Consider the following 445,166-nt stretch of genomic DNA (forward strand, 5'->3'; position numbering starts at 1 on the left):
CGGCGAGATCAAGCAGGACAAGCGACGCGAATCGATCATCGCCAACACCGAGCAGGCGCTTCTGTCGCGCCAACTCGTGACGTTGCGCGCGGACGTGCCTCTGGATCTGGATCTGGATGCGCTGGTTCTTGAGCCGCAAGACGGTCCGAAACTGATCGCATTTCTGAAGACCATGGAGTTCTCAACGCTGACGCGGCGCGTGGGAGAAGCGACTGGAACCTCCGTGAATGACGTCGAACCGGGCCATGTACCTGTGGAGTGGGGCGCCGCCGCCCACGGACCCGATCTGGATACGATCTCGGGAGGTGAAACTCCGGCGCCGCCGTCCGCCGCGACTATGTCCGGCACCGCAGCCTCTGCGACCCGGTCTGCCGGAGAGCAGAGTCCGCATGACCTTTCCGCAGCGCGATCCGCGGCCTTCCTGGGAGGGCAGATCGACCGGTCGTCCTATGTCACGATCCGCGACATGACCGTTCTTGCCGACTGGATCAGGGCGGCCAGTGAAGCCGGTATAGTCGCTTTCGACACCGAGTCGACTTCGTTGGATCCGATGCAGGCGGAGCTGGTGGGATTTTCCCTTGCTATTCCGGACAACGCTGCTTCGCCGGCCGGCCTGCCGGTCCGCGCTGCTTATGTTCCGTTGAACCACAAGAGCGGTCATGGCGATCTTCTGGGGGGAGGATTGTCGGATGGCCAGATTCCGGAGCGGGAGGCACTGGCGGCATTGAGGACCTTACTGGAAGACCCAGCAGTCCTGAAGATCGCCCAGAACCTGAAATACGACTACCTCCTGATGAAACGCTATGGCATTTCTGTCGCTCCCTTCGACGACACGATGCTGATGTCTTACGTGCTGGAGGCCGGGCGCGGCGCCCATGGAATGGACAGCCTCTCCGAGCGCTGGCTCGGGCATGAGCCGATCGCTTACAAGGACGTGGCCGGCTCGGGCAAATCGAGCGTCACGTTCGATCTGGTGGACATCGAAAAAGCCACAGCCTACGCCGCGGAAGACGCCGATGTGACGTTGCGGCTTTGGATGGTTCTGAAGCCGAAGCTTGTGGCTGACGGATTGATGCGCGTCTATGAGCGGCTGGAGCGGCCACTGGTTCCGGTTCTTGCCGAGATGGAAGAACGTGGCATAACCGTTGATCGGCGGATTTTGTCCCGGTTGTCTGGAGAGCTTGCCCAAAAGGCGGCTGGCATTGAAGAAGAGATTTATACCCTTGCGGGCGAGCGCTTCAACATCGGCTCGCCCAAACAGCTAGGTGATATCCTGTTTGGTCGCATGGGCCTTCCCGGAGGCACCAAGACCAAGACGGGCCAGTGGTCGACGTCCGCACAGGTGCTTGAGGATCTTGCAGCGGAAGGTGCTGAGCTGCCGCGCAAGATCGTTGACTGGCGACAGCTCACGAAGCTGAAATCGACGTACACCGACGCCCTGCCAGGCTACGTTCATCCGCAGACGAAACGCGTTCATACCTCGTATTCTCTCGCGTCTACCACCACCGGGCGCCTCTCCTCCTCGGAGCCCAACCTGCAGAACATACCGGTTCGCACGGCCGAGGGCAGAAAGATTCGAACCGCCTTCATCTCGACACCCGGCCATAAGCTCCTGTCCGCCGACTACAGTCAGATTGAGCTTCGTGTGCTGGCCCATGTCGCCGACATTCCGCAATTGCGACAGGCTTTCGCCGACGGGATCGACATCCATGCGATGACGGCTTCGGAAATGTTTGGAGTTCCGGTCGACGGCATGCCTTCGGAAATCCGTCGCCGTGCCAAGGCGATCAACTTCGGCATCATCTACGGCATCTCTGCGTTCGGTCTGGCAAACCAGCTTGCCATAGAGAGGTCGGAAGCCGGCGAATATATCAAGAAGTATTTCGAGCGCTTCCCCGGCATCAGGGACTACATGGAGGGTACCAAGGCCTTTGCGCGCGAAAACGGATATGTCGAAACGATTTTCGGTCGACGCGCGCATTACCCGGATATCAAATCGTCAAACCCGTCTATGCGGGCCTTCAACGAAAGGGCAGCGATCAACGCGCCGATCCAGGGATCGGCGGCAGATATCATTCGCCGTGCGATGGTACGGGTAGAGCCCGCACTCGAGGCGGCCGGTTTTGGCGCGTGTGCGCGAATGCTCCTGCAGGTCCATGATGAACTGATATTCGAGGTGGAAGAAGAGGCCGTTGAGGCGGTTATTCCACTGGTCGTTGATGTCATGGAAAATGCGGCCATGCCAGCTATCTCCATGAAAGTGCCGCTTAAGGTGGATGCACGTGCGGCGAACAACTGGGATGAAGCGCACTGACGGGAAGCGACTAACCGGCGCGTGATGCCACGTGCTCCCGAATAACCTGCTTCATGAGCGATAGAGCCGCACTCGGCTCCGACGTCGCTTGGGTCGTCAGACCCACCGCCCCCCGCGTCTCCTTCATGTCGACGGGCAGTTCGGCAAGGCCGCCTGCGGCAAGGTCGTTGACGACAGCGCCCCGCGAAATGATCCAGACGGCATCATGGCGCATTGTGTAGGCGCGACCGAACGAATCGGAGACCGTTTCTATCGTGTTTGGCAGATCCGGAATGCCGTTCGTCAGAAGCAGCCGGTCGACGAATGGCCGAATGACCGAGCCGGCGATCGGCATGAGTACGACATAGTTGGCGAGTTCGTTCAGCGTGAAGTTGCGACGGGCGGCAAGTGGGTGCGAGGGCCGTGTCACGATCACCACCTCCTCGCTATAGAGCGGCTCGAAAAACAGCCCCGTCATCCGCTCCGGGGCACCCAGTCTGCCAACCACCAGATCGAGTTCGCCTAGCCTCAAGGCGTCGAGCAGAACTTTGTTGTCTCCGGAAACGATGGTGACCTGGCTTCCTGTTTGATGTCGCAGAAAATCTGACACGGCATCCGGCAGGAAGGTTGTTGAGGCGGTTGGCAAACTGCCGATCCGGATGGGCGGCCCCTCCGACTTCTGCACCTCTGCTATCGAATCAATCCCTCTCTGCACGGCCGCCACGCATTCTCCTGCGTGCCGGAGAAATATATCGCCAAAATGAGACAGGCGAATACCGCGGCCCTCTTTCTCGACAAGGGCGACGCCAAGAATGGTTTCCAGTTCCCCAATCGTTCGGGAGACGGCAGGCTGCGTAACCGCAAGAGCATCGGCGGCCTTGCCGATGCTGCGATGCCGCCCGACTTCGAGAAACGTCTGCAAGTGGCGAAACTTGATCCGAGCGTCCAAAGCATTCCCAATCTGTTATGGATTTGGTCCGAAATATCATTTTACCTTGCTTATTTCACCGCCTAATTTGGTCTCAGAGGAGAAAATAATGGCTTTTGCCAACGTCAACCACACCACTGTCCATTACGAAATGATCGGCGACGCGTCCGCGAGGAAGGTAATCGTCTTCTCCAATTCGCTGGGTACCGACTTTCGGATTTGGTTGCCGCTGTTCGACGAGCTGGAGGACGACGTGTCGATCCTGCTCTACGATTCGCGCGGTCACGGGCTGTCAGGTCTTGGACCGTCGCCGTTTACGATGGATGATCTTGTCGACGATTTGATCGGCCTCGTGGAGCATGTCGGCATATCAAAAGCGGTCTTCTGTGGCCTGTCGGTTGGCGGATTGATCGTTCAGGGCCTCTGGCGGAAGCGGCCGGATCTCGTGAGACGAATGATCCTCTGTGACACCGCGCCGAAGATCGGGACGGCGGATGTCTGGAATGCTCGAATCGATGCTATCGAAAAAGGTGGCCTCGAATCAATCTCGCAAAGCGTAATGGAACGCTGGTTCACGCCCGCTTTCCGGACGGAGCGTCCGGAGGAACTGTCGGGTTACAGGCTGATGATGGAGCGCCAGTCCATCAGCGGTTATGTTCAGACCTGCAAGGCTCTGCGCGACACCGACTTCACCGATGTTTTGCCCACAATCACCGTGCCCGCCTTGTTTGTTGTCGGCGACGAGGACGGGTCGACGCCGGTCGATCTTGTGCGCCGCGCCGCCGACGGCGTCCCTGGCTCTCGTTTTGAGGTTATCGCGGAATGCGGACACATTCCCTGTGTGGAGCAGCCGGAGGCGCTCGCACGCCTCATTCGCTCCTTTACCGGCAAGCCATGAAAGGAAGAGCATGAGCGGAGAACAAAAATCGGCTCGCTTCAATCAGGGTATGGAAACCCGTCGTCAGGTCCTGGGTGACAGCTATGTCAACGGGACTGTTGCCTCCAAGACGGCGTTCGACGAGCCGTTTCAGGACCTTATCACCGAGGCGGCCTGGGGGCATGTGTGGTCAAGGCCCAATTGGACGAAGCGCGAACGCTCTATCGTCACCATCGCTCTACTTGCGGCACTCGGCCACGACGAGGAGGTGGCCATGCATGCCCAGGCGACCAGAAATACCGGTGCCACAAAAGACGACCTGATGGAAGCAATGCTGCACGTGGCAATATATGCCGGCGTTCCCGCCGCCAATCACGCCATCAAGATCGTGAAGGCCGCGCTGCAACAGATCGAAGACACGACCGTGTCGGAGGAGGGAAAATGAGGAACACCATGCCTGAAACGGGCGCATTTTTCGCCCGTGACCGCGAGATGCATCCGCCGGCCTATACACCGTGGTACAAGACGACTGTCCTGCGATCACCGCAGCGGGCCCTGATCTCCCTTGATGGAACGAAGAGCGAGATCACCGGTCCCGTATTCGGCCACAATATGCTGAACGAACTCGATAACGATCTCATATCCAACTACGCAAAACCGGGAGAGATGCCGATCGGTCAACGTATATTAGTGCATGGTCGTGTGCTGGACGAGCGTGGCGTGGGTGTCGATGGTGCGCTTGTGGAGTTCTGGCAGGCCAATGCGGGCGGCCGCTACCGGCACAAGAAGGAAACCTACCTGGCGCCGCTCGATCCGAATTTTGGCGGTGTTGGTCGCACGATTACCGATGAGAACGGCTACTACTGGTTCAAGACAATCAAGCCAGGCCCCTATCCCTGGCCGAATGGTGTCAACGACTGGAGGCCCGCCCACATTCACTTCTCGATCTTCGGACACGGCTTTGCCCAGCGACTGATAACGCAGATGTACTTTGAAGGCGATCCGCTGATCTGGATTTGTCCCATCGTGAAAACCATACCGGACGAGGAGGCGATCAAGCGCCTTGTCGCCCCGCTCGACATGAACAATACCATTCCGCACGATATGCGGGCCTACAAGTTCGATATTGTTTTGCGTGGTCGCCGTTCGACGATGTTCGAAAACCGCAAGGAGGGCAACTGACATGGTCCAGCCACTCGGCTATCTGAAAGAGTCCGCCTCGCAGACGGCAGGTCCCTATGTGCATATAGGCTGCACCCCCAATTTCAGCGGCATCCACGGGGTTTATGAAAAAGACCTTGGCTCCGGCCCGCTCTACAACGACAAAACGAAGGGCGAGCGTATTACCGTTCGGGGCTTCGTCTATGACGGATCCGGAACGCCGCTAAAGGACGCCTTGGTGGAGATATGGCAGGCCGACGCCGATGGCTTCTACCAGAGCCCATCGGAGATGCGTGGAAAAGCGGATCCGGAGTTCTTCGGATGGGCTCGATGCCCCGGAGACATGGCGACAGGTGAATTTGTTTTCGAGACGATCAAGCCGGGGCGCGTCCCGCACTCGAACGGGAAGCTGATGGCGCCGCATATCACGTTCTGGATCGTGGCCAGGGGCATCAATATCGGCCTCCAGACCCGCATGTATTTTCCGGATGAGGAAGCCGCCAACGCCGAGGATCCGATCCTCAGCCGCATCGAATTGAAAGTGCGCGTGCCAACGCTGATCGCGCGGAAGGACGGCAGTACCTACACGTTCGATATCCACTTGCAGGGTCAGAAGGAGACGATCTTTTTCGACATCTGATCGGAAGAGGAAGAGACGAAGCCCATCCGATCATGGATAGGGTTCATCTTTCGACTTAACGCTGAGGCTGCCGGCGACAAACACGCCGCGCTGGTATGGAGAGTGCGGATGGACAAGAGGATTGCGACGCTGGTTGATGCGGTTGCCGGTATCGGCGACGGCGCGACGGTGATGATCGGGGGGTTTGGCGGCTCGGGGGCGCCGATCGAGCTTATTCATGCGCTGATAGACAAGGGCCCCAGGAACCTTACCGTCATCAACAACAACGCTGGTAATGGGCATGTGGGCCTCGCCGCCATGATCGAGCAGGGATTGATCAGGAAGATGATCTGCTCTTTCCCGCGTTCGGCGGACCCAAAGGTGTTTACCGATCTCTATCTCGCGGCAAAAATTGAACTCGAGCTCGTTCCCCAGGGAACGCTCGCCGAGCGCATTCGTGCCGGAGGTGCGGGCATACCTGCATTCTATACGCCGACCAGCTATGGGACTGAATTGGCCGAGGGTAAGCCGGTCGCCGAGTTCGACGGGCGCCACTACGTTCAGGAGCGTTGGCTGAAGGCGGATTTCGCGATCATCAAGGCCGAACTGGGCGATCCTCTGGGCAACTTGACGTACCGAATGGCCGCGCGCAACTTCAATCCTCTGATGGCCATGGCTGCGACCCGGACAATAGCTCAGGTATCGCGGATTGTGGATGCAGGTGGGATTGATCCGGAGCATGTCATCACGCCAGGCATCTTCGTCGACGGCATAGTAGAAGTATCCGACCCGAAGCAGGAAGAAGTCCTCAACCGCGAGGGAGCCGTCTATCCATGAGCGACGCATTGAATAACATCAAGCTTTCCAATGAGCAGATCGCCTGGCGCGCGGCGCAGGACATCGAGGATGGTGCTTACGTCAATCTGGGAATCGGTTTTCCCGAGATGGTTGCGAAGTTTCAGCCGGGCGGACGGGAGGCGATCTTCCATACCGAAAACGGCGTGCTCGGCTTCGGTGAAGCGCCTGCAAAAGGCGAGGAAGACTGGGACCTCATCAATGCCGGCAAGAAGGCGATTACGCTTAAGCCCGGCGCGGCCTTCTTTCATCATGCCGACAGTTTCGCCATGGTCCGTGGCGGTCATCTCGACGTTGCGATTCTCGGCGCCTATCAGGTGGCGGAAAACGGAGATCTTGCCAACTGGTCGACAGGCAAGGGTGGAGTTCCGGCGGTGGGTGGGGCAATGGATCTCGTCCACGGTGCCAAGCGCGTTGCTGTTATCACGGAACATGTCACCAAGAATGGCGACCCTAAGCTTCTGCGGCGATGCACGATGCCATTGACCGGTGTCGGCTGTGTTACCCGCGTTTATACCTCGCTCGCTGTTGTCGACATCGAGAATGGTCATTTCGTCCTGCTCGAGAAGCTCCCGCAGATCTCCTATGACGACTTGCAGGCTGTGACCGGCGCGGAACTGAAAATCAAGGGTGCGATCGGCGACCTGATCGTTCCCGTCGTGTAGGAAATGATGACATGACCGAAGCCTACATCTGCGACTACATCCGCACGCCGATCGGCCGCTTCGGCGGCTTGCTTTCGTCGGTTCGGGCCGACGATCTCGGAGCCATCCCATTGAAAGCGCTGATGGAGAAACATGTAGGCGTGGACTGGGAAGCGATCGACGACGTCATCTTCGGCTGTGCCAATCAGGCAGGAGAAGACAACCGCAATGTCGCCCGTATGTCGCTTCTTTTGGCCGGGATGCCGGTTTCGGTGACAGGGACCACCATAAACAGGCTGTGCGGCTCCGGCATGGACGCCGTCATCGCTGCAGCGAGGGCGATCAAGTCCGGCGAGGCGGAGCTGATGATCGCGGGTGGAGTGGAAAGCATGTCACGTGCGCCCTTCGTGCTTCCGAAGGCTGAGACGGCTTTTTCCCGCAATGCCGAGATTTACGACACGACCATCGGCTGGCGTTTCGTCAATCCGCTGATGAAGAAACAATATGGCGTCGACTCCATGCCGGAAACCGGCGAGAATGTCGCGGAAGACTATCGTGTAAGCCGTGAAGACCAGGATGCCTTTGCGCTCCGGAGCCAGGCAAAAGCCGCTGAGGCGCAGGCGAACGGGCGGCTGGCGAGGGAGATCACGCCGGTGAGCATTCCGCAGCGAAAAGGCGATCCGCTACTCGTCGATCGCGATGAGCATCCGAGGGCAACGACGATGGAAGCGCTTGCCAAGCTCGGGACGCCTTTCAAGAAGGACGGTGGCACGGTGACAGCCGGAAATGCATCGGGTGTGAACGACGGTGCTGCGGCATTGATTATTGCATCGGAAGCGGCGGCGAGGAAACATGGGCTTACGCCGATCGTGCGAATCCTTGGTGGTGCTACAGCCGGTGTGCCGCCGCGTGTCATGGGTATCGGCCCGGCGCCAGCCTCACAGAAACTGATGACACGGCTTGGAATGAAGGAAAGCCAGTTCGACGTGATCGAGCTCAATGAAGCTTTCGCCTCACAGGGTCTCGCGACACTCCGTGAACTGGGGATTGCCGACGACGATCCCCGCGTCAACAGAAATGGTGGAGCGATCGCGCTTGGCCATCCCCTCGGCATGTCCGGCGCCCGCATCACCGGCACCGCAGCTCTGGAGCTTTCCCTCACCGGCGGTCGCTATGCCTTGTCGACCATGTGCATCGGTGTCGGGCAGGGCATCGCGCTTGCGCTGGAACGGGTCTGACGGATGTCGCTTAGCTCTCTCGCGTACCTCGACAGACTGCTCGGCGACGTCGAGATCGGCAAGCAGTTGGACGCAGACGCGGATATCGCAGTGATGCTCGCGTTTGAGGTGGCACTGGCGGAGGCGGGTGCAGACGTCGGCTTTATCTCCACTCCTGCCGTCGACGCAATTCGAGCCGCAGTGTCGTCTTTCAAGGTCGATATGGAGGCGCTTGCGGCGTCAACGCTCAAGGACGGTGTGCCCGTCCCCGGACTTGTCGACCAGTTGCGCCGATATGTTGACGGTGAGCATGCGAAGGCAGTGCATTTTGGAGCGACGTCGCAGGACGTCGTTGACACGGCGCTCGCCATGAAGGCGGCGTCCGTCCTGGACATCCTTGCGGGAAGACTTGAAGCGGTGGAACGAGAACTGGGGTCGTTGATCCTCCGGTTCGGCGAGAAGCCTCTTATGGCACGGACCAGAATGCAGGCAGCAATTCCGATCAGCGTCGCCGATCGGGTGGGCAACTGGCGCACCTCCGTTCGTCAACTGGCCGGCGAACTTCCCGTTGTCCGCGAAGGGATCGCCGTCGTCTCGCTCGGGGGCGCCGCAGGAACGGCTGAAAAGTACGGGGACCGTATTGAGCCAGTGCGCCGGAAGCTTGCAGACCGTTTGTCCCTTCACGTTCCGGATTATGTTCCACATACCGATCGCAGGCGGATCGCTGATCTTGCCAATTTCCTATCCAAGGTGACCGGGAGCCTTGGCAAGATCGGTCAGGACGCTGCACTGATGGTGCAGAATGGCATCGGCCAGATTTCAATCGGTGGCGGGGGCGGTTCGTCGGCGATGCCGCACAAGCAGAACCCGGTGCGGGCCGAAGTTCTGGTCGCGCTGGCGCGATTCAACGCAGTTCAGGTGTCCGCCATCCATCATGCGCTGGTCCATGAACAGGAGCGCTCCGGATCGGCCTGGACGCTCGAATGGCTTGTTCTGCCGCAGATGATGGAGGCGGCGGGTGTGGCACTAAACCATGCGATCTCGATGCTGTCGTCGGTCGAAAGCATTGGCGATCCCTGATCGGCGGGCGTGCCTGTGTCAGTTGCAGCCGATCAGAGGTTCGAGGATATCGATGAGCATGCGGGCCGCCTCGTCGACCTCGCCGCTGTTGTCTATCGAGATCACGTTGAACGGTCCATCGACTTGCAATGAACCGCGGGCCAGCCGGGCGAGAATGTCTTCTCGGCTCTCTCGCCCTCGCAATTCCAGCCGGCGCGCGAGCACGTCCGGTTGGGCGAAGATGTTGATGACCAGTAGGGGATCAAAGGCGGATGCGAACAGCGGCAAGGCTGAGCGCGATCCGTTGGCAATGACGAGGTGACCCAGTGCGAGCTTCTCGTGAACGCAGGCCGGTATGCCGTAGCTCAAACCATGCGCATCCCAGTCGACTGCGAATGCGCCGGCCGCGCGCATGGCCGCAAACTCTTCGGCAGTGACCCCCCGATGGTCTTCTCCGCCCGCGTTTTCCGGTCGGGTAATGACACGGCGCACGAGATGAACATCTTCACGGCCGGCGAACTGTTCCATAGACCTACCGATCAGCGTGTCCTTACCGGCGCCGCTCGGACCAACGACAACGACAAGCGTCCCGCGGGTTTGATCCGGTGTCGCTGTTGCGCGTGACATCAGGCGACCCGTTCGCCTTCCCGCCAGACGGAGCGCACGACAGGAACACCATGATCCCTGCGCACCCGAACAAGGTCGGCGCGAAGGCCAGGAGCAATGTGACCCCGGTCGTCCAGTCCAACGGTCTTGGCCGGTGTCGAGGTGACCATGGCAAGCGCCTGTGGCAGCGTTATGTTTTCGAATTCGTCGGCGAGTACGAACGGAGCGTGCAGCAGGCTAAGCGGCACATAGTCCGACGACAGCACGTCGAGTACGCCCCGCGAGGCGAGATCGCGAGCGGCTATATTGCCGGAGTGGGATTTTCCGCGGACCACGTTCGGAGCTCCCATCAGCACGCTCATGCCAGCCGCATGCGATGCGTCGGCCGCGTCAAGGCTCGTCGGAAACTCCGCGAGCCTCACGCCATAACCTTTGGCTTCCTCGACATGGGCGAGCGTCGCGTCGTCGTGGCTGGCAATGGTGATGCTACGCGCTGCGCACACGCTCGCAAGGCTTTCGCGATGGGGAGCCGCATAGCGCGCAGACGATTCCTGCCGACGGGCGACGAAGTGCGCGAATTCCTCGTCCGAGAGGCCGCGCTTCGTCTTGTAGTAAAGTGTGTACTGTTCCATCGTCTGGAACTGGCGCTGGCCAGGTGCATGGTCCATCAGCGACACCAGCCGAACGGCCGGATCGTTTTCGAAGTCGGCGAAGTGTTCAAGCACATCTGCTGCCGATACTTCGCAGCGCAGGTGCAACAGGTGATCGGCACGCAGGCGATCTTCACGGGCAGCCGACTGGATCGCGTCTGCCATCTCACGCATCTCGCCCTTGGCAAAGCCACCGTCCTCATCCGAGCCCATGCGCAGGCAATCGAAGACGGTGGTGATACCGGAGGTCACGACTTGCGCATCATGCGCCTGAATGGCGGAAATCTTGTTCCAGCGAACGCCCGGGCGTGGAGAGTAGTGGGCTTCCAGATGGTCGGTGTGCAATTCCACAAGGCCTGCGATGAGGTAGTCTCCCCCGAAGTCCTCGCCGATGCGCGAAGGCCCACTTGAGATATCAGCGATCCGCCCGTCGCGGATGATCACGGTCCCATCGACAATATCTTGATCGAGGACGATCCTGGCATTGGAGAGAACGGTTTCCTTCAACATGTTTTTCTTCCGGGTTCAGGCTGCGCCGAGTGGCAGCCAGGTGTGAACAATAAAAGGACCGCCCGGCTCTTCCTCACGAAAAAGACCCAAGCCTGCGATCGCCAACGGACGATCGACGAAAGCGGCAAAGCGCGATTGCAGAAGCTCGAGGAATGCTGCTTGTTTCTCCCTGGGAACCTGGCCGGTCAGCGTCAGGTGAAAACGGAATTCATCGAACACGTACGGATAACCCCAACGACCGAGATTGTCGCGCTGCGCCGGCGATAGGCGCTCAGGCTTGCGCCTTTCGATGTCCACCTCGGTCAGCGGCGCGCGGAACCGTTCAAATCCATGTACCACCGAAGCCGCGAAGTCCTGCAACTGAGGGTAAACCTTGTCGGGCACAATCGCGAAGAACGCGCCGATCTGTCCGAGGGTGACACGTGGGATCTCGATCGGACCCGTGGTGGCGCAAAAATCGGCGAAGGTGGAGAGAAGATCGCTTTCACCAAAGTCGGACGCCAGACGGAATGGTGCCTTCAACGTAGCGTGGAAGCCGTAGCGCCGTGGATCCGCCGTAAGAGCGAACAGGTCTTCTGATGACAGTCCGCTCTCCGCCGATAGCGGATAGACGGCCTCCGAAAAGGCATCTCTGCCGAGCCACCGGGCCGCCGCCTCGTTCAGGCGAGCCCCGGGGTGCGGGCAAAAGTAGATCGCGTAGCGCAAGGTAATGTCCCAGTTGGTTTTATGGCAGTCTGTTATGATACCAGAGCCGGTGTTGTCGATCGACAAAGACGGGCGACGGTCGCCTCGCCTCCGACTAGTGCATCGTTCTCCCGATCAGGCGCGACCGAATGGCGTTGGATATGTGATCGAAGATGAAAACGACGATCAGGATCAGCAAGACCATATAGGCCACGTTCTCCCAGTCGGAATTGGTCCGCATCGCCTCCCAGAGCTTGAGGCCGATGCCGCCGGCACCGACGGCGCCGATGATGGTCGCAGAGCGGGTATTCGACTCCCAGAAGTAAAGGGCTTGGGAGGCGAAGACCGGCATGACTTGCGGCATCACCCCGTAACGCTGCACCGCAAGTGCCGGAGCTCCAACGGATTTCACCCCTTCGCGCTGTTTATCGTCGATATTCTCCAGAGCTTCGGCGTAAAGCTTACCGAGCGTGCCGGTGTCGGTGAAGAAAATCGCTGAGATTCCGGCCAGCGGTCCCGGGCCGAACGCTCGGGTGAAAAACAGCGCCCAGATCAGCATGTCGACCGACCGAAGGAAGTCGAACAGTCTTTTCGTGACCTGATTCACCGGTCGGTTCCGGGTAATGTTGCGCGCGGCGATGAAGGAAAGGGGAAATGCAAAGAGCATTGCGAGCAATGTCCCCATGAATGCCATTACGATGGTCTGCAGCAACTTGGTCCACACATCGAGATGTTGCCACGAGGCATTATAGAGGATGTTGTTCCAAGCAAGTGACAGATTGCTCATGCTAGGATCAAGTCGTTCGCCCGACGTAACCGCGCGCCACACCTCACCGGCGGACATCCCAAAAAAGGGAGAATTCGTGTCAAAAACGAAATTCTCCCAGCCGAAGAAGCGCTTGCGCACGCGTACACGCTCCGATGAGACGTCGAGCCACCCTGCGGTGCCGAAATACGCAATAACGCGCCCGCCTTCATAGCGTTGCTCGACCCAGTCTACGGACGGCCCGTCGATGGTCACTGTGTCGGCCGCGGAATCGAGGAGCAGGCGTACAGTTTCCGCGCCGCGTGTCATTGTGACAGTGTCTCTTGTGATCGAGACGGTGGCGTTGCTACCGAGTATCATGTTTGCTTCGACAATCGCCTCTTCGCGGCTAGCACTTTGCGGTGCCAGCGCAGCCGGCGCTTCCGGCGTCATATTGCCAGCCTGTGGGCTTGGCGACGCCATGAAGCTGAAGGAGGAAGTGGCTTTCGGCATAGCCGTTGTCGCGGGCTTCTCCGAAGCGGCGGAGTTGTCACGCGTGATCATCTCCCGTTTGGTCTCTATCCAGTCTGGATCGGGATTTGGACCGATCGGATCGAAACGCGGGTAACTGAGGGTGATCGCTCCGTCGCGGTCCATCTCGAATTCCGGACGAATCTCGTACGATACCCAATCGGCGAGATAGTTGCCGGCTATCCCCCAATTGGCTTCGGAAAGTGTTTTGCCAATGGCAAAGAACCACCAGCAGAAAATCAGGTAAAGGGTAAGAACCAAAACCGAAAAGGGCGCCCTGTAGCGTTGCCAGAGGCTTCGCTTCAAAACTTCCGGATAACGGTGTTCGAGGCGGTTTAGCTCGGCAGCGGTGATAGTCGACATTTGAAACCTCACGAAACCGAGTGGAACGCCTGCTCGCCGACGAGCTTGCGTCTGAGCCAGGCGGAGAACTGGTCGACGGCGACAACGGTCGTCAGCAACAGGAGAATGATTGCAAGGGTTTTTGCTTCGTGACCCTGGCTGATTGACAGGCGCAGCACTTCGCCGATACCGCCGCCGCCAACTGCGCCGATGATCGTCGATGCGCGCACGTTGATCTCCAGGCGCAACAGAAAATAGCTCATGAAGTTCGGCATGACCTGGGGCGTAATTGCGAACCACACACGCTCGAACCAGTTCGCGCCAACGGCACGCAGGCCATCATCGGGGCGCATGTCCGCATTCTCGATAACTTCGAAGAAAAGCTTCCCGAGCGCGCCGATTGTATGGATCGTCACTGCGATGATTGCGGGGATCGGGCCAAGTGACAAAATGGCAAGGAAGAAACCGGCGATCACGACCTCGGGAAAAGCGCGAAGGATCTCCATGAAGCGCCGCACCGGCCAACGAATCCACGTGTAAGGCATCATGTTCTTGGCGGCGAGAAACGCGAGGGCAAAGCCCAGGATCATGGCAATCACCGTCGACATCAACGCGATGTTCACCGTCTCGATCATCTTGTAGAAGTATTCGGGAATGTAGAGGGTGTCGGTGATATAGAAACGGCCTTCCGGATAATTGAACTTCAAGCTGCCATCGTCATAGGGAGACGGAAGGTCAAACAAGGCTCTCCAGATTTCCCAGCCGTCACGTGGCACAAGTTCCCCAACGAAGTCGAAGAAATAGGGCAGACGGTCGAAGAACTTGCCGGCATTGGTTTCGTTGGCGAACCAGACCGATCCACCGATCGCAACTATGAGAATGACAACGCCGAGAATGGTGTACATCCTCCGCTTTGCTGCCAGTTCCTGCCAATGGCGCTCGACGGCTGCGCCGCGCTCGCTCAAATGTGGCTGCATCGCCGTCATGGCCATCGCCCGGTATCCTTCCGACTGCTGTCAACAACGGAAGACCGCCGATCGTCGAGCGACCGGCGGTCTCGGTATTACGGACTATATCAGCCGCCAATTGTTGCCTTGCGTGCGTCGATGATAGGCTTGTAGAAGTCGACGTTGACTTCGGCGAAACCCTTGAAGTCGCCGCCCTGGATGGCCGAGAAGCAAGCTGGGTCGGATTCCGGCAGACCCATCATGAATTCCTTGAACTTGGTCTTCATGTCGTCGTTCATCGAGCTGCGGATAACGATCGGGCCGTTCGGGATCAGCGGCGACTGCCAGAGTTCAACAAGGTCGTCCATATTCAGGATACCCTTATCGACCATCTTGCGCAGGTTGCCCGAGGTGTAGCCGTCCTTGAACTCGCCAACGCCGGATGCCCATGTCGTGCCCGCGTCGAAGGTGCCCTTCAGCACTTCAAGAACCAGGTTTTCATGGCCGCCGCCAAAGCCGGTTTCGGAGAAATACTCCTTTACAGGTCCGCCAATCGCTTCAGGCAGCGTAACGGTCGGGATCAGGTAGCCCGATGTGGAATCGGGATCTGCGAAGCCGAGCTTCTTGCCCTTCATTTCCTCAAGCTTGGTGATGCCCGAATCCTTGCGTGCGACCATCACGGAGTGATAGCCCATGGAACCGTCGGTCTGGACGGTGGTCAGGATCGGCTCCACGGCTTCGGCGTTTGCGAGGTAGACCTTGGCATAGCCGGATGCGCCCAGTTCGGCGTAGTCGAGCGTGCCGCCGAGCAGGCCCTGGATGACGCCGTCATAGTCTGCTGCCGGGAACAGCGAGACTTTTTCGACGCCGATGGCGGCCGGCAGCTTGTCGACCATGCACTGGAAATTGCGCAGGCGGTCGGCTTCGTTTTCGCCGCCCAGGATACCGATGCGGAATTCCTTGAGGTCTTCGGCGTGAGCGCCGCCGGCGAGTGCTACGAGGGCAGCCGTGGCGAGCAGGGTCTTCTTCAACATGAGTTCTCTCCTGTTTGTTGGATCAGTCCGGATAAGATCGCGTTATGCAGCGCCCTTTACGCGGGCCTACGATCATGGCGCTTCTCTCAAGCCTCGGCGGCAGCCAAGGGCTGGAGTTTCGGTGATGGGTGATGGGACGCGACCTTCTGTGGCGGCGTCGCATTGATGCTCGTTGAGGTGAGACTTTCGTCAATTCCGGCCCCGGTCGCATCCGTACCGTAGATTTCCGCCACCGCGTCGCTGGTCAGCTCTTCGGGAGTGCCATCAAACACGACACGCCCCTTCGCCATGCCGATGATACGTTCGCAATAGGCGCGTGCAGTATCAAGCGTATGAAGGTTGGTGATGACGGTGATACCTTCGCGCCGATTGATGTCGTGGAGCGCGTCCATCACAATCTTTGCGTTCAGAGGGTCGAGGGAGGCGATCGGCTCGTCAGCGAGGATCATCTTCGGCGCCTGCATCAATGCCCGGGCAATGGCGACGCGCTGTTGCTGTCCGCCAGACAGGGTGCCTGCCGGCTGGAGGGCCGCCTGCTCGATCCCCAGGCGCTCCAGTGCCCCGATCGCCATGAGACGCTCCTCGCGCGTAAACATGTTGAGCAGGCTGAGTGCGGTGGGTCGGTGATTGAGACGACCCAGCATCACATTCGTAAGCACGTCGAGACGCGGAACCAGGTTGAATTGCTGGAAGATCATGGCGCAGTCACGTTGCCAGTTGCGCAGCGCCTGCCCTCGCAGTGACGAAACCTCTAAATCTCCGAAGTGAATGGACCCCGAAGTCGGCTCAACGAGGCGATTGATCATCCGGAGAACTGTCGACTTGCCGGCGCCGGAACGGCCGATGATGCCGACCATCTGACCTGACGGAATAGTGACGTTGACGCGATCGACCGCAGTGTTCTCGCCAAAGCGGCGCGTCACATCTTTCAGCTGGAAGCGCATCATCCGTTCCCCCGTACTTTTTCGAACCGTTTCCACCTACGCGCGGTTGATGAAGCTCGAATGTCAGTTTTTTAACGGTATTGTGAAGCTTGCCAAAATTTTGAAAATAAAAGGGTTTATCGATATTTTTCGACGAACGCCTCAGCCGGAAGATCGCGAAAGTCGGAGAGCGCGGCCTGCAATTGGTCGTGGCTCCAATCCCACCAGGAAAGCTTGTCCATTTCTTCGCCCAACCCGGCGGCAAAACGGTCGCGAATGAGCTTCGCGGGCACCCCACCGACGATGGTGTACGGGGCGACATCCTTGCTGACAACCGCGCCTGCACCGATTACCGCGCCATTGCCCACATGTACGCCGGGAAGAATGGTGGCCCCGTGACCAACCCAGACATCGTGCCCGATAATCACCCGATTTTCCCGCCGCCACGCAAAGAAATCGGTGTCGTTGTCGACGCCCTCGAAATAGTCGGCGGCACGATAGGTGAAATGATGGAGAGTGGCCCGCCATGTCGGATGGTTCGTTGCATTGATGCGTACGGACGCGGCGATATTGGCAAATTTGCCGATCGTCGCACACCAGACGGCACCGTCTTGCATGATATACGAGTAGTCCCCCATCTCGACCTCGTCGAGGCGGCAGCGTTCTGAGACTTCCGTGTAACGACCGATCGTGCTGTTGGTAACGCGTGCGCTCTCATGCACATAGGGTTCGATGCCGAGCTTCCGGGTCATGCCGCAGCCCTGCGAGGCGAATACTGCGAAACATCCAGAATACGGTCGGCCACCAGTTCCCGCACTTCCTCGTCGTGGAAAATCCCAAGTAGCGCGACCCCCTCCTTTTTCTTCCGCCGGATCATGTCGACCACGACGGCGCGATTGGTCGCGTCGAGAGAGGCCGTTGGCTCATCCAGAAGCAGAATGCGGTGATCGGTGATGAAGCCGCGCGCAATGTTGACGCGTTGCTGTTCGCCGCCGGAGAATGTCGCAGGAGGCAGACCCCAAAGCTCGTGCGGGAGATTTAAGGAGGCGAGCAGTTCGCTTGCTCTTTGCCGCGCTTCATCGCCCGAGACGCCCCGGGCGGTCAGGGGTTCAGCCACGATGTCGAGTGTTCCGACACGGGGCACCGTCCTCAGGAACTGGCTGACATAACCAAGGGTATTCTTTCTTATTTCCAGAACGGTGCGCGGATCGGCCGATGCCAGATCGACGATACGGCCACAGTGGTCGATCAGGATCTGGCCGCTATCGACGCCATAGTTGCCGTACAGCATCTTGAGGATCGAGCTTTTGCCGATGCCCGATGGACCTCCGAGCACCACGCACTCCCCGCTAGCCACGGAGAAGGAAACGTCGGAAACGACCGGCAGGCGAATACCGTCGCGCAGGTGCATCGTGAAGCTCTTGGAGACTTCGGAAACGACGAGGGGTGTGGCCATGGTGAAACTCCCGGCTCAGACTTGCAGGATCGAGGAGACGAGCAATTGGGTGTAGGGCTCGCGCGGGTCGTCGAGAACGCGGTCGGTTAACCCGTGCTCGATCACGTTACCGTCCTTCATCACCATCATCCGGTGCGACAGAAGCCGAGCGACCGCCAGATCGTGCGTAACGACAATGGCTGACAGTCCGAGATCATGAACGAGACCGCGCACCAGATCGAGGAGTCTTGCCTGAACCGACACGTCGAGGCCCCCCGTCGGCTCGTCCATGAAGACGAGGCGCGGACCGGTCACAAGGTTTCGCGCGATCTGCAACCTTTGCCGCATCCCGCCGGAAAAGGCCCGAGGCTGGTCATCGATCCGGTCGGTGCTGATTTCGACCCGCTCCAGCCAGTCGCTCGCGGTTGCACGGATGTTGCCGTAGTGACGTTGCCCGACCGCCATCAGCCGTTCGCCGACATTCGCGCCAGCGGAGACCGTCATGCGCAAACCGTCGGCGGGGTTCTGGTGTACGAAGCCCCAGTCTGTCCGCATCAGGAAACGGCGTTCTGCTTCCGTCAGGTGATAGAGTTCGCGGTAGTTTCCGTCCCGCATCTGGTAGTCGATCGAGCCCGTCGTGGGCATCAGCCGTGTCGAGAGGCAGTTGAGGAGTGTCGTTTTTCCCGACCCCGACTCGCCGACAATAGCCAGCACTTCCCCCGCCCAGAGGTCGAACGAGACGTCCTGGCAACCGATCCTGTTTCCGTAGAATTTGGATATGTTGCGGACTTTGAGAAGAGGCAGATCGTTCATTCGGCTGCGTCCTTGGTCTGTGCCAGCATCTCGCCGACATGCCCTTTGGCGCGGCGATCCTCGCAATGGTCGGTGTCCGAGCACACGAACATGCGCTTGCCCTTGTCATCGAGGATTACCTCGTCGAGGTAGACGTTCTCGGCGCCGCAGAGCGCGCAAGGCTTGTGGAACTTCTGGATCGTGAACGGATGGTCCTCGAAATCGAGGCTGACGACATCCGTGTGTGGTGGCACCGCGTAGATGCGCTTTTCGCGACCGGCGCCAAAAAGTTGAAGCGCTTCGGATCTGTGCATTTTCGGATTGTCGAATTTCGGCGTCGGCGACGGGTCCATCACATAGCGGCCGTTGACCTTGACCGGATAAGCGTAGGTGGTGGCGATATGGCCGTTGCGTGCAATGTCTTCATAGAGTTTGACGTGCATCAGCCCGTACTCTTCGAGCGCATGCATCTTGCGCGTTTCCGTCTCGCGCGGCTCAAGAAAACGAAGCGGCTCGGGTATCGGAACCTGGTAGACGAGAACCTGGTGTTCCGAGAGTTTCTCCTCGGGAATCCGGTGGCGTGTCTGGATGATCGTCGCCTCTCGGGTACGTGTCGTGACGGCGACGTTCGCGACCTTTTGGAAGAAGGCGCGGATGGAGACTGCGTTGGTCGTGTCGTCTGCGCCTTGATCGATCACTTTCAGGATGTCGTCGGCCCCAAGGATCGATGCCGTCACCTGGACGCCTCCGGTACCCCAGCCATAGGGCATGGGCATTTCCCGGCTTGCGAAGGGGACCTGATAACCGGGGATCGCGATAGCTTTAAGGATCGCACGGCGGATCATCCGCTTTGTTTGTTCGTCGAGGTAGGCGAAGTTGTAGGCTGCGAGTTCGGTTGCCGGCGCACTCATTCTGCGGCCTCCTTCATCGCGTCCGGCGCGGGCCGGCTGGCGTCATGTTTCGAACGCATTCGCCGCACGAGATCGAGCTCCGCCTGGAAGTCGACATAGTGCGGCAGTTTCAGGTGCTCGACGAAACCCGTTGCCTGGACGTTGTCGGAATGGGAAATGACGAATTCCTCGTCCTGTGCGGGGGCGACGATATCTTCTCCGAATTCCTCCACGCGCAGCGCCCGGTCGACCAGCGACATGGCCATGGCCTTGCGTTCGCTCTGGCCGAACACCAACCCGTAGCCGCGGGTAAACTGGGGTGGAGCCTTAGCGGACCCCTTGAACTGGTTGACCATTTGGCATTCCGTGACGCGGATACGCCCGAGCGAAACGGAAAAGCCAAGTTCCGGAATGTCCATTTCCACCTCGACCTCCCCGATCCGGACCTCTCCGACGAAAGGATGCGTCCGCCCGTAGCCGCGCTGCGTGGAATAAGCGAGCGAGAGAAGAAAACCCTCGTCGCCGCGAGCCAGGGCCTGCAGCCGGAGATCGCGCGTCATCGGAAACTCGATGGGCTCGCGTGTGATGTCGCCGGCCAGATGGTCCTCCGGCAGGTCTCCATCGCTTTCGATCAGACCCTCCTGTGCCAGGATTTCCGAAACGCGCATGGCGGGTTCCGGCAATTCGGTGCGCTGAACGGGCTCATCGACGACGCCATCTTCCAGCAAGGAAGGATCAAGAAGGCGGTGCGTGTAATCGAAGGTCGGCCCGAGCAACTGACCGCCGGGAAGATCCTTGTAGGTCGCCGAAACCCGCCGCTCGATGAGCATGGTCCCGGTATCGACCGGAACCGTATAGCCGAAGCGCGGCAACGTGGTGCGATAGGCCCGCAACAGGAAGATCGCCTCGATCATGTCGCCCCGGGCCTGGCGGATGGCGAGAGCTGCAAGCGACCGGTCGTAGAGCGAGGCTTCCGCCATGACACGGTCGACAGCTAGTCCCAACTGCTCGATGATCTGCTCGATTGTCAGCGCGGGCAGTGAGCGGTCGCCGCGGCGGCGGTCAGCGAGGAGGCGGTGGGCGTTCGAGATCGCGGTCTCGCCCCCTTTGACGGCAACATACATTCGTCATTGCTCCCTAGCTGTTATGGTGCAGGTGCGCGGCAGGCAGACAAATTGCGCTCCGCAGGTGAGAATCACGTCGACGCCCCGTGGAAACTGCGCGCGATTATCGGCCCAGCTTCGAACGAAGGTCTCCGGCAAAGGACCGGGTGCAATGGCATGGGTGTCCTTAATGCCCGGACCGCGCAGTGTCAGGGGGATGCCGTCAGCGAGTTGGGCCACTTCAACGATCAGGGTCGTAGACCGGTCTGGATATTCCTGGGTGCCGGTTGAAAACAGTCCGAAGGGGGGGAGAGCCGCCCCTAGTTCGAAGAAGGCAAAACGCGCCTCTGTCTTCTCGCGCGTCAAAGGCGCTCCGGTATGAAACCCCAGCCATTCGCCGAAGACCGACTTGCCCAGAGCTGAACTCATCCAGACCGTTGTGTCATGGTCGCAGAGGCAAAGTGCGACGGCCCCGGCCGCCACGCCCACCGGTGGCGGTGGATCTACCTGTGTCGCCACGGTCTGTAGGGTGCCCGGGCGCGCCATTCCGTCCATCAGCGCCCGGAACACGGTCTGGGACTGGTAGACGGGCTCGCTGAAACCGCCGGTGAAAGCGTCAGTCTTGGGGATCATTTGTCCTCTCCGCGAACCATGGTGAAGAAATCGACGCGCGTGGCCGCGGTCTCCTCCTGCTTCTTGCGGTCTTCCGCCTCGAGGCGCGCGGCCACCGTGGCCAGCAGCGCTTCTACCAACGGATTTGTCTCCGGCTTTTGCCAAAGCGCGTCGAAGATCGCCGCCAGGCGCGCCTTGCTCTTTCCCGTTCCAAGTGTCTGACCGTGCCCGACCGTGCCGCAGGTCAGGCGGATCGTCGCTCGGCTTACCGTCGCTTCGCCGAGGTTGAAGGCTGCACCTCCACCGCCGATCCTGCCTTTGACCATGACCAGGCCGGTTTCAGGTCCGCGAAGCATGCTCACCTCCGGCTTCGGTTCCAAGCCTTCCCAGGCAAGTTGCAACTCCCTCGATGTGGCCTTCGCCAGCAGCGCTACGATGCGTTTGCGGGGCGGCTCCGTCATTCCTTCCGCTGGAAGCTCCATCGATCGCTCCTTGCTTTCCGACAAATGTCTATTTATATAGACAACTACACATCTTATTCTTTCCTTCTACGTTTGGCGAGTGACAAGAGTGTGACATGGGGCCAGTGAGAACAGTGCAGAGACAGAATGGCGTGGCGCTATGGCGCCAGATTGCGGACCGGATCCGCGTTTCCATTGCCGAGGGGCGGTATGACGAGACGGGTATGGTCCCGCCGGAGGCAGCACTCGCCGAGCAGTTCGGCGTCAATCGACACACGGTACGCGCCGCGCTCGCAGCACTCGGACAGGAGGGTATCGTAAGGCCCGTTCAGGGGCGAGGGACGCTGATCGAAAGACGCGAACGTTTCAACTTTCCGATCTCCCGTCGCACCCGCTTCACCGAGGGCATCGGCGAGCAGGCGAGGGAGATAGAGGGAATTCTTCTGTTTTCGGAGGTGGAGGCGGCGACGATTGAAGTCGCCAAATCGTTGGAATTGGAACGGTTGGCGCCAGTCCTGAGGATCGAAGCGCTCCGCAAGGCCGATGGTCGCGCCGTTTCGACGTCGACCAGTTGGTTTCCCATGCCGCGATTCGAGAATATGGGTGATGCCTATAAGCAGACCGGCTCGATCACGCGGGCCTTCGGACTGTGCGGATTGGAGGACTACGTCCGTGCCAGGACGGAAATAAGCGCCGCCCATGCCGAACAATCGGACCTGGCGGCGCTGGGCTTGGCTCCCGGAGCCATCGTTCTAATGACGAAGGCTCTCAATACGGATCTAGACGGTGTGCCGGTTCAGTACGCGGTAACGCGGTTCCCCGCAGACCGTGTGCAACTGACCGTCACCAATGGATAACGGCCAGCCGCCGACTCAGTGAGCGCCAGACATGTCGCCCAGCACATCCTTGGATGCGACCGTCGAATCGGCATTGAGGCTGTAGACCATCGGAACGCCCGTCGCCAGGTTGAGCTTGAGGATCTGTTCCTTGCTGAGCTTGTCGAGCACCATCACGAGCGATCGAAGGGAATTGCCGTGCGCTGCGACGAGTACCTTCTCTCCACGCAGCACTCGCGGAAGGATTTCAGTGAGGTAGTAAGGCCAGACGCGTGCGCCGGTGTCGCGAAGGCTCTCGCCGCCCGGCGGCGGAATGTCGTAGGACCTGCGCCAGATATGAACCTGCTCCTCGCCCCATTTCTGACGGGCATCGTCCTTGTTGAGGCCGGACAGATCGCCGTAGTCACGTTCGTTCAGTGCCTCGTCACGGATTGTCGTCAGATCGGACTGGCCAACATTGTCGAGAATGATCTGGCACGTCTTCTGGGCCCGGCTGAGCACCGATGTATAGGCCACGTCGAACTTGATGCCATAGTCGGCAAGCGCCTTGCCGCCGGCATTGGCTTCCTGCACGCCGAGCTCCGTTAGGTCAGGGTCACGCCAGCCGGTGAACAGGTTCTTGAGATTCCATTCGCTCTGGCCGTGACGGACGAGAACCAGGGTGCCGCTCATAGGGATCCTCCAAGGATATGTCAGTGGGATGATGAAAGCCCGAGCACGTCGAGCATCGAATAGAATCCAGGTTTGCGGTCGCGCGCCCATAACGCCGCTTTAAGCGCTCCGCGGGCAAAGATTGTGCGGTCTCCCGCATTGTGTGAAAGCGTCACGGTTTCTCCTTCGCCAGCGATGATGACAGAATGATCGCCGATCACCGATCCGCCTCTCAGCGTCGCAAATCCGATCGATCCCGCCTCGCGGGGCCCCGTATGTCCGTCGCGGACCCGCACGGAGTGGTCCGTTAGATCGATGTCGCGTCCCTTGGCGGCGGCTTCCCCAAGCAGAAGGGCAGTGCCTGACGGCGCGTCAACCTTGTGCTTGTGGTGCATCTCGAGAATTTCGATGTCCCAACCGGCGGCATCGAGCGCCTTGGCCGCCTGCTGTACGAGAACCGACAGCAGATTGACACCGAGGCTCATATTGCCGGATTTGACGATCCGCGCATGCCGCGCCGCTGCGGCAAATCTTGCGTCATCGTCACTGCTGCATCCGGTGGTGCCGATGACGTGGACGATACGAGCCTGGGCGGCTAGCACTGAAAATTCTACAGAGGCCGCTGGTGACGTGAAATCCACGACGCCGTCGGCTGCCACAAAGGCAGAAAGCGGGTCATCTGTTATCACGACGCCAATCGGACCAAGCCCCGCGATCTCGCCTGCATCTCTGCCGATATGAACTGAACCGGGCCGTTCGGTTGCGGCGTGTAACTCGGTATCGGGTGAGGCGTGGATGAGGCGGATGAGCGTCTGGCCCATCCGGCCGCCGGCTCCGACCACAACCAGTTTCATGGCCTGGGTCATGTATTCTCACCTCCCGTCGGCATCGTGACGTCGTGAACGGACGTCGCCTGCAGCTTGTTGAGGCGAGCGTAAAGTCCGTCGGCGCGGCGCGCAAGGTCGTCATGAATACCCTGCTCGACGACCCGACCGCCTTCCATCACGATGATCTGGTCTGCGTTCACGACTGTCGAAAGCCGGTGCGCGATAACGACAACGGTGCGTCCGCCCATGGCTTCGTCCAACGCCTTCTGAACCGCAGCCTCCGATTCGGTGTCGAGCGCGGATGTCGCCTCGTCGAGGAGCAGGATCGGCGCGTTTCGCACCAGCGCTCTCGCGATCGACAGTCTCTGGCGCTGTCCTCCTGAGAGCGTCAGCCCGTTTTCGCCGACAGGCGTATCGTAACCCATGGGCTGAGCCATGATAAAATCGTGAGCATAAGCGTGTTTTGCCGCGTCTTCGATCTCGGCGTCTGTCGCATCCGGTCTGCCATAACGGATATTGTCTCGGATCGTGCCCTCGAAGAGGTAAGGCTGCTGCGAGACATAGGCGATGTGGCGGCGAAGCGAGGCTTTGGTCACGTCGGCGATGTTTTGGCCATCGATCAGGATTTCTCCCTGGCCGGGATCATAGAAGCGCGGGATGAGCGTGATGATCGTCGACTTGCCGGCACCAGATGGTCCCACGAGCGCCGTGGTTCTGCCCCCCTCGGCCACGAAGCTGACGTCCTTGAGGATCGCGTTCTCACCATAGGCGAAACCGACGTGCCGAAACTCGATCCGTGCTTCGCTGACAACGAGATCCCTGGCGTCCGGCTTGTCGCGCTGATGCGGCTGGGAGTCGAGAATCTCGTAGATCATCCTGGCATTGACGACGGCACGCTCCATCTGCACCTGCAGCTTTGCAAGGCGCTTCGCAGGCTCGTACGCCATCAGAAGTGCGGCGACGAAGGAGAAGAAGGCGCCGGGCGGAACGCCGCCATAGATCGAGCGAAATGCGGCATAAGCCAGCACGCTGGAGATCGCGACGCCCGCGAACGTCTCCGTGATCGGCGATGTGCGCTCGCTGAGCCTTGCAATCCTGTTGGATCGATTTTCCGCAGCCGTGATGACGCCGTCGACCTTGCGGGTCAGTTCGGCTTCCATCGTGAACGCCTTCACGATGGCGATCCCCTGGATCGTTTCCTGCATCGCGCCAAGAACGCGGCTGTTGAAGATCACGGATTCGCGGGTCGCGCTGCGCAGGCGGCGCGAGATGTATCGGAGGGCCCACAGTAGCGGTGGTGCGACGACGAAGACGATCAGCGTCAGTACCGGATCCTTGAGCAGCATCACCCCGATCAACGCGATCAGGGTGAGCAGGTCGCGTGCCATTGAAGTGACCGTGAGGTTCAGGACATCGCGTATGCCGTTGATGTTCTGGCTTACCTGGGCCGAAAGGTGGGCCGAGCGGGCATCGGTGAAATAACCCACCGAGAGGTTCATAAGATGTGCGAACAAGCGCCGCTGGTAACGTGCAACGATGTTGTTGCCGATCTTGGCAAGAGCCACAGCCTGTCCGTAGGATGCGAAGCCGCGCAATACGAAAGCGGCAAGGATAGACCCGCAGATCAGCCAGACAACGTCAGCCCTCCGATTGGCGAACGCCTCGTTGACGACGGCTTCCATGATCCATGCGGTGAACGCCGTTGTGAGTGCCACGGTCGCCAGACAGGCGATCGCAAAGGCGTATCCGCGCCAGTGATCGCGTCCGTTCTCTGATACAATCCGCCTCAGAACCGCGCTGACGCTGTCGGGGTCGATCGCCGGGACCTTCTTTGTCTGGGCAGCCAATACGAAGACTTTCTGAATTCGCTTTCATGGAGGAACGCGCCGATCTGGCGCTAACCTCGCGGCTCTATAGCCATTCCCGTTGGCTTTGACCAGCGTTGCGCATGCCGCGCGTCACGAGGAGCGCCAACGGCGGCCTTCGGTGGCGAGGCCGAAACTGGACGGCGCTCGCGCATAGGCGGCAAGCCCCGAAAGTGCCGCCTGGGGATGGGTCACGATGAAGGTCGGAATGGATTTCATCATGGCCGAGTGAGGTGCCTTGTCTTCGAACGCTGCACGGAATTGATCCGTTGTAAGTGCCTTGGCGATCTTCTGTGAAATGCCACCCGAAAGATAGACACCGCCACGCGCCATGAAGATCAGCGCAAGATCACCGGCAAGGCGTGCGAGATAGGTTACGAACAGGGAAATGGTTTCTTCAGCGGCCCTGTCTGTACCGGCAAGGGCGCGCGACGTCACATCCGCTGGATCGTGCCACTGTGGCTCAAGGCCGTCTGCCTTGCACACCGCCTGGTAGATGTTCAAAATACCGCGTCCGCAGAGCAGTTGCTCCGCCGAGATTCGCCCCTCGATCGGAGTCAGATGAGGGAAGATTTGGAAATCGCGTTGGCTGCGGGGTCCGATGTCGACATGGCCGCCTTCGCCAGGCACTGGAAACCACGTGTCCTGCGCGTGAACAAGACCCGCGACACCGAGACCGGTCCCTGGACCCAGAACGACGCGCGACGCGACGGGGCTTTCCGCATTATCGCCGATCGGCTGCCGGTACTCGTCTGGCAGCGTAGCCACGGCGAGCGCCTGAGCTTCGAAATCGTTGACGATGAGGACATCGGAGAAGCCCAGTCCGGAGATCATGTCCCTTGGCTTGACCACCCAGTCGCAATTGGTAAGCGGTATCTCGTCGCCCTTGATTGGCCCCGCCACAGCGAGAATAGCCGATTTTGGCCGTACCGGGGTTTTGTCTAGCACGCATTGTTGAATGGCTGCGTCGATCGTGGCGAAATCGGCCGTATGGACGTTCGGGAACTGGTTCGGCTCCGCCTGCGCATCCGCGAGCAGCCAGAAACGCGCATTGGTGCCGCCGATATCGCCGATGAGAATCGGGAAGGGTGGGTTTTCTAGGTTGTGAGATCGGGGCATAGGGACGTCCAAGCAGCGAAGCGGTTCAGCGAGTGGCGTGGGCGATCATCAGTTCGGCTGTCGCCCTGTTAAGCGCCATGGGAATATCATAAACGGTTGCCAGTCGCATAAGTGCCTTGACATCGACATCGTGCGGCATGGCGGTCAGGGGATCGACGAAGAAGATCAGCATGTCGATCTCACCAGTAGCGATGAGCGCGCCTATCTGCTGATCTCCGCCAAGGGGTCCGCTTTTCATGCGTTGGACGGACAGACTGGGGCAGGCCTGCTGAATCCGCCCCCCCGTGGTGCCGGTTGCCACGATCTGCCACCCCGCAAGCACCGCCTCGTGCCTGCGGGCGAAGTCAGCGAGATCATCTTTTTTCTGATCGTGCGCGATCAGCGCAATAGAGGGTTTCCCTGCCATCGTTCCCCGCAGCCGGCCAGCCTTAAATCGATTTGATCACGTCTATATCAACATCGTGACATTTGGAAAGCGTTCACTCGTCGCCGGAAGGACGAGCCATCGGTATTGGAACTCTGGCCGGCAAATCGGCAAAGGTTAAAACGGCACCAGCACCAATGGCAGCGACGGTCGGCGTAAACCCGTTGCCCAAAGTGACCTCCGCTTCGCTGGCGGGGCCTGGCGCATCGAGAACACGGGCGCAAGCCTTCGGCAGATCCGCAAGCCTCGCAGGCTTCGGTTTCGGTGCCGGCTTGGCATTAGGGTCTTTTTTGGGCGGCGCCCACGGTTCGTCGGTGAACCACCATGCGAGGTCCTTGCCGCATCCGTCGCCGGCGGGAACGGCCGCCTGTTCCTTGCAGCCGGCGGAATCGGCCGGGCACTTTATCCGGACGTGAAAATGGTAATCGTGACCATAGTAGGGGCGCACCTTGCCGAGCGCCGAACGTTCTCCGCTCCAGGTTTCGCAGAGCTTCTTCTTGATCGCCGGGTTCACGAAGATGCGTTCGACCTCGGGATAGCTTGCGGCGCGCATGATTACCGCCGCGTGCGCCGGAGTCCAGATACTGGGATCGACGGTGAGGAAGGTATTCTTTTTCAGCATCGAGGTCGCCGAAATATCCTCACGCTCCTTTGCCGACAGCGTTCGTGATGGCATGGGCGTAAGCCAGATGTCAGCATCCAGACCAACCTGATGCGACGCATGGCCAGACAGCATCGGCCCACCCCGGGGTTGCGAGATATCACCGAGTAGAAGTCCAGGCCATCCATCATATTGGGCAGCGTCGCGTGAAAGACGCTCGAGCAGGGAGATCATCTGCGGATGTCCCCAGCGGCGGTTGCGGGACAGGCGCATGGCCTGCCAGGTCGGTCCATCGGTCGGGATTGCGACGGCGCCGCTGATGCAACCCTTCGAATAGAAGCCATAGGTCTCGGGCGTCGAACGGCTGGGAAGTTTCACCGCGCCGAAAAGCTCCTTGGCAGGCTTCTCGGTTGCTGTGCTTGCGTCAACCGACGCCAGCACCGATGCCGCAGCCAACAGCACCGTCATGATCGTTCTGTAGACGCCCATTTGTTGTCCTCGTTCTCATCAAAGCCGCGGGTTGCCGCCTCCGCCGATTTGGTCGGAGTGTATCGCGAAATCACACAACGGTGAATCCGATTGCGCGACTACGGCTCAGAGATGGCTGTTTTTTGACGAATTTCTCCCTATCCTGTCCGCAACAAGAAACAGCAAGGGGATGAGCATGATGGACATGCGCCGCCTGGCGATCGTGATTTTCGCGTGCCTGATCGTACCCTCGACGGGCTTCTCCCAGGAGAAGACCTGGTATCACGGTACATCGATCGTCGAACCCGTCAAATACCCGGAAGGGTTTGCCCATTTCGACTACGTCAACGTCGATGCCCCCAAGGGTGGTGACCTGCGATTGTCGGCAAGCGGCACCTTCGATACGTTAAATCCGGTGCTAGAAAAAGGCGAGTTGGCATCGGGGTTGTCGCCGAGGCTCTCGCTCGTCACCGAGACTTTGATGAAGCCGTCGCTCGACGAGATCGATGCCGAATACGGGCTTCTTGCCGAGGCCGTTCACTATCCTGACGACTATTCGTTTGCCACCTACCGTCTAAGGCCTGAGGCAAGATGGGCGGATGGTCAGCCCGTCACTCCCGAAGACGTCGTATTCAGCTTTGAACGGTTTAAGGAACTGACACCTCAGTACGCGGTCTATTACGCCCATGTCGTAAAGGCGGAAAAGACCGGTGAGCGCGACGTCACGTTCACGTTTGACGAAAAGAACAATCGAGAGCTTCCCAAAATCATCGGCCAGCTCGACATCCTACCGAAGCACTGGTGGGAGGGGACGGGCAGCGACGGCAAGCCGCGTGACATCACGCGCACGACGCTCGAACCGGTTATGGGTTCCGGCCCTTATCGGATCGCCGATTTCAAGCCTGGCGCTTACGTCCGATACGAACTGAGGGACGACTATTGGGGCAAGGATCTGAACGTTAACATCGGCTATCACAACTTCCGGACAGTTACCTATACCTACTATGCCGATCTGGACGTGGAATTCGAGATATTTCGAGCCGGCAATACGGACTTCTGGCTTGAAAACAAGGCGATGCGTTGGGCCAACAGCTACGATTTCCCGGCTGTCGCCAACGGCGACGTGAAGCGCGAAATGATTGAGAACGACTATCGGTCCTCAGGCGTCATGGTCGGCTTCATTCCCAATATGCGGCGCGACAAGTTCAAGAACAGGCAAGTGCGGCAGGCACTGAACTACGCGTTCGATTTCGAGGAACTGAACAAGACGCTGTTCTTCGAACAATACAAGCGGATCGACAGCTATTTCTATGGCTCCGACCTCGCATCGGCAGGCCTGCCCTCCGGCCAGGAACTGCAAATTCTGGAGCAGTACCGGGATAGGATTCCGCCGGAGATTTTCACTGCTCCATATAAAAATCCGGTTGCCGGTGATCAGACCAAACTACGCGAGAATCTTCGCCAGGCGATCGCGCTGTTCCGTGAGGGGGGCTATGAAATCCGCAACGGCCGGATGACGAACACGAAGACGGGGGAACCCTTCGTCTTCGAAATTCTGTTGGGCGGACCAACGATTGAGCCCGTGGCTCTGTCATTTTCCGAAAAGCTGCGTCAGATCGGCGTCGGAGTCAGTGTCCGCGTGGTCGACCAGGCGCAATACACCAACAGGGTTCGCTCGTTCGACTACGACGTTATCTATCTCGGATGGGCCCAGTCGCTTCATCCCGGAAACGAACAGCGGGACTACTGGGGATCGAATGCAGCGACGAGCGAAGGTTCCCGAAATTATGCGGGTATCAGCGATCCTGTCGTCGACGACCTCATCCAGCAGATCATCTTCGCCAAGGACCGCGACACTCTGGTCGCCACAACCAAGGCGCTCGATCGTGTTCTCCTTGCCAACGCCTATGTTGTCCCGAGCTACACGCTGAGGGCTTCCAGGCTTGCCTACCGATCCTGGTTGCAGCATCCCGAAGAACTGCCGACCTATTCCAACGGTTTTCCCGACATATGGTGGGCGAAAGCGCAGTGATGGCAACAGCCACTTGCGTCTGCTGCGACGTCGGCTACCAATGCGGGGAGCGAATCGAACGCGGTCTGCGTGGACCCAGCGGAAGGGGCAATATTTTGGCGTGTAACTGTCGCGCAGGCGACGAACGGGCGACAAGGTGCGGAGGTGGCCGCTGATGGGTGCCTATATCCTGCGTCGCCTGCTTCTGATGATACCGACCATGGTCGGCATCATGGGCATTTCCTTTCTGGTCATCCAGTTCGCGCCCGGAGGGCCGGTCGAGCAGGTGATTGCCCAGCTGACGGGTCAGGGCGACAGTGCCGACCAGCGTCTGTCCGGCGGTGGAGACCTTCTGAACCAGTTCGGTGCGGATGAAACGAGTTCGAAGTACCGGGGTGCTCAGGGTCTAGATCCCGATCTTATCAGGAAGCTCGAGGTCCAGTTTGGCTTTGACAAGCCGCCATTGACCCGCTTCCTTGACATGATGTGGGACTACATCCGGTTCGACTTCGGCGAGAGCTTCTTCCGGAACACCACGGTGATCGACCTGATCATCGAGAAACTCCCGGTTTCGGTGTCACTCGGCGTCTGGATCCTGCTGATTTCCTACACGATTTCCATTCCGCTGGGGATCAGGAAGGCGGTGAGGGACGGCTCGACCTTCGATATCTGGACCTCTGGCGTGATCGTCATCGGCTATGCCGTGCCGAGCTTCCTTTTCGGTATCCTGCTGATCGTGCTTTTTGCCGGTGGCTCGTTCTTCGATTGGTTCCCGTTGCGCGGATTGGTGTCCGACAACTTTGCTGAACTCACCTGGTGGGAGAAGATAATCGATTACTTCTGGCATCTGACACTGCCTTTGATCGCGCTGTCCCTTTCCGCCTTTGCGACCACGACGCTTCTGACAAAGAACTCGTTCATCGACGAGATCAAGAAGCAGTATGTCGTGACAGCCCGCGCCAAAGGTTTGTCGGAGCGTCAGGTTCTGTACGGTCATGTATTCCGTAACGCCATGCTGATCGTCATCGCTGGCTTTCCAGGCGCCTTCATCTCGGCATTCTTCACCGGATCGCTGCTGATCGAAAACATCTTCTCGCTCGACGGTCTGGGCCGGCTCGGTTATCTCTCGATCGTCAATCGGGACTATCCGGTCGTGTTCGCCACCCTTTATATCTTTTCCCTGATGGGCCTATTCGTCAGCCTCATCTCCGATCTGATCTACACCTGGATTGATCCCCGCATCGATTTCGAACGGCGGGACGTCTGACATGGCCGTGACCGATCACACTCCCGCTCTTGTGCCGCCGAAACGACCATGGCTGTCGCCCACGAACCGCCGGCGGCTGGAGAATTTTCGCGCCAACCGGCGCGGTTACTGGTCGTTCTGGATCTTCATGGTCCTGTTCGTTCTCAGCCTCTTCGCCGAATTTATCGCGAATGACAGGCCTCTCCTCGTCTCCTACAAAGGCGAGATTCTGGCGCCGGTTATCATCGATTATCCCGAGGAGAAGTTCGGCGGGTTTCTTGCCGTAACCGATTATCGTTCCTCCTTCATCCGCGACGAGATTGAGGCGAACGGATGGATGGTGTGGCCACCGATCCGCTACTCGTATCGCACGGTCAACTCCAACATCCCGCATTCGGCGCCCACCGCACCCTTCTGGTTGATGCCCGAAGAGCAGCGTTGCGCCGGCTACGCGCTGGGGGCAGAAGATCCCGATTGTGTCCTCGGCAATCTCAACTGGCTCGGCACGGACGATCAGGCCCGCGATGTTGCCGCGCGCATGATCTATGGTTTCCGGATTTCGGTTCTATTCGGGCTCATGCTGACGATCGCCTCCGCCTTTGTCGGGGTCACTGCCGGCGCCGTGCAGGGCTACTTCGGCGGAACGACCGACCTGCTGATGCAGCGCTTCATCGAGATATGGTCTTCGATACCGGTGCTTTACATCCTGCTGATCATCGCCTCGATCCTGCCACCCGGTTTCTTCGTACTCCTGGGCATCATGCTCTTGTTTTCGTGGGTCAGTTTTGTCGGCATCGTGCGCGCCGAGTTCCTGCGGGCCCGCAACTTCGAATATGTGAATGCCGCCCGGGCACTTGGTGTCGGCAACTGGACGATCATGTTCCGCCATCTGCTTCCAAACGCCATGGTCGCCACTTTGACCTTCCTGCCTTTCATCTTGTCGGGATCGATTACGACGCTCACCTCGCTTGATTTTCTCGGTTTCGGCATGCCGCCGGGTTCTCCGTCGCTCGGTGAGTTGATCGCGCAGGGCAAGCGCAACCTTCAGGCACCTTGGCTCGGCCTCACGGCGTTTTTCACGATGTCGATCATGCTGTCGCTGCTGATCTTCGTCGGCGAGGCCGTTCGTGACGCCTTCGATCCGAGAAAGACGTTCCGATGACCGCGCCGCTTCTCTCCGTTCGCGATCTCTCCGTTCTGTTCGAGCAGGGTGGAAAATCGAACCTAGCGGTCGATCATATCTCCTTTGATGTCTCTCCTGGGGAGATTGTTGCGCTGGTTGGCGAATCGGGCTCCGGAAAGTCGGTGTCTGCCAATTCGATCCTGAAGTTGCTGCCATACCCGGCCGCCAGCCATCCTTCAGGCGAAATCCTTTTCGAGGGCAAGGATCTGATGCGGATGTCGGATCGCGAACTTCGCGAAGTACGTGGCAACGACATCACCATGATCTTCCAGGAGCCGATGACCTCGCTCAATCCGCTTCACACGATCGAGAAGCAGATCGGCGAAATCCTCGCGCTACACCAGGGGCTCATCGGCCAGCAGGCAAGGGCACGTGTGCTCGAACTGTTGAACCAGGTCGGCATCCGCGAACCGGAAAAGCGGCTCGCCGCCTATCCCCACGAACTGTCCGGCGGCCAGCGCCAGCGCGTCATGATAGCCATGGCGCTTGCGAACCGTCCGAAACTGTTGATCGCCGATGAACCGACGACAGCGCTGGATGTGACCGTCCAGGCTCAGATCCTTGAGTTGCTTGGGCGCTTGAAGGCCGAGCATGGCATGTCCATGCTCTTCATAACGCACGATCTCGGTATCGTGCGGCGGTTCGCGGACAAGGTCTGCGTCATGACGAAAGGGCGCATCGTTGAGGCCGGACCGGTCGAGGAGATTTTTGGCGCTCCGAAACATGACTACACGCGGCATCTTCTGGCATCGGAGCCCCGCGGCGAACCGCCGCCGTTGGACTCCTCGAAGCCCGTCGTGATGGAAGGCCGGGACCTCAAGGTATGGTTTCCGATAAAGTCGGGCTTCCTGCGCAAGGTCGTTGATCACGTCAAGGCAGTCGATGGCGTTGATCTGACGCTGCGCGCGGGCCAGACCCTGGGCATTGTTGGCGAATCCGGATCTGGAAAGACGACCCTCGGTCTTGCTCTGGCACGTCTCATTTCCTCCAGGGGCCGGATCGTATTTCTCGGTCAGGATGTTGATCGTTTCTCCTACAAGGAGATGCGGCCTTACCGCGACCGTCTCCAGATCGTGTTTCAGGACCCTTACGGTTCTCTCAGCCCTCGAATGTCAGTCGGCGAAATCATTGCCGAAGGTCTTAAGGTTCACGAGAGGAACCTGTCGTTCGAGCAACGCGACGAACGCGTCTGCTGGGCTTTGCAGGAGGTCGGTCTTGATCCCGACACCCGCTGGCGGTACCCACACGAGTTTTCCGGCGGCCAGCGCCAGCGCATTGCAATCGCCCGCGCGATGGTGCTGAAACCACGATTCGTGATGCTGGACGAGCCCACATCGGCGCTCGACATGAGCGTCCAGGCCCAGGTCGTCGATCTCCTGCGCGATCTCCAGCAAAGGCATGATCTCGCCTACCTGTTCATCAGCCATGACCTCAAGGTGGTGAAGGCGCTTGCCAATGAGGTCATTGTCATGCGCCATGGCAAGGTCGTCGAACAGGGACCGGCCTCCGAGATATTTTCGGCGCCCAAGCAGGATTATACGCGTGCCCTGATGGCCGCGGCCTTCGATCTGAAGCCGGTCGATATCGCCGGTATCAGCCAATAATCTGGAGTTCTCATGTCTTTGGGTGGGGTTCTCGTCGATCTCAAATTCTCCCGTGACGCGGTGAAATCCGCGCTTGACGGGGCCTTCGCGGGCCGCGAGGTCGTCGACCTCGGAGACGAGGCCAATCAGAGCCGCGATCTCTCCGGCATACCTTACGCCGTTTTGTGGAAGCCTGATCCGTTCCTCTTGGAGAGGGCGAAAGATCTGAAGGTCATCTTCTCGGGCGGCGCCGGCGTCGATCACATCCTGTCGAACTACGACCTGCCCGATATCCCGATTGTCCGCTTCGTCGACCGCAGCCTGACGGATCGGATGAGCGAATGGGTTGTTCTTCAGTGCCTCGCCCATCTTCGGCGTCTGCCGGATTACATCCGGCAGCAACGTTCAGCGGTGTGGCACGATATCGAGCCGCAGCCGGAGGCGCGTGACGTCACTGTCGGAATCATGGGTCTTGGCGTCCTTGGACTTGATTCTTTGCGGAAGCTGAAGGTGATGGGTTTCAACGTCATCGGATGGTCGAGGGGAAAGAAACCTATCGAGGATGTCGACACCTATGATGCGGCCAGCCTAGAGGCTTTCCTCGGCAAAACCGACATTCTCGTCGGCCTGCTGCCGCTGACCTCGGAAACGAAGGGCCTCTACGATGCGAGGCTTTTTTCGCGGCTTCGGCAGGGTGGCGCGCTCGGCAAGCCTGTCTTTATCAATGCCGGTCGTGGCGGCAGCCAGGTCGAGGCCGATCTCGTGAAGGCATTGTCGAGCGGGATATTGGCTGGCGCCTCCCTCGATGTCTTCGAGCTGGAACCCCTTAATACTGACAGTCCGCTCTGGGCATTTGACACCGTGATCATTACGCCGCATGCGGCGGCGTCATCCGATGTCCAGGCGCTGTTCCGCCACACCGAAAACCAGATCGCCCGGTTCGAGCGAGGTGAGAGCCTCGAACATGTCGTTGACAGAAAGGCAGGCTACTGAGGTTTTCGAAGAACGGGAACTTCTCCGTCTCAAGCCCGTTGCTCAGGCATTGAAGGCCGCAAAGGCCCTGTTGAGAGCAAAGGAGCGGAACCTTGAACACACGAAGCGAGAGCCCGAAGGAAACCTATCCGGAGCGCCGCGAACATCCCGCCACACCGACGGAAGCGCGGCAGGGCTCCATTGGACGACCGGTCCTGATCGTCCTTCTCGGGGGCCTCATCATTGCTATGCTCGTATGGATTCCCGCGGAATGGTGGGGAAGCAGCATCGCGCCGCCGGAAGAAAACGCGGTCGAGCAGGCTTATCCTGAAAACACCATTGAACAGCAGCCGAGCGCGCAGGAGCGGCGCACGCAGCCCGAGGCTGGAAACTGATCCGTCTCCCCGGCCCTTGCTATAGACTTTCGTGCAAAATGTTTTGATAACGGGCGTCCGAAGCGGGCGCCCGTTTGGCCGCGTCGTAATGTCCTGATCCGGAGGCGGGCGACCACATGACGAAAACCGATATCGCGTCGCGCGTCTACAATCATACCTGGAAGCTCGATCCGATCGTTCGTAGCCTCATCGATACGGACTTCTACAAACTGTTGATGCTCCAGATGATCTGGAAGCTCTATCCCGAGGTGGATGCCACTTTTGAACTGATCAATCGCACGAAGACCGTGCGGCTCGCCGACGAGATCGATGAACAGGAACTGCGCGAGCAACTCGATCATGTGCGCACCTTGAAGCTTGCCAAGAAGGAGATGATCTGGCTCGCCGGTAACAGCTTCTATGGCCGGGCACAGATCTTCGAACCGGAATTCCTCGCTTGGCTGTCGAACCTGCAGCTCCCGGAATACGATCTCTCACGCAAGGACGGCCAGTACCAGCTGGAATTTCGCGGTAAGTGGATGGAGACGACGCTTTGGGAGATCCCGGCTCTCGCGATCATCAACGAGCTGCGCAGCCGTGCAGCAATGCGGTCGCTCGGCTTCTTCACCCTGGACGTTCTCTATGCACGGGCCAAGGCGAAGATGTGGGAAAAGGTCCAGCGTCTCGGCGCATTGCCAGGCCTCAGAATTTCCGATTTCGGCACTCGCCGCCGCCATAGTTTTCTGTGGCAGCGCTGGTGCGTCGAGGCGTTGAAGGAGGGTATCGGACCGGCCTTCACCGGCACCAGCAACGTCCTCCTTGCAATGGACTCCGATCTCGAGGCGGTCGGGACCAACGCCCATGAACTCCCGATGGTCGCGGCGGCACTCGCGAACAATGACCAGGAACTCGCCGAGGCTCCCTACACGATCTTGCAGGACTGGAACCGGCTTTACGGCGGCAATCTTCTGATCGTTTTGCCGGACGCGTTCGGAACTGCCGCGTTCCTCAAGAACGCGCCTGAGTGGGTGGCGGACTGGACGGGGTTTCGTCCAGACAGCGCGCCGCCGATCGAAGGCGGTGAGAAAATCATCGCGTGGTGGAAAAAGATGGGCCGCGATCCGCGTCAGAAGCTGCTGATCTTCTCCGACGGTCTGGATGTCGATGCCATCATCGACACTTATCGCCATTTCGAGGGGCGCGTGCGGATGAGCTTCGGCTGGGGGACCAACCTCACCAATGATTTCGCCGGATGCGCGCCAACGGAGAACGCTGGTCTCATGCCGATCTCCATCGTTTGCAAGGTAAGCGAAGCGAATGGCCGACCGGCCGTCAAGCTTTCCGATAACCCCCGCAAGGCCACCGGCGACGCAGCGGAGGTCGAACGCTATCTCCGCTTCTTCGGGGCCGAGGAAAGGGTGGAGCAGGTGGTGCGGGTCTGAACCCGCGTGTTGGTGATCGCTGTTCCTATGTCTATCAGGCTTTCCTGAACTTCCTATTGCGCTCTCCTCTCCGACCATAGAAATATGAAGCCGGAGATCGAGAACCATGACGCGTGGAGGCATCATGGTTCTGACGAGAGGATGAGGGAGGATATCTCATGGATATGAGTGGAACAGAGCGCATCGAGGTGCCTATCGAGAAGGTCTGGCAGGCGCTGAATGATCCTGAAATCCTTCGGCAGGCGATCCCCGGCTGCGAGAGCCTGGAAAAGACATCCGACACCAACATGACCGCCCGCGTCGTTTTGAAGGTTGGCCCGATCAAGGCAAAGTTCGAGGGTGCGGTCGAACTTCAGAACCTCAATCCGCCCACGTCCTACACCATCTCCGGGGAAGGCAAGGGCGGCATCGCAGGCTTTGCAAAGGGGGGCGCGGATGTATCGCTGCAGGCCGACGGGCCGGACGCCACAATTCTGACCTATGCGGTGAAGGCGGAGGTTGGTGGCAAGATCGCACAGCTCGGCAGCCGCCTGATCGATTCGACGGCAAAGAAACTGGCTGGTGAGTTCTTTGCCAAGTTCGGCTCTCTGGTCGGTGGAGAGGCGGCCGCATGAACGGCTTTCGCTCAGTCCGGCTCTGATAGAAAGACCCGACCGCCCGTGAGATCTCCGACAAGTTTCCCGATCTTCTCAAGCCGGCCGGTTGGAATTTCGAGCAGAAACGCGGCGCCGTCAGCCGCGTAGGTTTCCTCCGATATCGTCGTATCGGCAAGGGGAATGAGGCGAGCCTTGATTGTCGCGATATCGCTGAAGCTCCCTGTCACGCGACGAACCACGGTCGGAACGATTTCGATGGTGTCGGCGGCCCTGAGACAGGCCGCTGCAGTTCCGCCATAAGCCCGTACCAGTCCGCCTGTCCCGAGCAGAACACCGCCGAACCATCGCTGGACAATGACAGCCACACAGTCGAGTTCCTGTCCATCAATCGCCTGCAATATCGGCTTTCCTGCCGTTCCGCTCGGCTCGCCATCATCGTTGAAGCGATAGAGAGTGCCGACGCGATAGGCCCAGCAATTGTGGTTTGCTGATCCGTCCATGTGTGCCTGTATGAAAGAGCGTGCAAGTGCTTCGCTGGCAACGGGTGCGGCAACCGCTACGAACCGGCTTTTTCGAATCTCCTGTTCGAAACGATACGGTTGGCTCAATGTCCGCACGAACTTCCCTCAATCGGTGATCTTGCCTCTGCCCCGCTTTCGCCATGCCTGTCGACCATGGTCAAGCCCTGCGCAAGCCAGGTGACTTAGCCAAGGCATGAAGAGGCGACAACGAGCTAGGCAGGAGACCACGGAATGCCCATCGACCCAGAGCTTTTCCGAGAACAGCAGGAAACGGCGATCGCACGCATCCTCGCGGAAAACAGGGCCGATGAACTCACCGACATGCTTGTCGAAAGCCTGTTCGAGACCCTGCGTCTCCTCGACGAGGATCTTTGCGGCGACACCGTTCACTGATTCTCCTCGGTCGCATTGGTCGACCGGCTGTTTTCCCCGGATGATCGTAACGACGCCTTGCTGACGTCCGACGCCTCAGTTTGCCCTGATATCGGCTCACCTCGCCTTACGCGATAACATTCTGAAACTATGATTTTCGTGGAGAGTGGCGGACAGAGAGGGATTCGAACCCTCGATACGCTTTCACGTATACACGCGTTCCAGGCGTGCGCCTTCAACCACTCGGCCACCTGTCCTTAATCAGTCTGAGCGCGCTGGGCGGCATGACCGGTCGGGCGCGATATATACCGAGGATTCGTTCGGGATCAACCGAAATCTAACAGATTTTTGAATAGTGTCGTGAAACGTGTCACAGACACCATCTTGCGTACCACGTTATTCTAATATTGATTGTAGTGCCGCCGCAGGGCGGCGCATGTAGGGGTGAGTAGGGCGTCATGTTCAGGTTTGCGTTTCGGCTTTTGAGCCTTCTGACCCTTGTGGTTGCCGTTGGCGCGGCCACCATGGACTCGATCGAGTCCGTTGCCTCATCGGAAGTCGTGCTGACATCACTGGCCGCTGCGTGGACGGAAATGAGCCCGTCGAGCCTCATGTTGGCCCAGCAGGCGGCGGAAGAACATTTACCGCCCGCCGTGTGGCAGGCGCTGCGCGAGTGGCTGCTGCCGCAACCCGCCTTCGCGGCCTTCCTCGCCTTGTCGCTGCTGCTGTGGATGATCGGCTACAAGCGCGAGCATCCTGCTGGCCGCTTTGCCGTCTGAGGATGCCGGCCGGGCGGCAGCGGGTCGTTGAACGGGAGCCGTCTGATGTTTCTGATCGACATGTTCAACAAGAAAATGACGATGCCGTCCGCCGAAACGGCTTTGCCGGGTCGCCCGCGACCCATCGAAACTGCTGACCTTCACGTCATATCGGCGAGGTCGCTGCTTGCAATGCCCCCTGCCGGTTTCGCCACCATCTATCTGGGCTTGGGGAATTTTTGGGCCGCCGAGCGCCTCTTCTGGAATCTGCCTGGGATTTGGGTGACCGCCGTTGGCTTCCAGGGCGGCTTTACGCCCAATCCTACCTTTCAGGAGGTGATGACCGGCCTCACAGGCCATGCCTGCGTGGTCAAGATCGTGTACGATCGATCGTCCTTGCCGCTTCACTCCATATTGAAGCTGTTTTTCGAGGCTCATGATCCGACGCAGGGCATGCGGCAGGGAAATGACATAGGCACGATGTTCCGGTCGGTAATTTTCGGTGCCGATCAACAGTCCGTCGACCTCGCGATCCGGATGCGTGATCTCTATCAGAGTGCTCTTCTCGCCGCAGGTCGCAGGCAGACCGTGACCACGACAATCACCATAGCGCCAGAATTTTACCACGCCGAAGAATATCACCAGCAGTATCTTGCAAGGAACGTGGGTGCCTCCGCCGTTTTAAGGGGCACGGGCGTGCCGTGTCCGGTGCTGGATGATGCCGATCTCCACTGGGCGATTTCCACGTGATCACAATAGCTTGGATTGAGTTTTACCGGATGAAAAAAATCTGGTGAATTTTTCCTGCAGCCATGCAAGGATGAGCACAGCTAGGCCTCCGGCAGGTGGCCGGTGCAACCGCAGACATGCCCCCAAAGGGCTTGCGGGAGGACCCGATAAGATCAATAGCAACAAACAGGGCTGCAAAAATGAAGAAAACCCTCATCAGTCTCTTTGCCTTGGCCGCGATGTCGGCGACGGCGCTCGCTGCCGAAATCAAGCCTGCGCTTGTGTATGGCACCGGTGGCAAGTTCGATAAGTCCTTTAACGAAGCCGCCTATAATGGCGCTGAGAAGTTCAAGGCGGAGACCGGTATTGAATATCGTGACTTCGAACCGACGGGCGACACGCAGGGCGAACAGGCGATCCGCAACTTCGCGTCCCGCGGTTACAACCCGGTCGTCGCGGTTTCCTTTGCCTGGACCTCTGCTGTGGAGAAGGTCGCCGCCGAGTTCCCGGATACCAAGTTCATCATCGTTGATGCCGTCGTTGACCTGCCGAACGTTCGTTCGGTTGTTTACAAGGAAGAAGAAGGCTCATACCTCGTTGGCGTCCTGGCGGGCATGGCCTCCAAGACCGGCAAGGTCGGCTTTGTTGGCGGAATGGACATTCCGCTGATCCGCAAGTTCGAGTGCGGCTACGAGCAGGGCGCACGCGCGGCCAACCCAAATATCGAAGTCTTCCAGAACATGACCGGAACCACAGGCGCTGCCTGGAACGATCCGGTGCGGGGCGGCGAACTGACGAAGAATCAGATCGACCAGGGCGCTGACGTGATCTATGCGGCAGCCGGCGCGACTGGCCTCGGCGTGCTGCAGACCGCGGCCGATAACGGTAAACTCTCGATTGGCGTGGACTCCAACCAGAACCACCTGCATCCCGGTTCGGTCCTGACCTCGATGGTCAAGCGCGTCGATCTGGCTGTCTACAATGCCTACCTCGACACCCAGGGTGACAAGTTCACCGGCGGCGTCCAGGCTCTCGGCGTCAAGGAAGACGGCGTTGCTTATGCGCTCGACGAAAACAACGCCTCGCTGATCACTGATGACATGAAGGCCGCCGTTGAAAAGGCAAAGGCCGACATCATTGCCGGCACGGTCAAGGTTCATGACTACATGACGGACAATTCCTGCCCGAAGTGATCCGATGAGGGCGCAAGCCGGGTCTGAGGCCCGGTTTGCGCCCTTTTCATGTCTGCTATCCGGAGGTCATCGGTGAACCAAGCGCCAGCGATCGAACTCGTCGGCATCGATAAGAAATTCGGTGCCGTACACGCCAATAAGAACATAAACCTGACGGTGGCCAAGGGATCGATCCACGGTATCATCGGCGAAAATGGTGCGGGGAAGTCGACGTTGATGTCGATACTCTACGGCTTTTATCAAGCCGACAGCGGGACGATCAGCATCGACGGCAAGCCGGTCACGATTCGCGACAGTCAGTCCGCGATCGAGGCAGGTATCGGTATGGTCCACCAACACTTTATGTTGGTGGAGAACTTCACCGTTCTCGAAAACCTGATGCTTGGTGCGGAAGGCGGCGGTCTTCTTGCAAAGGGTGCTGAATCGGCGCGTCAAACCCTAAGAAAGCTCGCCGACGACTATGGCCTGGAAGTCAATCCCGATGCCGTAGTGGAGGAGCTGCCGGTTGGCCTGCAACAGCGTGTCGAAATCCTCAAGGCCATGTATCGGGGTGCCGAAATTCTGATCCTTGATGAACCGACAGGTGTGCTGACGCCGGCGGAGGCCGATCATCTCTTCAAGATCCTTGGCGTCCTGCGCGACCAGGGAAAGACAATCCTGCTGATTACCCACAAGCTTCGTGAAATTATGGCGATCACCGATACCGTCTCGGTCATGCGGCGCGGTGAAATGGTGGCAACCCGGAAGACGTCTGAGACGACTGTCGAGGAGTTGGCGGAACTGATGGTCGGTCGCCGGGTATTGCTCCACGTCGAAAAGGGCGCGGCAAACCCGGGAGAGGTCTACCTCTCTGTTCGGAACCTGACGGTCAAGGACAGTCGTGGGGTGACGATGGTCGACAACGTCTCCTTCGATGTCCGCGCCGGTGAGATCGTGGGCATCGCCGGCGTCGCCGGCAACGGCCAGAGTGAGTTGCTTGAGGCCATTACCGGCATCCGCAAACCGACGACGGGTGAAATATGGATCAACGGCAGGAATGTCGCCGGTCTCGATCCTGCTGCCCTCCGTGGTATCGGACTGGCTCACATCCCCGAAGACCGTCACCATATGGGTCTTGTTCTTCCGTTCGAGGAAAGTCAGAACGCGATCCTCGGCTATCACCGCGATGAACGCTATGGACGAGGCCCGTTCCTGGATCCTGAGGCGATCCGCAAGGCGGCCGTCGAAGAGATCGAGAAATACGACATCCGTCCGCCGAACCCTCGGCTGAAGACGGCCAACTTCTCCGGCGGCAACCAGCAGAAGATCGTGGTCGCGCGCGAAATCGAGCGTGACCCGAAGCTTCTGATCGTCGGCCAACCGACCCGTGGCGTCGACATTGGCGCCATCGAATTCATTCATAGCCGCATTGTCGAGACCCGCGACGCCGGCAAGGCAATCCTTTTGGTGTCGGTGGAACTCGACGAGATACGGTCGCTGTCCGACCGTGTCCTGGTGATGTTCGCCGGCCGGATCGTTGGTGAGAAGACGCCGGATACGGGTGAACAGACGCTCGGCCTGATGATGGCCGGTATCGCGGCATGAGGTTTCTATGAGTACTGCTTCCGTCCCGCTTCCGAACTGGATCAACTACGCGCTTCTGCCGCTGATCAACCTGCTGCTGGCATTCCTCGTCTCGGGCTTCGTTGTGTGGGTTATCGGCGAGGACCCGGTCGAGGCGCTGAAGCTCATGCTGCAGGGCGCGCTGGGACGCGGCGAAGGCATCGGCTTCACGCTGTTTTACGCAACGAGCTTCATCTTCACCGGTCTGTCCGTCGCCGTGGCCTTCCACGCCGGCCTTTTCAACATCGGCTCGGAGGGGCAGGCTTATGTTGGCGGTCTTGGAGCGGCGCTCGCGGCTCTCGCCCTCGATCACTACGTTCCGTGGTACGTTACCATGCCGTTCGCCATTCTCGGTGGCGCCCTGTTCGGGGCAGGCTGGGCTCTCATTCCGGCATGGCTCCAGGCCAAGCGCGGCAGTCACATCGTCATCACGACGATCATGTTCAACTTCATCGGCGCATCGCTGATGGTCTACCTGCTCGTCAACGTCTTGCGCGTGCCGGGAAAGATGGCGCCCGAGACGCGCACTTTCCTTGAAGGCGGCCAGTTGCCGAAGCTCGACGGGCTGATGTCGCTCCTTGGCATGAAGCTCGGCGCCGCGCCCTTCAACGTCTCCTTCCTGATCGCGCTTCTGATGTGTTTCCTCGTCTGGGTTCTCATCTGGCGGACCAAATTCGGCTATGAAATGCGCACCTTGGGCCTCTCGCGCTCCGCTGCTGCATATGCCGGCGTGCCCTATGTCCGCACCGTCATTCTCACCATGTTGATCTCGGGCGGTCTGGCCGGCATGATGTCATTGAACCCGGTGCTCGGCGCTTCGGCGCGCTTGCAGGTCGAGTTCGTCGGCGGTGCCGGTTTCGTCGGAATCGCGGTTTCGCTCATGGGGCGCAGCCATCCGCTAGGCATCATCCTGGCCGCGATCCTGTTCGGCATCCTTTACCAGGGCGGGGCGGAACTCTCGTTCGACATGCCCAACATCACCCGCGACATGATCGTCGTCATCCAGGGTCTGGTGATCCTGTTCGCGGGCGCGCTGGAATACATGTTCCGCCCGGCGATCGTCAGGGTCTATCAGCAGTTCGTGAAGGCTTGAGGGGACAGGAACCATGGATTTCTTCGATATCCTCGTCAGCATTCTCGGCTCCACCATCCGGCTGTCGATTCCGCTGATCTTCACGGCGCTCGCGGGACTGTTTTCCGAACGGGCCGGCATCTTCGACATCGGCCTGGAAGGCAAGATGCTCGCGGCCGCCTTCGCCTCCGCCACGGTCGCCTATGTCACGGGTTCGCCGTGGGTCGGGCTCCTGGCCGGTATTCTGGTCTCGATCTTCTTCTCGCTTATCCACGGCTTTGCCTCGATCACGAACCGGGGAAATCAGATCGTGTCCGGCGTTGCAATCAACTTCGTCGCCGCCGGGCTGACGGCCGTTCTGGGGCAGGCCTGGTTCAGCCAGGGGGGTCGCACGGCGCAACTGACTGGTGACGCCCGGTTCTCGCCGATCATACTTCCCGGGGCGGATCTCGTTCGTGACATCCCCATCATCGGCCCGCTCTATGCGAATGTCATCTCCGGCAACAATATCCTGACCTATATGGCTTTCCTTGCCGTTCCGCTGGCCGCCTGGGTTCTCTACCGCACCCGCTTCGGCCTGCGCCTACGAGCCGTCGGCGAAAATCCCGGTGCCGTCGACACAGCCGGCATTTCCGTCGCCTTCCTGCGATACCGCGCCGTCATCGTCGCCGGCTTCCTGTGCGGCTTCGCGGGCACCTACCTTGCGATTGCCCAGTCGGCTGCCTTCATCAAGGACATGTCGGCCGGCAAGGGCTACATCGCCCTCGCGGCCCTCATCTTCGCCAAATGGCGGCCGGTTCCGGTGCTCTTCGCCTGCCTGCTGTTCGGCTTCCTCGACGCGCTCGCGAATTTCATGCAGGGCAAGTCCGTTCCCTTGATCGGCGAGGTTCCGGTGCAGATCTTCCAGGCTCTGCCTTACATTCTCACCTGCGTGCTGCTCGCCGGCTTCATCGGCGCGGCCAACCCGCCCAAGGCCGGCGGCGTGCCCTATGTAAAGGAGCGTTGAGATGTCTCACGACCTGTTCGAAGCCGCCCGCGACGCCATGCGCTTCGCGCATGCGCCTTACTCCAAGTTTCCGGTCGGTGCGGCAATCCGCGCCGACGATGGAAAGATCTACACCGGCGCGAACATCGAGAATCTGTCCTTCCCGCAGGGCTGGTGCGCCGAACCCACTGCCATCGGCTGTATGGTCATGGGTGGTGGAAGGGAGATCGTCGAGATGGCGGTGATCGCCGAAAAGATGCCGCTCTGCCCTCCCTGTGGCGGATGCCGTCAGAAAATTGCGGAATTCGCTTCGGCCGCCACGAAGATTTATCTGTGCGACGAAGTCGGCGTGAAAAAGACCATGACCATGAACGAATTGCTGCCCTTCAGCTTCGAGACGGACCTCCTCGGATGAGGGCGGTCATCGATCTGCTCGTCGATCGCCTGGATGGCCTCATGCCGCGTGTCGGCATTGTTCTCGGATCGGGTCTCGGCTCGCTTGTCGATGAGGTCGAAGATGCCGTCCGCGTCCCGTTTGCCGACATGCCGGGCTTTCCGGTGAGCGGCGTCTCAGGGCATGCGGGCGAGCTGGTGGCCGGTCGTCTGGGTGGCGTACCTGTCATCATGCTATCCGGTCGTGTTCATTACTATGAAAAGGGCGACGCCAATGCGATGCGGTTGCCGATCGCGGTCCTGAAGGGCCTCGGCGTCAGGACGCTGGTCCTGACCAATGCGGCGGGCTCGCTGCGCGAGGAGATGCCGCCGGGATCGGTGATGCAGATTACCGATCACATCAATTTCTCCGGCTACAATCCGCTGATCGGCGAGCAGAGTGACGGGCGCTTCGTCGGCATGACCTCTGCCTATGACCAGAGTCTCGTTCTTGCCATGCGCGAGGCGGCGCTGGCGCAAGACATCCCATTGTCATCCGGTGTGTATATGTGGTTTTCCGGCCCCAGCTTCGAGACGCCGGCCGAAATCCGCATGGCGCGGATTCTGGGGGCCGATGCCGTCGGCATGTCGACGGTTCCGGAAGTCATTCTCGCGCGATTTTTTGGGCTGCGGGTGGCGGCCGCATCGGTTATTACCAATTATGGTGCGGGCATGACGGGTGGCGAATTGAGCCACGAGGAGACCAAAGACATGGCCCCCATCGGTGGACGCAGGCTTGCGGCCATCCTGAAAGCCATGATCTCGGGAGGAACGGACCTTGGATAGCCATCAAATGCGGGCGACTGCCGCAGTCGCATTGACCCTGCTGGATCTCACAAACTTGAAGGACGATTGCACCCCTGAGGCCATCGAAGCGCTTTGCAAGCGCGCCAGAACGCCCTTTGGTGACGTCGCCGCGATCTGCATCTGGCCACGTTTCGTTGCGCAGGCCCGGGCCATTCTCGGCGCCGGCGCTGCCGTTCGGATCGCCACCGTTGTGAATTTCCCCTCCGGCGATCTCGCGGTGGCAGATGTCGTGGCCGAGACACGGCAGGCGATATCGGATGGCGCCGATGAAATTGATCTCGTCATCCCCTACAAGGCGCTGATGGGCGGGAACGAGCAGGCAGTGGCTGAAATGGTCGCCGCGGTTCGCGGCGTGTGCGGTTCGGACGCGCTGCTCAAAACCATCCTGGAAACGGGAGAACTGAAGGACGCTGCCCTGATCCGGAGAGCGTCGGAGATTGCGATCGAGGCGGGCAGCAACTTCATCAAGACCTCGACCGGCAAGGTGGCGGTGAATGCTACGCTGGAGGCCGCCGATATCATGCTGCTGGCGATCCGCGACAGCCGTCGCCCGGTTGGCTTCAAGCCGGCGGGCGGGATCGGATCGGTTGTCGATGCCGGTCTCTATCTTCGCCTCGCGGCAACCATCATGGGAGACGATTGGGTCATGCCGTCGACCTTCCGCTTCGGGGCTTCCGGCCTCCTCGACGATATCTTGTCGATCCTTTCCAACGGAAAGTCGCTGGCCACCGGCACAGGATACTGAGTGTGATCATTCCGCAGGAGATCATCAGGCGCAAACGCGATGGCGAAGAGCTTGCCGCCGTCGAGATAGGCGCTTTCATCGAGGCCTTGAGCAACGAAACCCTGTCCGAGGGACAGGTCGCCGCCTTCGCCATGGCGGTCTTTTTCCGCGGCATGACGCCCGCTGAAATCGTCGCGTTGACCCTGGCCATGCGCGATTCGGGCGAGGTCCTGTCCTGGTCGGGCGTCGGCAAGCCGATCGCCGACAAACATTCGACGGGTGGTGTTGGCGATAATGTCTCCCTGATGCTGGCGCCGATGGTTGCCGCGTGCGGTCTTGCCGTGCCTATGATCTCGGGGCGCGGCCTGGGTCACACCGGCGGCACGCTGGACAAGCTGCAGTCGATTCCTGGCTACGACGTCATGCCTGATCCGGCGACCTTCCGCGGGACGGTTGACGATGTCGGATGCGCCATCATCGGCCAGACCGGCGATCTTGCACCGGCGGACAAGCGCCTCTATGCGATCCGCGATGTGACGGCGACCGTGGAATCGATACCGCTGATCACCGCGTCCATCCTGTCGAAGAAGCTGGCTGCCGGTCTCGAGACACTGGTGCTTGACGTAAAGTTCGGCAATGGCGCCTTCATGCAGCAGGTTTCCGATGCCGAGGCGTTGGCCGCATCCCTTGTCGAGGTAGCCAACAGTGCCGGCGTCAAGACCACGGCACTTCTGACCGACATGAACGAGCCGCTTGCCGATGCCGCCGGCAACGCTCTCGAAGTGGCAAACTGTGTGGACTTTCTGCTGGGTCGCAAGGAAGGTAGCCGACTGGAGACCGTCACGCTCGCACTCGGTGCCGAAATGCTGGTGAATGCCGGAGTAGCGCGCAATCTTGCCGAGGCAACTGACCGCTGCCGCACTGCCTTGTCTTCCGGCAAGGCTGCGGAATTCTTCGCGAGGATGGTGACAAGCCTCGGTGGCCCGGCCGACTTTGTGGAACATCAGGCCCGCTACTTGCCGGTGGCACCGGTCGAAATACCGGTGCTGTCTGCCGGTGACGGATATCTTTCGTCCTGTGCCACCCGAAGCCTCGGAATGGCGGTCGTCGATCTGGGGGGAGGCCGCCGGCGTCCGACGGATCCGATCGATCACCGCGTCGGCCTGAGCCAGTTGCTGCCGCTTGGCACGAAGGTTGAAAAGGGCGATCTGATTGCGGTCGTGCATGCGGCGGATCAGGCGAGTGGCGAGCGCGCGGCCCAGGTTGTGGCGGCGGCGTATGCGCTGGCCGAAACACCACCTATTTCGGCGCCGGCGATCCTAAAGCGTATCTGACCCACTAGCGTTCGAGCTTCAACACGCCATCTGCGACCGCATAGCTGTTAAGCCGCCGCAGGAAGCTGAGGCCGATCAGCGTGTCGGATAGCGCCGCGTCCTTCAGGACGAAAGCGTCGACGTCCTTCACCCGGATCGAGCCGATCTCGACGCGGTCGAGGACCACATGCGCAGCTACCGTCTGCCCGTTCGCGGTATTGATCGGGTATTTGAAATCCGTGCGCGCGGCGGTGAAACCGAGGCGACGCGCTGTCGATTCGTTGATCGCAATTACCGACGCTCCGGTATCGACAATCCCGTCGACGTCTTTTCCGTTCAGCTTGAAGGTAGCGAGGAAGTGGCCGCGCTCGTCGGCCTTCAAGGTCACCCGGCCGGGACGATCGCTCTGTTGGGTCTGAGTGCTTGCCTGAGCGACATCGACGAACGACTCTTCGATGTCAGTATCTCCGCTCAGCAATCGAGGCACTTCGACGGCGGTCACTCCAACGACCGCCAGGATCATGAGACTGCGTGTCAACATATTCGCCCTCCCTGCCCACTACTGCCCCTTTACGGACATAGTAGCGCCACAACCCTGAGAGTCGAACTAAGTTTTTCAGTAAAATACGTTGAACCCGTACGAATATCGTACGGTTACCGTCTTTTTGCTATTTGGTACCGTACATCCGGTCGCCTGCGTCTCCAAGACCGGGAACGATATAGCCTTTTTCGTTGAGGTGACTGTCGATCGACGCGGTATAAACTGGAACGTCCGGATGAGCGTCGCGGAAGTTCTTGATACCTTCAGGTGCAGCAAGCAGGCAGAGGAAACGGATATTCTTGGCGCCGCGCTCCTTCAGCTTGTCGACCGCGGCAATGGAGGAATTGCCGGTTGCCAGCATCGGGTCGACGATGATGATCAGCCGTTCGGCGAGATTCTCCGGAGCCTTGAAATAGTATTCAACAGGTTGAAGGGTTTCGTGATCGCGGTACACGCCGATATGCGAGACCCTGGCGGCCGGAACCAGTTCCAGCATGCCTTCGAGCAGTCCGTTTCCGGCACGCAGGATGGATGCGAACACCAGCTTCTTGCCTTCGAGGATCGGTGCCTGCATCTCTGTCAGAGGCGTCTCGATCGTCTCCATCGTCAGTTCGAGGTCACGTGTCACCTCGTAGCAGAGCAGCGTCGAAATTTCCCGCAGCAACCGACGGAAACTCGACGTGGACGTTTCCTTCCGGCGCATGATCGTCAATTTGTGCTGCACAAGCGGATGGTCGATGACAGTTACGCCGTTCATGGTCAGGCTTTCTCCGTGAGCTTTTTCTTATCTTTTTTCACGCCTCCCGCCCCTTGCGCAAGGGGCGCGTGTCGGTTTGGCATCTCATCCCCAGCTCCCCTTCAAGGCCGGATCAGATGTCAAGGCGCGTCAGAAGGTTGGCACGCGTCGTCTCGTCCACAAAGGCCGATTCGATCGCCGTTCGCGTCATGGCGTTTATCTCGCCTTCGGTGAACCCCATCGTGGTCTTCGCGAGCTCGTATTCACGCGCGAGCGATGTGTGGAAAAAGGGCGGATCGTCGGAGTTCAGCGTGACGCGCACGCCGGCCGCAACGAAGTCCCGCAGCGGATGATGCTGGAAGTCGGGGAAGACGCCGAGCGCGATGTTGGAGCCCGGGCACACCTCCAGCACGGTTCCGAGATCTGCAAGGCGCTTGACCAGATCAGGGTCCTCGATAGCCCGCACCCCATGGCCGATCCGGCTCGGCTTCACGAGATCGAGCGCGTCCTGAACGCTGAACGCGCCACACAATTCTCCGGCATGGATGGTGATGCCGAAACCCGCCTCGCGCACGATGTCGAAAGCGCGTGCATAGTCGGCAACCCGGTTCATTCGCTCCTCGCCCGCCATGTTGAAGCCTGTGATCAGCGGATGCGATTGCCGCGCTGTCCATTCGGCCCGGCGAAGGACATTCTCCGGACCCAGATGGCGTTCTCCGATCACCACCATACGGCATTCTATGCCGGCTTTATCCTTCGCAGCGCGAATACCAACAGCCAACCCCTCGACGTATTCTTCCGGGGAAAGCCCGACCTCCAGGCCATGATCGGGCGAGATGAACAGTTCGCTGTAGATGGCATTCTCCCCAGCGAGCTCTAGCAGGTATGCTTCCGCCAGATCGGCATAATCTTCTGCCGTCCGGAATACAGATGCAACCTTGTCGTAGCACCCGATAAAGCTGGTGAAGTCGGTCCACACATAGGCGCCGTCTCGGATGAAGTCCGAGCTGTCGATGCCGTACTTATCCGCCAGCCGCATGGTGAGCGCCGGAGGCGCCGCACCTTCGATGTGGCAGTGCAGTTCGGCTTTCTTGAGATGCTTTGTCACAGGAAACTCCGTCCGTGGCGGCCGGCCGCAATGCCGAGATGGGCAGCCACCGTTTCTCCGATGTCGGCGTAAGTGGGGCGTATCCCGATCTGCCTGGATCTTATTCCCGGCCCGAACGCCATGATGGGCACCCGCTCCCGTGTGTGGTCGGTGCCGCGCCAGGTGGGATCGCAACCGTGATCCGCCGTCATCAGCACCATGTCGCCCGGTTTCAGTCGCCGGTTCACCTCGGGGAGGCGCCGGTCGAAGGCCTCGAGCGCGGCCGCATAGCCTGGCACGTCGCGACGGTGGCCGAAGAGCATGTCGAAATCGACGAAATTGGTGAACACCAGGTCGCCGTCCTCGGCCTCGTCCATGACCTTCAGCGTCGCATCCATCAGGGCCATGTTTCCATTGGCCTTGATCACACGCGTCACGCCTTGGTGAGCGAAGATGTCGCCGATCTTGCCAACCGCGTGCACCTTGCGCCCCACCTCGATCAATCGGTCTAGCAGAGTCGGCTCCGGCGGCAGGACGGAAAAGTCGCGGCGATTGCCGGTGCGTTCAAACGTCGCCGCCGTCTCGCCGACAAATGGTCGCGCGATGACGCGTCCGATATTGAGCGGATCGACCAGTTCGCGCACGATCTGGCATAGCGTCATCAGCCGATCCAGGCCAAAATGCGTTTCGTGCGCTGCTATCTGGAAGACCGAATCCGACGATGTGTAGCAGATCGGCTTACCGCTGCGGATATGCTCCTCGCCAAGCCTTGCGATGATCTCAGTGCCGGATGCGTGGCAGTTACCGAGAATGCCGGGAAGCTCGGCCCGTTCGCAGATCGCCTGCACGAGGTCGGCGGGAAAGGCTTCTGTCCCCTCGGGAAAATAGCCCCAGTCGAACATCACAGGCGTCCCCGCGATCTCCCAGTGGCCCGATGGCGTGTCTTTTCCGCGCGACGTCTCGCTCGCTGCTCCGTGCATGCCGAAAACCCTCTCCGGGACAGGCATTCCGGCAGGATAAGTGCCGCTGGCAAGTTTAGCGATGTGCACCAGGCCGAGTGCCGACAGGTTGGGCAGGGTTAGCGGTCCGGATCGAAGACCAGCCCGGTCGCCGAGGCCGGCTGCGCAGAATTCAGCGATATGACCGAGCGTGTTCGAGCCATCGTCGCCGTAACGAGGCGCATCCGGTGCGCCACCGATGCCGAAGGAATCGAGAACGAACAGAAATGCGCGCACCATATATCACCCGAACAGGAGGCCTGCGGTCCGCAAGCGAAAGCGGCGATGATTAACGCGTCACGGCCATGTTGGCAAATGCCGTCAGCAGTCGCGGCAGCCGATCCCGGTCTCACCCAGGCGCTGCAAGTAGTAGTACTCACGATAGAACGTTTTCGTCGTCAGCTGCGAGCCCTTGAAGTTTGGCAGATAGATCATGAGCTCATGCGGAATGCTGAGTTCGGTATGAATGAGGAAGGAGTCCGCCTGCGCGAACTCGCCGATCGAGACGCTGTCTCCCTCCGTGTAGGGAGTGGTGTTGTCGTTTTTCCAGGACCATGCAATCTTCGCATTGCCGCTCGTGTCCACGGCGATGCCACTGACGGTCAGTTCAAGCCCCGCGTCGGAATAAGGAGCGAAGGTCGCGGCCGCGAAATCATTCATTCGGGTGAGGAAAGCCTTGTCGATATCGCCTTCCTGCTGGCTGACGAGGTCTGCGACCGAGCTCGCCGCGGCGGTTGCCCGCTTCATCACGCTGAAGCCGATCGTGAACTCGAAGGCCGCGAGATAACCGACCAGAAGTATCGGAAACAGCAACGCGAATTCCACACCGCCGATCCCGTTCCGGTCGTCGCGCAGCCGGGCGAGCAGATTGCGCAACGTCGCGCGCAACTGTTTTTGACGATGTTCCGGCGAAACCGTTCTCTCAAACACGGGATCGGTCATGGATAGTTCTCGTTCTGGAATGTCGTTGTCGCGACGATCAGGAAATCTGTCGGCATCGAACCATCGGCGGGACGAATGGTCGTGATCAGAGGACGGATGAGATCCGCTGTCACCTGCCAGCGATAGAAGGCTCTCACCATGTTGATCGAGCCCGGGCCTCCGGGGCTAAAGCTGAACGACGAGGTGTCGAGATCGGAAAACGCGTCGCCGCTGACTTTCGGAACGCCGATCGGGATGGTCGAGAACGCCGTGAAGGTGCGAACGTCCAGATAGAGCTGTCGCGGTTCGTTGATCTCGGTCTCCGAGCATCGCATCATGATGGAAATTTCGTCGCAGAACGCCGAGCGGAACTGCGTTTCCGTCATGTCCGTGTCTCGGCCAAGACCAAAGGTGATCTCGCCGGTACGAATCTGGCGCGCCATCTGGTTTGTCGCGTGCGACAACAGCTGCTCCGCGGAAAACGCGACAAATGTTTCGATGATCGCGAAGATGATCATGAAGTAGGGGATGGCAAGAATTGCGAACTCGATGGCCGCCGCGCCGTCGCGCGATCGTATCAGCCGTCGCAATATGCGGCGGTTTCGCGGGCTGATGTCACGCTTGGAATTCATTTCTTGCGCCCAGACAACGATTGTTCACGCGAACGCTACGCGGCAAACCTTGATTTTCCGTTGCCCGCCCCCGTCGAATTGTCCGCGATGCGTTAACTGTTCGGCAACCTTGAAGGCGCCGCAGATCAATTCGTTGAGGAGGTTGCCGCTTTGGCGTGCGTTTCGCAGTTGGGCGAGCAGGAGAGAACGGTTCTTTCTGTTGCCTTGAACACGCGCACCGTATTTCCCTCATCGATGGAAACGAGAATGCGCTCATCGACGATCGCGTTTCCATCTGCGTCGAGCAGAACCAGATTGGTCGTTCCGAAGTTGCGGCCCGTGAGCACGATGGTCTGCGGATCAGCGACGGTCGCGTCCGCTACCTCTGAATTGCCGATGATGACCTTGCTGACCGGCCGGTCCAGCTTCAACACGCGCGCGTGGTCCATATAGACGCGCAGCATGTCCTCTTCACCGTGCGCGGGAAACGAAAGCGCGGCGAACAGCAGAAGGGCTGTGATGGAACCGTGGCGAGATGACATGTGCTGCCCTTGATGGAATTCAGCCGAGGCCTGGAAGCGAAAGAAGCATGCGCGTGATTGGTGAATGAAGGGTTAAACGCACCATTGGCGGTGTCACACCCCGCGCCCCTGTGTAAATGAGGCACCCTCATGTCTTGCTCGAATACGGGGGGAATGGCTGCGTAGACGAGGCCTTTTTTGGGTCTTGAGCAACCCTGTTTCACTTCGGAGCGGCTCTGGGTCAGCCAAACAGGCCGCACCCCCGACGAATCGTCAGCGCGGTCTAATCATGAACTTAGGCAGAAAGTCTTGTTTCTCAGCTGTTTGCGGGCAGGCAAGAGATATTCTTTAAAATCCTCTGATTTGCTTTTATCACTCGTTCACTCTGCTTTTGGCTATGGCTTCTTCACAAGTCGGTAACTTTCTTTCTTAAGTCGATAGCAACACGCCCCGTGTAGCTTCCGGTCATCCGAGCAACGGCAAACAGTTGCCGGACGTGCTGATCAACATTGTGGAGTTAGGAGAGTACCATGTCCAAGATTTTTGCACGCTTCCTGAAGGATGAGTCCGGCGCCACCGCTATCGAGTATGGCCTGATTGCCGCTCTCATCTCCGTTGCCCTCATCACCGGCGCCACCACGCTCGGCGACTCGCTGGACGAGACCTTCCAGGCGATTTCGACCGAAATGTCGACCGCTCAGGGCAACATGTAAGTTGGCGGTTTAGATATATGACAAGAAGCCGCTCCCCAAGGGCGGCTTCTTGCTTTTCGGGATAGTGAAAGCGGTAAGGTTTGATTGCTAGGCTGCGGCCTCGACTTTACCGCGGGGAGGGAGTGCCGATGATCGCGAGCATCATTTTCCTGGTGTTTCCGCTCTGCCTCGTCATGGCGGCGCTGACCGATCTGATTGAAATGAAGATTCCCAACCGAATCCCGGCCATCCTCTCGCTGGCCTTTCTGTCGCTCGCGCCCTTTGTCGATCTTAACCTTCAGCAGTTTGCGTTTCATCTCCTCGCGGGCATTGTCGTCTTTGCCGGATGTTTCGCCCTGTTCGCCCTCGGCGCAATGGGTGGCGGGGATGCCAAGCTGCTGACAGCCGCAGCGCTCTGGTTCGGGTTCAACGGCAGTCTGGTTGGCTTCCTTGCCACCGTCGCATTTCTCGGTGGAATTCTGACGATCCTCCTTCTGATCGTCCGGGCACGCGCCAACACGGTCCTGGCCCTCGGCCTCCCCATCCCCAGCTCCATCGTCCTTGCCAAGAAGGTCCCCTATGGCATCGCCATCGGCGCGGCTGGACTGATCAGTTTCCCTCAGTCTCCGCTTGCGATATGGGCCATCCACGCAGCTGGCTGACAGCGCCGGAAACCGATCGTTAACTAAACCTGTAAGGTCCCTGTTAACCATAATTATACCAATTCCTGATCAATCTGGCGGGCAGAGTTCGCGTTCAAGGATCGGTCATGAAACCCGCCCGCATCATCATTCTCGCAGTCGCCGTCGTGGCGGCAGGTCTGGCAGGAGTGCTGGCAATGCGTCTGACAGGCGGCAAGCCGGCCGCAGTCAAGCAGATTGCCGACGTACAGAAGGTGCCGGCCGTGCGTGTTCTGGTGGCCGCCGAAAACCTTCCCGTCGGCGCCCGGCTGAATGACAAGTCCGTTCGTTGGATGCCCTGGCCCGAGAACAACGTCGTTGAAGGCTTCATCACCGACTCCGGTCGTCCCAAAGCCATTGAGGAACTCTCCGGCGTCGTCGTCCGCCTGCCGATGTTCGAGGGCGAACCGGTTCGCGGAGAAAAAATCGCCGACGCGTCCGGCCGGATCATGTCTTCGCTGCTGCCGTCGGGCAAGCGGGCTGTCGCCACCGAAATCTCCGTTGAGACGGGTGCTGGCGGCTTCATCCTCCCCAACGACCGCGTTGACGTCATCATGGTCCGCAAGGGCGAGACCGATGCCTACCTGACCGAAACCATCCTCACCAACATCCGTGTTCTCGCCATCGACCAGCAGATCGAGGAGAGCAAGGAGGGCGGCAAGGCCGTGCTCGGCGCGACGGCGACACTGGAGCTGACGCCTGACCAGGCCAAGGTGATCACGGTAGCCCAACAGATGGCGGATCGGTTGTCGCTGGCGCTGCGTTCCGTTGCCGACGCGCAGGAGGCGGATACCGCCGCAGCCGACTATCTGCTCAGCGGTCGTTCGGGCCAGTCTGCGGTACAGGTGATCAAATCCGGGGCCATCGTCGGCGCCGCCCAGGGTGCGTTGAAATGAGCGGGAGCAAGACAGTGGGTGGACTGAAACAGAAACTTCGCGCTTCCGTCCGCATCGCGGTGGCGGTCTGCGTTGCGGTCTCGGCTGTCGCCGGCAGCGCCGTTCCGCCGGTTTTCGAACGACCAGCCTTGGCAGCCGAAAGCGTCATCCGCATCGCACAGTCCGGCCCGGGCGCGCGGCGCACCATAAAGCTTGGTCTCAACAAGGCGCTGGTGGTCGATCTGCCCCAGGACGCCCATGACATCTTGGTCGCCGACCCGACGATGGCCGATGCCGTCACCCGCACATCCCGACGCATCTATCTGTTTGGCAAGGCGGTCGGCCAGACCAATATCTTCATCTTCGGATCGGGCGGCGAGGAGATCGTCAGCCTCGATATCCAGATCGAGCGCGATATCGCCGGCCTGCAGTCAAATCTTCGCCGCTTCATCCCGGAGTCGGACATCAATGTTGAAATCGTTTCCGACAACATCGTCCTGACCGGAACTGTACGGACCCCGCAGGATTCGGCCCGCGCCGAAAGCCTCGCTCAGGCCTTCCTCAAGGGTGGTGAGGCAACGACCCGCAACACCACAGCGAGCAGTTCAGCCCAGGGCGGTGATGTTGCGATCTTCGCGGAAGAACGCCAGACGTCGTCCATCGTCAACCTCCTGACCATCGAAGGCGACGACCAGGTCACGTTGAAGGTCACCGTCGCAGAGGTCAGCCGTCAGGTGCTGAAGCAGCTCGGCATCAACGGCCGGCTTTCGAGCGGCAATGACGGCTTTGCATTCGCCAATCCCGCCAACCTTGGCAATGCCATCAGCACCTTTGGATCTGGCGTCGTCAGTGGTTCGATCGGTTCTGTCAATCTGGCGGGTTACCTGTCGGCGATGGAGCAGGCTGGCGTGATGCGGACGCTTGCCGAGCCGAGCCTCACGGCCATCTCGGGTGAAGAGGCGAATTTCTATGTCGGCGGCGAGTTCCGGATGGCGAGCACGCAGGAAGTCGATATCGATCAGGATACCGGTGTCCCGACCGTCACCCGCGAAACGGAAACCGTCAATTATGGGGTCGAGCTGAAGTTTCGTCCCGTCGTCCTCGCCCCCGGACGGATCAGTCTCCGCATCGAGACCAATGTCTCTGAGCCAACCTATGAGGGCTCTGTCGTCACCGGCAACGGCACCGCGAGCACCATCCCCGGCAACACCTATCTATCGATCCGCCGGCGCGAGGCATCCACCAGCGTTGAACTTCCCTCGGGCGGCTCGATCGTGATCGCCGGTCTCATCCAGGACAACGTCCGGCAGGCTTACTCCGGCGTGCCAGGTGTCGCACGGGTGCCGGTGCTCGGAGCACTGTTCCGCAGCAAGGATTTCATCCGCAACGAAACCGAACTGGTCATCATCGCCACCCCCTATCTCGTTCGCCCCGTGGCGCGGAACCAGCTGCAGCGGCCGGACGACAATTTCAGCCCGACCGACGATTTTTCCAGCGTCTTCCTGAACCGCGTGAACAAGGTTTACGGGCGCAAGGAAGGTCAGGTGAACGGCCGCTACCACGGCGCCGTCGGGTTTATCTACAAGTGAGCCGGGAGCACCCCATGAAGAACGTGACGCAGCCCGGCCGGAAAATGGAAAACACGATGATCACCCTTCGGTTCAGGTCGGCTCTGACTGCCGGTGTCTTGCTGTCGGCTGCCCTGATGGCTGGCTGCGGCACGCGCGACGGCATGACAACTGGGTCGATTCGGGACGACTACCGCACGCGTCATCCGATCGTGCTGAACGAGGTGGAGCACGCTCTCGATATTCCCGTTTCCTCGGCCGATGTGCGGCTGACGACCGGGATGCGAGATGCGATCGGCGGCTTTGGCGCGCGATACAGCGAAAGCTCTTCGAGCATCGTCCAGATCATGGTGCCACAAGGCTCGCCGAACGCCGGCGCCGCAAATCACTTGCTGAAGCAGATACGCGGCACGCTTGCGTCGTCCGGCGTACCTGCCTCGCGTATCGTCCAGACCACCTATGTCGCCGACGCCTATGGTGATGCTGCGCCCATCCGTCTGACCTATGTCGCAATGACCGCAGTGACCAACGCATGCGGCGAATGGCCCGAGGATCTGGCCAACGACACCGTGATGAACCGCAACTGGGAAAACTTCGGATGTGCGACGCAAGCCAATCTTGCCGCCCAGATCGCCAGTCCGATGGATTTGCTGACGCCGCGGAAATCCGCTCCTATCGATGCGGCGCGACGTTCGGAGGTCATTTCAGATTACCGCAACGACGGAAACCCGGGGCTCTGAGTGCCGGAACACGGCGGAAACGGATGAGGATATGAGCGCGATAGAGTATAACATCGACACGGGAGCGACGGACCGCGAGGCGCCGAAGGTGGGCGACGTGGACAACCTGCGCCCCTTGCCGCGCATATCGGTTCACGCCTTCTGCATCTCCGATGCCATGCACCGCCTCATGGAAAAATGCGCCGTCGACCGGCGCATGGCCAAGGTGACGATGCGCATCACCAGCGGCAATATCGATGCGGCGGCGAACATGTTCGCGACGTCGCCGACCCCGAACCTCATCATTCTCGAAACCGAGGCCGAGCCCTCCGCGCTTCTGCCGGAACTGGCTCCGCTCGCGGAAGTGTGCGATCCGAGCACCCGGGTCATCATCATCGGCCGCTACAACGACATTTCGCTCTATCGCGAACTGATGCGCAACGGCATTTCCGAATACATGGTGTCGCCCGTTGCAATGGCCGACGTCCTCGGCGCCATCTCTGCGATCTTCGTTGATCCCGAGGCTGAGCCTCTCGGCCGCACCATCGCCTTCATCGGCGCCAAAGGCGGCGTCGGATCGTCGACGATAGCCCACAATTGCGCTTTCTCAGTATCCAGTCTGTTCGCGACCGAGACAATCCTCGCCGATCTCGATCTCCCCTACGGTACGGCCAATATCGATTTCGACCAGGACCCCGCGCAGGGCATGGCCGAAGCCGTGTTTTCGCCGGATCGGTTGGACGAGGTGTTTCTCGACCGCCTGCTGACGACCTGCTCGCAGAACCTGTCGTTGCTGGCCGCTCCGTCATTGCTCGATCGCTCCTATGATTTCGATGGTGGTGCCTTCCAGCCCATAATGGAGCTTCTGCAGCGCAGCGCACCAGTGACGGTTCTCGATGTGCCGCATCTGTGGTCGGACTGGACGCGCAGGGTGCTTGCCGACGCCGACGAGGTGGTGATCACCTGCATGCCGGATCTCGCCAATCTTCGAAACGCCAAGAACATGCTCGACGCCCTGAAGAAGCTTCGCCCCAACGACAAGGCGCCGCACTTCATCCTGAACCAGGTTGGCGTGCCGAAGCGGCCGGAAATATCGCCGGGCGATTTCTTCGAGCCGCTCGAGGTTGAGCCGGTAGCGATCATTCCTTTCGACGGCCAGCTGTTCGGCAATGCAGCCAATAGCGGCCGTATGATTGCCGAAACCGATGCGAAGTCGCCGACGGCGGAAACCTTTTCCCAGCTTGCCCACCTCGTCACGGGCAGGGCGACGGTGAAAAAGGCAAAGAAGAGCGGTCTTGGCTCCGTTCTCGGCCTTCTCGGCCGCAAGTGATTGACGTGAAAACGGCGTAGATAGGAAACGGAATGTTCGGCAAGCGCGGTGGCGATGGTTTCGGAAAGAGTGGCGGTGGCCCGGGCACCGTTTCGCCCTCCGTCGAAACGCTTGCGCCGACGGTCGCCCGTCCCGCCATCGCCGAACCAGCTCCTGTTCGCGAGGAAGCACCCGTCCGCCAGCAGGTCGCGCCGCCGCCGATGCAGACCCCGGCCCGCAAACGCCCGCAGCGTACCGAGGACTATTACGACACCAAGAGCCAGGTATTCTCCGCGCTGATCGATACGATCGACCTGTCACAGCTCGCCAAGCTCGATGGCGAAAGCGCGCGGGAAGAAATCCGCGACATCGTCAACGATATCATCACCATCAAGAATTTCGCGATGTCGATCTCCGAGCAGGAGGAACTGCTCGAGGACATCTGCAACGACGTTCTCGGCTACGGTCCGCTCGAGCCGCTGCTGGCTCGCGATGACATCGCCGACATCATGGTCAACGGGGCCGGCCAGACCTTCATCGAAGTCGGCGGCAAGACGATCGAATCTGAAATCCGCTTCCGCGATAATTCGCAGCTTCTTTCGATCTGCCAGCGCATCGTCAGCCAGGTCGGCCGTCGCGTCGATGAATCGAGTCCGATCTGTGACGCCCGTCTTCCCGACGGCTCCCGCGTCAACGTCATCGCGCCGCCGCTGGCGATCGACGGTCCGGCGCTCACCATCCGCAAGTTCAAGAAGGACAAGCTCAACCTCGACCAGCTGGTCCGCTTCGGCGCGATCACGCCGGAGGGCGCGCAGGTCCTGCAGATCATCGGCCGCGTCCGCTGCAACACGGTCATCTCTGGCGGTACCGGTTCGGGTAAGACGACTCTGCTGAACTGCCTGACCGGCTACATCGATCCCGACGAGCGCGTTATCACCTGCGAAGATACCGCCGAACTTCAACTCCAGCAGCCCCATGTGGTTCGTCTGGAAACCCGCCCGCCGAACATCGAGGGTGAGGGCGAGATCACCATGCGCGATCTCGTCAAGAACTGCCTCCGCATGCGTCCAGAGCGCATCATCGTCGGCGAAGTGCGCGGATCGGAAGTATTCGACCTTCTGCAGGCAATGAACACCGGCCACGATGGCTCCATGGGGACCATCCATGCCAACACGCCGCGTGAATGCCTCTCGCGTATGGAATCGATGATCGCAATGGGCGGCTTCAGCCTTCCGGCGAAGACGGTACGGGAGATCATCTCGGGGTCCGTCGATGTCATCATTCAGGCCGCGCGCCTGCGCGACGGTTCGCGCCGCATCACTCACATCACCGAGGTGATCGGCATGGAGGGTGATGTCATCGTCACCCAGGACCTGATGCGCTACGAAATCGAAGGCGAGGATGCCAGCGGCCGTATCATAGGGCGCCACGTCTCGACCGGCATCGGCAAGCCGCACTTCTGGGATCGCGCAAGGTACTACAACGAGGAGCGGCGTCTTGCGGCTGCCCTCGATGCCATGGAGAAGAAAGGCGCAACACTCTGATGTTTGGCCTCGATCCGACCATTCTCGCGATTATCGCCCTGAGCGCCGTGGCGGCGGGTGCGGTCGCCTATGGTCTGCTGTTCTCGCGCATCGAGGTCGAGAAGAAGACGACGAGCCGCATCAACCGCGTCAAGGCGGCCGAAACCGATCATGCCAAGGTCAAGGCGGCCCGCGACCGCGTTCAGGAAATCTCCAAGCGGCGCAAGTCGGTGCAGGATTCGCTGAAGGATCTGGAGAAAAAGCAGCAGGAGCGCGACAAGAAGGCCGCCAACATCAGCATGAAGGCGAAGCTCGTCCAGGCTGGCCTCAGCCTCAGCATCGCCACGTTCCATGTTCTGAGCGTCGTGGTTGGCCTCTTCGTTTTCGCCGTCTCTTTCCTGGGCGGCGTGCCCCTGCTTGTCGGCGTCGGGCTTGCCTTCGTCGCCGCCTTCGGTGTCCCCCGTTGGGTGGTCGGCTTTCTCATCAAGCGCCGGCAGAAGAAGTTCCTCTCCGAGTTTCCCAACTCCCTCGACGTTATGGTGCGGTCGATTAAATCGGGTCTTCCGCTGAACGACGCCCTCCGTCTCATCGCCAACGAGGCACAGGAGCCGGTTCGCTCGGAGTTTCGCCGCGTGGTGGAATCGCAGCAGGTTGGACTGAGCGTGCCTGAGGCCTGCCAGCGTATGTCCCTGACCATGCCTCTGCCGGAGATCAATTTCTTCGCGATCGTCATCGCCATCCAGAGCCAGGCGGGCGGCAATCTGTCGGAAGCACTGTCCAACCTGTCCCGGGTGCTGCGTGACCGCAAGAAGATGAAGGCCAAGGTGCAGGCGCTATCGATGGAGGCCAAAGCCTCCGCCGCGATCATCGGCGCCCTGCCGTTCATCGTTGCTTTCATGGTCTACATGACATCGCCCGAATACATTTCGATCCTCTTCAAGGATCCCCGCGGTCATCTGATCCTGGGTATATCCGGCGTGTGGATGTCGATCGGCATTCTCGTGATGCGCAATATGATCAACTTCGAGATTTGAGGGGCGGGCCATGACACCCGAACTGGCAGCCAGGCTCACCGACCCCGCCACGATCGTCGCCGTCCTCGTCGCGATCGCTGTCTTCGGGACGCTATATACCGTTCTCATCCCCTATCTCGAGAAGGGCGATCTCGATAAGCGCATGCGCGCCGTCTCGACCGAGCGCGAACAGATCAGGGCGCGCGAACGCGCGCGGATGAACGCCGACACCGGTGCGGGTCGCGGCAGTCTTCGTGCCACCAACAACCAGTCCGTCCGCCAGATCGTCGAGCGCTTCAATCTCAGGAAGGCGCTTGTCGACGATGCGACCATGGACAACCTCCGCGCCGCCGGTCTCCGGTCGCAGAACGCCCTGAATATCTTCCTCGTTGCCCGCTTCCTGCTGCCTTTCCTGTTTCTGGCGCTGGCCGCCGTCTGGATTTTCGTCCTTGGAGGGTTGGCCGACAAGGCGCTGCCGATTCGGCTTCTGGCAACCATCGTTGCAGGTTATGCCGGCTTCTACCTGCCCAACATCTACATCAAGAACCGGATGCAGAAGCGGCAGCATTCGATCAAGCGTGCCTGGCCGGATGCGCTCGACCTGATGCTGATCTGCGTCGAATCGGGCATATCGATCGAGGCCGCGATGCGCCGCGTCGCCGATGAGATCGCCGCGCAATCGCCGGAACTGGCCGAGGAAATGGTCCTGACGACCGCCGAGCTGTCTTTCCTCCAGGATCGTCGCACCGCGCTCGAAAATCTCGGCAACCGCACCCAGCTCGATGGCGTCAAGAGCGTGACGCAGGCGCTGATCCAGGCCGAGCGCTACGGCACGCCGGTTGCCCAGGCACTGCGCGTCCTTGCCCAGGAGGGACGGGACGAGCGGATGAACGAGGCCGAAAAGAAGGCCGCCGCGCTGCCGCCCAAGCTGACGGTGCCGATGATCCTGTTCTTCCTCCCCGTGCTGATGGCCGTCATTCTCGGGCCGGCCGGCATCCAGGTCTCCGATAAGTTCTGAGTCTACAAACGGAGATTGACCGGTCGCGATGGCTCCGGTCTGGCGCGAACGGACGCGCTTTTTGCTATCCGGATATTGATTGCGCTGGCTTCTCGCCCACTACGCCGAAACAGTCGTAAATCAGTTCGTGCCGCTGTCGCTCGCCTTGTCGGCCGAGGCGAGCTTCTTCCAGGAATTCTGTTGCGAGAGCATCGCGCGCAGATAGGCGAGGTTTGCGTCCGCCTGTTCCTTGGTCAGCTCGGCGGACGCGATCGTCTCCGCCTCGTTGAAGCGTCCCTGCAATCCGACCACGAGGGCGAGGTTTTGCCGTACCCGGCTGTCAGCCGCCGGCTGCTGTGAAGCCTTGCGGAGATATGTCTCCGCCGTCTTCAGATCGCCGCTCAGCACGTAGGACATGCCGAGATTCGAAAGAATGGAGGGCTCGTTCGGCTGGATGTCAAGGGCCATCCGGTAGCGGTTGCGCGCCTCCTGTGCCCGTCCCAGCTGGTCGAGAACCGCGCCTTCGGCCGAATAGAGCTTCCAGTCGGGGCGATCCGGAGTCTGGGCCCGGGTGATGGTCGTCAGCGCCTGTTCGAGCTGGCCTGCGGCGGCCTGGGCCTTGCCGTAGGCGCCGAGCACCTCTCGGTCGGTGGGATGGGCTATCGCCACCTGTTGCATCACCGCCAGCGCCTGGTCGGAACGGCCGGTCATCATCAGCACATTGGCATAGGCAAGACCGGTATTCCGGTCGCGCGGGTTCTTTTCATAGGCACCGCCGATAGACCGCGCAGCCTGCGCCAGTTCGCCGGCATTCATCGAATCGACAGGCTTGCTGAGCTTCGGGATCGAGCCGGTCGTCATCTTGCTTGGTCCGCTCGCACAACCCGACATCGCCAGAAGCGCCAGGGCAACGCAGGCGCTCGCCGTCAGCCTTGTTCTGAGGGAAGAATGCCGTTGGGCCATGGGATGATCCTTGCAGTCTGGGCGAGCCTTCGCGCATGGCGCGGCAACGCAATCTCCACTCAAGCAATAGTCTGTTAACCCTAATAGAGCGTTAATCCAGATCGGCCCCGATTCCCCAGCAGGCACACAATGGCACCCTTCCAGTACATCGACCGACCGACCCCGTTTTCATCCAAGGCCGGCAAGACCCTCCCCGTCTTCGTGGTCACCCCGGCGCATATCGAAACCGGCACCATCGATCCGCTGGCGCTCGACTGGGCACGGAAAGCCGGCTTCAAGGCTGAGCCCGGCTCGCTGCTCCTGATTCCCACCGAAGACGGCCACGTCGGCGGCGCCCTCTTCGGCGTCGGCGCCAATCCCTCGGATACGCCCTTCCTTAGCGGCCGTCTGGCGCGGTCGCTGCCTGCGGGTGACTGGCACATCGAGACGGCACCGCTGACGGCGAGCCGCCTGCTTCTCGGCTACGGTCTCGGCAGCTACTCCTTCCGGCGATATCTCTCCGAAAAGCCGCAGGAGCCCAAGCTCTTGATCCCGCAGGATACCGATGCCGGCGACATCCGCCGCCAGGTTGCCGGTGTCTTCCTTGCCCGCGACCTGATCAACACCCCGACCAACCACATGGGCCCGGCTGACCTCGAAAAGGTCGTCCGCGATCTGGCCGCCCACTACAAGGCCGAGGTCTCGGTGATCGAGGGCGATACCCTGATCGAGAAGAATTTCCCGCTCGTCCATGCCGTCGGCCGCGCCAGCACCAGCGCGCCGCGTCTGATCGAGATGCGCTGGGGCAAGCCTGGTCATCGCCGTGTCACTTTGGTCGGCAAGGGCGTCTGTTTCGACACCGGTGGTCTCGACATCAAGCCCGCCTCGTCCATGCTGCTGATGAAGAAGGACATGGGTGGCGCCGCCAACGTCCTCGGTCTCGCGCTGATGATCATGGATGCGAAGCTGAAGATCGATCTGCGCGTGATCATTCCGGCGGTCGAAAATTCCATCGCCGGCAATGCCTTCCGCCCGGGCGACGTCTATCGCAGCCGCAAGGGTCTCACCGTCCAGATCGACAACACCGATGCGGAAGGGCGTCTGATCCTCGCCGATGCGCTTGCCTATGCAGACGAGGAGGAGAGCGACCTGCTGATCGACATGGCGACCCTCACAGGCGCCGCCCGTGTCGCTCTCGGCCCCGACCTGCCGCCCTTCTTCACCGATGATGACGATCTCGCGGAATCGCTGGCCGATGCGAGCCTGGAGGTCGATGATCCGCTGTGGCGCATGCCGCTTTACAAGGGCTACGAAAAAGACCTGAAGTCCTCCATCGCCGATCTCACCAACGCCCCGTCCGGCGGCATGGCGGGCGCCATCACGGCAGCGCTTTTCTTGAAGCGCTTCGTCGGTACGTCGCGTCGCTGGGTCCATTTCGACATCTTCGGCTGGTCGCCCTCCGATCGCGGCCACGCCACCGTCGGCGGCGAGGCCCAGGGCATCCGTGCCCTGTTCCGACACCTCTCGTCGGGGGCGAAGTGAAGGCAAACCGTTTGGCGCTGCTCTTGCTTTGACCGTCCGATTGTCTGAAAACAGCGGGAACGGGCATCGTTGGAGTGAGAAATGAGTGTGGAACTGTCAGCTTCCGAGGCCCTCGGGCTTTGGCATCGCGTCAGTCTGCTGCAGGTCAAGCAGGACCAGCGCGACCTGACGCAGCGACAGATGGCAATCCTTCTCCACATCTACCTCGTTCCGCCGCCGCACACGGTCCGCGGCCTGGCGGCGACGCTGGGAGTGACCAAAGCCGTCATTACCCGCGCCCTTGATACCATGGGCGACATGGGCCTGGTCGACCGGGTGCGCGACGACATCGACCGCCGTAACGTCGTGATAAAGCGCACCGTCGGCGGCGCGCTTTATCTGGAAAAGCTCGGCGATCTCATCATTGAGCAGGGCCGCTTGCTCGGAAACTGAAAGCGGACGATATGACGCTGGACAGACGCTTCAACGCTTACCGCGAGGATCTCGCCGACATTGCCCTTGAGGGGCAGGTCGAGGCCGCCCGCTTCACCATGGGCGAGCCCGCCGGCGTTGTTGTCCCCGTCACCGGACTGCGCCCGAAACCCGATATGGCGTCTGGTATCGATACCGAACTTCTACTCGGTGAGGAGGTCACGGTATTCGACCGCTCCGCCGGCTGGGCCTGGGTGAAGGCGGCGTCGGACGGCTATGTCGGTTACCTGCCGGAGCATTGTGTTGGCGATCGCCAGCCATCGCCCACCCATCACATCGTCGTTCCCCGGACCTTTCTTTATCCCCGCCCAGACCTGCGCGCGCCGCTTGCGACGCCGCTCTCCATGGGCAGCCGCCTGGCCATTGTCGGCGAGGCGGAGACGCGTGGCACGCGCTATCATCTGCTGGCGGATGGCCGGGCCGTCATTGCAGCCCATTGTTTGCCGATCGGAACCTGGCCCGCGGACGACTACGTCTCGCTCGCGGCCCGCTTCATGGAAACGCCTTATCTCTGGGGCGGGCGGTCGGGTTTCGGCCTCGATTGCTCCGGCCTCGTCCAGCTCTGCCTGCAGATGATCGGAGCTTCCGCCCCGCGCGATTCAGACGTGCAGGGAAGGGAACTGGGCACTGCCATCGCGCGCGAGGACCTGCGTCGCGGTGATCTGGTGTTCTGGAAGGGACATGTCGGCATCATGGAAGATGCGGAAACGCTGCTACACGCCAACGGTCATACCATGACGGTTGCCCGGGAGGATTTCCGCAAGGCCGTCGAGCGGATTGCCTGGCTCTACGAGCAGCCGACCGGCTATCGTCGCCCGATGTGACCCTTCTTTTACGGCCATTGATCGCCTATATTGGTGGGAGAAGCCACCTTGGGCCGATGTCGGCAGTGGATTGGAAAAGGCGTTGGCGAGAAGCCCGTTTACTCATCTGGCGGTTATCGCGGCCATGGCGTTTGTCGGGCCGGTCGCGGCCGCACTTGCCGCCCCGCCGGTTCAAGGCGAGATATTCGAGGGCCTTCCCGGCGTGAAGCCGCTTGGGCCGGAGGAACCGGAATACCGTTGCCACACCGTGACACGCTATGCCGGCAAACGGAACGGTATCCGCTTCTTCGACGACAACATGCCGTATCTGGCTTATCGTTGCGAGAGCAAGAGCAACGGCGCCGTCTATGAAGGCGGCCGCCCGCCCGTGTCACCGCATTGGTTTCCAGGCATCAATCCGCATCACCTTCCGGAGTGAGCCCGTCACCGCTCGATCGCAAGATGTCGTCCAAGCAGATCGTCGTCGGTGAGCAGCGCCTGGCTCGGACCGCTGTAGACGGCTGCACCACGGTCCAGAATCACGGCCTCGTCGCACAGTGGCAGGATCTTCCGCGCCTTCTGCTCGATGATGATCGCCGACAGCCCCTTGCCCTTCACGATCGCCTTCAGCGCCGACAGCAGTTCGTCGATGATGATCGGCGCCAGGCCCTCGAGAGGTTCGTCGAGCAGAAGCAGTTTCGGGTTGAGCATCAGAGCCCGCGCGACGGCCAACATTTGTTGCTCGCCGCCGGACAACTGGCTGCCCAGATTGCCGCGCCTTTCTTTCAGGCGTGGGAACATCGCAAAGGTGCCCTCAAGCCCCCATGGGCCGGGTCTCGCGATCGCCGTCAGGTTCTCCTCCACGGTCAGCGAACGAAAGATGTTGCGCTCCTGCGGCACCCAGCCGATCCCGGCGCCGGCGCGGCGTTCCGGTCGCATCCTGGTAATGTCCTCGCCAACCAGCCGGATCGTCCCGCTGTGGTGGGTTGTCAGGCCCGCGATCGTGTCGACGAGTGTCGTCTTGCCGGTGCCGTTGCGGCCGAGCAGCGCCATGGTGCGCCCGCGCGCCAGTTTGAGGCTGATGCCGGAGAGCACGCTCGCCTCGCCATAGCCTGCGACCAGGTCCGTGGTTTCTAGCAGCCAGTCGGTCATTCGCCCTCTCCGAGATAGACAGCCTTGACCTTGGGATCGCGGGAAATCTCATCTACTGAGCCCTCGGCGAATACCGCGCCGGCGACCAGAACGGAGATGCGGTCTGCGAAGGAGAAGACGAGGTCCATGTCGTGCTCGATCAGCAGCACTGTGACCTGGGCCGGCAGGCTCGCGACGATGGAAAGCACTTCGTGGCGCTCGTCCTCGGGCACACCGGCCGCCGGCTCGTCGAGCAACAGCACCTTCGGCCGGGCGGCCAGCGCCAGCGCGATCTCCAGAAGTCGCTGCTTGCCATAGGGCAGGGTGGATGTGCGCTCCGTCGCCACCGACGAGAGCCCCAGTTGCTCCAGCAGATCCGCCGCCTCGTCGATGGCGCCGTGGTGCGATGATAGCGGCTTCCAGAGATTGCCGCCGCCATCGCGCTGGCAGATGGCGAGCGTCGTGGATTCGAGCGGTGTGAAATCGTTGAACAGCCGGTTGATCTGGAATGTTCGCGAAAGTCCCATGTGAACGCGCCGGTGCGGCTCTGTCCGGGTGATGTTTTCGCCACCCAGCCAGACCTCCCCCTCCGAGGGCGGCAAGACGCCGGTGAGCAGGTTAATCAGCGTCGTCTTTCCAGCCCCGTTCGGCCCAATAAGCGCATGCCGCGCCCCTTCTCGCACTTGAAGACTGACGTCATTGGTCGCCACGAAGGCGCCGAAGCGGCGTTTCAGGCCCTTGGTCTCGAGTGCCCAGCTCATCGCGGCCCCTCCGGTGCTTTGGACGCCTTGAGCCTCTCGGCCAACCATGTGAACGGGCTGAATAGCCTTTCCCTGCCGACCAGCACGAGGAGCACGAGGATCAGACCGATCCAGAACATCCAGTATTGCGGAGTTGCAATCGAAAGCGCGTCGCGCAACAGCGTGAACGCGATCGCGCCGAAGATGCCACCATAGAGATAGCCTGTGCCGCCGATAACAAGCACCAGCATCACGTCGGCGGAGCGGTGGAACGCAAGAACGTCGGGTGAGACGAAGCTCGTGGTTTGTGTCAGCAGAGCGCCAGCCATGCCGGCGATCGCTGCGGAGATCGTGTAGATCACCACGATCCGTTTTTTGGCAGGAATGCCGATCATCGCCGCGCGAACGGTATTGCCCTTGATCGCCTTCAGCGACAGTCCGAATGGCGAATAGGCGATACGGCGGGTAATCAGGATGCAGACGAAGAGCACGATCAGCGAGTACAGATAGCCGGTCTTGCCGAACAGGTCGAATTCGAACTGGCCGAGGATTGGTCCGGTGAAGAAGCCGGACAGGCCATCGGCGCCACCCGTGAGCCACGCCATCTGATTGGCTGCCTCCGCCATCATCATGCCGATGCCAAGCGTCGTCATCAGGCGCGTAAGGTCGGAGCCCCGCAGCAGCAGGAAGCTTGACAGGAAGCCGGCCACTGCTGCGACGATGGCAGCGAAGCACAGACCCGTCATGGGTTCTGCCGTGACCTTGAGCGAAAGAAGCCCGGCCGCATAGGCACCGATCCCGAAGAACACCGCATGGCCGAGCGAGACGATACCCGTGAAGCCAAGAATGAGGTCGAGCGACAGCGCGAAGAGACCGAGGATCGCGATCTCAGTCAAAAGCAGCATCTTCGTCGGCAGCAGGAAATAGGCCACGAAGGCAGCGATCCAGAACATCGGTTCGTAAAGTCGCATTCTGCCGCGCCGGGCCAGGGAAAGGCGCGCCGCTCCGGCGGGTTTGGATGGTTTGGTGATGCTCTGCTCCGCCATGGTCATCGACCACCGTCCCGCGAGAACAGTCCGTGCGGCCTCAAGACCAACATCACGATCATCAGGGCATAGATCACGAAGGCGCCAATCTCGGGCACGTAGTATTTGCCGGCGACATCGGCGATGCCAAGCATTAGGGAGGCGAGGAAGGGACCGGTCACGGTCGAGGTGCCGCCGACGGCGACGACGATCAGGAAGTAGATCATGAATTTCAGCGGGAAGTTCGGATCGAGGCCCAAGAGTTCGGTCCCGAGCGCCCCGCCGAGGCCCGCAAGCCCGGAGCCAAAGGCAAACGTGAGGGCGAAGACGAGCGAGACATTGATGCCAAGCCCGAGTGCCGTGCGCCGGTCATCGACAGCTGCTCTTAGCCGGCTACCGAAGCGGGTTTTCGCCAGGATCAACTGCAGTCCGACCGCCAGCATCGCGCAGATGACGATGATGAACAGCCGGTAGCGGCCGATCCCGACGCCGAGGATTTCCATGCGGCCCGAGAGTTCCGGCGGCAGCTGGATCAGTTGTTGCTGACCACCCATGAAATAGTCGGCCGCGGCGACCGCCATGAACACCAGCCCGATCGAAAATAGCACCTGGTCCAGATGGTCGGCGCCATAAAGGTGTCTGTAGAGCGCGCGTTCAAGTACCGCCCCGACCGCCGCCGCCACGATGAAGGCCGCCGGCAGGCACCAGTAGAAAGAAATGCCGTAGCGGTTCATCATCACGACGGTGACGTAGCCCCCGGTCATCGCGAAGGCGCCATGCGCGAGATTGATGAAGTTCATCAATCCGAGGGTCACGGTGAGACCGCAGGCAAGGACGAACAGCAGCATGCCGTAAGCAACGCCATCGAACAGGATTGTCAGCATCGGGTCCTTCTCGAATTAGAACCGGTTTCCGGATCATTCTGCTCCGGGCAAGTCGGCAGGGAAAGCCCGCCGCCGTCGGCCCCGTGCTGTTACGGCGCCTCGGCCTTTTCCGGATCCTTCAGTGCCTCGAATGTCGCGAACTCCACATTGTGCAGTTCGCCATCGACTTCCTTCACCTCGCGCACGTAGATGTTCTGGATGATGTCGCGCGTCTCCGGATCGATCGAGACAGGTCCGCGCGGGCTCGTCCACGAAAGCCCCTTCACGGCCTCCATGAAGGCTGGGCCACTGGCATCGCCGCCGGTCTTCTCCAGCGCTGCGTAGATCAGCGCCATTCCATCGTAGCCACCGACGGACATGAAGTTCGGCCGCATGCCGTCGTTCTCCTTCTTGAACGCCTCCACATAGGCCTTGTTCTCCGGGCTGTCGTGAGACGTTGCGTAGAAGTGTCCCGTGATCGTGCCGATCGCCGATGGGCCCATGCTGTTGAGGATATCGTCGTCGGTCACGTCGCCGGTGGCGATCAGCTTGATACCGGCATCTGCAAGGCCGCGTTCGTTGAACTGCTTCATGAACAGCGAGCCAACACCCGACGGCAGGAACACGAAGACGGCGTCCGGCTTTGCATCGCGCACACGCTGCAGGAAGGGGGCAAAATCGGGGTTCTGCAGCGGCACGCGGACGGCTTCCGTGACTGTGCCACCCTTCGAGGTGAACTCCTTGGTGAACCACTTTTCCGCGTCGAGCCCCGGCCCATAATCGCTGACCAGCGTCACGACGCTCTTGATGCCGTTTTGGCTTGCCCAGGTGCCGACCGGCAGCGAATACTGCGGAAGTGTGCCCGAGGTGCGGGTGATGAATTCGGACGCCTTGGTGATCGAGGCCGTGCCCGCCGCCATGACGATCGTCGGCACCTTGGCCTGCGTCGAAACTGGTGCGACCGACATCGCAAGCGGTGTCAGCCCGAAGCCCGCCAGGATCGCCGCGCCATCGTTGACGACGAGCTCCTGCGCCACCCGCCGCGTCTGGTCGGCCACACCTCCGTCGTCGCGGATCACCAGTTCGATCGTCTTGCCGCCCACCGTGGCGCCGTGCTTTGCCATGAAGGTTTTGGCGCCGGCCGAGACCTGCCGCCCGGTGGAGGCGAAGGGACCGGTCATCGGCAGGATCAGCCCTACCTTCACCACATCGTCCGCCGCCGCCGTCTGCAGGCCGGCGACTGTCATCGCGAGCCCTGCGACGCCTGCCAGAATTGCTCTGATCGTCATAAGTTCCTCCCAAGAACCACCCGGACAAACAGGAAGAGTGCCGCCCCGTCATCCGGGTTGCATGGCACCCGGTCTCCCTTCCCGGGGGCTTCATCCATAGTGGCTCGGCCTGGGCAAGGCTCATCAAAAGACCTGCCCCGGGTATAGGATATGGCTATAACACCCGGTCGGGTCACGACCGGGCGATACTGTCGACGGATTGCTTCGCCGTGACCGGTTAAGGCGCGACGTTCGGATCCCTGACCTTCGGATAGGTGGCGAATTCGACGTTGTAGAGCTCCCCGTCGACCTGCTTCACCTCGCGCATGTAGATATCTTGGATGATGTCCCGCGTCGCCGGATCGATGCTGATGGGCCCGCGCGGGCTCGTCCACTCCATGCCCTTCATCGCCTCGACCAGCTTCGTTCCGTCGGTATCGCCGCCGGTCTTTTCCAACGCGGCATAAGCCAGATGCATGGCATCGTATCCGCCGACCGACATGAAGTTCGGCCGCATGCCGTCATTGGACTTCTTCACCTCCGCCACGAAGGCCTGGTTTTCGGGGCTGTCGTGGTTGGCGGAATAGAAGTGGCCGGTGATCACGCCCTTGGCGACCTCGCCGATCCCGTTGAGGAGATCGTCGTCGGTCACATCGCCCGTCGCGATCAGCTTGATGCCCGCCTCGGCAAGGCCCCGTTCGACAAACTGCTTCATGAACAGCGAACCGACGCCCGAGGGAACGAAGACGAACACCGCGTCCGGCTTGGCGTCACGCACCCGTTGCAGGAACGGCGCGAAATCCGGGTTTTGCAAGGGAACGCGCACCGCCTCGACAATCTCGCCACCCTGCTTCTTGAACTGGTCGGTGAAACCCTTCTCGATGTCGTGGCCCGGGCCGTAATCGGTCACCAGCGTAACAACGCGTTTGAGACCGTTCTCCACCGCCCAGGTCGCCACCGGCACCGGCGATTGCGGCCCTGCCATGCTGACCCGGACGAAATAGTCCGACTGCTTCATGATCGCGGATGTCGTCGCCGAGGTGATGATGGCGGGGATCTTCGCCTGGTTCAGCACCGGCGCGACCGACATCGCAAGCGGCGTCAGCCCGAAGCCGGCCAGCATAGAGACACCCTCGTTGACCACGAGCTCCTGCGCGATGCGCCGCGTCTGGTCCGCAACGCCGCCATCGTCGCGCAGCACGATCTCGATTTTCTTGCCCGCCGCCGAGTCGCCGTTAAGCGCGATATAGGCCTTGACGCCCGCCTCGACCTGCCGGCCGGTGGAGGCGAAGGGTCCGGTCATCGGCAGGATCAGCCCGATCTTCACGATATCCTCGGCATAAGCCGGCGTTAGGGAAAGGCTCGCAAGCGCAACACCCGCCGCCAGCAGAACGCGTCTGGTAAGCATGTCTGTCTCCTCCGTTGTTTCAGCCGTGCCGCCCTGTCTCCTCCGGGGCGGGGCCGGCTTTATGGTCTTGCCTCTATCCTCATCGTCATACACCCGCGTCACGGACGTTTTCGTCGATCCGCTAAGGGTCGCTATGTATACAGCTTGTTGGTTGATCGGTTTGGGGACACTGCCGAGCGTGGCCTCGTACGGCGCACATTCCGCCCCGCAGCGAAAGTTTTAAATACAGCAGATGCAGGCCCAACGGATGTGTTCCGCAGCATGCGTTCTCCTCCATGTCTCCTCATGGTTGATAACATCATGTATACAAAACGCTGTCAATGTTGGGTGCCGCGGCGGCACCCGAGCCTGGCGTCAGTTGAACAGCAGTTGCGGCAGCGAGAGCACGATGGACGGCACCGCAATGATCAGCGCCACCACCAGAAGATCCGCCAGCATGAACGGCGTCACGCCCTTGAAGACATCGACGACGCTGACATAGCGTGAGGCGACGTTCTTGATGACGAACACGTTGAGCCCCACCGGCGGCGTGATCATCCCGATCTCCAAGAGCTTCACCACCAGCACCCCGAACCAGACAAGGCTGATGCCCTCCGCCTTCAGCACCGGCAAGAGCACCGGCAGCGTCACCAGCATGGCGCCGAAGGGCTCCATGAACATGCCAAGCACCAGATAGATGATCACGATGATCACCATCAGCTCGGTATAGCCGAGATCCGCTCCGGCGACGAAGGAGCCGAGGAAGCCCGAAAGCCCGGTAATGCCGAGAAAGCGGGTGAACATCGAGGCGCCGATGCCGATGATGAACAGCGAGGCGCAGGTCGAGAGCGTTTCGAGCAGCGAGACTCGCATTACCCGCATCGAGAGGTTCCCAGTGATTGCCGACAGCAGCACGGCGCCGCCGGCCCCGACGGCGCCTGCTTCGGTCGCCGTGAAGTAGCCGGAGAACAGCCCGCCGAACACCAGCAGCACCAGGAGGGCCAGCGGCCAGATGCGGAGGATCGCGCCGAAGCCGCCGGCTTCCTCGAAGCCGGAGGCGAGCGTGCGCGGCACGATATCGGGCCTGAGCCACCAGAAGGCCAGCACCACAAGGCAGTAGCTCAGCGCCGTGATCAGCCCGACGCCGATGCCGCCGACGAAGATCTGCGTGATCGACGTCTCGGCGAAGACGCCATAGACGATCATCAGGATCGAAGGCGGGATCAGCGCCCCGATCGTGCCACCGGCCGCCAGCGCGCCGCTGGCAAAACTTGCCCGGTATCCTGCCTGCACCATCTCGGGAATTGCGATCCGTCCCATCGCGGCGGCACAGGCGATGGAGGAGCCGCTGACGGCGGCAAATCCCGTGCAGGCGAAGATCGAGGAAATCGCAAGCCCACCCGGCACCCGCCAGAGAATGGCCTTGGCGGCCTGGAACAGGCTTCCGGTCAGTCCGGCGTGAAAGGCCACGAAGCCCATTAGCAGGAACATCGGCACCGCGCTCATCGTCCAGCTTGCGACGAAGCTGTAGGGTGTCGATGTGATGATGCCGATCGCCGGCTTGAAGCCGAGCAGATAGGCGATGCCGCCGAACGACACCGTGATCAGCGCCAGCGCCACCGGTATTCGCAGGATCAGCAGCAGGCCGAGGATCGCGATCCCGTAAAGTCCGGTCTCGACGCTCATGCGGGGTTCTCCTGCGCCTCTTCGGCGTGATTGGTGGCGATCTTGATGAAGCGGACGGCGGTAATGAAGGCGGCGAGCGCGAAGCCGGCGGTCGGCAGGAAGTAGCCGGGCCACGTGATGATCTTCGCCTGCAGCGCGATCACGAATGTCCCTGTGTTGAAGTTCTTCACCGCGGTCGCCCAGGTGGCATAGGTCAGCACGCAGTAGAGCGCGCAGGCAATCAGCGCCACCGAGGCATCCGAAATGCGTCTCAGTCGCGGGGATAGAACGAATTCGATCAGCTCCACGGTTACCATTCCGCCTTTCCACTCCACCCAGGCAAGCGGCAGAAAGGCGACCAGGACCATGTAGTAATAGGAAACGATCTCGACGGTCGCCGGCAGCGAGGCGCCTGTGATGATCCGCGCGATGATGTCGGCGCAGACATGGATCATCATCATCACAACGCCGATCGAGGCGACGAAGACCAGCATCCTGGACAGCCTGTCGGCCAGTCCGAACAAGTGCGACATGGAAAGCTCCCGGACCCTTGCGAGGAAGGAAAGCCGGCGAGGCTCAGGCCCCGCCGGCGTTTCGCGTCACATGCCGTAGGTGGCGAAGTCGACCTTGCTCCAGACTTCCTCGTCGAGCCGCTTGGTAATGGCGGCCGGATCCAGGTTGACCTCCTTGACGATGCCGTTCCATTTGTCGACCAGGCTGACGAAACGCGCCACTTTGTCGGAGGCATCGGCGAACCCGAAGCGCTCCTGCGACACCTTCGCGGCGGTTGCCTTGTCGGCTTCCGCAAAATCCTCGACCGCCTTGAGGAAAGCTGCATCAGGCTCGATGAACTCGATCCCCGCCTCCTGCGCCGCCTTCTTCGCCTCTTCCGCGATGCCGTAGCCCCAGCGCTGGGTGAAATCGACATTGGCCCGGTTGGCGGCCGTTGCCAGCTGCTTGCGCTCCTCCGGCGACAGGCTTTCCCAGGCTGAATTGGCGACGGTGAAGTCGGACGAGGCATGATAGGTGCCAAGCGGCACGAAGGTCACGCTCTTCACAAGTTCGACGAGGCGGAACGACAGGAGGTCGCCGATCGAGGCCATCGAGCCGTCGATCACGCCCTGCGACATCGATTCGAACGTGTCGCCGACGCCGATCGCCGCCGGCACCGCGCCGAAGTTCTCCGCCCAGCGCGAGAACGGCGCGCCGCCGCTGCGGAGCCTGAGGCCCTTGAGGTCGTCTGCCGTACGGACCGGCTTGGTTGTCAGCAGCGCATAGACGTCGGACGAGCCGGAGCCGAGATAGACGACGCCGAACTTCTTCAGCTCCTGCTGGCAGACCTCGCAGGTGACCATGTATTCGGTCATCGCCGCCGCCATCGCATGCGGTTCGCGGCCGGTCAGCGCCAGTTCACCGGCCAGCGACATGCTCGGCAGGTCGGCCGGGAAATAGAGCGGCAGCAGATTGCCGACCTCGACGAGCTGGCTCTGGAGTGCGTCTTTCATCTGGCCGAGGCTGACGACCTCTGGCCCCAGCATCTGCGCGGTGAGATTGCCGCCGGAGACCTCGGGCAGGTATTCGACAAGCTTCTGGTAAAGATGGCTGTTGGACGGGTGGGCCGGCGGGGCGCCGGGGGCGACACGCAGTTCGCGCGCGTCGGCGGTGGTGGCGGCCAGTGCCGCCAGGCCTGCGATGACAGAAAGTATGCGTTTCATGTTCAAATCCTCCCAGTTTGGAACACGTTGGCAGTATGGTCTCTAGAGCTTCAGCAGTCTCCGCGCGTTCTCCTTTAGAATGAGCGGGCGGACATCGTCGCGGATGTCGATATTGGCGAAATCCGCGAGCCATCGGTCCGGCGTGATCGCCGGCCAATCGGACCCGAACAGCATCTTGTGCTTCAGCAGGGTGTTTGCGTAGCGCACCAGGATCGTCGGGAAATATTTCGGCGACCAGCCGGAGAGGTCGATGTAGACGTTCGGCTTGTGGGTCGCGACGGACAGCGCCTCCTCCTGCCAGGGGAAGGAGGGATGGGCGATGATGATCGGCATGTCGGGAAAGTCGACGGCCACGTCATCGAGATGGATGGGATTGGAATATTTCAGCCGCATGCCCATGCCGCCGCGCATGCCGGCGCCCACGCCGGTCTGGCCCGAATGGAAGAGCGAGATCGCGCCTTCTTCGGCGATCGCCTCGTAGAGCGGATAGGCCATCCGGTCGTTCGGGAAAAAGCCCTGCATCGTCGGATGGAACTTGAAGCCGCGCACGCCGAATTCGCGCACCAGCCGCCGCGCCTCCCGCGCACCGGCCTTGCCCTTGGCGGGATCGATGGAGGCGAAGGGGATCAGCACGTCCGAATTGTCGGCCGCAATGCGTGCGACTTCCTCGTTTTCATAGCGGCGGAAACCTGTCTCGCGTTCCGCGTCGACCGGAAAGATCACACAGCCGATCTTGCGTTCGCGGTAGTAGGTGGCCGTCTCCTGCACCGTTGGCAGCATGCCTTGGGCACCTGCCGGGTTCTTGAAGTAGCGGGCCATGCCGGCCTGGAACTCGTCATAGCCATCATCGCGCGTCCCGCCGCAGGGTTCTTCCGCATGGGTGTGGATGTCGATCGCGATCAGCTCGTCGATATTCATGGTCTGTCCTCCTCCTCGATGCCGACGAATTTCCGCAGCAGCGAAACCAGCTGACTGCGTTCCTTCGACGTCAGGGGCGCCCCCGACTTCTCCTCGTAGGCAAAGAAACCCGGTGCCGTCCGCGCGATCTCGCCTTCTCCCTTCGCCGTGAGCGTCAGCTCGACGGCGCGGCGGTCCTCGTCGGGAATACGGCGGGAAACGAGGCCATTGTCCTCGAAGGCCCGGATCAGCTTGGTCATATGGGCGCGCTTGATCATCAGGCGCTGGCCGAGCACGCTCTGGCGGATGCCGGGGTTCTGGCCGATCACCCAGAGCACCGAAAACTCGCCGGGCTTCACCCCGCGCGGACCGTTGCCCGAAAAGAAGTCGTCGAAGGACTGCAGCTGCGCCAGCCTGAGCAGAAAGCCGAGCGCATTGGTGAGCTCACCCACCTTCACGTCGCCGGTACTGCGGATTGGCATGTCCATCGTCGGGACCTCAAGTATTGCCGGGGGTCTTCAGCCGCGCCGCACGCTTTTCGAGGAAGGCCCGCAAGCGTTCCTCGGCTTCGGGGCTGGTTGCGGTGAAGGAGGAGATGAAGGACTCGACGAACAGGCCATCCTCCTTGGCCATGTCCTGGATGCGGGGCAGCGCGTTGATCACGGCATAGTTGGACAGCGTTGCGTTCGCCGCAGCCGCCTTGGCGAGCTCGTGCGCCTTGGCGCGTGCTTCCCCTTTCGGCACGACATACTGCACCATATTCCAGCGTTCGGCTTCCTCCGCCGAGGCAACGCGTCCCGTCAACATCATGTCCGTCATCCGGGCGACGCCGGTCAGCCGGGCGACACGAACCGAGCCGCCGCCGCCGACGAAAATGCCGCGCTGTCCCTCGGGCAGCGCGAAGAACGCCGACTGGTCGGCGACGCGGATATGCGTCGATGCCGCAAGCTCCAGCCCACCGCCGACGACGGCGCCATGCAGGGCGGAAATCCACGGGATTGTGCCGTGCTCGATGGTGGAGAACACTGCGTGCCAGCGACGCGAGCCGCGAACGCCCTCGATCGGGGTCTTCTTGACGTGTTCGGCGAGATCGAGACCGGCGCAGAAATGATCGCCATGGCCGAAGACGACGACGGCCTTGGCCTCGTCTTCCGCGCGTTGCACGGCGGTCGCAATCGCTTCGACGAAACGGTCGCTGATGGCGTTGCGCTTTTCCGGACGGTTGAGCCCGATATGGGCGATCTCGTCCTTCAGCTCATAGGTGACGAATTCGCTCGTCGTCGCGCCACTCATCGTCTGTCCCTCCCAGCCCTCTCCGGAGCTTGCGATATTGTGTTCTCGTTGATTGTTTACACGGCGATTGTTTCCTTGTAAACAAAAATTGAGGACGACGGAGGTTGGTCCTCTGTCAGTTTTCGTGACGGATCTGGGAGGAGAGTCATGAACCAAAGCCGAGCCGGCGCGATCAAGGTGTGGTCCCCGCAATTGCAGTGGGAAAAGCGCGACGACGGGTGTTACGTTATCTGGCGCGTCGACCCACTGGGACCGCATCCGGACAAGATCACCGAACGCATGGTCCATTGGGCGACCGTCGATCCCGACCGCATCTGGATGGCGGAGCGAGACGATGCGGGCGGGTGGCGCAAGCTCGCCTATGGAGAGGCGCTCCGGCAGATCCGCGCCCTCGGCCAGCTCTTTCTGGACCACGGCCTTTCCGCCGACCATCCTGTCCTGATCCTCTCCGATAATTCCATCGCCCACGCGCTCGTGGCGCTCGCCGCGCAATATGTCGGCGTGCCCTCGGCCGCCATCGCCCCGGCCTATGCCACCCATGTCGGCGACTTCGGCAAGCTCGCCGACATCGCCGGCCAAGTGACGCCGGGGCTCGTGTTCGCTGACGACGTGACGCCCTTCGCCGCGGCCATCGAGGCGGTATTCGCCCCCTCCGTCCCGCTGCTTTTCTGCCGCAACGCCCCTTCCGCCTCCCGCCCGATGATCGGCTGGGACGAGGCGCTCGCCACCCCGCCGGGCCCGGCCGTTGACGAGGCCTACGCCGCCGTCGGTCCCGATACCGTCGCCAAGTTCCTCTTCACCTCGGGCACGACCGGATCGCCGAAAGCGGTCATCCAGACCCAGCGAATGCTCTGCTCCAACCAGGAGATGGTCGCCGACTGCTACGCTTTCCTGCGTGACGATCCGCCGATCGTTGTCGACTGGGCGCCGTGGAACCACACCGCGAGCGGCAACAAGGTCTTCAACATGGTGATTTACAATGGTGGCACCTTCTACATCGACAAGGGCCGTCCGACGCCCGCCGCCATCGGCGAGACCATCGCCAATCTGAAAGAGGTGTCGCCGACCTGGTTCTTCAACGTGCCGGCCGGCTACGAGATGCTGATCGCCGCCATGCGCAAGGACGACCAGCTGCGCGAGAGCTTCTTTCGCAATCTGAAGTTCATGCTCTATGCCGGCGCAGGCATGGCCCAGCACACCTGGGACGACCTGATGGCGCTGTCCGAGCAGACGCTCGGCTACCGCGTCTTCCTTGGCACGGGCCTCGGCGCCACCGAAACCTCGCCCTTCGCGCTCTTCTGCACCGAGCCGCAGGATGCGCCGGGTAATATCGGCATTCCCTCCCAGGGCATCACGCTGAAGCTCGTGCCCTTCGAGGAGAAATTCGAGCTGCGCCTCAAGGGTCCGAACGTCACCCCCGGCTACTGGCGCAACCCGGCGCTGACAGCTGCGGCCTTCGACGAAGAGGGCTTCTACCGGATCGGCGACGCCGTCCGTTTCGCCGTCCCCGACGATCCGACCGCCGGCTTTTTCTTCGATGGCCGCACGGCCGAGAACTTCAAGCTGCAGACCGGCACCTGGGTCGCCGTCGGCAAGCTCCGTGCCCAGCTCGTCGACCAGTTCGGCGGCCTGATCCGCGATGCGGTGATCACCGCCCCGGACCGTGAGGACCTTGGCGCGCTCGTTATCCCCTTCCTACCGGCCCTGAGGCCGCTTGTGCCAGGCGGCGACCAGATGTCCGACGCCGAGCTTCTCGCCCGACCGGAAGTGCGGGCAGCACTTGCCGACAAGCTCAAGGCCCACGCCAAGGCTGCGACCGGTTCGGCGAGCCGCGTGGTGCGCATCATGATCATGACCGAGCCGCCGCGCTTCGACCGTGGCGAGGTGACCGACAAGGGCTCGATCAACCAGCGGGCGGTCCTGTCCCACCGCAAGGACCTGGTGGAGGCCCTCTACGAGGGCGGACCCGACGTAATTGGCGTCAAGTAGGGAGACGACCTGATGAAGATAGAAGGAGTGAGCGCGCTGGTCACCGGCGGTGGTTCCGGCCTTGGCGAGGCGACGGCGCGGCGACTGGCGGACAAGGGCGCGCGTGTTCATGTGATGGATCTGAACGCCGAGGCTGCGGCCCGCGTCGCCAAGGAGATCGGTGGTGTCCCGATTTCCGGCAACGTCGCAAGCGAGGCGGAGGCGGAACACGCGGTCAGCCGGGCCAACGGGATAAGCGGCGGACTGCGCATCCTCGTCAACTGCGCCGGGATCGGCACCGCCGGCCGCGTCATCGGCCGCAATGGCGTGATGCCGCTTGCCGATTTCGAGCGCGTCATCCGCGTCAACCTGATCGGCACCTTCAACATGATGCGCCTTGCCGCCGCGGCAATGGCGGAGCTGCCGGAACTCGAGGACAAGGCGCGCGGCGCGATCGTCAACACCGCCTCGGTCGCCGCCTTCGACGGCCAGATCGGCCAGGCCGCCTATGCCGCCTCCAAGGGCGGCATCGTGTCGCTGGCCCTGCCGATGGCGCGTGAATTCGCCCGCTTCGGAGTGCGCGTCAACACCATCGCGCCCGGCATCTTCCTCACGCCGCTTCTCCACTCCCTGCCGGAAGAGGCGCAGCAGAGCCTTGCCGCCGCCATCCCCTATCCGGCCCGCCTCGGCGACCCCGGAGAATTCGCCACCACCGTCTGCTTCTGCATTGAGAACCAGTATCTCAACGCCGAGGTCATCCGTCTGGACGGCGCGATCCGCATGCAGCCGAAATAGGGAGGCTTCCCCGTGAGTTACCAGGACCAGGCGGCCCGCACGCTCGCCCTTCTGTCCGCCACGCCCGATTGGCGCCGGGTTCGCGACCTGCGCCCTGACTGCGACGACGCGACGGTGACGGCCATCGTCGAGGAGGCCGCCGCTTTCGCCGAAGGTGTGCTTGCCCCGCTCAACACCGTCGCCGACCGGATCGGCTGCACCGTCTCGAACGGCCGTGTCGTCACGCCGGACGGCTATGGCGAGGCTTTCCGGCAATTCGCCGAGGCCGGCTGGCTCGGCATGGATGTTCCGGAAGAGCATGGCGGCATGGGCCTGCCGCTCGCCGTCCAGTCGGCCTGCGAGCCGCTGTTCGACCGCGCCTGCGTCGCGCTGATGATGGCCGCCGGTGCCTCCCGCGCCGCCTGTCATCTGCTTGCAAGCACAGCCGACGCCGCGACGCAGGCGACCTGGATCCCGCATCTTGTGGCGGGGCAATGGGCGGCGACCATCTGCATTTCCGAACCCGAGGCGGGCTCGGACGTCGGCCGAATCCGCACGGTCGCTCGTCAGGACGGCGGCGTCTGGCGGATCAGCGGCCAGAAGATCTGGATCTCCTTCGGCGACCACGACATGACGGCGAGGATCGGCCACTGCCTGCTCGCCCGCACCAATGCGGCCCCCGGCACCCGCGGCCTCAGCCTCTTCCTCGTCCCCGACCGTCTCGACGACGGCAGCCGCAACGGCGTGGTGCTGGAGCGGATCGAGGAAAAGATGGGCCTCCACGGCTCGCCCACCTGCGCGCTGCGCTTCGAGAATGCTGAAGGCATCCTGCTCGGGCAGGAGGGCAGGGGCCTGTCGCAGCTCTTCGCGATGATCGAGCACATGCGCCTGCAGAGCGGCGGCCAGGGCCTGGCGCTTGCTTCCGCCGCCTGCGACATCGCCGAGGCCTATGCGGCCGAGCGGCGCCAGGGCGGTGCTCCCGACCGGCCGGCTCCCCCGATCGCCTCGCATCCGGACGTCATCCGCCAGCTCGCCCTCATGCGGGCCCGCACCGAGATCGTCCGCGCCGGCGTCACCGAGATCGCCGCTGCCATGGACCTGGCGGCGCTCGAGCCCGACATGGCGGACCGCGAGCGCCTCGGCCATTTCACCGGCGTCATGCTGCCGCTCATCAAGAATTTCGGCGCCGAGGCCGGCTTCAATGTGGCAAGTGCCGGCATCCAGGTTCTGGGCGGCGTCGGCTTCACGAAGGACTGGCCGCTCGAGCAGTATCTTCGCGACTCGCGGATCATCTCGATTTACGAGGGCACCACCGGCATCCAGGCGATCGATCTCCTGACCCGCCGCCTGTGGCGCGACGGCGGCATCGGCTTCGACATTTGCCTGGAGCGGGCCCGCGCCGAGATCGAGGCGGCGACAGTTCCCGAGGCGGCAAGGGCGAGGGAGGCGCTGGCGACCATCGATGCGCTCCGTGGCGCGATGATGGAGCTCGCCGCGACGCCGGAGAAGGGGCTGGAGCGCGCCGACAGCTTCATGCGCGCCGCCTGGGCCTTCGTCTCGGTCTGGCTGTCGATCCGGCTTCTTGAGGCGGGCTGCGACGAGGATGCGATCCGCCGGGCTTTCCCCGTTTTCCTGGCCGAGCTGGACATGCACGACCGGCTCTGCCGTTGAGGAATGTCAGGCAACAAAAAAGCCCGGAAAACCGGGCTTTTGCTTTGCTTCTGGACCATCTAGGACGGTCCGAAACGGGAATTTGGTGCCCAGAAGAGGACTCGAACCTCCACACCCTTTCGAGTACCAGCACCTGAAGCTGGCGCGTCTACCAATTCCGCCATCTGGGCGACGAGGAGCCATGTAAGGGGGGCGCCGGTTGCTGTCAACAGCGTTTTTGAAGTTTTCGTGTCGGCCGTCGGTTTTGCAAGAGAATGCGGTTTTCCGGTTTGCCCACGCAGCAACCGGACGCCCGTCTCGCGTCTTCGAAAAGACATGATCCCGTTCGACTTCTGAAGATGTTATGATGAGCGGCGCGCGTCGAGCGGGGGACCTCGGTCCGGCAAGGACGAGCCCGCGGGCGCCCGGCGGACATCCGTCCGTTCCGGTTTCGAAGAGAGGGCTTCGATGAGTGGCATTCGCAATTATCTGCTGGGCGCACTTGTGAGCCTGGCGACCGTCCTGCCGGCGCCGGTTTCGGCCGCGCCGCCGGTTCCGCCAAGGCCGCAGGTCTCCGGCGACGTGGAAAACGCCCGTGTCGTCTGCGACGACTATGGCTGCTACGACACCCGCCGTCCCTATCCGCCGGATCGGCGTCCGGGCTGGCATCCGCCCCCGCCGCGCCCGGGTTGGGATCCGCCGCGTCCGGGCTGGCGTCCACCGCCGCCGCCCCCGCCGCCCTATTATCCGCCGCCGGTCTACCGACCCCTGCCGCCGCCGCCTCTGCCGGTTTACCGGCCGCCACCGGTCTATGCGCCGCCTGTCTACGGCGTGCCGCCGGCTGTCTGGAGACGGCATGTCAACTGGTGCCTCAACCGCTACCGCTCGTACAATCCCGAGACCAACCGGTTCCTGAGCACCAGCGGTTATTACAAGGTCTGCCGCTCGCCTTATCTCTGAGGCGCCACGGGAAGACGGTTCGGGCGGCGTCGACAGATGCCGCCCTTTCCGTGTCAGCTGTCGAGGCCGGAATCGCCATGCGCGGTCCGGTCGACATGGCCGAGATCGCGGGCCGGATCGATCGCGTCGCGCACCCGCTGCTTCAGCTCCTTCGGTCCCGGAAAACCGCCGTCGCGCTTGCGCTCCCAGATGAGGTCGCCGTCGATTCGAATCTCGAACCTGCCGCCGGTGGACGGCACCAACGCGACCTCGCCGAGATCCGGCCCGAAGGTCTGCAACAATTCCTGCGCCATCCAGGCGGAGCGCAGCAGCCAGTTGCACTGGGTGCAGTAGAGAATGCTCACTCTCGGGGCTGATGCCATGTCGTTTTCCCGCCGAAGCGGTCCTCACGGAAAAGTTAAGCGAAGCCGGGATGCATATAGCGCCTTGTCCTGCACGAATGGACGGTCTGGTTCCCTTTTGCAGCCGCCGCTGTAGGCGGCGATAAGCATTTCCGCATGTAACCGTAGTCGGTCGGACGCAAAATTATATGGGTTCCGCCTTGGGTTGGATGAGATATGGTTGGATACATAATTTCTGGAGTTTTCGCTTAGACGAAAGGTTTTTGAGAGTGAATGAGAAATAAAAATAATATCTTCGTTTCGGCTTTGAAGCCGATATTTGGTGTTCCGACATTTCATCGTCGCGGTACCATTATCTGGGCAATTTTATCCTTAATAATATATAATAAATTTGAAATTCTTTCCATTTATTTTTACATAGTTTTCTTTGTTTCTTGGGCGGCGCTCTCCGTTTTCATTAATGCGGCGCTCTTCCGCAGTGAAGATTGAAAATGTTGGTCGTAGCTGCCGCTTGTCGCTTTCCCGCCGAAGCGGTCCTCACAGAAAAGTTAACTATTGTTATCATGTTTTTAGCCCGGCTGTCTTGAGGCGACGGCGGGTCTGAGTAGAAGGGGGCTTCCTCCCAATTCAGCAAGGACTGCATAGCATGACCCTCCCCCTCGACCGCAACCGCCTGGTCATTCCCCGTCTCGCTCCCCTCTATGCCGGCGGCCACGATGCCGTCGAAACCGTACTGCGCGTCGTCGCGGGCGTGCTGCTCGTAGTGCATGGCTACGGCAAGATCCTCGATCCGTTCGGCGCCGTTGGCATGGTCGAAGGGTTGGGTTTCTATCCCGGCGTCCTGTGGTCGCCGCTGCTGGCCGGCACCGAGTTCTTCGGCGGCATCCTGCTCGCGATCGGCCTCCTGACACGGCCCGCAGCCGTCGCCGCGACGATCGTGCTGCTGGTCACCGTCTATTTCCACTGGGTCGCGATGGACCAGGGGCTGTCCGGGGCCGAGAAGTCGATCCTCTGGGCTGCGATCACGCTCTATTTCGCCTTCCGGGGCGGCAACCGCCATTCGGTCGATGCAAGGCTTGCCCGCACGTTCTGACGTGATCGCCGGCGGCGGCTCTTGAATGGCGGCCGCCGCCGTGCTGATCTTCCGGAAGACCGAATCCGCCTGGGAGTTTAGATGCGCGTCCTGATCGTCGAGAATACCCGCAACACCGATCACGGCCAGGTGGGCCGCGCGCTCGCCGAGGCCGAGGCGAACGTCGACGTGGTCAAGGCCTTCGCCGGCGAAGCCCTGCCGGCGGATCATCGCGACCACGACGCGATCGTCGTGTTCGGCGGTGAGCAGAATGCCCGCGACGACGTCAAACACCCCTACCTGCCCCGTCTCGCCGACCTGATGCGCGGCTTCGGCGAGGCCGACAAGGCCGTACTCGGCATCTGCCTCGGCAGCCAGGTCCTGGCACGCGCCTATGGCGGTGAGAACATGATCGGCGCCGCGCCCGAATTCGGCTGGCAGGCGATCGCCGCGACCGAGGAGGGACGCCGTGATCCGTTGATCCTCGCCGCGGGCACAGCCGAGGGCGGCTTCCACTCCTTCCAGTGGCACGACGACACGTTTTCCCTGCCGCCGGGTGCGGCGCACCTTGCCGAAAACGGTGCGGCCCGCCACCAGGCCTTCCGGATCGGCCGCGCCGTCTATGGCACGCAGTTTCATTTCGAGGCCCATCGCGGCGTCGTCGAGCAGTGGAATTCCCTGTTTCCCGAGATCGCCGAGGCCAAGCGCCCCGGCTGGATCGGCGAGCACCATCCGCGCGAGGCGCCGACGCTTGGCGAACGCGCCGATGCCGCCGGTCTCGCGATCGCACGGGCCTGGGTGGCGCTCGTCTGAGGTCGGGCACCGCATCCGCATCTCAACCCTTGACCGAGTGCTTCTGGCCTCGCCCCTTTGGCCGCATGGGCGCTTTCACATATCTGCGGCGAAGCCGCTTCCACCGGGCGGGAGGATCGTCGTCCGTCGTGTGGAGGCCGGACATGATCCGGAGCGCGTCGTCCTGCGCGCGGCGGCGCTGGCCACGCGGCTCCAGGTGGTAGTCGCGCCCCTGCTGCAAGGTAGAGGTCAGGGCCATGCATTCCCGGACGATCTCCGCGATCCGTCGGCGGTCGCGCACCGAGGCAAGGCTCATGCAGAAGGGTTCGTCCTGCACAAAATCCTTCATGCCGCACCGTCGGTCGCGCCTGCAGCCGGCAATCGTGCAGAGCCGCGGGATCCTGGTGAGTTCCGCCGCCTGCATGGTGAAAAGATGGGTCAGTCCTTCGGTCTTCGTCGTCTCGTGATTGTCCATTTGTCCGCTCCTGAAAAAAATCGCACCCCAAAACCCCGCAGAGGCTCTCCCCCTCCGGTTCGGCATCACCTGTAATGTCTTCCCCGTCACTCGAAACAAAGGGGAAGCGGACGGGGTACCGGGGGCACCTCGTTAGTTTAGTATAGTGGTACCTTCCGGTACCCCGTTCGGCGGTTTTTATCCGCGACTTCGGTCTCTCTGCGGGAGCGTCGGGTTTCCGGTGGAGGATAAACCCCACCCCGCATGCGCCGCCGGGACTTGTCAGGTCCGTTGGCCCGCGCCGCATGCATACCCCGCGCTCCCCTCCGTGCCCCACAGGCACACCCGGCGCCCGGTTAGGGCTGGATGACGGGCCTGGCTGCAAACCCGTCCTCCCCCATGTCGCCGGAGGGAGACCATTTTCCGCGGACCCCGGTGGCAGGCTCTTGCGTCCTTCCCCTGCCACCAGCGCCGGCCCCGCCTCGCCACAACGCCTTGTGGTGTATCCGCGACGGAACGGGAACAAGGATACGGGCGCCGGGAAAAAGGGGGACGCGGACGGTGTGAGATTTTTTTTATGGTGGGGCTGGATTTCTTTTAAGGCTATGATTTTGTTGGAGGATAATTTTGGAGGAAACGCCGCCCGGCCTTTCGCTTTGGCTCAAGGCGTTCGGCGCTGCAATCGATTCACTGGATCGATTGCTCCGCTGCGCGGACCGCGCGTCACCCCCTCACCAACAAAATTTACGACTTAGCTTTGCTAAGATCGTGATTTTTGTCCAGCCAGAACTGTAAACATCCTATCCGGTCTAATCTGTAAACAACCTATCGGCTGGACACGCACCGGCGCGGAGAACGCCGCCTCCACCCTTGCGGGGGAGGACGGAAAATCGAAGGCTTAGGCGAGCGCAAGCCGCCTAAACTTCAGATTTTCCAGGAGGGGGCACAGTTCCTTGGGCACCAACCTCACCGAGCCCCTCTCTTGCGAAATCTGAGGTTTGGCCCTGATCGGGCCAATTCCTCGATTTCCCTTTCTCCCCCGCAAGGGGGGAGATGGGCACGCCACCGCTCCCGCCCGTCCCCACCGGCCCTTGCTCCAGCGCCTCTCACCAATCCAGACGGTTACGGGCGGCGTAGAGAAGGCGCCGCATAAACCGAAAGGAGCTGTCATGACCCTTCTCAACCGCCTGCTCCCCACCCTCACCGCAGCGTCCCTGCTGGCGATTTTATTCATGGTCCCGGCCCAGGCCGCCGATCTGAGGCTTGAGGACTTTTTTCGTGGCAAGACCTATGCCTACGGCACCTTCGGCGCCATCAACGGGCTCCAGCGCTCCTTCAAGGTCGATCTCACCGGCAGCGTGCGCGGCAATGTGCTGACGCTGCGGGAGGACTTCCGCTACGACGACGGCGAACGCGACACCAAGACCTGGATCTTTACCCGCACCGGACCGAACACCTATACCGGCACCCGGGAGGACGTTCTCGGCGAGACCACGGTGCATGTCTCCGGCAACACCGCCCGCTTCAGCTACAGGGTGGATCTCAACGCCGGTGCCGGCAAACCCAATATCGTCCGCTTCTTCGACAAGCTGGTGCTTCAGGAAGACGGCACGCTTCGCAACACTGCGCTAGTGACCAAGTTTGCCTTTCCGGTGGCCCGGGTGAAGGTCAATTTCGCCCGCAGCCGCGCCACGGCCGAGGCGATCCGGCCCTGACCGGACGGCGCGGCGTCGGGTTCGGCAAACAATAGACGTTGACCTCGCGGCCCGGGCCGTTCGCAACAGCACGACGCCACGATACGGTGGAACGGGTTCGCCGGCCTCGTCCGTCGCGTCAATCGAGACGATGCCGCAGCCTTGCCCAACCCACCCTTGCAGCCCGCGCGATGACATGCATTATCGCCCTGCGAACAAATCCCCCGGAGGGGGGCACCTCGGGAGGGGGGAGCATGCAGCATTTTCGACGCCGTGTGACGGCAGTGTTTTTTGCCATTGCGGCGATCCTTGTCGTGACGCAACCGGCATTGGCGGAGCGTCCGGCGACGGAGAGCGTCATTCGCGACTGGTACCGGCTGGTGCTGGAGCTTGTCCGCCATACGCCGACCTATTCCCCGCCGGTCGCCAGCCGCGCCTTCGCCTATCTCGGCGTCACGGGATACGAGGCGCTTGCCTCTGGTAATGACGCTATGGTCTCGCTTGCCGGCCAGCTGAACGCGCTTCAGCCCGTGCCGTCGCGCGAGACAGGCGCCGATTATGACGAGGCGGTGGTGCTGAATGCCGCGCTGCAAGCCTCGGCCACCGAACTCTTCAGCAATACCGGCCCGACCGGGCAGCGGGCGTTGAAACGGCTCGGGGAGAAGATGACCGCCGCCGTGTCGGACGGTTTGGCTCCGGACCTCCTTGCCCGCAGCCAGGAGTATGGCCGTGCGGTCGCCGCCCACGTCCTTGCCTGGTCGGCCGACGATGGCGGCGCCACGGTCGAGAACATGGGCTTTCCGCTGGAATTCGCGCTGAAGGAAGGACCGGCCCACTGGGTGCCGACCAACCTGATCAACCAGCAGCAGAAGCCGCTTCTGCCGCGATGGGGCGAGAACCGCACCTTCGCCATGCCGGATGGCAAGACCTGCAACCTGCCGCCCCCGCCTGACTACAGCGAGGCGGAGGGATCGCAGTTCCGCCACGAGGCAAAGGAGGTCTATGACGCCGTCAACGGCCTGACCGATGAACATCGCGCCATAGCCCGCTTCTGGTCCGACGACCCGATGCTGTCGCCGACCCCGCCAGGGCACTGGATCGTCATCGCGCTGAAGGTGCTGGGCGAGGAAAACACCGATGCCGCCGGCCATGCGGAGCTTCTGGCGCGTCTTGGCATCGGGCTTGCCGATGCCTTCATCGGCTGCTGGCATTCGAAGTTCGAATATGATCTCGTCCGGCCCGTCACCTACATCCGCCGCGTCATCGACCCGAAATGGGAGCCGCTGCTGATCACGCCGCCCTTCCCGGAATATCCGAGCGGGCACTCCACGCAGTCCGGGGCGGCGGCCGAGGTGCTGACGGCCTTCTTCGGTGACAATCACGCTTTCACGGATAATACCCACGAAAAGGACAACCTGCCGAACCGCTCGTTCGGCAGCTTCTGGGAGGCGGCGGAGGAGGCGGGTATTTCGAGGCTTTACGGCGGCATCCACTTCCGCGCCGCGATCGATCTCGGACTCGACCAGGGCCGCTGCATCGGCGAATACGCCACGGCCCTGAAGACACGCCGATGAGGATCGTCATGTCCTTGTTGCGTGCGCCGCTTCTCGCCCTGCTTTTAGTCTCCCCGGCAGCCGCCGCGGACGAGCCGCTGGTGCCGCGTTTTCTCGAGGAAACGGCCGCCGCCGGCATCGACAGCACCTATGCCGGCGACTGGGAGTTCATGGTCGGCGGCGGCGCGGCGAGCTTCGACTGCAATTCCGATGGCTTTGCCGACCTGCTGCTGGCCGGTGGCGAGAACCCGTCGAGCTTCTACCGCAATGCCAGTACGGCCGGCGGCGCGGTCAAGTTCGAAAAGCAGGAGTCCGGCCTCGAGCTCGACAAGGTGGTGGGCGCGTATCCGCTGGATGTGGATGGCGACGGTATCAAGGATATCGTGCTGCTGCGCTCCGGCGAGAACGTCGTGATGCGCGGGCTTGGGCAATGCCGGTTCGAGCGCGCCAACGAGGCCTGGGGTTTCGATGGCGGCGATGCCTGGTCGACGGCCTTTTCCGCCACCTGGGAAAAGGGGAGCGACTGGCCGACGCTCGCCATCGGCAACTACATCGACCGGTTCGAGGATTTCGAGCCCTGGGGTTCCTGTACCGACAACTGGCTGCATCGACCGGCGGCGGAGGGAAAAGGTTTCGCGCCGCCGCTGGCGCTCAATCCCTCCTTCTGCCCGCTGTCGATCCTGTTCACGGACTGGGACCGCTCCGGCACGCCGTCGCTGCGCGTCTCCAACGACCGCGAGTATTACAAGGGCGGCCAGGAGCAGATGTGGCACGTCGAACCGGGCCTGCCGCCGAAGCTTTTCACGCAGGAGGAAGGCTGGAAATATCTGCGTATCTGGGGGATGGGCATTGCCGGCTACGACCTCGATTTCGACGGCTATCCGGAATATTTCCTGACCAGCATGGCCGACAACAAGCTGCAGAAGCTGGCGGAAATCCCGAAGGAGGGGCGTCCGAAGCCCTCTTACGGCGACGTGGCGCTGGCGAAGGGCGTGACCGCGCACCGGCCCTATACCGGCAGCGAGGTGCGTCCCTCGACCGCCTGGCACACGGAATTCGAGGATGTCAACAATGACGGCCTCGTCGATCTTCTGGTGGTCAAGGGCAATGTCGCCAAGATGCCTGATTTCGCCGACCGCGACCCGAACAATCTGCTGGTCCAGAAGGTCGACGGCCGTTTCGTCGAGATGGGCGACAAGGCCGGCGTTGCCAGCATGGCGACGGGTCGCGGCGGCGTGCTCTCCGACTTCAATCTCGACGGCCGGCTCGATCTCGTCGTCGTCAACCAGGGCTCGCCGGTCGAACTTTGGCGTAATGCCACGGAGGGCGCTGGGCACTTCCTTGAGGTCGCGCTCCGGCAGGACGGGCCGAACCGGGATGCGATCGGTGCCTGGATCGAGGTGAAGCGTGGCGATATCACCATGCGGCGCGAGGTGACGGTGGGCGGCGGCCATGCCGGCGGCAAGACCGGCTGGCATCATGTCGGTCTCGGCGATCTCGGCGCGACCGAGATCCGCGTGCTCTGGCCGGATGGCACCGAGGGCGACTGGCAAAGGGTGGAGGCGGACGGCTTCTACATTGTCGAACGCGACCGGCCGCTCCGCCGCTGGCAGCCCGGCGAGCCGCTTTAGCACCGGTCTCCACAGCCTCTTTCGGCCTGCCGCTTTCCGAGGTCGTGGTCTACGCCTATTCTGGCGCCGACCCGCCGCATCGAAGGAGAGCCCATGGACCGCGCACATGACCCGAGCCAGCTGGAAATGGTGGTGCTGATGACGCCCGACATGGCGAACTTTTCCGGCAAGGTGCATGGCGGCGCGCTTTTGAACCTTCTCGACCGGGTCGCCTATTCCTGTGCCTCGCGCTTCTCGCAACAGTATGCGGTGACGCTGTCGGTCGACCAGGTGGTGTTCCGCCAGCCGATCCATGTCGGCGAGCTCGTCACCTTCCGCGCCTCGGTGAATTTCGCCGGGCGGACTTCGATGGAAATCGGCATCCGCGTCGAGGCGGAAAACATCCGCACCGGCGAGCGCCGGCACACCAACAGCTGCTACTTCACCATGGTCGCTGTAGACGAAGCCGGACGGCCGACGGCGGTGCCCGAACTCGTCCTCGATGGCGACGAGAAACGCCGCCGCGCCCGAGAGGCGGAACTGCGGCGCGAGCTGCGGCGCGAGGTCGAGGCCCGCTTCCGCGAGGTCAAGGAAGCGGCCGACTGAAACCGGTGACGTCAGACAGGGCGGCGGAACCAAAATCCGCGATCCGCATTTTCCCGTCAGTCCAACGGAGGAATGCGAAAATGACCTATGACCCGAACATGACCAACCGTCCCGATCTCCAGCCGACGCCGCAGCCGCCGCGTGGCCCGTCGTGGACCCCCTGGATCGCCGTCGCCGCCGTGCTGCTTCTGGGCGTCGTCGTCTGGTCGCTGATGAGCGCTCCGGGCACCGATCCGGCCACCACGTCCTCGACCACCCCGCCGGCCGTGACCGAAACCGCGCCGAGCGCCGAGCCGGTCGATCCGGTGGCTCCGGCGACCCCGCCGGCAACGGAAACCGCTCCGTCGACCACGACGCCGAGCACGACCACGCCGTAAGGTTCCCTGACGGGAACAAGGCCGTCCGCCCCGTGGCGGGCGGCCTTTTTTTATCGCCGCGGCCCGGCCTTGCCACAATCGGGCGCGACGATGATGGTTGGAGCGAAACAGTCAGGCAGGAGAAGTCCAGGTGACGATCAGAACGGTTGTGTGGGGCGAAAACATTCACGAGCACACGAATGACATCGTCCGGGGTCTCTATCCCGATGGTATGCACGAGACGATCGCCAAGTCGCTGGCCGGTGACGGCGAGATCGAGGTATCGACCGCGACGCTGCAGGAGCCGGAGCACGGACTTTCCGAAGAGCGTCTGGAGCGAACCGACGTGCTGCTCTGGTGGGGCCACAAGGACCACGGTGCCGTCTCGGACGACGTCGTGGAGCGTGTCGCGCGACGTGTTCACGAGGGCATGGGGCTGATCGTCCTGCATTCCGGCCACTTCGCCAAGCCGTTCAAGCGGCTGATGGGCACGCCCTGCGCGCTGAAATGGCGCGAAGCCGGTGAGCGCGAGCGCATCTGGACCGTCAATCCCGGCCATCCGATCGCGGCGGGCATTCCGGAAAACTTCGTTCTCGAGAACGAGGAGATGTACGGCGAGTTCTTCTCTGTGCCGGAGCCGCTGGAGACGGTGTTCATCTCCTGGTTCGCCGGCGGCGAGGTGTTCCGCTCCGGCATGACCTGGAGGCGGGGCGCCGGCAACATCTTCTATTTCCGCCCCGGCCACGAGACCTATCCGACCTATCACGACGAGACGGTGCAGAAGGTGCTGCGAAACGCGGCTCGCTGGGCCTACAATCCGGCGCCGCCGCTGAAGAGCGTCCATGATGCGCCGAACGTACCCGTCGAAAAGGCGCTCGAACCGATCACCGAGCGTGGACCCAGACTGCACGCCGACGGCGAGGAAGGATACCGCTGACATGCCCCCCATTCGCCTGCTCGTGGTCGGTACGGGCGGCATGGCCAATACCCATGCCATGAACTTTGGAACCGTTCCCGGCGTCGAGATCGTCGCCGCTGTCGATGTCGACATGGCAAAGGTCCGTGCCTACGCCGCCCGTCACAACATTGCCAACACCTTTACTTCGCTCGACGAGGCGCTTGCCTGGGGCGAGTTCGACGCCGCGACCAATGTGACGCCGGACCGTATTCACCACGCGACCACCATGCCGCTGATTGCCGCCGGCAAGCACGTGATGTGCGAGAAGCCGCTGGCCGAGACCTATGCCAAGGCGGCTGAAATGGCGGATGCGGCCGAAGCCGCCGGCATCGTCAACATGGTCAACCTGAGTTACCGCAATGTCGCCCATGTGCAGAAGGCGCGGGCGATGGTGATGGCGGGCGAGATCGGCAAGGTGCGCCATATCGAGGCCTCCTACCTGCAGAGCTGGCTGGTCTCCAAGGCCTGGGGTGATTGGTCTACGGAATCGCAATGGCTGTGGCGGCTCTCGACCAGCCACGGGTCGAACGGCGTTCTGGGCGACGTCGGCATCCACATCCTCGACTTCGCCTGCTATGGCGCGGCAACCGCGATCGACAGCGTCTTCGCAAGGCTGAAGACCTTCGAAAAGGCGCCGGGCAACCGCATCGGCGAATACGAGCTCGACGCCAATGACAGCTTCAGCATGACGGCCGAGTTCGAAAACGGCGCGATCGGCGTGATCCATGCGAGCCGCTGGGCGACCGGGCACCTGAACGAGCTGCGCCTGCGCATCCACGGCGACAAGGGCGGGCTCGAGGTGATCCACCGCGTCGATGGATCAAGCCTGAGGGCCTGCCTGAAGGAGGACGTCGAACTCGCGGTCTGGCGCGATGTCGATGTCGAGCCTGTCGGCACGAACTACGAGAAGTTCATCAAGGCAATCGGCCGGGGCAGCGCCCAGGAACCGACCTTCCGCCACGCCGCCAACCTGCAGAAAATCCTTGATCTCGCCATGGTCACGGAGCGGGAACGGCGGGAGATGGAGGTCTGAGGCGGCGACGGCGGACTGCTGAAGTCAGTCCACCTCTTCGACCGGCGCCTCGGCCGCCCGCTTCTGGATCGAGGCGACGCAGTTCTTGGCCGTCGACTTCGATTTGTAGGTTTCCGAGCGCACCATGATTTCGCCGTTTCCGGCCCGGAAGCGCACGAAGGTCTCGCCGTTCTTCGCCTTGTCGATCTCGAACCGGTAGCCGCTGCCGGTCTCTTCCTTGGTGAGATCGACGACGGGTGCCCCCGGCGCGTTCTTCTTCAGCGAGTCCACGCAATTCTTCGCGCTGGCTTTCGACGCGTAGTTTTCCGACCAGACCATGATCTCGGCATTGTAGACGAACTGGACGCGGAACTCGCCCTTCTCCGTCTTGACGATCTTGAACTTGTGCATGCCCTCTCCCTCTCGTTTTTATCACCCCATTAGGGAAGGCTACTGAAATTCATTCAAATGTAAATATGCGAGCCATCGACCTGCCGCCCGGCATTTTCCGCGAATGCGGTGAACAGGCTTAACTCTCTGAAAAGCCTGCCGTTACCCGCATCGCCGCCGTTAACAACTCGCTTAAGGTTGGCATTCCAGTCTCTCCCGCGACATGCAGGCAGGAGAAAATGATCCATGACGACAAGTGCCCCCAGACGGACCCCGATGACGATGCGGACACTGGCCACGGCGGGCCTTGTCGTGGCCATGCTGGCCCCGGTGCCGGCGCTGGCCCTGACACAGGCCGAGATCGACGCCGCACTCGCCACCCTCGATACGCCGGAAATGCGCGCCTGCCCGGAAGCGAATGGCTCGAAGCTGGAACTGCCCTACGAGGTCAGAGATATCAACGGCGACGCGATCGATGAGATCATCGTCCATGTGCAGGCGAGCGGCGCGGCCAGCTGTTTCGGTCATGCCGGCTCCGAGATCAGCCTGCTGATCTCCGACGGCAAGGGCGGTTGGACCGACGCCTTCGGCTTCCCCGGCTCCGACCTTGCCTTCCATCCGCGCGCTGACAGCGACTGGCCCGACGTCGAAATCCTTGGTCCCGGCTTCTGCTTTCCCGTCTGGCGGTATCATGAGGGCGAATACGGCATCTGGCGGACCTGTGAAGAGGGCAAGCTCGTCTATGCCGAGGGCCTGCGCGACAATGCCGTGCCGAGCGGCGTCATGAAGGTTGCCGCCCCGGTCGCTTCCGAAGCCCCGGCTCGAGTCCCTGCCGAGGTCCGGTCCGGAAACGGCATTGGCCGCCTGTCGGAGGTGGAGGTGATCGACATCGACACGCTCGATGGTATTCCCTACGACCACAATGGCTCGATCGTCATCGTCGACGGCGCCAAGGGGATCATCGCCTATGACCGGCCGAAGAAGTCGATCGCCGGCACGGTGAAGCGCGGCACGGTGCTGTTCCATGGCAAGCCGTGGACCATGGACAATCCCGATGGCGTGCTGATCGAGGGCATTGCCCACACCTTCAAGAAGGGCTGCCCGGCGACCGACTACGAGGTGCGCGGCCACTACCACATTACCTACGCCATGGCGCAGTTCACCCTGGAGGGCGCGGCCCCCGTGCGCTCCAAGACCAGTTGCGACATCACCGGCCATTCGCTGACGAGTGGCAACGCGACGCTTAAATTCGACATCGCCTGGGACTGAGCTCAGAAGCCCTGGAACAGGAAATCCGTGGCGGCGGTGATCTCGTCGGCGCGGGGCGAGAGGTCGGCGACGGAGGGTCCCAAGTCGGATACGGCAAGTGCGGAGAGGCGGTGCGTCGCCATGACATAGCTCTTGCCGCCCACCTCGAATCGCGGCGTCAGACGCGCGATGACCCAGGACACGTCTTCAACCGACTGAAGCGGTGCCACGACCCGTGTGGGCAGGTCTTGCAGATAGTCGGATTGCAGGTCGACGACCAGTTGGTCTCCCAATTTCAGTCGATGGACCCGAAATCGCGCCATCGCTACCACAGCCTGTATTTGGCAAGCGGCAGCCCGTGCTTGGCGACGTATTCGTTGTCGGCTTTGATCGCATCGGCATTCTCGATCTTCCAGCGCCGTTCCTTCTCCGCCTTGATGGCAAGCGCGATGCCCTTTTCGGCGGCGCCGGTCACATCAAGGCCGAGCTCCTCCGCCTCGGCGACGAGCGCTTCGCTGACGGTCACGTCATGGGGCTTTCGGGCATGGATCGACATGGGGCAACTCCGAAGATGTGCCATCATAGCGCGAAACGAGGTTGAAGAGTAGCGTCTTCAGCGCTGCCATGACAGGTCGGTGGCCTCATAGTGGCGCATTTCGGCGATCTCGCCGATGAAGGGCCGGATGGCGGCGAGGAAGGGCGGGAAATGCGGACCCTTGCGGAAGCCTTGCAGATGGTCGTCCGTCGATGTCCACAGGATGCGCAGCGTCAGGCTCGCAGGCTCCTCGACGCAGCGGGTCAGCTCGTATCCGAGGCATTGCGGCGCGGCTTCAAGATGCGGCGCCGCCGTCCGGTAGGCGGCGATGAGGTCGTCGGGTTGATGTTGTTTCAGATCGTAGCGGATATACTCGATGATCATGCCATGTCCTTTCCAGGGTTTGCCGCATGGTGACCAAATCGAGCGGGCGGGCAAGAGCTTACCCGGAGGTAAGCGGAAGGCGGCGGTGGAGATGAGCAAGATGGAAATCGACAAGATCCGCGACTGTCCGGTGTTCGCGACCATCAAGGTCATCGGCGGCAAGTGGAAGCCGCGCATCCTCTGGCACCTGCGCGATGGTGCCGCCACATTCGGCGAACTCCGGCGCGTGGTCGGTGTCTCGGAAAAGGTGCTGCATGAAAACCTGCTCGCGCTGACCCGCGACGGCATCGTCTCGCGCCGGCCGGTGAAGGAGGGCGAGATGGTCTATGTCGAGTATCGCTATACCGAACTTGGCCTGTCGCTGGTGCCGGTGCTCAACGCCATGGGGGATTGGGGAGTGGGGTATGCGCAACAATCGGGACTTGAACTGAAACCCGGTCGCCGCGTCAGTTGAGCACCAGAATGAAAGACGCCGGCGTTCGCCGGCGCCAATTTTTAACTCACTCGTCGCTCATCTTCAGCGCTGCGATGAACGCTTCCTGGGGAATCTCGACCTTGCCGAACTGGCGCATGCGCTTCTTGCCGGCCTTCTGCTTGTCGAGGAGCTTGCGCTTACGCGAAGCGTCGCCGCCGTAGCACTTGGCGGTCACGTCCTTGCGGAGCGCCGAGATGGTTTCGCGGGCAATCACGTTGCCGCCGATGGCGGCCTGGATCGGGATCTTGAACATGTGCTTCGGGATCAGGTCCTTGAGCTTTTCGCACATGTCGCGGCCGCGCTTTTCGGCCGCCATGCGATGGACCATCATCGACAGCGCATCCACCGGCTCGCCATTGACGAGGATCGACATCTTCACGAGGTTGCCCTCGCGATGGCCGTCGAGATGGTAGTCGAAGGAGGCGTAGCCCTTGGAGATCGACTTCAGGCGGTCGTAGAAATCGAAAACCACCTCGTTGAGCGGCAGCTCATAGGTGATCATCGCGCGCTTGCCGACGTAAGTGAGTTCGGTCTGGATGCCGCGCCGGTCCTGGCAGAGCTTCAGGATGCCGCCGAGATAGTCGTCGGGGGTCAGGATCGTCGCCTTGATCCACGGCTCGTGGATTTCCTCGATCTTGACCACATCAGGCATGTCGGCCGGATTGTGCAGCTCGCGCTCGGTGCCGTCGGTCATGAACAGCTTGTAGACGACGGACGGGGCGGTCGCGATCAGGTCGAGATCGAATTCGCGCTCGAGGCGCTCCTGGATGATTTCGAGATGCAGAAGCCCAAGGAAGCCGCAGCGGAAGCCGAAGCCGAGAGCGGCAGAGCTCTCCATTTCGAAGGAGAAGGAAGCGTCGTTGAGGCGAAGCTTGCCCATGGCCGCGCGCAGGTCTTCGAAGTCGGCGGCATCGACCGGGAAGAGACCGCAGAAGACGACCGGCTGGGCCGGCTTGAAGCCCGGCAGCATCTTTTCGGTGGGGCGCTTGTCCTCGGTGATCGTGTCGCCGACGCGGGTGTCGGCCACTTCCTTGATCGAGGCGGTGAAGAAGCCGATTTCGCCGGGGCCGAGGGAATCGACGGCAACCATCTTCGGCGTGAGCACGCCGACGCGCTCGATCGTGTATTTGGCGTCCGTGCCCATCATGCGGATCGTCTGACCCTTGGTCAGCACGCCGTCGAGGACGCGGACGAGAACCATGACGCCGAGATAGGTGTCGTACCAGCTGTCGACCAGCAGGGCTTTGAGCGGGGCCTTTTCGCCGCCTTCGCTCTTCGGCGCCGGAAGCTTGTGCACGATGGCTTCGAGAACGTCGGGAATGCCGAGACCCGTCTTGGCCGAGATCAGCACGGCCTCGGAGGCATCGATGCCGATGACTTCCTCGATCTGTTCCTTGATGCGCTCGGGCTCTGCGGCCGGCAGGTCGACCTTGTTGAGCACGGTTACCAGCTCGTGATTGTTGTCGATCGCCTGGTAGACGTTTGCGAGCGTCTGGGCTTCGACGCCCTGGGAGGCGTCGACGACCAGCAGCGAGCCTTCGCAGGCCGAGAGCGAGCGCGAGACTTCGTAGGCGAAGTCGACGTGGCCGGGCGTATCGATCAGGTTCAGCACGTAGGTCTCGCCATTGTTGGCCTTGTAATGCAGCCGCACCGTCTGGGCCTTGATGGTGATGCCGCGTTCCCGCTCGATCTCCATGTTGTCGAGAACCTGCTCCGACATCTCGCGATCGGCAAGACCGCCGGTCGACTGGATGAGGCGGTCGGCCAGCGTCGATTTGCCATGGTCGATATGGGCGACGATGGAAAAGTTGCGGATATGGTCGAGAGGGGTGCGATCGGTGCTCATGGCTCGCGCATATAGCAGTGCGAATCCCTGTCGCAAAGCGGAAAAGAGGGGGCGAAGCCCCGGCGGAGGCGGGTTTTCGGCAAGTACCGCCGGTCAGCGCTCGCCGTCGCCCGGCTTCTCGACCGAGGGATCGGTGATCACGGTCGCGTTCGGCACTTGCGCGCTGAGAATCTCGAAGCCTTCGCGCGCCTCCGCCGGGACCGGTTTCTGCCGGCCGAGGCGAAGCGTGACGAAGCCGGCATAGGCAAGCGCGACGATCAGCGCGGCGTAGATGAAGGTGGTTTCGCCGAAGACGGGGGTGAGCATGGTGACGAGAAGCGGCACGATGGTCGCCGCCGCCGACCAGGCGACCAGCAGGGTGGAGGAGAGCGAGACGTAATCCTCCGGTTCGGTCCGGTCGTTGGCATGCGCGTTGGCGATCGAGTAGACGGTCTCGACCGCGCCGGCGAAGACCGCGAAGACGATCATCAGGACGAGGATCTGCGAGAACGATACGGTCAGTGACACGGCGGCCGTCACCGCGATCAGCAGGCAGGTGGCGATCAGCACGATGCGGCGGTCGATCCGGTCGGAGAGCACGCCCATGGGATATTGGATGAAGATCAGACCGAACTGCATGACGAACATCAGGAGCGCAACGTCCTGCTGTCCGACATTGTTGGCGGCGGCATAGATCGGCGTGAAGCCCTGGACGACCATCGAGAGCCCGCCGGCGGCAAGAACGCCGATGAGGCCGACAGGAGAGCTCGACCAGGCAAGCTTGAGGTCGATCGAGACGCGGGCCGGCGCCGGTGGTGTGGGCAGGCGGGTGAGCCCGATCGGCAGGATGGCGAGCGCGGTGAACGCGATGGTGGCGAGCGGCGCGAGGTTGCCCGATGCGGGGATCTGCCCGAACAGCCAGGCGCCGAAGCCGATGCCGAACACATAGGCCATGTAGAAGCCGGACATCGCCTTGCCCCGCCAGGAATTGTCGGCGGCATGGTTGAGCCAGCTCTGCGAGATGATGAAATTGGTGTTGCCGGCGACGCCGTAGAGCCCGCGCGCCAGCACCCACACCAGCGGATTGGTGCCCGCCGCGATCATCACGGCGGCAAAAATGACGAGCGCCATCGAGCAGGCGAAGAGCCGCGCATGCCCGACGCGGCGGATCAGCGGGCCGGCGATCACGCAGCCGACGAGGCCGCCGAACGCGACGGCCGTGACCGCCGCACCCGCCATCCAGGTCGGCGCCTCGGTGGTGGCCAGCACGAAGGGCACGTAGGCGAACATCATGCCATTGCCGATGGCGACCGATGTCATCGACAGGACGATGGCGGCGATCGAGAGTGGGGAACTGGCGCGGATTGCGGGCGCTGTCGTCATTCAGAGTGTCCGGATCCAGAAGGAGAGCGGCTTGGGGCTTTCCCCGATGTCGTCCAGATCGCGCCAGACGAAGTGCGTGCGAAGCGCCGGATGGTGGGTATAGCCGCGCTTCTCCCAGAAGGCATTCAGCGGCACGTAGTCCGCCGGCCGGCGGGGATGGTCGGCGGGGCGCTCCACGGCGCAGAACGTGGTGTGCGGCAGGCCGAGCCGCTTTGCCTGCGCCTCGCGCTTCTCGAAGAAGGCGACGCCGATGCCGCGACCGCGATAGGCGGCAAGCAGCACGCTTTCGCCGAAATAGAAGTAGTCCGAGGGATCGCGACCGTCGGCGAGGAAGGGCGCCTTCACCTCTTCCGTTTCCGCCGCCATTGGCATGCCGGTCGAGGCTCCCACGACCTTGCCGTCGTCGATGGCGAGCACGAACACCGAGCCCTGCGACTTCGCGTAGGTCGAGAGGTAGGTGCGCTCGTAGTCGGCATCGCCCTCGTAGAGGTACGGGAAATCGCGGAAGACGGTGATCCTGAGCCGCGCGAGGTCGTCGAAGAACGGCGAAGCGTCGCTACCCGAAAAGGATTTGATGGTGAGGGCCATAGAGTGTTTTCAGTCCGTTGCGGAGCGGTTATACCCTCCGCGACCGCAAGGGTGAAGCTTGAGAAACGTCAGGAGTTTTGACATGACCGCCGCCGAGACGATCCGCGCCTATTACGACGCCTTCAACGCCAAGGACATGGAGACCTTCCTGTCGCTTTTGACAGACGATGTCGCCCACGACATCAACCAGGGCGGCCGCCAGACCGGCAAGGCGGAATTCGCGACATTCATGGACCACATGAACCGCTGCTACAACGAGGTGTTGACCGACATCGTGATCATGGCGAGCGAGGACGGCAGGCGCGGCGCGGCCGAGTTCATTGTCAACGGCGAGTATCTCGCGACCGACGAGGGCCTGCCGGAAGCCAATGGCCAGAAATACCGCCTGCCCGCCGGCGCCTTCTTCGACATCCGCGACGGCAAGGTTGCCCGCATTTCCAACTACTACAACCTGCCCGACTGGATCGCCCAGGTCGGCGGCTGAACCGTCGTTCGCATCGGCCTCCCATGACTTTTTTGATCCCCCGCGCCGGCCTCGTCGCGGGGGATTTTTCTTGCCGCCGCAGAGCCGGGACTCTCCTGTCGCCTGCAATTTAAGATTGATTCACTTCTCGTGCAGATAAGCCTCGCCGGCGGTGCCGATACACATCGAGTTTCGCGAATATTTCAGGAAATCGTAAACGCGTGATCCCTAGATTTGGCAGCGCGGAGGACCATGCGTTCGAGTCGGGCTGCGCGAAAGCCGGCACGAACGGTCTCTTTCAACTTTGTACGAACAGGTTCGACCGTCGCCTGCGGTCGACCATGACCGAGCGAGAGCAGAAAATGACGTTGCGCATGAAACTTCTGGGTTGCATCACGCTGCTGATCGCCGCGGTCGCCGGCATTTCGGTATTTTCCGTCTACGCCATGCGCCAGCAATCGGCGCTGGCGGGCACCATCGTGGCGGATCGCGTCATCCCGCTTGAACAGTTGAAGACCATTTCCGACCGCTACGCCGTCAACATCGTCGACACCGCCCACAAAGTGCGAGCCGGCACGCTGACGCCGGCCGAGGGTCTGGCAAGCGTCGATCAGGCGCTGGGCGACATCGAGGCCGAATGGACAGCCTACATGGCGACCTACCTGACGCCCGAGGAAGCGGCGCTCGCAGAGAATTTCGGCAAGCAGCGCACGCGCGCCGACGCGGGGGTCGCGGAACTCCGTCGGATTCTCGAGGCCGGCGATCGCGAGGCGATCGCCCGCTTCGCCGAGACCGATCTCTATCCCACCATCGATCCGCTGGGCGAGGATATCGCAAAGCTGATCGACCTGCAGATCCGTGTCGCCAAGGAAAACCTGGAGGCCGGCAATGCGCTGAAGGACCAGATGTTCGTGATCATGGCAACGCTTTGCGCGGTCGCGGTGACGGTGGCCGTCTTCTCGGTCTGGACTGTGACGCGCGGTGTCGTACGGCCTCTCGACGCCCTGTCGGATGTCATGGGGACACTGGCCGGTGGCAACAACGAGGTCGATATCTTCGGCGAGGGCCGTCGCGACGAGATCGGGCGCATGGCGGCAAGCGTTGCCGTCTTCCGCGACAATGCCTTGGAACGGGTGAAACTGGAACGCGAGGCTGCGGAAAACCGCGACGAACAGGAACGGCAGCGCCAGGAACGCGAGCGCGTGCAGGCGGCGGACGCCGAGGAAATCCGCTTTGCGGTGGAAAGCCTCGGCAATGCGCTCGGCGAACTCGCGGCTGGCCGACTGACCGTGCGGATCAATGACGTCTTTACCGCGCGTCTCGACAAGGTCCGCCAGGACTTCAATGATGCCGTGACCAAGCTTGACGACGCCATGCGGGCGGTGGGCGAGAACGCCCAGGTCATTGCCGCAGGCTCGGGCCAGATCCGCGCCGCGGCCGACAATCTCGCCAACCGCACCGCCCAGCAGGCGGCCTCGGTCGAGGAGACCGCCGCCGCGCTCGAGCAGATCACCAGCACCGGTGCCGATTCCAGCCGCCGCGCCGACGAGGCGGGCAAGCTGGTGAATGTTGCCCGCGACACCGCCACCCGGTCCGGCGCGATCGTCGGGCGGACGGTGGAGGCGATGCAGGCGATCGAGGCCTCGTCGCGCGCGATCTCAAATATCATCGGGGTCATCGACGACATCGCCTTCCAGACCAATCTTCTGGCACTCAATGCCGGGGTTGAAGCGGCGCGCGCCGGAGAGTCGGGCAAGGGCTTCGCCGTCGTCGCGCAGGAGGTCCGCGAACTCGCGCAACGCTCCGCCAAGGCGGCCAAGGAGATCAAGGCGTTGATTGGAAAATCCGGCGAACAGGTGCGCGACGGTGTCTCGCTTGTATCGGAAACCGGCAAGGTGCTGGACGCGATCGTCGAGCAGGTGATGGACGTCCGCTCCAATGTGGTCGCCATCGTCGAAGCCGCGCGCGAACAGTCGATGGGTCTCAAGGAGATCAATACGGCCGTGAACTCCATGGACCAGAACGTCCAGCAAAACGCCGCGATGGTGGAGGAATCGACCGCCGCAAGCCATTCCCTGGCACGCGAAGCAGAGGCGCTGTTCACGCTGATCGGCCGGTTCGAGGTGGGCGGAAAGGCGCGAACGCTCGCGGTGGATGCGCCGCCAAATAACCGTCAGGCACGGACGCTCAAAGCCGCGAATGCACCCGCGCGAAGAACGGTCGCCGCGACCCATGGCAACGCCGCCGTGGCCGAGCCCGCCTGGGAAAACTTTTGAGCGCGAACCAGACCCGGTGCAAGTCTGAACTTCAACGCACAAAGCCGCGGCATTCCGGCCGCGGCTTTGTCGTTTGAGGCATCCCGATCAGTTGATCGAGGTCCACTCGTTGCGCACCTCGTCGAGGTTCTTGCTGAGATGCACGTGCTCGTCGATGTGATCGATCCAGTCGAGCGGGATCAGGTGATGCTTGCCGTCGGGGGAATCGTTGCGGGTCAGCTTGATCCGGTTCGAGCCTTCGAGGTGGTCGACGGTGCCGACATGGGCGCCATCGAGGGCGCGGACTTCCATATGTTCGCGAATCTGGTCAGCGGAAATCATGGGTATTCCTCCTGTTTGTTTGACAACAACAGGAAAACACGAGTCCCGATCGAAGGTTCCCGCGCCGGGGCAGGGAACCGGAAGGCCTTTCGTCCATTGAAGAAGCCTGTGCGCACTGGCGCTCTTTCACAATGGGGGCTCACGACAATGCAGTCGCGAATCGCGATCATCGGCTCGGGTCCGACCGGGCTCTACACGCTGAAGGGGCTCGTCGAGGCAAACGTGCCGCTCAACATCACTGTCTTCGAGGCGGAAGCCGAGGCCGGCAAGGGCATGCCCTATCATCCGGGCCTCAACGATCCGGCCATGCTGTCGAACATTCCGAGCATCGAGATTCCTGCGCTGACCGAGACGCTGGTCGAATGGCTGACACGGCAAGGCAATGAAGACCTGGAGCGGCTCGGCATCCGCCGCGAGGCGATCGACGGGCGGGAATTCTATCCCCGCGTGGTGCTCGGTGAATACATGCGCGACCAGTTCCTGCGCATCGTCGAACGCGGTCTCGCAAACGGCCATAACATCGATGTACGCGAGCGGCAGAAGGTGATCGATATCGCGCTGCAGCCGCATAACGTGATGCTGACCGTAAGGGCAGGCGAGGACGAACCCGTCGAGGCGGTCTTCGATCACGTGGTCATGGCGACCGGTCACAACTGGCCGGACAAGACCGAGGTCAAACCCGGCTACTTCATCTCGCCCTGGCCGGCCGGGGAGCTGGCCGAAGTGCGCAATTGCCGGGTCGGCATTCTCGGGACCTCGCTGAGCGGCATCGACGCGCTCATGACGGTGGCGACCAGCAACGGCGCGTTCCACTACGATGCCGCAGGCGACCTGCAGTTTGCGCCGGCGGCGGAGAGCGCCGCGTTTCATGCGACGATGATGTCGCGCAAGGGCCTGTTGCCGGAAGCCGATTTCTATTGCCCGCTGCCCTATCGCGATCCGGAGGTCTGCACCAAGGAGGCGGTCGACGCGCTGATCGCCACCGGTCGGGGCGACCTGCTGGACGATCTCTTCGAACTCTTCCGCGCCGAACTGATGGCGGCCGATCCGGATTACGCGGCGAAGATCGGTCTGTGGCGGTTGACGGTGGAGACCTTTGCCGATGCCTATTATGCCGACCGCATGGAAGCCGATCCCTTCGTCTGGGCGGCGAAGAACCTGGCCGAAACCGAGCAGAACCGCGAACGGCGCTATACCGTGCCATGGCGCTACGCGATCCTGATCACCCACGAGATCATTGCCCGCGCCATTCCCCATCTCAACGAGACGGATCTCAAGCGCTTCCACAAGCATTTCAAGAATGTCTTCGTCGATGATTACGCAACGGTCCCGCTGATGTCGATCCGTCGGATGCTGGCGCTGCACCGCGCCGGCGTGCTCGATATCCTGCGGCTCGGACAAGACTATGAGATCGTGACGGAGGGCCGCGAGCGGGGGGCCGAGATCATCATCGGCGACGACAGCCATGCGTTCGATGCCCTCATCGATGCGACCGGCCAGAGCGCGCTCTCGGCGACCGACATGCCGTTCCCGACGCTTGTTTCACAAGGCGGCGTAAAGGAGGCGACGACCGTCAAGGAGCGGGTTGTCGATCCAGACGAGACGGCACGACAGGTGCGCACGGGCGGGATCGATGTCGACGATGCCTATCGTCCGACGGTTGCGACCGGTCTTTGCAATCGTCTCTATTGCGCGGCAATCCCCTTCCTGCTGCACAAGCAGCCCTTCGTACAGGGGATTACCAGCGCGGCGGAAATCGGCGAGGCCGTTTCCGAGGCGATCATCGACGATATCCATTCGGATCGCGGCGGCATGCTTCAGAAGTCGGCGTAAACAGCGTCGCCGACCGCGATGATACCGGAGGCGTGAGGTTCGCCGTAGACCCCGAGATTGCGATTGTTGTGCCGGATGACCGTGCGCAGCATCTCCGGTCTCTCCTCGATGCCAGGCTGGGCCGAGAGCGTCAGCCCGCATCGTCTCGTCGCCTCGGTGATCGCAACGCCGATATCGCCGATGACGATTGGTCGACCGATCCAGCCGTTCTCGACGAAACTGTCGCCCTCGTCCGTCTCGATCAGGATGGAGGGCCGGAAGCGCCGGCGGTCCGCTTCACCTGTTCCTGCAAGCTCGGCCAGCCGGGCGAGCGAGGCAGTGGTGACGATATGAACCGGCGAGACCTCGTAGCGATTGTAGACGGCGGGCAAGGTGCCGCTCGAGCCATAGGCGCCGGCCTCGGCCGCGAAGCCGAAATGATCGGAGAGGTGTGTCTTGAGCGATGCGTCGGAGAGGCCCATCACGGTCCCGTCGGGGAAGCGCAGTCGCGGCAGGTCGTCCTCGCCCGTTTCGGCGGAGAGGAACAGGGCGGGTCGCCAGCGCGGCTCTTCCTCGGGTGCGGCCGGATTGCCGGTTTCCGAATCGAACAGCGCAAAGCGGCGGTCGCCGACGACAGCGGTCGGCGTCACGGAAATCCGCTCCAGCTGCTCGCCGCCGACCGAACTGACGGGATAGCGCCAAACTTCCACGACACGTCCGATCTTTCGCATGGGCGGGTTCTCCGTTTCTATATGTGGTCACGATGCATAACGGATGAGAGACGCAATGGGCAGACGACCGGACGATTTCTTTCTATGGTCCGTGCACCGGATTCGTCCGGAGGCAGCATTTCCGGAAGGCACCCATGACCGAAACCACCCCGCGCTTTGAAAGCGGCATCCATCATGTCACGCTGATTACCCGCAAGGTGCAGGCGAATGTGGACTTCTACGTCGGTTTCCTGGGACTGCGGATCGTCAAGCGCACCGGCGGTTTCGAGGACGCCGAACAATTGCACCTCATCTACGGCGACCGCACCGGTTCGCCCGGCACGCTGATCACATTCCTTGTCTGGGAGGATGGCGCGCCGGGACGCGTCGGCAACGGCCAGGTCTCGGAGGTCTCCTTCGCGGTTCCGCAGGACACGATCGGCGAATGGCTGACGCGGGCGCTCGACCATCGCGTGACCGTCGAGGGACCGATGCGGGAATTTGGCGAAACCGTTCTGCGGCTGAAGGACCCGGATGGGGTCATCGTCAAGTTGGTCGGCGTCGCCAGTCCACCGTCCGAAGGGCATCGAATGGCGCCTATCCGCCTGCGCGGCGTCACCATCCTCAGCGATGCTGCCGAAGAGACGGCGGCCTTCATCACCCGTTTCGGCTACCGGCCGGGACCAATGAATGGCGCGCTGCAGCGGATGGTGTCGGAGACCGATATTGTCGATGTGCGCGATGCGACCGGTTATGTGCCCGGCATTCCCGGCACCGGCACCGCCGATCACGTGGCCTTCCGTGTCGCGGATGTCGATGCAGTCCGGCAGGCGGAGGCGGAGCTTAAGAAACGAAATTCGTCGGTCATCAACGTTCACGACCGCAAATACTTCTACTCGCTCTATGTGCGCGAGCCGGGCGGGACGCTGATCGAGCTTGCTACCGACGGTCCGGGTTTCCTGGTTGACGAGGACGAGGCGACACTGGGCGAAACGTTGTTCGTGCCGCCGGATGATATCGAGCGGGCCGAGGACATCAGGGTGCTGCTGCCGCAGTTCGCCATGCCGGGCGAGCCGCGGATGCCGGTTCGTGACCTGCCGTTCGTTCATCGCTTCTTCGTGCCGGAACAGCCGGGCGAGGAGACGATCGTGCTGCTGCACGGCAGCGGCGGCAGCGAGGCGGATCTGATGCCGCTTGGCCACCGCATCGCCCCCGACGCGACGCTGCTCGGCGTGCGGGGCCGGGCGACGGAAGAGGGTATTGCCCGGTGGTTCCGGCGGTTTTCGACTGTTAGCTTCGACCAGGCCGATATCGTCAGCGAGGCCGAGGCCTTTGCCGCCTTCGTCGAGGGGGCGATCGCCGGCTACCGGCTCGATCCCGGGAGCCTGACCTTCCTCGGTCTCTCCAACGGCGCCAATTTTATCGCCGCCGTGATGGCGCTGCATCCGCGGCTGATCCGTCGCGCGGTGCTCATCCGCGGCGTAACGGTGCTGGACGATATGCCCGATGTCGACCTGAAGGGTGTCGAGGTGCTGATGGTCACCGGCCGGGACGATCCGTTCGCCGACCGCGCCGGGCCGCTGGCGGCGTGGTTTCTCCGCTGTGGAGCGAGCCTGACCCATCGGCAGATTGAAGCGGGGCACGGCCTTTCGCCGGAGGATATTCCGACCGTACGGGCCTGGCTCGACGGGGCACGGTGACGGCGTTGCGTCTCTCCCGCTGAATTCCTCTTGACTCCATTATGAGAGAATTTAAATCTCCGATAATGGAAAATCACGATGAACAGTTCGAGACGGTCGTCGGCGAGCGGGTCAAGGCTCTGCGCGCCGAGAGGGGTTTGACCCTCGACCAGTTGGCGGAACTCTCAGGTGTCAGCCGGGCGATGATCTCCCGCGTCGAGCGCGCCGAGGCCAGTCCGACAGCAGCACTTCTGGCGCGCATCTGCTCGGCGCTCGGGGTTTCGCTGTCCGTGTTCTTCGCAACCGACAATGCCCCGGCCGTGCCCCTCGTCCGCCGCGAGGACCAGCCGGTGTGGCGTGATCCGGAAACCGGTTATCTGCGGCGCGTGGTGGCGCCGCAGGGCACCGGCGCCCGCGTCGACGTGGTCGAGGTGGAATTTCCGGCAGGCGCGGAAGTCGCCTTCGAGGGCCAGCAGGCGAGCCGCAACCAGTGGCAACATGTCTGGCAGTTCGAGGGCGAAATGGAGCTGCTGGTGGGCGAGTACGTCCACACGCTGCGGCCCGGCGACTGCCTCTACATGAATGTCGGCGACGTGCACGCCTTCCGCAACAGAACCGACAAACCCGCCCGCTACGCCGTGATCATAGATCTCGGCCCCCGCTGACTATCTTCCCGGAGCCTCCCATGACTGTCATTCGCCAGCTCGACGAAACTGAAGCGCTGAAGGCGTTGCCCGATCTTTGCGACATCCTTGCCGATTGCGTCGAGGACGGTGCGTCCGTCGGCTTCATGGCGCCGCTGGCGCCGGGCGAGGCAGAGGCCTTCTGGCGCGGCGTGATCGGCGGCGTAAAGCGCGGCGAGGTCCTGCTCTTCGTTGCGGAGGTGGATGGCCGGGTTTCGGGAACGGTGCAGGTGGGTTTCGCGCAGAAGCCCAACCAGCCGCATCGCGGCGACCTGATGAAACTGCTCGTCCATCGTCGCGCCAGGGGTCTGGGGCTTTCGAAGCACCTCATGAAGGCGGCGGAGGAAGCGGCCGCGAAGGCCGGTCGAGGGCTGCTGGTGCTGGACACGGCCACCGGCGAGCTGGCGGAAGGCATTTACGAAAAGCTCGGTTGGCAGCGTTCCGGCGTCATCCCCGACTATGCGCTTTTTCCGGACGGGCGCTATTGCGACACGACGGTGTTCTACAAGCGCGTGGCGCCCCTGCCCGGACGATAAGACAACCATTTTTGGTCGGGCGGACCGATTTTTCCTCTGCTATGAGAGAGGCACCCGAAAGGGTCATCAGAGGGGATCATCGCCATGTTCATTCGTCTTTCGGCAACGCGTCGTGTCGCGGGTGCCGTCCTTGTCTTGTCCACCGCTCTCGCAGCTGGCGCCGCGATGGCTTCGGACGTCACCTTCATCATGCGCAACGACCATCCGAACGCGGTCGAGGTGGAGCTCTACAGCCAGGATCGCGACTATGTCTGGCCGGGCAACAATCAGGTTTTCATGCTGGACGACGGTGAGACGAAGCAGATCCCGCTGTCGTGCGAAGAGGGTGAGAGCATCTGCTACGGCGCCTGGATTTCCGGCGATCAGGGCAGCTACTGGGGAACCGGGCCTGACAATGCCGAAGCCTGCGAGGACTGCTGCTATGTCTGCACCGGCGGCGAGACGGAGGAAATCCACCTGACCGAGTAAGGGCACGACCCGCGCGGCGCCGAGTGGCGTCCGCGCGGGTCCTGTGTTCAACGGCTGCGCCTTTCCGTCAGGAAGACGATGAACGCCGTGAGCGGCAGCGCGCCGCCGATCATGGAGGCGAGCGACCAGCCGCCTTCGGCAAAGGCCCAGGCGCCGACTGCCGAGCCGATGGCGCCGCCGGTGAAGAAGATCGCCATGAAGAGGCCGTTGAGCCGGCTGCGCAGATCGGCGCCGAGGCCGTAGATCGCCCGCTGCCCGGTGACGAGCGTCATCGTCACGCCGAAATCGATCAGGATGGCGGCGAGCGTCAGCAGTGCCAGTGCGATCGCGCTGCCGTCAGGCGCGATATGCGTGATCAGATATCCGGCGACGCCGCTCAGCAATCCGAAGGCGGTGGCGGGTCTGGCAAGGCCCCGATCGGCAAGCCGCCCGGCGATCGGCGAGGCGATGGCGCCGGCGACCCCGGCAAGCGCGAAAAGTGCGATTCCCGTCTGCGAAAGCCCGAAGGCGGGACCGGCGAGATAGAGCGGCGTCACCGTCCAGAACAGGCTGAAGCTCGAGAACTGGAAGGCCTGGTAGGCGGCGCGGCGCTGCAGCACCGGCTGGGAGACAAGAAGCCGTCCCATCGAGCCGATCAGCCCGAAATAGCCAAGTCGGGTCGAGGGCGCCCGGCGCGGCAGCTGCGTTGCGAGAACGGTCGCAAGCCCGACCATGACGGCGGCGGAAAGGAAGAACACCGCGTGCCAGGAGGCGAACTGCGCGATGAAGCTCGAGACCGGCCGCGCCAGCATGATGCCGACCATCAGCCCGCTCATGACATTGCCGACCACCTTGCCGCGCGCGTGGTCCGGCGCGAGACCGGCCGCGAACGGCACGATCATCTGCACCGCGACGGCGCCGAGGCCGATGGCGAGAGAGGCAGCGAGGAAAGGCCCCGGCGTGGTGGAGAGGCCCGCCGCGATGAGCGCCAGCGTGACGACGCCGATCATCGTCAGAATAAGACGCCGGTTCTCGACGAGGTCACCAAGCGGCACGAGGAACAGCAGGCCGAGCCCGTAGCCGATTTGGGTCAGCGTCACGATCAGGCCGGTGGCATGAACAGGCAGGCCGATCGATTCCGCGATCGGTCCGGCGAGCGGCTGGGCATAATAGAGGTTGGCGGCGATCAGGCCGCAGGCGGCGGCCATGACGAAGGTGAGGCCGGCGGAAAGACCGGCCGGTTGCGCCGGAATGGCGGCGGTGTGCGATGGGGTCATGGAAGGTGTCCTTGGGAGGAGATGGGATGCGGGAGGATCAGTCGAGTATTTTGAGGGCGGCGACGGCGCTGGCGCGGGCAACACCGGGGTCCTGACCCGACTTGCCGGCGATGCGGATGCCCTGGAGGACGGAAAACAGCGCGAGCGCCGCTGAGGGCGGGTCGACATGGAGAGGCACCGACCCGTCCGCCTGCCCGTCGCGGATGAAGCCCTCGATCTGCGAGAGGGTAAGCTTGTGGGAGCGCGTGACGCGCTGGTCAACATCGGCGTCGAACAGCGCCAGCTCGACCGCCGCGCCGATGGCGAGGCAGCCGCGCCGCCCGTTTTCGCCGCAGGCGGCGTCGGCGTAGAAGGATAGCATGCGATGAATTTTGTCGCGGCCGGTAACGGCATCCGCCAGCGCATCCTCCAGCAGTCCGGCGCGGACCTGCTTGTAACGGTCGAAGGCGGCGAGGAAGATCGCCTTCTTGTCCTTGAATGCCTTGTAGATGCTGCCGGCGGTGAGCCCCATCGCCTCCTTGAGGTCGGCAATCGAGGTGCCGTGATAGCCGCGCTCGGTGAACACCGCGATCGCCGCATCGAGCGCATCGTCGATCTCGAATTCGCGGGGGCGGCCGGCGGCGCGGCTGGCGGTGGACATTTCTGATCTCTTAGTTCGTTAATTTGGAAATGATCGTTTCCAAATAGTCCGCGACACGCTAAACGTCAAGCACTCTCCGCGACCGAGAGTTTTTTGGTCGTGCGACCGAATATTCTTCGATGCATCTTGCGAGCCCGCCAAGGCAGGCGTTAGGCTCGACGCAAGCGACAATGGCACGGTCGATGACAAGACGACCGGCCGGAGAAAAAGGGAACGAGATGCGGGTCTTCTATTCGGAAAAGCACAAGCTGCGGGACGCCAAGACGGAACTGCATGGCGGCATTCTGGTAAAACCGTTCGAGGGACCGTTCCGGGCCGAATGGATTCTCGCGGCGGTGAAGGAAGCGGGCTTCACCGACGTGCACGCGCCGCAGGAGCACGGGCTGGAGACGGCGAAGAAGGTTCATACCGAGGATTTTCTCGACTTCCTGAGCACCTGCTGGGACCGCTGGAGTGCCGCCGGTTATCCGGGCGAGGCGATCCCGACCGCCTATGCCTATCGCCGCAGCCGCGAAAAGGCGCCGCGCAACATCGACGGCGCCGTCGGTTACTACGCCAACTCGGTCGAAACCTCGATCTCCGCCGGCACCTACGAGGCTGCCATTTCCTCCATGGACGTGGCGCTGTCGGGCGCCGACTGGCTGAATGCCGGCAACCGCTTCGCCTTCTCGCTCTGCCGCCCGCCGGGCCACCATGCCGGCATCGATCTCTTCGGCGGCTACTGCTTCATCAACAATGCCGCCGTCGCGGCGCAGAGGCTTCTGGATCACGGGGCCAAGAAGGTCGCGATCCTCGACGTCGACTTCCATCACGGCAACGGCACGCAGGACATCACCTACCGCCGCGGCGACATCTTCTTCGCCTCGCTGCACGGCGATCCCGCCGATGCCTTCCCGTACTTCCTCGGCTATGCCGACGAGACCGGCGAAGGCGAGGGCGAGGGCCTGAACGCCAACTACCCGATGCCGGCGGGAACGCCGTGGGAAACCTGGGCGAAGGCGCTCGACGATTCGCTCGCGCGCATCAACGCCTATGGCGCCGAGGCGATCGTGCTGTCGCTCGGCGTCGATACCTTCGAGCAGGACCCGATCAGCTTCTTCAAGTTGAAGAGCCCGGATTACATCCGCATGGGTGAAATGGTTGCGAAGTCGGGCGTGCCGGTTCTGACCGTCATGGAAGGCGGCTATGGCGTGCCGGAGATCGGGCTCAACGTGGCGAATGTGTTGAAGGGGCTGGAGGGCTGACCGGCCCGTGGTTCGGTTAACCGTTAACGACAGGAGGCCCGGGTCATGCCCGGGCCTCCTTCGATGTCAGCGAATGAAACTCAGGGCGTACCCTGGCGCTGCTGGATCATCTGGTAGGTGTCGAAGCTGTATTCGGCGATCTGCGCCCAGAGATAGGCGTTCTCCTTGAAGGCCTGCTGGCTGTCGTAGAGCTTCTTGAACCACTCGTTCTTTGCCGAGATCTCCGCATAGGTTTCCTTGGCGGCCTTGTGGCAGGTGTCGAGGATGTCGGAGGAGAAGGCGCGGAGCTGCGCGCCGCCGGCGACGAGTTCGCGCAGCGCCTGAGCGTTCGAGGCGTCGTAGCGGGCGAGCATCCGGGCGTTCGCGGCAGCACACGCGTCTGTCAGGATGCGCTTGTAGGTGTCCGGCAGGCCGTTGAACTTGTCGAGGTTGAAGAAGGCATGCACGGTCGGGCCACCTTCCCACCAGGCCGGGTAGTAGTAGAACGGCGCGACCTTGTAGAAACCGAGCTTCAGGTCGTCATAGGGACCAACGAATTCCGTGGCGTCGATCGTGCCCTTTTCGAGCGCCGGATAGACGTCCGAACCGGCGATCTGCTGCGGCGTGACGCCGACCTTGGCCATGATCTCGCCGGCAAGACCGGCAATGCGCATCTTCAGACCCTTCAGGTCGTCGATCGTCTTGATTTCCTTGCGGTACCAACCGCCCATCTGCGCACCGGTATTGCCGGCCGGCAGGGCGTAGAGCTTATAGCTTGCGAGGAACTCGTTGATCATCTCGTTGCCGCCGCCGGCCGTGAGCCACGAATTGGTCATGCGGGCATTGAGGCCGAAGGGGATGGCGGTGCCGAGAGCAAAGGCCTGATCCTTGCCGATATAATAGTAGCAGCAGGTGTGGCCCATCTCGATCGTGTCGGCCGAGACGGCGTCGGCCACCTGCAGCGGCGGCACGATTTCGCCGGCGGCATAGACCTGAATCTCGAACTGTCCGTCGGTCGCCTTCGAGACGCTCTCGGCGATATCGGTCGCGGCGTCGAAGATGATGTCGAGGCTCTTGGGGAAGGAGGAGGCGAGGCGCCAGGTGATCTTGGGATTTTCCTGGGCGATGGCGGGGGCGGCGAGCGCCGCGGCGCCCATGCCGGCGACGCCGGCCTGCTTGAAGAATTGACGGCGTTTCATCTTAGTCTGCCTTGCTGTGTCTCATCGTTTTCTCCCCCGGCGCGGGGCATAGCCTCGCTGCGTGGGCGATTCAACCCGCGCGGTCAGGAAATGTCGTAAACGTCGCATTTTTGTTGTCTGAAATTGCGCCGGATGCGCGGCAGATGTGAGAAATGCTGTCGGACCGTCAGGAGTTGGGGTGACGTGCGGGATCGTCGAGGGCCGGATTGTAGAACAGCGCCATCGCCAGGCTGCGGGCGATGCGCTCGGCCGTCGCCATGAACCAGGCATGCGCCTGCGGATTGTCAGTCAGGTCCTCCAGCGTCTGCCTGAAGAGCGCCAGCCATTGCTGGAACAGCTCGGGATACATGCCCTCGACGCCCAGATGCGCCTGGACCGGCTTGCCGCCATAGGCGCCGGTCTTGAAGGCCACAGAACTCCAGAAGGCCTTCATCTTCGTCATGTGTTCGGGCCAGCGTCCGGAAAGCCTCGCCTCGAAGACGGGGCCGAGCATTTCGTGTGCGCGGATACGGCCGTAGAAGGTTTCCACCAGACGGTCGACGAAGGCGGCATCGACGCCGAGACGCGCCATGTCGGCCGCTGCGCGTTCCGTGATCTCTGCCCGATGCGCGGCACGCGCAACCAGTTCGTCCGTCATGTGAACCTCTCTGTTCCTGGGCTCTATGTCGGCCTTCCGTTGCCGTTCGTCAAATTCTGAGAGCGAGGCCCTTCGTCGCAGCACTCTTTGCCCGGCACTGACAATGACACCTTGATTCACGGAGCGTTGCGGCATAGATTTAGAATTATTCTAAAAAGGAATTCTCTCATGCTTCATCGTCTGTTCAGCGGATCCAAGCGCCCCTTCGACAGCCTGTCCGAGCAGGAAATACTTGGACTGGCGATCTCCTCCGAGGAGGACGATGCCCGCATTTATCTTGCCTATGCCGATCAGTTGCGGGATGCCTATCCCGGTTCCGCCAAGGTGTTCGAGGATATGGCCGAGGTCGAACACACCCATCGCAGCATGCTGATCGACATGCACCGCCGTCGTTTCGGCGATCGTATTCCGCTGATCCGCCGAGAGCATGTAAGGGGATTCTACGACCGCAAGCCGGACTGGCTGCGTCAGAACCAGTCGCTGGACCAGATCCGGTCGGAGGCCGAACTCATGGAGGAGGGCGCCGCCCGCTTCTATCGGGAAGCGGCCAAGCGCACGAGCGATGCCGAGACCCGAAAGCTGCTCGGAGACTTGGCTCTGGCCGAGGAGGGGCACGAGGAGACGGCACGCATGCTGGGCGAACGGCATGCGCCGGAGGACGTCCGGGCCGAAGAGGACGAGACCTCCCGGCGACAGTTCATCCTGACCTATGTGCAGCCGGGGCTGGCGGGGCTGATGGACGGATCGGTCTCGACGCTCGCGCCGATATTTGCCGCGGCCTTCGCCACCGGTGACACCTGGCAGACCTTTCTCGTCGGTCTCTCCGCCTCGGTTGGCGCCGGCATCTCGATGGGGTTCACGGAAGCGGCGCACGACGACGGCAAGCTGTCGGGGCGCGGTTCGCCGGTGAAGCGTGGTCTTGCATCGGGCATCATGACGGCGATCGGCGGCCTGGGTCACGCGCTGCCGTACCTGATCCCGCATTTCTGGACCGCAACGATCACGGCGGCCGTCGTCGTCTTCGTCGAACTGTGGGCCATCGCCTTCATCCAGAACCGCTACATGGAGACGCCCTTCTGGCGCGCAACCATGCAGGTGGTGCTCGGCGGCTCGCTGGTGCTCGCCGCCGGCGTGCTGATCGGGCAGGGTTGAAGGCTGAAACGCGAACCGCGCGGCCGTTTCGGGTCGGCAGCGGCGCTGGTGAAGGAAAACCCTGAAGGCCGTACTTTACTGGGTCGCGCCGACGAGAACGTCGCGGCCGTCCTCAATGGTCACCCAGCGGCCGGTATCGAAGCTCGCCTGGCGCTTGAGGAACGTATAGGGCGTGTCGAGCCACGACTTGACCTCATCGGAGAGGTTGTCGAGCACATAATCGCCCTGCGCGGTGCGAAGGGTGAGGACCGCGTGGCCTTCGCCGTCCGGTTTGCGCACGACCGTGATCAGCAGGTCGGAGACCGGGAAGCCGGCCTCGATCAGCGTCTTGCGCTTCAAAAGCACAAAGTCCTCGCAGTCGCCCACATCGACAGGATAGGTCCAGAGTTCCTCGCGACCGTAGATTTCGGCGTCCGTGAACGGCTTAATACTATGGTTTACCGAGATGTTGACGTTGCGGACGATCTCCCACCCATGGGCGGTGACCTGTCGGGGAGCGGTGGCGCGGGTTCGGATCGAACATTCCGACCAGTTGGCGCGACAGAACTCATAATGTCCGATCGGTTGCGAGGTAACCTTGCCGGTGACCATCGACAAATGCGTCTTCGGCGCAGTCCACGCCGCATTCATAGGCGCACATACGCCAACGCTCACCAACAATGCGGCAAGCACCCGCGAACCAGTCTTCATAGGCCGTCCCCAATATTCTTAACAAAACGTTAATAAAGGGGCGGCGCATCGTCAATCTACAAGGAATGGCGAGTCAGAACCTATCGTCCACTATGGTTAAAATGCAACGGATCAGGCCGGGTTTGCGACCGCCGTGATGGCGGCGACCATTCGCTCGATGTCTTGCGGTCGCGACAGCCTGTGGTCTCCGTCGCGGATCAGCGTCAGCACGACGTCGTCGGCGGGCAGATGCTCCACCAGGCGCAGCGCGTGGCTGTAGGGAACGTCCGGATCCTTCATGCCCTGCAGGATGTGAACCGGGCACCGCGTCTGGAGGATGCCGGCCAGCACGAGATTGCGGCGACCGTCCTCGATCAGGGCGCGGGTGAAGATGTTGGGCTCGGGGCTGTATTCCGAGGGTTCCTCGAAGTAACCCCGTTCCTCCAGCGAGCGCCGTTCGGTCTCGCTGAGATTGGGTTCGATAAGTTCGGCGGTGAAATCCGGTGCCGGGGCGATGAGGACCATACCGGCGATCTTCGGACCTTGCCCCCTCCGGGCGATCTCCTGCACCAGCCTGAGTGCCACCCATCCGCCCATCGACGAGCCGACGAGGACGACCTCTGAGCCGCCAGCATGATCGATCACGGCGAGCGCCTCCTCCAGCCAGCGGGAGATGGTGCCATCGCGGAACGCGCCGCCGGATGCGCCATGGCCGGAATAGTCGAAGCGCACGGCTTTGAGTCCGAGTCGACCGGCAAGTGCATCCATTTCGATTGCCTTTGTCCCGGTCATGTCGGAGCGATAGCCGCCGAGCCAGACCAGGGTCGGTCCTTCGCGGTCCGCCTCGCGGACGAGCATTGCGATCTCGCGAGCGTTCGGCCCATCGCCGACGGTCAGGATGGTCGCGATGTTTTCGGTCTGGTCGGTCATGATGCGGATTCCCGGTTGTTTTGCGGGTCTATAGAACAGATTCGCCTAAAACGGCACAGGAGGTGATTTTTCTCAACGAACGTGCTATTGACACCGGCGTGGTCGAGGCGCATCTCCGGAACAAAAGCAGCCCGGCCGCGTAAACCTCGCTGCAAACGGAAATAGTCTAGGAGAATACGACCATTCGCAGACCGTTCAAAGCCGACGCCCCCGTCAAGGATGGGCCGCGCTCCAACCGAGAAATACGAGTTCCCCGCGTACAGCTCATCAATGAAGAAGGTGAAAACCTCGGCGTCATCGCGACCGACGAGGCGCTGAAGATGGCTGAGGATGCCGGGCTCGACCTGGTGGAAATTTCGCCGAACAACGATCCGCCGGTGTGTAAGATCCTCGATCTCGGCAAGCTGAAATACGCCAACCAGAAGAAGGCGGCCGAAGCGCGCAAGAAGCAGAAGATCGTCGAAGTCAAAGAAATCAAGATGCGCCCGAACATCGACACCCATGACTATGAGGTGAAGATGAAGGCGATGAACCGTTTCTTCGAGGAAGGCGACAAGGTCAAGGTGACGCTCAAGTTCCGCGGCCGCGAAATGGCTCACCAGGAACTTGGCATGAAGCTCCTGCTCCAGGTCAAGGAAGACACCGCCACGATCGCCAAGGTCGAGGCCGAGCCGAAGCTTGAAGGTCGCCAGATGATGATGGTGCTGGCGCCGAGGTAATTCTTCGGAACGCTGTACCGCATGGACGCACCGGGCAGATGGCCGGTGCGTTTTGTCTTTCGCGGATAGCCTGATGCGAATCCGCGGCAAGACCCGTTGCGCTTTTGCCGCCTTGCGGTTATAAGCGCCCGTCCGAACGGTCCGGCAGGGCATGCCGTGGCCGTTCTTATGCTTGAGCCAGCCTCGTCAGCCGGCTCTATACAAAGAACAATGGAGTAAGCAAAATGCCCAAGATGAAGACGAAGTCCGCTGCCAAGAAGCGGTTCAAGGTCACGGCGACCGGCAAGGTCGTCGCTGCTGCCGCCGGCAAGCGCCACGGCATGATCAAGCGGTCCAATAAGTTCATTCGCGATGCCCGCGGCACGATGGTTCTGGCTGAACCGGACGGCAAGAAGGTCATCAAGAACTACCTGCCGAACGGTCTCTAAGACCCTTTCGCTGAACGGACCATTTAAGGAGATCATGACATGGCACGCGTAAAACGTGGCGTCACCGCACACGCCAAGCACAAGAAGGTTCTGAAGCAGGCCAAGGGCTTCTATGGCCGCCGCAAGAACACGATCCGCGCAGCAAAGGCTGCCGTCGATCGTTCGAAGCAGTTCGCCTACCGCGACCGCAAGGTCAACAAGCGCAACTTCCGGGCTCTCTGGATCCAGCGCATCAACGCCGCTGTCCGCGAATTCGGCCTGACCTACGGCCGCTTCATCGACGGTCTGAACAAGGCTGGCATCGAAGTCGACCGCAAGGTTCTGTCCGACATGGCCATCCACGAGCCGGCTGCCTTCAAGGCACTGGTCGACGCCTCCAAGAAGGCGCTCGAGTACCTCAAGGACGCCGGCACGGCCAACGAGTTTGAAAGCGCGGTCAAGTAACCAGCGCTTCCCAGACTGAATTCAAGTATTGGGAAACCCGCGCTGGCAGGGCTGGCGCGGGTTTTTTCATGTGATCTTCATGCCACCGTGGAAAGGGTGGCGCGACAACGGGGCAGGAAACGGAAACATGTCCGATCTCGACACTCTGAAAACCGAGCTTCTCGCTCAGATCGCCGCCGCGACGGATGAAGCGGCGATCGAGGCCGTACGCGTCTCCGCGATGGGCAAGAAGGGGTCGGTTTCCGAACTCCTGAAGACACTCGGCACGATGAGCCCCGAAGAGCGCCAGACGCGCGGCGCCGCCATCAACGCGCTGCGGAACGAGGTCACGGAGCAGCTTGCCGCCCGCAAGACGGAATTGCGCGATGCGGCGATCGATGCCCGCCTGAAGGCCGAGACCTTGGATGTGTCGCTACCCGTGCGCTCCTCGCCGGCGGAGCGCGGCCGCATCCACCCGATCAGCCAGATCGTCGACGAGATCACCGCGATCTTCGCCGACATGGGCTTCTCGATCGCGGAAGGTCCCGATATCGAGACCGACTATTATAACTTCACCGCGCTGAACTTCCCCGAGGGTCATCCGGCCCGCGAGATGCACGATACCTTCTTCCTCCAGCCGGACGAAAACGGCGAGCGCAAGGTGCTGCGCACGCACACCTCGCCCGTCCAGGTCCGCACGATGGAATTGCAGAAGCCGCCGATCCGCATCGTCATCCCCGGCAAGACCTATCGCCAGGACAGCGACGCCACGCATTCTCCTATGTTCCACCAGGTCGAGGGCCTCGTCGTCGACAAGACCGCCAATGTCGGCCATATGCGCTGGGTGCTGGAAGAGTTCTGCAAGTCCTTCTTCGAGGTCGACAGCGTCACCATGCGCTTCCGCCCGTCCTTCTTCCCGTTCACGGAGCCGAGCTTCGAAGTCGACATCCAGTGCGACCGGTCGTCCGGCCCGATCGTCAAGTTCGGCGAAGGCACCGACTGGATGGAAATTTTGGGCTGCGGCATGGTCCACCCGAATGTGCTGCGCTCCGGCGGTCTCGATCCGGACGAGTACCAGGGCTTTGCCTGGGGAATGGGCCTCGACCGCATCGCCATGCTGAAATACGGCATGCCGGACCTGCGCGACTTCTTCAACGCCGATGTGCGCTGGATGAGCCACTACGGTTTTCGCCCGCTCGACGTGCCGACCCTTTTTGGTGGCTTGAGCGGCTGATCGCCAAGGATAGTGACCGTGCCGACCAATCCGGGGCGGAGTAACGGAAAGGTGGTGAGCCCCGCCTATCCGGGTGAATGAAGGCAATGCAACGTGATTGAACATCTCGACACTATGCGACCGGTCGACCTTCTCTGCGACGACGACCTGCTGCATGTGGAATTGACGGACGGTCGGATCGTGAGCGTTCCGGTCTGGTGGTACCCGCCCCTCAAGGAGGCGCTGCCGGCCGAGCGGAACAATGTGGAATTCATGCCTGACAGCATTCACTGGCCCGATATCGATCTCGATGTCACGGTGGTCAGCATGCTCCTCGGAAGGAAGGCGTCGGACGCCTCGGGCAATATGCAGATGGGAACGAGACAGTGAGCTGTTCCCTTCCCTGAATTGGGCGACGTCGGATGGTGTCGATTGAGGGCTAGTGAAGCAGATGCCAACACTCCTTGTCTGGCATGGATACAAGTTCAGGTTCTATGCTCTCGATCGAGGTGAGCCCGCGCATATCCACGTGGTCAAAGATGGGAAGTCGCTGAAGGTTTGGTTGACGAGTTTGGCGGTGGCTAGGAATGTCGGGTACAATGATCGCGAAATTGAACGGATCTTGGCGGTAATCGCCGAACATCAAAGCGAATGGATCGAGGCTTGGAATGACTTCTTTGGAATTTGAGACCGAAGAAATGCGTCCGGTGAAAGCTTGGTGCACAAAGGACGAGGTGCATGTGACGCTTGCCGACGGGCGCACGATCTCCGCGCCGCTCTGGTGGTATCCGTTCCTTTCTGGGCTCGATCTGCAAGGATTGAACGACATTGAACTTATGTACGAAGGTGTCTGGTGGACAGAAGTTGATGAGGGCATTTCGGTGAAGAGCATGTTCCTCGGTGTGAAAGCGCCTGGGGCCAAGGCGCCCGAGAAGGCTGCTTAAGCTAGAGGTCGACACGGGCGACGGAATATTGAATTGCGCCACGGGCGCGCTGAGGAAGACGAGACAGTTCGATGAAATTCACACTCTCCTGGCTGAAGGATCACCTCGATACCGACGCCACGCTTGAACAGATCTGCGAGCGCCTGACCGCGATCGGCCTCGAAGTCGAGGATGTCGATGACAAGGCGGCGTACAAGCCCTTCGTCATCGCCAAGGTTCTCTCCGCCGAGAAGCATCCGGAAGCCGACCGGCTGAAGGTGCTGATGGTCGATGCCGGTGACGGAAAGCCGGTGCAAATCGTCTGCGGCGCGCCGAATGCGCGGGCGGGGCTCGTCGGCGCGCTCGCCCGGCCGGGCGTCTATGTTCCCGGTATCGATGTGACGCTCTCCGTCGGCAAGATCCGCGGTGTCGAGAGCCATGGCATGATGTGCTCCGAAAAGGAGCTCAACATCTCGGACAATCACGACGGCATCATCGACCTGCCCGAGGATGCGCCGGTCGGCACGTCCTTCGCGTCCTATGCCGGCCTCGACGACCCGGTCATCGAGATCAACCTGACGCCGAACCGTCCGGACTGCACCTCGATCTACGGCATCGCCCGCGATCTGGCAGCGTCCGGTCTCGGCAAGCTGAAAACGCCGAAGGCGCCGTCCTTCAAGGTCGAGGGCGAGACGCCGTACGAGGTCAAGATCGTGCTCGACGACGAGCGCCTCTGCCCCGGCTTCGCCTACCGTCTCGTGCGCGGCGTCAAGAACGGGCCGAGCCCGAAATGGATGCAGCAGCGCCTGCTGGCGATCGGCCTGCGCCCGATCTCGGCGCTGGTCGACGTCACCAACTACATGACCTTCGATCAGGGCCGGCCGATGCACGTCTTCGACGCCGACAAGGTCAAGGGTACGCTCGTGGTGCGTCGCGCGAAGGAAGGCGAAGAGATTCTCGCGCTCGATACCCGTACCTACAAGCTGAACCCGGCCAATGTCGTCATCGCCGACGACAACGGTGTGGAATCGATCGGCGGCATCATGGGCGGCGAGCATTCCGGCTGCGACGAGAACACCGTCAACGTGCTGATCGAATCGGCCCTCTGGGACCCGATCAATATCGCCAAGACCGGCCGTGCCCATGGCATTATTACTGACGCACGCTATCGCTTCGAACGCGGCGTCGATCCGGAATACATGGTTCCGGGTCTGGAACGCACAACGGAACTGGTGCTCGAAATGTGCGGCGGGACGGCCGCGGAGAAGAAGGTTACCGGCTACAAGGGTCACACGAAGAAGGTGGTCGACTTCCCCTATTCGGAAGTGAAGCGGCTCACGGGTCTCACGGTGTCGAACGAAGACGCGAAGCAGATTCTGACCGGTCTCGGCTTCGAGGTTTCGGGCTCGGGCGAGACGGTGAAGGTCGCCGTTCCCTCCTGGCGTCCGGATGTCGACGGCAAGGCCGATCTCGTCGAGGAAGTCATGCGCATCCATGGCGTCGACCAAATCAAGCCGGAGCCGCTTGCGCCGACAGGTTCGGTTAACGGCAAGATTCTGACCACGCTGCAGATCCGCAGCCGGGCGGCCAAGCGGGCGCTTGCGGCCCGCGGCATGCTGGAGGCCGTCACCTGGTCGTTCATCTCGGAAGACCATGCCAAGCTCTTCGGCGGCGGCAGCCACGCGCTGAAGCTCGCCAACCCGATCGCGGCAGACATGTCCGACATGCGACCCTCGTTGCTGCCCGGCCTTCTGACGGCGGCCCAGCGCAATGCCGACCGCGGCTTCGGCGACGTGGCGATCTTCGAGGTGTCCGGAACCTACGAGAGCGACACGCCGGAAGGCCAGCGCCGTGTTGCCGGTGGTATCAGGCGCGGCACGGCCTCGCTGGCCGGCAGCGGCCGGCTCTGGTCGAATGCCGCCAAGGGCGGCGGCAAGCCGGTCGATGTCTACGACGCCAAGGCGGATGCGCTAGCGGTGCTGGAAGCCTGCGGTCTGCCGATGAGCAATGTCCAGATCGAGGCGGGCGCCCCGGCCTGGTATCATCCGGGCCGCTCCGGCACCATCAAGGCCGGCCCCAAGGTGATCCTCGGCTATTTCGGCGAATTCCATCCGAAGACGCTGGGCGCGCTTGACGTATCCGGCGCGCTCTGCGGCTTCGAGATCTTCATCGACGCGATGCCGGAGCCGAAGAGGAAGGCGACCCGCACCAAGCCGGCGCTCGAACTCTCGCCGTTCCAGCTGGTGCGCCGCGACTTCGCCTTTGTCGTCGACAAGACCGTCGAGGCGGGCGCCATCGTCAGGGCCGCAAGCGGCGCCGACCGCAAGCTGATCTCGGGCGTCAACGTCTTCGATATCTTCGAAGGTGCCTCCGTCGGCGAAGGCCGCAAGTCTGTGGCGATCGAGGTGCTGATCCAGCCGGTCGACAAGACGCTGACCGACGAGGATTTCGATGCGCTGACGAAGAAGATCGTCGGCAATGTCGAGAAGACGACAGGCGGCGTGCTGCGCGCCTAACGTCCCTCGTGATACCGCCGTTCCTGGGTTTTCCCGCCGTAGCCATAGGCCGCGGCGCGGACATCTTCGACGTGGATGTAGCTCTCCTCGTGCAGCGTGCCGAGGAGAGCTGAAAATCCGTCGAACACCGCGCGGATATAGGCCGCCTTCTCGTCCTTGGTGTTGGTCTCGTCCGTGATCTTGATGTTCAGGTAGACGCTGGATTGCTTCTGTTCGGCAAGGCTCTTGCCGCCGACGATCCAGTCGCGCGGATCGATGTAGTCGATGGCAATCGCCGTCAGCGCCGGGTCCTTGCGCAGGATCCGCTGGGTGTGGTCCTGGAGCATCCGGGAGACGGATGCCGTGACGGCGTCGGAACGGACGCCGCTGATCTTGACGTTGAGGATGGGCATGGAACTCTCCTTGGTTAGCTATGCAACTATTTGGGTCGACATCAGGGCAAGCTGGCCCCGATGGACTTGATCTCATCGACGAACGTCCTGAACCGTTCGGCGCCGAGTTCGCCCTTGAACCTTGTGGTCATGGCCGCGCTTGCGGCTTCCAGATCATCGCGCAGGTCGAGCGCCGCCCCCGTCGGGTGGACCTCGCTTTCACGCCTGTCGCGATCGTTGGGTCTCCGCTGCAGCAGGCCTCGCGCCTCAAGACCGTCCACTGCCCGCGTCGCCGTGGCCCGGGCGATCTTCATTGTCTCGGCCAGCTCGCTCTGCAGCATTCCCGGCTTGCGCAGCACGGCGCGGAGCGTGAACGCCTGGGATGGCGTCAGGTCGAAAGGCTTGAACGCCTCCGTCCAGGCGCGCTCCAGCTGGCGGGCAAGGGAAACGGTGTTGAAGTAGAGGCAATGATCGAACATGGCTCAACCCTAGCAGATATAATTGCATATGCAATTAAAAAGTCGGAGCGCCGGACGCGATTGCGTCCCACGCCGCTTTTGGGGTGGAGGAAGGGCTTATCTTCCTGCCATCTTGGCCATCGCTTCGGGATAGCGCCCACCGGCCACCTTCGACGGCGACAGCAGGTCGCCGAGCTGGCTGACCTCGTCCGGTGTCAGCACGATGTCGGCGGCCGCGACATTGCTTTCGAGGTTGGCGATCTTCGTCGTCCCGGGGATCGGAACGATCAAATCGCCCTGCGCCAGAACCCAGGCGAGCGCCAGTTGCCCCGGCGTCACGCCCTTCTTGGCCGCCATCTCTTCCAGCAGCGTGATCAGCGCCAGATTGGCGTCGAAATTGTCCGCCTGGAACCGCGGCAGGCTCCGACGGAAATCGTCGGCGGCGAGCGTGTCCAGTTTCTTTAGGCCACCCGTCAAGACGCCGCGACCGAGCGGGCTGAAGGGCACGAAGCCGATGCCGAGCTCGCGGCAGGTTTCCAGCACGCCGTTTTCCTCCGGGTCGCGGGTCCAGAGCGAATACTCACTCTGGACAGCAGCGATGGGGTGGATCGCATGGGCGCGGCGGATGGTATCGGCGCTGGCTTCGGAGAGGCCCAATGCCTTGACCTTGCCCTGGCTGACGAGCTCGGCCATCGCGCCTACCGTCTCCTCGATCGGCACGGCCGGATCGACCCGGTGCTGGTAGTAGAGGTCGATCACATCAGTATCGAGCCGCTTCAGGGAGGCCTCGGCGACGGCGCGAACGTTTTCCGGCCGGCTGTCGGTGCCGACCATCATGCCTGCAGCCGGCTTCGTCGGATCGATGCGGAAGCCGAATTTGGTGGCGATCTGAACCTTGTCGCGGAACGGCTTCAGCGCCTTGCCGACGAGAATCTCGTTCGTGTACGGGCCGTAGACTTCCGCCGTGTCGAACAGCGTGACGCCGAGCTCCACGGCCCGGTGCAGCGTCGCCGTGGAGGACACGTCGTCTCCGGTCGGGCTGTAGCCGTGGCTCATCCCCATGCAGCCGAGGCCGAGGGACGAGACGGAAAGGGAACCAAGTTTGCGGATCTTCATGGAATGCTCCTTCGAACGGGCTATCGATCGAGGCGCAGAATATGCCGGTATCACTCTTCTGAAAATTGCTGCAAGAAGGAACAGCTTGATCTATCAGTTAGAACAATGAATCGGACTCAACTCGCCCAGCTTGCCGTTCTTGCCGTCGTCGCGCGCCACCGCAATTTCCGGCGGGCGGCGGAAGAGCTGGGTGTTGCACCATCGGCCGCAAGCCACGCCGTGGCGGCGCTTGAGGAACATCTCGGTGTCAGGTTACTGGCGCGAAACACCAGGAGCGTCAGGCCAACGGAAGAAGGGGAGCGCCTGCTCGAACGCCTTTCGCCGGCACTGGCGGAAATCGAGGCGGGTCTCTCGGCGATCGCCGAAAGCGGTGGTCGTCCGGCGGGACCGCTGCGCATCACCATGCCGAGGCTTGCCGCGGAGGACCTGATCGTCCCGCGCGTCGGCGCCTTTCTGGAAGCCTATCCGGATATCGAGCTGGAGCTTGTGCTGGTCGATCGGTTCGAGGACATCGTCGAGCAGGGTTTCGACGCGGGTCTGAGGCTCGGCGAAAACCTCCATGCCGACATGATCGCCGTGCGCGCCAGCGGCCCTTGGCGCGGCGTCATCGTCGGCTCGCCCGGCTATTTCGAGAAACATCCGGTTCCGCGTTATCCCAATGATCTCATGCATCATCGCTGCATTCGCAGGCGGTTTTCCAGCGGGCGCATCTACCGATGGGAACTGGAGAAGGACGGCAAGGAGATCGCCATCGACGTATCGGGTCCACTGATCCTCTCGGACCAGAGCCTCATCCGCGCCGCCGCCCTGGAAGGCGCCGGCCTTGCTTTCATCTTCGAGAGGAAGGTTGAGGAGGACCTGAAGGCCGGCCGACTCGTCGAGGTGTTGTCGGACTGGTGCCAGCCCTTCGACGGTTTCTACATCTACTACGCCTCGCGCCGGCAGATGCGTCCGGCACTGCGCGCCTTCATCGATTTCTTCCGCCATGGCGGCGGCTGATCACGTTAGCCTGATCCGGTAGCGGATGTGCCCGTCTTCCTGTGCGTAGGTGTCGTAGAGTTTCCGCGCCGTCTCGTTGTCCCGGTTTGTGTGCCAATAGAGCCGCGACCAGCCTTTCGCCTTCGCCAAGAGGATAAGATCGTCGATCAGGGAGCGCCCGATGCCTTGGCCGCGAAAGCGTTCGTCAAGGTAGAGGTCCTCCAGGTAACAGTCCGGCGTCTTCACCCAGGTCGAATCGTGGAAGTGGTGGATTGCGAAGCCGCCGAGTTCACCGTCGAGCTCGGCGACCCGCATGGCGACGCGGGATGCGGGATCGAGAATCGTCGCCCAGGTGTGGTCGGTCACGTCGTCGGGGAGATCGACCTTGTAGAAGGCCAGATAGTCGTTCCAGAGCCGTCGCCATGCCTGCTCGTCGTCGGGCGTTGCATCCCGGATCGTCAGCGCCATCGTCAGGCTCCGGCCTCGTTCAGAAGCCGCATCTGTGCCTCGCTGAGCTGAAGCCTGCCGGCAGCGATGAGGCTTTCGAGTTGCCGCAGGCTGGTCGCGGAGGCGATGGGGGCGGTGATGCCGGGCCGGGCGGCGACCCAGGCGATCGCGACGGTGGCGGGATTGGTTTTGGTTTCTGCCGCGACCTGATCGAGCGCGGCCAGGATACGGTAGCCCTTGTCATCGAGATAGCTGCCGACCCGGTAGCTTCGCGCGACGCCCTCGGTATCCTCCGTCTTGCGATACTTGCCCGTCAGGAAGCCAGCGGCGAGCGCGTAGTAGCTGATCACGCCGATTTCCTCGCGGATGCAGAGGTCGGCGATCGGGCCTTCGAACCGGTCGCGGGTGTAGAGATTGTATTCCGGCTGCAGGACGTCGAAGCGTGGCAGGCCCTTCGCCTTCGCGGCATCGAGCGAGGCCTGCAGCTCTTCGGCGTCATAGTTGGAGCAGCCGATCGATCGCACCTTGCCTTGGGTCTTCAGCTTCTCGAAAGCTTCGAGTGTCTCCTCGATCGCGACGTCGGGGTCCGGCTTGTGGGCGAGGTAGAGGTCTATGTAGTCCGTTCCGAGGCGTTTCAGCGAGGCCTCGGCGGCTTCCGCGATCCAATTGGCGCTGAGCCCGGTCTTCCGCTCGCGGTTGTCGAAGCCGACCTTGGTGACGATAACGGTCTTGTCGCGCGCCACATGCCCGCGCTTCAGCCACTTGCCGATGATCGTCTCGCTTTCGCCGCCCTCATGGCCGTCGACCCAGGCGGAATAAACGTCCGCCGTGTCGATCGTGTTGTAGCCGGCGTCGAAGAAGGCATCGAGCAAATCGAAGGAGGTCCTCTCGTCCGCCGTCCAGCCGAACACATTGCCGCCGAACACGACGGGAGCGATGGTAAGGCCGGTCCGGCCAAGGGGGCGCATCTTCATGGGGAGGTCTCCGTGATCGACTGTTCGGGTGCTGTGAGGCGAACCTAACAACGGGGTGAATGATCCACCATTCAATTTGTTTGATCTCATTGCGGCTGGGGCAGGCTTACTCGCCGGCGATCCGGTAGCGGCTGGGCGGCAGCGCATTGTGCAGCCGCCAGACGCGGCGAAGGTGGCGGGTGGAGGCAAAGCCTGCGCGCTCGGCCACGCTCTCCATGTCGAGCCGCGACTGGCTGATCAGGTCGCGGGCAAGCGTCACGCGCATCAGGTTGATGTAGTCGACGACCGACATTCGGGCATGCTCGCGGAAAAGGCGCGACAGATGCCGTTCGCTGACGCGGGCGAGTGTGGCCAGGCGGGGAACGTCCCAATCCGAGGCGGGATCGGCCATGATCGCATCCTGCACCCGGTGAATGGCCGGATGGATGTGGTTGCGTCCGGCAAGCCAGGGCGACAGCTGCGGATCGCCGCCACTGCGCCGCATGTAGAGCACCATGTTGCGTGCCACCCGGATCGCCACCGCCGGCGAGGTAAGCCGTGAGACGAGATGCAGCGCCAGATCTATGCCGGTCGACACGCCCGCGCTTGACAGGCGCTTGCCATCCTCGACATAGAGGCGGTTCTCGACGACGCGGGCGAGCGGCGCGACCGCCTTGAGAGCGTCGAGACAATCCGCATGGGTCGTGCATTCGCGCCCGTCGAGCAGTCCGGCGGCGCCGGCGAGCAGGGCGCCCGAGCATATCGTCACGAGAGTCACCTCCGGCGTCACGACCCTTTCAAGCCAGGTCGAGATTTCCGCCCGCTGTCGCTTGACATCAGGCTCGTCGCTTTTCCCGATCAGGCTGCCGGAAACGATCACATAAGCGTCGTCCGGCAGGGATTGTGGCAGGGGTGCGAGGCGGGCCACGGCAAGCCCGATCGATGTCGGTTGCATATCCGCAGGCGACACGAAACGGCAGTCGAACACCACCTCGTCCTGTTCGGTATTGGCATCGGCCAGCACCTCGATCGGCCCGGCAACGTCGAGCAGCAGCGTGTGCGGCGGCAGGACGACGTAGATCGGAACGATGCGAGGCCGGGGTCGAAGCTCCGTCATGCAGCCTCGATCGCGGCTGCAAGAGCTTCGTTGACGGTTGCTATGCGGGCAAAACGGTCGGCAAGCACCAGTTCTGTGCGGGTCTTGATATCTTGTGCCGAGAACACCGCGCCGGAGGCGTGCGTCATCGGAAAGGTCAGCGTCGCGTCCGTGACGAAATCGACCGCGTAGCCGCTGTCGGCGGCATGCCGTGCCGTGGTTTCGCAGCACTGTTCGGTGCGGATGCCGGAGACGATCAAGCGGTTGATGCCGTGTTCCGTCAGCCAGATGTGCAGAGGCGTACCGACGAAGGCCGAGTGACGCGTTTTCAAGAACGTGACGTCGGGCTCGATCTTAAGTTCGTCGAGCGTGCGGACAAATCCGCTCTCCACCCGGAACTCTTCGTCATTGTCTGTGTGGAAGATCTGCACGACGGGAATGCCGGCGGCCTTCGCGCCGTCGATCAGGGCCTGCTGATGCCGGAAGTAGTCGGGCAGTTCGTTGGCGTCCCAGTACGGGGCGTGGCGAAACGATTCCTGAGCATCGACGACGATAAGTGCGGTCTTGATGGCGGACATTTCTTTTCTCCTCGTTTGCAAAGTCTGCAACAGAATATCGCCTTCCCAAAGCGGAAAAATGCCGCTTCCGGACACGTGGCGGACATTTTCGGACATCGCGTGGATGAAGCCGGATGCCAATCCTCTCTCGCCATTGCTCCTGTCATGCAGACTGGCTAGATTGCGGCCTTTGAATCGATTTAAGGGAGAGGACCATGCTGCGTTTCGGAATTCTGTCGACGGCGAAGATCGGCCGGGAACTGGTGGTGCCGGCGATCCAGGATGCCGAGAACTGTGTCGTGACCGCGGTGGCGAGCCGCGATGTGAAGAGGGCGCGCGAGATGGCCGACCGCTTCTCCGTCCCGCACGCCTTCGGCTCCTACGAGGAAATGCTGGCCTCCGACCTCATCGATGCCGTCTATATCCCGCTGCCGACCTCGCAGCATGTCGAATGGACCATCAAGGCCGCCGACGCCGGCAAGCATGTTCTCTGCGAAAAGCCGATTGCGCTGAAGGCTGATCAGATCCCCGCCCTCATAGAAGCCCGCGATCGCAACAAGGTTCTGGTGTCGGAAGCCTATATGGTGACTTATACGCCGGTCTGGATGAAGGTGCGCGAACTGCTGGCCGAGGGTGCGATCGGGCAGCTACGCCATGTCCAGGGTGTCTTCACCTATTTCAATCGCGATCCCGGCAATATGCGCAACATCCCGGCGCTGGGCGGCGGCGGTCTGCCTGATATCGGCGTCTACCCGACCATGACGACTCGTTTTTCCACGGGACGCGAACCGGTCCGCGTCCAGGCCGTCACCGAACGCGATCCGGAATTCGGCACCGACATCTATTCGAGCGTGAAAGCCGATTTCCGCGACTTCGAGCTGAGCTTCTACATCTCCACCCAGATGGCCAATCGCCAATCCATGGTGTTCCACGGCACCGAGGGCTATATCGAGGTGAAGTCGCCGTTCAACGCCGACCGCTGGGGCGCGGAGGAAATCGAGCTGTCCAACCGCTCGCATGGCCATTCCCAGATCTTCCGCTTCCAGGACAGCCGCCAGTATCGTCGCGAGGCGGAAGCCTTCGCGCGCGCCGCGGCAGGCGAGAAGGCGGAGGTGGTGACGCTCGAAAACTCGCTCGCCAACCAGCGTTTCATCGACGCTATCTACCGGGCGAGCGAAAAGGACGGCTGGGAAATCGTCTAAGCGTCAGCGACGGAAGACGAAGCGCGAATAGCCGAAGAAGCTGAACGCCATGGCGGCGGTGGAGGAGACGACCAGCGCCGCCAGCGGCTGAAGCGTTGGAAACAAGATGAGCAGCGCCGAATAGACCAGGTAGTTGACCAGCGCCGACGTCAAGCCCACCGAGCCGTAACGGAAACCTTCCCGCACGATGGAATGCCGCGAGGCGCCGAACGTGAAACGACGGTTGAGATACCAGGTCGCCATCATCGCCAAGGCGATGGCGATGGCGCGCGATATGAACGGTCCGAGCGGCGTGAAGCCCAGCAAAAGCGCGAGGATGCCGGCGTCGACGAGGAAGCCGACGGAACCGACGATACCGAAGCGCAGCAATTTCGCCATGCGTTTACCCGTCCCGACCGATTGTCTCTCCGGCAACGCGTTATCACGGTCGGGCAGAGGTCACATTTTACTATTTCTTGATAAGGTTAAGGCTAGGTTTCCGGCCAACAACGCAGGCGGTCCCGCCGCCCGCGTCGAGCGCGTTCGATGATATGGGGCCGAGGCATGGGGCAAGCCGCTGAAACCGCACGTTCAGGTCCGGCGTGGTGGCAGCGTTACGGCCTTTCCGTGGCGCTCTATTCGGGTGGCCTGATCGCCGCGATGGCGCTCCTCAACATCCCGATCGCCCACGATTATGTCGGTCCCGACAACGACGATGTCATGCGGCTCGTCCAGGCCCGTGATTTTCTCAACGGACAGCGCTGGTTCGACCTGATGCAATATAGGCTAGGCCTCGAAGGCGGCACGCTGATGCACTGGTCTCGTCTCGTCGATCTCCCGATCGCAGCGTTGATCCTGCTCTTCGGGCTGTTCTTTGATCAGCCGCGGGCCGAGATGCTGGCACTTACCGTCTGGCCGCTCTTTCTTGTCCTGCCTCTGATGGCGGCGGTGGGGCTTGCCGGCAGGCGCATGGGCGGCCCGCAGGTGATGCATGTCGCCATGGGCCTGACGGCGCTGTTGGTCGCGACCGGCAACCGCTTCCTGCCCGGCGCGATCGATCATCATAACGTCCAGCTGGTGCTGGTCGCAGCGCTCGCGGCCATGCTGGTCGACGAGCATTACCGCCCCTCGAGCATGATCCTTGCCGGTGTGCTGACCGCGACAGCCATTGCCGTTGGCACGGAAACGACCCCGATCCTCGTGACCGCCTGCTTGATCGTCGCGGTTTCCTGGGCCGTGCTCGGCAAGGTCTACGCCGCCGCCGCCAAGGCCTTCGCCATATCGCTCATTCTTTCGATAACGGCGCTTTTTCTCGCCACCACGCCGCCGCATCTCTACGCGGTCGTCGCCTGCGACAGCCTGTCCATTGCCTATTACGGACTGGCCTCCATCGGTGGCATCTTGCTTCTGGCCTCTGTGATGTTCGGCTCCCGGCTTGGTATCAGGGGTCGGTTCGGCCTGCTTGCCGCCGCCGGCGTCGTTATCTTGCTGGCCGCGCTTGTCCTCGCACCCGAATGCCTCCGCAGTCCGCTGGCGGACCTCGATCCGATGCTGAAACGCCTCTGGCTGGAACGCGTCGTCGAGGCGCAATCGGTGTTGGATCAGCTGCGTCAGGATCCGGGTCTGTTCGGTGCCTTCTACGCCGTCGGCGTTTTCGCCATGGCCGTTTGCGTCTTCCGCATCGTGGAGCGCGATCGCGTGCGGTTGCATGCTGTGTTGCTGCCATTGATCGCGGTCGCCTGGACCGTGGCGCTGGTGCAGGTGCGTGGCGCCGTCTTCGCCAATCTGCTGGCCGTGCTGCCGCTGGCGCTGCTGATCGGCCAGTTGCGCCGAGCGACCAATCGCGACCCTGAAAATCTCGGCCTGAGCTTCGCCTTCGTGATCACCGTGCTGCTGTCGGTCCCCAATGTCTGGGCCTTCTTCGGCGTGATGTCGACGGAAGGCACCGCCGGTCTCATTAACCGCCTGCGGAACGTCGTGCCGCAGGTGGCCGGCCCGTCGACGGATTGCACGTCAGCCCGGGCCCTGCGGCAACTGGCGACCCTACCGGAAGCGACGGTGGCAGCGCCGAGCGAAAGCGGTGCCTCGATCCTGCGCTTCACCCACCACCGCGTTCTGTCCGCACCCTACCACCGCAACCAGGGCGGCATGCTGACGGAGCTGCATATCAGTCTCTCCCAGCCCGACGAGGCCCCGGCCTTCCTGCGCGGATCGGGGACGACGATAATCGCCTTCTGTCCGTCCGATCCGCAGACTACACTGCTGATGGATACGAAGCCCGACGGGCTTTATGCGGCACTCGGGCGAGGTGACGTCCCGCCATACCTGAAGCCGCTGCCGGCGGCAGATGCGTCTGGCTTCACGATCTACGAGGTCCACCTGGCGGACGAATGATGGAGATTTCTGACCGACTTGAATAGGTCAGGCTGTGCGGAGACGGTCGACGACGAACAGACCGATCACGAGGTCGATCAGACCGAGATTGTAGCCGGCGATGGCCCAGAGCAGCGACATCATCGGCGGTGCGGCGGGTGATGTCAGCATGGCGACCGCGAAGGCGACGCAGATCAACACGGCGACGAGCGCGATCACGGTGACTGACCGCATCAGCCCCGCCGCTATTCCGATACCCATGGCCGTAAGGAGGATCACTTTCCTGCTCCCAAAACGCACTACAATGGGAAAGGGTATAGCGTGATCCTCCTAAGGTTCGGTTGCGCCGAAAGGTAAACTTATCGTTAGACGAGTCCGACGATATCGGCCGCCGTCGTACCCGTGGCGGCGACGCGGCTGGCGCGTATCGGCAGCAACGTTCCACCGGGGATCGCCTTCAGCGTGACGGATGCGCCGGAGGCGAACAGGACCGATACGTCCCCTCCCGTTCCCACATAGAGCGCGCGGGTGGTTTCAGGCAGCGGCACGGTATCGCTGGGTACGACGGGAAAGCCCGAGAAGGCGGGGCCCGAGAGCGACGGTGAGGTGGTTGCGAAGCGGTCTGTCATGGCGGCATCTCCTTTTTGCTGGCCGTGAGGCGTCTATGATCCCACCGCCGGGGAAAGGGGGGACGCGGGCCGCGTGAAAAAATCCTGGGTCTGTGATTCCGGGGGGCGCCGTTTGCCATCCGAGGCTGATCTTCCGCCTGATTTGCGCTAGGAAAAACCATGGCCAGCATGTTCGGCGATGATTCGCCCACCAATCTCACCGAGTTCTCGGTTTCGGAACTCTCCGGCTCGATCAAGCGGACGATCGAGACCGCCTTCGATCACGTGCGCGTGCGCGGTGAGATATCCGGCTATCGCGGACCGCATTCCTCCGGTCACGCTTATTTCTCGCTGAAGGACGACAAGGCGCGCATCGACGCCGTCATCTGGAAGGGGTCCTTCTCGAAGCTGAAATACCGGCCGGAAGAGGGCATGGAGGTGATCGCCACCGGACGCATCACCACCTTTCCCGGTTCGTCCAAGTACCAGATCGTCATCGAGCAGATGGAGCCGGCAGGCGCCGGCGCGCTGATGGCGCTGATCGAGGAGCGCAAGCGACGGCTGGGCGCAGAAGGCCTCTTCGATCCCGCCCGCAAGCAATTGCTGCCCTTCATGCCGAAGGTGATCGGGGTCGTCACGTCACCGACGGGCGCCGTCATCCGTGATATCCTGCACCGCATCTCCGACCGTTTTCCGGTCCACGTGCTTGTCTGGCCGGTCAAGGTGCAGGGCGAGGGATGCGGCGAGGAGGTGGCAAACGCCATCGCCGGCTTCAATGCCATGCAGCCGGGTGCGGCGATCCCCCGCCCCGACGTTCTGATCGTCGCGCGCGGCGGCGGCAGTCTCGAAGACCTCTGGGGATTCAACGACGAGGTGGTCGTGCGGGCCGCAGCGGCAAGCGAAATCCCGCTGATCTCGGCGGTAGGCCACGAGACCGACTGGACGCTGATCGATTATGCAGCCGATGTGCGGGCGCCGACGCCGACGGGTGCGGCTGAAATGGCCGTGCCGGTCCGCGCCGAACTGGAAGCGCAGGTGGCAAGCTACGGTGCGCGCCTGTCCGGCGCCATGAGCCGCCAGATGGATTTCCGCCGTCAGAACCTCCGCGCCCTTGTGCGCGCCCTGCCGTCGCTCGACCAGTTGCTCGCGCTGCCGAGGCGACGGTTCGACGAGGCCGCCGCCGGGCTCGGCAGGAGCCTCGAACTCAACACCATGAACAAGCGCCGAAGCTTCGAGCGCGCCGCCTCCCGCCTGTCGCCGGAGACGCTGGCGCGCCGGCTGATGGAGCGCCGACAGCGGGTCGCCGACCGGGCATCGCTGGCTGAACGGATCATCGAGCGGTTGATCGAGCGCAACAAGGCACGGCTCGGCCGGTTCGATGCGACGCTGACGGCCGTACCGGCACGGCTGAAGGCGATGACGGAGCGCTCCAGGGATCGGCTGGAAAGCCTCGGACGGCGCACCGACAGCGCCGTGGTCAACGATCTGCGCCGCGCCCGGCAGGCGCTCGTGGCGCAGGACCGGGTTCTGCAGTCGCTCTCCTACAAGAACGTGCTTGCCCGAGGTTATGCGGTGATCCGCGACGAGAATGACCGGCCCGTTTCGCGCGCCGCCGCTCTGTCGACGGGTCAGGCGCTCGCGATCGAGTTCGCCGATGGCCGCATCGCCGCCGTCGCGGGCGAGGGACAGGAGCCGCCGGCGCCCCGGCCTACCACCACGTCGAAGCCGGCTCCGGCGGCAAAGCCCGTCCGCAAACCTGATCCGCCGGCCGGGCAGGGGAGTCTGTTCTGATGGCCCAGAGGCGTGTCCTCGTCGTACTCGCCCACCCGCTGCCCGACAGTTTCGCCGCTTCCGCTGCAAGGACCGTCCGAGAGGCGCTTGAAACCGCCGGGCACATTGTCGATTTTCTCGACCTCTACGCCGAAGATTTCGACCCGCGCCTGACGGCTGCCGAGCGGGCTGCCTACATGACGCCCGACTATGACGCCTCGGCCGTAGCGCCGCTGGTCGCGCGGCTGAAGGCGGCCGACGCGCTCGTCCTCGTCTTTCCGCAATGGTGGTTCAACCTGCCGGCCATCATGAAGGGCTTCATCGATCGCGTCTTCGTGCCGGGCGTCGCCTTCGATCACGACAAGGCGGGTGGTCGCATCGTTCCGCTGATGACCAATATCCGCAGCTTCTCGGTCGTCACCAGCACCGGTTCGCCCTGGTGGGTCGTTCGGTTCTACATGGGCGATCCGGTCCGCCGCATCCTGAAGCGCGGCGTTGCCGCCTTCTGCGCGAAAAGGCTCGATTTTCGCATGTTCGCTCTGCATGACATGGACCGTGCGGATGACACCGAACGTATGCGTTTTCTGGAAAAACTACGGCGTAGCTTCATATACTTCTAAAGATTTTTACGGCGTTTCGAAAATATTTCTCGAAACTGACGCTAAATAATTCGCCGGACTTTCATGTTTTTCCGTATGAAAACAACGCCAGGTGCGAGAGAATTTTTCTAACCAAGACTTTCGGTTGACTTTGGGGTGGGCAACATCCATATTGTGTCTGTCGATATTTGTCTGCCTAGCTTTGGTTACCGCGCTTCAGCGCTTTGAGCGAACCTTCCTTTCAAAAATCGTTATCACTTCGGCAGCGCATCCGCGCTGACGGCAACTCTATGCGCTATGAAAGGGTTCATCATGACCACTGGCACAGTAAAATGGTTCAATTCCGCCAAGGGCTTCGGCTTCATTCAGCCTGACAACGGCGGCCCGGACGCATTCGTCCACATCTCGGCTGTCGAACGCGCCGGAATGCGCGAAATTGTCGAAGGCCAGAAGATCGCCTACGACATGGAGCGTGACAACAAGTCGGGCAAGATGTCTGCTTGCAACCTGCAGGCCGCCTAACAAATCCGGGATTGGCTTTCCCTTGACCACGGATGTACTGGCACTGTTGAAAGCATGATCCCCGTGAAGGTCAGGCCCCGCGCCTGGCCTTTTTTGTTACCCCGAACTCTCTAGGTTTCGGAAGGAGAAGAGAGATGACCGACAATCTGAACAAATCACGCCAGACGGCGGAAGTGGCCTTCGCCAAGGCGCAGTCGCAATTTCTGGCCCGCACCCGCGCCGTCGACGAGCAGGATACCATTGCGTCGCAACGCGAAGAAAAGACCCAGCGTCTGCGCGAAGCGCGTCTGGCCAAGGAACGGCAGGACCGGGATAGTGCGACCGCCGCTTTGATCGCCAAGCGCTCCACCAAGCCCTGACGTCGATCGCCGCATATTCCATTTTCCGGCAGACTTCCTATCTCCTCTGGAGAGACCAGAAGGATGCCGCCATGAGAATTTTCCCCGCCCTGCTCGCCGCTACCGCGATCGCAGCCGTCGCCGCCCCGGCCGCCCACGCCGACGACATGCAACTGAGCACAATCCTATTCGGCCGAAATTACAACGACGGCGTGATGGCGGTGGAGATCACACCGGGAGGAGCGGATGACCGGCCTTCCATCCCGTTCGCACGCTATCCGTTCCCGGCCGACATGCGCGCCGCGCAGTCTGCCGTCTCGCAGGATCCGGAGTTGATAGCGGCGATCGAAAGACGCAACATTGCGCTTCATAATGTTCTGTGGGTGCAGACCGCCGCCAATGGCGGGCGGATCATCTACTACCGCTGACACATATCGCCAGGAGCCCCACCGTCGGCGGAGCTCAGTCACGCCACGCTATCAGGCCCATTCGCCCTTGCGCATGACCGGCGCTCTGGTGCCGTCGGGCCTGATGCCGTCGATATCGACCTGATCGGAGCCGATCATCCAGTCGATGTGGATGAGGCTCGAATTGCCGCCCTGGGCCTTGATCTGATCAGGCGTCAGCGAGGCGCCGTCGAGGAAGCATTTCGAATAGCACTGTCCGAGCGCGATGTGGCACGAGGCGTTCTCGTCGAACAGCGTGTTGTAGAACAGGATGCCGGACGCCGAGATCGGCGAGGAATGCGGTACCAGCGCCACTTCGCCGAGCCGGCGGGCACCTTCGTCCGTGTCCAGCACCTTGAGCAGCACTTCCTCGCCCTTCGATGCTCTGGCCTCGACGATCCGGCCGCCCTCGAAACGGACCTGGATGTCGTCGATCAGCGTTCCCTGGTGCGACAGCGGCTTGGTTGAGGAGACGGTGCCCTCGACCTTCAGTGCATGCGGCGTGGTGAAGACTTCCTCGGTCGGAATGTTCGGATTGCAGGTCACGCCATTCTTCGCCGTCGAGGCGCCGCCATGCCATTCGTGGCCATCAGCAAGGCCGACCGTGAGATCGGTGCCGGGGCCAGTGAAGTGAAGCGCGGCGAATCGCTCGCCGTTGAGCCACGCGGAGCGCTTGCGGAGTTCCCCATTGTGTGCGGCCCAGGCGCCCACAGGGTCCTCCCGGTCGACGCGTGAGGCGGCGAAGATGGCGTCGGCGAGTTTCCGGACGGCCTCTTCGATCGGCAGATCGGGAAAGACGAGCTTGGCCCAGGACGGGTTCGGGTAGGAGCAGATATTCCAGTTGATGTCGAAATTGGCGATATGCTCCAAAGCCGGCTTGTAGGCGATCGAATTCGCCTTGTTGGCGCGCGCCACCTTGGCCGGATCCTGGGCCGACAGCAGCATCGGATTATCGCCTGCGACGGCAAGCCGCGCCGCGCCGTTCTCGTATGCTTTCGCCATGCCCTCGTAGAGCCAGGAAGCCGCCCTGTCGAAGCTCTCGTCCGAACCGTGTTGGAAGCGGGCGAGTGTCGTCTCTTCGTCGGAATAGAAGGTCGACACGATGCCGGCCCCTGCCTTGTAGGCATGCTTCGTGATCAGCCGCACCAGCGGCAGCGACACGATGGGAGCGGTAATGACCAGATCCTGGTCCTTCTGCAGCTGCAGGCCGACCTTCACGGCGACCTCCGCCAGCTTGTCGAGTTTGACGGGATCGACGGACTTCGAAAAATCGGGGAGGGTCATGCTCTGTCCTGCATTCGTGTATGGGAGACCAGAGACTTAAGGCGCTTTGCGGCGAAAATGAAGAGCGGCCCGTGCCGGTTATGCCTGAGCGGGCCGTCTGAGGGGACAATCGACGTCGGGGATCAGCCTCGGAATTGATAGCGTTCTATGGATTCCGGCTTCATTTCGATAGAGAAGCCGGGAAGCGTCGGCGGCATGTAGGCGGCATTCTCGATCCGGCAGGGATCGATGAAATGTTCGTGCAGGTGGTCGACGAACTCGATCACCCGGCCTTCCTTGGTGCCGGAAACGGCCACGTAGTCGATCATCGACAGGTGCTGGACGTATTCGCAAAGCCCGACGCCGCCGGCGTGCGGCCAGACAGGGAGGTCGTATTTCGCGGCCAGCAGCAGCACGGCCAGCACTTCGTTAAGGCCGCCCATGCGGCAGCTGTCGATCTGCACGATGTCGATCGCGCCGCCGGCGATCATCTGCTTGAAGATGATGCGGTTCTGGCACATCTCTCCGGTCGCGACCTTGACCGGCGCGACGGCCTGGCGAATCGCCTTGTGCCCCGCGACGTCGTCGGGGCTGGTCGGCTCCTCGATGAAGAAGGGCTTGTAGGGCTTGAGTTCCTCGATCCAGTCGATCGCCTGGCCGACCTCCCAGACCTGGTTGGCGTCGATCATCATGAAGCGGTCGTCGCCGATCACCTCGCGAGCGATCCGGAGGCGCCGCTTGTCGTCCTCGAGATCGCGCCCGACTTTCATCTTGATGTGACTGAACCCCTGGTCGATCGCCTCCTGGCAGAGACGGCGAAGCTTTTCGTCGTCGTATCCGAGCCAGCCGGCCGAGGTCGTGTAGCAGGCATAGCCCTCCTTCTCGAGGATGGCGATGCGTTCCGCCTTGCCGGCCTCCGCCTTCCGGAGGATGGCGAGCGCCTCGTCCGGTGTGAGCGCGTCGGTGAGGTAGCGGAAGTCGACGATCGACAGAATGTCTTCCGGGCTCATCTCCGCGACGAGGCGCCAGACGGGCTTTCCTGCTTCCTTCGCCAGCATGTCCCACACTGCGTTGACGACGGCACCGGTCGCGAGATGCATGGCGCCCTTGTCCGGTCCGATCCAGCGCAACTGGCTGTCGCCGGTGATGTGCCGCCAGAAGCGGCCCGGATTTTCGCGCACCCAGTCAAGGTCCAGCCCCACGACGAGATGATCCAGCGCCTCGATCGCCGCGCAGCAGATCTCGTTGCCGCGGCCGATGGTGAAGGTGAGGCCGTGGCCTTCGAGACCCTCCTTGTCCGAACCGAGCACGACATAGGCCGCCGAGTAATCCGGATCCGGATTCATGGCGTCCGAGCCGTCGAGACTCTGGGACGTGGGAAAGCGAAGGTCGATCGAGCGGAGGCTGGTGATCTTGGTCATGGGACTGGGTTTTCCGGTATGTGTCAGGCGTCGGCGCGGAAGGTCTGCTTCTGGGTGCCAAGACCCTCGATGCCGAGTTCGACGACGTCGCCGGCCTTAAGGTAGCGCGGCGGCTTCATGCCCATGCCGACGCCGGGAGGGGTGCCGGTGGAAATGACGTCTCCGGGATGAAGCGACATGAACTGCGAGAGATAGGAGACGACATGCGCGATGCCGTAGACCATGGTCTTCGACGAGCCGTTCTGCATGGTCTCGCCATTGACCTTCAGCCACATGCCGAGGTTCAGCGGATCGGCGATCTCGTCCTTGGTTACGAGCCAGGGACCAATCGGGCCGAAGGTGTCGCAGGACTTGCCCTTGGTCCACTGGCCGGCGCGCTCGGTCTGGAAGGCGCGTTCGGAGACGTCATGGCTGACGCAGTAGCCTGCCACGTAGTCGAGCGCATCCGCTTCGCTAACATACTTGGCGGTCTTGCCGATGACGACGCCGAGTTCCACTTCCCAGTCGGTCTTTTCCGAGCCACGAGGAATAAGCACGTCGTCGTTCGGGCCGACGATGGCCGAGGTGGCCTTCATGAAGATAACAGGTTCCGGCGGGACCGCGGCGCCCGTTTCAGCCGCGTGGTCGGAATAGTTGAGGCCGATGCAGATGAACTTGCCCGTGCCCGCGACGCAGGCGCCGATACGATCGGCCTTGAGTTCCGGCAGGCTCTTCAGGTCGAGAGCGGCGATCTTGGCGAGCCCTTCCGGGGATATGGCGGCACCGCCGATATCCGCGACGTGGGCCGACAGGTCGCGGATCTTGCCGTCCGCGTCGAGGATTGCGGGCTTTTCCTGGCCGATGGGGCCAACGCGCATCAGTTTCATGTCAGAATTCCTTTCGAATGTCAGATGGTCCAGCCGCCGTCGATGGCATAGGCCTGGCCCGAGGTATAGGTGGCGCCGGCGAGATAGACGGCGAGATCGGCGATTTCTTCCGGCGTCCCGAGACGTCCCATCGGCTGACGGGAGATAAAGGCGGCCCGCGCCGTCTCGTAATCGCCCTGGGCCCGCATGCGATCCTGCAGCGACGGGCTTTCCACCGTGCCCGGGCAGATCGCGTTGCAGCGGATGCCCTGCGTGACATAGTCGGCGGCGACCGACTTGGTGAGACCGACGACGGCCGCCTTCGTGACGGTATAGGCGCAGCGGTTCGGCACGCCCTTTACGCTGGAGGCGACGGACGCCATGTTGATGATCGAGCCACCCCCGCGGGCAATCATCCCGGGCAGGACGGCGCGGATCGTGCGGATCATCGCCCGGACATTGAGGTCGAAGGCGAAATCAAGGTCCTTGTCGGCCATGTCGAGTACGGTGCCGCCATGGACGACGCCGGCGCAGTTGAAGAGCACGTCCACGTCGCCGAAACCGGAAAAGACGCGATCGACGTCGTTCTGGTTCAGCACGTCCAGCTTGGCCGTTTGAAGCGCCGGAGAACCGGCTTCATCGACGAGACTGGCGAGCGTCGCCTCGTTGATGTCGGTGGCGAGCACCTGGGCGCCGGCGGCAAGGAAAGCGAGCGCGCTTGCCCTGCCGATTCCCTGGCCGGCGGCCGTGACCACCACCTTCTTGTTGGTGAGAGATGCCATGACGGAAGTTTCCTCCAGTGTTGTCATGTTGTCTGACGACTAAGGTCGACGATTGACAATGTGAATGTGATCGGCGGCGAGCACAACCTCCCCCCGCTGATTTATGACTTCCGTGCGCTCAACGACACGCCCCACCTCCGCACGCTTGGGATCATCCTCCTTGGAATGGATGGTCACGCGCGTGTGGATCGTGTCGCCGATGAAGACCGGACGGACGAAGCGCAGCCGGTCGTAACCATAGGAGAAGGCGGCCGGATTGATGACGCTGGCGGTCAGGCCGATACCGATCGAGAACACCATCGTGCCGTGGGCGATGCGCTGGCCGAAAGGCTGGGTCTTCATGAACTCGGCGTCCATGTGGTGCGGGAAGAAGTCCCCCGTGTGGCCCGCGTGGACGACGAAATCCGTCTCCGTGATGGTGCGGCCGGTCGTCAGGCGCTGTTCGCCGATGACGTAGTCTTCGTAATATCTGAGCTGTTCCATTGGGCAGTCCTTATTCCGGTCTTGCCGCCAGCGGCGTGGCCGGCGCGGCATTCGAGGCGTAGAGCGCCTCGACGAGTGACATCGTCATCCAGGCATCCTCGACCGAGGAGACCAGTTCCTTGTCCTCGCCGGCAGCGAAGCGCTGAAGGTTGGCCATACGACCGACAAAGGCATCCGGGAACCAGGTGCCATCCAGCGGAACCGTGATCCACTCCTTGCCGCCCTTCGGGTAGATTTCCAGAATGTCAGGCTCGCCACGCGGGTAATCGAGATTGACGCCGAGCTGGACGTAAGCCGCCCCTTCCGTTCCGGAGACTCGGAACTCGCAGGCCTGGTGTTTGCGACCGAACTTGTGGTCGTGATTGATCGAGACGGCGCAGCGCACGCGATCGCCATAGTCGAGGATCGCGGTCGTCCGGGTCTGGGCCATTTTGTGGTTCGGGTGGCCGATCGATTTTGCATGTACGCCATCGGGGTCGCCCAGCACCTGCCGGATGAGATCGAGATAGTGGATCGAATGCATCGCGATCTCGATGCGCGGCAGACCTTCGAGGAAGGCCCAGAGCTGCCAGGGCGTGTCGAGGGCGAGGTAGACGTCGAAGTCGACGACCTCGCCGAGCAGCCCCTTGGAGATCGCGTCCTTCAGCGCCAGCATCATTGGAGCGAAGCGGAGCTGGAAGTTGACCGCGGCCTTGAGATTTTTCCGGCGGCAGATCTGCAGGATTTCCGTCGCCGCGTCGAGATCGGAGCCCATCGGCTTCTGGATCAGCACGGGCGCGCCATCCGGAAGGGCAGACAGAACCTTCGAATGCGCGGCGGGCGGCGTGGCGAGATCGAAGATGGCGTTTTCGACGGAGACGGCTTCCTCCACGGACCGGTAGGCGGTCACACCCCAGGCGTCGGCCAGTGCCTTTGCCTTGTCATGGTCCGGATCGTAGAGCCCTGCAATCGGAAAGCCGCCCTTGCGATAGGCCGGGTAGTGCGCATCGCCGACGATCGAGCCGGCGCCGAAGGTGACGATCGGGCGCGGATTGGAGGGCAGAGCCCACGATTGGGATAGCGACTTGGGATCGAAGCTCTCAGGCATGGAAGAACACCTCCGGCATGGAGGCCCACCACTCGCCTTCCTTGCGGGTCTCGAGCGGCTGCTGGCAGGGCATGCAGACGGACCACCATTCCTGCGTCTTGGGGTCCGAGGCCATCTTCGCCATGTCGGCATCGTAATCGCTGCCGTGATACTCGAAAAACGAGAACAGCAGGTTTTCCGGCTCCTTCAGGAAGATCGAGTAGTTCTTGATGTTGCAGGCCGAGATCATGGCGAGCACCTCGGGCCATACGGCCGTGTGCAGGCGCTTGTATTCCTCGATCTTTTCCGGCCTCACGCCGATGACCATGCCGATGCGCTGCATGATGTCCTCCCTTAGCGGATGTCCCGGTTGAATTCCGGGATCGAGCGGTTGTCGATGGCGTCCCAGTCCCATGCGATGCCGAGCCCGGCTGTCGTCGGCGCAAGCGCCATGCCGTTTTCGATCACGAGACGCGACGTCGTGATGTCGTCGAGCTGGGGAATGTACTCCACATATTTGCCGTTCGGCACCGCGCAGGTGAGGCTGACATGCAGTTCCATCAGGAAGTGCGGGCAGACAGGCATGTCGAAGGCCTCTGCCGCATGCGCGACCTTCAGCCACGGCGTGATCCCGCCGATACGGCCGGCATCCACCTGGACGATCGAACAGGCACCCTTCTGCATGTATTCGCGGAAATGCCGGATGGAATAGAGCGATTCCCCGATCGCGACCGGCGTCGCGGTCGAGCGGTTGAGCCTGACGTGGCCCTCGATGTCGTCGGCCGGAAGCGGTTCCTCAAGCCAGGCGAGGTCGATGTCCTTGAGCCGTTCCGCCCGTCGAATCGCCTCGTCGACCATGAAGCCCTGGTTGGCATCGGTCATGATCTCGTAGGCGTCGCCGACTGCCTTGCGCACGGCTGCCAGACGGGCGAAGTCCTCCGAACCGGAGGGTTTGCCGATCTTGACCTTCGAGCCTCGAAAACCCTTGGACTTGGCCTCCAGCGCATCCTCGACCAGCGCCTCGGGAGCAATGTGCAGCCAGCCGCCTTCGGTCGTATAGAGCGGGCAGCGATCCTTGGCGCCGCCGGCGAGTTTCCAGAGCGGCAGGTTCTGCTTGCGGGCACGGAGGTCCCAAAGCGCCGTGTCGACGGCGGCGAGCGCTATCGAGGTGATGGCGCCGATCGTGGTGGCGTGGGTGGCGAATTCCAGCTCGTGCCAGATCGCCTCGATCTGGTCGGCGTCGCGGCCGATCAGGCGGGGCGCCAGATGATCGGCGAGAAGCCGCATGACGGAGGATCCGCCGGTGCCGATCGTATAGCTGTAGCCGGTGCCGGTCGCGCCGTCGCTATCGGTTATTGTAACGATCGGCGTCTCCTGGCTGACGAAGCTCTGGATGGCGTCGGTGCGCACCACTTTCGGCTTCAGGTCGACCATCTTGAGTTCGACGCGTTCGATCCTGGCCATGTCAGCTCCTCAAGGTCTTTCCGCTCGCGCCATCGAAGAGATGCGCCTGCGAGAGGTCGAAGCAGAACGGCACGACCTCACCGGCATGCACGGCGCGTGGATTGAGCATTCGGCCGACCCACTCCGAACCCGCGAATTCCGAAAAGACGAGCGTTTCGTTGCCGAGCGGCTCGGTGAGTGTCACCTTGAGGTCGGTCTTGCGGACATCGGCTTCGTGGCCTGAGTGAAGGCCGTGGCCCTCCGGGTAGAGGTCATCGGGTCTGAGACCGAAGGTGACTTTCTGGCCGGCGGAGACGCGGTCGAGGAAGTGCCGCGGAACGGGCAGGCTGTCGCCGTCGGCGAAGACGAGACGACCGTCGGCAATCTCCGCCTCCTTGAGGTTCATTGGCGGCGATCCTATGAAGCCGGCAACGAACCTGGATGCCGGGCGCTGGAACACCTCTTCCGGCGTTCCGACCTGTTCGATATAGCCGTCACGCATGATAACGATTCGGTCGGCAAGCGTCATCGCCTCGACCTGGTCATGGGTCACGTAGATAACCGTCGACTTGACCTTGGCGTGCAGTTTCTTGATCTCGACGCGCATCTGCGTCCTGAGCTTGGCGTCGAGGTTCGACAGCGGTTCGTCGAACAGGAAGACATCAGGGTCGCGGACGATCGCGCGACCCATCGCAACGCGCTGACGTTGGCCGCCCGAGAGCTGCGACGGCCGGCGATCGAGCAGCGCTGTGAGGTCGAGCGTCCGGGCGGCCTCCTCCACGCGCGGGGCGATCTCTTCCGGCTTCATGCCGGCAATTTTCAGAGAAAAGCCCATGTTCTCCCGCACGGTCATGTGCGGGTAGAGCGCGTAGGACTGGAACACCATGGCAAGGTTGCGCGCCCGCGGGGGCAGGTCGTTGACCACCCGGCCGCCGATCCTGAGATTTCCGCCTGATATCGGCTCGAGACCGGCGATCATCCGCAGAGTCGTCGATTTTCCGCAGCCGGACGGGCCGACGAGCGCGATGAATTCGCAGTCGGCCACTTCGAGATCGATGCCGTGCACCACTTCGAGGGCGCCATAGCGCTTGACCAGCTTTTCAAGGGAAACGGTTGCCATGGTCTTATCCTTTGACTGCACCGGAGGTCAGGCCGGACACGAGATGCTTCTGCACGATGAAGGTCAGCACGAGCGCCGGAATGATCATCACCACGGCGAGCGCGCACATGCCGCGCCAGTCGATGGTGAATTCGGCGGTGTAGTCGAGCAGCCCGACCGGCAGGGTTTTGGAATTGACGGAACGGGTCAGCTGCGAGGCAAGCGCAAACTCGTTCCACGAGGTGAGGAAGGCGAAGATGCCGGCGGATGCGATGCCGGGCCCGGCGAGCGGAAACTCCACCTGCCAGAAGGCCTGCCAGCGCGTGCAGCCATCGATCTGCGCAGCCTCGGCGAGATCCTTCGGCACCTGCCGGAAGAAACCATCGATCAGCCATATCGTGAAGGGCACGTTGAGCGCCACATAGGTCATGATCAGACCGAAATGCGTGTCAATGATGTTGAGACGCGAGTAGACGAAGAACAGCGGCAGCGACAACGCGATGCCGGGCACGGTGCGAGTGAGCATCAGCCCGAGGAAGATCGCCGACTTGGCCTTGAAGCGGAAGCGGGCGAAGGCATAGCCGCCGGACATACCGATCACGATGGCGATGACCGTCGAGGTTACGGAGATGATCAGCGAATTGGTGAAATACTCGACGACCGGGATGCCGCCCTGACCGACGCCGGAGAACATCGCGACATAGGCATCGAGCGACAGGTCCTGCGGGATCCAGACCGGCGGCTTGGCCATGATTTCCACCGTTGGCCGGAAGGATGCGAGCACGATCCACAGCCCCGGCAGGCAGATCACGGTCATCGCGAGGAACAGGCCGATCTTGTGGGCGGCGGAAAGAGCGAGCGTCTTCAGACGAGCTTGTGCGTTTTCGTTCATCCTACCACTCCGCCGCAATCTGGGTCCGCGCTGCCGCGAGCTTGCGGAAGAAGTAGACCGTGAAAATGATCGACAGGAAGATCGCGAAATAGGCCATGGCGTTTGCAAGGCCCATCCGCGCGTCGGAATAGGCCGTGCGCGAGACCAGGGTCCAAAGGAGCTCCGTGCGCTTGGCCGGGCCGCCATCGGTCATGATCTTCACGATGTCATAGGCACGGGCGACGTCGAGCGAGCGAATGGTCATCGCGATATAGGCGAACGGCATGATGAACGGCCAGGTGACGTATCGGAACGTTTGCCACGGCGTACAGCCATCGACACGCGCGGCCTCGATCGGTTCTTTCGGCATCGCGAGCAGGCCGGCGAGGATGAGAATGGCGAAGACGGAGGTCGACGACCAGATTTCAGCGATCAGGATAGCGATGAAGGCGAGCTGCCCGTCGATCAGCCACGGAATGGCCTGTTCTGTGAGCCCCAGCGACTGAAGCGCGTTGTTCACGAGGCCGATATTGTCGTTGAACATGAACTTGAACTGGAAGCCGACAAGGATCGGCGAGAACATCATCGGAAACATCATGATGGTTCTGAGAGTCCGCTGGCCGGTGGAGGCCTTCTCGACAAGCATCGCAAGCCCGAGGCCGAGCAGCATTTCGACATTGAGCGCGATCGTCAGAAGCAGCACGGTGCGGCCGAACGCCGTCCAGAACTCGATATCCGTCAGCAGCCGCTCATAGTTCCGGAAGCCGATGAAATTATAGAGCGATGCCGGCTGGGTCAGCCGGAAGGACGTGAAGCTGGAATACAGCGACAGGAGAAGGGGAAAGATGACGACCGCCGCAAGGACAATGACTGCGGGCAGCAGAAGCAAGAGCGGCGCCGGTGGCCTCCAGCCTTTCATGAGCTTCTCCTGATTTCCTTAGAATTGATGTCTGTTGTCCACCGGCAGGGCACGGCGGATCCGCGCAAAACGCGGAGCGCAAAAAATGGCGCCGGAAAACCTCCGGCGCCACGATAGACTTAGAGTTCGCCTGCGTCTTCGAGGATTTCGGTCGCCTTTGCAGCAGCCGTATCCAGCGCCTCCTTGGAAGTCTTGTCGCCAAGGATGGCGGCCTGCAGTTCAGGATAGACCGCGTTCGAGATTTCGATCCACGACGGCGTCTGCGGTACCGGGAAGGCATGCTGCGCAGCCTGCTGGAAGGCGATCAGGACCTCCTTCTTGTAGGGGTCGTTGAGCGCCTGCTCGATCACCCAGTCCCAGACGGCGCTGCGGGTGGGCAGCGGACCGGCGGAGGATTCGAGCTTCTGGCTGTCCTCGTTGGTGAGGAACCAGACCAGCGACGCGGCCGCTTCCTTGTTGGCGCAGTTTTCCGTGACGGAGAAGCCGTGGTGACCGGACCAGCCGGTACGCTTCCCGGACGAGCCCTTGGGCTGCACCTCGACGCCGACATTGCCTGCGACCTTGGAAGACTTCGGGTCATTGAAGAAGCTCGCCCAGCCAGGCCAGTCGAGGTTGAGAGCGATGGTGCCGGAGGCGAAGCCCTGGCCGAGATCGTCCCAGAGGTAGTTGGTGGTGCCGGCCGGAACGGCCTTGGCCTTGTAGAGGTTCACGAACCAGTCGAGAGCCCGAACCCCTGCCTCGGAATTGAAGGCGGGCTTGCCGTCGGCATCGAGATATTCGCCACCTTCGGCGACCAGCATTTCATAGAAGCGGCCGTTGATCGCCTCTTCCTTGCCGGCGAACTGCGTGCCGTAGAAATCCGGTGGGCTGGCGAAGAAGATCGCCTGGTCGGAAACCTGTTGCCATGTTTCCGGCACCGCGAGGTCGTAACCGTACTTCTCCTTGAAGGCAGCCTTCTTGGCGTCGTCCTGGTAGAGGCTCTTCTGATAATAGAGGGCCGAAACGTCGAACTGGGCTCGAGGCAGCATCACCAGCTTGCCGTCCAGTGTCGAGGCGCTGATGTTGGCCGGGACGAACGCGTCGATCTCCTCCTTCGGAAGAAGGGCGGCGAGGTCGGTGTAGATGCCTGGATACTGCGGCGCGAACGAAGAGTGGTTCGAGCCGACGCACCAGGTGATGTTGCCGGTCGCGATGTCCGACTTGATTTCCTTGTCGAGCTCGAAGTGGTTCTTCTTCGAAAGGACGTTGACCTTGGCGCCAGTCGCCTGCTCCCACTCCGCAATGCGGGCGTAGAGCGCTTCATACTGCTGGCCGCCGATAAGCTTGGCGTCGATGGTGACGCCGTCGAATTTGCCGGGCAGGTCGGCCGCGGCCGCTCCTCCCACCCATGCACATATCAATGCTCCGGCGGCAACGCCGGTCCACAAAGATCGCATGACTCTCCTCCCAGTTAGCCTTGCAAACTCTCACCAATAAGAGCTTCATTTATATACAAACGATTTTGCGTCAATTCGTCAAGGCAAAAGTGTTGCGAGGATCGATCCATGCGTATATGAAAGAGATCATTCACAGAAGGGGTGCGTTGTGATCGACGATGAAACTGACCGCTATCGCGCGCCGGCGCTCGACAAGGGACTCGATATCTTGGAGCTGCTGGCAGCGGTGGACGGCGGCCTGACGCAGGCGGAAATCGCCAAGCGCCTCGATCGCAGCACCAACGAATTCTACCGAATGCTCGACCGGCTGGTGAAACGCGGCTACGTCACGCGCATCGACGGTGATCGGTTCGCGCTGACGCTAAAACTCTTCGGGCTGGCACAGCTTCACGCCCCCGTCCGCCGGCTCGTCTCCTTCGCGGTGCCGCTGATGCGCGAACTCGCCGAGGCCTCGCGCCAGGCAAACCAGCTCGTTGTCTTCGACCGCGGCTATCCCGTGGTGATCGCACAGCAGGAAGCGCCCGGTTACTGGGGCATCTCGATCCGTGTCGGCTCGCGCATCTCGCTCTTCGATACCGGCTCCGGCCACGTCCTGCTGGCGTTCCATTCCAAGGAGGAGCGCGAGATGATGATCGCGGAAAATCTGGGCAGCAGCGGAGATCACGGCAAGGTCACGCCCGAATTCGTATCGCGGCTCGATCAGATAAGAGCCCGCGGATACGAGATGATGCCGAGTGCCCAGACGGCGGGTGTGATCAATCTCTCAGCCCCGGTTCTGGGCGCCGACGGCAAGGCAATCGCGGCGCTGACGACGCCCTATATCACACTGATCAATTCGCCCGGAGCGCCTGACATAACCAACTCGATTCATCTGGTGGTCGAGACCGCGCGAAAACTTTCGGAGCTGGCGGGAGCCAGCATGGGCGCAAGCAGCTGACATGAAAATTCGTATTTGAATGGCCTCTTCTTCTGTGGCAGGTTGCCACGGCGTCGAGGAGGGCGTTTCATGATCATCGACACCCATCTCCATCTGATCTACCGGGACCGACTGAGCTATCCGTGGCTCGCAAGCGTGCCGCCGCTGGATGCCGACTTTCACTACGAGGCATATCACCGTGAAGCCAGACGGCTGGGGATCGCCGGAACGCTCCATATGGAAGTCGATGTGGACCCTGCGGAAATCGAGGCGGAAACCTCTCTCGTCGGCCAGCTCGCGGCTGCGGAGGGCAGTCTCTTGCGCGGCGCGATCGCGTCATGCCGGCCTGAGGAGGAGGGGTTTGCGGGCTATCTGGAAAGGCAGCTGGCAAATTCCTTCGTCAAGGGATTCCGTCGTGTCCTTCATGTGGTTCCGGATGATCTGTCCGAGGGCCAACTCTTCCGGGAGAACCTGAAGCGTCTTTCGCGAACCGGGCTCACCTTCGATCTCTGCGTCCTGCCGCACCAGATCCAAAAAGTCGTGGCGCTGGTCGATCTCTCCCCCGATGTCTCGTTCATACTCGATCATTGCGGTGTGCCGGACATCAAGAGCGGTGGCTTCGAGGCCTGGAAGACGCCGCTCGCCGAGATCGCCCGGCGGCCGAACGTCACCGTCAAGTTGTCCGGCCTGCCCGCCTATGGCGCGACAGACTGGACGCTGGAGGATATGAAGCCCTACTTCGCGCACGTCGTTGACAGCTTCGGCTTCGATCGCATGGTCTGGGGTAGTGACTGGCCAGTCTGTACGCTGGGTGGGGGATTGTCGGTCTGGGTCGGCGCCACGCATGCATTGCTGTCTGGGGTCAGCATCGCCGACAAGGAAAAGGTCCTTTCGGCGAACGCGAAGCGAATATGGAGCCTATGACAGGAGCGGGAAGGGTGTAGGCCCTTCCGCCGGTCGGTAAGCATCACGCCTTGAAGCTGTCGCTGAATGCCTCGTTCAGCTTGCCGATGGCTGCCTTGGTCGAAATCGCACCTGTCACCGCATCATTGACGATATGCGACGCCGCCTCCTGCAAGGGCATGTAGCCGTTGTGCCGGGGACGCAGCCAGGCACCTTGAAGTGTCGTGCGGGTGGCACGGTAGAATTCCAGCGACGTCTCGTTGGCGCCGTCATCCTCCCAGCCGGCCGCATGTCCGGGCTGGCCGCCGCTCTTCCAGTATTCGTTCGCCTGCACCGGGCCGCTGGCAATCCAGTAGGCAAAGTCGACAGCCGCGTCCGGCGCTCTTGAAAAAGCCGACACCGCAATCCCTGTCCCGCCCAGCGCCGAACCGATGGGCCCCGTTTTGCCGATCGCCGGTATATCGGCAAAGGCGATGCGCCGGTCGCGGAAGCCCTTGAGCGAATAGCTGACATAGCCGTAGATCAGCGGCGACACCGCCACGGTCGAGCCGGCCTCGCCCATGCGATCAAGCACGGCGATCGGGTCCATCGCCAGACAGGCGGGATCGATATGCGAGGCCAGTTCGCGGATCGCCTCAAGCGCCGCGACCCCCACGTCGGGATCGGCAAACGGTTTGTCCCGCCCGACCGAGCACGCGCGGCCGAGATTGCCGCAGAGGGTGAAGAAGCTCATCAGAGAATGGGGCGGACGCAGTGGCAGCAGGAGCCGTCCTGACCGCGCTAGATCCACAACCTCAGTCCAGCGCCGGGGCGGCGCGTCGATCAGGTCCGGCCGCCATGCGAGCACCTGCGTCGCCGCGTCGATCGGAAAGGCCCATTGCCGGCCGCGCCAGTTGTAGCTGGGAAACGAGGCGCCGACCGTGCCGGATGCCAGCTCGGCGAACTCGGCCTGGCGTTCAGGTCGGTCAAGCGGCGCAAGGCAGCCTTCCTCGGTGATCTGCCCGACATGCGGATGGTCAATGACGATGAGGTCATACTGCCGGGCGAGCTCCTCGACCGGAAAGCTCTCGAAATCCTGCAGCGACCGCTTGTCCCATTCGATCGCTATGCCGGTCCGCTCAAACCAGGTCTTGGAGCAGGCGACCATGGGATCGTAGCCCCGGGGATGGCTCCAGGTCATGCCTTTCAACGTGGTAGCTGTCATTGGCCGAACTCCGCGCGAATCTGTGCCGTGTGCTCGCCAACGAGTGGTGCAGCCCGTCTTACCGGTGGTCTTTTTCCGTTGATCCGGATCGGGCAGCGCGTCGTGTCGATCGCGACATTGTCCTCGCGTTTGACCGTCTGCAGCATGTCGAGCAGCTTGAAGCCCTCGCTCGACAGGAGCTCCGGCCATTCGAGCACTTTAGAACACCAGATGTCGGCGGGTTCCAGGATAGACAGCCAGTGGTCCACGGTCTGCGTCGCGATCCGGGCGGCGATGATCTTCTTGATCGCGTCGCGGCTGGTGAACCAGGATTTCGGATCGGCACGGTAGGCCCCAAGCTCGGCGATCTCCAGCAGATCCTCAAGCCGCCCGAGCGGCGTCATGGCGATCGCAAGATAGCCATCACGGGCCGGATAGACCCCGTAGGGTGCCGACAGATAGGCGTTGGCGTTCCGGAAGCCCGAACGCTGCGGAAGTCGGCGACCGTTGTTGAGGTGCGTCGTCAGCAGTTCGAATTGCAGGTCGACGAGGCTCTCGAGCAGGCTGGTCTGCACATGCGCGCCCTGGCCTGAAATGCCCCTTCGGACGAGCGCTGCCAGGATCGCCTGGCAGGTATTGGCGCCGGCCAGCATGTCGGCGATCGAAAGCCCGAGCGGAACCGGCCCCTGGCCCTCGTCTCCGTTCAGCCACATGACGCCTGAACGCGCCTGGGCAAGCAGATCCTGTCCTGGACGACCGACCCACGGACCTTCCTCGCCGTAACCGCTGATCGAGGCGTACACGATCCGAGGATTGATACGCCTCACAGCCTCGTAGTCGAGGCCGAGGCGCTCGATGACGCCCGGCCGGAAATTCTGGATCATCACGTCGGCTCTGCCGAGCAGTGTTTCCAGAAACGAGCGGTCCTCGGCGTTCTTGAGATCCAGCCCGAGGCTTTCCTTGCCCCGGTTTATGGCATGAAAGAGCGTGCTGTCGCCGCCGACTTCGGTATCGGAGAGATAGAGTTGACGAGAGAGGTCGCCGCCATCGGGTCGCTCGATCTTGATGACCCGGGCGCCGAGATCGAGAAGCCGAAGCGAGCAGTAAGGTCCCGAAAGAAACTGGCTCATGTCGACGACGAGCAGGTCTTTCAAAAGGGGTTCGCTATCGGCCTGCATGATGTTCCTCCTCCCGGGCACAAACGGCTTACCGCCATGCGACATTCTTATTTGAATGTATCTTTCACATATGGAGAAAAGTTTCAAGGCTGAAGGACATGCGTCGTCGCTCGGGCATTCAACCGAGAGGTTCCACGGGAACGGGTGTTGATCAACTGACGAGTGGGGCGGCGATAGCGGCAAGCGCCTTTTGCGCGTCGGCGGGTGCAAGGCGGACCTGAAGGCCGCGCTGTCCGCCGTTGATATAGACCTGGTCTTCCTGAAGCGCGGCGACCTCGATCGCGGTCGGGACGGTCTTCTTCTGGCCAAATGGGCTGATGCCTCCGACGACATAGCCGGTGAGCTTCTCCGCCATGGCGGGCTTCATCATGGCGGCATGTTTTCCGCCTAAGGCAGCGGCGAGTTTCTTCATGCTGACCTCGCGGTGGGAGGGCACGACAACGCAGACCGGCTTTCCGTCGAGTTCAGCCATCAGCGTCTTCAAGACGCGATGCGGGGCCTCCCCGATCGCCTCGGCGGCCTGAAGTCCGATCCGCTCTGCCGTCGGATCATACTCGTAGACGTGCGTCGTAAACGCGATGCCGGCTTTCTCCAGAAACTGCGTCGCCCGCGTCGTCTTCGCCATGGTGTCAGCCCTGAAGCTCGGCTGCGTAGAGCTCGGGCTTGAAGCCGACCAGAAGCCGACCCGCGCCTTTGAGGACAGGTCGCTTGATCATCGAAGGCTGGGTCAGCATCAGTTCGATGGCTTTGGCCTCGCTGATGTCGGCCCTTGCCTCTTCCGGCAATTTGCGGAAGGTCGTGCCGGCACGATTGAGCAGGGCCTCCCAACCGACCTCCTTGACCCAGTTCTCAAGCTCGGACCGATCCAGACCGGCTGACTTGTAGTCGTGGAAGGCGTGGGAGTGGCCATGGTCGTCCAGCCAGAGCCTTGCCTTCTTCATGGTGTCGCAGTTCTTGATCCCGTAGATTGTCAGCGTCATGAAAACCCCGTTTTGCGATCTCCCTGACTTACCCACGGGTCGCCACATTCGCAAGCGGCTCCATGGCTGATCCGGTTGCTCTGCTGCCGTAGCGGTACTCCGCCAACAGAATTTGGGATTTGTGTTCCTGCACGAATAATGCAGTCTGACGCTGGCTGGCGCGGCGCAAGTTTCGGCCCGGACATCAGGGGTTGGCGATGAAGGCAGGTCTTTGAAGAAGTATCTGACACTCGTCCTGGTCATGACGGTGCTGGCGGCGGGAGCCGTGATGACCCTGCTTGCCTGGGACTCCGAGAGACGCGCCACTCGCGCCGCCTTCGATGTGACGAGCGACGAATTCGTCCACCGTGTCGAAAGCCGGCTGCAGCAGCATATGGCGCTGATCACGGCGACCGGCGCGTTCCTCGAAGCATCGGGAAGCGCGACCACGAGGGCATCGTTCCAGACGTTTGTCCGTGGGCTGAGGCTTGAAACCGACTTCGAGGGTATCCGGGGGATAGGTATGGCACTTATGGCTCCGGCCTCTCCGGCCGGCGATTCGGCGATCGAGGCGCTTATCCAGCGGAGCCATGATCTTGATCGACCCGTGTGGCCGCAGACCGACCAGTTGCAGCGCGCGGTCATCGTGTTGCTGGAGCCGCAGGACGATCGCAACCGCGTGGCTCTCGGCTTCGACATGTTCAGCGAGGGGCGGCGACGCGAGGCGATGCTGAAAGCGCTGCAAAGCGGCCACATCCGCGGCTCGGCGCCGGTGGAGCTGGTTCAGGAGTATACCAACGAGAAGCAGCTGGGCTTCCTGCTCTATTTTCCGGTCAACCGCGCCCTCAACTCGCCGGTGTGGCAGGACGAGCCTTCCGGAATGGGTGGTTCAGGCTTTGCCTACGCACCGTTCCGTGCCGGCGACTTCTTCCGCTCCGTGCTCAAGAGCTTTCCAGACGGCTTTATCGAGGTCGAGGTCAGCGACACGGCGGGCGACGTTGCGGAAGTCCTGTTCCGCACGCCGGGCTTTTCCGAGGGGATATCGGATGCGGTGATGACCCGTTACGTGGTCGCTGCCGGACGCGAATGGACCCTGAGCGTTTATCCCGGTCCATCCTATCTCGTCACTCCGCATGTCTACACTGCGCTGATTGCCTTCATATCGGTGTTGCTCACGGTAACGCTGGCGATGGCGATGCGCTGGCAGGCGCGGGCGATGGCGGCGGTGGAGGCGCTGAACGCCGTTTCGCAGCGGACCATCGGTGAAAAGGATCTGATGCTGCAGGAGATGAAGCATCGCATCAAGAACTCCATCACCCGCATCCTCGCCATGGCGCGCCAGACAGCGGCGCACTCGGCGTCCCTGGAGGATTTCACGGCCTCGTTCTTCGCCCGCCTTCAGGCCATGGCCAATGCGCAGGAAATGCTCACCAGATCGCGCTGGCAGAGGGCCGATCTTCGCGCGCTTCTCGAAACCGAGTTGAAACAGGTCTTCGGAGAGCAGAACGCAGGCGCCTTGCTGGAAGGCCCTCCCGTGGAACTTACCGAAGCAGCGACCCAGGCGCTCGGACTGACGTTTCATGAACTGGCGACCAATGCCCTGAAATATGGGGACTACGACACCGGCGCCGGCACGTTGTCGGTCCGCTGGAGGATCGAGAGACACGACGATCGTTCGTGGCTGCGGCTCGATTGGCAAGAAGCGACCCGGATCGACACGAGCAAGATCACAAAGGCGGGCTTTGGCACGCGGCTGATCGACGCCAGTATCAGGCTCGAACTGGGCGGCGTGATAGAGCGTGATATTGCCGGTGACGGTCTTCGGATCCGCATCGAGATCCCGCTGACTTAAAAAATCGCAGAATCCGCGATGCGAGTGGAACCAGAAGCCGACCTCCACGTTTGAGAGGTGGCGAGTGTACCCCGCCCAATCTACTCGCCCCGTCCTGCCTCAAGGCAGAAGGGGAGAGGTCGCACGCCCCCAGCGACCTCTCCCGCTCCGGCCTCGAAACACGCGAGGCCTTAGGAACCTTAAGGGAGATGGCTCGTTTAGGCAGTTATCTTCAGCATCTCAAAGGGAGTCTATGATGGCCGTGGCAAAAGCAGAAAACGACATCGCGAACGAAGCGCAGGATTTGGAGCGCGATGTCGATATCGCTACTTCGGACGTAGAGCAGCAGTTGTCCCGACTCCGCGAGGATGTGGCTGGGCTGGTTTCGGCCCTTGCTGCCTTCGGTGAGCAAAAGGCCGTCGATTATCGTCGAAAAGCTGGAGAACTGGCCGAAGACGCCAAGACTGAGCTTGCCGGCTGGGAAGGCGATCTTGAGGAGCGCATCCGCAGCAAGCCGCTTCAATCCATCGCGATTGCCGCGGGAGCTGGTTTCCTTGCAGCGCTTCTGACGAGGCGCTGAGCGGCTATGCTGTTCCTCGAAAATCTTCTTTTCGGAATTCGTGCTGACGCGGCGTACACAATTCGCCGGCTTAGGCGCACCATACTTTTCGGTGCGATCGCCGCCGTCTTTTTGCTGACGGCCTACGGGTTTGCGATCTTTGCTCTTGCTGTGGCTCTGGCGCGTGATTTTGGCGTTGTCGGCGCCGCTTTGGCCGTGTCCGGTGGCGCCATGGCTTTGGGAGTGGCGATCATTGCCTATGTCTTGGTTGTGAACAGCTTCGAGCGACGCGCTCGTTTGCCAATGTCTGTGCGCCTCAAGATGGCAACGCAACAGGCGGGTATGGCTGCCGCAGGGACAGCATTGTCCGGTGGGGGGATGTTGGGGTCTCGACCGCTCGTTTCGCTGGCGACGGTGGCAGTTGTGGTTTTTGCCGGAACGCGGCTAGGACTGTGGTCGAAAAAATAGTACCGTCAGCCGTCAGGTTTCGCGCCGCGCAGCGGCGGCGCGTTCGGCAGCATCAAGTTTTTCCAGAAGATCCAGGAGCCTGTCAGGTGTGCCTTCTTCGACAATGTCGTCATAGAAGCTCTTGAGCTTCATTGAGATCATCTGGTCGACGGCGTCCTTTTTGCCGGGTGCGATAGGACCTTTGCCACCCGCCTTTTGCTCCTTTGTCATTCCAACTCTGCCTTGCCTGTTAGCCCTGGATATAGTGTAGGTCATGCGGTAACGGGAGCGTTAAAAAAAAGTTCCGGTGGATGGAACTTTTTTTTCTCTGTAGCATTTGTAGGGCATCCATATCTCTGGGCGTTAGGAGAATACTCTATGTCTTTGACCACCCGCGTCGCGGCTCACCTGCCGTATCTGCGTCGTTATGCTCGTGCTGTGACGGGTTCTCAAACTTCGGGGGATGCATACGTTGCCGCTTGCCTTGAGGCACTGATCGCGGATCTCTCGGTATTTCCGAACGCGTCCGATGATCGTATCTCTCTATACAAACTGTTTGTATCTATTTTTCAGTCGGCTGACGTCGAGGTCCGGCCGATCGAATCGCCGTTCGCTTGGGAGCAGCGTGCGGCTGCCAATCTCGCTCTTGTGCCAACTCAGGCGCGTCATGCGTTCCTTCTCGTTTCCGTCGAGGGATTTTCGCGAGAGGAAGCAGCAGAAGTCCTGAGTGTCTCTCCGCAGGAAATCGACAGCCTTCTGTCGGAAGCCTCCACGGAAATCTCCAGGCAGGTTGCCACGGACGTGATGATCATCGAGGACGAGCCGCTGATCGCTCTGGATATCGAGCAGATGGTCAGCGATCTCGGGCACAACGTCACGGGTATCGCCCGCACGCACACGGAAGCGGTGGAACTCTTTTCTCGCACGAACCCCAAAATGGTTCTAGCCGATATTCAGCTGGCGGACGGCAGCTCCGGCATCGACGCCATCAATGACATCTTGCGGGTATCTACCGTTCCTGTCATCTTCATTACGGCTTTCCCGGAACGACTTCTGACGGGCGAGCGACCGGAGCCGGCCTTCCTTGTGACCAAACCATTCAATCCGGACATGGTGAAGGCTTTGATCAGTCAGGCGCTTTTTTTCAATGATGGTGAGCGCAAGGCTGCCTAGATTCCCGCTGTAGCAGATCAATTTCGGCCGAACCGCAATGGCTTCTCCGCGGTTCGGAAGGTCGCGCGATCTGTGAACGATGGAGCGAATGTGTGGTGCAACGGCTGAAATGGCACAAGCAAGGCCTGGCCGACGATACTTTGCTTGAGTTCTTCATCTCGACCCTCGTCGAGATGAAGGCTTCGCTTATCCTCCAGGACACGGATCTCAACTATCTGTGTGTTACGGGCCTACCGGAATACTGGACACTCATGCCCGACGATACGCCGAGTGACATATCGGTGTTCGGCGAGGAGCATGGCGTGAAGCTCGAGGATCTCAAGCGGTCATTGCTAACGACTGGAGAGCAGGCTGAACTCGAGCTGACCATGGCACCGGACATGGTCTTCCAGTTTCGCATCCATACGTTCAAAACGGCGGACCGCATATACATAGCCACTGTCGTGCTCGATCGAAGCGAGGACTTGCGTCGGGAGAAGCTCCTGCGGGCGCTCCTGCGCGAGGTGAGTCATCGCTCAAAGAACCTTCTGGCGATCATTCAGAGCATCGCGGCGCAGACGGCCAGGTATTCCGACAGTCTATCCGGTTTTCTGGAGAAATTCCGCGGGCGGCTCCATTCCCTGTCGCAATCCCAGGACCTGATCACAGACTCAAGTTGGCGGGGCGCCTATTTCGTGGATCTTCTCCGCCATCAGACGGACAAGTATCTGGCCGACCAGACCGATATCATCGAGCTGTCCGGTGACGACACCTTGCTGTCGCCCAACGCGTCGCTGCATCTCGGACTCGCTCTCCACGAGCTGATCGTCAACGCGGTCATTCACGGCGATATCGTTGGCAGTGGGAAGCGGATCAAGGTTGCGAGTCACAAGATCGACAGGAATGGTGTTCCTCATCTGAGGATCACGTGGCACGAACCGCGAAGCATCGGTCCCGAAATGGATCCGGATGGTAAACGCGCAATGTCCTTCGGCAGCACCGTGCTGGAGCGCGTTGTTCCCGCGTCCGTCAACGGAACGGCCACCTATAGCATCGGTAAGAGCGCCGTCAGCTACGAGCTTGTCTTTCCGCTCGATGAGGCGGCCGAATAGGCCGTTCAGCCTGGGGAACAATTCTGATCGCTTGACGTTTTCTGGCAAACGCCGGGGCGGTCAATGGATTTTCGCGCAAATATACAAGGCAGAGGCCCCGCGAGGCGGCTCGACTTGCAGAACACACTCGCTGTCGCCAGCCAGGTCGCTATGATCGCCCTGGCGCTCATGGCGTTTATTTACACGCTCGACTACGCAAAGGTTATCGTCGCACCCGTGTTCCTGGGGGTGGTGATTGGGCTCATGTTCTCGCCTGTCGCCACACGGCTGGAGCGGATCGGGCTTCCAAGCTGGTTGTCAGCCCTCATCATCATGGTTCTTTTCGTTCTGCTGGTGATTGCCGCGGCTGTCGCATTCTCTGTGCCTTTGTCGGCCTGGATCGAGCGCGCTCCGCAGATCTGGGAGGCGCTGAAACTGGAGATCGCCAGTTGGCGGGATCTGTTTACATCCGTTGCCGCGTTTCGCCAGCAGTTGACGGAGATCGCCGGGCAGGCGGGCGCGATGACTGTCAACGTCGCTGACGAGGGGGCGCTTGGCGGGATGGCGACACTGGCACCGGCCATCGTGGCCCAGACGCTCCTGTTTTTCGTGAGCCTCTACTTTTTCGTGGCGACCAGGCAGCAATTGCGCGTGGCCATCCTACGGCTCTGCATGACAAGGCGGGTGCGGCTTCGGACCGCCCGCTTCTTTCGTGAGGTCGAATACCTGATCGCCCGATATCTGCTCACCATCACGGCCGTCAACATCGCCATGGGCGCTGCGGTGGCGGTGGCGCTCTGGTTGCTCGGCGTGCCGTCACCGCTTCTGTGGGGCAGCCTCGCCATCGTGCTGAACTACGTGATCTATGTCGGCCCCGCCATCATGGCTCTGATCCTCTTTGGTGTCAGCCTGGCGACAGGGGAGGGAGGACTGGGCGTTCTCCTGCCGTCGGCCGTCTATCTCTGTATCAACCTTGTCGAATCCGAGTTCGTGACAAATCAGGCCCTGGGCGTCACGATGACTATCAATCCCTTTGCGATTTTTCTCGCTTTGACGTTCTGGTTATGGCTCTGGGGGCCGATCGGAGGCTTCATCGCGGTGCCGTCGCTACTGATCCTTCAGGCGCTCGTGCGTACCCTTCTTCCACTTTCGAAAGGCCAACAGGCCAGGACCGGATTTGCCCAATGAAACCCTACACCTGCTCAAACTGTGGCAATCTCGTCCATTTTGATAACGAGGTCTGCGTTCAATGCGGGCTGCGGTTGGGGTATCGCTGCTGGTCGGACGACATGGTCGCCCTCGATCCGGCAGGACAGGTCGCTGTCGACGGTCAGTCTACGGCGCAGTCCGCTTTTCTGTGTGAGAACGCAGCCCAGGGTGTCTGCAACTGGTTGGTGGAGGATGCAGGAGCCGCACGCCTTTGCCGCGCCTGCCGGCATAATGTCGTTATTCCGGACTTGGCCGTTGAAGGCAATGTCGAACGATGGGCCCGCATGGAGCAGGCGAAACGTTACGTCATATACTCGCTCCGAAGATGGGACTTGCCGCTGCCGGGACCGGACGACGCAGGCAACCGCCATCTGAGTTTTTCCTTCCTCGCCGACGTGCAAAACCTGGACGGCGGTGTGGAGCCGGTGATGACGGGACATGATTCCGGTCACATCACCATCAATGTCGCGGAGGCGGATGACGCGGAGCGCGAGCGAATCCGCACCGAGATGAAAGAGCCTTACCGGACGCTGGTCGGGCATTTCCGTCATGAACTCGGACATTTCTATTGGGACGTTCTCGTCGACGACGGGGGACGGCTTGAGCAGTTCCGGTCGATCTTCGGTGACGAACGACAGGACTATGGCCAAGCGCTAATGGCACACTATGAACATGGCGCGGCAGCCGATTGGCCGAACCGCTTTGTCAGCGCCTATGCCAGTGCCCATCCCTGGGAGGATTTTGCGGAGACATGGGCGCACTACATTCACATGACCGATGGACTGGAAACCGCCTTGTCCTTCGGACTTCGGCTGACAGTTGGCGCCTCGTTGTCACAGCCCCGCACCGATGGCAGCTTCGATCCCTACCGCGCCGCAAGCGCAGAAGATCTGACGCGCCGCTGGATCCCTGTCAGCATCGCGCTCAACAGCATCAATCGGAGCATGGGCCAGCCGGATGTCTATCCCTTTGTTCTCTCCCCTCCGGTTATAGAGAAGCTGGAGTTCATCCATAGCCTCGTTCAACGGAATGGTCGTCCCGGTAGCGCGGCTTAAGCGACTGAATTATGGTCTATCGAACAAAATGGCGCCTGTGTGGAACAAAAAGGCGCGAGTGGCATTCTAAGCACACGCACAACTCCAATATCCTCCCAATCAAAGTGACGGCTGGACAATGAAGACACTTGAAACCCATCGTGCCGACGAGATCGCTTCGCGCAATCTCGACGCCACGCCTGAAAGCAGTGACGCGATATCGCGCCGGCTGCGGCATTTTTACGACTCCGTGCAGGAAGAAACGATTCCCGACCGTTTTCTGCAACTGCTGGAAATGCTGGAAGAAGCAGAAGAGCGCCATGCAGCTCGCAACAATAGAGCAGAGGGCTGAACCATATGACCGTTGACGCGACTGCCGAAGACCGTGTCTTCAAGCGGGATTTGCTTGCGGCCCTCCCCGGTTTGCGAGCCTTTGCCGTATCCCTGAGCGGCAATCACGACAAAGCAGACGATCTGCTTCAGGACACAATCATGAAGGCGTGGGCGAAAAGGGACAGTTTCCAGCCGGGGACGAACCTGAAGGCATGGTTGTTTACGATTCTGCGCAACGAATTCTATAGCCAGATGCGCAAGCGCGGGCGTGAGGTTCAGGACAGCGACGGCTTCTTCTCCGAACGACTGGCGACACACCCGGGTCAGTACGGCGCGCTCGATCTGCAGGACTTCAAGAAGGCGCTCGAGCAATTGCCTGACGACCAGAGGGAGGCCATCATCCTCGTGGGCGCATCCGGATTTGCCTATGAGGAAGCTGCGGAGATTTGCGGCTGCGCGATCGGCACGATCAAGAGCCGTGTGAACCGCGCAAGACGTCGCCTCCAGGAGTTGCTGCAGGTCTCCGGTGAATCGGAATACGGACCCGACAATCAATCGGCTGCGGTCACCAAGACCGCATTCGCAATCTAGCCGGTGTCCGAACGTCGCTGAAGGCGTTCAGCGGCGACGAAAAGCGCGTGGACGAGCCTCTCATCGAGGAAGGGCAGGTCGACCACCGGCCAACCACGGCAGCTGTCCAGCAAATACCCTTCGGGAGTAACGGTGGAGGCGAAGACGATCCCACGTCCCTTCGCCTCCGCCATTCTTGCGTGCTCAAGATTCTGGCGCGGGTTGCCCCCAAGGCGCGTTAGCGCCACATCGAAGGCCTCAGTCTCAAGTGCATCTTGCAGGTTCGCCGGGAGTATGACAGCCTCCCATCCAGCGACGTCCATGATCGCACGCTGAAGATCGAGCGCGATGAAGTATTCCATTTCCAAGACCGCAACACGCAGTATCGGGGTGCTCATGAATCGGTTCCTCGTTAAGAAACCACAAGGTGCCGAAACGACATCGATGTCATTTAAAAATGACATAGTGGAGGCACCTAACGCCGTAGATGAGATGCATCCGTAATGGCTCGGCAGGTTGTGCATCACGCAGCTCGGGTGCCGTGCCACGAATGTCCTCTGAGAGAGTGCAGTCCGTTTCGTGAGTTTACGGAGCCTGAACTCGACTTCATGGAGGGCTTCAAGAAGGGCGAACTGATTACCGACAGGGGTACGACGATCGTCGCGCAGGCCAGCCATGGCCCGCATTTTTACACAGTCCTTTCCGGCATGGCCTTTCGTTACAAGTTGCTCGAGGACGGCCGGCGCCAGATCCTGAACTACCTCTTTCCCGGCGACCTTATGGGACTGCAGTCGGCACTCCTGGACGAGATGCAGCATTCGGTCGAAGCGCTGACACCGATGAAGCTCTGCATCTTTGAAAAGGAAAAGATCGGCGAGCTCTATCGCAAGCATGCCGGTCTCGCCTACGACATCACGTGGATCGCGGCACAGGAGGAGCGGATACTCGACGAACATCTGCTGAGCGTCGGTCGCCGGTCGGCCATCGAGAGGGCGGCCTATCTTCTGGCATTCCTGTCCATGCGGGCCAAATCACTGCGGCGCCAGGCTGGCATCAATGGAGCACTCCCGATCACCCAGACGCACGTGGCCGACACGCTGGGCCTTTCGATCGTCCACACCAACAAGACGCTGCGCAAGCTGCAGCAGCGCGGCATGGTGCGTTGGCTGGAGCGGGGCTGCGAGATCCTTGACGAAACCGGGCTGCAGGAACTGGCGGGTTGGGAAGCGTCCCCAGCGGGTCGCCGTCCGTTTATTTGAGCAATGGAACCTTCTGTATCATCCGGCCGTTGTCAGGGCGGTAGAAACAGAAGGAGACATCACATGAACTGGGATCAGATCGAAGGCAAATGGAAGCAGGTCAAGGGTGAGGCAAAGGCTCAGTGGGGCAAGCTCACCGATGACGACCTCGACCAGATCAACGGCAACCGCGAAAAGCTTGCCGGCAAGCTGCAGGAGCAGTACGGCAAGGATAAAGAAACGGCCGAACGCGAGATCGACGACTGGATGTCGAAGCGCCACTAATCTGCGCTCTAGAAAACAGAGCCGCTTCAGGTATGAAGCGGCTCTTTTCTTTTGTTTATTCCCATTCGATCGTACCTGGTGGTTTCGACGTCACGTCGTAGACGACGCGGTTGATGCCGCGCACCTCGTTGATGATACGGGTCGCCGCACGACCGAGGAATTCCATGTCATAGTGATAGAAGTCGGCGGTCATGCCGTCGACAGAGGTGACGGCGCGAAGCGCACAGACGAACTCATATGTCCGGCCGTCTCCCATGACGCCGACGGTCTGGACCGGCAGCAGAACGGCGAACGCCTGCCAGATCGCATCGTAAAGACCAGCCTTGCGAATCTCGTCGAGGTAGATGGCGTCGGCCTCGCGCAGGATGTCGAGCTTTTCGCGCGTCACGCCGCCAGGGCAGCGGATGGCAAGCCCCGGACCCGGGAAGGGGTGGCGGCCGATGAACGAGTCGGGCAGGCCGAGTTCCTTGCCGAGCACCCGCACTTCGTCCTTGAAGAGTTCGCGCAGAGGTTCGACGAGCTGCATGTTCATGCGCTCGGGCAGTCCGCCGACATTGTGGTGCGACTTGATCGTCACGGAAGGGCCGCCGGTGAAGGAGACGCTTTCGATGACGTCGGGGTAGAGCGTGCCCTGGCCGAGGAAATCGGCGCCGCCGAGTTTTTTGGCTTCTTCCTCGAAGGTCTCGATAAACAGACGCCCGATGATCTTGCGCTTGGTTTCCGGGTCGCTGACACCTTCCAGCTCGCCGACGAACCTGTCGACGGCGTCTACATGGATGAGGTGCAGGTTATAGTGTTCCTTGAACATGGCGACGACGTCCGCCGCCTCGTTCTTGCGCATAAGTCCATGGTCGACGAGGATGCAGGTCAACTGGTCGCCCACGGCCTCGTGGATCAGGAGTGCGGCAACCGACGAGTCGACGCCGCCCGAAAGTGCGCAGATAACACGCTTGTCGCCGACCTGATCGCGGATCGCTTGAACCGCCTTTGCGCGGTAGGCGGACATGGTCCAGTCGCCCTTGATGCCGGCAATCTTGTGCACGAAGTTTGCGATCAGCTTGGCGCCGTCAGGCGTGTGCACCACTTCCGGGTGGAACTGCACGGCGTAATATTTACGCTTCTCGTCGGCGATGAAGGCAAAGGGCGCGTTGGCCGAGGTCGCGACAACCTCGAAACCCGGCGGTATAGAGGTTACCCGGTCGCCGTGGCTCATCCAGACCTGGTGCCGGGAGCCGGCCGACCAGAGACCTTCGAACAGGGCGCAATCCTTGCCGATGTCGAGGAAAGCACGACCGAATTCGCGATGGTGGCCGCTTTCGACCTTGCCGCCGAGCTGCGCGCACATCGCCTGCTGGCCATAGCAGATGCCGAACACCGGCACGCGGCTATCGAAGATCAGCTGCGTTATGCGTGGGCTGCCCTCGTCGAGCGTCGACGCCGGGCTGCCCGACAGGATGACGGCCTTCGGCTTCATCCGCTTGAACGCGGTGTCGGCGGTCTGAAACGGGGCGATTTCGCAGTAGACGCCCGCCTCGCGCACACGGCGCGCGATCAGCTGGGTTACCTGGCTGCCGAAATCGACGATGAGGACACTGTCTGGATGTGCTGGCTGGGTCATGGCGAGGCTTTAGTGAAAACCGATCCTTGTTTCAATCGAAGAATTGTCCCGATTGTCGGCCGCGCGGCCTACAGCCCGAATATGCCATCTTCAAGAGCTTCGAACAGGCTATCAAGAGCAAGAGCAAGCTTCTGATCGACGACATGGAGATATTGCCTCCAGTCATCGACATGCTTCAGGTCGTGGCGCCCGTCCGAGATACCTCTAAGGCCGATCAGAGGCAGATTGAAGGCATGACAGGCGCGCAGCACCGCAAATGTCTCCATGTCGACCATGTCCGCGTCGATCGCCTTGTAAGTCTCTCCAGATACTATATTGGCGCCTGTCGACAACGTCGCGGCGGGAAGCTTCGGAATGCGCAGCGGCAGCTCGACAGATGCCGGCAGGTCGAGAAACGGGGTGTGACCCTTGGGAAAACCAAGCGGGGATGCGTCCATATCCCGGTATGAGACGGCGCTCACCTGGTACACTTCCGTCTGTTCGAGGATGCTGGAGCCTGCCGAACCCAGCGATACGACCAGATGAGGCGGTTCCTTTTGTGCATCCAGCGCGGCGAGCGCGCGCGTCAGTTTGACGGCCGCCTCGACCGGGCCGACGCCGGTCATCAGCGGATCGATCCGCGACTTGAGGAAAGGGCCGTACTCTGCTTCGACGGCCATAACGAAGAGGATATCCTTGCCGCCGACGGATTTGATTTCGAACGTCATTCGCTGATCCCTTCGCGGCCTCGGATCACCATCAGCGTGCTCGTCATCGAGGCGATCAGTTTTGCGGGGCCATCGCTGACGGCGTAGCCACGGCCGTCTGCGACGATGATTGTCGAGCCCGGCTTGGTGATCTCGCCGCGAAACAGGAACCGCTCGCCACGTCCTGGCGACATGAGATTGACCTTGAATTCGATGGTCAGGATCGAGGCTTCCGGTTCGATCAGTGTGTAGGCGGCATAGCTGCAGGCACTGTCGAGCGCGGCGGAAATCACGCCGGCGTGGAGAATGCCGTGTTGTTGGGTGAGCTTCATATCGAAAGGCAACTCGATTTCGACCACGCCCGGGGTCACACGTGTCAATTCCGCCCCGAGGGTGCGCATTGCGCCCTGACGCTCGAAGCTCCGGCTGATCCGCTCGTGGAAGTCGCCGTGGCCGTTGTCGATCATGATCTGCCCCTTTCGCGGCCGCGAAATTGGCACGCTGCCGAGATGGCTGCAAGATGCGCGGAACCAATCAGTTGAGGATCAGGATCGAAAGATTGAGAAGGGCCGCAAATCCGACCCAGGCGGCATAAGGCAGGAAGAGATAGGAGGCAGCACGGTCGATCCGCCGGGCAAGCACGATGAAAGCGATCACCGCCACCAACATGGAAAGAACCACCACCAGGCCAAGTGCCGGGCTTTGCAGCCTGAAGAAGGCCGGAGACCAGAGAAGGTTGAGGACAAGCTGGCCAAACCACACCTGCATCGCTGCGGAGGCCGGCGCTTTCAGCCATATCCGCGCACCGGCGATACCGATCATCACATAGAGCGCCGTCCACACAGGTCCGAACAGCCAGGCGGGCGGGTTGAAAAAGGGCTTCTCCAGCGTCGCGTACCAATCGCCGGGCGGATTGATCAGGCCGGAAAACATTCCCAGTCCGACGACGATTACGATGAAGGCGATATAGGTCAGAATTGGTTTCATGGCGACGAGATAGGGCGTTGTACCTGATCTCCAAGGTCAAGCAGGCTGGGAAAGGCGTGCGATGTGCTGATCGAACGCGACGGGGAGATGCACTGAGCCAAAATTACCGCGGTAGCTGGACACGACGAAATCGTGTCCGCCAGCGGCGATACCGGCCGCGTCGGGTAGACGCGTCCGTTCGATGACCCGACCGCTCTTGGCATCAAGTGTCACCGCGAGCCCGCCCTTCGGCGAGGTTGCGCCCACAAGTCCACGCTGCCGGTTGACGGCTATAGCTCCGACATAGTTGGCGAGGCCGGCGGTGATTTCATCCGGAAGATCGACGAACTGGAGATCTTCCCCTTTGGAAAAATGGCCGATGAGGGGCGGCAGGTCATTCCTTGGCCCTTCATATTGGCAGGCGAACCAGATGGCACCGTTTGCAGCCAGAGAGATATGGCGGGTGGAAAGCTGGCGCAGCCTGTCCGGAAGGGTATGCTTTTCGATCAGCCGCCCGTCGTTGGCGTCGATCAAGGCGAGCGATGGCTCCATCCGATCGAGATTGAGCTTTGTTCGGCCGAACTCCGGCCTGGTTTCGATCCCGCCATTCGCGGCAATCAACATGGTGCCGTCGTCACTCACGGAAAGATCGTGCGTTCCGATCCCGTAGGCGTCGAACTCTGCTATGCGTCGAAAGCCGTCATCAGCGTCATAAACGCCGATGACGCCGCGATTGCCCTCGAAATCGTTCTCGCTGGCATAGAGACGGCGCCCATCCGGCGAAAAACAGCCATGGCCATAGAAGTGACGCCCATCGACGGATGTGAGGATGACGGGGTTTGTGCGCTCGTGGCTGTCAATGGCCATGGCAAACGTGCCGGGCCGACGCGCAAACGCGACGGTCATTCCAGTAGTCACGCTATAACAGAGGCCATGAACGCGACCGGGAAGGTCGATCTGTGCCACGAACGCGCCCTGCTCGCTCATAAGGGCAAGCCCGAACGTGCCGTCGGGTGCGCGATATCCGGACGCGTAGACGGCGTCGCTGCGCTCCAGCGCGAAGGCACCCCGGGCGGACAGTGTTGAGGCGAAAGCAACACCCGCCGCTCTCATGAAGCTGCGCCGGTCGATCAAGGCTCCCCTCACCATCGTCAGTCTCCGTCAGAAAAGGAGAAGCCCGCTCCAAGGCCGATCGCGCCGCCATAGCCATCGTTGAGACGGACGATGAGATCGCGACTGTTGAGCAGCAGAAAGTCGAGCTTGGCGCGCGGCTTTTCTGCCGAGACGGCCTGGTCGACGGCGGGATCGATATCCTGGCTGATGCGGATCAGGGATTTCAGCACGAAGTCGATCGAGGTGACGATCGACCGGACGCCGGGATCCAGCAAATCGGCCATTCCGGCACCTTTGAGCAGCATGTCCAGGCCCGTGAGGTTTTCCGAGATCGAGACGAATGTCAGGCCAGATCGCCAGTAGATCGCCTGTTTCGGAAAGGCGGCCGCATCCGGGCCCCTGTAGAAGGTCTCCAGTCGCTGGTCCCGGATCGCTTCCGCGCCATGGACCAGAACGCCGAGCAGCCCGGTCACCGCTTCCCGTGCGTCCCGGTAGACCGGGTTATCAGGTCCGGGCGCTTTCCATGCTGCCGATACTCCCTGCGGATCGTCCCAGGCGGTCGTCAGCTCGGAGCCGAGGCGCACGAGATTGCCGGCAATCGCCTTCCCGTAGCGGCAGCGATAGCTGTCGGGCGTCCCAGTCAGTTCCTCGTTGCCGGTGCCGTAAAGGATAAATTCGAGGGCGCCGAGGCCCTGCATGGCAACGCTCTTGTCTTTGAGCGTCTCGACCGAGGTCGTCGTCTCGTCATTCTTGGCAAGTGCTGCCTGCACCTGCTTGAGGCCGGTGCTTTTGCGGTCGGGGTAGAATAGGATGCGCTCGAAACGGTTTTGTTCGATCACGGGCCCGACACGCACGATCTCGATGCGCGACCAGGACCGGACGGTTTCCTCGAAGCCTTGCCGGGCCTTGCCGAGTGTTTCATCGTCGGGCGTGGCGCAAAGGGCGGCCATATCCGTCTCGAGGATCCGCGCCGACTCGAGGAAGGCGTGGTAGCCGGGCCTGATGAAGCCGTCGACCGCTTTCTCCATGACGCCAGGTACGGCCGTCTCGTCGAGCGAGGGGACAAAGGCATCTCCTTCCTGCGCTACGGCCGGAAGCGCCAGCAGGATACCGGCCAGCAGAGCAAAGGATCGTTTCGGAAAGGGCCACATCAGAGGGACTCCAGAAATGAGATGAGGTTTGCACGCGTGCTGGTGTCCATAAGGGCGAAGGCATCGCGGGCAGCCTGGGCTTCCCCACCGTGCCAGAGGATGGCCTCTGCAAGGTTGCGGGCTCTGCCGTCATGCAGGAAGAACGTATGGCCATTGACCCGGTCGGTCAAACCGATGCCCCAGAGCGGCGGGGTGCGCCATTCGCGGCCGCTTGCATCCCCGACCTGCTGGCCGTCGGCGAGACCCTCGCCCATGTCGTGCAGCAGAAGATCGGTATAGGGCCAGATTAGTTGAAAGGCATGGGCCTTGTTGTCCGCCCGCCGGCTGGTGACATATTTGGGCGTGTGGCAGCTGATGCAGCCAGCCCTGTAAAAGGCGGCCTTCCCCGCCAGGACGCTGTCATTGTCGACATTGCGCCGGGCAGGAACGGCAAGGTTCTCGGAGTAGAACGTGACGAGGTCCAGAACGGGATCGGGAGCCTCGGTGTCTCCAAGGCGGGTTTGCACGCCGGTCGGCATCGCCAGGCACGCCGACTGCGCATCGGTGCAGTCGCCGAAGTGGCGGGGCGCATCGGGGCTCGATATGCCGATATCGCCGGCGAAGGCGCTGGCGCTCTGATCCCGAACGGATGCGTTCTGCGCCTTCCAGCCGAAGCGGCCGAGTTTGAGTTCGCCACTTCGATGATCGCGGGCCCGCGCGGCCCGCCCTGAGATGCCGTCTCCGTCCACGTCCTCCGGGTCGGCTTTGGCAAGGATGTCGCTCTCCGCGATCGCCTGCAGCAGTCCCATACCGATCATCGGATTGGCGATCCGGGGCGACAGCGTCGTTTCTTCGCCGATTGGACCGTAGCCGAGGTTGGAGACACCATAGCTTGGCCTTCTGAGGGAGACGACCGAGCCATCGCCTAACGTTACGGCAACCTCCTCGTAGCGGATCGTCATCTCGCCTTCGGATGCAAGTCCGGGTACGGCCATATCCTGGAATTGGCTGCCATAGACCGCGTCCGGGAAGTTCACGACATCGAGATTGTCGAGCGCCTGTCGTTCCGCTTCGGTTCGCGCTGGACGGGCAAGACGCAGGAACATCGATGTGGCGTCGGCGCCACCTTCCGGTGGATGCCCGCGGCCGTCCTTCAAATGGCAATTCTGGCAGGCCCGTGCATTGAACAACGGTCCGAGACCGTCTGAGGCCTGAGTGGAGGAGGGGGAGGAGACCCACAGCTTGCGAAAGAGCGCGTTGCCGAGCTTGAAAGTCTCTTCTTCCGCAAAGGTGATATTGGTCGAAAAGTGCGAAAACGCGTCGCTGCTCAGTGGATGCCGCGAGGTACCGGCACCGCCCTGCATGAGTTCGAAGGCTTCCGGTTTGCTGAAATCGGTGGTCGGCCGTGTTACGCGTTCGACGCGTGCTGCGTCCTTGGGCGTGAGATCGCTCCGGTGCTCCAGGGGCTCGGCCCCTATGGCTGAAGGAACGAAAAGCGATCCTGCTAGAAGCAACACAAGGCGGTGGCAGAGGATGCCGGTCATGTGAAGTGTCGGGCTGCCGGATCGCACCGGCAGCCCGCCTTTTTTCTTATTGGAAGACCGCCTCAGGATTATCAAGGCTGTCGGAACCTTCAAGCTCGATCGTGCCAAGGTCCAGCGACGCAATGACGCGTTCGATGGTCTTGGTCTGGTCGATCAGGCCATCGATGGCTGCCTGAACGGTGGCGTTGCCTTCCGCATTGCCTTCGCCGATCATCTGGTCATAGGCCTCGACGGTCTCGGCACGATTTGCCATCGCGTTCATCGCGTCCAGGGTTTTCGTCAGCTTGGCCTTCATTTCCGTATCGAGGGCAGCATCCTTTGCCGCGACAAGTTCGGAGAGCGACGGTCCGGTCATCTTCGAGCCGTCGGCGCGAACATATTCACCGATATAGGCCGACTGGATGCCGACGGCATCGTTAAGATGCGAGGCATGCGTGTTGTCGGAGAAGCAATCGTGCTCCTCTTCCGGATCGTGAAGCAGGACGCCGAGCTTCATGCGCTCGCCGGCGAGCTCGCCGTAGGAAAGCGAGCCCATGCCCGTAAGAATCGCGCTGATCCCGGCTTTCGGATCCTCCGTCACGGCCTTGGTCGCCTCACCTTCGGGCTGCCAGGCTGCGACCATTTCTTCCAGGTCGGAAACCAGAAGCTCCGAAGCGGCCTTCAGATAGGCGGCACGTCGATCGCAATTGCCACCAGTGCAATTGGTCGTGTCGAAATCCGTGTAGGGTCTCGCGCCGGCGCCCGGGCCGGTACCGTTGAGATCCTGACCCCAGAGCAGAAATTCGATGGCGTGGTAGCCTGTGGCGACATTCGCCTCGATCTCACCGGCCTCGTGAAGCGTTTCGGAAAGCAATTCCGGAGTGATCTTCGAGGCATCGACGTCCTGGCCGTTGATCTTGATGGCCGGGTTGGCGATCACATTCGCGACGTAGAGCGTGTTCTGGTCGCTCTCCGTTCCATAAGAAGCGTCGACGTAGTCGATCAGGCCTTCGTCGAGCGGCCAGGCGTTTACCTTGCCTTCCCAGTCGTCAACGATCGGGTTGCCGAAGCGATAGACTTCCGACTGCTGGTAAGGCACGCGGGCCGCGATCCAGGCAGCCTTCGCGGCCCCCAGCGTTTCAGCGCTCGGCGCGGCGATCAGGGCGTCGATGGCAGCATCGAGGGACTTGGCCGTGGCCAGGGAGTCCTCGTATTTCGCCTGCGCCATGGCGGCATAATGCTTCACCACGGCATCGGGCGTCGTTTCGGCACGCGCCGGCGCGGCGAACACCACGGTCGCCGCGAGAAGCGCCAGGGTTGCGCGGACACTGCTTTTCCGGATCATGATCTCTCCTTCGACGCCGGAGCGTCACTGCGTTGAATGGCAGCCCTACTTGGAGCAAAAAGAAAGTAGTGTCAAATATTCCAGTATAGCGACGTTTCGTATGGACTTCCGTCAAATTCGTCGACGGGATCGCCTAAGCCCGCCGGCGCATGCGGCAGAAGAAAAAGCCATCCGTGCCCGTTCGCGCGGGGGTAAGGGTCAGGCAACCATCCTTGCTGGAATAGGGTTGGCGCGCGGTCGGCCCGAAAAGCTTACCCCAGCTTTCTTCGGCGGAGACGATTTCGAAGTCGCTGTTTCGAGTACAGAATTCGCGAACCTGTTGTCCGTTTTCCTCCGGTAGGACGGAACAGGTGACGTAGATCAGGTCACCACCTGGTCGGACATACCTGGATGCTTCCGCAAGCGCTTCGGCCTGCTGGCCGGTTCGCTCCTGCAGATTGCGGGCAGTCAGCCGCCACTTGGTATCGGGCCGGCGGCGCCAGGTACCCGTTCCCGTGCAGGGAGCGTCGACAAGGACCTTGTCTAGGCGTCCTTCAAGCGGCGCCAAAGCCTTGACCTTGTCGTGAACCTGCACGTTGTGCGTTCCGGCGCGCTTGAGACGTTCGATGATCGGAGCAAGCCGCTTGCTGTCCGCGTCGAAGGCGTGCACCTGCCCCTTGTTTTCCATCGCGGCGGCCATTGCCAGCGTCTTTCCGCCGCCGCCGGCGCAAAAGTCGAGAACTTTCTCGCCCGGGGTCACGCAGGTGAGGTCTGCCACAATCTGCGAGCCCTCGTCCTGAACTTCGAACCAGCCCTTCTGGAAGGAGAGTTCAGCGGTAACGTTAGGGAGGCGGGAAGGACCTTCTCCAGCCGGTATGCGCATGCCGAAACGCGCGATCGGCGCCGGTTGGGCGCCCGTGTCATGGAGCGCCTTCAAGACCTTGTCCCGGCCTGCCTTCAGCGTGTTGACACGAAGGTCGAGCGTCGGGCGTGTGGCAAGGGCCTGAGCCTCGGAAAGCCAGTCGCTTCCGAACTCCGCCTGGAACGACGGCAGAAGCCATTCAGGGATATCCGCCTGGATATGCGGTGCCGCTTCGCCGAGTGTGCGCTGGAAGAAGGCTCCACCGGTGAGCGCCAAGGGCATGGCCGGCGCGTAGTTGTCGCCTTCCAGCGCCGCGGCGAGCGTATCGTAGGAATAACCCCATTGGCGGATGAGAACGGCATAGCCCAGTGCGAGAGGACTGTCGTCATCCATAAGCCAGGCATGGGACAGTTTCATGCGAAGGGCATCGTAGACGATGTTGCCGATGGCGGCCCGATCGCCGGAACCCGCGAAGCGGTGCGACAGGCCCCAGTCCTTCAGGGCATCGGCGACAGGGCGCCTGCGGGCTTCGATATCGCCCAGGACTTCGATTGCTCCGGCCAGTCGTCCGCCCAGTCGCATGGATCACGCACTCCTTGTCAAAGCTCGCGTCCTAAAGCCGAAAAGGCTCCATAGCAAGGGAGCCTTCAGTAGAGCCTCAGCCGAGGATTTCGTAGCAGACCTTAGCATGACCCGAACGGACCATGCCGATATTCTGCGCGGCCGCCTTCGAGAGGTCCAGAACGCGGCCGCGGATGAACGGGCCACGGTCGTTGATGCGAACCACCACGCTTCGTCCGTTATTCTGGTTGGTAACCTTCACCTTCGTCCCGAAGCGCAGGGTCTTGTGGGCCGCTGTCATGAGCGCCGGGTTCATACGTTCACCCGAAGCAGTCTTCGAGTGAAGGGCATACCAGGAAGCACCGCCACAGGACGTTGCTGCCGATGCACTGTGGCTGATGCCTGCGGAAGCCAAGACAATCGTCACAGCGGTCAACATGAATTTCCGGATATTCGCCAATTCGTCTTCCTTCATCCTTGCGAGGAGCTTAATTTTGCAAGGTTCGGCTTGAATCGGTCGAAAAGTGGCAAAAACGTGCTAAGTGCGATCACGACATATTACAGGATGTAACATTCGTGATAATCGCGGGTGTGACTCGGAATGTCCGAATGAACAATATGTCGGACAAAAGAGCTGAAATTTCAGGCAGAAAACCGCAACTGAAATTAGGTTTCAGCGAACAGTGCCTGTTCACGAAAAAAATCGCGCCGATTTTGAAGGTTTATCAAAAAAGGCGGTGAAACGACCCTGAATAAGAGGAAAATCTTCCTCCGCATCCTTCCGGGTGGCGAGGGGGACGGGCCGTTAGGTTGGATGCGAAGGAAGATTTCAGGCTTAAAACGCGGTCTGCTGCGGTTTGTTCCAATTTTTTTTCGCCCACATGTCCGCGAGCGATTGCCGGTAGTTCGGGTGAGTGAACTTGAAGCCCATAGCTTTCAGCCGGGCGTTCGAGACCCGCTTGTTTTCGCCATAGAAAGATCGCGCCATTGGGCTGAGCTCGGCGCTTTCGAAGTCCTGCTCCGGAGGAGGCTCGATGCCCATCAGCCGCGCAGCTTCGGCAACCACATCCTGCGGGGGCGCGGGTTCGTCATCGGTGACATTGATGATGCCGTCGTAAAGCCGCTGCGCGAGAAAAGCCGTCGCGGTCGCGATGTCTTCCACGCGGATTCTGTTGAAGACCTGATCCTTCTTGACCAGACGACGGGCGGTGCCGTTGGCAAGGTTCACGAAGCCGTTTCGGCCGGGCCCGTAAATGCCCGACAATCGCAGGACCGACAGCGGAATCCTCTGCCCTGCGGCCAGCGTTTGCCAGGCCTGCTCAGCCTCGACGCGCTCGACCGAGCGATCCGACACAGGTCGGCAGGCCGTGTCCTCGTCGACCCAGGCGCCTTTATGGTCGCCGTAAACGCCCACGGTCGAAAGATAGGCGATCCATTGGAGGCGGGGCAGAAATCTCTTCGGCTCGTTGTCAAAAAGGCGGATAAGCGGGTCGCCGTCCCTACCGGGTGCGATCGACTGCACGAGATGCGTCACGTCCTTCATGTGCTCAAGCAAATGATCGCCGATCATCGCACCGTCAAAAACAACCGGACTTATCCCGGCTTCGGTCAGCTGTCCGAACCGGCTCGCTGACCGCGTGGTACCGACGACCGGAATACCTTGCGCTGCAAACAGCGCGCCGATTGCGGTGCCGGAATAGCCCGCGCCAAAGATAGCCACCTTCATGTTCTGTGTTCCTCTGTAGTCCACTCGTCCCTCACCATCCCATCTTCGTCCTCGCCCCGGCTTTGTCTAAGATCGTCCCACTCGGACGCTGGCAACAAACATCGCAAGGCCCAGACGGCTGCCCCACGCACCAGAGGCGAAGCATCGTCGAGCAGCGCCAGGCAGGCAGGTGCGAACGCACTTTGTCCTGAGTTGCCGGCGGCGATCAGAACGTTCCGGATGAAGCGGTCGCGCCCGATACGCTTGACGGGCGAGCCGGAGAAGAAACTCCGGAACGCTTTATCGTCAAGCGTGAGAAGGAAAGCGATATCCGGCGCCTCCAGATCGGGTCGAGCCCGCAGTTTCAATTCCCGTGCGGCCTGGGCGAATTTGTTCCACGGACAGGCCGCCAGACAGTCGTCGCAGCCGTAGATCCGGTTGCCAAGATGCGGGCGGAGTGCCTTGTCGATCGGACCCTTGTGTTCGATCGTCAGATAGGAAATGCAGCGCGTGGCGTCGATCTGGTAGGGGGCGGGAAACGCATCCGTGGGGCAGGCATCGAGGCAGGCCCGGCAGGAGCCGCAATGATCAACCTCCGGCTTGTCGAAAACGAGGTCCGCGGTGGTGAAAAGGCTGCCCAGGAAGAGCCAGGATCCAAACTCGCGACTCAGGAGATTGGTGTGTTTGCCCTGCCAGCCGATCCCCGCCGCCGCCGCGAGCGGCTTTTCCATCACCGGCGCCGTGTCGACGAAAACCTTCACGTCGGCACCGGTTCGCGCAGCAAAACGGGTCGCGATTTCCTTGAGCTTTCCCTTGATCACATCATGGTAGTCGCGATTGCGGGCATAGACGGAAATGGCCGCCTTTTCCGGATGCTCCTGCAGCGCCCTGGGATCGTTGTCCGGGCCATAGTTCATCCCGAAGAGCACAATGGAACGGACATCCGGCCAAAGCACCCGCGGATCGGCACGTCGTTCCCGCGTTTCGTCCATCCAGGTCATGGTGCCATGGCGGCCCGCCTCGAGAAATGCCTGAAGATGGGCCGGTGCATCTGGAATGCTGTCCGGGTGGGTAATCCGGCAGATGTCGAAGCCTGCCGCGGTCGCCTCGCTTTTCATGAGCGAGGTCAGGCGGTCACGAGTGGTGTCGCTCGCCTCGGACGGGGGCAATGGCGACATGTCCCCCTCCGTTAGAAGTCCAGATCCGCGTAATGGGATACCGGGGTCAGGCCGCGGATGCGTTCGGTCAACAGCGGGCGGAAGGACGGTCGCGACTTGAGGCGCTGGTACCAGTCCTTTGCCACGGGCGCCTCGGTCCACTCAATTTCCCCGAGATAATCGAGGACGGAGACGGAAGCGCCGGCTGCGAGATCGGCGTAGCTCAGCCGGTCGCCGGCGAGCCACGGCCGGGAGCCCGCGAGCCACGAGAGATATTTCAGGTGCTGGCGGATATTGCCGCGCGCCGTCCTCAGGACCTTGGAATCGGGCGCTCCTCCCCCGAGTGTCGGTGGCATCTGGAGCTTGTGGACCCGCTCGCGCACAAGAGGCCGGGTCACGTCCTGCTCCATCTTGTGCAGGAACCATTCCGTCAGTCTCCGGATTTCGGCACGTTGGAAAGGGTCTTCGGCGAACAGGCGACGGTCCCGCTTGAGAACGCCGTGGGTTTCGTCAATGAATTCGGAGATGACGAAGGCACCTGCAAGCACCCTCATGCTGTCGTCAACATACACAGGTAATGTGCCGGCGGGATTAAGCGACAGGAATTCCCGCCTCATTTCCCAGGTTTGCTCTTCCACGAGCTCGGCTTGAAAGCCGTATTCCGAGAGGACGAGCCGAATGAACCGTGACGCCGCGGACATCGGGTGGTGATACAAGGTGGGCATGACAACTCGAATTCGATCTTCTTTTGCCATCAACAGGCGTTACTGTCGCGGCGCCGCTGGCAATCGTTGCGGCATCCAAGCTATAGGTGCTCCTACCTCCCAATACAAGCGAATCGCGCCCTCCCGGCGGTTCGTACCCCAGCCCAAAGAGGAAGAAACATGGAAGACCAGTCGATTGTCAGTGCGCTGATTCTTGGCCTGATCGAAGGCTTGACCGAGTTCATACCGGTCTCATCGACGGCCCACGTGTTGCTCGCCGGTCACTTCTTGGGCTTTGAGTCGCCCGGGAATACCTTTGCGGTCCTGATCCAGCTCGGTGCGATCCTGGCGATCCTCACGGTCTACACGGCAAAACTCCTGCAAGTCGCGTTGTCTTTGCCAACAGACCCGAAGAGCCGTCGCTTCGTGCTGTCGGTACTGGTCGGCTTTTTGCCCGCAGCGGTGATCGGCGCTCTGGCGCACGGCTTCATCAAGTCCGTGCTCTTCGAGACGCCGATGCTGATCTGCGTCGTCCTGATCCTCGGTGGTCTGGTCCTGCTCTGGATTGACAGAGTGAAACTGGAGCCGAAATACACCGACGCGATGGATTATCCGCTGTCGCTTGCCTTCAAGATCGGCCTTTGCCAGTGCGTCGCGATGATCCCGGGAACGTCCCGTTCTGGAGCAACCATCGTCGGTGCGCTTCTGCTCGGAGCGGACAAGCGGTCAGCCGCCGAGTTCTCATTTTTTCTGGCCATGCCGACCATGGCAGGCGCCTTTGCGCTCGACCTCTACAAGAACCGGTCGGCTCTGACCTTCGACGACGGCGCAATCATTGCCATCGGCTTTGTCGCAGCCTTCGTTTCCGCGCTTCTCGTCGTTCGTTCACTCCTGAACTTCGTCTCGAAACGCGGATACGCACCATTTGCGTGGTGGCGAATTGCTGTTGGTTTTGTTGGGCTAATCGCCCTGCTGGCGGGACTTTAATCCCGCCTTCCCCAGCGCTCAATTGGCCGGCGCAATGGATGCGGTCGAGCAGGGATCTACCCCGTAGGCGGGAGCGCAGCCCTTTTTGGCGGCGACTGTCGTCGGCGCCACGAAGGACCCTGCGATGATGACCAGAGCCGCACACGCAAAAAAGAGTGCGATTGACTTGCCCATGTGCGATTGACCCTCAAGTTCTGATGAAGGCCCGATCGACAGGAGTGCCGATGGCCCGATTGTGTCGCGCTGTTTACGCATTGCTAACGAAAACATCAATAGCGTTTCTTGTTGAATCCGGCGTTAACGCAGCGCTGTATGCGGCTGCGTCTTTCCTGCAACGCAATACCCGTTGAGAAGGTTCCGACAGGCGGTCAGGCGGCCTTCCCGGAGCCGGTATATTGGCCGTGGGGGCGATACTGCACGAGGTAGGATGGCAGTATGGAAGCCAGCATTGTCGGCTGGATGCCGATGCCCTGCAGCGTCCTTCCTTCCTTGACCGCAGCCTCTGATACGACGTTGTCGCTCTTCAGAAGAGTAACCTGATCGCTTGTCAGAGGCGGATCGACGAATGGCACGAGGGAGGCAACGCTGCCAATCAACGAGGCGACGCCGAACGGCAGCGGCAACAGCGGTTTGCGCCGGTTGGTGGTTTCGAGCATCATCTCGAGACACTGCTTGAAGGTCAGAACTTCGCGCCCGCCCAGCTCGTAAATGCCCGGCGCCACGAGACCGTCAACGGACCGTGCGACGGCTTCCGCGACATCTTCGACGAAGACCGGCTGGAATTTCGTCTTGCCGCCGCCGACGAGCGGCAAGAAGGGCGCTATGCGTGCCATGGCCGCAAACTTATTGAAGAAGCCGTCTTCTGGTCCGAAGATGATCGACGGCCGCAGGATGATGGCATCCGGTTTCGTCGCCAGGATAGCGTCCTCTGCCCGACCTTTGCTGGCCGCATAAAGGGATTGCGACTTTGCGTTTGCGCCAATGGCGGACACATGGGTGAGGCTGGCGCCGGCGGTTCGTGCGGCTTCCGCCACGGCCCGTGCACCGAAATCCTGTACCGCGTCAAAACGGTTGCGACCGCTCTCGAACAGAATGCCGACGCAGTTGACCACATGATCCGCGCCACGCACGGCGGCATCGATAGACGACCGGTAGCGGAGATTGGCCTGGACGAAGGAAATCTGGCCTACGTTTCCAAGCGGCTGCAGAAAGCCGGCAAGGTCCGGTCGGCGCACCGCCACCCGGATCCGGTACCCGCGCTTTGCCAGAGCCCGGACCACATGACGCCCGACGAAGCCCGACCCGCCGAAAACAGTGACGAGCGGCGGAAGATTGGACAAGGTCATGGCAAGATCCCCGGTGTTGGAAGGCAGGAAGGCTCTACTCGCCGCTTCTTAGCCGAATCCCGGATCGAGGTGAAGCGGAAAGGCGGCGTAGCGACGCTTTGTCAGACGCCCTCGACGACCAGGATCTCGCCATCGGCAACCTCCTGCCGGATCTTGGCGGCGATTTGATATTCAGGCGAGTTGTAGCAGTCGACCGCAGCCTGAAGCGACGGAAATTCAACGACGACATTGCGCGCCCTGGCTGGCCCTTCAAGGACTTCGACCTTGCCGCCCCGCGCTAGAAAGTTCGCGCCATATTTTTCGAAGGCTGGCTTGGCCGCAGCAACGTAGTCCTTGTAGCGCTCGGTGTCGCGGACATCGACTCGCGCAATCCAGTAACCCTTGGCCATGTCGTCCTCTCCGTTTTTATGGTCGACGCGGTTTTGGGATAAATCACCTGTGCGGTCAAGATCGTTCATCCCGGAGTTAGATTTGAACCGATAGACTGCGAATCAGATCGATTGCGTCCATGGAGAACCCGTTGAAAACCCTGACCGCACCCTCCACCCTTCCTCTGATGCTGTTGGCATGCGCAGCGGCGATCGCATCCTATGTCGGCTTCCCGACCGATGCGAAAGCCGAGGCTTGCGACGCGGCTTTTTACGACAAGCTGCGCAGCCCGCCGAAGGGCAAGGATGACCGTGTCGTCGTCAAGTGCGACATCAAGCTGAAACCCGAGGATGTCATCACGCGTAAGCTGGTTTTCGCGGGCGAGGCAGCGTCGGGACTGACGCTCGATTGCCGCGGCGCGACGCTCGGCAGTACCAAGCTCAAATATGGGGGCAGCGCCCCCACGCTCCTTGTGAGGTCGCAAAAGCTGAAGGATGGCTCCGGCTGGAGTGTTCCTCGCGACATAACCATCAGGAACTGCAAGATTATCGGGAATGTCCGTCTAACCGGTCTCGGGCCGAACGGCGAAGCGGAGGAAGTCCGGAAATCGTCTCTCAAACGAAACCATACGGCAAACGCCCAGTCGAACGCGCCGACTGGCATAGTTCTGGACAGGATCACGCTGACTTCGACCGGAGGGATTCCGCTTTATTTCGGGCCGGGTGTCACGCGTTCCTCGGTCCTCGATTCGACATTCCGCGGCAAATCCTCGAAGACCGCCATCTACCTTGACGCCGAGTCTGCCGAAAACGTCATCTCTGGCAATCGTTTCGCAATGAAAGTCGGCCGGGAGATGATCGCGATCGACGGCTCGGCACGAAATGTGATTTCTGGAAATACCTTTGAAAACCCTGAAAAGGGTGGCGTGTTCGTCTATCGCAACTGCGGTGAAGGCGGAACCATCCGCCACCAGGAGCCGCGCAACAATCGCATTGTCGACAACCGTTTCATCTACAAGTCCAGCATTATTGCCTACCCGGCGATCTGGTTGAACCAGCGCGATGTCGGCAAATGGTATTGCGAACCCAATCCGAAATACCCCTTCGGCAGCAGCCTGGATCCGCGAGACCGGGCGATCGACAATGTGGTCGGCGGTAACAGTTTCGAGGGCGCCCTGTCGCCGATGGTGGTGAATACAGAGCGGAAATGAACGGGTGAAACGGTGCAAGCCGGTGCTAGAGAACCTCCGCCATTTCGGCAAGAATATCGAGTGCGGCTTGTTTCGGATCGGCGGCTTTGACGATCGGACGGGCCACCACCAAGTGGCTCGATCCCGAACGCAGGGCTTCGGAAGGGGTCATAACGCGTTTCTGGTCGCCTTTCTCGGCTCCGGCCGGCCGGATGCCGGGCGTTACCACCGCGAGATCCGGACCGATAATGCGACGCACGGCCGAAACCTCTTCCGCGGAGCACACGATCCCGCCCATGCCGGCAGCCAATGCCTGTTCGGCCCGCCGTAGAACCAGCGTGTGCGGATCGTATTCATAACCGGCGTCCAAGAGGTCCTGCTCGTCCATCGACGTCAGCACGGTAACCCCTAGCAGGCAGAGGCCGGAACCTTCCGCCGCCGATACCGCCGCTTTCATGGCTTTCGGATAGGCATGCAGGGTCAGCATGGTCATGCCCATTTTGACGATGTTCTCGACGGCTGACGCGACCGTATTGTCGATGTCCAGGAGTTTCATGTCGAGAAACACCTGCTTGCCGTCCCGCGCGAGATCACGGGCAAATTCAAGGCCGCCCGCGAACGCTAGCTGGTAACCGATCTTGTAGAAGCCCACCGCGTTTCCGAGTGTGGATACGATCGCCTCGGCTTCGCCGACAGTCGGCAGGTCGAGCCCGACGATCAGTCTGTTCTTTGCGGCCATTTGTCGTTCTCCCGCCAGTTCTCGATGGGGGTCCAGTCGCACGAGAGGGAACGGTCCGCAAGGGAAAATGCGAAGAGATTGCCGCCGCCCCCAGGTTGATCGTGAGCACGGGAAATCGGAACGCCGGCCAGGTGGCATTTCAACAGTGTGCCGACCGCGCCATGGCCAACGAAGGCAATCGGGTGAGAGGCATCGTGGTTGTCGAGGACGGACATGACCTCGCGGACGATACGGCTCTGCGCATCGGCGGCGCGTTCCCAGCCGTGGAAGCTCTTGTCAGGATTGGCAAAGAACCAGTCGGCGGCCTCCTCGAATTCCGACGGCGCTAGAAAGCCGGTCGCCGACCGATCATTCTCATGCATTGCTTCCACGATCTCGACGTTGATGCCGGTCACCGACGCCAGGATCTCCGCCGTCTCGATCGCCTTGGTTTCCGCGCTGGACACAATACGACGCAATCGGCCCACCCACGGACGGTCCTTGATGGTGTTCGCGCGCGCCACGCCAACCTCGGAAAGGCCCCATAGCGGGACCGGCACGGTCGGATCAATCCGGACCTGTGGATGGGTGATGTAGAGGGCAACCATCGGAAAACCTTAGCCGCGACGGTAAATCCACAACTGGGCGGGCGGGATATTGCGCACGATAAAGTCGAAGTGCTGGATGTGGTAGCTGCCGGGCTTCGCCACCACGGGCGACACCGGACCATAGGTAATCTGCACGACCGGTCGTCCGGCCGGGATACGGTCTAGAAGCGACTCGAGCAACTCGACCCTCCGCGGCATCGGAAAGCTGAGAAGCGGCACGGCCGAAATGACGCTGTCGAACATCTGATCGTGACGCGTCCCCAGCGTCTTCTCGAGATCGAAAGCATCGCCGTGAATGAAGTTGACGCCCGGGTAGCTATCGACGAGATGCTGGTAGAAGTCGGCCGAATATTCGATCGATACGAGGTTCTCCGGCTTGATACCTTTGGCGAGAATCGCCTTCGTTATCACGCCCGTACCGGGACCGAGTTCAAGAACGGGAAGACCCGAACGGGTGTCGATCACGCTCGCCATCTTCCGGGCGGTGACAGAAGAAGTCGGAACAATCGCGCCAACTTGCTTGGGCCCCTGCATCATGCCCTTGAAGAAACGGATTTCCTCATCGAACTTTTTTTCGAACCGTTCCTTCAGGCGAAGCGCCATTGCTCTCTCCCTACCTTGACCAGCGGTTCATCCGCATAAGGCAATGTTGGCCTTGTTTGTCGCAAAAACAAGACCAAATGGCGCTGGGCGACAACTTTATGCCAGCATTAGCTACACGCGCATCGGCATCAGCACGTAAAGCGCGTCGTCGCCGGCGGTGTCGCGGATCAGGGTCGGCGAGCCGGCGTCCGCAAGCATGAAGATCGCGTCGTCTCCCGAAAGCTGGGCGGTAATGTCGAGCAGATACTTGGCGTTGAAGCCGATTTCCATCGCGTCGCTCTCGTACCCCACGGCAACTTCTTCGGTCGCGCTTCCGGAGTCAGGGTTATTGACGGTTAGGATAAGGTGTCCGTCGCTGAGAGCCAGCTTCACCGCGCGACCGCGCTCGGAAGAAATGGTCGACACGCGATCGACGGCCTGGGCAAAGGTCTGGCAATCGACGCGCATTTCCTTGTCATTGGCGGTGGGTATCACCCGCTGGTAGTCCGGGAACGTGCCATCGATCAGCTTCGAGGTGATCACCACCGAACCGATGGTGAAGCGGATCTTTGCGTCCGAGAGTTCGATGGTGATGACCAGATCCGGGTTGTCGATGAGCTTCTGCAGTTCGCCCACCGTCTTGCGTGGGATGATGATCCCCGGCATTCCTTCGGACCCGGATGGGGCCTCGACATCGGCACGCGCGAGACGGTGGCCGTCGGTCGCGACGGCGCGCAGCTTCAGCGCATTCTGGCTTTCAATCGTGTGTAGGAAGATACCATTGAGATAGTACCGCGTTTCCTCGGTCGAGATCGCGAACTGCGTGCGGTCGATCAGCATCTTGAGATCGCTGGCTTTCAGCTTGAAGGAGTGGCTGAAGCTGCCGGCAGTCAGATCCGGGAAATCGGCTTCCGGCAGGCACTGCAGCGAAAACTTGGATCGTCCGGATGCGACCGTCATGGATGACCCGTCCGGATTGGTCGACAGCAGGACTTCCGATCCATCCGAAAGCTTGCGCACGATTTCGTAGAGAAGATGCGCCGGTACGGTCGTTGCGCCAGCCTGTTCGACCATGGCCGGCGTCGCCTCGGTGATTTCGAGGTCGAGGTCCGTTGCCTTCATGTCAAGCTGCGCACCTTCTGCCCGAAGCAACACGTTCGACAGGATCGGGATGGTGTTGCGGCGCTCGACCACCCGATGCACGTGATTGAGCGACTTGAGAAGATTGGACCGTTCAAGAGTAATACGCATGAATGCTACCGCTTTCGACCTGAGCGGACCCACGGACGCGGGGCCTCGAATATTGCTGCCGGCCCATCCCGGCCGGACGATGTGGACGGGCAAAATGCCAGCAATTCCCTGAGAATTGCAAGGGCCTCGCTTTAGCCGCATGCCTGATACAGACAATTCTCCCGCCTATGCACAGAGGATGGCGGCCTTGCGTCGCGCATGACCCTCCAGCATAAAGGACTGAAGCTGCCCGGGACGATTGAAGTGAGTGTAACAGAAGACAAAGACGAGCGGCCCGCCGCTGCCCGGACTTATCGGGTAAACGACGTGGCCGTGGCCGCGCGCCCGATAGAAACAGCCCTTTATCTGGTGGCGACGCCGATCGGGAACCTCGGCGATATCACGCTGCGCGCATTGGAAACTCTGGCCGCAGCCGATGTGCTCGCCTGCGAGGATACGCGCGTCACGAGGGTTCTGCTCGATCGCTACGGCATCGCAACCCGGCCTTATGCCTACCACGAACACAATGCGGACGAGGTCGGCCCGAGGTTGATCGAGGCGCTCGCCGCTGGCAAATCCGTGGCGCTCGTGTCCGACGCCGGCACGCCGCTGGTGTCTGATCCCGGCTACAGGCTGGGACAGCTCGCAATCGAAGCCGGATACCGCGTCGTGCCAATACCCGGCGCGTCGGCGCCGCTCGCCGCGCTCGTCGGCTCCGGCCTCTCGAATGATACGTTCCTGTTCGCCGGCTTCCTCCCGACCAAGGACAAGGCGAAGCGCGATCGCCTTGAGGAATTGCGGCAGGTGCCCGGCACCCTGATCTTCTTCGAATCGCCCCATCGTATCGGCGCGACGCTGTCGGCAGCCGCTGATGTGCTGGGGGGAAGACGCCGCGCTGCCGTGTGCCGCGAACTGACGAAGACGTTCGAAGAGTTTCGGCGCGATACTCTTGCACAATTGGCGATGGATTATGCGGACAGGACGGTCAAGGGCGAGATTGTCCTGGTGATCGCTCCGCCGGATCCGCCACTGCCACCCGGCGAAAAGGACGTCGACGAACTGCTTCGTCGTCTTTCGTCCGACCTGTCGGTCGGAAAGGCGGCCTCCGAGGCTGCCCGACAGACCGGGCTGCCGCGGCGGGACCTTTATCAGCGGCTGATCGAGCTGAAGGACGATCATGCAGGCGGTCGATAACGGCGGACGGCGACGACGGGCAGAGCGGTGGGGCCACCTCGCCGAGTGGCTCGGAGCGCTTTTCCTGTTGTCGCGGGGCTACCGCATCCTGGCGCTGCGCTACAAGACGGGCCTTGGAGAAATCGATCTCGTGGTTCGCAAGGGCAATGTGATCGCCTTCGTCGAGGTGAAATCCCGTCGAACCCTGCAGGCCGCTGTGGATGCCGTGAACGAACCGACGAAGCGGCGGATCCGCGCTGCGAGTGACCTCTGGATCAGCCGGCGCCGCGACGCCCATCTCCTCGCACGCCGCTATGACATTCTGGCGATCAGGGCGTGGAGGCTGCCTGTTCACTTCAAGGATGCATTTTGACTCGGCACCGCCGTTCCGGCCGCGGCCGGGAATGTAATTTTTCTGTCACGAAAGTGTAATTCGGCCGTCACGCGACATGGCTATTGCCTCCGTGCCCCAACACTGGCGGAGAGGATTTTTCCCATGTTCAAGACTTTTTCCATGGCCGCGCTGGCCCTGTCCATGACCGCATCGACCACGCTTGCCGCGACCAACATCACCTGGTGGCACGGCATGGGTGGCCGTAACGGCGAAGTCATCAACGAAGTTTCCCAGAAGTTCAACGAATCGCAGAGCGAATGCGTTCTGACCCCGGTTTCCAAGGGCACTTACGAAGAAGCCCTGTCTGCCGGCATCGCCGCCTTCCGGTCGGGCGAACAGCCCAACATCCTGCAGGTGTTCGACGCCGGCGCGGCGACGATCATCAATGCCAAGGGCGCGACCATCCCTGCCGAGGACCTGATCAAGAACGCCGGGTTCGAATTCGATCGCGAAGCCTTCATCGAGGGCGTTCGCTATTTCTATGCTGATTCCGAGGGCAAGTTCGTCGGCATGCCGTTCAACTCGTCGGCGCCGATCATGTACATCAACACCGAAGCCCTTCAGAAGGCCGGTGTCGAGGCTCCCAAGACCTGGGAAGAGTTTGAAGCGATCGCGCCCAAGCTCAAGGAAGCCGGCTACACCCCCCTGGTTCAGGCCCAGCTGACCTGGCAGTTCACCGAGAACTTCTTCTCCCGTCATAACCTGCAGTTCGCCTCGAACAACAACGGCTATGACAGCGTCGTCGATACGACCATCAACGTCACCGACCCGAACCACGTCATGATGTACGAAAAGCTGAAGGAGTGGTACGACGCCGGCTACTTCGGTTACTATGGTGCTGGCTGGAGCGACAACCAGAAGCCGTTCGAGGAAGGCAAGGTCGCCCTCTGGATCGGTTCGTCCGGCTCGTTCGGTGGTCTCCAGAAGACCGCGACGATGCCCTTCTCGGCAACCTTCCTGCCCTACTGGAAGTCGGTTCATCCGGAAGGCGTCCATACCTTCATCGGCGGCGCTGCCCTCTTCGCGATGGCCGGCAAGTCTGAAGCCGAGAACACCTGCACGGCGTCCTTCTTCCAGTTCCTGACCTCGCCGGAACTGCAGAAGTTCTACCACCAGGCCACCGGTTATGTCGCCATCACCAAGGCTGCCTATGAGCTTGCCAAGTCCGAAGGCTACTACGAGAAGACCCCGGTTGCCGAGGTTGGCATCCAGCAGCTTTCGCTGCCGGGCGCCGAGTGGGATAAGGGCTACCGTATGGGCTTCTACCCGCAGATCCGTTCGGTGATGGAGCGCGAATACAACCGCATCTTCGCCGGCGAGACCACGCCGAAGGAAGCCATGGAAACCATCAAGAAGGAAGCCGACGAGCTGCTCGCCCGCTTCGCCAAGACCGCCGGCTGATATCAGTCGCCTGTCCAGTCCTGAATCCCGGGGGCGAAAGCTCCCGGGACTTTCCTTGAGGGGTGTCCGATGAAGCGTGTCCAGTTCGACTCGCGCTATCTTCCGTACCTGTTCCTGCTGCCCCAGTTCGCGATCATCTCGATCTTCTTCTACTGGCCGTCGGTTCAGGCGATCCAATCGTCCTTCTACATCGAAGACCCTTTCGGCTTCGGCTCGAGCTTTGTTGGCCTGAGCAACTACATGGATGCGTTCGCGTCCGCCGAATATCGACGGATCGCGCTTTTCACGATCGCCTATAGCGTGATCGTCACGATTCTCGTGCTGTCTGTCGGCCTCCTTCTTGCGCTCAAGGCGGATGCGGTGATCCGCGGTCAATCGACCTACAAGACGCTTCTGATCGTCGTTTACGCCATCGCCCCGCCGGTCGCCGGTCTGATCGGCATGATGTTCTTTGACCAGCATATCGGACCATTCGTGAAGTTCGTGGCGCTGTTCGGCTGGGACATGAAGATCGGCCTGAACTATTTCGACACCGCCTTCGCCATGGTGATGATCGCGGTCTGGAACCAGATTCCCTACAACTTCATCTTCTTCCTGTCGGGGCTCCAGGGCATACCCGCTTCCGTCCGCGAGGCAGCCGCGATCGACTGCAGATCCGGCACGCGCCGGTTCTGGACGATCATTTTCCCGCTGCTGATGCCGACGGCCTTCTTCCTTCTGGTCATCAACATGACCTATTCGCTGTTCGACACTTTCGGCGTCATCGATGTCATCGTGAAGGACAAGCCGGCCAACAATCCGATCACGCTCGTCTACAAGGTCTACACCGACGGCTTCCGTGGCAACGATCTGGGCTCGTCCTCCGCCCAGTCGGTCATCCTGATGATTGTCGTTCTCGTGCTCACCATGATCCAGTTCCGCTTCATCGAGCGGCGCGTCCACTACGGTTGAGGGGCCGGTGATGTATCGTACAAAGTTTTTCGACCACCTGATCCTCATCGCCGGAGTCGTTCTGATGCTCGGGCCGATCGTGGTCGCCTTCATGACCTCCACCCACACCGCCGCCGAAATCCACACGAAGGGTCTGATGCTGACGCCGGGCGACAACCTGACGGAGACCTACGGAAAGGTTCTCTTCAGCAGTGGCGGCTTTACGGGCCAAGTGACCGGCCTGACGATGGCAGCCAATTCGCTCATCCTCGGTTTGGGCTTTGCAGTCGGCAAGATCGTGCTTTCGATGCTTGCGGCCTACGCCATAGTCTACTTTCGCTTTCGTTTCGCAACGCTGGCGTTCTGGCTGATCTTCACGACTCTGCTTCTGCCATTGGAGGTCCGGATCATGCCGACCTACAAGGTGATGAGCGACCTTGGCCTGCTCAACAGCTATACCGGCCTGATCCTCCCTTTGCTCGCGTCGGCGACGGGCACCTTCTTCTTCCGGCAGTTCTTCAAGTCCGTGCCGGAGGAACTTCTGGAGGCTGCCCGCATCGATGGCGCGGGGCCGTTCAAGTTCCTGATCGACGTGCTGGTGCCGCTGTCGCGGACAATGATCGCGGCCGTTTTCATCATCATGTTCGTCTATGGCTGGAACCAGTATCTCTGGCCGATGCTGATGACCACGGACGAGAGCTTCTACACCCTCATGCGCGGCATCAAGCAGATCCTGCAGGTCTGGGTCGGTTCTCAAATCCCCGATTACAACGAGGCCTTCGCCATGGCTGTGCTCGCAATGCTGCCGCCGATCGTGGTGGTGGTGGTGTTCCAGAGCTGGTTCATCAAGGGCCTCACAGAAAGCGATAAATAGGAAAGGGCGCTCCCATGGCTTCCATAGACATCTCCAAGGTCTCGAAGGTCTATGACGGCGGCGTTCGCGCCGTGAAGGACATCGACATCTCGATCGCCGACGGCGAATTCATCGTGCTTGTGGGCCCATCCGGCTGCGGCAAGTCTACGCTGCTGCGCATGGTCGCGGGTCTAGAGAGCATCAGCGAGGGCACGGTCAGCATCGGCGATCGCGTCGTCAATCGCATCGACCCGGCAGATCGCGATATCGCCATGGTCTTCCAGAACTATGCGCTTTATCCGCACATGAGCGTTTACGACAATCTTGCCTACGGGCTGAAAAACCGGAAAACGCCGAAGAGCGAAATCCACGCACGCGTACAAGAGGCCGCGAAGATGCTGGAGATCGAGAAATATCTCGATCGTAAGCCGCGTGCGTTGTCGGGCGGTCAGCGGCAGCGGGTCGCAATGGGCCGTGCAATCGTCCGAAAGCCGGCCGTTTTCCTCTTCGACGAGCCGCTGTCGAACCTTGATGCGAAGCTGCGCGTCACGATGCGCGGCGAAATCCGCAAGCTCCAGCGCCGGCTCGGCACCACCGCGATCTATGTCACGCATGATCAGCTGGAGGCCATGACGCTTGCCGACCGGCTTGTGGTTTTGAACGGCGGACAGATCGAACAGATCGGCACGCCTCTCCAGGTCTATCATCGTCCGGCCTCGACCTTTGTGGCCGGCTTCATTGGCTCTCCGGCAATGAACCTGCTCAACGGACATGCGCACGGCTCGACAGTCTCGGTCGATGGGGTGGAACTCTCGCTTCCGGGACTTGAGGGATTGGAAGGTGAGGTGACCGTCGGCATTCGCGCGGAAGACCTGATGATCGATGCGGCTCCGGGCAATATCATGTTGCCGCTTGAGGTCGATCTGGTGGAGGAACTGGGTGCCAGTCGCCTTGTTCACGGCCTCCTGGGTGGCCAACCGCTCGCTGCGGTGCTGCCGATAGATGCCGAGATCACGGGGCGCATGGGGCTCGCTGTCGACCCGGCGCGCCTGCACTTCTTCGGCAAGGACGGTCGTCGCATCGATCGTGGCGACGCCAGCGTCGATATGAGCCGCGCCGTTCGCTCCACGCAACCGCTGATGCCAGCGCTCTAGGTCAGCTCCGTCTGACGGCCCGGATCGTTAAAATCCTACAGAAGGCATCGAGCCTTCCTTCACTCCTTTCGTGATAGTTTTTCACGGTTGAGCCAAGAGGGGAGAAACGATGGCTGTAAAGCTTTTGCTGGCGGGTATGGCAGGGGTGATGGCGGCAGGTTACGGTCGCATGCCGGTTGGCGGATCACCACCGTTGGTCACCGCGAATAGTCACGAGATGCATCTTGAGCCTGATCCGATCAATCCCGACTGGATCATTCGGGGAACGCCGGTCGCTCGTATGTCGCGACATTCCGAGAGCGAGGACAAGGCTGGCTGGACGGCGCTTTGGGATTGCACCGCAGGCGAGTTTCGCTGGTATTTCGGTTGGGACGAGACGGTTGTCATCCAGGAAGGCGAAGTTCTTGTCACAGCGGAAGACGGCACCCAGCGCCTCCTGCGTGCCGGCGACATAGCCTATTTCCGCGGCCGGACATGGGCCACCTGGCGTATCGATAACTACGTGCGGAAGGTTGCCTTCCTGCGGCGACCAATGCCGGCGGCCATAGCCGCGCTCTTCCGTCTCCGCGACGCCCTGCGCTCTGGTGGCCCTGCCACAATCGGTGGCTGAGGCGCTTCGGCAACGGCCTGGCGAAAGAACGGCCGCTGCCGTTGCCATCACACGGAAGCCATCCTAAATCAGGGTGGCTTTCAACGAGGGGCGGCGCATGGCCAAGATCAAAAACGTGGCGGTCCAGATGGACCATGTCTCCGGCATCAATATAGCGGGGGATTCCACCTTCGCCATGAGCCTTGAGGCTCAGGCTCGCGGCTACCGGCTGTTTCATTACACGCCGGATCGCCTGTCGATGCGCGATGGCAAGGTGTACGCCACCGCCGAGCCCATGGAGTTGCAGGACGAGAAGGGCAATCATTTTACTCTGGGTGAGCCTGAACGAGTCGATCTTTCGACCATGGACGTCGTCCTGCTCCGCCAAGACCCGCCCTTCGACATGGCCTACATTACCTCCACTCATATGCTGGAACGCCTTCAACCGAAGACGCTGGTTGTCAACGATCCTGCATGGGTGCGGAATTCTCCGGAGAAAATCTTCGTCACCGAGTTTGCTGACCTCATGCCGGCAACGCTGATTACCCGTGATCCAGCAGAGATCGCGCGCTTCCGCCAGGAGATGGGCGACATCATCTTGAAGCCGCTCTACGGCAATGGCGGTGCGGGTGTGTTCCACTCGACACGGGATGACCGCAACTTTTCATCCCTGATGGAAATGTTCCACCAGATGTTCCGCGAGCCCTTTATCGCTCAGGCTTATCTGCCTGCGGTGCGCAAGGGGGACAAGCGCATTATCCTTGTGGACGGGGAGCCGGTCGGAGCGATCAATCGCGTTCCTGCCGAACATGATAGCCGATCGAATATGCATGTTGGTGGCAGGGCGGAGGCCACAGAGCTAACGGCGCGGGAAAAGGAAATCTGCAGCCGCATTGGCCCGGCGCTTCGCGAGCGAGGCTTCCTTCTGGTCGGTATCGACGTCATTGGCGACTATATGACCGAGATCAATGTGACGTCCCCCACTGGAATTCGTGAGGTGAAGAAGTTCGGTGGGGCGGATATCGCAGCGCTTCTTTGGGATGCCATCGATCGCAGGCACAATCGTCCGCCCGCATAACCTGATCCGCTTTCGTTCTGCATTTACAACCGGTTGCAACCGGGCGGCGATTTTCTCGCGCTTTGTTCGCTGAATGTTCTTGTCTGTCGGCGAGAGTCGTGCCAATCTCTCATTGCACGCGATGGATGTAGGGTGCGTGCGGGGACCGAGGGGGCAGGCGATGGTAGCTCGTGTCAGCACGGTGGCGTTTCAGGGCATTGAAGGCGTTCCGGTGGAAGTCCAGGTGATGGTGGCGCCGGGAAAGATCAACATGCATATCGTCGGGCTTCCCGATAAGGCGGTGGCCGAAAGCCGCGAGCGTGTGCAGGCGGCCCTGCACGCCTCGGGACTTGCTTTGCCCGCCAAAAAAGTGACGATCAATCTGGCGCCGGCAGACCTCCCGAAAGAGGGATCCCATTTCGATCTGCCGATCGCGCTAGGATTGATGGCGGCTCTTGGTGCGATCCCGGCGGACGCTCTGGGCGGCTATGTCGTCATCGGTGAGCTCAACCTTGATGGCACGATAGCCCCCGTTGCAGGTGCATTGCCGGCGGCGATCGCCGCCAACGCCATGGACAAAGGTCTGATCTGCCCGGCCGAAAGCGGACCCGAGGCAGCCTGGGCCGGTTCTGACATCGACATTCTCGCACCGCGCAGCCTGATTGGCCTTGCCAACCATTTTCGTGGAACACAGGTTCTGTCGCGACCGGAGCCGGCGGTAAGGACCAGCCCCGCCAACTTGCCTGACCTCGCTGACATCAAGGGTCAGGAAAGCGCAAAGCGCGCTCTGGAAGTCGCGGCGGCCGGAGGACATAACCTTTTGATGGTGGGACCGCCAGGTTCGGGGAAATCCATGTTGGCGGCGCGCCTGCCATCGATCCTCCCGCCGCTGTCGCCCGCGGAGCTGCTCGAGGTATCGATGGTGCACTCGATCGCCGGGCAGTTGTCGGGCGGCAAGCTTTCTGACCGAAGACCCTTCAGGACGCCGCACCATTCCGCCACCATGGCGGCGCTTGTCGGCGGCGGCCTACGGGCAAAGCCGGGCGAGGCATCGCTGGCCCATCACGGCATTCTTTTCCTCGACGAGTTTCCGGAATTCACGCCGCAAGTGCTGGACGCGCTTCGACAGCCCCTGGAGACCGGCGAATGCGTGATCGCCAGAGCCAATCACCGCGTCAGCTATCCGGCGGGATTCCAGTTGGTGGCAGCCATGAACCCCTGCCGATGCGGCATGGCTGGCGAACCTGGCCATACCTGCGCTAGGGGACCTCGCTGTCAGTCGGACTATCAGGCGCGCATCTCCGGACCGTTGATGGACCGCATCGACATCCGCATCGACGTGCCGGCCGTCTCGGCCGCCGATCTCATCAGGCCGAAGCCGGCGGAGCCGAGCGCCGACGTCGCACGTCGGGTGGCCACGGCGCGTGAGCGTCAACGCGAGCGGTATTCCGTCGCCGGTGCCTCCACCGTGCTTGTCAATGCAAAGGCGTCTACCGCGCAGATTGAGAAGCTGGCGGAAATTGACACGGGAGGTCTTCAGTTATTGAGGGATGCGGCCGAGAAATTCCAGTTCTCCGCACGCGGGTATCATCGGGTGCTGAAAGTGGCGCGAACGCTCGCGGATCTGGACGGCTCGGATAAGCTGGGGCGGATTCATCTGGCCGAGGCGATTTCCTATCGTATCCCGGCCGAAAGGCTCGTCGCCGCAGCCTGACGTGAGTACATTTCGTCCCGCGCCGATCTTCAACTGGCTTTGTCGGTGCCCAGCATGTCGAGCGGCAGTGTCAGGCGAACGGTGACGCCACTGGGCGGGAAAGCGATTTCTGTCCGTCCCCGAACGCCCGCGACAACCCGTTGAATGAGAGTGGAGCCGAAACCACCTGTTCCAGATTGCGGCGCGATCGGCACGGGTCCGCCTGTCTCCAACCACTCGATGACAAGCTGACCCGTCTGGTCATCGGAGGCATCGAGCACATGCCACTTCAGGGCGAGATGGCCGTCGTTAACGCTGAGCGCGCCATACTTCGCGGCGTTCGTTCCCAATTCGTGCAGGATCAGACTCAGGATGACAACGGTCTGGCCGCCGACCGGGACCCTTGGACCGGAAGCGGAAAAACGCGACGTACCGACCACCGCAAACGGCTCCAGCGCCTGGAAGATAACGCTCTGCAACGAGGCATCCTCGCCTTCGCGAAGGCCGCGCAGCAGGAGGTTCGACCGCCCTAGCGCGTTCAGGCGCTCGCGCAGGCGCGCCGCCAGTTCCTCGGCGCTCGATGCGTGTTTAAGCGACAGGCTGATGATCGCGTTGATGGTGGCGAAGATGTTCTTGAGCCGGTGATCGAGCTCCTGCGCCATCACCTCCTGGCGGTCGGCGAGCCGCTGGATCTCCTCCCGCGCATCGATTTCGACACGATAGGCGCGCATCACCAGATAGATCAGGGTCAGATCGGTGACGATGACGAAAAGATAGAGCCCCATTGCAAGAAGTGTACCGGCTGATACGTCGAAGCGACCGGGACTTATGAAGAAATACCAGGCCGATATCCCGGAGAGGACCGCCACCAGCAGTCCCTGGCGAACGCCGAATACGAACCCGCAGATAACGACGGCGGGAAAGAACGTGAGGAAAGGAAAGCCGACGGGTAGGACCGGGTCGAACCAGTGTCGCACGGCGAGGGCAATACCGAAAACCACGAGGCTCGCGACGTATGTCAGGATCGTGCCGGTTTTCGACAACCGGTTCTGAACGGAGGCAAAGGCCGGCAAGGAATAGAGAAAAGCGCGCATGGCCTCGGAGATACGTATCAACTATCGAAGAACAGTGTAATTACCCGACACCCCCTTGAACCGCAATGCACTGCCGAAAGGGCGGGAAACAGGTTCCCGCCCCTTGCCGCTTGTCAGTCGCCGAGGCCTGCGAACAGTGCCGTGGACAGGTAACGTTCAGCGAAGGAGGGAATGATGACCACGATCGACTTGCCGGCGTTCTCCTCCCGCTGCCCAACCCGGATCGCCGCAGTCAGCGCTGCTCCCGATGAAATGCCGACCGGAACACCTTCAAGGCGGGCGACCAGTCTCGCGGCTTCGAACGCCTCGTCATTCGTGACGGTGACGACCTCGTCATAGACTTTGGTGTCGAGAATGGCGGGCGCGAAACCTGCGCCGATACCCTGGATCTTGTGCGGCCCCGGATTGCCGCCGGACAACACCGCACTGTCTGCCGGCTCAACGGCAACGACCTTGATGGACGGCTTCCTGGCCTTTAGAACCTGGCCTGTACCGGTAATCGTTCCACCTGTCCCGATACCGGAGACCAGAATGTCGATCGCGCCGTCCGTGTCGTTCCAGATCTCTTCCGCGGTCGTCTTGCGGTGGATCTCAGGGTTGGCCGGGTTCTCGAACTGTTGCGGGATAACGGCGTCCGGTGTGGTCTCGGCCAGTTCCTGAGCCTTGGCGATCGCTCCCTTCATGCCCTTCGGCCCTTCGGTCAGAACCAGTTCCGCGCCGAGCAGCGCGAGCATCTTGCGACGTTCCATCGACATCGTCTCCGGCATCGTCAGGATCAGTCGATATCCCTTGGCCGCTGCAGCGAAGGCAAGCGCGATGCCCGTATTGCCGGAGGTCGGTTCGATAAGCGTCGTCTTGCCGGGCGATATCTTGCCCTGCGCCTCCAGGCTCTCCAGCATCGCGACCCCGATCCGGTCCTTCACCGAGGCGATCGGGTTGAAGAATTCCAGCTTTGCCAGCAGGTGGGCCTTGACGCCCTTCTCCCGCGCAAGCTTGTCCAACCTGACAATCGGTGTGTCGCCGATCGTTTCGGTGATCGAGGAATAAATCCTGCCCCTGCCGGGCTTTCTGGCTTCGCTCATGATGTTTCTCCCTGTCTGCCGTTTCGAGAGAACATAGGTGTAAACGGCGATTGTCGCCAGAACTCTGGTACCAGCCTTCAAGAGTAGGACGGAAAATGTTTGCTCAGGCAGCCTTTGCCGCGATGTAGGCTGCTGTCCCCGCAAGAATGCCCGCGGCTGATCGGTTCAGCGCCTGGAGTGCCGAAGGTCGTTTCAGCAACCCGCGAGCCTGAGCAGCGAGCAGAATATAGGGAAGCAAAACGGACATCAGGACGATGAAGGTTAGTCCGACGAGCATGACGCAATCCGCGGGCCCGATCGCTTCCAACGGCAAGAGCGTCGGCACGAGCGCGACGTAGAACAACATGGTTTTCGGGTTGCCGAGGGTTACCAGGAGCCCGGACAGAAAGGACATCCAAGGGTTCGTCGCGCGTTCCGCCTTGATATCCTGCGGCAAAAGGCCGGCGGTCCAGAGCTTCCATGCGATATAGACGAGGTAGAGAACGCCAAGAAATTTGATGATGACGAAGGGGAGTACGAACGTCTTCGCGACAAGGGCAAGCCCCAGGATTACGGCGGTGAGGTAGATCAGGTCGCCGAGAATGAGGCCCAAGCCCATGAAGAAGGTAGGCCGAAAGCCTGAACCAAGCGCGCGTGCCACGATCGCGGTCATCCCGGGTCCCGGGATGGCTGCCGCGATGAACAATGCCCCGCAATAGGCGACAATCGTGGTCAACGTCATGGTGATGCTCCTCTCTCACGGCGTTCCTAAAACGCCTTACGGAAACTTGCAACGGTGACAACTTCGCCCGTTGCGGGGGAGAGAGCAAACGCCGTCTATTCGGCCGACGCTCCTATCGGGTCTTTACATGCCAAGTTTTCCGACTTTTCTCGCCTTCGGCCTCATCTGTCTCGGCATGGTGCTGACACCGGGGCCCAACATGATCTATCTGGTCTCTCGTTCGATTTGTCAGGGATCGCTGGCAGGGCTTATCTCGCTTGGGGGCGTGGCGCTCGGCTTTGTCGTCTACATGCTGTCATCGGCGGTCGGGATCACCGTTCTCCTGCTCGCGGTACCGCTTGCCTTCGAAGCGCTGAAGATCGCGGGTGCGCTCTACCTGGGTTGGCTGGCGTGGCAGGTTTTGAAGCCTGGCGGACGCTCGCCCTTTCAGGTGCGGGACTTACGAAAGGACCCGCCGCGCCGCTTGTTCGTCATGGGTCTGGTTACCAGCCTGCTGAACCCGAAGGTGGCAGTTCTTTATCTGTCCTTGCTGCCGCAGTTCCTCGATCCGTCGCGCGGTAGCGTCTTCCTGCAGTCCATCGTGCTAGGCTTCACCCAGATCACCATCAGCGTGTCCGTGAATGCCACCATTGCCGCCATGGCCGGAAGGATCGCGATTTTCCTCGCGCGGCATCTGTTCTGGATCGTGATCCAGCGATGGTTGATGGGCACGGTTCTCGCTGGTCTTGCCTTGCGGATGGCGCTGGAGGTTCGGCGCTAAGGCAGTTTTCTTCAGGCTGTGCCGGTTGAGCCAAAGCCGCCTGCGCCTCGCACAGTCTCGGTCGCCGAAGTAACCTCGCTGACGGCCGCCTGAACGACAGGCGCGATCACCATCTGGGCAATCCGCATGCCTCTGATGACAGTGAAGTCCTCGTCTCCGAGGTTCACCAGCAGAACCTTTACTTCCCCACGATAGTCGCTGTCGATCGTACCCGGCGTGTTGAGACAGGTTATGCCGTTCTTGAAGGCGAGGCCCGAGCGCGGCCTGATCTGTATCTCATAACCCGCCGGTATCTCGAAGACGAAGCCACTCGGCACCAGGGCGCGCTTGCCAGGAGCGATCACCAACGGCTCTCCGTCCGGCACCGCGGCGCGAACGTCCATGCCGGCAGCGCCCGCTGTTTCGTAAGACGGAAGATCCAGTCCCGCGCCGTGGGGCAGCCGGACGAGTTTCAGGGTGGGGCGAACGTCATGTTGAATGCTCATGATGCCATGTTCCCGGTCGGGTTCGTCGAGGTCAATTGCAATAAGACCGTTTAGTCGCTAGATAGCCGGCAACTCACAGGATTCATGCACATGGCCGAAACGCTCGCAGAGGCGGTCTCCCGCCGCCGCACCTTTGCTATTATCGCGCACCCGGATGCCGGTAAGACGACGCTCACCGAAAAGCTGTTGCTGTTCGGCGGCGCCATCCAGCTCGCCGGCGAAGTGAAGGCCAAGAAGGATCGTATCCAGACCCGGTCCGACTGGATGAAGATCGAGCGCGAGCGCGGCATTTCTGTCGTCACCTCGGTCATGACGTTCGAGTATGACGGAAACGTCTTCAACATCCTCGACACCCCCGGGCACGAGGACTTCGCCGACGACACCTATCGCACGCTCACGGCGGTGGATGCGGCCGTCATGGTCATCGATGCCGCAAAGGGTATCGAGCCCCGGACTCTGAAGTTGTTCGAAGTCTGCCGCATGCGCGATATCCCGATCATCACCTTCGTCAACAAGATGGACCGCGAGAGCCGTGATCCCTTCGAGATCCTGGACGAGGTCGAGGAAAAGCTGGCGCTCGATACCGCGCCGATCACATGGCCGGTTGGCCGCTCCAAGACCTTCTGCGGCTCCTATCATCTGGCGAACAATACCTTCCGCGGCAACGATGCCCAGGTCGAGCCGCTGCCGGTCAACGGTCCGCAGAGCGTTGCTGACAATCTGCCGGAGAACGAGCGCCAAGCGTTCATCGACGAGCTTGAACTCGCCCGAGAAGCCTGCCGCCCGTTCGATCGCCAGAGCTTTCTCGAAGGGCACATGACGCCGGTGTTCTTCGGATCGGCCTTGCGCAATTTCGGCGTTCGCGACCTGATCAACGCGCTGGGGGACTTCGCGCCTCCGCCGCGCGACCAGGTGGCAGATATCCGCAAGGTCCATGCGAACGAAGACAAGATGACGGCCTTCGTCTTCAAGATCCAGGCGAACATGGACCCCAACCACCGTGACCGCATCGCCTTCGCCCGCATCTGCTCGGGCAAGCTTGAGCGGGGCATGAAGGCGCGACTGTCGCGCACCGGAAAACAACTCGGCCTGACGGCGCCACAGTTCTTCTTCGCCTCGCAGCGACAGCTAGCGGACACGGCCTATGCCGGCGACGTCGTCGGCATTCCGAACCACGGAACGCTCAGGATCGGCGATACGCTGACCGAGGGCGAGCCGCTGGTCTTCCAGGGCGTACCCAACTTCGCGCCGGAAATCCTCCGTCGCGTGCGCCTTGAAGACGCGATGAAGGCGAAGAAGCTGAAGGAAGCGCTGCAGCAGATGGCGGAGGAGGGCGTCGTTCAGCTCTTCTCTCCCGAGGACGGCTCGCCAGCCATCGTCGGTGTGGTCGGAGCGCTGCAGCTCGACGTTCTGAAGGAGCGTCTGTCGGCCGAATACGGCCTGCCGGTGTCCTTCGAAATCGCCCGCTTTTCGGTGTGCCGCTGGATTTCGGCGGAACAGCCGGCAGAGCTTGAGAAGTTCATCACCCAGCGTCGTGGTGATATCTGCCGCGACCTCGATGGCGATCCCGTCTTCATGGCGCAGGATACCTTCTCGCTCCGCTACGAGGCCGAGCGCTATCCGGCGATCAAGATGGTCGCCATCAAGGAGTATCAGGTCGCGAAAGCGGCCTGATGCTCAAGCGCGTCGTGCAGGCCGCAACATACCGTCTGCATCTATATCGACAGTAAGTTCCTCGTAGCTCGCAATCGTCGGATGACGGGTCGCTAGTGCATGGCTGTGGGTTGCAGTCACCACCATGACGTCAGCGCCGGCTGCCTCGCCGGCAAGAACGCCGGCCATTACGTCCTCGAACACCAGGCATTGTGCGGGCTCGGCACCGATGCGGCTCGCGCCGAGCCGGTAACCGGCCGGATCGGGCTTGCCGAGCGTGACATCCTCGGCCGTGACGATCACCGACGGTTGCGGAAGACCGGCGGCTTCGATACGGGCCCGGGCCAGCGCGATCGGCGCCGAGGTGACGATCGACCAGCGATCACGGGGCAGGGCATTCAGGAAATCGATCGCACCGGGTAGCGGCACGACACCTTCGACGTCCTCGATCTCTTCGCGTTCGATGACTAGGGCTTCTGCCTCAGCGTCGATCCCGGTGAGGCCGACGCCGCGGATCGTGTCGATGCCACGTTTGCCATGCATGGTCGGTAGGAAAGCCTCCACGTCGAGCCCGTGCCGTATCGCCCACCGGCTCCAGACCCGTTCCGCAGCGGCAATGGAGTTGAGCAGTGTCCCGTCCATGTCGAAAAGGAAACCGGCATAGCTCCGGCTGAAGACGGTCTGGTCGGTCATGGAGTGATCCTTGCGGTAGGAGAGGCAGGTTCGGAACTAACCCGGTTTCGATGCGCGCGGCAACGTGTTCGCGCTAGCAACCGCAACGGGACCTTAGCCAAAATTGACGGCGGTCGTGTTTGCTCCACAAACGAGAACGGCAAGTTTTTCGCCCGGTTCGGGCACGTATCGTCCGGAGAGAAGCGCCGCGAATGCCGTGGCCCCGCCGGGCTCTGTCGCGATTCTCGCATGATCCCACAGAGCCTTCTGTGCGCCGACGATTGCCTCGTCAGGCACGAGCACGGATTGGGCGACGTGCGCCCGCGCGATCGGAAACATCAGTTTGCCGATCTGTCTCGGCGCCAGCGAATCGGCTGCGACGCCGCCAGCCGGCGCATCGACCGGTTTGCCGGCCGCAAGCGCATGATTGAGCGTTGGTGCCATCTCGGGCTCCACCGCAATGATGCGCACACGATCCTCGAACCATGCCGCGAGACCGCCGATCAGGCCGCCACCGCCGACAGCCACGAGAAGCGTGGTCATTTCCGGAATGTCATCCTCGATCTCTCCGCCAAGCGTTCCCTGGCCCAGCAGCGTTTCCACCTGGTCATAGGCGTGGATAGGAAGGGCGCCGGTCCGGGCCACGAACTCCTCGCTGGCCGCCAATGCATCGGCATAGAGATCCCCGCCGACAACGAGGTCCGCCCCGTAACTACGAATGCGGTCCGTCTTCGCCTTGGTGCTGATGGTTGGAACGAAGATCGTCGCCTTTATGCCGAGTTTCTGCGCGGCGTAGGCGACAGCGGCGCCATGATTGCCGCCCGAGGCCGCAACGACGCCCGCCTTCGGAATTTCCCGCGTCAGAAGGCTCGCGAAGGCTCCGCGCGCCTTGAAGGAACCGGAATGCTGCAGGTATTCCAGCTTCAGGTCGATCGGACCGCCATCGAGACCAAAGTCCTGCGCGCCGACGGAAAGAACGGGGGTATGGCGCACGTAGGTCCGGATGACACTCGAAACTTGTTCTATGCGCTCACGCGTGACTGGGCCGATGGACACTAACGGTACCTCCCTGGATTGACAATTCTTCGTTACTTCGCAAAATAACGAAATGCAAGACGTGGACCTGTACAAAGCGCTCGCCAACGAAAAGCGATTGGCCATTCTCGAATGGCTCAAGTCGCCGTCCACGCATTTTCCACCGCAGGCGGATGGCGATTTCGGTAGCGATGGCGTCTGTGCCGTTTTCATTGCGCAGAAGCTGGGCATATCCCAGGCCACCTTGTCGGAACATATGCGCGTTCTGGTCGGTGCCGGGCTGGTTCGACCGAAGAAGATCAAGCAATGGATTTTCTATCGCCGCGATGAGGATCGCATCGCCAGATTGAAGGCGGAAAACCTCTCCCTGCTTTGACGGACGCTCCCACCGAAGAGAGCCCGCGTGGAATTTTCACGTGACAGGCCGGCGAAAGCCTGCCAATCATAACCCCGCTTGAGAGACAGGGGCGCTCGTGGTCACACGGGCTGAGATGTACCCTTTGAACCTGAACCAGATAATGCTGGCGGAGGGAGTCGCTCGGAGCCGACGCCCGTGTCCCAGCGATAGTCGTCAGCTCCTGTCGATTTGCCCGCCACGAAAGGGCAATGAGATGACTTCCAGCACTCCCGGTAAACACTTGGCGTCCATGCGCGATGCTGCGCCGCTCGTCCAGTGCATCACCAATTATGTCGCCATGAATGTCGCCGCCAACGTTTTGTTAGCGGCAGGAGCGTCGCCCGCCATGGTGCATAGCGTCGAGGAGGCCGGCGAATTCGCCGCATTTGCCGGCGCTCTGACGATCAACATGGGCACGGTGTCCCCGGATTGGGCGGACGGGATGAAATCTGCCGCCGACAGTGCTGCTGCCGCCGGACGGCCCTGGGTGCTCGATCCGGTGGCCCACATGGCGACATCCTATCGCCGCAAGGTCGTTACCGAGCTGCTGGATCTGCGGCCGACGGTCATTCGTGGCAACGCCTCCGAAATTTTGGCGCTCGGCGGTGGTAACAGCAGCGCTAGAGGCGTCGATGCAGGGGATGCCGTTGCGGCAGCCGAGGATGTCGCAAGGCAACTTGCGCTTTCACGGCAATGCATCGTCGCGGTGACCGGACGAACAGATTTCGTGACCGATGGCACGCGAACGGCCCATATCGACGGCGGCTCGGTCTGGATGCCAAGGGTCACGGCGCTCGGTTGCTCGCTTACCTGCCTGGTCGGTGCTTATGCCGCGGTCGAACCGGACGCCTTCACCGCCACTACGGCAGCGCTCGCGCATTTCGCAGTCGCTGGCGAGCTCGCGGAACGCGATGTATGCGGCCCCGGAAGCTTCGCGGTCGCTTTCCTCGACGTGCTCGCAAGCGTGGACGGGAGGGCCCTTGATGAGAAGGCGCGGGTACGCCTGTCATGAGGACGTTTGATCTTTCGCTCTATCTCGTGCTGGACCCCGTTCTGTGTGCCGGCATCGGCATGGTCGAGACTGCCCGCCTTGCGGTTGCCGGAGGTGTCACGATGGTACAGCTCCGCAACAAGCATGCCTCAACGGATGATCTGGTCGAAACCGGGCTTGCTCTGAAGGCGATCCTTGCGGGTACGGGTGTCCCAATCATCGTCAACGACGATGTGGAGGCGGCGATCATCATGGGCGCCGCGGGAATTCACGTCGGCCAGGGCGATGCGCCTGTCGCCGAGGTGCGAGAAAGAATCGGCCACGAAATGATCCTGGGTCTTTCGATCGGCTCGATCAGTGAAGCCGCCCGGATCGATACGGCTGTCGTCGACTACGTCGGCGTCGGCCCCGTCTTCCCGACAGCCACCAAACCCGGCCATCCTCCCGCGATCGGTTTTGCGGGACTTGCCGATGTGGCGTCTGCGAGCCCGGTGCCATCCGTGGCGATCGGCGGTCTCAAGAAGGCACACGTGGCCGATTGCAGGAGATCGGGCGCCTCAGGCGTTGCAGTGGTTTCGGCCATCTGCGGCCAGGTGGACCCCTCAGCGGCCGCCGCCGAGCTGGTGTCAGCGTGGAAGGGGGTTGGCGCATGATCCGGAATGTCCTGTCCATTGCGGGCTCCGATCCGTCCGGCGGTGCCGGAATCCAGGCCGATCTCAAGAGCTTTTCGGCCCGGGGCGTATACGGCATGGCCGCCATCACCGCGCTGACGGCGCAGAACACTCGAGGCGTGTCGGCCTTTGTGCCGGTCGAGGCCGACTTCCTCGCCGAGCAGATCCGCATGGTTTTCGCCGATGTCCGCGTGGACGCGGTGAAGATCGGCATGATCGCGACAGCCGCCAATGCCATCGCAGTGGCGGAAGTCCTGCGGGCTCACACACGTGTTCCGATCATCCTCGATCCGGTCATGGTGGCAAAGGGAGGGGCATCGCTTCTGGATGCCGATGCCGTGGACGCCGTACGCCAGCATCTCTTACCGCTTGCGACCGTAATCACGCCCAATCTACCGGAGTCAGCAGTGCTTTTGGGGATGGAAGAAGCCTCCGACAGAGCCACAATGGCGGATCAGGCACGCCGACTGATGGCCTTGGGGCCGCAAGCCGTTCTCCTCAAAGGGGGACATCTTGGCGGCGATGAAAGCCCGGATGTCCTCATCGGCCCTTCCGGGACGGAGTGGTTCGAAGGGCCGAGAGTCGAGACCGAGAGTACCCATGGTACCGGTTGCTCGCTGTCGAGCGCGATCACGGCCGAACTTGCCAAGGGTTTGTCCCCGCGAACCGCCGTGCGTGTCGCCAAGGATTGGCTGACCGGCGCGATCGAGGAAGCCGAGACCTTGGCGGTCGGCTCCGGACACGGCCCGGTTCATCATTTTCACCATCTCTGGAAGGGAGGATTCTGATGGCTCTGCCATTGAAGGAACAGGTCATCATTGTGACAGGCGCGGGGCGAGGTCTGGGCGCCGCGATAGCCACAGCCTTCGCCCGCGAAGGTGCACGCGTTGCGATCAATTATCGCGAAAGTCGGGAAAAGGCGGAAGCGCTGGCGAAAACGCTCGGCCCAACAACGGCGGCGTTCAAGGCCGATGTCCGCGATCCGCGCGAGGTCACGGCCATGGTGCGTGCGGTCACGGAACACTTCGGAGCGCCTACCACCGTGATCCACAATGCGCTGGCTGATTTCGTCTTCAACGGTGACGCCCGGACGAAGCTGTCGGATTTGACGTGGCAGGACATCTCGGTGCAGGCCGAGACCGGCGTCGGCGGCGCGCTCAACCTGATCCGCGAAATCCGGCCCGCCATGGCCGAAGCTGGCTTTGGGCGACTGATCCTGATCGGGACCAACCTCTTCCAGAACCCGGTCGTGCCTTACCATGACTACACGGCCGCGAAGGCGGCACTGCTGTCGTTGACGAGGACGGCCGCTGCTGAACTCGGCCCCTTGGGCGTGACCGTAAACATGGTGTCCGGCGGCCTGTTGCGGGTCACGGACGCAAGCGCGGCGACGCCCGATGCCGTCTTCGACCTCATCGCCGGCAGCACCCCGTTGAGACAGGTGACCACACCCGAGGAGTTGGCGGACGCCGTTCTCTTCTTCGCGAGTCCCTGGGCGCGGGCGGTTACCGGACAGAACCTCATCGTCGATGGAGGCCTTGTATTCGGATGATCACCCGCACCAAGCTCAGTGCTCGGCCTTGATGAAGGTGCCGTTCTGCAGTTCCCGCATCGCCTGCATCAGTTCCTCGCGCGTGTTCATCACGATCGGACCGTGCCAGGCGACGGGTTCGCGGATCGGCTTACCCGAGACCAGCAGGAAACGGATGCCTTCGTCCCCGGCCTGCACCGTAATTTCGTCTCCCGTGTCGAAGACGACCAGCGTGCGGTTTCCGGACAGGTCGCGGATGTTCAATTCCTCGCCCTGAAACTCCTTTTCGACCCTGACACCGAAGGGACGGGAGGCGTCGCGGAAGCTGCCCGATCCGGCAAAGATATAAGCAAAGGCCTGGCGGTAGGTATCGACCGGGAAGCGTTTGCGCTTGCCGGCCGGAACGGAGATGTCGAGATAGACGGGTTCTGCGGCAATGCCGTCGACAGGGCCGGCCTTGCCCCAGAATTCGCCCGATATCACCCGCACCACCGTGCCGTCGTCATCGACCACGACCGGAATGTCGGCCGATTTGATGTCCTGGTACCGGGGAGCCGTCATCTTCAGGGACGAGGGCAGGTTTGCCCAGAGCTGGAAGCCGTGCATGCGTCCGGCGAAGTCGCCCTTCGGCATTTCCTGGTGCATGATTCCGCTGCCGGCCGTCATCCACTGGATGTCCCCGGCGCCGAGGCTACCATGATTGCCGAGGCTGTCGCCGTGTTCAACGGTGCCTGCAAGAACATATGTGATCGTCTCGATGCCGCGATGCGGATGCCAGGGGAAACCGCGCAGATAATCTGACGGATTATCGTTGCGGAAATCGTCCATCATCAGAAAGGGGTCTGTCATCGACGGATCGCCGAAGCCGAACACCCGGTTCAGTTTTACGCCCGCGCCCTCGATGGCTGGAGTGGCGCGACTTTCATGCTTCACAGGACGAATGGACATAGCCTTGGATCTCTTTCTGCTCGGCGTTGCGTTGAGCCGCAATATAGCCGCCGTCGGACGCATTGCGTAGATTTGCAGCCGGAACGGACCGTTCACAAAAGCGCCATTTGAAACGGAACGACCTTGGTTTGCCCGAAGCAAGGCCACAAAACGGGCGCGGTTAAGATTTTGTTAGGCGAACAGGCAAACACTGAACATAATCGCCGCAGATGCGGTAGCCGGAGTAGAACGCAACATGTGCCGTTGGGCAGCCTATCGTGGCGAACCGCTTTTTCTGGAAGAACTGGTCATTTCGCCGGCTCACTCGCTGATCGAGCAGTCGCATTGTGCCACAAAGGCGAAGACCGCCACCAATGCGGATGGTTTCGGGATCGCATGGTACGGCGACCGGCCTGAACCCGGTCGCTTCCGCGATGTTCTCCCCGCGTGGTCCGACTGCAATCTGAAGAGCCTGGCACGCAACGTTCGCTCTCCCCTGTTCCTGGCTCATGTCCGGGCCGCGACTCATGGTTCCACCCGCCGCGACAACTGTCACCCCTTCGTCAACGGCCACTGGTCCTTCATGCACAATGGCCAGATCGAGCACTTCGAGAAACTTCGTCGGCCGATGGAAGCCATGCTCGACGACGAGCATTTTCATGCACGGCACGGAACGACCGATTCCGAATTGCTCTTCCTGTTGGCCCTGCAACTGGGCCTTCGGGAACGACCGCTCGAAGCGATGGCCGAGGCGGTCGGCTTTGTCGAGCAACTGAGTACCAGGCTGGTGGGAGCCGCGTTCGTGAAGCTGACGGCGGCATTCTCTGATGGCGAGAGCCTTTATGCGGTGCGCTATGCAAGCGACGGACAGGCCCCGACGCTGTTTGCAGCGCCCATGGGCGGAAAAGGCGGGTATTGCCTCGTTTCCGAACCGCTGAATGACGAAAAGGACACCTGGGTCGAAATCCCTTCAGGCAGTGCCGTCATCGTGGGAAAGGGCGGGCTGGATGCGGCGGCGTTCGCCCCGCGTATCGAACGCTTCTCCGAAGCTGCCGAATGATCTGGCAGCGACGCGAGCGATCCCCTGCTCTCGTCAACCCTCTCGCAGCATCTCCGACATAAGAGAGGCCAGTCGCTCCGCGACCTCATCCTTGGAGAGGTCCGGCCAGTCCGAAACCTGCAATTTATCGATGATTTTCACTCGGTTGCGTGTGCCCCCCATGATGCCGGTCTCCGGCGACACATCGTTGGCGACGATCACGTCCGCGCCTTTCTTCTCGAGTTTGGTGCGACCATTGGCGACCACATCCTGGGTCTCGGCGGCGAAACCAACCACGATGGTCGGTCGCTGTCGGTGATGTCCCACGGTCTTCAGAATATCAGGGTTCTCGGCGAGCTGCAGCGGGGCAGGAGCCTCGCCCGGCTTTTTCTTGATTTTCTGGTCGGCCGAAGCTGCGACACGCCAGTCGGCGACGGCCGCGACCATCACGGCGATATCAGCCGGCAGCGTCGAGAGGACCGCATCCAACATCTCCTCCGCCCGCTCGACATGGAGTGTCTTCACTCCGATGGGATCGGGAATAGAGACCGGACCTGACACCAATGTAACCTCTGCTCCAAGGCGGGCGAGGGCGGCCGCGATCGCATGGCCCTGCCGCCCCGACGAGCGGTTAGCGATGTAGCGGACGGGATCGATGGGTTCGTGTGTCGGGCCTGACGTTACGATCGCCTTGCGGCCCTTGAGAGGCTTTGGAGCTTCGTCAAGCAGCGCTTCAATCGCCGCGACGATCTCCAGGGGTTCGCACATGCGTCCCGCACCTGCTTCGCCGCTCTCCGCCATCTCGCCCTTAGCCGGACCGATGAAATGGATGCCGTCGCGGCGCAGGGTTTCGGCATTGCGCTGCGTCGCCGCGTGCTGCCACATCTTCGGATTCATCGCTGGCGCGATCAGTACGGGACGGTCAGTCGCAAGCAGAACGGTCGAGGCGAGATCGTCTGCAAGTCCGTTCGCCATCTTGGCCGTCAGATCGGCCGTCGCCGGCGCCACGACGATAAGATCGCAGTCGCGCGCGAGCCTTATATGGCCGACATCCTGTTCGTCTTCGCGTGAAAAAAGGTCGACATAGACGTGGTCGGCTGCAAGAGCTCCCACGGCAAGCGGCGTGACGAATTTTTGCGCCGCCGCGGTCATCACCGGCCGTACTGCCGCGCCGCGCTCCCGAAGTCGGCGGATCAGGTCAAGGCTCTTGTATGCAGCAATCCCGCCCGCAATGATCAATAGAATGCGTTTGTTTTTAAGTGTCATACGCTACATCCGGAACTTGCTCGTGCCGAACCTATGCCAAAATCCCCCGAATGGGAAAGGACCAATGCCGACCGTAGGTTAAACAGATTTCTACGGGGCAATCGGCGCACATTCGCAGTCCGCGGAATCGCCGCTGCCTGCCTCACTCCACCGCATCCGCCATCACGCTGATCTTCAGCGGAACCTCGGCGATGGTCCCGCCGCTTTTTTCGACATATTGAATGCCCGCGCCGAGGCTCGCAGCCATAGACTTGACGATCCGGCTACCCAGTCCCGTACCTGTCGGCGCGCTGTTCGGGACGATACCGATCCCATCGTCCTCGACGCGCAGCAACGCATCATTCTCCCCCGTCCGCCTAAGGCTCACGCGGATTTCGCCTTGTTGTCCGTCCGGATAGGCGTATTTGAACGCGTTTGTCGCCAGTTCGGTCACCACCATTCCGACGGTAACGGCACGATCGGCCGAAAGAACGATCGGGTCGGCGGAAAACACCAGTTGGATGCGGTGATCAGAACGCTGCATGGTTTCGGCGATCTGGGATGTCAGCCCCCGGAGGTAGCGGTCCATCTCAACTCTGCTGACATCATCGGAGGTGTAGAGACTGCGATGCATGCCGGCGATGGCGGTAATCCGTGCTTGAGTCTCGGCCAGTTCTGCCTTGACTTCCTCGCTTGGGGAGTTGGCGATCTGCAGCCTCAAGAGACTAGCGACGAGTGCAAGCGAGTTTGCCACGCGATGATTGACCTCGGCCAGAAGAGCCTCTGCTCGTTCTTTCGCCTGTCGTATCTCTTCGTCTGCCCGCTCTTTTTCGGCACGAAGACGTGCGTTGGCGACCGTTTGCTCGATCGCGCTTGAAAGCAGGTGCAGGAAATCGTCGCTGACGCTCTTTATAACGTAGTCGGCGGCTCCTGCCTTCATCGCATTGATGGCAATGCTCGCCTCGTTAGACCCAGTGACATACACGACCGGCGTCGTAACGCCGCCAGTCCGCAGATGATCGAGGATCTCATGCCCGGTTGTGTTACGGAGATAGTGATCGAGGACAATGGCGTCGAAGGCATGTTCGGATAGGTGTCGCATCGCCGTGTCGAGGTCTTCGGCGTGCAGAACCACGTGACCGAGACGACCGAGCGACTTTTGAACGAGTCGCACGAAAGCCGCATCATCATCAAGATACAGGATGCGAACGCTCATCGGGCGCTGCCACTGTCAGGGCACTTGCATGACGGAGAAGAACAATCCGAGTTGCCGGATCGCGTTTGCAAAGTTGTCGTAGTCGACGGGCTTGGTGATGTAGACATTGGCCCCCAGGTCATAGCAGCGCTGTATCTCGCGTTCATCGTCCGTGGTGGTCAAGATCACGACAGGGAGGCGGCGCGTGTGCGGGTTGGATTTGATCTTGTCGAGGATATCGGTGCCGGACATATCCGGCAAGTTGAGATCGAGCAAGATCAGCAAATAGCGGTCCTTGGACACCTCGCCACTACGGTCTTGGCCGAGGATGAAATCCAGAGCGGTCGTTCCGTCGGTAAACGGCACGATTTCGTTATTGACGCCGGCTCGACGCACGTTCTTTTCGATCAGACGGGCGTGACCCTCATCGTCCTCGACCATCACGATGGTGACTTCCTTACCTGCGGCTTTCATATCTCAACTCCGTACTACGCGTGTCAGGTCCGATGGCAGTCGCAAAACGAACGTCGAGCCCTTCCCCAGCTGGGACCGAACGGTTATTTCGCCGCCCAGGTTCCGCACCAGAGACTGAACGTGCGCAAGTCCTATACCCTCACCGGCCTGGTTCTGGTGTCCGGATCGGCGGAACAGCTCAAATATGCGCTCGTGGTCTTCGTCTGCAATGCCACGACCGTTGTCTTCAACCTCGATGCGCGTCAGGGTCCGGATATCCGGCATGACCCGCACGGTGAGACTGAGCGGCCGATCGGCTTGCTTATACTTCACAGCGTTGTCGAAAAGGTTACCAAGGATCTGTTCCAGTGAAAATCGATCGGTCACGATGTTCGGCACACGAACATCCAGCTCGACTTTGCCGCCCGCTTCGCTGACTTGGTGGTGCACGCTTGCTGAGGTGGCTTCGAGAAGAGCCTTGAGATCGATCCTCTCCGGCTTCAGCGGCCGGCGTCCGTCGCGGGAAATCTTCAGGATGGCGTTGATCAGGCCGTCCATCTTTTTCGTGGATGAGCGGATGAAATCGATGGCCTCGGGCAGATCTTCCGATGCCGCTAACCGCGCTTCGCGCACCTCATCCTCGGACGGGGCCTTGTCATCGGCAAGCACATAGGCCTGCAGAGACCTCAGGGAATTCTCCAACTCGGCAGTGAAACCCATGACGTTGACGAGCGGCGCCCGCAGATCGTGGGTGACTATATAGGCGAAACGCTGGATTTCCTGGTTCGCACGGATGAGGTCCTCTGTCCGCTCGTTGACCCGCTCCTCTAGGTTCTCGTTGAGATATTCGACCTCCCGGCGTGCCTTGGACAGGGCTTGGACGTGTTGCGTTATGATGGTAATCGCGCCGCCCATCACCAGTAAGATGGCTGCTGCTCCACCGATTGTGAAATAACGTAACTGCTCGTTGGCCGCCGTTTGTGCCTCGACACCGGCCTGGAAATTGGCGTCCGACTGTTCCTTGAACATATCCAGGATGATGCGTATTCTATCCATTAATTCCCGACCTAGTTCGGTTTGCACTCTGGCAACCGCTCCAGCCTGGTTGCCGGCGCTGGCAAGAGTGATGGTCTCCTCCATTTCGGATAGCTTCGTCTCGATCGACTGGCCCAATTCGGCGAGCTTTTTAGCTTTGGCGGGTCTGTCCGCCACGAGCGCCTGAACCTCGGCCCATTCGCTACGGATTTGCTCCAAAGCCTGATTATAGGGTTCGAGAAAGCTCTCATCCAGCGTCAGGATGTAGCCGCGCTGGCCGGTTTCGGCGTCGGTAAGTGTTTGCAACAGGTTGGCGCTCGCCCGACGGATGTCGCGTTCGCGGATGATGGCATCGAACGTGCCCTGGGTCCGCTCAACCAGCCAGAGCGACGACAGGACAAGAGCCACAAGAATGGCCGTTCCTATCGCCAGCATCAGAAGCGTCGCGCGCGCAAAGCTGGCATTCGTGGCGGACATGGGCATCTCCTGGAGAGCGTGGGCAGAACTGGACGTGCAGGGATGGGCGCTCGGTGCGATGACCATCGTTCCTCTCTACAAGCGGTAGAAAGAAACAATGATGAGATCAACCCATCTGGATCGCGATTGCGACGAGAGCGGCAGCAATTATCCAGAGGGCAAGCCGACCCCATCTGGTATGGCGCGCCTCCGCTTTGCCGATCGCTTCAGCGGTTTCCGGGTCGAAACGAAGACCATTCTCGCTCATGTGCATGAGTTCCGAGTGCAGCTTCTCTGTCTTCGTGGCGATTTCGGGCAAGGCTTCCGCCAGCCGCACCGCCGCCTTCACGCCGTCCTTGAGATCGGTCGCTATCCGCCTTGGCCCGAGATTGTCGCGGATCCATTTTGACACGACCGGATCGGCTGCCTTCCACATGTTGAAGCGAGGATTGAGAATCCGCGCCACGCCTTCGACAACGACCATCGTTTTCTGCAGCATCACCAGTTCCGGGCGGGTTTCCATCTCGAAAAGCTCGGTGACCTCGAAAAGAAGCGTCAGCAGACGCCCCATCGAAATCGTTTCCGCCGGTTGACCGTGGATAGGCTCGCCGATCGCCCGGATCGCCTGCGCGAAACTGGCGACATTGTGATGCGAGGGGACGTAACCCGCCTCGAAATGCACCTCGGCGACGCGCACATAGTCGCGTGTGATGAACCCGTAGAGGATTTCGGCCAGGAACCGGCGCTCCTTTTTACCGAGCCGGCCGGAAATGCCCATGTCGACCGCAACGATCATTCCCGTCGGATCGACGAAAAGGTTCCCCGGATGCATGTCCGCGTGAAAGAACCCGTCACGGAGGGTATGGCGCAAGAACGACTGTATCAACGTATCTGCCAGGGCATCGAGATCATGGCCGGCAGCCTTCAAGGCCTCGACGTTCGACATTTTAATGCCGTCGATCCATTCCATCGTGACGACGTCGCGTCCGGTGCGCTCCCAATCGACCGCCGGAACCCGAAAACCAGGATCGTCCTTAGTGTTCTCGGCGATTTCCGAAAGGGCAGCAGCCTCCAGCCGCAGATCCATCTCAACCTTGGTCGTCTGTTCGAGCGCGCGCGTCACCTCGACCGGTCTCAGCCGTCGGGTATGCGGCAGGAAACGCTCCTGCAGCCGGGCGACCAGATACATGGCTTCCAGATCGGCGGAAAAACGTCGGCGAACACCTGGTCGGATCACCTTGACGGCGACCTTCCGCGGGCCGTCGGCAGTGATAACCTCACCAGGATGGACCTGCGCTATGGATGCCGCCGCGATCGGAGGATCAAGCCGGGTAAAGAGTTCCTCTACCGGACGGCCGAGAGATCCCTCGATGGCCGCTCTCGATGCCTCGATCGGAAAGAACTCCATCCGATCCTGGAGGCCGGCAAGATCCTCTGCCAAGTCAGCGCCGACAACATCGGGACGTGTCGCAAGGAACTGTCCGATCTTGACGTAGGAAGGGCCGAGCCGCGCCACGGCCTTCGCCAGGCGATCGGATCGTTGCTGCGACTTGCTGCGGCGTCGCGCGAGGAGGCTGGCCGCCGATTTGCCGAACGCCACCATTGGCGGCAGGCCCTCCGCCGGCAGCGACTCGATGACACCTTCGCGCATCAAGACCCAGCCGACCCGCGCGAGACGGAAATATGCTCCGAGTGTGCTCATCTAGCTCAGAGTTTCCAGCCGGAGTGCAGGCAGGCAATGCCACCGGAATAATTGGTGAAGGTGACACGCGAGAAGCCGGCAGCCGAGATCATCGCCGCGAAATCCCGCTGGTTCGGAAACTTTCGGATCGACTCGACGAGATACTGGTAGGGTTCGGCATCGCCCGTGATCATCTTCCCGAAGCGCGGTATCGCCTTGAATGACCATTCGTCATAGAAACGGTCCAGCAAGGGCATCTCCACGTCCGAGAACTCAAGAACGAGAAGGCGTCCGCCGCGCTTCAGAACCCGGTAGGCTTCCTTTAGCGCCACATCGATATGGGGTACGTTCCGGATGCCGAAGGCGATCGTGTAGGAGTCGAAACTACCACTTTCGAACGGGAGCTCTTCCGCATTCGCTTCAACGAAGGTGAGATTTTCGGAAAGCCCCCTTTTGGCGGCACGCTCCGACCCGACCTCCAGCATGGAGCCGTTGATATCGAGAACAGTGGCCTGCGCCTGACGGTCAGACGCTTCCACGATCCGAAATGCGATGTCGCCAGTCCCGCCGGCAACGTCTAGAACGCGAAAGTCGGGGCTCTTGCGGGGATGGAGCGCAGCAACCATCGCATCCTTCCAAAGCCGATGAAGTCCGGCCGACATTACATCATTCATAATGTCGTACCGTTTTGCGACCTTGTGGAAGACTTCGTTGACCAGCCCCTGCTTCTCGGTCTCGGGGACTTCGCGAAAGCCGTAGGACGTTTCCATGCCGCCCTCGGACGAAATACGGCTTTTGGTCATCCGGTCGTGCTCCTTACTCATACGGGTCCGAAGACCATAGCGAAATTGTCTTTCGCGGGCTATCTCTGCACGCGACATGCGCCTGCGGCCACTTGGCGCTGTTCTATAGCCGAGCGCCGGTCGCGTTTAAACAGAAAGATGGGATGCCATGCCCGAATTGCCAGAGGTGGAAACGGTGAGACGGGGTCTTGCGCCGTCGATGGAGGGGAGCGTGCTGTCTCGGCTCGAGCTACGCCGACCGGATCTACGATTTCCCTTTCCTGGACACTTTGCCGAGCGTGTCGCCGGACGGCAGATCCTGGGGCTCGGTCGCCGGGCGAAGTATCTGCTGATCGATCTCGACGGCGGCTTGACGATCATCGCTCACCTGGGAATGTCCGGCTCCTTCCGCGTAGAGGAGGCTGATGCACCAGGAAATTTCCATTATGCCCGAGCCAAGGATGAGAAGCATGATCACGTGATCTTCCATCTCGCCACTTCTGGCGGCCCGGTGAAGATCATCTATAACGATCCCCGTCGTTTTGGCTTCATGGACGTTGTTGAGCGCACGGCGATCGATGATTGGCCAGCTTTTCGTGGCCTGGGCCCAGAGCCAACCGGCAACACACTCGATGCGCGATATCTGGCGGCCCGTTTCGCGGGTAAGCAACAGCCGCTGAAACAGGCGCTCCTCGACCAGCGCGTCGTGGCCGGCCTTGGCAATATTTACGTCTGTGAGGCGCTTTGGCTTTCCGGCCTCTCGCCCGAGCGCCGGGCGGCAACACTCGTGACCGCCACCGGAAGGCCGACGGCGGCACTGGGCCGTCTGGTTGACTCTATCAGGACGGTGATTGCCGATGCCATCGCGGCGGGTGGGTCATCGCTCCGCGACCACATCCGGACCGATGGATCGCTGGGTTATTTTCAGCATAGCTTCAAGGTCTATGACCAGGAAGACAAAGCTTGCCAGTCCCCGGGCTGCAACGGTACCGTTCACCGTATCGTGCAGGCCGGGCGATCTACCTTTTTTTGCCCGCGCTGCCAGAAATGAAACCGCTGTCAACGGTTAGGGAATGAGACAAATGAGCTATGAAACCCTTCTCGTCGAGATGCGCGGACAGATCGCGCTCGTGACGCTCAACCGCCCGCAGGCGTTGAACGCGCTCAATTCGACGGTCATGGAGGAACTGGTTGCGGCCCTGGAGACATTTCAGAACGATGCCGAGGTCGGAGCGGTCGTCCTCACCGGCTCGGAAAAGGCGTTCGCCGCCGGCGCTGACATCAAGGAAATGCAATCCCTCGAGTTTGTGGATGCGTATCTCGGCGATTTCATTGCAGGCTGGGATGGTGTCGCGACCTTCCGCAAGCCACTGGTAGCGGCCGTCTCTGGCTTCGCCCTGGGTGGTGGATGCGAGCTCGCGATGATGTGCGATTTCATCATCGCCGCGGAAAACGCGAAATTCGGCCAGCCTGAAATCACGCTGGGGGTCATCCCCGGCATGGGTGGAACCCAGAGGCTTGTGCGCGCAGTTGGCAAGGCAAAGGCGATGGATATGTGCCTGACTGGGCGCATGATGGACGCCGCTGAAGCTGAACGTTCGGGCCTCGTTGCCCGCGTGGTTTCCTATGACCGACTTCTGGATGAGGCCGTCGAGGCCGCGGTCAAGATAGCCTCCTTCTCGAGGCCTGCGGTGGCCATGGCGAAGGAGAGCGTGAACCGTGCCTTCGAACAGACGCTGACGGAGGGCCTGCGTTTCGAGCGCCGGTTGTTTCATTCCCTCTTCGCGACCGAGGACCAGAAGGAAGGGATGGCTGCCTTTGTCGAAAAGCGGAAGGCGCTGTTCAAGCATCGCTAGCGTTTCGGCGCGTAGAGTCAAATGACTCGCTTTCCGGGTGGTTTCGTCGAAATTGCGCGTTGACGGATGATCGCTTTCCCGCTATACGGCCGCCCACGACACGGAAAACCTTCCGGTTCTTCCGCGATTGCTCCCCAATGCTGGCTTGACCGTCTGTTGCGGCCCGACGCGGCGATATGGGAGTTTGGTTTGAATTCGAAGAGAGGCATCCATGGCCAATACAACTTCGGCTAAGAAGGCGACCCGCAAGATCGCACGCCGCACCGACATCAACAAGGCACGTCGCTCGCGCGTTCGTACCTTTATCCGCAAGGTCGAGGAAGCTCTGGCCGCAGGTGATCCGGCGGTTGCCAAGGAAGCCCTTCGTGCGGCGCAGCCGGAGTTGCAGCGCGCAGCCTCCAAGGGTGTCGTTCACGCCAACACTGCGTCGCGGAAGATTTCGCGTTTGGCGCAGCGTGTGAAGGCCCTGTCTGCCTGATTTAAGACATTTTTCTGCCGCATTTAAAGTGCCCGGTCATTTGATCGGGCTTTTTGCGTTGTGTCGTTCATGTCTTCCCTGGGCCGGCGAGGACGTAACATTTAAATGACGGCCGCGTGACAGAAATTATCGTTTAATTACAATAATTTGTTAGAGGTTCATTCGTGTTCTTGAACCTCACTTTACGGCAAGCTGCCCCGTTTTTGAGTCAAGCGAATTTTTATTTTTCTGGCCCTACGTCCGCTCGTCATCACCTGAAATTTGAATCTCCTTGATTCCAAAGAGAATATTTTTCGAGGAATTGTGACATTGAAAAAGACGCCTCGGAGTCAATGGGCAGGTCTTAATTTGACGTAAAAATTCGCGGTTGATCTTGGTCTGTGATCCTGCCTTAATACCTCTCGGCAGACGGCGAAAATTGGTCGGATGGGCGTGAGGGCTTAAGCCCCTTTTCACCCGCTTCCGGTTGATGTTGTCTGTGGACGAGGCGTTTCCGCCTCGTTTTTTCAAACAGTCGCGACGTGGCGCCGAAACTTTCCCTGTTTCGGAGCGTGGGTCGTTTTGTCCGTTGTTCGTGGAAGACGGGAACGAATTCGGATGGAGAGAGAGGCATACGGAAGGGGTTGATCGTTCATGACGAGGATGGGCGATCATAAGGCGGGGACAGGGTTGGCTCAGGCGATCGATGTTAGTCGATGCCGGTTGATCCTTAATGTGGCGGCGACAGCCGGCATCTGAAAATGAAAAGGCGGCAAATAATATGCAAATGAATTCATCGATAGCCGGCGCACCGGATCATGACGGTGCTCGCCAGACGACTGTGGCCGTTTGCAGCGAAACGGCGGAGGGTAATCCCGAAATGAAGCATGATGCACTGTTCGAGCGTTTCAGCGCGCGGCTGAAGGCTCAGGTCGGCCCGGATGTGTTTGCGAGCTGGTTCGGACGCCTCAAGCTTCATTCTGTATCAAAGAGTGTCGTACGCCTTAGCGTGCCGACAACCTTTCTGAAGTCGTGGATCAACAACCGCTATCTTGATCTCATTACCTCGCTGCTCCAGGCGGAAGATCCGGGCATCCTGAAGGCCGAAATTGTCGTGCGAAGCGCAAGCAGGAGCGTCAAGCCGGCAACAGAGGGCCGCCTGCAGGTAAACGAGCCACAGAACGTCCAGCCGCGCCGACAGGGTCTTCAGACCGTCGGTCAGGCTGCTCCGACGCCCCAGTCCGCCCAGCCGGCACGGGTTGCAGCCGGCAGCCCCTTCTTCGGCTCGCCGCTCGATAGCCGCTTCACGTTCGACAGCTTTGTCGAGGGCGCTTCCAACCGCGTCGCGCTGGCTGCCGCCAAGACGATCGCGGAAGCCGGTGCGGGTGCCGTGCGCTTCAATCCGCTGTTCATCCATTCCTCGGTCGGGCTCGGCAAGACGCACCTTCTCCAGGCAATCGCAAACGCCGCAGTTCAGAGCCCGAGGGCTCCGCGTGTGGTCTATCTCACGGCGGAATATTTCATGTGGCGCTTTGCCACCGCGATCCGCGACAACGACGCCTTGACGCTGAAGGAGTCTCTTCGCAACATCGATCTCCTCGTTATCGACGACATGCAGTTTCTGCAGGGCAAGATGATCCAGCATGAATTCTGCCATCTGCTGAACATGCTGCTCGACAGTGCCAAGCAGGTTGTGGTGGCCGCGGACCGCGCGCCGTGGGAGCTGGAGTCGCTCGATCCGCGCGTCCGTTCGCGCCTTCAAGGCGGTGTTGCCATCGAGATGGAAGCACCAGATTTCGAGATGCGCCTCGAGATGCTGAAGAACAAACTTGCCTCAGCCCGCCAGGACGACACATCGCTCGATATTCCCGAGGAGATTTTGGTGCATGTGGCGCGCAATATCTCAAGCAGCGGTCGCGATCTGGAAGGTGCATTCAACCAGCTCATTTTCCGTCGGTCCTTCGAGCCGAACCTGTCGATTGACAGGGTCGATGAGCTTCTCGCGCATCTGGTCGGTGCGGCCGAGCAGAAGCGGGTGCGGATTGAGGATATCCAGCGGATCGTTGCCCGCCACTACAACGTGTCGCGGCAGGAGCTTGTCTCGAACCGTCGCACCCGGGTGATTGTCAAGCCGCGTCAGATCGCGATGTATTTGTCGAAGACGCTGACGCCACGCTCGTTCCCGGAAATCGGTCGGCGGTTCGGCGGTCGCGATCACACGACCGTTCTGCATGCGGTCCGCAAGATCGAGGAACTGATCGGTGCCGACACGAAACTCAGCCATGAAGTTGAACTTTTGAAGCGGCTGATCAACGAGAACAACGCGTGATAGCGCGCGAGGTGGGGGCTCGTTGACCGATGGCGAGCGCCAGCCTCGCCATGTACGATTTTTGTGAGCCCGTGCGGCAGGCGAATGATGCGCTATGGCGGATCATTCGCGACGACCTGACGAAAGCCGGATTTTCCGCGCCTTCGAAGCTTGACCGATCCTCCCGTTATGATGCGTTGTGGCGAAGAGAGGATTTGGTTTTTGCGCAGACCTGCGGCTATCCGTATATAAAGCAATTGCGTGGGCATGTTCGCCTTGTAGGCGTCCCGATTTACCGGTTTCCGGGCGGAAATGGTATCGATCGCGCGAGCCTTGTGATTGTTCGTGACGCCGATGGGATCGGCGGTATCGAGGATCTGCGGAACCGGCGGGTTGCTGTGAACGATCCGATGTCGAACTCCGGCATGAATCTGCTGCGTGCGCTGATCGCGCCCCAGGCAATTGCGGGCCGTTTCTTCTCAAAGGTATCCTTCACCGGAGGCCACCTGATGTCACTTGCCGACGTTCTTGCCGGTCACGCAGACGTCGCGGCGATAGACAGTGTGACTTTCGGCCTTCTCGCCGCGCATTCGCCGGACGCCCTAAAAGGGGTGAAGGTTTTGATGCAAACACCCGCTGGACCAGGCTTGCCGATTATTTCGCGGAAAGACGCCACGGATGCGGAGGTATCGGTTGTCCGGGAAAGCCTGTCGCGGATAGCGACCCAGCCGGCTTATGCGGCGATCAGGGAACCTCTCGGCCTGGTCGGCTTCGAGGTTCCTGATCAGGCGGCATATGACGCGCTGACCGAACTTGAGGACTTCGCCCTTCGCAGGGGCTATCCCGTCATCAACTGATCGGTATAGGTGATTTCGGTCGCCACGCTAGTTTGGCCAGCCATGTGCTGCGGGTGGATCGGCTCGTGATGCTGTCGGAAAAGATAACGCCGCGCGACATCGAGATAGCCGTTATAGACCAGCCCGCCATTGAGCTCGATGAAGGCCTGCCGTTGAGCATGATAGAGCCCCGGTATCTTGTACCATGGCAATTGCGGCAGGCTGTGATGCACGATGTGGAGATTGTTATAAAGGAAGAGCAGGCCGAATGCCGGGCTCTTTTCGACAATCGCCGTGCGCTCCTCCTTCGTGCCAGCATAGCGGTGCTCGGCAAAGGAGCGGAGTCTTGAGAAAGCCAGGCCTGAATAGGCAAAGGCGACAAGATAAATCCATATCGGCATCTGGCAGATGACAACCACCCAGAAAATAACTGCAGCAACGCCGACGAGATGCCAAAGCCAGACGGCGGCATGTGTTGCGTCGCCCCGGACGAAGCGTGCGGCTTCCGATCCCCAGAGCGCGGCGACTGCAATCAGCGGACCGAGGGTCAGTCGTCCGGCCAAGGTATTGTTGACCCGGCGGATCATCTGTCCGATCCGACCTGTTTTGTTCCAGCCGTCATCGGTAAAGTAGTAGGATTCCGGATCCTCGATCGGGTCCGTCAGCCATTCGTCATTATGATGTTTCAGGTGAGCGTGCTTGTAGAGCGTATACGGTAGCCACAAGGAAACCGGTGGCCAGCCGATTGCGTCGTTAATCCGTCGAAAACGCGTCGGATGTCCGTGCAATACTTCATGCTGCAGGGAGCCATGCCAAGCGATTGTCCATCCTCCGAGCACGAACAGGACGATGAACGGGAAAGTCGTCCAGTAGAAAGTCAGAATAAACCAGGAAAGGTATATCGTGCAGGTCAATGCAAGCGTGGGAAGTTCTACCGAAAAGCGCGAACGCTTGCGGCGGTGAAGGTCGTCTGAAATGTATGACATGTGTTGCCGTGAATTCAGCAATCAGGTTCCGAACGCGGAGAGCAAATCATCCTGGCGCTACCTGATCGAGATAGGAGCGAAAGCAACCGGAATCGTCAAGAGAACGAAAAGTGTACTGCCCGGCGGCGCGTAATTTTCTTCTCGTCAGCGTTCGCACGTTGTCCTCGAACACAATGTGTTTGCAACCGTGGCCGAAAAATCCGGACAACGGCGGAAAGTGATCGGGGTTCGGAAGACCGTTAAATGTCAGCTCGCAAGATCTGCGACCACGCTGTCGAGAATGAGCATGCCTTTTGGCGTGCAGCGCAGGCGCGAATTGCCGAGGCGTTCGATGAAGCCGTGTTCCAGTAAAAAGGTTTCGCGATCCGGATCCGGATCGCGACCGGAAAGCTGCTGCCACCGCGCAAGGTCTACACCCTCGCGCAATCGCAGTCCCATCAGCAGCAATTCGTCCGCTTGTTCGTCGCGTCCCAGTCTCTCCTGGTCAACGATGCCCTCGCTGCGCTGCTCGACCAGTTCGAGCCATTGTTCAGGGTTGCGTTCGGTCGCTGTGGCGAGCTTAATACCCTCCCGGCTGATCCTGCCGTGCGCACCCGGCCCGATGCCGGCATAGTCGCCGTAGCGCCAATAAGTCAGGTTATGACGGCTCTCCGCACCCGGACGGGCATGATTGGAGACCTCGTAGGCCGGCAATCCTCTTGCTGCCGTGATGTCCTGGGTCGCCTCGTAGAGGTCAGCCGCGCGATCGTCGTCAAGTGTGGTGAGTTTGCCGGCCTTATGGAGGCCATAGAAGGCCGTCCCCTCCTCAATCGTCAGCTGATAGAGCGAAAGATGATCCGCCGCATATGAAATCGCCTCCTCGAGTTCCTCTTCCCACGCCTGAACGGTCTGGTCCGGGCGGGCATAGATAAGGTCGAACGACATGCGCGGAAAAATCTCTCGGGCGAGGCGGATCGCCTTCAAAGCGTCGGCGACGTCGTGAAGCCTGCCGAGGAACTTCAGATCTCGATCGTTGAGCGCCTGCACACCCATTGAAACACGGTTGACGCCTGCGGCGCGATAGCCGCGGAAACGCTCTGCCTCGACGCTGGAGGGGTTAGCCTCCATCGTCACCTCTATCCCGTCCGGCACATGCCAGTAGCGCGCCACACCATCAAGGATCGTCTCGATGGTTGACGGTTCCATGAGCGATGGTGTGCCGCCACCGACGAATATGCTGGTGACGGTCTTTGGACCGGAGAGGCCACGCATATGCGCCATTTCTCGAAGGAATGCCTGCGCGAAGCGTTCCTGATCGACCGGTTTATGCCGGACATGGCTGTTGAAATCGCAGTAGGGGCATTTCGCCGCGCAGAAAGGCCAGTGCAGGTAAACGCCAAAACCCGGTTCCCCCGTGTCGGGCAGGATGAAGGGCGTCGGCTGCAACATATCTCAGCCTTCCAGGCAGGTTTCGACGAAAAGCTTGAACGCACGCGCCCGATGCGAAAGCGCCGTTGCGTCACCCTGTTTCCAGCCGTGTTTCTCGTCTGCGCTCATTTCTCCGAATGTCGCTTCGTAGCCCTCCGGCTGGAAGACGGGATCATACCCGAACCCCTTGGCCCCGCGCGGGGGCCAGACGACCCGTCCCTCCACCTCCCCACGGAAGAACTCGGTATGGCCGTCAGGCCACGCCAGGCAAAGAACGCTGACAAAGCGCGCCGTCCGTTGCGAGGGATCGAATGCACCTTTCTCCTGCAGCGCCTTCTCGACCTTCTCCATAGCCATGACGAAGTCGCGCGACCCGTCCTCCCGTTCGGCCCAGTTGGCCGTGTACACACCCGGCGCCCCGTCAAGTGCGTCAACGACCAGTCCGGAATCGTCTGAAAGCGCCGGCAGTCCCGCAGCGCGTGCCGAGGCGAGAGCCTTGATCGCCGCGTTCTCCTCGAATGTGGTGCCCGTCTCGTCGGGCTCGTCGAATTTCAGCTCAGCGGCCGATTTCGCTGAAAACCCGAAAGGCCCGATCAGGTCGGCGATCTCCGCGATCTTGCCCGCGTTGTGACTGGCAACGACGATGGTTTTCGTGTCGAGCTTTCTCATGGCGTGTCCTGTTTGATGTTCCAAAGGTGAGCTTCCGCGCACTCAAGACTATTGCCTGCCGGGTCGCGAAAGTAGATCGATCGCGCTCCGTTGGGCCAGCGGAAATCCGCCTCGATTTCGACCCCGGCCTCGGCCAGCCGCTCGCAGAGAGCATCTATCGCCGGTCCGGTTGCACGAAAGCACATGTGGCCGGGGCCATGGGCACCGTGGGGTGGAACGGGAAGGGCTCCCTTGTTGGCTTCCTTGCTACTCTGATCCGGATTGAAGATCAGCAGGATACCCGCTCCGCACCGGAAAAAGACGTCGCGGTCGCCATGGCGGACGATACGTTCGAGTTGCAGCAGGTCGCCGTAGAAGGCCTCCGCGGCGTCGAGATCGTCCGCATAGAGAGCTGTTTCCAGTATGCCGTCGACCAACGCGGCCAAGACGTCTCCCTCGGCCTCAGACGATGGCCTGCTTTTGCATCTCGACCAGTTCTGCAATGCCGGTCTTAGCAAGTCGCATGAGGGTCAGGAACTCCTCTTCCGAGAAGGGCACGCCCTCAGCGGTACCCTGGATTTCCACGATGGCTCCCGAGCCGGTCATGACGAAATTCGCATCTGTCTCGGCCGCTGAATCCTCAAGGTAGTCGAGGTCGATGACCGGCTGCTTCGCGAAAATCCCGCAGGAGATGGCAGCAACATGATCCTTCAGCACCTTGTCCGCCTTGATCATGTTCCGCGTTTCCATCCATTTCAGGCAGTCGCGCAGTGCAAGCCAAGCGCCGGTGATCGAAGCCGTCCGGGTACCCCCATCCGCCTGGATCACGTCGCAGTCGAGAGTGATCTGACGCTCGCCCAGAGCTTCCAGGTCAACGACCGCGCGGAGCGAGCGCCCGATCAGGCGCTGGATCTCGAGCGTCCGACCACCTTGTTTGCCGGAGGTTGCTTCGCGCTTCATGCGGTCGCCGGTCGCTCGCGGCAGCATTCCGTATTCGGCGGTCACCCAGCCCTTTCCGGTGTTCCGCAGCCATGGCGGGGTCTTTTCTTCGAGACTGGCTGTGCAGAGAACATGCGTGTCGCCAAATTTCACCAGACAGGAGCCTTCGGCGTGTTTGGAAAAGGCGCGCTCGAACGAAACCTTGCGCATCTGATCGGTGCGTCTGCCGGATGGCCGCATTGCTAGCTCCTTCTTATGGTCTAGGGTCTTCTACGGGGGGATGCGCCGATTTGCAAAGAAAAAGGACGGGTCGTCCAAGCGCCGTATCGCCGAATTTTCCGGTTTGTTATCGCCGCTGGAATGCTTATATTTTCCCTCAGTGTCACGTGCGATCAGCTTTGGGAAATGGGCATAACGCGTATTACCGCCATGGATACAGGATCGGCATTGGACGACCGCTCGCGGGAGATATTCCGCCGCATCGTCGAAAGCTACCTCGATTCAGGCGAGCCGCTAGGCTCGCGTAACCTGTCGCGTATCCTGCCGATGTCGCTCTCGCCGGCTTCGGTGCGAAACGTGATGAGCGACCTTGAGGAGCTCGGTCTTATCTACGCACCGCATGTCAGTGCCGGTCGGCTTCCGACTCAGGCGGGGTTGCGGTTCTTTGTCGATGCTTTCATGCAGGTCGGCGATCTCTCTGTGGAAGAGCGTGGTCAGATTGAACGGCAGATTCGGCCTACGGGTGCCGACATGCCTATGGACAACCTGTTAACCGAAACAAGCCGGATGCTGTCCGGCTTGTCGAGGGGCGCGGGTCTGGTGATCTCATCGAAGAATGATCCGGTCCTCAAGCACGTCGAATTTGTCCGTCTGGAGCCGACGAAAGCTTTGGCTGTTCTCGTTGGCGACCACAATCAGGTTGAAAACAGGATCATCGATCTGCCGGCGGGAGTTACTGCCTCTCAATTGACGGAGGCCGCGAACTTCCTCAACGCTCATCTCAACGGCCAGACTCTGAGCGAGCTGCGGAGCCAGCTCGTTCGCCTGCAGCAGCAGGTCGAGATGGAGCTCGATTCCCTGTCGCAGGATCTGGTTGAGCGCGGCTTGGCGGTCTGGTCCGGTGGTGCCGAGGACGAGAAGCTGACCCGCCTTGTGGTTCGCGGTCGCGCCAACCTGCTCGAAGGAGTGGAGGGCGCGGAGGATATCGATCGCCTGCGTCTCCTTTTCGACGATCTGGAGCGGAAGGAGAGCCTGATCGAGCTTCTCAATCTAGCAGAAGCCGGACCGGGTGTGCGCATCTTCATCGGCTCCGAAAACAAGCTGTTTTCCTTGTCCGGCTCTTCGCTCATTGTGGCACCATTCCGGGATGCTGAGGAACGCATCATAGGCGCGGTCGGGGTTATCGGCCCCACCCGGCTCAATTATTCGCGGATCGTTCCGATGGTTGACTACACCGCTCAGCTGATGGCGCGCCTTTCTCGCTGACCTCCCACTTCTTTCTGTCAAAGCCTTGATTTTTCCGCGCCAAGCGCTGATATCGGGCACGATTTCCATCCTCAACCGGAGAACGTCATGACCGACCACGAAACCAAGAACGGACCTGACGCAACGGCTGTCGACCAATCCGAAGCAGCTGAAATTCAGGAACCGATTGCCGAGACCACTGAGCCGGATCCGATCGAAGCTCTTCAGGCTGAGAATGCCGAGTTGCGCGATCGCTATCTTCGCCTTGCGGCCGAGATGGATAACCTGCGCCGTCGGACCGAACGCGACGTGAAAGACGCCAAGGCCTATGCCGTCACAGGCTTCGCTCGTGACATGCTTGCTGTATCGGACAATTTGCGCCGCGCTCTGGATGCCATTCCGTCGGAAGCGCGCGAGGCGGCCGACGCAGGCCTGATGGCGCTGATCGATGGCGTGGAGATGACCGAAAGGGCGATGCTTTCAACGCTCGAGCGTCACGGTGTCAAGAAGATCGAGGCCGAAGGGCAGAAGTTCGATCCCAACTTCCATCAGGCAATGTTCGAAGTTCCGAACCCCAATGTGCCGAACAATACCGTCGTTCAGGTCGTCCAGGCTGGCTACGTTATCGGCGAACGAGTCCTGCGTCCGGCCATGGTCGGCGTGGCCAAGGGGGGGGCAAAGCCCGAAGGAAACGGATCCGAACAGCCTGCGGAAGCAAAGCAGTGATCAGATGAGAAAAGCCCGCTTCATCGAAGCGGGTTTTTTGCAAATGAGCCTCGTCAGGCAGCGTTTGATGCCTGTTCCTCGTTGAGGAAGGTGAAGATGGCTTGGGCAGAATCAGTGGCGCGAAGCTTGCTGACCATGTCCTGATCCCGCAAAACGCGCGCTATACGGGAGAGCGCCTTAAGATGATCGGCCCCGGCACCTTCCGGCGCAAGCAGCAGGAAAGCGAGATCGACCGGCTGGTCATCGAGGGCCTCGAAGTCGACCGGTGTTTCCAGTCGGGCGAAGACCCCAACAATGCTCTGGATACTGGTGAGCTTGCCGTGCGGTATGGCGATGCCGTGGCCAACGCCTGTGGAGCCAAGGCGCTCGCGCTGCAAGATGACGTCGAATATCTCCCGTTCCGGAATGGATGTGATCTTGGAGGCTTTTGCCGCCAGTTCCTGCAACAACTGCTTCTTTGAATTCACCCTCAGAGCGGGGATGATCGCATCCTGTTGCAGTAGGTCTGCCAAGGCCATTTTAAAATCCTTCACTCCGCAGAGATGAATGACACGGACCGGCCAGAGCCGGCCCGTGGCTGCATCAGCCCTTGATGTTGGTCGAGTCGATCCAGCCGATGTTGCCGTCGTTACGGCGATAGACGATGTTGAGGCCGTCCTTTCCCGGGCTGCGGAAAAGCAAAACGGGCTCGTCGGTCATGTCGAGCGCCATGACGGCGGATGCTACCGTCATCGTTCGTAGCTTCTTGGTGCTTTCCGCGACGATCGTCGGCGCGAAATCCTCGGGAACCTCTTCCTGTTCCTCCGGCATCGCATCCATCACGGCGTAGGCAACTTCGACGTGGTTGCCCGAATTCGTCGCATGATGGTCCTTAAGCCGACGTTTGTACCGGCGCAGACGCTTTTCGATCCTCTCAGCCGCGGCGTCGAACGCCAACTGCGGATCGTTCGCCTGACCAGCGGCATGCAGGTTGATCCCCGTATCCAGATGAATCATGCAATCGGCCGAAAAGCGCGATGACGATTTCGTGACGGTGATCTGTCCTGAATACCCTCCGTCGAAATATTTGGTGACTGCGTCGGAGACGCTACCCTCGATTCGCTGCCGGAAAGAATCACCTATTTCCATATGTTTGCCGGAGACACGCACACTCATGGAGTTTCCCTTCTTATTCTAATTTACGGGTACCAGTTTACGCCAAGCCGTGCGTGCATCCAAGCGTTTCGAGCATTTGATGTCGCTCGTCTTATGGATAAGAGGTCTTCACCGGCGAAGCTCTGTGTGTGACATTTTCCCGGTCTGTCGGGGCGGGCTTCTAGCCCCGGAGCTTTGCGGAGTCAACGCCGCAAAGCCTGCCTTCGGCCTCTTATCCGGCCGAAACCTTGGCAATCGCTCGCTTCTCGCGACGCCTTTGCACGGACGAGGGAATGTTCATGGCCTCTCGGTACTTCGCGACGGTTCGTCGCGCAAGATCGACGCCGCCACGTTTCAACGTGAGCACGATGTCGTCGTCCGACAGAACAGCTTCAGGGCTTTCCTGGGCGATAAGCTGGCGAATGCGGTGGCGAACGGCTTCCGCCGAATGCGCATCCCCATCGTCGGCTGAACTGATCGAGACGCTGAAGAAATATTTCAGTTCGAAGAGGCCACGGGGGGTCAGAATGTACTTGTTGGTCGTGACGCGACTGACGGTCGACTCGTGCATTTTGATCCCGTCGGCAACCGCCTTGAGGTTCAGTGGCCGGAGGTGGTCGACGCCCAGCCGCAGAAACGCATCCTGCTGGCGGACAATTTCGCTTGCGACCTTAGCGATCGTCTTTGCGCGCTGATCGAGGCTGCGGGTCAACCAGTTGGCGTTTTGCAGGCAATCGGACAGAAAGGCCTGGTCAGCGCCGCGAGATGTTCCCTTCTTCGAGACCTCGACGAGGTAGCTCTGGTTAATTAGTACGCGCGGCAGGACATCCGGATTGAGCTCTACGATCCACCCGCCATCGCGACCGGCGCGAACGATTATGTCCGGTATCACGGCTTCGCTCACTGACGTCTCGAAGCCGCTTCCGGGTTTGGGATTCAGCTTGCGGATTTCCCCCAGCATGTCGATGAGGTCTTCCTCATCGACGCCGCAAAGACGTTTCAGCGTGCTGAAGTCACGTTTCCCCAGTAGTTCCAGATTGTCGACGAGGGCACGCATCGCAGGATCGAGACGGTCGCGAAGCTTGAGTTGTATGGCCAGGCACTCGCTGAGGGTGCGCGCGAAAACCCCGGGTGGATCGAGCGTCTGCAAAGTGTTCAGCACGTCCTCGATGTGGCTGGAAGTGGTGCCGAAGCGTTCCACTACCTCACCCATGTCGGCACGCAGGTAACCGGCTTCGTCGAGCTGATCGATCAAGGTGAGCGCGATCAGTCTGTCTCCGGAGTTGGTTATTGCGAACGGCAACTGCTGCAGGAGGTGGTCGCGAAGGCTCGTCTGACCCGCGACGAAATCATCCAGATCGAAGCCATCGCCGCTGGTTGCCCCCGGCATGGACTTCCATTGGCCGATCAGTTCCGGAGCGTCGGCCCTTCCGGGGCTTGCCTCGTCGGCGTAGGCCTCGCCGAAGTTCGCATCCAGCCGGTCGTCGAGGGTGTCGCCTTTGCCGCCTTCGTACCAGTCGCTGGCGAGCGACGGGGCCGCCACGTCTCCGTCGGCATGGTCGGTATCGGCGCCGCTCTCGTTGCCGCCGGAATAGGCATCGTCGCCCGAATTGTCATCATCAGACGATGGAATTTCCAGAAGTGGATTTTTTTCCACTTCCTGGGCAATGAATTGGGTGAGTTCCAGATGGGTCATCTGCAGCAGCTGAATGGACTGCATCAGCTGCGGAGTCATGACCAAAGATTGACTTTGTCGCAGGTAAAGATTGGCCGACAATGCCATGGCGGACGCTAAACTCCCCTACACTTGCCCCCTGGCACGCCCTCGGGAATACCAGTTGCCCCAACTGGCCCAAAAATTGCTTTTTTAGATCGTTTGGTCAAGCGTTCATGCCGGAGGGAAGAAATTTTCTCCCTATGGGCGCTTACAAACTGAATTTGTCGCCGAGGTAGAGGCGTCGAACGTCCGCATTGTTGACGATGTCGTTGGCCCGCCCATGCGTGAGCACCTCGCCCGCATGTATGATATAGGCTCTGTCGATGAGACCCAGTGTTTCGCGAACATTGTGGTCGGTGATCAGGACACCGATACCGCGCGCCGTCAGATGGCGGACAAGGTTCTGGATATCGGACACGGAGATAGGGTCGACACCCGCAAACGGTTCGTCCAGCAACATGAAAGTTGGGTCTGTCGCCAGCGCGCGCGCGATTTCCAGGCGACGGCGTTCACCCCCGGAGAGAGCCACAGCGGCGGATTTGCGCAGTTTCTCGATGTGGAATTCATCGAGCAGTTCATCGAGCTTCCGTTCGCGCTTCTGCCGGTCACTTTCGTGCACCTCCAGCACTGCGCGGATATTGTCTTCGACCGACAGCCCACGGAAGATCGACGCCTCTTGCGGCAGGTAGCCGACGCCGAGCCTTGCGCGGCGATACATCGGCATCGTTGTCACATCGTTGCCGTCGATGGCAATCATGCCCATGTCGACGGGAACGAGACCGGTGATCATGTAGAAGCATGTCGTCTTTCCCGCGCCATTCGGGCCAAGCAGGCCGACAGCTTCCCCCCGCCGCACTACCATGGAGACGCCGTTCACAACGCGCCGCGAATTGTAGGTTTTCGTCAGGCCGCGAGCGATCAGCGTGCCATCGTAGCGCGCTTTGTCGAGCGTCGGTGCCTCGGAACCGGTCGGCTGGTCGTGCTTGGCGCCGAAAAGAGCAGGGAGTCGGGGAATTTTCACGTCAATCCGGTCTCAGTTGTTTTGCCGAGACTTCGGATCGAGCTGTATCTGTACGCGGCCGCCGCAGCTTTCCAGCCTTGCCTCTCCCGAGCGCATTTGCACTGTGAGTTTGCATCCGACGAAAACGTTCTGACCTTCGGAAAGGACCACACGATCGCCTTCCAGAACGAAAATTTCGGTATCGAGGTTGAAAAAGCCCTTTTCAGCCGTCGCCTGCTGGGTGCCCGACGACAGGAAAACGGTGTCGGAGACGTCGATCTTCTCGATATCCGCGTTACCCGACGTCACGGCTGTTCCCTCGCCCCGGTAGTGTACGACCATACGCCCTGAGCGCAGCATGGTCGTTCCTTGCACGACCTTCACATTGCCAGAAAAGATTGCCGACTTTTCCTGTTCGCGAAACTGCAGTTCGTCGCTTTCGATCTGGATCGGCTGGTCGTTAGACAACTTCAGCCCATCCATGTTGCTGGTGGTGTTCTGCGAACGGGCTATCGCGGGCGGCAAAAGCGCCAAACCGGCGGCGATCAGCATTACCGAAAGTCTACCTTTGCGTATCATCTTGCCGGCCTTCAATTGCCCTGTTTGCGAATGGCGGAGGGTTCGATGTTCACTCGAACCGCTCCCGAGAAAACGATCGTCCGACCGTTATCGGTTATCTTCATGGAGTCTGCAACAATGGCCGCTTGTTCTGCCTTGATCGAAACCGGATCGGGGGTTTCCATCTTGCCGCCCTTGACGTCAAGATGGGCGGATTGAAAGCTGGCCTCGACACCGCTGCTGAGACGGATCGTGAAAGGTGCCGTCATGTCGAGCCTGTCCGAAGACCGGTCGAAAATGCCGCTGATCGCCTCGACTCTCGCGATCACCTTCTCGTTTAGCGGTACCGCGGCCGCGATCGTTTCAAGCGTGATGATGTTGGGGTTGGCAATATCCTGCAGGGCGCGCTCGGCCCGCATCGAGTAGCTTATGCCGTCGCGGTTCCGGCCCGATATAGCAGGCTTCTCCATCACCACTTTGCCGTTTTCTATGCGCGCGCCTTCAAGTTCGATGTTTTCCGGCAGATAGGCACGGATGACCGAGACGGCGATGAAGGAGAGGGAGATGAGGATGGCCGCGATCGGCAGCAGGACTTTTAATCGCTCGACACGACGGGTGTGCCGAACCGCTGCCGCATAGGCGCTGTTCGCCGTTCCGGCGGCGGGCGACTGTGCCTCTGCTAACCTGTTCAGCATCAAGGGACCTTGTTGAATTCCGGCATTTGCAGGGCCGCAGCGATAGCGCCCGTGCGTTCGGCCGGAGAATTCGCATTATTGCGGGCGATTGCCAATATGGAAATTGCATCGCGGTTTACAAGCCCGTGAAGGCCTTGCGGCGCCGGAGAGGGTCTTGAAATGCGAGGGTGGGAAGTTGTTTCTTGACGGTACTGACCATGTTTGGCACTTTGTGCCCTCTTTCATGAAGTTGTTCAGGGGGCAACCGTGATCAAATCGGAACTGGTGCAGATCGTCGCCGCGCGCAATCCGCACCTTTATCATCGCGACGTCGAAAACATCGTAAACGCCGTTCTCGATGAAATCACCGATGCCCTTGCTGCGGGTAACCGCGTCGAGCTTCGGGGCTTCGGAGCCTTCTCGGTGAAAAACAGGCCATCTCGTTCAGGCCGCAATCCGAGAACCGGTGAGACAGTGTTTGTCGAGGAGAAGTGGGTTCCGTTCTTCAAAACAGGTAAGGAACTGCGCGAACGGCTGAACCCCGGCATGGGCGACGACGATAGCGATTGATCGACCGCCTGACTGTTCCCTATATGTAGGTTCGATCGGCACCCGGCTGTTCGCCGAGGTGACTGCCGTTGCATAGCAGAGGGAAATACCATGCTCCGCAAGATCATCACTCTCGTCGTCCTCGTACCGCTCGGTATCGTGCTGATCGTCCTTTCGGTCACGAACCGCCAGAGCGTGACCCTTGCGCTCAATCCCTTCCGCCCCGAGGATCAGGTGCTGTCGCTAACGGCGCCGTTCTTCGTGTTTCTCTTCGTCGCATTGATGATCGGCCTGTTGGCGGGTTCCTTTGCCACCTGGCTGTCGCAGGGCAAGCACCGCAAGCGCGCCAGGGTGGAAAAGAAGACAGCGCTGAAATGGCAGGCGGAGGCCGACAAGCACAAGAACCGGGCCGAGCAGATCGCCGTGCAGGCCCTGCCAAGTCCGCAGTCGAAGTAACGGGGCTTTCCCTGGGGCAGGTGGAATGGTAGTTGCGCCGTCTTTGGTGGCAACAGAAGTCGGAAGTCGCGTTTTGAAGAAGAGGGAACAGAGGTCGGGCAAAGGATCGCCATCACAGCGCGGCGCCGGGGGAGCACCGAGACGCGATGGCCGCCCGGGCGTTCGCAATGGCGACCAGCAGCGAAAGGCGGCGCCTATCGCCGAAACGAACACGCCGTCGGCTGAACCGGCGCGCGGACTGTCGCCGAGAAGCGGCGAGCGTCCCGCCGAGCGGGTGCCGCTCATTCTTGAATCGCATGCGGCGGGCGATTTCCACCTGATCGACAGTGGGAACGGTCAGAAGCTCGAACAGTATGGATCTTACCGCATAGTTCGTCCCGAAGCCCAGGCGCTTTGGAAACCCTCATTGCCAGACCATGTTTGGAATGGCGCCGATGCGGTCTTTACCGGAGACACTGACGAGGACGGCATTGGGCGCTGGCGCTTCCCCCGGGAGGCTCTTGGCGAGACCTGGCCCCTTTCATTGCTGGGTGTGGATTTTCATGGGCGTTTCACGGCTTTCCGCCACGTCGGGGTCTTTCCGGAGCAGATCGCGCATTGGTCCTGGATGAAAGAGCGGATCGAGACCGAGAAGCGAACACTGAAAGTGCTCAACCTCTTCGGCTATACGGGTGTCGCTTCGCTGATCGCAGCCGCTGCAGGCGCGGAGGTGACGCATGTGGACGCCTCCAAGAAGGCGATAGGCTGGGCGCGTGAGAATCAGGCCCTCAGCCGCCTCGACAAGGCGCCGATACGTTGGATCTGCGATGACGCGATGAAGTTCATTCAGCGCGAAGAACGCCGCGGCAACCGCTATGACATCATCCTGACGGATCCTCCGAAGTTCGGCAGGGGCCCGAATGGCGAGGTCTGGCAACTGTTTGATCATCTGCCATTGATGCTCGATATCTGTCGCGAATTGCTGTCGCCCAAAGCGCTCGGTCTGGTGCTGACCGCCTACTCCATACGGGCAAGCTTCTACTCAATCCATGAACTGATGCGTGAGACGATGCGCGGAAAGGGTGGCTGGGTCGAATCCGGGGAACTGGTGATCCGCGAGACGGGTCTCGACGGCAAGGCGCCAAATCGTGTTCTTTCAACTTCCCTTTTCAGTCGCTGGGTGCCGAAATGAATAACGACATCAGGCACGACGGTGCCCGGCGGGTCGGTCAGGTCAAGGAGGTCACCAGCCTTGCCAATCCCATCGTCAAGGACATCAAGGCACTGTCTCAAAAGAAGACGCGCGACGAGACGCGATCCTTTATCGCGGAGGGCCTGAAGCTCGTCATCGACGCGCTCGATCTAGGCTGGACGATCAAAACCCTCGTCTATTCCAAGGCTGCCAAGGGCAAGCCGGTGATCGAAAAAACCGCCGCCCGGACCATTGCGGCCGGTGGCCTTGTCCTGGAAGTCAGCGAAAAGGTCATGTCCGCGATCACCCGTCGCGACAACCCGCAGATGGTAGCGGGAGTTTTTGAGCAGCGATGGATGCCGTTGAAAACGATATCGCCGGTTTCGGGGCAGACCTGGATTGCACTGGATCGCGTTCGTGATCCCGGCAATCTCGGTACGATCATTCGCACGGCTGACGCCTCCGGAGCATCGGGGATCATTCTGGTCGGTGATTGCACTGATCCTTTCTCGATGGAGACGGTCCGCGCAACCATGGGCTCCGTTTTCGCGGTGCCCGTGGTCAAAGCAACGGTCGCGGAGTTTCTTGCCTGGAAACGTGCGGCAGGCGTGAATATCGTCGCCACCCACCTTGCGGGTGCGGTTGACTACCGGACGATTGATTACCGGTCGCGTCCCGTCGTGCTTTTGATGGGCAATGAGCAGTCGGGGCTCCCCGACGAACTGGCCTCGGCGGCCGACTCCCTCGCGCGAATTCCCCAGTCAGGCATGGCGGATTCGCTCAATCTCGCTGTCGCGACGGGTGTCATGCTGTTCGAAGCAAGACGGCACCTGCTCTCGCTCGGAGACCATGCCTGATGGCCGGACGCACCTTGTTTTCACGTCCGATGCCGGCGGTGATCTTCGTGGTTGCAATGCTGTTTCTCGATCAGTTGATCAAGTATCTCGTCGAGATCGAACTGCCGATGCACGAACTGGTCCCTGTCATGCCGTTCCTCGCGCTCTACCGGACCCATAACCTGGGAGTGGCGTTTTCAATGCTGTCGGGAATGGACGGCTGGTTCATTGTCGGTCTTCGGATTGTCATCGTGGGCTTTGTCCTATGGATGTGGCGGCGCACGGACTACACCCATCACTTCGCACATCTCGGTTACTCACTGATCATCGCAGGTGCCATCGGCAATATCATCGACCGTTTCGTGTACGGGCATGTCGTCGACTATATTCTGTTCTACACCGGCACATGGTCGTTCGCCGTGTTCAACCTCGCAGACGCCTGCATAACGATCGGAGCGGGACTCGTTCTGGTCCAGGAGTTCCTCGTACCTCACCCGAAGGACAAGGCCTGACCTGCTTTGCGTCAGTCGCGGCAGCGTGGCTTGCGTCACGAAGTTGTCGTAGAAGCGTGGTTTATGACCCGGAAAAGTAGGGCGGAGACGAATCGCCATGGGCATCGAAATTCTGGATCGCTCGACAGTCGCTGACGCAGTCACCGGACCGTCAACAGCCGATACGCAGACCATTCTTGACGTTCTTGGCCGGATCGGAAATCTTGAGACCCGTCTGGCGCGCACCGAGCGTGAAATAGACGCTGCCCAGGCGCTGCGGTTCAAGGTGTTTGCCGAGGAGATGCACGCCATCCTGCCACCGGAAGCGATGCGTCGGCAGCGTGACGCCGACCAATGGGATGCGGTCTGCGATCATCTACTCGTCCTGGACCGCTCGCTGGAAGGTGATGCGGAGGACCAGATCGTTGGAACCTACAGGCTCCTCCGACAGGAAGTCGCCTTAGACCATGGCGGGTTCTATTCTGCGTCGGAATTCCAGGTAGGTGATCTCCTGTCCCGGCATCCCGGCAAGCGCTTCATGGAACTGGGGCGCTCCTGTGTATTGCCCCCGTATCGAACCAAGCGCACCGTGGAATTGTTGTGGCAGGGGAATTGGGCCTATGCTCTCAGATACGGTGTCGATGCCATGTTCGGCTGCGGATCCTTCCCCGGGGTGCGTCCCGAGGAGCATGCCTTGGCGCTATCGTTCCTCCATCACAACGTAGTTGCAAAAGGCGACTGGCACGTCAGCGCGCGTCCGGAACTTCATCGCGAGATGGATCTCATGCCGAGCGAAGCCGTGAATCCGAAGCGGGCGCTACTGGCAATGCCGCCCCTTATCAAGGGTTATTTGCGCCTCGGTGCGATGGTGGGTAGTGGCGCGGTCGTCGATCAGGCCTTCAACACCACAGACGTGTTGATTTTGCTTCCCATCTCCAGCATTTCCGACCGCTATATCAATTACTACGGTGCTGACGCCGGACGCTTTGCGAGCTGAGGCGGCAGCTGACTTTTTCACCAAGACGATGTATCGCGGGGATCAAGCGGCAAGTCGCCGACTTCGCGCAGACTCATCCGGGTCACCGCAGGGTGTATCAGGGGATCACGCCGCCAACCTTCGGCGACGCCTTTCTCTGTCAAAAGCGTCCGGACAATCAACGAAATCTTATAGAATATCTTGAGCATGGGACGGGCTCCTCAGCTGGTCGCCCTATTCGGTCGACCTCAATTGCCCAAAATACAGGGATGTCACCGTATCTCCCATTGATGCTTTCGGCATAGAGCTATAGATTTTCTGCATGAGGAACTTGAATGTCATGACCCTGAACGGTCTTAGGGCGGTGGAAGCCGTGGGGCGGCTGGGATCGCTACAGGCTGCGTCCGACGAACTGGGTGTGACCATCGGCGCGGTCAGCCAGCAGGTGATCAAATGCGAGACACAGCTGGGCCGGTCGCTCTTCGCACGCGAGCCGCGCGGTCTCGTAGTCTTGCCGGGCGCTCGAGACTTCGTGACGCGACTGACCGAAGCCTTCGGTGGCTTGTCCCGTGCCATAGACTGGATACGACACGAGAGGGAGGACGTCCTGACGATCTCCGTCGCTCCGGTCTTTGCGGCGAGATGGCTCGTCTTCAGGCTGGGACAGTTTGCCGAGCTTTACCCAGACATCCGCATCCGCCTGGACGCTACCGACCGCCTGATCGATCCAAATGTAGGCGATGTCGATCTTTGCATTCGCGTTGGAAAGGGTCGATGGTCCGGCGTGCAGGCCAACCTTTTGCTGCAGCAGCAGGTCTTTCCCGTCTGCTCCCCGGCAATGGCATCGAAGCTGTCGGCACCCGCTGACATTCTGGACATGCCGTGGGTTGTCGATGCCCGGGCGATGTTTTCGCGAGACCTTTGGCTGGGTCGCGCCGGTCTTCCAATCGGCCGGGTGGTAGCCCGTCACGTTTTCAATGAAGCGTCGCTGTGTCTCGACGCCGTGATCGCCGGCCAAGGTGTGATGCTTGCGTGGCAGACGCTTGCCTCGCACGCCATCCAAAGCGGCCAGTTGGTCGTTCCATTCGGCCCGTTTGTGGCGACCGGCGATGGCCATTATCTGGTGACGGCGGAAAACGCGGCACGCGACCCGAAAGTCGAGGCTTTTGAAGCTTGGCTTCGGCAGGCGCTTAAAGACGACATGGCGGCACTGAACGCCTTCGTCCGAACGGCAGGCATCGAGCCGGCCGCGCTTTGAGTCTCTAGTGGGCGTTGTAAGCAGCGATTGTCGCCATGTTGACAATATCCGTATCCTTGGCGCCGTACTGTGCGATCTGCACCGACTTCTGAAGGCCGACGAGCAATGGCCCGATGACCGTCGAGCCCCCGAGTTCCTGTAGCATCTTCGTCGAGATCGCCGCAGAATGGATGGCGGGCATGACCAGCACGTTCGCGGTGCCGGAGAGGCGGCAGAACGGATACTGCTCCATGCGATGCGTGTTCAGTGCCACATCCGCGCCCATCTCCCCGTCATATTCGAAATCGACGTGACGCCGGTCGAGGATTTTCACCGCCTCGCGCAAACGCTCAGACCGCTCTCCGGTCGGATGTCCGAAGGTCGAATAGGCAAGCAGCGCAACGCGCGGCTCATAGCCCATGCGGCGGGCGACGCCTGCCGCTTCCTCGGCGATGTCGGCAAGTTCCTCTGCCGTCGGCATGTCGTGCACTGCCGTATCGGCCACGAGAACCGTACGACCGCGCGTCAGCGCCAGCGACACGCCGATAACCCGGTGGCCTGGCTCGGCGTCGATGCACCGACGGACATCCTCGAGCGCCGTCGAATAATTGCGCGTCGTACCCGTCACCATGGCGTCGGCATCACCAAGCGCGACCATGCAGGAGGCGAAATGGTTGCGGTCCGTGTTGATCAGGCGCTGGCAATCGCGATGGAGATATCCCTTCCGCTGCAGCCTGGAATAGAGATAGTCCGTATAGGCCTCGACGCGCGTCGAAACGCGGGCGTTGACGAGTTCGATGCCAGGCCGGTCGAGATCGATGCCGGCTCTGGCCGCTGTCGCTTTCAGTGGCTCGTCGCGACCGAGCAGGATCGCCGTGCCAAGCCCCTGCGTCGCGAACGAGATTGCCGCGCGCATCACCTGTTCCTCCTCGCCCTCGGCGAAGACCACGCGCTTCGGATGCTTCTTCACGCGCTCGTAGAGCCGCTGTGTCGTCGCGGCGATCGGGTCGCGTCGCGCTGAAAGTTCGCGCGCATAGGCATCGAGATCCTCGATTGCCTTTCCAGCGACGCCGCTTTCCATCGCTGCCCGCGCGACGGCAACAGGAATGGCGGAGATCAACCGCGGATCGAAAGGTACGGGAATGATGTATTGCGGCCCGAAGCGCGGACGGTTGCCCTGATAGGCTGCCACCACGTCGTCGGGCACGTCCTCGCGGGCGAGATCGGCGAGAGCCTGCGCAGCGGCGATCTTCATCGCCTCGTTGATCTGCGATGCGCGAACGTCGAGCGCGCCCCGGAAGATATAGGGAAAGCCCAGGACGTTGTTCACCTGGTTCGGATAATCGGAACGCCCGGTCGCCATTATCGCGTCGCTCCGGATTTCGGCGACCTCTTCCGGTGTGATTTCGGGATCGGGATTGGCCATGGCGAAGATGATCGGGTTTGGCGCCATCGAACGGATCATGTCGGCGGAAAAAGCGCCCTTCTGCGACAGGCCGAACACGACGTCGGCCCCCGCCATCGCTTCGGCCAGTGTTCGGTTGTTGGTCTTCACCGCGTGCGCCGATTTCCACTGGTTCATACCTTCGGTTCGGCCTTGGTAGATCACGCCCTTGGTGTCGCAAAGGGTAACGTTTTGTGGGTTGAAGCCCATGCTCTTGATAAGCTCGACGCAGGCGATCGCCGCCGCGCCGGCGCCGTTGCACACCAGTTTGGTCGTCTTGAAGTCGCGGCCCGTGAGCGCCAGCGCGTTGATGAGACCGGCTGCCGCGATGATCGCCGTGCCGTGCTGATCGTCGTGAAAGACGGGGATATCCATCAATTCGCGCAGGCGCTGCTCAATGATAAAGCAGTCGGGTGCCTTGATATCCTCGAGATTGATGCCGCCGAACGAAGGGCCGAGATAGCGGACGCAGTTGATGAACTCGTCGACATTCTCGGTGTCGACTTCGAGGTCGATCGAGTCGACGTCTGCGAACCGCTTGAAGAGAACGGACTTGCCCTCCATCACCGGCTTGGAGGCAAGCGCACCCAGATTGCCCAGACCGAGAATGGCAGTGCCGTTCGAGATGACGGCCACCATGTTGCCGCGCGTGGTATAGTCATAGGCCGTCCTTGGATCGGACGCGATTGCCTTGACCGGTACCGCCACTCCGGGTGAGTAGGCGAGCGAAAGGTCGCGCTGCGTTGCCATGGCCTTCGTTGGCGTGATCTCAAGCTTGCCAGGGCGGCCCTGCGCGTGAAAATCCAGTGCTTCCTGTTCGGTGACGGACGTCTTGGCCTTTCCGGCCTTGTCGTTTGTCGGCATGTTCCCTCGACCTAGTTGTGGGCAGCGTCTCGCGCGGCCGCCCTTGCTGTTGTTTTTGGTCTCCCAAGGCCGTTAGTGTTGCACGTCGCTTTTTGAAAGAAAACATTCCGCTCGTGAGCATCAACAACCCCCTTGATATTGAGGTCCTGAAGGCCGCCGAACTTGCCTCGGAGGAGAGCCGTGCCTCGGCGACGCCGATGATGGAGCAGTTCATCGAGATCAAGGCGAACAATCCCGATAGCCTGCTATTTTACCGAATGGGGGACTTCTACGAGCTGTTTTTCCAGGATGCGGTAGAGGCTTCCCGCGCGCTCGGCATTACGCTCACAAAACGCGGCCAGCACATGGGTCAGGACATCCCGATGTGCGGCGTGCCGGTGCACGCGGCCGACGATTATCTGCAGAAGCTGATTTCCCTCGGCTTTCGTGTCGCCGTTTGCGAGCAGGTCGAGGATCCCGCTGAAGCAAAGAAGAGAGGATCGAAGTCGGTCGTTCGCCGGGATGTGGTGCGTCTCGTGACTCCCGGCACGCTGACGGAGGAAAAGCTTCTTTCCCCTTCCGAGTCGAACTACCTCATGGCGCTTGCCCGCATACGCGGCGCGTCGAGTTCCATGGCGCTCGCCTGGATCGATATCTCGACCGGCGTCTTTAGGCTAGCGGAGACCGATGAGCAGCGGCTGCTGGCTGATATCCTGCGGATCGAGCCGCGGGAACTGGTGCTGGCCGACAACCTGTTCCACGATCCCGAATTACGTCCGGTCATGGATGTCCTTGGACGTATCGCCGTTCCTCAGCCGGCGGTGCTCTTCGACAGCGCGACGGCCGAAGGACGTATAGCCCGCTATTTTGGTGTTGCAACGCTGGAAGGCTTCGGCAGTTTTTCCAGGGTCGAGATGGCTGCCGCCGCCGCTGCCGTGGCCTATGTCGAGAAGACCCAGATTTCCGAGCGTCCGCCGCTTGGCTTGCCGGAACGGCAGAATGCATCGTCTACGATGTTCATCGATCCGGCAACGCGCGCCAACCTTGAGCTCGTCAAGACGCTGTCCGGCGATCGCAACGGTGCGCTCCTCAAGGCGCTCGACCGGACCGTGACCGGCGGCGGGGCACGATTGCTGGCCGAGCGTCTGATGTCACCGCTCACGGATCCGGGACTGATCGCGGAACGACAGGAGGCAATCGCCTTCCTGCTCGCCGAACCCATGTTGAGCGACCGTCTTCGCGATCTGCTGAAACGGGTTCCGGACATGCCCCGCGCGCTGTCGCGTCTGGCACTGGACCGCGGCGGACCTCGCGATCTCGGCGCGATTTGCCTCGGTCTTGGCGCTGCCCGCGACGTTGCCGGGCTGCTTGCAGATCATATCGGCCTGCCGGACGAACTGGCAAACGCGCTAGCCGATTTGGAGGCCCTCCCAAGCAGTCTCGAAGAGAGACTCGCGGCGCTGCTTGCCGACGACCTGCCGCTTTTGAAGCGCGACGGCGGTTTCCTGCGGGATGGTGCTCGCCCGGATCTGGACGAGGCGCGCGCGCTCAGGGACCAGTCAAGGCGCGTCATCGCCGGCCTCCAGCTGCAATATTCCGACGAGACCGGGATCAAGTCCCTGAAGATCAAGCACAACAACGTGCTCGGCTATTTCATCGAGGTCACAGCCAACAATGCCGGCCCGTTGACGGAAGGGGAGGCGAAGGCACGCTTCATCCACCGTCAGTCGATGGCCAACGCGATGCGATTCACCACCACCGAATTGGCCGACCTCGAAACGCGGATCGCAAACGCTGCCGGTCAGGCTCTTGTGATCGAACTGGAAGCCTTCGATGCCATGACTGCCGATGTCGTGAGCGCCGCCGAGGCGATCAAGCGCGGGGCAAAGGCGCTCGCCGTTGTCGATGTAGCAGCCGCTTTGGCGGCCTTGGCCGAGGAACAGGGCTACTGCCGTCCGATGGTCGATGACAGCCGCATGTTCAGGATCGTTGCCGGACGTCACCCCGTTGTCGAGCAGGCATTGCGTCGGCAGTCGGCCGGACCGTTCATTGCGAATGGTTGCGATCTTTCGCCTGTGGCGGACGGAAGCGATGGCGCGATCTGGTTGCTCACCGGCCCCAACATGGGTGGTAAGTCGACTTTCCTTCGCCAGAACGCGCTGATCGCTATCATGGCGCAGATGGGATCCTTCGTGCCGGCGGGCGCAGCCCATATCGGTGTCGTTGACAGGCTCTTTTCCCGCGTCGGCGCTTCCGATGACCTGGCGCGGGGGCGGTCCACGTTCATGGTGGAAATGGTTGAAACGGCCGCGATCCTTAATCAGGCGAGCGAACGCTCGCTGGTGATCCTCGACGAGATCGGTCGCGGAACGGCCACCTTCGACGGCCTGTCAATCGCCTGGGCGGCTGTCGAGCATCTGCATGAGGTCAATCGCTGCCGCTCTTTGTTCGCCACCCATTTCCATGAACTGACGCAACTGTCGGAAAAGCTGCCTCGTCTCTCGAATGCGACGATGAAGGTGAAGGAATGGCAGGGCGACGTGGTGTTCCTGCACGAGGTTGGACCCGGCGCGGCTGACCGTTCCTATGGCATCCAGGTGGCTCGTCTCGCCGGCCTGCCTGCATCCGTGGTAGCTCGCGCCCGTGAAGTGTTGACGCTGCTTGAGGATGCCGACCGCAAAAATCCGGCCAGCCAGCTCATCGACGATCTGCCTCTGTTCCAGGTCGCCGTGCGGCGCGAGGAAACCGCTCGGTCTGCTTCGCCGCTTGCCTCGAAAGTCGAGGATATGCTCCGTGCGCTCGATCTGGACGATCTTACGCCGCGTCAGGCGTTGGACGCGCTTTACGCTTTGAAGCAAGAACTTGGCAAACCTTGATCGCTAATATGCTGTAACCGGCCCCTCAAAAGCGCTATAGCGCAGTCACTGCGCGTGCTCACCAATTGAAAGCGAAGACGCCATCCATGGCCCAGCCGACGATAGACAATAGCGATATCCTCGATACCGCCGCCTTGAAGGCAGAGTGCATGAAAACCGCCGTCGCCAATGCCGGACACGTGCTGAACGCCCGCGCAGCTTTGCTGCCGGTGCTGAAACAGGCCGTCGCCGAGGCACGTGAGGTCGCGCGACGGAAACTTTTCGAAGATGGCAGCGGTCTCGCCTGTGCACAGCGTCTGTCCTGGCTGCAGGACCAGTTGATCTCCATCGTCTATGAGGCCGTTGTCGCCCACATTTATCCGGAAAAGACCGATTCCATCGCCGTAGCCGCGGTCGGTGGCTACGGTCGCGGCACCTTGGCACCTGGCTCGGATATCGACCTTCTCTTTCTGACGCCGGCCAAGGTTTCGCCCAATATGCACAAGGCGGTTGAGTTCATGCTCTACCTGCTCTGGGATATTGGCTTCAAGGTGGGTCATGCCACGCGCACGCTTGACGAATGCATCCGCCTTTCAAAGACCGACATGACCATTCGGACTGCTGTGCTGGAGTCCCGCTTCATTTGTGGCAAGGCCGACCTGGTCGCTGAGTTGATCCGCCGGTTCGATCTCGAGGTGGCGGAAGGCACGGCGCCGGAATTCATCGCCGCCAAGCTTGCCGAGCGCGATCAGCGCCATCAGAAGGCCGGCGACACCCGTTATCTGGTCGAGCCGAACGTCAAGGAAGGCAAGGGCGGCCTCCGTGATCTCCAGACACTCTTCTGGATCGCCAAATACAAGTACAATGTCCGTGATGCCGAGGACCTCGTGAAGCTCGGTGTACTCTCAAGGCAGGAATGGCGCCTGTTCCAGAAGGCGGATGATTTTCTCTGGGCCGTGCGTTGCCACATGCACTACCTGACCGGTAAGCCCGAGGAGCGCCTGTCCTTCGATATCCAGCCGGAGATCGCCCAGTCACTCGGATATCAACCGCGCCCCGGCCTTTCTGCCGTCGAGCGTTTCATGAAGCACTACTTCCTCGTCGCCAAGGACGTGGGCGATCTGACACGGATCATCTGCGCCGCGCTTGAGGACGAGCAGGCCAAGGCTGCGCCGGGACTAACGGCCGCGATCGGCCGTTTTGCCAACCGCCCGCGCAAGATCCCTGGAACGATCGAGTTCATCGAGGACAAGGGGCGCATCGCGCTCGCCCGACCCGACGTCTTCAAGCGGGATCCGATTTCCATCATCCGCCTTTTTCACGTTGCCGACCTCAACGGCCTGGAATTTCATCCTGATGCGTTGAAGGGTGTAACGCGATCCCTGTCGCTGATCGACAATGACTTCCGCGAGAACGAGGAAGCCAACCGCCTCTTCATGGCGATCCTGACCTCCCGTCGCGATCCGGCGCTGATCCTGCGGCGCATGAACGAGGCGGGTGTCCTTGGTCGCTTCCTGCCGGATTTCGGCAAGGTAGTGTCGATGATGCAGTTCAACATGTATCATCACTACACCGTCGACGAACACCTCATTCGGACGGTTGGCGTGCTGTCTGAGATTGAAAAGGGACAGTCCGGCGATATCCATCCATTGTCGGCAAAACTGCTGCCGAGCATCGAGGATCGGCAGGCTCTATACGCCGCCGTGCTGCTTCACGACGTTGCCAAGGGCCGCCAGGAGGACCATTCGATCGCCGGGGCCAAGGTTGCGCGTAAGCTCTGCCCGCGTCTCGGCCTTTCGCCGAAGCAGACGGAACTCGTGGCGTGGCTCATCGAGCAGCATCTCCTGATGTCCATGGTGGCTCAGACCCGCGACCTGCATGATCGCAAGACGATCACCGACTTCGCCGAGAAGGTCCAGTCGCTTGATCGCCTCAAGATGCTGCTGGTGCTGACGGTCTGCGACATCCGCGCGGTCGGTCCCGGTGTCTGGAACGGCTGGAAGGGGCAATTGCTCCGCACGCTCTACTACGAGACTGAATTGCTCATCTCCGGCGGTTTCTCCGAGGTTTCGCGCAAGGAACGCGCCAAACATGCCGGAGACATGCTCTCTGAGGCTCTGGCAGACTGGAGCACGCGCGAACGCGAGACGTATATCAAGCTTCACTACGAGCCGTATCTGCTCGCCGTCGCTCTTGAGGATCAAGTCCGCCACGCAAATTTCATCCGGCAGGCCGACAAGTCCGGCCACGCTCTGGCGACGATGGTGCGGACTCATTCGTTCCACGCCATCACTGAGATAACGGTTCTGTCTCCCGACCACCCCCGGCTTCTCTCCATCATCGCGGGTGCCTGTGCCGCCGCCGGCGCCAACATCGCCGACGCGCAGATTTTCACGACGTCGGATGGACGCGCGCTCGATACGATCCTGGTCAATCGCGAGTTCCCGATCGATGAGGACGAGATGCGTCGGGCCGGCACGATCTGTCGCATGATCGAAGACGTTCTTTCGGGCCGCAAGCGCCTACCTGAGGTGATTGCCACGCGTAGCAAGGGGAAAAGGAAGAACAAGACATTCCCCGTCCAGCCCCACGTCACGATCTCCAACGGCCTCTCGAACAAGTTCACCGTGATCGAGATCGAGTGCCTCGATCGCATCGGTCTGCTGGCTGAGGTGACGGCGGTTCTCTCCGATCTCTCGCTCGACATCCATTCGGCCCGCATCACCACGTTCGGTGAGAAGGTCATCGACACCTTCTACGTAACCGACCTGATCGGCCAGAAGGTCACAAACGACAACCGCATCGCCACCGTCACCGGGCGACTCAAGGCGGTGATGGCCGAGCAGTCCGACGAACTGCGCGACAAGATGCCCTCCGGCATCATCGCGCCGGCGCCGCAGCGTGGGACGTTGATCCAGAAAAAGCTGAGAGCCTGAAATGAGCCTTGTCCGGAAATTTGCGACGGTCGGCGGCGCGACCCTGGGCAGCCGTATCTTTGGCTTCGCCCGCGAAACGCTGATGGCGGCCGCTCTGGGCACGGGACCCATGGCGGACGTCTTCTACGCCGCGTTCCGGTTTCCGAACCTGTTTCGCCGTCTCTTCGCCGAGGGCGCGTTCAATGCTGCCTTCGTGCCGCTTTTCTCAAAGGAAATCGAGGCGAATGGCGTGGCCGGTGCCAAGCGCTTCTCCGAGGAAGTCTTCGGCGTTCTCTTCTCCGTACTGCTGGTGATCACGATCGTCATGGAACTCTCCATGCCGCTTCTGGTGCGCTGGATCATCGCGCCTGGCTTTGCTGACGACGCTGAGAAGTTTTCCCTGACGGTCCGGTTGGCGGCCGTGATGTTCCCCTACCTCATGTGCATGTCTCTGACGGCGATGATGAGTGGCATGTTGAACTCGCTGCATCACTTTTTCGCAGCCGCCATCGCCCCGGTCTTCCTGAACGTCATCATGATCGGAGCGCTCCTGTATGCGCTCCATACCGGAGCTGAACCCGCCACCACCGCGTGGTATCTCTCCTGGTCGGTCTTGGCGGCCGGGCTTCTGCAACTCGCTGTAGTCTATATTGGCGTCCGCCACGCCGGAATGAGCATTGGTTTTCGCTGGCCCAGGATCACGCCGAACGTTAAGCGTCTGCTTGTTCTGGCAGTACCGGCCGCGCTGACGGGCGGGATCACCCAGATCAACCAGATCATCGGACAAGCGATTGCCTCCGGCAAGGAGGGCGCGATCGCCGCTCTCCAGTATGCGGATCGCATCTACCAACTTCCCCTCGGTGTTGTCGGCGTTGCGGTGGGGGTCGTGCTGTTGCCGGAACTCTCCCGCGCCCTCAAAGGTGGCCATCAGGTCGAGGCTGCCAATATCCAGAATCGCTCGATAGAGTTCGTCCTTTTCCTGACCCTCCCCGCAGCCGCCGCTTTGTGGGTGTTGTCCGACGAGATTATTCGGGTGCTCTATGAACGGGGCGCCTTTTCCGAACAGAACACCGCCGTGGTCGCATCTATCCTGGCGATCTACGGGATAGGCCTGCCCGGCTTCGTCCTCATCAAGGCTCTGCAGCCAGGCTTTTACGCGCGTGAAGATACGAAAACCCCGATGCGTTTCACCGGCATATCCGTCGCGGTGAATTCCACGCTTGCGATATCCCTGTTTCCCCTTATCGCCGAACGCGGTATCGCCACTGCGGAGGCGGCCGCCGGCTGGATCAACGCGGTGCTGTTGTTCGTGACGCTTCTGCGCCGCGGCGACCTGATGTGGGAGTGGCCGCTTGTCTGGCGCGCCGCAAGGCTGGTTGTCGCCTCCGCTGTCATGGCGATGGTGTTGATCTACCTTTCGGATCGCTGGAGCGCGTGGCTCAGCCCTTCATCGGGTCTCCTGGAGCAGGTTGCTGCGCTCGGCGCTCTGATCGGTATCGCGATGGTCGTGTACTTTGTAACAGCATTCGCCATTGGCGGTGCCAGTCTCGGAATGATTCGCCGAAACCTGCAGCGTAGGGGCCGTCAGCAATAGGTCCAGTTGCGGCGCGGTCCGATATCGACATGGACGATGCCGTTGCAGTACCGACCCACGCCGCCAATGCCGGGAGCATGCTTAGCCGCGGCAACGATCTTTCGTTCAGAAACGCCGGGCACGCGGATGTCGGCGGCGTAACAGCGGCTGTGTTGCGACTTCCCGGACCGGGGTCGATGACCGGATGTGACGATCGGTTTCCGGCCGGTCTCGCTGGCGATGTGAGCGAGGATACGTTGAAGCTTTTCCGGAAAACATCCGACCTGCACGCTCGCTCTCTGGACGGTGTAGGCGGCAGAGTAGCTGTGCTTCATGAAGAAGGTAGCCTTGCGCTTTTCATCCATGGCGGTGGCGTTTGGGCTTGTCATGGCAATGGCCAAGAGACAGGCAATGGCGACGCGATACATCATGCCGGGGCTCCTGTAAAAAAAGAAAATTATCGCTTGATGGCGAGGTTGCGATCGGAGGCGGGTATTTCCTTCCGAAAAGTGACCTGAATAAGGAGGAATTTGCTCTAAATCGAGAATTTCGCGCCGTATTGGTTAATGTCCGTTAAGGATACTTGCGCAGCACAAGGAGTGACCAATGGCCTTGCAGGAACTTTTTCTCGTCACGCTCGTGGTAGACGACTACGACAAGGCGAAGACCTTTTACTGTAATGCGCTTGGCTTCGATTGTGTCGAGGACACCCAGATGGATGCCGTCAAGCGCTGGCTGGTGGTTCGGCCGCCGGGCACGTCCGGTGCGGCCCTTTTGCTGGCGAAAGCCGATGGTGAGGACCAACGGGCGGCGGTCGGAAAACAGGCCGGCGGCCGGGTCGGTTTTTTCCTGCGAACCGATGACTTCGCCCGCGATTACAAGGCCTTGCTTGCAAATGACGTACGGTTTGTCGGAGAGCCGCGCCACGAAGTTTACGGTACCGTCGTCGTCTTTGAAGACCTCTATGGCAATCGCTGGGATCTTCTAGAACCGGTCTGAAGCAGTGTTGTGTCGGCACTTGATTGTGCAGAAGGCGGGGTGCATAAGCGCTGGCGGAAATCAATCGCTAGATCAGGCCTTCCACCCGCCTGTTGGGGACGTACATGAGTGAATTCAAGCCGCTGGTTTTCTCCGGCGTTCAGCCGACCGGCAATCTTCACCTCGGCAACTATCTCGGCGCCATCAAGAAGTTCGTCGCACTGCAGGCAAACAACGATTGCATCTATTGCGTCGTTGATTTGCACGCGCTGACGGCGCAGCTTGTGCACGAAGACATGCCGAACCAGATACGCTCGATCACGGCTGCCTTCCTTGCATCGGGCATCGACCCGAAGGCGCACATCGTGTTCAACCAGTCGGCGGTGCCGCAACACGCGGAACTGGCCTGGATCTTCAACTGCGTGGCGCGGATCGGCTGGATGGAGCGCATGACCCAGTTCAAGGACAAGGCCGGTGGCAAGAACGCCGAGCAGGTTTCCTTGGGACTGCTCGCCTACCCGAGCCTCATGGCCGCCGACATTCTTGTGTACCGGGCCACGCACGTCCCCGTCGGCGACGACCAGAAGCAACATCTGGAGCTGACCCGCGATATCGCGATGAAGTTCAACCTCGATTTCGCAAGCCAGATCCGCGAGACCGGGGCGGGAATCGATATCAAGGTCGGCGACCAACCGGTCCATGCCTATTTCCCGATGGTGGAGCCGCTCATCGATGGTCCGGCGCCGCGCGTCATGAGCCTGCGCGATGGCACGAAAAAGATGTCGAAGTCCGATGCCTCTGATCTTTCGCGCATCAACCTGATGGATGATGCCGAGACGATCTCGAAGAAGATCAAGAAGGCCAAGACCGATCCGGATGCGCTTCCGAGCGAGACGGAAGGATTGAAGGGTAGGCCGGAGGCGGACAACCTGGTTGGCATCTTCGCTGCCCTTTCAGACAAGTCGAAAGCTGACGTGCTGAAGGACTTCGGCGGACAGCAGTTTTCCGTTTTCAAGCCGGCCCTCGTTGATCTTGCGGTCGAGACCCTGGCTCCTGTGAACGGGGAGATGCGCCGGCTGATGGGGGATCCCGGCTACATCGACACGGTGCTTCGTGACGGTGGCGCACGGGCCCGCGCCCGCGCGGAAAAAACCATGAAGGAAGTCCGCGACATCATTGGTTTCGTGCAGTAAGGTCGAGTGTGTCGCGCGGCGGGCAAACCGGAGTCCGTCGTGACGCGCGCGGTTGTGACCGGTCCGGAGGCTGGATTTCCGAATGGTTTCGAAACGACTGTCACGACTTGAAGGCCACAGGCGCAAGTTCATGGCGATCATCGACGGGACGCCGGAATGCTACAAGGCGGTCCATTATGCGGGACGCCGCGCCAAGAATTCGAACGGCGGCCTGGTGATGCTGTACATCATTCCCGAAGGCGACTTCCAGCAATGGCTGGGTGTCGAGGAGATCATGCGCGCCGAAGCCCGTGAGGAAGCGGAAGCGGCGATGGCAAAAGCCGCACAGACGATTCGCGAATCGATTGGGGTGGAACCGGAGATCGTCATCCGCGAAGGCAGTTCGGCGCAGCAGATCAACGCAGTTATCGAGGAAGACCGGGATATCGCGATCCTGGTCCTGGCGGCCGGATCAGCCAAGGAAGGGCCGGGCCCTCTCGTATCGATGATTGCCGGCCGCCCGGGAGCCTTTCCCATACCGGTCACCGTGCTGCCGGATACACTGAGCAACGAGGAAATCGACGCGCTCTGCTGATCGATGGGTTATCTTCCGCTTTTGACTTGAAGACGCCGATATTCGGTCTTATTTTTGAAGAATTCTAAATTTGGCCGCGAGCCCGGGAGATACCCATGTTCATCCAGACTGAAACGACGCCGAATCCCGCTACGCTGAAATTCCTGCCGGGGAAGGTCGTCTTGGAGAGCGGGACGGCAGAATTCCTGGGCGCTGAGGCGGCTCAGAACTCTCCATTGGCGAGCCGGATCTTCTCCATCACGGGCGTTACCGGCGTGTTCTTTGGCTATGACTTCGTGACGGTCACCAAGGACGGCCCGGAATGGCATCATCTGAAACCAGCGATACTGGGTGCCATCATGGAGCATTTCATGAGCGGCCAGCCGGTCATGGGAGCAAGCAGTCGCGGCGACTCCGACTTAGATGGTGAGTTTTTCGACGCCGGCGACGAGACCATCGTTGCCACGATCAAGGAACTTCTCGAGACGCGGGTCCGTCCCGCCGTTGCGCAGGATGGAGGCGATATAACCTTCCGTGGCTTCAAGGATGGCAAGGTCTTTCTGAACATGAAAGGCGCCTGCGCCGGTTGCCCGTCCTCGACGGCGACGTTGAAGCACGGTGTTCAGAACCTCTTGCGCCACTTCGTGCCCGAAGTGCAGGAAGTCGAGGCCGTCTGATGTCTGGCATTTCCGCCCGATGATCGTCCTCGCGCTCGACACGGCTGGAACCGATTGCGCGGCAGCGCTCTACGATACCGCAACCATGAAAATATTGGGCGAGGTGACCGAGAACATCGGGCGTGGCCATGCCGAGCGGTTGATGGCCATCGTTGATCTGGCATTGGACCAGGCTGGCGTGGATATCTCCGACGTCGGCCGGATCGCGGTCACGGTAGGACCGGGATCCTTCACCGGCATACGTGTTGGTGTGGCGGCGGCACGAGGTTTCGCTTTGTCGCTTGGCGTGGAGTCTGTCGGGATCTCTACGTTGGAAGTGCTTGCCGCAGAAGCGATCGACCGCCGACGGCGCGAAGGCGATGACGATGGCAGGCCGATCCTTGTTTCGATCGATGCTCGTCGGGGCGAAGTCTATCTGCAGCTCTTCTCTGCGACCGGTCGCCCGCTCCAGGACGCGTCTGTCCTGTCGGTGGACGCCGCCAGAGAGATTGCCGCGTCGGGCGCGGCGGAGGTTGTTGGTTCGGCCGCAAGCCTCCTTGCCGGCAATGAGGTCGCGACGTCCGCGGACCATTTTCCCATTGCCCGGGTTGCGCAACTGGCTATCGCCGTAAAGCCGGGGAAGCCGAGACCACTTTACCTGCGGGGACCGGATGCGAAGCCGCAGGAAGGATTTGCCGTAGCGAGGGTATGAGCGGGAATGCTGGAAAACGTGTTTTCACGGAAGCCCGAGTTCGAGATCGTGACGATGTCGGCCGACGACTGCCGCGAAATGTCGGAACTGCACGGGCAGCGGTTCGCTCGCGGGTGGAATGACGGCGAGTTCGTTAACTTGCTTCTGCAGCAGAACACGTACGGGTTCGTTGCCCGCCAGACCAACGCGCTCTTGTTCAAGCCGTCATTGGCCGGTTTTGTCCTGGCTCGCGAGGTGGCGGGTGAGGCCGAGATACTGACGATTGCCGTGCAGGAAAGGCTTCCCAGGGCCGGTCTTGGATGGCGACTGATGCTTGCCGCGATGCGGGAAGCTCAGGCGCGGGGTGGTCTCTCGATGTTCCTGGAGGTTGATGACGGCAATGGTCCCGCCCTTGGACTGTATCGGAAACTCGGTTTCGAAATCGCCGGTAGGCGCGACTCCTATTATCAGGACGCCGAAGGTCGAAGATCCGCGGCGCTTGTCATGAAGCGCGATCTTGGCTAACCACCTTTTGGTGGACGGGCCTTGCATGTCGGATGTGATGAACGAAGTTTCGAAAACCCTCGAGGATCTTTGTGTCGAACGCGGCATGCGAATGACGGAGCAGCGACGCGTGATCGCGCGTATTCTCGAGCGTTCCGACGATCATCCCGACGTTGAGGAATTGTACCGCCGTTCCGTTCTTGTCGACTCGCGGATCTCGATTTCAACCGTTTACAGAACGGTGAAGCTGTTCGAAGACGCCGGGATCATCGCCCGTCACGACTTCCGCGATGGCCGGTCCCGCTACGAGACTGTCCCGGAAGAGCATCATGACCATCTCATCGACCTGAAAACCGGTGAAGTCATTGAGTTTCATTCTCCCGAGATCGAGGCGTTGCAGGAAAAGATTGCTCGCGAGCACGGCTTCAAACTCGTTGATCACCGCCTGGAACTGTATGGCATACCGCTGAAGAAGGACGAAGGCTGAAGCGTTCGACATGACCGGCGGAAGGGAACATAGACGGTGATCGACGGCGTGCGCATCGGCATCGTGTTGTCCCTCATCGCGTTGATGACGCTGGTGATGCTTCCGATACAGGCATTGGGGCTCTACTTCGATTTCCCTTACAGGCGTTGGCTTCCCGGTTATTGGCACAGGATGGCCTGCAGGCTTCTCGGCATACGCCTGCACGTTCACGGAGGACTGGAGAGCCGTCGCCCCTTGATGATTGCCGCCAATCATGCCTCCTGGAAGGACATCCTCATCCTCGGAGCGCTCGCCGACGTTGCGTTTATCGCCAAGACCGAAGTGGCGTCCTGGCCGGTGTTCGGTCTCTTCGCGAAGCTCCAGAAGAGCATTTTCGTGGTCCGCGAGGAGAAGAGTCGGACCGGAGAGCAGGTGAACGAGATTGCGACGCGAATGGCCGATGGCGAAATCGTCGTGCTCTTCCCCGAAGGCACGACCTCCGACGGCAACAGGCTACTGGGCGTAAAGTCGTCACTGTTCGGCGCTGCTAGCGCCGCCTTGCCGCTTGCGCCCGATGGCGTCGTTCATGTCCAGCCTGTAGCGATCGCCTATACGGGCGTGTACGGCATGCCGATGGGGCGCTACCACCGTCCGATTGCCGCATGGCCCGGCGATATCGGCTTGTTGCCGCACCTGATTGGCATCCTGAAGGCGGGTGCGATCGATGTCGACGTCAGTTTCGGCGAGGTGATAGAGTTTAGGGTGGGTGAAAACAGGAAGCTCCTCAGCGCGCGGGTCGAGGCTGCCATCCGGTCGATGTTGGTCGACCATCTGCGCGGGCGCTCGACGCGGGGCGGTTGAACATCGGAAATTTTCTGTTTTATCCCGCGCAGAAAAGCACTAGATAGCCGCCATGACCGAGGAAATTGCAGAAATGTCGCCACTCGCGGCTGTGACCAGCGGTGAACCTTCGCCGGGCCGCAAAGTCTTCATCAAGACCTATGGCTGCCAGATGAACGTCTATGATTCCAGCCGCATGAGCGATGCGCTGGCCGCGGACGGCTACGTGCCGACGGACGTTATGGACGAAGCCGACCTGGTTCTCCTGAATACCTGTCACATCCGCGAAAAAGCCTCGGAAAAGGTCTATTCCGCCTTGGGCCGCCTGCGGCAGATGAAGCGTCAGCGGGCCAGCGAGGGTCGCGAGTTCATGATTGGCGTTGCGGGCTGCGTTGCGCAGGCTGAAGGCGAGGAAATTTCGCGTCGCGAGCCATCTGTCGATGTGGTGATAGGCCCGCAGACATATCACCGCCTTCCTGACGCGTTGAAGCGTGCCCGCAAGGGGGAGCGTGTCGTCGACACCGAATATGCGGTTGAAGACAAGTTCGAGCATCTGCCGAGCATTTCCGCACCGAGAGGAAAGGCCCGCGCCGTTACCGCGTTCCTGACGGTGCAGGAGGGCTGCGACAAGTTCTGCACATTCTGTGTTGTTCCCTACACACGTGGCTCAGAAGTTTCCCGGCCCGTTGCACAGATCGTGGCCGAGGCGGAGCGCTTGGCCGGTGAGGGCGTGCGGGAACTCACGCTGCTCGGCCAGAATGTCAATGCCTGGACCAGCGCCGGTCCTAAAGGCGAACGCTGGGGTCTCGGTGATCTCCTCTACCGTCTGGCGGAAATCCCGGGTATCGCCCGCCTTCGCTACACCACCAGCCACCCCCGCGACATGGATGATCGTCTCATTGAGGCGCACCGCGATCTGCGCATGCTGATGCCTTATCTGCATCTTCCGGTGCAGTCGGGTTCCGACCGGGTTCTGAAGGCAATGAACCGTCGCCATAATGCGCACGAATATATCGCTCTGATCGATCGCATTCGCGCCGCGCGCCCCGATATCGCCCTCTCTGGTGACTTCATCGTGGGTTTTCCGGGAGAGACAGAAGCGGATTTCGAGGCCACTCTGGAACTCGTTCGGCGTGTAGGCTACGCGCAGGCCTATTCGTTCAAATACTCCTCCCGCCCTGGAACGCCAGGCGCGGATTTGCCGGATCATGTTGATGAAGAGGTAAAGTCTGAACGTCTCGCGCGGTTGCAGGAATTGCTGCTCATGCAACAAAACCGCTTTGCTGCGAGTTGTGTGGGCAAAACGATTGATCTCCTGCTCGAAAAGCCGGGCCGAAACCCGGGGCAGTTGATCGGTCGGTCGCCGTGGCTTCAGTCTGTGAATGTTGATGCAAAAACATCGCAAATCGGTGACATTATAAACGTACGAATCACCGCAACCGGACCAAACAGCTTGTTTGCCGAGGTGGCATGAAGCTAGAGTGGGTTCCGAGATACTCTGACTGTGGAGCCAGACCCGATTGAACGCACAGGAATTGGCACTTTCATCCTCGCGTAACCCACGTACCGCAGCGACCGACGCCAATCACTTCATCTTGACGTTCGAGAACAATCGGTTTGCTAGTGAGCTTTTCGGGCAGTTCGACCAGAATTTGAAGCTCATTGAAGAGCGCCTGAACATCAGCGCTCGCCCGCGTGGCAACTCCGTATCTATCTCCGGCGACCTCGTCGCCACCAACCAGGCGCGCCGTGCTCTGGATTTTCTTTACGACAGATTGCAGAAGGGTGGCACTGTGGAGCCTTCGGACGTTGAGGGCGCTCTTCGCATGGCCGTGGCCGCCGATGACCAGTTGAGCCTGCCGACGATGGAACGCAAGGCAAAACTATCCATGGCGCAGATCACGACGCGCAAGAAGACGATCGCCGCTCGCACGCCGACGCAGGACGCGTATATGCGTGCGATGGAGCGATCCGAACTCGTGTTCGGCGTCGGTCCCGCCGGCACAGGCAAAACCTACCTGGCAGTCGCCCACGCAGCCCAGTTGCTGGAGCGCGGGGCGGTCGACCGGATCATACTCTCTCGGCCCGCCGTCGAGGCCGGAGAGCGTCTCGGCTTCCTGCCCGGTGATATGAAGGAAAAGGTCGATCCCTATCTACGGCCGCTCTATGATGCGCTCTACGACATGATGCCTGGCGACAAGGTCGAGCGCGCCATCACGGCGGGCGTCATAGAAATTGCACCACTTGCGTTCATGCGCGGCCGTACCCTTGCAAACGCGGCGATCATACTCGACGAGGCGCAGAACACGACGTCAATGCAGATGAAGATGTTTCTGACGCGCCTTGGCGAGAATGGCCGGATGATCATCACCGGCGACCCGAGTCAGGTTGATCTTCCGCGTGGGGTCAAGTCGGGTCTGGTCGAGGCGCTGCAGATTCTTGAGGGCGTCGACGGTATCTCGATAACGCGTTTCAAGGACGTGGACGTCGTGCGCCATCCGCTCGTCGGTCGCATCGTCAGGGCCTACGACGCCCAGTATGTCATCCAGGACGAAAGCGAGCAGATCGACCGTTGAGCACCGGCCGGCTATTGGAATGACCGAACTGGACTTGCAGATTGCCGTCGAGGACGACGGTTGGCCGGAGGAGGCGTCGTTGCGTGCGCTAGGCGAGCGCGTGTTGGCCACCGCCCTTCGCTATCTTGTCGAGAGCGAGAGGCAGCCCCTGCCGAAACAGCCGCCGGAACTCTCGCTTGTGTTCACCGACGACGCGTCGATCCGTGAAATCAACAGCGAGTGGCGCGGCCAGGACAAGCCGACCAACGTGCTCTCCTTTCCTGCCTTCCCGCTTCAACCCGGCAAGATGCCGGGCCCGATGCTAGGTGACATCGTGATGGCGCGGGAAACCTTGGAGCGGGAAGCAGAGGAACTCGAAAAAACCTTCGATGAGCATCTCTCGCATCTCCTCGTCCATGGATTCCTGCATCTTTTCGGCTACGATCACATGAACGACGAAGAGGCTTCGGTCATGGAAGGACTGGAGACTCGCATTTTGGCCCAACTTGGCCTATCTGATCCCTATGCAGGGCAGGACCCTGTCTGACAGTTTGGAACGATGAACGACTATTCGACGAAAACGGCCTCCAAGGCCAGCGAGACCGGCGACACTTCCTCCGACGACGGTTCCAGTAGTAGTACCGGCAGGCCGGAACCCGCCGCGCGTGCCATCACGTCATTCTGGACCCGAGCCGCCCGACTCCTCCGGCCGCAGCAGGCTTCTTCTCTCCGCGAGAACTTGACCGACGCTTTGTTGGCGGACCCCGGCATTGGCGACGTCTTTTCTCCGGAAGAACGAGCGATGTTGAACAACATCCTGCGTTTCCGTGAAGTCAGGGTTGAGGACGTGATGGTCCCCCGGGCGGATATCGATGCGGTCGATCAAAGCATTACGATCGGCGATCTGATGACCGCGTTTGAGGAAACCGGGCGCTCGCGCATGCCGGTCTATTCCGACACGCTGGATGATCCCCGCGGCATGGTCCATCTGCGCGATCTGCTCGCTTACGTGACAAAACAGGCGCGCAACAAGCGACGTCCGGCCTCTCGACCCGCGGATGCTGCGGCGAAGGCGGAAAAGCCGGCACGTGCGCCTCGGGCGACCTTCGATCTTGGGCGTGTCGACCTCCTCAAGCCCGTGTCGGAAGCTGGGATCATTCGGCCGATCCTCTTCGTTCCGCCGTCGATGCACGCATCCGACCTCTTGCAGCGCATGCAGGCTGCCAGGACGCAGATCGCCCTCGTCATCGACGAATATGGCGGCACCGACGGCCTCGTTTCCCACGAGGACATCGTGGAAATGGTGGTCGGCGATATCGATGACGAGCATGACGACGAAGAGGCGATGTTCACGCGGATATCGGAAGACGTTTTTGTTGCCGACGCCCGCATCGAACTCGAGGAGATCGCCGACGCGATCGGTCCGGATTTCGATATCCGCGATAAACTCGATGACGTCGACACTCTCGGTGGATTGATCTTCGCCACGCTTGGACGAATTCCAGTCCGGGGCGAGGTAGTGCAGGCAACGCCCGGATTCGAGTTCCACATCCTCGAAGCAGACCCCCGCCGAATCAAGCGCATTCGGATCATCCGCAAGCGCCTCGCCGTACGCCGGCGCCTGTCGAAAGGCGAGAGCGAGAACCAGCCAGCGGCGGGACGCGAGGACGCTGCGCCGGAAGACAAGGCGGAACAGTCCATGCCGGCGGCCAACGCCAGCACCTGAAGCGCCCAGCCGAATGCCCGGCGGGAGACAGGCTGACGTTTTTTTGAAAGACTGCCGCCGGTGATTCGTTGGGACGGAAGGGGTGCCGCATGGACCGGCTGGCAAGCAGGATCATGCTGACGTGGGGTTTTCGGAGGGTGCTCCTCGCTATCCTGGTGGGTGCGCTCGCCGCCTTGGCGCTTCCTCCGATCAGTTTCGTCGCGATTTTGTTCGTTTCCTTTCCGGTCCTGGTCTGGCTTCTCGACGGTGCGACCGGAAATCCCGACAAAGGATTTTCACGAGGCTACCGAACCGCCTTTCTCATCGGCTGGAGTTTTGGCTTCGGCTATTTCGTTGCTGGGCTCTGGTGGCTGGGCGGAGCTCTTCTTGTTGAAGCCGACGAATTTGCGTGGGCTCTGCCGTTGGCAGTCTTGGGTCTGCCGGCCGTGCTCGCCATTTTCTACGGACTTGCCACGCTCGCGGCCAAAATCCTGTGGTCTGACGGTGTAGGGCGGATCGCGGCGCTTGCGGCAGCGTTCGGTACGGCCGAATGGCTTCGTGGCTTCGTTGCCACCGGCTTTCCATGGAATGCTATCGGTTATGGCGCGATGCCTGTGCCCGTGATGATGCAGTCGGCGCAGCTGATTGGCGTCTACGGAGTCTCCGCTCTCGCGGTCTTTGTGTTTGCGGCTCCCGCGCTGGTGGGGACGGGCAAAGGCAGGCGGATCGGCTTGACGGTGGCGCTCACTCTCGCCCTCGCGCATTTCGGTTATGGCATATGGGTGCTTGCCCGACCAGACCAGCAGACGGACGAGACATTGACGGTCCGCCTGGTGCAGCCCGCCGTCGATCAGGCCCGGAAGATGGAAAATGCCGACCGCGAGGAGATATTTTCTGATCTGCTGCGGCTGACGTCCGCGCCGCCGCCGGAGGGGGGCGCAAAGCCGAACGTGATCGTCTGGCCGGAGACGTCGGTGCCTTTCATCCTGACGGAAAATCCTGATGCGTTGACCCGCATTGCCGATGCGCTCGATGATGGGCAGACATTGCTGGCGGGTGCGGTACGGGCCGAGGATCGCGGGGCGGGGCTGCCGCCGCGTTACTATAATTCGATCTACATCGTCGATGACAAGGGCCAGATCATCGGCGCGTCAGACAAGACTCACCTGACCCCGTTCGGCGAGTATGTTCCCTTCGAGGGCGTGCTGCGGGAGATGGGCGTCGACAACCTTATCAGCCTGCCGGGCGGCTTTTCGGCGGGCGTCCAGCGCAGCCTTCTCGATCTGCCCGCAGGTGGCAGGCTCTACCCTCTGATCTGCTACGAAGTCATTTTTCCGCAGGAGATGGCTGACGTTTCCGACGACGCAGGCGCAATCCTCAACGTAACCAATGATGCCTGGTTCGGTGCGACGCCCGGTCCTTACCAGCATTTTCAGCAGGCCCGCGTCCGGGCCGTGGAAACTGGCCTGCCGCTGATTCGCGCGGCCAACGATGGTATCTCAGCTGCGGTCGATGCTCGCGGCCGGATTATTTCTGGTTTGAAGCGCCATTCGAAAGGTGCTATCGATACAACGATAAGTTTACTTAACGTTTCCGTTCAGAACTTTAGTGGGCGTCAACGTAACTTCTGGTTGATAATTTCCTTTTTGTTGTTGGTCGCCGTAGTTTCCCGCCTTAGTTTTATTTCCCGGAAGAATTGACCAAAAACCCCTAAAATTGCATAGTGGATGCCGCCGGAAATCTGCCACTATGCTTCGAGTTCTTGACGCTTTCGCTGCGCCTCGTTCTGACTCACCTGCAAGCAACGCGGGTTTTGGTATCGGATGCAAACCATTTGTCAGGATCAAATCATGATCGAAAATAAAAAGAAGCCGAACCCGATCGACATTCATGTCGGGAGCAGGATTCGGCTGCGGCGCACCATGCTCGGCATGAGTCAGGAAAAGCTGGGCGAAAGCCTGGGCATTACCTTCCAGCAGATCCAGAAATACGAGAAGGGCACGAACCGCGTTGGTGCCAGCCGACTGCAGAATATCTCCAGCATTCTCAATGTGCCGGTATCGTTCTTCTTCGAGGATGCGCCTGGTGATCAGGCGTCTGGCGCTGGCATGGCGGAAGCCTCGAGCTCGAACTACGTGGTCGACTTCCTGTCCTCCTCGGAGGGTTTGCAGCTTAACAGGGCTTTTGTGAAGATCACCGATCCCAAGGTGCGGCGTCGGCTGGTCGAACTGGTCAAGACGCTGGCCGCCGAGGCGGACGCTGAATAGACCCGCGCGCGGATTTCTTGAGAAGCGGCCTCACCGGCCGCTTTTTTTATGCCTGAAATCAACGATAAAGAAAGGATATAAAGACATATTTATGTCGTTGTGCGCTTGTTTTTCGGCAGTGAAATGACTAACAAGATCATGGCTTGTTCTTTGAGGGGAATCCCGCATGCGCGCGAACTATCTTTTCACCAGCGAATCCGTTTCGGAAGGGCATCCCGACAAGGTATGCGATCGCATTTCCGACGAGATTGTTGATCTGGTCTATCGGGAAGCGGCCAAGACCGGTGTCGATCCTTGGACTGTCCGCGTGGCGTGCGAAACCCTGGCGACGACGAATAAGGTTGTCATAGCGGGTGAGGTGCGACTTCCCCCTAGCCTGATGAAGAAGGACAAGAACGGAGCGGATGTCATCAACCCGTCGAAGTTCAAGTCTGCCGCCCGCAAGGCTATCCGCGATATTGGTTACGAGCAGTCCGGTTTCCATTGGAAGACGGCGAAGATCGACGTGTTGCTGCATTTTCAGTCTGCCCATATCGCTCAGGGCGTCGACAAGGCGGCTGATCACGACAACAGCGAAGGTGCCGGCGACCAAGGCATCATGTTCGGCTATGCCTGCCGGGAGACGCCGGATCTCATGCCTGCGCCCATCTACTACGCGCACAAGATCCTGCAGTTACTTTCCGCTGCCCGCAAGAAGGGGGAGGGCGACGCTGCGAAGCTCGGCCCGGACGCGAAGAGCCAGGTCACAGTGAAGTATGTCGACGGCAAACCGTCTGAGGTGACCTCCATCGTTCTCTCGACCCAGCACCTCGAGGAAAACTGGGATTCCAAGAAGGTGCGGACGGTTGTCGAGCCCTACATTCGCGAGGCTCTCGGTGACCTGAAGATCGCGGCCGACTGCAAGTGGTACATCAACCCGACCGGCAAGTTCGTCATTGGCGGCCCTGATGGCGATGCTGGCCTGACCGGACGCAAGATTATCGTCGACACCTATGGCGGAGCTGCGCCTCACGGCGGTGGCGCCTTCTCCGGCAAGGACACCACGAAGGTTGACCGTTCTGCCGCCTATGCCGCTCGTTATCTTGCCAAGAACGTTGTCGCGGCCGGTCTGTCCGACCGCTGCACGATCCAGATCGCCTACGCGATCGGCATTGCCCAGCCGCTGGCGATTTACGTCGATCTTCATGGAACCGGCAAGGTCACCGAGGAACAGGTCGAAAAGGCGATCCGCAGCGTCATGGACTTGTCGCCGACGGGTATCCGACGCCATCTTGACCTGAACAAGCCAATCTATGCCAAGACCTCGGCCTATGGTCATTTTGGTCGCAAGGCCGGACGCGACGGTTCCTTCTCCTGGGAGAAGCTCGATCTCGTGAAAGCCCTCAAGGACGCGGTCAAGCAGTGAGCAGTTCTTCGGACGGGGAAGTCCGCCGCACACGGGCGACCGAGGCCTTCTTCGGTCGCCGCAAAGGCAAGCCTTTGCGCGAGCAGCAGGTCGGGCGCATGGAGACTCTCCTGCCTGCGCTGAAAGTCGATCTGTCTGCGGAGACGCCTGAAAACCTGGCGGACCTGTTTCCGCGGCCCGTCGAGCGGATTCGGCTCGAAATCGGGTTTGGCGGTGGCGAACATCTTGTCCACAGGGCATCGTCCGAGCCTGCCACCGGCTTCATCGGCGTCGAGCCGTTCGTCAACTCGATGGCCAAGCTTCTGGCGAGTGTCGAGGACAAGGGACTCACCAATATTCGTGTTTACGATGATGATGCCACCGAATTGCTGGACTGGTTGCCAGACGGCTGTATCGACCAGATCTATCTTCTCTACCCCGACCCATGGCCGAAGCGCAAACACTGGAAGCGGCGCTTTGTTTCGCAGGTCAACCTCGACCGCTTCCACCGGGTATTGAAGCCTGGCGGTCTGTTCTGCTTTGCATCAGACATCGACACCTACGTGAACTGGGTGTTGATTCACTGTCGCGATCATGGTGGTTTCGCCTGGACGGCGCGGCAGTCTTCGGACTGGTTGACGGCCTTCGCCGGGTGGCCTGGCACGCGATACGAAGCCAAGGCCAGACGTGAAGGCCGCTCTTCAGCCTACCTCACATTCGAACGGGTTGATCAGGCCGAATGACACTGTCAGTCGCAGCCTCGCTGATATCAGTGCAGGCTGACTGTCTTCAACTCGTCTTCGGCGGCCTTGTAGAACGTGCTGGACCGGTTGTCGGTCAACAGGATTGGGGTGCCGTCCGCTCCGAACAGTGCCCAAAGATCGAGGCTGGGATCGATATCAGGCGCTTCCGGGAAACAGCGGGCCACTTCCTCCGAGCGCATTTTCCGGATGTAGCCGATTTCGCCTGAGCCGAGATGCGCCAGTTCGGATTGCGTCAGCCGGGCAGTAACTTCTCTCAATAACATTCCGATCCTCCACGGTGTGGGAGCAACGGCACATCAGGCCGTTGATGATCATTTTGACCGGGAAATGTTAATTTTTCGCACCGTTTCGACATGATCGGGCTCGACCAGTTCGATCGCCAGGAGACCCCTAGAGAGGCGCGCGGAGGCTACATCCGCACCTGGAGGAAGCAGGAATGTCCGCTGGAACTGTCGCGCGGCTATACCGCGAAAAAGATAGTCGGCTTCGCCTTGATCTTCATGACGCCCGCGGATGACGAGCTCGCCGCCGGCGATCCGGATGTCGAGTTCCGAAGCATCGAAGCCCGCGACGGCTATCGTCAGCCGCAGTCGCGCGCCTGCACCGTCCGGCAGGCGCTCTATATCATAGGGAGGGTAACCGTCACCCCGCCGGGCTTCGATCACCAGACGACCAAAGGCGAGGACCCGCCGCGGTGCCGATTGATCTCGTGATCCTGCCATGAATGCCTCTGGTGTCGCGCGAGGGGCTGATCGTTCAGTCGCTATATGGGCGGCGTCCGCCTCTGCTGCAAGTGTAGGCCAAACTTGACAAATGTCGCTCCCGGTGATTTTCAGGCCACTTTTGCGAGCCAGGAAACGCACCCATGACGTCACCCAGAAAGATCATCATCGATACCGATCCAGGACAGGATGACGCCGCCGCGATCATGCTCGCCTTCGCGAGCCCGGGCGAACTGGAAATCCTCGGCATCACAGTCGTCGCGGGCAATGTGCCGCTCCGGCTGACGAGCCGCAACGCCCGGGTGGTCTGCGAACTGTGCGGCCGGACCGATGTCAAGGTATATGAAGGTGTTGACAGGCCGATGCGCCGCGATCTGGTGACGGCCGAGCACGTTCACGGCAAGACGGGCCTCGACGGAGCCGAATTGCCTGAACCGACCATGGCGGTGCAGTCTGAGCACGCGGTGGACTTCATCATCGAGACCCTGCGCAAGGAGCCGGCTGGAACGGTAACGCTCTGCACACTCGGCCCGCTGTCGAATATCGGCAATGTTCTTGAGCGTGCGCCTGATGTCGCGCCGCGCATCCGGGAGATCGTCATGATGGGCGGTGGTTATTTCGAGGGCGGTAACATTACGCCAGCCGCAGAGTTCAACATCTATGTCGATCCCCATGCGGCGGAGATCGTTTTCCGCTCGGGAGTGCCGCTGGTCGTGATGCCGCTCGACGTCACGCATCAATTGATGACGACCAAGGCGCGTGTGTCCCGGATCGCCGCCATCGGCACTCGTCCGGCGAAGGTGATGGTGGAATGGCTGGAGTTCTTCGAGCGTTTCGACGAGGAAAAATACGGTTCAGACGGCGGCCCTCTGCACGATCCGACCGTTATCGCCTATCTGCTTGAGCCCGAGCTTTTCTCCGGCCGTGACTGCAATGTTGAGATCGAGACCGCGTCGGAGTTGACCATGGGCATGACGGTTGTCGACTGGTGGCGTGTATCCGGACGCCCGGCCAATGCCCGTGTCATGCGCAATGTGGATTCGGACGGATTCTTCGCTCTGTTGACCGACCGGTTTTCCCGCATCTGACCAAAATAGAAGGGTCGCCGATTGTCGGCGACCCTTCGGTCCTTGGTCAACCTGGTAGCTTCTCAGAACTCTTCCCAGTCCTCGGCGACTTTGGCGTTCGCCACTGCCGGCCGTACGACCGGGCGGGAGGCCGCGCGGACAGGGACAGAACGGTCCGCCGCCGACCGCAATGTTGTCGCCATTGTCTGCAGCCCCGCGGTCATGGATGCGTCGCTGACGCGGAACCGCGTGATCAGCGACTTCAGGTTCTCCGCTTCGGCATTCAGCATCTGGCTCGCGGCGGACGTTTCCTCCACCATCGCCGTATTCTGCTGCGTCACCTGGTCCATCTGGTTGACCGCCGAATTGATTTCCTTGAGCCCCACGGCCTGCTCGCTCGCGGATGCCGAAATCTGTAGCACCAGGCCGTTGATCTGCATGACCTGTTCGGCGATCTTTTGCAGCGTGTTGCCGGCCTGGCCGACGAGTTCGACTCCTTCGGAGACCTGCGAACCGGAGGTGTTGATCAGCGTCTTGATTTCCTTCGCCGCCTGAGCGGAGCGCTGGGCAAGCTCACGTACTTCCTGTGCGACGACGGCAAAACCCTTGCCGGCTTCACCGGCGCGGGCTGCTTCAACGCCGGCGTTCAGCGCCAGCAGGTTGGTCTGGAACGCGATCTCGTCGATAACGCTGATGATCCGCGAAATTTCCTGGGATGATTGCGCAATACCATTCATGGCGGCCACGGCGCGGCTTACAACCTCTCCGGAGGCCTCCGCGTCGCGGCAGGCGAGGTTGACGGTCTTTGCCGCGGTGTCGGCATTGTCGGCGCTCGAATTGACCTGCTCGGTCAGTTCGTTGAGCGCCGCCGCTGTCTCCTCGAGGCTTGCCGCCTGCTGTTCTGTCCGCTTCGAGAGATCGTTGGCGCCACGGCTGATCTCCCCGGTGCCGCTGTTGATGCTGTTTACGGCTACGCTGACAGCCTTCAGGGTTTCCTCGAGGCTCGCAACCGTCGCATTGAAGTCGGACCGCAGCTTTGCATATTCAGCTGGGAACTCCTCGGTGATCCGATAGGTAAGCTGTCCTTCGGACAAAGCCGCGAGGCCGGTGCCGAGCACGGAGACGATATGTTGCTGCTGCGCGGCGGATGCCTCGCGCTCTGCTTCGGTTTGATGCCGCTGCTTTTCGGCGGCCTCCCGTTGGCGAAGCGTCTCGCCTTCCAGAACACGGGCGTCGGCAAGCCGGTGGCGGAAGCCTTCGAGCGACTTCGCGACGAGGCCAATTTCGTCAGCGCGATCTTGGCTTGCAACCGGCTCTTCATAGCGACCATTGCTGAGTGTGTTGACCGAACTAATGAGGCCGTGCAGCGGCCGCTGCACGAAACTCCGCACGGCAGCCCAGAGTGCGGCAACGACCGCCAGCAGGACGATCAATCCGCCGACGACCATCAACTGGGTCTGCGCATTGACCGGTCCGCTGATCGCGCTCTTCGGCACGTCGACGATGACGGCCCAGGTGGTGTTCACGCCCGGCACCGCGAACGGATAGATAAGTCGGTCGAAGCTTGCTCCGTCGGCTCCTTCCAAGTCGGCCAAAAGTTCACTCTGACCGCCGGAAAGCGCGGCCGCCAGCACAGGCGCGCCCGCCTCCTCATAGGGCTTCATCAGAAGCTCGTCATTGGGCGCCACCAGCCACTGACCGCCTTGTGCGACCAGAAGCACGCGACCATCGCCGAACGGCTTGATCGCCTTCAGCTTGTTGGACAGGGACAGAAGTGAGATGTCCACGCCCGCGACGCCGATCATCTTGCCGGCGGACATCACCGGATAGGCGATCGAGCTCATTGTCGTCGGAACTTCGGTACCCTCGGCCAGGTACGGCGCGGTGATGGCGCCTTTCCCGGAATCCGCCGCCAGCTTGTACCACTCGGCAGCATAGTCGTTGTTGAATGTCGAGAACTGAATGCCGCCGGCCTGTGTCTTCGACCAGTAAGGGGTGAAGACGCCCTTGTCGTTCGCGCCGAGATCGGTCTGGCCCGCCAGTTCCTCCATCTTGCCATCAAAGGCCTTCTCCGCCTCGCAGAACCAACTGCCAAAAGCGAACGGATTTTGCTCGACATTGGCCTTGAGGATGTTGATCGCGCCCTTCCGGTCGAAGGACTGCCCTTCGTGTCCGCGACCGATGACACCGGCCATGGAGCGCGCGGCGCTCGCCATCGCGCCGACGTCGGCCGCGACTTCATTGGCGATCGCTTTCGCTTCGATCCGAGCCTGGTCCATCGTCAGGACCTCGACACGATCACGTGTTTGGGAAATCAACACGAGGTTAGAAAACACCAGAACCAGCGCGATGGCGAGCCCGGTGACGACGAGAAGCTTGGTTGCAATTGACATGTTCTTGAAAAGCATCGGTTTGCCTCGAGCGACGGCGCCGCGGTTCCGGAAATTCGGATGCGGTGTGTTGAACGCCCCTTCATGGAGCCGAACGGAAGACATGCAAGGGATGAACCCGCCGCGAGGCTATGCAGCAGTCCTTAAAAGTCTTTGAACGGCAGGCGTCGGAAGGCGCTGCATTCGCTTGTTTTGCTGCAGTGCGACATGCGATGGCGCAAAGGGGATCTAAAGGCGCGCTGCGACGTCGTCCGAGGTGGGGATGGCCGGCTGTGCGCCGGGTTTCAGGCAGGCCAGGGAACCCGCGACGGCGGCCCGACGCAGAGCGGTCTTGAATTCCAGTCCCTGATCGACGGCAGCGGCGAGATAGCCGCAAAACGTGTCGCCCGCCCCCACGGTATCGACGGGCACGATCTCAAGGCCGGGTACCGCAACGAGATCACCGTCCTTCGCCGCGATGACGCCGTCAGCTCCCAGCGTCACCACCACGATTTGGCCGGTTTCCCGGTGGACGCGCAAAAGTTCATGTCGGCGTTCCTCGGCGCTCATCCCGCTTCGTGCAGCCAGTCGCTCGAACTCCGTTTCATTGGCGACGACGATATCGGCAAGCCGTGCCACCCTCGCCGCGTCCGGTGTCAGCGGTGCGATGTTGAGGATCGTCTTGATACCCTTGTCGCGCGCGAGACGAAGGGCCTTGTCGATGGCCTCCGTCGGCACCTCCAGCTGCAACATCAGGATATCGTCATGACCAAGCTTCCCGATCGCCTTCTCCGCATCATCGCCATTCACATCGCCATTGGCACCCGGAACGACGACGATCATGTTCTCGCCATCAGCACTGACCAAGATGAGTGCCGTGCCTGTAGGCTTATCCACCTTCTTTACTAGGGACAGGTCTGTACCGGCCTCTGCAAGCAGCGCCAGCGCGTCATCGGCAAATCCGTCTCGTCCGACAGCACCCGCCATCCGGACCTTCGCGCCAGCGCGCGTGGCAGCCAGCGCCTGGTTCGCACCCTTGCCGCCTGCCGCCGTCGAAAAAGTCTTGCCGGCAACCGTTTCGCCTGGTTGGGGCAATCTTTCGCTGGTTGCGATGAGATCCATGTTGATGGAGCCGAAAACAGTGATCATGCGCGCGCCTTCAGTTGTCGGCAGGAGTTATTCGACAAGGATCACTCGTCGTCAACCACTCTGAGCTTCAACATTCCGGTCCGGCTTTCGACGCTTGGTGGCGCGCCACCCCCGTCACCACCAGAGGTCTTGCCGCCCGCCGACTCGAACTCCAGCGCCTCGATTTTCGCACCACGCCTGTTGAGCTTGTCGGCCGAGGTCAGGATCATGTCGACGTCCTTCTGGGCGGCCAGGAAATGACTCTGAAGCTTGCGCGTCCGGTCGTCCAGCCTTGCCAGGTCCTCCATCAGGTGGATCACCTCGCCCTGTATGAGGTGCGCCTGCTCGCGCATCCGCTGGTCTTTCAAAACCGCCTGGATGACCTGGATCGACAGCATAAGCAGGGAAGGAGAGACGATGACGACGCGCTGCTTGTGCGCCTTCTGTACGACCCCTTCAAAGTTCTCGTGGATCTCGGCAAAGATCGATTCCGACGGCACGAAAAGGAACGCCATCTCCTGCGTCTCCCCGGCGATCAAATACTTTTCGGAGATGTCCCTGATATGGACCTCGATATCCCGGCGGAATTGCTGGCTGGCCGTTTTCTTTTCGTCCGACGATTGCGCATCGCGGATGGCATTCCATGCCTCCAGGGGAAACTTGGCGTCCACCACCAGCGGCGGCGAGTTGTTCGGCATTCGGATGGTGCAGTCCGGACGCGATCCGTTCGAGAGCGTCGTCTGGAAAGCATAGGCGCCCATGGGCAGGCCGTCCGCGACAATCGTTTCCATGCGTGACTGCCCGAAGGCGCCGCGGGTCTGCTTGTTGGAGAGAATCGCCTGAAGGCCGACGACGTCCTTGGCGAGCGACTGGATATTGTTCTGTGCTGCGTCGATGACCGCCAGTCGCTCTTGCAGGTGGCGCAGATTTTCGTGGGTCGATTTTGTCTGTTCTGTGATCGTCGCGCCGATCCGCCCGGCCATGCCGTCAAGGCGCTGGTTGACGGCCTGGTTGAACTCGGATTGCCGGCTGCTGAAAACCTCGGTCATGGCAGAGATGCGTCCCTGCATCTCCGACTGGATCTTCAGAAGCTCAGCCATCCGCGCCTCCGCCGCCGCTTCCCTGCGTAGCGCCTCCTCAGCGGCGAGCGCCCTTGACCTCGCAGCTCCACGCAGCACGAACAATATCGTCGCGATCGTCAGAATAACTAAAATTACGGCCGCCAGCAGTAGGTGTCCGGCCGTAAGCATGAGATCGCCGATCCTGAGGATCGGAAGGTCGAGGAAGAGTTGCTGCGTGTCCATGCCGGCACCCTATCAGATTCGCGCTCAGACAACAGATCAAAACAAGAACGGAGGCTGCTGGCATCGCAATCCTGCGACCTGTCGCCCCGATTATCCCCAAGCCATAAATTTCATAGGGTTCTTTATATGTTATTTACCGGTCGTTCAGCATGTTGAGGGCTCGGCTTGGCTGCCGCATAACTCTTGAGAGATTGAAGCGATGAATGACCTGCAGGATCAAGCGCTATCGGAGCGCCTGGCGTTTCTTGATCTGGACGAGAAGAGTTGCGAGACCCTGACGGAATTGCGACCGACGCTCGATACAGAGCTCGGCCCGGTGCTCGATGCCTTCTACGCCAAGGTAGGCGCGCATCCGCGACTCGCCCGATTCTTCCGCGACGGCAGCCACATGGCGGCGGCGAAGAATGCGCAGGTTGGACACTGGGGCAAGGTTGCGAGTGGCAGATTCGATCGTGCCTATGTCGACGGCGTCACATCCATAGGTCGGGCGCATGCCCGCACGGGTTTGGAACCCCGCTGGTACATTGGCGGCTATTCGATGCTGCTGGTCGGGCTGATCGACCGGGTTCTGCACAAGCACTGGCCGTTTCGCTTCGGCCGCAGGCACGCCGAAGCGCTGAGCCGGAAACTCGGCGCGCTGGTCAAGGCATCCATGCTCGATATGGATTACTCCATATCGGTCTATCTCGAGGCGCTGGAGCAGCAGCGCCAGCAATTGGAACAGGACCGCCAGCGATACGAGGCGGACCAAAAAGTGGCGATGGATCACCTTCGCAAGGGTCTGGAGGCTCTGGCGCGCGGCGATTTCGAATCGAAGATGACCACCGATCTGCCCGAAAATTTCCGCCAGATGGCGGTCGACTACAACCAGACCGTCGAACGGCTGAACGAATCCTTTGCCGCAATTCGTCGGGCATCCGAGGAAATACTCGACGGCACGGAGAACATTGCGGGCACATCGGGGAATCTCGCCGATCGGACAAACCGTCAGGCCGCAGGACTTCAGGAGAGCTCGACCGCCCTGCAGCAGTTGTCAGTGAGTGTCAGCCAGACGGCCTCCAATGCCCAGCGCGCCTCCGCTGTGGTCAAGGATGCTCAGGATCAGGCTCGCAGTTCGGGCGCCGTTGTTGACAAGGCCATCGACGCGATGGCCGGGATCGAGCGGTCCGCCAGCGAAATCTCCAAGATTATTGGCGTTATCGATGAAATCGCCTTCCAGACCAACCTTCTGGCATTGAATGCCGGCGTCGAGGCGGCGCGAGCTGGCGACGCCGGCAAGGGCTTTGCTGTCGTCGCGCAGGAAGTTCGCTCGCTGGCCCAGCGCAGCGCCGATGCGGCCAAGGAGATCAAGGCGCTCATCACCCAGTCCAGCGACCAGGTTAACGTCGGTGTCGATCTTGTCAGCAACACTGGCTCGGCTCTCACCGATATCATCGAACGCATCACGGCGATCAATACGATCGTGTCGGACATCGCGACATCGGCCCGCGATCAGGCCCAGGCGCTGAACGACGTTAATCTAGCCACGCGCAACATCGACGAATTGACGCAGCAGAACGCCGATATGGTCGGTCAGACGTCGCATGAAACGCAACGTTTACGCAGCGAAGTGGCGCATCTGGTCGCCCTGCTCGGTGATCTCAGGACGCGTCAGGAACCGCGCGGTGGGGAACTTAGGGGATCGGGAACGCGCCGCGCTTCATCCGCTCGCGCGGCCTGATCCGCAGGCGCCCCCGGCGCTTCCGTGACAGGCGTTTTTCGATTCCATAGCGCGAAGAGATCGGCTAAGGGATGGCCATGACGATCAAGCCTCTTATCATTCTTCCAGATCCCATCCTGCGCCAAGTTTCCGCGCCGGTTGAACGTGTCGACACGGACCTGCAGAAACTCGCCGACGACATGCTCGAAACGATGTACGACGCGCCAGGGATCGGTCTTGCTGCGATCCAGATCGGGATCCCCCGTCGCATGCTGGTCATCGACGTGTCCCGCGAGGGAGATCCTCGCGAGCCGCTGGTCTTCATCAATCCGGAGATCATAGCCTCTTCCGACGAGCGCTCGGTCTACGAGGAGGGATGTCTTTCAATCCCGGACTACTACGCGGAAGTCGAGCGCCCTGCGAAGGTCACGGTCAAGTCGCTCGATCGTGATGGCAAGGAAATCGTCACCGAAGCAGACGGTCTGCTGGCGACATGCCTGCAACACGAGATCGATCACCTGAACGGTGTACTCTTCATCGACCACATCTCCCGGCTGAAACGTGAGATGGTGATCAAGAAGTTCACCAAGGCCGCGAAGTCCGGCGGCAAGCTCTGACAGCATCGTCGCGTCTTGGCGACGAGCAACCGAGGTGGGCATGGCTCTCCGTATCGTTTTCATGGGAACGCCGCAGTTCTCCGTCCCGACGCTTCAGGCGTTGGTAAAGGCTGGACACGATGTCGTAGCCGCCTATACCCAGCCGCCCCGGCCCGGTGGCCGCCGCGGCCTTTATTTGCAGAAATCGCCCGTTCATCTGGCGGCCGAGGCGCTCAGGATACCCGTCCATACACCGCTGAACTTCAAAGGCGAGGAAGAGCGCGAGGTATTCCGGTCGCACGATGCCGATGTCGCCGTTGTGGTGGCGTATGGTCTGCTGCTGCCGGAGGCCGTGCTCTCGGCGCCGAGGCTTGGCTGCTATAACGGCCACGCCTCTCTTCTTCCACGTTGGCGTGGTGCCGCTCCCATCCAAAGAGCGATCATGGCTGGCGACGCGGAAACCGGCATGATGGTCATGAAGATGGAGAAGGGCCTCGATACCGGCCCCGTGGCTCTCACGCGCCGGCTGGCGATCTCGCCTGATATGACTGCGGGAGAATTGCATGACCGACTGATGGAAGCAGGCGCCGAGGCTATGGTCGAGGCGATGGCAAGGCTTGAGGCGGGAAACATGCCTTTGGTACCTCAGTCGGAAGAGGGGGTCGTCTACGCAGCCAAGATCGACAAGGGCGAAACACGGATCGATTTCAATCGTCCGGCCCGCGAAGTTCACGACCGCATCCGCGGGCTCTCACCCTTTCCCGGCGCCCGGTTCGACGTTGATCTCGGTGGACGGCGGGAGCGCGTCAAAGTTCTCGCCAGCGAACGGCTCGAAGGGGCGAAGGGGATCCCTGGAGAGGTGCTCGACCCAGAGATCGTTTCCGCCTCGGCCGGACGGCTGGTCGTGGCCTGTGCAGATGGCGCCGTCGCTTTGACGCGCCTTCAGAAGGCCGGCGGCAAACCACTCGACGCGGCGGAATTCCTGCGGGGAACGCCGGTTCCGGCCGGCACGAGGCTCGTCTGATGCCCCGTTACCGCATGACGGTCGAATATGATGGCTCATCCTATGTCGGCTGGCAGCGGCAGGAAAACGGGCTCTCCGTCCAGGAAGCCGTCGAGACGGCGATCCTCTCGTTGACCGCAGAGACGGTATCGATCCGCGCTGCCGGCCGCACCGATTCCGGCGTGCACGCGCGGGGTCAGGTCATCCACGCCGATCTTTCCCGCACCTGGGTGCCTTACAAGCTCAGGAATGCCCTGAACGCGCATCTTGCCTTGGCATCGCAAGCAGTATCTATCATTGATGTTGTCGAAGTATCGGACGAATTCGATGCTCGGTTCTCGGCCCTCCGCCGCCATTATCTCTACCGCATCATTTGTCGGCCTTCGCGCCTAGCCATCGAGGCCAACCGCGCATGGTGGGTGCCAAAACCGCTGGACCACGAACAGATGCACGAGGCGGCGCAACAGCTCGTCGGCCACCACGACTTCACGACCTTTCGCTCGGCCCATTGCCAAGCAAAGAGCCCGATGCGCACGCTCGATCGGCTCGACGTGTCGCGCAGCGGCGATCTGATCGAGATCAGCGCATCCGCCCAGAGCTTCCTCCACAACCAGATCCGATCCTTCGCGGGCACGCTGAAACTGGCGGGCGAGGGCAGGATGAGTGTCGGCGATGTGCGTGCGGCGCTGGAAGCCCGCGATCGGGCGGCCTGCGGTCCGGTGGCTCCGCCCGAGGGGCTTTACTTCATGAAGGTCGACTATCCCGGCGACGAGGACTGACACAAGTCAGCCCGGATAGACGCCGAGAAACCGTTCGACGATATCGGAAAGAAGTATCGAGGGAACGAGAAGAAGCAGGGTCGTCGCCGCTGCGGTCAGCAGATGGCCGTCGCAGATCATCTGCAGGACGCGCATGTAGACGCCGATGAGGGCCAGCAGCAGGAAAAGCCACAGCAACGCCACCAAACCGCTGAGCATCGGCGCGATCATCAAAAGCAGTATGAGAAACGCGTAGGCGTAGCTGAACGGTAGAGTTAGCCAGTTCACGGCCGTCACGATCGCGGAGTAACGCGAGCCGATGCCGATCGCCCAGGCAAGAGCGCCCGCGAGCACGAGCGGCACGATCCAGTTGAGCCCCTCAACGAGTGCCAGGCGGAAGAAATAGAGCGCGTCGGCGCTCGTTCCTTCGGGCATTGCGGCCAGATAGCCGCGGCGCAACCATAACCAGGAGATTGCAATGGCCGGCAGGGCGTAGACGATCGACCAGAACGAGCGCAGCGCGCCCCTGTCGCTGAGATCGAGATGCTGGAAACCTTTCGGATCTTGCCAGAGCAGCAGCCAGAGCCCTGTCAGGTAATGCTGGACTTCCCTAACGCCCGGCATGCGCGAACCAGTTTTCGATGAAGGTCTCGTAGATCCGCGTCAACGTTTCCAGATCGGCGACCGCGACGCGTTCGTCCACCATGTGCATGGTCTGCCCCACCAGGCCAAATTCCACGACCGGGCAGTAGTCCTTGATGAAGCGCGCATCCGATGTCCCGCCTGTCGTCGACAGCTTTGGCGTCATTCCCGTCACGACCTCGACCGCCTGGCTGAGTGACCCGATCAACGCATCGTCTCGAGTCAGGAAGACGTGGCTGGGACGCTCGGCCCACGCGAGTTCATAGCGAAGCGGTTCCCGGCCCGGCCGGAGCATCGTATCGGCCGCCGCCTCTGCCAGCCTACGCTCTATTTCCGCCTGTAGGCTCTCCGCCGTCCATGTATCGTTGAAGCGGATGTTGAAACGCGCCGTCGCCTTGGCGGGAATAACGTTCGTCGCCGGATTGCCGACATCGATCGACGTCACCTCCAGATTCGACGGCTGGAAATTGTCCGTGCCGTGGTCGAAGGGCGGATGCATCAGCGCTTCGGTAAGCCGGATGATGCCGCGTACCGGATTGTCGGCGAGATGAGGATAGGCCGCATGGCCCTGCACCCCTTGCACCGTGATCGCGGCGGAGAGCGAACCGCGTCGTCCGATCTTGATCATGTCGCCCAACTGGTCCGGATTGGTCGGTTCGCCAACAAGGCAGGCATCCCAGCGCTCGCCCTTTGACACCGCCCATTCCAGCAGCTTGATTGTGCCGTTGATCGCCGGACCTTCCTCGTCGCCGGTGATCAGAAGCGAGATCGATCCTTCCGGCTGTCCCTTTCGTGCGATCACCCGCGCAACAGCCGCAACGAAGCAGGCGATCCCACCTTTCATGTCGACGGCGCCACGCCCGTAGAGCATGCCGTCGGCAATCTCCGCCCCGAAGGGCGGACGGCTCCAGTCGCTCTCCGCGCCTACCGGCACCACATCGGTATGGCCGGCGAACATAAGGTGTGGTCCCTCACTGCCGATACGCGCATAGAGGTTCTCGATGTCAGGCGTATTGGCATCGGTTGCGATGATCCGGGAAACCGCGAAGCCGAGCGGCTCAAGCATCGACTGAAGAGCGGACAGTGCGCCGCCTTCAGCCGGCGTCACAGATGGGCAGCGTATGAGGGTTTGCAGATTCTCGATCGGATCTTGGGATGCCATGACGTTCACGAAGCTGGGGGCCAAACGGGCCGGGAGGTCGTTCGGAGGTTTATCCGATTGGCTCGCCTCTGTCATCCGGCGAGCCCTGCGACAGAAAGGGTCTCGTCACCGGGATCAGGACTGCGGCCAGTCCGTTTGCGGTCCGAACCTGTTGGAGCCGGGTGACGAGGGCCAGAGGCAGAGCGCGAACAGGAAAACAAACGAGAGGATCGGCACCACCATCAACACCGATACCGGAGCGGGAAGTCCGACGTCGTGAAGCCGTTTGATGGTCATCATGATTGCCGAGGCGACGGAGAGCACGACGCTGACGATGAAGACGAAGCCCCAGACGGGCATGGTGCCGTCCTCGTCCTGCGACAGCGTCGCCTTGGTCAGCGTGTAGGAATTCACCATCATCCAGAACAGCCAGCCGAGGATGAACACCAGCCGCCCCGCCCTGCCGGACGGGCTGAAGAACAGCCATCCTACACTCGCTTGCCGGGCCGCCGCAGCCGTCATTGTCAGTCCCGCAGAAGTTCGTTGATGCCGGTCTTTGAACGGGTCTTCTCGTCGACGCGCTTGACGATCACGGCGCAGTAGAGCGCGGGACCCGGCTTGCCGTTTGCCATCGGCTTGTCGGCCGGCAGCGAGCCTGCGACGACCACGGAATATGGCGGCACTTCGCCATAGGTGATCTCACCGGTCGCGCGGTCGACGATCTTGGTCGACTTGCCGATAAAGACGCCCATCCCAAGCACCGATCCCTCGCGAATGATGCAGCCCTCAACCACTTCCGAACGGGCGCCGATGAAACAATTGTCCTCGATGATCGTCGGACCGGCCTGCATCGGCTCCAGTACCCCGCCGATGCCGACGCCACCCGACAGATGTACATGCTTGCCGATCTGGGCGCAGGAGCCGACGGTGGCCCAGGTGTCGACCATCGTGCCTTCGCCGACATAGGCGCCGAGGTTGACGAAGGAGGGCATCAGGATCGCGTTCGGCGCGATATAGGCCGAGCGGCGAACGACGGCGTTCGGCACGGCGCGGAAGCCGGCACCGCGGAACTGGTTTTCGCCCCAGCCTTCGAACTTCGAAGGCACCTTGTCCCACCACGTGGACGCGCCCGGGCCGCCGGGAACGACCTCCATGTCATTGAGGCGGAAGGAAAGCAGCACCGCTTTCTTCAGCCACTGGTGCACGGTCCAGTTTCCGTCGTCGCCGCGCGTGGCGACTCGCGCCTTGCCGCTGTCGAGCAACTCGAGCGCTGACTCGACAGCGTCGCGGACCTCGCCTTTGGTCGACGTGTTGACGGTGTCGCGATTGTCAAAGGCGGCTTCGATGACGTGCTCGAGAGCGGAGTGTTCCGTGGCGCTCATGGGAATTCCTTAAACTTCGTTGTCTATCGTCAGGTTCGGACGGCAATCGGACCGGCGATCTGCTCTAGCGCATTCGCACGGGGATGAAAACATATCCCCGTCGCCGGCGTTGTCGTTTCTGCGGACACGGCTGGTTTCAAGGCGTCAATGACGGATGGCCAGATGTGAGCCCGTGATTGACGCATCTGAAAGGCATGGGAATGGCAAAGGCAAGAAACGGCGAACCAAGACGCAAGGATGGGGTCTGGGACCCTCTGAAAGACAGTTCGCAAGACCGCCGGAGCGCCTCGGTTGTTCCGAAGACCCCTCAGTCCGTGTCGCCGTCCTATCGCCTCGCTTATGCCGACGACGACTTTATGTGCCGCGAGGAGCTGCGTCCGGTCCGCTTGCAGCTCGAGCTTCTCAAGGCGGAAATGATCCTGTCCGAAAAGGGCATCAAGTCCACGGTCGTCATGTTTGGCGGCGCGCGCATCCCGGCGCCTGGCCAGTCCGCCTGGGCCGCACGAAACGACGTCCAGCGGAAAAACCTGGAGGCCGCCTCGGTTTACTACGAGGAGGCGCGCAAATTCGCCCGCCTCTGCTCCGAGCATTCCGCCACGCACGATCACCGCGAATACGTGGTTGTCACCGGTGGTGGCCCCGGCGTGATGGAGGCCGGCAATCGCGGCGCCGCCGAGGTCGCAGCACCCTCTATCGGTCTCAACATCGTACTGCCGCACGAACAGGCGCCGAACCCGTTTGTCACGCCGGACCTCAGCTTCAACTTCCACTACTTCGCCATCCGCAAAATGCATTTTCTCATGCGTGCCAAGGCGATCACGATTTTTCCGGGTGGCTTTGGCACGCTCGACGAGCTGTTTGAATCATTGACCCTTATCCAGACCAAGCGCATGGCGCCGATCCCGCTGATCCTCTTTGGTGAAGCCTTCTGGCGCGGGATCGTGAATTTTGAGGCCTTGGCCGAATTCGGCACCATCGCGCCGGAGGATGTTGCCCTGCTCAACTTCGCCGAGACGGCGGAACAGGCCTGGAAAATCATCAGCGACTACTACGAACACTGAACGGAAGAAGCCGCCCGCCTTGCGGCGAGCAGCTCCTACTTCTGACTGCGAACGGTGGAATTAGCGCAGCCAGCCAGGATTTTTCGGGAAATCGTCGGCAGAGATGACACCATCATCGTTGCGATCCATGCGAACGAACATCTTGTCGGCCATGGCAAGGGCCTCCGGCTTGCTGATCTGCCCGTTCTCGTCGACGTCGGCCTGACGCATCATCCGCCCGCCCATGGGACCGGGTCCGCCGTGACCCTTGCCTGCGGCCTGCTGCGGGCCATGTTCGCCACGCCAGCCATGTCGGGGTCCGTCCTCGGAACGGTTCCAGCCCCAGCGAGGTCCGCCGTCTTTGCCTTCTCCATGGCGACCTGCATGCTCCTCGCGTCGCTGTTGCCGGCGCTCGGCCCGGTCATCCTGGCGCTGCGCCCGCCATTCGTCGCGTTCTTCGCGCCAGTCTTGCATCATCGCCTGACGATGTTTGCGAAGCTCGCCCGGTGTTAGTGACCCGTCCTTGTCGGCATCGATGGCGACGAACAGCCTGTCGACCGCGGCGTTCGCCTCGTCACGCGAAATCTGGCCATTCTTGTCGGTATCGGCCTGCTGCAGCATGTGGACAAACATCGCGGCCCTGGCCTGACCCTTCATAGGTCCGTTGCCTTCAGGCGCGGCAAAGGCCACTGCCGATGTGCCAACCGCAAGGCTAGCGGCGATACCCGCGATAATCAGCTTTGTCTTGGTCATGATCCATTCCTTTCCTCGTTGCTGAAAACGAGCATAGGAGCCGCAGATCGCCGGACCTACTTAAACATCCGTAAGGCAGATGAAACTTTCGTAAGCTTTTGCGAAAGTTAGCGGAGCAGAATGGATTGCAGGAACCCTGTCAGATCGTCCGTGATGTAGTCGATCGCGTCCTGGGTATCGCTGGCGTCCGCGCGCTCGAAGCTTTCGAGGACGGTATCTTCCAGATTGCGCGGCACGAGCAGCACCGTCCGCATGCCAAGCGATTTGGGAACGGTGAGATTGCGCGGCAGATCCTCGAACATCGCCGCGTTCTTCGTGTCGACGCGGTTGAGGTTCAGAAACTTGTCGTATGTGCTGCCGGCCGGCTTCGGCACGTAGTCGGCCGCGACAATGTCGAAGATGTGGTCGAAGTGATCGAGAATGCCAAGCGCCCCGGCCGCCGCTTCTGCGTGTTTCACGGTGCCGTTCGTAAATATGAATTTGCGCCCTGGCAGTGCCTTGATCGACCGACCAAGCTCGGGATGCGGCAGCAGCGCCGAATAGTCAATTGCGTGAGCCCGCTCCAGAAAAGCGTCGGGTTTGACGCCGTGATGCAGCATCAGACCCGCCAGCGTCGTCCCGTGGTCGTGATAATACTGCTTCTGCAACTTCTTCGCTTCGTCATGCTCCAGTTGCAGCAGTTCAGCCACGAACCCGGTCATGTTCCGGTCTATCTGTGCGAACAGGTTGATGTGATGCGGATAGAGCGTGTTGTCGAGATCGAACACCCAGTCGGTAACATGGGCGAAGTCGGCGGAATTGGCAGTGGTGCTGAGGGCGTTGGTCATCCGGCGGTTATGCACGGATCGGCGGGCAAAGAAAAGGGACCGGACCGTTCACGATCGAACCGGCCTTGGCGACGGGTCGGGGCGGGTGTATGCCCGCTGTCATGGAACTCTGGATCCCCGTCACAGTCGCAGCCGCCTTCCTGCAAAACCTCCGCTCCGCTCTTCAGAAGCATCTGAAGGGACGCATGGGCACGACGGGCGCTACCTTCGTACGCTTTGGCTATGGTGTTCCCTTCGCGCTCGCTTATCTCGCTGTCCTGCACCTCGCGCTCGGTCGGCCGCTTCCCGTTCCGAATGCGTCGTTCGGGCTATGGGCCGTCCTCGGCGCTTTCGCCCAAATCGCCGCGACCTTCCTGCTTGTCCATCTCTTCGCCTTCCGCAACTTCGCCGTCGGCACAGCCTATTCCCGGACGGAGCCCGCTCAGGCGGCCATCATCGCTCTGCTTCTGTTCGGCGAGGGCATCGGCTGGTCGGTCATCGCGGCGATCGTCATTTCGGTGGTGGGCGTCATGTTGATCTCCGTCGCCCGAACCGCGGTCACGCCAGCCTCGCTGCTGACGTCCGTCGCCAGCCGAACCGCCCGCATCGGCCTGATGTCTGGTTTCCTGTTCGGTATTTCGGGCATTGCCTACCGCCAGGCGTCGCTTGCGCTTGCTCCCAGCCTGCCACATCCGGATGCCGTCATGCAAGCGAGCTACACGCTCGTCGTCGTGATCGTGATCCAGGCCGTCGCGATGTTAATTTGGATGGTGAGGTACGATCCGGATGAGCTGCGTCGCGTCGTCGATGCACGGCGTGTCGGCCTGCTTGTCGGCTTCGTCGGCGCCACGGCATCCTTTGGATGGTTCACGGCCATGACCCTGCAACAGGTTGCCGTGGTCAAGGCGTTGGCTCAGATCGAGATGCTCTTCACGTTCGCCTCCTCGGTCTTCGTCTTCAAGGAGAAGATCAATGCGCTAGAACTGGCCGGCTGCCTCCTGATCGTGCTCGGCATTCTGGCGCTGCTTCTGCTGTGATCGCGTTGCCCACAATGCATCGTGGGCTTATGATCGTCTGATGGACACCGTCGTTGAAGTCTTCCGACAGCCTTTGTTTTCCCAGTGGTTTGCCTCACCGCTCGGCGACATTGTCGCCGTGGCCGACGACACACATCTGCGTGTCCTTTCCTTCTTTGAACGGAAGGGTGAAGTCGAGGACCGGGCGACCCTGTCTCGATATGGGCATGGCGAGGTGCGTCCGGAAGGAAATTCGGTCACATCGACGATCGGTCAGGAGCTGGAGGCCTATTTCGCTGGCGAGAGCAGCGACTTCTCTGTCCCGATCAGTCCGGCCGGCAGTGAGTTCGAAAAGGCGGTCTGGTCCGAACTGCTGAAGGTCCCGCTCGCCGAGACATGCTCCTATGGCGATATCGCCAGGAATGTCGGCGGGATGGAAACGGTGCGCGCGGTGGGTAAGGCCAATGGCGCCAATCCCATCGTGATCGTCATCCCGTGCCATCGCTGCATCGGATCGGACGGATCCCTTGTCGGTTATGGTGCCGGCCTGTGGCGCAAGAAATGGCTCCTGCGCCACGAAGGCAAGATGCGCCCCGTCGGCCTGTTCGCGCTCTGACGGAACCGGGGCTGGTCCTCAGGGAACGATGAGCGTGCCCGCGCCACCTTCGGTGAAGATTTCGAGCAGCACGGCGTGCGAAACCTTGCCGTTCAGGATGACGACGCCCTGAACGCCCGCATTGATCGCGTCGATGCAGGTTTCGACCTTGGGGATCATGCCGCCGGAGATCGTCCCATCCTTGATCAGCGCGCGGGCTTCGGACACGGACAGTTCCTTGATCAGTTCGCCGTTCTTGTTCAGCACGCCTGGAACATCGGTCAGGAAGAGCAGGCGGGTAGCACGCAGAGCGCCCGCGATCGCGCCGGCAAACGTATCGGCGTTGATATTGTAAGTATGTCCGTCGCGGCCCGGAGCCACCGGCGCGATCACTGGGATCATCTCGGACTTGGCGAGCAGGTCGAGCAGGGTACGGTCGACCTCGACCACCTCACCGACGAACCCGAGATCGAGGACCCTCTCGATATTGCTGTCCGGATCGGTAATGGTCTTCTTGGCCTTCTCGGCAAAGACCATGTTGCCGTCCTTGCCGCAAAGCCCGATTGCCCATTCGCCGGTCTGGTTGATCAGGGCGACGATTTCCTTGTTGATCGATCCAGCGAGAACCATTTCGACGATCTCGACCGTCTTCTGGTCGGTGACGCGCAGGCCGCCCTCGAACTTCGATTCGATGCCCATCTTCGTCAGCATCGCCCCGATCTGCGGCCCGCCACCATGCACGACAATCGGGTTGACACCCGACTGCTTGAGCAGCGCGATGTCGGCCGCGAATGCTTTGCCGAGCTCGGAATCGCCCATGGCGTGGCCGCCGTATTTCACGACGATCGTCTTGTTCTCGTAGCGCTGCATGTAAGGCAGCGCCTGGGCGAGCAGCCGTGCCTGGATTTCACCTTCCGAAGCGGTCATGGAACATCCCTTGTGTTTGTCGCGGCCTTTTAGCGTAAACTCTACCGCGATGGAATAATCACGGCGGAAGATAACGCGCGGATGATCCATCCCGCTCGCGTCTTCGTAGCCTACAGGTAGCAGCGCGCGCCGGCGATGGCGTGCCCGGGAAGAGGACGCGAGCTGATGTCTGCCGACTTGACAGCGCTCCTGGGGCGGATCGCCCTCAAGGATCGCGACGCGTTTTCCGGTCTCTATCGGGAGACTGGACCGAAACTTTTTGCCGTCTGCATTCTTATGTTGCGAGATCGGGCCGAAGCCGAGGATGCCCTTCAGGAGGTTTTCGTGCGCATATGGCAGCGCGCTGACACCTTCGCGGGGACCGGTGCCAGCCCCATGGCCTGGTTGTATTCGATCGCCCGGCACTATTGCATTGACCGGCTGCGGGTGGTCCGCCGGCCGGCGTCAACGATCGAGGAAGCCGCAGACCTCGTCGATCCCGGCCATAACCCGGAAACGGTGGCGGTTATATCGAGCGAGGGAAAGCGCATTGACAGGTGCATGGAACAGTTGGAATCTGAGCGCGCGCAGGCGGTACGATACGCCTATGTCGAGGGACTGAGCTATCAGGAGCTCGCCGATCGGTTCAATGTGCCGTTGAACACAATGAGAACCTGGCTTCGCCGCAGCCTGCTGAAATTGAGAGAGTGTTTGGAGACATGACAGGGCCGGACCAGAGCAAGGGCGATCGATCCCGCGACGAGGTGCTGGCGGGCGAATACGTGCTGGGTGCCTTGGATACGGACGCCAGGCGTGAGGTCGAGGAGCGCATGCGTCGCGACCGGCAATTCGCCGCCATCGTCTGGCGCTGGGAGGAGAACCTCTCACAGTTCAGCGAAACCTACGCGGAAGAGCCAGTCCCGGCCCAGACGTTCGCGCAGATCGAGGCGCGGCTCTTCGGTCCGGCGGTGGTTGCTTCTGTTTGGACGAGAGTTTGGCAGTCCTTGCCGTTCTGGCGCGGCCTCTCGTTGGCGGGGTTCGCCGGATTGGCGGCGTTTACCGCTTTCGCTGTGGCTCCTGGCCTGGCACCGGAACCAGCGCCGCTGGTTGCCGAAATGGCGGGCGAGGATGGTGCTGTCAATCTGCTCGCCCGCTATGACGAACGATCCGGCCGGCTGAGCGTGACACCCGTGGCAGCCGGCGATGGTGCGGAAAAGTCGCTCGAACTCTGGCTGATCGTCGGCTCTGGCGCGCCGCGCTCGCTTGGTGTTCTGCCGCAGACGGGCGAAGGCGAACTGGCTGTCCCCACAAACTTGCGCCGCGACCTTGCCGCTGGCGCCGTGCTCGCCGTCAGCGTCGAACCACTTGGTGGCTCGCCGACCGGTCGAGCGACCGGGCCTGTCATTGCCGTCGGACCGATCGGTTTCTGACGGCGAAAAAATAGCGACGTTGTTTCAAAGGCTTGATTCCTCGTTTGCGATTTTCCTCGATGTGCTGAAACTTCTTTTCCGAACGTCTCGTCTTTTTTGAAGATCCCGCAAGACGGATCGCCAACCCCGGTCCCGGACGTCGATCCGACAAAGTGACCGGAGAACAAGGAAGAGGAGATCACCATGACCAAAGCCCGTATCCGCATGCTTCTTGCCGCAACCGTCATCGGCCTCGGCGCCTCGGTGGCCCACGCCGAAAACCCGATGGTCGGCGGTGCCGCCATGTATGAAGACAAGAACATCGTCGAGAACGCCGTCAACTCGAAGGATCACACCACCCTCGTCGCCGCCGTCCAGGCCGCTGGTCTTGTTGACACCCTTTCCGGCGCCGGACCGTTCACCGTTTTTGCGCCGACCAATGAAGCCTTTGCGGCGCTGCCTGCTGGGACTGTCGATACCCTGCTGAAGCCTGAAAACAAGGACCAGCTGACCAAGGTCCTGACCTGCCATGTGGTCGCGGCTGAGGCAATGTCGTCCGCCGTGGCCAAGATGATCGCCGACGATGGCGGCGAGCACGATGTGACGACCGTCGGCGGCTGCGTACTGAAGGCGAAAGAGGACATGGGCAAGATCACCCTGACCGACGAGACCGGCGGCGTCGCCACCGTCACTATCGCCGACGTCAAGCAGTCGAACGGCGTAATCCACGTCATCGACAAGGTTCTGCTGCCGAAGTCGTAAAGGGTCAGGCAGTGGAATAGGGGTCTCGGGGTCGCGTCAGGCTCCGAGACCCACGGCCTCGTTTATCGCGGCTCTCAACTCGTCGAGGCCTCCACCCTTTTCCGAAGAGGTTGCGATCACGACGGGGTAGGCGGCGGGCCGCTTGCGGATTTTCTCCAGTGTCTCGGAGACGAGCTTCGGAACGGCGGGATCCTTGATCTTGTCGGTTTTGGTGAGCACGATCTGGTACGACACGGCCGCCTTGTCGAGCAGGCTCAAAACCTCCTCGTCGTTCTTCTTGATGCCATGCCGGGCATCGATCAGCACATAGACGCGCTTCAGCGTCGAGCGCCCTCTCAGATAGTCGAAGACGAGCTTGGTCCAGGCGTCCACCTGTTCCTTCGGCGCCTGGGCGTAGCCATAGCCCGGCATGTCCACGATCGCCGTCGGCGGCAGGTCGCTCGCATCGCCCGTATAGCCCTCGGGCACGAAGTAATTAAGCTCCTGCGTTCGCCCCGGCGTATTGGAGGTCCGTGCCAAACCCTTGTGTCCCACCAGCGCATTGATCAGCGACGATTTGCCGACATTGGACCGCCCGGCGAAGGCGATTTCCGGCGGACCTTCCGGCGGGAGAAATTTCATTGCCGGAACGCCGCGGATGAATATCCACGGATTGCCGAAGATGGGGCGCGTCGTCCCGTCGCTGCTGCTGGTCATCATACCGTCTTCCGTTGTCATCCGGCGGAATCGGTGTTTTGCGGCCCGGAGTCAAGCCTTCGCGCCGATTCGGTGGATGAACGAGCGCTGCGTCAGATGGTCGGAGGTACCGCCCGGGGCGTCCTGGGGTTCTGCCGCCGCAGTTCGAATCCGAGGTAGACGACGAGTGCAACGAGAATGACGCTGCCGCCGACAACCGTCCGGCTGTCGGGGATTTCCTCATGCAACAAAGCCACCCAGATCGGCCCTAGCATCGTCTCCATCGTGCCGAGCAGGGCAGCGAGCGCGGCGGGGATCGTTCGGGCACCGGTCACGAAGAGGGCCATGCCGAGGCCGAGGTTGAGAGCGCCGAATGCGAAGAGGAGAGCGAGATCAGGCGCCGAGACCACCCATGTGCCCGCAAGGCTTCCCGCAATCGCCGATGCTGCGAAGCAGCCGACGCACGCAGCCGGTGTCATTCTCACATGCGGATAGCGTCGGGTAACGACGGTGGTCAGGGCAAACACCACGGCGATCAACAGGGCGAGACCATTTCCGATCGGCGATATCCGTCCCTCGAGCGAGCCGGATACCATGATCGCAACACCCCCAATCACCGCCGCGATCGCCGCCCAAGTTATCCGGGAGATGGGCTCCCGGAAGATCAGCCAGGAGATCAGCGCGGCAAACAGCGGTACCCCTGCCTGCAGCAGCACCACGTTGGCGACCGTCGTATAGCTGATCGCGATGATGAAGCAGGTCGATGCGGTCGCAAAGCCCATGGCAACCGTCAGTCCGGGCCATCCCATGTCGCGGAACAATCGCAGGGTCCCGCGACCGCCATCGCGAATGAGCATGAACGTTAGCAGGAAGATACCCGCGAACAAACAGCGCCAGAAGACGATTGTCCAGCTATCCTGAACCTCGAGATAGCGCGCGATGGCACCGCCGAAGCTCCAGGCGATTGCCGATCCCAGCACGAGCGCGACACCGCCGATGTCCAGCCGTCCGGCCTGTGTCGCAACATTTCCGACACGCGTCATGTCGCTCATGCCTGTGTCTCCCGCTCATGCCTCGACGGCATGCTCCACCACTCTGCAACAGATTTAAAGCCCGGCCATGCAGCGCAATGCGCCGGCGGCGACCAAGGCTGATCCGCTTGCGAACACTCGAAAAGAAAAAAGGCCGGACAAGTGCCCGGCCTCCCGATCATTTGCTTGCGGCAGGTTTTCGCCGGAAAATGTTCTTGATGTTGTCGAGCAGTTCGATCTTCACCCCGTGGCGCTTCATGATGATCGACTGCTGCAGGACCGAGAGCGTGTTGTTCCAGGCCCAGTAGATCACGAGACCGGCCGGGAAGGTACCGAGCATGAACGTGAAGATCACGGGCATCCAGTTGAACAGCATCGCCTGGGTGGGATCCGGCGGCGTCGGGTTCATCCGCATCTGCATCCACATGGTGATACCCATGATGATCGGCCAGACGCCGAGATGCAGGAAGGTCGGACCCTCGAACGGAAGCAGGCCGAACAGGTTGATGAAGGTCGTCGGATCGGGAGCCGACAGGTCCTGGATCCAGCCGAAGAACGGTGCATGACGCATCTCGATGGTGACGTAGATCACCTTGTAGAGCGCGAAGAACACCGGGATCTGCAGGAGGATCGGCCAGCAGCCGGCCACCGGGTTGATCTTCTCGTCCTTGTAGAGCTGCATCATCGCCTGCTGCAGCGCCATGCGGTCATCGCCATGCTTGGCCTTCAGCTCTTCCATTTTCGGCTGCACGCGCTTCATATTGGCCATGGAGGCGTACTGCTTGTTGGCGAGCGGGAAGAACAGAAGCTTTACGACGATCGTGGTGAGCAGGATCGCCACGCCGAAGTTGCCAACCATCCGGAAGAAGAAATCCATCAGTTTGAACATCGGCTTGGTGATGAAGTAGAACCAGCCCCAGTCGATCAGGAGATCGAACTTCGGAATCGAAAGGTCGGCTTCGTAGCTGTCGACGACAGGCACTTCCTTCGCGCCGGCGAACACGCGGGTGGTCATCGCCACGCTCTGTCCGGCGTCGACTGACACTGCATCGGTCTTGTAGTCAGCCTGGTAGCGCGTCTGGCCGTCGGTAAAGTGCGAGAAGCGGCTTTCGTAGGCGGTATCCTGTTGCGGGATGATCGCCGTCGCCCAGTACTTGTCTGTCACGCCGAACCAGCCCCCGGTCGCCTTGGGCGCGAGATACGGTTCTTCTTCGATATTGCTGTACTTTTCCTCGACAAGCCCACCATCGGTTCCAAAGACACCGAGAAAGCCTTCGTGCAGGACATAGATCGATGGAGTGGACGGCTTGTTGTAGCGCGTCACGCGGCCATAGGGCGAAAGAGAAGCGGTCGCCGTCCCCCCGTTGCTGACGATATCTTCCACCGTGAACATATAATGTTCATCGACGGAAATCTTGCGCGTGAAGGTAAGGCCCGCATCGTTTGTGTAGGTCAGCGTGACGGGCGTCGTTTCCGTCAGCTTGTCGCCTTCGGAAAGCGTCCAGACCGTTGCAGGTCCGGGCACACTGCCTGCTTCGCTTGAGCCGACATAGCCAAGCTCGGTGAAATAGCCGCTGCGGCTGTCGGCCGGGCTGAGCAGGGTGATGATCGGGCTGTCGTCATCCACCGTCTCGCGGTAGTCCTTGAGCTTCAGGTCATCGAAGCGGGCGCCGGCAAGGTTGATGGAACCGACCAGCGCGTTCGTCTCGATTGCAACGCGCGGGGATTTGGCTATGGCCTGCTCGCGTGTCGCCTCGGCGGTTGCCTGGATCGCACCGGGCAGGGCTCCGTCGACCGCCGGCGCCTGGGCCGGGCTTGCTGGTTGGGCGGCCTGCTGCTGTGCCTGCTGCGCTTCCTGTGCCTGCTGCGCCTGGCGCTGCGCCTCGATCCTCGGATTCATGTAGAGGAACTGCCATGCCAGCACGATCAGCACCGACAGCGCGATGGCAATGAAGTAGTTGCGTTTGTTTTCCATCATACCTTCCTGGAGCGAGGGCCGTTGGACCGCTCGTTTCTGGGTCTGGCTTCTATACGTTGCGTCAGTTGACTGGCAAGTTCGTTGAAAGGCGCGGTCAGCGCGTCCCTTCGGCCGACGATGACATAGTCGTGTCCCGGCTTCATTGCAAATGCCGCCGAAAGGCGAACAGCCTCTCTGAGGCGTCGGCGCATCCGATTGCGCTCGACGGCGTTGCCGTGTTTCTTGGTAACGGTGAAGCCGACGCGGGGCGGTGCTTCAGGATCTCCATGGTCGAGGACCTCGAGGAGAAAGAAGCGGCCCTTGCGCTGTTCGCCTGCGCGAACCGCAAGAAACTGCGGCCGGCTTTTCAGCCGGCCGACAGCCGATTTGGAACCATGAGTGCGCTTATGCCCGGGTTTGCTCACGGGCGTGCACTGTATGTTACGCCGACAGGCGCGCGCGACCGCGAGCGCGACGAGCGGCGATAACCTTGCGGCCGCCCTTGGTGGCCATGCGCGCACGGAAACCGTGGCGACGCTTGCGAACAAGCTTGGAAGGTTGGTAGGTACGCTTCATTTATTTGATACCGCGGTGTGCGGCCCTTCTTGGTTTTGCAACAAGTGCAAGAGCGTTGGTTTGATCTCCGGCGGCGTTAAGTCGCAGCACGACGAGCCTGTCCGAATGACGGCGGCTTATACGGGCGAAGGCTGTCGGAGTCAATTGCCGCATAGGCTCCTTTGTCGCGCAAACCGTGCCGCGGTCCCGGTTGGAAAATCCACCATGATGTTCTAAAGTATAAGTGCGCAAAACGACTGTGGAACAGGCACGGTCGACCGAGGAGATCAGACGATGCCGGGCGGGCAGGCCGACGGACAGCAGCGTGATGAGATAGAGAGCGCCGCACCCCGTCTGGTGAGGGGACTGTCGACGCGTCTTCTCTGGCTGACAGTCATGTTCGTGATGATCGCCGAGGTCCTCATCTTCGTACCCTCCATTGCCAATATGCGGCTTGCCTGGCTGCGGGACAGGCTGAACACGGCCGGCGCGGCGAGCGTTGTGATCGACGGGCTGCAGCCGATCGAGCTTCCGCGCGCGGTCCAGGACAGTGCCCTTATGGCGACCGGCACCAAGGCGATCGCACTCCGCAGTGACGGCACCTCCAAACTTTTGGCGGTCGAGAACATGCCGCCGCAGGTCGACCTCACTTACGACCTGCGCGACGTGCCGATGCTGGATGCTGTCCGCGATGCCCTGTCGACGCTCCTGTTTGGTGGCGACCGTATCATGCAGGTCTATGGCCCCGTTGGAGACAGCGATACAGAGATAGAACTCCTTCTGGAGGAAAGTAGCCTCCGCAACGCCATGCTGGCTTATGCCCGCCAGGTGTTCAGCGTCTCGATCATCATCTCGCTGTTCACCGCCGTCCTCATCTTCCTTGCCATTAACCGAATGATGATCGTTCCCATGCGCCGGCTGACCCGCAGCATGCAGGCTTTTGCCGCCGAGCCGGAAAACCCTGCCCGCGTCCTGCGAGCCGGAAGCGGCGGTGATGAGATCGCGGTCGCCGAGCGCCATCTGGCCGCCATGCAGGAGCAGCTGCAGAAGACGCTGAAGCAACAGAAGAACCTTGCCGATCTTGGTCTGGCGGTCTCGAAGATCAACCACGACATGCGCAACATTCTCGCCTCCGCCCAATTGATGTCGGACCGTCTGGTCGATGTCGAGGATCCGATGGTGAAGAGCTTCGCGCCGAAGCTGTTGCGTACCATCGACCGCGCTGTGGGCTATACCAGCGAGGTGCTGGCCTATGGTCAAGCCTCCGAAGCCGAACCGCGCCGCCGACGTTTCCCGCTGTGTCACCTCGTCCAGGAAGTGCGCGATATTCTCGCTATAGATCCGGCCCACGGCATCCAGTTCGTGGATGTGGTGCCCGAGGATTTGGAGGTCGATGCCGACAGCGAGCAGCTTTTCCGGGTTATTCACAACATCTGCCGAAACGCGGTCCAGGCGCTGTCTAATCATCTCCCTTCGGATGCATCGCAGGAGCGATGTGTGACGCTGACGGCACACCGCGTCGGAACCGTGGTGTCGATTTCGATCGACGACACCGGTCCCGGCATGCCGCCGAAAGCTCGCGAAAATCTCTTTGCCGCCTTCCGCGGTTCGGCCCGTTCCGGCGGCACGGGGCTTGGCCTCGCCATTGCTCGCGAATTGGTCCTTGCCCATCGCGGCACCATCGCCCTGGTGGAGAAGCCCGATCCGGGAACGTTATTCCGCATCGAGATTCCGGATCGGCCGGTGGCGCTGGAAGACTGGCGTGCCCGCCTCGAGCGTCAATGACATCGGCCAACGGATCCACCGGAGAAAAAGCTATCGTCGTTTTTTTCCGAAATCCTCTTGCATTCGCTTCGCTCTCGCTTTAGAGGATCGCCACGCAGCCGGCGACGCCGGTCTGAGGCAAGCACCCGTAGCTCAGCTGGATAGAGCACCAGACTACGAATCTGGGGGTCAGGAGTTCGAATCTCTTCGGGTGCGCCATTTTTTGTAATTCCCCAGCGTAGCGAAGAGAGATGCTATGCGGGATGCGGTTGTGTGTATTTTACACATCGTCTATTCTGATTGAACTAACTGGATTTTCCGAAAAATATCCACCTGCACATTATCAATGCTGCATCACTTCTATAAAAAAGTTTAGCACGTAAATAAACGAGCAAGTGATCGCTGGCGTCGTTAGCCATTACGTCGATTTAAAGGATTGTGATCCCGCCGTAGGTACATTCCTAGAATCACGTATTTCGGACATTGGCCGACAGGAGAAGGCGCCCGTCTCCGTCGATGACAAAATCAGACCCGGTAATTATGTGGTTGAGACAGTCTGTGGGGAGTCCGACCTCCGTAAGAAATTTATCGAGTCTTACAGCAGTCACAAAGCTGCTCACGTTTTTAGAGCTTGGTCGAATTCCGTTCGCGGCCGCAGCAATATTTTGCATTAGCTCCTTTGGCAGAGTCAACACATACGTATTACCCCCTTTATGCTTCAATGCGGGATGCAATGACGGTGATGGCAGCCTCAATATGCCAGCCTCCCGAGCCCTAATTGTCCCGCCATCAATGGTAACAGGTGTGTTGCCCACTATTCCCACACCATACTTAAATCCGAATATTCCAACGTCCTTCAAAATCATGTTATCCTCGCAGGGATTTATAAACCTCAAGACAAAATGAGGCCAGCTCAATGCCATGCGAGCTTAACCAAGAAGATAAACCGCTTTGTACAGCGATATTCTCGAAATATTTCGGAGTAATAGCGTCGCTCGGATTAAGTTTCAGTTGTAAATCAAAATTTTCCCATTGTTTGTCCGGAATTATTGACAATATTTTACTTTTTTTCCTTGTCTCGCGGATTTCGCGAAATATAGCATCGAAATCGCCATGGATTTGAGCGTTGTCAGTTACTAGAACTTCTATTTTTTCATGTGGCTCACTTTCAAGCCTAATGCCGTATCGACCTCCCCGTATCGATGCATTTCCCATAATTTTCAATTTGAACCCATCATCAAAGCTCATCGTCGGTTCCTTCTATCTACGAACGGCACGCATTAAATATAACGCTTAAATTGCAGAAAATAAGCATATTCTTTTGTAAAAAATTATATTCCACCCCTGGCGCTATCTGAAGCGATACTCAGGATGCAATGAGAATGCTAACTGTAGTCATCATCATGCATTGACTGCCTTTGAGTTGTCTTTGGGCGCTTAACGATAGCCGTGCGTAAATCGCATTGCTGCCCTGTTTGGCCTTTTGATAAAAATCAATGTTGCGGCGCCGATCTTCCGCCATCTGGTACTGCGGCCTTTATTTCTGGGCCGGCGTCCAGGCCGATTTTCAGGAGCAACTCATGCTGCGTGACCGCATTCGCCATAAATCGCTTCTCGATCGAGTCATCACCGCCGATCAGGCTGCCGCGATGATTAGGGATGGCATGACGGTGGGCATGAGCGGTTTCACGCGGGCTGGCGAAGCGAAGGCCGTGCCGCTGGCGCTCGCCGAGCGTGCGAGGACCGATCCCTTGAAGATCACGCTCATCACCGGTGCCTCCCTCGGCAATGACCTCGACCGGACGCTGGCCGAAGCCCATGTCACGGCCCGCCGCATGCCCTTCCAGTCCGATCCGGGGCTGCGCAAGCTCATCAACGCAGGCGAGGTGATGTTCATCGACCAGCATCTCTCCGAAACGGTGGAACAGCTCCGCACCGGACAGTTGCAGCCCGTCGACATTGCGGTCATCGAGGCGGTCGCCATCCTCGAGCATGGCGGCATCGTGCCGACCACCTCCGTCGGCAATTCCGCCAGCTTCGCCATTCTCGCCGACAAGGTGATCGTCGAACTGAACATGTCGCAGCCGACCACCCTGGAAGGCCTGCACGACATCTTCATCCCGCAGCGCCGTCCATCGCGCATGCCGATTCCAGTGGTGACTGCCGACAGTCGCATCGGCCTGCCCTACATCCCGGTGCCGCCGGAAAAAATCGCCGGCATCGTCATCTCGGAGAAGCACGATAGCTTCGCCAATGTCGACAAACCGGACGACGACACCCGCGCCATTGCCGGCCACCTGACGGATTTCCTGCTGAACGAGGTCCATAAGGGCCGCATGGGCTACGATCTCCAACCCCTTCAGGCCGGCATCGGGACGATTGCGAACGCCGTTCTCCACGGCTTCATTGACGCTCCCTTCCATGACCTGAAGATGTATTCCGAGGTTCTGCAGGATTCGACCTTCGAACTGCTCGATTCCGGCAAGCTGACCTTCGCCTCGGGTTCGTCGATCACGCTCTCGAGCGAGATGAACGCCCACATCCTGCCGCGTTTGGCGGAATACAAGCATCACCTGATCCTCAGGCCGCAGGAGATCAGCAATCATCCGGAAGTCATCCGGCGGCTCGGTCTCATCTGCATCAATACCGCGCTTGAGTTTGACATCTACGGCAACGTCAACTCAACCCATGTTGGAGGCACCCATATGATGAACGGCATTGGCGGCTCCGGCGATTTCGCCCGCAACGCCTACATGTCGATCTTCGTCACAAAGTCCACGGCCAAGAAGGGTACAATCTCCTCCGTCGTGCCGATGGTAAGCCACGTCGATCATACAGAGCACGACGTCGACATCCTGATCACCGAGAAAGGCCTTGCGGATCTGCGCGGGCTCGCCCCGCGCGAGCGCGCCGAAGTGATCATCCGCAACTGCGTTCACGAGGATTACAGGGATGCCCTGGCGGATTATTTCGACCGGGCAAGAGCGCGCGGCGGACAAACACCGCACGTCATCGAGGAAGCTCTCTCCTGGCATGTCGCTCTGCGCGAGCGCGGCACGATGATGCCGGTCTGAGCGCCGGCGCCCGTCACGTGGCCATCTAGGCGACCGCGCGTGCGGCGAAACCGGCCTCGTCGGTCCTGACGGCGATCTCGTAGTCCTCGTTGTGCACCTGGATGCCATTTGGCAACACGCGGATGATGCCGTAGGCGCCGGGCTCGTCGACGGAGGAATCGGAATCGCTCACCTCGAAGGGCATGGGCTGCTGGTGCACCGGGCTCTTGAAGATGGAATAGGGCGTCCCGCGATAGCTTCCGCTAATGGTGCGATGCACATGACCGGCGAAAATGTGCCGGACATTGCCGAACCGGCCGATGAGGTCGTGGAAGGCTTCGCCATTCGTCAGCTTGATCTCGTCCATGCCGACGAAGCCCGTATCGTGGGGCGGGTGGTGCATGAAGACGAGCACGGGCCGCGCGTCGGCGGCCGCGAGCGCGCGCTCGAGAAAGCCGAGGCGCAGATCGCAGAGTGTTCCGGCCGCGTGAAGCGGATCGTCGGCAAGGCGCTCGTGCGCGGTATCGAGAACGATGACGCGGCAGTCCTCGAAATCGACAACGCGCTGGATGAAGCCGTCGTCGTCGGGCATCACGTCCGCGAACACCGAGCGGAAGATCTCGCGCCGATCGTGATTGCCGATCGTCACGACCATCGGCGGCAGGAGGTCCGCCAGCAAATGCCGAAGCCGCCGATACGATGCCTCGTCGCCGTAGTGGGTAAGGTCCCCCGATATGATCACGAGATCGGCGTCCGCCTGGTATCGGTTGATGTGCTCCACCGCCCGGCCGATCCTGGTGAAGGGATCGAGGCCGATGATGGTCTGGCCTTCCGGCACCATGTGCAGGTCGGTAAGCTGGATGATCTTGGTCATGAGGCGGTCTCCGAAGCGTTTGACGCGTGCTCTAGGGGCGGTCTTTGACAGGATGATGAACGGGCCGGTGCGTCGCAACGGCGAAGAAAACCGTGGTCAACGCAATGCGCCTGATATATCACAAGTTATAAGTTTGCGATCCAGGCGGCGCGTGGCACACATGTCCATTCGCGCGGACACGGAAGGGATGACGTTCATGCGGTGGAAGCGCACGATCCAGCTGATCGACGTTCATTGCGAGGGAGAAATTGGCAAGATCGCCGTCGGCGGCGTGCCGAAAATACCCGGCGCCACGATCGCCGAACAGCTGCATTGGCTGAATACCGATCCGAAAGGCGAGGCGCTTCGCCGTTTCCTCGTTCTCGAGCCGCGTGGCGCCCCGATCGGTTCGGTCAACCTGCTCCTGCCAGCGAAGCACCCCGACGCCGACGCCGGCATGGTCATACTACAACCGGACCAGGCGCATGCCAGTTCCGGTTCCAACTCCATCTGCATGACGACGGCGCTGCTCGAAAGCGGTATCGTCGAGATGAAGGAGCCCGAAACGGTCGTCGTTCTCGACACGGCGGCGGGCCTCGTCCGTGCGGTAGCGACCTGCCATGACGGTCGCTGCGAAAAGGTCACGCTGACAATGGTGCCGTCCTTCGTCGATACGCTCGACCTTCCCATAGCGACCGAAGAATGGGGCACCATCAGCGTCGACATCTGCTTCGGCGGCATCTTCTATGCGCTGGTTGATGCCGCATCGATCGGCGTGAAGATCGAGAAGGCCAATGCCCGCAAGCTGGTCGAAGCCGGCATGGTTCTCAAGGATCTGATCAATCGCACCGTTCCCGTGACGCATCCTGAAATCGAGGCGATTTCCGGCGTCGCCTATGTCATGTTCCGCGATATCGATCCGGATGGCGCCGTCCGCACCTGCACCACCATGTGGCCGGGCCGCGTCGACCGCTCCCCCTGCGGCACGGGCAATTCCGCAAATCTTGCGGCGCTTTACGCCCGCGGCAAGGTCAAGGTCGGCGATGTGTTCAAGTCGCGGTCGATCATCGGGTCCGAGTTCGAGGTGGGCCTTTCCGCCGTCACGACGATCGCCGGTCGTTCCGCCATCGTGCCGACTATAGCCGGGCGCGGCTTCACCTTCGGTCTTCATCAGGTTGCACTCGATCCCTTCGATCCTCTGGGCGACGGCTTCGCCCTGACGGACGTGTGGGGACCCTCGGCTGGAACTATTCTCTAGCCAGGCCGGATCCGGCCGACCGCCGCGTTGTCTTCGCCCTTTATCAGCGTCTTCTGAATTGGACGTTTTTTGGCGCACATCGGTAAAATTGTCCGGATTTGCTTCAGCCAATTTCAGTCTGCTTTTGATAAATCCTCGTGGATACCGGCACTCCTCCAGATGAGGCTCTGCCGCAGGCGTATCGGGGTGGACTGACGGCGCTGCCGTCGACGGGAGCAGTTATGGCGATCTTGATCATTGAGGACAACGCGACCAACGCAATGGTGCTCAAGCACCTTGCGAAGAAGGTGACGACCGACGACATCGTGATTGAGGCTGATCCGGTCCGTGCTCTGGAGCTTTGCCATCACACGCGTTTCCGCCTGTTGATCGTCGACCATGTTCTGCCGGGCATGAATGGCATCCAGTTCACCAAGGCGGTTCGCATGATGGAGCGCTATGACGACGTTCCGATGATCATGGTTACGGCAGACAGCGAACCAGGGCTTCGCCACGCGGCGATCGAGGCAGGCGTCACGGATTTCCTGACCAAGCCGGTCGAGGCAATCGCGTTCCGTACGCTGCTGTTTACGCATTACGGGCGGGCAGACGCCGCCCTCGCCGGTTGAAACGGGTCGGCCATGAAAGCCGTGCGTTCGCAGCTCCCGTCCTTGGTGATGTCGTCACCGGCACCGGTCCGGACGCGGTATTGCGAGGCGACGCTATGAATCGCTTCTCCAACATCAGCGGCGACATCATCCGCAAGGCCGGCAAGACCACCCTGATCCTTCAGGTTCTGTCGGCCGCGCTGCTGATCGTTCTTGTCATGCTGTTCGCCGATATATCGAGCCGGTTCCGGGATCTCCAGGACGGGATCCGTGAGAACGTTGTGTGGTCGGCTTATCAGCTGGACCGCGAGGTGAGGGGACTGGACCACGATCTTGCCGAACTCGCCTCTGGCCGCGCAGCGCACCCGACGCAGACTCAGGCATTGTCGGCGCTGGTTCGTCACTACAAAGACGTCTCCAGCCGGGCCGCCGCAATCCGGCAGTCGCTTCAAGCTGATCATTTCTCCGGCGACCGCGTTGTTGACGCCATGGTCACGGCGATAGAGGCGGACGTGCAGGAGCTAGCGCCTCTGATCGACGGGCTGGTGCCGACAGGTGACCTCAATCGAGCGGCTGTCTCTGCGCTCGATCGGGCGATCGTTCTGCTCGCCGCCAGAACGGATGAGCTGTTGCTCCACACCAATGAGAAGCTGAAGGACGAGCGGGCGGAGAGTCAGGCTGCGGTGCGCGAGCTTGAGAGAACCTCGGTCATCATGCTCGTCCTGTTGATGGCGTCGGTGATTTTTCTCGTCGTCACGCTGCGGCGCCAGTTGAAATCGGTCCGCGCCGCCGGCCTGAGCCTGGAAGCGATGACGCACGAACTGACGGACGCCTATGAGGCGGCCGATGCCGGCAACCGTGCTAAGTCGCAATTCATGGCGACTATGGGACACGAGATTCGCACCCCCCTCAACGCGATCCTCGGCATGGCCGAGCTCCTGCAGCTGTCGAAGCTGCCGGACGATGCAGCTGCCAGCGTGAAGACGATCCGGGCCTCGGGCGAGGCGTTGCTGGAAGTCATCAACGAGATCCTCGACTATTCGAAGATCGAGCACGGCAAGCTCGAACTGGAGGAACGCGCGGTCGATATTCGCAGCCTCGCCGAAAGCACCGTCGGCATCATCCGCGGTCGCGCGGACGAACACTGCAACACCGTCGTTCTCGATATCCCCGATTCGCTCCACGCCCGCTACGTGCGCACCGATCCGACGCGCTTGCGCCAGGTTCTGCTGAACCTGCTCAGCAACGCGGTGAAATTCACCAGCGAAGGCACTGTCACCCTGCGCCTGCGCGAGTTCTACCGTGACAGTGCCCTGATGCTGCGGTTCGAGGTCGAGGATACCGGCATCGGCATCGAGGAATCAGGCATTGAGAAACTGTTCAAGCCCTTTTCCCAGGTCGATGCCTCGATCAGCCGCAAATACGGCGGCACCGGGCTCGGCCTCACGATCTGCAAGCAGATCGTTGAAAAGCTCGGCGGCGAACTGGGCATGAGCAGCACCGTCGGCGTCGGCAGCATCTTCTGGTTCGAACTGGCGGTCACGCCCACCGTTCGCGAGGAAGTTCGCCACCAGACACGGATCAACGAACTGTTGGAGGACCTCCCGCACCTGCGGATCCTTCTCGTCGAGGACAATGCCGTCAACCAGCAGGTGGCCGTCCGCTTCCTCGAACGCCTCGGCCAGGACGTAACAGTCGCCGCGGATGGCGTCGAAGCGCTTGATCTAACGTCTCGCGAGGACTTCGACCTGATTTTGATGGATATGCAGATGCCCGTGATGGATGGAATAGAAGCGACGCGTCGCATCCTGGAGCGCGGGGGCCGGGCAGCCGCAACGCCGATCGTGGCGATGACCGCAAATGCCTCCGACGATGATCGCCGCCGCTGCGCCGAGGCAGGTATGTCCGGCTTCGAATCGAAGCCGGTGACGATGGAGCGGCTTCGCAGCGTCATCGCTCATCACGCCGCCGGCCCCGAGCCTCAGGTCGAGGTCGACTACACTGCGGAAGCCGCATCGGCCGAAGACCTCAATCCCTTCGCCGGCATCGACGAACTCGTCGGCTTCGATGAGGCGCGTCAGAATGAACTTCTCGACGCTCTGGGAGAAGATGTCTTCCGCGAGCTGATGGAATGTTTCTTCACGGATGCCGACCAGTTGATCGGTGAGTTGCAGGATGTCGTTGCCAAGGGCGAGCCCCAGGCGGTCGACCGTGTCCTGCATACGATCAAGGGTGCTGCCGTGAATGTTGGACTGAACGGCATCGCAGAGCGCGCCCACGCCCTGCGCCAAACCCCGCCCACACCCGCCGATATCCAGGATCTCAGCGGCGAAATCGAATTCATGAAATCAAGGCTTGTCGCCTGAACGGCACGGAGGAAGTCATGCGTATTCTCCTGGTGGACGATAACAACACCAACCTGAAACTGATCACGAAGCTGGTGGCCAAGCTCGACGGCTGCGAAGCCTTGCCCTTTTCGAGTCCCGACGCCGTGCTGTCTGCGCTGCCGGATCTCGATTTCGATGTCGCTATCCTGGATTTCCAGATGCCGGTTTACAACGGGGTAGAGCTCTACACCGAAATCGCCCGCTTCGAAAAATACGCGGCGGTCCCGGTCATCTTCATCACAGCTGACACCGATATGACGACGCGCATGGAGGCGCTGAATGCCGGCGCGATCGATTTCCTGACGAAGCCGGTCAATCCTGTGGAGTTCCACGCTCGCGTCCACAATATCGTCAGTCTCGCCGATGCGCGCCGCAAGCTCGCAGACCAAGCGGAATGGCTGCGCCGCGAGGTAGACAAGGCGGTGGTTCAACTGCGCGAGCGCGAGCAGGAGATCATTCATCGCCTGACGCTTGCCGCCGGTTACAAGGACCCCGAAACCGCCCGCCACACCAAGCGCGTCGCCGCCTATTCGGAGGCCATTGCGCGCGAACTGGGTCTGTCCGAAGAGCAGTGCCGCGATATTCTTCTCGCCGCGCCCATGCACGACATTGGCCAGGTCGCCATTCCCGATACGGTCCTGCTCAAGCAGGGTCGGCTGACGGAAGCCGAGTATCGCCAGATGCAGGCCCACACGCAGGCCGGAAGCGATATCCTCGCCCGCACACATTCTTCGCTTCTGCAACTGGCATCGGAGATTGCCGCCAGCCATCACGAACGCTGGGACGGACAGGGATATCCGAACCGGCTCGCTGGCGAGGCGATCCCGCTTGTCGGCCGCATCGTCTGCATCGCCGACAATTTCGATGCGCTGACGACCGAGCGTCCTTATAAGTCGGCCTGGACCTACGAGCGCACCGTGGAGCACATTCTCGGCCGTGCCGGCACCCAGTTCGACCCGGCTTGCGTCGCAGCGTTCGAACGTGCCCTTCCTGTCATTCGCCACATCATGGAGTTGGACCGCTGTGAGCGTCTGCTTGAGGCTGCGGAAAAAGCTGGCGACATGGTGAGGGAAAAAATCGCCTGACAACAGGCAATCTCCTTGTCTTGGCGGCATGACGTGGTATCGACGGGCAACCTTGAAACAGCGTGAGGCCCGTCATGAAAACCCTGAGCATCCGCCGTCCCGACGACTGGCATCTGCATCTGCGCGACGGGGCGATGCTGGAAGGCGTTGTCGGCGATACGAGCCGCCATTTTGGCCGCGCCATCATCATGCCCAACCTTGTTCCGCCTGTTGTCACGACGGCGGATGCTGCGTCCTATCGCGATCGGATTCTGGCGGCGGTGCCTCCTGGTGATGCCTTCAAGCCGCTAATGACGCTCTATCTGACGGAGCACACCGATCCCGCCGACGTCGAGGCCGGCCAGCGTTCGGGTCTGATCACCGCCGTCAAGCTTTATCCTGCCGGGGCTACGACTAACTCCCACGGCGGTGTCCGTGACATGGAAAAGGCCATGCCGGTGCTGGAGCGCATGGCTGACATCGGCCTGCCGCTCTGCGTCCACGGCGAGGTGACGACGCCAGAGGTCGACATCTTCGATCGCGAGGCGGTCTTCATCGAGACGGTTCTCGATCCGCTGCGTCGCCGTCTGCCAGAGCTCAAGGTGACGATGGAGCACGTCACCACGAAGGAAGGCATCGACTACATCAGGTCGGCTGAGAAGAACCTCGCGGGGTCGATCACCACCCATCACCTGATCATCAACCGCAATGCGATCCTGGTTGGTGGTATCCGCCCGCATTATTATTGCCTGCCGGTCGCCAAGCGCGAGCATCATCGTCTCGCTTTGCGCGCCGCCGCGACGTCCGGCGATGCCCGCTTCTTCCTCGGCACCGATTCCGCCCCCCATGTCGATCCGTTGAAGGAGTGCGGCTGCGGATGCGCCGGCATCTACACCTCGATCAACACGATGAGCTGTCTCGCTCATGTGTTCGAGGAGGAGGATGCTCTGGAGAAGCTGGAGGCTTTCACCTCGCTCAACGGTCCTGCCTGGTACGGTCTGCCGGCTAACGAGGACAGGATCACCCTGGTGCGGCGGGAAGAACCGGTTTCCTATCCGGCAAAGATCGAAACCGGCGCCGGCCCCGTCACCGTCTTCGATCCGATGTTCCCGCTGCACTGGGCGGTCGAGTAGTCGTCTTCAAGACCATTTTTGCGCCTATAGATGCCGATCCCGTTGTCCTGCGCAGGCAGCCAGCGTAAATCTCACCTGCGTGGGAGTTTGCAAGGGATCGTAGAAAATGGATTTTCAAACCGCAGTCCGCACAGTTCTTTCGAAATATGCCACCTTCAACGGACGCGCATCGCGCCCTGAATTCTGGTGGTTCGTCCTCTTTGTTTTTCTCGTCAACATCGTCACGTCGATAGTCGACAGCGTGATCTTCGGGACGCCACTGCTGAATTCCATTGCCGCGCTCGGCTTATTGCTGCCGCAACTCGCCGTCGGCGCCCGCCGTCTCCACGATACCGATCGCAGCGGCTGGTGGCTTCTGATTGCGTTCATCCCGCTGATCGGCTGGATCGTGTTGATCTACTTCAACGTCCAGCCCAGCCAGCAGGGTGACAACCGCTTCGGCCCTCAGCAGGCGGCCTGACATTTAAGAAATGCCCGGGACCTATGTTCCGGGCATTTTTTGTCATACGCGGGCTACTCAGCTCATGACCTGCGGTAGCAGTCCGGCAAGGCCGATCAGGATCAGGTATATTGCCACAACGTAATTCAGCAGGCGTGGCATGATCAGGATCAGAATGCCGGCGATCAGGGCGATCAGCGGCTGGATGATGAGATAGTTGTTCATGGGGTCTCCTTTGTAAGTCCGGCGTCGTCGGTCTGGGTTGTGGACGGTATGCCGCGCGCGCGTTCGAACGCGGCCCGAAGTTCCTGTTCCTTCGATGTGTCGAGATTGGTGCGGATGATCCGGCCGCCGTGCATCGACAGCTTGTCGATCACCTTGTCGGAGGCTGCACGATCCGCCAGAACGAAGAGCGCCGCCTGGCCGGGTTGAAGAACGCCGGCCACGTCCTTCATGAAGTTGTCGTTGATGCCGTAGTCGGTCAGCGCGCCTGCAAGCGCGCCGGCGCCCGCGCCGGCCGCCACGCCAATCAGCGGATTGAAGAACAGGATGCCCGCAAGCAACCCCCAGAAGGCGCCGCCAGATGCTCCGATGCTCCACATCGACACCATCTGGTGCAGCTTGATCTCTCCGCTGTCGTTCGCTTCCGCGACGACCGCATCCTTGATTTCGACGAGATATTCCTTCGAAAGCTGATAGAGCGTGTTGCGCGCCCCTTCTGCCGTCTGGCTGTCTGGATAGCCGATGACGATGAGTTCAGACATGGAAGTCACTCCTCTTGCCCTGACGGGCTGGTGGTTGGCTCATTAACAAATCTGATGTGGGGAAGGTTCCGGCCGGCCGTTAGAGGCGCGCGGATTAATTCTGGGTCATCTAACGGTTCGCTATCGCCGCCTGGGCGGTGCATCGTCTGGTCAGTCGGGCCTGTTGCTGCTATGGCGCTCTTGGCAACCAGCGACAGGAGCGAGCGATGATCCAGACCACTTTCCCCGAACCCGCCGTGATGGCCGAGCTCGTCGCGAAAATGCTCTGGGAGATCAAGGCGGTCCATTTCTCTGCCGACAAGCCTTATAAGCTCTCCTCGGGCATGATGAGCCCGGTCTACATCGACTGCCGCAAGCTCATTTCCTATCCGCGCGTCCGTTCCGCCGTTATGGATTTCGCCGCCGCGACAATCATGCGCAATGCCGGCTTCGAGCAGTTCGACGCGGTCGCCGGCGGCGAGACCGCGGGTATTCCGTTCGCGGCTTTCCTGTCGGAGCGTCTCGGCCTGCCGATGATCTATGTCCGCAAGCAGCCCAAGGGCCATGGCCGCAACGCCCAGATCGAGGGCCATATGCCGGAAGGGGCCCGCGTCCTCGTTATCGAGGATCTGACCACGGCCGGCGGCAGCATGTTCAAGTTCATCGAGGCCATCCGCGCCGCCGGCGGCGTCGTCGACCACGGTATGGCGCTGTTCTTCTATGGCATCTTCCCGGAGGCGCATGCCCGTTTCGACAATGGCAAGGTGAAGCTCCACTACATCGCGACCTGGCGCAACGTGCTCGCCGTGGCGCGCGATCAGAAACTCTTCGACGAGAAAACCCTTGCCGACGTCGAGGCATTCCTCGACGCTCCGCTCGAATGGTCCGGCCGCAACGGCGGCGTAAGTGAGCTTTCGCTCTAGTAAGTTGGCAAAAGCTCAGTTATCGATTTTGGTACAAGAGTTAGCATCGGGAGGACATCATGATTGTATGTTGCGGCGAAGCGCTGATCGACATGTTGCCGCGTGAAACGACGCTGGGCGAAAAAGCTTTCGCTCCCTACGCCGGCGGTGCGATCTTCAACACGGCGATCGCGCTCGGCCGACTCGGCATCGAGACCGGCTTCTTCACCGGCCTCTCCGAGGATATGCTGGGCGACATCCTGCGCGAGACGCTGAAATCGTCAGGCGTCGACTTCAGCTACTGCGCCACCCTGTCGCGCCCCTGCACGATCGCGCTCGTCAAGCTCACCAACGGTCAGGCGACTTATGCCTTCTACGACGAGAACACCGCCGGCCGCATGATCACCGAGGCCGATCTTCCGACCTTCGATGACAGATGCGAAGCCCTGCATTTCGGCGCGATCAGCCTCATCCCGGAACCCTGCGGCTCCACCTACGAGGCTTTGATGACCCGCGAGCACAAGGCGCGCGTCATTTCGCTCGACCCGAACATCCGCCCGGGCTTCATCAAGGACAAGGCGGCCCACCAGGCCCGCATCGCCCGCATGGCCGATATGTCCGACATCCTCAAATTCTCCGATGAAGACCTCGACTGGTTCGAACTGACAGGCAAGCAGGACGAGCGCGCCGCCCATTGGGTGACGCGCGGCGCCAAGCTCGTGGTCCTGACCAAGGGTGCTGAAGGGGCCACCGCCTACACCGCGAACTTCAAGGTCTCTGTCCCCTCTGAAAAGGTCGAGGTCGTCGATACGGTCGGCGCCGGTGACACCTTCGACGCCGGCATCCTGGCTTCCCTCAAGCGTCAGGGCCTGCTGACCAAGGACAAGGTTGCCACGCTCTCGGAAGACGCCGTGCGCGAGGCGCTGATAGTCGGTGCGAAGGCAGCGGCCGTGACAGTCTCGCGAGCCGGGGCAAATCCCCCGACGGCGGCGGAGATTGGTTTCTGAGGGAGCAGGCGTGGCTCAGACCGCCCCATCCTCGCGAAATTCGAGGATGTCCCCCGGCTGACAGTCGAGCACGCGGCAGATGTTCTCCAGCGTGTCGAAGCGCACGCCCTTGACCTTGCCCGACTTCAGCAGGGAAATGTTCTGCTCGGTAATTCCAACCCGCTCGGCCAGTTCCCTCGATCGCATTTTTCTCTTGGCCAGCATCACGTCCAGGTTCACGACGATCGGCATCCGTCAGACGAAGCTCCGATAGTCGGCCTCGAGGTCTGCCCCCACCGCCATGATATGGCCGAGCAGGACCAGCATCCCTGCGAGCAGCAGGAGGAAGAGTTCCGTGGTCCCAAATGCCAATGTCAGCATCTTCTGCCCCGGCGGATTGGCGTAGGTAACCGCCAGGATCGCGGCCGTCCGCGATACGACGGACGATAAAGCGCCCGCAAAGGCGAATATCCCTGCCCGACGTAAGAGCACACCACACCGCGCGGAAAACACCTCGCCATGTGCGTAGCGATCGAAGAGTGACCAAACGGCGAGCAAACCTCCGGAGGCGATGACCGTATTGATACAGGCGATGAGGATGAGCACGCCAATGGCGACGGGCGTGAAGGTCATCGGCAAGGAAGCACCGGACAGGTAGCGTCCGATGTCCGTCGTGAAGTTCTGCAAATCAAACGAAAGCCTCCAGGCACAGTAGGCAAGGGTGGCACCGCCGGTGAGCGCGATGGCCATCACCAGTAGTTTCAAGACTTCGCTCAGGCGGCGGATTTTCTGAAAGGCGTCACCAGTCATGATAATTTCCCGTTGCTTTTCGTATAAAAATTATCGTAAAACAATAAATCAATATCGTCAAACAATATGTGAGCAACGGGATGTCCTCTTCACCTCAGCCTGCCGTCGCTGCGTTCGTCTTGGTGTTGTCACTCCTCTCCTCGTGCACAACGGTCGATCCGCAATCGGCCGCGAAACTTGCCGCGATCTCACCGCTTGATGCCGATCCTGGTCGGTTGCGTGTCGCGATAAAGCTTCCTGCCCCTCTCGAACTCGGCAACGGCAACGCGCTTCTGACGATGGGCTGGTCGCCGGGCGGCGGAGTTCCGATCCGTCATACATACAGATTGAATGTAACGGAAACTCCGAATGCCATCGCCGGACTGGAGGTCCTCCCGGGGCCGGGCGAAAAACTGGTCGTCCTGTCGCTCTCCGCTCGCGATGTCGTCGGCCTGCGCGCCTTTCAGGCGAAGATCCGGGCGGAGAAGCAGGAGGGCAGCCACGGCAAGGGCAGCCTCAGCGTCCGAATTTCTGGTGGCTGTTGGAAGGGCGACTTTCCGGCCACCACCAGCAGATTGCCGTTCGAGATATGGTTGCGGACATCTCCGCACGAAAACTATCTGCCGCTGGTCCAGAAGGCGAACCTCATGGACGTCTTGGGCCCCGCCGGAATGACGACCATCCAGAGCTGTTCTTGAGGCGCTCGGGTCACCCCCGCGCCTTGAGCAGCGCCTTCACCAGTCCCACCGTCGAGCTGTCGTGCCCCTCGGCGCTGTCCTTGCCCTGCACCACCGGCAACAGCCCCGTCGCCAGTTCCTTGCCGAGCTCCACGCCCCACTGGTCGAACGAGTTGATGTCGAACAGCGCCCCTTCGACGAACACGCGGTGCTCGTAGAGCGCGATCAGGCGTCCGAGCGCGAACGGCGTCAAGCGGTCGTAGACGAAGGTGATCGACGGGCGGTTGCCGGCGAAAACACGGTGCGGCGCGATCCGCTCGACCGCGGCCTCGTCCATCTTGCCCTTGAGCTGCGCCCGAGCTTCATCGAGGCTGCGTCCCTTCATCAGCGCTTCCGACTGCGCCAGGCAATTCGCCATCAGCAATTCGTGCTGGTGGCGGAGGTCCGGCTCGAAGCCGTTGGCGGCGATCATGAATTCCGCCGGAATGATGTCCGTGCCCTGGTGGATCAGCTGGTAGAAGGCGTGCTGGCCATTGGTCCCTGGCTCGCCCCAGACAACGGGGCCCGTTGGCCCGGCGACCGCCTTGCTGCCGATGGTGACACTCTTGCCGTTCGATTCCATGTCGAGCTGCTGCAGATAGGCCGGAAAGCGCGACAGCCGCTGGTCGTAGGGCAGGATGGCGCGGGTCGGATAGCCGAGCACGACGCGGTGATAGTAACCGATCAGGCCGAGCAGCATGGGCAGGTTCGAGGCCGTCGGCGCCTCGCGGAAATGCCGGTCCATCGCATGAGCGCCGTCGAGAAAAGCGCCAAAATTGTCGGGTCCCATCGCGATCATCAGCGGGAGGCCGATCGCCGACCAGATGGAATAGCGTCCGCCAACCCAGTCCCAGAACCCGAACACGCGGGATCCGTCGATCCCGAAGGCCGCAACCTTGTCGAGTGCGGTGGAAACAGCCGCGAAATGATGTCCGACAGCTGACTCTCCCAGAGCATGGGCGATGAATTTTCGCGCCGTCTGCGCGTTGGTCATCGTCTCGATCGTCGTGAAGGTCTTCGAGGCGACAATGAACAAAGTCGTTTCGGCATTCAGAAGCTTCAGCGTATCTGCGATATGCGCCCCGTCGACGTTCGAGACGAAATGCAGGCGTGGCCCGTTGTGGAACGGCGCAAGGGCGAGCGTCGCCATCGCCGGCCCGAGATCCGAGCCGCCGATTCCGATATTGACGACATCGGTAATCGCCTTGCCGGTCGCGCCCTTGATCGTGCCGTCGCGGATACCGTCCGCGAACGCGCCCATGGCCGCCAGCACGCCGTTGACGTCGGGCATCACATCCTTGCCGTCCACCATCACAGGCGTGTTCGCCCGGTTGCGCAGCGCCGTATGCAGCACGGCGCGGCCTTCGGTGAAGTTGATCGGCTCGCCGGCAAACATCGCGTCGCGCTTCTTGGCGACACCCGCGGCATCGGCAAGCTGGCCGAGCAGATCGATGATCTCGCCATTCACCGCGCACTTGGAATAATCCATCAGCAGGTCATCGAGCCGCGCGCTGAACGTCGAAAACCGAGACCCGTCGGCCTTGAAGGCGGCGCGCAGGTCGGTGGCCTTGGTGGCGGCCACGGTGTCTTTGAGTTTGGCGATGATGGATTGCATGGAGCGCTTCCTCCGGCTGGCATGGAGGCGCAAACTAGTCCTGTTGAGTGACGTAAATCAAGTTCACCCGAGGCTAAAAAGCGAACGGCGCCCGAAGGCGCCGCCACGTCGAACCCCGCGGCCAAATCTCAGCCGCGCAGATCCTTCCTCAGGATTTTGCCGACATTCGTCTTCGGCAGTTCGGTGCGGAATTCCACGAATCGCGGGCGCTTGTAGTTGGTCAGGTTCTGGGCGCAATGCGCCTTCACCTGTTCCTCGGTAAGCGCCGGATCCTTCCGGACCACGAACAGCTTCACCGCCTCGCCGGAATGGGGGTCCGGAACGCCAATCGCCGCCGCCTCCAGGATGCCGGGATGCATGGCCGCGACTTCCTCGATCTCGTTGGGATAGACGTTGAAGCCCGAGACCAGGATCATGTCCTTCTTGCGGTCGACGATCTTGATGTAGCCGCGCTCGTCCATCAGCCCCATGTCGCCGGAGCGGAAGAAACCGTCGGCGGTCATCACATTGGCGGTGTCCTCGGGACGTCCCCAGTAGCCCGCCATCACCTGCGGCCCGCGAATACAGATCTCGCCGACCTCGCCGATCGGCAGCGTCTTGCCATCCTCGTCGCGGATTTCCACATCCGTCGAGGGTAGTGGCAGTCCGATCATCCCGGAGAATTCGGTGCTGTCGAGCCGGTTCACGGTGGCGACGGGCGACGTCTCCGAGAGACCGTAGCCTTCCGCGATTGGGCAGCCCGTCATCTCGCGCCAGCGCTCGGCGACAGGCCGCTGCACCGCCATGCCGCCGCCGAGCACCAGCAGCAGCGAGGAAAAATCGACCTTCGCGAATTCCGGATTGTTCATCATCGCGTTGAACAGCGTGTTGAGTCCCGGAAACACGTGCGCCTTGTGCTGCTGCAGTTCCTTGAGGAAAGCCGGGATGTCGCGCGGATTGGCGATCAGCAGGTTGTGACTGCCGGTCGCGATCCCCATGAGCGAATTCACCGTCAGCGCGAAGATGTGATAGAGCGGCAGCGCGCAGACGAAGGTCATCGTCTCCGGCCGACCCTTGCGGATGAACACATCTTCCAGCCAGAGGCTGATCTGCATCTTGTTGGCGAGCAGGTTGGCATGCGTCAGCGTCGCGCCCTTCGAGACACCGGTGGTGCCGCCGGTATATTGCAGGAACGCCACGTCGTCCCTCTTCACGCTCGCCGGTTTCAGGGACAGGCCACGCCCGCCCTTCAGGGCCTGCTTGAAGCTTGTGTGGCCAGGGATCGACCAGGCCGGCACCAGCTTTTTCACGCGACGCACGACAAGGTTGACGATCAGGCCCTTGGGCCCCAGCATGTCACCCATGGTCGCAACGACCACCTTCGTCACAGAGGTCTGCGGCAGCACCTGCTGCACCGTGTGGGCAAAGTTCTCCAGAACGAAGATGATCTTGGCGCCGGCATCGTTGAGCTGATGCTGCAGTTCGCGTGGGGTATAGAGCGGATTGACGTTCACCACCGTATAGCCGGCGCGCAGGATACCGTAGACGATCACCGGGTTCTGCAGGATGTTCGGCAACATCACGGCGACCCGATCGCCCTTTGCCAATCCCTGCGCCTGCAGCCATGCGCCTATTGCGCGCGAATGCGCCTCGATCTCGCCGAAGCTCATGCCGCGGCCCATGCTCGAAAAGGCGAGACGATCACCGTACTTCGCACAGCTTGCCTCGAACAGTTCGCCGAGCGAGTTGTACTCAAACGCCGGAATTTCGGCGGGTACGGATGCCGGATAGGAGGAAAGCCACAGCTTTTCCTCGGCTTTCCCGCTCGGACGTGTCGAAAGGTCCGTCATTCTTCTTTTCTCCTCCCTTGGCACTCCCAACCGGCGACTGTCCTCCTTGCCGGAAAGGCTTCCTCGCTAGCCTCGTCGCAGATTATGCCATTGCAGTGTCACGGCAAGAGGCAATAATCTGAATTTACCTTAACGTAAACGTTAAAACGATTCGTGCAACGGCGCGCTTGTTTTTGCCTCCGTCCCCATGCGACACGCAGCTGTCATAAAAGCCCGTGTCCGCTGGCAGGTCTTGCTCCGACTTCGCCGACCCCTTAAGACTTTCGCAAGGACCCGCCTCGGAGATGTCGATCATCCATGACTGCTAAGCCCGTTCTCGTGGTTGGGGGTGCCGGTTATATCGGCTCCCACACCTGCCTCCACCTGTCGCGCAAGGGCTTCCTGCCCATCGTCTACGACAATCTCACCAACGGTCATTCCGAATTCGTGAAATGGGGGCCGCTCGAACAGGGCGATATCCGCGACCGCGCCCGTCTCGACGAGGTCCTCGCGAAACACAAGCCCGTCGCGATCATGCATTTCGCCGCTCTGATCGAGGTTGGCGAGAGCGTGAAGGAGCCCGTCGCTTTCTACGAGAACAACGTCATCGGGTCGCTGACCCTGCTGTCCGCTGCCCAGGCGGCCGGTATCAAGACCTTTGTGTTCTCCTCGACCTGTGCCACCTATGGACTGCCGCAGCAGGTGCCGATGGACGAGACCCATCCCCAGGCGCCGATCAATCCCTATGGTCGCACCAAATGGATCATCGAGCAGGCGCTCAAGGACTACGACGCCTATACCGGCTTCCGTTCGGCCATCTTGCGCTATTTCAATGCGGCCGGCGCCGATTTCGAGGGTCGCATCGGCGAATGGCACACGCCCGAGACTCACGCGATCCCGCTTGCGATCGAGGCGGCGCTCGGCCGGCGCCAAGGTTTCAAGGTCTTCGGCACCGACTACGACACCCGCGACGGCACCTGCGTGCGCGACTACATCCACGTCATGGATCTCGCCGATGCGCATGTTAGGGCGCTGCAGCATCTCCTCGATGGCGGTGGTTCGGTCGAGCTCAATCTCGGCACCGGTACCGGCACGACCGTCAAGGAACTGCTGGAAACGATCATCCGGGTCTCCGGCAAGGATTTCCCGGTCGAACAGACGGACCGGCGCCCCGGCGATTCACCCGCTCTCGTGGCCAACAATGCCAAGGCATTCGAGGTGCTGGGCTGGCAGCCGCGCTGCACCCTCGACGAGATCATCGACACCGCCTGGCGCTGGCACTCGTCCAGCAACATGCACGATTGACGCAACGATATTGTAAGGCTTGCTGCTTGCCCGACCGTGCTTCTGCACTGGTTGTCGCGGGATGTGGCGCGGGCCTCTGGTCATTCGGGTGTTAACCCTTCGCTGATCGTCCCCTTGGCTTGTTCCTGGGCAGGCGCTATGGCTTCGGCTCGCGCTGCCGGTAGCATAACCTGCAGACAGCGCGTCACCATCTTTGGGGAGTGATTTACGTGCGCATCGCGATCATCGGTACCGGTTACGTCGGCCTCGTGTCCGGCGTGTGCCTTTCGGAGTTCGGCCACCAGGTTGTCTGCATCGACAAGATCGCCGACAAGATCGAGCGGCTGAAAGCCGGAGAGGTGCCGATCTATGAGCCCGGCCTCGATGACATGATAGCCCGCAACGTCGCGGCCGGTCGTCTGTCCTTCACCACCGATCTCGCAGCTCCGGTCGCGGATGCTGACGCGGTCTTCATCGCCGTCGGCACACCCTCGCGTAAGAGCGATGGCCACGCCGATCTGCGCTATGTCTTCGCCGCCGCCGCCGAAGTCGCACGCGCGGTGCAAGGCTTCACCGTCGTCGTGACGAAGTCGACCGTGCCGGTCGGCACCGGCGACGAGATCGAGCGCATCATCCACGAGGCCAACCCGCACGCCGATGTCGCCGTGGTCTCCAATCCCGAATTCCTGCGCGAGGGGGCGGCGATCGAGGACTTCATGAAGCCCGATCGCGTCGTGATCGGCATGAACGACGATCGTGCTCGCCAGATCATGTCCGACATCTACAAGCCGCTGGACGCGGAAAAGCACCCGGTCGTCTTCACCGCGCGCCGCACCTCCGAACTTATCAAGTACGCCGCCAATTCTTTCTTGGCGCTGAAACTCGCCTATATCAACGAAATCGCCGATCTCTGCGAACACGTGGGCGCAAACATTCAGGATGTCTCGCTCGGCATGGGCCTCGACACGCGCATCGGCCGCAAGTTCCTCAATGCCGGTCCCGGCTATGGCGGTTCCTGTTTCCCCAAGGATACCCTCGCTCTCGTCAAGACGGCGCAGGACCACAGCGCTCCCATCCGTCTGATCGAAACCATCGTCGGCATCAACGAAACCCGAAAGCGCGCCATGGCCCGCAAGATCGAGCTCGCCGTCGGCGGCGATCTGCGCGGCAAGACGATTGGCATTCTCGGTTTGACCTTCAAGCCTGACACTGACGACATCCGGGAATCACCGGCGCTGTCGATTGTTCAGGCTCTGCTCGACAAAGGCGCCCGGCTGAAGGCTTACGATCCCGAGGGCATGCCGGCCTTCAGCGAGACCATGCCCGACCTCGATTACAAGTCAGGCATCGGTGAAGTCGCCGATGGAGTGGATGCGCTTGTGATCATCACGGAATGGAGCCATTTCCGCGATCTCGACTTTGCCGATCTCGCCAAACGTATGAAACGGCCGGTTCTGGTCGACCTCCGCAATATCTACGACCGAAAGGCCGTCGCGGCGGCGGGCTTCGAATACCATAGTGTCGGCCGCGCCGACTGAAGAGCCGGGTTTCGATGAAATGAGTCAGTTCGTTCGCGGTGGCGGTGAACTCTCCGCCCGGTCTTCAGCCTCGAATTCGCGAACGAGGCCGAAAAAGGCGCGCATGAACCGCTCCATGATCCCGATCGAGCGATTCACCTCGGCATCGCTCGGCAGGTTCTCGCCGGACGATGAAAGGCCCGTGGCACCGGCCTTGTCCTCCAGCGCCTTCACCCGCTTTTCCAGCCGATCGAGCTGTTCTTCATAGGCCGCCCGCTCGTCCGCTGCCATCCGGCAGATGAGGTTGCCGTCCCTGTCCTGGCAGAGCGACATCGCGCCGGTGCGGGTATCGAGCCGCACGATGCCGTTTTCTGTGCGCTCCAGCTGGAATCTACCGCTGTCCGCGACTTGGGCCGCAGCCACTCCCGGCATCGTGACCAAGACTGCAAAGGCGATGGGGCGTATGGCCGACACGGTTTTCTCCTCTTGGACTGCGCTTCGCCTCGTTCCCGTGCCGCATGGACATGCGCTGCTTTTCTCAGTATGCGCTGGGCGACAGCGTAAGGGACAGGCGGCGAGATGACCACAATCTACAAGATCGTGCCGGAAGAATTATGGCAGCCGGTGCGGCAAACCGGCGAATTCGCCGGCGCCCCGATCGATCTGAAGGACGGATTCATCCATTTTTCCACCGCCGCCCAGGCTCGTGAGACCGCGCGGCTGCATTTCGCCCGACAGGAAAACCTCCTGCTTGTGGCGGTCGATGCCGAAGCTCTCGGCGAGGCACTTCGCTTCGAGGCCTCCCGCGGCGGCGACCTTTTCCCGCATCTCTATGCCACTCTGCCGCTCGGGGCGGTTCTCTGGGAGGCGCCGCTACCGGTCGGCGCCGACGGTCTGCATGTGTTTCCGGAGCTTCACCCATGATCGATCCTTTCAAGATCGGCCGTCGCGGCCTCTTCCTGTTCGATCCCGAAACGGCGCATGGCCTGTCGATCGCCGCGCTGAAATCCCGCCTCGTTCCCTCATGCCGGTCGCCGCATGATCCGCGTCTCGTGCAGCAGGTCGCCGGGCTCACCTTCGCCAATCCACTGGGCATGGCCGCAGGATACGACAAGAACGCCGAGGTTCCGGACGCGCTGCTGAACCTCGGGTTCGGCTTCGCCGAAGTGGGCACTCTCACGCCGAAGCCGCAGTCAGGTAACCCGAGGCCCCGCATCTTCCGCCTTGAGCGCGACAATGCGGTCATCAACCGGCTCGGTTTTAACAACGAGGGCCACACCTCGGCCCTTGCCCGGCTACAGGCGCGCAAGGGTGTCGGCATCGTCGGCGTCAACATCGGCGCCAACAAGGATAGCGAAGACCGCATCGCCGACTATGTAACCGGCATTCATCGCTTCTACGGCGTGGCAGGCTATTTCACCGCCAACATCTCCTCGCCGAACACACCTGGCCTGCGTGATCTGCAGGCGCGTGAAAGCCTCTCCGCTCTCCTCAAGGCGGTGCTTGCCGCCCGCGACGAGAAGGCTCTGTCCGCCGGCATCCGCCGCCCCGTCTTCCTGAAGATCGCCCCCGATCTGACGGAAGAGGGCATGGACGACATCGCCGAAGAGGTTCTTGCGAGTGGCCTCGATGGCCTCATCGTCTCCAACACCACCCTGTCGCGCGAAGGCCTGACCGACACGCGGCAGGCTTCCGAAACCGGCGGCCTGTCAGGCGCGCCGCTGTTCGAAAAATCGACGGCGGTACTCGCCCGAATGCGCAAGCGCGTCGGACCCGACCTGCCGATCATTGGCGTCGGCGGCGTCTCGTCGGTGGAAACGGCGCTCGAGAAGATCCGCGCCGGCGCCGATCTGGTGCAGCTTTACTCCTCGATGGTCTACGAAGGCCCGGCACTTCCCGGCCGCATCGTGCGTGGTCTCTCGAAATACTGCGCCGACAATGGCCTTTCCTCGATCCGCGACCTTCGCGATACCAGGCTCGATCACTGGCTGTCAGCGAAAGTCTGAGCGAGCTTCGGCTTCAGCCGCGCAAGCAGGAACAGCCCGCGCATCGCCAGAAACAGGTTGAGCGCGATCCAGAGGCCGTGATTGCCGAGCGTCGGGACCAGAACCGCCAGCGACACCATGTAGCCGGCGAACGCCGCCAGCATCATGTTGCGCATGTCCCGCGACCATGTTGCACCAATGAACACCCCGTCCATCTGAAAGGCGAGCGCCCCGCTGAAAGCCGTGATCGCCGCCCAGGGAAGATGCTGGTAGGCGGTCGCGCGTACCTCTTCCGACGTCGTCATCACGTCGATCACATTCGCTCCGAAGATGAGGAAGAAGGCGGTCGTGACGCCTGCGAGGCCGAACGACCAGATGGCGGTGAGCCTGACAGCCCTGACGAAACCGGGTTTGTAGTTCGCGCCGATCGCCCGTCCCGTGATCTGCTCGGCGGCATTGGCGAACCCGTCGAGATAGTAACCGGCGACGAGAAAGATATTCATCAGCACGGCATTCGCGGCAAGTGCGACGGGACCGAAGGTCGTGCCGATCCGGGTCATGGTGGTAAACGCGATCAGCAGCGCGAACGAACGGATCAGGATATCGCGGTTGATCGAGAACAGCCGCCGCAGTTCGGTAGCATCCAATATCTCGGCAAGGCTCGGCTTTTCCCTGCCGCGGCCCCCTGCCAGCACGATCGAGAGCCCGATTATCATGGCGACCGCCTCGCCGATCACAGTCCCCCAGGCAACGCCGGCAATCCCCCAGCCAAGCGTCAGCCCCAGGTGGATCGATAGCACGATATTCGTCCCGTTCAGCAGCGCCTGCAGTAAGAGCCCCGTCTTGCCACACCCCTGTCCGAGCACGAAACCCAGCAGTGTGAAGTTCGCGAGCGTCAGCGGCCCCGCCAGGATGCGGATCAAGAAATAGGTCGAAGTTGCCTCCGCCACCTTGCCCTCCGGTCCCATCAGCCAGAGCCCGGCCTGAAGCAGAAGCGGCGACAGGAGCAGTAGGGCAAGTCCCAGTGCAACGGACAGAACGAAGGATCGCCAGAACACTGCCTGCTGTTCTTTCCCGTCGCCCCGCCCGTAGGCCTGCGCCGTCAGCGCCGTCGTGGATGCCCTGAGAAAACCCAGCGACGCGAAGATCAGGTCGAAGAGAGCCGCGCCGATCGCCAGCCCCGCGAGCGCGGAGGCTTCGCCGGTCCGCCCGACAACGGCTGTATCGGTCAGTCCGAGCAGTGGTGTCGTCAGAAAGCCGAGCGTCATCGGAATGGCGATCGACAGCACCAGCCGGTTGGTGACGTCGAAAGGTCGGGACGCGGGGGAGGGTAGTTGCATGGGGTGCTCTCGGTAATGCCGAGATGCCAGAATCGCCTCAGCTGGACAACACCATGGCCCAATAAGGCCGCCCACCGGAAGAGGGATTATGCGCGACCGCGACGCCGAGCGCGGTATAGCTGCCGAGCATGTTTTCGCGATGCCGGGCCGAGTCGATCCACGCCTGCACGGCCCTTGAGACGCTGTCTTGCCCGGCCGCCACGTTTTCGGCCGCCGGAAGTGGCACATTGCCGGCCTTCATCCGGTCGAGAAAGCTGTCGTTCGGCGACAGAAGGTGCGCCATCTTGCCGGCCGCCGCCATCCGTCGTGCCTGCACAACAGCTGCGACCTCCGCCGGTTCGCCCTTCGTAAGCTCAGGTAAAGACGATTTTTTCCGGAGTGCGTTGACCATAGGCAGCGCTTCGTCCGTATGCGGCGTCGCGAGATCGTCACCAGTCGGCAGGATGTCCGTGCTGCGGCAGCTGGCAAGGCCCGTCGCAAGCAGACCGCCTCCAAGGATCAGGAGGCGCCGCCGCGACGGGAGAAGAAGGGCGCGTGCATCCATGTCAGGAGCGGGAACTCATCAGCCGGATCACGATGAACACCGGGATCACCACCGTCGCGCCGAGCAGAAGATAGTCGCCTATCCGTCCCAGCGCGGCAAAACCCGTATGCCAGAGATCGAGGATGAAGTTGCGGATACTGTACAGGATGTCGGCCGGCACGACCCCGAACACGGCCATGATGAAGCCGACGATCAGGGAAACGACCACCAGCTTGACGATGGTCCGGCCGGGCGTATCGCCCAGGAATCGGTTGACGCTGTCCGACATTGGCAAATCTCCTGTTTGGGGCAGAGATAGGCGGCAAATGCGGCGCTCGCAAGCTCTCGGCATGCTTCGATGAGTTTGCGCTTGAGTTTTTCCTTCGGATCGGCGAAGAGCGCGCACCTTTCTCGGAAAACCTCTGACATGCACCCGATGCAGTTCTCCTCCGGCGACGTCGTGACAGACCGTCGTGCCGATTACGCGAAGATGCTCGATGACGCCGGCGATCCCGCCGCTGCCGCCGAACTGATGGAACAGGCGCTGGAACTCGCCCCCCGATGGACAGCCGGCTGGCAGCAGCTCGCTGACTACCGCGAGAAGTCCGGTGACGAAAAGGGCGCCGAGACGGCCCTGCGTCGTGTTCTGGAACTCGATCCAGAGGACATCTTTGCCGCCTCGCTCAAGCTCGCCCGTCTCGGCGCCATCGAGGTCCCCGACCAGCCGCCGAGCCGCTATGTAGAGGCGCTGTTTGACGACTATGCCGACCGCTTCGAGACAGCGCTCGTCGAGAAGTTGGATTACAGCGTGCCGCCCAAGCTCTCGGCGCTTCTCCGCCGCGTCGCGGGCGAAGGACGCCGTTTTCGCCACGCGGTCGATCTCGGCTGCGGCACCGGATTGCTCGGCATCGAAATCCGCGATCTGGCTGACCGGCTCGAAGGCTTCGATCTGTCGGCCGGTATGCTCGCAAAGGCCGAGGAAAAGGGCGTTTACGATCTTCTCGCCCAGGCCGACCTGTCGCTCGACTCTCCTGCGTCGGGCCTCTTCGCCGACGGACTGGCCGAGGCCCGTGTTGATCTCGTCTGTGCCGCTGACGTCTTCATGTATCTCGGCAGCCTTGAGGCGACCCTGGAGCTTCTACAGCGGCTTGCGGCAACAGGCGCCATGCTCGCCTTTTCCGTCGAGGATGGCGGCGACGTTGACGGTTTCGGCCTCGCAGAGTCTTTGCGCTACGTGCATTCAGAGACCTACGTTCGGAGCCTGCTCGACCGCTTCGGCTTCAAAACCCTCTGCATCGAAAAAACCACCATTCGCATGGATGGCGGAAAACCTGTCTTCGGCATTCTGTTTGTTGCCGTGCGGGATGCCTGACGGCAACAAGATTGCGAAGATGTCGATAGGTCAGTATTGTTGACTTATCGCCCTTGCGAACCAGCGGATCTGCGGTACCCTTTGTCCCCTGAGGCTTCTTCTGGAGACGAAATCATGGCGCATATGAGCAGCATGCTTGGTATCTGGAATACGAACCCGTCCCGCCACACCCCCGCCGAGGACGTTCAAGGGATTCTTGCCGGTAGCATGATCGCGGCGCTCGGCCTCTATCTTCTTGCTAAGGTCGGCCTTCTGACCGGTGGCATGGCCGGCCTCGCCTTCGTCATCCACTACTGGAGCGGCCTAAGCTTCGGTCTGCTGTTCTTCGTGCTCAACCTGCCCTTCTATCTGCTATCGCTTCGCCGCGTCGGCCTCGATTTCACGCTGAAGACATTCGTTGCCGTCGGCCTCACATCCTTCCTCGTCGAAATCGAAAGCCGCTTCCTCGTTATCCAAGAGATCGCGCCCATATGGGCCGCCATCCTCGGTGGTCTGCTCGTCGGCTTCGGCCTGCTTGCGCTCTATCGCCACCGCGCCAGCCTAGGCGGCCTCGGCATTCTCGCGGTCTACATCCAGGATCGCTTCGGCATTCGCGCCGGCCTCGTCCAGCTCGGCTTCGACCTCTGCGTCATGGCGCTCGCCTTCGCCGTGCTCACCCCTGGCGTCGTTCTTTACTCCATCCTCGGCGCCGTGGTGCTCAACCTCTTCCTCGCCATCAACCACCGCTCCGACCGCTACATCGCGCTCCGCTGAGCGGTCGGTTTGGCTTTGCCGTTACGTCGGCCTCCTCTTGATCCCCACCGATGATCGGGACTAAGAGACGGAAAAGCTAAGCAAGGAACGATAGACGAGATGGCGCAGACCCGGTTCGGCGAATGGATCACCTCCACCCCTGATCGCCATTCGGTGATCGAGGATGCGCAGGGGCTCGCCGCCGGCGCCATCATGGCCTCGCTCGGCGTGCTTTTCCTGTCGAGCGCTGGCCTGCTGACCGGCGGTACCGCCGGCGTCGCCTTCTTGCTGCATTACGCGACGGGCTATGCCTTTGGCCTCGTCTTCTTCGCGGTGAACCTGCCGTTCTACTGGCTGGCCTTCCGCCGCTTCGGCCTTGCATTCTGCGTCAAGACGTTCATCGCCATCGCAGCCACCTCCTTCCTCAGCGAAGCGGTGCCGCGCGCCATCGGCATTTCCCATATTGATCCGCTGATCGCCGCGATCTTCGGTGGCCTGCTGATCGGCACGGGTCTGCTCATCCTCTTCCGCCACCGCGCCAGCCTCGGCGGCTTTGGCATCCTGGCGCTCTATCTCCAGGAGCGCTTCGGTTGGCGCGCCGGTCTCGTGCAGCTGGTCTTCGACGGCTGTGTGCTTGTTTTCTCCTTCTTCCTCGCCAGCCCCTTCATCATCTTCTGCTCGGTCGTCGGCGCCGTGGTGCTGAACCTGACGCTCGCCATCAATCACAGGAAAGACCGCTACATCGCGATGTAAGGAGCGGGCGCCGATCAGGGCTTCTCTTTTCGACCGCCGCCACTACCTTTTGAGCGTGAACGCCGCTGATTCCGCCTGCCTGGTGCTGCCCGATCCCTTTCTCCGCTGGTTCGCGGACAAGGGCTGGTCGCCGCGCGCCCACCAGCTGGAGCTCGTGCGTCGTGCCGAGGCCGGCGACAGCACGCTGCTGATCGCTCCCACCGGCGCCGGCAAGACGCTCGCCGGCTTCCTGCCCTCGCTGGTCGATCTTTTGCATCGTGGAAAACGAAAGCCTGGCGCCGCCTTCACCGGTATCCACACGCTCTACATTTCCCCGCTGAAGGCGCTCGCCGTCGATATCGAGCGCAACCTGATGAAACCCGTCGGCGAGATGGGCCTGCCGGTCACAGTGGAGAACCGCACCGGCGATACCCCCCAGGCCAAGCGCCAGCGCCAGAAGCTCAATCCGCCTGATATCCTGCTGACCACGCCCGAACAGCTCGCGCTGCTGCTGGCCAATGGCGAGGCCGACCGTTTCTTCAAGGATCTGCGCTTCGTCATCTTCGACGAACTGCACTCGCTGGTCACCACGAAGCGCGGCCATCTGCTGTCGCTCGGCCTCGCGCGTCTGCGCCGCCATGCGCCAGATATGCAAACCATCGGCCTCTCGGCCACGGTTGCCGATCCGCCGGAACTGCAGCGCTGGCTGGTCGGCCAGACGCCTGGAACCGAAGCCATGGCTGGCCTTGTCACCGTGGATGGCGGCGCGAAGCCCATCATCTCGATCCTGACGACCGAGGAGCGCATCCCGTGGTCCGGCCACTCGGCACGCTACGCCATGCCGGAGCTCTATGAGACGCTGAAGCATTTCGCGACGACGCTGATCTTCGTCAACACCCGCTCGCAGGCGGAGATGCTGTTTCAGGAACTCTGGACCATCAACGACGACAACATGCCGATCGCGCTCCACCACGGCTCGCTCGATGTCGGCCAGCGCCGCAAGGTCGAGGCCGCCATGGCCGACAATCGGCTGCGCGCCGTCGTCGCCACCTCCACATTGGACCTCGGCATCGACTGGGGCGATGTCGATCTCGTCGTCCATGTCGGAGCACCCAAGGGTGCCTCCCGTCTGGCCCAGCGCATAGGCCGCGCCAACCACCGCATGGACGAGCCGTCGCGCGCCATCCTCGTGCCCGCCAACCGCTTCGAGGTCATGGAGTGCCAGGCGGCGCTCGATGCCAACTATCTCGGCGCCCAGGATACGCCGCCGATGGGCGAGGGGGCGCTCGACGTTCTTGCACAGCACGTGCTCGGCATGGCCTGCGCCGACCCCTTCTCGGCTGACGATCTCTATTCCGAGGTCGTCAGCGCCGCCCCCTATGCCGAACTGCCGCGAGACACTTTTGACCGCATCGTCGAATTCGTCGCCACCGGCGGTTATGCGCTGAAAACCTACGAGCGCTACGCCAAGATCCGGCTCAACAAGGACGGCCTCTGGCGGGTCTCGAACCCGCAGGTCGCCCAGCAATATCGGCTAAACCTCGGCACCATCGTCGAAATGCCGATGCTCAACGTCCGTCTCGTCAGGCGCAATCATCTTGGCTCCATCGGTCGCGGCGGCATGACGCTCGGCAAGGTCGAGGAATACTTCCTGGAACAGCTGTCCCAGGGAGATACCTTCTTGTTCGGCGGCAAGGTGCTGCGCTTCGAGGGCATCCGCGAAAACGAATGCCTGGTCTCCAATGCCTTCTCGCAGGACCCGAAGATCCCCGCCTATGCCGGCGGCAAGTTCCCCCTCTCCACCTATCTCGCCGAGCAGGTGCGCGCCATGCTGGACGATCCCGGCCGCTGGCGCGAACTGCCGGATCAGGTGCGCGACTGGCTGGAGATCCAGCGCGAGAAGTCCGTCCTGCCGAAGCGCGGCGAACTGCTGATCGAGACCTTCCCGCGATCGAAGCGCTTCTTCCTCGTCGCCTATCCGTTCGAGGGCCGGCTCGCCCACCAGACGCTCGGCATGCTGCTGACCCGCAGGCTGGAGCGCATGGGCGGAAAGCCGCTCGGCTTCGTCGCCACTGACTACTCGCTCGCCATCTGGGGCTTGGAGGACATGGGCTCGATGATCGCTCGGGGCCGCCTGTCCCTGCAGGACTTGTTCGACGAGGACATGCTGGGCGACGATCTGGAAGCCTGGCTTGACGAAAGCTGGATGCTGAAGCGCACCTTCCGCACCTGCGCCGTCATCGCCGGTCTGATCGAGAAACGCCATCCCGGCAAGGAAAAGTCCGGACGCCAGGTCACGGTGTCCGCCGATCTCATTTACGATGTATTGCGCAGCCATGAGCCCGATCACATCCTGCTGCAGGCCACGCGTCAGGATGCCGCTCGCGGCCTGCTGGATATTGCCCGCCTTGCAGATATGCTAAAACGAATCAGGGGCCACATCACCCACAAGCGGCTCGACCACATCTCGCCGCTCGCGGTGCCGGTCATGCTGGAAATCGGCAAGGAGCCGGTGGTGGGAGAGGCCCACGAGGATGTCCTGGCCGAAGCCGCCGACGATCTGATCGCCGAGGCAATGGCCTGAGGATGTGGCGTGGGCAACGGACCGTGGAAAAACGGCTGGGAGACTGCCGGCGATAGGGATTGGAACGGCTGCCGCGAGTCCCTTCTCCCCGCAGGCGGGGAGAAGGTGCCGGCAGGCGGATGAGGGGCGTCTCGCAAAGAGGCCCGAACGAGAGACGGAATGACTGGTCTGACGGCAAGGCGCCTCGTTGCGCCGGAAACAACCGCTCTGGCGGCCGAGATCGAGTTCAACGGCGCGGCCGCCGTCTGCGATCCCTTCGGCGCGCTTTACCTGCCGGATGTCCGCGCGCTCGTTGTATCGGACCTGCATCTGGAGAAGGGGGCAGCCTTCGCCCGTCGCGGCCAGCTTCTGCCGCCCTACGACACGCTGGCAACGCTCCGCCTGCTCGATGCCGTGATCACCCGCTACGATCCGGCAGTCGTCATCAGCCTCGGCGACAATTTCCATGACCGGCGCGGATCGGCCGAACTGCCGGATGCCTTCCGCCGCATGATTGCAGCCATGGCGGCGGGCCGCGAGTGGATATGGGTCAACGGCAACCACGATCCGGATGGCGTCCACGACCTGCCTGGCATTTCGGCCGATGAACTCGTCTATGCGGGACTGACCTTCCGCCACGAGCCGACGCTGCGCTCCTCAGCCGGTGAAGTCTCAGGTCATCTTCATCCTTGCGCCACGGTCCGCCGCCGCGAAAAGGCCGTGCGTCGCCCTTGCTTCGCGATCGATGGGAGGCGGTTGATCATGCCCTCCTTCGGCGTGACGACAGGCGGGCTCGACCTACGCCACAAGGCCTTTACCGGCCTCTTCGACCGGGCGACGCTGGTCGCGCACCTGATGGGGCGCGACCGCATCTACTCGGTGAAGTTCTCTAACCTCATCGGTTGATCGACAGGATCAGCTCTGATCGTCGCTCTTGGTCAGTCGGAGGATCGTCGATCCGCCGCCGCCGCGCTGCTCTGTCACCGCGAACACGCTGCCGTCAGGCGCCACCTTCACATCGCGAATGCGGGCGTCGAGATTGACGCGCTCCTCATGCGCCACGCGGTCACCCTCCATGTGCAGCACCACGATCCCGCGGCTCACAAGCCCGCCGACAAGAAAGGCGTTCTGCCATTCCGGAATGGCCTCGGCATTGTAATAGGCCATGCCCGACGGCGCGATGACAGGGTCCCAATAGTAGACCGGCTGCTCCGTGCCTTCCTGCGATGTAATGCCGTCGCCGACCGCGCGGCCGCTGTATTCCACGCCGTAGGTCACCTCTGGCCAGCCGTAGTTCTTGCCGGCTTCCGGTCGGTTCAACTCGTCGCCGCCTTTGGGTCCGTGCTCGATCGTCCACAGTCGCCCGTCACCATCGAGTGCCGCCGCCTGCACGTTGCGGTGGCCAAGACTCCAGATTTCCGGCAGCGCACCATCGGTGCCGACGAACGGGTTGTCGTCGAGCGCTTTGCCGCTGGTATTGATGCGGAACACCTTGCCGAAACCGCTTGCCAGATCCTGGGCGCCGGTCCGCACCTCCGCATCCGAACGCTCTCCGACCGTCACGTAGAGTTCGCCCTCGGGCCCGAACACCAGGCGCGAGCCGAAATGCTTGTTACCGTCGTAGCCCGGCATCTGCTGGAAGATCACGTTGACGTCCTCCAGCCGCGCGGCGCCATTCTGGCCCTCGACCAGCTTCGCGGATGCGACCGACGTGCCGTTGCCGTCCTCGCGCGGCTCCGAGAACGAGAAGTAGATCATATTGGATGTTTCGAAGTCCGGCGCCAGCGCCACGTCGAGCAGACCGCCCTGGCCATTGGACATCACCGCCGGCACGCCCTCAATCGCCGGACCTGCGGAGCCGTCCTCCTGCGAGACGATATGCATGTCGCCCTGCTTTGCCGTCACCAGCATCCGCCCGTCCGGCAGGAATTCCATCGACCAGAGATGCGGCAGATCCTCCGCCACCGTTTCCACCTCGATCTCGGGCGAAGCTTCCGGCAGCGGCGCCCGCGTCTGGTTCTCGAAGGCCGGCGTCTGGCTGGGTGCGTTGGGTCGTTTGGTCTCCGCCGTCTGGGCGAACGCCACGGGCGCGGCGAGCGCGGCGGCGAGAATGGTGCTGGCGAAAAGGGTTCCTGTCCTCGGCATGATGTTATCCTTTCGGTCGCGTCGTGAAATCGGGGATGGCACGGCCTGGGCGCCTCGACAGGATTAAGGTTGGGGAGCCCGTTTGGTTTCGGAAGATGGCATCAACATAAGTTTATCGACGCGTGACAGCTCTCCGCCGTCAAAGTTGCAACCGTTTGTCCGGCCATGGATTGAGACCGTCGCGAAGCCATAGCAGGCTATCGATCCAGAAACCGCCGGCATGGCGGTCGTGAAACAGGTCGAAGTGCCCCAATCTTTCGAAGCCCAGATCGGCGGGTGAGAGCAGCACCGCATTGTGATCCGCATTCCTATAGTAATTGAGCGTCCGACGGATCGCGCGGGGCGTCGCAAGTGCGTCGTCCGTCACGCCGATGGCGAGTATTGGCCCGCGGAATTCCGCGAACCGTCGCAGTACGTCCTCCCGTTCCCGGCGCGGATGCGTGTCCTCCATCCGCCTTCCGCGGAACGCCCATTCGAGCGCCACACCGGATGGCAGGTCCTCGAGCCAGCCCAGCCGCTTGCCCGGAAAATAGCCGCAGGCCGCCGTCAAGGCCGGCATCGCCACATGCCATTTCAAGAAGAGCCGGAGCCTCTGCCGCCGATCATAGTCCCGCCACCACGCATATTGCGCCCCGACCGTCAGCATCCGGTCGATAAGGCGCGCATTGTCCGCCAGTCCAGAAAGATAGCCGCCTATGCTGTGCCCGACGACCAGCACCGGACCAGCCGCCGTTTCGCTGAGCAGGAGGTCGAGCGCGGCTCGAAAATCCTGTTCGCCCCAGTCGCGCCACCGGTACCCGCAGCCCCGAAGTATCTCCGGCCGCGACAGTGCGATACCCCGGTAGTCATAGGTCAGCACCTCGAAACCACGGGCCGCAAGAAACTGCGCATAGCGGTGATAATAGCGCGCGGCGACGCCCGTCGCCGGGTTGATGATGACCCGGCCGGGCGTCGATCCCGTTGTCCCCCGCCACAGGTGGCCGCCAAGCTTCACACCGTCCGCGCAGGTCACTGTCACGGCTTCGGGCCGTCCGGCGACGTGTGTTTCGGCTATCGCACCGGCCTCGCCCATTGTCATGGCTCCCTGTTCTGTCAGCCACCGAGGCTTAGCAACTTCGCGCCGTTGTGGACACTCACTGGTCGGTATACATTGACCACATGGACATGCCATCGACCTCAACTCGCGACCGTATCATCGCCGCCGCTGCCAAGCTCTTCTACGACGAGGGCATAAGGCGCGTCAGCGTCGATGCCATCGCCGGCGAGGCCGGAGTCACCAAGCGCACGCTCTACTACCATTTCGAGAGCAAGGACGATCTCGTCGCTGCCTATCTGGAAGGCCGCGACCGGCCGAACTTCGCCTGGTTCCAGCGCTGGTATGCGGAAGCCGAAGGACCGCTGCCGGAGCGCATTCGCGCCCTGTTTCACGGTCTCTCCCGGGCCGCGCGCCACGAAAAATGGAAAGGCTGCGGCTTCCTGCGTACCGCTGCAGAACTCGCCAATCTACCCGGTCATCCGGCGATTGTCTTAGGCAAGGCCCACAAGCAGAGGCTTGAAGATTGGCTGTGCGGTCTCTTTGAGCAAGATGGCATCAGGGAGCCGCGCGCACTGGCCCGCCAGATGGTGCTGCTGATCGATGGCGCTTTCGCCGTCGTTCTCCTCAATCGCGATCCGAGCTATATGGAAACCGCCGGCGCCGCCGCCGCCACGCTCGTCGAAATGGCGCCGAGGGCGATCCGATGATGGCGAAAACGATTGAGGAACACCGCTCCGGTTGCCCCATCAATCTCACGCTCGAAGTGCTGGGCGACCGCTGGAGCCTGATCGTCATCCGCGACGTGATGTTTGGCAATCGCCGCCATTTCCGCGAGATCCTGCGCAATTCGGAGGAGGGCATTGCCTCCAACATTCTCGCCGACCGGCTGAAGCGGCTGGTCGAGTCCGGAATGCTGACGCGCGAGGACGATCCCTCGCACCGACAGAAGGCGCTCTACAGCCTGACCGAGATGTCGATTGCGCTGGTCCCGCTGCTCGCCGAGATGGGCGCCTGGGGACGCCGCTTCAGGCCGGTCTCGGAAGACCTCGCGATCCGCGCCGAATTGCTTGAAAACGGTGGGCGTTCGTTCTGGAACGAGTTCATGGACGAGTTGCGCGATCTGCATCTCGGCAAACCATTGCCTGCAGGCAATCCCTCGGCGCTGGCGCGACTCACCGATGCCTATCTCGAGGTCAAGGCGCGCCAGGACGCCGCCGGCTGATCAGTCCTTGCGGAACAGCACGCTTGCTCCCCAACCGGTGATCAGCGCCAGCATCACCGAAAACAATCCATAGCCGAGCGGGCTCTGATGCGCCGCCTCGGTGATGGTCTGTTCGAGACCTGTCTTGATCACCCTGAGCGGCAGTTCCTTCTGGGTAATGAATTCGCCGCTCTTGAACAGATAGGCGTGAACGATATGCACTCCGTCCGGAATGTTCGCCGGCAGCCGCAGCGTTGCCTTGAACAGGCTGGAGGAGACAAAGCGTACACCGTTCGTCTCGCTCTGGTAGAGCCCGCCGCTCTGCTTGAGCCGGCGATAGGCCTCGCGAAAGTCACCCAGGCTGTTGGTGCTGGAAAAGTAGCCGACCGGCGTCAACGGAATATGGTTCAGCCCGACGCCCAGCTGGTTCAGCACCTGCTGGTCGGCGATATCCTCCACCGGCCGGGTGCTGGCGAGCGAATAGGATTCCGGCGGACGCTCGAACGTCATCGAATAGCGGTTGATCCAGATACCGAAAATCCGTTCCTTCTGCCGCACGGTGGCGTCGGCCCGCGGTCCTTCCAGCGTCACGATCACGTCGTATTGCCCGATCGCAAGCAGCAGCGTGTCCGGATTCGTCAGCGCGCCGAAGATCGTCAGGTCCGCGCCGCGAAAGTCGGAGGTGATGGCGATTTCGCTGGTCGAGGTGCCGATATCCAGTCCTTCCGTGCCGTCGACGCTCGGCGTCAGCGGGCTCTGCGCCATTGCCGAGGTGGCGCAGAATATCAGGCCGGCAAGGAGGGAAACGAGAGGGCGCATCAGTTGGCGAAGCTCCCCACGGCAACGGAGAACAGGTCCTCCGGAGTGATGACAAGCTCGATCGCCAGACGCAGGCCAACAGCAAGGACCAAAAGCCCGAGCAGTGCGCGCAACTGCTCGCCGCGCAGCCTTTGGCCCACCCTGACACCATATTGCGCCCCGATCACGCCCGCGATCATCAGGATGAAGGCAAGCACCACATCGACGGAATAGTTGGTCATCGCCTGCACGACGGTCGTGTAGGCCGTCACGAAGATGATCTGGAACAGTGAGGTTCCGACGACGACATTGGTGGGAATACGCAGCAGGTAGATCATCGCCGGCACCATGATGAAGCCGCCGCCCACGCCCATGACCGAGGTCAGGATGCCGATGCCGAAGCCGAGCGCGATCACCGGGATGACGCTCAGGTAGATCTTCGATTTCTTGAACCGCATCTTGAAGGGCAAGCGGTGCACCCAGTTGTGCTGGCCCGGCCGCTTCAGGTTGATCGGCTGGTTGTTCGCCGCCCGCCGCAGGGCTCTCAGGCTTTCCATCAGCATCAGCGAGCCGATCGTGCCGAGGAAGACGACGTAGAGCAGCGAAATGATCAGGTCGAGCTGGCCGAGGCGTCTGAGCCACGAGAAGATGCCGACGCCAGCGGTGGCGCCGACCAGGCCGCCGGCGAGCAAAACGAGTCCAAGCTTGATGTCTAGCGTGCCACGCCGGAAATGCGTGATCGCGCCTGATACCGATGACGCGACAACCTGGTTCGCGCCGGTCGCAACCGCCACGACGGGCGGAATGTTGTAGAAGATCAGGAGCGGCGTGATCAGGAAGCCACCGCCCACGCCGAACATGCCGGACAGGAATCCGACAGCCGCACCCATCCCGAGGATGATGAATACGTTTACAGACAATTCTGCGATCGGCAGATAGATTGTCACGATCGGGCCCCGATATGTGATTGGCCGCAGCGGAGACCTGCTCCATCGGGGCCGTGCCATGGCCTTCGGGAGCAGTTGGCGAAAACACCCAAGCCTTTGGCGTGCTTGGCTTTGCGTTGGTTTTCGTCATGCGCCCCCGGGGCGCGTGAGTCAATTCTGGTGTCGTCGATAAGGCCCGATTTTAGACCTTTTATGACGCTGGCGTCACTTGTTGCGCGCCAGCAGTTCGGTCACCAGGGCATCGTCGATTTTGCCTGTTTCCTTCTGGCCGATCGATTTCTGGAAGGCTTTGATCGCAGCGACGGTTTTCGCCCCCATAACGCCATCGGCAGGCCCGGCGTCGAAGCCGTTATTGCCGAGAATCGCCTGAACGTTGCGGATTACCTTGCTCATGTCGACGCTGGCCGTCTTCGTACCCTTGCCGACCCATTCGTCCGGCAGGTCAACGGCATTGGCATCGACGTCGAGCGGACGGACCTTGAAACTCTCGACCTGCGCCTTGGCGCGTTCCAGCTGTTCCGGCTTCATGGCGTTCGCCACGTCATCCCGCTTCTGGGCGGCATCCTTGTCGCCGTCGCGTGCGGCGATCGCGAACCATTTGTAGGAGGCTTCCAGATCCTGCGGAATGCCATTGCCGCGCGCATAAAGGATAGCGAGGTTGAACTGGCTGTCGGCCACGCCGAACTCGGCCGCCTTGCCGAACCATTCGGCCGCCTTGGCATAGTCCTGCTCACCCATGCTGCCGTTGGCATAGAGCACGGCAAGGTTATGCATGGCACTCGCATTGCCCTTCGCGGCGGCCATCTCATAGAGCTGGCGCGCCTGTTCCATGTCGCGCTTAACGCCCGTGCCCTTTTCGTAAAGGTTCGCCAGCCGGTATTGTGCCGGCGCGAAATCCTTCTCCGCCGAGCGCTCGTACCAAAGCGCGGCTTGCGCGAGGTCGGTGCCCAGTCCGCCGTGGCCTTCGGTGTAGCGCGCGCCGATCTCGAACAACGCCTTCGGATCGCCATCGGCGGCCGCCTTGGCCAGCGACGGCGGCGTGATGGATGCCGGAACTTCGTAGGTTGGCGAAGCCGGCGGGGTCGATGCGGCGGCTTCGGACTCGCCTCCGTCCGGTGCGGTGTCGGCCGTCAGGCTATCGGTTGCCGGCGCCGGCTCTGCCAGCGGTGCGACCGTCATGTCGTCCTGGCCGACATTCGTCTCTCCGGCCGAAACCTCTCCGGTCTCGCTCGGAGCGGCAAGCGTGGCGATTGCGGGATCATTAGCGCCTGGTGGTTCGACCAGCCGGCTGCTTTCGTCCGTAGGGCTCTCTTCAGTCGGCGCTGCAAGCGGTGCGGCGGGCGCTGTTGCTTGCGGCTCCGGCACCGTCGCCGGTGCCACATCGGTTTGTTTGGTTGTCGTCTCGATGGTCGGCTGAGGAGCGCTGGCGCCCTTCGTCAGCGTGCGCACCAGCGGCATCGCCATGACGACCAGCAGAATCGCGCCCGCCGCCATCAGGATCGGCCGGCGATAGCGCGACAACATCGACGCTCCGCCACTGCCGCCGGCAGGCTTTTCGCCTGCGACCCCCGGTGTCTGGCTCGCCTCGATGGCTGCCGCCTGTGCCGCGCGACGCGCTGCTGCGATATAGTCCGCGCGGTCGCCCTCGGCGAGCGGTGGCAGGGAGCCGGCCTCGCCGCCACGGGCCTTGGACGCGCGCACCCGTTCCAGGATCTTGCGCACATCAGGCGCTCCGGAACCGGGTTCGATCAGTTCGTTGGCCTCGTCCGACGGCAGCACGTCTGCGGGATCGATGGACGGCGATGGCTCCACCATCTGCCGCGCCGCGAGCGCGCCATCGTCCTTCTTGCGGCCAGGTATCAGCCGCTTGCCGAGCCCGGCGAGCAGGCTGGGTTTTGACGGTGCGCGGGGCTCCGCGTCCGTGTGCACGCCATCGTCGGCGAGAAGGTCCAGCGGTTCGTTGTCAAGGGCAAATGCCGTTGCTTCCTGCTGCGGCCGGCCCTCCGGCGCGCCACCTGCAAAAGCCATCGCCGGCTGTGGCGGAACCGGGTTTGCCGCCACGTGTGATGCCGCCATCGGCTCGCGGTCGAGCTTTTCCAGGCGGTCCGCGATGTCGAGCAGGGTCGATTGCAGGCTTTCCAGCGTCCGGTGGCTGCGTTCCTCGGTGTTGCGGCTGATGTCCTGCAGATGCTTCAGGCTGTCGGCAAGGGCCGCGACGGTCTCGGCGTCCGCACCTGTCGGCGCGCTTCCGCCACGACCGGACTGCGCATAGTTCGCCATCACGGCTTCGGCTGCCTGGCGGGCCGCCTCGATGATGTACTCGTCGCTCGTCGCCACATAGTCTTCAAGCGCCGTGATACGCCCGGTCAGTTCACCGCCGCCTTCGGCGAGGTTGGGTGAGGCGCCGTTGAAGAGGCTTGAGAGATGGGCAATCTGGTCCTCGAGGCCGCGAAGCGCCTCGCTGTCCTGTGCCGGCGCCCGCAGGGTGTCATCAAGCCGCTCGGCGATCATGGCCAGCCGGTCGTCCAGGCTTCGCAGCAACCGGTCGTCGGCCGGCGCCGGTTGCGCCGTGCGTTCTTCCAGTCCCTCGATGACGCGTGCCAGCCGCTCGAGCCGTTCGGCAAGCTGATCGTTGACGGCGCCGGTTTCGAGCGCGTCGATCTTGCGCGAAATGTCGTAGAGCGCATCGGCCAGATCCGGCTGCGCCGTATGCTGTTGTGGCTTTTGCAGCAGTTGCGCCAGATGGTCGAGCCGTTCCTCGAGCCGGCCGGCTGCGCCATCGCTCGCCAGTTCCTCGACCCGGTCGGCCAGCAGGTCGAGCCTCCGCGCCATCTCGTCGACGCCGCTGTCGCGTGCCGGCGGCTCGCTGAAAAGGGTGTCGATCTGGCGGGCCAGTGCCGCGATCCGGTCTTCGATCCGCTCCATTGCCCGCGTATCGACCGGCGCGGAGCTGCCGCGATTGCTTGCCACGATCGCGCGGCTGATCTCATCGAGCCTGAGGTCGAGGCCGGCAAACTGTTCCTGCAGCCGCTGCTCGCCCGGATCCATGTGCGATCCGATCTGCTCCAGCGCTTTCGCCACCGTTAGCAGCTTGTCCTCGACCGAGCGGATCGCGCGATTATCGCCAAGGCCGCCGATCTGGGTCTTGATGTCGTCGAGCCGCATGGCCAGCCGGCCGAGTTCGTCCTGCAGCAGTTCGCCGTCCAGGCTCTCCAGCCGTCCCTCGATGCCACGGACCGAGTCCTCGCGTGCCAGGCCGTCCATCAGCGAGCGCAGCTCTTCGAATTCGCGCCGCAGCGCATTGCCGGATGTCCCGGCCGCCGGTTCGAGCCGGCCGATGCTTTGTGCCAGCCGGTTCATATCGGCGCGCAGATCCTCGTCGGGTGTATGTGTGGTCGCGATCGACTTCAGGTCGCGCAGTTCCTGACGCACGTCGCGCAGTTCGCGGGCGAGGTTGTCGGAGAGATCGGCTTTCAGTTCCTGCCGCAGGGTGAGCAGCGCCTGCGTGATATCGGCAAGCGGCGCCTCCTCGCGGGTCGCAGGGGTCTCTCGACGCGGCGGCGCCATGCGGTTTTCCGAGGAGCGATGGCGCGACGCTTCAAGCGCTCTCTGCCGCTCGCGGATTTCCTGCAGCGGGTCGAAGCGATCCGCCCGCATCGGTGCTGCGCGTCCGCGCAAGGGCGCATCGTCGCGCGCCGGCATCGGCCCGCGTGTCGACGTGCTGGTCATCAGCCCCTCGATTCGAGCTTCCAGTCCTTCGATCGTCCGGCTGAGCGCGTCGAGTGAAGACGTCTTGTCCGCGCGGGGTGGGTGAGATCGCGATCGGTTCATTCTGCTGCTCGCTTCGACGGTTCCGGGGATCATCCGCCGGCCATTTGGTCTTGCGGTACGCTGGCTTGCGGGGTGAGCCGGCTCGCGTCCGGTGGCTCGGCCCGGCATGCTTCGCCGCGTCGTGTTTCATCGGCAACAATTCACGAAACGTGGTAAACAACGCGTTAAGCGATCTAAAAAATTTTTAACGAATTGTAGAAGCGCGTCCGCCATGATGACTGGTGGGAAGGGGCTCGCGTGGATGCGGCTGGGGAGGTCGGATCGGGAAACTTTTCCATTGACGTTTACGCAAACGTCAATATTTATTGGAAGCATGATCTGGCCGGCCCGCCGGCGATACGTCTTGGAGGAAGATGACCCATGCCTGTCTACAAGGCCCCGGTGAACGACACGCTTTTCGTCCTGAACAACGTCCTCGGCATCGACCGCTATCACAACCTGCCCGGCTTCGAGGATGCGACCCCCGACATGATCGAGGCGATCGTCGGTGAGGCGGCGAAACTCGCCGAGGAACAGCTGTTCCCGGTCAATCTGTCCGGCGACCAGGAAGGCTGCACCCGCCACGACGATGCCACGGTCACCGTGCCGAAGGGCTTCAAGGAAGCCTACGACGCCTATTGCCAGGGCGGCTGGCTGGGCCTTGCCGTGCCCGCCGAATACGGGGGGCAGGGACTGCCCTACACGCTCCATTCCGCCGTCGGCGAATACATGTCGTCCGCCAACATGGCGTTGATGATGTATCCGGGTCTGACCCAGGGCGCGATCGCCGCGATCCTCGTCCACGGCTCGGAGGAACAGAAGGCCACCTATCTGCCGAAGATGGTCGAGGGCACCTGGTCCGGCACCATGAACCTCACTGAACCCCATTGCGGCACCGATCTCGGCCTGCTGCGCACCAAGGCGGTGCCGAACGGTGACGGCTCCTACAAGATTTCCGGCCAGAAGATCTTCATCTCCGCCGGCGAGCACACGATGACGGACAACATCATCCATCTCGTTCTCGCCCGCATCGAGGGCGCGCCGGAGGGCACCAAGGGCATTTCGCTCTTTATCGTACCGAAGTTCATGGTCGGCGCGGATGGCTCCGTCGGCGCCCGCAATGGCGTGACCTGCGGCGCCATCGAGCACAAGATGGGCATCCACGGCAATGCCACCTGCGTGATGAATTATGACGAGGCGACCGGATACCTGATCGGCGCCGAGAACAAGGGTCTGGCTGCCATGTTCGTCATGATGAACGAGGCGCGGCTCGGCGTTGGCCTGCAGGGCCTGTCGATCGCCGAAATCGCCTACCAGAACGCCGCCAACTATGCCCGCGAGCGCATCCAGGGCCGCTCGCTGTCAGGCGTCAAGGCGTCCGACAAGAAGGCCGATCCGATCATCGTCCACCCGGACATCCGTCGCTCATTGCTGACCATCAAGGCCTTCACCGAAGCCGGTCGTGCCTTCACGCTCTGGACCGCGCTCCAGTCCGACATCGCCCATCGCTCCGGTGACGAGAAGGAGAAGCAGACGGCCGACGACCTGCTCGGCCTGATGACCCCGATCCTCAAGGGCGTGCTGACCGACAAGGGCTTCGACCATGCCGTCATGGCCCAGCAGGTCTATGGCGGCCACGGCTACATCGAGGAATGGGGCATGAGCCAGTACGTGCGTGATGCCCGCATCGCCATGATCTACGAGGGCGCCAACGGCATCCAGGCGCTTGATCTCGTCGGCCGCAAGCTCGGGCTGAACGGCGGCCGCGCCGTCATGGCCCTCTTCAACGAGATTGGCGCCTTCTGCGAGGAAAACCGCGGAGACGAGAAGATGGTGGTCTACACCAAGGGGCTGAAGAAGGGCCTGAACGACCTCCAGGCCTCGACCATGTGGTTCATGCAGAACGCCATGGCCAAGCCAGACAATGCCGGCGCCGGCTCCACGGACTACATGCACCTCTTCGGCCTCGTCGTGCTCGGTTACATGTGGGCAAAGATGGCAAAATCCGCCAACGAAGCCCTTGCCGCCGGCACCGGCGATGCCGACTTCTACCAGAACAAGCTTCTGACCGGCCGCTTCTACATGGAGCGCATCATGCCCGAAACGGCGCTGCGCAAGACCCGCATCGAAACCGGCGCCGACACCATGATGGAAATGGCCGCGGAAGCGTTTTGAGGTGGTGACCCCTCACCAACAAAATCTGGCACTTAGCTGACGCTAAGCTGCCGATTTTGTAACCTCTCCCACAAGGGGAGAGGGAGCGCCGCACCGGCGGCGAGCTTGGCTCTCCCCTTGTGGGAGAGAAAGCGATTTCAACATCTTAGCGTCAGCTAAGTGTTAGAAATCGCAAGTGAGGGGGCATTGCCGCAAGGGGTAGGGCCAGTCGAACTGGCGGAAGCAAGAGAATTCCAAGGCAACCCGGTTGCCAGCAAGGGAGAGAAACCAATGACAGACGCCTTCATCTACGATCACGTGCGCACCCCCCGCGGGCGCGGCAAGAAGGACGGTTCGCTGCACGAGGTGCCGACGCCCCGCCTTGCGGCAAAGACGCTGGAAGCCCTGCGCGACCGCAACGGCCTTGATACCAAGGCCGTGGACGACATCATCTTCGGCTGCGTCGATCCGGTCATGGAAGCCGGCGCCGTCATCCCCAAAGCCGCCGCCTTCGAAGCCGGTTACGATTTCAAGGCGCCGGGCATGCAGATCTCCCGCTTCTGCGCCTCGGGCCTCGACGCCATCAACCTCGCCGCCGGCAAGGTCAAGGCCGGCTCCGACGACATCGTCATCGCTGGTGGTGTCGAGAGCATGTCCCGCGTCGGTATGGGCATGTCCGGCGGCGCCTGGTACATGGACCCGTCCGTCAACTTCCCCGCCTACTTCATGCCGCAGGGTGTCTCCGCTGACCTGATCGCCACCAAATATGGCTTTAACCGCGACGACGTCGACGCCTATGCTGTCGAAAGCCAGAAGCGCGCCGGCGAATCCTGGGCCAAGGGCAATTTCGCAAAGTCCGTGATTCCGGTAAAGGACGTCAACGGCCTCGTGATCCTCGACCGCGACGAGCACATGCGCCCCGGCACCGACATGCAGTCGCTGGCAAGCCTCCAGCCCTCGTTCCAGATGCCGGGCGAGATGGGTGGCTTCGATGCCGTCGCCATCCAGGCCCACCCGGAAGTCGAGCGCATCAGCTATGTCCACCATGCCGGCAACTCCTCAGGCATCGTCGATGGTGCCGCCGCCGTGCTGGTCGGCTCCAAGGCCGGTGGCGAGGCCATGGGCCTGAAACCCCGCGCCCGCATCCGCGCTTTCACCAATATCGGCTCCGACCCGGCTCTGATGCTCACCGGCCCGGTCGACGTCACCGAAAAGCTGCTTGCCCGCACCGGCATGAAGATTTCCGACTTCGACCTGTTCGAATTGAACGAAGCCTTCGCCGCGGTCGTCCTGCGCTTCATGCAGCGTTTCGAGATCGACCATTCGAAGATGAACGTCGCCGGCGGCGCCATCGCCATGGGCCACCCGCTCGGCGCCACCGGCGCCATGATCCTCGGCACCGTGCTCGACGAACTGGAACGCCGCGACCTGAACACCGCCCTCGTCACGCTCTGCATCGGCGCCGGCATGGGCACGGCCACCGTCATCGAACGCGTCTGATCGTCGGGAGGAGAAAAGCTATGACCTACAAGAATTTCACCATCGAAACCGACGCAGACGGCATTGCTCTCGTCACCTGGGACATGCCCGACAAGTCGATGAACGTCTTCACCGTCGAGGTGATGGACGAGATCGACCGGATCGTCGACGAGACCGTCGCCGACGACAAGGTCAAGGGCGTGGTCTTCACGTCGGGCAAGAAGACCTTCTCCGGCGGCGCTGACCTGACCATGCTCAAGGGCATGTTCTCGATGATTGAGGAGGAGCGCACCAAGGACCCCGCCGGCGCCGTGAAGAAGCTCTTCGACGCCGCCGGTCGCATGACATGGCTCTGGCGCAAGATCGAGTTGAACGGTAAGCCTTGGGTTTCCGCCATCAACGGCACCTGCATGGGCGGCGCCTTCGAACTGTCGCTTGCCTGCCATGGCCGCGTCGCCTCCAATGCCAAGTCCGTCAAGCTGGCGCTGCCCGAGGTCAAGGTCGGCATCTTCCCCGGCGCCGGCGGCACCCAGCGCGTACCGCGCCTTGCCAATGCGCAGGATGCCCTGCAGATGATGACGACGGGCTCCAGCCTCACCGCCGCCCGCGCCAAGGCCATGAACCTCGTCCATGAGGTCGTCGAACCGGACCAACTGATCCCGGCCGCGAAACAGATGATCAAGAACGGGCTGAAGCCCGTCGCCCCCTGGGACGAGAAGGGCTTCAAGGCCCCCGGCGGCGGCATCTGGACGCCGGCCGCGGCCCAGCTCTGGCCGGCCGCCTCCGCCATCCTGCGCCGTGAAACCGCCGGCAACTATCCTGCGGCACTCGCCATCCTGAAAAGCGTCTACGAGGGCCTGCAGGTCCCGTTCGACACCGGTCTGCGCATCGAGCAGCGTTACTTCACCCAGATCCTGCAGACCACCGAAGCCTTCTCGATGATCCGCTCGCTTTTCGTCTCGATGCAGGAACTCGGCAAGGGCGCCCGCCGTCCGGCTGGCGTCGAGAAGACGGAGCTGAAGAAGGTCGGCGTCGTCGGCGCCGGCTTCATGGGCGCCTCGATCGCCTATGTCACCGCCGCCGCCGGCATTCCGGTCGTCCTGATCGACCGCGACATGGAGGCTGCCGGTAAGGGCAAGACAGTCTCCGAAGGCCTCGTCACGGGCTCCATTGGTAAAGGCAGGATGACCAAGGAGGAGGGCGAGAAGCTGCTTTCCCTCATCACGCCCAGCGACGACTACAATTCCCTGAAGGACGCCGATCTCGTCATCGAGGCGGTGTTCGAGGACCGCAATGTCAAGAAGGACGTGATCGAGAAGGTCGAGGCCGTGCTGCCCGAAACGTCGATCTTCGCCTCCAACACCTCGACACTGCCGATCACGGGTCTGGCTGAGAACTCCAAGCGCCCGGCCCAGTTCATCGGCGTGCACTTCTTCTCGCCGGTCGAGAAGATGATGCTGACCGAGGTCATCCTCGGCAAGGACACCGGCGACAAGGCGCTGGCCGTCGCGCTCGATTACGTCGCGGCGATCAAGAAGACCCCCATCGTCGTCAACGACACGCGCGGCTTCTACGTCAACCGCTGCGTCTTCCGCTACATCAACGAGGCCTATGACATGCTGGCCGAGGGCGTGCCGGCGGTCATGATCGAGAACGCCGCCAAGTTCGCCGGCATGCCGGTCGGCCCGCTCTCGCTCAACGACGAGGTCGCGGTCGATCTTTCCCAGAAGATCATGCGCGCCTCGATCGCCGATCTGGGCGAGGCCTCGGTCAAGCCTGGACACATGACGCTCATCGACAAGATGGTCGACGAGCTCGACCGTCGCGGCCGCAAGAACGGCAAGGGCTTCTACGAATATCCCGCCAAGCCGGCGAAGAAGTTCCTGTGGCCGGGCCTCAAGGACCTCTACCCGCAGAAGAACCCCGCCGATGTCGATATAGAGGTGTTGAAGCAACGCCTGCTCGTCACCATCGCGCTGGAAGCGGCCCGCACCATGGAGGAGGGCATCGTCACCGATCCGCGCGAGGCCGATGTCGGCTCCATCCTCGGCTTCGGTTTCGCCCCCTATACCGGCGGCACGCTGTCCTACATCGACGGCATGGGCGTGAAGACCTTCGTAAGCCTCTGCGAACGCCTCGCGAAGGAGTACGGCGACCACTTCGAGCCGACGCCTCTGCTCAAGGAGATGGCGGCCAGGGGCGAAACCTTCTACGGCCGCTTCGATCCCTACGGCGAAGGCGCCAAGGCCGCCTGACCGGCGCGCCTGGGCTGGGTCGGCTGGTCCGCCTCAGCCCATCGCCGCCATGTCGGCCCAGACCGCCTCGAACACGTGGCCGTCGGGGTCTTCGAAAGTCCGGTTGTACATCCAGCCTATATCCTTCGCCGGCGTCGGATCGGCCTTGCCCCCGTTGGCGCCCGCCGCCTCGACGATGGCGTCCACCGCCTCCCGGCTGTCCAGCGTCAGCGCCAGCAGCATGCCGGTCGCCGCATGCGCATCGGCCAGCGGCTTGGATGTGAAGGTCGCGAAGTAGGCGGGTGTCATAAGGTGCAGGAAGATCGCCTCCGACCACACCATGTTCGCGGTCTGGTGGTCGCTGAACTGTTCGTTCTTCACACAGCCGATCGCCTCGTAAAACCGCGTTGCCGCCGCGATGTCCTTCGCCGGCAGGTTCACGAAAATCATCTTGCTCATGTCTCTCTCCTCCTACCCGTGATTAGGCCAGTTCCTGCCGGATCGTCTCGTCGGGATGGATGCAGACGATCTCCAGCCGCTCCGTGCCGATATTCTCGAACCGGTGCGGCACATTAGCCGCCGCCACCACGATGTCGCCCGGCAGGGCCCGTGTGCGGGCTTCTCCTACGGTGAATTCCACCTCGCCTTTGCGCACCACCCAGGTCTCCGCATAGGGATGCACATGCAGCGCCGAGCCATGGCCGGGCGGCGCATCGACAAGAAACAGCGAAACCGGCCCGCTGAGCTCCCGTCCCTCGAAGCGGACGGTGCGGCTGGCCCCGGCGGCGGGCTCCTGATGTCGTCTGATGCTGAACATGATCTTCTCCTCTCGGACAAAATATCTTTGCGAGAAGATAATTTGCGCAATTTATCTTCTCGTCAAGACAAATATCTTCGCACCAAGATATCTTGGCCTTTCCCGCCGCAAAGTGTATGTTTCGGCTGGGTAATTGAGGGAGTTGCAGGTGGAGGAAGAGAAGGGGTCCGTCTCCGGCGCGGCGGAGGATCATGTCGATCGTCTGCGCCGGCAATGGGCAAGTGAGCTGCCGGACCTTGATACCGCCCCGATGGCGATCCTGGGCAGGGCCTACAGGCTCGTCAACCTCGTGCGTCCGTCGATCGAGGCCACCTTCGCAAGCTTCGGTCTCGATCGGGGCGAATTCGATGTCATCGGCACCTTGCTGCGCTCCGGTCCGCCCTATCGCCTGACGCCGAGCGACATGTACGCCCTTTTGATGATCTCCTCCGGCGGACTCACCCACCGGCTCGACCGTCTGGAAAAATCCGGCCTCGTCCGCCGCGAACGTTCGCAAAGCGACGGCCGAAGCGTCGAGGTGGTCCTGACCGAATCTGGCCGCGACCTCGCCGAAAAGGCCTTCCGCGCCGACATGGAAAACGAGTCCCGCTTCATGACGCCCCTCGACGCCACGGAGCGTGAGGCGCTCGCAGCCCTGCTGCGCAAGCTGATCGTGAGTATCGACGAGATGGACAAAGGGTAGGGGCCTCTGGCCAAAGGATCCTACCGGCGGCTGGTGCTCCACAGCTGTCCTGCCTTGGATGATGGCGTCCTAAAGCACCCGCTCGAACATGATCACCGGCTTCTCGTGATAGCTGCTGCGTGCGAAAGGTTTCAGCCCCACTTTTCCGGCGATTTTCAGCGATGCGCTATTCTCGGGCGAAATGATCGCGGTCGCCCGTTGCCCGGCAAAGTTTGCCGATCCCCAGTCGAACAGCGCCATCGCCGCCTCGCTGGCATAGCCTCGTCCGCGGACGTCGGAAAGAAAGGTCCAGCCCGCTTCCAGCGTGCCCGCGAGTGACGGCTTGATGTCCCGTTTCAGATCCTGGAACCCCACCTGTCCCACCAGGCGGCCGCTCGCCCGTTCGGTCACGGTGAAATAGCCATAGCCCATGTAATGCCAACCGCCCGCCTGCCGCAGGAACCGTCCCCAGATTTCCTCCTGCGAAAACCCCTTCGGCGAGATATGACGCCACACCTCCGGATCCGACCACATCGCCGCATAGGCCTCGAAGTCCTCCATGTCCGGCCGCCTGAGCTCCAGCCTCTCCGTCGTAATCATCGCGTCTGCCTCTTTGTCATGTCCGCTTCTCCTTGCGGCAGAGCGCCTGCCAAGTCCACCCCGCCTTCGCCAGAGCTCAAGGCGGTCGTTGCTGCCCTCTCTCCAGCCTCATGCTGAGGTGCGCCGCAGGCGCCTCGCAGCATCGGGACTGGCCGCTGGTGGTGCGGGGGTGTGCCTCCGATGATCCTTCGAGGCCCTCGCGTTCGCGAGGGCGCCTCAGGATGAGGGCGTGCCGAGGGTGTGGCGGGGCACGCCGCTTCCCCATCTCCCCCCTTGCGGGGGAGAAAGCGAAATCGAGGAATTGGCCCGATCAGGGCCAAACCTCAGATTTCGCAAGAGAGGGGCTCGGTGAGGGTGATGCACACGGAACTGCGCCCCTCTCCGGGAAAATCTGAAGTTTAGGCGGCTTGCGCTGACCTCAAGCCTTCGATTTTCCATCCTCCTCCGCAAGGGGGGAGGTCGGCGGCGGCGGCTATCTTCGCTGCCCCTCATCCGGCTGCCGCCACCTTCTCCCCGCTCGCGGGGAGAAGGGACTTGTGGCACCGCCGGCGCTCCATCCTCCTTCTCCCCGCCTGCGGGGAGAAGGTGCCGGCAGGCGGATGAGGGGCATGCGCTGTCGTCTCCAAGTGTCGCTGCACCATCCATCTCCTTAATCCCATTCTCCATCCTCTCACAAAAATTCCGCGCACCCCAAAACCCCGCAGAGGCTCTCCCCCTCCGGTTCGGCATCACCTGTAATGTCTTCCCCGTCACTCGAAACAAAGGGGAAGCGGACGGGGTACCGGGGGCACCTCGTTTAGTTAGTATAGTGGTACCTTCCGGTACCCCGTTCGGCGGTTTTTATAAGGGTATGATTTTGTTGGGAGATAATTTTGTGCGGCGTTGGTGCGGGCTTTGGGAGTCCCAGTTGGCTGACCGCAAGAAGCCGGATTGGCGTGGTTTTTACTACCATCCGTGATCGGAGAGCACGGTGGGCCGTGAATGGATCCTCGGGTCAAGCCCGAGGATGACGAAGTGTGTGGTGGACGTTGGTGCCACAAGAGAGGTTGCCGCAGATTAGAGGCCTCTTGTGGCACCGGTCGCCCCCTCATCCGGTCGTCATCCTCGTCCTCGGGTTTAACCCGAGGATGACCCGAGGATCCAAAGCCAAGCCAACCAACGTCGCTCAGGGCCAAGCCTCAAATTTTGCAAGACAGGGCACCACCAGCGGCCAGCCTCGTGCTTCGAGGCGCCGTCGGCGCACCTCAGCATGAGGCTGGAGAAAGATGGGCGTCTCGGCTGACGGGAGGGGCGCTGTGCCGGCCTTGGTATAGGCCGTCATGCCAAACCCCTCACTCCGCCGCCGCCAATATCGAATCCCGCGTCGCCGAAAGATCGGTGATCAGGCGCTGTAGCGTCTCGGGGGAGAGGCCGGTGGCGGTGCCGATGCAGGGGGGGATGGATTTGGCTGTTGCCTTCAGCGCCTTGCCGGTGTCGGTGAGGCGGACGCGGACCTGGCGTTCGTCGACGGGGTCGCGCGTGCGGGTGATATAGCCCAGCCCTTCCAGTCGCTTCAAAAGCGGGGTCAGCGTGCTGGATTCCAGAAAGAGCGTCCGGCCGATGTCCTTCACCGTCACGTCATCCTGCTGCCATAGGGTGACCATGACAAGATACTGCGGATAGGTGAGGTCCAGCGCGTCGAGAAGCGGGCGGTAGATCTGGTTGAAGGCATGGCCGGCGGAATAGACCGCGAAGCACAGGAACGTGTCGAGGTCGAGCGGCGTTTTTTCGGGTTCGGTGGTGGTGTCGGACATGGGAGATTTTTGCTCGTTCATCATGTGACATATATAATCGCGCACGATTTAATCGCAAGCGCTTGACATCCGGAAAACAGAAGTGCATATAGATCGCACACGATTAGATCGTGAACGATTTAAATGACCGACCGGCCGGGTGCCGGATTGAAACCGAAGGAGTTTTGCCATGACCGAGACTTTCGTGAAGACCGCAGACGGCGTCGACATCTTCTACAAGGACTGGGGCCCGAAGGACGCCCAGCCGATCGTGTTCCACCACGGCTGGCCGCTGTCGAGCGACGACTGGGATGCCCAGATGATCTATTTCGTCGGCAAGGGCTACCGCGTGATTGCCCATGACCGCCGCGGCCATGGCCGCTCCGCCCAGGTTTCCGACGGCCACGACATGGACCACTATTCGGCCGACGTCGCGGCACTCACCGAAAAGCTGGACCTCAGGAACGCCATCCATGTCGGTCATTCGACCGGGGGTGGGGAAGCCGCCGCTTACGTTGCCCGCCATGGCGCCGGTCGCGTCGCCAAGCTGGTGATGGTCGGCGCTGTTCCGCCGATCATGCTCAAGACCGAAAACAACCCCGGCGGCCTGCCGATGGAAGTGTTCGACGGGTTCCGCTCGGCCCTTGCCGCCAACCGCGCGCAGTTCTATCTCGATGTTCCCTCTGGCCCGTTCTACGGCTTCAATCGTCCGGGCGCGCAGGTTTCCGAAGGCGCGATCCGCAACTGGTGGCGCCAGGGCATGATGGGCAGCGCCAAGGCCCATTACGAAGGCATCAAGGCCTTCTCCGAGACCGACTTCACCGACGACCTGAAGGCGATCGACGTGCCGACGCTGGTCATGCATGGCGACGACGACCAGATCGTGCCGATCGACGACAGCGCCAAGCTCGCCGTCAAGCTTCTGAAGAACGGCACGCTGAAGGTCTACGAGGGCTATTCGCACGGCATGCTGACCGTCAATGCCGACGTGCTGAACGCCGACATGCTGGCCTTCTTCAAGGCCTGAGGCTGACCAGTCCGAAACGGGAAGGGCGCGGGATCGGTTCGCGCCCTTTTTCCGTTCGCCATGGTCTCAAAGCGTTGGCAGCATCGCGCGGATGTGCTGCGCGAACGCCCTTGTGATTGGCGAGGCGCGCTGGTCGTCCATGCGCACGGTAAGGCCGATGGTCGGCAGTTGGGGTAGGCCGTTGCCGGAGAGGATGGCGAGGTCGTCGGGCACGGCGGCGCGGGTCAGCACCGCGATCGCCTGGCCGGAGCGAACGACGGCGAGCAGGCCGGCGAGGCTGCCGCTCGCATAGGCGAGCTGGTAGGGCCGGCCGATCCGCTCCAGCGTGGCGATCGCGGCGCGATGGTCGAGCGTGTCAGGATCCCCGAGCGCCAGCCGCAGCGGCCCGGAAGACTGGCCGCCGTCCCGCGCCCCGACCCAGACGATATCCTCATGGCGCAGCACCGAGCGCTCCGGCGCAAGCGGCACGGAGGTGAGCGCGAGCTCGAGCCCCTTGCGCTCGAGCTGGGCCAGAAGCCTCGGCGTCGAGGCGCAGACCACCTCGATGAAGGCCTGCGGGTGCAATTCGGCGAAGCTGCGCAGGAGAGGCGGCAGGAAGGCGTCGGCATAATCGTCCGGGCAGCCGAAACGCAGCGTGCCTGCGAGGCTGCGGCCCGAAAGCTCGGCGAGCGCGTCGTCATGCGAGCGCAGGATGCGCTTCGCATGGGTGAGCAGGCGCTCGCCATGCACGGTGAGCGAGACCCCGCGACCGGAGCGGTTGAGCAGCGTCTGGCCGACGATCTCCTCCAGCCGCTTCATCTGCATGCTGACGGCCGCCTGGCTGCGGCCGACGCGTTCCGCCGCCCGGCTGAGCGTGCCGGTTTCCGCGACGATGGAAAAGCAGCGCAGGAGATCGATGTCGAGTTGGACTGGCATAAGTTTTCCTGAAGTCTCGGCTCAGAACTATAAGCTACCATGAGGAGCAAGCTGTCCATAGTCTGGCGCCATGTCACCAACCGGGATGGATTTCATGAGCAAGAACGCCGATGCGGATTTCTGGGCCAAGGCCGACAAGCACCTGATCCGCTATGGCGGAACCTTCGAGCGCATGATCGTCGAGCGGGCCGAGGGCAGCTTCGTCTACGACGCCGACGGCCGTGCGATCCTCGATTTCACCTCGGGCCAGATGAGCGCGATACTGGGTCACGGGCATCCGGAAATTGTCGAGGTGGTCTCGCACCATGTCCGCAATCTCGACCATCTCTTTTCCGGCATGCTGAGCCGTCCGGTGGTGGAGCTGGCGGCGGAACTGGCGCGGGTCGCGCCTGGCGGCCTCGAACGCACCATGCTGCTGACGACAGGCGGCGAGGCCAACGAGGCGGCGCTGCGCATGGCCAAGCTCGTGACCGGCGGCTGGGAAGTGGTGAGCTTCGCCCAGTCCTGGCACGGCATGACGGCGGCGGCGGCGTCCGCCACCTACAGCCACGGTCGCAAGGGCTACGGCCCGCCGACGGTGGGCTCCTTCGCCATTCCGGTGCCGAACGCCTATCGTCCGGCCTTCGAGAAGAACGGCGCGCCCGACTGGCGGGCCGAGCTCGACTATGCCTTCGCGCTGATCGACCAGCAGTCCACAGGCAATCTCGCCGCCTTCATCGCCGAGCCGATCCTGAGCTCCGGCGGCATTATCGAACTGCCGACCGGCTATCTGGCGGCGCTGAAGCAGAAATGCGAGGAGCGCGGCATGCTGCTGATCCTCGACGAGGCGCAGACCGGCATCGGCCGCACCGGCCTGATGTTTGCCTGCCAGCGCGACGGCGTGACGCCCGACATCCTGACGCTGTCGAAGACGCTCGGCGCCGGCCTGCCGCTCTCGGCCGTGATGACCACGGCGGAGATCGAACAGCGCTGCCACGAGCGCAAGTTCCTGTTTTATACGACGCATGTCTCCGACCCGCTGCCGGCGGCGGTGGGGCTGAAGGTGCTGGAGATCGTCGAGCGCGATCGCCTGGTGAACCGCGCGGTGGAGGCCGGCGCGCGGCTGGCCGACGGGCTGCGATCGCTGCAGCAGCGGTTCGACTGCATCGGCGACGTGCGCGGCCGGGGCCTGCTGCTCGGCATGGAGATCGTCGCCGACCGGCAGACGAAGACGCCGGCGCCGGAGCTTGGCGGGCGCATCACCAGCCGCTGCATGGAACTGGGGCTGTCGATGAACATCGTGCAACTGCCGGGCATGGGCGGCGTCTTCCGCATCGCCCCGCCGCTCACCGTATCGGACGAAGAGATCGACATGGGCGTCGAGATCCTGGGGCAGGCGATCGCCCAGTCGGTATGAAAAATTTCAGGCGGCAGCCGCTGGCGTGCGGCTCGGGGGATAGCCGACGACGCGCTTGAAGGCGCGGCTGAAGGCGGCCTGCGAGCCGTAACCGAGCCTCAGCGCCGCCGTTTCCACCGGAACGCCATCGCGGGCGATCCATTGGGCGGCGAGCCGCATGCGCATTTCGGTCAGGTAGCGCAGCGGCGGTATGCCGGTGGCGGCGACGAAGCGTTCGGCGAAGACGGAGCGGGAGACACCCATCTGCCGCGCGAGCTCGGCAAGGGTCCAGGTGCGGCCCGGTTCGCGGTGGAGCGCCACCAGCACGCGGCCGAGCTTGGGATCACGAAGGGCCGCGATCCAGCCGGTGGCGTCGCCGCAGCCGCATTCCACCCAGGCCCGCACGATCGAGGCGGCGACCACGTCGGCGAGCCGGGCGAGGATGCCGGCATAACCGGCGCGTCCGTCGCGGGCCTCGCGCGCCATGGCCTCCAGCATCGGCAGGATTTCCGGATAGCGGTTGACCAGCGTGTCGACCCGCATCACCTCCGGCATCATCGAGATCAGCGGATGCATGCTGCCGAGATCGAAATCCATGCAGGCGGAGAACAGCAGCACGCGGTCGGCGGGCGGGCAGGCGAAGTCGTCGCAGGCCTTGATCTCGCTCACCAGCGTGCAGAGCGGCGATTTGCTGAGCTTGCCGAGATCGGCGCAGGGCTGCGACAGGTCCTCCGACGAGCCGAGAAGATGCAGGCCCCCGCGTGGCAGGAGTGCCGCATCGCCGGCCGTCATCCTGTGCAGCACGCCGGACGGAGAGCGCAGCACGACGACGCCGCGCGCCACGAACAGGAATTTCGCCCGCGCATCGCCCTCGCCGAAGGCATAGGAAAACGGCGGCGAGAGCTCGACGCGGCGGTAATCGACGCCGACGAGACGCATGCCGAGCAGGAGCTCGCTCACCAGATCGGTGTCGAGCGGTGCGTTTGACGAAGCATTTCCGGACGGACGATCAAGCATGAAGGATTTTGTGACATAGAAAGTCCGGCCCGTCCAGTCTACTTGTTGTCCCGTCTTTTCCTCCCGATCCAAAGGACAACACCGATGCTTTCCAACACCACAACAGCCGCCGACGAGAGCGCGGCGAGGGCGCCCGCCTGGGCCGCCGTCGCCTCGATGACGCTCGGCGCCTTCAGCCTGGTGGCGGCAGAATTCCTTCCCGCCAGCCTGCTCACCCCGATCGCCGCCGACCTCTCGATCAGCGAGGGCGCCGCCGGACAGGCCGTCACCATGACCGCCGTCTTCGGCTTCCTCGCCGGCCTGCTGATCGCCACCGCCGCCCGCACCGCCGACCGCCGGCACCTGCTGATGGGCTTTTCCCTCGCTCTGATCGTCTCCAACCTGCTCGTCGCCTTCGCGCCAAGCCTGCCGCTGCTGCTGCTCGGCCGCATGCTGCTTGGCGTGGCGCTCGGCAGCTTCTGGGCGCTTTCGACCGCCGTGACCATGCGGCTCGTACCGCCGGCGCTGGTGCCGAAGGCGATCGCGGTGCTGATGAGCGGTGTCTCCGCCGCGACCGTCTTCGCCGCCCCGCTCGGCAGTTTCCTCGGCGACATCGTCGGCTGGCGCGGCGTCTTCCTGCTCGCCTCGCTGCTGGGGCTCGTCGCCTTCGCCATGCAATGGCGCAGCCTGCCGTCCATGCGCCCCGCCTCGAGCGCGAAGCTAAGCACCATGGTCGAGGTGCTGATGCGGCCGGGCACCGGGCTCGGCATGGTCGCCGTGCTCCTGGTCTTTGCCGGCCACTTCATCTTCTTCACCTATCTGCGCGCCTATCTTGAAACCGGCAGTGGCTTTACGGTCGAGGCGATCTCGTCGATCCTGCTCGGCTTCGGTATCGCCAACTTCCTCGGCACCTTCCTCGCCGGCCGCATGGTGGCGAAGAGCCTGCGGCTGACGCTGGTGCTCGTGCCGCTCTTGATGGGCACGCTGGGGCTTGTCATGGTCGGCATCGGTGCGTCGCCGCTGACGGATATCGTCGGCACGGTGCTCTGGGGCATGCTGTTCGGCGGCATCCCGGTTGCCTGGTCAAGCTGGATCGCGCGGAGCATTCCCGACGAGGCCGAAAGCGCTGGCGGCCTCTTCGTCGCCTCGATCCAGCTTGCCATCGCGCTCGGCGCCGGCTTCGGCGGTCTCATCTTCGACCTCGCCGGCGGCACCGGCACGATCGCCGCCAGCGGCGCCGTGCTGCTGCTCGCCGCCGTCAGCATCATGCTCGGCGTGCGGACACGGGAGCCGGTGGCGGCTGCCGCCTGAGGCACGGCTCGATAACGACGACATCAGGGGCGGGGGTTTCGACCTCCGCCCATTTCGTGTCGGGTGGCTCAAGACCGGTTGTCGAAGCGGGCCTGCGCCTTTTTGAGGTCGGCCTGATGATCGAGCGCCCAGTCGTAGAGCGCCAGGAACGGGTCCTGCAATGTCCGGCCGAGCGGCGTGATCGAATATTCCACCGCGATCGGCGAGGTGATCGTCACCGTGCGCTCGATCAGGCCGTTGCGCTCCAGCCGCCTGAGCGCCTCCGTCAGCGCCTTCTGCGTGATCCCGTCCATCCGGCGCTTCAGCGCATTGAACCGCTTCGGCTCCTGGCAGAGGAAGGTGAGGATCAGGATCGACCACTTGTGCGCGATCTGCTCCAGAACCGGCCGCACCGACGGCAAAGTTTCGATGACCTGGTCTTCCGTGTAGGGCATGGCGGTTTCCTCGGCGATACCTGGGCTACTTCAAGTGCGTAATTGACACCTAGTACACAAGATATACCTCTTGTCCATGCTTTCCGTCATAAACCCTGGAGATCGACATGACACAGCCCCGCCCCGCCACATCCGCCTACACACTGGGCACGGCCATCGTCACAGGCGCATCCTCCGGCATCGGCCGGGTCTATTCCGAAAGGCTCGCCGCGCGCGGTCACGACCTCATCCTCGTCGCCCGCCGCCGCGACCGGCTGGAGGCGCTGGCAGGCGAGCTGAAGGCGCGGTTTTCGGTGAACGCCGAGGTGCTGGTCGCCGACCTCGCGACGCAGGACGGCGTCGCGTCGGTGGAGCACCGGCTGGCGACCGACGCCTCCGTCTCGCTGCTTGTCAACAATGCCGGCTTTTCGGCGCTGAAACCGCTGACCGAGACGCCCGCCGACACCATCGGCGGCATGATCGCGCTCAACATCACGGCGCTGACGCTGCTCTCCAAGGCAGCACTCACCGCGTTCAGGCGGCGCGACGCGGGAACGCTCGTCAATATCGGCTCGGGCGCCGGCTTCAGCCCCTATCCCGGCATCCCCGTCTACGGCGCCACCAAGGCCTATGTCTTCCTCTTCACCCGCGCCCTGCAGCAGGAGGTGGAGGGCACGGCGGTGCGCGTCCAGCTCGTCCTGCCGGGCGCTGTCATCTCCGAAGGCTGGGAGGTCGCCGGCGGCGACGCGCTGGAAGCGCTGCCGGAGAGCATCGTCATGACGACGGAAGACTGCGTCGATGCGGCGCTAGCGGGCCTCGACCAGGGCGAACCCATCACCGCCCCCTCGCTCCACGATATCTCCCTGCTGGAGGAGTATCTCGGGCTATCGGGCAGGATGCTGGAGTCGGTGTTCGATGCGCGGCCGGCGGGGCGGTATGGGGTGGGAGGGTGAGTGAAGACTCTTTCGCCACCAGCAAGGGGCTCTGATGCGCGAATGGGAGCAAACAGCCGGCGACGACGCAAAATGACAAACGTTTACTTACAAAAGTTGCACAGAGGATAACGAACTCAGATGTGGCCGTCTCCGGATGGGGCCGCTACTAGGAAGCGCTAGCCAGTAAGCTGCCGTTTTGGATCTGCGTGATCCCAGCATGCGCGACTATCGGCAGTGGGAGCTGACGGTCGGCCTTTCCTTCAGTTGCCATAGCGGGCAATCATCCGCGCAGCTGTTTCGCGAATTGCTTCGGTCTGCCGGGATCATGATGAAATGCCGCGCGGGATACCCACTTCCCGTCTCCCCCGCTGACACAATCTTCGCCTGTCTGAGCGACCACCAGCGCCGCAGGCAGATTGAACCGCCGCAGCGGCCAACAGGTTGAGGCGTGCAGTTCCGCGAGCGAAACCAACCCGCCACCTGCTAGGAGCCAGTCGAGCCCAACGGCGAGCCGGAAAAGAAGCTGTCGAAACCGATCACAGTGCCATGAAAGGATTCTGTCGAGGGAATGAGCCCGGAGCGGCCCGACTGCCTTCAGTGTCAGAATTTGAAGCAGTCATTCAACCAACTAGACTGGGGCTTGCTCTGCGCCCAGAATGCGACGATTCTCAGCTTAACGATCATGCGTAGCATCATGGGTCGCAACGGCAACGACTTTTCAGAAAGAACCAAACTTCTGCTCGCCCAGAGGGTGGGGTGGCTATGCTCGAAACCGGGCTGTCCGAAGCCGACAGTCGGGCCCAAAAAGGGATCCGATGGGGTCGTCAAATTGGGAGAGGCGGCTCATATCACGGCAGCGTCGGCTGGCGGCCCACGATACGATGCATCGCTTAGTTCCGAAGAGCGGCGCAGCTTTTCAAACGGTATTTGGTTGTGCCGTGATCACGCCCATCAAATTGACCATGACGAGGAACATTTCACCGTCGCAATGTTGCGCCAGTGGAAGCGGGATGCCGAGGCACGAGCCTTTGAGCAACTCACGACAGGAGGTTTAGCCCGGACGGTCAATCTCGGCCCTGAACTGATTGAAGAACTCAAGGAGTTGGCAGCCTCTCTGTCCCTTCCGGCGGAAGATGACCTGCTCAATGTAAAGCGGCGTTTGCAAGAATCAGTATCGAAGCATCTCGACGCCTTTGAATCCCTCCCTGAATGGCCGGTACACACGGTAAAGCTGAGCTTGGAGGCCCAGCTGCCCCACGACAAATCCGGCATTTTCGATGTTGATCGGCTAGGCCCGGCATTACAGGCCGCCGGAGAGGTGTCTATTGTGGCTCCTCCCGGAACCGGCAAGAGCACCACGCTTGTCCAGCTCGGCAGGAAGCTCAATGAAGGCGGCCCTATTCCCTTACTGATCCCACTAGCGGAATGGGCATATGATGGCGGGGATATATTTGCTTGGACGGCCAACAGGAATGCATTCCTCGGCATCCGCCCAGAACACCTGAAGTTCCTCGCTCATCACGGCGAGCTCGCCTTATTGCTCGATGGATGGAACGAGCTGGAGGGTGAAGGACGCAAGAAGCTTCTAAACCAGCTAAAAGGGCTTCGCCGCGACTATCCACTTTTGCTGGTGTGCATGAGTACGAGGCAGCAAGCCCGTGAGGTACCGGTCAGAGGGCCACAGGTACGAATCCGCCCGCTTTCCGAAGAACAGCAATTGGTCGTTGCTCGGGCGCTCAAGGGACATGTGGGCGAGAAAGTGCTCGACCATGCTTGGCGCACGACTGGCTTGCGCGATCTGACAGGTATCCCACTGTATTTGAGCGTCCTCATCGAGGTCTCCGGGGACAATGGGTTACCGGAAACAAAGGAGGAAATTCTTCGACGCTTTGTCGAAAAGCACGAAAGTGTGCCTGAGCGTGCCGAGATACTCGACCAAGAGCTGCATGGACAGCATTCGAAAATACTTGAAGGATTGGCGGTAGAAGCCACGATTGCAGCGAATACGACCATAGCAGAGGCGAAGGCGTTCTCCGTGGTGAAGACCGTTGAAGATCGTCTGGTTGAAGATGGCCAACTCTCGTCAGTTCACCAGCCGAAATTGGTACTGGAGGTATTGGTAAATACGCACACCCTGGAAAGCACCGCTTCGTCGGGAGTTTCTTTCCAGCACCAGCAATTTCAGGAATGGTATGCCTCACACGAAGTCGAGAGGCAGATGCTGGATGCTCACCGAACGGGACTGGGCTTAACGGACGAATTTGCAATAGCAGTTCTCAACAACCCGGCATGGGAAGAGGCGGTACTCTTCGCTGCTGAAAGGTTGTCTCGCCGAGACAATGACGGCGTTGCAGCAGTTGCCACTGCCATTACAACCTGCCTTCAGATCGATCCACTGTTTGCGGCGGCGATTCTTGCTCGCAGTGCGTCAGGTGTGTGGGACAAAGTTGGTGAAGCAATACAATCATTCGCGCGACAATGGCATCGACCGGGCCGAGTGGATCGTGGCCTGAGTTTCATGGTCGCCACCGGACGGCCGGAGTTTGCCGATGACATTTGGCCGCTTGTGACAAGCAGTGACTCGCAAGTCCAATTGCCCGCGCTCCGTACAGGCACACGTTTCAAAATAAGTGTCCTTGGCGACCATCTACAGCGTAGCCTCACCTCATTGGATGAGGCGACCCGCGAGCGCCTTCTGTCCGGGCTCGCCTATGAGGGCGATATATACGCTCTCGAATTGGTCGCCGATCTGGCTAAACGAGATGACAGCACCAAAGTTCAAAACGACGTCTTTGATGCATTGATGTTCCGCCTCGCAGAGCGGCAGGCATTGGAATTGCTGCGATCTGGCAGCAATGACGTCTGGAAGCATGTGGCTGCGCGTGGATACGCGCGAGAAATTTCCGACCCAGAGATAGCAGCACGACTTCGAGCTATTGAAGATGAGCTACTTAACGAAACGGCGCGACCCGAGCGAACACTGGCCGCGTTGGTAGGATTAGAACCGGTGCCGCCTGATCGTGTAACTGAATTACTTGCTACCCCTGAATTTGACTTCAAAGCCGACAATGCTGGATCGTCACTTTCCCGCGCTCAAGAGAGATTACCTAGCGCAGTGGGAGAGGCGATGAGACAGCGCCTTGCAAAAGGGCTGCCGCTGCCTTGGCGACCTGACGACTTTTTGACGACCGTTCCGGACCAAGACGAGGGACCAATTGCACAAGTGGTTCTGAAGGATGAAGTTGATCAGGAACGGCGAAAGGAAGCGGCACGCGTTGTCGGCTCGCGCACCATAAGAGCCATGGTGGAAGAGTGCATCCGACGCTGGATGGATATCAAAGCGTTGGACCGGCGTCCCGCACAAGGTGAATACGAGCGACTGCGGTCACAACAGGACTTGATTGCTGTGACACGTCCACCAGCATTTTTTAAAGCAATCTGTTCCTTCGGCGATGAAAGCGATGCAGATATAATTGCGGAGCTTGGTCGCCTCGTGGCCCGACATGGTGGAGATCCCAATCAAGGCGAACTCATTTTAGACGCTGAACTGCGAACGCACGTGGTTGCGGTGATGAACAAATGGGCCGAGAGCCTGCTTTCCTCATCGACCGCAACGCGTCATCACTTCGATGAGGTGGTGCGGGCTATGAAGCGGTTGCCGGACCCTGCGCAATTTGTGCCTATTTCGAGGATGTTGAATGAAGATTTGACGCGCTGGCGCGCAGCAAAAGAGAGATGGCGCACGAACAGGCAAAGGGGAAGCATTCCCACGGATGTTTCACATTCCTACACGTGGACGTATCGCGACGCACTTGCCGCCATTGGTACCGAAGAGGTCAAAGATTTGCTTGTTGAATACCTCGACGATCCTGATTTCTCCCAGGAAGCCGCTGTAGCGCTGAGGCAAATTTGGGACAAGGCGGTCGCTGGGGGAGAAAAGGATATTAAACCATTTCGATCTTGGCCAGATTTCGGTCTTGCGCTCGCGAACCTTGCAAGGCGCGAAGCAAATCCGACGGCAACGACGGACGCCGCCGAAGCGATATTGTCGGCTGCGACCAAAATTATCTCTAGTGATTCCGACACTCCCCAACTTTCTAAGGCTGCTGCATTGGCTGGCGTTGCGGTCACGATGCCTCATGGCAACAAGAAAGAATTGCTTGAGGGTTTAGTCGCAACGAATATTCCGGCTCGAGCAAAGCTTGACCTGATGACGCGAATGGTAGTTGGCGGCCTAATTGTCGAAGCCGACAGCTTGATGAAAGGTTTGCATCAGCTATTTGAGGAAGCCGAGACGCAGTCATGGCTGATGGGTAACGATAACTCTGAAGTATTCAAGTGGCTCAAGCTATTCCCATTCTCCGATAACCCGCTCAAGGTTCTCGACGCTCTGGAGTCGATCCAAGCCGGTTTTCGGCAAGTGAGACCATGGCATCTGAGAGGCCTTCTACAGGCTATCGGCAAAATGCCGGGGGAAGGCGCAATTGAGGTGCTTTCACTATTGGCAGAGAAAGAACCTGGTCTTCTTCGCGAATACGATTGGTACCGTGCCCTTGTCGCGCAATGGGGCCAAGGCTCTCTTGAACTGCTGGAGGCCGTTGCGGCGGGCAGGTTTGGCAACGCGGATGCCGTAAAGTCTGGCGGATATCAGCTGCCGGGCGAAGTAGCGGCATTAATGAAAGAAACGCGCGAGGGTGAGAAACAGTTGATCGCACACTTCAAAGAGGCAACAAATGATTCCCAGAAGGCGTTCCTGGCGGCAGTGATTTCAGAGTTCGGAAGCACCAACTCATTTCTAGCGTTGGTAAACGACCCCGTCGGTCGGGCAGCCGCAAAGCAGCAGCTTCATAGCACGTTGATGGAGCTAACCTATCGAAAGGACCCTGTCAGCCCGGATGGGAACGCATATGAGTTGGTACCGGTCGATGCCACGGCGCTGCGCCGTGCGTTATTTAAGCTGTCTGTGTCAGATCAGACGGAAATAGCTTCTTTTGCAGTGCTATGCCTCGAAATGATAGACGAACTGCGAGACGAGTATGACGGTATTGATACCGAGCCACGTCATCCCGATATCTCAACCGGTCGCCCTTGGCCGCCAATTGGGCGAGAAGGGGCCGTTCTCGATAACAATGCCGGAACGTCTGCTATCGGGTGAAGCCAAAGGCTTACCTGAACGTCGTGTTCGACGGAGCAATCCGGCCGTTCGGCGAAAAGAGCTTCTAGTCCACCAAGATTAGACAGGCGTATGTACCGGGGGCGCACGTTCGAACTGCGCACCCCACACCCCTCAATACAACACACTCGCCCCCTGATCCGCCGGCCCCGCCACCCGCCTGAGCGGCGCGAACAATTCCCGTCCCATCCCGTATTCATTCCCCGAGAGATCGGGCATCACTGGTGTCCGCTGTGCGAATTCGGTGGCGTCGACCATGACTTCCAGCGTGCCGCTGGTGGCGTCGAGGCGGATCATGTCGCCGTCCTTGATTTTGGCGATCGGGCCGCCGTCGACGGCTTCGGGGGTCAGGTGGATCGCCGCCGGGATCTTGCCCGACGCGCCGGACATGCGGCCGTCGGTGACGAGCGCCACTTTGTGTCCGCGATCCTGCAGCACGCCGAGGGGGGTCGTCAGGCGGTGCAGTTCCGGCATGCCGTTTGACTTCGGGCCCTGGAAGCGCACGATCGCGACGAAATCGCGGTCGAGCTTGCCGGCCTTGAAGGCGGCCTGCAGCTCTTCCTGGTCGTGGAAGACGACGGCGGGCGCGACGATCTCGTGGCGCTCCGGCTTGACGGCGGAGATCTTGATGACGGCGCGGCCGAGATTGCCGGCCAGCATCTTGAGGCCCCCCGTCGGCTGGAAGGGCTCCTCGACCTTGGCCAGAACCTTCGGATTGCCGCTTTCCTCCGGGCTGGGCTCGCGGACGACATTGCCGTCCTCGCCGAGCTTGGGATCGATGGCATAGGCGGCGAGACCCTGGCCCCAGACGGTGCGCACGTCGTCGTGCACATAGCCCGCCTTCAGGAGCTGCTTGATCAGGAAGCCCATGCCGCCTGCGGCATGGAAATGGTTCACGTCGGCAAGCCCGTTCGGATAGACGCGGGCGAGCAGCGGCACCACGTCGGAGAGGTTGGAAATGTCCTGCCAGGTGAGCTGTATGCCGGCCGCGCGCGCCATGGCGACGAGGTGCAGCGTGTGGTTGGTCGATCCACCAGTGGCATGCAGGCCGACGACGCCGTTCACCACCGAGCGCTCGTCGATCATCTCGCCGACGGGGGTGAACTCGTTGCCCTGGGCGGTGATCGCAAGCGCGCGCTTGGCGGCTTCCTTCGTCAGCGCATCGCGCAGCGGCGTGTTCGGATTGATGAAGGAGGCGCCGGGCGTGTGCAGGCCCATGATCTCCATCAGCATCTGGTTGGAATTGGCGGTGCCGTAGAAGGTGCAGGTGCCGGGGCCGTGATAGGACTTCGATTCGGCTTCCAGAAGCTCGGCGCGGCCGACCTTGCCTTCCGCATAGAGCTGGCGCACGCGGGTCTTTTCGTCGTTCGGCAGGCCCGAGGTCATGGGGCCGGCGGGAATGAAGATCGTCGGCAGGTGGCCGAAGGTGAGCGCGGCGATCACGAGGCCGGGCACGATCTTGTCGCAGACGCCGAGATAGACGGCCGCGTCGAACATGTTGTGGGAAAGGCCGATGCCGGCCGCCATGGCGATCACGTCGCGGGAAAAGAGCGAGAGCTCCATGCCCGGCTGGCCCTGGGTGACGCCGTCGCACATGGCGGGTACGCCGCCCGCGACCTGCGCCACGCCGCCCGCTTCCCGGGCCGCCTCGCGGATCATCGCCGGATAGGTCTCGAACGGCTGGTGGGCCGAGAGCATGTCGTTATAGGAGGTGATGATGCCGAGGTTCGGGATGGTGTCGCCCGAGAGCGCATCCTTCTCGGCGGGGGAACAGACCGCGAAGCCGTGCGCGAGGTTGCCGCAGGAGAGCACCGAGCGGTGCACGCCCTTCGACGCCGCGCGGCGCACGCGGTCGAGATAGGGCTCGCGGGTGGCTTTGGAGCGCTCGACGATGCGGCGCGTGATCTCTTCGATGCGGCGGTCGGCGGCCATGTCCATGTCCTCCTTGGGATCTCACGTTGGGCTCGCGGGGCATGCGCCCGGTGGCTTGGCCGGACGTTCCTCTCCGCGTTCTAATATACCGCAAAGCCTGCGGCAGGTCGCGGGCGCTTTATGGCGCCCAGTAGATGTCGACCGGCGTCGCCGCCCGGTTGAGCGGGGCGCGGACCGGCAGTTCGGATTCGTCGGTTCCGGCAAGGGCCGCGTCGAGAACGGTCTTCTTCTCCGCGCCCTCGATGTGCAGCGCGAGAAGGCGCGCGTCATGCAACGCCGAGAAGGAGAAGGTGAGGCGGGGTTCGCCGGCGCCGTCTGCCTCCATGGTGAGAACGCGCCGGGGCAGCGTAAGGTCCAGCGATTGCGCCAGATGATCGCCGCCGGGGAAGAACGAGGCCGTGTGGCCGTCGGTGCCCATGCCGAGAATGACGACGTCGAACGGCAGCGCGAGAGCGTCGAGCCCGGCGGTCACGGCTTCCGCCGCCTCGCCAGCGGTCGCGGTGTCACGGTAGAGCGGCAGGAAGTTTGCCGAAGCCGCCTTGTTCTTCAGCAGATGCGTGGCGACCAGAAGGTGGTTCGACCGGGCATTGTCGGCCGGCACGAAGCGCTCGTCGACGAGGGTGATCGTCACCTTGTCCCAGGCAAGCTCCAGATCCGAAAGCGCCTCGAAGAAGCCCTTTGGCGTCGAGCCGCCGGAGACGGCGAGCGTCGCCGTCCCCCGGGCCTGGATGCCGCTTCTCAGCGCCGCCGCGACGGTCTCGGCAAGCGTGCTGGCGAGGGTCGCCCGGTCGGAAAAGCTGTGGAAGCGGCTGGTCATCTGGGCCTCAGTCGTTTTCGTGCCAGGTGCGGCCATCCCGCTCGATCAGCGCGATGGCCTGGCTCGGACCCCAGGTGCCGGATGTGTAGCCCTGGGTCTTCTGGCCGGTCTGCTCCCAGCCTTTCAGGATCGGGTCGATCCACTTCCACGCCGCCTCGACCTCGTCGCGGCGCATGAACAGCGTCTGGTTGGAGCGGATGACGTCCATCAAGAGCCGCTCGTAGGCGTCCGGATTGCGCACGTCGAAGGCCTGGGCGAAGCTCATGTCGAGCGACACGTGGCGAAGCCGCATGCCGCCCGGGCCGGGGTCCTTGATCATCAGCCACTGCTTGACGCCCTCGTCGGGCTGCAGGCGGATGACGAGCTGGTTGGCGACGACGCGGCCGGCAGCCTCGTCGAAGATCGAATGCGGGATCGGCTTGAACGAGACGACGATCTCCGACATGCGGCTCGCGAGACGTTTTCCGGTGCGCAGATAGAAGGGCACGCCGGCCCAGCGCCAGTTGTTGATCTCGGCCTTGATGGCGACGAAGGTTTCGGTGTCCGAGGGACTGCCGAGTTCCTCCAGGTAGCCGCTGACCGGGCCGCCGGCCGAGGCGCCGGCGCGGTACTGGCCGCGCACGGTGAGCTTTTCGACATCGCCATCGACGATCGGCTTCAGCGAGCGCAGAACCTTGAGCTTCTCGTCACGCACGGCTTCCGCCTCCATGGAAGCAGGCGGCTCCATGGCGACGAGGCAGAGCAACTGCAGGATGTGGTTCTGCACCATGTCGCGCAGCGCGCCGGCCTTGTCGTAGTAGCTGACGCGGCCTTCGAGCCCGACCGATTCGGCCACCGTGATCTGCACGTGGTCGATATGGGCGGAGTTCCACAGCGGCTCGTAGAGCGCGTTGGCGAACCTGAGCGCCATCAGGTTCTGCACCGTCTCCTTGCCGAGATAGTGGTCGATGCGGAAGATCTGCTCTTCCTTGAACACCTTGCCGATCGTATCGTTCAAGGTCTGCGCCGAGGCGAGGTCGCGGCCGATCGGCTTCTCGACGACGATGCGGGTCGACTTGGTGATCAGCTTGTGGTCGCGGATCTTCTCGGCGATGTCGCCGAAGATCGATGGCGAGACGGCGAGGTAGAAGGCTCGCACGAGGTCCTTGCCGGTATCGAGCAGCTTCTTGAGCTCGTCCCAGCCCTTGTCGTCCTTGGCATCGACGGCGACATAGTGCAGGCGACCGGCAAAGGTGTTGATCTGGCCGTCGTCCCACTCGTCCTTCTTCAGGAATTCCTTCAGCGCCTTGCGCGCAAAATCCCGGAACTCCTCATCCGTCATCGGGGTGCGCGAGGCGCCGATGATCCGGGTCGGTTCCGTCAGTTGTCCCGCAAGCTGGCGATGATAGAGCGCCGGCAGGAGCTTGCGCTCTGCGAGGTCGCCCGTGGCTCCGAAGACCACGTAATCGAACGCCTCGACGGGAATGATCTGGCTGCTCATGACAGGCCTTTCCTTATCCGCAGTGTTGTTGGGTGTTGTAATCTAATCGATTTAAAAAAGCCAGTGGGCAGCGCAGCAAAATGGCTGCGCCCACCCTCAGAGCCGATCTTTCAGCGCGTACCAGGTCAGCGCGAGAAACAGCAAAGGCTTGCGAAGGCTGGCGCCGCCGGGGAAGGCGGGAACCTTGAGGTCCTTGATCAGGTCGAGTTCGGCCGAGCCGCCCAGGACGGCGTCGGCGTAAAGCTTTCCGCAGTAGTTGGAGAGCATCACACCGTGGCCGGAATAGCCGCCGATCGCCGTGACGCCGGGCATCACCTCGCGGGCGAACGGCTTGCGCGGCAGGGTAATGCCGACGGAGCCGCCCCAGCCGTGGCTGATCGTGATGTCCTTGAGCTCCGGGTAGATCTCGGTGATCTGCCGGCGGATGTGCTCGGAAATGTCGCGCGGCGTGTCGGATGTATAGGCCTCGCGGCCGCCGAACAGCAGCCGTCCGTCGCGTGTCTTGCGCCAGTAGCGCACGACGAAGCGCGAATCGGCGAGCGCTTCGGAGCCTGGAATGACGCTCGGGAATTTGTCGAGCGGTTCGGTCGCGGCGATGAAGGAGCGGATCGGCATGACATGCGCCGCCATGACCGGCTCCAGGTTCTCGATATAGGCGTTGGTGGCGATCAGCACCCGGTCGGCGGTGATGGTGCCGGTGGCGGTCTCGATCATCGTCTTGCCGCCGGACTGGCGGATCGACTTCGCCTTGGTCATCTCGAAGACTTCGGCGCCGGCCGCCTTTGCCGCCTTCGCCAGCCCGACGACCAACTTCAGCGGATGGATATGGCCGGTGCCGGTGTCGCGGGTGCCGAAATGGAAGCGCCGCGAGCCGACCCGCTCGGCCGTCTCTTCCCTGTCCATGAAGGTCATGTGCTGGTAGCCATAGCGGGTCGTGATCGCCTCGACGGACGCGCGGTACTCCTTCTCGTATCCAGCCTTGTGCGAGACATTGAGCTGGCCCGGCAGGAAATCCATGTCGATGCCGTGTTCGGCCGAAAAGTCGAGCAGGTGCTGCTTGGCGTGTTCCGCGAGATCGAAGAGCGCCTTGGAGCGTTCGAAGCCGAGATCGTCTTCGAGTTCGTCCGGATACCAGCGCTGGCCGGTGCCGAGCTGGCCGCCATTGCGGCCCGAGGCGCCATCGCCGATGCGGCATCCCTCGATCACCACGACCGAGACGCCGGCCTTCGCCAGCCCATAGGCCGCCTGCAATCCGGTGAAGCCGCCGCCGATGATGGCGACGGACACCTGTTTCGACCCGTCGAGGGCCGGATAGTCCGGCCGCTCGCCAACAGACTCCTGATACCAGGAAATTCCTGGCGCGATGGGGCTTTGCCAAGCCATGAGGGGATCTCCTTGAATGCGGTTCAGACGTTCAGAAGCAGGAATTCCCGCTCCCACGGGCTGATCACCTGCATGAAGGTCTCGAATTCCCCCCGTTTGACGCCGGCATAAAGGCCGATGAACTCCTTGCCGAAGACCTCGTTGAAATCCTCCTCGGCTTCCATCAGAGCGACGGCCTCCAGCAGCCCGCGCGGCAGATCGACCGATCCTTCGTTGGCCGAGCCCTCCGCCGCCGCCGTCGGTTCGATCTGCTTGATAATCCCCAGATAGCCACAGGCAAGCGAGGCTGCAAGGGCGAGATAGGGATTGGCATCGGAACTCGGCAACCGGTTTTCGACGCGCCGGGCCGCGGCATCCGACACCGGGACGCGGAAGGCCGTCGTCCGGTTGTCGTAGCCCCAGGCATTGTTGACCGGGGCGGCCATGTCGGGCGTCAGGCGGCGATAGGAATTGACGTAGGGCGCCAGCATGACCAACGCGCCCGGGACATATTTCTGCATGCCGCCGATGAAGTGGAAAAACTCCTGCGAAGGCGAGCCGTCGGGGTTGGAAAAGATGTTCTTCCCCGTTTTGGCATCGACCACCGACTGGTGGATGTGCATCGCCGATCCCGGCTGACCCTGCATCGGCTTGGCCATGAAGGTGGCGTAGATGCCGTGCTTCAGCGCGGCCTCGCGGATCGTGCGCTTGAACAGGAAGACCTGGTCGGCAAGCTCGATCGGATTGCCGTGACGCAGGTTGATTTCGAGCTGCGCCGGTCCTTCCTCGTGGATCAGGGTGTCGATCTCGAGGCCCTGCTTTTCGGAGAAGTGGTAGATGTCGTCGATCAACTCGTCGAACTCGTTGATGCCAGCGATCGAATAACCCTGTCCGCCGACGATCGAACGGCCCGAACGGCCCTTCGGCGGGTGCAGCGGGTAATCGGGATCGTCGTTCATGGCGACGAGATAGAACTCGATCTCCGGCGCGACGACCGGCTTCCAGCCCTTTTCGTCATAGAGGCGCAGCACGTTTTTCAAAACGTTGCGCGGCGTATAGGAGACGTTTTCGCCATCGACATTGACGATGTCGCAGATGACCTGCGCCGTTGGATCCGTTTCCCAGGGAACGACTGACAGCGTCGAAAGGTCAGGCACGAGCTTCAGGTCGCTGTCGCGCGGTTCGTAGCGAAAGTTCTCGGTTTCATCAGGGTATTCGCCCGATATCGTGTGGCGATAGAGCGCCGAGGGCAGCGCCAGCGAGGTGTTGGAGGTGAATTTCGACGACGGCATCATCTTGCCGCGCGGAACCCCGGCGAGGTCGGGGGTGATGCACTCGATGTCCTCGATGCCGCGGGCGCGAAGCCAGGTGGCGGCTTCCTTCCAGGTATTGACGCCACGGGTGTGCTGGATGTCTGGGGGGATGGATGCCTTCTTGGATGCCGCGCCTTTGGGTCTGAGCATATTCTTCTTTGGAGGCATGTCTCACCAGTTGGTTGTTGAATGGCCCATCATAGCCGGACTTTGCCGCTTGGCGAGGGGGGAGAGCCGATTGACTTTGCCGCAGCCATGAAAAAAGAAGGCGTGGAACAGTGCGAGACAGCTTCGTTGCAGACCTATGACGTGATTATTCTTGGCGCCGGTGCCGCGGGCATGATGTGCGCGATCGCCGCCGGACGGCGCGGCCGCCGGGTGCTTGTCATCGACCACGCGAAGGCTCCGGGCGAGAAGATCCGCATCTCAGGCGGCGGCCGGTGCAACTTCACCAATATCCATGCCGGGCCGAAGAATTACCTCTCGAACAACCCGCATTTCGCCCGCTCGGCGCTTGCCCGCTATACGCCCGCCGATTTCATCGCCATGGTCGACAGCCACGGCATCGCCTGGCACGAGAAGACGCTGGGACAATTGTTCTGTGACGTGAGCGCCAAGGACATCATCCGGATGCTGACCGACGAGATGAAGGCCGCTGGCGTGGCGCTCAGGCTCGGCGTCTCGGTAGATGCCGTGGAAAAGACTGCCGCCGGTTTCGAGGTGGTGACGTCGGAGGGGAAAATCCGGGCCGAAAGCCTTGTCGTGGCAACGGGCGGCAAGTCGATCCCGAAGATGGGCGCGACCGGTCTCGCCTACCGCCTCGCCGAACAGTTCGGTCTCGCTGTTACGGAAACGCGGCCGGGCCTGGTGCCGCTGACGCTCGATCCCGCGCTTCTGTCGGAGCTCTCCGATCTGTCGGGGGTTGCGGTAGATGCGGAGGTCCGCCATGGCAGGACCGCCTTCCGCGAAGCCCTGCTACTCACCCATCGTGGGCTCTCGGGACCGTCGATCCTGCAGATATCGAGCTACTGGCGCGAAGGCGACGAAATCGCCGTGGCCGTCGAGCCGGCCATCGATTTCGCGGCCCTGCTGAAGACGGCCAAGCGCGAGAACGGCCGCCAGGCAGTCCAGACCGTTCTTGCGCAGTACCTGCCGAAGCGGCTTGCGCAATATTGGACGGAGAAGCATGGCCTGACGCGTCCGCTCGCCGACCTGCCGGACAAGGCACTCGAGGCGCTCGGCCAATCGTTGAAGGACTGGCGCATCAAACCGGCGGGCTCGGAAGGTTACCGGACCGCGGAGGTGACGCTGGGCGGCATCGACACCGACCATCTGGACCAGAAGACAATGGCGGCGAAGGCGGTTCAAGGCCTCTACTTCGTCGGCGAATGCGTCGATGTGACCGGCTGGCTCGGCGGTTATAACTTCCAATGGGCCTGGGCATCGGGATACGTTGCCGGCCTTGCCGCCTGACCGTTCCGGCGCACTGGCGTGCCAACCCGGACGTGCGATATTTAATCAAATTTAATCGTTTTAAGCGAGCCTGCGACCTTTAGGAATTCCGGCTTTACAAATTTAGCATCCGGAAATGGGACGGAGGCCATATGTTTATCGACAAGCTGCTGTCGCGCTATTCTATCAGGACCAAGGTTCTGGCGCTCGTCGTGCCCTTCGTGGCCAGCATTTCGGCGGTGGGTGTCACCGGTCTCTATGCCTCGGGCATGTTGCAGCACCGGATGGATATTTCCAACGACACGATGCGGGCGCTGAGCGGTTTTCGCGATGTCGGCGAGGCCATGAACACCTATCTCGACGCCACCAGCGAAGAAAGCCGGGCAGCGGTCGTGACGCGCCTTCAGGAGCAGCAGGCCGATCTGGAGGAGAGCCTTTCTGCACTGGACGCCGCCGCCGTCGGTCGCGACAGCCTGGAACGGGCGCTCGCCGAAACGCGCGACGTTACGGCCCGCATCGACGAGATGTGGGCGCTGTTCCAGACCGAAGAGTCGTTGTCGCAGGCGCTGAACGAAAGCATCAAGGGCATGGTCTCCGCCCAGATCAAGCTGTCGGATGAAGCGCAGAAAATGCAGCGCGCCGTTGCCAACCAGGAAAACGATGCCAAGACCGCCTTTCGCGAGGCCGATCGTCTGGCATCCGGCGCAAGCTTCATCGAGACGGTCGCGGCGGCCTATCGCGCCGAGGTCTTCCCCGAGCAGCAGACCGCTGTTCTGGCCGACGCCATGCCGGAACTGGTGAAGACGCAGCGCCGCACCGGCACCGCCCTTCCGAAGGAACGTGCCCCCGTCGGCAAGGAGTTCCAGGCCATCAATTCCGATCTGTCCGCGCGCGTCAAATCCGGAGATGTCAGCCTCGAGAACATAGACGAGATCCGTCGTCTGGTGCTGAAACTCGAAGCCGTCGGCGCGGAACTGGCAGCCGGGGCGCGGGAAAAGAGCGCACTGTCGGTCGAGCGCTTCGGCGCCGTCGATACCGAGCTTGTGAAGACCAACGAAATTCTCGACCAGAGCCGCAAGCTCGTCTCGGACGTCTACGACCTGCGCATCAATGTCACCGCTTTTCTCGCCAACCGGACGGAAGAGGGGCGCTCGCCGCTCGTGCGCCAGGCCGATCTCATTGCCTCAAACATGGAAACGCTGGGTGCCTCGATCCAGAACGATGCGCTGTTCGGCGACCTGACAAAGCTGGTGACCCCGGCGCTGGCGGCGCTGAAGGCCGACAGCGCCGACCTGGTGGCGGCAAGCGAAAAGCGGACGGCGGGCTTCGCCGAGGCCGCTGCCGTGATCGATCGTGGCTGGGTGGCGCTCACCGAATTCGCCGAAGCCCAGCGGGACGCCGCCGGAACAGAAGGGCGCGAGGCCAATACGCTGTCGCTCGGCGCCACCACGCTCGGCATCCTGCTCGCGATCGTCGGCGGCGTGACGCTGATCCTGACGCTGCAACGTCCGATCGGCCAGATCACCGGCATCATGCGCCGGCTGGCGTCCGGCGACCTCGAAACCTCGATCGCCGGCGAGGCACGCGGCGATGAGATCGGCGCGATGGCGCGCGCGCTTGGCGTCTTCAAGGCCAATGCCCGCTCCAAGATCGAGATCGAGGCGGAAGGCGAACGCGAACGTGCCCGCGCCGAGGAAGAACGCCGTCGCAACGACGCGGAGAAGCAGGCGCTCGACGCCGAGATCGACGAGGCGGTGACGCAGCTTGCCGCGGCGCTCGAACGTCTTGCATCGGGTGACATCTCCTTCCAGATCGAAGGGCGTTTTGCCGGACGGCTGGAGCGGCTGCGCACCGACTTCAACCTCTCCGTCTCCCGCCTGCGCGATACCATGACCCGGATCACCGACAATGTCGGCATGATCCAGAACAACGGCCGGCAGATGGCGCACTCGGCCGCAGCGCTCTCCAAGCGCACGGAACAGCAGGCCGCCTCGCTGGAGGAAACCGCCGCTGCCGTCGAGGAGATAACCGCCACCGTCCGCGCCACCGCCGGGCGGGCCGAGGAGGTGAACGGGGTCGTCAGCGAAACCAAGCGCAATGCCGAACAGTCCGCCGTGGTGATGGGCGATGCCGTTTCCGCCATGGACCGGATCGAGGAGGCCTCGCGCAAGATCGAGCAGATCATCGAGGTGATCGACCAGATCGCCTTCCAGACGAACCTGCTGGCGCTGAATGCCGGTGTCGAGGCCGCGCGCGCGGGTGAGGCCGGCAAGGGCTTCGCGGTCGTGGCGCAGGAAGTGCGAGAGCTCGCGCAACGCTCTGCCACCGCCGCCAAGGACATCAAGGTGCTGATCCACGGGTCGACCGAGGAAGTGGCTGCGGGTGCGGCGCATGTAAAGGGCGCCGGCGAGGTGCTGTCGCGCATCGGCGGCCAGATCGGCACGATCAGCCAGCTGGTCGAGATGATCGTGACGGCGAGCCGCGAACAGTCATCCGCGCTGCAGGAGATCAACGGCGCCGTCAACCAGATGGACCAGATGACCCAGCAGAACGCGGCGATGGTAGAGGAGGCGACGGCGGCAAGCCACGATCTCGCCGGCGAGACAGACGCGCTGGTCGAGCTCGTCCGCCAGTTCCGCCTTCAGTCCGCCTCTCCAGTCCGCGCCGACAGGGCCGCCTGAGCACACGATTTCACCGACAGGGGCGATTTTGTCGCAGGCTCACGTTTTCGTGAGCCTGTACCGTTCGCAACGAATCCGACATAATTTAGCTCTTGTTAACGGGCCTGAGTCACTCTGGTCCGATGCCGGGGTTCCGTCGTGGCGGAACCGGACATGACGTCGGACCGGACTACGCCTCAGGCATGATGAGATTTCGAACGGCCATTGCCAGGAAACCGTGATGAACAGAGACAATCGCAAGCCCCGTGCTATCGCCATCGCCAAGGCCCAGGAAGCGGACGCCGCCGCCTACCGGACCCTTGCAATCATCTGCGCAGGCGCTTGCATCGCCTTCGTTTCGCTTGCCTTCTCCCTGATCGGCTGATCGGGCGGCGGAAGGTCGAAGAACCCGCAAGGGTACCCGATGCGTCAGGCCGTGTGCCTGCACCCGTCGTGATGCCGGGACGGCATGTCCGCTTGCCCGGTTGCGATCCGCGCCTTGACGTGACGGATCAGCCGCGAGACCGCTGACAGCGGATCGCCCGCATATGCCTCGTAAAAATCATCCTCCGCTTTGGCCGGATCCGCCGGCGACTTGAGGTTTTTCCCATGCACCAACAGGGCTGCCGCGACTTCGTACATGATGGATCTCCGTCTCTTCGTTGAACCATCACACCATCTATACCTCCAAATCCGCTTCATGAAGCGACTGACACGCGCTATGTCTTTCAATTATGAAAAACGTAGCCTGGGATTCCTATCAGCTCTTTCTCGACGTCGCCCGTGGGGCCGGGCTGACCGGCGGCGCCGAAAGTTCGGGCCTCAGCCCGGCGACGCTCGGGCGGCGAATGCTCGATCTCGAGCAGCGACTGGGTGCGGTCCTCTTCGAGCGCAGCCAGACCGGTTACCGCCTGACGGGCGAGGGGCAGCGGCTGCTCGACATGCTCTCGGGCATGGAGGCCGCGGCGCGGGAGGTGGATGCCTGGCGCCAGGAACCCGCCGCTTCCGCGCTTGTCCGCATTGCCGCCGGCACCTGGAACGCCTGGCTGATCACCGAGAGCTTTCCGGCGATCCGGGGTCCGAGGGACGATTTCCGTATCGAGCTGACGGTCGCCGAGCAGCGGGCACAGCTGGCCCACCGGGAAAACGACATCGGCATCCGTTCCTTCGAGCCGGAAGAGCGCAATCTCGCCGCCGTGCCGACGGGGGAAGTGGCCTATGCCGCCTATCGCGCCCGCCATTCCGGGCAGGCCGGCGCCGATCACTGGATCGCCGTCCACCGCGACGAGGCGATTTCCTCCTATCTGCGCTGGCCCCACGAACAGAAGGCGTCCTCGATCGTCGTGACGGTCACCCGCGCCCGCTCGCTGCGCGATCTGGCGCTCTCGGGCGCCGGTATCGCCGTGCTCCCCTGTTTCGTCGGCGATCTGGAGCCGCGTCTCGAACGCGTCGGCGCCGAGATCCCGGAACTGCGCCACCGGCAATGGGTGGTCATGAACAATGACGACCGTCACCGCCGACCGGTGCGCACGGTCGCGGACAGGCTGGTGAAGCTGATGAAGGGGCATGCGGAGTTGTACGCAGGAAAACGGCCGGGTCGGTCGGTGTGATCCGGCGGGCGGTGGCGGGATCGACCACCTCGGGGTAAGGCACCATCTGAACGAAGACGGCACAGCACGGCAAAGGGCGCGAACATGCAAGCGGACATCATACTCGAAACCGGGCGGCTCATCCTGCGCATGCCCGTCATCGGCGATTTCGAGACCTACGCGGCGCTGATGGCCTCATCTCGGTCCACCGGCATGGGCGGTCCCTTCGACAAGCGGGGCGCCTGGGGCCTGTTCTGCCACGACGTCGCGCAATGGCAGCTGCTCGGCCATGGCGCCCTGATGGTGGACCTGAAGCAGACAGGTGAGTGCGTCGGTCAGGTGGGGATCAACGGTGGCCCGCTGTTTCCCGAAAACGAGCTCGGCTGGCTTCTCTACGATGGCTTCGAAGGTCGCGGCATCGCCATGGAGGCAGCACTCGTAATGCGCGACTGGGGCCGTGACGTGCGCGGGCTGCCATCTCTCGTCAGTTATGTGAGCCCCGACAACCATTCCTCGATCGCAGTGGCGGAGCGTATTGGTGGCGTGCTTGATAACGATGCGGCTCGGCCTGAGCCGGATGATCTCGTCTTCCGCCACTTTGTCCGGTGAGGATTGATCGCCAAACGCCGAAGGGCCCGGCTTGCGGCCGGGCCGGTTGATCGGTGAGGCGGTATCAGCGCGCCTGGGTGACGATCACGGGGATCAGGAGATCACCCCAGTTTCCCTCGCCGCCGTGATGGCGGGCGGAGCGGACGAGCTCGACGGATACGCCGGCATCGACGGCCTTCATGACCGACTGGTTGAGACGGTGCAGGTCGTTGGCGACCATGCGGATCGTCGCCTGCTGGTCGGGGCTCATGGCGGAGGACTGTTCTTCCGCGCGTTCCTTGACCCGGGTCTGGGGTGTCATGGCATTTCTCCTCTTCTATTCGGGGTTCTTGAATGGTTGATCTTCAGGGTGGTTCTGTCTGGCTGTCGCCCCTCATCCGGCTGGGGGATGAGGGGCAAGCCCTTATTCCGCAGCCGGCTTGAACTGCTCGGTTTCGGTCGATTCCTTCATCGCCGTGGTTGACGACTGGCCGGCGGTGATGGCGAGCGAGACAGCGTCGAAATAGCCGGTGCCGACCTCGCGCTGGTGCTTGGTCGCGGTGTAACCGTTGACCTCTGCCGCGAATTCCGCCTCCTGCAGCTCCGAATAGGCCGCCATCTGGCGATCCTTGTAGCCGCGGGCCAGTTCGAACATGCCGAAGTTGAGCTGGTGGAAGCCGGCGAGCGTGATGAACTGGAACTTGTAGCCCATCGCACCGAGTTCCCTCTGGAACTTGGCGATCGTCGCGTCGTCGAGGTTCTTCTTCCAGTTGAACGACGGCGAGCAGTTGTAGGCGAGCTTCTTGCCCGGATGCACCTTGTGCACGGCCTCGGCGAACTTGCGGGCCTGTTCGAGATCCGGCTTGCCTGTTTCCATCCAGATCATGTCGCAGTAGGGAGCGTAGGCGACGGCGCGGGCGATGCACGGATCGATGCCGTTCCTGACCTGGTAGAAACCTTCCGCCGTGCGGCCGGCATCATAGTCGACGAAGGGCTGGTCGCGCTCGTCGATGTCGGAGGTCAGGAGCTTTGCCGCCTCCGCATCGGTGCGGGCGACGATCAGCGTCGGCGTACCCATGACGTCGGCGGCGAGCCGCGCGGCGGTCAGGTTGCGGATGTGGGCCGCCGTCGGGATCAGAACCTTGCCGCCGAGATGGCCGCACTTCTTTTCCGACGCCAGCTGGTCCTCGAAGTGAACGCCCGCGGCGCCGGCTTCGATGAAGGCCTTCATGATCTCGAAGGCGTTCAACGGTCCGCCAAAACCGGCTTCCGCGTCGGCGACGATCGGCGCGAACCAGGTGTCGACCGAAAGGCCCTTGCCTTCCTGGGTCTCGATCTGGTCGGCACGCTGGAGCGTGCGGTTGATGCGCTTGGCAAGCTCTGGTGCCGCATTGGCCGGATAGAGCGACTGGTCCGGATACATGGCGGACGCCGTGTTGGCGTCGGCGGCGACCTGCCAGCCGGAGAGATAGATCGCCTTGAGGCCGGCGCGGACCATCTGCATGGCCTGGTTGCCGGAGAGCGCGCCGAGCGCGTTGACGAAGGGCTCCTCGTTGATCAGCTTCCAGAGCCGGTTCGCGCCCATTTCGGCCAGCGTATACTTGATCTCGACCGAGCCGCGCAGACGCTTGACGTCTTCCGCGGTATAGGGACGGTCGATGCCGTCGTAGCGGCCCTTCGGTGCATTCGGAACGAGATTGTAAAAATCAGTCATAGCAAACTCCCTGCTGGTCTTGAGGGCGGGAAGATCAGGTCGGGAACCGAAATCGTCGCGCCGTTGATGTGACTGAATTTACAGTGCGCCGCACAAACTGCCAGAATAAAAGCGATTTTTCAGAGCGGAAAGAGGTTAGGCTGTCTTGTCTTTCACAAATTCGGAATGTAAAAATGTAAATCTTGTAAAAGCGCAACTTGGTGCGCGGCGCGGACGTTTGTAAAAGGTCTGTCAAATGGCGGAAAGCAAGATCTTCGCGGGACCGAGGGTGCGGCGTATACGAAACGGGCTGGGTCTGACCCAGACGGCGATGGCTGAGGCGCTTGCCATCTCGCCCTCCTACCTCAATCTGATAGAGCGCAATCAGCGTCCCCTGACGGTGCAACTGCTGCTCAAGCTCGCCTCCGTCTACAAGGTCGATCTGGATGAACTGCAGGGTGAGGCAGGCGGCACGGCGAGCCAGCTGCGCGAGGTCTTCGCCGATCCGCTGCTGTCGGGAGAACTGCCGGGGGAGCAGGAGTTAATAGAAGTAGCCGAGGCCGCTCCCAACGCGGCAACCGGTATCGTCAAGCTCTACCGTGCCTACCGCGAACAGGCCGCTCGCCTCACCGATCTTGCCGAACTGCTGGCGCGCCAAGGCCATGAAACCTCGCTCTCCGGCGCCAGGCTGCCGAGCGACGAGGTGCGGGAGCGGTTCGAGAAGCGTCCGAACTTCTGTCCCGGCATAGAGGATGCAGCCGAAGCCTTTCACGCAAGCCTCGGTCTTTCGCCCGGCGACGATCTGGCGGTTTCGCTCAAGACGTGGCTGCGCACGAAACACGGCATCGTCGTCCGCTCTCTGCCGGTGCATGCCATGCCCAACCTCCGCCGCCGATACGACCGACACTCCATGCGGCTGTTCTTGTCCGAGCGGCTGTCGCCCTTCGACCAGTTGCGCGAGATCGCCATGGAAGCGGCGCTGCTGGCGCTGGGAGACGAGATCGCCGCCGAACTCGAGGCGCTTGCGTTTGTCAGCGGCGAGGCAAATCGGCTGGCGCGCTTCGAGCTCGCCCGCTACGCCGCCCATGCCCTGATGATGCCCTATGGCGCATTTCTGGCGGCGGCCCAGCGGGCGCGCTACGATATCGACGTGCTGCGAGCCCGCTTCAATGTGTCCTTCGAGCAGGTCGCCAATCGCCTGACGATGATGCAGCGGCCGGGCGCGGCAGGCGTTCCGTTCTTCATGCAGGAGACCGACATCGCCGGAAACCGGTTCCGGCGTGCCGGCGCCCAAGGGTTTCCCCACGCGAAATTCGGCGGCGCCTGCCCCAAGCTCAATGTCCATGCGGCGTTCGCCCAGCCGGCGCAGGTGCTCGTCGAGGCGGTGGAAATGCCCGATGGCACCGGCTTCCTGACCATCGCACGCACGCTGGAAGGACCGCAGGCGGGGTTTTCGGAGCGGGTGCGCCGCACGGCGGTCCTTGTCGGGTGCGACATCGCCCTGAAGGATGAGATCGTCTACGGTCAGGCGCTCGCAGCCGTTCCTCCGGTGGCCGTCGGTTCGGCCTGCCGGCTCTGCGAACGGCAAGGTTGTCTTGCCCGATCCGAGCCGCCGGTGACCCGTCCACTCGGCCTCGACGAAATGGTGACGGGCCTCTCGGCCTTCGATTTCCAGTGAGGCGAGGGCCTTTTTCATGATCGGGCGATCTGTGTGCGGTGCCCACATTTTGTCTTGTCGGGCGTCCAATTCCTTCTTAGTCTGTCAAAAAAAACAAAGGGAATAGGTGAAGGGCGTCCGCCCGCCTGATCAAGGAACAGGAGAAAACATGAAAGCCGATTTCATTCGCTGGGCTTCCGTGGCCGTGGCCGCGCTGGTCGTTGCCGGTGGTGCGAACGCGCAGGAACGCGTCGTCCACGTATACAACTGGTCGGACTATATCGATGAATCGGTGCTGGAGGACTTCACGAAGGAAACCGGCATCAAGGTCGTCTATGACGTGTTCGATTCCAACGAACTGCTTGAGACCAAGTTGCTCGCAGGCGGTTCGGGCTACGACGTCGTCGTGCCGACCGGTCCCTTCCTCGCCCGCCAGATCCAGGCCGGCGTCTTCCAGAAGCTCGACAAGTCCAAGCTGCCGAACCTCTCGAACATGTGGCCTGACATCATGGAGCGCCTGGCCAAATACGATCCGGGCAACGAATACGCCGTCAACTACATGTGGGGCACGACCGGTCTCGGCTACAACGTCGACAAGGTCAAGGCCGCGCTTGGCGACAGCTTCACAGTCGACAGCTGGGACGCGCTGTTCAAGCCCGAGAACGCCGAGAAGCTGCAGTCCTGCGGCATCAACATCCTCGACGCGTCGGACGAGACCTTCGCGATTGCCATGAACTACATCGGCAAGGACCCCGACAGCAAGGAACAGGCTGATCTGGAAGCCGGCGGCGACGTCTATATGAAGATCCGCCCGTTCGTGAAGACCTTCAATTCGTCGGCCTATATCGACGATCTCGCCAATGGCGATATCTGCGTGACGATCGGCTGGTCCGGCGACATCCTGCAGGCCAAGGCGCGTGCCGAGGAAGCCAACAATGGTGTGACCGTCGACTACGTGATCCCGAAGGAAGGCACCTATATGTGGTTCGACAACCTGGCGATCCCGGCGGATGCCAAGAATGTCGAGGAAGCCCACGAGTTCATCAACTACATGATGAAGCCGGAGGTGATCGCCAAGGCCTCGAACTACGTCCAGTATGCGAACGGCAACCTCGCCTCCCAGCAGTTCCTCGACGAGGAGGTTTTCAAGAATCCGTCCGTCTACCCGACCGAGGAGACGGTGAAGAAACTCTTCACCATCTCCCCCTACGGCCCAAGGGAACAGCGCGTTCTCAACCGGGTCTGGACGCAGATCAAGACCGGCAGCTGATAGCAGGACATCAACACCGGGCGGACCTTCCGCCCGGTGTTTTCAAATCGGCATAACCGTAAAAATCATAACCGTACAATTGGGGATAACGGGTCGGGCAATGGCGAAATCACTTGGGCCGGTAAAGCGTAAATTCTCACCTTGGAACGATCCGGCCGCGCGCCCGTTCATCCGCTTCGAAAACGTCACCAAACGCTTCGGCGACTTCACCGCCGTGGAGAACCTGACGCTCGACATCTACGAGCGGGAGTTCTTCTCGCTCTTGGGACCGTCGGGCTGCGGCAAGACCACGCTGATGCGCATGCTGGCGGGCTTCGAGGATCCGACGGAAGGCCATATCCTGTTGCAGGGCAAGGACATCTCCGGCACGCCGCCCTACAAGCGGCCGACCAACATGATGTTCCAGTCCTACGCGCTCTTCCCGCACATGTCGGTCGAGAAGAACATCGCCTTCGGCCTCGAGCAGGACAACCTGCCCAAGGGCGAGATCGAGGCGCGCGTGCAGGAAATGCTGAAACTGGTAAAGCTCGAACAGTTCGCCAAGCGCAAGCCGAGCCAGCTTTCCGGCGGCCAGCGCCAGCGTGTTGCGCTCGCCCGTTCGCTCGCTAAGCGACCCAAGGTGCTGCTCCTCGACGAGCCGCTCGGCGCGCTCGATCGCAAGCTGCGCGAGGAAACCCAGTTCGAGCTGATGGACATCCAGCAGAACCTCGGGCTGACCTTCCTCATCGTCACGCACGACCAGGAAGAGGCGATGACCGTGTCCGATCGCATCGCGGTCATGGACAAGGGCGTGATCGTCCAGGTCGCGACGCCCGCGGAAATCTACGAGGCGCCCAACAGCCGCTACGTCGCCGACTTCATCGGCGACATCAACATCGTCGACGGCAAGCTGGAAAAGCGCGAGCAGCTTGGCGATGGCGAAATGGTCACGGTGGTCTGCGAGGGCGGCTTGAAGGTGCAGGTCGAGCAGCCGGTCTGCGCCGCCGAGCCCGGCGCCGGGGTCGCCTTCGCCATCCGTCCGGAAAAGGTGCGCATCTCCGTCGACCCGCCGGCCGATACCTCGGTCAACGCGCTCCACGGCGAGGTCTGGGACATCGGCTATCTCGGCGACTTCTCGGTCTTCATCGTCAAGCTCGCCAACGGCACGATGTTCCGCGCCGCGCAGGCCAACGTCGCCCGCCTCGTCGATCGGCCGATCACCATAGACGACAAGGTGTGGCTTACCTGGACGCCGGATGCCGGCCTCGTCCTGACACGCTGAGGAGAGGGCGATGAGCGATACTGCGACAGCCCATTCCTCCTCGCCGAGCCGCTGGCTCGTCGTCCTGGTGCCCTATGTCTGGATGGCGCTCTTCTTCCTGGCGCCCTTCCTGATCATCGTGAAGATCTCGCTCTCCGACACCGCGATCGCGATGCCGCCGTATCTGCCGGTGTTCGACGGATTCGGCATGATCGGTGACTTCTTCTCCAAGCTGGATTTCGAGAACTACATCTTCCTGACGGAGGATTCGCTCTATTACAGTGCCTATCTGTCGTCGCTGCGGATCGCGGCGATCTCGACGCTGCTTCTGCTGTTGATCGGCTATCCGATGGCGCTCGCCATGGCGCGCGCCTCCGTCACCATCCGCCCGACCCTGCTGATGCTGGTGATCCTGCCGTTCTGGACCTCGTTCCTGATCCGCGTCTATGCGTGGATCGGCATCCTGAAGCCGGAAGGCCTGCTGACCATCGCCTTGCAGAGCATCGGCCTGATGGGGCCGGACGATCAGGTGCAGATCTTCCGCACGGAGACGGCCGTCTTTATCGGCATCGTCTATTCCTACCTGCCGTTCATGGTGCTGCCACTCTATTCGGCGCTCGAAAAGCTCGATGGCACGCTTCTGGAGGCGGCGAGCGATCTCGGCTGCCCGCCCTGGAAAGCCTTCTGGCGCGTCACCTTCCCGCTGTCGATCCCCGGCGTGATCGCCGGTTCGATGATCTGCTTCATCCCGATCACCGGCGAGTTCGTGATCCCCGACCTGCTTGGCGGTCCCAACACGCTGATGATCGGCAAGACGCTCTGGACCGAATTCTTCGGCAACCGCGACTGGCCGCTCGCCTCCGCCGTCGCCGTGGTGCTCCTGCTCCTGCTCGTGGTGCCGATCATGATCTTCCAGAACCAGCAGCAGAAGGTGTGAGCGATGAAGCCCGGCAAGTTCGACGCGACCTTCCTGACGATCGGGTTCGCTTTCCTCTACATCCCGATCGTCATCCTGGTGATCTATTCCTTCAACGAGTCGAAGCTCGTCACCGTCTGGGGCGGCTTTTCGCTCAAGTGGTATGCCTCGCTCTGGTCGAACCAGGGGCTGATGGACGCGGCCTGGATCACGGCGCAGGTAGGACTTCTCAGCGCCACGCTGGGTACGGTGCTCGGCACCATGGCGGCGCTGACGCTGGTCCGCTATGGCCGCTTTCCGGGACGCATGCTGTTTTCCGGCATGGTCTACGCCCCGCTGGTGATGCCGGAAGTCATTACCGGCCTGTCGCTGCTGCTGCTGTTTGTCGCCGTCGGCCTCGATCGCGGCCTGATGACGGTGATCATCGCCCACACCACCTTCACCATGTGCTATGTGGCGATCGTCGTGCAGTCGAGGCTGCTGACCTTCGACATGAGCCTGGAGGAGGCGGCACAGGATCTCGGCTGCCCGCCGGTCAAGACGTTCTTCAAGATCACCCTGCCGCTCATTCTACCGGCCGTCATCTCCGGCTGGATGCTCGCCTTCACGCTGTCGCTCGACGACCTCGTGATCGCCTCGTTCACGACCGGCCCCGGCGCCACCACGCTGCCGATCAAGATCTACAGCCAGGTCCGTCTCGGGGTGACGCCGGAGATCAATGCGGTGTGTTCGATTCTGATCGGGTTTGTAACGATCGGCGTCATCATCGCCTCGATCACGACAAAACAGCGCGAACAGCAACGCCAGCGCGACGAGCACTACGCGGCGCAGACGCCATGAACGGGATCGTCCGCACGGCTCAGTAGTCGCGCGGCGGCAGGAAGATCCAGGTCACCAGCCAGACAGGCAGGACGATGAAGGCGCCGAGCATGACGTTCGGCGCCGCCCAGGCGATGAAGCGCCGGCCAAGCTCGATCATGCTGTCGGGGGTCTGCCCGATGAGGCCGAAGATCGTCTCCAGCGTGACGCCGAAGAAAGACAGGGCCGCGCCCGCCATCAGGGACGCGAGCAGGATCTTGAAGAGCACTGAGACGTAGTGGAACACCCAAAGCCCTCTCTGGTGATTCTTTCGACTACTCTAATGGATCGAGCCGCGGCGCCGCCATCGGCGAGACGACCACATCCGGCCAGGACCCGCCGACGAACAGCCGGAGTGGTGGTTCCGCACGACTTTTTTGGTCATCATCTTCGACGGACAGCGCGAGCGCCAAGCTTCTGGTGGCAAGCGGGATAATGCCGTCGAGTGTCAGGCGGCCGACATCGCTATCGGCAAAGGCCTCGGCAATGTCTGCGATGCCATCGTGAAGCTCCAGGTGAAGCGATGCAGCGGTGAAATCCAGTTCCCCGCCTGGCGCGTCGGCGAGGCGGAAGAACGGCCGCTCGCGGGCGAGCGCGGCGATGGCGGACAGATCGAACGGCCGGATTTCGCCGTCCGCCGCGCGAATCTGGAGGGAGCCGGAAAGATCCGCAAGGGTCATCGCGTCGACCGGGCGCGGCAGGGCGAGCACGATGTCGGCGGAGGCCCGCGTGTAGGGAAGCGGCCCAGAGAGCGCCAGGCGCCCGAACAGGGTCTCGAGATCGATGCCCGACAGCGTCGCCCGCAACTCTCCTGGCATTGATCCGCTTGCGTCGGTGAGCCGGGCGGTGACGCGACCGTTTTCGAGTGTTCCGTCCAGAAGGTCGAAGCGGCGGCTGTCGCCGACGACAACGATACTGGCGGCGAAGTCGTCGACCTGGATGGGTGCGAAAAGTGCCCTGTCAGCCGAAAGGGTCAGGTCGGTGTCCAGCCATCGCGTCAGCCCGGGCGCCTTGCCATCCGGATCATGCGGGCCCGGCAGCAGGCGGAAGGCATCGAGCAGGTCGGCGAGATCGATGCGATCGAAGGCAAGCGTGCCACTGAGACGTGCCTTGCGGTCGTCCGAGGGTGGGGTTAGCTCGATGATGCCGGTCGCATCGCTGCCGTCGAAAGATGCCTTCAGCCCATCCAGCCGGTAGCTGCCGCCGATCGTCGTCAACTGACCTGAAACCCGCGCCTGGCGGATGTTCTCCGTGCCTCCGAGCTTGAGGCCGGACCACGTGATGAAGCCGGCGAGATCGCTCGCCTCGATTTGCAATGGCCCGTTCAGCAGATAGTCGCCCGAAAGGTTGGCGGTCCCTTCGAAACTGGTGGTGAGATTTTGCAGCCGCAGCGCCAGCCGCGTCTCCGCGTCCCTGCCGCCAAAGAGCTGGAGGGGCTGGCGCGACGCGAGGTCGAAGCCGAATCGCCTGCCGCGGATGCTGGCGTCGGCGGACACCGTCATCGCCGAGGACAAACGTGGCCAGTCGAGCCGCGCGTCGATGTCGTCGAGCGAGAAGGATCGGCCCGTGACTGCGTCCTCGACCCGCAACCGCCCGTCGATAACGGTCACCTCGCCGATCGCAGCGTCGACGACGGCGGCATCGCCCGTATCGGACGTGGCCGCGCCGATCGCCGCCGTCAGCCGGCCGTCGCCGTGCCAGTCGATGTTGCCCTCTTCGTCACGGCGAAGCCAGACCTCCGGCCGCAGGGCCACGAACTCGCCGAGCACCGGCCGGCCGAACATGCCGTCGATCAGCCCGAATGAGGCCGACAGACGCTCGATGCGGGCGAGCACGACATCCTCGCCGCCCGCCCTCCTGCTGATCGTCACCGAGGGCAGGGCGATCTCGGGTTCGGGCCAGAAGGTCAGCTCCGGCGTTCCGCCGATGGTAGCGCGGTGACCACTCCACTCCGAGACGGCATCCTCCAGCGCTCCGCGCACGGCACTGGTCGAGACGAGGAGCGGCGCCAGGATGAGCAAAAGCAGATAGAGCAGGAGCGGCGCGACGACGACCAGCAGCATCGGACGCCGCCAAACGATCGCGCCGAAGCCGCGCCGACGGTCGTCGCGGTCCTGCTCGGGGATGGGAGGCTGTTCCGTCATGCGCATCGTCCACCGGCCGTGCTGCCGGTCCCTTTGGTAATCTGGCCTGCCGGATATAGGAAATGCCGCAATCTGGCAATTTCGAGGGCGTATCTGGCCGTTCGTCGCACTTCATATTGCACTGCAAGCTGCTATACAGCTTGCACGGTTTTTGGAGGATTGGAATGCATCAGGAACAGCCGCTCTGGTCGCCCTCGGAGGAATTCCGCCGCGCCACGCCGATGTACGGCTTCATGACGTGGTGCGAGGCGCGCGCCGGTCGGCCCTTCGCCACCTACGACGACTTCCACGCCTGGTCGATCGAGGATCGAGGCGCCTTTTGGTCCGCTGTCTGGGATTATTGCGACGTGAAAGGCGACAAGGGCGGGATCGCTCTTTCGAACGGCGATCGCATGTTGGAGGCCCGGTTCTTTCCGGAGGCACGGCTCAACTTCGCGGAAAACATCCTCGCCGGCGCCGGCGACGGCGATGCGCTGATTTTTCGTGGCGAGGACAAGGCCAAGGACCGCTGGTCCTGGGACCGCCTGACGCAGATGGTGTCCCGCCTGCAGCAGGCTTACCGCGCCATGGGCATCGGCGAAGGCGACCGCATCGCGGCGATGATGCCGAACATGCCGGAGACTGTCGCCTGCATGCTGGCCGCCACCTCGATCGGGGCGATCTGGTCGTCCTGCTCGCCGGATTTCGGCGAACAGGGCGTTCTCGACCGCTTCGGGCAGATCGGGCCCAAGCTGTTCATCTGCTGCGACGGCTACTGGTACAACGGCAAGAAGCAGGATGTCGCCGACAAGGTGCGCGCGGTCGTCGCAAGCCTCGGCGTGCCCGCGGTGATCGTGCCCTATGCCGGTGATGCGCCGGCGCTCGCCGCCTCGCTTCCCTCGGGCCGGACTCTTGAAGTCTTCGTCGCACCTTTTGAGCCGAAGGCGGTGGACTACGTCCGGCTGCCCTTCTCCCACCCGGTCTATATCCTGTTTTCGTCAGGCACCACCGGCGTGCCCAAATGCATCGTCCACGGCGCCGGCGGCACGCTGCTGCAGCACCTGAAGGAGCATCGCTTCCACTGCGGCCTGACGAAGGGCGAGCGGCTGTTCTACTTCACCACCTGCGGCTGGATGATGTGGAACTGGCTCGTCTCCGGCCTCGCCTGCGGCGCGACGCTCTGCCTGTTTGACGGCTCTCCCTTCGCGCCCGACGGCAATGTGTTGTTCGACTACGCGGCCGAGGAGAAGTTTGCCGTGTTCGGCACGTCGGCCAAGTATATCGACGCAGTGCGAAAGGGGGGGCTGACGCCAAGGACGACGCATGATCTCTCCTGTCTCCGCCTGATGACCTCCACAGGCTCGCCGCTGTCGCCGGAAGGCTTCTCCTTCGTCTATGAGGGCATCAAGCCGGATGTGCATCTCGCCTCCATCTCCGGCGGCACCGATATCGTCTCCTGCTTCGTGCTCGGCAATCCGTTGAAGCCGGTCTGGCGCGGCGAGATCCAGGGGCCGGGCCTGGGGCTCGCGGTGGATGTCTGGGACGACGAGGGCCAGCCGGTGCGCGGCGAGAAGGGCGAACTCGTCTGCTCGAAGGCCTTTCCGTCGATGCCGGTGATGTTCTGGAACGATCCGGATGGCGCCAAGTACCGTGCCGCCTATTTCGAGCGCTTCGACAATGTCTGGTGCCATGGCGACTTCGCCGAATGGACCGAACATGGCGGTCTCGTCATCCACGGCCGCTCCGACGCGACGCTCAATCCGGGTGGGGTGCGCATCGGTACGGCCGAGATCTACAATCAGGTCGAGCAGCTTCCGGAGATTGCCGAGGCACTCTGCATCGGCCAGGACTGGGACGACGACGTGCGCGTCGTGCTGTTCGTGCGGCTTGCCGCCGACGTCACCTTTACGGACGAACTTGCAGGGGCGATCAAGACGAAGATCCGCACCGGTGCCTCGCCACGCCATGTCCCGGCCAGGATCGTTCCGGTGGCCGACATCCCGCGCACCAAGTCCGGCAAGATCGTCGAACTGGCCGTTCGGGAAGTCGTCCATGGTCGCCCGGTCAAGAACAAGGAGGCGCTTGCCAATCCGGAGGCGCTGGAGCTGTTCCGCGATCTGCCTGAACTGTCGAAATAGCGAGATTTCGCACGCCATATCTGGGGTGCCGTCCTGTCCCGCTCCGGGGCGGGTGCTAACCAAATATTAGGAAACCTTTGACATACGTTAATGCAACTTGGGTGCGCACGATGACCGTGACGCGGATCGCCATCTGGCGAAATCAAACATGATGTTGATCACTCGAGCTTCCGTTTGAACAGCATACCTCATCACGGGCGGCGCAAGCCGCCCTTTTTTTATCCCGTCGCCTGGCGATCAGGACCGCCGGCGCTCGTCGAGCGTGCGTGACACGAGGAGGACCGGAACGAGACCGGCAAGGATGATGATGAGCGCTGCGACGGAGGCATCTTCGACCTGGGCCCGCGAGGCGTCCTCGTAGACCAGCGTCGCCAGCGTGTTGAAGTTGAAGGGTCTGAGCAGGATGGTCGCCGACAATTCCTTCAAGGTTTCGATGAAGACGAGTAGCGCTGCTGTCAACACGGCGGGGCGCAGGTTCGGCAGCAGCACGCTGGTCAGTGCCTGTCCGGTGGATCGGCCGAGCGTGCGGGCCGCCATGTCGAGATGCGGTGATAGCTTCTGGAAACCCGCGTCGATCGTTCCCTCGGCCATTGTCAGGAAGCGCGCGGTCGCGGCATAGACGATGGCAAAGCCGGTGCCGGACAGCAGAAGACCGGTCGAGATGCCGAGATTGGCCCTGAGGAATGCATCGAGCGTGTTGTCGAAGGTGGCAAGCGGTATCAGCACGCCGATCCCGAGCACCGTGCCCGGAACGCCGTAGCCAAGCGAGGCAAGCCGACCCGCTGCCCTTGTCGCCGGCGAGCGCGAGGCGCGGGCGGCATAGGCAAGCACGAAGGCGAGCACGACGGCGAGCATCGCCGCCGAGGACGACACCACGATCGAATGTTCGAGTGCCTTCAGCAGCCGCGGTTCGGCGAAGTGGTCCAGCCGGCGGATCGCAAAGTCGCCGAGCACGAACACCGGGATTGCGAAGCCGACGATGACGGGCATCGCGCAAAATATGGTCGCGAGGAGTCCGCGAGCCGTTCCAAGCCTGGGGCGAACGATATCGTGGACGGCGGCCGTCGTCTTGTGGCTGGCGAAACGCTGGCGCCGCCGTGCCCAGCGCTCCAGCGTCAGCAGGCCGACAACGAAGACGAGCAGCACGCAGGCAAGCTGCGCTGCACCGGCCAGGCTGCCACGGTTGAGCCAGGTGTCGTAGATCGAGAAGGTGAGCGTGTTGACGCCGAGGTATTCGACAGCGCCGATGTCGTTCAGGGTTTCCATCATCACCAGCGTCAAGCCGACCGCGATCGCGGGTCGGGCCATCGGCACCTGCACCTCGAGAAAGACGCGGAGCGGACCGGCGCCCAGCGTACGCGCGACGTCGGCGGCCGCGCGCCCCTGCATCAGGAACATCGACCGGCAGGCGAGGTAGACATAGGGATAGAGCACGGCGCTCATCACGAGCACCGCGCCGCCGAGCGAGCGCACATCGGGGAACCAGTAGTCGCGCATCGACTGGTAGCCGAAGATCTGGCGGACGAGGGTCTGAAGCGGGCCGGTGAAATCGAGGAACTCGCCGAAAGCATAGGCTGCGAGATAGGAAGGAATAGCGAGCGGCAGAACCAGCGCGATCGACAGGAGCCGGCGCAGCGGAAAGTCGAAGGAGACGACCAGCCATGCCGTTGTGATGCCGAACAACGCGGTCGTCAGGCAGGTGTAGAACAGCAGTTCGAGCGTCCGACCGGTCGCGCGGGGCATGACATTGCTGATGATATGCTGCCAGCTTCCGCCGTCCCCGGACAGGGCGATCCAGAGAATGGCGCCAATCGGCATGGCGACGACGGTCGCGACGAGGCACGCGGCGGCAACGAGGCCGTGCGATCGCTGTCGGGCGACGGGCCGAGCGGTCAAGCCATCGGATGTGTGTGTCGACAAGCCGGTTCTCCCTCTCGCCTCTTGCCGACCCTCTAGCGCAAACGCCGTGGGAAGGAAACCGCGACGGTGGAAAGGCGATGTCAGGGGAGTCGGTGCATCGTGCTTTAAATCATATCAAAATATAATTGTTTACACTCAGAAGTAGAAGGCGGTGTCCTTCAAGGGACCAACATCGTCCGCCCGGCTGCGACAGGCCTCATGTTGACAGGAAGTCTGCTATTCTCACAAGAGAGCGCCCTGCAAACCTACACCTGCAGCTTGTAAACGGGAGAGCGGCTGGCATGGATGAACGTGCATGGATCATGGAGACGCCGGACGACCGCGAGGAACAATACTTCGACGGCGGCGGGGTGATGAATTTCGACGATGGTCCGTTTCGCGGCTTCATGGAGAAGCGGCTTCTGCGGCCGGGGATAAATCTCTACCGGGTTTCAGCAACATCCGACCGGGACTGGTCGATGACACCGGATGGCGATGCGCCTGCCGGACATCTTGTTCTCGGAACCATGCTCAGTGGAGCCGGTACTCTCGAAGCGGCCGGCAACGAGCGCCGGATATGGCGAGGCGGTGGCCGACCGTTCGCCGTCAGCCTGGCCGAGCGTCAGATCACGTACAATGTCGGAGCCGGGGAGCAATGGTCTGCCGTCACCCTCCTATTCGAGCCTGCGACGCTGGAAGACCTGGTGTCGCGTGATGTCGTGCCGCCGCTGGTTCGGGCTGTTTTGAAGGATGGCCGATTGCCCGTCTCGGAGGTTCTCGATGCCGACCGGGCCCTGGCGCGGGCCGCCCAGGAGATATTCAACGCGCCGTATCGCGGAACGATGATGAACCTCTGGCGCGAAAGCAAGGCGCTTGAAATGCTTGCCTGCCATCTCGACCGGCTCGGCGGCGAGGAACCGCAGCGTGCCGCGCTGACGACGCGGGAATTGCAGCGGGTTCGCGAGGTCCATGAACTTCTGCTGTCGGATTTGCGGACCCCTCCCAGCCTGCAGGTTCTTGCAACTGCCGTCCGCATGTCGCCGCGTCGGCTGAACCAGTGTTTCCGTCTCGTGCATGGAGCAACGGTGTTCGAAGCGCTTCTGGAGGCGCGCATGCAGGCCGCTCGGCACATGGTGCGAGAGTGTCCGGAAGTGCCGCTGAAAACCCTGGCATGGCAGGTGGGCTACAACCAGCTCTCCAACTTCATCAACGCCTACCGCCGTCGCTTCGGCGTCTCGCCGGGCCAGCACCGGCGGATGGGCGAATCGTGACCATCCGGGCACGGCGCTCTGAAGGATGCATTCCCCGGCACACCGAATCATTTTTTACCAGGCGGAAAAAAGTTATGCGCTGGCGCTCAAAGTTATGCAGATGCGCGCCAATCCAGACGGCAGCACTCAACCATTGGTGGACGCTGCTGCGCTGAAGAATGTGCGAACGACGCAGCGAAAGCGGATACGTCTGTCGAAAAGTTATGCCCGACCGGCATTGATTATGCCTTGGTCTCGGCTGTGTTGATCCAACCGGCGCCTCCCGCCAAGACATCGACGATCCGGCTCGGCCCGGAACCTGAGCGACACGGAGGTGACCATATGCAAGCCCTGATTCTCGCTGCGTTGATGCGTCTGGTGGTGCGGCCGATCCGCGTCATCAGCGGCAGGAAGGACACATGAAATTGTATCTCGTCATCGTCATGCTGGCGGTCTTGACCGGCTGCAGCCAGACGGGCGGTCAAGCCTCCGCCGACGCTTCGAAGAAGATGTCGGCGAATTCCGTTGAGCAGAGCCGGGACAAGTCTGCGGCTTCGGCGTGCGAGGATGCCATCCGTCACCAGACCAACTCCGCGATGATGGGGTCGGCACTCGGCATGGTCGGTGGTTTCGGAGGCTTTGGCGGACGTGGTGGCGCGGTTGCCGCCAACGTTGCTTCCTCCGCCGGGGGCATGGTCGCTCAGCAGCAGGCGGCGCGACACCAGCAGGACGTGGAACGGAACTGCTATTGAGATTAGGACTGCGATCCCGGCATCGTCCGGTGATCACGAGGCCCAGCCATCCGCGGCATTCGCAACGGCAGGGGATTCATCTCCCCCGCAATTTCCTGCCGCGCCGCGATGGCGGACGTGGAGCGACGGATCTGAGGCGCGTCCCGCCGGCGGACCCCGTCGCTCCACCGTTTCCTTTTTCATATCAATGTCAGTCGGCGAGTACGCGCGGTGAAGGGAAGGTAATTTCCACCAGCGTTCCCTCGTTCGGGGTCGACGAGATCGCGAAGGTCGCGCGGTTTGCATCCACCATCGCCTTGGTGAGCGGAAGCCCTAGACCGGTGCCATCGCCGCGATTGCGCGCGCCGGGCGATACCTGCCGGAACGGTTTCATCGCCTGCTCCAGCTCCGTTCGGCTCATGCCGATACCGGTATCGCGGATGCGCAGCACGACGCTGCCGTTCGCCTCGTAAGCGGTGGATACGATGATCTGCCCGCCCGAGGGCGTGAAGCGGATCGCATTCGCCAGGATGTTGAGCACGATCTGTTTGATCGATCGAAGATCGGCGACGACGCTCGGAACGGCTTGCGACAGGGCGGTCCGGATGATCACCCGCTGGCCATTGGCCTGCGGCTGCACGATCGCGACCGCCTGCGACACCGTCTCGTTGAGGCCGACGGCGGTGAAATCGAGGTCCATCTCGCCCGCCTCGATCTTCGAGATGTCGAGCAGGTCGTTGACGATGTCGAGCACGTGGCGGCCCGAGCGCACGATGTCGCTCGCATATTCGGCATAGCGCGGGTGACCCACGGGACCGAAATGCTCGTTCGCCATGATGTCGGCAAAGCCGATGATGGCATTGAGCGGCGTGCGAATCTCGTGGCTGACGCGGGCAAGGAACTCGCTCTTGTGGGCGTTGGCCGTCTCCGCCGCGCGCTTGGCGCCGCGCAACTCTTCCTCGGTGCGCTTCCACTGCGTGATGTCACGGATGACGGCGCAGTAGCCGTTCGAGGAGGTGAGGCGGCCGATCGTCATGAACAGGGGCAGGAAGCCGCCGGACGCCTCGCGGCCAATGACCTCGCGGCCATCGTTGAGGACGCTCGCGACGCCATGGCCGGCGAGCCCCGAGAGGTAGTCGAGGATCGCCCGCTGGCTTTCATGCGCGAAGAGCATGACGAAGGGTTTGCCCTTCAACTCCTCGCCGTCATAGTTGAACAGGGCCGACGCCGAGCGGTTCATCGAGCGGATCTCGCCCTCCGTACCGATGATCACCACGCCATCGGTAGCGGTTTCGAGGATCGACCGCATTTCCTCCGCTTCGACCCTGAGGCGTGACAGTTCGCTTGTCTCTTCCTCCACGATAGCGGGAGCAACGACGGTCTCGGGTGCCTCCACCGGTACGAGCGACAGCATCAGTGCGCTGCCGCCGGCCCAGCGGATCGACTGGAGCTTGGCGTTGACCGGAACGAGCCGGTCATCGGCACGCACCACCACGATCCGGCTACCCTTGCCTTCTGCCTCGTCGAGATCCTCGCGCTGCAGGAGCGCATCCAGCCCGCCGGCCGAGGCCAGCGCATCGAGGTCCGCATAGCCCGTGAGCTTCAGGAATTCCGGATTGCCGTGGATCAGTCTGTCCGCAACGTGGACCAAGAGGGCGACCGGCATCAGGTCGACAATATCTGCGGACAGACCGAGGTCCCGCTGCTGTGGCGTGAAGGCGGCGGCGTCGGGCACCGGGCGAAACACCGGCGGTTCCGGCGACCGGATCGCCGGTGACACGGGGGTGGGCGGTGTCGGCGCGGGCGGGATGGTGGTTGTCGCGACCGGTGTCTCCTGCACCGTTTCGTGTGTCGGCTCCGGATTGTCCTGGCTTGGCCGGATCGGGTCCAGCTTGCGGGCGATCTCGCGGAATGCCGCGGCCTCGCTGGCGCTCAGGCCGTCGCGATTGCGGGCGCGATGGTTCTCCAGCTGGATGATCTTGTCGGAGATCAGCGGAATGACGGTCGCGGCCTCTGTCTGAACGGATGCCCCGCCGTCCCCGGTCTTTGCCGTCTCGTCCTGTGCTTCCGCCTCGCCGGCATGGCCGGGATCGATCTCCGAGGCGCGTCTTGCCTGAGCTGTCATCGCATCGGCCTCGCTCAGGATATCAGGCAGCACCTCCGATGCCTCCGCATCCGGCGTCTCGTCGGAGACGGACGGTTCCTGCTCTTCGGCCGGTACGTCTGAGGACATCGATTGCGAGCCGAGCGTCAGACCGCTTTCCAGCGGATCCTCGACGGCGTCGGCCAGGCGCACGACGCCGAAGCCCCGGAAGCCATCGAATTCGCGGTTGCGGGTATAGGTGGGCAGTGCAGCAAGGTCGACGGGGACACGCAGGCTGGTGCCCTCGACCGGCCAGTAGACCGTCTTGCCGGACCATGTGTCGCGGCGGTTCAACAATTCCCCGAGCTTGCCGTCCGGATCGAGATGGAAGAGCGCGTCGATGTCGGTGAATGCCACGCCCTCGATGGCCGCGGCGCGCGGGCCGACGGCGGCGGCGAATTCGCGCGAGACGTCGGTAAACCTGCCCTCGGCGTCGATCTTCCAGACGAAGCGCGTCGCCCGGTTGGTCGGCTGAAAGACGAAGCCATCCTCCTCGGTGCTGGGCGCGGCGGGAGCGGTGTGGTTCGCCAATGGCGCGACCGGTTCATCCGCAGGTGCCGCGACGGGTTCGGCGCTCTCCGCGGCTGTAGCCTGCGGTGTCTCCGAAACCGGTTCCGGAGACGCGGGCGTCTCCATGGCCGGGGCAGCCTCTTCCTCTTCCATGTCGGACGGGGATGCCGCCGCGGGCTCCTCGTCAGCCGGGAACGATGCGCTTGGTTCCGCTGACGCGTTGATCGAATCTGCAGGAGCCTCTTCGGAGGAGATGGTGGCGGCCTCCGGCAGGGGCAGGGCCGCGACCGGTTCGGCGGGCGCCGACGCCACATCAGCGGTTGGGCTGGCGTCCGCGGGACGGAAGTCGCCGAGAATGGTTTCGACCGCCAGCAGCAGGTAAAGGTCCGGGGAGTCCGAGACCTTGCCGATCGCCGCTGGCAGATGGCCGCGAACAGTCGACAGCGGGCGCTTCAGAAGATGCGCCGGCTCGTTTTCGACCATGGTGATAAAACCGCGCGCCGAGGCCGCGCCGATGCCAAGCCCGGCAAACCCCGGCGAGGCCGCGACGATTTCGCCAGAGGAGTCGAGGACCGCCATATGCGTATCGGGATCGTCGAACCCGGTCAGCATCCGCTTTGCCAGCGCCTCGGTCGAGGTCGACTGGCCTGCCGCCGGAAGACAGAACAGCACAGCCCGCTCGCCGCGAATGTCGATGAGTTCGACCTCCGCCTGCACAGGAACGCTGCGGAAACCGGAGGCTATGCGGATGACCAGCGTCCGGCTGTCGCCGATTGCCGACAACTGGCCGGCGCTCGCCGCAAGCTGCCGGAACGAAAGCTCGCTCCGGTCCGGACCCTGGTCGAGGAAATCGTAGATCGATGCATTGCCGAAATGGGCTGCACCCGGTCCGTTGGCCCAGAGCACGGTCTGCATGTCGGCTGAAAACAGCACAAGCGCTTCGCCCCGCGCGAAGCGCGCCCGCACGGCATTGTGCACGGCGACATCTATGAACGGGTATTGAGCTGCGGGCATGTTTGACAACCTGTAGCGCCTGGCACCTTCATGGACCGGCAAATTAACAGAATTTTAATATCTGCGCACCGGTTTCGGGTCCAGCGTTGGGCGACGGTTTCGCCAATCAGGGTTAACCCTAAAATTTTAATTATTGTGCACCGCACAACGATATTGCAATGCACAATAAAATGCTCTATATAGAGTTCATCTAATGCACTCAGGGGCTGCAAGGCCCGAACCAAACAGGAGCATATCATGGCTGCAAAAACCGCCGACGTCTTTTCTTTCGCTGCCTTCGACCCCTCCAAGCTGTCGGAAGGTTTCCGTGAATTCGCCGAGAAGGGCGCTTCCCAGTCCAAGGAAGCCTACGCCAAGATGAAGGCCGCGGCCGAAGACGCGACCAAGACCATCGAGACCACGATGGAAACCGCCCAGGCCGGCACGGTCGAGCTCGGCCTCAAGGCCATCGACGCCCTTCGCACCAATGCCGACATGTCGCTTTCCCACATGGAAGCACTCCTCGGCGTCAAGTCGGTCGCCGAACTCGTCGAACTGCAGACCGCCTTCATCCGCAAGCAGGCCGAAATGACCGTCGAGCAGGCCAAGGCCATGCAGGACACCGTCAAGAAGGTCGCTGAGACCGTCGTAAAGCCGGGCAAGGACGCCGCCGAAAAGGCGATGTCGACCTTCAAGGCCGCCTAAGCAATCCTTTCCTCCCAAGGAAGACTGGGTCGGAACGTCACGTTCCGACCCTTTTTTGTGGGTCAGCAGAAAGGACTTGAAAAAAATCCCGTCTGCCCGTATTTGACCCCAACGCGGCGCATGGCGCTGCTTGTGCGGTTGTAGCTCAGTTGGTTAGAGCGCAGGTTTGTGGCACCTGAGGTCGTAGGTTCGATTCCCACCAACCGTACCATTTTCCCTTTGCAGGCTTATCCTCCGACAACCGGCAGTACTTCGCCGGTGATGTAGCTTGCCATTTGCGGCGAGGCGAGGAAGACATAGGCTGGTGCCAGTTCCTCCGGTTGCGCCGGTCGCTTCATTGGCACCTGGCTTCCGAATGTCGACACATCATCCGCCTCGCGATCCGAGGGGTTGAGCGGCGTCCAGACCGGCCCCGGCGCAACGGCGTTCACGCGAATGCCGCGCTCGATCAGGTTTGAGGCGAGCGCCTTGGTGAAGGCGTGGATGCCGCCCTTGGTCATCGAATAGTCGAGCAATTCCGGACTGCCCTTGAGGCCGACGACCGAGCCCGTATTGATGATCGAGGAGCCGTTGCGAAGATGCGGCAGTGCGGCCTTGGCCATGTTGAAATAGCCGTAGAGATTGGTCTTGATCGTTTCGTCGAAATGCTCCTCGCTCAGGTCTTCCAGTTTCTTCGTATGCACCTGGAAGGCGGCGTTGTTGACGAGGATGTCGAGCTTGCCGAATTCGTCGACCGTGTTCTGCACGAGCCTCTTGCAAAATAGCGGATCGCGCACGTCGCCCCGAACCACGAGGCAGCGGCGGCCTTCCTTCTCGATGCATTTGCGCGTCTCCTCGGCGTCCTCGTCTTCCGCGAGATGAGCGATTGTGACATCGGCACCTTCCCGGGCAAAGAGGATGGCGACGGACCGGCCGATACCCGAATCGCCGCCGGTGATGAGCGCCACCATGCCTTCGAGTTTGCCGGAGCCCCTGTAGAACGGAGCGTCGTACATGGGCGCCGGATCGATGTCGGCTTCGTGGCCCGGTTTCGGATGATGCTGCTTCGGGAAAGGCGGCTCGGGGTATGCCCGCGCGCCCGCCTGCACGGCGCCCTTCTTGTTTCCGCCCTGCTGCTTCTGGTCGTTTTCGGCAACTTCCTTCTGGATGTCGCGCTGTTCCTCGACGGTCTTGTCGGCGCGGGATGATCCGTGGTCCATGGTTCGGCTCCTTGAGGTGAGTGACGCGTGGGTGGTTCACTCGTCCGAACGTGTCGCGGTCCCTTCCTGTTCCCGCTTTTTCCGGTCCTTGAGGTCCAGCCGGAATTCAACCCGTCGCAGCAGCGACAGCACGATCACCGCAGCAATGGTCGCGAGCGCCGCCACCTGCCAGAAGCCGAGGCCGCAGGCGAGCCCGATCGCACCGGCAAGCCACATGCCGGCACCAGTGGTCAGGCCGAGCACGCGGCCACGATTGAAGACGATCATGCCGGCGGCAAGGAACGCCACGCCGCTCGTCACCGCCTCGATCAGGCGGATCGGGTCGATCCGGATTTCGGTGCCGCCGAAGGTCGGCAGATGCGTGATCTCGATCGCCACCAGCGCGATCACAGCGGCCGCCATGCTGACTAGGATATGGGTTCGAAGCCCGGCCGCATGGCTCTTGTATTCGCGCTCGAACCCCACGACCGCACCGCAGATCAGCGCCAGCAGCATGCGGGCCGCCATGGCAAGCGGATCGAGAAAGGTGGGATGGGTAAAGTCGGCAATGAGTGCATCCATGGCGTGGAAACACGTGACTCTGCAAAGTGTTCCTGCCGCTTGCCTCAGCCGAAGATCGCCCGGCTCTCCGCCACCTCTTCCTGCAGGAAGGCGACGACGGCGCGCACGCGAGCAAGCTCCCGGGCGCTCTCGTGGAAGGTTGTCCAGTAGGAGCGCTGGATTGCGATCTCGGGCAGAACGCGGACCAGTTCCGGATACTGCCGGGCGATGTAGCTGTGCAGGATACCGATGCCTGCACCGGATCGAACCGCCTCGGTCTGGCCGGTCGCCGAGGAAATCTCGAAGGCGGCGTCCCAGTTGCGCATCACCTCGCCGGTAAAATTGAGCGACGGGGAGAAGATCAGGTCCTCGACATAGCCGATACGGCGGTGGCCGGCGATATCCTCGATGGTCGCCGGCGTGCCGGCCTTTTCCAGGTAGGCGCGCGAAGCATAAAGCGCCAGCGTGTAGTCGGTGAGCCGGGACGAGACGAGGCGTCCCTGCTCAGGCCGCTCGATGGTGATCGCGATGTCGGCTTCGCGCTGCGACAGGGAAAAGGCTCGCGGCACGGGCACGAGCTGGATCTTCAGGTCCGGGTACCGCTCGGTCAGCCGGCCGAGCCGTGGTGCGAGGAAAGCGACACCGAAACCATCCGGCGCGCCGATGCGCACGGTCCCAGCGACGGCGCGGTCGATGCGGCCGATGTTCGACTGGGCCGCTAGCATCTCGCTCTCCATCCGCTCCGCCGCATGCAGGAAGATTTCTCCCTCCGGGGTCAGTTCGCAGCCGTTCGTCCGGCGTGTCAGCAGCTTGGTTTCCAGCGTTTCCTCAAGGGCGGTGACGCGGCGCGACAGCGTGGCATGGTTCACACCGAGACGCCGCGCGGCGGCGAGGAACTGGCCGGAACGTGCGACGGCGAGAAAGATGCGAACGTCATCCCAGTTCATCGGCGGGGCTTTCAGCGATGGCGTGAGGGTAAACGGGTCCGAAGCGCATGGAGGTCAGTGGTTGAAATTGCACACACCAAGCGTAGCGGCATGAAGCTCGTTGTGCAAATTTCCCTCATCAAGTCTTGCGGCATTCCCCCGTATCCCGGTGCGGCGTAAGCCCAAGCTCCGTCATCTTGCGTTCGAAATCGTCGGCGATGTCGGAAAGTCGGATCGCTGAAAAGCGCGAGAGAATGAGCGTCTCCGCTTCGCGACGGGCGTTCTCGAGCGCCTCGTTGACGGCGATCTCGACGAGGCAATGGGCGTGGTCGGACGAGGGGACGAGGCAGAAAAGCTCCGGCCGGTCGAGTGCCTCGTAGACGTCGAAGAGGGTTATCTCGCTCAAAGGTCGCGAGAGCGTCCAGCCGCCGCCGTGACCCTTTTCCGAATGCACATAGCCGCGATCGCGAAGCCCCGCCATGGTCCGGCGGACCACCACAGGATTGGTGCCAAGCATCTTGCCAATCATCTCTGAAGTCATAGGGCCGCCGCCGCGCTCCAGATGGATCAGAACGTGCAGCATCCGCGAAAGCCGGCTGTCACCGCGCATCGATTACCTCATTGGTTCCGGCAACAGCTATCACATGTCCACTCACGAAACAAATCATGTTGCGTGTATTGACGGTGTCGAAGATTCGTAACATAAAAAGATACGTAAAACGTCTGGAGTATCGACATGGATGAAATTCGTGATGTGATCATTGTCGGCGGCAGCTTCGCCGGCTTGTCCGCTGCGATGCAATTGGTCCGCGCCCGACGGAGCGTCCTGCTCATCGACGCGGTTCGGCCGCGCAATCGCTTTGCGCAGGCCTCGCATGGATTCCTCGGCCAGGATGGCGTGGCGCCAGCGGAAATCAGGCGGCGGGCGCTAGAGCAGCTTGGCCGATATCCGACCTTCGAACTGCTGGAGGAAACGGTGTCCGCCGTGGATAAACGGGAATGCGGGTTCATCCTAGGGCTCGACTCCGGCCGGGCCGTTGCCGCCAAACGCGTGATCCTGGCGGTCGGCGTCACCGATACCCTTCCAGAGGTCGAGGGACTGGCCGCGCTCTGGGGCAGAAGCGTCTTCCACTGCCCCTATTGCCACGGTTACGAGATCGGCGGCGGTGCGATCGGCATCCTCGCATCCATGTCGCTCGCGCATCATCAGGCGGCGATGCTGCCGGATTGGGGTGAGGTCACGCTGTTTACGGAGCCCGGCGTCACCTTCTCCGACGACGAGAGATGGATGATGGAGGGCAGGGGCGTTGCCATCGAGCGGTCGCGACTGGTGCGTTTGCTGGCCGACGGAGAACACTTGAAGGCCGGTGAATTGGCCGATGGCCGGCAGGTACCGCTAAAGGCCTTGTTCGTGCAGACGAAGGTAAAACCGGCCTCCCCGCTGGCCGAAATGCTGGGAGCGGAGATGGTGGTGGGGCCGCAGGGGCCTTACGTGAAGGTCGACGACTGGGGCGCGACGAGCATTCCCGGCCTCTTCGCCGCCGGCGATGCCGCAAGCCCCGCTCACAACGCCACCTTCGCCAGCGCCGCCGGCGTCAAGGCCGGCGTCATGGCGCACCGGTCCCTGATGATGGGAGATTGAGAGCTCGCAATACGGATGCTGCCACCTTTTGGCGGGAGCGATGCTAGCGTGCCGACGTCACGGCGGAACAGGTCGCAGATGTGACGAGTTCCGGACCGGTGTCGATGCAACGGGAGGACATGCCATGCATATCGCCAAGAATACCATCTGCCTCTGGTACGAAAAAGGCGCCGAGGAGGCGGCCCGTTTCTATGCATCGCTCTTTCCGGACAGCGAGGTGACGTCGGTGTTTCACGCACCTTCCGATTTTCCCTCCGGCAAGGCCGGCGACGTACTGACGGTCAACTTTACGGTCGCCGGCATCCCCTGCATGGGGCTCAACGGCGGGCCAACATTTGCCCAAAGCGAGGCCTTTTCCTTCCAGATCGCCACCGACGACCAGGAGGAAACCGACCGCTACTGGGATGCCATCGTCAACAACGGTGGGCAGCCGAGCGCCTGCGGCTGGTGCAAGGACAAGTGGGGCGTCTCCTGGCAGATCACGCCGCGCGTGCTGACCGAAGCACTGGCGGCCGGTGGCGGCGAAGCCCAGCGCGCCTTCGAGGCAATGATGACGATGGGCAAGATCGACGTGGCGACGATCGAGGCGGCGCGAAGGGGATGAGACTTATTCGTCGACAGTATTGTGACGATTTTCGCACAACGGATGCGTGGTTCCTCGCATTGCTTTGTGCAAATTAAAGCGCATACTGGCTCCAGGTTTATAATTCCCTGGAGGAACACCCATGCGTCAGATCGGTCACTTCATCGGCGGCAAGCAGGTTGCCGGCACCTCGGGTCGCAAGCAGCCCGTCTACAATCCCGCAACCGGAGAGATCCAGGCAGAGGTGGCGCTGGCCAGCGACGCCGAGTTGAATGCCGCTGTCGAAAACGCCAAGGCCGCCCAGCCGAAATGGGCGGCAATGAACCCGCAGCGCCGCGCCCGCGTGTTCATGAAGTTCGTCGAGCTTCTGAACAAGAATATGGACGACCTGGCGGTCATGCTGTCGAAGGAGCACGGCAAGACCGTCGAGGACTCCAAGGGCGACATTATCCGCGGCCTCGAAGTCTGCGAATTCGTCATTGGCATCCCGCATCTGTCGAAGAGCGAGTTCACCGAAGGCGCCGGTCCGAACATCGACATGTATTCGATCCGCCAGCCGGTCGGCATCGGTGCCGGCATCACGCCGTTCAACTTCCCGGCTATGATCCCGATGTGGATGTTCGCGCCGGCGATCGCCTGTGGCAACGCCTTCATCCTGAAGCCGTCCGAGCGCGATCCGTCGGTTCCGATCCGCCTTGCCGAGCTGATGATCGAAGCCGGCCTGCCGGAAGGCATCCTGAACGTCGTCAACGGCGACAAGTCGGCGGTCGACGGCCTGCTCACACATCCCGACATCGGCGCAATTTCCTTCGTTGGCTCAACGCCGATCGCCCGCTACGTCTACGGGACGGCAGCATCGAACGGCAAGCGCGCCCAGTGCTTCGGCGGCGCCAAGAACCACATGATCATCATGCCCGACGCCGATCTCGATCAGGCAGCCAATGCGCTGATGGGCGCAGGCTACGGCTCGGCCGGCGAGCGCTGCATGGCGATCTCTGTCGCCGTTCCGGTGGGCGAGGAAACCGCTAACCGCCTGATCGAGAAGCTGACCCCGATGGTGGAATCGCTGCGTATCGGTCCCTATACCGATGACAAGGCCGACATGGGCCCGGTCGTCACCAAGGAATCCCAGGCCCGCATCAAGTCGCTGATCGACTCGGGCGTCGAAGCCGGCGCCAAGCTCGTGGTCGATGGCCGTGATTTCAAGCTTCAGGGCTACGAGGACGGCTATTTCGTCGGCGGCTGCCTGTTCGATCATGTCACGCCTGATATGGACATCTACAAGACCGAAATCTTCGGTCCGGTTCTCTCGGTGGTCCGCGCCAAGAACTATGAAGAAGCCCTCGACCTGCCGATGAAGCACGAATACGGCAACGGCGTTGCGATCTACACCCGCGACGGCGATGCCGCCCGTGACTTCGCAAGCCGCATCAACATCGGCATGGTCGGCATCAACGTGCCGATCCCGGTTCCGCTCGCCTATCACTCCTTCGGCGGCTGGAAGTCCTCCTCCTTCGGCGACCTGAACCAGCACGGCACCGATTCGATCAAGTTCTGGACCCGCACCAAAACGGTCACCAGCCGTTGGCCGTCCGGCATCAAGGACGGCGCCGAGTTCGTCATGCCGACGATGAAGTAAGCGAGTACGTTTCGCTGACGTCCGCGCCACCCTGCCGAAAGGCGGGGTGGCGTTTTCTTTTTGGCGTATCGGCCGTATCGGTGCGCCGCTTTTGCGCGTGAAGGCTTGAGGTTGGCGATCACTCGTGATCATTGTTGGCGGCGCCATGGGGATAGGCGCGCGGTATACGACCTAACGAGGGACACTTCATGCAGGAGATATCATTCGGACGCGCGTCCGCCCTGACGCGCGGCGAATTTCGCGGCAGCGCGTCGGAATATTTTGGCATCTGGATCGTCAACATCCTGCTGACGATCGTGACATTCGGCATTTACTCCGCCTGGGCCAAGGTGCGCCGCAACCGCTATTTCTACGGCAGCACCTTCGTCGACGACCACTCCTTCGACTATCACGCTCGCGGGCTGCAGATCTTCATCGGTCGCGTCATCGTGCTCGTCATCCTCATTGTCATCAATCTCGTCACCACCTTCGTTCCACCGCTGGCGCTCCTCGCGCCGGTGATCTTCATGATCGTCCTGCCCTTCCTGGTGGCGCGGGGCCTTAGATTTTCGGCGCGCGTGACCAGCTACCGAAATGTGCGCTTCGACTTCACCGGCACCACATGGGGCGCCTTCAAGTCGATCATCCTTGGCGGCCTCGTCGCGCTGTTTTCGCTCGGCATCCTGGCGCCGCTCGCGAGCCGCTGGACCTATCGCTACATCTTCAACCATCTGCGATACGGGGATCGGCGCTTCTCTGCCGATCCCCGCCTTGGAAAGCTCTACAGGGCCTGGTGGCCTGCCTTCGCGATGATGCTGATCGGCCTGCTGATCTCGATCGGCATCGGCATCGTCATCTATATGGCCGCGACACCCGACCCGTCGGGAACGGTTGAGGACGAACAGCTGATGCAGCTTGCCGCGCTGTTCTACGGTTCGGTCATTCCGTTCGTGCTGCTCTATTCCATCGCCGCGATCGTTTACCGCGTCGGCGTGCGCAACGTGGTGATGAACGCCGCGGCTCTCGACGGGCGCCACTGCCTGTTCAGCGACATGGGCCGCCGGCGCTATCTCTGGATTGTCATCTCCAACCTGTTCGTCACGATCATCAGTCTCGGTCTGATGCGGCCTTGGGCGGCCGTGCGCGAGCGCCGCTACATGGTCGAGCATTCCGGCATCACCTTCGATGGCGATATCGGGGTGGTGCTGGCCTCGATGGAGGAAACAGGTTCGGCCGCGACGGCCGAATATCTCGACATGGAGGGCTTCGACTTTGGATTCTGATCATCGGAGCAACGCCCCGCAACTGATTGCGAAAGGACGTTGGCATCCCGCCGGCTCCAGCCAAAGCGAAGCGGCGACTCTCGTGCTCAGGGATCGCATGCTGACGGTCGGGCTGGACCAGCGACCGGGCGATCCGGTCGCCTTCAACGACCTCGGCACGGTCACGATTTCGGATCGTATCGGCCGGGTGCCGCGTCGCATCACCTTTGCCAACGGCTCGCTGTTCGAGACCGACGACAACGATGCGATCGATCGCCTGCTGCGCGGCCGGCGCGCCAATCGCACCGGCTGGATCCACGAGATGGAGCGATTTCATCCACGCCTGATCGTGGTGGTCGTGGCTGTCGTGCTGCTTGCCGGCGCAATCTACCGCTATGCCATCCCGGCCATGGTGGAGGTTGCGGTCCTCGTCACCCCGCCGGCCGCCACACGGGCGCTCGCCGCCGGAACGCTGCAATCGCTCGACCAGGCTGTGTTCGAGGAAAGCGAGCTTCCCGAGGCTCGGCAGAAGGAGATCGATACGGCGTTTCGCGCGCTTGCCAGTCACGCGGAGCGCGGCCCGGATGGCTATTCGCTGAATTTCCGCAAGGGCGGACCGATCGGTCCCAACGCCTTCGCCCTGCCGGACGGCACCATCGTGCTGACCGACGAACTGGTCGAGTTGGCTGATAAGGATACCGACGCGATCCTCGGCGTTCTGGCCCACGAGATCGGCCATGTCGACAAGGAGCATTCGCTGCGCCAGCTCTATCGGGCAGCGGGAACGGCCGGCCTTATCATGTTGGTCGCCGGCGATATCGGCTCGGCGGGGGAAGAAATCCTTACCAATGGCGCGGCGCTGCTAACGCTGTCCTATTCCCGCTCGGCCGAAAGCGAGGCGGATCAGGTTTCCGTCACACTGATGCGCAAGGCCGGCCGCGATCCGGCGGCGATAGGCAGGTTTTTCGCGCTGATCGAGGAGAAGTTCAAGCTTGAGGACGACGAGACCTCGTTCCTCTCCACCCATCCGGGACTCGGCGAGCGCCGCGAGCAGATCGACAGGCTGATCGAAGAGAGCAAATGAAAACGGGCGGCTTGGGAAAAGCCGCCCGCCGATTCTCACGATGTTGTGCCGAGGCTTACATCGACGGGCCTTCGTTGAGGCCGACCTTGTCGACGAGCTCGGACGCGATCTTGCGGTTTGCCGCGATGTCGGCGAGCGGCAGTGCGTCAGGCTTGATCTCGCCGAAGGCCTTGACGATGTCGGAGGGTTCAGCACCTGGCATGACCGGATATTCGAACACCTGCTCAGCATAAATCTTCTGGGCCTCGCCGGACGACAGGAATTCCATCAGCTTGACGGCATTGTCCTTGTTCGGGGCATTCTTGGCGAGCGCCATGCCGGAGATGTTGACATGGGTGCCGCGGTCGGCGGTGTTCGGGAACAGGATCTTGATGGCGTTCGCCCACTCCTTCTGTTCCGGTTCCTTTTCGTTGGTCTGCATCAGGCCAACATAATAAGTGTTGCCGAGCGCCAGGTCGCATTCACCGGCCATGATCGACTTCGCCTGGCTGCGATCGTTGCCATCGGGCTTGCGGGCAAGGTTTTCCTTGAAGCCTTTCAACCAGGTTTCGGTGTATTCGGCACCGTGATGGGCAACCATCGAGGCAAACAGGCCGATGTTGTAGGAGTGCTGGCCGTCGCGAATGCAGATCTTGCCCTTCCACTTGGGATCGGCGAGTTCCTCGTAGGTGATCGTGTCCTGCGAGACGCGATCCTTGGAGGCGTAGACGACGCGGCCACGGGTCGTCAGGCCGAACCAGTCGCCATCGGGGTCGCGATACTGCGCCGGGATATCCTTGTTGACAGTTTCGTTCTGCAGCGGCTGGGTAACGCCGCCTTCCTTTGCCTCGACCAGACGCGCGATGTCGACGGTCAGGATGACGTCCGCCGGAGAGTTGGCACCCTCGGCATTGATTCGTTCGACCAGGCCCTTGTCGAGGAAAAGGACGTTGGTCGTGATGCCGGTTTCCTTGGTGAAGGCATCAAGCAAAGGCTGGATCAGCTCGGGCTGGCGATACGAGTAGATGTTTACTTCGCCGTCCGCCCAGGCCGCCCCGGCGCCCATAACGGTTGTCGCGGAAAAAACGGCAGCCGCGCGCAACATGTTGATCCGGGTCATTGATTTCATCTCCCTCACTACCCATCGTTATAGTTGAGTTGGATATTCATGAATTGGCATGTAGTGTCAACGTGCGGTCCCGAATCATCACAGACACGTGAACTGTTAACTTGAGTATTTTGGAATTGTTCAAAACTGCGAAGAGCGTTATATAAGGGTTGAAACCCATCGAGGAGTGACGCATGCGTTTGACGAAACAGACAAATTATGCCGTGCGCATGCTGATGTACTGCGCTGCCAACAAGGACCAGCTGAGCCGTATTCCCGAGATCGCGAAGGCCTATGGCGTGTCTGAACTGTTCCTTTTCAAGATTTTGCAGCCGCTCAACAAGGCCGGCCTGATCGAGACTGTGCGAGGCCGCAATGGCGGTGTGCGCCTCGGTCGCGCCGCTGACAAGATCACCCTGTTCGATGTCGTGCGTGTCACGGAAGACAGCTTCGCGATGGCGGAATGCTTCGAGGATGACGGTGATGTCGACTGTCCCCTGATCGACAGCTGCGGCCTGAACGCCGCGCTGCGCAAGGCGCTGAACGCCTTTTTCGACGTCCTCACACAATACACGATCGACGACCTCGTGAAGGCGCGCCCGTCGATCAACATGCTGCTCGGCATCGACGATCTCGCACCGCGCCGCACGGTTGCAGCGCCGGCCGCCTGATAACGGCAGCCATTTGACAAAGCCCCGTCGCCGGAGAAGGCGGCGGGGTTTTTTGTTGCCTGTTTGACAGAAAAAGTCAGTCGGCCAGCGGCGCTTACCCCTTGAGCGTCAGGACTCTCCGCCGTACGCTTACGTAAAAGGAAGATTGTGACGGGTGCCGGGAGACACCACGTCCATCTTCCCGTCGGGTCTCGGGGAGGATGCCTGGCATGTTTGACTATGTCATCGTCGGCGGCGGTTCGGCGGGCTCGGTTCTGGCGGCGCGACTGAGCGAGGATCCTGATGTCCGGGTCTGCCTGCTGGAGGCAGGTGGCGACGGTCGGAACCTTCTGACCCGTGTTCCATCCGGCGCGGCGGCGATCGTGCCGGGCCATATCAGGTCCGCCAACTGGGCATTTGAAACCGTTCCACAGGCAGGACTCGGCGGGCGCAAGGGTTTCCAGCCACGCGGACGCGGCCTCGGCGGCTCCAGCAACATCAATGCCATGCTCTATGTGCGCGGCCATCCCGGCGACTACGACGACTGGGCGTCGGCAGGTTGCGCGGGCTGGTCCTACGCAGATGTGCTGCCGTGGTTCCTGAAGGCCGAGGACAACAGCCGCGGACCGAGCGACCTCCATGGCGTCGGGGGACCGTTGCAGGTCTGCGATCCGCACTGGGCACGTCCGGTCAACGAAGCCTTCCTTCGCGCAGCCGAAAGCAGGGGCGTACGCCGCAACGACGACTTCAACGGCCCCGACCAGGAGGGCGCGGGCGTCTTTCAGGTCACCCAGTTCTGGCATGGAGACCGCAAGGGCGAGCGATGCAGCGCCGCGGCCGCCTATGTGCACGGCCGCGAAAAGCCGAACCTGACGATCATGACGGGAGCCCATGCCACCCGAATCCTGTTCGAGCGCGGCCGCGCCACCGGTGTCGCCATTCGCCAGTCTGGCAAGGAGCTCGTCGTGCGGGCCGAGCGGGAGGTTCTACTGTGTGCCGGTGCGCTACAGTCCCCGCAATTGCTTATGCTCTCCGGCATCGGCCCCGCCGACGAGTTGCGACAATACGGGATCGATGTCGTCGCGGACAGCGGAGGCGTCGGCGCCAACCTCCAGGACCATCTCGACTACACCTTCATTTATCGCTCCAACGACCGGGACATGATCGGGCTCGGCCTGTCCGGCCTCTCTGATATCATTCGCTCGGCGAGGGAATGGCGCCGCGAGGGCATCGGGCATCTCCGCTCGACCTTTGCCGAATCCGGGGCGTTCTTGAAGACCGATCCGGCGCTGGCCCGACCGGACGTGCAACTGCATTTCGTGGTCGCGATGGTGGAGGATCACGCCCGCAAGCTCCGTCTCGGTTACGGCTATTCCTGCCACATGTGCGTGCTGCGGCCTCAATCGCGCGGCAGGGTCTCGTTACAAAATGCCGATCCTTTCCGGCCGCCGCTGATCGATCCTGCCTATCTCTCCGCGCCCGAGGATATGGCCGGAATGGTGGCTGGTGCGAAGATCACGCGCGCGATCATGGAAAGCGGCCATTTCTCGTCCTATCGTCGGCGTAACCTGCATCCTCTCACCGATGGCTCCGATGCCACATTGGCTGCGGCGATCCGTGCGCGCGCCGATACGATCTACCATCCCGTCGGCACCTGCCGCATGGGCGTGGACGGCGGCGCTGTCGTCGATCCCGACCTGAGGGTGCGCGGCGTGGATGGTCTTCGCGTCGTCGATGCCTCCATCATGCCGACGCTGATCGGCGGCAACACCAATGCAACTGTCATTATGATGGCGGAAAAGATTGCCTCCGCCATGCGGGCCGCCTGACATGGCGGTGTGATTGGAGCGCGCCAGATCAGTCGTTGACAGGCGCGGTCGCATCTGGTCAGGCATGCCGCGTATCGATCAGCGGAGACAGGGCATGCAACGTGCAATCATCGTCATGGGCGTCAGCGGCTGCGGCAAGTCCTCGGTCGGGGACCTGCTTGCCAGGCGCCTAAATCTCGCCTTCGTGGAGGGCGACAGCCTGCATCCCGCCTCGAATGTGGAGAAGATGGCGAAGGGCACCCCGCTGACCGACGAGGACCGCGGGCCCTGGCTGGAGACGATCGGCGCGCTGATGGCGGACAAGCTCGCGAAGGGCGAGGGGATCGTCGTCTCGTGCTCGGCCCTGAAAAAGGTCTATCGCGACCGCTTGCGCAATGCGGTTGGCGGGAACCTCGCTTTCGTCTACCTGTCCGGCTCCTACGAACTCCTGAAGGACCGCATGGGCGCCCGCACCGGCCATTTCATGCCGCTTTCGCTTCTCGATTCCCAGCTCGCCACGCTCGAAGTGCCGACCGGCGAGCCGGGCGTGGTGACTGTCGATATCGACCAGAGCGTCGAGGGTATCGTCGACGAGGCGATGCGGGGGCTTTGAGGCCGGCCCGCGTCGCGTCCCGGCATTAAGAGATACCGTCCATCGACATCAGCGGCCTGTAAAGCTCCGGCCGGCGATCGCGGAACAGGCCCCATGCGGCGCGCTGCTTCGCGATCCCGTCGAGGTCGAAGGTTGCCGTCAGCACGCTCTCGGTCACCCGGTCGGCCTCGGCGAGTTTCTCGCCCGTCTGGCCGGCGATGAAGGACGAGCCGTAGAAGGTAAGTTCGGTGCCCTTGCGGCCCGGTTCGACGCCGATGCGGTTGGAGGCGATCACCGGCACGATATTGGCGGCCGCATGACCCTGCATCACGCGCTGCCAATGCGCGGCGCTGTCGATGGTCGGGTCCTGCGGCTCCGAGCCGATCGCCGTCGGGTAAAACAGCAGCTCCGCGCCCTTCAGCGCCATGGCGCGCGCGGCCTCCGGAAACCACTGGTCCCAGCAGATGCCGACGCCAATCGTTGCGTGCTTCGTTTTCCAGACGCGGAAGCCTGTATCGCCCGGCGAGAAATAGTATTTCTCCGTATAACCGGGGCCGTCCGGAATATGGCTCTTGCGGTAGTTGCCGAGCACGGTCCCGTCGGCATCGACGATCGCCACGCTGTTGAAGAAGGCTGACCCTGCTTTCTCGAAATAGCTGATGGGCAGAACCACGCCGAGTTCGGCGGCGACTTTCGAAAAATGCGCGACGAGCGGATTGCCCTCGAACGGCTTTGCCATGTCGAAGAACTCGCTGATCTGGTCCTGGCAGAAATAGGGCGCCTCGAACAGCTCCTGGATCAGCACGATTTGGGCGCCGTCAGCAGCGGCCTTGCGGATCAGGCTCTCGGCCCGGGCGATATTGCCTGGAATGTCCCAGGTGCAGGCCATCTGGGTGGCGGCGACGGTGACGTGACGCATGGTGGTCTCCTTAGATCCCGAGCTTGTCGCGCATGCCGTACCACCAGGCGCCGAGCACGGTCAGCGGCACGCGGAAGGTCTTGCCGCCGGGGAAGGGATAGGCGGTCAGCGTCGACCAGACGTCGAAGCGCGAGGCATGGCCGTTGACGGCTTCGCCGAGGATCTTGCCGAGCAGGTGCGTCGTGGTGACGCCGTGGCCGGAATCGCCATGCGAGAAATAGACGTTGTCCGCCAGCCTGCCCATGTGCGGGATGCGCGTCAGCGTCAGCGCGAAATTGCCGCTCCAGGCAAAGTCGATCTTCGCGTCCTTCAACTGCGGAAAGGTTTTCAACATGTTCGGCCGGATCACGCCCGTCAGGTTGGCCGGGTCCTGTCCGCCATAACCGATGCCGCCGCCATAGAGGAGGCGGTTGTCGGAGGTGCGGCGATAATAGTCGAGCACGTAGTTGGCGTCCTCGACGCAATAGTTCGCCGGCAAGAGTTCCTCGATCAGCGCCTTGTCGAGCGGCTCCGTCGCCATCACCTGGCTCGAAACCGGCATCATCTTGTCGGTGATCTTCGGCAGCATCGAGCCGAGATAGGCATTACCGCAAACCAGCACGTATTTCGCGGTGACCTGGCCCTCGGCGGTCTTCACAATTGGGTTGGCACCCATCGTCAGGTCGATTACCCGGCTGTTCTCGAAGATATTGCCACCGAGGCTTTCGACCGCGGCAGCCTCGCCCAGCACCAGGTTGAGCGGCTGTATGTGGCCGCCGAGCCGGTCGATCATGCCGCCGGCATAGCGGTCCGCCTTCACGTATTTGCCGACATCGGCCTTCGAGACCATTTCGAGTCCCGTATGGCCGTGCTTTTCCCAGTGAGCCTTCACATGCGCCATTTCGCGGATCTGCTTGTCGGTAAAGGCCGCGAAGAAGCCGCCGTCGACGAGATCGCACTGGATGCCGTACTTCGCCACCCGTTCGCGGATGATTGCGCCGCCTTCCAGCGACATTTTGCCGAGCGCATTCGCCTTGTCCTGGCCGTAGCGTTTGGCGATCGTTTCCAGGTCACGGCTGTATCCGTTGACGATCTGACCGCCATTGCGCCCCGAGGCGCCGAAACCGATGCGATCGCCTTCGAGCACGATCACCTTGAAGCCGGTTTCGGCGAGCTGAAGCGCCGCGGAAATCCCTGTGAAGCCGGCGCCGATGATACAGACGTCGGCGTCATGCTCGCCCCGGAGTGTTTCGCGCACGCGCTTGTCGTCTGCGGAAAAGGCGTACCAGGTATTGGCGTGGCCGGGATTGGTGGGCGAGGTCGTGTTCTGGCTCATGATCATACCGTCCGGATATAGGCGTCGTATTCGACATCAGTGACGCGCAGCGAGAATTCGGAGATTTCCTGATGCTTGCAGGCCGTATAGAGGCTGCGGAATTTCGGCCCGAGCGCCGCATAGGCAAAGCTCGACTTGCCGAAGCGCTGGATTGCATAGTCCCAGTTGGTGGGCAGCGGCTCGTGATTGATGGCGTGATCGTCGCCGGTGATCGCCCCGCCCGGCGCCAGTCGCTCGCGCATGCCGGCAAGCGCCGCCGACAGGATCATCGCCACGACCAGATAGGGATTGGTATCGGCCCCGGCGACGCGGTGCTCGATGCGGGTGGCGGGCTTGGAGGCGGTGATGACGCGCACGGCGGCGGATCGGTTGTCGAAACCCCATGAGGCATAAGTCGGCGCGTGCTCGGAGGGGCGCAGGCGACGGTAGGAGTTCTGGTGCGGAGCGAAAATCGCCATGCTCTCGCCCATGTTCTCCAGAAGCCCGCCGACGGCATGCATCAGCTTCTCGGTCGGTCCGTCCTCGCCGATGAAGATGTTCTTGCCATTCTCGTCAAGGATCGAGAAATGCACATGCATGCCGCTGCCGGCCTGGGTGCCATAGGGCTTGGCCATGAAGGTTGCGTCGAGATCCTTGGCGCGGGCCACGCCCTTGACGATGCGCTTTAGGAGAACCGCGTAGTCGGCGGCGGCGAGCGCGTCCGGCACATGGTTGAGATTGATTTCGTACTGGCCGGGACCGTTTTCCCGCAGGGTCGTGTCCGCGGGTACGTTCTGGGCGCGAGCGGCGGTCGAGATGCCGTGGAACACCTCCTCGAAATCCTGGAGTTCGGAGATCGACAGAACCTGCGTCTGGCCGGTGTGCCACCGACCGTCGCGCGTATTCGGCGGACGCACCGGATCGAGCGCGGAGCGCACCGGGTCGATCAAGTAGAATTCGAGTTCGGTCGCCACGACGGGCGTCAGCTTCATCGCCTTGAAGCGCTCCAGCACATTGGCGAGCACCTGGCGCGGATCGGCGTAGAACGGCTGGTCCTCCACCTTCATCTGCAGCAGGACCTGTGCGGTCGGACGTTCGAGCCAGGTCACGCGCGACAGCGTGCCGGGCACCGGAAAGCAGATACCGTCAGGATCGCCCGTTCCTTCGGCAAGACCGGCGGCGTTAACGTCGCGGCCCCAAACGTCGAGCGCGTAGACCGAGCGCGGCATCGCCATGCCCTTGGTCAGCACGTCGAGCGCGCGTTCCCGGGGAATCCACTTCCCGCGCGGCACGCCGTTGACGTCGATGACGAAGGCTTCCAGCACTTCGATATCGGGATTGGCTTCGAAAAAGGCTTTGGCTTGGCTTTCAATGTCCATGAGGCACCGGCAGTGGTTTCGACGATCTGATCCTCGCACGGCGGACGCCATGCGCAAACGTGGAAAAGGGCGACGCTAACGGTCGCCGACATCCGCGTCGTAGGTCAGAAAACGAACCATGCCTTCGCCTCTACACTCTCCGGCCGGGCGCGACGCACGCTGCGAAAGGACCCAGCGTCTGGCCCGGCGATTCCGCCTTCCGACGGAAAATTGGTCATGTGACTAAAAATCGTCGTAACACGAAATGTCCGCATTTGCCAGCCCGAGGCCATGTCGGTGGTATCATTGCAGCAGTTCGCTAGGCCTTGAACCGCTCCGGCCGCCAGGCGCTCATGTCGAGGAAGGGCTTTTCGCCCGTCATCGCCTCGGCGATCAGACGTCCGGTCACAGGCCCTAGCGTCAGGCCGTGGTGGGCGTGTCCGAATGCGAACCAGAGGCCGTCGTGGCGGGGCGCCTTGCCGATGATCGGCATCATGTCGGGCGTGCAGGGGCGGGCGCCCATCCAGGGCTCGTCGTCCAGCCGCTCGCCGAGCGGGAAGATGGTGCGGGCCACCTTTTCGGCCCGTTCCAGCTGCACGGGCGATTTCGGCGCGTCGCGATCGGCGAATTCGGCGCCTGTTGTCAGCCGGATGCCCTTTTCCATCGGCGCGAGGAAATAGCCGCGCTCCTTGTCCATGGTCCAGTTGTTGAGCACGGCATTGCCGGAGGCCGCGTAGTGCATGTGGTAGCCGCGCTTGACGCCGACGATGAAGCTGTAGCCGAGCTTCCGCGTGACATCCTCGGACCAGGGGCCGAGCGCCAGCACGACTTCCTTCGCCTCGACCATGCCGTCGGCGGTGCTGACCTGCCAGCCCTTGCCGTTTGGCGATAGGGTGGTGGCGTCGCCGTTGACGAACTTGCCGCCCAGGCTTTCGAAATAGGCGAGATAGGCCATGGTCAGCCCATGCGGGTTGGTGACTGACCAGGGATCGTTCCATTTCAGCGCGCCGACGAATTCGCCGGTCAGGTGCGGCTCGACGCGGGCGAGATCATCAGCCGTAAGCACCGTGAAGCTGATGCCGGCGACCTTGCCGAGACGTTCGGCCTCGGCGACTTCCGTGTCCATGGCGGCCTTCGTCCGGAAAGCCTCCATCCAGCCGTCCTTGCGGATCAGGTTGTCGGCCTTGGCGGCCTTTATCAGGTCCGCATGTTCCGAGATCGAGTTCTCGATCAGCGGGGTATAGGCGTTGGCGATCGCCTTGTGCCGGACATTGTTGGAATGCCACCAGTAGCGCGACAGGAACGGCACGAGCTTTGGGATGGCGCTGGCGTGATAATGCGCGTCGATCCGGTTGTTGAGGCCGTAGCGCACGAGCATGCCGACTTCCTGCGGGAAGCCGTAGGGCACGATGCCCTCGCGCTGGATCAGGCCTGCATTGCCGAACGAGGTTTCCTCTCCGGCTCCGCGCCTGTCGACCAGAACCACCGAGCGACCCCGGCGCGCGAGGTGGATTGCGGTGGAAACGCCGATGATTCCGGCGCCGAGGACGAGCGTATCTGCAGACATGATTTTAGATTTCCATGCGAAATGTGACGCTACGCAAGATGCTATCGCCAATGATGCGGCGCAAACGAAAAAATGCCGCAAGTCACGGAAATCACGCGCGGCGTTGCAAAAATGCGGGAGAACTCACTCCTGGATGGGTGGAGCGCCGTGGGCGATGAACGACGGATTGCCGAAAGCCCGCTCCGGCGCCTGATCGCGCTTGCCGTAGCGGAGCGCTTCACCATCGAGGCCTAGCGTTCGTCCCCCGGCAGCGCGCAGTATTGCATCGCCGGCCGCGGTGTCCCATTCCATCGTCGGCGAGAAGCGGGGATAGATGTCGGCCCGCGCCTCGGCGACAAGACAAAACTTCAGCGACGAGCCGACGGCGCAATATTCCGTCACGCCGGCCGCAACGAGGTAGGCGTCGGTTTCGGCATTGCCGTGGGAGCGGCTGGCGACCGCGACGGGCGGAGCTACTGCGGGCCGTGCCCGGATCGGTTCGCGTGTCGCGATGGAACAGTCGCCGCCGATCGTCAGCTTTTCGGCGTGACCGTTTTCCCCGAGATAGGCGAGGCCCTTTGCCGGCGCGACGACGACGCCGGCAATTGGTACGCCGTTTTCGATAAGTGCGATGTTGACGGTGAAGTCCGCGCGTCCGTCAATGAATTCGCGGGTACCGTCGAGCGGGTCGACGAGAATGAAGCGGCCGCCAGAAATGTCCGGCACACAGCCTGCCGCGACGGCTTCTTCCGCGACGACGGGGATGCTGGGATGGTGCGCGGCCAGCCTATCGAGAATGAGCGTCTCGGCACGACGATCGGCCTCCGTGACGGGGCTGCAATCCGCCTTCAACTCGACTTCGGGGCCGGTTTTACGGACCGAAAGTATGATCCGGCTCGCCTCGAGCGCTGCCTCCAGAAACGACTCCACCATCACCAGTTTACGGACTCCCCTCCGTATCGTTTGTATTGCTCAAAGCCTTAGCATCGACCGTCGCCCCTTGTCGCCTCGCTTTTTTGAGGTGGCCGCGCCTCGCCGCCGGGTCAGTCCGGAACAAACCCTCTCAGGCGGGGTTTGCCAAACAAGGACATTTTCCCGAACCGGAAGGAAAGATGATGATCGATTATCTCTGGCTCCTCGCCGTTGCCGGTGGACCGTTGCTTCTCGCGGGCGCCTTCGTCTACGCCATTATCCGCCAGCGCAGGCTGACCACGAAAGAGCGGGCCGACCAGGTGGACGCGGAAGACAAGCTCTACGGTCGCAAGGACGCGTAAAGGAGCGGCGGCATCAGCACATCGTCAGCCAGGCGACCCCGACAAAGCAGAAGGTGGAGATGACGGCCGCCAGATTGGCGAGGTTGACGATGCGGATGAAATGAACGGTTTCGCCGGATGGTCGAAGTCGAAGGCGGATCACCAAGAGCATGCCGACCGTTGCCAGCAGGCTCACCAGCAACAGAACCCTCAACAGCGAAATCCCGCCGAGGTCGACGGTTTGCCAGCCGAGATGGCATCCGGTGGCCTGCAAGCCGTAGAGGAAGAGGAAGGCGGCGGACCAGACGACAAAGCCTGCCAGAAGGGCGATGAACGGATTTCGCGTCACGGACTTGCTCCCACAGCCGGCAGCGCCTGAAGAATGAATGGAAAAGCAAGCGCGATGAGGCCCGCGAGGGCGGTGAAATCATGCCAGAGCCTGCCCAGTCGCAGATCGAGGCTGCGTTTCGGCGAGACGAAGCCGGTTTGAAGTCTCCAAAGTCCGTAGAGGCCGTAGACGATGCCCATAAGCGTGTGGAGGGCCGAATGAGTCCAGACAGCAAGGATGCTGGCGGGCGAGGCGTGCTGGCTCGCGAGGTCCGAGATGCCTGCCACCATGAACACCAGAATCGTGAAAGCGCCAGCCTGACATAACGTTGTCAGCCAAAGATGGGTCGCGGCCCTCGGACCGGCCGAACTGGCGGCACGGCCGAACAGGCTGCCCCCGATGAGCAGGACCGCCGCGGTGGCGGCCAGGAAGAGTTCAGGCTCCACCATCTCACGACCGTCCCAGTTCGGGGCCGACAGCCATAGGAAAAATGCGCCGAACAGCAGCGAGACGTAGAGGGTTGCATCCGCCGCAAGCGCAAATGTCAGTGCCCAGAACGACGGTGGCTTTTCCGTCTGGACATGGGACGGAAGCGCGACACCGAGACCGATATCGAGATCGTTCTCATCCTCTCGGAGACCGGTTGTTCGGGTCCACAGGAGAAAGAGGCCGATGACAAGAAGCATGGCGAGCGGCGCCATCCAGTAGAGCTTCAATAGAAAGAGTGCGAAAAATGTGCCGGTCGCGACCGCCGTGACGAGTGGCAACCAGGTCTGCGGGGGAAGGATGATCAACTGGTCCGGCTTCCCGGTGACCATATCGACTCCGAGTATCTCCATGCGCTCGCGACGGACGAAACCCAGATAACCTTCTCCCGCCGCGAGCTTCGGCCCAAGGCTGTCAGGGTCGAGGCGATCGGCACGCGCGGTGATCTCTGGCAGCGAGGCAAAGGCGTAGGCGGTTGCGGGCGTCGGGGCCGCCCATTCAAGTGTGCTGGCTTTCCAGGGATTGCGTCGGAACGGTTTTCCGAACAGCGCGAGCAACAGCAGATCGAGCGCGACCAGCGCAAAGCCGATCGACATTACGAAACTGCCCATGGACGATATGAAGTTCAGCGTTTCCCAGCCGGCATTGGCCGGATAGGTGTAGATGCGCCTCGGCATGCCCAAGAGCCCCGTCAGGTGCATGGCGAAGAAGGTCGTGTTGAAGCCTATGAAGATCATTGCGAAGGCGGCATGCGAAAGATGCTGCACGGATTGTCGGCCGAAGATGTGCGGCATCCAGTAATAGGCTGCCGCGAGCATCGGAAAGACGAAACCGCCGACCAGAACGTAGTGCAGGTGGGCGACGACGAAGTGGGTGTCATGCGCCTGCCAGTCGAACGGCACCATGGCCAGCATCACGCCGGTGAGCCCGCCGAGCACGAAGACGAAGAAAAAGCCGAAGACATGCAGCATCGGGATCGACCATCGCGGGCGACCATGTGCCAGCGTCGCGAGCCAGGCGAAGATCTGGATGCCGGTCGGGATCGCCACCAGACCGCTGGCGGCCGAGAAGAAGGAGAGCGCCACGTGCGGGATGCCGACTGTGTACATGTGGTGCACCCAGAGGCCGAACGAGAGGAAGCCCATGGCGAGGATGGCGGCGACGACGATCTCGTAGCCTTCCAGCGGACGCCGGGCGAGGGTCGGGATAATCGTTGAGAGAGCGCCCGCCGCCGGCAGGAAGATGATGTAGACCTCCGGGTGGCCGAATAGCCAGAACAGATGCTGCCAGAGAAGCGGATCGCCGCCACGCGTCGGATCGAAGAAGGGCAGGCCGAAGGCACGCTCGGCCTCCAGCAGAATGGAACCGAGGATCAGCGGCGGAAAGCCGATCAGCATCATGCCGGCGACAACAAGCATGTACCAGGCAAAGATTGGCATGCGGGTGAGCGACATGCCCGGTGCCCGAAGCTTCAGGATCGACACTAGGATTTCGATCGCCGCCGACAGCGCGGAGATTTCGACGAAGGTGATCCCAAGCAGCCAGACATCGGCATTGACGCCGGGGGAAAACACGCGCGACGATAGCGGCGTGTACATGAACCATCCGCCATCGGGCGCGATGCCGGCGATGAGCGCGATGATGAGGAAGGTTCCGCCGAACAGATAGCACCAGTAGCCATAGGCGGACATGCGCGGGAAGGCGAGGTCGCGGCTTCCCAGCATTTTCGGCAGCAGATACATCGCCAGCCCCTCGAAGAACGGAATGGCGAAGAGAAACATCATCACCACGCCATGCATGGTGAAGACCTGCGCATAGGCGGCGGCGTCGAGGAAGGCGCTGTCCGTGGTGGCGAGCTGGGTGCGGATCAGCATCGCCAGCACTCCGCCAATGGCAAAGAAGACCAGCGCCGTCAGCATGAACCGCTTGCCGACGACCGTGTGGTTGACCGCCTTGAATTGGCCGAAGCCGGGTGGCGTGCCCCAGATCGCCGTGAGTTCGCGGTGTAGGCGAATGGCCTTGCTGCCTGGTACGGGTGTCAACGTGCCTCTCCCTGTCTGAGGGCGTCGAGAATGCCCGCGAAGTCTTCCGCCTCATGCGCCTGTACCTCGAAGCGCATGCCCTCGTGTCCCGTGCCGCAATATTCCGCGCAGATGCCGCCATAACGTCCAGCCCTGTCGGCCAGCAGCCGGACCTTGGCGGCGTGGCCCGGAATGGCGTCGATCTTGCCGCCGAGACGCGGCACCCAGAAGCTGTGGATCACGTCGTCGCTGGTGGCGGTCACCTCGACCACTTGGTCGACGGGAATGTGCAGCACACCCGGGCTGGAGATGATGTCGCCAGCATCCGCGTATCGAAACTCCCATTGCCACCGTTGCCCGTGCGCTTCCACCCGGAGCATGGCGCTGTCGTCCTCGCCCTTCAGAAGGTATTCGCCCTGGATCAGGCCATGGAAGATCAGCGCGACGAGCACGGTGAGTGGCAACACGAACCCACCGGCCCAGATCCAGGAAGATGGCGAGAAGCGGGAGCCGGTTCCGCGCCTGCGCATGACGATCAGGAAGAGGCTCAGGACGAGCACGAAAATCACGGTGGCGCCCGCAAACATCAGCCACCAGAGCCGCGCGATCGCGCCAGCGAACGGGCCGGCAGGATCGAGCGCCGACAGGTCACCCGTGCATCCCGCAAGCATGGGCAAGAGGCCGAACGCTACCACCCGATGGAACCGGAAGCACCCACCGCGGATTACCGTGGGAAAAGGAGACCGCAGATGGAAGAAAGCGAAGACAAAGGCAATCCTGTCATAGAGCAGCTTGAAGAAAAGGATGTCTCTTCCTTCGTCGCGGTCGGAGGGCACCCGCTGCATGCGATGAGCGTGCATTTCCCCATCGCCTTCGTCTTCGCAACGTTCGGCATCGATATTCTCTATTGGTGGACCGGAGATCCCTTCTGGCTGCGCGTTACTGTTTGGAGCACCGGCGCTGCTTTCCTGTTCGGCGTCGCGGCGGGGGTGGTCGGGACGGTCGAACTGCTCGCGGTTCCCGGCATCCGCGCACGCGCCGCAAGCTGGGCCCATGCGATCGCCGCCATGACCCTGATCTCGGCGATGGGCATGAACTGGGGCATTCGGCTGGTCGACCCGGCGGTCGCTCTGCCGCATGGGTTTCTTCTGTCGTGCCTTACCTGCGTCCTCGCGGGCATTGCCGGCTGGCATGGTGGCAAGCTGATCTTCGATCACGGTGTCGGCCTCATGGTATCGGCCAAGGACTGACGCGGTCGTAGAGCCGCTTCAGTCCGCCGGGTTCAAAAAGGTCGGCAGGCAGCGAAATCGCGATATGAGGCTTTGCCAACACGATGAACAGAATGGCGAGAACGACCGCGCAACTGATCGCCGTGGCCATGACAAACCGCCAAACCGGATAGACCTCTCCCTCCCGAAAGAGACGGATGACCACTAACCCCGTCATGACGTGGATGATAGCGAGTATGGCAACGAACCCCAGCTTGGCGGAAAACCAGGGTTCGAACGTCTCGCGCAGGAAGATGAGCGCGGTGCCGCTCATGATGGCGAGAAAGGCCGCGGGCGAGATGATCGCGACGAAGGCGAAGCGCACCAGCGTCTGCAGCCGGTAGAGGTCGTTTCCGCTTTTGACATGCGCACGCTGCACATAGAGCCCCGGCAGGCTTATGATGCCCGCCGCCCAGATCGAGATGGCTGCGATGTGCACGAACTTCACGATGCCGATCATGGGGCGTTATTACCCTCCGCCTCGTCCTGAAGAAGCGTGCGTAGTCGCATAAGTGCCACGATCAAATAGGGCAGGGCCGCAGGTACCCACATGAGCACGCCGGCCAGTTGCTGGTCCTGCAAGGGGGTAAGACCGAAGGCGCTCGTGGTCAGGAAATGCGCCTCGTAGAGCGGGCCGCGCGAAAACGTCAGCAGCGCGGCGAGCATGCCCATCTGCAGGATGCTGCCGAGAAGGAGCGTGAGCGCCGTTCCGGCCTGGCAGTGCGGCGACAGGATGATCGCCCAGACCCAGAGCGCTGAACCGAACAGACTGGCCTGCATCAGCCAGTACGCGGCATCGGACGACAGCGCGAAGGCATAGGCGGCAGGCGAGTGCCAGAACCAGAACAGCAGAGTGTGGATCCCGAGGATCAGACCGGGCGATAGCAGGCGCGGTACAGGCAGGGTTTTCCAAGGGAGTGCGACGGCAAGAAGCGGTGCGGCGCCCGCGACCAGCACGACGTGATGCAGCACGCGGGCGGAAAACAGCGCCGAGGCAAGTGCGCAGAGCGGCGAGACAAACGCAACGAACAGCAGGAGCCATCCCGTCAATCCGGAGAGGGTCGCGGTCTTTCCTTGCGAACGATAGAAGATCAACACGGCGAGAAGGCCGAGCGCGACGAGCAGCGGTGGGTCGAAGTTCCAGCGGGACCATAAGGTCGACGGGTCCGGTGCCGGACCGCAATACGGGTCTGTGATGGCAATGGACGGCATCACGCGGTCCGTGCCGTGTGGATCTGTTTCATGGGCGCCCCTTCGACCTTCTCCGGAGCGAAATCGTCGGGAGACGATTTTGTTCCCTGCAAATCGACGGGAGCACTCATTTGTCCGCCATTGACACCCAGATAATATCCATTATTCTGGATATATGGATGAAAAACGAACGATAGAAGCCTTGGCGGCGCTGGCTCAGCCGACGCGACTGCAGACTTTCCGGCTTCTGGTGTCACATGAGCCGGATGGTGTTCCGGCCGGTGAACTGGCGAGGCTGATCGGGGTGCCGCAGAACACCATGTCGGCGCACCTCGCGACGCTGTCCCAAGCGGGCCTTGTCGCGGGAGAGCGGCAGGGCCGCTCGATCCTTTACCGGGCGGACCTCGACCGGTTCCGCGCCGTCGCTCTTTATCTCCTCAAGGACTGCTGCGGCGGCAATGCCAGCCTCTGTCAGCCGCTCATCGACGATCTCACGTGCTGCACTCCGTCCCTTCAATCGTCCAGAGCCAACTGAGAGGCCCGCCATGTCCGGAAAGACCTGCAATGCGAATGGCGGTTGACTGAAATGGCCGATCTGTCCCGCCGTCTGGCAGCCGAGGCCCTCGGCACCGCCATGCTTGTCGCAACCGTCGTCGGTTCGGGCATCATGGCGGACCGGCTCTCCGACGACGTCGCCGTCTCCCTGCTCGGAAACACCATCCCGACTGGCGCGATCCTCTTCGTGCTGATCACGATCCTGGGGCCGATCTCTGGTGCCCATTTCAACCCCGTGGTCACCATGGTCTTTGCCTTGCGCAAGGAACTGGAGAGTTTCGCCGTCCTGCCTTACATGCTCGTGCAGATCCTCGGCGGCATTGCCGGCACGCTCGTGGCCCACGCCATGTTCGACCTGCCCGTCTTTCAGGTCTCGGAAACGGTTCGGTCAGGCGCGGCACAATGGACGGCGGAAATGGTCGCGACGTTCGGACTGCTGCTGACAATCCTGGGCGGGTTGCGCTTCCGGACGGAGGCCATCCCGATGCTGGTCGGGCTCTACATCACGGCCGCCTACTGGTTCACCGCCTCGACCTCCTTTGCCAATCCGGCCGTGGCGATCGCCCGCAGCCTGACCGACACCTTCGCCGGCATCCGCCCGATCGACCTTATAGGCTTTATCCTCGCGCAAATCGCCGGCGCCTTGATCGCGGCCGCTGCCGCCGCCTGGCTCTTCGCCGAGAGCCGCAACGAAATCCCTCCGATCGTACCCGAAGGAACGGAACGTCCATGAATGTCACAATCTACCACAACCCCGCCTGCGGCACGTCGCGCAACACGCTCGACCTCATCCGCCATGCCGGCATCGAGCCTGTCGTGATCGAATATCTGAAGACGCCGCCGAGCCGCGAGACGCTGGTGAAGATGATTGCGGACGCCGGACTGGAGGTGCGCCAGGCGATCCGGGAAAAGGGCACGCCCTATGCCGAACTCGGCCTCGACGATCCGGCCTTGACCGATGATCAGCTTATCGAGGCCATGCTAGCCAATCCGATCTTGATCAACCGCCCCTTCGTCGTCACCCCGATGGGAACGCGGCTGTCGAGGCCCTCGGAAGTCGTGCTCGACATCCTGCCCGCCGATGCCTTCAAGGGACCTTTCGTGAAGGAGGACGGCGAGGCGGTGCTGGACGCGGAGGGCAAGCGCATTGTCTGATCTCCCGGCGGCCGATGCAGCGCATCTTCGCCGGCCCGACCCGACACTGCTTCGTCCCGTCTTTTCGACGCATGCGCCCCGTATCCTGATCCTCTACGGGTCGTTGCGGCAGGTCTCCTACAGCCGTCTTCTGGCGGAGGAGGCAGGACGGCTGCTTGAACACTTCGGCGCCGAGGTTCGGTTCTTCAATCCGTCGGGCCTGCCGCTTCCCGATGACGCGCCGGCCAGCCATCCGAAGGTCGCGGAGCTGCGCAAACTGTCGGAATGGTCCGAAGGGCAGGTCTGGGTCAGCCCGGAGCGCCATGGAACGATCACCGGCATCATGAAAGCGCAGATCGACTGGATTCCCTTGTCGATCGGGGCTATCCGCCCGACCCAGGGCAAGACGCTCGCCGTCATGCAGGTCTCCGGTGGATCCCAGAGCTTCAATGCCGTGAATGCGATGCGCCTTCTCGGTCGCTGGATGCGGATGATCACGATCCCCAACCAGAGCAGCGTCGCCAAGGCCTTTCAGGAGTTCGACGGAAACGGGCGGATGAAGCCGTCGTCCTATTACGACCGCGTCGTCGACGTCTGCGAGGAGCTTGTGAAGTTCACCCTGCTGACGCGCGACTGCTCCGCCTACCTCACCGATCGCTACAGCGAACGGAAGGAGGAGGCCGCCAAGCTCGAGGCACGGGTGAATCTGAAGGCGTCGACGTGATGACACACTATTTCGACGTTCGTGGAAATAGCGCTTGACGCCCGCTTCGAGCGTGGATACCTTATTTCCATGAACGTCGAAAGAGCTGCATCCCAACTGGAAGCCCTGGGCAATACATCCCGCCTGAAGATCTATAGGGCGCTGGTGAGGGCTGGCCATGGCGGACTTCCGGTCGGGCAGTTGCAGGAGCGTGTCGGCATCCCGGCCTCCACGCTCTCGCATCATCTGAAGCGGCTAGTGGAAGCGGGGCTCGCCTCCCAGGAACGGCAGGCGACGACCCTCATCTGCCGCGCGGATTATGAAAGCATGCAGGGCCTGATCGGCTTTCTCTCGGACGAGTGCTGCATCGAGGAAGGCTCTGGGAGGCTATGAAGGATAATCGAGTGTTCGCTGGTCCCTTCCAGGTGCCCATTGTGGCGCCCCCCCACCCTGATGGCTCGCCAAACGATGTCTGATGCAGTCAATCGCAAACTGCCCTTGTGGGCGCTGGCCGGACTGGGGGCGACCCAGGTCATCGGTTACGGCACACTATATTACTGCTTCAGCATTCTCGTGCCCGCTGTCGCACGCGATTTCTCGACTTCGGAGCAGTGGGTGTTCGGCGCGTTTTCCCTCGCCCTGCTGATTGGCGCCTTCGCCGCGCCAACTGCCGGTCGCCTTGCGGACCGATGGGGGGCAGGGCGCCTGATGGCGTTCGGCTCGATAGGCTCGGCGCTCGGCCTTTTCCTGCTGGCGTCGGCGCCGGAACGCATAAGTTTCGCGGTCATCCTCGCTGCCGTCGAGATTGTCTCCACCGGAGTACTTTATTCGACGGCATTCACCGCGATCGTCCAGGCCGGCGGGCCGACGGCGCGGACCTCCATCGTGCACCTCACCTTGATCGCCGGCTTTGCCTCCTCGTTGTTCTGGCCGCTGACGAACTGGCTTTATGGCATGATGTCCTGGCGGGAGATCCTCTTAGCCTATGGCGCGCTGCATGTTTTTGTCTGCCTGCCGGTACACCTCGCCCTCTCGCGGCTGACGACCGGTGCCGTCATCGCCGATCGGCAGGCTCCGCCGGTGGAGTCCGATACGGCGACGTCGCACGGCGGATCGCTGCTCTTCACCCTCATGCTGCTCGGCTTCGCGATCGAGGGTTATGCGCTCTCGGCCATTCTCGTGCATATGGTGCCGTTGACCCAGGCACTCGGTCTCGGCGCGGCCGGCCTTGTGGTCGCCTCGCTGTTCGGGCCGGCGCAGGTGGCAAGCCGCTTCGTCAATCTGATCTTCGGCAAGGGGCTGTCGCAGGCCTGGCTCGCGGTGATCGCGTCGATCCTGATGCCTCTGGGGCTGGTGATCCTGCTGTCGACCACGCCCTGGTTTGCCGGCGCGGTTCTCTTCGCGATCTGCATGGGACTAGGCTCCGGCCTCAACAGCATCGTCGCCGGCACGCTGCCGCTCGAACTCTTCGGTCGCAAAGGTTATGGCCGTCTGCTCGGCTGGTCGACGGCGGCCAAGCAGGTGATGTCGGCGGTGGCTCCGCTCGGAATGTCGATCTCCATGGCCGGCCTTGGAGTCGAGCCTTCGCTGTGGGTCGTCGTGGCGACCGGACTTGCGGGCGCGATGGCGTTCGTCAGCATTCTCATTGTCACACAGCGCCGACGCCCGCGGATGGCGGTGGATGCGCTTGGCTAAGCGGCGGCGTGGGAGCGTAAACGAACGCTAACGATACCGACGTAGGAAATCGGTATCGTTCCTGTGTTTCCAGGCGGAAACCCATTGGCCTGAAGCAGCGAGCCCCCACTTGTCGGCCACGGCCCGGCCGTCCGCCAAGGAGATGAGCGCGAGCCAGGCACGTTGCGGCCGGTAATGAAGCAATGGCTGCCCGCCGATCGTGCGGCGGATGTTTTCGGCCAGGATCGGACCCTGACGGACGGCGAAGACCCCAGCCTTGGGCCGCGGATCGGGCAGGGACGCGATGTCGCCGGCAGCGAAGATTTCCGGGTGTGAGACGGAGCGTAGCGTCTCGTCGACCCGGATGAAGCCGGCCGAGTCCAGCGACAGCCCCGTGTTGGTCAGCCAGCCCGCCGCGCCGCTCGATGTCGTCCAAACCACCTCGTCGACGGCAAGCCGCCGGCCATCGCGCGCCGCGACTTGCCCCCGGTCGAAGCCTACAACATCGAACAGCGGGTGATGAGCGATCCCGGCCTGCTCCAGCGCGCGTGCAACAATGCGCCGTGCCAGCGCCCCGCGTTCCGGAATGAGCACCGGCGCCCGTCCTACGAGGGCAATCTCTACGGGATGTTCCGTCAGCCCATCCAGCCGATGCTTGAGTGCCAGCGCCACCTCGACGCCGGCCACGCCCTGACCGATCACGGCAAGCCGTAGCGGTTCATTCTGTCGGGTGGCCAGAGCATCCAGCTGGGCAAGCCGTTCGGTGAAACTCGCGATCGGCTTGACGGATACGCCGCCCGACACGCGTTCGGGAAGGGACGGCGTCGAACCGATGTCGAGCGACAGCAGGGCGTAATCCAGAATGCGCCCATCCGAGAGCGAAACGCGCCGATGGGTGGGATCGATGCCTGTGGCGGCGGCTTCCAGAAAGGACACGCCATATCGCGCGCAAAGCCGGGCGAGATCGATATGGAACTCATCGAACGTATACTGCCCGGCGATGTAGCCTGGCAGCATGCCGGAGTAGGGGGTGTGGCGCGATGGTGAGACCAGGACAATCCCCCGGTCGAGTGCCAGAGAGCCCAACTGCCTGACGACCTCGACATGGGCGTGGCCGCCGCCGACGAGAATGATCGGGTCCTTGTTCGTCTCACTCATGGCCTCGCCTCGATGCTATGGATCGGGCCGGCGGCAGCGACGGCATCCGCTTCGTCATGGGTGACCAGGATCACCGGCAGGCGAGCCTCTCGTGCCTTGGCGAAGACCAGGTCGCGCATTTGCGTGCGAAGCCCCATGTCCAGCTTCGAGAACGGCTCGTCCAGCAACAGCAGCCGCGGACGCGAGACGAGGACGCGTGCGAGCGCCACCCGCGCCTTCTGCCCTCCGGACAGCGTTGCCGGGTCGCGGGTCTCGAACCCATCCAGATCCATTTCCGCGAGAATCTCGGCTGCGATCCGATAACGCTCCTGTCGATCCGTGAGGTTGGCCGGCAGCGCGAACGCCACGTTGGCGCCGACGGACATGTGCGGGAACAGCAGCGCATCCTGAAACAGGATGCCGGCACGCCGCGCTTCGGCTGGCAGGGAAAGCAGGTCGGTATCGCCGATCGATACCGCGCCGCTGGCCTGGAAGGCCGGATCGAGAAACCCGCCGATGAACGACAGCAGGGTCGATTTCCCCGAGCCCGACGGTCCCATGACAGTGAGGACCTCGCCCGGCGCTATGCTGGCGGACAGATCGATGAGGATCGTTTCATTCAGGCGAATGACGACGCTCGACAGGCGCAGGTTCCGGTTCGGATCGGCTTGAGGCACGGATCAAATCCTCATGGCGCCGCGATTGCGGTGAAGGACAGCGGGCAGAAGGGCGGCCAAAGCGAAGGCGACGAACGGCAAGAGGGTCTGCAAGAGGGCATAAACTCCGATGACACGGCGATTGTTGCCTGACGCGAGAGCGACTGCCTCCGTCGTTATGGAGGTCAACCGACCCTCGCCAACAAGCAGCGTCGGCAGATATTGCCCGACCGAGACCGCGAAGCCAACGGCGGAGGCTGTCAGAAGCGGCCGCAGCAGCATTGGCAGGCGGATGCGCAGCAGAACCGTGAGCCGGGATTTTCCGAGCGCTGTCGCGATAACCTCATAGCGGCGATCGAGCGAGCGCCACGGATCGGCGAGCGAGAGAAAGACATAGGGCAGCACGAAGACGAGATGAACGAGGACCAACGCGGCAAGGCGATGCTGGCTGCCGCTGCCGATGAACAGCAGCTGCAGGCCAAAGACGAAGGTGATCTGCGGCACTATCAGCGGCAGATAGAGGATCAGCAGGCCTTTATCTCTGCCTGTCCGTCCTGTCTGGGTCTCCCGTTCCAGACACCCGATTGTGAGAAAGAGAGCAATGAGGGTCGAGACGAAACCGGTCGAAAGCGTTGTGACCAGCGGCCCCATGATGCGCGGCAGCGCGGTCTGCCAACTGCGGAGCGTCAGGGATTGAGGCATGAGATCGGGAAACTGCCAGAGGCCCGCCACGGACCAGACGGCCAGGATGCCGATACCGGCAAAGACAGTCACGCCAATGGTGCCGATGATGAGCGCGGACAGGCTTCGCAGGGTGCCGTCGCGAACGGCGCGGTACCCGCGGTCCCGCCAGAGACAAACCAGCGTCCCGCAGAACCGCTCCAGCAAATGCCAGAGAAGCAGCGCCGCAAGCGTCACAGCGAGCTGCAGCACGGCGCCTGCCGAGGCGAGAAACCGGATGGAGAGGTCCGGGTCGTTCATCCACTGCACGAGCCGGGCGGCCAGCGTGCCCGGAAGGTTGGGCCCGAGGATCAGCGCCACGTCCACCACCGAGGTGGAATAGGCAATGACCGCGTAGACCGCAAACCGGATCTGTCGGTAAAGCGAGGGCCAGATGAGGTAGACGAAGCCGGCGATCCGCCCGTAACCGAATGACGCGGCAAGCCTGCGAGTGGCGGCGAGATCCACCTGGGGCAGAGCCGCAAGCGTTACGAGAAACAGGAATGGCGTTTCCTTGATCACCAGCCCCGCGATCATCGTCAGCCCCATCGGATCATGCGGGATGAGGATGTCCGGCGGCCGGTCGATACCGAAGAGAGGGGCGACAAGCCGGATCAGGTAGCCGGAGGGGGCAATCAGGAAGGCCAGGCCGAAAGCAGCGGCGGCGTGCGGCACCGCCAGCAGCGGCGAGAGCAGATGCTGCAGGCGCGAGAGTGCCGGCGTGCCAGCAAATCCCGCAACGAACACCAGCGTGATCGAGAGCGAAAGCCCTGTTGCCACAAGCCCGGACGTGAGGCTCAAAATTGCCCCCTGTGCGATGCCGGGTGCTTCAGCCAGCCGGCCGAACGCCTTCAGTCCGAACGTGTTGCCGCCAAGCGCCGGAAGGTAGCCGAAGGCGGGCAATATGGTACCGGCAAGACCAAAGGTTATAGGCAGCACCAGAAGCGCGAACGTGAGAAGAACCGCCGCCCTTGCGAAAAGAGCGACGGCTTGGCCGGATCCGGTTGTCGAGATGCTGTGGCCGGGCACCGATCAGTTGCCGCTCGCGTAGCGCCGGCGCCACTCGGTTTCGATCCGCTCCATCCAGCTTGCATGCGGCTCGGCGATGACCGGGCCGAGCTTGTCGGGCGACAGCGTAGCGACGCCGAGATCGAGCGACTGAAAGGCGGTCCGGTCCGCCTCGGGCAATTTGGCGAGCGAGAGCACGGTCGGGTCGCCCCAATAGGTCGGATCCTGCTTGCGCAGTTGCGCTTCCGGCGAAATCAGGAAGTTGGCCGTTAGCAGGGCCCCTTCCTTTGCATTGGCGTTGTAGGGGATGGCGACGAAGTGGGTATTGCCGAGAGTCCCGCCGGAAAAGGAGAAGGACCGGATCGTCTCCGGCAGTTCTCCGGCCTTGATGCCTGCCGAGGCCTCGGCCGGATTGAACGCGAAGATGATATCCAGTTCCCCGTCGGCGAGTTTCTGCTTCATGTCCGGATAGTTCTGCGGGAAGGCCTTGCCAGACCGCCAGGAAACCGGATGCAGTTGGTCGAGATAGGCAAAGAGCGGCTCGACATCGCGTTCGAACGTTGTCTCGTTCACCGGTATTGCAAGTTTCGAAGGATCGTCGATGACCTCGCTCAGTAGCTGCTTCAGGAAGGAGGAACCGATGAAATCAGGTGGGGCTGGATAGGAGAAGCGCCCAGGATTGGCCTTCGCCCAGTCAAGCAACTGCGCTGCGTTGTCCGGCATTGCCGAAGGATCTGTCCGGGCGCTGTCGTGGAAGAACACCATCTTCGCGCCGCCCCACGGGCTCTCCAGACCCTCGGTCGGCTCGGTGAAGTCGGTGAGGATGGTCGGCTGGTTTTCGGTGTCGACATATTGCCAGTTGGGCAGCGACGTCGCCCAGCCGGGCGTCAGAAGCAGGCCCTGCTTCTTCATCGACACGAAGTTTTCGCCGTTGATCCAGATAAGGTCGACCGATCCTCCCTCGTCCTTTCCGGCCGTCTTTTCCGCCACCACCTTGGCGACCGCGCTTGCGGTATCGTCGAGCTTTACCTGGACGACGGTGACGTCATAACGCTTCTGCATCTCCGAACCTACCCATTCGAGGTAGGCATTGATGTTTTCGGAACCGCCCCAGGCGTTGAAGTACACCGTCTGACCGGCCGCGGCTTTCTCGATGGCCGCCCAATCCTTGGCGTCAGGTTCGGCTGCCATGGCGTTGAAAGCCGCAAGGCCGGCAATAGTGCCGGCGGCAAAAACTGTCTTGACGAATCCCATTCTCATTCATTCTCCCATGTTTCGTTTTTGTCGTTCGGCACTGTCGGTGCTTGCCCTGTCGGCACTGATGCCGCCTGTCCCCGGTCTCTTCGAATATGCCTGAGCAAGGTAGGCACGGCGGCGATCACGGCCAGTCCCAGGAACGCAAGCGTGATGTCCCGAGTCACCAGCTCGGCGATCTGTGCCTCGCGTCCCGCCGCCTGCGCCGCGATCAGCACGCTGTCGACGCCTTGCCCAAGGTAGGCGTAGGCGAATGTGCCTGGCAGGATGCCGATGAAGGTTGCGGCAACGAACCGCGCAAGGCTGATATCGAAGAGCGCGGCAGCGATATTGACCACGAAGAACGGGAAGACGGGCGCCAGCCGGATCACCAGCAGATAGCCGAAGGCGTTTTGCCTGAAGCCATCGGCAAGCCGCTTCACGACACCATCGACGCGGTGGCGCAAAAAGCCGCCGAACGCCGATCGCGTTGCCAGAAAGAGGATGGATGCGCCGACGGTTGCCGCAATCGCCACCAGAGCGCCCCCCATCAGCCATCCGAACAGGAAGCCGCCGAAGATAGTCAGGATAGACGCCGCGGGAAAGGAAAACGCGACAGCAAGAACGTAGATCACGACGAACACTGCCGCAGACCAGACCAGATGTTCATCGACGTAGGCACGCAAGGCCTCGCGCTGATCGGCGAGATAACCGAGGCTGAGATAGTTCTGCAGGCCGAAAAGGTAGCCGAGCAGCAGCCCTATCGCGATGAGCAAAAGCGGGAGGTAGCGGGTTGCAGCGGCACGGCTTGACATCATTCGCTCCGATCGCCCGAGAATACCACCCACGCCTGCCGCCAGCGGATCACGGTGGTAATGCCACACATCAATGCGAACGCGTAGGCGATGGCAGGAAAGGCGGCCGGCAAGAGGCAGATCGCGATGAAGACCACGATGGTCTCGAAGCCCTCCGCCAGCCCGCCAGCATAATAGATCCCCTTGGTGGGAAATTCGGGCGCCTTGCGGCCCATGCGGGATGCCACGGCGGAAAACGCCAGGAACGAAGAGCCCGTGCCGACGAAGGAAACGATCAGAACGGCCGCCGGCAGCGCATTGAACTCCGGAGACTGGACGGCAAATCCGAGCGGGATCAGCGCGTAGAACACCATGTCGAGTGCGATGTCGAGAAAGGCACCCCGATCGGTCGGGCCATGGATCCGGGCCACGGCGCCATCAAGCCCGTCAAGCAGTCGGTTGCCGAGGATCAGCGCCAGCGCCGCAAACCAATAGCCGAAGGCGAGGGCGGCGAAGGCGCCGACGCCAAGCGCGAAGCCGGAGAGGCTGAGCGTGTCGGCCTTGACGCCGCGCCGTGCGAGAAATTCGGCGATCGGCTGCAGCACGCTCCGTTGTAGCGGCAGGATGCGGGCGTCGATCATCCGCGCCTCCAGGTCTGGAACCGCTTCAGCAGCGACAGCAGAAAGCCGTTGATGTGGTTGCGACGCCACGTGCCGGCGACCATCTTGTTGGCCTCGGCGAGTGTCGGATAGATGTGGATCGTGCCGAGGATCTTGCCGAGCCCGTGCCCATGTTTCATGGCGAAAACGAACTCCGCCAGCAGGTCTCCCGCATGGTCGCCAACGATCGTTGCCCCCAGGATGCGATCCTTGCCTGGAACCGTCAAAACCTTCACAAAGCCGCGCGCCGAACCGTCGGCGATAGCCCGGTCGAGATCGTCGATCCCGAACCGGGTGACCTCGTACGCAACCTTCCGTTCCGTCGCCTCGGTCTCTGAAAGGCCGACGCGTGCGACCTCGGGATCGGTGAACGTGGCCCACGGGATGACGCTGTAATCAGCCTTGAAGCGTTTCAGATCGCCAAACAGCGCATTGACCGCCGCAAACCATGCCTGATGGCCAGCAACATGGGTGAACTGGTACGGACCCGCGACATCTCCGGCCGCCAGGATGTTTGGATAGAGGGTCTGGAGATACTCGTTCGTCTCGATGACCCGATCGACCTTGATCCCGAGTTCCTCGAGCCCAAAGCCCGTGAGACGTGGCGAACGGCCGACCGCTGCGATGATCTCGTCAAACGCAATTCGGGTCTTCCCGCCGTCATGGTCGACATCGATCCATTTCTCTCCGTCGTCTACACCGCAGGCGACGGCCTTGTGCTTCGTCAGCACCCTGACGCCGTCTGCCACCAGGGAGGCAGTCACGAGCTCCGCCGCATCCTCGTCCTCGCGCATCATCAGCCGTGGCGCCATCTCGATCTGGGTCACCTCCGAGCCGAGCCGGGCAAAACTCTGCGCCAGCTCGCAGCCGATCGGCCCGCCGCCCAGTACCACCAGCCGCCGCGGCACTTTCGACCGGTCCCGCAACCGATCCCAGAGCGTGTCGGAGGTGAGGTAGCCGACCTCCTCGATGCCGGGGATCGGAGGAACGAATGGCCGCGCTCCAGTGGCCAGGATGATCGCGCGTGTCGTGAGACTTTGGATGCCGCCGTCGTTCAGTGCGATCTCCACGGTCCAGGGATCGATCAGTTTCGCGTAGCCCTTCAGCACCTCCACGCCCAGATCGGTGTAGCGCTCGACGCTATCATGCGGCTCGATGTCGGCGATCACCCGGTGAACGCGCTCCATCACGGCGGAGAACGGCACCTCTGGCTCGACCGCCTTGAGGCCGTAGTGGTCCGCATGACGCATCTGATGCGCAACCCGGGCGCTTTTGATCAGAGCCTTGGAAGGGACGCAGCCGAAATTCAGGCAATCACCGCCCATCTTGTGGGCTTCGACCAGCGTCACCTTGGCCTTGGCGGCGGCTGCGATATAGGCCGAAACAAGGCCGGCCGATCCCGCGCCGATCACCACCAGATTTCTGTCGAACCGCTTCGGGCGGGTGAAGCTGCCCTTGCTCGGCTGGAGGGTTTCATCGGGCGATACCATAAAGGCTCCTGGTCGGTTCGGCGGCCTCGCAGGCGCCAACAATTCAATCGAAGTCTTTGCCTAATACGCTCGCAAGACAAGGATGGTTACGCTGAGGCGCAGTTTTTATGTCAAACCAACGTCCAACGCGGCGGAGGATGGTAATTCGCGCTTCGACCCGCCGGCCGATCTCCAGAGGCTTTCTCATCGTTCCGCGGGCATCCCATGCGCTTCCCGGATAATCAGGTCGACGATCCGGGACGTCTGCTGATAGAGCGCGAGTTCGCCGGCGTCGCGAAGAGGCTGCATTCTGATGCGCTTGTTTCGGTTCTCGATCTGCCGAAAGCCAGCCTCGTCAAAGACGCCATCCTCCGTTGGTGCAAGCCAGGTCAGGGGTATCTTCAGCGCCTCGACCGCATCGTCGATGTCGGAACGCGCCAGGATAAGCTCCCGGACGAAAGTGGAGTGCCCCTGGGCGAGCAGGTGCGCGCAAGCGTTGCGGATGAACGGTGTGAGGTTGGCATCGGCACAGGTCGAGTAATCGCGAGGACGGGTGCGGTAGGCACGCTCGATATACCAGTCGACACCATAGGTCTGGATCATTCGGTGAGCCTGTTTGGCCATGAGATCCACAAGCCACGGCATCATCCCCGCCAGACGCATCATGGCTTGCTGGGTGGGTTGCAGACGGCGTATTCCGCTGCGGTCCAGGACTCCTGTATAGCCGATCGCGATGAGGGACCGGAAACGATCGGGGTGTGTTTGCGCTTCGGCGAGGAGGGGCACCAGTCCGTTGCTCAAACCGATGCCGACACAAGGTTCACCGACCACCTTATCGAGGAAGCCACGCAGCGCGGCGAGATTGTCCTCAAGCGGTGACAACTCGGCATGCTGACTGGAGTTGCCAAACCCCGGACGCGAAAGCGCCAAGAGCTTCACACCCGCCTCCGTGAGTTGGTCTTCGATGTCGGGTGGAAGAAGGTAACACATCGGCAGTCCGCGACAGAGAATGACGGGTCGCCCATCGGGATGACCGAGCCACGTCCAGGCGATCGCGCGTCCGCCGGGCAAAGTCAGGATTTCCTCGCGTCCGAGGGGATCGCGCCAGGAATCCGTTTTGCCCTGGCGGTCCTGGATTGCGCGCCCCGCCGTCATCGCCAGAAGGCGCATCAGGTCCACCTGCGAAGGCGCTTCCGTCTTCGCCATGATGCTCTTCAGCTGTGTCCTTACCGTCAGCAGCGAGACGCCCCGCTTTGCCGCGATCTCGGCGACATCGCGGACCTTGAAGAAAAGTCGGGCGATGTCGATTTCTGCCACGGAGAGGCCGAACGCCTGTCCGAGCATGTCGGAGGCGCGTTCCGTCCATTCGATCTCAAGGGAGCGGATGACCACGAAATCGGCGTTGTGCCCGTCGCGGGACAATAACCAGGCTTCCGCGAGGATGGTATGATCACCTTGCAATGGCATAAGGCGCAGGATTGCCTGGGAGCGGTTGGCACGCTTGTTGGCGGCGCGCATCAGGGTCCGATACGTTTCGAGGGAGCGCGGGTCGATCCTGTCGGCGTCAAGGAAGCTGCCCTGTCGCGCACCCAATGCCGACGCCGCCTCGGTATTCGTGACAGCAACTCGCCCCTCGGGTGAAAGGACCAGAGCCGGGCCGGGAACCTCCTGAACGGCGCGGACGAGAGGATCATTCTCCGTCGGCAGGTCAAGGCTTTCGAGGGTGTTACGTGCAAGGGCGAGCTGGGCAAGAAGCGCCGGGGACAGGCGCCGCGACCCATTCTCATCATCGGGGATGCGCCGGAGCTTCGTCTGCCAGCTCGCAATCATCGCGTCGAACGCTTCCTGATCGATGATCGCCCGATAGGTATTGGATATGATGTCCAGGTCGACGTCCGGATCTATTTCGCCCGCCGTCGATCCGTTCGCGCCGTCGGAACCGCTTCCATTTGCCTGCACTTTGATATCCCAATGCCTGGACTGCGAAGATAGTCGTTTGATACCCTATTTGGTGTATGCGCCAAAAGGCGATTGTTACTAGGACTGCAGATGTCACGGTTTGCGGAAGGGTAGCTACATGACGATACTGTCGATCAAGTCGAGAGACTTCAGCCGCGCGCAGCGGGTCGAGGAGTTTCGCAATGTCGTCGCCAACATGACCAAGGTGGACTTCATTCCGGACGATCGGCAGGACTTCCATTCGGAAACGTCCATAGCTGTCCTGCCTGGAGTGATTGTCGGCCATGGGCGTCATTCCGCGTCCACGGCGATCCGTAGCCGGATGCATGCCGCCGATTGCAGCGACGACGTCATGTTCCATATCCCGCTCGCCGGTGGTGGCTCCATTACTCAGACAGGTGGTCTCGAGGAGGTTCTGCGTCCCGGCGTTGTCTATGCCGATCCGGGCGACGTCCCGGGAACTGTGCGTTTTGGGGGGGAGTACATGGAGGGGATCTATGTATCTATTCCGCGTGCCCATCTCGGCCCGGCGGCGGCGGGACTGGAGGCGGTGCTGAAGCGCGCGAGCCCGATGACGCCGCAATGGCGGTTGTTCCTGAACTATGCACGCACGCTCCATGCCGAACTGCCCGCTCTCGCCCCGGAAGAGGCGGCGCAATGCGTGACGCACGTCCAGGATCTGGCGCTGATGGCGCTAGGAGCGACGCGCGAAGCTGCCGAGATCGCCGCGGGGCGAGGTATCAGGGCCGCCCGGTTGAAACAGGTGAAGGCCGAGATCGAGCGCAGCCTCGTTTCACCCGGACTCAGCGCCGATGGTGTGGGTAAGCTGCTTGGCCTTTCACCTCGCTATGTCCGATCCCTGTTCGAGCGCGAGGGCACGTCCTTTCGCGACTATGTGGCGGGCCGCCGCCTCGCGCTGGCCTATCGCATGCTGGCCGATCCGTCCTTCCAGCACCTCAACATCGCCCAGATCGCCCTGGAGGCCGGCTTCGGCGACCTCTCCTGGTTCAATACCCGCTTCCGGCAGACCTATGGCATGACGCCGAGGGACGTACGGCCTCGGAAGCCGTAACGCATTTCCGGCAGGCGACCTTGTCTGTGCCATCGGCCCCGTAACTCGGTGCCGCCCAGCCCAAGACCCTGACATTGCCCAATCCTAATCTCCACGCAGCAGGCACTCCCTCGCCCGGGAATGCCGCTACTTGACCGTCAAGGATGCTCCTTCATGTGGAATTTCAGCCTTTCAGGTGCTCTGGCGCTCATGGCCCGCACCGCTCCTTTCCTTCTTTTTCGCATGGCCGTCTATTTCGGCATCGCCTGCGCCTATGTCATCGCTACCGGCACGGGCGCGGCCATGGGCTATGGCGTCGGCCACTTCGGTGACGCCGACTTTCTGGCCTCCAGCACGGTCATCGGCGGCGTGACAGGCTTCGGCCTTGTCGCGGCTGCGTTCTATCTGCTTCGGGAATATATCCTCTACATCGTCAAGGCCGGGCACATCGCGGTTCTCGTTGAACTTATCGACGGGCGGCCATTTCCCGCCGGCGAAGGGCAGGTGGCTTATGGCAGCCGGATGGTGCGCGAGCGTTTTGCCGAGGCGAGCGTGCTGTTCGGCGTCGACCAACTCGTAAAAGGGGTGATATCGGCCATCACGGGTCTGATCGAGGGGATTGCATCCATCCTGCCTATCCCCGGTCTTGAAACAGCGACGGGCATGTTGCGCAACTTTCTGAAGGTTGCTGTCGGCTTCACTGACGAAGTCATCCTCGCCCATGCCCTGCGAACTCGAGCCACCAATCCCTGGGCCTCGGCGGAGGAGGCACTCGTCCTCTATGGCCAGAATTACAAGGTCATGTTCCGTAATGCGGCCTGGCTGGCGATCATGATCTACGGGCTTTCGTTCGTCGTATTCCTGCTGGCGCTCGCCCCTGCGGCGGCGCTTGTCTATCTCATGCCCGGCGCGCTGAGCGCAGGCGGCTTCGTTTTTGCCATCCTTTTCGCCTGGGCGTTCAAGGCGGCTCTGCTCGAGCCGCTCGCCATCACCTGCATGCTGCTGGTTTTCTTCAAAACGACCGAGGGACAGGTGCCGGATCCGGAATGGCGGGCACGCCTGCAGGAACTTTCCGGCAAGTTCAGAGACATCGGCAGCAAGGCCGCGGCTTGGGCATCGGGTCGGAAAGCACCTGTCCGCCCGGTTGCGGTATCGGCTTGAGAGGGACGAATTCATGAAAACCGCTTTGCTGAAAATCGCCGGTCTCCTTGCCGGCGTGCTGCTTGCTCAGATCCCGACGGGGCACGCCGAGGAATCACCACGCACGATCATCGTCATGGATGGCTCCGGCTCCATGTGGGGGCAGATCGACGGTCGGCCGAAACTTGAAATCGCCCGCGAGGCAGTGGCTGACGTGGTGACGCGCCTGCCGGTGGAACAGGAACTCGGGCTCATCGCCTATGGTCATCGCTCCAAGGGTGATTGCGGCGATATCGAACTGCTCGTTCCGCCAGGCAAGAACACCGGACAAACGGTTGTCGGCGCGGTCAACGCGATGCGCTTCCTGGGCAAGACGCCTCTCTCGGCAGCCGTGCGTCAGGCGGCCGAAGCTCTGCGCTATGGCGAGGAAAGTGCAACAGTGGTGCTTGTCACCGACGGACTGGAGACCTGCGAGGCGGACCCATGTGCGCTGGCTTCGGAACTGGAGGCGGCGGGCGTCAATTTTACCGCTCATGTGGTCGGCTTCGGTCTGTCGAAGGAAGAAGGCGCGCAGGTGGCCTGCCTCGCCGAAAATACGGGCGGACGGTACATCGAGGCGGCAAATGCCGGCGAGCTCAGCGATGCCCTTAGTGAAGCGATTACCATGGCGCCGCCGCGAGAGACGCCCCACTTTCCGGGCCGCCCGCTCATGCCCAACATTCAGCTTCAGCCGACAGGGCAATCGTTCGGGCCTGAAGTTGCAGCCCCGCAGCAACCCGATTTTCCCCGCAATGGCACAGCCCAGGATTGCCGGGCATTGGCCGAAGCTGATGCGACAACTGCTGCCTGGATGTTCGAGCCCCCCGGAAGTTATTTCGTCGAAGAGCCGCGCTGCCGCCTTTTCAGCTATTCAACGGAGATGGATTGGGTGGAATTGCCGCCGGCAGACGGCTGGGTCTCCGGTTTCAAGACGGACGCAATACTCTTTGTGCGTCCGCTTGAGGAGGTTGCAATTGAGCCCGGTAAGGCGGGCATGGTGAACCGCGGGCCTTACGCTGTGGGCGTTGCTCAGATTGAGCTCGGCGTACTTGCGGAAGGAAGCGAGACTGGCGGCGCAGCACTGGCATTGAGGCTCTACCCATCCGGTGACGCCAGTCCAGACGCCGCCATAACCTATAGTACGGTCGAAGGAACCGAAGGCGCCAAGGACGCTGCGATCGAGCTTGCTGCGCCTGGTGCGTATCTTCTCAGACTCGAAACCTGGGGCGGCGACAAGCTCGACGAAATGGAAATCAATGTCGAGGCAGACCCTGTCGTAACGCTCAAGGCTCCATCTGTCGTCGCACCGGGCGCCCCGATCGAAATTGAAACCACCGGCAGTCAGTTGCGCAGCGACGGGATCGAGATATGGCAGGGCGAAAACCAGATCGACTGGGGCCGAACACTCAGCGAACTTGCTGCGGGCCAGCCTCTGACTGCGCCGACTGAACCGGGCACCTACGATCTCGTATACAAGGGTTACGATGCGTCTGGTGAGCGCAGGGAGAAGGCGCGTATCTCGTTGGACGTCGGAACGCCAGATGCGACGCCACTGGCAGGTAATCTGCCGAGACAAAAGGCGGACGCTGGCCCCGGCGCAACCAACGGCTTGGGCGAAGATGTTGCCTATTCCTGCGACGGTCCGTCGCCCTGCCAGATCGGCGACGCTGCAACCGGGCTGTCCTTCATGCTGCCAGCTGGCTGGTGGACGGATTATCCCTCGACCGATCCGTATACTGCAGGGGCGCAGTCGGCTGGAGAAAAACTGCCGCCGCACGTCAATTTCTTCAGAAATGGCACAGATGATTCGCTGGTCCTTGGCCCACGCCAGTGGGTTGCCATGAACGGCCCATGCGAAAATGTGGGCGCTCTCGGCCAGTTCTGCATGTTCCAAAGCGATGATCCGCAGGTGCTTGCGGCCTATCAACTCGTCAAGGCGACGTTGAAATGGGAGCAACAGCAGGCGACACAAAAGCAAGGTGGACAGCCTGGCTTTACAGATGGCTTGACGCCCGTCACGTTCCGCGTGCCTTCGGAATATCCCCAAATTCCGCGCGAATGGTCAGTCGTACCGGCAGGAAACAATCCTGCAGGTGACGCTGCATGGACGTTTGAACCGGAGACTGTTTTCAACACCGAGCTGACACCGGGGCAATGGGAGGTCACCGCCTCGAAAGTAGGGACGGTTAACAAGGAATTCCGTGCGGTCATTGAAGTCGTCGCCGGCCAGCCAAAGGATTTCATCATTCCACCTGCCGACGAGAATACGACACAGGCTGAAACAGGTTCTCAGCCCGATTTCGCAGCAGGCGTCCAGCAGGGCCTTGCCGGGCAGGACCAGCAGACCAAAGCGATGATCGGTGCGCTTTTGGGGGCGGCACAAAATGTCGGGCCGAATGGAGAGATTGATCAAAAAGCCATCATGGGCGCATTGCTTGGTGCCATGCAGGGCGCGGCTCCGGGTGCGGCGCAGGGTTGCGATGATGGTCAGGGTCACGGACCGGACAATTGCGAAAATGGCAAGGAAGTGGGCAAGGCCTGGACCGATTATCCTCATCGCTGCCTGCCCGGTGATAAGACGGTTGAAAGTTGCGACATGCGGGACGCTGCGACCAATCTTGCCTTCTACCTGCCGGAAGGTTGGGTGGCGGACGTTACGCCGGCCACGCCATTTCCACGTGTCGAGTTTGCGGAAAACGCTGGTTCCGCCCATTCGATCTGGCTCAATCCGGCTGATTGGCAGCTTGGCGAGCGGGGTTGCGAGATCACCCGTGTCGGGCGGCTGTGCACGGACCCGGATCGGGCTGATGAGAAACTTGCCTCTGTCTTCCGTACCTTACAATTTACGCTGACAACAGGACGCGTCCTGCGCCGTTGCGGCGACGAACCCTGCGCCTTCGGTTTCGAAGGGTCACCCATCTCCGGTCATTTGCCTGCACGCTGGTCTGTGGAGTTCGGCGAAACCCTGCCGGATGGCCGCGTGAGCACATGGTTCTGGGATATGGGTCGCGGCGGCAATTTCAGGCTGATGGGGCTTAATCAGCGGGGGGGCGATAACTGCTGGGAACTCCAACCCGGCGATGAAATCTGCGAATTCACCTCAAATATCCCGCAGGAGGAAAGCAACCTGATCATCAATATGATTGTGCCGCCAGCGCCACAGGACCGCAAACCCGCCTCGCAAGCAAGCCCACCAAGGACGCTAAAGCCCGACGATATGAAAGCCCTGCTGGACCTGATTGGGAGGAATTGAGCCATGCGATTTTTGATAACAGCCATCGCCACTTTACTGGGTTCTTCCGCTTTGGCCTGCGAGCCGCCCGTGGTTCATATTGAAGCCGATGGCAATGCGCGGTGGATCGATGTTGGGCGGGGAGAACGAGGATCGATGGAAGCCTATGCCGGCCCCGCACCCTCGGCCCAGCACATTCTGGTGATCGATGAGGACCAGTCAGCTACCCATTGGTACACACCCGGCAGTACCCCGGCCGACATAGCGCTTGCCTTTGGTGTCAATAACTATGTCTATTCCGGCTCTGAACGTTGCGCACCTCCCGGCATGCCGCGCGACCTCGATCGTCTCCCTGATGATCCTCCGCCTGAGGAGTTGCCCCCCGGAAAGCCCCCCATAGAGCTGTTTCCTGATGAAACCACTCTCGGCATCCGGCCGCGATCCGGCCTCTGGCAAGCCCGCCTTGGCAAGGGCCGCCTTGAAGGATGCCCGCCCCTGATGCAGCAGGTCTTCCCGAAATCGGCCGGTGCGCTGCCTTCAGAATGGCTGGAGCCGCGACGACTTGAGTTCGAGGCGCCGTTCCATCCCGACCAGCTTGAAATGTCCCGCCGACTTTCCGCTGAAGGCCTGAGCCGGGTCGCATGGCGCGCTGCCGGGGAGGATGCATGGCAAGCGGAGATATTTTCGAACCTTTTCGGGCAGATTCCGGCAGGGCAGGGCGCAGGCAGCAAGATGACCTGGCGGCTGACGCTGAAGAGCGAGACGGAGATCGAACATGTGGCGACCGTCCATATCGTTCTTCCGATCGAAGCCTCCGCCGTTCTCGGCGGAAGCGAAAACTGCCGAATGGTCAGCCGCAACCACTGGGTCAGGGTTTCCGATTGATCAGCCGGTGGGATTTTCTCCCCGGAGAGCCACGGGAACGGGCGAAGGCATTCTGATGGCCCCTTGACGTCGGATCCAGCGTTCCCGGCTGCCCGCGACCGGTCATCGGGGCGCTGACCCAAGATTCGATCTCACCGATAATAATCCTTGGCATCAGGTCCCCAATGACGCCAAAACGGGATCCGGCACGACGGAAACACGTAGGAATCATGGTTTTTTGAGAGAATTGGCTGGGGAACCTGGATTCGAACCAAGATTAACGGAGTCAGAGTCCGCCGTTCTACCATTGAACTATTCCCCAACGGGCGGCGGATCGTGTCCGTACCGCGTCGGTGTGGCGGGCTTATAAACAAATCGCCGCGGCTTGCAAATAGGGTTTCGGAAAAAAATAGACGCCTCGCGCTGCCTCTATCCGGGCAGTGTTGCCGGTCATGAGGCAATGTCGCGTGGGAAAAACCGGTTGGCGAAGCTGTTGGTCGCTGGTATGATCGACGCAACGTAAAACAAATCGTGCCTGCAGCATGCGTTTCTCGGCTTTGCGCGGCACGGAGGAATAGTACAGTGACTGACCCCGAAGGCGGCAACAAGCCGCAACCCCAGGGGGCGTCGGCGCAATCGCGCAGGGATGGCAAGTCCACCCGGCGCGGCAGGAGCAAGCGGAAAGGATCACGGCCACCGTCCGTGACATCCGGCTCCGTGGAAGCCGGGGCTGCTTTGCCCCCAGGCCATGCCGAACGTTCCGATATGACGGGCGGACAGCCCTCTCGCAAGCGAAAGCGTCGCCGTCGTGGTGGTGGTCATGCCGCCGAGCCGCAGACGCGGCCTGTGCAGGCGCGGGAAAATCACTCGGCCAACGCCGCCGGTGCTGTCTCCGAACCCGGCAAGGCCGGAAAGTTCGGCAAGAGACGGCGACGCAACCGCAATCGCCGTCACCATACGCCGCAACAGGTCGCCGCAGTCGCTACCGTCGTCGAGGCGATCCGTCCCGTTGCGCCGCCGATGCAGGCGCGTGAGGTAGCACGAGAATCCGGACACCACGCGCCGCACGTTCCCGCGTCTCACAGCGGTCCGGTTGACCTCTACGCCGCGCTCGATCTCGGCACCAACAATTGCCGCCTGCTGATCGCTCAGCCGACCCGGCCAGGCAGCTTCCGCGTTGTTGATGCGTTCTCCCGGATCGTCCGTCTCGGCGAGGGACTGGCTGCGAGCGGAAGGCTCTCGGAAGAGGCGATGGACCGCGCCGTCGAGGCATTGAAGGTCTGCTCGGTCAAGCTCGCCGGGCGGGATATCCGCCGCATGCGACTGATCGCGACAGAGGCTTGCCGGGCGGCCGCAAACGGCGAGGACTTTCTCTCCCGCGTGACCACCGAAACCGGTTTGAAGCTGGAGATCATCAATCGCGAGACCGAGGCGCGGCTTGCCGTATCGGGCTGCTCGTCGCTTGTGGGTCGCGAAGCCCGTTCCGTGGTTCTGTTCGATATCGGTGGAGGGTCCTCCGAAATCGCCGTCATCCGCATTGGCGAAAATCGCTCCAGCCGACTTGCCAACCACATCACCCATTGGACCTCGCTGCCCGTGGGTGTCGTGACATTGTCCGAGCGCCATGGCGGCCGCGACGTGACGCCCGATGTCTTCGAGGCGATGATCAACGAGGTCGAGATCATGCTCGGGCGGTTCGAATGCCCGCCGCTGCAGGAAGGTCATGATTTCCATCTGATCGGGACATCCGGAACGGTGACGACCCTTGCCGGCGTCCATCTCGACCTGCCGCGCTACGATCGTCGGCGCGTCGACGGCCTGTGGCTGAGCGATGCGGAAGTTTCGGCCATGCAGGCCAAGCTGCTGTCGTGGGGATATTCCGAGCGCGCGGCCAATCCCTGCATCGGCCCAGATCGGGCCGATCTGGTGCTGGCAGGCTGCGCTATTCTGGAGGCGATCCGTCGCCGCTGGCCGGCGGGGCGAATGCGGGTTGCCGATCGCGGTCTTCGCGAGGGTCTTTTGACCGACATGATGGCCGATGACGGCGTCTGGCGTCGGGGTCGCGGCCGTCGCCCGCCGCGCGAGAGGGAACACGCATGACGAAGCCGCCGATCGGCCGCAAGCTCGGCCAGAAGGTCAAGAAGGGCAAGCTCAAGGCCTCGTCCCGCCGTTGGATCGAGCGCCATATCAACGATCCCTATGTGCAACGCGCCAAGCTGGAAGGTTATCGCGCCCGCGCGGCTTTCAAGCTGCTGGAGATCGATGAAAAGCACCAGATTCTCAAAGGCGCCAGGCGCATCATCGACCTCGGCGCCGCACCCGGCAGTTGGTCGCAGATCGCCGCCAAGGTCACCGGTTCGACGGAGGAGGATATCCGCGTCGCCGCGATCGACTTCCTGGAAATGGCGCCTTTGCCGGGCGTGAAGATCCTGCAGCTCGATTTCCTCGATCCGACGGCGCCGGAGAAGCTGATGGAAGCGATCGGCGGCGCGCCGAACCTCGTCATCTCCGACATGGCGGCGCCGACGACAGGGCACCAGAAGACCGACCATCTGCGCACCATGCATCTCTGCGAAGTGGCAGCCCATTTCGCGGTCGAGGTGCTGGCCGAAGGTGGACACTTCCTCGCAAAGACGTTCCAGGGCGGCACCGAACGCGACCTGCTCAACATGCTGAAGCAGAATTTCCGCCAGGTTATCCATGTGAAGCCTGCCTCGTCGCGGGCGGAATCGGTCGAAATGTTCCTACTTGCCAAGGGGTTCAAGGGTCGTAGGTCCGAAGAACAAGTCGACGACGACGATGCGAGCTGAGGATGTCGGACCATGCTTCTCTATCTGACTCTTGGAACGAACGATCTCGCCCGCGCCATCCGGTTCTATGATCCAGTAATGGCAACACTCGGTTATGACAGGTTGCGGACCGAACCGGTGGAAGTAGGTTATGCCCGCGTCGACGACACCCGTTGCAGGCTCTGGATAACGGAGCCGTTCGACGGCAATCCCGCCACTTTCGGCAACGGTACCATGCTGGCGCTCGATGCGCCCGATCGCGCTGCCGTCGATGCTTTCCATCGGGAGGCGCTTGGCCATGGCGGCACGGACGAAGGCGCCCCTGGTCTCCGGCCATACCACGCCCATTTCTACGCCTGTTATGTGCGTGACCCGGACGGCAACAAGCTCTCGGCCGTCTGCGAGAAGCCGGAATAACCTCTTCCGCTATTTTGGTGGAACATCGTCCGTGGCCACCACCCTCCGGTGGCCCGAGACATTGGCGCCCGTTTCCGGTGGCAGGGCCAGGAAGGGCAGGACGGCCGTTAGCGACAGGACCGCCACCACGCCGAAAGCGGTGTGGAAATCCGCAAGCGACAGAGCGGTGCCCTTCAGGTGCGTGCTCGCCTCCAGGATGGCCGCCGCTGCGGCGACACCGAGCGCAAGGCTGATCTGCTGCAATACCGAGCTGGTGGCTGTTGCCTGGCTCGCTTCCCTGTCATCGATCTCCGCATAGGCAAGTGCATTGATGCCGGTGAAGAAGAATGAACGGCAGAAGCCTGCCACCAGCAGCACGCCCATGATCAGCGCGATTGATGTGCCCGGGTGAAAGAACGCATTGGCGGCGGTGGTCGCGGCGCCTGTCACGGCGGCGGTGATCAGGACCGTGCGAAAACCTGCCGCGGCGAACACCTTGCGCGCAACCGTTTTCGTCGTGATCGCGCCGATGGCGCCGACGAAGGTGATCATGCCGGATTCGAATGGCGTCATGCCGAAGCCGAGCTGCAGCATCAGCGGCATCAGAAACGGTATCGCGCCGGCGGCGATCCGAAAGACCGACCCGGCCGTCACCGAGGCGCGAAATGCGGGTTTTGAAAAAAGGCTCAGGTCTATAAGGGGGGCCGGATGGCGACGAGCATGGCTGACATAGAGCGCCGCCGCGATCAGTCCGATCAATGTGGTGCCGATACCGAGCGCCGGTGGAAGCGCCGGAAGGCTGACAACGGAAAGGCCGAACACCACGCCTGACGCCGCCAGCGCCGAGTAGACGAAACCCAGCCTGTCGATTGGCGGCGGGTTCGTCGACGGCACCTCGGGCAGGAATACGGTCGCTGCCCAGATGCCGATCGCTCCGATCGGCACATTGATCAGGAATATCCAGTGCCATGAGAAATAGGTGGTGATGAAGCCGCCGATCGGCGGTCCCGTCAGCGGTCCCACAAGTCCCGGGATCGTCAGCAGCGCCATGGCGGAGACGAGGTCACTGCGTTTCGTTGTCCTCAGCAGCACAAGGCGCCCGACCGGCGTCATCATCGCGCCGCCCATCCCCTGGAGGAAACGGGCTCCGACAAAGAACGCCAGCGAATCCGCCATCGCACAGAGGATCGATCCAAGCACGAAGACGACGATGGCGAGCCGGAACACACGCTTGGCGCCGTAGCGATCGGCGATCCAGCCGGAGATCGGAATAAAGATCGCGAGCGCCACCATGTAGGCTGTCAGCGCGAGTTTCAGCGTGATCGGCCCGACGCCGAGATCCGCCGCAATCGCCGGAAGGGCCGTCGCGATAACGGTCGAATCCATCTGCTCCATGAAGAGGGCGACGGCGAGGATGAGCGGGACGATTCGGTTCATGAGCCGACGGTCGCGTGAGGGAAGGCGGGTCTTTCTACCGTGTGTCTTCGGCCGTGCCAATCCATCGCGGTGCCATTCCTCCGAGGCCACGCCGCCTCCCGGTCACGGAGAGTTTATTGAATTCGACCGGAACCGACTTCGCATTGCTTTCGTTTGGCCGCTTTCATCGTGCCGCAATAGGTACACGCCCGTGGAGGAGTGGGTAGAACCCTGCCTGGTTCGTCAGGTGACGTTTGCGGGTCGAACCGAAGCGTCCTGACGATCTCTAACATCGGAGACGACATGGACGTTATGCCTATCAACGCGCCCGGGGAGCCGGAACCCGAAAGCGTCCATGTGCTCGCCGAAGTCGCGAGATGGATCCTGGAGGTCGAAACGTCAGGCATGATGGCCTTGGACCGAAGCGAGACCGCCACCGCGGAAGCCGCGTTCCTGGCCGACATGCTTGACGGTTGACGGTCTCCACTATGGCCCGTCTCCACCGTTCCGGATCACGTGTGCGTGAGCCCCGCTTTCCGCGGAAGCCATCCCATCTAGTTTTAGCCTCGCGCACACCGAGAGGCGCCTTTCTAGAGATTTTGGAGGATGAGATGATTTCGCTGAAAAGAAGAGGTTTGCTTGGCGGCGCTGGTATGGTTCTCGCAACGCCGATGCTGATGAACCGCGCGGCCTTCGCCCAGGAACAAGTGGCTCCGGATCCCTCCAAGGCCGCTGACATCGACAAGATCATGCCGCCGGATACCCACCGGTTGAAATTGGGTAGCTTTGAAGTCGTCGTGATCAAGGATGGGTCTCGAGCCTCGGGCGCACCGCAGGAGACTTTCGGAACGAACCAGTCGGCCGAGACCGTCGGCGCGCTTCTCGAACAGAACTTTCTTCCGGCAGATAATTTCGTCAACAGCTTCTCGCCCGTACTTGTGAACACCGGATCTGACGTGATCCTGTTCGACACCGGACTTGGTGAGGGTGGCCGCGCCAACGGCATGGGTCGTCTGATTGAAGGTCTGATGGCCGCGGGCTACACCCGCGAGGACGTGACCGTCGTGGTCATTACCCACATGCATGGCGACCACATCGGTGGTCTGATGGAGGGCAGCGAGCCCGCTTTCCCGAACGCACGCTACGTTACCGGTCAGGCGGAGTATGATTTCTGGGTCGATCCGGCTCGAGAGGGAACGGCTGCCGAGGGCGGCCACAAGACCGTGCTCGCAAAGGTCAAGCCACTTGCCGACAAGATGACGTTCATCGGCGATGGTGGCGAAGTGGTATCGGGCATCACCGGCATGGCGGCGTTCGGGCATTCGCCGGGCCACATGATCTATAACCTCGAATCGGACGGCCGACGGCTGCTTCTCACGGCCGACACCGCCAATCACTTCGTTCTGTCGCTGCAGCGGCCGGAATGGGAGGTTCGCTTCGACATGGACAAGGCGGCAGCTGCGGCGACGCGCAAGAATGTCTTCGATATGGTCGCTTCGGATCGCATTCCGTTCCTCGGCTACCACATGCCGTTCCCAGCTGTCGGCTATGCCGAAAAGCTCGATACGGGTTATCGCTTCGTGCCTGTCAGCTACCAGTTCGACATATAGGGTAACGATGGCCGCGCGGGTTGTCCGTGCGGCCATGTTCCGTGTCAAACGTGATAATAGAGTTCGTCTGCTGCCTGTTCCAGGTACTGGTGCATGCGGCTCGCGATCTCGGCCTCCTGCACGGGAACCCGCGCGTTGGCGAAATCCTGGCGAATACGGTCGAGCAGCCGGTGCGGTTCGACGATCTGAGTGGTCGCGAGCGATCTTGCATAGGCCTCGACGTCATCGATGCCCATCACATAGCCTGCCCAACGTCCGATCATGGCGGCGCCACGTGCGTCGGCCTTGAAGCGAAGTTCCTGCTGGCGGGCGAACTGGGTTTCGAGCGCACGCGCCCGTTCGTTCAATGCGGTCATTTTTTGCCCCTTTTGTTGATGCGTCCGGTTGCCCCCCGCAACGCATGAGCCCGTTATAGACGGGGAAGTTTCAAGCCTCGTATAAACAGAGGCTAAAATTTGAACGTTCTACCGGATTTCTTCCCCCGGGCGCGCTTCGCCTGTCGCGATGATAAGTCCAGGACGTTTTGCTATTCCCTTCCTGTCATGAACGTGTTACCAGCCCTCGCCAACTTCCAAGCATTTCATGCAGAAGCGACCCGGTGAGGACAGTCCTTTTCCGGTGGACTCTGCCTATTCGAACGAAGGACTTTGGCAATGGCACGCATCGTAATGTCGGCAACCGGCGCGGAAGCGCTCACTTTTGACGACGTCCTCCTGCAGCCGGGGCACTCCGAGGTGATGCCGGGGCAGACGAATATCGCGACCCGGATCGCAAAGGACATCGACCTCTCCCTGCCGATTCTTTCCTCCGCTATGGACACGGTGACCGAAAGCCGCCTGGCGATTGCCATGGCGCAGTCGGGTGGCATGGGCGTGATCCACCGTAATCTCACCCCGGTCGAGCAGGCCGAGGAAGTCCGCCAGGTCAAGAAGTTCGAAAGCGGCATGGTCGTCAACCCGGTGACGATCAATCCAGAGGCAACGCTCGCGGAAGCGCTGTCGCTGATGAAATCGCACGGCATCTCCGGCATTCCCGTCGTCGAGAACGGTGGCCGCCCGGGTCGCCTGGTCGGTATTCTCACCAACCGCGACGTCCGCTTCGCCTCGGATCACTCCCAGAAGATCCACGAGTTGATGACGAAGGAAAACCTCGTCACGGTCAGGGAAAACGTCGATCAGCAGGAGGCCAAGCGGCTTCTGCACTCTCACCGCATCGAAAAATTGCTGGTGGTCGACAATGACGGGCGCTGCATCGGCCTGATCACCGTCAAGGACATCGAAAAGTCCCAGCTCAATCCGAACGCCGCCAAGGATCTGCACGGTCGTCTGCGTGTGGCCGCCGCCATTTCGACCGGCGATGACGGCCGCGAGCGCGCCGAACGCCTGATCGAGGCGGGTGTCGACGTGATCGTCGTCGACACGGCCCATGGCCACTCCCAGAAGGTCCTGGATGCGGTTGCGGTCACGAAGAAGATGTCGAATTCGGTACGCATTATCGCCGGCAATGTCGCGACGGGCGAGGGTACTCGCGCCCTGATCGACGCCGGAGCGGATTGCATCAAGGTCGGCATCGGGCCTGGTTCGATCTGCACCACCCGCGTCGTCGCCGGCGTCGGCGTGCCGCAGCTGGCGGCCGTCATGGCTGCCGTTGAGGAAGCCAACAAGCATGGCATTCCGGTCATTGCGGACGGCGGTATCAAGTTCTCCGGCGACGTCGCCAAGGCGATCGCCGCGGGCGCCTCTGCCGTCATGGTGGGTTCGCTGCTCGCTGGCACCGACGAAAGCCCGGGCGAGGTCTATCTGTACCAGGGCCGTTCGTTCAAGGCTTATAGGGGCATGGGTTCGGTTGGTGCGATGGCCCGCGGCTCGGCAGACCGCTATTTTCAGGCTGAAGTCCGTGACACGCTGAAGCTGGTGCCCGAGGGTATCGAAGGCCAGGTCCCTTACAAGGGTCCGGTGGCGGCCGTCCTGCATCAGCTCGCCGGCGGCCTGAAGGCGGCGATGGGGTATGTCGGCGGTGTCGATATCAAGGATTTCCAGTCGAAGGCGACCTTCGTGCGCATCTCCGGCGCAGGTCTTCGCGAAAGCCACCCGCACGGTGTTACCATCACACGCGAAAGCCCCAACTATCCGGGCGCAGCTTGAGGCTTTGAAGGCTCGGGCGGCACAATCGCCGCCCTCCTTCCAAATGCATACTGAAAGACATTTGGATGACTGGTTTCGAGATATTCTGGCCGATCCTGGCGCAGGTTCTGCTTGTCTACGCACTCTACGGTCTGCTGCGTATTCGCCGCCGCAGCATGGTGCGCGAGGGGCGGATGGACGACGACGGCATTCGCTGGAGCGCAAATGATCCCCCACAAAGCCTTGTCGTCAAGAACTGCATCGCGAACCAGTTCGAACTGCCCGTTCTGTTTTATGTATGCTGCATCCTGCTCTACATAACCGAAGCCGACAACCTGCCGTCGGTTGTCGCAGCCTGGGCGTTCGTGGCGTCGCGTTATGCCCATGCGGCCGTGCACGTCACAAGCAACCGGGTGTCGGTGCGATTCCCCCTGTTCATGGCCGGTTTCATCCTGCTTGGCGGCTTGTGGGGCTGGCTCGCGCTTTGGATGGCGACCTCCTGAACATTGACATCTCACGCGCTTGTGTCTTTGCGCGCGGGGCGCCTGTCCTATCTTCCTTCTCGCCGGCATCGAAGCCGGACGGCGACAGGAGGAAGACACATGACGACTCCGGGTATCACCCAGGCGATGATCGATGCCTATGACGAATACACGCACCTGACACTCGATCGGCGCGGCTTCATGGAGAAGCTGACGAAGCTTGCGGGCTCCGGCGCTGCCGCGGCGGCGATCATGCCGATGCTGGCCGCCAACAAGGCCAACGCCGCAATCGTAGACGAGGCAGACGCGCGCCTCGCTGCAGAGGACATCACCTATCCAGGCGCCGGCGGCGAGATGAAGGGCTATCTCGCGATACCGAAGGATGCCGCCACAACCTTGCCCGCCGTCATCGTCATCCATGAGAACCGCGGACTAAACCCCCATATCCGCGATGTCGCGCGCCGCATGGCACTGGAAGGCTTCGTCGCGCTTGCATCCGATTTTCTCTCACCGCTTGGCGGCACGCCTGAAAATGAAGATCAGGCGCGCGAGATGTTCGGCACGCTCGACATGCCGGCGGCGGTGGCGAACGGCGAGGCGACGCGTGCCTTCCTCGCTGCCCACGAGAAGGTCAACGGCAAGGTGGGCGCGATCGGCTTCTGCTGGGGCGGCGGCATGGTGAACCGTATGGCGGTGGCCTCTCCGGAACTGGGAGCCGGAGTCGCCTACTACGGCTCGCAGGTGCCGGCCGATCAGGTGCCGCAGATCAAGGCGCCGCTGATGCTGCATTACGCCGGTCTCGACGATCGCATCAATGCTGGCATCGAGGCCTACAAGTCGGCGCTCGATGCGAACGGCAAGACGTATGAACTCCATATGTATGACGGCGTAAACCACGCCTTCAACAATGACACGTCGGCCGCACGCTACGACAAGGCGGCTGCCGACCTGGCCTGGAGCCGGACCGTGGAATTTCTGAAGAAACACCTGGCTTGAGCGGCGGTGAGGGGCGAGGCGTCCGCCTCGCCCTTTCGTGACCGTTTCATGAAACTTCGGCGCCATTGATATTGATCAAGCGACCGCGCGTCTCGCCCCACTACCTTCCTGTCACGCCCGCATCGAGAAGGATGCGGAACAGCGATAGCGTGACAGTCAAGGAGTCTAGACATGGCATCGACAATGAAAGCCGCAGTCGTCAGGGAATTCGGAAAACCTCTGGTGATCGAGGAAATGCCGATACCGGAGCCGGGCCCCGGCCAGATTCTGGTGAAATACGAAGCAACAGGCGTCTGCCATACCGACCTGCACGCCGCCAACGGCGACTGGCCGGTGAAGCCAAATCCTCCGTTCATCCCCGGACACGAGGGCGTTGGTTATGTCGCGAAACTGGGTGCCGGGGTGTCGCGCATCAAGGAAGGCGACCGGGTCGGCGTTCCTTGGCTGCATACGGCCTGCGGCTGCTGCTCTCCATGCCGCACCGGCTGGGAAACGCTCTGCGGCAGCCAGCAGAATACCGGCTATTCCGTCAATGGCACCTTCGCGCAATATGGCCTGGCCGATCCCGATTTTGTCGGTCGGCTGCCTGATAATCTCGAGTTCGGTCCTGCTGCCCCGGTGCTTTGCGCCGGCGTCACGGTGTACAAGGGCCTGAAGGAAACCGAGGTCAGGCCGGGCGAATGGGTGGTCATTTCCGGCATCGGCGGTCTCGGCCATATGGCCGTCCAGTATGCCAAGGCGATGGGCATGCATGTCGTTGCCGCCGATATCTTCGATGACAAACTGAAACTCGCCAGGGATCTTGGGGCTGATCTGTGCATCAACGGCAAGGCCGCGGATGCAATCGACCAAGTGCAGAAGGCGACCGGCGGCGTTCATGGAGCGCTCGTCACCGCCGTATCACCAAAGGCGATGGAGCAGGCCTACGGGTTTCTGCGGTCCAAGGGTACGATGTCACTGGTCGGCCTGCCGCCCGGCTTCATCTCCCTGCCGGTTTTTGAGACGGTGCTGAAGCGCATCACGGTGCGCGGTTCGATCGTCGGAACAAGGCAGGATCTTGAGGAGTCTCTGGTCTTTGCCGGTGAAGGGAAGGTCAAGTCTCACTTCTCCTGGGACAAGATCGAGAACATCAACGACATCTTCCACCGGATGGAAGAGGGCAAGATCGACGGCCGTGTCGTGCTGGATCTCGCGGCCTGACAAAGCGATGCAATGCAAGCGGAAGCCAGTAGAGCTGCTTCCGCTCGCATTTTAAGAAAACCGGAGTAGAATCGTTCAAAAAGTGTGAATTCGCCTGCCTTATAACGTGCCAACAGGTCCACGATCGGGCCTTTTCCGGTGGGGGAGTGCGATGAGCGGGGGAAAGAGCGGCAAGGCCGGGGGGCGTTTGCAGCTCAGGAAAAAACCGCAGCAGGAGCGAAGCATCCAGCGGCTAGAGGCCATCCTCGCCGCAGCCCGCGAGCTCGTCGCCGAAAAAGGCGTCGAAGGGTTGAAAATGACCGAGATCGCCGCCGCCGCCGGTATCCCGATCGGGTCCCTCTATCAGTTCTTTCCGGAGCGCGCAGCTGTCATTCGTGCCCTTCACGATCTCTACACGTCTCGGGTTGAGGACGGAACGCGGCGCGTTTTCTCGCAGATCACCACTCTCGCTGCGGCGGAGGAACAGCTTTCCTGGGCTATCGATGCGGCCTATGACTCTTTTCGAGGCGATCCCATTTACCTGCCGGTCTGGTTGTCCTCGATGTCAGACCGGGACCTGCAGACCTTGAATGTCAATCATCAGCAGCGCCTGACGCAGATTCTCTGCGATGCGTTCAGACCGCTTCTGCCCCAGGGCAGTGCGATCGATCTGGAAACGCGCGTGATGCTGTTCGTCTATCTTTCCGGAGCGGCAGTCCGGCGGGCCATGATCGAGGACGACGCAACGGCGCGCCGCATCCTGGACGAGTTCAAGGCATCCGTTCGCAAAACGCTGTTTTCCGCCTGACGCGTTGTCTTACCAGCCGGGGATCATGTGTCCGGCGCGAAGGCGCGGATAGTAGCGCGGCAGACCCTTGATATCCCCTTCGAGCTCGTCGTCCACCGCCTGGGCCGGGGTGATGTTGTCGAGGCAGGCCGTGATGTGGTCGGTGATCGCATTCATCAACGAGCTGGAAAGCCCGGGTCGTTTCATCAGGCCGATCTGTACCGGTGGCAACGGCGGGAAACCATCCGATTGCGTCAGCACCTTCATGCCGGTTCGAAGGGCCGATTCTGGCAGGACCGACACCGCCATCCCGGCAAGGACGGCGGCGGCGACGACGGTCGACGACCAACTCGTGAACAGCACCTGATAATCGCGACCATCCGCATCCAGGGCTGAGCAGGCAAGCTGGCGCCAGTTGCAATCGCGGCGGCCGACAGCCAGGGGCACTGGGGCGTCGTCGCGAAGCGGGTGGTTGGCGGAGGCAACCCAGCAGAGCGGTTCGGTCCGTACGACGTCGGATTGGCGCAGCCTCGGATTGTGCGTTACAAGCGCGATATCTAGCTCGCCGCGGGACATCTTTTCAGAGAGGTCTACCGAGGGCTCGCAGACGATGTAGAGCTCCACATTCGGATGAGTCTTCGCAAATCGCCCGATGATCTCCGGCATGTATCGGTCGGCGTAATCGTCGGGCGTTCCGATCCGCAGCGTCCCTTCCAGTCGATTGTCGTCGAAAGCGGCCAGCGCCTCTGAGTTCAGCCTTATGATGCGACGCGCATAGTTGAGAAGCTTCTCTCCCTCGGCAGACAGGCGGTTTCCTCGGCCGTCCTTGACGAACAACTGCTTGCCGATCCGCTCCTCCAGGCGCCGCATCTGCATGGAGACGGCCGACTGTGTCTTGAAAACGCGACCGGCCGCTTTCGTGAAGCTGCCTGTATCCACGATCGCTATGAAGGTCTGCAATTGGTCGATATCGAGCGGCGCTGACATGGTTTCTCCCATCAGAAGGGCTGATGATAACTATTAGAAACATTCGTTGGACTGATCAATAGGTATACTTCATTCTCACCACCGTCACAGAGAGCGCAGGGGCAGATGCCGGATTGGCCGGCACCGGCAGCCAGTGAACTTTCCCACCACGTGGGAGAGAGCGCCTATTTGTGCCTGGACGAGGAAGGACCAACGCCATGACCATGACAGGACGGCTACTCGAACTGGATATTGAACGGCCGGTTGCGCAGCGCGGCTTGGGCGTCAATCGTCTGTGGTCCCTCCTTGCCGATGTGTTCAGGGCGCTCGTCAATCGCCATGCCGCCACACGTCTCGCAGACCTCGATGACGCGCTGCTGAACGACATCGGTCTCACCCGTTCGGACGTGGAAAGAGTACTTCGTACGTCGCCTCTTTCCGAAGACCCGACGCGGCGCCTGTCACTCGTGGCGCGGGCGCATGCGATGCGGGCCTTGCCTCCAGTTTGATCCACCGCACCCATCCCCGCAGGGTTGTGCCAATGCACCCTGCTCCTTGCCCGATGAAAGCCGCCTTTCATCGGGCTTTTTTCTTTCAATTTAGGACAAATTGATCCGATTTCGGCTGTGGAAAAGCCGCTGTGGTAACGGATTTCTAACCGCGTCACGTGATGCTGGTTTCAACCATTCATACTCGTGCGCCTTCTGAGCCGGAGCCTTACTCATGCGCCTTTCCAACAAGCTTCCCTTTGCGGCGGCAATGTTTGCCCTTGTCTCCATCGGAGCATCTACCGTCGCGAGCCTCTATCTCGAATACGGGCAGCTGCAGCAGCAGGTCTATGAGAAACTGGAAGCCACGGCCGACGGCCGCCGGAACGAGGCGCGTGGCTATCTGGAAGGTGTCCGCCTCGACATTTCGTCGCTGTCTTCGAGCTTTACCACCCAGCAGGCGCTGTTCGGCTTTAGCGGCGGCATGAATTTCCTCGGTGACGATCCGGCCAAGGAGTTGCATGCGCGATACATTGACGGCAATCCGAACCCGGAAGGCGAGAAATACAAGCTCGATACGGCGAAGAAGGACGCCTACGACCGCGCTCACAAGCAATATCACCCAGGCTTCCTCAAGCATCTTCAGGCGCAGGGATATTACGACGTCTTCCTCATCAATCCCGCAGGCGTCATCGTCTACACGGTGATGAAAGAGAGGGATTTTGGAACGAACCTGCTCTCCGGACCCTACAAGGAAAGCGGTCTGGCCAAGGTATTTCAGACCGCCATCCAGTCCAAGGACGGCACCGTTTCCATGTCTGAGTTCGAATCCTATGAGCCGTCAGCCGGCGCCGCCGCGTCGTTCGTGGCCTCTCCCATTCTCCAGAACGGTCGGCCGATCGGTGTCCTCGCCTATCAGTTGCCGAACGACCGCTTCAACCGGCTGTACGCAAACAGCAAGGGTCTTGGGACAAGCGGCGAAACCATCCTGGTCAGCACGCGCGGCGAGGTCATCAACGACAGCGTTCATACGCCCGGAAACGATTCCCTTGCCGTGAAGGTGGATGCTCCGCTCGTCACTGCCGCGCTCAGCGGGCAAGAGTCGTTCGGCGAACTTCCCGGCTACCGCGACATGACCAGCTACGCGGCATCCTCGCCACTCGAATTTGCCGGCAGCCGCTGGGCGGTTGTCGCACTGGTCGATTCCCGTGAGGTCGCGGCAAAGCTTTACACATCCGCGATGGCCTCGATTGCCATTGGTGTCGTTCTCATCGTTCTCGGCTCCATCGTTGCCCTTGTCTATGCGCGTCGCCTGACGGCGCCGATCTCCAGACTTGTCGATGGGATGGCGGAACTTGCACGGGGCAACACGGACATCCGGCTTGATGGGCAGGAGCGTGCTGATGAAATCGGCGACATGGTTCGCTCCGTTGCCGTCTTCCGCCAGGCTGCCCTCGACAAGCAGATGCTCGAGCGCGAGGCTGACGAGCGCCGGAACGCAACCGACGCTGACCGCCGCGCCCGCGAAGCCGAAAAGGCCGCGGAGCAGGCGCAGCTCAGCGAAGCAATTGAGATTCTCGGAAACGCGCTGCAACGCCTCGCCAATGGTGACCTGACGGCCCGGATCGACCGGCCGTTCGGCTCCAATCTCGATCGTCTGCGGGTCGACTTCAACGCCTCTCTCGAGCGACTGTCGCAAACGGTTGCCTCCGTAAGAGCCAACGTCACCGAAATCAACGGCAAGAGCGGCAAGGTCGGCAGCCTCACCGATGATCTGTCGCGCCGCACCGAGCAGCAGGCCGCCGCCCTGGTCGAGACCTCCTCGGCAATCCGACAGATCATGGAAGCCATTCGTCATTCGTCGGAGCGCGCGGAAATCGCCTCTAAGCTGGCCGCCGACGCACGCGGCAATTCGGACCGCTCCGGCAATATCGTTGGCGATGCGGTCAGCGCCATGGAGCGTATCGAGAATGCCTCGTCGGAAATCTCGAAGATTATCAACGTCATCGATGAGATCGCCTTCCAGACAAACCTGCTGGCACTCAACGCCGGTGTCGAAGCCGCCCGTGCCGGCGAGGCGGGCAAGGGTTTTGCTGTCGTCGCCCAAGAGGTGCGGGAGCTCGCCCAGCGTTCCGCGAATGCCGCCAAGGATATCAAGGCGCTGATCACAAAGTCGGGCGAAGAGGTGGCAAACGGCGTGGGTCTCGTGAAGGAGACCGGGTCTGTGCTATCGACGATCGCCGGACAGGTCGTGGAAATCAACGATCATATCCATTCGATCGCCGGTGCGGCACGGCAGCAGTCCGCCGGTCTGAAGGAGATCAGCGGCGCGGTCGTGCGGATGGAGGACTCCACCCAGAAGAATGCTCAGGCCGCGATGCAGACGAATGCCGACATGCGCCACCTCGCGAGCGATGCCGAGGGGTTGGCGGCGCTGATCGATCAGTTCACCGTGGATGGCAGCGATACGGCAGGTTTGTCGCGTCCATCGAATACCCGCTTCGAAAGTGCCGCGTCCCCGGCGCCCGCCAACATTGCCGCCCCGGCGTTCCGCGCTGCGCCGCGCGTTGCCCCCGCCACGGACAAGGCGCGACCGGTAGCCTCGCCCGCCCGCTCGCTTCTTAACAAGCTGTCGGCGGGTTTGGGCGGTGGCAAGCCCGCACAAAACGAAAAGCCCGCCGGCGATGCGGACTGGCAGGAATTCTGATCCGGCCTCGTGAAGACCGATACAAAAAGGCCGCTGCGTGATGACGAGGCGGCCTTCTTCGTTTCAGATTGTTATGCGGATCATGCCGGCTTGGAGTTCTTTGGCTCCGGCCCGTCCGTCTCTTCCGAAGTCGTGGACTGGGCGGACGTCGAGGCCGACAAATAGCTGTCGAAGATCTGCTCCATGCTTTTTTGGTAGCTCTTCTGCACTTCAAGCCCGCTGTCGAACATCGAGTTGACCATGTCCTGGAACGCCGTGGCACCGCCGTTCGCAGACGGCTTTGCCTCAGGAGTCGGGCTCGCGGCCTGACCGGATGCCGAGCCCATCATCTCCTGAAATGCCTTGGCAAACGGATTGTCCATGAACGGGTTTGCCGCCGCCTTCGATTGCGCGGTCGGCGCCATTCCCATCATCTGCTGGAATGCCTGGGTGAACGGGTTATCGAAGGGATTGGCCGCCGGTTCGGGTTTCTTTGGCGCAAAACCCGCGCTTTCCAGCCATTGCTCCATCATCGCGCCCATCGGCGTGTTGGCGAAAGGATTGGACGCGGGCAATTGCCCTGTGGCCTGCTTGAACAGCCCGCCCATCAGGGTATCTGCCATTGCCGGCATCATTTGCTTCAGGATCTCCTGGCCAATGCCCGTCATCTGTGCCGCCTGGGCTGCTATCGCCCGCGAAACCTCTTTCGAGCCGAACAGATGCTGGAGCACCGTGTTGCCGTCGGCCACGCCCTGCGGCGTGAACGCCTTCGTCATATCCTCGAAATACTTGGCGTAGTTTGCCGAGCTCATGGAGGCGAGCAGGGCGGAGAAATCGTAAGGGTTGGTCGCACTTCGC

Annotated in this window: 448 protein-coding genes, 5 tRNA genes, 2 pseudogenes and 1 riboswitch (2 of these 456 only partly in view); of the genes and pseudogenes, 238 read left to right on the forward strand and 217 right to left on the reverse strand. The window is 61.7% G+C overall.

The genetic code is table 11. The annotated features are described in order from the left end of the window. Positions 1-2,314, forward strand: partial view of a DNA polymerase I gene (polA, locus tag J5J09_RS02170; RefSeq protein WP_208552986.1) — the 3' portion only. 671 nt of this gene lie to the left of the window's left edge; 2,314 of the gene's 2,985 nt are visible here — the last part of the coding sequence; the start codon falls outside the window, past its left edge; its stop codon occupies positions 2,312-2,314. Positions 2,315-2,324: 10 nt separating this feature from the next. Here polA and pcaQ read toward each other — a convergent pair whose 3' ends face one another. Then, positions 2,325-3,254 carry a pca operon transcription factor PcaQ gene (gene pcaQ, locus J5J09_RS02175; RefSeq protein ID WP_208552989.1) on the reverse strand — a complete coding sequence of 310 codons (930 nt, stop codon included), beginning with the start codon at positions 3,252-3,254 and terminating at the stop codon, positions 2,325-2,327. Between the two features lie 76 nt (positions 3,255-3,330). On the opposite strand from pcaQ, the gene pcaD reads away from it, so the two are divergent. The 8 genes from pcaD to J5J09_RS02215 all read left to right on the forward strand — a co-directional run bounded on the left by pcaD (position 3,331) and on the right by J5J09_RS02215 (position 9,674). After that, on the forward strand, positions 3,331-4,119 hold the full coding sequence (pcaD, locus tag J5J09_RS02180) for a 3-oxoadipate enol-lactonase (RefSeq protein ID WP_208548066.1): 789 nt from the start codon (positions 3,331-3,333) through the stop codon (positions 4,117-4,119). A 10-nt stretch (positions 4,120-4,129) separates the two neighbouring features. Then, positions 4,130-4,543, forward strand: a complete 414-nt coding sequence (pcaC, locus tag J5J09_RS02185) for a 4-carboxymuconolactone decarboxylase (RefSeq protein ID WP_208548067.1) — start codon at positions 4,130-4,132, stop codon at positions 4,541-4,543. Beyond that, entirely contained in the window at positions 4,540-5,280 is a 741-nt protein-coding gene (gene pcaH, locus J5J09_RS02190; protein ID WP_208548068.1) for a protocatechuate 3,4-dioxygenase subunit beta, read from the forward strand. Before pcaC ends, pcaH begins: the two co-directional genes overlap by 4 nt. Before the next feature lies 1 nt (position 5,281). Continuing rightward, complete coding sequence (gene pcaG / locus J5J09_RS02195) at positions 5,282-5,899, forward strand: protocatechuate 3,4-dioxygenase subunit alpha (RefSeq protein WP_208548069.1); 618 nt, start codon at positions 5,282-5,284, stop codon at positions 5,897-5,899. Between the two features lie 108 nt (positions 5,900-6,007). Beyond that, a complete protein-coding gene (locus J5J09_RS02200) occupies positions 6,008-6,715 on the forward strand; it encodes a 3-oxoacid CoA-transferase subunit A (RefSeq protein WP_208548070.1) in 708 nt (235 codons plus the stop codon). Then, complete coding sequence (locus tag J5J09_RS02205; RefSeq protein WP_208548071.1) at positions 6,712-7,398, forward strand: 3-oxoacid CoA-transferase subunit B; 687 nt, start codon at positions 6,712-6,714, stop codon at positions 7,396-7,398. Before J5J09_RS02200 ends, J5J09_RS02205 begins: the two co-directional genes overlap by 4 nt. 11 nt (positions 7,399-7,409) lie before the next feature. Beyond that, positions 7,410-8,615, forward strand: a complete 1,206-nt coding sequence (pcaF, locus tag J5J09_RS02210) for a 3-oxoadipyl-CoA thiolase (RefSeq protein WP_208548072.1) — start codon at positions 7,410-7,412, stop codon at positions 8,613-8,615. Positions 8,616-8,618: 3 nt separating this feature from the next. Next, the gene (locus tag J5J09_RS02215) at positions 8,619-9,674 is read left to right on the forward strand and encodes a 3-carboxy-cis,cis-muconate cycloisomerase (protein ID WP_208548073.1); all 1,056 of its coding nucleotides are present in this window, start codon (positions 8,619-8,621) and stop codon (positions 9,672-9,674) included. Between the two features lie 18 nt (positions 9,675-9,692). Here the strand turns inward: J5J09_RS02215 and phnN are convergent, their stop codons facing one another. From phnN to phnG, 14 genes are all read right to left on the reverse strand, one after another. Further along, entirely contained in the window at positions 9,693-10,280 is a 588-nt protein-coding gene (gene phnN / locus J5J09_RS02220; RefSeq protein ID WP_208548074.1) for a phosphonate metabolism protein/1,5-bisphosphokinase (PRPP-forming) PhnN, read from the reverse strand. Then, positions 10,280-11,419 (reverse strand): alpha-D-ribose 1-methylphosphonate 5-triphosphate diphosphatase, encoded by a 1,140-nt coding sequence (locus tag J5J09_RS02225; protein WP_208548075.1) that lies wholly within the window; start codon positions 11,417-11,419, stop codon positions 10,280-10,282. The genes phnN and J5J09_RS02225 overlap by 1 nt, the downstream gene beginning before the upstream one ends. Before the next feature lie 15 nt (positions 11,420-11,434). Beyond that, entirely contained in the window at positions 11,435-12,124 is a 690-nt protein-coding gene (locus J5J09_RS02230; RefSeq protein WP_208552990.1) for a DUF1045 domain-containing protein, read from the reverse strand. Positions 12,125-12,218: 94 nt separating this feature from the next. Next, the gene (phnE, locus tag J5J09_RS02235; protein WP_208548076.1) at positions 12,219-13,742 is read right to left on the reverse strand and encodes a phosphonate ABC transporter, permease protein PhnE; all 1,524 of its coding nucleotides are present in this window, start codon (positions 13,740-13,742) and stop codon (positions 12,219-12,221) included. 8 nt (positions 13,743-13,750) lie between these two features. After that, positions 13,751-14,713 carry a phosphonate ABC transporter, permease protein PhnE gene (gene phnE, locus J5J09_RS02240; protein ID WP_208548077.1) on the reverse strand — a complete coding sequence of 321 codons (963 nt, stop codon included), beginning with the start codon at positions 14,711-14,713 and terminating at the stop codon, positions 13,751-13,753. Positions 14,714-14,796: 83 nt separating this feature from the next. Next, a complete protein-coding gene (gene phnD, locus J5J09_RS02245; RefSeq protein WP_208548078.1) occupies positions 14,797-15,702 on the reverse strand; it encodes a phosphonate ABC transporter substrate-binding protein in 906 nt (301 codons plus the stop codon). Positions 15,703-15,788: 86 nt separating this feature from the next. Next, positions 15,789-16,646, reverse strand: coding sequence for a phosphonate ABC transporter ATP-binding protein (gene phnC / locus J5J09_RS02250; RefSeq protein WP_208548079.1), 858 nt, complete (start codon positions 16,644-16,646; stop codon positions 15,789-15,791). 116 nt (positions 16,647-16,762) lie between these two features. Then, positions 16,763-17,377 carry a DapH/DapD/GlmU-related protein gene (locus tag J5J09_RS02255; RefSeq protein WP_208548080.1) on the reverse strand — a complete coding sequence of 205 codons (615 nt, stop codon included), beginning with the start codon at positions 17,375-17,377 and terminating at the stop codon, positions 16,763-16,765. Then, positions 17,374-18,081 carry a phosphonate C-P lyase system protein PhnL gene (gene phnL / locus J5J09_RS02260; RefSeq protein WP_208548081.1) on the reverse strand — a complete coding sequence of 236 codons (708 nt, stop codon included), beginning with the start codon at positions 18,079-18,081 and terminating at the stop codon, positions 17,374-17,376. Before phnL ends, J5J09_RS02255 begins: the two co-directional genes overlap by 4 nt. Positions 18,082-18,096: 15 nt before the next feature. Then, positions 18,097-18,873: a phosphonate C-P lyase system protein PhnK gene (phnK, locus tag J5J09_RS02265; protein ID WP_208548082.1), complete on the reverse strand. Its 777-nt coding sequence runs from the start codon at positions 18,871-18,873 to the stop codon at positions 18,097-18,099. Next, entirely contained in the window at positions 18,870-19,763 is an 894-nt protein-coding gene (locus J5J09_RS02270; RefSeq protein ID WP_208548083.1) for an alpha-D-ribose 1-methylphosphonate 5-phosphate C-P-lyase PhnJ, read from the reverse strand. Before J5J09_RS02270 ends, phnK begins: the two co-directional genes overlap by 4 nt. Further along, positions 19,760-20,866 carry a carbon-phosphorus lyase complex subunit PhnI gene (locus J5J09_RS02275; RefSeq protein ID WP_208548084.1) on the reverse strand — a complete coding sequence of 369 codons (1,107 nt, stop codon included), beginning with the start codon at positions 20,864-20,866 and terminating at the stop codon, positions 19,760-19,762. The genes J5J09_RS02270 and J5J09_RS02275 overlap by 4 nt, the downstream gene beginning before the upstream one ends. Positions 20,867-20,869: 3 nt before the next feature. Then, complete coding sequence (gene phnH / locus J5J09_RS02280; protein WP_208548085.1) at positions 20,870-21,478, reverse strand: phosphonate C-P lyase system protein PhnH; 609 nt, start codon at positions 21,476-21,478, stop codon at positions 20,870-20,872. Further along, on the reverse strand, positions 21,475-21,939 hold the full coding sequence (gene phnG / locus J5J09_RS02285; protein ID WP_208548086.1) for a phosphonate C-P lyase system protein PhnG: 465 nt from the start codon (positions 21,937-21,939) through the stop codon (positions 21,475-21,477). Before phnG ends, phnH begins: the two co-directional genes overlap by 4 nt. A 95-nt stretch (positions 21,940-22,034) precedes the next feature. Between phnG and phnF the strand changes: the two genes are divergently transcribed. Continuing rightward, entirely contained in the window at positions 22,035-22,775 is a 741-nt protein-coding gene (gene phnF, locus J5J09_RS02290; RefSeq protein ID WP_208548087.1) for a phosphonate metabolism transcriptional regulator PhnF, read from the forward strand. A gap of 15 nt (positions 22,776-22,790) precedes the next feature. Here phnF and J5J09_RS02295 read toward each other — a convergent pair whose 3' ends face one another. The 6 genes from J5J09_RS02295 to mepA all read right to left on the reverse strand — a co-directional run bounded on the left by J5J09_RS02295 (position 22,791) and on the right by mepA (position 28,730). Then, on the reverse strand, positions 22,791-23,426 hold the full coding sequence (locus J5J09_RS02295) for a 2,3-bisphosphoglycerate-dependent phosphoglycerate mutase (RefSeq protein ID WP_208548088.1): 636 nt from the start codon (positions 23,424-23,426) through the stop codon (positions 22,791-22,793). A gap of 20 nt (positions 23,427-23,446) precedes the next feature. Then, positions 23,447-24,271 carry a 4-hydroxy-tetrahydrodipicolinate reductase gene (gene dapB / locus J5J09_RS02300; RefSeq protein WP_246745774.1) on the reverse strand — a complete coding sequence of 275 codons (825 nt, stop codon included), beginning with the start codon at positions 24,269-24,271 and terminating at the stop codon, positions 23,447-23,449. Further along, positions 24,268-26,079, reverse strand: coding sequence for an ABC transporter ATP-binding protein (locus tag J5J09_RS02305; RefSeq protein WP_208548089.1), 1,812 nt, complete (start codon positions 26,077-26,079; stop codon positions 24,268-24,270). Before J5J09_RS02305 ends, dapB begins: the two co-directional genes overlap by 4 nt. 111 nt (positions 26,080-26,190) lie before the next feature. Next, entirely contained in the window at positions 26,191-27,216 is a 1,026-nt protein-coding gene (locus J5J09_RS02310; protein ID WP_208548090.1) for a glucokinase, read from the reverse strand. Between the two features lie 25 nt (positions 27,217-27,241). Next, positions 27,242-27,622, reverse strand: a complete 381-nt coding sequence (locus tag J5J09_RS02315) for a methylglyoxal synthase (protein WP_208548091.1) — start codon at positions 27,620-27,622, stop codon at positions 27,242-27,244. Positions 27,623-27,695: 73 nt separating this feature from the next. Then, positions 27,696-28,730: a penicillin-insensitive murein endopeptidase gene (gene mepA, locus J5J09_RS02320; protein ID WP_208548092.1), complete on the reverse strand. Its 1,035-nt coding sequence runs from the start codon at positions 28,728-28,730 to the stop codon at positions 27,696-27,698. A 184-nt stretch (positions 28,731-28,914) separates the two neighbouring features. Here mepA and J5J09_RS02325 point away from each other — a divergent pair, with 184 nt between their 5' ends. The 8 genes from J5J09_RS02325 to J5J09_RS02360 all read left to right on the forward strand — a co-directional run bounded on the left by J5J09_RS02325 (position 28,915) and on the right by J5J09_RS02360 (position 38,134). Continuing rightward, positions 28,915-30,741, forward strand: a complete 1,827-nt coding sequence (locus J5J09_RS02325; RefSeq protein ID WP_246745890.1) for an extracellular solute-binding protein — start codon at positions 28,915-28,917, stop codon at positions 30,739-30,741. A 154-nt stretch (positions 30,742-30,895) separates the two neighbouring features. Continuing rightward, positions 30,896-31,987: a microcin C ABC transporter permease YejB gene (locus J5J09_RS02330; protein WP_208548094.1), complete on the forward strand. Its 1,092-nt coding sequence runs from the start codon at positions 30,896-30,898 to the stop codon at positions 31,985-31,987. 1 nt (position 31,988) lies between these two features. Next, on the forward strand, positions 31,989-33,128 hold the full coding sequence (locus tag J5J09_RS02335) for an ABC transporter permease (RefSeq protein WP_208548095.1): 1,140 nt from the start codon (positions 31,989-31,991) through the stop codon (positions 33,126-33,128). Then, positions 33,125-34,753, forward strand: a complete 1,629-nt coding sequence (locus J5J09_RS02340; RefSeq protein WP_208548096.1) for an ABC transporter ATP-binding protein — start codon at positions 33,125-33,127, stop codon at positions 34,751-34,753. Before J5J09_RS02335 ends, J5J09_RS02340 begins: the two co-directional genes overlap by 4 nt. 12 nt (positions 34,754-34,765) lie before the next feature. Beyond that, positions 34,766-35,725 (forward strand): glyoxylate/hydroxypyruvate reductase A, encoded by a 960-nt coding sequence (locus J5J09_RS02345; protein ID WP_208548097.1) that lies wholly within the window; start codon positions 34,766-34,768, stop codon positions 35,723-35,725. Between the two features lie 92 nt (positions 35,726-35,817). Then, positions 35,818-36,099 (forward strand): hypothetical protein, encoded by a 282-nt coding sequence (locus J5J09_RS02350; protein WP_208553629.1) that lies wholly within the window; start codon positions 35,818-35,820, stop codon positions 36,097-36,099. A gap of 116 nt (positions 36,100-36,215) precedes the next feature. Then, entirely contained in the window at positions 36,216-37,520 is a 1,305-nt protein-coding gene (gene pncB, locus J5J09_RS02355; protein WP_208548098.1) for a nicotinate phosphoribosyltransferase, read from the forward strand. A gap of 158 nt (positions 37,521-37,678) precedes the next feature. Continuing rightward, positions 37,679-38,134 carry a carbon monoxide dehydrogenase subunit G gene (locus tag J5J09_RS02360; RefSeq protein ID WP_208548099.1) on the forward strand — a complete coding sequence of 152 codons (456 nt, stop codon included), beginning with the start codon at positions 37,679-37,681 and terminating at the stop codon, positions 38,132-38,134. Positions 38,135-38,145: 11 nt separating this feature from the next. Here J5J09_RS02360 and J5J09_RS02365 read toward each other — a convergent pair whose 3' ends face one another. Then, a complete protein-coding gene (locus tag J5J09_RS02365; protein WP_208548100.1) occupies positions 38,146-38,733 on the reverse strand; it encodes a YigZ family protein in 588 nt (195 codons plus the stop codon). A 135-nt stretch (positions 38,734-38,868) separates the two neighbouring features. On the opposite strand from J5J09_RS02365, the gene J5J09_RS02370 reads away from it, so the two are divergent. Next, positions 38,869-39,030 (forward strand): hypothetical protein, encoded by a 162-nt coding sequence (locus J5J09_RS02370; RefSeq protein WP_208548101.1) that lies wholly within the window; start codon positions 38,869-38,871, stop codon positions 39,028-39,030. Positions 39,031-39,176: 146 nt separating this feature from the next. Here the strand turns inward: J5J09_RS02370 and J5J09_RS02375 are convergent. Further along, positions 39,177-39,266: transfer RNA gene (locus tag J5J09_RS02375), tRNA-Ser, on the reverse strand. 201 nt (positions 39,267-39,467) lie between these two features. Here J5J09_RS02375 and J5J09_RS02380 point away from each other — a divergent pair. The 10 genes from J5J09_RS02380 (at position 39,468) to deoA (ending at position 48,645) form a co-directional block, all read left to right on the forward strand. Further along, positions 39,468-39,788 carry a hypothetical protein gene (locus J5J09_RS02380; protein WP_208548102.1) on the forward strand — a complete coding sequence of 107 codons (321 nt, stop codon included), beginning with the start codon at positions 39,468-39,470 and terminating at the stop codon, positions 39,786-39,788. A 45-nt stretch (positions 39,789-39,833) separates the two neighbouring features. Then, positions 39,834-40,517, forward strand: coding sequence for a peptide-methionine (S)-S-oxide reductase MsrA (msrA, locus tag J5J09_RS02385; protein WP_208548103.1), 684 nt, complete (start codon positions 39,834-39,836; stop codon positions 40,515-40,517). A gap of 179 nt (positions 40,518-40,696) precedes the next feature. Next, the gene (locus tag J5J09_RS02390; protein ID WP_208548104.1) at positions 40,697-41,689 is read left to right on the forward strand and encodes a BMP family ABC transporter substrate-binding protein; all 993 of its coding nucleotides are present in this window, start codon (positions 40,697-40,699) and stop codon (positions 41,687-41,689) included. Positions 41,690-41,761: 72 nt separating this feature from the next. After that, the gene (locus tag J5J09_RS02395; RefSeq protein ID WP_348646407.1) at positions 41,762-43,273 is read left to right on the forward strand and encodes an ABC transporter ATP-binding protein; all 1,512 of its coding nucleotides are present in this window, start codon (positions 41,762-41,764) and stop codon (positions 43,271-43,273) included. Positions 43,274-43,280: 7 nt separating this feature from the next. Further along, entirely contained in the window at positions 43,281-44,384 is a 1,104-nt protein-coding gene (locus J5J09_RS02400) for an ABC transporter permease (RefSeq protein ID WP_208548106.1), read from the forward strand. 13 nt (positions 44,385-44,397) lie between these two features. Next, positions 44,398-45,369, forward strand: coding sequence for an ABC transporter permease (locus J5J09_RS02405; RefSeq protein ID WP_208548107.1), 972 nt, complete (start codon positions 44,398-44,400; stop codon positions 45,367-45,369). A 1-nt stretch (position 45,370) separates the two neighbouring features. After that, on the forward strand, positions 45,371-45,763 hold the full coding sequence (locus tag J5J09_RS02410; protein WP_208548108.1) for a cytidine deaminase: 393 nt from the start codon (positions 45,371-45,373) through the stop codon (positions 45,761-45,763). Beyond that, on the forward strand, positions 45,760-46,566 hold the full coding sequence (locus tag J5J09_RS02415; RefSeq protein ID WP_208548109.1) for a purine-nucleoside phosphorylase: 807 nt from the start codon (positions 45,760-45,762) through the stop codon (positions 46,564-46,566). Before J5J09_RS02410 ends, J5J09_RS02415 begins: the two co-directional genes overlap by 4 nt. Then, positions 46,559-47,332 carry a deoxyribose-phosphate aldolase gene (deoC, locus tag J5J09_RS02420; protein ID WP_208548110.1) on the forward strand — a complete coding sequence of 258 codons (774 nt, stop codon included), beginning with the start codon at positions 46,559-46,561 and terminating at the stop codon, positions 47,330-47,332. The genes J5J09_RS02415 and deoC overlap by 8 nt, the downstream gene beginning before the upstream one ends. Before the next feature lie 5 nt (positions 47,333-47,337). Further along, on the forward strand, positions 47,338-48,645 hold the full coding sequence (gene deoA / locus J5J09_RS02425; RefSeq protein ID WP_208552992.1) for a thymidine phosphorylase: 1,308 nt from the start codon (positions 47,338-47,340) through the stop codon (positions 48,643-48,645). A 4-nt stretch (positions 48,646-48,649) separates the two neighbouring features. On the opposite strand, the gene J5J09_RS02430 is transcribed toward deoA, so the two are convergent. From J5J09_RS02430 to J5J09_RS02460, 7 genes are all read right to left on the reverse strand, one after another. Further along, the gene (locus J5J09_RS02430) at positions 48,650-49,165 is read right to left on the reverse strand and encodes a TIGR02281 family clan AA aspartic protease (RefSeq protein ID WP_208548111.1); all 516 of its coding nucleotides are present in this window, start codon (positions 49,163-49,165) and stop codon (positions 48,650-48,652) included. A 127-nt stretch (positions 49,166-49,292) separates the two neighbouring features. Beyond that, complete coding sequence (gene upp, locus J5J09_RS02435; RefSeq protein ID WP_208548112.1) at positions 49,293-49,922, reverse strand: uracil phosphoribosyltransferase; 630 nt, start codon at positions 49,920-49,922, stop codon at positions 49,293-49,295. Positions 49,923-50,034: 112 nt separating this feature from the next. Next, positions 50,035-51,009: an adenosine deaminase gene (locus J5J09_RS02440; protein ID WP_208548113.1), complete on the reverse strand. Its 975-nt coding sequence runs from the start codon at positions 51,007-51,009 to the stop codon at positions 50,035-50,037. Then, on the reverse strand, positions 51,006-52,226 hold the full coding sequence (locus J5J09_RS02445; RefSeq protein WP_208548114.1) for a phosphopentomutase: 1,221 nt from the start codon (positions 52,224-52,226) through the stop codon (positions 51,006-51,008). Before J5J09_RS02445 ends, J5J09_RS02440 begins: the two co-directional genes overlap by 4 nt. Positions 52,227-52,307: 81 nt before the next feature. Next, the gene (locus tag J5J09_RS02450; protein ID WP_208548115.1) at positions 52,308-52,928 is read right to left on the reverse strand and encodes a TadE/TadG family type IV pilus assembly protein; all 621 of its coding nucleotides are present in this window, start codon (positions 52,926-52,928) and stop codon (positions 52,308-52,310) included. Continuing rightward, positions 52,925-53,539, reverse strand: coding sequence for a TadE/TadG family type IV pilus assembly protein (locus tag J5J09_RS02455; protein WP_208548116.1), 615 nt, complete (start codon positions 53,537-53,539; stop codon positions 52,925-52,927). The genes J5J09_RS02450 and J5J09_RS02455 overlap by 4 nt, the downstream gene beginning before the upstream one ends. Before the next feature lie 125 nt (positions 53,540-53,664). Then, positions 53,665-54,060: a pilus assembly protein N-terminal domain-containing protein gene (locus J5J09_RS02460; protein ID WP_208548117.1), complete on the reverse strand. Its 396-nt coding sequence runs from the start codon at positions 54,058-54,060 to the stop codon at positions 53,665-53,667. 509 nt (positions 54,061-54,569) lie between these two features. Here J5J09_RS02460 and J5J09_RS02465 point away from each other — a divergent pair. From J5J09_RS02465 to J5J09_RS02505, 9 genes are all read left to right on the forward strand, one after another. Continuing rightward, positions 54,570-54,752, forward strand: coding sequence for a Flp family type IVb pilin (locus tag J5J09_RS02465; protein ID WP_208548118.1), 183 nt, complete (start codon positions 54,570-54,572; stop codon positions 54,750-54,752). Positions 54,753-54,880: 128 nt separating this feature from the next. Then, the gene (locus J5J09_RS02470; RefSeq protein ID WP_208548119.1) at positions 54,881-55,393 is read left to right on the forward strand and encodes a prepilin peptidase; all 513 of its coding nucleotides are present in this window, start codon (positions 54,881-54,883) and stop codon (positions 55,391-55,393) included. A 107-nt stretch (positions 55,394-55,500) separates the two neighbouring features. Beyond that, entirely contained in the window at positions 55,501-56,307 is an 807-nt protein-coding gene (cpaB, locus tag J5J09_RS02475) for a Flp pilus assembly protein CpaB (protein WP_208548120.1), read from the forward strand. Then, a complete protein-coding gene (locus J5J09_RS02480; RefSeq protein ID WP_208548121.1) occupies positions 56,304-57,875 on the forward strand; it encodes a type II and III secretion system protein family protein in 1,572 nt (523 codons plus the stop codon). The genes cpaB and J5J09_RS02480 overlap by 4 nt, the downstream gene beginning before the upstream one ends. 14 nt (positions 57,876-57,889) lie before the next feature. Further along, positions 57,890-58,594: a CpaD family pilus assembly lipoprotein gene (locus J5J09_RS02485; protein ID WP_246745775.1), complete on the forward strand. Its 705-nt coding sequence runs from the start codon at positions 57,890-57,892 to the stop codon at positions 58,592-58,594. Between the two features lie 31 nt (positions 58,595-58,625). Continuing rightward, positions 58,626-59,903: a CpaE family protein gene (locus J5J09_RS02490; RefSeq protein ID WP_208548122.1), complete on the forward strand. Its 1,278-nt coding sequence runs from the start codon at positions 58,626-58,628 to the stop codon at positions 59,901-59,903. Positions 59,904-59,935: 32 nt separating this feature from the next. Then, a complete protein-coding gene (locus J5J09_RS02495; RefSeq protein WP_208548123.1) occupies positions 59,936-61,426 on the forward strand; it encodes a CpaF family protein in 1,491 nt (496 codons plus the stop codon). Continuing rightward, complete coding sequence (locus J5J09_RS02500) at positions 61,426-62,439, forward strand: type II secretion system F family protein (RefSeq protein WP_208548124.1); 1,014 nt, start codon at positions 61,426-61,428, stop codon at positions 62,437-62,439. Before J5J09_RS02495 ends, J5J09_RS02500 begins: the two co-directional genes overlap by 1 nt. 10 nt (positions 62,440-62,449) lie before the next feature. After that, positions 62,450-63,436, forward strand: a complete 987-nt coding sequence (locus J5J09_RS02505) for a type II secretion system F family protein (RefSeq protein WP_208548125.1) — start codon at positions 62,450-62,452, stop codon at positions 63,434-63,436. Between the two features lie 120 nt (positions 63,437-63,556). Here J5J09_RS02505 and J5J09_RS02510 read toward each other — a convergent pair whose 3' ends face one another. Continuing rightward, positions 63,557-64,378, reverse strand: a complete 822-nt coding sequence (locus J5J09_RS02510) for a tetratricopeptide repeat protein (RefSeq protein WP_208548126.1) — start codon at positions 64,376-64,378, stop codon at positions 63,557-63,559. A gap of 129 nt (positions 64,379-64,507) precedes the next feature. On the opposite strand from J5J09_RS02510, the gene J5J09_RS02515 reads away from it, so the two are divergent. From J5J09_RS02515 to J5J09_RS02530, 4 genes are all read left to right on the forward strand, one after another. Continuing rightward, positions 64,508-65,899, forward strand: a complete 1,392-nt coding sequence (locus tag J5J09_RS02515) for a leucyl aminopeptidase family protein (RefSeq protein WP_208548127.1) — start codon at positions 64,508-64,510, stop codon at positions 65,897-65,899. An 81-nt stretch (positions 65,900-65,980) separates the two neighbouring features. Beyond that, a complete protein-coding gene (locus J5J09_RS02520; protein WP_208548128.1) occupies positions 65,981-66,331 on the forward strand; it encodes a MarR family winged helix-turn-helix transcriptional regulator in 351 nt (116 codons plus the stop codon). 11 nt (positions 66,332-66,342) lie between these two features. After that, positions 66,343-67,194: an NlpC/P60 family protein gene (locus tag J5J09_RS02525; RefSeq protein ID WP_208548129.1), complete on the forward strand. Its 852-nt coding sequence runs from the start codon at positions 66,343-66,345 to the stop codon at positions 67,192-67,194. Positions 67,195-67,276: 82 nt separating this feature from the next. After that, on the forward strand, positions 67,277-67,612 hold the full coding sequence (locus J5J09_RS02530; RefSeq protein ID WP_208548130.1) for a hypothetical protein: 336 nt from the start codon (positions 67,277-67,279) through the stop codon (positions 67,610-67,612). Between the two features lie 5 nt (positions 67,613-67,617). Here J5J09_RS02530 and J5J09_RS02535 read toward each other — a convergent pair whose 3' ends face one another. From J5J09_RS02535 to J5J09_RS02590, 12 genes are all read right to left on the reverse strand, one after another. Then, positions 67,618-68,325, reverse strand: coding sequence for an ABC transporter ATP-binding protein (locus J5J09_RS02535; protein ID WP_208548131.1), 708 nt, complete (start codon positions 68,323-68,325; stop codon positions 67,618-67,620). Next, complete coding sequence (locus J5J09_RS02540) at positions 68,322-69,065, reverse strand: ABC transporter ATP-binding protein (RefSeq protein WP_208548132.1); 744 nt, start codon at positions 69,063-69,065, stop codon at positions 68,322-68,324. Before J5J09_RS02540 ends, J5J09_RS02535 begins: the two co-directional genes overlap by 4 nt. Next, positions 69,062-70,015, reverse strand: a complete 954-nt coding sequence (locus tag J5J09_RS02545; protein WP_246745891.1) for a branched-chain amino acid ABC transporter permease — start codon at positions 70,013-70,015, stop codon at positions 69,062-69,064. The genes J5J09_RS02540 and J5J09_RS02545 overlap by 4 nt, the downstream gene beginning before the upstream one ends. Before the next feature lie 77 nt (positions 70,016-70,092). Continuing rightward, positions 70,093-70,953, reverse strand: a complete 861-nt coding sequence (locus J5J09_RS02550) for a branched-chain amino acid ABC transporter permease (RefSeq protein WP_208548133.1) — start codon at positions 70,951-70,953, stop codon at positions 70,093-70,095. A gap of 89 nt (positions 70,954-71,042) precedes the next feature. Beyond that, the gene (locus tag J5J09_RS02555; protein ID WP_208548134.1) at positions 71,043-72,221 is read right to left on the reverse strand and encodes an ABC transporter substrate-binding protein; all 1,179 of its coding nucleotides are present in this window, start codon (positions 72,219-72,221) and stop codon (positions 71,043-71,045) included. Between the two features lie 217 nt (positions 72,222-72,438). Then, positions 72,439-73,608 carry an ABC transporter substrate-binding protein gene (locus tag J5J09_RS02560; RefSeq protein ID WP_208548135.1) on the reverse strand — a complete coding sequence of 390 codons (1,170 nt, stop codon included), beginning with the start codon at positions 73,606-73,608 and terminating at the stop codon, positions 72,439-72,441. Between the two features lie 354 nt (positions 73,609-73,962). Beyond that, positions 73,963-75,273: a TRAP transporter large permease gene (locus tag J5J09_RS02565; RefSeq protein ID WP_208548136.1), complete on the reverse strand. Its 1,311-nt coding sequence runs from the start codon at positions 75,271-75,273 to the stop codon at positions 73,963-73,965. Further along, the gene (locus tag J5J09_RS02570; protein WP_208548137.1) at positions 75,270-75,785 is read right to left on the reverse strand and encodes a TRAP transporter small permease; all 516 of its coding nucleotides are present in this window, start codon (positions 75,783-75,785) and stop codon (positions 75,270-75,272) included. The genes J5J09_RS02565 and J5J09_RS02570 overlap by 4 nt, the downstream gene beginning before the upstream one ends. Positions 75,786-75,851: 66 nt before the next feature. Further along, positions 75,852-76,967, reverse strand: a complete 1,116-nt coding sequence (locus J5J09_RS02575; protein WP_208548138.1) for a C4-dicarboxylate TRAP transporter substrate-binding protein — start codon at positions 76,965-76,967, stop codon at positions 75,852-75,854. Between the two features lie 42 nt (positions 76,968-77,009). Next, positions 77,010-77,885: an amidohydrolase family protein gene (locus J5J09_RS02580; RefSeq protein ID WP_208548139.1), complete on the reverse strand. Its 876-nt coding sequence runs from the start codon at positions 77,883-77,885 to the stop codon at positions 77,010-77,012. After that, entirely contained in the window at positions 77,882-78,352 is a 471-nt protein-coding gene (locus J5J09_RS02585; RefSeq protein ID WP_208548140.1) for a MarR family transcriptional regulator, read from the reverse strand. The genes J5J09_RS02580 and J5J09_RS02585 overlap by 4 nt, the downstream gene beginning before the upstream one ends. Positions 78,353-78,362: 10 nt before the next feature. Beyond that, positions 78,363-79,157, reverse strand: coding sequence for a crotonase/enoyl-CoA hydratase family protein (locus tag J5J09_RS02590; RefSeq protein WP_208548141.1), 795 nt, complete (start codon positions 79,155-79,157; stop codon positions 78,363-78,365). A 147-nt stretch (positions 79,158-79,304) separates the two neighbouring features. Between J5J09_RS02590 and J5J09_RS02595 the strand changes: the two genes are divergently transcribed. Genes J5J09_RS02595 through J5J09_RS02605 form a run of 3 tightly spaced genes read left to right on the forward strand, consistent with a single transcriptional unit; the run spans position 79,305 to position 83,570 of the window. Beyond that, positions 79,305-81,146, forward strand: coding sequence for a feruloyl-CoA synthase (locus J5J09_RS02595; RefSeq protein ID WP_208548142.1), 1,842 nt, complete (start codon positions 79,305-79,307; stop codon positions 81,144-81,146). 12 nt (positions 81,147-81,158) lie between these two features. Next, entirely contained in the window at positions 81,159-81,920 is a 762-nt protein-coding gene (locus tag J5J09_RS02600) for an SDR family NAD(P)-dependent oxidoreductase (RefSeq protein WP_208548143.1), read from the forward strand. 12 nt (positions 81,921-81,932) lie between these two features. Next, a complete protein-coding gene (locus J5J09_RS02605) occupies positions 81,933-83,570 on the forward strand; it encodes an acyl-CoA dehydrogenase family protein (protein WP_208548144.1) in 1,638 nt (545 codons plus the stop codon). Positions 83,571-83,653: 83 nt separating this feature from the next. Here J5J09_RS02605 and J5J09_RS02610 read toward each other — a convergent pair. Next, a tRNA-Leu gene (locus J5J09_RS02610) sits at positions 83,654-83,740 on the reverse strand. Between the two features lie 277 nt (positions 83,741-84,017). Between J5J09_RS02610 and J5J09_RS02615 the strand changes: the two genes are divergently transcribed. Further along, on the forward strand, positions 84,018-84,509 hold the full coding sequence (locus J5J09_RS02615; protein WP_208548145.1) for a BA14K family protein: 492 nt from the start codon (positions 84,018-84,020) through the stop codon (positions 84,507-84,509). Between the two features lie 53 nt (positions 84,510-84,562). Here J5J09_RS02615 and J5J09_RS02620 read toward each other — a convergent pair whose 3' ends face one another. Next, positions 84,563-84,871 (reverse strand): SelT/SelW/SelH family protein, encoded by a 309-nt coding sequence (locus tag J5J09_RS02620; protein WP_208548146.1) that lies wholly within the window; start codon positions 84,869-84,871, stop codon positions 84,563-84,565. A 625-nt stretch (positions 84,872-85,496) separates the two neighbouring features. Between J5J09_RS02620 and J5J09_RS02625 the strand changes: the two genes are divergently transcribed. Together J5J09_RS02625 and J5J09_RS02630 are read left to right on the forward strand one after the other, a co-directional pair. Next, entirely contained in the window at positions 85,497-85,943 is a 447-nt protein-coding gene (locus tag J5J09_RS02625; RefSeq protein ID WP_208548147.1) for a DoxX family protein, read from the forward strand. 81 nt (positions 85,944-86,024) lie between these two features. Continuing rightward, positions 86,025-86,735: a type 1 glutamine amidotransferase gene (locus tag J5J09_RS02630; protein WP_208548148.1), complete on the forward strand. Its 711-nt coding sequence runs from the start codon at positions 86,025-86,027 to the stop codon at positions 86,733-86,735. Positions 86,736-86,757: 22 nt separating this feature from the next. On the opposite strand, the gene J5J09_RS02635 is transcribed toward J5J09_RS02630, so the two are convergent. Continuing rightward, on the reverse strand, positions 86,758-87,189 hold the full coding sequence (locus J5J09_RS02635; RefSeq protein WP_208548149.1) for a hypothetical protein: 432 nt from the start codon (positions 87,187-87,189) through the stop codon (positions 86,758-86,760). Between the two features lie 1,148 nt (positions 87,190-88,337). Between J5J09_RS02635 and J5J09_RS02640 the strand changes: the two genes are divergently transcribed. The 7 genes from J5J09_RS02640 (at position 88,338) to J5J09_RS02670 (ending at position 94,978) form a co-directional block, all read left to right on the forward strand. Continuing rightward, complete coding sequence (locus J5J09_RS02640) at positions 88,338-88,883, forward strand: DUF3833 family protein (RefSeq protein WP_208548150.1); 546 nt, start codon at positions 88,338-88,340, stop codon at positions 88,881-88,883. A 233-nt stretch (positions 88,884-89,116) separates the two neighbouring features. Then, on the forward strand, positions 89,117-90,436 hold the full coding sequence (locus tag J5J09_RS02645) for a vanadium-dependent haloperoxidase (RefSeq protein WP_208548151.1): 1,320 nt from the start codon (positions 89,117-89,119) through the stop codon (positions 90,434-90,436). 8 nt (positions 90,437-90,444) lie between these two features. Then, positions 90,445-92,046, forward strand: a complete 1,602-nt coding sequence (locus J5J09_RS02650) for a CRTAC1 family protein (protein WP_208548152.1) — start codon at positions 90,445-90,447, stop codon at positions 92,044-92,046. 93 nt (positions 92,047-92,139) lie between these two features. Beyond that, positions 92,140-92,631 carry an acyl-CoA thioesterase gene (locus J5J09_RS02655; protein WP_208548153.1) on the forward strand — a complete coding sequence of 164 codons (492 nt, stop codon included), beginning with the start codon at positions 92,140-92,142 and terminating at the stop codon, positions 92,629-92,631. 80 nt (positions 92,632-92,711) lie between these two features. Further along, positions 92,712-93,008 (forward strand): hypothetical protein, encoded by a 297-nt coding sequence (locus J5J09_RS02660; protein WP_208548154.1) that lies wholly within the window; start codon positions 92,712-92,714, stop codon positions 93,006-93,008. Between the two features lie 130 nt (positions 93,009-93,138). After that, on the forward strand, positions 93,139-93,924 hold the full coding sequence (locus J5J09_RS02665) for a ThuA domain-containing protein (RefSeq protein WP_208548155.1): 786 nt from the start codon (positions 93,139-93,141) through the stop codon (positions 93,922-93,924). A 10-nt stretch (positions 93,925-93,934) separates the two neighbouring features. Beyond that, a complete protein-coding gene (locus J5J09_RS02670; protein WP_208552995.1) occupies positions 93,935-94,978 on the forward strand; it encodes a Gfo/Idh/MocA family oxidoreductase in 1,044 nt (347 codons plus the stop codon). A gap of 24 nt (positions 94,979-95,002) precedes the next feature. Here the strand turns inward: J5J09_RS02670 and J5J09_RS22745 are convergent, their stop codons facing one another. The 3 genes and pseudogenes from J5J09_RS22745 to J5J09_RS02680 form a co-directional block, all read right to left on the reverse strand. Beyond that, positions 95,003-95,164: a YegP family protein gene (locus J5J09_RS22745; RefSeq protein WP_348646474.1), complete on the reverse strand. Its 162-nt coding sequence runs from the start codon at positions 95,162-95,164 to the stop codon at positions 95,003-95,005. A 33-nt stretch (positions 95,165-95,197) separates the two neighbouring features. Next, a pseudogene (locus J5J09_RS22750) lies at positions 95,198-95,368 on the reverse strand (DUF1508 domain-containing protein); the annotation flags it as partial. Positions 95,369-95,421: 53 nt separating this feature from the next. Continuing rightward, positions 95,422-95,595, reverse strand: a complete 174-nt coding sequence (locus J5J09_RS02680) for a hypothetical protein (protein ID WP_208548157.1) — start codon at positions 95,593-95,595, stop codon at positions 95,422-95,424. Between J5J09_RS02680 and J5J09_RS02685 the strand changes: the two genes are divergently transcribed. Beyond that, a complete protein-coding gene (locus J5J09_RS02685) occupies positions 95,594-96,616 on the forward strand; it encodes a hypothetical protein (protein ID WP_208548158.1) in 1,023 nt (340 codons plus the stop codon). The two genes, J5J09_RS02680 and J5J09_RS02685, sit on opposite strands and share 2 nt — an antisense overlap. Before the next feature lie 2 nt (positions 96,617-96,618). Here the strand turns inward: J5J09_RS02685 and J5J09_RS02690 are convergent, their stop codons facing one another. The 3 genes from J5J09_RS02690 to J5J09_RS02700 are packed head-to-tail and all read right to left on the reverse strand — an operon-like array spanning position 96,619 to position 97,514. Then, on the reverse strand, positions 96,619-96,918 hold the full coding sequence (locus tag J5J09_RS02690) for a CcdB family protein (protein WP_208548159.1): 300 nt from the start codon (positions 96,916-96,918) through the stop codon (positions 96,619-96,621). 2 nt (positions 96,919-96,920) lie between these two features. Continuing rightward, positions 96,921-97,151, reverse strand: a complete 231-nt coding sequence (locus tag J5J09_RS02695) for a type II toxin-antitoxin system CcdA family antitoxin (protein ID WP_208548160.1) — start codon at positions 97,149-97,151, stop codon at positions 96,921-96,923. Between the two features lie 57 nt (positions 97,152-97,208). Beyond that, positions 97,209-97,514, reverse strand: coding sequence for an antibiotic biosynthesis monooxygenase family protein (locus J5J09_RS02700; RefSeq protein ID WP_208548161.1), 306 nt, complete (start codon positions 97,512-97,514; stop codon positions 97,209-97,211). 91 nt (positions 97,515-97,605) lie between these two features. On the opposite strand from J5J09_RS02700, the gene J5J09_RS02705 reads away from it, so the two are divergent. Next, positions 97,606-97,968, forward strand: coding sequence for a helix-turn-helix domain-containing protein (locus tag J5J09_RS02705; protein ID WP_246745776.1), 363 nt, complete (start codon positions 97,606-97,608; stop codon positions 97,966-97,968). Positions 97,969-98,014: 46 nt separating this feature from the next. On the opposite strand, the gene lepA is transcribed toward J5J09_RS02705, so the two are convergent. From lepA to J5J09_RS02720, 3 genes are all read right to left on the reverse strand, one after another. Then, the gene (gene lepA / locus J5J09_RS02710) at positions 98,015-99,835 is read right to left on the reverse strand and encodes a translation elongation factor 4 (protein WP_208548162.1); all 1,821 of its coding nucleotides are present in this window, start codon (positions 99,833-99,835) and stop codon (positions 98,015-98,017) included. A gap of 93 nt (positions 99,836-99,928) precedes the next feature. Continuing rightward, positions 99,929-101,197 carry an MFS transporter gene (locus J5J09_RS02715; RefSeq protein WP_208548163.1) on the reverse strand — a complete coding sequence of 423 codons (1,269 nt, stop codon included), beginning with the start codon at positions 101,195-101,197 and terminating at the stop codon, positions 99,929-99,931. Beyond that, entirely contained in the window at positions 101,198-101,785 is a 588-nt protein-coding gene (locus tag J5J09_RS02720; RefSeq protein ID WP_208548164.1) for a GNAT family N-acetyltransferase, read from the reverse strand. 82 nt (positions 101,786-101,867) lie between these two features. Here J5J09_RS02720 and J5J09_RS02725 point away from each other — a divergent pair, with 82 nt between their 5' ends. Next, the gene (locus tag J5J09_RS02725) at positions 101,868-102,269 is read left to right on the forward strand and encodes a ketosteroid isomerase-related protein (protein ID WP_208548165.1); all 402 of its coding nucleotides are present in this window, start codon (positions 101,868-101,870) and stop codon (positions 102,267-102,269) included. Between the two features lie 341 nt (positions 102,270-102,610). After that, positions 102,611-104,524: a HAMP domain-containing methyl-accepting chemotaxis protein gene (locus tag J5J09_RS02730; protein WP_208548166.1), complete on the forward strand. Its 1,914-nt coding sequence runs from the start codon at positions 102,611-102,613 to the stop codon at positions 104,522-104,524. Positions 104,525-104,611: 87 nt separating this feature from the next. Here J5J09_RS02730 and J5J09_RS02735 read toward each other — a convergent pair whose 3' ends face one another. After that, positions 104,612-104,845 (reverse strand): DUF2171 domain-containing protein, encoded by a 234-nt coding sequence (locus J5J09_RS02735; protein ID WP_208548167.1) that lies wholly within the window; start codon positions 104,843-104,845, stop codon positions 104,612-104,614. A gap of 147 nt (positions 104,846-104,992) precedes the next feature. Here J5J09_RS02735 and J5J09_RS02740 point away from each other — a divergent pair, with 147 nt between their 5' ends. Next, the gene (locus tag J5J09_RS02740; RefSeq protein WP_208548168.1) at positions 104,993-106,678 is read left to right on the forward strand and encodes an FAD/NAD(P)-binding protein; all 1,686 of its coding nucleotides are present in this window, start codon (positions 104,993-104,995) and stop codon (positions 106,676-106,678) included. Here J5J09_RS02740 and J5J09_RS02745 read toward each other — a convergent pair. Next, positions 106,663-107,388, reverse strand: coding sequence for an MOSC N-terminal beta barrel domain-containing protein (locus J5J09_RS02745; protein WP_208548169.1), 726 nt, complete (start codon positions 107,386-107,388; stop codon positions 106,663-106,665). The genes J5J09_RS02740 and J5J09_RS02745 overlap by 16 nt on opposite strands. A 134-nt stretch (positions 107,389-107,522) precedes the next feature. Here J5J09_RS02745 and J5J09_RS02750 point away from each other — a divergent pair, with 134 nt between their 5' ends. The 4 genes from J5J09_RS02750 to J5J09_RS02765 all read left to right on the forward strand — a co-directional run bounded on the left by J5J09_RS02750 (position 107,523) and on the right by J5J09_RS02765 (position 110,733). After that, positions 107,523-109,067 carry a VOC family protein gene (locus tag J5J09_RS02750; RefSeq protein ID WP_208548170.1) on the forward strand — a complete coding sequence of 515 codons (1,545 nt, stop codon included), beginning with the start codon at positions 107,523-107,525 and terminating at the stop codon, positions 109,065-109,067. Between the two features lie 65 nt (positions 109,068-109,132). Continuing rightward, the gene (locus J5J09_RS02755; RefSeq protein ID WP_208548171.1) at positions 109,133-109,711 is read left to right on the forward strand and encodes an XRE family transcriptional regulator; all 579 of its coding nucleotides are present in this window, start codon (positions 109,133-109,135) and stop codon (positions 109,709-109,711) included. Positions 109,712-109,731: 20 nt separating this feature from the next. Beyond that, on the forward strand, positions 109,732-110,265 hold the full coding sequence (locus tag J5J09_RS02760) for a GNAT family N-acetyltransferase (RefSeq protein WP_208548172.1): 534 nt from the start codon (positions 109,732-109,734) through the stop codon (positions 110,263-110,265). 84 nt (positions 110,266-110,349) lie between these two features. Next, positions 110,350-110,733 (forward strand): hypothetical protein, encoded by a 384-nt coding sequence (locus J5J09_RS02765; protein WP_208548173.1) that lies wholly within the window; start codon positions 110,350-110,352, stop codon positions 110,731-110,733. Positions 110,734-110,780: 47 nt separating this feature from the next. Here J5J09_RS02765 and J5J09_RS02770 read toward each other — a convergent pair whose 3' ends face one another. Together J5J09_RS02770 and J5J09_RS02775 are read right to left on the reverse strand one after the other, a co-directional pair. Beyond that, the gene (locus J5J09_RS02770) at positions 110,781-111,989 is read right to left on the reverse strand and encodes an MFS transporter (protein ID WP_208548174.1); all 1,209 of its coding nucleotides are present in this window, start codon (positions 111,987-111,989) and stop codon (positions 110,781-110,783) included. Positions 111,990-112,026: 37 nt separating this feature from the next. Next, positions 112,027-112,629 carry a TetR/AcrR family transcriptional regulator gene (locus J5J09_RS02775; RefSeq protein ID WP_208548175.1) on the reverse strand — a complete coding sequence of 201 codons (603 nt, stop codon included), beginning with the start codon at positions 112,627-112,629 and terminating at the stop codon, positions 112,027-112,029. A gap of 218 nt (positions 112,630-112,847) precedes the next feature. On the opposite strand from J5J09_RS02775, the gene J5J09_RS02780 reads away from it, so the two are divergent. Next, the gene (locus J5J09_RS02780) at positions 112,848-113,873 is read left to right on the forward strand and encodes a histone deacetylase family protein (RefSeq protein WP_208548176.1); all 1,026 of its coding nucleotides are present in this window, start codon (positions 112,848-112,850) and stop codon (positions 113,871-113,873) included. 80 nt (positions 113,874-113,953) lie between these two features. Here J5J09_RS02780 and J5J09_RS02785 read toward each other — a convergent pair whose 3' ends face one another. Further along, complete coding sequence (locus tag J5J09_RS02785) at positions 113,954-115,051, reverse strand: TRAP transporter substrate-binding protein (protein ID WP_208548177.1); 1,098 nt, start codon at positions 115,049-115,051, stop codon at positions 113,954-113,956. 166 nt (positions 115,052-115,217) lie between these two features. Next, positions 115,218-115,688, reverse strand: a complete 471-nt coding sequence (locus J5J09_RS02790) for a truncated hemoglobin (RefSeq protein WP_208548178.1) — start codon at positions 115,686-115,688, stop codon at positions 115,218-115,220. 168 nt (positions 115,689-115,856) lie between these two features. Here J5J09_RS02790 and mbfA point away from each other — a divergent pair, with 168 nt between their 5' ends. Then, the gene (gene mbfA / locus J5J09_RS02795; protein WP_208548179.1) at positions 115,857-116,840 is read left to right on the forward strand and encodes an iron exporter MbfA; all 984 of its coding nucleotides are present in this window, start codon (positions 115,857-115,859) and stop codon (positions 116,838-116,840) included. Between the two features lie 75 nt (positions 116,841-116,915). Here mbfA and J5J09_RS02800 read toward each other — a convergent pair whose 3' ends face one another. Both J5J09_RS02800 and J5J09_RS02805 read right to left on the reverse strand, forming a co-directional pair. Next, positions 116,916-117,470 (reverse strand): transglutaminase-like cysteine peptidase, encoded by a 555-nt coding sequence (locus J5J09_RS02800; protein ID WP_246745894.1) that lies wholly within the window; start codon positions 117,468-117,470, stop codon positions 116,916-116,918. Positions 117,471-117,641: 171 nt separating this feature from the next. After that, positions 117,642-118,439, reverse strand: coding sequence for an alpha/beta hydrolase (locus tag J5J09_RS02805; protein ID WP_208548180.1), 798 nt, complete (start codon positions 118,437-118,439; stop codon positions 117,642-117,644). A gap of 182 nt (positions 118,440-118,621) precedes the next feature. Between J5J09_RS02805 and infC the strand changes: the two genes are divergently transcribed. The 8 genes from infC (at position 118,622) to pheT (ending at position 124,661) form a co-directional block, all read left to right on the forward strand. Next, positions 118,622-119,158: a translation initiation factor IF-3 gene (gene infC / locus J5J09_RS02810; RefSeq protein WP_208553002.1), complete on the forward strand. Its 537-nt coding sequence runs from the start codon at positions 118,622-118,624 to the stop codon at positions 119,156-119,158. Between the two features lie 224 nt (positions 119,159-119,382). Then, positions 119,383-119,586, forward strand: a complete 204-nt coding sequence (rpmI, locus tag J5J09_RS02815; protein ID WP_145296269.1) for a 50S ribosomal protein L35 — start codon at positions 119,383-119,385, stop codon at positions 119,584-119,586. A 39-nt stretch (positions 119,587-119,625) separates the two neighbouring features. Further along, a complete protein-coding gene (gene rplT, locus J5J09_RS02820; RefSeq protein ID WP_208548181.1) occupies positions 119,626-120,030 on the forward strand; it encodes a 50S ribosomal protein L20 in 405 nt (134 codons plus the stop codon). A 127-nt stretch (positions 120,031-120,157) separates the two neighbouring features. After that, positions 120,158-121,243 carry a phenylalanine--tRNA ligase subunit alpha gene (gene pheS, locus J5J09_RS02825; RefSeq protein ID WP_208548182.1) on the forward strand — a complete coding sequence of 362 codons (1,086 nt, stop codon included), beginning with the start codon at positions 120,158-120,160 and terminating at the stop codon, positions 121,241-121,243. A 93-nt stretch (positions 121,244-121,336) separates the two neighbouring features. Further along, positions 121,337-121,612: a DUF2442 domain-containing protein gene (locus J5J09_RS02830; protein ID WP_208548183.1), complete on the forward strand. Its 276-nt coding sequence runs from the start codon at positions 121,337-121,339 to the stop codon at positions 121,610-121,612. Between the two features lie 61 nt (positions 121,613-121,673). Continuing rightward, complete coding sequence (locus J5J09_RS02835; protein WP_208548184.1) at positions 121,674-121,910, forward strand: DUF4160 domain-containing protein; 237 nt, start codon at positions 121,674-121,676, stop codon at positions 121,908-121,910. Next, positions 121,891-122,166: a DUF2442 domain-containing protein gene (locus J5J09_RS02840; RefSeq protein ID WP_246745777.1), complete on the forward strand. Its 276-nt coding sequence runs from the start codon at positions 121,891-121,893 to the stop codon at positions 122,164-122,166. Before J5J09_RS02835 ends, J5J09_RS02840 begins: the two co-directional genes overlap by 20 nt. Before the next feature lie 71 nt (positions 122,167-122,237). Continuing rightward, a complete protein-coding gene (gene pheT, locus J5J09_RS02845; protein ID WP_208548185.1) occupies positions 122,238-124,661 on the forward strand; it encodes a phenylalanine--tRNA ligase subunit beta in 2,424 nt (807 codons plus the stop codon). Here the strand turns inward: pheT and J5J09_RS02850 are convergent. The 3 genes from J5J09_RS02850 to J5J09_RS02860 all read right to left on the reverse strand — a co-directional run bounded on the left by J5J09_RS02850 (position 124,658) and on the right by J5J09_RS02860 (position 126,606). Beyond that, positions 124,658-125,053 (reverse strand): tautomerase family protein, encoded by a 396-nt coding sequence (locus tag J5J09_RS02850; RefSeq protein ID WP_208548186.1) that lies wholly within the window; start codon positions 125,051-125,053, stop codon positions 124,658-124,660. The two genes, pheT and J5J09_RS02850, sit on opposite strands and share 4 nt — an antisense overlap. Before the next feature lie 41 nt (positions 125,054-125,094). Then, entirely contained in the window at positions 125,095-125,511 is a 417-nt protein-coding gene (locus J5J09_RS02855; RefSeq protein ID WP_208548187.1) for a MarR family transcriptional regulator, read from the reverse strand. Between the two features lie 96 nt (positions 125,512-125,607). Then, positions 125,608-126,606 carry an aldo/keto reductase gene (locus J5J09_RS02860; protein ID WP_208548188.1) on the reverse strand — a complete coding sequence of 333 codons (999 nt, stop codon included), beginning with the start codon at positions 126,604-126,606 and terminating at the stop codon, positions 125,608-125,610. Between the two features lie 105 nt (positions 126,607-126,711). On the opposite strand from J5J09_RS02860, the gene J5J09_RS02865 reads away from it, so the two are divergent. Further along, complete coding sequence (locus J5J09_RS02865; RefSeq protein ID WP_208548189.1) at positions 126,712-127,605, forward strand: LysR family transcriptional regulator; 894 nt, start codon at positions 126,712-126,714, stop codon at positions 127,603-127,605. Here the strand turns inward: J5J09_RS02865 and J5J09_RS02870 are convergent, their stop codons facing one another. The 4 genes from J5J09_RS02870 to J5J09_RS02885 form a co-directional block, all read right to left on the reverse strand. After that, the gene (locus J5J09_RS02870) at positions 127,606-128,052 is read right to left on the reverse strand and encodes a GNAT family N-acetyltransferase (protein ID WP_208548190.1); all 447 of its coding nucleotides are present in this window, start codon (positions 128,050-128,052) and stop codon (positions 127,606-127,608) included. Positions 128,053-128,054: 2 nt separating this feature from the next. Beyond that, positions 128,055-129,005, reverse strand: coding sequence for an aldo/keto reductase (locus J5J09_RS02875; protein WP_208548191.1), 951 nt, complete (start codon positions 129,003-129,005; stop codon positions 128,055-128,057). Between the two features lie 106 nt (positions 129,006-129,111). Continuing rightward, positions 129,112-130,101 carry a helix-turn-helix domain-containing protein gene (locus J5J09_RS02880; RefSeq protein WP_208548192.1) on the reverse strand — a complete coding sequence of 330 codons (990 nt, stop codon included), beginning with the start codon at positions 130,099-130,101 and terminating at the stop codon, positions 129,112-129,114. Further along, positions 130,098-130,658 (reverse strand): isochorismatase family protein, encoded by a 561-nt coding sequence (locus tag J5J09_RS02885; protein WP_208548193.1) that lies wholly within the window; start codon positions 130,656-130,658, stop codon positions 130,098-130,100. Before J5J09_RS02885 ends, J5J09_RS02880 begins: the two co-directional genes overlap by 4 nt. A gap of 194 nt (positions 130,659-130,852) precedes the next feature. On the opposite strand from J5J09_RS02885, the gene J5J09_RS02890 reads away from it, so the two are divergent. Then, entirely contained in the window at positions 130,853-131,839 is a 987-nt protein-coding gene (locus J5J09_RS02890; RefSeq protein WP_208548194.1) for a Gfo/Idh/MocA family oxidoreductase, read from the forward strand. 3 nt (positions 131,840-131,842) lie between these two features. Here J5J09_RS02890 and J5J09_RS02895 read toward each other — a convergent pair whose 3' ends face one another. Beyond that, positions 131,843-132,217, reverse strand: coding sequence for a GtrA family protein (locus tag J5J09_RS02895; protein WP_208548195.1), 375 nt, complete (start codon positions 132,215-132,217; stop codon positions 131,843-131,845). Positions 132,218-132,382: 165 nt separating this feature from the next. Here J5J09_RS02895 and J5J09_RS02900 point away from each other — a divergent pair, with 165 nt between their 5' ends. After that, on the forward strand, positions 132,383-134,212 hold the full coding sequence (locus J5J09_RS02900; protein WP_208548196.1) for a hypothetical protein: 1,830 nt from the start codon (positions 132,383-132,385) through the stop codon (positions 134,210-134,212). A gap of 27 nt (positions 134,213-134,239) precedes the next feature. Here the strand turns inward: J5J09_RS02900 and J5J09_RS02905 are convergent, their stop codons facing one another. Together J5J09_RS02905 and J5J09_RS02910 are read right to left on the reverse strand one after the other, a co-directional pair. Next, a complete protein-coding gene (locus J5J09_RS02905; RefSeq protein WP_208548197.1) occupies positions 134,240-134,470 on the reverse strand; it encodes a hypothetical protein in 231 nt (76 codons plus the stop codon). An 86-nt stretch (positions 134,471-134,556) separates the two neighbouring features. Next, complete coding sequence (locus tag J5J09_RS02910; RefSeq protein WP_208548198.1) at positions 134,557-134,820, reverse strand: hypothetical protein; 264 nt, start codon at positions 134,818-134,820, stop codon at positions 134,557-134,559. 159 nt (positions 134,821-134,979) lie between these two features. On the opposite strand from J5J09_RS02910, the gene xseA reads away from it, so the two are divergent. The 5 genes from xseA (at position 134,980) to J5J09_RS02935 (ending at position 138,456) form a co-directional block, all read left to right on the forward strand. Further along, entirely contained in the window at positions 134,980-136,590 is a 1,611-nt protein-coding gene (gene xseA / locus J5J09_RS02915) for an exodeoxyribonuclease VII large subunit (RefSeq protein WP_208548199.1), read from the forward strand. Then, a complete protein-coding gene (locus J5J09_RS02920) occupies positions 136,590-137,189 on the forward strand; it encodes an NAD(P)H-dependent oxidoreductase (RefSeq protein WP_208548200.1) in 600 nt (199 codons plus the stop codon). The genes xseA and J5J09_RS02920 overlap by 1 nt, the downstream gene beginning before the upstream one ends. Before the next feature lie 291 nt (positions 137,190-137,480). Next, complete coding sequence (locus J5J09_RS02925; RefSeq protein WP_208548201.1) at positions 137,481-137,690, forward strand: cold-shock protein; 210 nt, start codon at positions 137,481-137,483, stop codon at positions 137,688-137,690. Between the two features lie 134 nt (positions 137,691-137,824). After that, on the forward strand, positions 137,825-138,049 hold the full coding sequence (locus J5J09_RS02930; RefSeq protein ID WP_208548202.1) for a hypothetical protein: 225 nt from the start codon (positions 137,825-137,827) through the stop codon (positions 138,047-138,049). 71 nt (positions 138,050-138,120) lie between these two features. Next, entirely contained in the window at positions 138,121-138,456 is a 336-nt protein-coding gene (locus J5J09_RS02935; protein ID WP_208548203.1) for a hypothetical protein, read from the forward strand. Between the two features lie 51 nt (positions 138,457-138,507). On the opposite strand, the gene J5J09_RS02940 is transcribed toward J5J09_RS02935, so the two are convergent. The 12 genes from J5J09_RS02940 to J5J09_RS02995 all read right to left on the reverse strand — a co-directional run bounded on the left by J5J09_RS02940 (position 138,508) and on the right by J5J09_RS02995 (position 150,102). Beyond that, positions 138,508-139,758 (reverse strand): aminopeptidase, encoded by a 1,251-nt coding sequence (locus tag J5J09_RS02940; protein WP_208548204.1) that lies wholly within the window; start codon positions 139,756-139,758, stop codon positions 138,508-138,510. A 122-nt stretch (positions 139,759-139,880) separates the two neighbouring features. Then, the gene (locus tag J5J09_RS02945) at positions 139,881-141,158 is read right to left on the reverse strand and encodes an L-fuconate dehydratase (protein ID WP_208548205.1); all 1,278 of its coding nucleotides are present in this window, start codon (positions 141,156-141,158) and stop codon (positions 139,881-139,883) included. A 23-nt stretch (positions 141,159-141,181) separates the two neighbouring features. Further along, entirely contained in the window at positions 141,182-142,024 is an 843-nt protein-coding gene (locus J5J09_RS02950; RefSeq protein WP_208548206.1) for a fumarylacetoacetate hydrolase family protein, read from the reverse strand. Between the two features lie 20 nt (positions 142,025-142,044). Continuing rightward, a complete protein-coding gene (locus tag J5J09_RS02955; protein ID WP_208548207.1) occupies positions 142,045-142,785 on the reverse strand; it encodes an SDR family oxidoreductase in 741 nt (246 codons plus the stop codon). Between the two features lie 39 nt (positions 142,786-142,824). Continuing rightward, positions 142,825-143,268 (reverse strand): MaoC/PaaZ C-terminal domain-containing protein, encoded by a 444-nt coding sequence (locus J5J09_RS02960; RefSeq protein ID WP_208548208.1) that lies wholly within the window; start codon positions 143,266-143,268, stop codon positions 142,825-142,827. Positions 143,269-143,278: 10 nt separating this feature from the next. Further along, positions 143,279-144,355 carry a Gfo/Idh/MocA family oxidoreductase gene (locus J5J09_RS02965; RefSeq protein WP_208548209.1) on the reverse strand — a complete coding sequence of 359 codons (1,077 nt, stop codon included), beginning with the start codon at positions 144,353-144,355 and terminating at the stop codon, positions 143,279-143,281. Then, the gene (locus tag J5J09_RS02970; protein WP_208548210.1) at positions 144,348-144,677 is read right to left on the reverse strand and encodes an L-rhamnose mutarotase; all 330 of its coding nucleotides are present in this window, start codon (positions 144,675-144,677) and stop codon (positions 144,348-144,350) included. The genes J5J09_RS02965 and J5J09_RS02970 overlap by 8 nt, the downstream gene beginning before the upstream one ends. An 11-nt stretch (positions 144,678-144,688) precedes the next feature. Continuing rightward, complete coding sequence (locus J5J09_RS02975; RefSeq protein ID WP_208548211.1) at positions 144,689-145,798, reverse strand: mandelate racemase/muconate lactonizing enzyme family protein; 1,110 nt, start codon at positions 145,796-145,798, stop codon at positions 144,689-144,691. Between the two features lies 1 nt (position 145,799). Beyond that, positions 145,800-146,897, reverse strand: a complete 1,098-nt coding sequence (gene ugpC / locus J5J09_RS02980) for a sn-glycerol-3-phosphate ABC transporter ATP-binding protein UgpC (protein ID WP_208548212.1) — start codon at positions 146,895-146,897, stop codon at positions 145,800-145,802. Positions 146,898-146,901: 4 nt separating this feature from the next. After that, a complete protein-coding gene (locus J5J09_RS02985; RefSeq protein WP_208548213.1) occupies positions 146,902-147,768 on the reverse strand; it encodes a carbohydrate ABC transporter permease in 867 nt (288 codons plus the stop codon). Position 147,769: 1 nt separating this feature from the next. After that, entirely contained in the window at positions 147,770-148,666 is an 897-nt protein-coding gene (locus J5J09_RS02990) for a sugar ABC transporter permease (protein ID WP_208548214.1), read from the reverse strand. 119 nt (positions 148,667-148,785) lie between these two features. Next, complete coding sequence (locus J5J09_RS02995; protein WP_208548215.1) at positions 148,786-150,102, reverse strand: sugar ABC transporter substrate-binding protein; 1,317 nt, start codon at positions 150,100-150,102, stop codon at positions 148,786-148,788. Between the two features lie 148 nt (positions 150,103-150,250). Here J5J09_RS02995 and J5J09_RS03000 point away from each other — a divergent pair, with 148 nt between their 5' ends. Both J5J09_RS03000 and J5J09_RS03005 read left to right on the forward strand, forming a co-directional pair. Continuing rightward, on the forward strand, positions 150,251-151,039 hold the full coding sequence (locus tag J5J09_RS03000; RefSeq protein ID WP_208548216.1) for an IclR family transcriptional regulator: 789 nt from the start codon (positions 150,251-150,253) through the stop codon (positions 151,037-151,039). Positions 151,040-151,108: 69 nt separating this feature from the next. Next, positions 151,109-151,942, forward strand: a complete 834-nt coding sequence (locus J5J09_RS03005; RefSeq protein WP_208548217.1) for an amidohydrolase — start codon at positions 151,109-151,111, stop codon at positions 151,940-151,942. Between the two features lie 43 nt (positions 151,943-151,985). Here the strand turns inward: J5J09_RS03005 and J5J09_RS03010 are convergent, their stop codons facing one another. The 4 genes from J5J09_RS03010 to J5J09_RS03025 all read right to left on the reverse strand — a co-directional run bounded on the left by J5J09_RS03010 (position 151,986) and on the right by J5J09_RS03025 (position 155,262). Next, positions 151,986-153,125: an extracellular solute-binding protein gene (locus J5J09_RS03010; protein ID WP_208548218.1), complete on the reverse strand. Its 1,140-nt coding sequence runs from the start codon at positions 153,123-153,125 to the stop codon at positions 151,986-151,988. Further along, a complete protein-coding gene (locus J5J09_RS03015) occupies positions 153,122-154,282 on the reverse strand; it encodes a CaiB/BaiF CoA-transferase family protein (RefSeq protein ID WP_208548219.1) in 1,161 nt (386 codons plus the stop codon). The genes J5J09_RS03010 and J5J09_RS03015 overlap by 4 nt, the downstream gene beginning before the upstream one ends. Before the next feature lie 151 nt (positions 154,283-154,433). Further along, a complete protein-coding gene (ybaK, locus tag J5J09_RS03020; RefSeq protein WP_208548220.1) occupies positions 154,434-154,907 on the reverse strand; it encodes a Cys-tRNA(Pro) deacylase in 474 nt (157 codons plus the stop codon). Between the two features lie 4 nt (positions 154,908-154,911). Then, positions 154,912-155,262 carry an ArsC family reductase gene (locus tag J5J09_RS03025; protein ID WP_208548221.1) on the reverse strand — a complete coding sequence of 117 codons (351 nt, stop codon included), beginning with the start codon at positions 155,260-155,262 and terminating at the stop codon, positions 154,912-154,914. Positions 155,263-155,473: 211 nt separating this feature from the next. Between J5J09_RS03025 and J5J09_RS03030 the strand changes: the two genes are divergently transcribed. The 3 genes from J5J09_RS03030 to J5J09_RS03040 all read left to right on the forward strand — a co-directional run bounded on the left by J5J09_RS03030 (position 155,474) and on the right by J5J09_RS03040 (position 158,099). Continuing rightward, positions 155,474-157,093, forward strand: a complete 1,620-nt coding sequence (locus J5J09_RS03030; RefSeq protein WP_208548222.1) for a CHASE domain-containing protein — start codon at positions 155,474-155,476, stop codon at positions 157,091-157,093. Positions 157,094-157,325: 232 nt separating this feature from the next. Next, positions 157,326-157,652 (forward strand): hypothetical protein, encoded by a 327-nt coding sequence (locus J5J09_RS03035; protein WP_246745778.1) that lies wholly within the window; start codon positions 157,326-157,328, stop codon positions 157,650-157,652. A 6-nt stretch (positions 157,653-157,658) separates the two neighbouring features. After that, positions 157,659-158,099, forward strand: coding sequence for a hypothetical protein (locus J5J09_RS03040; RefSeq protein ID WP_208548223.1), 441 nt, complete (start codon positions 157,659-157,661; stop codon positions 158,097-158,099). Positions 158,100-158,111: 12 nt separating this feature from the next. Here the strand turns inward: J5J09_RS03040 and J5J09_RS03045 are convergent, their stop codons facing one another. Continuing rightward, positions 158,112-158,309 carry a NepR family anti-sigma factor gene (locus tag J5J09_RS03045; RefSeq protein WP_246745779.1) on the reverse strand — a complete coding sequence of 66 codons (198 nt, stop codon included), beginning with the start codon at positions 158,307-158,309 and terminating at the stop codon, positions 158,112-158,114. A 147-nt stretch (positions 158,310-158,456) separates the two neighbouring features. On the opposite strand from J5J09_RS03045, the gene J5J09_RS03050 reads away from it, so the two are divergent. The 6 genes from J5J09_RS03050 to J5J09_RS03075 all read left to right on the forward strand — a co-directional run bounded on the left by J5J09_RS03050 (position 158,457) and on the right by J5J09_RS03075 (position 163,488). Continuing rightward, complete coding sequence (locus tag J5J09_RS03050) at positions 158,457-159,251, forward strand: response regulator (RefSeq protein WP_208548224.1); 795 nt, start codon at positions 158,457-158,459, stop codon at positions 159,249-159,251. Between the two features lie 95 nt (positions 159,252-159,346). Continuing rightward, positions 159,347-160,342 carry a sensor histidine kinase gene (locus tag J5J09_RS03055; RefSeq protein ID WP_348646408.1) on the forward strand — a complete coding sequence of 332 codons (996 nt, stop codon included), beginning with the start codon at positions 159,347-159,349 and terminating at the stop codon, positions 160,340-160,342. Between the two features lie 114 nt (positions 160,343-160,456). Then, positions 160,457-161,509, forward strand: a complete 1,053-nt coding sequence (locus J5J09_RS03060) for an AI-2E family transporter (RefSeq protein ID WP_208548225.1) — start codon at positions 160,457-160,459, stop codon at positions 161,507-161,509. Further along, on the forward strand, positions 161,506-162,585 hold the full coding sequence (locus tag J5J09_RS03065; RefSeq protein WP_208548226.1) for a putative zinc-binding metallopeptidase: 1,080 nt from the start codon (positions 161,506-161,508) through the stop codon (positions 162,583-162,585). The genes J5J09_RS03060 and J5J09_RS03065 overlap by 4 nt, the downstream gene beginning before the upstream one ends. Before the next feature lie 118 nt (positions 162,586-162,703). After that, on the forward strand, positions 162,704-162,916 hold the full coding sequence (locus J5J09_RS03070; RefSeq protein WP_208548227.1) for a NepR family anti-sigma factor: 213 nt from the start codon (positions 162,704-162,706) through the stop codon (positions 162,914-162,916). Between the two features lie 5 nt (positions 162,917-162,921). Next, positions 162,922-163,488, forward strand: a complete 567-nt coding sequence (locus J5J09_RS03075; protein WP_208548228.1) for an RNA polymerase sigma factor — start codon at positions 162,922-162,924, stop codon at positions 163,486-163,488. Here the strand turns inward: J5J09_RS03075 and J5J09_RS03080 are convergent. After that, complete coding sequence (locus J5J09_RS03080) at positions 163,485-163,865, reverse strand: hypothetical protein (RefSeq protein WP_208548229.1); 381 nt, start codon at positions 163,863-163,865, stop codon at positions 163,485-163,487. The two genes, J5J09_RS03075 and J5J09_RS03080, sit on opposite strands and share 4 nt — an antisense overlap. A 105-nt stretch (positions 163,866-163,970) precedes the next feature. Here J5J09_RS03080 and J5J09_RS03085 point away from each other — a divergent pair, with 105 nt between their 5' ends. Then, positions 163,971-164,726, forward strand: a complete 756-nt coding sequence (locus J5J09_RS03085) for a Crp/Fnr family transcriptional regulator (protein ID WP_208548230.1) — start codon at positions 163,971-163,973, stop codon at positions 164,724-164,726. 63 nt (positions 164,727-164,789) lie between these two features. Further along, entirely contained in the window at positions 164,790-164,990 is a 201-nt protein-coding gene (locus J5J09_RS03090) for a CsbD family protein (protein ID WP_208548231.1), read from the forward strand. 55 nt (positions 164,991-165,045) lie between these two features. Here the strand turns inward: J5J09_RS03090 and guaA are convergent, their stop codons facing one another. From guaA to J5J09_RS03155, 13 genes are all read right to left on the reverse strand, one after another. Beyond that, positions 165,046-166,608, reverse strand: a complete 1,563-nt coding sequence (gene guaA / locus J5J09_RS03095; protein WP_208548232.1) for a glutamine-hydrolyzing GMP synthase — start codon at positions 166,606-166,608, stop codon at positions 165,046-165,048. 68 nt (positions 166,609-166,676) lie between these two features. Next, on the reverse strand, positions 166,677-167,315 hold the full coding sequence (locus J5J09_RS03100; RefSeq protein ID WP_208548233.1) for a 5'-methylthioadenosine/S-adenosylhomocysteine nucleosidase: 639 nt from the start codon (positions 167,313-167,315) through the stop codon (positions 166,677-166,679). Beyond that, positions 167,312-167,761: a PaaI family thioesterase gene (locus J5J09_RS03105; protein ID WP_208548234.1), complete on the reverse strand. Its 450-nt coding sequence runs from the start codon at positions 167,759-167,761 to the stop codon at positions 167,312-167,314. The genes J5J09_RS03100 and J5J09_RS03105 overlap by 4 nt, the downstream gene beginning before the upstream one ends. A 67-nt stretch (positions 167,762-167,828) precedes the next feature. Beyond that, on the reverse strand, positions 167,829-168,281 hold the full coding sequence (locus J5J09_RS03110; protein WP_208548235.1) for a TspO/MBR family protein: 453 nt from the start codon (positions 168,279-168,281) through the stop codon (positions 167,829-167,831). A 36-nt stretch (positions 168,282-168,317) separates the two neighbouring features. Next, entirely contained in the window at positions 168,318-169,409 is a 1,092-nt protein-coding gene (locus J5J09_RS03115; protein WP_208548236.1) for a DUF1513 domain-containing protein, read from the reverse strand. Between the two features lie 2 nt (positions 169,410-169,411). Further along, positions 169,412-170,524, reverse strand: a complete 1,113-nt coding sequence (locus J5J09_RS03120) for an imelysin family protein (RefSeq protein WP_208548237.1) — start codon at positions 170,522-170,524, stop codon at positions 169,412-169,414. After that, entirely contained in the window at positions 170,524-172,047 is a 1,524-nt protein-coding gene (locus J5J09_RS03125; RefSeq protein WP_208548238.1) for a di-heme oxidoredictase family protein, read from the reverse strand. Before J5J09_RS03125 ends, J5J09_RS03120 begins: the two co-directional genes overlap by 1 nt. 46 nt (positions 172,048-172,093) lie before the next feature. Further along, the gene (locus J5J09_RS03130) at positions 172,094-173,368 is read right to left on the reverse strand and encodes an imelysin family protein (RefSeq protein ID WP_208553009.1); all 1,275 of its coding nucleotides are present in this window, start codon (positions 173,366-173,368) and stop codon (positions 172,094-172,096) included. 136 nt (positions 173,369-173,504) lie between these two features. Beyond that, positions 173,505-174,794: an RsmB/NOP family class I SAM-dependent RNA methyltransferase gene (locus tag J5J09_RS03135; RefSeq protein ID WP_208548239.1), complete on the reverse strand. Its 1,290-nt coding sequence runs from the start codon at positions 174,792-174,794 to the stop codon at positions 173,505-173,507. 76 nt (positions 174,795-174,870) lie between these two features. After that, positions 174,871-175,233, reverse strand: coding sequence for a septal ring lytic transglycosylase RlpA family protein (locus tag J5J09_RS03140; RefSeq protein WP_246745780.1), 363 nt, complete (start codon positions 175,231-175,233; stop codon positions 174,871-174,873). A gap of 375 nt (positions 175,234-175,608) precedes the next feature. Continuing rightward, positions 175,609-176,499 carry an SDR family oxidoreductase gene (locus J5J09_RS03145; protein WP_208548240.1) on the reverse strand — a complete coding sequence of 297 codons (891 nt, stop codon included), beginning with the start codon at positions 176,497-176,499 and terminating at the stop codon, positions 175,609-175,611. Next, complete coding sequence (queG, locus tag J5J09_RS03150; RefSeq protein ID WP_208548241.1) at positions 176,496-177,656, reverse strand: tRNA epoxyqueuosine(34) reductase QueG; 1,161 nt, start codon at positions 177,654-177,656, stop codon at positions 176,496-176,498. The genes J5J09_RS03145 and queG overlap by 4 nt, the downstream gene beginning before the upstream one ends. A gap of 11 nt (positions 177,657-177,667) precedes the next feature. Next, positions 177,668-178,360, reverse strand: a complete 693-nt coding sequence (locus J5J09_RS03155; protein WP_208548242.1) for a glutathione S-transferase family protein — start codon at positions 178,358-178,360, stop codon at positions 177,668-177,670. Between the two features lie 159 nt (positions 178,361-178,519). On the opposite strand from J5J09_RS03155, the gene J5J09_RS03160 reads away from it, so the two are divergent. Then, a complete protein-coding gene (locus J5J09_RS03160; RefSeq protein WP_208548243.1) occupies positions 178,520-179,326 on the forward strand; it encodes an undecaprenyl-diphosphate phosphatase in 807 nt (268 codons plus the stop codon). A 368-nt stretch (positions 179,327-179,694) separates the two neighbouring features. Here J5J09_RS03160 and J5J09_RS03165 read toward each other — a convergent pair whose 3' ends face one another. Next, positions 179,695-180,672 carry a complex I NDUFA9 subunit family protein gene (locus J5J09_RS03165; RefSeq protein WP_208548244.1) on the reverse strand — a complete coding sequence of 326 codons (978 nt, stop codon included), beginning with the start codon at positions 180,670-180,672 and terminating at the stop codon, positions 179,695-179,697. Between the two features lie 101 nt (positions 180,673-180,773). Next, positions 180,774-181,061, reverse strand: a complete 288-nt coding sequence (locus J5J09_RS03170) for a DUF1330 domain-containing protein (RefSeq protein ID WP_208548245.1) — start codon at positions 181,059-181,061, stop codon at positions 180,774-180,776. A 131-nt stretch (positions 181,062-181,192) separates the two neighbouring features. Here J5J09_RS03170 and J5J09_RS03175 point away from each other — a divergent pair, with 131 nt between their 5' ends. Beyond that, complete coding sequence (locus J5J09_RS03175) at positions 181,193-182,251, forward strand: right-handed parallel beta-helix repeat-containing protein (RefSeq protein WP_208548246.1); 1,059 nt, start codon at positions 181,193-181,195, stop codon at positions 182,249-182,251. A 25-nt stretch (positions 182,252-182,276) separates the two neighbouring features. On the opposite strand, the gene pyrF is transcribed toward J5J09_RS03175, so the two are convergent. From pyrF to dnaN, 4 genes are all read right to left on the reverse strand, one after another. After that, positions 182,277-182,969 carry an orotidine-5'-phosphate decarboxylase gene (pyrF, locus tag J5J09_RS03180; RefSeq protein WP_208548247.1) on the reverse strand — a complete coding sequence of 231 codons (693 nt, stop codon included), beginning with the start codon at positions 182,967-182,969 and terminating at the stop codon, positions 182,277-182,279. Beyond that, positions 182,948-183,556 (reverse strand): histidine phosphatase family protein, encoded by a 609-nt coding sequence (locus J5J09_RS03185; RefSeq protein WP_208548248.1) that lies wholly within the window; start codon positions 183,554-183,556, stop codon positions 182,948-182,950. Before J5J09_RS03185 ends, pyrF begins: the two co-directional genes overlap by 22 nt. Positions 183,557-183,565: 9 nt before the next feature. Continuing rightward, a complete protein-coding gene (pmtA, locus tag J5J09_RS03190; RefSeq protein ID WP_208548249.1) occupies positions 183,566-184,159 on the reverse strand; it encodes a phospholipid N-methyltransferase PmtA in 594 nt (197 codons plus the stop codon). Between the two features lie 111 nt (positions 184,160-184,270). Next, positions 184,271-185,389, reverse strand: a complete 1,119-nt coding sequence (gene dnaN / locus J5J09_RS03195; protein ID WP_208548250.1) for a DNA polymerase III subunit beta — start codon at positions 185,387-185,389, stop codon at positions 184,271-184,273. Positions 185,390-185,632: 243 nt separating this feature from the next. Between dnaN and rsmI the strand changes: the two genes are divergently transcribed. From rsmI to J5J09_RS03240, 9 genes are all read left to right on the forward strand, one after another. Continuing rightward, positions 185,633-186,562 carry a 16S rRNA (cytidine(1402)-2'-O)-methyltransferase gene (rsmI, locus tag J5J09_RS03200; protein WP_348646409.1) on the forward strand — a complete coding sequence of 310 codons (930 nt, stop codon included), beginning with the start codon at positions 185,633-185,635 and terminating at the stop codon, positions 186,560-186,562. Continuing rightward, positions 186,546-186,914: a YraN family protein gene (locus tag J5J09_RS03205; RefSeq protein ID WP_208548252.1), complete on the forward strand. Its 369-nt coding sequence runs from the start codon at positions 186,546-186,548 to the stop codon at positions 186,912-186,914. The genes rsmI and J5J09_RS03205 overlap by 17 nt, the downstream gene beginning before the upstream one ends. Before the next feature lie 123 nt (positions 186,915-187,037). Further along, a complete protein-coding gene (locus J5J09_RS03210; RefSeq protein WP_208548253.1) occupies positions 187,038-188,336 on the forward strand; it encodes an extracellular solute-binding protein in 1,299 nt (432 codons plus the stop codon). A gap of 69 nt (positions 188,337-188,405) precedes the next feature. Beyond that, the gene (locus tag J5J09_RS03215) at positions 188,406-189,287 is read left to right on the forward strand and encodes an ABC transporter permease subunit (protein ID WP_208548254.1); all 882 of its coding nucleotides are present in this window, start codon (positions 188,406-188,408) and stop codon (positions 189,285-189,287) included. A gap of 10 nt (positions 189,288-189,297) precedes the next feature. Continuing rightward, positions 189,298-190,140 (forward strand): sn-glycerol-3-phosphate ABC transporter permease UgpE, encoded by an 843-nt coding sequence (gene ugpE, locus J5J09_RS03220; protein ID WP_208548255.1) that lies wholly within the window; start codon positions 189,298-189,300, stop codon positions 190,138-190,140. A gap of 14 nt (positions 190,141-190,154) precedes the next feature. Further along, positions 190,155-191,273, forward strand: coding sequence for a sn-glycerol-3-phosphate import ATP-binding protein UgpC (locus J5J09_RS03225; RefSeq protein ID WP_208548256.1), 1,119 nt, complete (start codon positions 190,155-190,157; stop codon positions 191,271-191,273). A 109-nt stretch (positions 191,274-191,382) separates the two neighbouring features. Continuing rightward, a complete protein-coding gene (locus tag J5J09_RS03230; protein ID WP_208548257.1) occupies positions 191,383-191,883 on the forward strand; it encodes a cupin domain-containing protein in 501 nt (166 codons plus the stop codon). A 97-nt stretch (positions 191,884-191,980) separates the two neighbouring features. Further along, positions 191,981-192,940: a glutathione synthase gene (gshB, locus tag J5J09_RS03235; RefSeq protein WP_208548258.1), complete on the forward strand. Its 960-nt coding sequence runs from the start codon at positions 191,981-191,983 to the stop codon at positions 192,938-192,940. 160 nt (positions 192,941-193,100) lie between these two features. After that, positions 193,101-194,633 carry a YifB family Mg chelatase-like AAA ATPase gene (locus J5J09_RS03240; protein ID WP_208548259.1) on the forward strand — a complete coding sequence of 511 codons (1,533 nt, stop codon included), beginning with the start codon at positions 193,101-193,103 and terminating at the stop codon, positions 194,631-194,633. Positions 194,634-194,662: 29 nt separating this feature from the next. Here J5J09_RS03240 and J5J09_RS03245 read toward each other — a convergent pair whose 3' ends face one another. The 3 genes from J5J09_RS03245 to J5J09_RS03255 form a co-directional block, all read right to left on the reverse strand. Beyond that, positions 194,663-195,706, reverse strand: coding sequence for an HWE histidine kinase domain-containing protein (locus J5J09_RS03245; protein ID WP_208548260.1), 1,044 nt, complete (start codon positions 195,704-195,706; stop codon positions 194,663-194,665). 113 nt (positions 195,707-195,819) lie between these two features. Next, complete coding sequence (gene cysK, locus J5J09_RS03250; protein WP_208548261.1) at positions 195,820-196,788, reverse strand: cysteine synthase A; 969 nt, start codon at positions 196,786-196,788, stop codon at positions 195,820-195,822. 103 nt (positions 196,789-196,891) lie between these two features. Further along, entirely contained in the window at positions 196,892-197,509 is a 618-nt protein-coding gene (locus J5J09_RS03255) for a LysE family translocator (RefSeq protein ID WP_208548262.1), read from the reverse strand. A 127-nt stretch (positions 197,510-197,636) separates the two neighbouring features. Here J5J09_RS03255 and J5J09_RS03260 point away from each other — a divergent pair, with 127 nt between their 5' ends. Further along, on the forward strand, positions 197,637-198,269 hold the full coding sequence (locus J5J09_RS03260; RefSeq protein WP_208548263.1) for a LysE family translocator: 633 nt from the start codon (positions 197,637-197,639) through the stop codon (positions 198,267-198,269). A gap of 11 nt (positions 198,270-198,280) precedes the next feature. Here J5J09_RS03260 and dut read toward each other — a convergent pair whose 3' ends face one another. Next, positions 198,281-198,754, reverse strand: a complete 474-nt coding sequence (dut, locus tag J5J09_RS03265) for a dUTP diphosphatase (RefSeq protein ID WP_208548264.1) — start codon at positions 198,752-198,754, stop codon at positions 198,281-198,283. 90 nt (positions 198,755-198,844) lie between these two features. On the opposite strand from dut, the gene J5J09_RS03270 reads away from it, so the two are divergent. Further along, positions 198,845-200,428: a peptide chain release factor 3 gene (locus J5J09_RS03270; RefSeq protein ID WP_208548265.1), complete on the forward strand. Its 1,584-nt coding sequence runs from the start codon at positions 198,845-198,847 to the stop codon at positions 200,426-200,428. Positions 200,429-200,431: 3 nt separating this feature from the next. On the opposite strand, the gene J5J09_RS03275 is transcribed toward J5J09_RS03270, so the two are convergent. Then, positions 200,432-201,100 (reverse strand): HAD-IA family hydrolase, encoded by a 669-nt coding sequence (locus tag J5J09_RS03275; RefSeq protein ID WP_208548266.1) that lies wholly within the window; start codon positions 201,098-201,100, stop codon positions 200,432-200,434. 93 nt (positions 201,101-201,193) lie between these two features. Next, entirely contained in the window at positions 201,194-202,135 is a 942-nt protein-coding gene (locus J5J09_RS03280) for a threonine/serine dehydratase (RefSeq protein WP_348646410.1), read from the reverse strand. Positions 202,136-202,187: 52 nt separating this feature from the next. On the opposite strand from J5J09_RS03280, the gene J5J09_RS03285 reads away from it, so the two are divergent. From J5J09_RS03285 to J5J09_RS03305, 5 genes are all read left to right on the forward strand, one after another. Next, a complete protein-coding gene (locus tag J5J09_RS03285) occupies positions 202,188-202,490 on the forward strand; it encodes a metalloregulator ArsR/SmtB family transcription factor (protein WP_208548268.1) in 303 nt (100 codons plus the stop codon). A gap of 77 nt (positions 202,491-202,567) precedes the next feature. Further along, positions 202,568-202,664: riboswitch (TPP riboswitch) on the forward strand. A gap of 61 nt (positions 202,665-202,725) precedes the next feature. Next, positions 202,726-203,523 carry a hydroxyethylthiazole kinase gene (gene thiM / locus J5J09_RS03290; protein ID WP_208548269.1) on the forward strand — a complete coding sequence of 266 codons (798 nt, stop codon included), beginning with the start codon at positions 202,726-202,728 and terminating at the stop codon, positions 203,521-203,523. Beyond that, a complete protein-coding gene (gene thiE, locus J5J09_RS03295) occupies positions 203,520-204,155 on the forward strand; it encodes a thiamine phosphate synthase (RefSeq protein ID WP_208548270.1) in 636 nt (211 codons plus the stop codon). The genes thiM and thiE overlap by 4 nt, the downstream gene beginning before the upstream one ends. Continuing rightward, entirely contained in the window at positions 204,152-204,961 is an 810-nt protein-coding gene (thiD, locus tag J5J09_RS03300) for a bifunctional hydroxymethylpyrimidine kinase/phosphomethylpyrimidine kinase (protein WP_208548271.1), read from the forward strand. Before thiE ends, thiD begins: the two co-directional genes overlap by 4 nt. Continuing rightward, positions 204,961-205,725, forward strand: coding sequence for a 3-oxoacyl-ACP reductase (locus J5J09_RS03305; RefSeq protein WP_208548272.1), 765 nt, complete (start codon positions 204,961-204,963; stop codon positions 205,723-205,725). Before thiD ends, J5J09_RS03305 begins: the two co-directional genes overlap by 1 nt. A 15-nt stretch (positions 205,726-205,740) precedes the next feature. On the opposite strand, the gene J5J09_RS03310 is transcribed toward J5J09_RS03305, so the two are convergent. After that, positions 205,741-206,652: a pirin family protein gene (locus J5J09_RS03310; protein WP_208548273.1), complete on the reverse strand. Its 912-nt coding sequence runs from the start codon at positions 206,650-206,652 to the stop codon at positions 205,741-205,743. Between the two features lie 235 nt (positions 206,653-206,887). Between J5J09_RS03310 and J5J09_RS03315 the strand changes: the two genes are divergently transcribed. Continuing rightward, positions 206,888-207,691, forward strand: coding sequence for a class II glutamine amidotransferase (locus J5J09_RS03315; protein WP_208548274.1), 804 nt, complete (start codon positions 206,888-206,890; stop codon positions 207,689-207,691). Between the two features lie 33 nt (positions 207,692-207,724). On the opposite strand, the gene coaBC is transcribed toward J5J09_RS03315, so the two are convergent. The 6 genes from coaBC to ubiE all read right to left on the reverse strand — a co-directional run bounded on the left by coaBC (position 207,725) and on the right by ubiE (position 214,538). Further along, positions 207,725-208,936: a bifunctional phosphopantothenoylcysteine decarboxylase/phosphopantothenate--cysteine ligase CoaBC gene (gene coaBC / locus J5J09_RS03320; RefSeq protein ID WP_208548275.1), complete on the reverse strand. Its 1,212-nt coding sequence runs from the start codon at positions 208,934-208,936 to the stop codon at positions 207,725-207,727. 142 nt (positions 208,937-209,078) lie between these two features. Beyond that, positions 209,079-210,131 carry a histidine kinase dimerization/phosphoacceptor domain -containing protein gene (locus tag J5J09_RS03325; RefSeq protein WP_208548276.1) on the reverse strand — a complete coding sequence of 351 codons (1,053 nt, stop codon included), beginning with the start codon at positions 210,129-210,131 and terminating at the stop codon, positions 209,079-209,081. 15 nt (positions 210,132-210,146) lie between these two features. Next, complete coding sequence (locus J5J09_RS03330; protein ID WP_208548277.1) at positions 210,147-210,584, reverse strand: response regulator; 438 nt, start codon at positions 210,582-210,584, stop codon at positions 210,147-210,149. A 3-nt stretch (positions 210,585-210,587) separates the two neighbouring features. After that, positions 210,588-212,141: a CHASE3 domain-containing protein gene (locus J5J09_RS03335; RefSeq protein ID WP_348646411.1), complete on the reverse strand. Its 1,554-nt coding sequence runs from the start codon at positions 212,139-212,141 to the stop codon at positions 210,588-210,590. A gap of 40 nt (positions 212,142-212,181) precedes the next feature. After that, entirely contained in the window at positions 212,182-213,756 is a 1,575-nt protein-coding gene (gene ubiB, locus J5J09_RS03340) for a 2-polyprenylphenol 6-hydroxylase (protein WP_208548278.1), read from the reverse strand. A 5-nt stretch (positions 213,757-213,761) separates the two neighbouring features. After that, on the reverse strand, positions 213,762-214,538 hold the full coding sequence (gene ubiE, locus J5J09_RS03345) for a bifunctional demethylmenaquinone methyltransferase/2-methoxy-6-polyprenyl-1,4-benzoquinol methylase UbiE (protein WP_208548279.1): 777 nt from the start codon (positions 214,536-214,538) through the stop codon (positions 213,762-213,764). Between the two features lie 148 nt (positions 214,539-214,686). Here ubiE and mutM point away from each other — a divergent pair, with 148 nt between their 5' ends. From mutM to J5J09_RS03370, 5 genes are all read left to right on the forward strand, one after another. Next, positions 214,687-215,568, forward strand: a complete 882-nt coding sequence (gene mutM, locus J5J09_RS03350) for a bifunctional DNA-formamidopyrimidine glycosylase/DNA-(apurinic or apyrimidinic site) lyase (RefSeq protein ID WP_208548280.1) — start codon at positions 214,687-214,689, stop codon at positions 215,566-215,568. Positions 215,569-215,599: 31 nt separating this feature from the next. Further along, entirely contained in the window at positions 215,600-216,373 is a 774-nt protein-coding gene (locus J5J09_RS03355; protein WP_208548281.1) for an enoyl-CoA hydratase, read from the forward strand. Positions 216,374-216,584: 211 nt separating this feature from the next. Beyond that, the gene (rpsT, locus tag J5J09_RS03360; RefSeq protein WP_208548282.1) at positions 216,585-216,851 is read left to right on the forward strand and encodes a 30S ribosomal protein S20; all 267 of its coding nucleotides are present in this window, start codon (positions 216,585-216,587) and stop codon (positions 216,849-216,851) included. 760 nt (positions 216,852-217,611) lie between these two features. After that, positions 217,612-219,159: a chromosomal replication initiator protein DnaA gene (gene dnaA / locus J5J09_RS03365; protein ID WP_208548283.1), complete on the forward strand. Its 1,548-nt coding sequence runs from the start codon at positions 217,612-217,614 to the stop codon at positions 219,157-219,159. A gap of 50 nt (positions 219,160-219,209) precedes the next feature. Continuing rightward, a complete protein-coding gene (locus tag J5J09_RS03370) occupies positions 219,210-219,995 on the forward strand; it encodes a PhnD/SsuA/transferrin family substrate-binding protein (RefSeq protein ID WP_246745896.1) in 786 nt (261 codons plus the stop codon). Here J5J09_RS03370 and J5J09_RS03375 read toward each other — a convergent pair. The 5 genes from J5J09_RS03375 to rph all read right to left on the reverse strand — a co-directional run bounded on the left by J5J09_RS03375 (position 219,977) and on the right by rph (position 224,194). Then, a complete protein-coding gene (locus J5J09_RS03375; protein WP_208548285.1) occupies positions 219,977-220,960 on the reverse strand; it encodes a fatty acid desaturase in 984 nt (327 codons plus the stop codon). The genes J5J09_RS03370 and J5J09_RS03375 overlap by 19 nt on opposite strands. 246 nt (positions 220,961-221,206) lie before the next feature. Further along, positions 221,207-222,388, reverse strand: a complete 1,182-nt coding sequence (gene hemW / locus J5J09_RS03380; RefSeq protein ID WP_208548286.1) for a radical SAM family heme chaperone HemW — start codon at positions 222,386-222,388, stop codon at positions 221,207-221,209. 3 nt (positions 222,389-222,391) lie between these two features. Beyond that, positions 222,392-223,036, reverse strand: a complete 645-nt coding sequence (gene rdgB / locus J5J09_RS03385) for an RdgB/HAM1 family non-canonical purine NTP pyrophosphatase (RefSeq protein ID WP_208548287.1) — start codon at positions 223,034-223,036, stop codon at positions 222,392-222,394. After that, positions 223,033-223,452, reverse strand: a complete 420-nt coding sequence (locus tag J5J09_RS03390) for a VOC family protein (protein WP_208553012.1) — start codon at positions 223,450-223,452, stop codon at positions 223,033-223,035. The genes rdgB and J5J09_RS03390 overlap by 4 nt, the downstream gene beginning before the upstream one ends. A gap of 25 nt (positions 223,453-223,477) precedes the next feature. After that, complete coding sequence (gene rph, locus J5J09_RS03395) at positions 223,478-224,194, reverse strand: ribonuclease PH (protein ID WP_208548288.1); 717 nt, start codon at positions 224,192-224,194, stop codon at positions 223,478-223,480. Positions 224,195-224,359: 165 nt separating this feature from the next. Here rph and hrcA point away from each other — a divergent pair, with 165 nt between their 5' ends. After that, positions 224,360-225,439, forward strand: a complete 1,080-nt coding sequence (gene hrcA / locus J5J09_RS03400; RefSeq protein WP_208548289.1) for a heat-inducible transcriptional repressor HrcA — start codon at positions 224,360-224,362, stop codon at positions 225,437-225,439. 87 nt (positions 225,440-225,526) lie between these two features. Further along, positions 225,527-226,144, forward strand: coding sequence for a nucleotide exchange factor GrpE (grpE, locus tag J5J09_RS03405; protein WP_208548290.1), 618 nt, complete (start codon positions 225,527-225,529; stop codon positions 226,142-226,144). Between the two features lie 53 nt (positions 226,145-226,197). Here the strand turns inward: grpE and ptsN are convergent, their stop codons facing one another. The 6 genes and pseudogenes from ptsN to lptC all read right to left on the reverse strand — a co-directional run bounded on the left by ptsN (position 226,198) and on the right by lptC (position 231,248). Continuing rightward, a complete protein-coding gene (ptsN, locus tag J5J09_RS03410) occupies positions 226,198-226,662 on the reverse strand; it encodes a PTS IIA-like nitrogen regulatory protein PtsN (RefSeq protein ID WP_208548291.1) in 465 nt (154 codons plus the stop codon). 64 nt (positions 226,663-226,726) lie between these two features. Beyond that, the gene (gene raiA / locus J5J09_RS03415; protein ID WP_208548292.1) at positions 226,727-227,299 is read right to left on the reverse strand and encodes a ribosome-associated translation inhibitor RaiA; all 573 of its coding nucleotides are present in this window, start codon (positions 227,297-227,299) and stop codon (positions 226,727-226,729) included. 211 nt (positions 227,300-227,510) lie between these two features. After that, positions 227,511-229,061: an RNA polymerase factor sigma-54 gene (rpoN, locus tag J5J09_RS03420; RefSeq protein WP_208548293.1), complete on the reverse strand. Its 1,551-nt coding sequence runs from the start codon at positions 229,059-229,061 to the stop codon at positions 227,511-227,513. 142 nt (positions 229,062-229,203) lie between these two features. Beyond that, positions 229,204-229,944, reverse strand: a pseudogene (gene lptB, locus J5J09_RS03425) (LPS export ABC transporter ATP-binding protein); the annotation flags it as partial. Positions 229,945-230,028: 84 nt separating this feature from the next. Then, positions 230,029-230,574, reverse strand: coding sequence for an LptA/OstA family protein (locus J5J09_RS03430; protein WP_208548294.1), 546 nt, complete (start codon positions 230,572-230,574; stop codon positions 230,029-230,031). 11 nt (positions 230,575-230,585) lie between these two features. Next, complete coding sequence (gene lptC, locus J5J09_RS03435; protein WP_208548295.1) at positions 230,586-231,248, reverse strand: LPS export ABC transporter periplasmic protein LptC; 663 nt, start codon at positions 231,246-231,248, stop codon at positions 230,586-230,588. A gap of 201 nt (positions 231,249-231,449) precedes the next feature. On the opposite strand from lptC, the gene J5J09_RS03440 reads away from it, so the two are divergent. The 6 genes from J5J09_RS03440 to J5J09_RS03465 all read left to right on the forward strand — a co-directional run bounded on the left by J5J09_RS03440 (position 231,450) and on the right by J5J09_RS03465 (position 235,727). After that, complete coding sequence (locus J5J09_RS03440; RefSeq protein WP_208548296.1) at positions 231,450-231,797, forward strand: integration host factor subunit beta; 348 nt, start codon at positions 231,450-231,452, stop codon at positions 231,795-231,797. Positions 231,798-231,887: 90 nt separating this feature from the next. After that, on the forward strand, positions 231,888-232,232 hold the full coding sequence (locus J5J09_RS03445) for a DUF1049 domain-containing protein (RefSeq protein WP_208548297.1): 345 nt from the start codon (positions 231,888-231,890) through the stop codon (positions 232,230-232,232). A 25-nt stretch (positions 232,233-232,257) separates the two neighbouring features. After that, positions 232,258-233,403, forward strand: coding sequence for a class I SAM-dependent rRNA methyltransferase (locus J5J09_RS03450; RefSeq protein WP_208548298.1), 1,146 nt, complete (start codon positions 232,258-232,260; stop codon positions 233,401-233,403). Then, positions 233,400-234,260, forward strand: coding sequence for an RNA methyltransferase (locus tag J5J09_RS03455; protein WP_208548299.1), 861 nt, complete (start codon positions 233,400-233,402; stop codon positions 234,258-234,260). Before J5J09_RS03450 ends, J5J09_RS03455 begins: the two co-directional genes overlap by 4 nt. After that, a complete protein-coding gene (gene lspA, locus J5J09_RS03460) occupies positions 234,260-234,751 on the forward strand; it encodes a signal peptidase II (protein WP_208548300.1) in 492 nt (163 codons plus the stop codon). Before J5J09_RS03455 ends, lspA begins: the two co-directional genes overlap by 1 nt. A gap of 97 nt (positions 234,752-234,848) precedes the next feature. Continuing rightward, complete coding sequence (locus J5J09_RS03465) at positions 234,849-235,727, forward strand: GNAT family N-acetyltransferase (RefSeq protein WP_208548301.1); 879 nt, start codon at positions 234,849-234,851, stop codon at positions 235,725-235,727. Positions 235,728-235,744: 17 nt separating this feature from the next. Here the strand turns inward: J5J09_RS03465 and J5J09_RS03470 are convergent, their stop codons facing one another. Beyond that, complete coding sequence (locus J5J09_RS03470) at positions 235,745-235,915, reverse strand: hypothetical protein (RefSeq protein ID WP_208548302.1); 171 nt, start codon at positions 235,913-235,915, stop codon at positions 235,745-235,747. Positions 235,916-236,028: 113 nt separating this feature from the next. Between J5J09_RS03470 and J5J09_RS03475 the strand changes: the two genes are divergently transcribed. After that, positions 236,029-236,964 carry a LysR substrate-binding domain-containing protein gene (locus J5J09_RS03475; protein ID WP_208548303.1) on the forward strand — a complete coding sequence of 312 codons (936 nt, stop codon included), beginning with the start codon at positions 236,029-236,031 and terminating at the stop codon, positions 236,962-236,964. A 4-nt stretch (positions 236,965-236,968) separates the two neighbouring features. On the opposite strand, the gene J5J09_RS03480 is transcribed toward J5J09_RS03475, so the two are convergent. Continuing rightward, on the reverse strand, positions 236,969-239,251 hold the full coding sequence (locus tag J5J09_RS03480; protein WP_208548304.1) for an NADP-dependent malic enzyme: 2,283 nt from the start codon (positions 239,249-239,251) through the stop codon (positions 236,969-236,971). Positions 239,252-239,364: 113 nt separating this feature from the next. Here J5J09_RS03480 and mutS point away from each other — a divergent pair, with 113 nt between their 5' ends. The 3 genes from mutS (at position 239,365) to murJ (ending at position 246,594) form a co-directional block, all read left to right on the forward strand. Then, positions 239,365-242,106, forward strand: coding sequence for a DNA mismatch repair protein MutS (gene mutS / locus J5J09_RS03485; protein ID WP_348646412.1), 2,742 nt, complete (start codon positions 239,365-239,367; stop codon positions 242,104-242,106). A 65-nt stretch (positions 242,107-242,171) separates the two neighbouring features. Further along, positions 242,172-245,021: a [protein-PII] uridylyltransferase gene (locus J5J09_RS03490; protein WP_281436201.1), complete on the forward strand. Its 2,850-nt coding sequence runs from the start codon at positions 242,172-242,174 to the stop codon at positions 245,019-245,021. Between the two features lies 1 nt (position 245,022). Beyond that, entirely contained in the window at positions 245,023-246,594 is a 1,572-nt protein-coding gene (gene murJ / locus J5J09_RS03495) for a murein biosynthesis integral membrane protein MurJ (protein WP_208548306.1), read from the forward strand. On the opposite strand, the gene J5J09_RS03500 is transcribed toward murJ, so the two are convergent. Further along, positions 246,585-247,004 carry a DUF882 domain-containing protein gene (locus J5J09_RS03500; RefSeq protein WP_208548307.1) on the reverse strand — a complete coding sequence of 140 codons (420 nt, stop codon included), beginning with the start codon at positions 247,002-247,004 and terminating at the stop codon, positions 246,585-246,587. The two genes, murJ and J5J09_RS03500, sit on opposite strands and share 10 nt — an antisense overlap. Positions 247,005-247,179: 175 nt before the next feature. Between J5J09_RS03500 and J5J09_RS03505 the strand changes: the two genes are divergently transcribed. The 16 genes from J5J09_RS03505 (at position 247,180) to trmB (ending at position 261,108) form a co-directional block, all read left to right on the forward strand. After that, positions 247,180-247,572: a VOC family protein gene (locus tag J5J09_RS03505; RefSeq protein ID WP_208548308.1), complete on the forward strand. Its 393-nt coding sequence runs from the start codon at positions 247,180-247,182 to the stop codon at positions 247,570-247,572. Between the two features lie 104 nt (positions 247,573-247,676). Continuing rightward, on the forward strand, positions 247,677-248,744 hold the full coding sequence (trpS, locus tag J5J09_RS03510) for a tryptophan--tRNA ligase (RefSeq protein WP_208548309.1): 1,068 nt from the start codon (positions 247,677-247,679) through the stop codon (positions 248,742-248,744). Between the two features lie 82 nt (positions 248,745-248,826). Further along, complete coding sequence (locus tag J5J09_RS03515; RefSeq protein ID WP_208548310.1) at positions 248,827-249,318, forward strand: universal stress protein; 492 nt, start codon at positions 248,827-248,829, stop codon at positions 249,316-249,318. Between the two features lie 95 nt (positions 249,319-249,413). Further along, complete coding sequence (locus tag J5J09_RS03520) at positions 249,414-249,974, forward strand: NifU family protein (protein WP_208548311.1); 561 nt, start codon at positions 249,414-249,416, stop codon at positions 249,972-249,974. Between the two features lie 19 nt (positions 249,975-249,993). Then, positions 249,994-250,665, forward strand: coding sequence for a tRNA (adenosine(37)-N6)-threonylcarbamoyltransferase complex dimerization subunit type 1 TsaB (tsaB, locus tag J5J09_RS03525; RefSeq protein ID WP_208548312.1), 672 nt, complete (start codon positions 249,994-249,996; stop codon positions 250,663-250,665). A 6-nt stretch (positions 250,666-250,671) separates the two neighbouring features. Next, complete coding sequence (locus J5J09_RS03530) at positions 250,672-251,169, forward strand: N-acetyltransferase (RefSeq protein ID WP_208548313.1); 498 nt, start codon at positions 250,672-250,674, stop codon at positions 251,167-251,169. A 37-nt stretch (positions 251,170-251,206) separates the two neighbouring features. After that, the gene (locus J5J09_RS03535; RefSeq protein ID WP_208553023.1) at positions 251,207-251,635 is read left to right on the forward strand and encodes a Fur family transcriptional regulator; all 429 of its coding nucleotides are present in this window, start codon (positions 251,207-251,209) and stop codon (positions 251,633-251,635) included. A gap of 36 nt (positions 251,636-251,671) precedes the next feature. After that, on the forward strand, positions 251,672-252,475 hold the full coding sequence (locus J5J09_RS03540; RefSeq protein ID WP_208548314.1) for a lysophospholipid acyltransferase family protein: 804 nt from the start codon (positions 251,672-251,674) through the stop codon (positions 252,473-252,475). A 52-nt stretch (positions 252,476-252,527) separates the two neighbouring features. Then, positions 252,528-253,928, forward strand: a complete 1,401-nt coding sequence (miaB, locus tag J5J09_RS03545; protein WP_208548315.1) for a tRNA (N6-isopentenyl adenosine(37)-C2)-methylthiotransferase MiaB — start codon at positions 252,528-252,530, stop codon at positions 253,926-253,928. Between the two features lie 46 nt (positions 253,929-253,974). After that, complete coding sequence (locus J5J09_RS03550; RefSeq protein WP_208548316.1) at positions 253,975-255,030, forward strand: PhoH family protein; 1,056 nt, start codon at positions 253,975-253,977, stop codon at positions 255,028-255,030. Between the two features lie 19 nt (positions 255,031-255,049). After that, positions 255,050-255,556, forward strand: coding sequence for an rRNA maturation RNase YbeY (gene ybeY, locus J5J09_RS03555; RefSeq protein ID WP_208548317.1), 507 nt, complete (start codon positions 255,050-255,052; stop codon positions 255,554-255,556). A 12-nt stretch (positions 255,557-255,568) separates the two neighbouring features. Continuing rightward, positions 255,569-256,735, forward strand: coding sequence for a hemolysin family protein (locus tag J5J09_RS03560; protein WP_208548318.1), 1,167 nt, complete (start codon positions 255,569-255,571; stop codon positions 256,733-256,735). A gap of 89 nt (positions 256,736-256,824) precedes the next feature. Further along, positions 256,825-258,414 carry an apolipoprotein N-acyltransferase gene (gene lnt / locus J5J09_RS03565; RefSeq protein ID WP_208548319.1) on the forward strand — a complete coding sequence of 530 codons (1,590 nt, stop codon included), beginning with the start codon at positions 256,825-256,827 and terminating at the stop codon, positions 258,412-258,414. Positions 258,415-258,564: 150 nt separating this feature from the next. Then, positions 258,565-258,981, forward strand: a complete 417-nt coding sequence (locus J5J09_RS03570; RefSeq protein WP_208548320.1) for a helix-turn-helix transcriptional regulator — start codon at positions 258,565-258,567, stop codon at positions 258,979-258,981. A 166-nt stretch (positions 258,982-259,147) separates the two neighbouring features. After that, complete coding sequence (metK, locus tag J5J09_RS03575) at positions 259,148-260,386, forward strand: methionine adenosyltransferase (RefSeq protein ID WP_208548321.1); 1,239 nt, start codon at positions 259,148-259,150, stop codon at positions 260,384-260,386. Beyond that, the gene (trmB, locus tag J5J09_RS03580; RefSeq protein WP_208548322.1) at positions 260,383-261,108 is read left to right on the forward strand and encodes a tRNA (guanosine(46)-N7)-methyltransferase TrmB; all 726 of its coding nucleotides are present in this window, start codon (positions 260,383-260,385) and stop codon (positions 261,106-261,108) included. Before metK ends, trmB begins: the two co-directional genes overlap by 4 nt. 26 nt (positions 261,109-261,134) lie before the next feature. On the opposite strand, the gene J5J09_RS03585 is transcribed toward trmB, so the two are convergent. Beyond that, positions 261,135-261,392 (reverse strand): DUF1150 family protein, encoded by a 258-nt coding sequence (locus J5J09_RS03585; protein ID WP_208548323.1) that lies wholly within the window; start codon positions 261,390-261,392, stop codon positions 261,135-261,137. Positions 261,393-261,482: 90 nt separating this feature from the next. Here J5J09_RS03585 and J5J09_RS22755 point away from each other — a divergent pair, with 90 nt between their 5' ends. Both J5J09_RS22755 and J5J09_RS03595 read left to right on the forward strand, forming a co-directional pair. Next, complete coding sequence (locus J5J09_RS22755; protein WP_246745781.1) at positions 261,483-261,842, forward strand: hypothetical protein; 360 nt, start codon at positions 261,483-261,485, stop codon at positions 261,840-261,842. Positions 261,843-261,994: 152 nt separating this feature from the next. Beyond that, a complete protein-coding gene (locus tag J5J09_RS03595; protein ID WP_208548325.1) occupies positions 261,995-262,939 on the forward strand; it encodes a nucleoside hydrolase in 945 nt (314 codons plus the stop codon). 62 nt (positions 262,940-263,001) lie between these two features. On the opposite strand, the gene J5J09_RS03600 is transcribed toward J5J09_RS03595, so the two are convergent. From J5J09_RS03600 to J5J09_RS03610, 3 genes are all read right to left on the reverse strand, one after another. Beyond that, on the reverse strand, positions 263,002-265,326 hold the full coding sequence (locus J5J09_RS03600) for a methyl-accepting chemotaxis protein (RefSeq protein WP_208548326.1): 2,325 nt from the start codon (positions 265,324-265,326) through the stop codon (positions 263,002-263,004). 210 nt (positions 265,327-265,536) lie between these two features. Then, entirely contained in the window at positions 265,537-266,436 is a 900-nt protein-coding gene (locus J5J09_RS03605) for a ribokinase (protein ID WP_208548327.1), read from the reverse strand. A gap of 41 nt (positions 266,437-266,477) precedes the next feature. Then, the gene (locus J5J09_RS03610) at positions 266,478-267,665 is read right to left on the reverse strand and encodes a DNA recombination protein RmuC (RefSeq protein WP_246745898.1); all 1,188 of its coding nucleotides are present in this window, start codon (positions 267,663-267,665) and stop codon (positions 266,478-266,480) included. A 253-nt stretch (positions 267,666-267,918) separates the two neighbouring features. Between J5J09_RS03610 and J5J09_RS03615 the strand changes: the two genes are divergently transcribed. The 4 genes from J5J09_RS03615 to truA all read left to right on the forward strand — a co-directional run bounded on the left by J5J09_RS03615 (position 267,919) and on the right by truA (position 271,796). Next, positions 267,919-269,439 (forward strand): globin-coupled sensor protein, encoded by a 1,521-nt coding sequence (locus J5J09_RS03615; RefSeq protein ID WP_208548329.1) that lies wholly within the window; start codon positions 267,919-267,921, stop codon positions 269,437-269,439. Positions 269,440-269,516: 77 nt separating this feature from the next. Further along, positions 269,517-270,035, forward strand: a complete 519-nt coding sequence (gene def / locus J5J09_RS03620) for a peptide deformylase (RefSeq protein ID WP_208548330.1) — start codon at positions 269,517-269,519, stop codon at positions 270,033-270,035. 40 nt (positions 270,036-270,075) lie between these two features. After that, positions 270,076-271,038, forward strand: a complete 963-nt coding sequence (gene fmt, locus J5J09_RS03625; RefSeq protein WP_208548331.1) for a methionyl-tRNA formyltransferase — start codon at positions 270,076-270,078, stop codon at positions 271,036-271,038. After that, positions 271,038-271,796, forward strand: a complete 759-nt coding sequence (gene truA, locus J5J09_RS03630; RefSeq protein WP_208548332.1) for a tRNA pseudouridine(38-40) synthase TruA — start codon at positions 271,038-271,040, stop codon at positions 271,794-271,796. Before fmt ends, truA begins: the two co-directional genes overlap by 1 nt. Before the next feature lie 6 nt (positions 271,797-271,802). Here truA and J5J09_RS03635 read toward each other — a convergent pair whose 3' ends face one another. The 4 genes from J5J09_RS03635 to dapD all read right to left on the reverse strand — a co-directional run bounded on the left by J5J09_RS03635 (position 271,803) and on the right by dapD (position 274,940). Beyond that, positions 271,803-272,399: a hypothetical protein gene (locus J5J09_RS03635; protein WP_208548333.1), complete on the reverse strand. Its 597-nt coding sequence runs from the start codon at positions 272,397-272,399 to the stop codon at positions 271,803-271,805. Continuing rightward, a complete protein-coding gene (dapE, locus tag J5J09_RS03640) occupies positions 272,386-273,579 on the reverse strand; it encodes a succinyl-diaminopimelate desuccinylase (protein ID WP_208548334.1) in 1,194 nt (397 codons plus the stop codon). Before dapE ends, J5J09_RS03635 begins: the two co-directional genes overlap by 14 nt. A 114-nt stretch (positions 273,580-273,693) precedes the next feature. Then, complete coding sequence (locus tag J5J09_RS03645) at positions 273,694-274,080, reverse strand: DUF805 domain-containing protein (RefSeq protein ID WP_208548335.1); 387 nt, start codon at positions 274,078-274,080, stop codon at positions 273,694-273,696. A gap of 2 nt (positions 274,081-274,082) precedes the next feature. Then, positions 274,083-274,940: a 2,3,4,5-tetrahydropyridine-2,6-dicarboxylate N-succinyltransferase gene (gene dapD / locus J5J09_RS03650; RefSeq protein ID WP_208548336.1), complete on the reverse strand. Its 858-nt coding sequence runs from the start codon at positions 274,938-274,940 to the stop codon at positions 274,083-274,085. Between the two features lie 200 nt (positions 274,941-275,140). On the opposite strand from dapD, the gene J5J09_RS03655 reads away from it, so the two are divergent. Further along, positions 275,141-276,001 (forward strand): LOG family protein, encoded by an 861-nt coding sequence (locus tag J5J09_RS03655; protein WP_208548337.1) that lies wholly within the window; start codon positions 275,141-275,143, stop codon positions 275,999-276,001. A 60-nt stretch (positions 276,002-276,061) separates the two neighbouring features. Here J5J09_RS03655 and J5J09_RS03660 read toward each other — a convergent pair whose 3' ends face one another. Both J5J09_RS03660 and J5J09_RS03665 read right to left on the reverse strand, forming a co-directional pair. Further along, entirely contained in the window at positions 276,062-276,733 is a 672-nt protein-coding gene (locus tag J5J09_RS03660; protein WP_208548338.1) for a calcium-binding protein, read from the reverse strand. 107 nt (positions 276,734-276,840) lie between these two features. Further along, a complete protein-coding gene (locus tag J5J09_RS03665) occupies positions 276,841-277,560 on the reverse strand; it encodes a pyrimidine 5'-nucleotidase (RefSeq protein WP_208548339.1) in 720 nt (239 codons plus the stop codon). Between the two features lie 101 nt (positions 277,561-277,661). Here J5J09_RS03665 and J5J09_RS03670 point away from each other — a divergent pair, with 101 nt between their 5' ends. Both J5J09_RS03670 and J5J09_RS03675 read left to right on the forward strand, forming a co-directional pair. Then, the gene (locus tag J5J09_RS03670) at positions 277,662-278,576 is read left to right on the forward strand and encodes an EamA family transporter (protein ID WP_208553026.1); all 915 of its coding nucleotides are present in this window, start codon (positions 277,662-277,664) and stop codon (positions 278,574-278,576) included. A gap of 40 nt (positions 278,577-278,616) precedes the next feature. Next, positions 278,617-279,171, forward strand: coding sequence for a methylated-DNA--[protein]-cysteine S-methyltransferase (locus J5J09_RS03675; protein WP_208548340.1), 555 nt, complete (start codon positions 278,617-278,619; stop codon positions 279,169-279,171). Positions 279,172-279,189: 18 nt separating this feature from the next. Here J5J09_RS03675 and argB read toward each other — a convergent pair whose 3' ends face one another. After that, positions 279,190-280,077 carry an acetylglutamate kinase gene (gene argB / locus J5J09_RS03680; protein WP_208548341.1) on the reverse strand — a complete coding sequence of 296 codons (888 nt, stop codon included), beginning with the start codon at positions 280,075-280,077 and terminating at the stop codon, positions 279,190-279,192. A gap of 162 nt (positions 280,078-280,239) precedes the next feature. Between argB and J5J09_RS03685 the strand changes: the two genes are divergently transcribed. The 3 genes from J5J09_RS03685 to J5J09_RS03695 all read left to right on the forward strand — a co-directional run bounded on the left by J5J09_RS03685 (position 280,240) and on the right by J5J09_RS03695 (position 282,227). Continuing rightward, positions 280,240-280,779 carry a sigma-70 family RNA polymerase sigma factor gene (locus J5J09_RS03685; RefSeq protein WP_208553028.1) on the forward strand — a complete coding sequence of 180 codons (540 nt, stop codon included), beginning with the start codon at positions 280,240-280,242 and terminating at the stop codon, positions 280,777-280,779. Continuing rightward, positions 280,776-281,486, forward strand: a complete 711-nt coding sequence (locus J5J09_RS03690; protein WP_208548342.1) for an anti-sigma factor — start codon at positions 280,776-280,778, stop codon at positions 281,484-281,486. Before J5J09_RS03685 ends, J5J09_RS03690 begins: the two co-directional genes overlap by 4 nt. Before the next feature lie 183 nt (positions 281,487-281,669). Continuing rightward, complete coding sequence (locus tag J5J09_RS03695; RefSeq protein WP_208548343.1) at positions 281,670-282,227, forward strand: fasciclin domain-containing protein; 558 nt, start codon at positions 281,670-281,672, stop codon at positions 282,225-282,227. Between the two features lie 36 nt (positions 282,228-282,263). Here the strand turns inward: J5J09_RS03695 and yihA are convergent, their stop codons facing one another. From yihA to rpmH, 5 genes are all read right to left on the reverse strand, one after another. Then, the gene (gene yihA / locus J5J09_RS03700; protein WP_208548344.1) at positions 282,264-282,923 is read right to left on the reverse strand and encodes a ribosome biogenesis GTP-binding protein YihA/YsxC; all 660 of its coding nucleotides are present in this window, start codon (positions 282,921-282,923) and stop codon (positions 282,264-282,266) included. Between the two features lie 92 nt (positions 282,924-283,015). Beyond that, positions 283,016-283,945, reverse strand: coding sequence for a DMT family transporter (locus J5J09_RS03705; protein WP_246745899.1), 930 nt, complete (start codon positions 283,943-283,945; stop codon positions 283,016-283,018). 166 nt (positions 283,946-284,111) lie between these two features. Beyond that, the gene (yidC, locus tag J5J09_RS03710; protein WP_208548346.1) at positions 284,112-285,911 is read right to left on the reverse strand and encodes a membrane protein insertase YidC; all 1,800 of its coding nucleotides are present in this window, start codon (positions 285,909-285,911) and stop codon (positions 284,112-284,114) included. Beyond that, entirely contained in the window at positions 285,908-286,315 is a 408-nt protein-coding gene (rnpA, locus tag J5J09_RS22760) for a ribonuclease P protein component (RefSeq protein ID WP_208548347.1), read from the reverse strand. The genes yidC and rnpA overlap by 4 nt, the downstream gene beginning before the upstream one ends. A gap of 16 nt (positions 286,316-286,331) precedes the next feature. Next, complete coding sequence (gene rpmH, locus J5J09_RS03720) at positions 286,332-286,466, reverse strand: 50S ribosomal protein L34 (RefSeq protein WP_208548348.1); 135 nt, start codon at positions 286,464-286,466, stop codon at positions 286,332-286,334. 273 nt (positions 286,467-286,739) lie between these two features. Here rpmH and J5J09_RS03725 point away from each other — a divergent pair, with 273 nt between their 5' ends. Both J5J09_RS03725 and J5J09_RS03730 read left to right on the forward strand, forming a co-directional pair. Continuing rightward, positions 286,740-288,230, forward strand: a complete 1,491-nt coding sequence (locus J5J09_RS03725) for a HAMP domain-containing sensor histidine kinase (RefSeq protein ID WP_208548349.1) — start codon at positions 286,740-286,742, stop codon at positions 288,228-288,230. 121 nt (positions 288,231-288,351) lie between these two features. Beyond that, positions 288,352-288,428 (forward strand) — tRNA-Arg (locus J5J09_RS03730). Positions 288,429-289,076: 648 nt separating this feature from the next. On the opposite strand, the gene J5J09_RS03735 is transcribed toward J5J09_RS03730, so the two are convergent. Then, a complete protein-coding gene (locus tag J5J09_RS03735) occupies positions 289,077-289,457 on the reverse strand; it encodes a hypothetical protein (protein WP_208548350.1) in 381 nt (126 codons plus the stop codon). Positions 289,458-289,789: 332 nt separating this feature from the next. Here J5J09_RS03735 and J5J09_RS03740 point away from each other — a divergent pair, with 332 nt between their 5' ends. Further along, positions 289,790-291,283 carry an acetyl-CoA hydrolase/transferase family protein gene (locus J5J09_RS03740; RefSeq protein WP_208548351.1) on the forward strand — a complete coding sequence of 498 codons (1,494 nt, stop codon included), beginning with the start codon at positions 289,790-289,792 and terminating at the stop codon, positions 291,281-291,283. Positions 291,284-291,308: 25 nt separating this feature from the next. On the opposite strand, the gene J5J09_RS03745 is transcribed toward J5J09_RS03740, so the two are convergent. Beyond that, on the reverse strand, positions 291,309-292,136 hold the full coding sequence (locus J5J09_RS03745; RefSeq protein ID WP_208548352.1) for a phosphodiesterase: 828 nt from the start codon (positions 292,134-292,136) through the stop codon (positions 291,309-291,311). Between the two features lie 196 nt (positions 292,137-292,332). Here J5J09_RS03745 and J5J09_RS03750 point away from each other — a divergent pair, with 196 nt between their 5' ends. The 6 genes from J5J09_RS03750 (at position 292,333) to J5J09_RS03775 (ending at position 299,004) form a co-directional block, all read left to right on the forward strand. Continuing rightward, complete coding sequence (locus J5J09_RS03750) at positions 292,333-293,373, forward strand: proline racemase family protein (protein ID WP_208553029.1); 1,041 nt, start codon at positions 292,333-292,335, stop codon at positions 293,371-293,373. Positions 293,374-293,594: 221 nt separating this feature from the next. Next, positions 293,595-293,981 (forward strand): response regulator, encoded by a 387-nt coding sequence (locus tag J5J09_RS03755; RefSeq protein WP_208548353.1) that lies wholly within the window; start codon positions 293,595-293,597, stop codon positions 293,979-293,981. A gap of 95 nt (positions 293,982-294,076) precedes the next feature. After that, a complete protein-coding gene (locus tag J5J09_RS03760) occupies positions 294,077-296,326 on the forward strand; it encodes an ATP-binding protein (RefSeq protein WP_208548354.1) in 2,250 nt (749 codons plus the stop codon). 17 nt (positions 296,327-296,343) lie between these two features. Beyond that, positions 296,344-297,432, forward strand: a complete 1,089-nt coding sequence (locus J5J09_RS03765) for an HD domain-containing phosphohydrolase (protein ID WP_208548355.1) — start codon at positions 296,344-296,346, stop codon at positions 297,430-297,432. Between the two features lie 74 nt (positions 297,433-297,506). Further along, a complete protein-coding gene (gene pyrC / locus J5J09_RS03770; RefSeq protein ID WP_208548356.1) occupies positions 297,507-298,544 on the forward strand; it encodes a dihydroorotase in 1,038 nt (345 codons plus the stop codon). 106 nt (positions 298,545-298,650) lie between these two features. Further along, entirely contained in the window at positions 298,651-299,004 is a 354-nt protein-coding gene (locus J5J09_RS03775; RefSeq protein ID WP_208548357.1) for a DUF805 domain-containing protein, read from the forward strand. A 57-nt stretch (positions 299,005-299,061) separates the two neighbouring features. Here the strand turns inward: J5J09_RS03775 and J5J09_RS03780 are convergent, their stop codons facing one another. Both J5J09_RS03780 and J5J09_RS03785 read right to left on the reverse strand, forming a co-directional pair. Next, the gene (locus tag J5J09_RS03780; RefSeq protein WP_208548358.1) at positions 299,062-299,208 is read right to left on the reverse strand and encodes a DUF3096 domain-containing protein; all 147 of its coding nucleotides are present in this window, start codon (positions 299,206-299,208) and stop codon (positions 299,062-299,064) included. Then, entirely contained in the window at positions 299,205-299,747 is a 543-nt protein-coding gene (locus J5J09_RS03785; RefSeq protein WP_208548359.1) for a DUF1269 domain-containing protein, read from the reverse strand. The genes J5J09_RS03780 and J5J09_RS03785 overlap by 4 nt, the downstream gene beginning before the upstream one ends. Positions 299,748-299,953: 206 nt before the next feature. On the opposite strand from J5J09_RS03785, the gene J5J09_RS03790 reads away from it, so the two are divergent. Together J5J09_RS03790 and J5J09_RS03795 are read left to right on the forward strand one after the other, a co-directional pair. Next, complete coding sequence (locus J5J09_RS03790) at positions 299,954-300,649, forward strand: orotate phosphoribosyltransferase (RefSeq protein WP_208548360.1); 696 nt, start codon at positions 299,954-299,956, stop codon at positions 300,647-300,649. Positions 300,650-300,708: 59 nt separating this feature from the next. Continuing rightward, positions 300,709-301,635: a carbohydrate kinase gene (locus J5J09_RS03795; RefSeq protein ID WP_208548361.1), complete on the forward strand. Its 927-nt coding sequence runs from the start codon at positions 300,709-300,711 to the stop codon at positions 301,633-301,635. Between the two features lie 15 nt (positions 301,636-301,650). On the opposite strand, the gene J5J09_RS03800 is transcribed toward J5J09_RS03795, so the two are convergent. Beyond that, a complete protein-coding gene (locus J5J09_RS03800) occupies positions 301,651-301,866 on the reverse strand; it encodes a helix-turn-helix transcriptional regulator (RefSeq protein WP_208548362.1) in 216 nt (71 codons plus the stop codon). 3 nt (positions 301,867-301,869) lie between these two features. Continuing rightward, a complete protein-coding gene (locus J5J09_RS03805) occupies positions 301,870-302,424 on the reverse strand; it encodes a DUF2975 domain-containing protein (RefSeq protein ID WP_208548363.1) in 555 nt (184 codons plus the stop codon). An 80-nt stretch (positions 302,425-302,504) separates the two neighbouring features. Here J5J09_RS03805 and J5J09_RS03810 point away from each other — a divergent pair, with 80 nt between their 5' ends. Next, positions 302,505-303,101 carry a hypothetical protein gene (locus J5J09_RS03810; RefSeq protein ID WP_208548364.1) on the forward strand — a complete coding sequence of 199 codons (597 nt, stop codon included), beginning with the start codon at positions 302,505-302,507 and terminating at the stop codon, positions 303,099-303,101. A gap of 10 nt (positions 303,102-303,111) precedes the next feature. On the opposite strand, the gene pgi is transcribed toward J5J09_RS03810, so the two are convergent. Together pgi and J5J09_RS03820 are read right to left on the reverse strand one after the other, a co-directional pair. Next, entirely contained in the window at positions 303,112-304,734 is a 1,623-nt protein-coding gene (gene pgi, locus J5J09_RS03815) for a glucose-6-phosphate isomerase (protein ID WP_208548365.1), read from the reverse strand. 128 nt (positions 304,735-304,862) lie between these two features. Continuing rightward, positions 304,863-306,563, reverse strand: a complete 1,701-nt coding sequence (locus J5J09_RS03820) for a long-chain fatty acid--CoA ligase (protein WP_208548366.1) — start codon at positions 306,561-306,563, stop codon at positions 304,863-304,865. 297 nt (positions 306,564-306,860) lie between these two features. Between J5J09_RS03820 and galE the strand changes: the two genes are divergently transcribed. Beyond that, a complete protein-coding gene (galE, locus tag J5J09_RS03825) occupies positions 306,861-307,847 on the forward strand; it encodes a UDP-glucose 4-epimerase GalE (protein WP_208548367.1) in 987 nt (328 codons plus the stop codon). 209 nt (positions 307,848-308,056) lie between these two features. Beyond that, positions 308,057-309,364, forward strand: a complete 1,308-nt coding sequence (locus J5J09_RS03830; RefSeq protein WP_208548368.1) for a nucleotide sugar dehydrogenase — start codon at positions 308,057-308,059, stop codon at positions 309,362-309,364. Between the two features lie 24 nt (positions 309,365-309,388). Here J5J09_RS03830 and J5J09_RS03835 read toward each other — a convergent pair whose 3' ends face one another. Continuing rightward, entirely contained in the window at positions 309,389-309,775 is a 387-nt protein-coding gene (locus J5J09_RS03835; protein WP_210387992.1) for a hypothetical protein, read from the reverse strand. A gap of 147 nt (positions 309,776-309,922) precedes the next feature. Here J5J09_RS03835 and J5J09_RS03840 point away from each other — a divergent pair, with 147 nt between their 5' ends. Continuing rightward, entirely contained in the window at positions 309,923-310,267 is a 345-nt protein-coding gene (locus J5J09_RS03840) for a DUF952 domain-containing protein (RefSeq protein WP_208548369.1), read from the forward strand. Then, positions 310,264-311,349, forward strand: a complete 1,086-nt coding sequence (locus J5J09_RS03845) for a quinone-dependent dihydroorotate dehydrogenase (protein ID WP_208548370.1) — start codon at positions 310,264-310,266, stop codon at positions 311,347-311,349. The genes J5J09_RS03840 and J5J09_RS03845 overlap by 4 nt, the downstream gene beginning before the upstream one ends. Here J5J09_RS03845 and J5J09_RS03850 read toward each other — a convergent pair. From J5J09_RS03850 to J5J09_RS03860, 3 genes are read right to left on the reverse strand one after another with little or no spacing between them, the layout of a single operon-like run. Next, on the reverse strand, positions 311,325-312,668 hold the full coding sequence (locus J5J09_RS03850; protein ID WP_208548371.1) for an MATE family efflux transporter: 1,344 nt from the start codon (positions 312,666-312,668) through the stop codon (positions 311,325-311,327). The two genes, J5J09_RS03845 and J5J09_RS03850, sit on opposite strands and share 25 nt — an antisense overlap. 37 nt (positions 312,669-312,705) lie before the next feature. Then, positions 312,706-313,212 carry a CAP domain-containing protein gene (locus J5J09_RS03855; protein WP_208548372.1) on the reverse strand — a complete coding sequence of 169 codons (507 nt, stop codon included), beginning with the start codon at positions 313,210-313,212 and terminating at the stop codon, positions 312,706-312,708. 1 nt (position 313,213) lies between these two features. Next, on the reverse strand, positions 313,214-313,480 hold the full coding sequence (locus J5J09_RS03860; protein ID WP_208548373.1) for a DUF6460 domain-containing protein: 267 nt from the start codon (positions 313,478-313,480) through the stop codon (positions 313,214-313,216). A 138-nt stretch (positions 313,481-313,618) separates the two neighbouring features. Between J5J09_RS03860 and J5J09_RS03865 the strand changes: the two genes are divergently transcribed. From J5J09_RS03865 to pdeM, 5 genes are all read left to right on the forward strand, one after another. Next, positions 313,619-314,563, forward strand: coding sequence for a methyltransferase domain-containing protein (locus J5J09_RS03865; RefSeq protein ID WP_208548374.1), 945 nt, complete (start codon positions 313,619-313,621; stop codon positions 314,561-314,563). A gap of 114 nt (positions 314,564-314,677) precedes the next feature. Next, entirely contained in the window at positions 314,678-315,316 is a 639-nt protein-coding gene (locus tag J5J09_RS03870; protein ID WP_208548375.1) for a YitT family protein, read from the forward strand. Between the two features lie 99 nt (positions 315,317-315,415). Beyond that, positions 315,416-316,048, forward strand: coding sequence for a YitT family protein (locus J5J09_RS03875; RefSeq protein ID WP_208548376.1), 633 nt, complete (start codon positions 315,416-315,418; stop codon positions 316,046-316,048). Positions 316,049-316,103: 55 nt separating this feature from the next. Beyond that, positions 316,104-318,611, forward strand: coding sequence for a ligase-associated DNA damage response DEXH box helicase (locus J5J09_RS03880; protein ID WP_208548377.1), 2,508 nt, complete (start codon positions 316,104-316,106; stop codon positions 318,609-318,611). Positions 318,612-318,770: 159 nt separating this feature from the next. Beyond that, entirely contained in the window at positions 318,771-319,496 is a 726-nt protein-coding gene (pdeM, locus tag J5J09_RS03885) for a ligase-associated DNA damage response endonuclease PdeM (protein ID WP_208548378.1), read from the forward strand. A 9-nt stretch (positions 319,497-319,505) separates the two neighbouring features. Here the strand turns inward: pdeM and J5J09_RS03890 are convergent, their stop codons facing one another. Together J5J09_RS03890 and J5J09_RS03895 are read right to left on the reverse strand one after the other, a co-directional pair. Then, positions 319,506-320,735 carry a PQQ-dependent sugar dehydrogenase gene (locus J5J09_RS03890; protein ID WP_208548379.1) on the reverse strand — a complete coding sequence of 410 codons (1,230 nt, stop codon included), beginning with the start codon at positions 320,733-320,735 and terminating at the stop codon, positions 319,506-319,508. 139 nt (positions 320,736-320,874) lie between these two features. After that, positions 320,875-321,807, reverse strand: a complete 933-nt coding sequence (locus J5J09_RS03895) for an alpha/beta fold hydrolase (RefSeq protein ID WP_246745782.1) — start codon at positions 321,805-321,807, stop codon at positions 320,875-320,877. Positions 321,808-321,899: 92 nt separating this feature from the next. On the opposite strand from J5J09_RS03895, the gene J5J09_RS03900 reads away from it, so the two are divergent. Then, the gene (locus J5J09_RS03900) at positions 321,900-322,478 is read left to right on the forward strand and encodes a TetR/AcrR family transcriptional regulator (RefSeq protein WP_208548381.1); all 579 of its coding nucleotides are present in this window, start codon (positions 321,900-321,902) and stop codon (positions 322,476-322,478) included. Continuing rightward, a complete protein-coding gene (locus tag J5J09_RS03905) occupies positions 322,478-322,993 on the forward strand; it encodes a helix-turn-helix domain-containing protein (protein ID WP_208548382.1) in 516 nt (171 codons plus the stop codon). The genes J5J09_RS03900 and J5J09_RS03905 overlap by 1 nt, the downstream gene beginning before the upstream one ends. On the opposite strand, the gene J5J09_RS03910 is transcribed toward J5J09_RS03905, so the two are convergent. From J5J09_RS03910 to J5J09_RS03920, 3 genes are all read right to left on the reverse strand, one after another. After that, entirely contained in the window at positions 322,994-323,791 is a 798-nt protein-coding gene (locus J5J09_RS03910) for a TIGR02186 family protein (protein ID WP_208548383.1), read from the reverse strand. After that, on the reverse strand, positions 323,791-324,717 hold the full coding sequence (locus J5J09_RS03915) for a sulfite exporter TauE/SafE family protein (RefSeq protein ID WP_208548384.1): 927 nt from the start codon (positions 324,715-324,717) through the stop codon (positions 323,791-323,793). The genes J5J09_RS03910 and J5J09_RS03915 overlap by 1 nt, the downstream gene beginning before the upstream one ends. Before the next feature lie 204 nt (positions 324,718-324,921). Then, positions 324,922-328,548 carry a peptidoglycan-binding protein gene (locus J5J09_RS03920; protein WP_208548385.1) on the reverse strand — a complete coding sequence of 1,209 codons (3,627 nt, stop codon included), beginning with the start codon at positions 328,546-328,548 and terminating at the stop codon, positions 324,922-324,924. A 360-nt stretch (positions 328,549-328,908) separates the two neighbouring features. On the opposite strand from J5J09_RS03920, the gene J5J09_RS03925 reads away from it, so the two are divergent. The 3 genes from J5J09_RS03925 to J5J09_RS03935 all read left to right on the forward strand — a co-directional run bounded on the left by J5J09_RS03925 (position 328,909) and on the right by J5J09_RS03935 (position 334,415). Continuing rightward, on the forward strand, positions 328,909-330,702 hold the full coding sequence (locus J5J09_RS03925; protein ID WP_208548386.1) for an acyl-CoA dehydrogenase C-terminal domain-containing protein: 1,794 nt from the start codon (positions 328,909-328,911) through the stop codon (positions 330,700-330,702). 270 nt (positions 330,703-330,972) lie between these two features. Next, positions 330,973-332,181 (forward strand): acetyl-CoA C-acetyltransferase, encoded by a 1,209-nt coding sequence (locus J5J09_RS03930; protein WP_208548387.1) that lies wholly within the window; start codon positions 330,973-330,975, stop codon positions 332,179-332,181. A 20-nt stretch (positions 332,182-332,201) separates the two neighbouring features. After that, positions 332,202-334,415 carry an FAD-dependent oxidoreductase gene (locus J5J09_RS03935; protein WP_208548388.1) on the forward strand — a complete coding sequence of 738 codons (2,214 nt, stop codon included), beginning with the start codon at positions 332,202-332,204 and terminating at the stop codon, positions 334,413-334,415. 33 nt (positions 334,416-334,448) lie between these two features. On the opposite strand, the gene J5J09_RS03940 is transcribed toward J5J09_RS03935, so the two are convergent. Both J5J09_RS03940 and J5J09_RS03945 read right to left on the reverse strand, forming a co-directional pair. Beyond that, entirely contained in the window at positions 334,449-334,853 is a 405-nt protein-coding gene (locus J5J09_RS03940; protein WP_208548389.1) for a VOC family protein, read from the reverse strand. A gap of 22 nt (positions 334,854-334,875) precedes the next feature. Further along, entirely contained in the window at positions 334,876-335,211 is a 336-nt protein-coding gene (locus J5J09_RS03945) for a cupin domain-containing protein (RefSeq protein ID WP_208548390.1), read from the reverse strand. A gap of 148 nt (positions 335,212-335,359) precedes the next feature. Between J5J09_RS03945 and J5J09_RS03950 the strand changes: the two genes are divergently transcribed. Continuing rightward, a complete protein-coding gene (locus J5J09_RS03950) occupies positions 335,360-335,893 on the forward strand; it encodes a MarR family transcriptional regulator (RefSeq protein WP_348646413.1) in 534 nt (177 codons plus the stop codon). A 69-nt stretch (positions 335,894-335,962) separates the two neighbouring features. On the opposite strand, the gene J5J09_RS03955 is transcribed toward J5J09_RS03950, so the two are convergent. Together J5J09_RS03955 and J5J09_RS03960 are read right to left on the reverse strand one after the other, a co-directional pair. Continuing rightward, positions 335,963-336,472, reverse strand: a complete 510-nt coding sequence (locus tag J5J09_RS03955; RefSeq protein ID WP_208548392.1) for a GNAT family N-acetyltransferase — start codon at positions 336,470-336,472, stop codon at positions 335,963-335,965. A gap of 1,331 nt (positions 336,473-337,803) precedes the next feature. Beyond that, complete coding sequence (locus tag J5J09_RS03960) at positions 337,804-338,265, reverse strand: MarR family transcriptional regulator (protein WP_208548393.1); 462 nt, start codon at positions 338,263-338,265, stop codon at positions 337,804-337,806. Between the two features lie 169 nt (positions 338,266-338,434). On the opposite strand from J5J09_RS03960, the gene J5J09_RS03965 reads away from it, so the two are divergent. Next, entirely contained in the window at positions 338,435-339,271 is an 837-nt protein-coding gene (locus J5J09_RS03965; protein WP_208548394.1) for an alpha/beta hydrolase, read from the forward strand. Between the two features lie 66 nt (positions 339,272-339,337). Here the strand turns inward: J5J09_RS03965 and J5J09_RS03970 are convergent, their stop codons facing one another. After that, positions 339,338-340,186, reverse strand: a complete 849-nt coding sequence (locus J5J09_RS03970; RefSeq protein WP_208548395.1) for a LysR family transcriptional regulator — start codon at positions 340,184-340,186, stop codon at positions 339,338-339,340. A 94-nt stretch (positions 340,187-340,280) separates the two neighbouring features. Here J5J09_RS03970 and J5J09_RS03975 point away from each other — a divergent pair, with 94 nt between their 5' ends. Further along, on the forward strand, positions 340,281-341,582 hold the full coding sequence (locus J5J09_RS03975; protein WP_208548396.1) for an aspartate aminotransferase family protein: 1,302 nt from the start codon (positions 340,281-340,283) through the stop codon (positions 341,580-341,582). A 6-nt stretch (positions 341,583-341,588) separates the two neighbouring features. Here the strand turns inward: J5J09_RS03975 and J5J09_RS03980 are convergent, their stop codons facing one another. Further along, positions 341,589-342,578 (reverse strand): AraC family transcriptional regulator, encoded by a 990-nt coding sequence (locus tag J5J09_RS03980; RefSeq protein ID WP_208548397.1) that lies wholly within the window; start codon positions 342,576-342,578, stop codon positions 341,589-341,591. Positions 342,579-342,662: 84 nt separating this feature from the next. On the opposite strand from J5J09_RS03980, the gene J5J09_RS03985 reads away from it, so the two are divergent. Continuing rightward, positions 342,663-343,868, forward strand: coding sequence for an MFS transporter (locus J5J09_RS03985; protein WP_208548398.1), 1,206 nt, complete (start codon positions 342,663-342,665; stop codon positions 343,866-343,868). 68 nt (positions 343,869-343,936) lie between these two features. Here J5J09_RS03985 and J5J09_RS03990 read toward each other — a convergent pair whose 3' ends face one another. Further along, positions 343,937-344,302, reverse strand: a complete 366-nt coding sequence (locus tag J5J09_RS03990) for a helix-turn-helix domain-containing protein (RefSeq protein ID WP_208548399.1) — start codon at positions 344,300-344,302, stop codon at positions 343,937-343,939. Positions 344,303-344,409: 107 nt separating this feature from the next. Here J5J09_RS03990 and J5J09_RS03995 point away from each other — a divergent pair, with 107 nt between their 5' ends. Then, positions 344,410-345,234, forward strand: coding sequence for an SDR family oxidoreductase (locus J5J09_RS03995; protein WP_208548400.1), 825 nt, complete (start codon positions 344,410-344,412; stop codon positions 345,232-345,234). 589 nt (positions 345,235-345,823) lie between these two features. Further along, positions 345,824-350,371, forward strand: coding sequence for a hypothetical protein (locus tag J5J09_RS04000; protein WP_208548401.1), 4,548 nt, complete (start codon positions 345,824-345,826; stop codon positions 350,369-350,371). A 132-nt stretch (positions 350,372-350,503) separates the two neighbouring features. Here the strand turns inward: J5J09_RS04000 and edd are convergent, their stop codons facing one another. The 5 genes from edd to J5J09_RS04025 all read right to left on the reverse strand — a co-directional run bounded on the left by edd (position 350,504) and on the right by J5J09_RS04025 (position 357,461). Further along, positions 350,504-352,321 carry a phosphogluconate dehydratase gene (gene edd / locus J5J09_RS04005; protein WP_208548402.1) on the reverse strand — a complete coding sequence of 606 codons (1,818 nt, stop codon included), beginning with the start codon at positions 352,319-352,321 and terminating at the stop codon, positions 350,504-350,506. 118 nt (positions 352,322-352,439) lie between these two features. Then, a complete protein-coding gene (pgl, locus tag J5J09_RS04010; RefSeq protein ID WP_208548403.1) occupies positions 352,440-353,138 on the reverse strand; it encodes a 6-phosphogluconolactonase in 699 nt (232 codons plus the stop codon). A 7-nt stretch (positions 353,139-353,145) separates the two neighbouring features. Then, positions 353,146-354,618: a glucose-6-phosphate dehydrogenase gene (gene zwf, locus J5J09_RS04015; RefSeq protein ID WP_208548404.1), complete on the reverse strand. Its 1,473-nt coding sequence runs from the start codon at positions 354,616-354,618 to the stop codon at positions 353,146-353,148. Positions 354,619-354,714: 96 nt separating this feature from the next. Beyond that, positions 354,715-356,001, reverse strand: coding sequence for an FAD-binding oxidoreductase (locus J5J09_RS04020; protein WP_208548405.1), 1,287 nt, complete (start codon positions 355,999-356,001; stop codon positions 354,715-354,717). Between the two features lie 23 nt (positions 356,002-356,024). Continuing rightward, the gene (locus tag J5J09_RS04025) at positions 356,025-357,461 is read right to left on the reverse strand and encodes a glutamine synthetase family protein (RefSeq protein WP_208548406.1); all 1,437 of its coding nucleotides are present in this window, start codon (positions 357,459-357,461) and stop codon (positions 356,025-356,027) included. Between the two features lie 87 nt (positions 357,462-357,548). Between J5J09_RS04025 and J5J09_RS04030 the strand changes: the two genes are divergently transcribed. The 3 genes from J5J09_RS04030 (at position 357,549) to J5J09_RS04040 (ending at position 361,790) form a co-directional block, all read left to right on the forward strand. Then, complete coding sequence (locus J5J09_RS04030) at positions 357,549-358,766, forward strand: NAD(P)/FAD-dependent oxidoreductase (RefSeq protein WP_208553033.1); 1,218 nt, start codon at positions 357,549-357,551, stop codon at positions 358,764-358,766. Positions 358,767-358,897: 131 nt separating this feature from the next. Further along, positions 358,898-361,426, forward strand: a complete 2,529-nt coding sequence (locus tag J5J09_RS04035; protein WP_208548407.1) for a HAMP domain-containing methyl-accepting chemotaxis protein — start codon at positions 358,898-358,900, stop codon at positions 361,424-361,426. A gap of 220 nt (positions 361,427-361,646) precedes the next feature. Then, a complete protein-coding gene (locus tag J5J09_RS04040; RefSeq protein WP_208548408.1) occupies positions 361,647-361,790 on the forward strand; it encodes a hypothetical protein in 144 nt (47 codons plus the stop codon). A gap of 44 nt (positions 361,791-361,834) precedes the next feature. Here J5J09_RS04040 and J5J09_RS04045 read toward each other — a convergent pair whose 3' ends face one another. Continuing rightward, positions 361,835-362,047, reverse strand: a complete 213-nt coding sequence (locus J5J09_RS04045; protein ID WP_208548409.1) for a hypothetical protein — start codon at positions 362,045-362,047, stop codon at positions 361,835-361,837. Between the two features lie 92 nt (positions 362,048-362,139). Here J5J09_RS04045 and J5J09_RS04050 point away from each other — a divergent pair, with 92 nt between their 5' ends. Both J5J09_RS04050 and J5J09_RS04055 read left to right on the forward strand, forming a co-directional pair. Beyond that, positions 362,140-363,015, forward strand: coding sequence for a LysR family transcriptional regulator (locus J5J09_RS04050; RefSeq protein ID WP_208548410.1), 876 nt, complete (start codon positions 362,140-362,142; stop codon positions 363,013-363,015). 84 nt (positions 363,016-363,099) lie between these two features. Beyond that, a complete protein-coding gene (locus J5J09_RS04055) occupies positions 363,100-363,603 on the forward strand; it encodes a GNAT family N-acetyltransferase (protein WP_208548411.1) in 504 nt (167 codons plus the stop codon). Between the two features lie 64 nt (positions 363,604-363,667). On the opposite strand, the gene J5J09_RS04060 is transcribed toward J5J09_RS04055, so the two are convergent. Together J5J09_RS04060 and aceA are read right to left on the reverse strand one after the other, a co-directional pair. Beyond that, complete coding sequence (locus J5J09_RS04060; RefSeq protein ID WP_208548412.1) at positions 363,668-363,904, reverse strand: hypothetical protein; 237 nt, start codon at positions 363,902-363,904, stop codon at positions 363,668-363,670. Positions 363,905-364,006: 102 nt separating this feature from the next. Beyond that, positions 364,007-365,296 carry an isocitrate lyase gene (gene aceA / locus J5J09_RS04065; protein WP_208548413.1) on the reverse strand — a complete coding sequence of 430 codons (1,290 nt, stop codon included), beginning with the start codon at positions 365,294-365,296 and terminating at the stop codon, positions 364,007-364,009. 235 nt (positions 365,297-365,531) lie between these two features. Here aceA and J5J09_RS04070 point away from each other — a divergent pair, with 235 nt between their 5' ends. The 5 genes from J5J09_RS04070 (at position 365,532) to J5J09_RS04090 (ending at position 371,198) form a co-directional block, all read left to right on the forward strand. After that, a complete protein-coding gene (locus tag J5J09_RS04070) occupies positions 365,532-366,953 on the forward strand; it encodes a helix-turn-helix domain-containing protein (RefSeq protein WP_208548414.1) in 1,422 nt (473 codons plus the stop codon). Between the two features lie 148 nt (positions 366,954-367,101). Next, on the forward strand, positions 367,102-368,202 hold the full coding sequence (locus J5J09_RS04075) for a polyamine ABC transporter substrate-binding protein (protein WP_208548415.1): 1,101 nt from the start codon (positions 367,102-367,104) through the stop codon (positions 368,200-368,202). Between the two features lie 100 nt (positions 368,203-368,302). Beyond that, the gene (locus J5J09_RS04080; RefSeq protein ID WP_208548416.1) at positions 368,303-369,463 is read left to right on the forward strand and encodes an ABC transporter ATP-binding protein; all 1,161 of its coding nucleotides are present in this window, start codon (positions 368,303-368,305) and stop codon (positions 369,461-369,463) included. A gap of 10 nt (positions 369,464-369,473) precedes the next feature. Next, a complete protein-coding gene (locus J5J09_RS04085; protein WP_208548417.1) occupies positions 369,474-370,379 on the forward strand; it encodes an ABC transporter permease subunit in 906 nt (301 codons plus the stop codon). Between the two features lie 3 nt (positions 370,380-370,382). Next, the gene (locus tag J5J09_RS04090) at positions 370,383-371,198 is read left to right on the forward strand and encodes an ABC transporter permease (RefSeq protein ID WP_208548418.1); all 816 of its coding nucleotides are present in this window, start codon (positions 370,383-370,385) and stop codon (positions 371,196-371,198) included. Positions 371,199-371,217: 19 nt separating this feature from the next. Here J5J09_RS04090 and J5J09_RS04095 read toward each other — a convergent pair whose 3' ends face one another. Both J5J09_RS04095 and J5J09_RS04100 read right to left on the reverse strand, forming a co-directional pair. After that, the gene (locus J5J09_RS04095; protein ID WP_348646414.1) at positions 371,218-371,463 is read right to left on the reverse strand and encodes a DUF6460 domain-containing protein; all 246 of its coding nucleotides are present in this window, start codon (positions 371,461-371,463) and stop codon (positions 371,218-371,220) included. A gap of 28 nt (positions 371,464-371,491) precedes the next feature. Beyond that, positions 371,492-373,360 (reverse strand): AsmA-like C-terminal region-containing protein, encoded by a 1,869-nt coding sequence (locus tag J5J09_RS04100; protein WP_208548419.1) that lies wholly within the window; start codon positions 373,358-373,360, stop codon positions 371,492-371,494. 164 nt (positions 373,361-373,524) lie between these two features. Between J5J09_RS04100 and J5J09_RS04105 the strand changes: the two genes are divergently transcribed. Continuing rightward, positions 373,525-375,477, forward strand: a complete 1,953-nt coding sequence (locus tag J5J09_RS04105; RefSeq protein WP_208548420.1) for an acetoacetate--CoA ligase — start codon at positions 373,525-373,527, stop codon at positions 375,475-375,477. 237 nt (positions 375,478-375,714) lie between these two features. Here J5J09_RS04105 and J5J09_RS04110 read toward each other — a convergent pair whose 3' ends face one another. Beyond that, a complete protein-coding gene (locus tag J5J09_RS04110; protein ID WP_208553043.1) occupies positions 375,715-377,295 on the reverse strand; it encodes an iron ABC transporter permease in 1,581 nt (526 codons plus the stop codon). Between the two features lie 383 nt (positions 377,296-377,678). Here J5J09_RS04110 and J5J09_RS04115 point away from each other — a divergent pair, with 383 nt between their 5' ends. Further along, positions 377,679-378,647 (forward strand): helix-turn-helix domain-containing protein, encoded by a 969-nt coding sequence (locus J5J09_RS04115; RefSeq protein WP_208548421.1) that lies wholly within the window; start codon positions 377,679-377,681, stop codon positions 378,645-378,647. A 398-nt stretch (positions 378,648-379,045) separates the two neighbouring features. Continuing rightward, positions 379,046-379,378: a hypothetical protein gene (locus J5J09_RS04120; RefSeq protein ID WP_208548422.1), complete on the forward strand. Its 333-nt coding sequence runs from the start codon at positions 379,046-379,048 to the stop codon at positions 379,376-379,378. Between the two features lie 190 nt (positions 379,379-379,568). On the opposite strand, the gene J5J09_RS04125 is transcribed toward J5J09_RS04120, so the two are convergent. Continuing rightward, positions 379,569-383,024 carry an ATP-binding protein gene (locus J5J09_RS04125; RefSeq protein ID WP_208548423.1) on the reverse strand — a complete coding sequence of 1,152 codons (3,456 nt, stop codon included), beginning with the start codon at positions 383,022-383,024 and terminating at the stop codon, positions 379,569-379,571. A 237-nt stretch (positions 383,025-383,261) separates the two neighbouring features. Here J5J09_RS04125 and J5J09_RS04130 point away from each other — a divergent pair, with 237 nt between their 5' ends. Both J5J09_RS04130 and J5J09_RS04135 read left to right on the forward strand, forming a co-directional pair. Next, a complete protein-coding gene (locus J5J09_RS04130; protein WP_210387937.1) occupies positions 383,262-383,708 on the forward strand; it encodes a phasin in 447 nt (148 codons plus the stop codon). Between the two features lie 134 nt (positions 383,709-383,842). Next, a tRNA-His gene (locus tag J5J09_RS04135) sits at positions 383,843-383,919 on the forward strand. Between the two features lie 16 nt (positions 383,920-383,935). On the opposite strand, the gene J5J09_RS04140 is transcribed toward J5J09_RS04135, so the two are convergent. The 4 genes from J5J09_RS04140 to J5J09_RS04155 all read right to left on the reverse strand — a co-directional run bounded on the left by J5J09_RS04140 (position 383,936) and on the right by J5J09_RS04155 (position 386,983). Then, positions 383,936-384,907, reverse strand: a complete 972-nt coding sequence (locus J5J09_RS04140; protein ID WP_208548424.1) for an SDR family oxidoreductase — start codon at positions 384,905-384,907, stop codon at positions 383,936-383,938. 36 nt (positions 384,908-384,943) lie between these two features. Then, a complete protein-coding gene (locus tag J5J09_RS04145; RefSeq protein ID WP_208548425.1) occupies positions 384,944-385,468 on the reverse strand; it encodes an MgtC/SapB family protein in 525 nt (174 codons plus the stop codon). A 44-nt stretch (positions 385,469-385,512) separates the two neighbouring features. Then, entirely contained in the window at positions 385,513-386,394 is an 882-nt protein-coding gene (locus tag J5J09_RS04150) for a LysR family transcriptional regulator (protein WP_208548426.1), read from the reverse strand. Positions 386,395-386,512: 118 nt separating this feature from the next. Further along, a complete protein-coding gene (locus J5J09_RS04155) occupies positions 386,513-386,983 on the reverse strand; it encodes an Rrf2 family transcriptional regulator (protein ID WP_208548427.1) in 471 nt (156 codons plus the stop codon). Between the two features lie 126 nt (positions 386,984-387,109). Here J5J09_RS04155 and J5J09_RS04160 point away from each other — a divergent pair, with 126 nt between their 5' ends. The 5 genes from J5J09_RS04160 (at position 387,110) to J5J09_RS04180 (ending at position 392,562) form a co-directional block, all read left to right on the forward strand. Beyond that, the gene (locus tag J5J09_RS04160) at positions 387,110-388,015 is read left to right on the forward strand and encodes an NAD(P)/FAD-dependent oxidoreductase (RefSeq protein ID WP_208548428.1); all 906 of its coding nucleotides are present in this window, start codon (positions 387,110-387,112) and stop codon (positions 388,013-388,015) included. Between the two features lie 124 nt (positions 388,016-388,139). Next, positions 388,140-388,619, forward strand: coding sequence for a VOC family protein (locus tag J5J09_RS04165; protein WP_208548429.1), 480 nt, complete (start codon positions 388,140-388,142; stop codon positions 388,617-388,619). A gap of 121 nt (positions 388,620-388,740) precedes the next feature. Further along, positions 388,741-390,237: a CoA-acylating methylmalonate-semialdehyde dehydrogenase gene (locus tag J5J09_RS04170; RefSeq protein ID WP_208548430.1), complete on the forward strand. Its 1,497-nt coding sequence runs from the start codon at positions 388,741-388,743 to the stop codon at positions 390,235-390,237. 188 nt (positions 390,238-390,425) lie between these two features. Then, positions 390,426-391,499, forward strand: a complete 1,074-nt coding sequence (locus J5J09_RS04175; RefSeq protein WP_208548431.1) for a DUF898 family protein — start codon at positions 390,426-390,428, stop codon at positions 391,497-391,499. Between the two features lie 82 nt (positions 391,500-391,581). After that, positions 391,582-392,562, forward strand: coding sequence for a M48 family metallopeptidase (locus tag J5J09_RS04180; RefSeq protein ID WP_348646415.1), 981 nt, complete (start codon positions 391,582-391,584; stop codon positions 392,560-392,562). Between the two features lie 55 nt (positions 392,563-392,617). Here J5J09_RS04180 and J5J09_RS04185 read toward each other — a convergent pair whose 3' ends face one another. Next, on the reverse strand, positions 392,618-393,646 hold the full coding sequence (locus tag J5J09_RS04185) for a Fe(3+) ABC transporter substrate-binding protein (protein ID WP_246745904.1): 1,029 nt from the start codon (positions 393,644-393,646) through the stop codon (positions 392,618-392,620). 197 nt (positions 393,647-393,843) lie between these two features. On the opposite strand from J5J09_RS04185, the gene rirA reads away from it, so the two are divergent. The 3 genes from rirA (at position 393,844) to J5J09_RS04200 (ending at position 396,720) form a co-directional block, all read left to right on the forward strand. Beyond that, positions 393,844-394,320: an iron-responsive transcriptional regulator RirA gene (gene rirA, locus J5J09_RS04190; RefSeq protein ID WP_208548434.1), complete on the forward strand. Its 477-nt coding sequence runs from the start codon at positions 393,844-393,846 to the stop codon at positions 394,318-394,320. Positions 394,321-394,529: 209 nt separating this feature from the next. Next, a complete protein-coding gene (locus tag J5J09_RS04195) occupies positions 394,530-396,128 on the forward strand; it encodes a GMC family oxidoreductase N-terminal domain-containing protein (protein ID WP_208548435.1) in 1,599 nt (532 codons plus the stop codon). Positions 396,129-396,222: 94 nt separating this feature from the next. Continuing rightward, positions 396,223-396,720 carry a gluconokinase gene (locus tag J5J09_RS04200; RefSeq protein WP_246745783.1) on the forward strand — a complete coding sequence of 166 codons (498 nt, stop codon included), beginning with the start codon at positions 396,223-396,225 and terminating at the stop codon, positions 396,718-396,720. Positions 396,721-396,745: 25 nt separating this feature from the next. Here J5J09_RS04200 and aguB read toward each other — a convergent pair whose 3' ends face one another. From aguB to cysQ, 5 genes are all read right to left on the reverse strand, one after another. Further along, on the reverse strand, positions 396,746-397,618 hold the full coding sequence (gene aguB / locus J5J09_RS04205) for an N-carbamoylputrescine amidase (protein WP_208548437.1): 873 nt from the start codon (positions 397,616-397,618) through the stop codon (positions 396,746-396,748). Positions 397,619-397,628: 10 nt separating this feature from the next. Next, positions 397,629-398,933 carry an FAD-binding oxidoreductase gene (locus tag J5J09_RS04210; RefSeq protein ID WP_208548438.1) on the reverse strand — a complete coding sequence of 435 codons (1,305 nt, stop codon included), beginning with the start codon at positions 398,931-398,933 and terminating at the stop codon, positions 397,629-397,631. 2 nt (positions 398,934-398,935) lie between these two features. Then, positions 398,936-400,291 carry a glutamine synthetase family protein gene (locus J5J09_RS04215; RefSeq protein WP_208548439.1) on the reverse strand — a complete coding sequence of 452 codons (1,356 nt, stop codon included), beginning with the start codon at positions 400,289-400,291 and terminating at the stop codon, positions 398,936-398,938. Positions 400,292-400,589: 298 nt separating this feature from the next. Continuing rightward, entirely contained in the window at positions 400,590-401,837 is a 1,248-nt protein-coding gene (locus J5J09_RS04220) for an FAD-binding oxidoreductase (RefSeq protein ID WP_208548440.1), read from the reverse strand. Between the two features lie 123 nt (positions 401,838-401,960). Further along, complete coding sequence (gene cysQ, locus J5J09_RS04225) at positions 401,961-402,749, reverse strand: 3'(2'),5'-bisphosphate nucleotidase CysQ (protein ID WP_208548441.1); 789 nt, start codon at positions 402,747-402,749, stop codon at positions 401,961-401,963. Between the two features lie 182 nt (positions 402,750-402,931). On the opposite strand from cysQ, the gene J5J09_RS04230 reads away from it, so the two are divergent. Then, complete coding sequence (locus J5J09_RS04230; RefSeq protein WP_208548442.1) at positions 402,932-403,090, forward strand: hypothetical protein; 159 nt, start codon at positions 402,932-402,934, stop codon at positions 403,088-403,090. A gap of 13 nt (positions 403,091-403,103) precedes the next feature. Here J5J09_RS04230 and J5J09_RS04235 read toward each other — a convergent pair whose 3' ends face one another. The 3 genes from J5J09_RS04235 to coxB are packed head-to-tail and all read right to left on the reverse strand — an operon-like array spanning position 403,104 to position 406,575. Continuing rightward, positions 403,104-403,418: a hypothetical protein gene (locus tag J5J09_RS04235; protein WP_208548443.1), complete on the reverse strand. Its 315-nt coding sequence runs from the start codon at positions 403,416-403,418 to the stop codon at positions 403,104-403,106. Next, positions 403,415-405,925 carry a cytochrome c oxidase subunit I gene (gene ctaD / locus J5J09_RS04240; protein WP_208548444.1) on the reverse strand — a complete coding sequence of 837 codons (2,511 nt, stop codon included), beginning with the start codon at positions 405,923-405,925 and terminating at the stop codon, positions 403,415-403,417. The genes J5J09_RS04235 and ctaD overlap by 4 nt, the downstream gene beginning before the upstream one ends. Further along, entirely contained in the window at positions 405,922-406,575 is a 654-nt protein-coding gene (gene coxB, locus J5J09_RS04245; RefSeq protein WP_208548445.1) for a cytochrome c oxidase subunit II, read from the reverse strand. The genes ctaD and coxB overlap by 4 nt, the downstream gene beginning before the upstream one ends. Positions 406,576-406,653: 78 nt before the next feature. On the opposite strand from coxB, the gene J5J09_RS04250 reads away from it, so the two are divergent. Beyond that, positions 406,654-407,154 (forward strand): DUF2231 domain-containing protein, encoded by a 501-nt coding sequence (locus J5J09_RS04250; RefSeq protein WP_208548446.1) that lies wholly within the window; start codon positions 406,654-406,656, stop codon positions 407,152-407,154. On the opposite strand, the gene J5J09_RS04255 is transcribed toward J5J09_RS04250, so the two are convergent. Together J5J09_RS04255 and J5J09_RS04260 are read right to left on the reverse strand one after the other, a co-directional pair. Continuing rightward, a complete protein-coding gene (locus tag J5J09_RS04255) occupies positions 407,132-407,632 on the reverse strand; it encodes a CopD family protein (protein WP_208548447.1) in 501 nt (166 codons plus the stop codon). The two genes, J5J09_RS04250 and J5J09_RS04255, sit on opposite strands and share 23 nt — an antisense overlap. After that, the gene (locus J5J09_RS04260) at positions 407,629-408,384 is read right to left on the reverse strand and encodes a cytochrome c oxidase assembly protein (RefSeq protein WP_210387938.1); all 756 of its coding nucleotides are present in this window, start codon (positions 408,382-408,384) and stop codon (positions 407,629-407,631) included. Before J5J09_RS04260 ends, J5J09_RS04255 begins: the two co-directional genes overlap by 4 nt. A 154-nt stretch (positions 408,385-408,538) precedes the next feature. Between J5J09_RS04260 and J5J09_RS04265 the strand changes: the two genes are divergently transcribed. The 6 genes from J5J09_RS04265 (at position 408,539) to arsK (ending at position 412,450) form a co-directional block, all read left to right on the forward strand. Next, the gene (locus J5J09_RS04265; protein WP_208548448.1) at positions 408,539-408,898 is read left to right on the forward strand and encodes a metalloregulator ArsR/SmtB family transcription factor; all 360 of its coding nucleotides are present in this window, start codon (positions 408,539-408,541) and stop codon (positions 408,896-408,898) included. Positions 408,899-408,949: 51 nt separating this feature from the next. After that, complete coding sequence (locus J5J09_RS04270) at positions 408,950-409,651, forward strand: MIP/aquaporin family protein (RefSeq protein ID WP_208548449.1); 702 nt, start codon at positions 408,950-408,952, stop codon at positions 409,649-409,651. Next, on the forward strand, positions 409,648-410,073 hold the full coding sequence (arsC, locus tag J5J09_RS04275; protein ID WP_208548450.1) for an arsenate reductase (glutaredoxin): 426 nt from the start codon (positions 409,648-409,650) through the stop codon (positions 410,071-410,073). The genes J5J09_RS04270 and arsC overlap by 4 nt, the downstream gene beginning before the upstream one ends. After that, positions 410,066-410,776, forward strand: coding sequence for an arsenical resistance protein ArsH (gene arsH, locus J5J09_RS04280; protein ID WP_208548451.1), 711 nt, complete (start codon positions 410,066-410,068; stop codon positions 410,774-410,776). The genes arsC and arsH overlap by 8 nt, the downstream gene beginning before the upstream one ends. A 69-nt stretch (positions 410,777-410,845) precedes the next feature. After that, the gene (locus J5J09_RS04285) at positions 410,846-411,148 is read left to right on the forward strand and encodes a metalloregulator ArsR/SmtB family transcription factor (protein ID WP_208548452.1); all 303 of its coding nucleotides are present in this window, start codon (positions 410,846-410,848) and stop codon (positions 411,146-411,148) included. Positions 411,149-411,223: 75 nt separating this feature from the next. Further along, the gene (gene arsK / locus J5J09_RS04290; protein WP_208548453.1) at positions 411,224-412,450 is read left to right on the forward strand and encodes an arsenite efflux MFS transporter ArsK; all 1,227 of its coding nucleotides are present in this window, start codon (positions 411,224-411,226) and stop codon (positions 412,448-412,450) included. A 27-nt stretch (positions 412,451-412,477) separates the two neighbouring features. Here the strand turns inward: arsK and J5J09_RS04295 are convergent, their stop codons facing one another. From J5J09_RS04295 to J5J09_RS04330, 8 genes are all read right to left on the reverse strand, one after another. After that, positions 412,478-413,587 carry an FAD-dependent oxidoreductase gene (locus tag J5J09_RS04295; protein ID WP_208548454.1) on the reverse strand — a complete coding sequence of 370 codons (1,110 nt, stop codon included), beginning with the start codon at positions 413,585-413,587 and terminating at the stop codon, positions 412,478-412,480. Then, positions 413,584-414,216, reverse strand: coding sequence for an ATP-binding cassette domain-containing protein (locus tag J5J09_RS04300; RefSeq protein ID WP_210387993.1), 633 nt, complete (start codon positions 414,214-414,216; stop codon positions 413,584-413,586). Before J5J09_RS04300 ends, J5J09_RS04295 begins: the two co-directional genes overlap by 4 nt. Before the next feature lie 30 nt (positions 414,217-414,246). Then, positions 414,247-415,881, reverse strand: a complete 1,635-nt coding sequence (locus J5J09_RS04305; RefSeq protein WP_348646475.1) for an ABC transporter permease subunit — start codon at positions 415,879-415,881, stop codon at positions 414,247-414,249. 93 nt (positions 415,882-415,974) lie between these two features. Then, a complete protein-coding gene (locus J5J09_RS04310) occupies positions 415,975-417,204 on the reverse strand; it encodes an ABC transporter substrate-binding protein (protein WP_208553062.1) in 1,230 nt (409 codons plus the stop codon). A gap of 2 nt (positions 417,205-417,206) precedes the next feature. Further along, positions 417,207-417,998: a TVP38/TMEM64 family protein gene (locus tag J5J09_RS04315; RefSeq protein ID WP_208548456.1), complete on the reverse strand. Its 792-nt coding sequence runs from the start codon at positions 417,996-417,998 to the stop codon at positions 417,207-417,209. Then, positions 417,998-418,618, reverse strand: coding sequence for a CDP-alcohol phosphatidyltransferase family protein (locus J5J09_RS04320; protein ID WP_208548457.1), 621 nt, complete (start codon positions 418,616-418,618; stop codon positions 417,998-418,000). The genes J5J09_RS04315 and J5J09_RS04320 overlap by 1 nt, the downstream gene beginning before the upstream one ends. Next, complete coding sequence (locus J5J09_RS04325; protein WP_208548458.1) at positions 418,615-420,126, reverse strand: FAD-dependent oxidoreductase; 1,512 nt, start codon at positions 420,124-420,126, stop codon at positions 418,615-418,617. The genes J5J09_RS04320 and J5J09_RS04325 overlap by 4 nt, the downstream gene beginning before the upstream one ends. A gap of 183 nt (positions 420,127-420,309) precedes the next feature. Beyond that, positions 420,310-422,064 carry an alpha/beta fold hydrolase gene (locus tag J5J09_RS04330; RefSeq protein ID WP_208548459.1) on the reverse strand — a complete coding sequence of 585 codons (1,755 nt, stop codon included), beginning with the start codon at positions 422,062-422,064 and terminating at the stop codon, positions 420,310-420,312. Positions 422,065-422,182: 118 nt separating this feature from the next. Here J5J09_RS04330 and J5J09_RS04335 point away from each other — a divergent pair, with 118 nt between their 5' ends. The 4 genes from J5J09_RS04335 to J5J09_RS04350 all read left to right on the forward strand — a co-directional run bounded on the left by J5J09_RS04335 (position 422,183) and on the right by J5J09_RS04350 (position 428,411). Next, entirely contained in the window at positions 422,183-423,136 is a 954-nt protein-coding gene (locus J5J09_RS04335; protein WP_208548460.1) for an AraC family transcriptional regulator, read from the forward strand. A gap of 153 nt (positions 423,137-423,289) precedes the next feature. Further along, positions 423,290-424,276, forward strand: coding sequence for a hypothetical protein (locus J5J09_RS04340; protein ID WP_208548461.1), 987 nt, complete (start codon positions 423,290-423,292; stop codon positions 424,274-424,276). A 13-nt stretch (positions 424,277-424,289) separates the two neighbouring features. Continuing rightward, on the forward strand, positions 424,290-427,547 hold the full coding sequence (locus J5J09_RS04345) for a VWA domain-containing protein (protein ID WP_208548462.1): 3,258 nt from the start codon (positions 424,290-424,292) through the stop codon (positions 427,545-427,547). A gap of 69 nt (positions 427,548-427,616) precedes the next feature. Next, positions 427,617-428,411, forward strand: a complete 795-nt coding sequence (locus tag J5J09_RS04350; RefSeq protein WP_208548463.1) for a hypothetical protein — start codon at positions 427,617-427,619, stop codon at positions 428,409-428,411. A 227-nt stretch (positions 428,412-428,638) separates the two neighbouring features. Here the strand turns inward: J5J09_RS04350 and J5J09_RS04355 are convergent. Continuing rightward, positions 428,639-428,712, reverse strand: a tRNA-Gln gene (locus J5J09_RS04355). Between the two features lie 260 nt (positions 428,713-428,972). Here J5J09_RS04355 and J5J09_RS04360 point away from each other — a divergent pair. From J5J09_RS04360 to J5J09_RS04370, 3 genes are read left to right on the forward strand one after another with little or no spacing between them, the layout of a single operon-like run. Continuing rightward, positions 428,973-430,490 carry a Ppx/GppA family phosphatase gene (locus J5J09_RS04360; RefSeq protein ID WP_208548464.1) on the forward strand — a complete coding sequence of 506 codons (1,518 nt, stop codon included), beginning with the start codon at positions 428,973-428,975 and terminating at the stop codon, positions 430,488-430,490. Continuing rightward, positions 430,487-431,200 (forward strand): RlmE family RNA methyltransferase, encoded by a 714-nt coding sequence (locus tag J5J09_RS04365; protein ID WP_208548465.1) that lies wholly within the window; start codon positions 430,487-430,489, stop codon positions 431,198-431,200. Before J5J09_RS04360 ends, J5J09_RS04365 begins: the two co-directional genes overlap by 4 nt. Positions 431,201-431,212: 12 nt before the next feature. Next, positions 431,213-431,596, forward strand: coding sequence for a VOC family protein (locus tag J5J09_RS04370; RefSeq protein WP_208548466.1), 384 nt, complete (start codon positions 431,213-431,215; stop codon positions 431,594-431,596). Positions 431,597-431,605: 9 nt separating this feature from the next. On the opposite strand, the gene J5J09_RS04375 is transcribed toward J5J09_RS04370, so the two are convergent. Next, on the reverse strand, positions 431,606-433,012 hold the full coding sequence (locus tag J5J09_RS04375; protein ID WP_208548467.1) for a DHA2 family efflux MFS transporter permease subunit: 1,407 nt from the start codon (positions 433,010-433,012) through the stop codon (positions 431,606-431,608). 282 nt (positions 433,013-433,294) lie between these two features. On the opposite strand from J5J09_RS04375, the gene J5J09_RS04380 reads away from it, so the two are divergent. Further along, the gene (locus tag J5J09_RS04380) at positions 433,295-433,468 is read left to right on the forward strand and encodes a hypothetical protein (protein ID WP_208548468.1); all 174 of its coding nucleotides are present in this window, start codon (positions 433,295-433,297) and stop codon (positions 433,466-433,468) included. 134 nt (positions 433,469-433,602) lie between these two features. Continuing rightward, positions 433,603-434,601: an MBL fold metallo-hydrolase gene (locus tag J5J09_RS04385; protein ID WP_208548469.1), complete on the forward strand. Its 999-nt coding sequence runs from the start codon at positions 433,603-433,605 to the stop codon at positions 434,599-434,601. Positions 434,602-434,645: 44 nt separating this feature from the next. Here J5J09_RS04385 and J5J09_RS04390 read toward each other — a convergent pair whose 3' ends face one another. Then, positions 434,646-434,957 (reverse strand): ATPase inhibitor subunit zeta, encoded by a 312-nt coding sequence (locus J5J09_RS04390; protein WP_208548470.1) that lies wholly within the window; start codon positions 434,955-434,957, stop codon positions 434,646-434,648. Positions 434,958-435,254: 297 nt separating this feature from the next. Here J5J09_RS04390 and guaB point away from each other — a divergent pair, with 297 nt between their 5' ends. From guaB to J5J09_RS04415, 5 genes are all read left to right on the forward strand, one after another. Further along, positions 435,255-436,745, forward strand: coding sequence for an IMP dehydrogenase (guaB, locus tag J5J09_RS04395; RefSeq protein WP_208548471.1), 1,491 nt, complete (start codon positions 435,255-435,257; stop codon positions 436,743-436,745). Between the two features lie 65 nt (positions 436,746-436,810). Further along, entirely contained in the window at positions 436,811-437,227 is a 417-nt protein-coding gene (locus J5J09_RS04400; RefSeq protein WP_208548472.1) for an MAPEG family protein, read from the forward strand. Positions 437,228-437,326: 99 nt separating this feature from the next. Then, positions 437,327-438,202 (forward strand): dienelactone hydrolase family protein, encoded by an 876-nt coding sequence (locus tag J5J09_RS04405; protein WP_208548473.1) that lies wholly within the window; start codon positions 437,327-437,329, stop codon positions 438,200-438,202. A gap of 171 nt (positions 438,203-438,373) precedes the next feature. Beyond that, positions 438,374-439,402 (forward strand): alcohol dehydrogenase AdhP, encoded by a 1,029-nt coding sequence (gene adhP, locus J5J09_RS04410; protein ID WP_208548474.1) that lies wholly within the window; start codon positions 438,374-438,376, stop codon positions 439,400-439,402. 151 nt (positions 439,403-439,553) lie between these two features. Beyond that, positions 439,554-440,189, forward strand: a complete 636-nt coding sequence (locus tag J5J09_RS04415) for a TetR family transcriptional regulator (protein ID WP_208548475.1) — start codon at positions 439,554-439,556, stop codon at positions 440,187-440,189. Positions 440,190-440,198: 9 nt separating this feature from the next. Here J5J09_RS04415 and J5J09_RS04420 read toward each other — a convergent pair whose 3' ends face one another. Then, positions 440,199-441,155, reverse strand: coding sequence for a LysR substrate-binding domain-containing protein (locus J5J09_RS04420; RefSeq protein WP_208548476.1), 957 nt, complete (start codon positions 441,153-441,155; stop codon positions 440,199-440,201). A gap of 197 nt (positions 441,156-441,352) precedes the next feature. On the opposite strand from J5J09_RS04420, the gene J5J09_RS04425 reads away from it, so the two are divergent. Further along, entirely contained in the window at positions 441,353-441,643 is a 291-nt protein-coding gene (locus J5J09_RS04425) for a DUF1127 domain-containing protein (protein ID WP_208548477.1), read from the forward strand. A gap of 214 nt (positions 441,644-441,857) precedes the next feature. Continuing rightward, the gene (locus J5J09_RS04430) at positions 441,858-444,329 is read left to right on the forward strand and encodes a methyl-accepting chemotaxis protein (RefSeq protein ID WP_208548478.1); all 2,472 of its coding nucleotides are present in this window, start codon (positions 441,858-441,860) and stop codon (positions 444,327-444,329) included. Between the two features lie 80 nt (positions 444,330-444,409). Here J5J09_RS04430 and J5J09_RS04435 read toward each other — a convergent pair whose 3' ends face one another. Next, on the reverse strand, positions 444,410-445,166 hold the 3' portion of the coding sequence (locus J5J09_RS04435) for a DUF937 domain-containing protein (RefSeq protein WP_208548479.1). It continues 140 nt past the right edge of the window; 757 of the gene's 897 nt are visible here — the last part of the coding sequence; the start codon falls outside the window, past its right edge; its stop codon occupies positions 444,410-444,412.

The sequence above is a fragment of the Ciceribacter sp. L1K22 genome (assembly GCF_017599385.1).
In the GTDB taxonomy this organism is placed as follows: Bacteria; Pseudomonadota; Alphaproteobacteria; order Rhizobiales; family Rhizobiaceae; genus Allorhizobium.

What these genes read in the sequence shown, in the direction of transcription:
- pgl (WP_208548403.1), bottom strand. Translation starts at nt 353,138, where the DNA reads ATGACCAGCCGCTTCCACAGCTTTTCCGACCGGGCGACCCTCGCCAGC.
- J5J09_RS04080 (WP_208548416.1), top strand. Translation starts at nt 368,303, where the DNA reads ATGGCGAAATCACTTGGGCCGGTAAAGCGTAAATTCTCACCTTGGAAC.
- J5J09_RS03820 (WP_208548366.1), bottom strand. Translation starts at nt 306,563, where the DNA reads ATGACGGACCTTTCGACACGTCCGAGCGGGAAAGCCGAGGAAAAGCTG.
- J5J09_RS02580 (WP_208548139.1), bottom strand. Translation starts at nt 77,885, where the DNA reads ATGAATATCGACGAGCTGATCGCGATCGACATCCACACCCATGCGGAA.
- J5J09_RS03520 (WP_208548311.1), top strand. Translation starts at nt 249,414, where the DNA reads ATGTTCATCCAGACTGAAACGACGCCGAATCCCGCTACGCTGAAATTC.
- J5J09_RS04070 (WP_208548414.1), top strand. Translation starts at nt 365,532, where the DNA reads ATGGCGGAAAGCAAGATCTTCGCGGGACCGAGGGTGCGGCGTATACGA.
- J5J09_RS04335 (WP_208548460.1), top strand. Translation starts at nt 422,183, where the DNA reads ATGACGATACTGTCGATCAAGTCGAGAGACTTCAGCCGCGCGCAGCGG.
- J5J09_RS03040 (WP_208548223.1), top strand. Translation starts at nt 157,659, where the DNA reads ATGCTGTTCCTCGAAAATCTTCTTTTCGGAATTCGTGCTGACGCGGCG.
- J5J09_RS02880 (WP_208548192.1), bottom strand. Translation starts at nt 130,101, where the DNA reads ATGACGGAGCTTCGACCCCGGCCTCGCATCGTTCCGATCTACGTCGTC.
- J5J09_RS02910 (WP_208548198.1), bottom strand. Translation starts at nt 134,820, where the DNA reads ATGACAGACCGCTTCGCAACCACCTCACCGTCGCTCTCGGGCCCCGCC.
- J5J09_RS02805 (WP_208548180.1), bottom strand. Translation starts at nt 118,439, where the DNA reads ATGACCGACCAGACCGAAAACATCGCGACCATCCTGACCGTCGGCGAT.
- J5J09_RS03120 (WP_208548237.1), bottom strand. Translation starts at nt 170,524, where the DNA reads ATGTGGCCCTTTCCGAAACGATCCTTTGCTCTGCTGGCCGGTATCCTG.
- J5J09_RS02965 (WP_208548209.1), bottom strand. Translation starts at nt 144,355, where the DNA reads ATGCCTGAGAGCTTCGATCCCAAGTCGCTATCCCAATCGTGGGCTCTG.
- J5J09_RS02970 (WP_208548210.1), bottom strand. Translation starts at nt 144,677, where the DNA reads ATGCAGCGCATCGGCATGGTCATCGGCGTGAGGCCGGAAAAGATCGAG.
- J5J09_RS04415 (WP_208548475.1), top strand. Translation starts at nt 439,554, where the DNA reads ATGAGCGGGGGAAAGAGCGGCAAGGCCGGGGGGCGTTTGCAGCTCAGG.
- J5J09_RS04405 (WP_208548473.1), top strand. Translation starts at nt 437,327, where the DNA reads ATGACGACTCCGGGTATCACCCAGGCGATGATCGATGCCTATGACGAA.
- J5J09_RS02895 (WP_208548195.1), bottom strand. Translation starts at nt 132,217, where the DNA reads ATGGCGAAATTGCTGCGCTTCGGTATCGTCGGTTCCGTCGGCTTCCTC.
- J5J09_RS04025 (WP_208548406.1), bottom strand. Translation starts at nt 357,461, where the DNA reads ATGCCTCCAAAGAAGAATATGCTCAGACCCAAAGGCGCGGCATCCAAG.
- J5J09_RS03335 (WP_348646411.1), bottom strand. Translation starts at nt 212,141, where the DNA reads ATGGTCATCGCACCGAGCGCCCATCCCTGCACGTCCAGTTCTGCCCAC.
- J5J09_RS02890 (WP_208548194.1), top strand. Translation starts at nt 130,853, where the DNA reads ATGCTGCGTTTCGGAATTCTGTCGACGGCGAAGATCGGCCGGGAACTG.
- J5J09_RS03635 (WP_208548333.1), bottom strand. Translation starts at nt 272,399, where the DNA reads ATGCCGGGCGTTAGGGAAGTCCAGCATTACCTGACAGGGCTCTGGCTG.
- J5J09_RS03645 (WP_208548335.1), bottom strand. Translation starts at nt 274,080, where the DNA reads ATGACGGCTGCGGCGGCCCGGCAAGCGAGTGTAGGATGGCTGTTCTTC.
- J5J09_RS03805 (WP_208548363.1), bottom strand. Translation starts at nt 302,424, where the DNA reads ATGACTGGTGACGCCTTTCAGAAAATCCGCCGCCTGAGCGAAGTCTTG.
- J5J09_RS02870 (WP_208548190.1), bottom strand. Translation starts at nt 128,052, where the DNA reads ATGGCGCTGACGATCCGGGATGCAACGCCCGACGACGAGCAGGCATGG.
- J5J09_RS04110 (WP_208553043.1), bottom strand. Translation starts at nt 377,295, where the DNA reads ATGCCGATTGGCGCCATTCTCTGGATCGCCCTGTCCGGGGACGGCGGA.
- J5J09_RS03775 (WP_208548357.1), top strand. Translation starts at nt 298,651, where the DNA reads ATGGATTTTCAAACCGCAGTCCGCACAGTTCTTTCGAAATATGCCACC.
- gshB (WP_208548258.1), top strand. Translation starts at nt 191,981, where the DNA reads ATGGCCAAGATCAAAAACGTGGCGGTCCAGATGGACCATGTCTCCGGC.
- J5J09_RS04160 (WP_208548428.1), top strand. Translation starts at nt 387,110, where the DNA reads ATGGATGAAATTCGTGATGTGATCATTGTCGGCGGCAGCTTCGCCGGC.
- cpaB (WP_208548120.1), top strand. Translation starts at nt 55,501, where the DNA reads ATGAAACCCGCCCGCATCATCATTCTCGCAGTCGCCGTCGTGGCGGCA.
- rpsT (WP_208548282.1), top strand. Translation starts at nt 216,585, where the DNA reads ATGGCCAATACAACTTCGGCTAAGAAGGCGACCCGCAAGATCGCACGC.
- J5J09_RS02555 (WP_208548134.1), bottom strand. Translation starts at nt 72,221, where the DNA reads ATGACGATCAGAGCAATTCTGGCAGGCGTCGCAGGGCTCGCGATGACA.
- J5J09_RS02785 (WP_208548177.1), bottom strand. Translation starts at nt 115,051, where the DNA reads ATGAAACGCCGTCAATTCTTCAAGCAGGCCGGCGTCGCCGGCATGGGC.
- J5J09_RS02925 (WP_208548201.1), top strand. Translation starts at nt 137,481, where the DNA reads ATGACCACTGGCACAGTAAAATGGTTCAATTCCGCCAAGGGCTTCGGC.
- pcaF (WP_208548072.1), top strand. Translation starts at nt 7,410, where the DNA reads ATGACCGAAGCCTACATCTGCGACTACATCCGCACGCCGATCGGCCGC.
- J5J09_RS03870 (WP_208548375.1), top strand. Translation starts at nt 314,678, where the DNA reads ATGGCGCATATGAGCAGCATGCTTGGTATCTGGAATACGAACCCGTCC.
- J5J09_RS03995 (WP_208548400.1), top strand. Translation starts at nt 344,410, where the DNA reads ATGACACAGCCCCGCCCCGCCACATCCGCCTACACACTGGGCACGGCC.
- J5J09_RS03765 (WP_208548355.1), top strand. Translation starts at nt 296,344, where the DNA reads ATGCGTATTCTCCTGGTGGACGATAACAACACCAACCTGAAACTGATC.
- J5J09_RS04195 (WP_208548435.1), top strand. Translation starts at nt 394,530, where the DNA reads ATGTTTGACTATGTCATCGTCGGCGGCGGTTCGGCGGGCTCGGTTCTG.
- phnE (WP_208548077.1), bottom strand. Translation starts at nt 14,713, where the DNA reads ATGGCCATGACGGCGATGCAGCCACATTTGAGCGAGCGCGGCGCAGCC.
- J5J09_RS04345 (WP_208548462.1), top strand. Translation starts at nt 424,290, where the DNA reads ATGAAAACCGCTTTGCTGAAAATCGCCGGTCTCCTTGCCGGCGTGCTG.
- J5J09_RS02200 (WP_208548070.1), top strand. Translation starts at nt 6,008, where the DNA reads ATGGACAAGAGGATTGCGACGCTGGTTGATGCGGTTGCCGGTATCGGC.
- J5J09_RS02295 (WP_208548088.1), bottom strand. Translation starts at nt 23,426, where the DNA reads ATGAGCGGCACCCTGGTTCTCGTCCGTCACGGCCAGAGCGAATGGAAT.
- J5J09_RS02390 (WP_208548104.1), top strand. Translation starts at nt 40,697, where the DNA reads ATGAAGAAAACCCTCATCAGTCTCTTTGCCTTGGCCGCGATGTCGGCG.
- pcaG (WP_208548069.1), top strand. Translation starts at nt 5,282, where the DNA reads ATGGTCCAGCCACTCGGCTATCTGAAAGAGTCCGCCTCGCAGACGGCA.
- J5J09_RS02735 (WP_208548167.1), bottom strand. Translation starts at nt 104,845, where the DNA reads ATGATTTCCGCTGACCAGATTCGCGAACATATGGAAGTCCGCGCCCTC.
- J5J09_RS02525 (WP_208548129.1), top strand. Translation starts at nt 66,343, where the DNA reads ATGACGCTGGACAGACGCTTCAACGCTTACCGCGAGGATCTCGCCGAC.
- J5J09_RS03810 (WP_208548364.1), top strand. Translation starts at nt 302,505, where the DNA reads ATGTCCTCTTCACCTCAGCCTGCCGTCGCTGCGTTCGTCTTGGTGTTG.
- J5J09_RS02765 (WP_208548173.1), top strand. Translation starts at nt 110,350, where the DNA reads ATGTTCATTCGTCTTTCGGCAACGCGTCGTGTCGCGGGTGCCGTCCTT.
- J5J09_RS02935 (WP_208548203.1), top strand. Translation starts at nt 138,121, where the DNA reads ATGAGAATTTTCCCCGCCCTGCTCGCCGCTACCGCGATCGCAGCCGTC.
- J5J09_RS03450 (WP_208548298.1), top strand. Translation starts at nt 232,258, where the DNA reads ATGGTAGTTGCGCCGTCTTTGGTGGCAACAGAAGTCGGAAGTCGCGTT.
- arsK (WP_208548453.1), top strand. Translation starts at nt 411,224, where the DNA reads ATGTCTGATGCAGTCAATCGCAAACTGCCCTTGTGGGCGCTGGCCGGA.
- J5J09_RS03610 (WP_246745898.1), bottom strand. Translation starts at nt 267,665, where the DNA reads ATGCTTACGGCCGGACACCTACTGCTGGCGGCCGTAATTTTAGTTATT.
- J5J09_RS03245 (WP_208548260.1), bottom strand. Translation starts at nt 195,706, where the DNA reads ATGCGCGCTTTTCTCTATTCCTTGCCGGCCTTTGCCTCCGTTCAGAAC.
- J5J09_RS02850 (WP_208548186.1), bottom strand. Translation starts at nt 125,053, where the DNA reads ATGCCCATCCTCAACGTCAAGATCAGCGGCGTCCGTTCCGACGCCGTC.
- argB (WP_208548341.1), bottom strand. Translation starts at nt 280,077, where the DNA reads ATGACCGCTTCGGAAGGTGAAATCCAGGCACGGCTGCTCGCCCAGGCG.
- J5J09_RS02325 (WP_246745890.1), top strand. Translation starts at nt 28,915, where the DNA reads ATGCGCCGCCTGGCGATCGTGATTTTCGCGTGCCTGATCGTACCCTCG.
- dapE (WP_208548334.1), bottom strand. Translation starts at nt 273,579, where the DNA reads ATGGCATCCCAAGATCCGATCGAGAATCTGCAAACCCTCATACGCTGC.
- J5J09_RS03905 (WP_208548382.1), top strand. Translation starts at nt 322,478, where the DNA reads ATGGCGAAAACGATTGAGGAACACCGCTCCGGTTGCCCCATCAATCTC.
- J5J09_RS04200 (WP_246745783.1), top strand. Translation starts at nt 396,223, where the DNA reads ATGCAACGTGCAATCATCGTCATGGGCGTCAGCGGCTGCGGCAAGTCC.
- J5J09_RS02715 (WP_208548163.1), bottom strand. Translation starts at nt 101,197, where the DNA reads ATGACGACAGCGCCCGCAATCCGCGCCAGTTCCCCACTCTCGATCGCC.
- J5J09_RS04285 (WP_208548452.1), top strand. Translation starts at nt 410,846, where the DNA reads ATGAACGTCGAAAGAGCTGCATCCCAACTGGAAGCCCTGGGCAATACA.
- J5J09_RS02415 (WP_208548109.1), top strand. Translation starts at nt 45,760, where the DNA reads ATGAGGGCGGTCATCGATCTGCTCGTCGATCGCCTGGATGGCCTCATG.
- J5J09_RS04150 (WP_208548426.1), bottom strand. Translation starts at nt 386,394, where the DNA reads ATGAACTGGGATGACGTTCGCATCTTTCTCGCCGTCGCACGTTCCGGC.
- J5J09_RS04425 (WP_208548477.1), top strand. Translation starts at nt 441,353, where the DNA reads ATGACCATGACAGGACGGCTACTCGAACTGGATATTGAACGGCCGGTT.
- J5J09_RS03160 (WP_208548243.1), top strand. Translation starts at nt 178,520, where the DNA reads ATGGAAGACCAGTCGATTGTCAGTGCGCTGATTCTTGGCCTGATCGAA.
- J5J09_RS04320 (WP_208548457.1), bottom strand. Translation starts at nt 418,618, where the DNA reads ATGATCGACGCCCGCATCCTGCCGCTACAACGGAGCGTGCTGCAGCCG.
- pcaD (WP_208548066.1), top strand. Translation starts at nt 3,331, where the DNA reads ATGGCTTTTGCCAACGTCAACCACACCACTGTCCATTACGAAATGATC.
- J5J09_RS02625 (WP_208548147.1), top strand. Translation starts at nt 85,497, where the DNA reads ATGACCCTCCCCCTCGACCGCAACCGCCTGGTCATTCCCCGTCTCGCT.
- rirA (WP_208548434.1), top strand. Translation starts at nt 393,844, where the DNA reads ATGCGTTTGACGAAACAGACAAATTATGCCGTGCGCATGCTGATGTAC.
- J5J09_RS04075 (WP_208548415.1), top strand. Translation starts at nt 367,102, where the DNA reads ATGAAAGCCGATTTCATTCGCTGGGCTTCCGTGGCCGTGGCCGCGCTG.
- J5J09_RS03165 (WP_208548244.1), bottom strand. Translation starts at nt 180,672, where the DNA reads ATGACCTTGTCCAATCTTCCGCCGCTCGTCACTGTTTTCGGCGGGTCG.
- J5J09_RS02205 (WP_208548071.1), top strand. Translation starts at nt 6,712, where the DNA reads ATGAGCGACGCATTGAATAACATCAAGCTTTCCAATGAGCAGATCGCC.
- J5J09_RS03570 (WP_208548320.1), top strand. Translation starts at nt 258,565, where the DNA reads ATGATCGAAAATAAAAAGAAGCCGAACCCGATCGACATTCATGTCGGG.
- J5J09_RS02600 (WP_208548143.1), top strand. Translation starts at nt 81,159, where the DNA reads ATGAAGATAGAAGGAGTGAGCGCGCTGGTCACCGGCGGTGGTTCCGGC.
- pcaC (WP_208548067.1), top strand. Translation starts at nt 4,130, where the DNA reads ATGAGCGGAGAACAAAAATCGGCTCGCTTCAATCAGGGTATGGAAACC.
- J5J09_RS03945 (WP_208548390.1), bottom strand. Translation starts at nt 335,211, where the DNA reads ATGTTCAGCATCAGACGACATCAGGAGCCCGCCGCCGGGGCCAGCCGC.
- tsaB (WP_208548312.1), top strand. Translation starts at nt 249,994, where the DNA reads ATGATCGTCCTCGCGCTCGACACGGCTGGAACCGATTGCGCGGCAGCG.
- J5J09_RS03900 (WP_208548381.1), top strand. Translation starts at nt 321,900, where the DNA reads ATGCCATCGACCTCAACTCGCGACCGTATCATCGCCGCCGCTGCCAAG.
- rpmI (WP_145296269.1), top strand. Translation starts at nt 119,383, where the DNA reads ATGCCCAAGATGAAGACGAAGTCCGCTGCCAAGAAGCGGTTCAAGGTC.
- J5J09_RS02500 (WP_208548124.1), top strand. Translation starts at nt 61,426, where the DNA reads ATGTTTGGCCTCGATCCGACCATTCTCGCGATTATCGCCCTGAGCGCC.
- dapD (WP_208548336.1), bottom strand. Translation starts at nt 274,940, where the DNA reads ATGAGCGCCACGGAACACTCCGCTCTCGAGCACGTCATCGAAGCCGCC.
- mepA (WP_208548092.1), bottom strand. Translation starts at nt 28,730, where the DNA reads ATGGGCGTCTACAGAACGATCATGACGGTGCTGTTGGCTGCGGCATCG.
- J5J09_RS04105 (WP_208548420.1), top strand. Translation starts at nt 373,525, where the DNA reads ATGCATCAGGAACAGCCGCTCTGGTCGCCCTCGGAGGAATTCCGCCGC.
- J5J09_RS03955 (WP_208548392.1), bottom strand. Translation starts at nt 336,472, where the DNA reads ATGATTACGACGGAGAGGCTGGAGCTCAGGCGGCCGGACATGGAGGAC.
- J5J09_RS03970 (WP_208548395.1), bottom strand. Translation starts at nt 340,186, where the DNA reads ATGCCAGTCCAACTCGACATCGATCTCCTGCGCTGCTTTTCCATCGTC.
- rpoN (WP_208548293.1), bottom strand. Translation starts at nt 229,061, where the DNA reads ATGGCATTGTCGGCCAATCTTTACCTGCGACAAAGTCAATCTTTGGTC.
- J5J09_RS02780 (WP_208548176.1), top strand. Translation starts at nt 112,848, where the DNA reads ATGCGGGTCTTCTATTCGGAAAAGCACAAGCTGCGGGACGCCAAGACG.
- J5J09_RS04020 (WP_208548405.1), bottom strand. Translation starts at nt 356,001, where the DNA reads ATGGCTTGGCAAAGCCCCATCGCGCCAGGAATTTCCTGGTATCAGGAG.
- J5J09_RS03940 (WP_208548389.1), bottom strand. Translation starts at nt 334,853, where the DNA reads ATGAGCAAGATGATTTTCGTGAACCTGCCGGCGAAGGACATCGCGGCG.
- xseA (WP_208548199.1), top strand. Translation starts at nt 134,980, where the DNA reads ATGGCCAGCATGTTCGGCGATGATTCGCCCACCAATCTCACCGAGTTC.
- J5J09_RS02535 (WP_208548131.1), bottom strand. Translation starts at nt 68,325, where the DNA reads ATGACCGACTGGCTGCTAGAAACCACGGACCTGGTCGCAGGCTATGGC.
- J5J09_RS02860 (WP_208548188.1), bottom strand. Translation starts at nt 126,606, where the DNA reads ATGAAGATCCGCAAACTTGGTTCCCTTTCCGTCTCGTCCCTCGGCCTC.
- J5J09_RS03755 (WP_208548353.1), top strand. Translation starts at nt 293,595, where the DNA reads ATGGCGATCTTGATCATTGAGGACAACGCGACCAACGCAATGGTGCTC.
- J5J09_RS04125 (WP_208548423.1), bottom strand. Translation starts at nt 383,024, where the DNA reads ATGCCCGCAGCTCAATACCCGTTCATAGATGTCGCCGTGCACAATGCC.
- J5J09_RS02495 (WP_208548123.1), top strand. Translation starts at nt 59,936, where the DNA reads ATGTTCGGCAAGCGCGGTGGCGATGGTTTCGGAAAGAGTGGCGGTGGC.
- J5J09_RS02330 (WP_208548094.1), top strand. Translation starts at nt 30,896, where the DNA reads ATGGGTGCCTATATCCTGCGTCGCCTGCTTCTGATGATACCGACCATG.
- J5J09_RS02485 (WP_246745775.1), top strand. Translation starts at nt 57,890, where the DNA reads ATGAAGAACGTGACGCAGCCCGGCCGGAAAATGGAAAACACGATGATC.
- J5J09_RS03310 (WP_208548273.1), bottom strand. Translation starts at nt 206,652, where the DNA reads ATGTCCATTCGTCCTGTGAAGCATGAAAGTCGCGCCACTCCAGCCATC.
- J5J09_RS02455 (WP_208548116.1), bottom strand. Translation starts at nt 53,539, where the DNA reads ATGAATTCCAAGCGTGACATCAGCCCGCGAAACCGCCGCATATTGCGA.
- phnH (WP_208548085.1), bottom strand. Translation starts at nt 21,478, where the DNA reads ATGATCCCCAAGACTGACGCTTTCACCGGCGGTTTCAGCGAGCCCGTC.
- J5J09_RS03675 (WP_208548340.1), top strand. Translation starts at nt 278,617, where the DNA reads ATGGACACCGTCGTTGAAGTCTTCCGACAGCCTTTGTTTTCCCAGTGG.
- J5J09_RS02585 (WP_208548140.1), bottom strand. Translation starts at nt 78,352, where the DNA reads ATGGACATGCCAATCCGCAGTACCGGCGACGTGAAGGTGGGTGAGCTC.
- yihA (WP_208548344.1), bottom strand. Translation starts at nt 282,923, where the DNA reads ATGACCAGCAGCAGCGACGGGACGACGCGCCCCATCTTCGGCAATCCG.
- J5J09_RS02790 (WP_208548178.1), bottom strand. Translation starts at nt 115,688, where the DNA reads ATGACGGACGAACTGGTTGCGCGTGCCGCGCATCGGGCAGAGATCACG.
- J5J09_RS04430 (WP_208548478.1), top strand. Translation starts at nt 441,858, where the DNA reads ATGCGCCTTTCCAACAAGCTTCCCTTTGCGGCGGCAATGTTTGCCCTT.
- J5J09_RS02550 (WP_208548133.1), bottom strand. Translation starts at nt 70,953, where the DNA reads ATGCTGACAATCCTGTTCGATGGCGTTGCTTACGGCATGCTGCTGTTC.
- J5J09_RS02995 (WP_208548215.1), bottom strand. Translation starts at nt 150,102, where the DNA reads ATGCGATCTTTGTGGACCGGCGTTGCCGCCGGAGCATTGATATGTGCA.
- J5J09_RS03125 (WP_208548238.1), bottom strand. Translation starts at nt 172,047, where the DNA reads ATGACCGGCATCCTCTGCCACCGCCTTGTGTTGCTTCTAGCAGGATCG.
- ubiB (WP_208548278.1), bottom strand. Translation starts at nt 213,756, where the DNA reads ATGAGCACACTCGGAGCATATTTCCGTCTCGCGCGGGTCGGCTGGGTC.
- rdgB (WP_208548287.1), bottom strand. Translation starts at nt 223,036, where the DNA reads ATGAGAAAGCTCGACACGAAAACCATCGTCGTTGCCAGTCACAACGCG.
- J5J09_RS03015 (WP_208548219.1), bottom strand. Translation starts at nt 154,282, where the DNA reads ATGCAGGCCGATAGCGAACCCCTTTTGAAAGACCTGCTCGTCGTCGAC.
- J5J09_RS04120 (WP_208548422.1), top strand. Translation starts at nt 379,046, where the DNA reads ATGAAATTGTATCTCGTCATCGTCATGCTGGCGGTCTTGACCGGCTGC.
- metK (WP_208548321.1), top strand. Translation starts at nt 259,148, where the DNA reads ATGCGCGCGAACTATCTTTTCACCAGCGAATCCGTTTCGGAAGGGCAT.
- J5J09_RS03585 (WP_208548323.1), bottom strand. Translation starts at nt 261,392, where the DNA reads ATGTTATTGAGAGAAGTTACTGCCCGGCTGACGCAATCCGAACTGGCG.
- J5J09_RS02700 (WP_208548161.1), bottom strand. Translation starts at nt 97,514, where the DNA reads ATGATCATCGAGTATATCCGCTACGATCTGAAACAACATCAACCCGAC.
- J5J09_RS02730 (WP_208548166.1), top strand. Translation starts at nt 102,611, where the DNA reads ATGACGTTGCGCATGAAACTTCTGGGTTGCATCACGCTGCTGATCGCC.
- J5J09_RS04035 (WP_208548407.1), top strand. Translation starts at nt 358,898, where the DNA reads ATGTTTATCGACAAGCTGCTGTCGCGCTATTCTATCAGGACCAAGGTT.
- J5J09_RS04390 (WP_208548470.1), bottom strand. Translation starts at nt 434,957, where the DNA reads ATGACCGCATTGAACGAACGGGCGCGTGCGCTCGAAACCCAGTTCGCC.
- phnD (WP_208548078.1), bottom strand. Translation starts at nt 15,702, where the DNA reads ATGTTGAAGAAGACCCTGCTCGCCACGGCTGCCCTCGTAGCACTCGCC.
- J5J09_RS03670 (WP_208553026.1), top strand. Translation starts at nt 277,662, where the DNA reads ATGGAACTCTGGATCCCCGTCACAGTCGCAGCCGCCTTCCTGCAAAAC.
- J5J09_RS03045 (WP_246745779.1), bottom strand. Translation starts at nt 158,309, where the DNA reads ATGACAAAGGAGCAAAAGGCGGGTGGCAAAGGTCCTATCGCACCCGGC.
- J5J09_RS04380 (WP_208548468.1), top strand. Translation starts at nt 433,295, where the DNA reads ATGGACGTTATGCCTATCAACGCGCCCGGGGAGCCGGAACCCGAAAGC.
- J5J09_RS04055 (WP_208548411.1), top strand. Translation starts at nt 363,100, where the DNA reads ATGCAAGCGGACATCATACTCGAAACCGGGCGGCTCATCCTGCGCATG.
- J5J09_RS04170 (WP_208548430.1), top strand. Translation starts at nt 388,741, where the DNA reads ATGCGTCAGATCGGTCACTTCATCGGCGGCAAGCAGGTTGCCGGCACC.
- J5J09_RS03315 (WP_208548274.1), top strand. Translation starts at nt 206,888, where the DNA reads ATGTGCCGTTGGGCAGCCTATCGTGGCGAACCGCTTTTTCTGGAAGAA.
- J5J09_RS02315 (WP_208548091.1), bottom strand. Translation starts at nt 27,622, where the DNA reads ATGGCAGGGAAACCCTCTATTGCGCTGATCGCGCACGATCAGAAAAAA.
- pyrC (WP_208548356.1), top strand. Translation starts at nt 297,507, where the DNA reads ATGAAAACCCTGAGCATCCGCCGTCCCGACGACTGGCATCTGCATCTG.
- J5J09_RS04230 (WP_208548442.1), top strand. Translation starts at nt 402,932, where the DNA reads ATGATCGATTATCTCTGGCTCCTCGCCGTTGCCGGTGGACCGTTGCTT.
- pmtA (WP_208548249.1), bottom strand. Translation starts at nt 184,159, where the DNA reads ATGGCGCTTCGCCTGAAGGAACGGTTCGAAAAAAAGTTCGATGAGGAA.
- phnE (WP_208548076.1), bottom strand. Translation starts at nt 13,742, where the DNA reads ATGTCGACTATCACCGCTGCCGAGCTAAACCGCCTCGAACACCGTTAT.
- J5J09_RS04215 (WP_208548439.1), bottom strand. Translation starts at nt 400,291, where the DNA reads ATGGACATTGAAAGCCAAGCCAAAGCCTTTTTCGAAGCCAATCCCGAT.
- J5J09_RS03595 (WP_208548325.1), top strand. Translation starts at nt 261,995, where the DNA reads ATGACGTCACCCAGAAAGATCATCATCGATACCGATCCAGGACAGGAT.
- J5J09_RS02685 (WP_208548158.1), top strand. Translation starts at nt 95,594, where the DNA reads ATGACGACAAGTGCCCCCAGACGGACCCCGATGACGATGCGGACACTG.
- adhP (WP_208548474.1), top strand. Translation starts at nt 438,374, where the DNA reads ATGGCATCGACAATGAAAGCCGCAGTCGTCAGGGAATTCGGAAAACCT.
- J5J09_RS03205 (WP_208548252.1), top strand. Translation starts at nt 186,546, where the DNA reads ATGCAGGCGGTCGATAACGGCGGACGGCGACGACGGGCAGAGCGGTGG.
- J5J09_RS02865 (WP_208548189.1), top strand. Translation starts at nt 126,712, where the DNA reads ATGAATCGGACTCAACTCGCCCAGCTTGCCGTTCTTGCCGTCGTCGCG.
- J5J09_RS03375 (WP_208548285.1), bottom strand. Translation starts at nt 220,960, where the DNA reads ATGTCATACATTTCAGACGACCTTCACCGCCGCAAGCGTTCGCGCTTT.
- J5J09_RS03845 (WP_208548370.1), top strand. Translation starts at nt 310,264, where the DNA reads ATGATCGATCCTTTCAAGATCGGCCGTCGCGGCCTCTTCCTGTTCGAT.
- J5J09_RS03990 (WP_208548399.1), bottom strand. Translation starts at nt 344,302, where the DNA reads ATGCCCTACACGGAAGACCAGGTCATCGAAACTTTGCCGTCGGTGCGG.
- J5J09_RS02590 (WP_208548141.1), bottom strand. Translation starts at nt 79,157, where the DNA reads ATGAGTGGCGCGACGACGAGCGAATTCGTCACCTATGAGCTGAAGGAC.
- J5J09_RS02740 (WP_208548168.1), top strand. Translation starts at nt 104,993, where the DNA reads ATGCAGTCGCGAATCGCGATCATCGGCTCGGGTCCGACCGGGCTCTAC.
- J5J09_RS03500 (WP_208548307.1), bottom strand. Translation starts at nt 247,004, where the DNA reads ATGATGTATCGCGTCGCCATTGCCTGTCTCTTGGCCATTGCCATGACA.
- J5J09_RS03725 (WP_208548349.1), top strand. Translation starts at nt 286,740, where the DNA reads ATGCCGGGCGGGCAGGCCGACGGACAGCAGCGTGATGAGATAGAGAGC.
- J5J09_RS03230 (WP_208548257.1), top strand. Translation starts at nt 191,383, where the DNA reads ATGGCTGTAAAGCTTTTGCTGGCGGGTATGGCAGGGGTGATGGCGGCA.
- miaB (WP_208548315.1), top strand. Translation starts at nt 252,528, where the DNA reads ATGACCGAGGAAATTGCAGAAATGTCGCCACTCGCGGCTGTGACCAGC.
- J5J09_RS04155 (WP_208548427.1), bottom strand. Translation starts at nt 386,983, where the DNA reads ATGCGCGGTGACAGCCGGCTTTCGCGGATGCTGCACGTTCTGATCCAT.
- J5J09_RS03115 (WP_208548236.1), bottom strand. Translation starts at nt 169,409, where the DNA reads ATGGTGAGGGGAGCCTTGATCGACCGGCGCAGCTTCATGAGAGCGGCG.
- J5J09_RS04085 (WP_208548417.1), top strand. Translation starts at nt 369,474, where the DNA reads ATGAGCGATACTGCGACAGCCCATTCCTCCTCGCCGAGCCGCTGGCTC.
- J5J09_RS02695 (WP_208548160.1), bottom strand. Translation starts at nt 97,151, where the DNA reads ATGTCGATCCATGCCCGAAAGCCCCATGACGTGACCGTCAGCGAAGCG.
- J5J09_RS04145 (WP_208548425.1), bottom strand. Translation starts at nt 385,468, where the DNA reads ATGGATGCACTCATTGCCGACTTTACCCATCCCACCTTTCTCGATCCG.
- phnK (WP_208548082.1), bottom strand. Translation starts at nt 18,873, where the DNA reads ATGAACGATCTGCCTCTTCTCAAAGTCCGCAACATATCCAAATTCTAC.
- J5J09_RS02975 (WP_208548211.1), bottom strand. Translation starts at nt 145,798, where the DNA reads ATGGCCAGGATCGAACGCGTCGAACTCAAGATGGTCGACCTGAAGCCG.
- J5J09_RS03760 (WP_208548354.1), top strand. Translation starts at nt 294,077, where the DNA reads ATGAATCGCTTCTCCAACATCAGCGGCGACATCATCCGCAAGGCCGGC.
- J5J09_RS03935 (WP_208548388.1), top strand. Translation starts at nt 332,202, where the DNA reads ATGACCTACAAGAATTTCACCATCGAAACCGACGCAGACGGCATTGCT.
- J5J09_RS04370 (WP_208548466.1), top strand. Translation starts at nt 431,213, where the DNA reads ATGCTTCTCTATCTGACTCTTGGAACGAACGATCTCGCCCGCGCCATC.
- J5J09_RS04270 (WP_208548449.1), top strand. Translation starts at nt 408,950, where the DNA reads ATGGCCGATCTGTCCCGCCGTCTGGCAGCCGAGGCCCTCGGCACCGCC.
- ubiE (WP_208548279.1), bottom strand. Translation starts at nt 214,538, where the DNA reads ATGACCAAAAGCCGTATTTCGTCCGAGGGCGGCATGGAAACGTCCTAC.
- J5J09_RS03785 (WP_208548359.1), bottom strand. Translation starts at nt 299,747, where the DNA reads ATGTCTGAACTCATCGTCATCGGCTATCCAGACAGCCAGACGGCAGAA.
- J5J09_RS03470 (WP_208548302.1), bottom strand. Translation starts at nt 235,915, where the DNA reads ATGCTCAAGATATTCTATAAGATTTCGTTGATTGTCCGGACGCTTTTG.
- J5J09_RS03735 (WP_208548350.1), bottom strand. Translation starts at nt 289,457, where the DNA reads ATGAGCTTTGATGATGGGTTCAAATTGAAAATTATGGGAAATGCATCG.
- J5J09_RS03790 (WP_208548360.1), top strand. Translation starts at nt 299,954, where the DNA reads ATGATCCAGACCACTTTCCCCGAACCCGCCGTGATGGCCGAGCTCGTC.
- truA (WP_208548332.1), top strand. Translation starts at nt 271,038, where the DNA reads ATGCCCCGTTACCGCATGACGGTCGAATATGATGGCTCATCCTATGTC.
- J5J09_RS02945 (WP_208548205.1), bottom strand. Translation starts at nt 141,158, where the DNA reads ATGACCAAGATCACCAGCCTCCGCTCGATCGACCTTCGCTTTCCCACG.
- J5J09_RS03155 (WP_208548242.1), bottom strand. Translation starts at nt 178,360, where the DNA reads ATGCCCACCTTGTATCACCACCCGATGTCCGCGGCGTCACGGTTCATT.
- J5J09_RS02225 (WP_208548075.1), bottom strand. Translation starts at nt 11,419, where the DNA reads ATGTTGAAGGAAACCGTTCTCTCCAATGCCAGGATCGTCCTCGATCAA.
- J5J09_RS02990 (WP_208548214.1), bottom strand. Translation starts at nt 148,666, where the DNA reads ATGAAAGGCTGGAGGCCACCGGCGCCGCTCTTGCTTCTGCTGCCCGCA.
- J5J09_RS02275 (WP_208548084.1), bottom strand. Translation starts at nt 20,866, where the DNA reads ATGTATGTTGCCGTCAAAGGGGGCGAGACCGCGATCTCGAACGCCCAC.
- J5J09_RS03050 (WP_208548224.1), top strand. Translation starts at nt 158,457, where the DNA reads ATGTCTTTGACCACCCGCGTCGCGGCTCACCTGCCGTATCTGCGTCGT.
- J5J09_RS02835 (WP_208548184.1), top strand. Translation starts at nt 121,674, where the DNA reads ATGCCAACACTCCTTGTCTGGCATGGATACAAGTTCAGGTTCTATGCT.
- yidC (WP_208548346.1), bottom strand. Translation starts at nt 285,911, where the DNA reads ATGATGGAAAACAAACGCAACTACTTCATTGCCATCGCGCTGTCGGTG.
- J5J09_RS04185 (WP_246745904.1), bottom strand. Translation starts at nt 393,646, where the DNA reads ATGTTGCGCGCGGCTGCCGTTTTTTCCGCGACAACCGTTATGGGCGCC.
- J5J09_RS04165 (WP_208548429.1), top strand. Translation starts at nt 388,140, where the DNA reads ATGCATATCGCCAAGAATACCATCTGCCTCTGGTACGAAAAAGGCGCC.
- J5J09_RS02635 (WP_208548149.1), bottom strand. Translation starts at nt 87,189, where the DNA reads ATGGACAATCACGAGACGACGAAGACCGAAGGACTGACCCATCTTTTC.
- J5J09_RS03535 (WP_208553023.1), top strand. Translation starts at nt 251,207, where the DNA reads ATGAACGAAGTTTCGAAAACCCTCGAGGATCTTTGTGTCGAACGCGGC.
- guaB (WP_208548471.1), top strand. Translation starts at nt 435,255, where the DNA reads ATGGCACGCATCGTAATGTCGGCAACCGGCGCGGAAGCGCTCACTTTT.
- J5J09_RS02660 (WP_208548154.1), top strand. Translation starts at nt 92,712, where the DNA reads ATGACCTATGACCCGAACATGACCAACCGTCCCGATCTCCAGCCGACG.
- J5J09_RS02505 (WP_208548125.1), top strand. Translation starts at nt 62,450, where the DNA reads ATGACACCCGAACTGGCAGCCAGGCTCACCGACCCCGCCACGATCGTC.
- dnaN (WP_208548250.1), bottom strand. Translation starts at nt 185,389, where the DNA reads ATGCGTATTACTCTTGAACGGTCCAATCTTCTCAAGTCGCTCAATCAC.
- J5J09_RS02940 (WP_208548204.1), bottom strand. Translation starts at nt 139,758, where the DNA reads ATGACCCTCCCCGATTTTTCGAAGTCCGTCGATCCCGTCAAACTCGAC.
- pheS (WP_208548182.1), top strand. Translation starts at nt 120,158, where the DNA reads ATGTCCGATCTCGACACTCTGAAAACCGAGCTTCTCGCTCAGATCGCC.
- J5J09_RS03475 (WP_208548303.1), top strand. Translation starts at nt 236,029, where the DNA reads ATGAGGAACTTGAATGTCATGACCCTGAACGGTCTTAGGGCGGTGGAA.
- J5J09_RS02515 (WP_208548127.1), top strand. Translation starts at nt 64,508, where the DNA reads ATGGCACCCTTCCAGTACATCGACCGACCGACCCCGTTTTCATCCAAG.
- J5J09_RS02745 (WP_208548169.1), bottom strand. Translation starts at nt 107,388, where the DNA reads ATGCGAAAGATCGGACGTGTCGTGGAAGTTTGGCGCTATCCCGTCAGT.
- J5J09_RS02640 (WP_208548150.1), top strand. Translation starts at nt 88,338, where the DNA reads ATGACCCTTCTCAACCGCCTGCTCCCCACCCTCACCGCAGCGTCCCTG.
- J5J09_RS02615 (WP_208548145.1), top strand. Translation starts at nt 84,018, where the DNA reads ATGAGTGGCATTCGCAATTATCTGCTGGGCGCACTTGTGAGCCTGGCG.
- J5J09_RS02380 (WP_208548102.1), top strand. Translation starts at nt 39,468, where the DNA reads ATGTTCAGGTTTGCGTTTCGGCTTTTGAGCCTTCTGACCCTTGTGGTT.
- J5J09_RS02345 (WP_208548097.1), top strand. Translation starts at nt 34,766, where the DNA reads ATGTCTTTGGGTGGGGTTCTCGTCGATCTCAAATTCTCCCGTGACGCG.
- J5J09_RS04220 (WP_208548440.1), bottom strand. Translation starts at nt 401,837, where the DNA reads ATGTCTGCAGATACGCTCGTCCTCGGCGCCGGAATCATCGGCGTTTCC.
- J5J09_RS02720 (WP_208548164.1), bottom strand. Translation starts at nt 101,785, where the DNA reads ATGGCCCTCACCATCAAATCCTTTTCGGGTAGCGACGCTTCGCCGTTC.
- J5J09_RS02335 (WP_208548095.1), top strand. Translation starts at nt 31,989, where the DNA reads ATGGCCGTGACCGATCACACTCCCGCTCTTGTGCCGCCGAAACGACCA.
- J5J09_RS03780 (WP_208548358.1), bottom strand. Translation starts at nt 299,208, where the DNA reads ATGAACAACTATCTCATCATCCAGCCGCTGATCGCCCTGATCGCCGGC.
- J5J09_RS03975 (WP_208548396.1), top strand. Translation starts at nt 340,281, where the DNA reads ATGAGCAAGAACGCCGATGCGGATTTCTGGGCCAAGGCCGACAAGCAC.
- J5J09_RS03135 (WP_208548239.1), bottom strand. Translation starts at nt 174,794, where the DNA reads ATGCGACTGGGCGGACGACTGGCCGGAGCAATCGAAGTCCTGGGCGAT.
- J5J09_RS03505 (WP_208548308.1), top strand. Translation starts at nt 247,180, where the DNA reads ATGGCCTTGCAGGAACTTTTTCTCGTCACGCTCGTGGTAGACGACTAC.
- J5J09_RS04045 (WP_208548409.1), bottom strand. Translation starts at nt 362,047, where the DNA reads ATGTACGAAGTCGCGGCAGCCCTGTTGGTGCATGGGAAAAACCTCAAG.
- J5J09_RS03070 (WP_208548227.1), top strand. Translation starts at nt 162,704, where the DNA reads ATGAAGACACTTGAAACCCATCGTGCCGACGAGATCGCTTCGCGCAAT.
- J5J09_RS04140 (WP_208548424.1), bottom strand. Translation starts at nt 384,907, where the DNA reads ATGGACCACGGATCATCCCGCGCCGACAAGACCGTCGAGGAACAGCGC.
- J5J09_RS04295 (WP_208548454.1), bottom strand. Translation starts at nt 413,587, where the DNA reads ATGAGTGAGACGAACAAGGACCCGATCATTCTCGTCGGCGGCGGCCAC.
- J5J09_RS04375 (WP_208548467.1), bottom strand. Translation starts at nt 433,012, where the DNA reads ATGAACCGAATCGTCCCGCTCATCCTCGCCGTCGCCCTCTTCATGGAG.
- J5J09_RS02410 (WP_208548108.1), top strand. Translation starts at nt 45,371, where the DNA reads ATGTCTCACGACCTGTTCGAAGCCGCCCGCGACGCCATGCGCTTCGCG.
- phnF (WP_208548087.1), top strand. Translation starts at nt 22,035, where the DNA reads ATGGGGCCAGTGAGAACAGTGCAGAGACAGAATGGCGTGGCGCTATGG.
- J5J09_RS03430 (WP_208548294.1), bottom strand. Translation starts at nt 230,574, where the DNA reads ATGATACGCAAAGGTAGACTTTCGGTAATGCTGATCGCCGCCGGTTTG.
- J5J09_RS03270 (WP_208548265.1), top strand. Translation starts at nt 198,845, where the DNA reads ATGGCCGAAACGCTCGCAGAGGCGGTCTCCCGCCGCCGCACCTTTGCT.
- J5J09_RS03355 (WP_208548281.1), top strand. Translation starts at nt 215,600, where the DNA reads ATGAGCTATGAAACCCTTCTCGTCGAGATGCGCGGACAGATCGCGCTC.
- J5J09_RS02510 (WP_208548126.1), bottom strand. Translation starts at nt 64,378, where the DNA reads ATGGCCCAACGGCATTCTTCCCTCAGAACAAGGCTGACGGCGAGCGCC.
- cysK (WP_208548261.1), bottom strand. Translation starts at nt 196,788, where the DNA reads ATGAGCGAAGCCAGAAAGCCCGGCAGGGGCAGGATTTATTCCTCGATC.
- J5J09_RS04340 (WP_208548461.1), top strand. Translation starts at nt 423,290, where the DNA reads ATGTGGAATTTCAGCCTTTCAGGTGCTCTGGCGCTCATGGCCCGCACC.
- J5J09_RS04400 (WP_208548472.1), top strand. Translation starts at nt 436,811, where the DNA reads ATGACTGGTTTCGAGATATTCTGGCCGATCCTGGCGCAGGTTCTGCTT.
- J5J09_RS02920 (WP_208548200.1), top strand. Translation starts at nt 136,590, where the DNA reads ATGGCCCAGAGGCGTGTCCTCGTCGTACTCGCCCACCCGCTGCCCGAC.
- J5J09_RS03655 (WP_208548337.1), top strand. Translation starts at nt 275,141, where the DNA reads ATGGCAAAGGCAAGAAACGGCGAACCAAGACGCAAGGATGGGGTCTGG.
- J5J09_RS03010 (WP_208548218.1), bottom strand. Translation starts at nt 153,125, where the DNA reads ATGACAGCTACCACGTTGAAAGGCATGACCTGGAGCCATCCCCGGGGC.
- zwf (WP_208548404.1), bottom strand. Translation starts at nt 354,618, where the DNA reads ATGAGCAGCCAGATCATTCCCGTCGAGGCGTTCGATTACGTGGTCTTC.
- J5J09_RS04210 (WP_208548438.1), bottom strand. Translation starts at nt 398,933, where the DNA reads ATGAGCCAGAACACGACCTCGCCCACCAATCCCGGCCACGCCAATACC.
- J5J09_RS02755 (WP_208548171.1), top strand. Translation starts at nt 109,133, where the DNA reads ATGGAAAATCACGATGAACAGTTCGAGACGGTCGTCGGCGAGCGGGTC.
- phnN (WP_208548074.1), bottom strand. Translation starts at nt 10,280, where the DNA reads ATGTCACGCGCAACAGCGACACCGGATCAAACCCGCGGGACGCTTGTC.
- J5J09_RS02565 (WP_208548136.1), bottom strand. Translation starts at nt 75,273, where the DNA reads ATGAGCGTCGAGACCGGACTTTACGGGATCGCGATCCTCGGCCTGCTG.
- ybaK (WP_208548220.1), bottom strand. Translation starts at nt 154,907, where the DNA reads ATGGCGAAGACGACGCGGGCGACGCAGTTTCTGGAGAAAGCCGGCATC.
- J5J09_RS02800 (WP_246745894.1), bottom strand. Translation starts at nt 117,470, where the DNA reads ATGAATGCGGCGTGGACTGCGCCGAAGACGCATTTGTCGATGGTCACC.
- J5J09_RS03025 (WP_208548221.1), bottom strand. Translation starts at nt 155,262, where the DNA reads ATGACGCTGACAATCTACGGGATCAAGAACTGCGACACCATGAAGAAG.
- J5J09_RS03090 (WP_208548231.1), top strand. Translation starts at nt 164,790, where the DNA reads ATGAACTGGGATCAGATCGAAGGCAAATGGAAGCAGGTCAAGGGTGAG.
- J5J09_RS03185 (WP_208548248.1), bottom strand. Translation starts at nt 183,556, where the DNA reads ATGGTTGCCCTCTACATCACCCATCCACAGGTCCGGATTGATCCGACC.
- J5J09_RS03240 (WP_208548259.1), top strand. Translation starts at nt 193,101, where the DNA reads ATGGTAGCTCGTGTCAGCACGGTGGCGTTTCAGGGCATTGAAGGCGTT.
- J5J09_RS04255 (WP_208548447.1), bottom strand. Translation starts at nt 407,632, where the DNA reads ATGATCGGCATCGTGAAGTTCGTGCACATCGCAGCCATCTCGATCTGG.
- edd (WP_208548402.1), bottom strand. Translation starts at nt 352,321, where the DNA reads ATGGCCGCCGACCGCCGCATCGAAGAGATCACGCGCCGCATCGTCGAG.
- J5J09_RS02310 (WP_208548090.1), bottom strand. Translation starts at nt 27,216, where the DNA reads ATGCCCCGATCTCACAACCTAGAAAACCCACCCTTCCCGATTCTCATC.
- J5J09_RS02840 (WP_246745777.1), top strand. Translation starts at nt 121,891, where the DNA reads ATGACTTCTTTGGAATTTGAGACCGAAGAAATGCGTCCGGTGAAAGCT.
- hemW (WP_208548286.1), bottom strand. Translation starts at nt 222,388, where the DNA reads ATGTTGCAGCCGACGCCCTTCATCCTGCCCGACACGGGGGAACCGGGT.
- J5J09_RS04265 (WP_208548448.1), top strand. Translation starts at nt 408,539, where the DNA reads ATGGATGAAAAACGAACGATAGAAGCCTTGGCGGCGCTGGCTCAGCCG.
- fmt (WP_208548331.1), top strand. Translation starts at nt 270,076, where the DNA reads ATGGCTCTCCGTATCGTTTTCATGGGAACGCCGCAGTTCTCCGTCCCG.
- J5J09_RS02215 (WP_208548073.1), top strand. Translation starts at nt 8,619, where the DNA reads ATGTCGCTTAGCTCTCTCGCGTACCTCGACAGACTGCTCGGCGACGTC.
- J5J09_RS04100 (WP_208548419.1), bottom strand. Translation starts at nt 373,360, where the DNA reads ATGACGGAACAGCCTCCCATCCCCGAGCAGGACCGCGACGACCGTCGG.
- J5J09_RS03835 (WP_210387992.1), bottom strand. Translation starts at nt 309,775, where the DNA reads ATGCCGGGAGTGGCTGCGGCCCAAGTCGCGGACAGCGGTAGATTCCAG.
- thiE (WP_208548270.1), top strand. Translation starts at nt 203,520, where the DNA reads ATGAGGACGTTTGATCTTTCGCTCTATCTCGTGCTGGACCCCGTTCTG.
- dnaA (WP_208548283.1), top strand. Translation starts at nt 217,612, where the DNA reads ATGCAAATGAATTCATCGATAGCCGGCGCACCGGATCATGACGGTGCT.
- J5J09_RS02645 (WP_208548151.1), top strand. Translation starts at nt 89,117, where the DNA reads ATGCAGCATTTTCGACGCCGTGTGACGGCAGTGTTTTTTGCCATTGCG.
- J5J09_RS03660 (WP_208548338.1), bottom strand. Translation starts at nt 276,733, where the DNA reads ATGACCAAGACAAAGCTGATTATCGCGGGTATCGCCGCTAGCCTTGCG.
- J5J09_RS04050 (WP_208548410.1), top strand. Translation starts at nt 362,140, where the DNA reads ATGAAAAACGTAGCCTGGGATTCCTATCAGCTCTTTCTCGACGTCGCC.
- J5J09_RS04130 (WP_210387937.1), top strand. Translation starts at nt 383,262, where the DNA reads ATGGCTGCAAAAACCGCCGACGTCTTTTCTTTCGCTGCCTTCGACCCC.
- J5J09_RS04090 (WP_208548418.1), top strand. Translation starts at nt 370,383, where the DNA reads ATGAAGCCCGGCAAGTTCGACGCGACCTTCCTGACGATCGGGTTCGCT.
- J5J09_RS02885 (WP_208548193.1), bottom strand. Translation starts at nt 130,658, where the DNA reads ATGTCCGCCATCAAGACCGCACTTATCGTCGTCGATGCTCAGGAATCG.
- mbfA (WP_208548179.1), top strand. Translation starts at nt 115,857, where the DNA reads ATGCTTCATCGTCTGTTCAGCGGATCCAAGCGCCCCTTCGACAGCCTG.
- J5J09_RS03445 (WP_208548297.1), top strand. Translation starts at nt 231,888, where the DNA reads ATGCTCCGCAAGATCATCACTCTCGTCGTCCTCGTACCGCTCGGTATC.
- phnL (WP_208548081.1), bottom strand. Translation starts at nt 18,081, where the DNA reads ATGGCCACACCCCTCGTCGTTTCCGAAGTCTCCAAGAGCTTCACGATG.
- J5J09_RS03865 (WP_208548374.1), top strand. Translation starts at nt 313,619, where the DNA reads ATGCACCCGATGCAGTTCTCCTCCGGCGACGTCGTGACAGACCGTCGT.
- J5J09_RS03800 (WP_208548362.1), bottom strand. Translation starts at nt 301,866, where the DNA reads ATGCCGATCGTCGTGAACCTGGACGTGATGCTGGCCAAGAGAAAAATG.
- J5J09_RS02540 (WP_208548132.1), bottom strand. Translation starts at nt 69,065, where the DNA reads ATGAGCTGGGCACTCGAGACCAAGGGCCTGAAACGCCGCTTCGGCGCC.
- dut (WP_208548264.1), bottom strand. Translation starts at nt 198,754, where the DNA reads ATGAGCATTCAACATGACGTTCGCCCCACCCTGAAACTCGTCCGGCTG.
- J5J09_RS03275 (WP_208548266.1), bottom strand. Translation starts at nt 201,100, where the DNA reads ATGACCGACCAGACCGTCTTCAGCCGGAGCTATGCCGGTTTCCTTTTC.
- J5J09_RS03260 (WP_208548263.1), top strand. Translation starts at nt 197,637, where the DNA reads ATGCCAAGTTTTCCGACTTTTCTCGCCTTCGGCCTCATCTGTCTCGGC.
- J5J09_RS03910 (WP_208548383.1), bottom strand. Translation starts at nt 323,791, where the DNA reads ATGCGCCCTCTCGTTTCCCTCCTTGCCGGCCTGATATTCTGCGCCACC.
- J5J09_RS03665 (WP_208548339.1), bottom strand. Translation starts at nt 277,560, where the DNA reads ATGACCAACGCCCTCAGCACCACTGCCAATTCCGCCGACTTCGCCCAT.
- ptsN (WP_208548291.1), bottom strand. Translation starts at nt 226,662, where the DNA reads ATGGCCTTGGCAGACCTACTGCAACAGGATGCGATCATCCCCGCTCTG.
- J5J09_RS02680 (WP_208548157.1), bottom strand. Translation starts at nt 95,595, where the DNA reads ATGGATCATTTTCTCCTGCCTGCATGTCGCGGGAGAGACTGGAATGCC.
- lnt (WP_208548319.1), top strand. Translation starts at nt 256,825, where the DNA reads ATGGACCGGCTGGCAAGCAGGATCATGCTGACGTGGGGTTTTCGGAGG.
- J5J09_RS04250 (WP_208548446.1), top strand. Translation starts at nt 406,654, where the DNA reads ATGGAAGAAAGCGAAGACAAAGGCAATCCTGTCATAGAGCAGCTTGAA.
- J5J09_RS02360 (WP_208548099.1), top strand. Translation starts at nt 37,679, where the DNA reads ATGGATATGAGTGGAACAGAGCGCATCGAGGTGCCTATCGAGAAGGTC.
- J5J09_RS04325 (WP_208548458.1), bottom strand. Translation starts at nt 420,126, where the DNA reads ATGGTATCGCCCGATGAAACCCTCCAGCCGAGCAAGGGCAGCTTCACC.
- J5J09_RS03075 (WP_208548228.1), top strand. Translation starts at nt 162,922, where the DNA reads ATGACCGTTGACGCGACTGCCGAAGACCGTGTCTTCAAGCGGGATTTG.
- J5J09_RS02560 (WP_208548135.1), bottom strand. Translation starts at nt 73,608, where the DNA reads ATGCTTACCAGACGCGTTCTGCTGGCGGCGGGTGTTGCGCTTGCGAGC.
- coaBC (WP_208548275.1), bottom strand. Translation starts at nt 208,936, where the DNA reads ATGACACTTAAAAACAAACGCATTCTATTGATCATTGCGGGCGGGATT.
- J5J09_RS02630 (WP_208548148.1), top strand. Translation starts at nt 86,025, where the DNA reads ATGCGCGTCCTGATCGTCGAGAATACCCGCAACACCGATCACGGCCAG.
- J5J09_RS03875 (WP_208548376.1), top strand. Translation starts at nt 315,416, where the DNA reads ATGGCGCAGACCCGGTTCGGCGAATGGATCACCTCCACCCCTGATCGC.
- aguB (WP_208548437.1), bottom strand. Translation starts at nt 397,618, where the DNA reads ATGCGTCACGTCACCGTCGCCGCCACCCAGATGGCCTGCACCTGGGAC.
- J5J09_RS03215 (WP_208548254.1), top strand. Translation starts at nt 188,406, where the DNA reads ATGAAGCGTGTCCAGTTCGACTCGCGCTATCTTCCGTACCTGTTCCTG.
- queG (WP_208548241.1), bottom strand. Translation starts at nt 177,656, where the DNA reads ATGTCGCCATTGCCCCCGTCCGAGGCGAGCGACACCACTCGTGACCGC.
- J5J09_RS02270 (WP_208548083.1), bottom strand. Translation starts at nt 19,763, where the DNA reads ATGAGTGCGCCGGCAACCGAACTCGCAGCCTACAACTTCGCCTACCTC.
- J5J09_RS03325 (WP_208548276.1), bottom strand. Translation starts at nt 210,131, where the DNA reads ATGAGCGTTCGCATCCTGTATCTTGATGATGATGCGGCTTTCGTGCGA.
- ugpE (WP_208548255.1), top strand. Translation starts at nt 189,298, where the DNA reads ATGTATCGTACAAAGTTTTTCGACCACCTGATCCTCATCGCCGGAGTC.
- J5J09_RS02650 (WP_208548152.1), top strand. Translation starts at nt 90,445, where the DNA reads ATGTCCTTGTTGCGTGCGCCGCTTCTCGCCCTGCTTTTAGTCTCCCCG.
- J5J09_RS02955 (WP_208548207.1), bottom strand. Translation starts at nt 142,785, where the DNA reads ATGGCATCTCTCACCAACAAGAAGGTGGTGGTCACGGCCGCCGGCCAG.
- pdeM (WP_208548378.1), top strand. Translation starts at nt 318,771, where the DNA reads ATGACTGGTCTGACGGCAAGGCGCCTCGTTGCGCCGGAAACAACCGCT.
- J5J09_RS03795 (WP_208548361.1), top strand. Translation starts at nt 300,709, where the DNA reads ATGATTGTATGTTGCGGCGAAGCGCTGATCGACATGTTGCCGCGTGAA.
- J5J09_RS02450 (WP_208548115.1), bottom strand. Translation starts at nt 52,928, where the DNA reads ATGACCGATCCCGTGTTTGAGAGAACGGTTTCGCCGGAACATCGTCAA.
- J5J09_RS03600 (WP_208548326.1), bottom strand. Translation starts at nt 265,326, where the DNA reads ATGCTTTTCAAGAACATGTCAATTGCAACCAAGCTTCTCGTCGTCACC.
- coxB (WP_208548445.1), bottom strand. Translation starts at nt 406,575, where the DNA reads ATGCTTGCGGGATGCACGGGTGACCTGTCGGCGCTCGATCCTGCCGGC.
- galE (WP_208548367.1), top strand. Translation starts at nt 306,861, where the DNA reads ATGACTGCTAAGCCCGTTCTCGTGGTTGGGGGTGCCGGTTATATCGGC.
- J5J09_RS02930 (WP_208548202.1), top strand. Translation starts at nt 137,825, where the DNA reads ATGACCGACAATCTGAACAAATCACGCCAGACGGCGGAAGTGGCCTTC.
- J5J09_RS02545 (WP_246745891.1), bottom strand. Translation starts at nt 70,015, where the DNA reads ATGCGACTTTACGAACCGATGTTCTGGATCGCTGCCTTCGTGGCCTAT.
- rpmH (WP_208548348.1), bottom strand. Translation starts at nt 286,466, where the DNA reads ATGAAGCGTACCTACCAACCTTCCAAGCTTGTTCGCAAGCGTCGCCAC.
- hrcA (WP_208548289.1), top strand. Translation starts at nt 224,360, where the DNA reads ATGGGCATAACGCGTATTACCGCCATGGATACAGGATCGGCATTGGAC.
- phnC (WP_208548079.1), bottom strand. Translation starts at nt 16,646, where the DNA reads ATGCGCTTCCAGCTGAAAGATGTGACGCGCCGCTTTGGCGAGAACACT.
- J5J09_RS02400 (WP_208548106.1), top strand. Translation starts at nt 43,281, where the DNA reads ATGAGTACTGCTTCCGTCCCGCTTCCGAACTGGATCAACTACGCGCTT.
- trpS (WP_208548309.1), top strand. Translation starts at nt 247,677, where the DNA reads ATGAGTGAATTCAAGCCGCTGGTTTTCTCCGGCGTTCAGCCGACCGGC.
- J5J09_RS03465 (WP_208548301.1), top strand. Translation starts at nt 234,849, where the DNA reads ATGGGCATCGAAATTCTGGATCGCTCGACAGTCGCTGACGCAGTCACC.
- J5J09_RS04420 (WP_208548476.1), bottom strand. Translation starts at nt 441,155, where the DNA reads ATGTCAGCGCCGCTCGATATCGACCAATTGCAGACCTTCATAGCGATC.
- pgi (WP_208548365.1), bottom strand. Translation starts at nt 304,734, where the DNA reads ATGCAATCCATCATCGCCAAACTCAAAGACACCGTGGCCGCCACCAAG.
- murJ (WP_208548306.1), top strand. Translation starts at nt 245,023, where the DNA reads ATGAGCCTTGTCCGGAAATTTGCGACGGTCGGCGGCGCGACCCTGGGC.
- phnG (WP_208548086.1), bottom strand. Translation starts at nt 21,939, where the DNA reads ATGGAGCTTCCAGCGGAAGGAATGACGGAGCCGCCCCGCAAACGCATC.
- J5J09_RS03560 (WP_208548318.1), top strand. Translation starts at nt 255,569, where the DNA reads ATGAACGACTATTCGACGAAAACGGCCTCCAAGGCCAGCGAGACCGGC.
- mutM (WP_208548280.1), top strand. Translation starts at nt 214,687, where the DNA reads ATGCCCGAATTGCCAGAGGTGGAAACGGTGAGACGGGGTCTTGCGCCG.
- lepA (WP_208548162.1), bottom strand. Translation starts at nt 99,835, where the DNA reads ATGAGCACCGATCGCACCCCTCTCGACCATATCCGCAACTTTTCCATC.
- J5J09_RS03005 (WP_208548217.1), top strand. Translation starts at nt 151,109, where the DNA reads ATGATCATCGACACCCATCTCCATCTGATCTACCGGGACCGACTGAGC.
- J5J09_RS02620 (WP_208548146.1), bottom strand. Translation starts at nt 84,871, where the DNA reads ATGGCATCAGCCCCGAGAGTGAGCATTCTCTACTGCACCCAGTGCAAC.
- lspA (WP_208548300.1), top strand. Translation starts at nt 234,260, where the DNA reads ATGGCCGGACGCACCTTGTTTTCACGTCCGATGCCGGCGGTGATCTTC.
- pheT (WP_208548185.1), top strand. Translation starts at nt 122,238, where the DNA reads ATGAAATTCACACTCTCCTGGCTGAAGGATCACCTCGATACCGACGCC.
- J5J09_RS03285 (WP_208548268.1), top strand. Translation starts at nt 202,188, where the DNA reads ATGCAAGACGTGGACCTGTACAAAGCGCTCGCCAACGAAAAGCGATTG.
- lptC (WP_208548295.1), bottom strand. Translation starts at nt 231,248, where the DNA reads ATGCTGAACAGGTTAGCAGAGGCACAGTCGCCCGCCGCCGGAACGGCG.
- J5J09_RS03985 (WP_208548398.1), top strand. Translation starts at nt 342,663, where the DNA reads ATGCTTTCCAACACCACAACAGCCGCCGACGAGAGCGCGGCGAGGGCG.
- J5J09_RS02775 (WP_208548175.1), bottom strand. Translation starts at nt 112,629, where the DNA reads ATGTCCACCGCCAGCCGCGCCGCCGGCCGCCCCCGCGAATTCGAGATC.
- J5J09_RS03530 (WP_208548313.1), top strand. Translation starts at nt 250,672, where the DNA reads ATGCTGGAAAACGTGTTTTCACGGAAGCCCGAGTTCGAGATCGTGACG.
- J5J09_RS02725 (WP_208548165.1), top strand. Translation starts at nt 101,868, where the DNA reads ATGACCGCCGCCGAGACGATCCGCGCCTATTACGACGCCTTCAACGCC.
- J5J09_RS02855 (WP_208548187.1), bottom strand. Translation starts at nt 125,511, where the DNA reads ATGTTCGATCATTGCCTCTACTTCAACACCGTTTCCCTTGCCCGCCAG.
- J5J09_RS02480 (WP_208548121.1), top strand. Translation starts at nt 56,304, where the DNA reads ATGAGCGGGAGCAAGACAGTGGGTGGACTGAAACAGAAACTTCGCGCT.
- J5J09_RS04115 (WP_208548421.1), top strand. Translation starts at nt 377,679, where the DNA reads ATGGATGAACGTGCATGGATCATGGAGACGCCGGACGACCGCGAGGAA.
- J5J09_RS02405 (WP_208548107.1), top strand. Translation starts at nt 44,398, where the DNA reads ATGGATTTCTTCGATATCCTCGTCAGCATTCTCGGCTCCACCATCCGG.
- J5J09_RS03860 (WP_208548373.1), bottom strand. Translation starts at nt 313,480, where the DNA reads ATGTCGGACAGCGTCAACCGATTCCTGGGCGATACGCCCGGCCGGACC.
- J5J09_RS02750 (WP_208548170.1), top strand. Translation starts at nt 107,523, where the DNA reads ATGACCGAAACCACCCCGCGCTTTGAAAGCGGCATCCATCATGTCACG.
- raiA (WP_208548292.1), bottom strand. Translation starts at nt 227,299, where the DNA reads ATGAGTGTGCGTGTCTCCGGCAAACATATGGAAATAGGTGATTCTTTC.
- J5J09_RS04365 (WP_208548465.1), top strand. Translation starts at nt 430,487, where the DNA reads ATGACGAAGCCGCCGATCGGCCGCAAGCTCGGCCAGAAGGTCAAGAAG.
- J5J09_RS02465 (WP_208548118.1), top strand. Translation starts at nt 54,570, where the DNA reads ATGTCCAAGATTTTTGCACGCTTCCTGAAGGATGAGTCCGGCGCCACC.
- thiD (WP_208548271.1), top strand. Translation starts at nt 204,152, where the DNA reads ATGATCCGGAATGTCCTGTCCATTGCGGGCTCCGATCCGTCCGGCGGT.
- J5J09_RS22755 (WP_246745781.1), top strand. Translation starts at nt 261,483, where the DNA reads ATGATCGGGCTCGACCAGTTCGATCGCCAGGAGACCCCTAGAGAGGCG.
- J5J09_RS03110 (WP_208548235.1), bottom strand. Translation starts at nt 168,281, where the DNA reads ATGAAACCAATTCTGACCTATATCGCCTTCATCGTAATCGTCGTCGGA.
- rplT (WP_208548181.1), top strand. Translation starts at nt 119,626, where the DNA reads ATGGCACGCGTAAAACGTGGCGTCACCGCACACGCCAAGCACAAGAAG.
- J5J09_RS04385 (WP_208548469.1), top strand. Translation starts at nt 433,603, where the DNA reads ATGATTTCGCTGAAAAGAAGAGGTTTGCTTGGCGGCGCTGGTATGGTT.
- J5J09_RS03170 (WP_208548245.1), bottom strand. Translation starts at nt 181,061, where the DNA reads ATGGCCAAGGGTTACTGGATTGCGCGAGTCGATGTCCGCGACACCGAG.
- J5J09_RS03105 (WP_208548234.1), bottom strand. Translation starts at nt 167,761, where the DNA reads ATGATCGACAACGGCCACGGCGACTTCCACGAGCGGATCAGCCGGAGC.
- msrA (WP_208548103.1), top strand. Translation starts at nt 39,834, where the DNA reads ATGTTTCTGATCGACATGTTCAACAAGAAAATGACGATGCCGTCCGCC.
- J5J09_RS02520 (WP_208548128.1), top strand. Translation starts at nt 65,981, where the DNA reads ATGAGTGTGGAACTGTCAGCTTCCGAGGCCCTCGGGCTTTGGCATCGC.
- J5J09_RS03210 (WP_208548253.1), top strand. Translation starts at nt 187,038, where the DNA reads ATGTTCAAGACTTTTTCCATGGCCGCGCTGGCCCTGTCCATGACCGCA.
- J5J09_RS03745 (WP_208548352.1), bottom strand. Translation starts at nt 292,136, where the DNA reads ATGACCAAGATCATCCAGCTTACCGACCTGCACATGGTGCCGGAAGGC.
- J5J09_RS03305 (WP_208548272.1), top strand. Translation starts at nt 204,961, where the DNA reads ATGGCTCTGCCATTGAAGGAACAGGTCATCATTGTGACAGGCGCGGGG.
- J5J09_RS03100 (WP_208548233.1), bottom strand. Translation starts at nt 167,315, where the DNA reads ATGACGTTCGAAATCAAATCCGTCGGCGGCAAGGATATCCTCTTCGTT.
- thiM (WP_208548269.1), top strand. Translation starts at nt 202,726, where the DNA reads ATGACTTCCAGCACTCCCGGTAAACACTTGGCGTCCATGCGCGATGCT.
- J5J09_RS04315 (WP_208548456.1), bottom strand. Translation starts at nt 417,998, where the DNA reads ATGTCAAGCCGTGCCGCTGCAACCCGCTACCTCCCGCTTTTGCTCATC.
- J5J09_RS02255 (WP_208548080.1), bottom strand. Translation starts at nt 17,377, where the DNA reads ATGACCCGGAAGCTCGGCATCGAACCCTATGTGCATGAGAGCGCACGC.
- arsC (WP_208548450.1), top strand. Translation starts at nt 409,648, where the DNA reads ATGAATGTCACAATCTACCACAACCCCGCCTGCGGCACGTCGCGCAAC.
- J5J09_RS04310 (WP_208553062.1), bottom strand. Translation starts at nt 417,204, where the DNA reads ATGGGATTCGTCAAGACAGTTTTTGCCGCCGGCACTATTGCCGGCCTT.
- J5J09_RS02900 (WP_208548196.1), top strand. Translation starts at nt 132,383, where the DNA reads ATGGGGCAAGCCGCTGAAACCGCACGTTCAGGTCCGGCGTGGTGGCAG.
- J5J09_RS02430 (WP_208548111.1), bottom strand. Translation starts at nt 49,165, where the DNA reads ATGTTGACACGCAGTCTCATGATCCTGGCGGTCGTTGGAGTGACCGCC.
- J5J09_RS03750 (WP_208553029.1), top strand. Translation starts at nt 292,333, where the DNA reads ATGCGGTGGAAGCGCACGATCCAGCTGATCGACGTTCATTGCGAGGGA.
- guaA (WP_208548232.1), bottom strand. Translation starts at nt 166,608, where the DNA reads ATGACCCAGCCAGCACATCCAGACAGTGTCCTCATCGTCGATTTCGGC.
- J5J09_RS02575 (WP_208548138.1), bottom strand. Translation starts at nt 76,967, where the DNA reads ATGAAACGCATACTTTCTGTCATCGCAGGCCTGGCGGCACTGGCCGCC.
- J5J09_RS02690 (WP_208548159.1), bottom strand. Translation starts at nt 96,918, where the DNA reads ATGGCGCGATTTCGGGTCCATCGACTGAAATTGGGAGACCAACTGGTC.
- pyrF (WP_208548247.1), bottom strand. Translation starts at nt 182,969, where the DNA reads ATGGCCGCAAAGAACAGACTGATCGTCGGGCTCGACCTGCCGACTGTC.
- upp (WP_208548112.1), bottom strand. Translation starts at nt 49,922, where the DNA reads ATGAACGGCGTAACTGTCATCGACCATCCGCTTGTGCAGCACAAATTG.
- J5J09_RS03605 (WP_208548327.1), bottom strand. Translation starts at nt 266,436, where the DNA reads ATGATCACTGTTTTCGGCTCCATCAACATGGATCTCATCGCAACCAGC.
- J5J09_RS03980 (WP_208548397.1), bottom strand. Translation starts at nt 342,578, where the DNA reads ATGCTTGATCGTCCGTCCGGAAATGCTTCGTCAAACGCACCGCTCGAC.
- J5J09_RS03920 (WP_208548385.1), bottom strand. Translation starts at nt 328,548, where the DNA reads ATGAACCGATCGCGATCTCACCCACCCCGCGCGGACAAGACGTCTTCA.
- J5J09_RS03065 (WP_208548226.1), top strand. Translation starts at nt 161,506, where the DNA reads ATGAAACCCTACACCTGCTCAAACTGTGGCAATCTCGTCCATTTTGAT.
- J5J09_RS03840 (WP_208548369.1), top strand. Translation starts at nt 309,923, where the DNA reads ATGACCACAATCTACAAGATCGTGCCGGAAGAATTATGGCAGCCGGTG.
- J5J09_RS03455 (WP_208548299.1), top strand. Translation starts at nt 233,400, where the DNA reads ATGAATAACGACATCAGGCACGACGGTGCCCGGCGGGTCGGTCAGGTC.
- ugpC (WP_208548212.1), bottom strand. Translation starts at nt 146,897, where the DNA reads ATGGCAACCGTTTCCCTTGAAAAGCTGGTCAAGCGCTATGGCGCCCTC.
- J5J09_RS03085 (WP_208548230.1), top strand. Translation starts at nt 163,971, where the DNA reads ATGGCTCGGCAGGTTGTGCATCACGCAGCTCGGGTGCCGTGCCACGAA.
- J5J09_RS03370 (WP_246745896.1), top strand. Translation starts at nt 219,210, where the DNA reads ATGTACGATTTTTGTGAGCCCGTGCGGCAGGCGAATGATGCGCTATGG.
- J5J09_RS02460 (WP_208548117.1), bottom strand. Translation starts at nt 54,060, where the DNA reads ATGTCATCTCGCCACGGTTCCATCACAGCCCTTCTGCTGTTCGCCGCG.
- J5J09_RS04260 (WP_210387938.1), bottom strand. Translation starts at nt 408,384, where the DNA reads ATGCCGTCCATTGCCATCACAGACCCGTATTGCGGTCCGGCACCGGAC.
- J5J09_RS03225 (WP_208548256.1), top strand. Translation starts at nt 190,155, where the DNA reads ATGGCTTCCATAGACATCTCCAAGGTCTCGAAGGTCTATGACGGCGGC.
- J5J09_RS03930 (WP_208548387.1), top strand. Translation starts at nt 330,973, where the DNA reads ATGACAGACGCCTTCATCTACGATCACGTGCGCACCCCCCGCGGGCGC.
- J5J09_RS02445 (WP_208548114.1), bottom strand. Translation starts at nt 52,226, where the DNA reads ATGGTGCGCGCATTTCTGTTCGTTCTCGATTCCTTCGGCATCGGTGGC.
- J5J09_RS02705 (WP_246745776.1), top strand. Translation starts at nt 97,606, where the DNA reads ATGAGCAAGATGGAAATCGACAAGATCCGCGACTGTCCGGTGTTCGCG.
- ybeY (WP_208548317.1), top strand. Translation starts at nt 255,050, where the DNA reads ATGACCGAACTGGACTTGCAGATTGCCGTCGAGGACGACGGTTGGCCG.
- J5J09_RS02960 (WP_208548208.1), bottom strand. Translation starts at nt 143,268, where the DNA reads ATGGAACAGCTCAGATATTACGAAGACTACGTCATCGGCGAACAGCGC.
- pncB (WP_208548098.1), top strand. Translation starts at nt 36,216, where the DNA reads ATGACGAAAACCGATATCGCGTCGCGCGTCTACAATCATACCTGGAAG.
- J5J09_RS03925 (WP_208548386.1), top strand. Translation starts at nt 328,909, where the DNA reads ATGCCTGTCTACAAGGCCCCGGTGAACGACACGCTTTTCGTCCTGAAC.
- cysQ (WP_208548441.1), bottom strand. Translation starts at nt 402,749, where the DNA reads ATGGTGGAGTCGTTTCTGGAGGCAGCGCTCGAGGCGAGCCGGATCATA.
- J5J09_RS02760 (WP_208548172.1), top strand. Translation starts at nt 109,732, where the DNA reads ATGACTGTCATTCGCCAGCTCGACGAAACTGAAGCGCTGAAGGCGTTG.
- aceA (WP_208548413.1), bottom strand. Translation starts at nt 365,296, where the DNA reads ATGACTGATTTTTACAATCTCGTTCCGAATGCACCGAAGGGCCGCTAC.
- J5J09_RS02875 (WP_208548191.1), bottom strand. Translation starts at nt 129,005, where the DNA reads ATGAAGATGCGCCCCCTTGGCCGGACCGGCCTTACCATCGCTCCCGTC.
- J5J09_RS03960 (WP_208548393.1), bottom strand. Translation starts at nt 338,265, where the DNA reads ATGTCCGACACCACCACCGAACCCGAAAAAACGCCGCTCGACCTCGAC.
- J5J09_RS04040 (WP_208548408.1), top strand. Translation starts at nt 361,647, where the DNA reads ATGAACAGAGACAATCGCAAGCCCCGTGCTATCGCCATCGCCAAGGCC.
- J5J09_RS03480 (WP_208548304.1), bottom strand. Translation starts at nt 239,251, where the DNA reads ATGCCGACAAACGACAAGGCCGGAAAGGCCAAGACGTCCGTCACCGAA.
- J5J09_RS04030 (WP_208553033.1), top strand. Translation starts at nt 357,549, where the DNA reads ATGAAAAAAGAAGGCGTGGAACAGTGCGAGACAGCTTCGTTGCAGACC.
- J5J09_RS02770 (WP_208548174.1), bottom strand. Translation starts at nt 111,989, where the DNA reads ATGACCCCATCGCACACCGCCGCCATTCCGGCGCAACCGGCCGGTCTT.
- J5J09_RS02655 (WP_208548153.1), top strand. Translation starts at nt 92,140, where the DNA reads ATGGACCGCGCACATGACCCGAGCCAGCTGGAAATGGTGGTGCTGATG.
- J5J09_RS03695 (WP_208548343.1), top strand. Translation starts at nt 281,670, where the DNA reads ATGACCAAAGCCCGTATCCGCATGCTTCTTGCCGCAACCGTCATCGGC.
- J5J09_RS03705 (WP_246745899.1), bottom strand. Translation starts at nt 283,945, where the DNA reads ATGACGCGTGTCGGAAATGTTGCGACACAGGCCGGACGGCTGGACATC.
- J5J09_RS03145 (WP_208548240.1), bottom strand. Translation starts at nt 176,499, where the DNA reads ATGAAGGTGGCTATCTTTGGCGCGGGCTATTCCGGCACCGCAATCGGC.
- J5J09_RS02370 (WP_208548101.1), top strand. Translation starts at nt 38,869, where the DNA reads ATGCCCATCGACCCAGAGCTTTTCCGAGAACAGCAGGAAACGGCGATC.
- J5J09_RS03690 (WP_208548342.1), top strand. Translation starts at nt 280,776, where the DNA reads ATGACAGGGCCGGACCAGAGCAAGGGCGATCGATCCCGCGACGAGGTG.
- J5J09_RS03890 (WP_208548379.1), bottom strand. Translation starts at nt 320,735, where the DNA reads ATGCCGAGGACAGGAACCCTTTTCGCCAGCACCATTCTCGCCGCCGCG.
- pcaH (WP_208548068.1), top strand. Translation starts at nt 4,540, where the DNA reads ATGAGGAACACCATGCCTGAAACGGGCGCATTTTTCGCCCGTGACCGC.
- J5J09_RS02490 (WP_208548122.1), top strand. Translation starts at nt 58,626, where the DNA reads ATGAGCGCGATAGAGTATAACATCGACACGGGAGCGACGGACCGCGAG.
- J5J09_RS02985 (WP_208548213.1), bottom strand. Translation starts at nt 147,768, where the DNA reads ATGAACGAAAACGCACAAGCTCGTCTGAAGACGCTCGCTCTTTCCGCC.
- J5J09_RS03080 (WP_208548229.1), bottom strand. Translation starts at nt 163,865, where the DNA reads ATGAGCACCCCGATACTGCGTGTTGCGGTCTTGGAAATGGAATACTTC.
- J5J09_RS03615 (WP_208548329.1), top strand. Translation starts at nt 267,919, where the DNA reads ATGAATGACCTGCAGGATCAAGCGCTATCGGAGCGCCTGGCGTTTCTT.
- grpE (WP_208548290.1), top strand. Translation starts at nt 225,527, where the DNA reads ATGACCGACCACGAAACCAAGAACGGACCTGACGCAACGGCTGTCGAC.
- J5J09_RS03330 (WP_208548277.1), bottom strand. Translation starts at nt 210,584, where the DNA reads ATGAAAGCCGCAGGTAAGGAAGTCACCATCGTGATGGTCGAGGACGAT.
- J5J09_RS03515 (WP_208548310.1), top strand. Translation starts at nt 248,827, where the DNA reads ATGGTTTCGAAACGACTGTCACGACTTGAAGGCCACAGGCGCAAGTTC.
- J5J09_RS02570 (WP_208548137.1), bottom strand. Translation starts at nt 75,785, where the DNA reads ATGTCGCACTTGTTCGGACTGGCCGACAGGCTGTCCAGGATGCTGGTC.
- J5J09_RS03895 (WP_246745782.1), bottom strand. Translation starts at nt 321,807, where the DNA reads ATGGGCGAGGCCGGTGCGATAGCCGAAACACACGTCGCCGGACGGCCC.
- J5J09_RS03740 (WP_208548351.1), top strand. Translation starts at nt 289,790, where the DNA reads ATGCTGCGTGACCGCATTCGCCATAAATCGCTTCTCGATCGAGTCATC.
- J5J09_RS03855 (WP_208548372.1), bottom strand. Translation starts at nt 313,212, where the DNA reads ATGGATGCACGCGCCCTTCTTCTCCCGTCGCGGCGGCGCCTCCTGATC.
- rph (WP_208548288.1), bottom strand. Translation starts at nt 224,194, where the DNA reads ATGCGGCCATCCGGCAGACGCACCGATCAGATGCGCAAGGTTTCGTTC.
- J5J09_RS02340 (WP_208548096.1), top strand. Translation starts at nt 33,125, where the DNA reads ATGACCGCGCCGCTTCTCTCCGTTCGCGATCTCTCCGTTCTGTTCGAG.
- J5J09_RS02470 (WP_208548119.1), top strand. Translation starts at nt 54,881, where the DNA reads ATGATCGCGAGCATCATTTTCCTGGTGTTTCCGCTCTGCCTCGTCATG.
- J5J09_RS03255 (WP_208548262.1), bottom strand. Translation starts at nt 197,509, where the DNA reads ATGACGTTGACCACGATTGTCGCCTATTGCGGGGCATTGTTCATCGCG.
- J5J09_RS03035 (WP_246745778.1), top strand. Translation starts at nt 157,326, where the DNA reads ATGATGGCCGTGGCAAAAGCAGAAAACGACATCGCGAACGAAGCGCAG.
- dapB (WP_246745774.1), bottom strand. Translation starts at nt 24,271, where the DNA reads ATGACCCAGGCCATGAAACTGGTTGTGGTCGGAGCCGGCGGCCGGATG.
- J5J09_RS03965 (WP_208548394.1), top strand. Translation starts at nt 338,435, where the DNA reads ATGACCGAGACTTTCGTGAAGACCGCAGACGGCGTCGACATCTTCTAC.
- J5J09_RS02595 (WP_208548142.1), top strand. Translation starts at nt 79,305, where the DNA reads ATGAACCAAAGCCGAGCCGGCGCGATCAAGGTGTGGTCCCCGCAATTG.
- J5J09_RS04060 (WP_208548412.1), bottom strand. Translation starts at nt 363,904, where the DNA reads ATGACACCCCAGACCCGGGTCAAGGAACGCGCGGAAGAACAGTCCTCC.
- def (WP_208548330.1), top strand. Translation starts at nt 269,517, where the DNA reads ATGACGATCAAGCCTCTTATCATTCTTCCAGATCCCATCCTGCGCCAA.
- J5J09_RS04175 (WP_208548431.1), top strand. Translation starts at nt 390,426, where the DNA reads ATGCAGGAGATATCATTCGGACGCGCGTCCGCCCTGACGCGCGGCGAA.
- J5J09_RS03850 (WP_208548371.1), bottom strand. Translation starts at nt 312,668, where the DNA reads ATGCAACTACCCTCCCCCGCGTCCCGACCTTTCGACGTCACCAACCGG.
- J5J09_RS02950 (WP_208548206.1), bottom strand. Translation starts at nt 142,024, where the DNA reads ATGAAACTGATGCGCGTTGGCCCCATCGGCCAGGAAAAGCCCGCAATC.